This is a genomic window from Pseudomonas oryzihabitans NBRC 102199 (assembly GCF_000730625.1).
Classification (GTDB): Bacteria; Pseudomonadota; Gammaproteobacteria; order Pseudomonadales; family Pseudomonadaceae; genus Chryseomonas; species Chryseomonas oryzihabitans.
This window is the reverse complement of sequence record NZ_BBIT01000005.1, coordinates 391394-770338: the sequence shown is the minus strand read 5'-3', so window position 1 is coordinate 770338 and position 378945 is coordinate 391394. Positions and strand designations below refer to the sequence as shown.

Genomic DNA, 378945 nt, shown 5'->3' with positions numbered 1-378945 from the left:
ATCGGCACAGACTTTGGTCAGCGCTGCGGTCAGAGTGGTCTTGCCATGGTCAACGTGACCGATGGTGCCCACGTTCAGGTGCGGCTTGTTACGTTCAAACTTTTCTTTAGCCATCGACACTCTCTCCCTTCACGAATTGAGCAAAGCAATGCCGCCATTAAAACAAAGGCAGATATTTTCATATCTGCCTTTTTAAGATGGAGCTCATGAGCGGATTTGAACCGCTGACCTCACCCTTACCAAGGGTGTGCTCTACCAACTGAGCTACATGAGCGAAACATTTGCCAGTCAAACTGGAGCGGGTAGCGGGAATCGAACCCGCATCATCAGCTTGGAAGGCTGAGGTTCTACCACTGAACTATACCCGCAGAGCCTAAACGCTCTAGCAATCTGGTGGAGGGGGAAGGATTCGAACCTTCGAAGTCTGCGACGTCAGATTTACAGTCTGATCCCTTTGGCCACTCGGGAACCCCTCCAAAGTGAGGCGGCATTTTCTTCATCTGCCCTCCTCTTGTCAAGGATCTTTTTAAAATCTCCTTAACAATCAGTGCTTTCGCCTCGCTCGCTAGCGTTATCAGCGAAAGCGGGCGCAGTTTATGCAACCACGACGGAGTGCGCAACCCCAAAACGCAAAAAAAGCTTAAAAAACAAAGGCCGCCCTAGCGGCGGCCTTTGTTTGCAGACGGCGACCCCCTGTTACAGCTGGGGACCGGCCGCCACGATGCCTTCGGAGACGCCGGAGAACTTCTTGAAATTCTCGACAAACTTGCCGGCCAGCTCCCGAGCGGCGGTGTCATAGGCGGCGCCATCCTGCCAGGTGTCGCGCGGATTGAGCAGGACGCTGTCCACGCCCGGCACGGCGACCGGGACGTCGAGATTGATGACCGGCACATGGCGAGTCTCGGCACCGATGAGGGCGCCGCTCTGGATGGCCGCGATCACCGCGCGAGTGGTGGGGATGTTGAAGCGCTTGCCCACGCCGTAGCCACCACCGGTCCAGCCGGTGTTGTCCAGGTACACCTTGGAGCCGAAGCCCTGGATGCGCTTGATCAGCAGATCGGCGTACTCGGCCGCCGGGCGCGGGAAGAAGGGCGCACCGAAGCAGGTGGAGAAGGTCGACTTGATGCCGGGACCGGAACCCATCTCCGTCGAGCCGACCAGGGCGGTGTAGCCGGACAGGAAGTGATAGGCCGCCTGCTCATTATTAAGGATGGAAACCGGGGGCAGCACACCGGTGAGGTCGCAGGTCAGGAAGATGACCGCATTGGGCTCGCCGCCCAGGTTGTGCTCGGCGCGCTTGTCGATCAGCTCGCGCGGATAGGCCGCCCGGCTGTTCTGGGTCAGGCTGTCGTCAGCATAGTTGGGCTGACGGGTCTGGGGATCCAGGACCACGTTCTCCAGCACGGCGCCGAACTGGATGGCCTTCCAGATCACCGGCTCGTTCTTCTCGGACAGGTCGATGCACTTGGCGTAGCAGCCACCTTCCATGTTGAAGACGGTGCCCACGCCCCAGCCGTGCTCGTCGTCACCGATGAGGTAGCGGCTCTGGTCGGCGGACAGGGTGGTCTTGCCGGTGCCGGAGAGGCCGAAGAACAGGGTGACATCCCCCTCCTCGCCCACGTTGGCGGCGCAGTGCATCGGCAGCACATCCTTTTCCGGCAGCAGGAAGTTCTGCACCGAGAACATGGCCTTCTTCATTTCGCCGGCGTAGCGCATGCCGGCGATCAGCACCTTGCGGGCCGCGAAGTTGATGATGACGGTGCCGTCGGAATTGGTCCCGTCACGCTCGGGCTCGCAGACGAACTCGGGCGCATTGAGGATCTCCCAGGCCGGCTTGGACTGGGGATTGTATTCGGCCGGATTGATGAACAGGCAGCGACCGAACAGGTTGTGCCAGGCGGTCTGGGTGCGCATGACGACGGGCAGGTAGTGCTCGACATCGGCGCCTACATGGACGTGGGAGACGAATTGATCACGCTCGTCCAGGTAGGCGCTGACGCGCTCCCACAGCGGGGCGAACTTCTCCTCCGGGAAAGGCCGGTTGATCGGCCCCCAGTGGATGGCGTCGCGCGTGGAGGCTTCCTCGACGATAAAGCGATCTACCGGCGAACGCCCCGTGCGATGCCCCGTCTTGACGACCAGCGAGCCATTGGCGGCCAGCTCTCCTTCGCCACGTCGCAGGGACTCTTCCACTAACTGCGCGACGCTGATATCGGTATACACGTTGGCTTTCGTCATTTCGTTCCCCATGGCCCTGGGCCGTTCCTCATGCTTGTAGCTCTTACACGGCAGAACTACACGTTGCGGGATTATGCCAGAAAGCCTTCGGGCTTTTGCAACGGCTAGTGCCGGGTATTTCCTGGGGTTTGCGTGCCGCCGCCCGCAAAAATCTGCGCGATATCGGCGGCGTCGAAGACCTGCTGCTCATTGCAAAACTGACAATCGACCCGAATTTGTCCGTCCTGTTCATCGAGCAGACTCTCGACGTCCGGCTGCCCCATGCTGATCAGGGCATTGGCCGCCCGATCGCGGGAGCAGCTGCAGCTGAAGGCTACCGGTTGCTCGTCGAACAGACGCACCGTTTCCTCGTGGAACAGGCGATGCAGGATCACCTCGTTATCGAGGCCCAGCAGTTCTTCGGCGGTGAGGGTATCGGCCAGGGTGACGACGTGCTCCCAGCTGTCCTGGCGGGCCTGGGCATCCTTGATACGTGACGGCGGCAGCTGCTGGAGCAGCAGGCCACGGGCGCGGCGACCATCGGCATTCAGCCAGAAACGGGTGGGCAACTGCTCGGAGGTGGCGAAGTAGCCGGACAGGCATTCGGCCAGGTTCGCGCCCTCCAGCGGGACGATGCCCTGGTAACGCTGACCGTGGCGGGGATCGATGGTCAGGGCCAGGACGCCATCGGGCATGAGTTCGCCCAAAGAGGCGGACGCGGTGATCTCGCTTTCTTCGTAGCGGGCGATGCCGCGCACCTCGCGCTCGCTGGAGCACTCGACCATGAGCAGCGGGATCGGCCCGCTGGAACGCGCCTGCAGCACGAGCAACCCTTCGAACTTGAGGGTTCCGCACAGCAACGCGGCCGCTGCCAGCATCTCGCCCAGCAATTGGGCGACGGGCTCCGGATAAGCGTGCTTGGCGAGGACCTCGACATAGCTGCGATCCAAGGTGGCCAGTTCGCCGCGGACATCGGTTTCGTCGAACAGGAAGCGCTGGGTGAAATCGTGGGAAGTCATGAACTACCTATATAAGGAAGGAGGCCGCGAAGCCTGACGCTGCGGCACACGCCAGGGCCGCCGAGCGGTCCTGGCCATTGAGAGGATCCGGCGAGTCGCGACGGGATCAGTCGTCGAACGGATGGACGTACTCGCGGAACTGGTGGATCTGGCGCCGCTGCTTCTTGGTGGGACGGCCGTCGGTCTGCAGGCCGAGGTTGCCCGCCTTGCGCGCCGCAGCGGCCTGTTCGCGCGCCTTGAGGCTTTCCGGCGTCTCGGTATAGAGCTGCTGGGCCTCGGGCGCACCACGGCGGTTCTGCGACAGGGCGACGATCACCACGGTCTTTTCGTCATAGCCCTGACGGATGGTAAGGACATCGCCGACACGCGGCTCCTTGCTGGGCTTGCAGCGTTCGCCACGGCACTGGACCTTGCCGCCTTCGAGGGCCGCCTTGGCCAGCGCGCGGGTCTTGAAAAAACGTGCCGCCCAGAGCCATTTATCAAGGCGCATCCGTTCTTCAGTGTGATCTACTGCATACATCGAATAAAAGGTCCCCTATTGGGTCTTAGACTCTTCTCAAGAACTCTAAACCATCGGACCGACGCTGCAAGCGCGCCTCTGGAGAGCCATGACCACATTCTTTCCTTCCGACCTGACCGGTCAGACCCGCTGCGCGGGGTGCCAGCAGTCGGAACCCCTGGGCTTCGACTTCGATTTTGCCTATCAGCCCATCGTGGATCTGGGCAAGGGCGCGGTCTTCGCCCGGGAAGCGCTGGTGCGCGGACCAGGCGGCGAAGGCGCACTGTCGGTGCTCAATCAGGTGACCGACAGCAACCGCTATAGATTCGACCAGCTCTGCCGCACCAAGGCCATCGCCACCGCGGCGGCCCTGGGCATGCAGGAGAGTCTCTCGATCAACTTCCTGCCCAACGCCGTCTATCGTCCGGAATTGTGCATCCGCAGCACCCTGGCCGCCGCGCGCGAGCATGGCTTTCCCCTGGAGCGCCTGATCTTCGAGACGGTGGAAACCGAACACGTGGCCAGCAACCACCTGACGCACATCCTGCGCGAATATCAGCAATTCGGCTTCAAGACCGCCATCGACGACTTTGGCGCCGGTCATTCCGGCCTGACCCTGCTGGCCGAATTCCAGCCGGACCTGGTCAAGCTCGACATGGCGCTCATCCGCGGCATCGACCAGGATCAGGTGCGACGGACCATCGTGCGCAACCTGATCGTCATGTGCCGCGAACTGGGCACCCAGGTGATCGCCGAAGGCGTGGAGACCGTTGCTGAACGCGATTGCCTGCGGGACCTCGGGATTGAGCTGATGCAGGGCTATCTGTTCGCCAAACCAGCCTTCAAGCAGCTCGTTGATCCGCAACATTTAGGCGGAGGCCACTGATTTCAAGGAGCAGCGATGAGCAATTCCGCCGAACCGGTCATTATCGGCCTGAGTGAGTGGGTGGCCCTGCCCGATCTGGGCGTGGTCGGGCTGAGAGCCAAGATCGACACCGGCGCCAGTACCTCGGCGCTGCATGCGACGGAAGTCCAGCCGTTCATGCGCGGCAAGGAGCGCTGGGTGAGATTCACCGTGCACCTGGGCACCCTGGTCCAGTCCCGGCACCGCCATTGCGAAGCGCCGCTGGTGGCGAAAAAGACCATTCGCAGCTCCAATGGCATCGCCCAGACCCGTTACGTCATCCGTACCCTGCTGGCCCTGGGCGAGTGCCAGTGGCCGGTGGAATTCACCCTGGCCTGCCGCAAGAGCATGCGCTATCGCATGCTGCTCGGCTCAAAGGCGTTGATCGATGGTGGCCTGCTGGTGAATCCGGCCGTCTCCTATGCGCAAGACAAACCTCAGTTGTCCCTTACTCCGGCCTCCGGTGCCCCATGAAAATCGCCGTTCTCTCGCGTAACCCCAACCTGTATTCCACCCGGCGCCTGGTCGAGGCCGGCGTCAGCCGCGGCCATGAGGTGGTCGTGGTCGACACCCTGCGCGCGTACATGAACATCGCCAGCCACAAGCCGCAGATCCATTACCGTGGCAAGCCGCTGGAAGGCTTCGATGCGGTCATCCCGCGCATCGGCGCCTCGGTGACCTTCTATGGCTGCGCGGTGCTGCGCCAATTCGAGATGCAGGGCGTCTTTCCGCTCAACGAGAGCGTGGCCATCAGCCGTTCGCGCGACAAGCTGCGCTCCCTGCAACTGCTCTCGCGCAAGGGCATCGGCCTGCCGGTGACCGGCTTCGCCCACTCGCCGGACGACGTACCGGACCTGATCCAGATGGTCAACGGCGCCCCCCTGGTGATCAAGGTGCTGGAAGGCACCCAGGGCATCGGCGTGGTGCTGTGCGAAACCGAGAAGGCGGCCGAGTCGGTGATCGAGGCCTTCATGGGGCTCAAGCAGAACATCATGGTGCAGGAATACATCCGCGAGGCGGGCGGTGCGGACATCCGCTGCTTCGTGGTCGGCGACAAGGTGATCGCGGCGATGAAGCGCCAGGCGGCACCCGGGGAATTCCGCTCGAATCTGCATCGTGGCGGCACCGCCAGCCTGATCAAGATCACCCCTGAGGAGCGCATGACCGCCCTGCGCGCGGCCCGGGCCATGGGCCTGAGCGTGGCCGGGGTGGACATCCTCAGATCCAACCACGGCCCGCTGGTGATGGAGGTCAACTCCTCGCCCGGCCTGGAAGGCATCGAGCAGACCACCGGCAAGGACGTGGCCGGGATCATCATCGAATACCTGGAAAAGAACGCCGAGCCGGGGCTGACACGGACCAAGGGCAAGGGCTGAGGCCGTGGTTTGGGAGGTTGGGCTACGCTGGCGTCTGGCCCAACCTCCCTATCTCCTGATAGATCGCGCGCGAGCCCGATGTCGAGGCCATTTCGCTATGTCACAGCATCGCGGCCATGGCGGTCCGCCGATGCGGCCGCTCCTACAAAGTGCAGAAGCAGCGTTCGGCGTCAGCTGGCGCTGCGGGGCAGCAGCAGGCCCAGGGGCAGCAGCACCCGGGCTTCCACCCCGCCACCTTCGCGATTGCGCAGCTCGGCACTGCCGCCGTGCTGCGCGGCAATGCGCTTGACGATGGCCAGGCCCAGCCCGGAACCGCTGACGGTGCGGGCGCGATTGCCGCGGGTGAAGGGATTGAAGATGTCCTGCAGATCCTTGGGATCGATGCCGGGACCGCGATCCATCACGCTCAGGGCGACATAGGGCGCCGTGGCGGAGCCCGCGACCTGCCCGACCACCTCGATACCGCCACCGCCGCCATGGCGCAGGGCGTTTTCCACCAGATTGGTCAGCAGCCGCTTGAAGGAGATGCGCCGCACCGGCAGTGGCGGCAGCACGTCCAGCATCAGCCGTACCCGCTCCGTCTCCTGGTTGTAGGGCGCCACCACCTGGCGGGCCAGTTCGTTGAGGTTGGTGAGCTCCTGGGGTTCGTCCCGCCCATCGCGGACGAAGGCGAGGAACTGGTCGAGGATGGCGTTCATGTCCTCGATGTCGCGGATCATGTCCTCGGCCTCTTCGCGCTCGGCCGGCGGCATCAGTTCCACCGCCAGACGCAGGCGGGTCAGGGGCGTGCGCAGGTCGTGGGAGACCCCGGCCAGCATCAGTTCGCGTTCGCGGCCGGCCTGCTCGACGTCTTCGGCCATCTGGTTGAAGGCGTGGTAGACATCCTGGATCTCGCTCGGGGCATCGGTCTCCGGCAGCCGCACGCTGCGGCCCTTGCCCAGCTCGCGCGCGGCGTTCACCAGGCGCCGCAAGGGCTGGTTGAGCTGCCGCACGAAGACCCAGGCGGCGCCCACGGACAGCAGGCCGATGGCGAAAAACCAGCCGAGCACGCTCCAGATGTGCTGGCCACGCAGCGGGTGGGCCATCAGCGGAATCTTGATCCAGTCCGGTCCCAGGCTCGGCGCCAGCACCCAGAGCGCCGGACCGTGCTGGACCCGCACCCGCACCTCGGTCTCCTCGCCCAGTTCCTGTTTCATCTGGCGCTCGAAGATCTCGCTGTAGGGCCAGTGGTATTCCCCGGCCGGCACGGTTTCCGGTGATTCGTAGCGCAGACCGGCGGCCTGGGCAATGCGCGGTCGCTCGGACTCCGGGGTGGCCCAGTAGGCCTTGAGCGTCAGGGCCGCGCCATGGCTGTACTGGCGATCGACCAGGACGTCCTCATTGAGTAGCAGATAGACCAGGGTCAGCGCCTTGGAAAACAGCACCGCGAGCAGGACCATCCACAGCGAGCGGGCGAAAAAACTCTGGGGAAACCAGCTGGGCGCCTTCATCGGTCCGGATTTCCGCGCAAAACGGCGCGAAAGCCATCACAACCTCTGGGATTGCAGGGTCCAGATAGGCCACCGGACGCGGACACATTCGGATACATTTGTTCGTCCATTTCTTCCCTTCAACCTGGAGTTCTCTCGTGTCCGACATCTGCCAGACCGGCCTGGACATCGGCTTCGCCTCGCTCAGCTATGCGCAGATCGCCTTTCTCGGCGTGGTGCAGGGTATCACCGAGCTGCTTCCCATTTCGTCCACGGCGCACATGCGGGTGGTACCGGCCCTGCTCGGCTGGCGCGACCCCGGCTCGGCCTTTTCCGCCGCCATGCAGATGGCGGCGCTGGCCGCGGTGATCAGCTATTTCTGGCGCGATGTGAGTGGCGTGACCCGCGGCAGCCTGGCCGCGGTGCGCCAGCGCGACTTCGACAGCCCGGACTTCCTGCTGGCGGTGATGATCGTGCTGGCGACCATTCCCATCTGCATCGCCGGTCTGCTGCTGGCGCCCCTGCTCAACGCCTGCGACTCGCCGCTGCGGGGCCTCAGCGTCATCGGCTACGCCTGCCTGGCCATGGCCGCGCTGCTGGCGCTGGCGGAGCGGATCTGCCGGCACAACAGGGACATCTCGCAGATGCGGCTGCGCGATGCACTGATCGTGGGGATCGCCCAGGTCGGGGCGCTGATTCCGGGCGTGTCCCGCTCGGGCTCGACCCTGACCGCCGCCATGTTCCTCAATCTGCGTCGCGAAGAAGCCGCGCGCTTCTCCTTCCTGCTGGGTCTGCCGGCCATCGCCCTGGCCGGACTCAAAGAGCTGGTGGTGCTCTGGCACGCGCACATCCCGGCCGAAGCCTGGTCGCTGCTGCTGGTGGGATTGCTGGTGGCGAGCCTGTCGGCCTTTGCCGCGATCTGGGGCCTGATGCGCTTTCTGGAGCGCTTCTCGACCTGGCCCTTCATCATCTATCGCGCGCTGCTGGGGATTTTCCTGCTGATCGGCGTGCATCAGGGGCTGTTCGCCTGAGCCTATTCAAAGTCAGCTGCGCGTCGGCCAAACAGCGTTGAAAAGACCTTCGGAATGCTCATTTACGCCTTGTAAACTCAGCTTCCTCAGGTCTTTTCGCCTCGTTTGACTCTAGCTCGCAAGACTTTGAACACGCTCTGTATCGTCGACACCTAAGTGTGGCGGTGAGAGCTTATTTGCCGGCGCCGTCCGGTACGAAGACGTAGCCCACGCCCCAGACGGTCTGGATATAGCGCGGCTTGGACGGATCGGGTTCGATCATCCGGCGCAGGCGCGAGATCTGCACATCGATGGAGCGCTCCAGGGCGTCCCATTCGCGACCGCGGGCCAGGTTCATCAGCTTGTCGCGGGTCAGCGGCTCGCGGGCGTGGTCGACCAGTGCCTTGAGCACGGCGAATTCGCCGGTGGTAAGCATGTGGGTCTCTTCGCCGCGCTTGAGTTCGCGGGTGGCCAGGTGCAGGGCGTAGTCGCCAAAGGTCACCACCTCGTCGGTCCCGGCGGGGGCGCCGGGCACCACCGGCGCCTGACGGCGTAGCACGGCCTTGATGCGAGCCACCAGCTCCAGCGGATTGAAGGGCTTGGCCAGATAGTCGTCAGCGCCCTGGTCGAGGCCCTGGATGCGGCTGCCTTCGTCGCCCTTGGCGGTCAGCATGATGATGGGGATGCGGTTGCCGCTCTCGCGCAACCGGCCGCAGGCGGACAGGCCGTCTTCGCCGGGCATCATCAGGTCCAGCACGACCAGGTTGAAGACCTCGCGCGCCAGCAGGCGGTCCATCTGTTCGGCGCTCTCGACGGTGCGCACGCGATAACCCTGCTCGGCCAGAAAACGCTCCAAGAGGCGACGCAACCGGGCGTCGTCGTCGACGACCAGGATCTTTTCACCTTCCGGGGCAACGGGGGTGCTCATAATATCTCCTTGTGATCTAGCACTGGATTATGCCGTAGGCCATCCGACCGCGGCATTGGGCCATTGTTAGCAGATTTTGCCCACTCCGGGGTGGCGGTGCCGGCATGGGAGGCAGGGCTCCGGCGGGCTCGGGTATACTGCCGCCCGCTTTTTCTCGTGCAAGCCAGGTAGCCCGATGGATATCAATAGCCGCATCGCCGAAGAGCTCGGCGCCCGCCCGCAACAGGTCGCCGCCGCCGTGGCCCTGCTCGACGAAGGGTCGACCGTGCCCTTCATCGCCCGTTACCGCAAGGAAGTCACCGGCAGCCTGGACGACACCCAGCTGCGTCATCTCGAAGAGCGGCTGCGCTATCTGCGCGAGCTGGAAGAGCGCCGCGGCGCGGTGCTGGCCTCCATCGAGGAGCAGGGCAAGCTGACCCCCGAACTGGCCCGCGAGATCAACCTGGCCGACACCAAGACTCGCCTGGAAGACCTCTATCTGCCCTACAAGCAGAAGCGCCGCACCAAGGGCCAGATCGCCCTGGAAGCCGGTCTCGGCCCGCTGGCGGAGGCGCTGCTGCAGGATCCGACCCTGACCCCGGAGTCCGAAGCCGCCGGCTATGTCGACGCGGACAAGGGCGTGGCGGACGTCAAGGCCGCCCTGGAAGGCGCCAAGTACATCCTCATGGAGCGCTTCGCCGAAGACGCCGACCTGCTGGCGCGGCTGCGCGGCGTCCTGCAGCAGGACGCCATCCTCAGCGCACGACTGGTGCCTGGCAAGGAGACCGAAGGCGCCAAGTTCAGCGACTACTTCGAGCATGACGAGCCCTTCAAGGCGGTGCCCTCGCACCGCGCCCTGGCGATCTTCCGCGGCCGCAACGAGGGCATCCTCAGCGCCGCGCTCAAGCTCGGCGAAGAAGGCCCGGGCATCGCCCATCCCTGCGAAGGCCTGATCGCCGCGCATTTCGAGCTGAAGAACCAGGGCCGCGCCGCGGACAAGTGGCTTTCCGAGGTGGTGCGCTGGACCTGGAAGGTCAAGCTCTATACTTCCCTGGAAACCGACCTGCTCGGCGAGTTGCGCGAAAAGGCCGAGGAAGAGGCCATCGCGGTCTTTGCCCGCAACCTGCACGACCTGCTGCTGGCCGCACCGGCCGGCCCGCGCACCACCCTGGCGCTGGACCCGGGTCTGCGTACCGGCTGCAAGGTCGCCGTGGTGGACGCCACCGGCAAGCTGCTGGCCACCGACACCGTCTATCCCCATGCGCCGCGCAATCAGTGGGACCAGACCCTGGCCACCCTCGGCGTGCTCTGCACCAAGCATGGCGTGGACCTGATCGCCATCGGCAACGGTACCGCCAGCCGCGAGACCGACAAGCTGGCCGGCGAGCTGATCAGCAAGTACCCGGGACTCGGCCTGACCAAGGTGATGGTCAGCGAAGCCGGCGCCTCGGTGTATTCCGCCTCGGAACTGGCTGCCCGGGAATTCCCCGAGCTGGACGTCTCCCTGCGCGGCGCCGTGTCCATCGCCCGCCGCCTGCAGGATCCACTGGCCGAGCTGGTGAAGATCGAGCCCAAGTCCATCGGTGTCGGCCAGTACCAGCACGACGTCTCCCAGCTCAAGCTGGCGCGCAGCCTGGACGCCGTGGTGGAAGACTGCGTGAACGCCGTGGGCGTGGACGTGAATACCGCCTCCGCCGCCCTGCTGGCGCGGATCTCCGGGCTCAACGCCACCCTGGCGCAGAACATCGTGCAATTCCGCGATGCCAACGGCGCCTTCGCCACACGTGAGGCCCTGAAGAAGGTGCCGCGCCTGGGCGACAAGACCTTCGAGCAGGCCGCCGGCTTCCTGCGCGTGATGAGCGGCGCCAATCCGCTGGACGCCTCGGCCGTTCACCCGGAGACCTATCCCCTGGTGCAGCGCATCGCCGCCGACACCGGCCGCGACATCCGCTCGCTGATCGGCGATTCGGCCTTTCTCAAGCGCCTGGATCCGAAGAAGTTCACCGATGAGAGCTTTGGCCTGCCGACGGTGACCGACATCCTCCAGGAACTGGACAAGCCGGGGCGCGATCCGCGTCCGGAGTTCAAGACCGCGGTGTTCCAGGACGGCGTGGAAAAGCTTTCCGACCTCAAGCCCGGCATGGTGCTGGAGGGCGTCATCACCAACGTCACCAATTTCGGGGCCTTCGTCGACATCGGCGTGCACCAGGACGGCCTGGTGCACATCAGTGCGCTGTCGGAGAAGTTCGTCAAGGATCCCTACGAGGTGGTCAAGGCGGGCGACATCGTCAAGGTCAAGGTGATGGAGGTGGACGTGCCGCGCAATCGCGTGGGACTGTCCATGCGCATGGGTGACACCCCCGGCGAGAAGGTCGACGGCAAGCCCGGCGGCCAGGCCCGCGGCAACGGTGGCAAGCCGCGCACCGACAAGGGCGCCCCGCGCCAGACCCAGGCCGCGCCGGCCAACAATGCCATGGCGTCCCTGTTCGCCAACGCCAAGCAACTGAGGAAATAGGCATGAGCGGTTCTCTTGCAGGCAAAGACAGCGCCTTCAGCACCCTGCTGGGCATGACCATCCACAAGGCCGAGGGTGGCGAGTCCGAGGTGCGCATGAGCGTGCAGGACACGCTCATCAACCTGCACGGCAAGCTGCACGGCGGTGCCATCTTCTCGCTGATCGACACCGCCCTGGGCCAGGCCAGCCACAGCCTGTTCGATGGCCAGGCCGGCAGCGTGACCCTGGAATGCAAGGTCAACTACGTGCGTGGCGTCAGCGACGGCGAACTGGTCTGCCGCGCCCGGGTAATCCACCCGGGCCGCAAGACCCATGTGCTGGAAGCCCAGGTGCATCAGGGCGACAAGCTGATCGCCCTGGCCCAGGCGACCTTCGCCTGTCTGTGACCGGCCAGAGCGGGCGGCAGCGAAGCGGCGCATATCGCCCTTTGCCGTCGCCTGAGCTACGCTGGGAGACAACTGAGCGGGTTGCGGTCTGAGGCTTGAACCCGGACCGCAGCAGTGACTGCTGCCCCCGCGTCGGCCCTGGCCGGCAACCCTCATTTCAGTCGGTTTCTTCTACCCTGCCCGGGGCGAGTACCGCCATAGGAAGTCAACTTGAGCGATATCCTGTCCCGCCGCCTGGCCCTGCTCGGCGCTGATCCCACCCTTCTCGCCGAATGCCTGCACGGCATCGAGCGCGAGACCCTGCGGGTGGACGCCCGTGGCCAGCTGTCCCGCCGCCCCCATCCCCGGGCGCTGGGCTCGGCCCTGACCCATCCGCAGATCACCACGGACTACTCCGAGGCCCTGCTCGAATTCATCACCCCCACCGGTACCCGCACGCCCGAGGTGCTGGACGCGCTGGATCGGGTGCATCGCGCCGCGGTCGCCGAACTCGACGGCGAGCGCCTCTGGAGCGGTTCCATGCCCTGTGCGCTGCCGGCGGAGGACGAGATCCCCATCGCCGACTACGGCAGCTCCAACATCGGCCGGCTCAAGCACGTCTATCGCCGCGGCCTGGCTCTGCGCTACAGCCGCACCATGCAGTGCATCGCCGGCATCCACTACAACTTCTCGCTGCCGGAAGCGGCCTGGGAACTTCTGCGCCAGCAGGAAGGTGACGCCCGCGATGCCCGCGACTACCAGTCGGCGCGCTATATCGCCCTGATCCGCAACTTCCGCCGCTACAGCTGGCTGCTGATGTACCTGTTCGGCGCCTCGCCGGCGCTGGACGCAGGCTTCCTGCGGGGTCGGCCACATCGGTTGCAGACCCTCGACGAGCGGACCCTGTACCTGCCCCATGCCACCAGCCTGCGCATGAGCGACCTGGGCTATCAGAGCAACGCCCAGGCCAGCCTGACGCCGGACTACAACGACCTGACCACCTATACCGAGAGCCTGAGACGCGCGGTGGGTACGCCCTACCCGCCCTATGCGGAGATCGGCACGCACCAGAACGGCGAGTGGGTGCAGCTCAACACCAACATCCTGCAGATCGAGAACGAGTACTACGCCACCATCCGCCCGAAGCGCGTCACCCGCAGCGGCGAGCGGCCGGTGCAGGCGCTGATGGCGCGCGGCGTGCAGTACATCGAGGTGCGCTGCCTGGACATCGATCCCTTCCTGCCGCTGGGCATCGATACCACCGCCGCGCTGTTCCTCGACGCCTTCCTGCTCTATTGCGCCCTGGAAGGCAGCCCGCCGCTCAACGGCGAGTGCAGCGAATGCACCGACAACTTCGCCAGCGTGGTGCGCGAAGGCCGCAAGCCGGGCCTGCGCCTGCAGCGCCATGGCGCCTCGGTGACCATGATCGACTGGGCGGCGGAGATGCTCGACCAGATCGAGCGCTGCGCCGAGACCCTGGACGCCAGCCTGGGCGGCGACGCCCATCGCCGGGCGGTGGCGGTGCAGCGGCAGAAGGTCGCCGATGTCCGCCTCACCCCCTCGGCGCGGGTGCTGCAGGAGCTGCGCGAAAGAGGCGAGAGCTTCGCCGACTTCGGCCTGCGCCAGAGCGAGGCTCATGCGGCCTATTTCGCCAGCCACCCGCTGAGCGCCGGCGAGCAGGCCTGCTATGCCCAGATGGCACGCCAGTCGCTGGAAGAGCAGGCGGAGATCGAGGCGGCGCCCCAGGGGGATTTCGATACCTTCGTGGCGGCGTATCAGGCGAGCATTCTGGCGACGATCGGGGTGTAGATGCGTAGGTTGGGTTGAGCGAGAGCGAAGCCCAACATTGCGGTGCCAAGTGCCGAAGAGCTTGTTGGTGCCTTAGCTGATTGTCGTGCTTTGCTGATGGCTCTTGTTTCGCCTCCTCGGGCGACTCACTTTTTTCAGTCGCGGCTGCGCGCCCCGGAAAAAAGTAAGCAAAAACGTTTGCCCCGACCATCCGGCCCTCCGCTGCGCTCCGGGTGACTCGCGTTGCTCGCCCTTCGGGCCAGCCTACGGCTGTTACTTCGCTACGCTACGTTTCGCTCACGCCAGCGCCGTTCCGGGGTCGGTCCAGATGGGCCGTCCATGGCCCACTGGACCTCTCGCCGCATCCATGCGGCTCGACCCACTTCACGACACTGGCGCTCGCCCTGCTGAACGGGGCGATTCGCCAGCCTGGAGGTTCTGGATGAAGAACCCTGAACAGCCCGTAGCCCGTAGCGTGGACAACGGCGCAGCCTTGTCCACTGAGAGCGGCGGTGCCCATTAGTGGAAAACGCTGCGCGGTTTTCCACGCTACGTCTCCAAACGCCAGCGGGCGAATCGATGGTTGTGAAGGCGCCTTCCGGTATCGATGCAGGAAGAGCCAGCTCCGCCTTGCAGCGGTTTCCGTTGGGACTGGCGCTATCGCGGCCATGGGCCGCTCCTACAGGCGTGCCTTGAATCTGTAGGAGCGGCCCATGGCCGCGATGACGGTGGGGCTTGGCGCTATTGGCTTCGACGATGCAGCCGTCTCAGCCCAACCTACGGGCGCACGCCTACAAGCCCTTCTCGAAGATCTTCGAATTGCGCTGGAAGTTGTACAACGATGCCCGCGCCGCAGGGAGGCGCTCCACGCTGCTGGGTTCGAAGCCGCGTTCGCGGAACCAGTGGGCGGTCTTGGTGGTGAGCACGAACAGGGTGCTCAGGCCGCGCTCGCGGGCGCGTTGTTCGATGCGGGCCAGCAGGGCGTCGCCGCGACCGCCGTGGCGGTAGTCGGGATTGACCGCGAGGCACGCCAGCTCGCCCGCCGCCGAGTCGGCGATGGGATAGAGCGCCGCGCAGGCGATGATCAGGCCTTCGCGTTCGACGATGCTGAATTGCTCGATCTCGCGCTCCAGCACCTCGCGGGAACGGCGCACCAGGATGCCCTGTTCTTCCAGCGGGCGGATCAGCTCCGTCAGGCCGCCGACGTCGGCGATGGTCGCCTCGCGCAGGGTCTCGAAGGGTTCCTGGGCCACCAGGGTGCCGCTGCCGGCGCGGGTGAAGAGTTCGGTGAGCAGGGCGCCGTCCTCGGCGTAGCCGACGATGTGGCAGCGACGTACGCCGCCACGGGTGGCCTGGGCGGCGGCGTCGAGCAGTTCGGCCTGGTAGGAGCTGCCCAGGCGCGCCAGATGGGTGGGGATCTGCTGCGGGCCGATCTCGCGGATCAGGGCGCCGTGTTCGTCCAGCAGGCCCGGTTCGGCGCCGTAGAGCACCAGCTTGTCGGCGCCCAGGTCGATGGCGGCGCGCATGGCGACGTCTTCGCAGGCCAGGTTGAAGGTCTCGCCGGTGGGGGAATAGCCCAGTGGCGAGAGCAGCACGATGGTGCGCTCGTCGAGCAGGCGGCCGATGCCGCGGCGGTCGATGCGGCGGACTTCGCCGGTGTGGTGGAAGTCGACGCCATCCTGCACCCCGACCGGGCGTGCGGTGACCAGATTGCCGCTGGCGACGCGCAGCCGCGAGCCCTGCATGGGCGAGGCGGCCATGTCCATGGACAGGCGCGCCTCGATGGCGCTGCGCAGGCTGCCGACGGCATCGATCACCGCTTCCAGGGTCGGGCCGTCGGTGATGCGCAGGTCGTTGTAGAAGCGCGGCTCGATGCCACGCGCGGCCAGGCGCGATTCGATCTGCGGACGGGAGCCGTGCACCAGCACCAGGCGCACGCCCAGGCTGTGCAGCAGCACCAGGTCGTGGACGATGTTGCCGAAGTTGGGATGGGCGACGCCGTCACCGGGCAGCATGACGACGAAGGTGGCGTCGCGGTGGGCGTTGATATAGGGCGAGGCGTGGCGAAGCCAGTTGACGTATTCGTGCATCGAGACGAAGACCCTTGGAGGATAGGCGGGAGGGTGAACGAGGGCAGGCAGGGCGTTCAGCGTCGTCGCAGCACGGGGGTTCCTCGACAGGGAGCGGATGGGCAGACAGCCTCAGTAGACCGTCTGGAGTTTACAAAAAGTCACGCCGGACGCGCGGGTCTGTTCATCGGACCGCGGCGGCCGCGCCCAGGCAGTAGTGGCCGATCAGCTGCTGCAGCAGCTCGACGGTAGGCGCGATCCGCGCCAGCGCCAGGTGCTCCTCGGGCTGGTGCGCGCAGCTGATGTCGCCGGGGCCGAGCACCAGCACCTCCTGGGTGATCGCCTGCAGATAGGGCGCCTCGGTGGCGAAGGCCACGGCCTCGGCGCGGTGGCCGGTGAGACGCTCGGCCAGGCGCACCAGTTCGGCCTCGGCGGGCTGCTCGAAGGGCGGCACGGCGGGAAACAGCGGCTGGTAGTCGATCCGCACCCCGAAGCGTTCGGCGACCGGCAGCAGCCGCCCGCGGATGGCCTGGCGCAGGGCTTCGGGCTGCATGCCCGGCAGGGGGCGCAGGTCGAATTCCAGAGCGCACTGGCCGCAGATGCGGTTGGGATTGTCGCCGCCATGGATGCAGCCCAGATTCAGCGTCGGCTGGGGCACCAGGAACAGCGGATTGCGGTATTCGCGCTGCCACTGGGCGCGCAGGTCGAGCAGCTCGCCCATCACCGCCTGCATGGCGTCCAGGGCGCTGTGGCCCAGGCTCGGATCGGAGGAGTGGCCGCTCTGGCCGAGGATGTCGATGCGCTCCATGAGGATGCCCTTGTGCAGGCGGATCGGCCGCAATCCGGTCGGCTCGCCGATCACTGCGGCGCGGCCCAGGGGGCGGCCGGCTTCGGCCAGTCCCCGGGCGCCGTCCATGGAGGATTCCTCGTCGCAGGTGGCCAGCACGATCAGCGGCTGGCGCAGCTGGCGCGGATCCAGGTCGCGTACCGCCTCGAGGATCAACGCGAAAAAGCCCTTCATGTCGCAACTGCCCAGGCCGTACCAGCGATCGTCGGCGTCGCGCAGACGCAGGGGATCGGCCTGCCAGAGCGCGGCGTCATAGGGTACGGTATCGGTATGGCCGGCCAGCACCAGACCGCCCGGCCCGCTGCCCAGGGTGGCGATCAGGTTGAACTTGCCGGGTGCTACCTCCTGGGTCTCGCAGGCGAAGCCCAGGGCGCCGAACCAGTCGCTCAGGCGGGCGATGACGCCAGCGTTGGACTGGTCCAGGGCGGGCTGGGTGCAGCTCACCGAGCTTTCGGCGATCAGGGTTGAGAACAGAGCTTTCAGCGCGGGCAGGGTCATGCGGGGTCTCCTGGTCACGCCTCCATCATGGCGCCATCCGCCGCGCGATGAAACCTTCATGCGCCAGGGGGGCGGGACGGGCTAAACTAGCGCCCACGTTCTCGCCGTCCGTCGTCATGACGCGCTCGGCACGGAGCCGGACCGTTCTCTTCCGGCGCCAGGATCCTCCAATGGCCAAAGAAACCGAAATCAAGCTGCGCGCCAGTGCGGCCACCCTCGACGCCCTGCGCGCTCATCCGCTGCTGAAGAAGCGTTGCAAGGACGGCTGGCAGCGCCACGAGCTGTCCAACTGCTATTACGACACCGACACCCGCGACCTGGCCCACGCCAAGGTCGCCCTGCGTGTGCGGCGTGATGGCGAGCGCTTCATCCAGACGCTCAAGAGTCGCGGCCAGAGCCTGGCCGGGCTGTCCGAGCGCAACGAGTGGGAATGGCCGCTGGCCGATGCCACCCTGGACACCGCGCTGTTCGACGACAGCTGCTGGCCGGCGGAACTGGCCGACCTGGACCTGCGCCGCCTGCAGCCGGTGTTCGACACCGATTTCGTCCGCGACGCCGCGGAGATCGCCTGGGGCCGGGGCAAGGCCCGAACCATCATCGAAGTCGCCCTCGACCAGGGCGAGGTGCGTGCCGGCGACCAGCGCGAGGCCATCGCCGAGATCGAGCTGGAATTGCGCCAGGGCGAACCGGCCGCGCTGCTGGAACTGGCCGAGCAACTGGCCGCCGAATTCCCGCTGATGCCCTGCGACATCAGCAAGGCCGAGCGTGGCTATCGCCTGCACGATGCGGCGAGCTACACCCTCTACCTCTCTGCGCCGGAACTCGACGCCGAGACGCCGCTGGACGAGGCCGTCGCCCGCCTCGGCGGACACCTGCTGGCCGGCAGCCAGCGCCTGGCCGAACAGTATCGCTGGAATGGCCACTGGCGCCTGCTGGTGGACTGGGTGCACCAGCTGATCGACCTGCGCGCCCTGCTCGGCAGCCTTGGCCAGGCCGCGCCGCGGGCCACCAGCCGCGACCTGCGCCAGACCCTCGACGAGCTGCTCGCCGACTGGCGCCCGCTGGCGGCCATCGGCCAGGACGACGAGGAAGCCCGCCGCCAGGCACCGCAGCGCTTCGCCGCCGAACTGGAGCAGCCGCGCTGGGGCCTGTTCTCCCTGCGCGCCGCGCGCTGGCTGCACGAGCGCGCCTGGACCCAGGGCCGCACCGGCCGTGGCGAACGCCAGGGCGCGACGCCCCTGGGCCAGTGGCTGCCGCGCTTCCTCGCCCTGGAAGCGGCCGAGCTGCCGCTGCTGCGCGCCATCACCGAACCCGAGCTGATCGAGCAGCAGCTGCCGCGCCTGGAGCGCATGCAGGTCTGGCTGCACCTGGCGCGGGGCGCGCTGGACCTGCCCGAAGCCGATCGGCTGTATGGCGAACTGGGCAAGCTGGCGCCGCTGAGCGCCCATGGCGATCTCGCCGGGGTGGCCGAGCAGGCGCGCCTGGTCCATGGCCTGGCGCCCTGGAAAGCCCTGGCCTGAGCCGCCGAATGGCGGGAACGGCTGGCGCATCCGGCCGTCCATCCTGATGGCACAAGGCCGCGAGCGATTCCTTAATACAAAATCGCTATGCTGGAGGAGGCGACCAACCTGGCGGGTAGCGCAGGCGGGTCGTCCCCGGTCAGGCACCGGGCGCCACCCCGAGTGCGACCACCTTTTCAAGGAGTCCAGATGTCCGCCATAGCTTCCCCTTCCGCTGATCGTTGGCTCGACCTGGGCGACATCCTGCGCGAGCTGGTCAGCCAGCAGCGGATCGACCAGCAGACCGCCGAACAGTGCCTGCTCCTGCGCCGCGGTTCGGCCAATCCGCAGCAGCATCCGCTGGAGTTCCTGGCGGCGCAGAGCGTGGACGACCTCAGTCGCCCGGGGCGCAAGCTGGATCTGGACAGCCTCACCCGCTGGCTCGCCGAGTATTCGGGCCAGCCCTTCTACCGCATCGATCCGCTCAAGGTGGACGTGGCCTCGGTCACCCCGCTGATGTCCTACGCCTTCGCCCAGCGCAACAAGATCCTCGCCGTGGCGGTGAGCCCGGACGAGGTGACGGTGGCCAGCGCCCAGCCCTTCGTGCACAGCTGGGAAAGCAACCTCACCCATGTGCTGCAGCGGCCGATCAAGCGCGTGGTGGCCAGCCCGGCGGACATCACCCGCTACACCCAGGAATTCTTTCGCCTGGCGCGCTCGGTCACCGGCGCCTCGGCGGTGGAGCAGAAGACCAGCGGCGTCGGCAACTTCGAGCAGCTGGTCAATCTCGGCGCCGCCGATGGCGAGCCGGATGCCAACGACGCCCACATCGTCAACATCGTCGACTGGCTGTTCCAGTACGCCTTCCAGCAGCGCGCCAGCGATATCCACGTCGAGCCGCGTCGCGAGCAGGGCGCGGTGCGCTTTCGCATCGACGGGGTGCTGCACACCGTCTACCAGTTCCCGGCCCAGGTCACCCTGGCGGTGGTCAGCCGGATCAAGAACCTCGGCCGCATGAACGTCGCCGAGAAGCGCAAGCCCCAGGACGGCCGGATCAAGACGCGCATGGCCGGCGAGAAGGAAGTCGAACTGCGCCTGTCGACCATGCCCACCGCCTTCGGCGAAAAGCTGGTGATGCGGATCTTCGACCCGGACGTGCTGCTCAAGAGCTTCGACCAGCTCGGCTTTTCCGCCGACGACCTGCGCCGCTGGGCCGGCATGACCGGGCAACCCAACGGCATCATCCTGGTCACCGGTCCCACCGGTTCGGGCAAGACCACCACGCTGTACACCACCCTCAAGCAGCTGGCCACGCCCGAGGTCAACGTCTGCACCATCGAAGATCCCATCGAGATGGTGGAGGACGCCTTCAACCAGATGCAGGTGCAGCCCAACATCGAGGTGACCTTCGCCAGTGGCGTCAGGGCGCTGATGCGGCAGGACCCGGACATCATCATGATCGGCGAGATCCGCGACCTGGAAACCGCCGAGATGGCCATCCAGGCGGCCCTGACCGGGCACCTGGTGCTCTCCACCCTGCACACCAACGATGCTCCCAGCTCGGTGAGTCGCCTGATCGAACTGGGCGTGCCCTACTACCTTATCCGCGCCACGGTGCTCGGCGTCATGGCCCAGCGGCTGGTGCGGACCCTCTGTCCGGCCTGCAAGACGCCCACCGAACTGGACCCGGCCGCCTGGCAGGAACTGACCAAGCCGTGGAACGCCCCGCTGCCCACCGGCGCCATGCAGCCGGTGGGTTGCCCGGAATGTCGTGACACCGGCTATCGCGGTCGTGCCGGGGTATACGAAATCCTCACCCTCTCCGATAGTCTGCGCGAACTGGTGACGGCGGATACCGACATCACCGCGCTGCGGCGGCAGGCGTTCAAGGAAGGCATGCGCAGCCTGCGGCTGTCCGGTGCGCAAAAGATCGCCGCCGGCTTCACCACCGTGGAAGAAGTCCTGCGCGTCACGCCCCAGAGCGAACGTTAGGTCCAGCAGCCCGCGAGCGGAACAAGGATAGCCAGCCGTGCAGACAACCGTCGTGAACCCTGCCGTGGGTGCCGAGGACGCCGAGCAGCGCCGTCGCCGCCAGGCGCTCCTGGCCACCTGCGGCCTGCTCGACGGCCAGCCGGAGCCGGCCCTCGACGACCTGGTGGAACTGGCGGCCACCCTCTGCGAGACGCCCATCGCCGCGGTCAACCTGCTTGGCGAGGAGCAGCAGCTGTTCATCGCCGAACGCGGCCTGGGCGTGGCGGAAATTCCCCTGGCGCTGTCCTTCTGCCAGCACCTGCACGATGCCCGGGAGGCGCGGCAGATCGAGGACCTGAGCCAGGATCCGCGCTTTATCGACAATCCCCTGGTGACCGATCCGGCCGGGCTGAGATTCTATGCCGGCGCCCCGCTGCGGACGGCCGAAGGCGTCTTTCTCGGCACCCTCTGCGTGCTCGACTGGCAACCGCGCGAGCTGAACGCCGCACGCCTGAGCGGCCTCGAACGCCTGGCGCGCCAGGTGCTGCGCCTGTTCGAGACGCGGCTGCAGGCGGCCTCGCCGGCGCGGCACAGCACCCTCGACGAAACCCACTACCGCGCGCTGATGGACGTCAATCCGCAGATCATCTGGTTCGCGCGGCCCGATGGCAGCTTCGAATACGCCAATCGCTACTGGTACGAATACAGCGGCCTGAGTCCGGCCAGCGTGGTCGCCGACCCCGATCTCTGGGCCGGCGCCATCCATCCCGAGCAGCGTCCGCAGCTGTTGCGGCGCTGGCGCGAGGTGCGCGAGCAACGCGTCGCCGGCAGCCTGGAATTGCAGCTGCGCGATGCCGAGGGTCACTATCGCTGGTTCGAAACCCGCACCATGCCCTTCACAAATGCCAGCGGCGAGATCGAGCATTGGGTGGGCGTGGCCCAGGACATCGACAGCCGCAAGCGGGCGGAAACGGCGCTGCGGGAGAGCGAGGCCTTCGCCCACCTGCTGCTCGAATCGACCCACGAGGGCTTCTGCGCCCTGGATCGCCAGGGCCGTGCCACCCTCTGCAACCGCGCTTTCCGGCAGATGCTCGGCCTGCCCGAGGACCGCGACATCCTCGGCGAGCGCCTGGACACCCGGCTCAGCTCCGCCCGCAGCGAAGATGGCGCCCGGGCCCTGCAGCGCGCCGCCAGCGAAGGCGCCACCCTGCACCTGTCCGCCGACGCCCTGCTGCGCGAGGACGGCAGTCTGCTGCCGGTGGAATGGCGCGCCCAGCCGCTCTGGCGCGACGGCGAGGTCCAGGGCGCCATCTGCACCTTCGTCGACCTCAGCGAACGCATCCGCAGCCATGACCGCCAGCGCTTTTTGCTCGAACTGGGCGACCTGCTGCATGGCGTGACCCACACCGGCGAAGTCGCCTCGGTACTGGGCGACAGCCTCGGCCACCTGCTCGCCGTGCAGCGCATCGGCTATGCCCGGGTCGGCCGCGACGGCAGCCTGACCATCGACAGCGACTGGCTCGAACAGGGCCGAACCCACCGTCTCAACCTGCCCAGCCTGGCGCACTGGCACACCTCGGCGGTGGAGGAGCTGCGCCGCGGCATCATCGTCAGCGTGGAAGACAGCACCCAGGACAGTCGCCTGGGCGAGATGCGCACCCAGTTGGTGGAGCATGGCGTGCGCGCCGGCCTGGTGGTGCCCCTGCTCGCCGAAGAACAGCTGGTGGGTCTGCTGTTCCTCTATGCCGACACGCCCCGCCACTGGACCATCGGCGACGTCGCCCTGGTACGCGAGGTGGCCGAGCGCATCCGCATCGTCATCGAGCGCACCGCCGCAGCCGACGCCCTGCGTCTGGCCGAGCAGCGCATCGCCCTGGCCATGGACGTGGCCGACCTGGGCGTCTGGGACTATGACATCGACCGCGATCTGATCAGCTGGGATTCGCGCCTCGCCCATCTGGTCGGCGCCACGGAGCGCCGCTGCACCCTGCGCGGCGCGGCGCTGCTGCGCGCCCTGCACCCCGCCGACGCGCCCCGGGTGCGGGCCTATGTCAGCGCGGCCATCCAGGGCGGCGGCAATGCCTATGACCTGCGGCTGACCTTTCGCGTGCGCAGTCCGCGCCAGGGCGAGCCGGTGTGGCTGAGCATCCGCGGCCGCGAACGCCTGGAGCCCGGCGGTCAGCGGCGGCTGGTGGGCATCGCCCGCGACATCACCCGCGAACGCCATGACGCCGATCGCATCAGCGAGACCAATCGCCAGCTGCGCCGGCAGATCGAGGAGCGCCGCGCCGCCGAAGCCCGCCAGCACGCCCTCATCGAACTGGGCGACCGCCTGCGCGAAGGCGACCCGGAAAGCGCCGGGGTGGCCGCGGCCCTGGAACTGGTGGGTACCCGACTGGGCCTGCGCCGCGTCGGCTATGCCCGTCTGGACGAGAGTCGCGGCACCTTCGTCCCGCACCAGATGTGGACGTCCAACGGCCACTTCGACCAGGCCCTGGCCTATCCGCTGCTCGCCCCCGACAGCCTGGGCAGCCAGGAGGGCGAAGCGCCCCTGGTGATCGACGACGTCAGCCAGGACCCGCGCGCCCAGGCCAATGCGCAGCGCCTGCTCGATCTGGAGATCGCGGCGCTGGTGGACATCCCGCTCTATGAAGACGGTCGCCTGCGCGCGCTGTTCGTCGCCCATGATCAGCGCGCCCGGTTGTGGACGGAAGGCGAGGTGCAATTTCTGCGCGACGTCACCGACCGGCTCTGGTCGGCCATCTGCCGGCAGCGCTCCCAGGACGCCCAGCGCGAGAGCGAGGGCCGCTTCCGGCTCATGGCCGACAGCGCCCCGGTGCTGATCTGGGCCTGCGACGCCGACGGCCAGCTGCAATTCGTCAACCAGCGCTTCGCCAGCGAATTCGATCTGCACGACGCCGATCTGCACGACCAGGGCTGGAGCGCCCTGCTGCCGGACAGCGAATGCCCGGCCTTCGAGGGCGCCTTCAAGCAGGCCGTCGCCACCCACAGCGCGCTGCGTGCCGAGGTGCGGGTGCGCAATGCCCAGGGCGAATGGCGCTGGCTGCGCCTGGAGGGCACCCCGCGCCTGGAGCTCGACGGCGAATTCCATGGCCTGGTGGGCTGTGGCGTGGACGTCACCGAGGCACGGCAGACCACCGACCAGCTGGAGCAGCGCATCGCCGAACGCACCCAGGAACTGGGGCGCAGTCATGCGCGGCTGATCGCCGAGATCTACGAACGCGAGCGCACCGAGGAAGCCCTGCGCCAGTCGCAGAAGATGGAAGCCATCGGCCAGCTCACCGGCGGCATCGCCCACGACTTCAACAACATGCTCACCGGCATCGTCGGCGCCCTCGACCTGATCCGTCTGCGCATCGCCAACGGCCGCACCCAGGATCTGGATCGCTACATCAACGCGGCGGTCAATTCGGCCGACCGTGCCGCCGCCCTCACCCACCGGCTGCTGGCCTTCGCCCGCCGCCAGACCCTGGACCCGCAGCCGGTGGACGTCCACCAGCTGGTCGCCTCGCTGCAGGACCTGCTGGTGCGCACCGTGGGCGAAAACGTCGCCCTGCGCCTGGATCTGGCGCCGGTCGCCTGGCTGGCCCACAGCGATACCCACCAGCTGGAAAACGCCCTGCTCAACCTGGTCATCAATGGCCGCGACGCCATGCCCGCCGGCGGCGAGCTGTGCATCGCCACCGCCAACCTCAGCCTCGACGCCGAGGCGGCGGCCCGCGAATCCCTGACGCCGGGCGACTATGTGCGCCTGAGCGTGGCCGACACCGGCACCGGCATGCCACCGGAGGTCAAGGCCAAGGCCTTCGAACCCTTCTTCACCACCAAGCCGGCCGGCCAGGGCACGGGGCTCGGCCTGTCGATGATCTACGGCTTCGTCAAGCAGTCCGGCGGCACCGCGCGCATCGACACCGAACAGGGCCAGGGCACCACCATCAGTCTCTATCTGCCGCGCCATCCGGAGGTGGCGGCCGCCGCCACCGATCAACCGACGCTCAAGGTCGCGCCCCGCGCCGAAGCCGGCCAGACCGTGCTGGTGGTGGAGGACGAATACGCGGTGCGCATGATCGTGCTGGAGGTGCTCGCGGAGCTGGGCTACACCGCGCTGGAGGCGAGCGATGCCGATGGCGCCCTGCCGATCATCGAGAGCGATCAGCGGCTGGACCTGCTCATCAGCGACGTCGGCCTGCCCGGCATGAACGGCCGCCAGCTCGCCGAGATCGCCCGTGGTCGGCGTCCCGAGCTCAAGGTGCTGTTCATCACCGGCTATGCCAAGAACGCCAAGGTGCGCGGCGAATTCCTCGGCGAGAACATGGACATGCTGATCAAGCCCTTCGACATCGATGCCCTGGCGGAGCGCATCCACAGCATGATCCAGCACTAGGCGCCGGCGAAGAAGCCGGCACAGGGCGCTGGAACTCGAAGGACGTCTGAGCTCTCTATAGGAAACCTCAAGAAGGAGATCTCATCCATGCGCCTGAAGAAGCTTGCTCTGGTTTCCCTGATCGGCCTGCCGCTGCTGGCCGCGACCACCGCCGCCAACGCGGATGCCCGGTTCTGGCGGCATGCCGCGACCCTCGGGGCGACCTCGGGCTCGTTCTATACCACCAGCCGTGACGACCACAAGATCGTCGCCGCCACCCAGGACGACGCCAGCTCCTACCTGGCCAGCAATGGCCAGATCCGTGGCCCCTACCTGGAAGCCGCGCTGCGCGACATGCGCGCCGCCGAGCCTGGCCTCAAGGCCAGCGACAGCGATCTCGCCATGCGTATCCTGACCCAGTAAGGGCCAGGCAAAAAAAGAACCCCGCCGGCCACGCCGCGCGGGGTTCTTTTTTGCCCGGGATCCGGGCGGCGGATGGCGCCTCAGCTCTCGCTGGCGGCGCGATAGCCGTCGGCGTCGAGCAGCTTGTCCAGCTCGGCCGCATCCTGCGGCTTGAGCTTGAAGAACCAGGCGCCATAGGGCTCGCCATTGACCTGCTCGGGGGCGTCGGCCAGGGCCTCGTTGACGGCGATCACCTCGCCACCCACCGGGGCATAGATGTCCGAGGCCGCCTTCACCGATTCCACCACCCCGGCCTGGTCACCGGCGGCGAGGGTCTTGCCGACTTCCGGCAGTTCGATGAAGACCACATCGCCCAGGGCTTCCTGGGCATGGTCGGAAATGCCGACGGTCACGCTACCGTCGGCTTCCAGACGGGCCCATTCGTGGCTGGCGGCATAACGCAGGTCGGCGGGAATCTGGCTCATGAGAGGTCCTCGGGGCTGGCACGGTTAAAAGGCAAGGGTAGCCTGCCGACCCCGGGGACCGCCATCGCTGGCCGGGCTTATTTGGGGCCGATGCTCGCGCAGCTGCTGCTGTCGACGTACTTCTTCAGGGTCGCCCACTGGGGTCGATCCACGCCGTTGATGGGTTCCACCGCCAGGTTGTAGTTGCCCCAGCCGGGACCGGCGGCCCAGTAGCTGGCCGGAATGCAGTGCTGCTTGAGATAGGCCAGCATGTTGTCCATGGCCACCAGCCAGCGCGGATCGTCGTCCGGCACGCCGAATTCGCCGATGTAGCCCTGCTTGCCGTTCTTCTTCAGCCAGTCGACGAAGGGCTTGACGCGATTCACCCCGACCATGGGGTCGAAGCCGCTCATGTCCTTGCTGGCGTACTGGCCGCCACCGTCATTGTCGAAATAGACGTGGGCGGAAAAGATCAGCTTGTTGGCCGGGTCCTTGAGCGCCAGCAGCGGATCGTTCCACTGCGGCCAGCGCGCGGCGCTGGACCAGCCGTTGCCCTCGACGATGATGGGGTGGACGCTGTCCACGGTACGGATGCCGTTGATGCCGTGCTGGGCGGCGGTCGGCCAGAAGGCCACGGCGTCGTGGGGCTCGTTCATGATGTCGTAACCGAAGAGCGCCGGGTGCTTGCCGAAGCGGAAGGCCAGGCGATAGGTCACGTCCCAGTAGTTGAAGTAGGTGACCTTGCCCGCGCCGATCACCTCGCCGCGATAGCGCGCATAGTTGTGCAGGTCGAGGATCACCTTGACGCCATACTTCTGGGCGTAATTCAGCGTCTGGGTGACCAGGGCGCCATAGTCCGGATCCAGCATCGAATTCAGGTTGGGCTGGATGCGCTCCCAGATGATCGGAAAGCGCACCAGCTTGATGCCCTTGGCGCTCCAGTCCTTGAAGTGCTGTTCGCTGGGAAAGATGTAGTTGCGGTTGTTGAGGCCGGGTAGCACCTGGCTGGCGAAGCCGGCACCGGAGAAGTTGAGACCGACCAGGTCGACCGCCTGGGCCGAACCCAGGAGTGCGCTGCTCAGGGCCAGGGTACCGGCCAGCCGCAGGGAAAACTGGCGCAAGCGCCGGGTAAGGGATTGCATGACTGCACCTGTGAAAAGAAAGACTCCCCGCCCCCGCAAGCTAGCGGGTCCTGGCGTAGGCGAGTTCAGGCGACCGCGTCCGCTTGCGGCGCCACTGGGTGCGACTTCGTCGTCATTGTTGGGGCAGCTATCGGCGTCAGCTGCGCCAGCTTTAGTGAATTTTTTCGTTCAAAAACAGATGGTTACGCTTTGATTTACGTCAGATAGCCGGCGCTTTTCCGCAGACCTCGGTGCAGTCCCGCTAACACCTTGAATCGGCAGGACTTTCCGTATCCGTGAAAGAACGAGCGCAGCGCCCGAGCACTCAAAAAGACCGACTTGGTAAAAAGAGTCATTTTCAAAACCGGGCTGCACAGATGCCCAGGGTGGCCATGGGGCCGGCCCAGGAACGTTCGCCGGCAGCCGGGCTCTATCCTGCGAGCCCCTCGCGAGAGCCCTGCCATGCCCCTGAGCACGCCCCATCCCTTGCGTACCCTGGCCCTGACCCTGGCCGCCGTGACCCTGCTCGGCTGCGGCGAGACCGCGCGCCTGCAGCGCGAAGCCGGCTATGGGCCGACGCCGACCCTGCCGGAACCCCACAAGACACTGCTGCCGACCATCAACGTGGCCCCGGCGGTCGGCTGGCCCGAAGGCGGCAAGCCCACTGCCGCGCCCGGCACCCAGGTCCAGGCCTTCGCCCGTGGCCTGGACCATCCGCGCTGGCTCTATGTGCTGCCCAATGGCGATGTGCTGGTGGCGGAAAGCAATGCGCCCAAGCGCGAGGGCTTTCCCGGGATCAAGAACTGGATCGCGGGTCTGTTCATGAAGAAGGCCGGCGCCGGGGTGCCCAGCGCCGACCGCATCACCCTGTTGCGCGATGCCGACGGCGATGGCGTCGCCGAGACCCGCACCGTCTTCGCCGAACAGCTGCATTCGCCGTTCGGCATGGTGCTGGTGGGCGAGGACTTTTATGTCGCCAATGCCGATGCCCTGGTGCGCTTCTCCTATCGCCCCGGTGCGACTCGCCTGGAAGGCCAGCCGGTGACGGTCACCGAGCTACCGGCGGGCATCAATCACCACTGGACCAAGAACGTCATCGCCAGCCGCGACGGCAAGAAGCTCTATCTCACCGTGGGCTCCAACAGCAACGTCGGCGAAAACGGCCTGGATATCGAGGAAGGCCGCGCCGCCATCTGGGAGCTAGATCGCGCCAGCGGCCAGAAACGCCTGTTCGCCACCGGTCTGCGCAACCCCAATGGGCTGGACTGGGAGCCCACCACCGGCAAACTGTGGACGGTGGTCAACGAACGCGACGAGATCGGCAGCGACCTGGTGCCGGACTATGCCACCTCGGTGCAGGACGGCGGCTTCTATGGCTGGCCCTACAGCTACTGGGGCAAGACCGTGGACAGCCGGGTACAGCCGCCCCGCCCGGATCTGGTGGCCAAGGCGCTGACCCCGGACTACGCCCTGGGTACCCACACCGCCTCCCTGGGCCTGGCCTTCGCGAGCGCCGACAGCGAGTTGCCGACGGCGTTTCGCCAGGGCATGTTCGTCGGCCAGCACGGCTCCTGGAATCGCGATCCCAAGAGCGGCTACAAGGTCGTCTTCGTGCCCTTCCAGAACGGCAAGCCCAGCGGCCCGCCGCGCGACCTGCTGACCGGCTTCCTCAATGGCAAGGAAGAGGCCCAGGGACGTCCGGTCGGGGTGGTCAACGATGGTCACGGCGGCCTGCTGGTGGCCGACGATGTCGGCAATACGATCTGGCGGGTCAGCGCCCAGCGTCCCTGAGCCGTGTTAATCCGGCCTTAAGCGCCCTGGCCTAGGCTGGAGGCTGACCATCCTGGAGATGGTCACCGCTCTTGCCGAGGCCGGCCCGGAGCGGTAAAACCGCTCAACCGCCTGGGAAAATCCGATGAGAATACTGCTGGCCGAAGACGACATGCTGCTGGGCGACGGCATCCGCGCCGGCCTGGCCCTGGAAGGCGATACCGTCGACTGGGTGACCGATGGCCAGGCCGCCCAGGCGGCGCTGGAAACCGATCCCTTCGATCTGGTGGTGCTCGACATCGGCCTGCCCCGCCGCTCGGGACTCGAGGTCCTGGCCGCGCTGCGCAAGCGCGGCGACGCCACCCCAGTGCTGATCCTCACCGCCCGCGACAAGGTCACCGACCGGGTCACCGGCCTGGACACCGGCGCCGACGACTACCTGACCAAACCCTTCGACCTGGACGAACTGCTCGCCCGGGTCCGCGCCCTCACCCGCCGCAGCGCCGGCCGGGCCCTGCCGCAACTGGAGCACAACGAGCTGCGGGTCGATCCGGCCACCCACCGGGTGACCCTGGCCGGCCAGCCGGTGGAGCTGGCACCGCGGGAATACGCCCTGCTGCGCCTGCTGCTGGAAAACATGGGCAAGGTGCTCTCGCGCAATCGCCTGGAGCAGGCGCTCTATGGCTGGGACGGTGACGTCGAGAGCAACGCCATCGAGGTCCATATCCATCACCTCAGACGCAAGCTCGGCACCAGCCTGATCCGCACCGTGCGCGGCATCGGCTACGGCATCGACCAGCCCGAGCGGCCGGCTCCATGACCGACGGCCCAGCCGTCTCGCTGCGCCGGCGGCTGCTGACGCTGCTGCTGTGCGGCATCTTCGCCTGCTGGCTGATCGCCGCCCTAGTGACCTACCAGCTGGTCCTGCGCCAGGTGAATCGCCTGGCCGACGAGGACATGCTCGACTTCGGCTCGGCCGCCCTGCACCTGGCCACCCTGGGCGAGGGCGGTGACCGCAGTCTGCCGCCCGCGGCCCGGGCCCTGGAGCGAAGCCGCACAGCCATCGCCGACCTGCCGCTGTTCAAGCGGCGCAACGCCCTGGGCTATCTGCTGCAGGCCGGCGACCAGCGCCTCGGCACCCCGGCGCCGCCGGCCGGTCTGGCCGACCAGCCGCCCGGCTTCAGCAGCCTGCTGGCCGAGGGGCAGCACTGGCGCGTGTTGCGGCTGAGCAGCGGCGAGGGGCGCATCTGGATCTACGAAAACCTGGCCGATCGCCGCGGCGCCACCAACCTGCTGCTGCTCGGCTCGCTGTTTCCCCTGGCCCTGGCCCTGCCGGTGCTGGCCGCCCTCATCTGGTTCGGCGTCACCCGCGGTCTGGAGCCCCTGCGCCAGCTGGCCGCGCAGATCAAGCAGCGCTCCGCCCAGCGTCTGGAGCCGTTGCCGCTGAGCCGGGTGCCGCTGGAAGCCGCGGTCCTGGTGGAGGAGATCAACGCCCTGCTGGAACGCCTGGACGGGGCCCTGGAGGCGGAGCGCCGGCTGACCAGCGACGCCGCCCACGAGATCCGCACCCCCCTCGCCAGTCTGCTGACCCATACCCAGGTCGCCCTGAGATCCAGCGATCCCCAGGCCCATGCCCGCGGCCTGGTGCAGGTGCGTCGCAGCGCCGAACGCATCAGCCAGCTGATGGAGCAGATCCTGCTCCTGGCGCGGCTGGACAGCGGCGCCCTGCAGGAGCAGTTCGTCCCCGTCCATCTCGGCCGGCTGGCAGCGGATACCCTGTCGGAACTCGCGCCCCTGGCCATCGAGAAGAACATCGACCTAGTGCTGGAGGATCAGGAGGTCAAGCTGTCGGGTATTCCCACCTGGCTGGGCGTGCTGCTCACCAACCTGGTCGGCAACGCCATCCGCTATACCCCCAGCGGCGGCCAGGTGCTGGTCCGGGTCGTCGAGGAGGTGCCCGGCCAGGTACGTATCGACGTCTGCGACAGCGGCCCCGGGGTCAGTCCGGAAGAACGGGCGGTGATCTTCACTCGTTTCTACCGCAGCGAGAGCGCTGGCCAGAACGTCGGCAGCGGCCTGGGGCTGCCCATCGTCAAGCGCATCGTCGAAATCCATGGCGGCAGCCTGCACCTGGGCGAAGGCCTGCAGGGACGCGGGCTGGGGGTATACGTCGAGCTACCCGGCCTGGCCTGATCCGGCCACCTACGACCAAGGCCATCTTTTACCCGGGACGGCCTAGGGCTTACAGTGCAGGGATTCGCCACAAGCGAATGCAGTCCTGCCTTCTGGAGAGCCCGGCCCATGTCCATGATCCTGTACCACACTCCCGCCTCGCCCTTCGGTCGCAAAGTCGTGGTGATGCTCCACGAGACGGACCTGATCGAGCAGGTGGAGGTGGAAATCGTCCAGCAGACGCCGCTCAACCCCAATCGCGACGTCCTCGATACTAACCCCGCCGGCAAGATTCCCGCCCTGCGCCTGGCCGATGGCACCTGCCTGCACGACAGCCGCGTCATCCTCGACTACCTGGATACCCTGCACGCGCGCACCCCGCTGATCCCGCGCCAGGGCCCGGAGCGCTGGCGGCGCCTGACCCTGGCCTCGCTGTGCGACGCCATGATGGAAGCCGCGGTGCAGATCCGCTACGAGAGCTTCATGCGCCCACCGGGCATGCAGTGGAAGCTCTGGCTGGACAACCAGCAGGAAAAGATCGCCCGGGCGCTGGACTACTTCGAGCGCGAGGCCATCGCCGAACTGGAGGGCGAATTCGACGTGGCCAGCCTGGGCATGGCCTGCCTGCTCGGCTATCTGGACTTCCGCATCCCCACCTGGGCCTGGCGCAGCGACTGTCCGCGCATCGCCGCCTGGTACGCCCGTACCGGCGAGCGGCCCTCGCTGCAGGCCACCCGCCCCTGAGCCGGCGCTAGGCCTGCTGCCAGAGCCGCTCCAGATTGCGAAAGCCCCACTCCTGCGGATCTTCCCGCCGCACGATGCGTTCGTCGGCGGGCGGCCGGGCGAGATCCAGCAACCGCTGCGGCAGCGGCGTGCGCGAACGCGCGGAAAAGAATACCCGCACCCGCGGGGTCAGCAGGCTGTCCGGGTGCTGCTCGACCACCACCGCCAGCTGCTCGTTGCTCAGCCGCACCAGGGAGCCGATCGGATAGATGCCCAGCGTCTTGACGAAGGCCTGGAACACCCGGGGATCGAAGTGCCCCTTCCACTCCGCCATGCGCCGGATCGCCTCGGCCGGACTCCAGGCGGTCTTGTAGGGCCGGGTCGAGGAGACGGCGTCATAGACGTCGCAGACCGCGGCGATGCGCGACAGCAGACTGATCTGGTTGCCGGCCAACCCATGGGGATAGCCGCTGCCATCGAATTTCTCGTGATGGTGCAGGCAGACGTCGATGACCTCCGCGGATGCGCCCCACTGCCGCAGCAGGGCGACGCCTTCCTCGGGATGCCGCCGCATCACGGCGAATTCGGCCTCGGTCAGCCTGCCCGGCTTGTTGAGCACCTCGACGGGGGTGCGCATCTTGCCCACGTCGTGCAGCAGACCGGCCTGACCGGCCAGCAGCACCTGCTCAGCCGGCAGGTCCATCTGCCGCGCCACCGCCGTCATCAGGGCGCAGACCGACACCGAATGGATGTAGGTATACTCGTCGACCGTGCGCAGCCGCGTCAGGCTGATCAGTGCCGTGGGGTGCCGCAACACCGACGCCGAGATCTGCTCGACCACGGTCGCCACTTCGCTCAGCTCGATGGCCTGGCCCAGGCGCACGTCCTGGAACAGCCGCGCCACCTCCTGCTTGGCGTGGGCGCTGACCGCCGACGCCTGCGCCATTTCCTGCGGACAACTGATGGCGGCGACCGGTGCGGTGCCAGTCTCCGGGGTCGGAGCGGCAGCGGGGAGCGTCGCGGGGGCAGCGACCGACGCGGCAACGGGCTCAGGGACCGCCACCGGTTCCAGGGCGGGCGAGCATTCGCTCGGGGACCGGCAATCCAGGCCCTTGGCGATATCGATCCACACCGCGGTCACCGCGCTGTCCTGGATCTTCTGCAGGTCGCGTGGCTCCTGCAGCAGGAAGCGCGCCTTCCAGAACGGATGGTCGATCCAGCTGCCTTCGAATTTGTGGATGTACATGCCGAGGCAGACCTCGGCACTGGTAACCTTTTTGAGCATGGCGTTCACTTCGCAGCGGATCGGCAGCAGCCATCCAGAGGCGGATGATCGCAAAATGCTATGTCACGCCAAAGACTATCGCCCCAAGTTCTAGACGAGAGAATCCATGCACCTCCTGACCGGTATCACCGTCTCTGCGCTGCTCCTGTTGAACACCCTGGTCATGATCGGTCCGCTACTGGTATTCGCCCTGATCAAGCTGCTGCCCCTTGTCGCGCTGCGCGACCTCTGCTCCCGGGTGGTCACCGCCATCGCCGAGACCTGGGCCGAGATCAACAAGGCCATCTTCGCCCGCCTCACCCCCACCGTCTGGGACATCCGCGGCACCGAGGCGCTCAGCCGTGACCGCTCCTACCTGGTCATCTGCAATCACCAGTCCTGGGTCGATATCCCCGCGCTCATCGAGACCTTCAACGGCAAGGTGCCCTATTTCAAGTTCTTCCTGAAGAAGGAGCTCATCTGGGTACCCTTCCTGGGGCTCGCCTGGTGGGCGCTGGACTACCCCTTCATGAAGAGATACACCCGCGCCCAGCTGGCCCGCCGCCCGGAACTCAAGGGCGCGGACCTGGCCATCACCCGCCGCGCCTGCGAGAAATTCCGCCGCCAGCCGGTGACCATCGTCAACTACCTGGAAGGCACCCGCTTCACCGCCGCCAAGCATGCGGAGCAGCAGTCGCCCTATCGCCACCTGCTCAAGCCCAAGGCCGGCGGCATGGCCTTCGTCCTCGCCGCCATGGGCGAGCAGCTGGACACCCTGCTGGACGTCACCCTGGTCTATCCCGACGGTCGCGTGCCCGGCTTCTGGGACCTGCTCTGCGGACGAGTCAAACGCGTTATCATCGATATTCGCGCGCGACCTCTGGATCCGGCGCGCTGGGCGGGTGACTACAGCGAAGATGCGGAATTTCGCGCAGGCTTCCAGCAGTGGGTCAGCACGCTCTGGGCAGAGAAGGACCAGCGGATCGAGGCGCTGCTAGATTCCCGCTCGCGCTGAAGGAGCGGGGCACCCTGCCGCCGCCAGACAGTCAGAGAGCGGGTAGTCGGCTGTCTCGACAAGGACCTCCCATGCCCTCCCCGACCCTGGATACCACCACGGCCCGCTGGCTTCCCTGGCTGATCGCCGTGGCCTTCTTCATGCAGTCGCTGGACGCGACCATCGTCAACACCGCCCTGCCGCGCATGGCCGCCGACCTCGGCGAGAATCCGCTGCGCATGCAGGGGGTGGTGATCGCCTACCTGCTCACTGTCGCGCTGCTGATTCCCGCCTCCGGCTGGATTTCCGATCGCTTCGGCAGTCGCCGCGTCTTCTTCACCGCCATCGCCCTCTTCACCTTTGGCTCGCTGCTCTGCGCCCTGGCGCCCAGCCTCAACCTGCTGATCGCCGCCCGGGTAATCCAGGGCCTCGGCGGTTCGCTGATGCTGCCGGTGGGGCGCCTGGTGATCCTGCGCGTCTATCCGCGCAGCGAGCTGGTCCGCATCCTCAGCTTCATCACCATTCCCGGCCTGATCGGCCCTCTGGCCGGCCCGGCCCTGGGTGGCTGGTTGGTGGAAGCCGTGTCCTGGCACTGGATCTTCCTGATCAACCTGCCAGTGGGCATCCTCGGCTGCCTGGCCACCCGCCGCCTGCTGCCGGATCTGCGCAGCCCCCTGCCGCAACGCTTCGACGGCCTGGGCTTCCTGCTCTTCGGCACTTCCATGATCCTCATCAGCATCGCCCTGGAAGGCCTCGGCGAATTGCACCTGCCCCATGTGCGGGTGGTGCTGTTGCTGATGGCCGGCATGGCATGCATGGTGGCCTACTGGCTGCGCGCCCTGCACCACGACCAGCCACTGTTCTCCGCCGAGCTGTTTCGCATCCGCAGCTTCGCGGTGGGCATCTTCGGCAATCTCTTCGCCCGCCTCGGCAGCGGCGCCCTGCCCTTTCTCATCCCGCTGCTGTTCCAGGTGGGCCTCGGCTACTCGCCGACCCAGGCCGGCCTGCTGATGATGCCCCTGGCGCTGTCGGCGATGCTGGCCAAGCCCATCGCCGGTCCGCTGATCGGGCGCCTCGGCTATCGCCGCCTGCTGGTGGGCAACACCCTGCTACTGGGTTGCCTGATCGCCAGCCTCGCCCTGATCGGTCCCTCGACGCCCTTCGTCTGGCTGCTCATCCACCTCGGCATCCTCGGCGCGGTGAATTCCATGCAGTTCACCGCCATGAACACCATTACCCTCATCGACCTGCACGACCAGCAGGCGGCCAGCGGCAACAGCCTGCTGTCGGTGGTGATGCAACTGGCCATGAGCTTTGGCGTGGCCTGTGCGGCCGCCCTGCTGGGCGGTTTCCAGGACGACTATGGCGACACCGAGGTGCTGTCCGCCTTTCGCGCGACCTTTCTCTGCGTCGGCGCGCTCTCGATGCTGGCGGCGGCGATCTTCTTGCAGGCCTCGCGGGAGACCGGGCGCCGGGTCAAGCCGCTGGCGGCCGAACCGGAAAAGAGCGCGCAGAACGTCGAGTGAAGCGGGCTATAGCACCGCTCGACACGCCATAAACGAAAAACCCCGGCCTGGCCGGGGTTTTTCGTGAGCTTCGGGCGACGTCAGGTGTCAGATGACCTGTACGTGCTCTGCCTGCATGCCCTTCTGGCCTTGCACGACTTCGAAGCTGACCTTCTGGCCTTCAGCCAGGGTCTTGAAACCTTTGCCTTCGATTGCGCGGAAGTGAACGAACACGTCCGGACCGCTCTCGGGAGTAATGAAGCCGTAGCCTTTGGTTTCGTTGAACCATTTGACGGTGCCGTTCTGACGATTCGACATGACGGGTGTTGCTCCTTGGAATAACGGGTTTGTTATGACAGGTGCTGGCGCGGCAGCGCGTTGCATAGACCAGGCACCCGGTACTGAGTTGCAAGGAGTAACAAGAATCGAGCAGCAAGGGGTGGACGGAAAGCCTACCGCCTCAGGTCACGATCGACGGCGACCCAAGCAAACACAGTTCTCGAACTCTACGCCATATTTTTCTGGAAAGCGATTACCCTCCGGAGACCGAAATCGTTTTTGACAAGAGGTAATTTGTCGCGCCATGCAAGGTACTGTGGAGCCGGTTTTCGACCACTCGGACAGCGGCGCAAACCCTCGCCAGTCCTGCTTCCGCGCTTCTTTCCCGCCGTTTCGAATGGCCCGGGCCCACGGCCCGACCATGAAATCCCCCTGCAAGGAATACCGATGAACGTCACCCCTGTGGAACTGCTGATCAGCGATTGCGATGGCGTGCTGGTCGACAGCGAAATCCTCGCCGAACGCGTCGTCCTCGACGGCCTGGCCGCCCATGCACCGCGCGCCGAACTCGAAGCCCTGCTGCACGGGACCTTTGGCCTGACCACCCGGGACATCTTCGCCCTGGTCGAGCAGCGCTTCGGCATCACCCTGCCGCCCGCGCTGTTCAGCGACCTGCGCACCCAGGCGGAAACGCTGATCTCCACCAGCGTGGAAGCCATTCCCGGGGTGAAGCGTGCCCTGGAGAGCATCGACCTGCCGCTGGCGGTCGCCTCCAACAGCCTCAGGCACAGCGTCGAATCCTCGGTCCGCCGGGCCGATCTGGTCGAGCGGGTGGCGGGCCATATCTTCAGTGCCGACATGGTGGCCCAGCCCAAGCCGGCACCCGATGTCTATCTCCTGGCCGCCAGGACGATAGGTGTCGCGCCGGAGCGCTGCCTGGTGATCGAGGACAGCGCCACCGGCGTGCGCGCGGCGCTGGCGGCCGGCATGCGCGTCATCGGCTTTACCGGCGCCAGCCACATTCCGCCCAGCCATGGCGAGACCCTGAGCGCGCTGGGCGTGACCGCCCTGATCGCGCACATGGACGAACTCCCCGCCACCGTCGCCCGCCTCCGCGCCGCCGCCAGCGGCGGGTAATGAAAAAGGGGCCCTCAGGGCCCCTTCGCGTTCCGCCTCGGCGAAATCAGGACAGGACCGCACCCACCGCCTTGGGCAGCGCGACCGGTGCCAGGTCGGCGCTGGCGTTCCAGGCCGACTCGCTCAGCTGGGTTTCCAGCAGCTGGCGATGGATCGCCTCGCGATGCTGTTGCAGGACGATGTCCAGGGCGCGGCTGGGGGTCAGTTCGACGTCGTCGAAGGTGACGATCTGACCCGGCTCCAGGGCGCGCTTGAGCACGCTGTGCTTGAGCAGGCCGATCGGCAGGTGATCCGGGCACTCGGCGATCTTGACCGCTTCGCCGCGCACGCTGTAGCCACCGATGCCGCGCTCGATGACGTCGCCGGCCGCCATGGGCTTCTTCATGATGGCGGCCACGCTCAGGGTCGGCGTGGTGGAGTTGTTGAGCAGGATCTTGCCGCCGGCGATGACGCGTCTCAGGGTCTTGCCGACCTCCAGGGAGCACAGGTGGAAGGGGCGTACCAGCACGTAGTACGGGCCCTTGCCCAGCTTGAAGTACTCGATGGCACCGGCCTGGTCTTCGTCATGGCGACCGACCACGAAGACGCCACCGGCGGAGTAGCCGCTGGGGATCACGTAGTCGACGATGGGCTGGCCCAGTTGCTCGGCCATCTGCGCGAGGATGTTGGCGCTGTCCTGCAGGTTGGTCGAATTCAGGCCTTCCAGCCCCTGGCGGGTGATGGTGGCGCCATAGTTGTTACCGACCACCACCTGCTCGATCTGCACCTTGGTGCCGTCGGTGAAGGAGGTGGTCTGGTCGATGCTGGTGCCCTGGCGCGCGGACCAGTAGGCCATGTCTTCCGGCGTCGGGTTGTGGTTCAGATAGCCCTTCATGTTGCCGTAGACCAGCGGCTTGAAGCCCATCTGCACGGCCTCTTCGTGCAGCGCCGCCAGCGAACCCGGCTGATCGCCCTCGGCCTCGGTCAGGAAACCCTTGCCGGCCAGGTAGGAACCGGTCGTCACCTGCAGTTCGGCATTGATGGTGACCACCTTGATGCCGGCTTCGAAGGCGCGCTCGATGATCTCGGTGCCGTGGTAGGGGTCGCCGCTGCACTCCACCAGCAGGTCGCAATGATCGATGAGATCCGCCACCGACTGGGTGAGCGCTTCGGTCAGCGGATAGTCGGTGACCGTGGCGATGGGCCGGCGGGTCAGGACGCGGGTCACGGTCATGTCGTCATAGTGACGGCTGATGAGCCGGGCCAGGCAGCGCGAGATCATGCCGGTACCGACGATGCCGATACGGGTGACAGGGGATTGGGAGGACATAGGATCGATTCCTTTCAAAGAGAATGTCGGTAGCGAGCAAAGCCACCATGCGAAGTGCCGACCCCAACTACATGTCCGATCTCTTGCAAATGGAAAAAAGCTTCCATCAGAAATTCTTTGACTGGGATCAATCTTTCCGTGCGACTCGAAGCCAAATCAAAAATTCATGACTTCGTAACAGATAGCGACCAATGGCTGCAGATCGCCACCTTTTTCCTTGCCGTCCAGCGACGGCCGTTCAACTCGTCGGTTCAGCGCGCCCCGTGCCCGAGTCACCGCGCGCCCAATAGCCGCGGCGGAACAGGTCACGTTCGCCCAGGACCAGCAACAGCACCAGGAAGCCCAGCATGGCCACGCTGACGCTGACGATCAGCTCCAGCAGGCCGACCGGCTTGGGCAACAGGAAACTCAGCAGGGCCACCGCGCTGCCCGCGCTGAACCAGCGCAGCAGCAGCGACAGGTGCAGGCCGGCCAGGGAGTGGCGATAGAGCGCCAGCGCCATGAACACCGCCTGCAGGAAGGCTCCGGTGGTAAAGGAGTAGGCCAGTCCCTGGGCACCGAATGGCCGATAGACAACAGCGTCCAGGGCCACGGTGATGAAGGAGCTGGCCAGGGTGGCGTAAAGGAAGGTGCGGGCGCGCTGCTGCGACAGCAGGGCACGCCCCCACAGCAGGGCCAGCCCCATCCAGGGCAGACCCAGGGCATAGGCCACCACCAGGGTGGCGGTCGCCGCGCTCCAGCAGCACCTTGACCACCGGCTCGGAGTAGCTGAACAGCACCACGGCGGCCGGCACCAGGAACAGCAGGGTGCCGAGCAGCGCCTTGCGCATCAGCGCGCTGTACTTGTCGGCATTGCCCTCGTTCCAGCTGCGGGTCAGCTCGGGAAAGATCATCGCCAGGATCGACAGCGCATAGAGCGTCAGCGGAATGGTCACGATGCGGTAGGAGAAGGACAGCATGGTGATGTTGCCCTCCGCCAGCAGCGAGGCGAAGAAGCGCTCCGCCAGCATGCAACCCTGCTGGGCGCCGGCGGCGAGCAGCACGGGAGCGAAGGTCACGGCGAAGGGACTGCCCTCGGGCTTCTCGAAGGCCACCGAACGCTGGCCGAGATAGCCCAGGCGGCGGTGCTGGATGACGATCAGCAGCACCTGGGGCAGCAGCATGCCGGTGAACAGCGCGATACCGCTCGGCTGCAGGATGACGATGGCCAGGATGGCGCCCAGATTGAGCATCAGGGTGCGGGTCATCGGCAGGATGAAGATGCGATCGAGGTTGAGCAGCGCGCCCTGGCAATAGAGGACGGCCTGCACGCAGATCAGCAGGGTACCGACGGCGAAGACCAGCTTGCCGGTCTCGACCTGCTCGTCGCTCCAGCCCGGCGCCAGGGCATGCATCAGCCAGGGACTGGCGAGGACGCCGATCACCGACAACAGCAGGCCGAACAGGCCGATGCGCCAGTACAGCCAGCGACCGACCTGCTCGTACTGGGCGTTGCAGCGGTCGCGGATGCGTTGCAGATAGGGAATCATGGCATCGCGCAGGGCGAGGCCGAAGAAGCTCTCGAAGAACACCGGCAGGATGAGCGCGACAAAGATCAGGTCGGCTTCCCAGCTCACGCCGAATTGGCGGGCGATCAGCAGGTCGCGCAGGAACCCCAGCAGAAAGCTGGCGACCGTGATGGCCAGGATGATGAGGGTCGAACTCACGCCCGCACCTCGATCGACCCAGACGGGCCAAGCGCGGCAATAAGCGGACGGATAAAGATGGCAGGCATTGGCGGTCTCGTTCCGTGAGCCGGAGGTGATCCGGATAGAGGCGGGCAGTGATGCCCGTTTGGTCCAGACTCAGAGACCAGCTTCCGCGCTTAAGTTTCCCGAGGCAAATCTGGAGACACGCGGAAATGTCGAACGATTGGCAAATTGCCATGAGTGACCGAAGGCTGACCGCCGAGCGGTAGTCCTTGCAATCCCGTGACAAGCCAACTACTGTATATATAACCAGATACAGAATACGAGGTGACGCATGGCCGTCGAAGTGTTGTATCGCAGCAGCCGAGATCCGGAGCGCCTGTTCATGGATAAAGCCGAAGCCGATCGTCACGACAAGATGTTGGAGCTGGCCGAGTCGCTCGCCAGCGTATTGGACAAGGCCGTACCCGGTCTTGCCGAGAAGCAGTGCGAAGACCTGGGGCTGTTCATGGCCCGCAATCGCGAGGTCTTCGCCCGGGCGTTTCGCAACCAGCCGGATGCCCTGGGCGAGTTGGACCTGCCCAGCTAGCAAGGGGCGCTGCCCCTCGGGTAGCCTGGGAAGAGATCTGAGCCGGAGAAAGCCTCTTGTCCCTTCCCATTATCTTCGATACCGATCCTGGCGTGGACGACGCCCAGGCCATCGCCCTGCTGTTTGCCGATCCCGCCTTCGAGGTGATTGGGCTGACCACCACCTTCGGCAATGTGCCGGTCACCACGGCGACCCGCAACGCCCTGCTGCTCACCGAGCTGGCCGGCCGGGACACGCCCGTCGCGGCTGGGGTGGCCGAGCCCCTGGTCAAGCCGGCCGGCAACCACGCCCTGCACGTGCATGGCCAGGATGGCCTGGGCAACCAGCAGCTGCCCGCGCCGAGCCAGACACCCCACGCCCTGGATGCGGCGCGCTTCATCGTCGAGCAGACCCGCCTGCGACCGGGCGAGATCACCCTGGTGGCGGTCGGGCCGCTGGGCAACCTGGCCCTCGCCCTGGCGCTGGATCCCACGGTCGCCCAGCGCGTTCGCGAAGTGGTGGTGATGGGCGGCGCCATCGTCGAGCCGGGCAACGTCACGCCGGTGGCCGAAGCCAACATCTTTTCCGACCCCCATGCCGCGGCGCGGGTCTTCGCCGCTCCCTGGCCGCTGACCCTGGTCGGCCTCGATGCCACCCACCGCGCCGTGCTCGATCCGCCCCGCCTGCAGCGCATCGCGGCGCGCCAGGGCGCCCTCGGCGAGGTGCTCGCCCGCAGCTATGACTTCTATGCGGACTTCTACCGCAGCGTGAAGGACATCGACGGCTGCCATCCCCACGACAGCTGCGCCCTCGCCTATCTGCGCCGCCCCGAGCTGTTCCACACCGCTCGCGGTCACCTCAGCGTCGGCACCGAAGGCCTGGCGGAAGGCCAGACCTTTTTCGCCCCCGAGGGTCGCGCCTATCTGGACGGGCGCTGGTCCGGCAATCCGCCGGTCACGGTCTGCCTGGGCATGGATGGCGCCGCCATGGTGGCCTGGATGGAAGAGGTCCTGACCGCAGCGGAGCGGTAATCGGTCACGAATCCGCCAGAAGGGCGTGCCAGAGCGGCCCGCGGCCGCGCAACTGAGAGCCATGCACGCAACGCGATTGCAGCAGTGAGGTAGAAAGCCGCTCTGGATTTCTACCTGCCGCCCCGGCGGACGACTGCGCAAAGGATTGCCCATGGCTCGCTACGATCTCCTGCTCAGCGGCAGCTGCCGCGACGATGTCTCCCCCGACACCCTGAGGATCAGCCTGCTCTATCAGCTCAGGCTGGCACCGGAGCAGGTGGAGCGCCTGCTGCCCCCGGCCAGGGGTGTCCTCAAGCGGGATCTGGCCAGCGCGCAAGCCCACGAATGGGTCGAGCGGCTGCGAGATACGGGACTGGATGTCCATCTGGTCGAACGCCAGGAATCCACCCCCGTCGCCCAGGACCTCGATCTGCAGGCGCGTCTGGCCGCGTTGCAGGCAGCGGGCCTGCCGCGCCCGGCCTTCTCCCTGGGTGAGCGCCTGCAACTGCTGGCGGCCGTGCTCCTCGGCCTGACGCTCAGCCTGCTCTATCTGCTGCCGGGCCTGGCCGGATTGCTGCTGGCGATCTGTGCCCTGGCGGCCTTCATCACTCTGCTGCACCAGGATATCGTCGTCGCCTGTGGCCTGGCCCTGCCGCTGGCCGGCCTGGGCGCCTGGCTGGCCCTGGGCTTTCTGGCGCCGCGCCCGGGCCGAGGAACAGAAGCCGCCGCCGAACGGCCGCTGACGCCAGCCCAGGAGCCGGCGCTGCATTCGCTGATCGCAGCGCTCTGCCAGGCCATGGGGGTCTGCCCGCCTCGGCGCCTGCTGCTGACGGCGGAGGTCGACATCCGCTTCGCGGTCAGGACCCGGACGCTGCGCCTGGGTCTGCCGCTGATGACGGCCCTCACCCGCGATCAGTACCTGGCCAGCCTCGCCCATGTGCTGGGGCACCAGGTGAGCGGTCTGGATCGTCTGGGGGGCGCCCTGCTCAATGCCTGCCTCGCGCAACTGGAACGCCTCGGCCAGGCGGCGTCCCGAGGGCTCCTCGCCCGCGTCGCCCGTGGCTGGGCCCGCCTGCTCTTTGCCAGCGGCCAGCGCCTCACCCGCACCGCCAGCCAGCGCCGGGAAGCCCGCGCCGATCATTACCAGGTCCTGCTGGGCGGCAGCGCGGCCTTTCGCGCGACGGCGCGCCAGACGCGCCTGGCCCAGCAGGCCTGGCGTGAAGCCAGACGGCGCAGCCTGACGGCACCCGCGGCCCAGGGCCTGGTCGGCAATCTGCTGGAGTTGCACGCGGCCCTGCTGGCTCGCCAGACGCTCTCCCCCACGCCGACCTCCGCCAGCAGCCGCTACTGGGGTCGTCATCCGGCGGATCGGCAGCGGATCGCCTGGGCCGAGCGGCATCCGCTCCCCGGACTGCTGGACGACCGGCGCCCTGCCAGTGCCCTGCTGGAGCAGCCCGATGCGCATGGCCGCGCCCTGACCCTGCTGGTCCATCGCCTGGCCGGCCGCCAGCCCGAGGCGGAGCCAGCGGCCACGGTGGCCACGCTGGTTCCGGAACCGGTCCAGGACAGTGACACGGTCCTGCAGCGCTGGAGTGGCCATGCCTGGCCCGATTGCCCCTGGCTACCCCTGCACCTGCCGCTGGAGCGGACCACCCGCGCCCTTGAGGCAGACACTGTCCGCGAACGCATCCTGCTGCTGGCCGCCGGCACTGCGGACGCCTGGCAGGAAGCGGAAAAGCAAAGCCAGCGGCGCTGCCTGCTGGCCTTCTACGAAGAGCTGCACAGTCATGGACTGGCCCACGTCGTTCACGGCGAAGGGGCGTTCAACCAGGAGCACTTGCAGGAGTATCGGGCCATCGATACCTGGCAGACCGCCGCGCGCCAGCAGTTGCTGGCCGTGGCGCCGCTCTATCGGCAGCGCATCGAACGGGCCCTGGCCCAGCGTCTGCCCGGCCAGGAGCAGGCTGCCGAGCTCTATCGGCTGCTGCTCACCCTGGCCGAGCGCTATCCGGACGTGGAGCGCCTGCGCGAGGCGCGCCTGCTGGTGAAGGAATACCGCACCCTGCAGCGGCGACCGCAGGGCCCCAGTCAGATCAATGCCCTGTGCGAATTCGCCAAGCAGGATTATCGACGCCGGGTCGCGGACTGGCTGGCCTGCGACCTGCCCCTGCCTCCCGCCATCGCCACGGTCAGCCTGGGCGACTACCTGCAGCGTCACTGCCCCCGGCTCGATCTCGCCGAGGATTCCCTCTCCGCGGTCTATCGCCACAGCGCCGAGCTGCTGCCTGCGCTCAACACCCTGCACCAGCGTCTCTGGCTGCTCCTCGCCCGCGCCTGCCTGGCCGCCGAAGCCGATCAGGCGTCGCTGCAACAAAGCGCCTGAGCCTGACTGCGGGTCATAAAAAAAGGCCCCATACGGGGCCTTTTCCTGCAGCGCGGGATCAGTTGACCTTGGGATCCAGCTCGCCGCGGGCATAGCGCTCGAACATGGCGTCCAGGGAGATCGGCTTGATCTTGGAGGCCTGGCCAGCGGTGCCGAAGGCTTCGTAACGGGCGATGCAGACGTCGCGCATGGCGGTGACGGTCTTGGCCAGGTACTTGCGCGGGTCGAACTCGCTACGGTTCTTGGCCATGAACTCGCGGATGGCACCGGTGGAGGCCAGACGCAGGTCGGTGTCGATGTTGACCTTGCGGACCCCGTACTTGATGCCTTCGACGATCTCTTCGACCGGCACGCCGTAGGTTTCCTTGATGTCGCCACCGTACTCGTTGATGATCTTCAGCCACTCCTGGGGCACCGAGCTGGAGCCGTGCATGACCAGATGAGTGTCCGGGATGCGCGCATGGATTTCCTTGATGCGCTGGATCGACAGGGTGTCCCCGGTCGGCGGCTTGGTGAACTTGTAGGCGCCGTGGCTGGTGCCAATGGCGATGGCCAGGGCGTCGACCTTGGTGGCCTTGACGAACTGGGCGGCTTCTTCCGGATCGGTCAGCAGCTGGCTGTGATCCAGGGTGCCTTCGGCGCCCACGCCGTCTTCTTCACCGGCCATGCCGGTTTCCAGGCTGCCCAGGCAGCCCAGCTCGCCTTCCACGGACACGCCGCAGGCATGGGCGAAGGCCACGGTCTGCTGGGTGACGCGCACGTTGTAGTCGTAGTCGGACGGCGTCTTGCCGTCGGCCATCAGCGAGCCGTCCATCATCACCGAGGAGAAGCCCAGCTGGATGGAGCGCTGGCAGACGTCGGGGCTGGTGCCGTGGTCCTGGTGCATGACCACCGGGATGTGCGGGAATTCTTCCACCGCAGCCAGGATCAGGTGACGCAGGAAGGGAGCGCCGGCGTACTTGCGGGCACCGGCGGAGGCCTGAACGATGACCGGCGAATCGGTCTTGTCGGCGGCTTCCATGATGGCGCGCATCTGCTCGAGGTTGTTGACGTTGAAGGCCGGGACGCCATAGCCGAATTCGGCGGCGTGATCCAGCAGCTGACGCATGCTGACGAGTGCCATTGGTGATTATCTCCCTACAAAGGCGGTGGTGGCGCCAGCCTGCATGAGCGGCTGGCAGGGTTCAAGCGGCCGACCCCTGGCCGCCCTGGATTAATCGGTTCAGCTGACATTCGCCGCTTCAAGGCGTCCGGCAGCCGCGGCCGATGAGGTCGTTGTTGGCGATCCAGTAGACGAGTCCCTGGTCGCCGCGGATATGCAAAGCCACCAGCCCGTCGGTATAGGACTGGCCATCGGTGGCCGGTTCGCGGTTGAGATGACGGATCAGGCCATCGCCTTCCAGCTTGAGGTCGACGATGGACTGGCTGCGATCCACATAGCGCCAGTCGAAGGCCGCCTTGGAATCACAGACCCAGTGGGTCCAGCCGCCCGTCTGCTGCGCGCCGCGACCGGCACAGCCGGTCAGCACGGCGAGACCCAGCAGACCGAGGGCGAGCGTGCGCCCCTTCACTGGGCGCAACCGCTGGCAGGACGGCTGGCGTTGCCATTGAGCGTATCGACCCGCTCGCCATTCTGCGCCGTGGGCGTGGCGGCTGCCGCCGGTGGCGGCGCGAACACCGCGCAGGCCTTGTCGGCATTGCCACCGGCGCAACCGGCCAGCATCAGGACAGCGGAACAGACGAGCAGCGGCGTACGCATGGCGATTACTCCTGGGCGCGTTGCTGGAGGACTTCGACGGCCGGCAGGACCTTGCCCTCGACGAATTCGAGGAAGGCGCCGCCACCGGTGGAGATATAGGAAACCTTCTCGCCGATGCCGTACTTGTCGATGGCGGCCAGGGTGTCGCCACCCCCGGCGATGGAGAAGGCGTCGCTGTCGGCGATGGCCTGGGCCAGGGTGCGGGTGCCTTCGCCGAACTGGTCGAATTCGAAGACGCCCACCGGACCGTTCCAGAGGATGGTCTTGGCCGACTTGAGCAGGTCGGCGAATTGCTGGGCGCTGACCGGGCCGATGTCGAGGATCATGTCGTCGTCGGCCACGTCGTTGATCGACTTGGTAGTGGCCTGGGCGGTCTCGGCGAATTCCTTGGCGACCACCACGTCCACCGGCAGCGGCACGCTGACCTTGGCGGCGATGGCCTTGGCGGTGTCCACCAGATCGGCTTCGTACAGCGACTTGCCAACCTTGTAGCCGGCCGCGGCGAGGAAGGTGTTGGCGATGCCGCCGCCGACGATCAGCTGGTCGCAGATCTGCGCCAGGGAGTTGAGCACGTCCAGCTTGGTGGAGACCTTGGAGCCGGCGACGATGGCGGCCATCGGGCGGGCGGGATTGCCCAGCGCCTTGCCCAGGGCATCCAGCTCGGCGGCCAGCAGCGGACCGGCCGCCGCGACCTTGGCGAACTTGGCCACGCCATGGGTCGAACCCTCGGCGCGGTGGGCGGTGCCGAAGGCGTCCATGACGAAGATGTCGCACAGGGCGGCGTATTTCTTCGCCAGCTCATCGGCGTTCTTTTTCTCGCCCGCGTTGAAGCGCACGTTCTCCAGCAGCACCAGCTGACCCGGCTCGACCTGGACGCCGTCCAGGTAGTCCTTCACCAGGGGCACCTCGCGGCCCAGGGCCTTGCTCAGGTAGGCCGCGACCGGGGCCAGGCTGTTTTCCTCGCTGAACTCGCCCTCGGTGGGACGACCCAGGTGCGAGCAGACGATCACCGCAGCACCCTTTTCCAGGGCCAGCTTGAGGGTCGGCAGGGCGGCGACCAGGCGGGCATCGCTCTTGATCTGGCCTTCCTTCACCGGAACGTTGAGGTCTTCGCGAATCAGGACGCGCTTACCCTTCAGATCGAGGTCGCTCATTTTCAACACGGACATACAGGCAATCCCTTAGTTGTGCTTGTTTCAGGTGGGCTTGGCGATGCGCAGCCAATGGCCGGCGACGTCGAGCATGCGGTTGGCGAAGCCCCATTCGTTGTCGAACCACACCAGCAGATTGACCAGCCGGGGGCCGGAAACGCGGGTCTGGCTGCCATCGACGATGGCGGAATGGGGATCGTGGTTGAAATCGCAGGAGGCGTGGGGCAACTCGGTGTAGTCGATCAGCCCGGCCAGGGGACCGCTCTGGGCGGCGTCACGCAACAGGGTGTTGAGCGCCGGCGCGGTGGTGTCGCGGCCGACGATGCAGGTGATGTCCAGGCAGGAGACGTTGACCGTGGGTACGCGCACGGCGCGGGCCTGGATGCGCCCGCCGAGCTCGGGCAGCAGGCGTTCGATGCCGCGCGCCAGGCCGGTCGCCACCGGGATGATCGACTGGAACGCCGACCGCGTCCGCCGCAGATCTTCGGCATGGTAGGCGTCGATCACGGGCTGGTCGTTCATGGCCGAGTGGATCGTGGTGATGGAGACGTACTCCAGACCCAGGGTCTCGTGCAAAAGTTTCAGCACCGGGACGCTGCAATTGGTGGTGCAGGACGCATTCGAGACCAGCGTCTCGTCACCGCGCAGGGCCTGCTGGTTGACGCCATAGACCACGGTGGCGTCGACGTCGGTCTCGCTGACCATGGGCTGGGAGAACAGCACCCGCGGCGCGCCGGCGGCGAGAAAGCGTCCGGCCTCGGCACGGGTACTGAAGGCGCCGGAGCATTCCAGCACCAGATCGACGTCCAGTGCGCGCCAGTCCACCCGCTCGGGCTCCGCCTCGCGGCGGATCTCCAGGGCCTGGTCGCCGATGCGCAGGCGTTCGCCGTCCAGCGCCACCCGCCCGGGAAAGCGGCCATGGGTGGAGTCGAAGCGGGTCAGGTATTCGAGACTGGGCCGGTCGGCCAGATCGTTGAGGGCGACGATGGCGAGCTCGCTCGCCGCACCGCGCTCGTGCAGGGCACGCAACACGCAACGACCGATGCGACCGTAGCCGTTGAGAGCGAGGCGATAGCGAGCGGAACTCATGCGTGAACGGACTCGGGCGCAAGCGAAAGGCCGATTATGCGGCGGTTCGACGACGAATGGGAGTCGCGAGCGTAGTCAGGGCGACTTTCGCACTACAAAAAGGCGCTCTCCTTGGCAGACAGGAAAGAAATCCACCCTCTGGCCAGACGCCCCTGCCGCAGCCACAGCGTCTTGCGGTCTGCAGGGGGAAGTCCGCAGGTAGCCCCAGGGGCGGAGGGACTACCTGGTTCAGCGGCCATGGCCTGACTGAAATCGTCATCCAGGCGTGATAGAGCAGAGCCATGACCCAGATCAAAATCCCCACTTGTTGTGGTGTAGAAATTCAAAAACACCATATGTAGTATCTGGACCGAACTTGAGACCCAAGTCGAACTCAAAGGAAAGGACCCGCGCCGCCCCGGCAGAGCCCGGCTGGCGACAGGCTTTTTCCTTTGAGTTCGCCCCACTACGGACAGGAGTCAGCCATGACCATCACCATCTACAGCAAGCCCGCCTGCGTGCAGTGCAACGCCACCTATCGCGCCCTGGATCGCCAGGGCATCGCCTACCAGGTGGTGGACATCGAGCAGGACGCCAAGGCGCGCCAGACCGTGGAATCCCTGGGCTATCGCCAGGTACCGGTGGTGGTGGCCGGTGACGACCACTGGGCCGGCTTCCGCCCGGACAAGCTCGGCCAGCTGGTGGCCTGAGGCCAGGACCATGGGCGAGCTGCTGTATTTCTCCAGCACCTCGGAGAACACCCACAGATTCGTCGAGAAACTCGGACTGCCGGCGCGGCGCATCCCCCAGGATCCCGCCGCCGAACCGCTCAAGGCTCGCGAGCCCTACATCCTGGTCTTGCCGACCTATGGCGGCGGCGGCAGCAAGGGCGCGGTGCCCAAGCCGGTGATCCACTTTCTCAACGATCCGCACAATCGCGCTCTGATCCGCGGCGTCATCGCCGCCGGCAACACCAACTTCGGCGAGGGCTACTGCCTGGGCGGACGCATCGTCGCCCAGAAATGCGCGGTACCCCTGCTCTACCAATTCGAATTGCTCGGCACGACGGAAGACGTCGACCGGGTGCGCACGGGAGTGAACGACTTTTGGCAACGTCAGGCCTGACCCCGACCGGCAGCGAAGCGGACTACCACGCGCTCAACGCCATGCTCAATCTCTACGGCCCCAACGGCGAGTTGCAGCTGGACAAGGACCGCCAAGCGGCGCGCCAGTACTTCCTGCAGCACGTCAACCAGAACACCGTGTTCTTCCATAACCTGGATGAGAAACTCGACTACCTGGTGGACAAGGGCTACTACGAGGCGGCGGTGCTGGAGCAATACGCGCCGGTCTTCGTCAAGGCGCTGTTCGAGCGCGCCTACGCCTACAAATTCCGCTTCCAGAGCTTCCTGGGCGCCTTCAAGTACTACACCAGCTACACCCTCAAGACCTTCGACGGCCAGCGCTACCTGGAACGCTACGAAGACCGGGTGTGCATGGTCGCCCTGAGTCTGGCCCGTGGTGACGAGGGCCTGGCCGAGTCGCTGGTGGACGAGATGATCAGCGGGCGCTTCCAGCCGGCCACGCCGACCTTTCTCAACGCCGGCAAGCTCCAGCGCGGCGAGTTGGTGTCCTGCTTCCTGTTGCGCATCGAAGACAACATGGAGTCCATCGGCCGCGCGGTGAATTCGGCGCTGCAGCTGTCCAAGCGTGGCGGCGGCGTGGCCTTCCTGCTGAGCAACGTGCGCGAGGTCGGGGCGCCGATCAAGCGCATCGAGAACCAGTCCTCCGGCATCATCCCGATCATGAAACTGCTGGAAGACGCCTTCTCCTACGCCAACCAGCTGGGTTCGCGCCAGGGCGCCGGGGCCGTCTATCTCAATGCCCACCACCCGGACATCCTGAGATTCCTCGATACCAAGCGCGAGAACGCCGACGAGAAGATCCGCATCAAGACCCTGTCCCTTGGCGTGGTCATCCCGGACATCACCTTCGAGCTGGCCAAGCGCAACGCCGACATGTACCTGTTCTCGCCCTACGACGTGGAACGGGTCTATGGCGTGCCCTTCGCCGACATCAGCGTGAGTGACAAGTACGCGGAGATGGTGGCCGATGCGCGCATCCGCAAGCGCAAGATCAACGCCCGGGAATTCTTCCAGACCCTGGCGGAGATCCAGTTCGAATCCGGCTATCCGTACCTGATGTTCGAAGACACGGTGAATCGCGCCAATCCCATCGCCGGGCGCATCAACATGAGCAACCTCTGCTCGGAGATCCTCCAGGTCAACACCCCCAGCCGCTTCGACGAAGACCTGGGCTACGAGCATGTCGGCCAGGACATTTCCTGCAACCTGGGCTCGCTGAACATCGCCCGCACCATGGATTCGCCGGATCTGGGCCGCACCGTGGAAACCGCCATCCGCGGCCTCACCGCGGTCTCGGAAATGAGCGACATTCGCTGCGTACCCTCGGTGGCCGCCGGCAACGCCGCCTCCCACGCCATCGGCCTGGGGCAGATGAACCTGCACGGTTACCTGGCCCGCGAGCACATCCACTACGGCTCGGCCGAAGGCCTGGATTTCACCAATCTGTACTTCTACACCGTCACCTACCATGCGGTGCGCGCCTCCAATCGCCTGGCCATCGAACGCGGCCAGAGCTTCCAGGGCTTCGCCGATTCCAAGTACGCCAGCGGCGAGTATTTCGACCAGTACACCGAGGGCGACTTCACCCCGCGCACCCCGCGGGTGGCCGAGTTGTTCGAGGTGGCCGGCATCCGCCTGCCGACCCGCGCGGACTGGCAGGAACTCAAGGCCTCGGTGATGGCGCACGGGTTGTTCAACCGCAACCTCCAGGCCATCCCGCCAACCGGCTCGATTTCCTACATCAACCACTCCACCTCGAGCATCCACCCCATCGTCGCCAAGGTGGAGATCCGCAAGGAAGGCAAGCTGGGCCGCGTCTACTACCCGGCGCCCTACCTGGCCGATGACAACCAGGAGTTCTACCAGGACGCCTACGAGATCGGCCCGGAAAAGATCATCGACACCTATGCCGAGGCCACCCGCCATGTCGACCAGGGACTGTCGCTGACGCTGTTCTTCCGCGACACCGCTACCACCCGCGACATCAATCGGGCGCAGATCTACGCCTGGAAGAAGGGCATCAAGACGCTCTATTACATCCGCCTGCGCCAGGCCGCCCTGGAAGGCACCGAGGTGCAGGGCTGCGTGTCCTGCAGCCTGTGAGGAAAAGGTCATGAATGCAGCTATGAACGCCCCGCGCCTGAATCGCATCAACGCCATCAACTGGAACCGCATCCAGGACGAGAAGGACCTGGAGGTGTGGAATCGCCTGACCGGCAACTTCTGGCTGCCGGAAAAGATCCCGCTGTCCAACGACATTCCCTCCTGGGCGACCCTGACGCCCGAGGAGCAGCAGCTGACCATCCGCGTCTTCACCGGCTTGACCCTGCTGGACACCATCCAGAACGCCGTGGGCGCCCCGACCCTGCTGGCCGATGCCGTCACCCCCCACGAGGAAGCGGTCATCGCCAACATCGGCTTCATGGAAGCCGTGCATGCCCGCTCCTACAGCTCGATCTTCTCCACCCTCTGCTCGACGCCGGACGTGGACGAGGCCTATCGCTGGAGCGAGGAGAATCCCTATCTGCAGACCAAGGCCGACCTGATCCTCGCGCGCTACCACGCCGAGGACCCGCTGCTGCGCAAGGTGGCCAGCGTCTTCCTGGAGTCCTTCCTGTTCTATTCGGGCTTCTACCTGCCGATGTACTGGTCCAGCCGCGCCAAGCTGACCAACACCGCCGACCTGATCCGCCTGATCATTCGCGACGAAGCGGTGCACGGCTACTACATCGGCTACAAATTCCAGCAGGCCCTGGCCAAGGAAAGCCCGGAGCGCCGCCAGCAGGTCAAGGACTTCGCCTACGAGCTGCTGCAGGATCTCTACGACAACGAGGTGGCCTACACCGAGGACCTCTACGACAGCGTCGGCTGGAGCGAGGACGTGAAGAAATTCCTTCACTACAACGCCAACAAGGCGCTGATGAATCTGGGCTTCGAAGCCCTGTTCCCCAGCAGCATGACCGACGTCAGCCCGGCGATCCTTGCCGCCCTGTCGCCCAGCGCCGACGAGAACCACGACTTCTTTTCCGGCTCGGGTTCGTCCTATGTCATCGGCAAGGCGGTGAGTACCGAAGACGAGGATTGGGATTTCTGAGCCAACCTCCTGCTCCGATCAGCCCCCTCTCCCCGTGGGAGAGGGTTGGGGTGAGGGCCCACCTCGCCGCGAAGTCCCCAGCAGAAAAGGCTGCGCCGTTTTCCACGCCACGACGCTGAACCGGCCTGCTCCGGCAAGCCCCCTCTCCCCCTGGGAGAGGGTTGGGGTGAGGGTGCCCCTCGCGACGAAGCTCTAGTGGAAAAGACTGCGCCGTTTTCCACGCTACGATGCTGAACCGGCCTGCTCCGGCAAGCCCCCTCTCCCCCTGGGAGAGGGTTGGGGTGAGGGCGCCCCTCGCCGCGAAGTCCCCAGCAGAAAAGGCTGCGCCGTTTTCCACGCTACGATGCTAAGTAATACGGCTTATCGCGGCCATGGGCCGCTCCTACAGGGCAGTGCTACTTTTGTAGGAGCGGCCCATGGCCGCGATAGCTCTCTACCTCAGCGGTCCCGTCCGAAAACGGCCAGTCACCTCTCCCCGGCGGTGCTAACCTGCCGCCATGAACGCCTTCCCCGATATTCCCGCCTTCGAACGCGCCCGCCTGGCGCGGGATCCGCGTTTCGACGGCCTGTTCTACACCGCGGTGCTCACCACCGGCATCTACTGCCGGCCGGTGTGCCCGGCGCAACCGCCACGCCCGGAAAACGTCAGCTACTACCCCAGCGCCGCAGCCGCCGAGGCCGCGGGCTATCGTCCCTGCCTAAGATGCCGCCCGGAGCTCTCCCCCGCCGGCGGCCACTGGCAACGCGGCGACGCCACCCTGGCCCGCGCCCTGCGACTGATGGACGAAGGCCTGGACGACGGCGGCCTGCCCGCCCTCGCCGCCCGCCTCGACCTCAGCGAACGCCAGTTGCGCCGGCTGTTCGTCGAGCGCCTCGGCGCCGCGCCCCTGGCGGTGCTCACCACCCGCCGACTGCTGTTCGCCAAGCAATTGCTCAGCGAGACCCGGCTGCCCATCACCGAGGTGGCCCTGGCCGCCGGCTTCGGCAGTCTCAGGCGCTTCAACACCGCCTTTCGCGACGCCTACGGCCTGGCCCCCAGTCAGGTGCGCAAAGGTCAGGCCGCGGCTTCGCCGGTGCTGGTCTTGCGCCTGGCCTATCGTCCGCCCTACGACTTCGCCGCCCAGCTGGATTTTCTCCGCGGCCACGCCCTGCCCGGCGTCGAGGTCCTAGATGACCACAGCTACGCCCGGGTGATCGGCACCCCCGAACAGCCCGGCTGGCTGCGCGTCTCGGCCTGGGACGCCGACACGCCGGCGCTGCGCCTGGAATTGCACGGCGCTGCACCTGGGGAGCTGCAAGCGGCGGTGGCGCGTATCCGCCGCATGTTCGATCTGGACGCCGATCCCGAAGCCATCGCCCAGGGTCTGGCGGTCGATCCGACCCTGGCCGAACTGGTGGCGCGCCGGCCGGGCCTGCGCCTGCCCAGTGGCTGGGACGGCTTCGAGATCGCCGTGCGCGCCGTCATCGGCCAGCAGGTCAGCGTGGTGGCGGCCACCACCATGACCGCCCGGGTGGTGCAGCGCTTTGGCCGCCCCTGGGGCGAGCCTGGTCACGAGGCCAGTCGACCGCCAGCCGGTCTGCATCACTTCTTTCCCACGGTGGATGCCCTGGCCGATGCCGCCCTGGAAGACCTCACCGGCCTCGGCCTGATCCGCGCCCGCGCCGGCACCCTCGGCACCGTGGCCCGGGCCTTGCGCGCCGGCGAGGTGGACTTCGACACCGGGCGCACCCTGGACGATTTCGCCCGGCGCTGGATCGCGCTCAAGGGCATAGGGCCCTGGACCGCCCAGTACATCGCCCTGCGTGCCCTGGCCCATCCCGATGCCTGCCCGGTGGAAGACCTGGTGCTGCAGAAGCGGCTGGCGCCGCCCGGCGAGCGCCTGACCGCCAAGGCCCTGTACGCCCGCGCCGAAGCCTGGCGGCCCTGGCGTGCCTACGGGGTGATGCAGGTCTGGCGGGAAGCCACCTGGAAGGCGCCCGCCGACGCCCCCGCCGAGCCCGTTCCCACCCGTCTCGCCAAGGAGTCGCCCCGATGATCGCCTACTGCCTGCTGGACAGCCCCATAGGTACGCTCACCCTGGCCGCCGACGACAGTGGCCTGCGCGTGGTGGAGTTTCCCGAGAATCGCTACCTGGCCAAGCGCGACGCCAGCTGGAGCGCCGCCGACCACCCCATCCTCGACCTGGCCCGCGAGCAGCTGGGCGAGTACTTCGCCGGGCAGCGCCGGACCTTCGAGCTGCCCCTGGCACCGCGCGGCACCCCCTTCCAGCTGGCGGTCTGGCAGGCCCTGGCGGAGATCCCCCACGGCCGGACCTGGAGCTATGGTCAACTCGCCAGCCATCTCGGCCGACCCCAGGCGATGCGCGCGGTGGGCGCCGCCAACGGGCGCAATCCGCTGCCCATCGTGCTGCCCTGCCACCGGGTGATAGGGGCGTCCGGCGCCCTGACCGGCTTTGGCGGCGGCCTGCCGACCAAGCAATTCCTGCTGGAACTGGAAGGCGCACTGCCGCAGCCGCGGGATCTCTTCGCCGCCTCCCAGCCTGGCACTGCGCCAGAATCTGCCTGTTAAAAGGCTCTAGAATGCACCTTTCGGCGCTTGAGTCGGTGCAACCCTGTAGCGCACACTGGAGCTTTCGATTCGCAAGGACGCGATGCGATGTTCAGCTCAGCCAATACCCCGACCTTCACCCTGACGCTGGACGGCGTCGCCCAGGATTTCCAGGTGCTCGCCTTCGACGGCCACGAGGCCATCGGCCAGCCCTATCGCTTCCAGCTCGAGCTGGTCAGCGAGCGCCCGGACTGGCCGCTGGAAGCGCTGTTGCAGCGGCCCGCCTTTCTCGCCCTGGGTCCGGGTGACCAGGGCATCCACGGCCAGCTCGCCGCCGTGGCCCAGGGCGATACGGGCCGGCGCCTGACCCGCTATCGCGCCGAACTGGTGCCGCGCCTGGCTGCCCTGGCCCACCGCGCCAATTCCCGCATCTTCCAGGGACGCAGCGTGCCCGAGATCCTGGCGCAGCTGCTCGAGGAGCACGGCATCCTCGACGGCGACTATCGCTTCGCCCTGGGGCCAACGCGCTATCCGCCGCGCGACTACTGCGTGCAGTACGGCGAAAGCGATCTGTCCTTTCTCACCCGCCTCTGCGAAGAAGAGGGCCTGCACTTCCACCACCAGCATCGCCGCGACGGTCATGTGCTGGTGTTTGGCGATGACGCCACCGGCTTTGCGCGGCTGGGCGCCACCCGTTATCGACCCGGCAGTGGTCTGGTGACGGACGAACCCGTGATCAGTCGCCTGGCGGTCGGCCTGCAGATCCGCAGCAGCGCCGCGACCCTGCGCGATCACGACCCATTGCAACCTCGGCTGCGCCTGCACAGCCGTGCGGACGCCGCGGCCCAGCCCGCGCTGGAAGACTATGGCTTTCCCGGCGGCTTCACCGATCGCGCTACCGGCCAGCGCCTGAGCAGCCGGCGCCTGGAGCGCCTGCGAGGGGACGCCGTTCAGGCCGAGGGCGCGAGCGACCAGCCCAGCCTGGTGAGCGGGCACTTCCTGCCGCTGGAACAGCACCCGCGCGCCGACTGGAATCAGCTCTGGCTGTTGATTGAGATCCAGCACCAGGGTCGCCAGCCCCAGGTCCTGGAGGAAGACGCCGCCGACGCCATCCCGGCCGACGGCTGGCGCCAGGGCTATCGCAACAGCTTCGTCGCCCGGCCCTGGACGCAGCCCTTCCGCCTGCCCCTGCGCCATCCCAAGCCCAGGCTGCTGGGCGCCCAGAGCGCCGTGGTCACCGGACCGGCCGGCGAGGACATCCATTGCGATGCCCTGGGCCGGATCAAGGTGCAATTCCACTGGGACCGCCAGGGCCGGGCCGATGAGCGCACCAGCTGCTGGCTGCGGGTCGCCAGCGGCTGGGCGGGTGACGGCCACGGCGCCCTGGCGGTGCCGCGGATCGGCATGGAGGTGCTGGTGGGCTTTCTCGAGGGGGATCCCGACCAACCCCTGGTGATCGGCTGCCTGTACCACGCCGAGCATCGCCCACCGCTGGAGCTGCCCCGGGACAAGACCCGCACCACCTTCAAGAGCCTGAGCAGCCCCGGCGGCGGTGGATACAACGAACTGCGCAGCGAGGATCAAGAGGGTCAGGAAGAGATCCATGTCCATGCCCAGCGCGACTGGGACGAACGCATCGGCCATGATCACCGCAGCGAGATCGGCCACGAGCGCCATGAGCGCATCCGCGGCAACAGCTACAGCGAATTCCACGCCGAGGAACACCGCATCACCCGGGGCGAGCGCCGCAGCGAGGTGCGCGCCGACGACCACCTGGACATCGGCGAGAGTCAGCACCTGCGGCTGGACGGCAGTCTGCTGGTCGAGGCCGGCAGCGAGATCCGGCTCCAGTCCGGCCAGAAGATTGTCCTGGAAGCCGGCGCCCGCCTGACCCTCAAGGCCGGCGGCAGCTTCGTGCAGCTGGAGGCCGGCGGGGTCACCCTGGCAGGGCCGAGCATCCGGGTGAATCCCTGAGCAGGCGCTGAATCCCGGGCATAAAAAAGCCACGCCTCAGCGTGGCTTTTTCTATTAGCGCGGCAGGACTCAGTCTTCCAGCAACTCGCCAGCCACCGCCAGGACGTTGTCCAGGGTGAAGCCGAAGTGCTCGAACAGCGCGGCAGCCGGGGCGGATTCGCCGTAGGTGTGCATGCCGATGATGCGACCGTCGAGACCAACGTACTTGTACCAGAAGTCGGCGATGCCGGCTTCGATGGCGATGCGGGCACCGACTTCTACCGGCAGGACCTGCTGGCGGTACTCGGGGCTCTGGCGGTCGAAGACGCTGGTGCTGGGCATGGAGACCACGCGCACCTGGCGCCCTTCGGCGCTCAGGCGCTCGTAGGCCTGCACCGCCAGGCCGACTTCGGAGCCGGTGGCGATGAGGATCAGCTCGGGTTCGCCGACGCAGTCCTTGAGCACGTAGCCGCCGCGCGCGGCGTTGCCCAGGGTGGCTTCGTCACGCACGCTGTGGGCCAGGTTCTGGCGCGAGAAGATCAGCGCGCTGGGACCGTCGCGACGCTCCAGGGCCGCGTTCCAGGCGATGGCGGATTCCACCGCATCGGCCGGACGCCAGGTGTCCAGGTTGGGGGTGTAGCGCAGGGAGGCCAGTTGCTCCACCGGCTGGTGGGTCGGACCGTCTTCGCCGAGACCGATGGAGTCGTGGGTGAAGACATAGAGCACCCGCTGCTTCATCAGCGCCGACATGCGCACCGCGTTGCGCGCGTATTCCATGAACATCAGGAAGGTGGCGCCGTAGGGCACCAGGCCGCCGTGCAGGGCGACGCCGTTCATGATGGCGCTCATGCCGAATTCACGTACGCCATAGTGGACATAGTTGCCGCTGGCGTCTTCGGCGGTGACGCCCTTGGCGCCCTTCCACAGGGTCAGGTTGGAGCCGGCCAGGTCGGCGGAACCGCCGAGCAGCTCGGGCAGCAGCGGACCGAAGAACTGCAGGGCGTTCTGGCTGGCCTTGCGGCTGGCGATGGTCTCGCCCTTGGTGGCGACGTCCTGGATGAAGGCGGCGGCGCGCTCGGCGAAATCGGCGGGCAGGTCACCGGCCATGCGGCGCTTGAATTCGGCGGCCAGCTGCGGATGGGCCTGGGCGTAGGCGGCGAAGCGCTCGTTCCATTCGGCTTCGGCGACGGCGCCGCGCTCCTTGGCACTCCAGTCGGCATAGAGCTCGGCGGGAATCTCGAAGGGCGCATGGGACCAGCCGAGCAGTTCGCGGGCGGCCTGGATCTCGTCGTTGCCCAGGGGAGCGCCGTGGCACTCTTCCTTGCCCTGCTTGTGCGGCGCGCCATAGCCGATCACGGTCTTGCAGCAGATCAGGGTGGGCTTGTCGCTCTTGCGCGCGGTGTCCAGGGCGGTCCTGATCTCGTCGGCGTCGTGGCCGTCGACGTTGCGGATCACCTGCCAGCCGTAGCTCTCGAAGCGCTTGGGGGTGTCGTCGGTGAACCAGCCTTCGACCTCGCCATCGATGGAGATGCCGTTGTCGTCATAGAAGGCGATCAGCTTGGACAGGCCCAGGGTGCCGGCCAGGGAGCAGACCTCGTGGGAGATGCCTTCCATCATGCAGCCATCGCCCAGGAAGGCGTAGGTGTGGTGATCGACGATCTGGTGGCCATCGCGGTTGAACTGGGCGGCCATGACCTTTTCCGCCAGAGCGAAGCCCACGGCGTTGGCGATGCCTTGGCCCAGAGGACCGGTGGTGGTCTCGATGCCCGGGGCGTAGCCGTATTCGGGGTGACCCGGGGTCTTGCTGTGCAGCTGACGGAAATTCTTCAGGTCGTCGATGGACAGGTCGTAGCCGGACAGGTGCAGCAGCGAATAGATGAGCATGGAGCCGTGGCCGTTGGACAGCACGAAGCGGTCACGGTCGGCCCACTGGGGGTTGCCAGGGTTGTGCTTGAGCTGATCGTGCCAGAGCACCTCGGCGATGTCGGCCATGCCCATGGGGGCGCCGGGGTGGCCGCTGTTGGCTTTTTGCACGGCATCCATGCTGAGGGCACGGATGGCGTTGGCTCGATCACGACGGCTGGGCATTGCGGTGTCTCCTGGCAGAGGCAGAGCGAAAGGGCCATCATTCTGGCCCAGCCAGGGCACTTCCAGCAATCGGCGCGGTCGCTTCAGCCCGCCGGGCAGACTGTCGCGCCGTCGGCCACGAAGGCGCGCGCCACTGGTTCTATACGCCGGGCCAGGGCTGCCAGGGCCTGGCGGTGCGCTGCGACGACCTCGGCATAGGAGGCGCCGGCGGGCTGGCTGATCCGGCTGCCGCAGGTGAGCACCCGCTCCCCGCCCGGCTCGGCCAGGCGCAGGATCCAGAGCGCGTCCTGCTGGACGCCGCGCCCGGGCTGCGAATCGAAGCGCTGCAGATCCACCTTGATGCGCAGCACCGGGGCGCCGCTGCCGCGCGGGGCATCGCCCAGGTCCAGGGTGCCGAGGTCCCGCGACAGGTCGGCGGACAGGGCGCTGCGCACCTCGTCGGCCAGGGGCGCGATCCAGCGTTCGTTTTCCAGCAGGGCGATGCCCTCGCCCTGGCGCACCACCAGCTGCGGCTGATCCACCTGGGGCGGCACCGAGACGCCCTGCAGGGCGAAGCGGAAGTCCGCCGCGCGCGCCTGGCTGGCGGGCTCCGCGGCGCTGGTCAGGGTGTGGTAGTTGAGCGGCGCCTTGGACGAACAGGCGGCCAGCAGCAGGGGCAGAGCCAGGCAGGTCAGGCGCTTCATTGCAGTTTTCCTTTGGCGGGATCGCGGGAGCCCGGTTCGAACTTGGGCGGCGGATCGGTCACCAGACCGCGGATCAGGGATTCCGGATGGCGACCGAGGTAGTCGCCGAACACGCGCAGGGAACGCGCCATGCGCTGCATCTCTTCCAGGGTCTGGGTCAGATTCTGCTGCACCGGGGAATCCGCGCCCAGGCTCTGGCTGGCGCTGCCGGTGAGTTGCTGCACGCCCATCAGGGTGGTGGTCAGCTGCGGCAGGACCCCGGCGTTGAGCTGCTTGAGGGTGCCGCTGAGCTGCGCCAGGCTGGTGTCGAGATTCTTGCCGATGGAATCGAAGGGGATCTTGTCGATCTTGTTGACGATGCCGGCCATCTGCTCCTGCAGGCGATCGAAGCTGCCGGTGACGGTGGGGATCGACAGCGGCTTGGCCTGGGGATCGAAGGCCACCTTGGGTGCATTGGGCACGAAGTCGACGGAAATGTAGAGCTGGCCGGTCAGCAGGTTGCCGGTGCGGGCCTGGGCGCGCAGACCGCGGGCCACCCAGCCGGCGAACAGCTTGCCGTCGCGGTCCTTGGTTTCGATGCGCTTGCCGACGTCGCCCAGCCGCTGGGGATAGATGACCGCGCCGACGATCAGCGAGAAGCGATCCTGGGCATCCTCGTAGTCGGGGGTCAGGGAGACCACCCGGCCGACGTTCATGCCGAGAAATTCCACCGGCGCCCCGGTGGCGAGGCCACGCAGCGACTGCTGGAATCTCATCCGCACATAGAAGGGCTCGCCATCCGGCGGCGCCAGGGCGCTGGCCTGGTCGTCGAACAGGGTGAAACTCTGGTCTTCGTCGGCCTCCTGCGGATCCTTGGGCCATTCGGGGGTGACGAAGGCGATACCGCCTGCCACCACCGTGGCCAGCGACTGGGTATTGAGCTTGAGGCCGGAGGCGCTGAGCGAGACATCGACCCCGCTGGCGTTCCAGAAGCGGCTGTTGGCGGTGACGAAGCGGTCATAGGGCGAATCCACGAAGATCTGCGCGCTGACGCCCTTGCCGTCCTGGTTGAGGTGGAAGGACACCACCCGGCCGACCTGGATGCGCCGGTAATAGACCGGCGAGCCGACGTCCAGCGAGCCGATGTCGTCGGCGGTGACGATGAATCTCTTGCCCGAGGCGCCGTGAATCAGCGCCGGCGGCTGCTCCAGACCGCGGAAGTCGCGATGGGACTCGGTGGAATCGCCGATGTCGGCGCCGATGAAGGCGCCCGACACCAGGGTGTCGACCCCCGAGACGCCATTGACGCCGAAGCGCGGCCGCACCACCCAGAAGCGCGCGTCCTTGGTGGCGAAGCCCTCGGCGGACTTTTCCAGCTCGATGGTGGTGATCACCCGGTTGCGATCCGGTGCCAGCTGGATGTCGCTGACGGTGCCGATCACCACGTTCTTGTACTTGACCTGGGTCTTGCCGGCTTCCAGGCCCTCGGCGGTGAGAAAGGTCACCGTGATGGTCGGCCCGCGCGAGGCCCAGCTGTGGATCACCATGGACAGCCCGATCAGGGCCGCCACGATGGGCACCAGCCAGATCAGCGATACGCTCCAGCGACTGCGGCGTACCTCGGGGGTAGGCGCCAGGGCGTCGGGTTCATGCCTGTCCGTCATCGTTCACCTCTGCATCCCAGATCAAGCGGGGATCGAAACTCATCGCGGCGAGCATCGTCAGCACCACCACGAAACCAAAGAACACGATACCCAGGCGCGGCGCCGCCGAACTCAGGGCACCGAAGTGCACCAGCGCCGAGACCAGGGCCACCACGATCACGTCGAGCATCGACCAGTAGCCGATCAGCTCGACGAAGCGATAGAGCCGGGCGCGCTGGGCGGTGGCCCAGTCGCTGCGGCGCTGGCAACTCACCAGCAGGGTCCCGAGCACCAGAAACTTGATGGAGGGCACCGCCACGCTGGCGATGAAGATCACCAGGGCGACGCCCCAGGAGCCGTTCTCCCAGAATTCGATCACCCCCTCGAGGATGGTGCTTTCCGTGCCGCGGCCCAGGGTACCGGTGAACATCACCGGCAGGGTATTGGCGGGGATATAGAGGATCAGCGCGGCGAGCAGATAGGCCCAGGTCTTGGCATAGACGTTGGGCTTGCGCCGGTGCAGCGCCGAGCCGCAGCGCGGGCAGCCGGCCTTGTGCCGGCGCGGCGCGGTACAGACCTTGCCGCAGACGTGGCACAGGCACAGGCCGAGTTCGTCGGCGCGCGGCGGCAACTGCGGCGCGCTCAAGACTCACGCTCCCCGACGGCGTCCCACAGCGGGTGCAGGTCGCGCTTGGCGATGATCAAGAGGACCACCATCAGCCCGACCATGCCGAACAGCCCCAGGCCCACCACCACGTGCAGCAGGCCGGCCAGCTTGATCACCGCCACCAGGGCGCCGAGCACGAAGACCTCGATCATGCTCCAGGGCCGCAGGTAATGCAGGGTGACCATGGCCGTGGCGAAGCCGGGGGCACGGCGGCCGAGCTGGGCGAAGCCGAGCACCCAGAGCAGCAGCAGGATCTGCAGCAGCGGCACCACGAAAAGGGTCATGGCCACCACCAGCGCCATGGGGCCGGCGAAGCCGCGACTCATGGCGACCACCGATTCCAGCAGGGTCGCCTCGCTGTGCAGGCCGCGAAAGCTGAGTTGCAGGATGGGCCCGACATTGGCGATCACGAACAGCACCGCCGCGGCGATCGCCAGCGCCAGCAGACCCTGGATGTCCAGGCGGCTGGCACGATAGAGCAAGGCGCCACAGCGCAGACAGTGCGCCCGCTCGCCGGCGGCGAGCGGCTCCAGGCGATGCACCGAATCGCAGTGCTCGCAGATCACCAGGCGCGTGCCGGCGGCAGGCGCGGAAGGGGACGGTGGCTGGACGGACATGGGTTACCCGGTGACGCTCCTGGAAGAGGGCTGCAGGTTGGACGCGCGAGTCTCGCGGTCGTTACCGCAACGTTGCGAAGACCGCTGAGCAAAAGGCCCCGGCATCTTACCTTCCTCGACGAAGGTATGCGCGGCCCACCGCCATGGACAAGTATCAAAACTTTTTGATGCTTTTCTTGCGAGGCCCGGGATGGGTCTCTAGACTAGCGCCCCATGAATCCGCTCCGCGTGCCGGCGCTCGGCCAAGAACCAGGAGATACCCTCGCCGCCCTGTGCAAGGCCGGCGGCGATCCCCTGCGCCTGAACGTTCTGCGCGCCCTGCACAGCGCCTCCTTCGGCGTGCTGGAACTGGCGCAGATCTTCGCCACCGGCCAGTCCGGCATCAGCCACCACCTCAAGGTGCTGGCCCAGGCGCAACTGGTGGCCACCCGCCGCGAGGGCAACGCCATCTTCTATCGCCGCGCCCTGCCCCGCCCCGGCAGCCTGGGGGGCGCCCTGCACGCCGCCCTGCTCGAAGAGGTGGACGCCCTGGACCTGCCCAGCGCCGTGCAGACGCGGATCACTGAGGTGCATGCCCAGCGCGCGGCGGTGAGTCGCGACTTCTTCGCCCGGGTGGCGGAAAAATTCCAGGCCCAGCAGGACCTGATCGCCAGCCTGCCGCAGTATCGCGACGGCCTGCTCAGCCTGCTGGACGCCCTGGCCCTGGATCCGCGCGGCTGTGCCCTGGAGGTGGGCCCGGGCGACGGCGCCTTCCTGCCGGACCTGGCGCGGCGTTTCGCCCGGGTGGTGGCGGTGGACAACAGCCCGGCCATGCTCGAACTGGCGCGCCAGCGCTGCCAGCGCGATGGCCTCGCCCATGTCGAACTGCAACTGGCCGACGCCCTCGCCGAGCCGCTGCCAGCGGCCGACTGCGTGGTCCTCAACATGGTCCTGCACCACCTCGCCGCGCCGGCGGAGGCGCTGCAGCAGCTGGCGCGGCGCGTGGCGCCGGGCGGCAGTCTGGTGATCACCGACCTCTGCCCCCACGACCAGACCTGGGCGCGCGCGGCCTGTGGCGATCTCTGGCTCGGCTTCGACCAGGACGAACTGGCGCGCTGGGCCCAGGCCGCCGGCCTGCAGGCGGGCGAAAGCCTCTACCTCGGCCTGCGCAACGGCTTTCAGATCCAGGTGCGCCAGTTCGCGCGCCCGGATCAGGGAAACACCCCGTCATGAGGCCAACCGGCCAGTGGCGGGCGGACCCGACGCTCAAGGGCGTCATGTCCAGCAAGGAAACTGCTGTCTCGACCGGCCTGCGGGCCCCTACCCCTTGGTAATTTAGGAACCATTCGATGAGCGAATATTCCCTGTTCACCTCCGAGTCCGTGTCCGAAGGCCATCCGGACAAGATCGCCGACCAGATCTCCGATGCCGTGCTCGACGCCATCATCACCCAGGACAAGCACGCCCGCGTGGCCTGCGAGACCCTGGTCAAGACCGGTGTGGCCATCGTCGCCGGCGAGGTGACCACCTCCGCCTGGGTCGACCTGGAGCAACTGGTGCGCGACGTCATCGTCGACATCGGCTACGACAGCTCGGACGTGGGCTTCGACGGCGCCACCTGCGGCATCGTCAACATCATCGGCAAGCAGTCGGTGGACATCGCCCAGGGCGTCGATCGCAGCAAGCCGGAAGACCAGGGCGCCGGTGACCAGGGCCTGATGTTCGGCTACGCCTGCAACGAGACCGATGTGCTGATGCCCGCGCCCATCACCTTCTCCCACCGCCTGGTGGAACGTCAGGCCGAGGCGCGCAAGTCGGGCCTGCTGCCCTGGCTGCGTCCGGACGCCAAGTCCCAGGTGACCTGCCGCTACGACGGCGGCAAGGTGGTCGGCATCGACGCCATCGTGCTGTCCACCCAGCACAATCCCGAGGTCAAGTACGCCGACCTGCGCGAAGCCGTGATGGAGCTGATCGTCAAGCACGTCATCCCCGCCGAGCTGCTGCACAAGGACACCCAGTTCCACATCAACCCGACCGGCCAGTTCATCATTGGCGGCCCGGTGGGTGACTGTGGTCTGACCGGCCGCAAGATCATCGTCGACAGCTACGGCGGCATGGCCCGTCACGGCGGTGGCGCCTTCTCCGGCAAGGACCCGTCCAAGGTCGACCGCAGCGCCGCCTACGCCGGTCGCTACGTGGCCAAGAACATCGTCGCCGCCGGCCTGGCCGATCGTTGCGAGATCCAGGTGTCCTACGCCATCGGCGTGGCCCAGCCCACCTCCATCTCGATCAACACCTTCGGCACCGCCAAGATCAGCGACGAGAAGATCGTGCAGCTGGTGCGCGAGCATTTCGACCTGCGCCCCTACGCCATCACCACCATGCTCGACCTGCTGCACCCGATGTACCGGGCCACCGCGGCCTACGGTCACTTCGGTCGCCATCCCCAGGAAATCACCGTGGGCGATGACACCTTCACCACCTTCACCTGGGAACGCACCGATCGCGCCGCCGCCCTGCGCGCCGCTGCCGGTCTGTAAGACGCCTCCCGGCAGACAGCCCCGCCACCTCCGGTGCCGGGGCTTTTTTCTGGGTCTGCAACCGGGGTCCCAGCGCTTTCTTGCACCAGTCCACAGGCTGGCACGGGCGATGCAACCTCTGGGCGTGCGGTGGTCAGAATGCCTCGTCTTCTCCAGGAGTGTGCTTATCCATGTGGCTGTTCATCACCAACTTCGGCGATTCCTCGGTGATGCTTCCCTGCGCCGTGCTGATCGCGCTCTGGCTGCTGGCCGGTCTGTCGGCGCGGGCGGCACTGCTCTGGCTGCTGCTGTTTGGTGCGGCCAGTCTCAGCGTGGCCCTGTCGAAGATCGCCTTCTTTGGCTGGGGCCTGGGCATTCCGCGCCTGGACTTCACCGGCTTCAGCGGTCACTCCATGCTGGTGGGCAGCGTGCTGCCGGTCCTCGGCTGGCTGCTGGCCAGCCGGGCGCGGCCGTCGCTGCGGCTGACCGCGGCCGCCCTGGGCGCGCTGTGCGCCCTGCTCATCGCCGTCTCGCGGGTGGTGCTGGGCTATCACTCGATCTCGGAAGTGGTTACCGGCCTGCCCATCGGCTACGCCGCCAGCGGCAGCCTGCTGTGGCTGCTGCGGGGCCAGGAGGTCAATCTCAAGCCGCGTCAGGCCGCGCTGGGCGCCAGCCTGCTGCTGTTGCCCCTGCTGTTGCTGCATGGCACCAATGCGCCCACGCAACGGGTGCTGGAGCGTCTGGCGGTGAAATTCGCCGACGAGCAGAATCCCTGGACCCGCGCCCATCAGCGCGCCGGGGTGGCGCCGCTGCAGAACTGAAGGTCAGAACTCAGCGCGTGCAATAGACGGCGCCCGCGGCTGGCGAATACGCGGATGACTCCTAGACTGGCAAGAGCCCCGACGTTCGCGGGGTGAACGTCAGGGCCTTGCGGCCCCTCCTAGTTAAGTCAGTCCTTGCCGCCGAGTCGTCCGCATGCGCTACTGCCTCCCCCTTGTCTGCAGCCTGGTGCTCACCGGGCTGCCCGCGTCACCCGTGGCGGCTGCCGAGCCCTTGCGGCTCTATACCTGGGAAGGCTATTTCAGCGACACCCTATTGCAGCGCTGGGCCAAGGCTCATTCGCCCGTGCAGGAAATCCATTTCGACAGTAGCGACGTGCGCGATGCCACCCTGGCACGCGGCGATGCCGATCTCGACCTGGTGGTGATCAACGAGGTTAGCGCCACCCGCCTCGGCCAGGACGGCCTGCTGATGCGCATCGATCCCCAGCGCCTGCCTCATTTGAGCGAGCTCGATCCGCGCTGGCGCCAGAGTTGCGGCGACTATGCCGTGCCCTACGTCTGGGGCACCCTGGGCCTGCTCTACCGCAGCGATCGCCTGGCCCAGGCGCCCTCGTCCTGGCAGCCGCTGCTGCAGCCGGAGCCGGCCGTGCACGGTCATATCGCCATGCTCGAAGACCACGACGACCTCCTGGTGGCGCCTCTGATCACCCTCGGCGCCGCCATCAACAGCGACGACCCCGAGTTGCTCAGACGCAGCTTCGCGCTGCTCAAGGCCCAGGCCCCGGCGGTGCTGACCTATCAGTATGTGGTCAGCGCCCTGCACAATCCGGCCTACAGCGATCGCATCGAGCTGGCGCTGGGCTATAGCGGCGACCAGCACCTGCTCAATGCCGCGACGCCCGGGCAGCCCTGGCGCTTCGTCACGCCGCGCGAGGGCAGCCTGCTGTGGGTGGACTGCGTGGCCCTGCTCAGCAGCTCCCGGCACCAGGCCTCCGCCTGGCGCTTCATCGATTTCCTCAACGAACCGCGCAATGCCGTGCTGGCGACCGAGGACCTGCACCTGGCAACCCCCAATGCCGGCGCCCTGCGGCTGCTGTCGGCAGACCTGCGTCAGGATCCCAGCCTGTTTCCCCCCGATGAGGTACTCGCCCGCAGCCAGGTCTTTCGCGAAGGTCCGCCCGACACCTTCCAGACCCGGCAACGCATCGGCAGTGCTCTAGTAGGTCGCCATGACGCTCAATAGACGCGCCCTGCTGCTGATCCTGCCGGTCGCCCTGCTCTGCAGCCTGACCCTGGTGGGCCTGGGCTACACGGTCCAGCGCGAAGCGGTGATCGGCCTCGAACGCTCGCGGGTCAACCATGACCTGGCGGCGCTGGAAACCACCTATCGCGAGTACGACCACTTCAGCCGCAACCTGCTCTATGCCCTGTCCAACAGCGCCGCCCTGGGCAACTTCCTGCGGCAGACCGAGGTGCCCTATCGCAACGAAGCCCTGGGTACCCAGCTGCAACTGGCGGTGCGCCAGCTGGCCGGCGACGATGCGCCCAGCCATATCTCCCTGGCCATCGCCCGCCCCGACCTCAGCCTGGCCTACTACTACGAACGCAGTGGCGATCCCTTCGCCCAACTAAGCGCTGCCCAGCGACAACTGCTCGAACGCCTGGCCCAGGAGCCGAGCGGTCCGCTGGAGCGGCGCGACTATCTACTCGACGAACAGGGGCGATCACTGCTGGTGGCGACCACTTCACTGCTGCCGAGCACCGCCGGACCGCCCCTGCCGGGTCAGCGCGGGCTGGCGATGACGCTGCAACTGGCGGTCAGCCCGGACCGGATGGAGGCCATGCGCCGTACCCTCGAGCAGAGCTATGGTGCGCCCCTGGAATTCAGCCGGACGCTGCCCGTCCGCACCAGCGATTTCACCGCCGTCGAGCGCCTGTCGCCCGATCTCTATGTACGCCTGACCCCGAATCCGGGGCACCTGGACCGGGAATTGCGCCGTCTGGCGATCGCCTACTTCAGCGGCGGCCTGCTGGTGACCCTGGCCTGCATCCTGGTCCTGATCCTGCTGATCCGCCGCTATATCACCCGGCCCATCGCGCGGCTGGACAGTCAGCTCACCGAGGTGCTGGAAGGCCAGCGCCAGGCCCTCGAAACCGGCGACGAACCCGGCGAGATCGGCCATCTGGGCGCCAACATGAAGCGCCTGCACGACAACAACCTGGCCATCCTGGCGCAGTTGCGCACGGCCCTGCGCACCGACGTCCTCACCCAGATCGGCAATCGTCGCTACTTCCAGCTCATGGGTGAATCCTGGCTGGCGGGCAAGCCGGACGGCCGCCATATCGCCCTGCTCTATTTCGGCCTCGATCACTTCAAGTCGGTGAACGACAGATTCGGCCACGAAGTGGGCGATGAGCTGCTGCAGGCCGTGGCCCGGCAGACCCAGCAGCAGCTGGAAGCCTATCAGGCGGGCAACGAGCTGGTGTTCACGCGCCTGGCGGGCGATGAATTCGCCATCCTGCTGCGCGGCCCGGCGGCGGCGACCGACGCCCTCGCCCTGGGCCAGCAGCTGCAGCAGAACCACGACAACGGCACCCTGGTTGGCGAGCGGCGCTATGCGGTGACCCTGAGTATCGGCCTGGCGACCCCCGAGGCCCCGCTGGACCTGGCCGACCTGCTGGCCCAGGCCGACTTGGCCCTGAACCGGGCCAAGAACGAAGGCGGCAACCGCCTGGTGCACTTCACCCCGGAACTGGCCGCGCGCCAGCGCCGCCAGGATCTGCTGGACGAGCACCTGCGGCGCATGAACCCGGACGAGGAATTCCATCTCGTCTACATGCCGGCGGTCGACAGCAACGGCCAGGTGCGCTCCGCCGAAACCCTGCTGCGCTGGAATTCGCCGCGCCTCGGCCCGGTATCACCGGCGGAATTCATCCCCATCGCCGAACGCCAGGGGCATTTTCGCTGGATCGATCGCTGGGTCGTGGATCAGGCCTGCCGCGAATACCCGGCGCTGCAGGAGGTGCTGGGCAGCGACCTGGTGCTGTCCATCAACCTGTCGTCGGCGCAACTGGATCAGGCCGACATCGTGCCCTATCTGCGCGAGCGGGTCCGCCACCACCGTGTCGATCCGGCCCGTCTGGAACTGGAATTCACCGAGACCTTCGCCGCCGAGCTGAACGAGCGGACCCTGGGGCTGCTGCATGAATTGCGCGCCGAGGGCTTTCGCGTGGCCATCGACGATTTCGGCGTCGGCTACACCTCGATCCAGCAGGTCACCGACTATCCCGCCGATACCATCAAGTTCGACCGGCTCATCGTCGAGCGCCTCAGCCAGCCCGGCAACCAGGCCAGCCTGGATGCGCTCATCGCCTTCTGCCATGCCCGCGACGCCCAGGTGATCGCCGAGGGCGTGGACACCGAACTCAAGCAGCTCTGCCTGCAACAGGCCGGTTGCGATCTTCTGCAGGGCTTTCTGGTCTGCCCGCCGCGCCGTCTGGACGAGTTGCGCGACTGGCAGCGCCAGCGCCTGGGCGATCCCAGCCGGGTCTAGCCACGACGCCCGCTGACAGCCTGTCAGCGGGCCTTGCCCGCAGCGCGGCGGTTAGAAGTCCAGTGACAGGCCCAGGCCCACGCCCTGCTGATGGCTATCGCCCGCGCCGGCATAGCTGTAGCCACCGCGCAGGGTCAGTTCCGGGGTCAGCCGCTGGACCACGCCCAGGCTCAGTCGGGTGCGGTCGCTGTCGGGCTGGTAGCCGTCCAGGGTGTAGTCCAGACCTGGCACGCTGTTCAGGCGCATGGTCACGTCGCGGGTGCCATCGGCGAATTCCCGCTCGCGACCCAGGTCGGCGAACAGCGCCGTGGACGGGGCGAGCTGCCAGCGCCCCTGCAGACCCAGCCCCAGCCGCCGCGAGGTGCTCGACTGGTCGTCGAACTCCAGCGCCGTGGCGTCGTTGCCGCGCTCGCGATAGCCATCCACCTGGACGCGGGCATAGTCGGCGCTGAGATAGGGACTCAGGTGCCAGGGACTGCCGGCCGCCGCCAGGTCGTAGCCCAGCCGCGCCGAGAGGGCGCGCAGATCGCCGTCGGTGTCGCCCTGCTCGCTGCGGGTGGTCGGGCCGAGGGCGAAACGGCGGCTCAGGTCGTCATAGTCCAGCCGGCCACCGGTGGCGGTGAGATCGCCCCAGAGGCGCTCGCCCTGGTACTGGGCGAAGGCGCTAAGCAGATAGCTGTTGAGGCGATAGCTGGAATCGGCCGCGCCGGGCTCCAGGCGCTGGCGCGCGACACCGGCGGCCACGCCGAGGCGCCATTCCTCGCTGAGCCGATAGTTGCCACCCAGGTCCAGGCTGTAGCCGTTGCCATCGCCGCCGGCGGTGCTGCGCTGGTCGTCGACGTCCAGGCGCCGCGCGCTGGTATCCACATAGCCCTGCCAGCGCCCCACCGGCTGCCAGGCATGCCAGTCGCCCAGCCAGCGCTGATGCAGGCCGTCCTGGTGCGCCCTGAGCGTGGACTGGGCCATCTCCGGCAGCAGCGTGACCTCCCAGGGCGCCGCCAGCAGCGAATAGGCGTAGTCGGCGATCAGCCGCTGGCCGGTGATGGTCGGGTGGACGCGATCGTTGAACAGCAGCTGGCTGGGATCGGCCGCCGCCGCGCCCAGGCCATAGGTGGGGTTGCGGGTGCAGCTGTCGCCACTGAAGCAGGTGCCGGTCAGATTCTGCCCGCTGGCCAGGCCATAGCGGCCCGGTTCGGCCACCACCTCGGCCAGCAGCTGGGGCACGTTGAGGCCGATAATCTCGGCGTCGATGCCGGCCAGGCGCGCCACCAGCGCCTGGTTGTAGACCCGACTCAGGGCCGAGCTGGCCGCCTGTTGCGGCGAACCGGCCAGGGCCGGGGTCTGACCGATGTCGGGCAGCAGCCAGACCACCATATAGCGGGCGCCGGCCTGCTGCAGCGCAGCCACGCCGTCACCCAGGCGATTGGCCGCGGCCGCTGCGGTGGCCGGCGAGGTGACCAGTCCCTGGAGGAAGTCGTTACCCCCGCCGCTGATATAGAACAGGGTGTTGGGATCCAGGCTCAGTCCCTGGCTGGCGAGGCCGGGCAGGTAGCCGTCACGGCTGCGCAGGGTCAGGCCACCCACCGCCACCACCGAGCCGTTGCGCGCGGTGATGGAATCGCGGATCTGCGCCGTGGTGTAGCCACCCGTGGCCCAGTTGTCGCCATCGCTCAGGCCGATCCGCTGATTGATCAGCGAGGTCGAGGCGTCCAGGGTACGGACATCGAAGCCCAGTTGCTGGCCGAGCAGGATCGAGGACACCGGTCCGGTCACCGCGCCGCTGGCCTGGCTGTAGCCGGGACCGACGCGGTTGGTGAATCTGAGGCTGGCGCCCGTGACCTCGGTATCGGGAAATTGCCCGGCATCGAGCAGACTGTCGCCGAACACGGTGAAGCCACTGTAGGGATTGGGAGCCGCCTGGGCGGTTGCCGCGAGCGCCGTGGCCAGGGCGATGGCCAGCGGCAGGCGTTGCCTGAGGAAAGATGTCATGCCTGCATCCTTGATTGTTGTTATCGGGGCACGCGTCAGGGCGTGTGGCCCCACGCTAGACGGTTTTTGTGACGTTGTATCTGGGTGTAAACAAAAACCTGGAAGACATTTGTTTGGCTTGAACGGCAGGTCAGAGGGCTGTCGGCAATTCGACCGGAGCGGCCTGCCATGACTGTCGAGTCTGCTGGTCAATCCGTGGCGACGCTCATCGGGACGATGAGGCTGATCGCCCGCTCGGATAGCCCCCTCTCCCCCGGGGAGAGGGTTGGGGTGAGGGCCCTGGCAGCGAGCCCAGTGGAAAAGGCTGCGCCGTTTTCCAGGCTACGATTTTCTCCGGAGCGATGACGCCAAGCGCCCGTTCGAATAGCCCCCTCTCCCCAGGGGAGAGTGTTGGGGTGAGGGTCCTGGTAGCGAGCCCAGCGGAAAAGGCTGCGCCGTTTTCCACGCTACGGTTTTCTCCGGAGCGATGACGCCGAGCGCCCGTTCGAATAGCCCCCTCTCCCCAGGGGAGAGTGTTGGGGTGAGGGCCCTGGCAGCGAGCCCAGTGGAAAAGGCTGCGCCGTTTTCCAGGCTACGGTTTCATCCGGAGCGATGACACCGAGCGCCCACTCGGATGGCCCCCTCTCCCCTGGGGAGAGGGTTGGGGTGAGGGCCCTGGCAGCGAGCCCAGTGGAAAAGGCTGCGCCGGTTTCCAGGCTACGATTTTCTCCGGAGCGATGACGCCAAGCGCCCGTTCCGGATAGCCCCCTCTCCCCCCGGGAGAGGGTTGGGGTGAGGGAACGGCGCGCCCCTATCCCGCCAGCTACCTCACTGCCCCAGCTTGCCCGCCTCGCAACCGGTGCTGGCGCATTCGCGCAGGCGCTCCTTGAGCACCTCCAGACGGCTGTCGGTCAGGCTGACGGCGCAATCCAGGTTGACGAAGTAGCCATCGGCTTCCTCGCGGGCGCACTGGCTGTCGCGCTGCTTGATCCAGGCCAACTGGCTCTGTTTGAGCACGGCCTGCTGATCGGCCGGCAGCTGCTTACGCAACTCGCCATAGGTCTGGTTCAGCGACTTGTCGCTCTGGGCGAACAGGTTGCTGGCGCAGTAGACGGTATCGAAGGCATTGCGCGGCGTGCCGCAACCGGCGGCCTGGGCCGTGGCGAAAACGCTGAGACCGCTCAGGGTCAGGGCGGCGGCGAGGGTAGTCTTGAGCATGGCAGCATCCTGCAGAAGGGGCCGTCCCGAATGGCGCGGCCGTGGGATAAACGCTAGCAGAGCCGCCAGTCGTGCGCGTAGCAGGCTCTGAAAAACCGGCAACAAAAAAGCGCCCGAAGGCGCTTTCCTGCATCACCCGGACGGGATCAGACCTTGGAACGCTCGAAGCGCTTGCGGTCGTTTTCGTTCAGGAACTTCTTGCGCAGACGGATGGACTTGGGCGTCACTTCCACCAGCTCGTCGTCGGCGATGAATTCCAGCGCCTGTTCGAGGGTGAACTTGATCGGCGGCACCAGGGCGATGACTTCGTCCTTGCCCGAGGCGCGCATGTTGTCCAGCTTCTTGCCCTTGGTGGGGTTGAGCACCAGGTCGTTGTCACGGCTGTTGATGCCGCACAGCTGGCCTTCGTAGATCTCGTCGCCCGGAGCCAGGAACAGCTTGCCGCGGCTCTGCAGGGTTTCCAGCGAGTAGGTCAGGGCGGTACCGGTGGCCATGGACACCAGCACGCCGTTCTGACGGTTGCTCACTTCGCCGGCCTTGATCGGGCCGTAGTGGCTGAAGGTCGAGGTCAGGATGCCGCTGCCCGAGGTCAGGGTCAGGAAGTTGTTGCGGAAGCCGATCAGGCCACGCGCCGGGATGGTGTATTCCAGGCGGATACGGCCCTTGCCGTCGGGGATCATGTTGGTCAGATCGCCCTTGCGCAGACCCATCTGCTCCATCACCGAGCCCTGGTGCTGCTCTTCGATGTCGATGGTGACGTTCTCGTAGGGCTCCTGCTTCTCGCCGTCCTTCTCGATGATCACCACTTCCGGACGGCCCACGGCCATCTCGAAGCCTTCGCGGCGCATGTTCTCGATCAGTACCGACAGGTGCAGCTCGCCACGCCCGGAGACCTTGAACTTCTCGGCGGACTCGCCCGGCTCGACGCGCAGGGCCACGTTGTGCAGCAGTTCCTTGTCCAGACGGTCTTTGATGTTGCGGCTGGTGACGAACTTGCCTTCACGACCGGCGAACGGCGAGTCGTTGACCTGGAAGGTCATGCTCACGGTGGGCTGGTCGACGGTCAGCGGCGGGCGGGCTTCGACGTTCTGCGGATCGCACAGGGTGTCGGAGATGAACAGCTCGTCCATGCCCGAGACGCAGACGATGTCGCCGGCTTCGGCTTCGGCCACTTCCACGCGCTGCAGGCCGGAGTGGCCCATGATCTTGAGGATACGACCGTTGCGCTTGCTGCCGTCGTCGCTGATGGCCACCACCGGGGTGTTGGCCTTGATGCGGCCACGGGCGATACGGCCGATGCCGATCACGCCGAGGAAGCTGTTGTAGTCCAGCTGGGAAATCTGCATCTGGAAGGGACCGTCCAGATCGACCTGGGGAGCCGGTACGTGGTCGACGATGGCCTGGAACAGGGCATCCATGTTGTCGTCCATCTTCTCGTGGTCCAGACCGGCGATGCCGTTCAGGGCGCTGGCGTAGACGATCGGGAAGTCCAGCTGCTCATCGGTGGCGCCGAGGTTGTCGAACAGGTCGAAGATCTGGTCGATGACCCAGTCCGGACGCGCGCCGGGACGGTCGATCTTGTTGACCACCACGATCGGACGCAGACCGGCCTTGAACGCCTTCTGGGTCACGAAGCGGGTCTGCGGCATGGGGCCGTCCTGGGCGTCGACCACCAGCAGCACGGAGTCGACCATGGACATCACGCGCTCCACCTCGCCACCGAAGTCGGCGTGGCCGGGGGTGTCGACGATGTTGATGTTGTAGTCCTTCCACTTCAGCGCGGTGTTCTTGGCCAGGATGGTGATGCCGCGTTCCTTTTCCTGGTCGTTGCTGTCCATCACCCGCTCGTTTTCCGCTTCTTTGCGGTCCAGGGTGCCGGACAGGCGCAGCAGCTTGTCGACGAGGGTGGTCTTGCCATGGTCGACGTGCGCGATGATGGCGATGTTGCGTAGATTCTCGATCACAGTGGTGTTCTCGGTATAGAAATGAAGGAGCTTCAGCCAGCAGGCTGACAGCCGGAGATTGCAAAGGCGCGAAACGCGGCCGACCGGTACGTGGCCGGAGGGCTAGAAGAGGTCGGGAGGGCGGTGGCGGATACTGCCACCCAGCAGGCCCGGCTGCTTAGGCCGGACGATAAACGCGCACATTGGCGTGCCCTTCGGTGAGCAGGTGATGGGCGTGCAGCCGGCTCATCACCCCGCGGTCGCAATAGAGTAGGTACTGGCGATTCTCGTCCAGTTCCTTGAAACGGCTGTTCAGCGCGAAGAACGGCATGGCCTGCACCTCGATGCCGGGCAGCTCCAGCGGCTGGTCTTCCTGGGCATCGGGATGGCGGATGTCCACCACGATCTGACCTGGCAAGGGCTGTGCCAGCTCTTCGACCTGCACGTCCTTGCCCAGCTCTTCGATCACCTTGTCGACGGTGATGAAGCGCGCACGTTCCAGGGCGGCGTCGAGCACCGCCAGGTCGAACTTGCCTTCCTCGTGGTCCACCCGCAGGGCCTTGGCCTTGGTGGTGGGATTCACCGAGATGATGCCGCAGTATTCGGGCATGTGCTTGGCGAAGTCGGCGGTGCCGATGCGCTGGGCGGTATCGATGATGTCCTGCTTGTGGCTGGCCAGCAGCGGGCGTAGCACCAGGGTATCGGTGGCCTTGTCGATCACCGCCAGGTTGGTCAGGGTCTGGCTGGAGACCTGGGAGACGGCTTCGCCGGTCACCAGCGCCTCGATCTGCAGCTGTTCGGCGATGCGACTGGCCGCGCGCAGCATCATGCGCTTGAGGATGACCCCCATGTGGCTGTCGTCGCACTGGGTGAGGATCTGCCCCACCACTTCCTCGAAGGGCACGCTGATGAACAGCACGCGCTGGGAACGCCCGTACTTCTCCCAGAGATAGTGGGCCACTTCCATCACGCCCAGCTCGTGGGCGCGCCCGCCGAGATTGAAGAAGCAGAAATGGCTGACCATGCCGCGTCTCATCATCTGGTAGGCGGCCACGGTGGAGTCGAATCCCCCGGACATCAGCACCAGCACCTGTTCCAGCGCGCCGAGCGGATAGCCGCCCAGCCCTTCGTGGTGCTCGTCGATGATGAACAGCTGCTGGTCGCGGATCTCCAGGCGAACGTTCACCTCGGGATTCTTCAGGGCGATGCCGGCGCCGCCGCAGCGTTCGCGCAGGCCACCACCGACATGGCGCTCCACATCCATCGAGGAGAAGTCATGGCGGCCGGCGCGCTTGCAGCGCACCGAGAACACCTTGCCGCGCACGCGCTCGCCGAAGTGGCGTACGCACAACTCGAGAATCGAATCGAAATCGCCCAGCGGATACTCGTGCACCTCGAGGAACTGGCCGATGCCCGGGGTGCAGGCCAGGCGCTGCTTCATTTCCGCCAGCAGCCGCGGCTCGTCGAGCGCGGTCTCCAGGGTGATGTTGTCCCACACCCCTTCCACGCGGACATCCGGATCCAGATCGCGCAGCACGACACGAATGTTCTTCACCAGCTGGCGAATGAAATTCTTGCGCACCGGGCGACTCTTGATGGTGATTTCCGGAAAGACCTTGATGATGAGCTTCATGAGCGGGAAACGGGAGGCGGGCAACGCGAAAGAAAAGGGCGAATATGATACCTGAAAACCACCCGGCACTCGAATTCGCCCGACAAAATCACCCAATGCGCCATTAAGGTGCATCCGCCGAATTAAGCGCACCAAATTCGTGCCTGAATACGGCCTCCATTGACCTGAAAACGGCACGACAGGCGCCAGGACGGCCCTCCAGCCCATTTAGGGGCACTGGCATACAACTTGCTCTCTTGTGAGGCAGCCGCCCCTGGGCCAGCATAGGGCGCTTTTCGTGGAACGCCGGTCGCTGACCAGGCAGTACGGGAGCGCCCCTCAAGGGCACAGCTGATACCGGGAGTACCGCCAACCGCTCCCGGCCGAAATTCCTCTGGAGGAAACCATGTCGAAGGCTGTTCAACTGATCAAAGAAAACGACGTGAAGTGGGTAGACCTGCGCTTCACCGACACCAAAGGCAAGCAGCAACACGTCACCATGCCGGCGCGTGACGCGCTGGACGAAGACTTCTTCGCCCACGGCAAGATGTTCGACGGCTCCTCCATCGCCGGCTGGAAAGGCATCGAAGCCTCCGACATGATCCTGCTGCCCGACGACAGCACCGCCGTTCTGGATCCCTTCACCGAAGAGCCGACCCTGATCCTGGTCTGCGACATCATCGAACCCTCCACCATGCAGCCCTACGAGCGCGACCCCCGCGGTATCGCCCGTGCTGCCGAGGAATACCTGAAGTCCACCGGCATCGGCGACACCGTGTTCGTCGGCCCGGAGCCCGAGTTCTTCATCTTCGACGAAGTGAAGTTCAAGTCGGACATCTCCGGCTCCATGTTCAAGATCTTCTCCGAGCAGGCTTCCTGGAACACCGATGCCGACTTCGAGTCCGGCAACAAGGGCCACCGTCCGGACGTCAAGGGCGGCTACTTCCCGGTACCGCCGGTCGATCACGACCACGAAATCCGTACAGCCATGTGCAACGCCCTGGAAGAAATGGGCCTGGTCGTGGAAGTCCACCACCACGAAGTGGCGACCGCTGGCCAGAACGAGATCGGTGTGCAGTTCAACACCCTGGTCAAGAAGGCCGACGAGACCCAGACCCTGAAGTACGTCGTGCACAACGTGGCCGATGCCTACGGCAAGACCGCCACCTTCATGCCCAAGCCTCTGTACGGCGACAACGGCTCCGGCATGCACGTGCACATGTCCATCTCCAAGGATGGCAAGAACACCTTCGCCGGCGAAGGCTATGCCGGCCTGTCCGATACCGCCCTGTACTTCATCGGCGGCATCATCAAGCACGGCAAGGCGCTGAACGGCTTCACCAACCCGTCCACCAACAGCTACAAGCGTCTGGTGCCCGGCTTCGAAGCCCCGGTCATGCTGGCCTACTCGGCCCGTAACCGCTCCGCCTCCATCCGTATCCCCTATGTGTCGAGCCCGAAAGCCCGCCGCATCGAGGCCCGCTTCCCGGATCCGGCTGCCAACCCCTACCTGTGCTTCGCTGCCCTGCTGATGGCCGGCCTGGACGGTATCCAGAACAAGATCCACCCCGGCGATGCCGCCGACAAGAACCTGTACGATCTGCCGCCGGAAGAAGGCAAGAAGATCCCGCAGGTCTGCGGCAGCCTGAAGGAAGCCCTGGAAGCCCTGGACGCCGGTCGCGCGTTCCTGACCAAGGGCGGCGTCTTCACCGACGAGTTCATCGATGCCTACATCGAGCTGAAGTCCGAGGAAGAGATCAAGGTGCGTACCTTCGTGCACCCGCTGGAATACGACCTGTACTACAGCGTCTGATCCCGCTGCAGTAAGGTAAAGAGGCCTCCTTCGGGAGGCCTTTTCTTTTGCCCTGGGAAAACCGCCGCGACCGACGCCCGGGCACAGCGGCCAGGTTGCCTACCTGTGCACCGGGCGCGCCTGCTACCCTTGATCTCCACTGCCCGGCCGAGATTCCGCCATGCCTCGCCTGCTTGCCTGCTGTCTGCTCTGCCTCGCCTGCTCCGCCCAGGCCGCGATCTACAAGTCGGTGGATGCCGAAGGCAACACGGTGTTCAGCGACCAGCCCTCGGCCAATGCCAAGCCGGTGCAGGTGGCACCCACCAATACCGTGGACAATCCACGGCCGGCGCTGCCCATCCCCAGTGCGCCTGCGGCGGCGACGCCCGCCGGCCCGGCCTTCAGCCGCCTGGAGGTCAACGTGCCCGACGATGAGGCCATCCGCGCCAACAACGGCACCTTCTCGGTGGGCGTATCCCTGGAACCGGCCCTGGGTGCGGGGCAGTCGCTGCAATTGCTGGTGGACGGCGCCCCCTACGGCAGCCCCGGCCAGAGCACCCGCTTCGGCGTGGCCAACCTGGATCGCGGCGAGCACCGTTTCGCGGCCCAGGTGCTGTCCGGCAACGGCGAGGTGGTCCAGACCAGTGCCGAGAAGACCGTGACCGTGCAGCGCATCAGCGTCAACAGCCCGGCCCGCTGATGCGCGCGCTCCTGACCCTGCTGCTGCTCTGCCTGCTGCTCCCCGCCCAGGCAGCGGTCTACAGCTATGTCGACAAGGAAGGCAATCGGGTCTACACCGACCAGCCGCCCAAGGGCGTCAAGGCGACCCAGGTGCCGATCACGGTGCCCAACAACCTCAATCAGCAGGGCCAGCCGACCCGCAAGCTGAGTCCGACTCCCGCCGCGCCGGTGGCCAGGACGCCCAAGGCGGCGCCCTTCCGCTACCAGATGCTGCGCATCCTGGTGCCTGAGCCCGATGCCACGGTGATCGACCAGGAAGGGCAGCTCATCGTCAGCCTGGTCAGCGAGCCGGAATTGCAGCCGGGTCACAGCTACCGCCTGCTGCTGGACGACCGGGAAGCCGGCGCCGGACGCAGTCCGGTGTTTCCCCTGGGCGGCCTGGACCGCGGCACCCACAGCCTGGTGGCGGAGATCCTCGCCGCCGATGGCAACGTACTGGAGCGGACGCCGGCGCAGCCCTTCCATCTGCGGCGCCCCTCCCTGGAGCAGAAGCGCCGCGCCCATCCCTGCAGCGACAAGGACTGGGGCAAGCGGCCGGAATGCCCGCTGGACATGAAACCGCCCGAAGCCAAGAAATCCTGGCTACCCTTCCTATAGCGCACCTTTTTGGTGCGCTTTTTGACTGTGCACCATCTTGATACAAATCCTGTGCAGCTCCGTCCGGCGTGCGGCGGCTGTTAGTGCACGTTTCAGCCATCTGCCCTAACTCGGGGCGTCTTGGTTTGCTTCTTGCATTTTCCTATCGTCCCTATAGCGCTGTGGCCCCTCATGCCTACCGACGTCATCCACCGACTCCTGCTCGACAACCTCACCACCGCAGTCATCCTGCTGGATGCGGAGTTGCGTCTGGAGTACATGAATCCGGCGGCCGAGATGCTGCTGGCCATCAGCGGCCAGCGCAGCCATGGCCAGTTCATCAGCGAGCTGTTCACCGAATCGCCCGAGGCCCTGCAGGCGCTGCGCCAGGCGGTGGACCATGCCCACCCCTTCACGAAGCGCGAGGCGCTGCTGATCTCCACCTCGGGCAACAGCCTCACGGTGGACTATGCGGTGACCCCGATCCTGGATCGCCACAACACCCTGCTGCTGCTGGAAGTCCATCCCCGTGACCGGCTGCTGCGCATCACCAAGGAAGAGGCCCAGCTCTCCAAGCAGGAGACCACCAAGCTGCTGGTGCGCGGCCTGGCCCACGAGATCAAGAATCCCCTCGGCGGCATCCGTGGCGCGGCCCAGCTGCTGGCCCGCGAGCTGCCGGAAGAGGCGCTCAAGGACTACACCAACGTCATCATCGAGGAAGCCGACCGACTGCGGAATCTGGTCGATCGCATGCTCGGCTCCAACAAGCTGCCTAAGCTGGCCATCACCAACGTGCACGAGGTGCTCGAACGCGTCTGCAGCCTGGTGGAAGCGGAAAGCCAGGGGCTGATCAACCTGGTGCGCGACTACGACCCGAGCATTCCCGACCTGATGATCGACCGCGAGCAGATGATCCAGGCGGTGCTCAACATCGTGCGCAACGCCATGCAGGCCATCTCCCAGCAGAACGAATTGCGCCTGGGCCGGGTCACCCTGAGAACCCGCACCCTGCGCCAGTTCACCATCGGCCACCACCGCCATCGCCTGGTGTGCAAGGTGGAGATCACCGACAACGGTCCGGGCATCCCCCAGGACCTGCAGGAAACCATCTTCTATCCCATGGTCAGCGGTCGCCCCGACGGCACCGGCCTCGGGCTCGCCATCACCCAGAACATCATCACCCAGCACCAGGGGCTGATCGAGTGTGAAAGCCATCCTGGCCACACCGCCTTCAGCATCTTCCTGCCGCTGGAATAACGAGGAGTACGCATGAGCCGTCAGGAGACCGTCTGGATCGTCGACGACGACCGTTCCATCCGCTGGGTCCTGGAAAAAGCCCTGCAACAGGAGGGCATGACCACCGTCGCCTTCGACAGCGCCGACAGCGTCATGACCCGCCTCGGCCGTCAGCAGCCGGACGTGGTGATCTCGGACATCCGCATGCCGGGGACCAGTGGCCTGGACCTGCTGTCGCGCATCCGCGAGATGCACCCGCGCCTGCCGGTCATCATCATGACCGCCCACTCCGACCTGGACAGCGCCGTGGCCTCCTACCAGGGCGGCGCCTTCGAATACCTGCCCAAGCCGTTCGACGTCGACGAGGCCGTGGCCCTGGTCAAGCGCGCCGGGCAGCATGCCCAGGAGCAGCAGGGCTTCGCCGAACCGGCGCACCTGACCCGCACCCCCGAGATCATCGGCGAGGCGCCGGCGATGCAGGAGGTGTTCCGCGCCATCGGCCGCCTCTCGCACTCCAACATCACCGTGCTGATCAACGGCGAATCCGGTACCGGCAAGGAACTGGTCGCCCACGCCCTGCACCGCCACAGTCCGCGCGCCGCGGCCCCTTTCATCGCCCTGAACATGGCCGCCATCCCCAAGGACCTGATGGAGTCCGAGCTGTTCGGCCACGAGAAAGGCGCCTTCACCGGCGCCGCCGCCCAGCGCCGCGGCCGCTTCGAGCAGGCCGATGGTGGCACCCTGTTCCTCGACGAGATCGGCGACATGCCGGCTGATACCCAGACCCGCCTGCTGCGGGTACTGGCCGATGGCGAGTTCTATCGCGTCGGCGGCCACACCCCGGTCAAGGTGGACGTGCGCATCATCGCCGCCACCCACCAGAACCTGGAGGGCCTGGTGCGCGAGGGCAAGTTCCGCGAGGACCTCTTCCATCGCCTCAACGTCATCCGCATCCACATCCCGCGCCTGGCCGACCGCCGCGAGGACATCCCCGCCCTCGCCCGCCACTTCCTCGCCCGCGCCGCCCAGGAGCTGGCCGTGGAGCCCAAGACCCTGCGCGGCGAGACCGAGGAATACATGAAGGGCCTGCCCTGGCAGGGCAACGTGCGCCAGCTGGAGAACACCTGCCGCTGGATCACGGTGATGGCCTCCAGCCGCGAGGTGCTGATCGACGACCTGCCGCCGGAGCTGCTCAACCAGCCCCAGGACGCCGCCCCCGCCGCCAACTGGGAACAGGCCCTGCGCCAGTGGGCCGACCAGGCCCTCACCCGCGGCCAGTCCAGCCTGCTGGACAACGCCGTGCCGGCCTTCGAACGCATCATGATCGAGACCGCCCTCAAGCACACCGCCGGTCGCCGCCGCGACGCCGCCGTCCTGCTCGGCTGGGGCCGCAATACCCTGACCCGCAAGATCAAGGAGCTGGGCATGAAGGTGGACGGACCGGATGAGGATGGGGAGGACTAGTTGTTGTAGGTTGGGCTGAGCGATAGCGAAGCCCAACGTTTCGAGTTTGGACTTATAGCTGCCCAAGCTGATTATCGCGGTTTGCTGATAGGTTTTGTTTCGCCCACCCGGGCGAGTCACTTTTTTCAAACGCGAAAAAAGTAACCAAAAACGCTGTCCCCATGTTTCGGCCCTCCGCTGCGCTCCGGGTGCCCTCGCTCCGGCGCCGTGGCAGGGGCACGGCACGAAGGGGCTTCCTGCCCCTCGCGCCTTGCTCGGCGTCCTGCCTCGCAACCCCCGCCACGACACCGGAACTCGGCCTCACTGACGGGGACGGGGCGCTAGCCTGAGACTTCGGTGTTCATAGGATTTGTAGCGTGGAAAACCGCGCAGCGTTTTCCACTGATGAGCTTGATCGAGAAAGTGGACAAGGCTTCGCCGTTGTCCACGCTACGGGCTCTTCAACCAACACTTTCAGGCTGGCGAATCGCTCCGTTCAGGAGGGCGAACGCCAGTGTCGTGGAGTGGGTCGAGCCGCATGGATGCGGCGAGAGGTCCAGATGGGCCATGGACGGCCCATCTGGACCGACCCCGGAACGGCGCTGGCGTGAGCGCACCCGCAGCGCAGCGGAGGGCCGGATGACCGGGGCAAGCGTTTTTGGTTACTTTTGTCCGGGGCGCGCAGCCGCGACTGGCAAAAGTGACTCGCCCGAGGGGGCGAAACAAGAAACATCAGCAGAATTCGATGAGCGACTATGGCACCAAGAAAGCCGAGTCTGCTGCACCGAAACGTTGGGCTTCGCTAGCGCTCAACCCAACCTGCAAAATCCCCAACACCACCTAACTCAAAACTTGGCACACCTTCTGCAACGTTCTAGGTAACTACCCTTTTGGGGACCTCGGTACAGGCAGGCTGGGGAATCCCCTCTTTTCTTCCCGAGGCCATCACCCAGTGTGATGGCCTCTTTTTTTCGTCTGCGAAAAGTGGAAAGCCGCAGGCTAGAGCGCTTTTTCTCCTCGACAAGGACGCAGGGGTCGGCAAAGGAGGACTAAGCTTCAAAACAATCCGGCTCCGCACCCCGTTCCGCTCTGGTGCAAACCAGCGGCCTTTTGCCTGATAACGGGGCATTTCAGGGTGTCAGCGGGACCTCGACGTGGAGCACCCAGTCCTCGCCGGCTTCGACGATGCGGTCGCTGGCCTGCAAGGCACCGCCCACACCGACCAGCAGCACCTTCAGGTCCTGGCCATCCTGGCGCACCGTCCAGGAAAAGCTGCCGCCCGGCCGCGCCACCCGCCCCTGGCGTTCGCCGCCGTCCCAGCGGGCGCGGGGCAGGCGCAGGCTGAGGGCGCCATCGGGGCGATAGCGTTCGTAGAACAGCGAGCGGTCGGCGGTGATCAGCAATTCGAAGCGCCCCGCCTCCTGATGAGCCTCCACCCCCAGGATGACCGGGCGGCGGGCCTCGGCCGACCAGGGATCGGGATGGGTGCGCTGGTACACCAGCTGGCCGAGGATCATGCCGAATAGCCCGGCGCCCAGGGCTGCCGAGGCCAGCCAGAGGGTCAGGCGCTGGCGCTGGCCGCGCCATTCGGCCCTGAGCAGATCGGGATCTTCCACCCGCGCCAGTTCGTCCCGGCGGGCGCGCTGTTCGCGCAGCAGCCAGTCGACCAGCCGGCGCCAGAGGTTCATCGCCCCACCCCGCTCGCGACGGCGCGACGGCGGCGCAGTACCATAGGCGCTTTGCCAGGCGCCCTGCCCTTCATGTTCGACATCATCCTCTACCAACCGGAAATTCCGCCCAATACCGGCAACGTCATTCGCCTGTGCGCCATTACCGGCTGCCGCCTGCACCTGATCGAGCCACTGGGCTTTGCGCTGGACGACAAGAAACTGCGTCGCGCCGGCTTGGACTACCACGAGTGGTCCAGCGTGCGGACCCATGCCAGCCTCGCGGCCTGTATAGCAGATTTGCAGCCGCCCCGACTGCTGGCCTTTACCACCAAGGCCAGCCATCCCTTCACCGAGATCGCCTATGCGCCGGGCGATGCCCTGCTGTTCGGTCCAGAAAGTCGCGGGCTGCCGGCCGAGGTGCTGGAGTCGCTGCCGCCCGAACAGCGGCTGCGCCTGCCGATGCTGCCCAATCGCCGCAGCCTCAATCTGTCCAATACCGTTGCCGTGGCGGTCTACGAAGGCTGGCGCCAGCTGGGCTTCGCCGCACCGCCTGGCTGACCGCCAGAACCTTCCCGCCAGACGCGTCGTCCCATGACCTACAGGCACATCGCCAGACAGTCACGTGAGGCGCACCATGAGCAAGATCGGCAAACCCAAGGTTGAACGCTATGACGCGCCCTCCGGTGGCTGGGGCTCGGCGCGTTCGGTGACCGAGATCGTCCTGCGTGAACGGGTGCCGCTCAAATCCGGTGCGCTGCTGGCCCGGCAGAACAAGCACGGTGGCTTCGCCTGCGTGAGTTGCGCCTGGGCCAAGCCGGGCAAGCCCCATCCGCTGGAATTCTGCGAGAACGGCGCCAAGGCCACTGCCTGGGAGGTCACCAGCAAGAGATGCGGACCGGAATTCTTCGCCCAGCATTCGCTCAGCGAACTGCGTGGCTGGCGCGACTATGACCTGGAAGAGGTTGGCCGGCTTACCCATCCGCTGCGCTACGACGCCGCCACCGACCGCTATCGTCCGGTGAGCTGGGCCGAGGCCTTCGCCGACATCGGCGCCGAACTCAAGGCGCTGGCGCCGGACTCGGTGATCTTCTACGCCTCGGGTCGTGCGGCGCTGGAGACCTCCTACCTTTATCAGCTCTATGCCCGCCTGTACGGCACCAACAACCTGCCGGACAGTTCCAATATGTGCCACGAGAGCACCTCGGTCGCTCTGCCCAAAAGTATTGGCGTGACCGTGGGTACCGTGACCCTGAACGACTTCGATCAGGCCGACTGCCTGCTGTTCTTTGGCCAGAATCCGGGCAGCAACAGTCCGCGGATGCTGCATGACCTGCAGGAGGCGCGCAAACGCGGCGCGCCCATCATCACCTTCAATCCCCTGCGCGAGCGCGGCCTGGAAACCTTCGTCAATCCGCAGTCGCCGGTGGAGATGCTGACTGACCAGCCCACCCAGATCAGCACCCAGTACCATCAGCTCAAGCCCGGTGGCGACACCGCGGCCCTCGCCGGTCTGTGCAAGGCCTTGCTGGCGGCCGATGATCTCGCGCGCGAACAGGGCCAACCGGCCGTGCTCGACCATGCCTTCATCGCCGAGCATTGCCACGGCTTCGCCGACTTCTGCGAGTGGTTGCAGCGCCAGGAATGGCCGCAGCTGGAGCGCCAGTCGGGGCTGACCCGCAGCGCTCTGGAAGCCGCCGCTGCCGTCTATGGTCGCTGTCAGAAGGTCATCGGCATCTATGGCATGGGGCTGACCCAGCATCGCCATGGCGTGGAAACCATCCAGATGCTGACCAACCTGCTGCTCATGCGCGGCAACATCGGCAAGCCCGGCGCCGGCATCTGCCCGGTGCGCGGGCATTCCAACGTCCAGGGCCAGCGCACCGTGGGCATCACCGAGAAGCCGGAGCTGGCGCCGCTCGAACAGCTGGGCGAGCGCTTCGGTTTCGCCCCGCCACAGGACAAGGGTCGCAATACCGTGGAAGCCTGCGAGGGCATCCTCGACGGCTCGGTGAAGGCCTTCATCAGCCTGGGCGGCAACTTTCTGCGCGCCATTCCCGAGACCAGCCTGATGGAGCCGGCCTGGCGCACCCTGCGCCTGTCGGTGCAGATCGCCACCAAGCTCAATCGCAATCATCTGGTGCCGGCGGACAAGACCTATCTGCTGCCCTGCCTGGGGCGTACCGAAATCGATCGCCAGAATGGGGTGGAACAGGCCCACAGCACCGAGGACAGTACCGGCTGCATCCACGGCTGGCGTGGCGTGGCCGAACCGCCCGAAGGCGACCTGTTGTCCGAGCCGGCCATCGTCGCCGGCCTGGCCAAAGCTACCCTGCCCGACAACCCGCAGGTCACCTGGGACGCCTGGGTCGCCGACTATGCGCTGATCCGCGACGAGATCGCGCGCTCCTTCCCGGAGATCTTCCACGACTTCAATGCGCGGATGTGGGAGGTGGGCGGTTTCCATCGCCCACTGCCGGCGGCCAAGCGTGAATGGAAGACCGACACCGGCAAGGCCAATCTCATCGTGCCGCGCAGCCTGGAAGAGGATCCGGACATGCCCGCCCGCGGGCGTGACGTCCTGACCCTGATGACGCTGCGCAGCAATGACCAGTTCAACACCACCATCTATGGCTATCACGATCGCTTTCGCGGCGTGAAGGGCACCCGTGCGGTGCTGCTGATGAATCGCAACGACATCGAACGCCTGGGCCTGGCGGAAGGCGACAAGGTGCAGGTGTCGACGGTGGCCGACGATGGCGTGCGCCGTGAGGTGGGTCCGCTGCGAGTCACGCCCTACAACATTCCGGAAGGGGCCTGTGGCGGCTACTACCCCGAATGCAACGCCCTGATCCCGCTCTGGCACCACGCCGAAGGCAGCAAGGTGCCAGCTGCCAAGGCCATCCCGGTACGCCTGAACAAACTGATCGCCGCCAACGATGGCAGCTTTCCGGTGGAACCGGAGGGGTATGGGGCGCTGTATTAGATTCTGCTATCGGAGCCAGACAGCAAGTCTGCCTGCTGGGCTTCGCTGCGCTCAACCCAACCTACGGACGTGCATTCGTAGGTTGGGTCAAGACGGCTCCACCATCCCAGCCCAACAGCCCTGGGCCTATCCCTCGCACCTCGCCCTCACCCCAACCCTCTCCCGGAGGGAGAGGGGGCATCGCGGCGCGCGTCCGTAGATTGGGTTGAAACGGCTCCACCGTCGAAGCCCAACGGATACACGAGTGTCGGGCTTCGTTGCATGCAGCTCAGCCAGCGCCTCCTCAGCCGATGGTCATCAGACTCGCATTACCACCCGCCGCTGCGGTATTCACGCTCAGGGCGCGCTCGATGAGCAGGCGCTCCAGCGGAATGGCGGTCTCGCCGCGGGCCAGGCCCTGGACGCCGACGATGGGACCATTGCGCTTGGCCACCTGCTGGCAGACCTGGCGCAGCTGATCGGAATCGCCGTGGTGCAGGACCGCCTCGAAGGCGACCTCGTCCTTGCGCCAGTCGGCCGCCACCTGAACCCGCGCGCGCACGGCTTGCGGCAGGCGCGTCAGCGTCGTCTTGTGGGCGTCCTCGACTAGGGCCGTGCTGCCCACCGCCATGACCGCCGCCAGTTGCAGCAGCAGATCGCTTTCGTCGGCCGCCAGGCACAGCACCCGGCTGCGCGGCAGCAGGCTGTAGCTGTTGCGCTCGCCGGTCGGACCCGGCAGCAGGCGGGTCAGACCGCTCAGGGATTCCTCGGCAAATCTCAGGCAGGCCTGCTCCAGCTCGCCCAGGCCCTGCTGCCTGGCCCAGTCGTGCAGGGCGCCCAGCGGATTGCCGGCCTGCTGGCGCAGGGCATCGCGCACCTGCCATTCGGTCTCGCCGGTGCTGCCCTTGGCCAGGGCCACCGCGGGATCACCATCGGGACGGGTGCTGAGCAGGCGATAGAGGTACAGCGGGCCACCGGCCTTGGGACCGGTGCCCGAGAGGCCTTCGCCGCCGAAGGGCTGCACCCCGACCACCGCGCCGACCATGTTGCGGTTGACGTAGAGGTTGCCGGCATGGGCGCGCTCCACCACCTTGGCGATGGTCTCGTCGATGCGGGTGTGCACGCCGAAGGTCAGGCCGTAGCCGGTGGCATTGATCTGGTCGATGACCTTGTCCAGGTCCTTGCGGCCATAGCGCACCACGTGGAGCACCGGGCCGAAGACCTCGCGCCCCAGTTCCGCCAGGCTCTCCAGCTCGATCAGGGTGGGCATGACGAAGGTGCCGCGGTGGATGGCATCGCCTTCGACGCGCCCGCCCTGGTGCACCCGGCGACCCTTACCGCGCAGGGTCTGGATGTGCTTGTCGATGGTGGCCTTGGCCTCGCCGTCGATCACCGGGCCGATGTCGATGGCCAGATTCTCCGGGTTACCCAGTCGGCATTCGGCCATGGCGCCCTTGAGCATTTCCAGCACGCGATCGGCCACGTCGTCCTGCACGCAGAGCACGCGCAGGGCCGAGCAGCGCTGACCGGCGCTGTCGAAGGCGGAGGCCACCACGTCGGCGACCACCTGCTCGGCCAGGGCCGAGGAGTCGACGATCATGGCGTTCTGGCCACCGGTCTCGGCGATCAGCGGAATCGGCCGGCCCTGGGCGTCCAGGCGTCCGGCGATGTTGCGCGCCAGAATCTGCGCCACCTCGGTGGAGCCGGTGAACATCACGCCCTTGACCCGCACGTCGTTGACCAGGGCGGCGCCGATGGTCGAGCCCTCGCCCGGCAGCAGTTGCAGCACGCCTTCGGGGATGCCGGCCTCCAGCAGGATACGCACGGCCTGGGCGGCGATCAGCGGGGTCTGCTCGGCCGGCTTGGCCAGCACGGTGTTGCCGGCGGCCAGGGCCGCGGCGATCTGGCCGCTGAAGATGGCCAGGGGGAAGTTCCAGGGGCTGATGCAGACCACCGGACCCAGCGGGCGGTGGCTGTCGTTGGCGAAGTCACGGCGCACCAGGGCGGCGTAGTAGCGCAGGAAGTCCACCGCCTCGCGCACCTCGGCGATGGCGTTGGCGTAGGTCTTGCCGGCCTCGCGCACCAGCAGGCCCATCAGCGGCTGGATCTGCGCCTCCATCAATTCGGCGGCGCGATCCAGGGCGGCGGCGCGCTGCTCGGGCGGCGTGGATTGCCAGATGGGTGCGGCGGCCAGGGCTTCTTCCAGGGCGATGTCGACATCGGCACGGGTGGCGTTGCTGACCTGACCGACGCGATCGCGGCGATCGGCCGGATTGAGCACCGGTTGCGCAATCGACGGCTCGCTGGCACGACCCAGCAGCGGGCGGGCTTCCCAGGCGGTGTTGCCACTGGCCAGCAGGGCCGCGGACAGCGAACCCAGGCGGTGTTCGCTGGACAGGTCCAGACCGCTGGAATTGCAGCGCTCGGCGCCGTACAGGGCGCTGGGATGGGGAATGCGCGGATGCGGCAGGCCGATGGCGCCTTCGTTGGTGGACTGCTGCTCGATCTGCACCACCGGATCGGCCACCAGCTCGTCGAGGGAGATGGAATGGTCGGCGATGCGGTTGACGAAGGAGGTGTTGGCGCCGTTTTCCAGCAGGCGGCGGACCAGGTAGGCCAGCAGCGTCTCGTGGGTGCCCACCGGGGCATAGATGCGGCACGGCCGTGCCAGCTTGCCGTCCTTGACGCTGCCCACCACCTGCTCGTACAGCGGCTCGCCCATGCCGTGCAGGCACTGGAATTCGTACTGGCCGGGGTAGTAGTTCTGCCCGCCGAGCTGGTAGATGGCCGCCAGGGTGTGGGCGTTGTGGGTGGCGAATTGCGGATAGATGGATTCCGGCGCCGCCAGGAGCTTGCGGGCGCAGGCCAGATAGGCCACGTCGGTGTAGACCTTGCGGGTATAGACCGGATAACCCTCCAGGCCTTCCACCTGGGCGCGCTTGATCTCGCTGTCCCAGTAGGCGCCCTTGACCAGCCGGATCATCAGACGCCGACGGCTGCGCTTGGCCAGGTCGATCAGGTAGTCAATCACCAGCGGGCAGCGCTTCTGGTAGGCCTGGATGACGAAGCCGATGCCGTTCCAGCCGGCCAGTTGCGGTTCGAAGGACAGGCGCTCCAGGAGATCCAGGGAGATCTCCAGGCGATCGGCTTCCTCGGCGTCGATGTTCAGGCCGATGTCGTAGCGCTTGGCCAGCAGGGTCAGTTCCAGCAGGCGCGGATAGAGCTCGCTCATCACCCGGTCGTACTGGGCGCGGCTGTAGCGCGGATGCAGTGCCGAGAGCTTGATGGAGATGCCCGGGCCCTCGTAGATGCCACGGCCATGGGAGGCCTTGCCGATGGAGTGGATGGCCTGCTCGTAGGAGGCCAGGTAGCGGCGGGCATCGGCCTCGGTCAGGGCGGCTTCGCCGAGCATGTCGTAGCTGTAGCGGAAGCCCTTCGCCTCGAACTTGCTGGCGTTGGCCAGGGCCTCGGCGATGGTCTCGCCGGTGACGAACTGCTCGCCCATGAGGCGCATGGCCATGTCCACGCCCTTGCGGATCACCGGCTCGCCGCTCTTGCCGATGAGGCGATTGAGCGAACTGGTGAGGCCGGCCTCGTTGTGGGTCGAGACCAGGCGGCCGGTCAGCAGCAGGCCCCAGGTGGCGGCGTTGACGAACAGCGAGGGGCTGTTACCCAGGTGCGGCTGCCAGTTGCCGGTGCTGATCTTGTCGCGGATCAGCGCATCGCGGGTGCCCTTGTCGGGGATGCGCAGCAGGGCTTCGGCCAGGCACATCAGGGCCACGCCTTCCTGGGACGACAGCGAGAATTCACGAAGCAGACTCTGCACCATTCCGGAGCGCCCGGTTGCACCCTTGGCATTACGCAGCTTCTCGGCGATGCGGTGAGCCAGTTCATGGGTGGCCTTGGCCTGGGCTGCCGGCAGGCGCGCCTGCTCCAGCAGCAGCGGCAGCAGCTCTTCTTCCGGCCGACGATAGGCCGCGGTGATGGCCGAGCGCAGCACCGACTGCGGCAGGATGCTCTCGGCGAATTCCAGGAACGGCTGGTAGACCGGATCGGCCAACGCCTCGACGGCTTCGTTGTCACCCTCGGCCAGGCGCTGGGCGATGCCCTGCAGATCGGCCAGGGTCGCGCCGCTTTCCAGGGTTTCCAGGTAGGTGAAGATGGCCTGCTTGATCAGCCAGTGGGGCGTCCGGTCGATACGGCGCGCCGCTTCCTTGAGGCGATCGCGGGTGGCTTCGTCGAGCTTTACGCCCAGGGTGGTGGTAGTGGCCATGCGCAGGTCCTCAAGCAAGAAGGCGTCGAAATTCGGCGCAGCTTAGCGCCGCTCGAAAGAAAAGTGCAACCAAGTGCAACCCGCAAGGTTCTACCGTCGATCCGGTTGCACCAAAAGCTGGGTAACAGAACGGAAGGTTATGCAGAGATCAGGCCAAGGGGTGCGACCCGGTTGAACCCCTACCACAGGGGAATCGCCTGCCCAGGTGACGACGACCGGGAATCGTTAGCCAGACAAGTGTTACCTGGCGCCACACCGCGACGATCGCTACGGCTGCAGGGAAGGAAACTGCGGGAGCACGAATTCGCCCAGTTCCTGGACCACTTCGCTGGCCGGACGCCGTGAGGGGCGCAGGTTGAGGGCCAGGTGATTGACGCCGGCTTCCTGCAACTGACCAAGGTAGTCCACCAACGCCCGCCGCCCGCAGGACAAGCCGGCATGGATGGGCCGAGGCGGCTGGGCCGGATCGCTGGCCAGCTCGAAGAACAGCCCCTGGGCGAAGGGCTTGAACAGCTCGCGCCCGCCGATCTCGTCCAGCGCCTCGCGCCAGACCCGCGTCAGCGCCGGAACATGTTCGGCCGGTACGAAGTAATAGAACCAGCCATCGGCCTTGGCGGCGATCCAGTCCACTGTTTGCCGACTGCGCCCGGTGACCAGCGCCGGAATGCGCCCATGCACGGGTTTGGGCACCAGATCGGCCAGCCCCTGCAGATCGCCGAAGCGGCGAAAGGCCCCCAGCGGGAAATTAGTCTCGCCGGCCAGGCGAAACATCTCGAAGGCATCGCGAAAGCGCTCGCCCCGCCGCTCGAATTCACTCTCCAGGCCGAAGGCCGGGTATTCCACCGGACGGTCGCCGGAGGCCACGCCCAGCACCAGCCGGCCATCGCTCAACTGGTCGACCGAAGCCGCCATCTTGGCCAGGTGCAGCGGATGGCGCAGGGTGATGACGGCGCTGCCGGTGGCCAGGGTCAGGTGCTGGGTGATGCCCGCCAGATAGCCGAGATAGGTGAAGGGCTCGAACACCTGGCCGGCATCGTTGAAGCCGGGATCGTAGAAGGGCACGTCGCGCGCCCAGAGCGCCGCGAAGCCCAGCTGGTCGGCCAGCCGCGCCAGGCGGGCGTGGTCGCGCAGGGTCGGCATGGGATCGTCGGGATAGCCCTCCAGTGGCAGCAGAAAGCCTAGGGTCAGGCGCCCGGGTGCGAACAGCCGCGAAAAGCCCGGATGCTGAAGAAAGGCGCGGCGACGCTCCGTGGTGGACATGGGGATTCCTTGCCGGAGAGGGAAAGCGAATGACCTTCTATGGAGTCTAGCGGCATTCCAGGGTTCGCCGGACAGTCGATGAGAGCGGCGAAGGTGTTCATCGCCGTCTGCGCGAGCGGGAGCCGCTGGCCGCCAGCGAAGAACCGTCCCGCCAAATCCCCTTCTCTCCGGATACAGGCCAGGGCCTCTGCTCCTGCCTTTTGGTCATATCTCTAAAGCCAGACTAATAAAAAGCAATCCCTCAACTAACACGGATTGTCCAAGGCCAAATTTCGACTAAAAATTCTATATATATCAATAGCGATAACAGCGAATGCCTGGAAACGAAATCACTCTTGATATTGATATATAAGAATTAGACTTACCATTATTTAAAGGTTGTAAACACCTAACTTTTTTACATTACCCTCGGCTAGAATCCGACGCCCTCCGCCCCTCTCAAACTCCGGAACTTTCCGCCGAACATTGGAAATAGCCCCATGAAGATGAGCAACATGAGTGTTCGTACGAAGCTGTTTTCCGGCTTTACCATCCTGATCATTCTGTCCCTGGCTATCGCCTATGCCGGCTGGGACGGCATCCAGGCCCTGGGCCGACGCGGCAACCTGATCGAACAGTTCACCCAAATCGGTCTACTCGCCCGCGACATGCGCAATGCCCGCAAGGATTTCGCCCTCATGCCGGAAGCCGACCAGGCCGCTCGCTGGAAAGGCGGCATCGATGCCCTCGAACAGCAACTAGAGAATGTCCGTCCACTGTTCAAACGTCCGGAAAGCACAGCACTACTGGCCCGTACCGAACAGACCCTCAGGGAATACCGCGATATCTATCAGCAGGCGCTCAAGGTGACCCAGGATCGCACCACCGCGATCCAGGACATTCGCGATACGGGCGACATGATGGACCAGCGATTGCAGGAGGCATCCAGCGCCCTGGATCGTGAGCGCGATCAAGCCAGCGCCCAGCTGCCCTCCCTGCTGGCGGCGCTGCAGCAACTGCGGATCCACTTGCACCTCTATGTGCTCAAGTCCGCCGGGCCACAACAGGAAGCCTTGCTGGCGTCCCTGACCAAGACCGGTGACGTGCTCAAGACCTTGCCTCCGACCCCGGAATTGCAGCAGCTGCCAGGACTTCTCGACGAGTACCAGCGTCAGGTCCAGCAGCTGTTCAGCGTCCAGAAGGCGTACCAGGACGTCAATCAGGGGCTCTACCAGCATATCCAGATGTTGCTCAAGACCTCCGACGAGATGAAGCAGCTACAGAGCCAGTTCCGCCTCGACGATATCCGCGAAGCCAAGCTGATGCTCTTTGGCGGGCTGCTGCTGGCGGTACTGCTCAGCCTGGTCGCGGCCTGGGTCATCACCCGCTCCATCGTGACGCCGCTGCGCCAGACCCTGGTGACCGTGGAACAGCTCGCTGCCGGCGACCTGACCGTGCAGATCGAGGCAGCGCGCAAGGACGAGATCGGCCAGTTGCAGGCGGCCATGCAGCGCATGATCGTCAATCTGAGCGACCTGATCCGCGAGCAGAAGGACGGCGTCATCCAGGTCGCCAGTGCCGCCGAAGAACTCTCCGCCGTCACCGAGCAGACGCGCGCTGGCGCCTCGGCGCAGAAGATAGAGACCGAGCAGATCGCCACCGCCATGCAGCAGATGAGCGCCACCATCAACGAGGTGGCGCGCAATGCCGAACAGGCGTCGACCACCGCCCGCGAGGCCACGCTCAAGACCCGGGAGGGTGACGAGATGGTCAACTAGGTCGCCACTCAGATTCAGAGCCTGGCCCAGGAAGTGGACAGCACCCAGGCCACCATGGAGTTGCTCAGGCAGGATGCCGACCGCATCGGCGGCGTGCTGGACGTGATCAAGGCGGTCGCCGAGCAGACCAATCTGCTGGCGCTCAACGCCGCCATCGAGGCCGCTCGCGCCGGTGAAGCCGGACGTGGCTTCGCCGTGGTCGCCGACGAGGTGCGCGGCCTGGCGCAGCGTACGCGCACCTCCACCGACGAGATCGCCAGCCTCATCACCCGACTGCACGGCAGCACCGACAAGATGAGCGCCGCCCTCGACCGCAATATCGAGCTGACCGGCGAAAGCGTCGACCTGACCCGCCAGGCAGGCGTGGTGCTGGGCAGCGTCAGCAGTGCGGTGAGCGAGATCGAGGCCATGAACGAGCAGATCGCCACCGCGGTCGAGCAACAGAGTGCGGCCAGTGAAAACATCAGCCGCAGCGTGGTCAAGGTCCACGAAGTGGCCGACCAGACCGCCGCCGCCACCGAGAAAACCGCCGGCTCCAGCACCGAACTGGCCAACCTGAGCCTGCAGCTGCAAGAGCTGACGTCGCGCTTCAGGGTCTGAGACCCGGGCCAGGCGATGCTCGGGAATCGCCTGGCCGCACCCCGGCCGCAAGGCTTCGAACTCGATCGGGCCGCGTTGCCGGAAGGCCACGGGCGACGCGCCTGACCCACACCCGCGGGAGCCCCCCTCCTCAAGCGGTTTGAATACGCAACCGCGGCCAACGCTCCAGCCAGCCCTTGGTCGCGAGCCGCTGGCGAAAGGCTTCAGGTCGTGGACGCCAGGGATTGGGCGTGAGATGAAGGGCGAAAAGCCCTTCCTGGGCGAAGGGGCTGACCACTTCGAGCTCGCCGTCGGCGGTCAGGCGCGCGGCCAGGGCCGTTTCCACCTCGGGCCAGTGGGCCATGGCATCCCGACAGTCGCGATAAGGGCGATCACCGTTACGCAAATGCATCCGCGCCTGATTCTTCACTGACCAGGGCCAGCCCGGCGCTTGCGCCGCCAACAGCGCTTCGATTTCCCTGTCCCGCCCGGGCCGGCAGTCAGTCGCGTCGAAATAGATGACATCCAGATCCGCCAGCGGCGTCGACTCGGCGTGGCCATGCAGTCGATCCCACACCAGGTTGCGTACGAAGCCCGCGGCCAGCCAGGCGTCGGGCAGGTGCAGGTCGGCGAGGACGCGCAGCAGGCGCAGACGCTCGGCGTCAGTCTTCAACCAGGACGCTATCTGGGAGAACTCCGGGGTCATGGCACGGCTACAGAGTCGGAAAATCCCGAAGATGACCGTCTACACCCGCTTTCGCAACGTCCATCGCCAATAATCGCAATAACCTTTGGCCCTCTTAAGTTTTACAAACAGATGTCGAAAATGTGACGGCTTCGCTTGATCACGTTTGCGAGGCCAACAGGACGTGGTGACCGGTCAGGACATGACCACTGGCAGCCCTCGCTGAAAAGAGGGCGCCGCACCTCGCTGCTCGCTACTGCCCAAGCTTTCCGAGGTGTAGATGTTCCGTAACCTGTCGCTGACGCTCAAGCTGTCGCTGCTGCCCGCTGCCGCTCTGCTGGGCCTGCTGCTCTACGTGGCCTACACCTCGGCCCAGCTGGCTGGCAACGATCAACGCCTCGACCAGCTGGAAAATCACAGCTATCCGCTGCTGGAAAAGGCTGACGCCGTACTCTTCCAGTTTTCCCGTTTGCCCGGCCTGTTCAACAGCGCGGTGACCGCCAGTGAGCTGGAAACCCTGGGCGAGGCGCGCAAGGTAGTCGATGACATCGACCACCGCCTGCAGGAAATGGCCGACCTCACCCGTCAGACCTCGGCGCGCAACGACGAGATATCCGGCTGGCGCCAGGGCATCCATCGCTATGCGGACAATGCCCTGGGCGCCTCCGAGCAGCTGATCAAGGGCAGCGGCTCCTTCGACTCCCTGCGACCCAACCTGGACCGCATGGCCACGGATCTCGCCGCCGCCCAGCAGCTGGGCACCACCCTGCGCAGCCATGCCTATACCGACTTCCAGCAGACCCTGGCCCAGGCTCGCGACCAGAACGCCGACACCACCCGGGTGGGTATCTGGCTGAGCCTACTACTGGTGGTGATCCTGGCCGGCGCCGCGGTGCTAACCATCCGCAGCGTACTCGGCAGCGTGCGCGAGGTGATCGCCTCGCTGCGCGCCATCGCCGAGGGCGACGGTGACCTCACCCGCCGCCTGCAGGTCGGCTCGCGGGACGAGATCGGCCAGATGACCGCGCTGTTCAACGTCTTTCTCGATCAGCTGCAGGGCACCATCAAGGCCATCGTCGATGCCGCCCATCCGCTGGGCCAGGTGTCCGGCGAGCTCTATAGACTCACCCAGACGGTGGAGAACAACGCCCGTTCCCAGCAGGGTCACACCGAGTCCATCGGCCGTGACATCCAGACCATGAACACCAACCTGCACGAGGTAGCCGACCGCTCGCGCGAGGCCGCCGACCAGGCCTCCGCCGCGGCCGAGCAGTCCGCCGCTGCCCGTACCAGCATCGGCCAGCTGTCGCGCAACATGGGCGAACTGGACGACAGCGTGCGCCAGTCGGCCGAGTCCATGCAGCAGCTGGAACAGGAAACCCGCCAGGTCGGGCTGGTGCTGGACGTGATCAAATCCATCGCCGAGCAGACCAATCTGCTGGCGCTCAACGCCGCCATCGAGGCCGCGCGCGCCGGTGAACAGGGCCGCGGCTTTGCCGTGGTGGCCGACGAGGTGCGCAATCTGGCGCAGAAGACCGCGCGCTCCACCGCCGAGATCCAGCAGATCATCGAACGCCTGCAGGGCAACGCCCAGCGCGTGCTGCAGGCCATGCAGGGCAGCCATACCCAGGCGCAGGTCAGCGCCAGCAGCTCCCAGGCCGCCACTGCCATGCTCGAAGGCATCGCCCAGGCCGTGGCGCGCATCAATGACTACAACGCTCAGATCGCCCTGCTCACCGGCGAGCAGCTGAGCCTTTCCGATTCGATCAGCAGCGACACCCGCCGCCTGCAGAGCGATACCCAGTCCAGCGCGGACAGCACCACCGCCACCGCCCGCATGGGCGAGCAGCTGGTGGTGGTCGACACCGATCTCCGGCAGGCGACCTCGCGCTTCCGCATCTAGCTATCCCTCTACCGCCTTTCCCTATACCGAGAAACCTCTAGGAGCACTTCCATGGCTTTTGCACGTCTGCTCGCCTTCGGCGCGGCCCTCACCTGCGCGGGATCCGCGCTCGCCCTCGATCAGGGTGACTATCGCTTCAACGGCTTCGGCACCGCCGGCATCACCTACCTGGGCGGCGAAGACGACGGCCGCAGCTTCGGCATCAATGGCCAGACCAACGACCACTGGCGCGGCGATCAGCTGAGCAAGCTGGGCGGCCAGTTCCAGTACGGCCTGACCGACAAGCTGGACGCGACCGTGCAGGTCACCGCCAAGGCCGAGCAGGACCAGTGGAAGGCCAACCTGGAATGGGCCTACCTGGCCTTCCACGCCACCGACAACCTGACCTTCCGCGCCGGCCGCCTGCGTACGCCGGTGTTCATGTATTCCGAGACCCTGGACGTGGGTATCACCTACCCCTGGCTGCGCCTGCCCGACGAGGTCTACAGCCAGGTGCAGGTCTCCAACTACGAAGGCACCGATGCCCTTTGGAGTCTGCCGGTCGCCTTCGGCACCCTGAACCTCCAGGTGAGCGGGGGCCAGGCGGTCAATCGCAACTACTTCGTCAACGACGACCTCTACGACATCGACTACAAGCGCATCGCCGCCGCCAACGTCAGCCTGGCGACCAACGATTACGGCACCGTGCGCCTGGCCTACACCGAGTCCAGCATCGACCTGCACTATCCGTTGCTGACCCTGGACGACCAGAAGGGCAAGTTCACCTCGCTCGGCTACCAGTACGACAACGGCACCTGGCTGACCAGCAACGAATGGACCCGCCGCGTCATCGAGGGTGACAACCAGGGCAGCAGCAACGCCTTCTACCTGATGGCCGGTCGCCGCTTCGGTGACTTCCTGGCGCATGTGACCTACGCCCAGCTGGATGAAGAACGCGCCGGCCGCCAGAGCTCCTGGACCTACGGCCTGAACTACAACATCACCCCCAGCCTGGTGCTCAAGAGCGAATACAAGCGCGTCGACACCACCGGCGGCTACAACGGCACCTTCGTCAAGACCGACAACGAGAGCATCGCCAATGCCGTCTACGACCGCAGTGGCGGCCGCTTCGGCGCGCCGGCCCGCAACTTCGACGGCGACATCATCAGCATCGGCCTCGACTTCATCTTCTAAGGAATCCGCCCATGAGTTCTCTCCGCCTGCTCACCGGCGCCGCCCTGCTGTTCAGCGCCAGCCTGGTCCACGCCGAAGTCGCCGTGATCGTCAATCCGGCCGCCACCAAGACGCCTGGCCAGGAGGAAGTGGCCAACATCTTCCTCGGCAAGGACAAGTCCCTGAAGGGCGTCGACCAGAAGGACTGGTCGGCCACCAAGGAAACCTTCTATGCCAAGGTCGCCAACAAGAACGAAGCCCAGCTGAAGTCCTACTGGTCGGGCCTGGTGTTCACCGGCAAGGGCCAGCCGCTGCCCAGCGTGGCCGGCGACGCCGCCGTGGTCGCCCAGGTGGCCGGCGAAGCCGATGCCATCGGCTACGTGGACAAGGCCGCGGTCACCGATAAGGTAAAGGTGCTCTTCACCCTGCAGTGATCAGCGCAGCGCCATGAAAAAAGCCGTCTTAACGACGGCTTTTTTCGTTTCCGGGAGAGCGTCAGGCCACCGAAACAATGCGGTTGCCGGCGCTGGCTTTTTCGACCTTGATGGCGACGAACTTGGAGGTGGGCGTGAAGCTGCCCTCGCCGTAGCTTTCCAGGGGCACCAGCGGATTGGTCTCCGGGTAGTAGCCGGCTGCCTGGCCAACCGGGATGTCGAACGGCAGCGCAGTGAAGCCGCGGACCCGGCGTTCGAGGCCGTCGTCCCACAGGGCGACCAGATCCACCTTCTCGCCGGCGGCCACGCCCAGGCGATCCAGATCGGCCTGGTTGACGAAGACCACGTCGCGCTGGCCCTTCACGCCGCGATAGCGGTCGTCGAGGCTGTAGATGGTGGTGTTGTACTGGTCGTGGGATCTCATGGTCTGCAGGATCAGGTCGGGCTTGATGCCCTGGCGGCGGACCGCGTCCGGCAAGAGGTCATGCAACAGCGCATTGGCCGCGAAGTTGGCCTTGCCGGTGGGGGTGTTCCACTCCCGGCGTCCGGCCTTGTTGCCCAGGTAGAAGCCGCCGGGTGCGGCGAGACGCGCGTTGAAGTCCTGAAAGCCGGGAATGACGTCGGCGATCAGGTCGCGGATGCGGTCGTAATCCTCGATCAGCCAGTCCCAGTCCACCGGATGGTTGCCCAGGGTGGCCTTGGCCAGGCCGGCGACGATGGCCGGCTCGGACTTCATCTGCGACGACAGCGGCCGCAGGATACCGGCCGAGGCGTGCACCATGCTGAAGCTGTCTTCCACGGTGATCGCCTGCTTGCCACCCCTCTGCACGTCCATCTCGGTGCGGCCCAGGCAGGGCAGGATCAGCGCCTGGCGACCGGTCACCAGGTGGCTGCGGTTGAGCTTGGTGGCGATATGCACGGTCAGGTCGCACTTGCGCAGCGCCCTGTGGGTGCGCGGGGTGTCCGGGGTGGCCTGGGCGAAGTTGCCGCCGAGGCCGATGAACACCTTGGCCTTGCCCTGCTCCATGGCGGCGATGGCTTCCACGGTGTTGTGACCACGATTGCGTGGCGGCTCGAAGGCGAAGCGCTTGGCCAGGGCGTCGCTGAGCCAGGCCGGAGCCTTCTCGTCGATGCCCATGGTGCGGTCGCCCTGGACGTTGCTGTGGCCGCGCACCGGGCAGAGGCCGGCGCCGGGCCGGCCGATGTGGCCGCAGAGCAGTTGCAGGTTGGCGATCTCCTGCACCGTGGCCACCGAGTGGCGGTGCTGGGTGATGCCCATGGCCCAGCAGATGATGACCTTCTCGGCGCGGGCATACATGCGCGCGGCCTGTTCGATCTCGTGCAGCGACAAGCCCGACTGGCGCTCGATCAGCTCCCAGGAGGTGGCGTCGACCTGGGCCAGGTAGTCGTCCATGCCCAGGGTGTGGGCGGCGATGAAATCGTGGTCGAAGACGCGCTTGGCGCCCTTGGCAGCGGCCTCGCGCTCCCACTGCAGGAGGTACTTGGCGATGCCGCGCAGCGCCGCCATGTCGCCGCCCAGAGCCGGACGGAAGTAGGCGGTGTTGGTCGGCCGCGAGTCGTTGGTGAGCATCTCCAGCGGACTTTGCGGGTGCTGGAAGCGCTCCAGGCCCCGCTCCTTGAGCGGGTTGAAGCAGACCACCTGGGCACCGCGCTTCACCGCGTTGCGCAGGGTCTCGATCATGCGCGGGTGGTTGGTGCCGGGGTTCTGGCCGATGACGAAGATGGCATCCGCCTCGTCCAGGTCGTGATAGGTCACGGTGCCCTTGCCGACGCCGATGCTGCGGCCCAGGCCGACGCCGCTGGCCTCGTGGCACATGTTCGAGCAGTCGGGGAAGTTGTTGGTGCCATAGGCGCGCACGAACAGCTGATAGAGGAAGGCCGCCTCGTTGCTGGCGCGCCCCGAGGTGTAGAACTCGGCTTCGTCGGGACTGGCCAGGGCCTTGAGCTCCTTGGCGATCAGCGCGAAGGCGGCGTCCCAGGCGATGGGCACATAGCGATCGGTGGCCGCGTCATAGCGCAGCGGCTCGGTCAGCCGGCCCTGGTATTCGAGCCAGTAGTCGCTCTGCTCCAGCAGCGAGGTCACGCTGTGGCGAGCGAAGAAGGCGGCATCGACGCGGCGCTTGGTGGCTTCCCAGTTGACCGCCTTGGCGCCGTTCTCGCAGAACTTCACCAGGCCGTTTTCCGGGGCCTCGCCCCAGGCGCAGCCGGGGCAATCGAAGCCATGGTCCTGGTTGGTCTTGAGCAGGGTCCGCAGATTCTTGAAGGCGTTGCCGCTGTCGAGCCAGAAGTGCACCACGCTCTTCAGGGCGCCCCAGCCGGCGGCGGGGCCTTGATAGGGTTTGAAGGACTGCTGAGGTTTGTTCATGGCGATTCCCGTGGGATCAAGGGGCCACCGGCGCCGGGGCATAGACCCGCGGCGGCGACCGGTGTGGCAGATGGATCAGATTGAGACGATGACGGCGCGCCCACTCCACGGCCAGCCCGGTAGGCGCCGACAGGGTGATGAGGGTGGCGAGTCCGGCCCGCACCGCCTTGTGGATGAGTTCGAGGCTGCAACGGCTGGTGACCACCACGCAGCCCTCGCGCACCGGCTGGCGCTGGCGCAACAGGGCGCCGATCAGCTTGTCCAGGGCGTTGTGGCGACCGATGTCCTCGCGGCACAGGGTCAGTTCGCCCTGGCCGTCGATGAACAGCGCGGCGTGCACCGCGCCGCTGCGCTGGCCCAGGTCCTGGGCGGCATCGATGCGCTGGCGTAGGTCGTGCAGGTGGGCGGCCGGTGGCAGCGGCACCTTGCGCAGGCGATCCAGCTGCGGCAGCGCCTGTTCCAGGGCCTCGACCCCGCACAGGCCGCAGCCACTGGTGCCGGCCAGCTGGCGGCGCTGCTGCTTGAGCGCCCAGAAGGTGCGGCTGCTGATCTCGACGTCGACATTGAGGGCTTCGCCGACGCGCCGCACCTGGATGCCATAGATGTCGTCGATGGCATCGACGATACCGGCGCTGAGACTGAAACCGACCACGTAGTCTTCGACGTCGGCCGGCGTCGCCATCATCACCGCATGGCTGATGCCGTTGTAGGCGATGGCCAGCGCCACCTCCTCGGCCAGCGGCTGTTCGCCGCGCACGGCAGGCTGCTCCAGCTCGGCGAAGGCATAGCCGGCGGGGGGCGCGGCAACGAGGTCTGGCGAATCCTGGGACATGGGCGAAAACGACCTGCGGCGGTTTGACACAGATCAAAGATTAACCAGCACATCCCGGGGCGTCTAATCGCTATGACCGATGCCTTGATAAACGCTATCTATCACTCTCGGCATAGAGCGCCTTGACTGCCTGGAAACAGGCATCGGCGACCGCCAGTCGGGGTTCGGTCCGACGAATGAGCAGCCCCAGGGGCGCCAGGGTACGGGCCGTGGCGATGGGGATCAGCCGCGCATGGGGGGTGAGCCGATCGAAACCGCCGGCCAGGGGCACCACGGCGCAGCAGAGACCGGCATTGACCGCCTGCAAGAGCAGATAGACGGCGTCGGTCTCCAGCACCGGCTGTGGCGTCAACCCCAGGCTGCGAAAGCCGTGGTCCACCGACTGGCGAAAATGCATGGCGCCGGTGAGCAGGCCGAGCGGCAAGCCGGCCACCGCCTGCCAGTCCAGCGCGGCCTGGTCGAAGCTGAAATGGCGCTCGTCATAGAGCAGGCCCATGCGCGTCTCGGTCAGGGTCAGGCTGTCGAAGCGCGCCGGATCGAGGTGTTCCAGGTAGGAGATGCCCAGCTCCAGGCGATTGCTGGCCACGGCTTCGAGGATGCGCTCGGTGCTGAGCACCTGCAGCTGGAAATGCAGCTTGGGGTGCAGCAGGCGCAGGTGCTGCAGCAGCGGCATGGGATCGAAGCTGGCCAGCGGCACCAGGCCGACCCTCAGGGTGCCCACCAGTTGCCCCTGGAAGGCCTGGGCCTCGGCATAGAGACCGTCATGGGCGGCCATCAGGGTGCGCGCCCAGGCGAGGATGCGCTGCCCCGCCTCGGTGAATCCCTCGAAGCGCTGCCCGCGACGCACCAGCTCCACCCCCAGCTCGTCTTCCAGGCCACGCAGGCGCATGGACAGGGTCGGCTGGGTGACGTGGCAGCGCGCCGCCGCCTGGCCGAAGTGACGCGTCTCGTCCAGGGCGATGAGAAAGCGGAGTTGCTTGATATCCACTTATTACCTCCGGGCGCTCTGCCCCCTCTCCCCCTGGGAGAGGGCCGGGATGAGGGTCGCCAGGACTGCGGCAGTCCTCACTGCGGCAGCAGCTCGCGATAATCCCGCACCGCCTCGAACTCCTCGCTGTCCTTGGGACCGCGCCGGCTGTCCGGCTCGTGGATCGCCAGCAGGTGGGCGACGCCATAGTCGCGGGCGCTGCGCAGGATCGGCAGGTTGTCGTCGATGAACAGGGTACGCGCCGGATCGAAGGCGAAGTCGGCCTGCAGGGCGTGCCAGAACTGCTGTTCTTCCTTGGGGAAGCCGTAGTCGTGGGAGCTGATCAGCCGGTCGAAATAGGGCGCCAGCTCGATGCGCTCCAGCTTCAGCGACAGGGAATCGCGGTGGGCGTTGGTGATCAGCGCCACCCGCTTGCCGGCGCGTTGCAGGGCGGCGAGAAAGGTGTCGGCGTCCGGCCGCAGGGCGATCAGGTGGGCGATCTCCTCCTTGAGTTCGCGCATGGAAAAGCCCAGCTCGGCGCTCCAGAAGTCCAGGCAGTACCAGGTCAGCTTGCCCTGGTGGCTACGAAACAGCGGCTCCAGCTCGGCCTTGGCCAGCGCCAGGGACTGGCCGTGGCGCTCGGCATAGCGCTGCGGCAGGTACTCCAGCCAGAAATGGTTGTCGAAATGCAGATCGAGCAGGGTGCCGTCCATGTCCAGCAACACGGTATCGATACGGCTCCAGTCGAGAGGGGTCATGGTGACTCCGGATCATGTAACAGGCGGGTTATCATACCCGTCCGCCCAGCCCAGGAGCCGTCCATGCGCCAGAAACCCACTGTTCTCGCCCGACAGATCGTGGCCAAGAGCCGTCTGTTCACCGTCGAGGAGATGCAGTTGCGCTTCGCCAACGGCGAGGAACGTACCTATGAGCGCCTGGCCAACAAGGGCACCGGTCATGGCGCGGTGATGGTGGTGGCGCTGCAGGACGCCACCCACGCCCTGCTCATCGAGGAATACTGCGGCGGCGTGGAAGACTACGAACTGTCGCTGCCCAAGGGCCTGGTGGAGCCGGGCGAAGAGATCCTCGACGCCGCCAATCGCGAACTCAAGGAAGAAGCCGGCTTTGGCGCGCGCCAGCTGGAATACCTCACCGCCCTGTCGCTGAGCCCAGGCTACATGAGTCAGCGCATCCACGTGGTGCTGGCCCGCGACCTCTATCCCGAGCGCCTGCCGGGCGACGAACCCGAGCCCCTCGAAGTCAGCAGCGTCGACCTGCGCGAGCTGTCGCAGCTGGTGCAGAATCCGCGCTTTTCCGAAGGCCGCGCCCTGGCCGCCCTCTACCTGGTGCGCGACCTGCTCACCCAACGCGGAGAACTGCCGGCATGATGGCGCCCGTTTCCATTACCGCTCCGCTGGTGCTCAACGTCGTCGACCTGGTGCGCCAGGCCGGCGCGGCCATCCTGCCCCATTGGCGCCAGGGCGTGGCGGTGCGGCAGAAGAGCGACGACTCGCCGGTGACCGCCGCCGACCTCGCCGCCCACCGGGTGCTGGCCGAAGGCCTGGCGCGCCTGACCCCGGACGTGCCGGTGCTGTCGGAAGAAGCCTGTGACATCCCCTTCGCGGCGCGTAGCGCCTGGGACGTCTGGTGGGTGGTCGACCCCCTGGACGGCACCAAGGAATTCATCGATGGCAGCGAGGAATTCACCGTCAACGTGGCCCTGGTCGAACGCGGCCAGGTGATCTTCGGCGTGGTCGGCATCCCCACCCGGGACGTCTGCTTTAGCGGCGGCCGCGAACTGGGCGCCTTCCGTATCCAGGGCGAGGACGGCGTCGAGATCGGCGTGCGCACCCAACCGGAAGAAGCCTTCACCGTGGTCGCCAGCCGCCGCCACGGCAGTCCGGCGCAGCAGCGCCTGCTGGAAGAACTGGGCACCACCCTGGGCGAACCCAAGCTGGTCAGCGTCGGCAGCTCGCTCAAGTTCTGCCTCCTGGCCGAAGGCCTGGCCGACTTCTATCCCCGGCTCGCCCCCACCTCCCAGTGGGACACCGCCGCCGCCCAGGGCGTGCTGGAAGGCGCCGGCGGCGAGGTCCTGACCCGGGACGGCCAGCCCCTCACCTACGAGATGCGCGAGTCCTTTCTCAATCCGCACTTCCTCGCCCTGCCCCGCGAGGCCACCTGGCGGCAGCAGGTGCTGGAGCTGGCCGGAGCCCTGGGCGACGCCTGAGGCCGCTAGGCCACCACCTTGGCCAACTCCGGCACATCGCCGGACAGGCCCAGGGCGCGGCGCACGAACAGGGCCTTGGCTTCGAAATGGCGATCGACCTGCTTGAGCGCGGCGTTGCGCAGCCAGCGCAGCGGCAGGCGGTCGTCCTGGAACAGCCGCTGGAAGCCTTCCATCGCCGCCATCATCGCCAGGTTGTGCGGCATGCGGCGGCGCTCGTAGCGCTCCAGCACCCGCTGCTCGGCGATGGATTCGCCGCGGGCCTGGGCATGGCGCAGTTCCTCGGCCAGCACCGCGGCGTCGAGAAAGCCCAGGTTGACGCCCTGCCCGGCCAGCGGGTGGATGACGTGGGCGGCATCGCCGATCAGGGCCAGACCGGGTTCCACATAGCGCTTGGCATGGCGCTGGCGCAGCGGGATGCACAGCCGTGTGTCGCTACACTCCACCTTGCCCAGGCGCTGCTCGAAGGCTTCGCCCAGGGCCTGGCAGAAGGCCGCGTCGTCCAGGGCCATCAGCCGCTCGCCCTGCTTGGGCGTGCAGGACCAGACGATGGAGCACCAGCGGGTGTCGCCACCGCGGTCCAGCGGCAGGAAGGCCAGCGGGCCGTCGTCGGTGAATCTTTGCCAGGCGGTGCGCTGGTGCGATTCGGCGCAGCGCACGCTGGTGACGATGGCATGGTGCAGATAGTCCCACTCGCGGGTTTCCAGCCCGGCCAGACGGCGCACGGCGGAGGTGGCGCCATCGGCAGCCACCACCAGCGGCGCGCGGATCTGGCGGTCGCCGGCGAGTTGCACCAGCCACTGATCGCCGGAGCGACGCAGCAATTCCAGGCGCGCCTCGGGCAGGAGCAGGACGTTGGCCTCGGCCAGGCGTTCGAGCAGGGCATCCTGCACCACGCGGTTCTCGACGATGTGGCCGAGCACCTCGGCGTGCACGCTGGCGGCATCGAAATGCACGGCGCCGGTGCCGGAGCCATCCCAGACGTGCATCGCCTGGTAGGGACTGACACGGCGCGCCAGGATGCCGTCCCAGGCGCCCAGGCGCTGCAGGATGCGCTGGCTGGCCAGCGACAGGGCGCTGACCCGGGGCTCGAAGGGCAGGTCGCTCTCGACCGCGCCGGGGGTGAGCGGGCCGCGGTCGAGCAGCACCACTGACAGGCCGCTGTCGGCCAGGGCCAGGGCCAGGGCGCTGCCGACCATGCCGGCACCGACGATCACCAGATCCGCATGGGTCAGCATGCTCGTTTCTCCTCGCAGGTCAGGGACGGGTACCCAGGCCCATGGCCTGGCGGGCGAAGGCACTCTTGGCCGGCGGGCACAGCTCCAGGCCGACCAGGCCCAGGTTGCGCCCGGCACTGAGCCAGGGCCGGCTGTTGGAAAACAGCCGGGTGATGCGATCGGAAAAGCCGATGGTCAGCTGCTGGTCCAAACGCTGGCGCTGCAGATAGTCCTGCAGGGTGGCGAAGTCGCCGGGCGCCGCGGCGCTCTCCAGCAGGCACTCGGCCAGACTGTCGACATCGCGCAGGGACAGGTTGAAGCCCTGGCCGGCGATGGGGTGCAGGCTGTGGGCGGCATTGCCCAGGACCACCAGGTGCGGGCGGACCTGTTCGTTGGCCTCCAGCAGGGTCAGCGGATAGGCATGGCGGGTGCCGACCTGGGTGAAGCTGCCGAGGCGATAGCCCACCGCCTGCTGCAATTCGGCGAGAAAGACGGCAGCGGGCGCCTGTTGCAGTCGCAGGGCCTCGCCGTCCGACTGGGTCCAGACCAGGGCGCTGCGCTGGCCCGGCAGGGGCAGCAGCGCCAGGGGGCCGTGGGGCGTGAAGCGCTCGAAGGCGCGCCCGCCATGGCCGAGATTGGTCGAGACGTTGGCGATCAGCGCGGTCTGCTCATAGACCGTCCGCCGCACCTCGATGCCGAGGGACTCGCGCAGCGCCGAGCGGCCGCCGTCGGCCAGTACCGCCAGGCCGCATTCGAGGATGTCGCCATCCTCCAGCTCCAGGCGATAGCCGTCGGCAACGGCGGTGAGCGTGCGTACCTCGGCCGGGCAGCGCCATTCCACCACCTCGCGATCCAGCGCCTGCCAGAGCACCTGGCCGATCCAGGCGTTCTCCACCACATAGCCCAGCGCTGGCAGGTTCTCGTCGCGGGCGAGCAGCTGGGTCACGCCGAAGCGGCCCTGGTCGGAGACCTGGATCTCGCGGATCGCCTCGGCATGCTCGGCCAGGGCGTCCCAGACGCCGAGGCGCTGGTAGATCAGCCGCGAGCCGTAGGAGAGCGCCGAGGAGCGGGCATCGTAGCTGGGCTGATAGGTGTCGCCGGGGGCGAAGGGCTCCACCAGCAGGATGCGCCAGCCGCGCGCCTTGGCGCCGGCCTGCAGGGCCAGGGCCAGACTGGCGCCCACCAGGCCGCCACCGATGATGGCGATATCAGGACGTTGCATGAGCGTTCTCCCGGCGGTCGCGCGCGGCCGCCATCAAGCCTTCGATCTCCGCGGCCGCCTTGGGCAGGCCGGCGGTCAGCACCTCGCAACCACTGCGCGTCACCAGCACCTCGTCTTCGATGCGGATGCCCAGGCCGCGCCATTTGCGCGGCACCTCGGCCTCCACGGGAATGTAGAGTCCGGGTTCCACGGTCAGCACCATGCCCGGCTCCAGCATCCGCCACTGATCGCCGATGCGGTATTCGCCGACGTCGTGGACGTCCAGCCCCAGCCAGTGTCCGGCGCGGTGCATGTAGAACTGGCGACAGGCGCCGGCCTCGATCAGCGCATCCAGTTCGCCCTGCAGCAGACCCAGGGCGAGCAGCCCCTCGGTGATCACCCTGACCGTGGCTTCGTGGGGTTCGTTCCAGTGCCGGCCGGGCGCCACGCAGGCGATGGCGGCCTGGTTGGCGGCCAGCACGATGTCGTACAGCTGCCGCTGCTCCGGCGAGAAGCGGCCATTCACCGGAAAGGTGCGGGTCACGTCGCTGGCATAGCATTCCAGCTCGCAGCCGGCATCGATCAGCACCAGGTCGCCGTCGCGCAGAGGGGCATCGTTCGCCTGGTAGTGCATGACGCAGGCATTGGCCCCGGCGGCGACGATGGAGCCATAGGCCGCCAGCCGGGCACCGCCCTGGCGAAAGCAGTAGTCCAGCTCCGCCTCCAGGTGATACTCGCGCAGCCCCGGTCGGCAGGCCTGGATGGCGCGCAGGTGGGCGGCGCAGGTCAGCTCGGCGGCGGCCTTGAGCAGACGCACCTCGGCGGCCGACTTGTACAGCCGGCTGTCGTGCAACAGGGTATCCAGCGCCAGCAGCTCCCGCGGCGGCGAGGCGCCCTGGTCGGCCTTGGCGCGGATCAGTTCGATCCAGTTGAGCAGCTGCCGCTCGAATTCCGGATGGGCGCCCATGGCGTAGTAGACCCGCTCGCGCCCCTCCAGCAGCCCGGGCAGGATGTCGTCCAGATCGCCGATGGGAAAGGCATCGTCGGCGCCATAGTCGGCCAGTGCCCCTTCCTGACCGGCGCGCCGGCCCTCCCAGCGCTCCAGTTCCGCGTCCCGCTCGCGACAGAACAGCAGGTATTCACCGTGGGCCCGGCCGGGAATCAGCACGGCCAAGGCCTCGGGTTCGGGAAAGCCGGTGAGGTAATGGAAGTCGCTGTCCTGGCGATAGGGTTGTTCGATATCGCGATTGCGCAGGCACACCGGAGCGGCGGGCAGCAGGGCGATGCCGCCGTGGCCGATCTCGGCCATCAGGGCGCGGCGGCGACGGGCGAATTCGGCCTTGTGGATCCGCGGCATGGCCGCTCAGTGCACCACGGGTGCGGGTTCGGGAATGGGACCGCGGCCGTATTCGCCATAGAGCAGCAGCGGGGCGACGCGCAGGTACTCGGTGACTTCCATGAAGTCGTTCTCGCCCTCTTCGCCTTCCTCGGCCGGCTCCTGGATCTGGGCGATGGCCGCCAGGTCCTCGAGCACCTCGCGCGCCTCGCCGGAGACCTCGCCGGTGCGGCCGGACAGGCCGAAGCCGGCGAGGAAGCCCTGACACCACTGGCCCAGGGCCGCGGTGCGCTCGGCGAGCGGCACCTCGTCCGGCGGCAGCATCAGCACCAGGGCCACCTGCTGGCCGGCGAATTCCTGCTGCACCATGCCCAGCAGACCCGAGAGCGCCGCCTGCAGACGCTCGCCCGGCGCGCCACCGAGCAGCTCGCTGGCCGCGGCCAGCCAGTCGTTCTCGTCGAAGCCCGCGCCCCCGCAGACCCGCCCGAGCAGGTGACCGTGGAGTTCGGCGGGCGAGACCGGCAGAGCGGCCTCGGCGAGCAGGGTGGTGAAGGCGGCGTAGGCGGATGCTGAGCTGGACATGGCGTCGAGGTGAGGCGCTGGCTAGAATGAAGCCTTATCCTACGCGCTGACCCCGCCGGCGGCCAATCTCGTTGCACCCTTCTGGAGCTGTAGCCCTCATGCGCGAGTCTCGCGACACGCCCCTCGACGCCGATCTGGAAGCCCTCGGTGACCGTGTGGAGCGCCTGCTCCTGCGTCTCGAGGAGTTGCAGCGGCAGAATCGACAACTGCGCCAGGGCGAGCGCAACTGGCGCCAGGAGCGCGCCGAGTTGATCGAGAAGAACGAATTGGCCAGATCGAAGGTCGAAGCGATGATTTTACGCCTGAAAGCCTTGGAGCAGGACTCATGAGCATCGAGACCGTGACCGTCCAGATACTGGAAAAGGAATATCGCATCAGCTGCCCGGCTGACGAGCGCGCCAACCTGGAGAGCACCGCTCGCTACCTGGACGGCAAGATGCGCGAGATCCGCGGCAGCGGCAAGGTCATCGGCGCCGACCGCGTGGCCGTGATGGCCGCTCTCAACATCACCCACGAGCTGCTGCACCGCCAGGACGACGTCAGCCTGGAAGTCAGCAGCACCCGCGAGCGGGTTCGCGATCTGCTGGATCGCGTCGACCGGGCGCTGATCACCGAACACGACACCACCGCCTGATCGCCGACCAGGGACAGGTGGGGGTTTGCATCCCGGCTCAGGGGCGTATACTGGATATTACTCTCTGGTGTGTGCGCCAGTCGGTCATGTCCCCGAGCCGATAAGCAACACCCCGGGGGTTGCTCGTCAGACTGGTGTGCATGTCCGCTACGGCGGAAAGCCTAAAGGTCTACGACTTCTCCCACCTTGAACCAAGGGTTCAAGGGCTACACCGGCAGCGGCATTCCGGAGAGCTCATTTCCTTCATGACCACCCCGCCTTCTCCCGATCTCAGCAGGCCCGCGCTGCGCAAGCTCCTCCGCCAGCGACGTCGCGCCCTCACCCCTGTTCAGCAACGCCAGGCCGCCCGCCAACTCTATCGGCAGCTCGCGCAGCATCCGCTGTTTCGTCGTGCCCGGCATATCGCCTTCTACCTGCCCAGCGATGGCGAGATTGATCCGCGTCCGCTGCTCGAGGAAGCCCAGCGTCGCGGCAAGGCCACCTACCTGCCGGTGCTGTCCCGCTGGCCGCGGACGGCGATGATCTTTCAGCGCGTGGGTCGTGGCGAATCCTGGGTGCGCAATAGGTTCGGCATCGCCGAGCCGCGCCCGGATCGGCGCCTGGGTCGCCCGACCTGGGCCCTGGACCTGATTCTGATGCCACTGGTGGGTTTCGATCCCCAGGGCGGACGCCTGGGCATGGGCAAGGGCTTCTACGACCGCAACCTGGCCTATCTGGCGCGCCGGCGGCAATGGCACAGCCCGCAGCTGATCGGCTGTGCCCATGAATGTCAGAAGGTGGAGCGGCTGGCACTGGCGGCCTGGGACGTGCCCATGGCGGCCGTGGTGAGCGATGACGGCTGGTACGCTCAGCGTACGGGCGAGACTTCCCGCGCCGGCTGAGTGTCGCTGGCATAGCGGGCGTATTGCTGGCTCTGGCGCTGCTCCCAGAAGCTCTGGGTGTACCCGGTGGTGACGACACCCAGGGTAAAGATCAGGACCAGCACCCACAACAGATCAGGTTTGCGTTTCATCGAGCTGGGCCACCCCCTTGCTGGCACCTTTGGGCAGGACAGGACGTCGCCCTGTTATGCTCAGCGCGTACGATCAGACTACATCCGGAATGCGCGGCATTCTGCGACAAGCGGTCGCCCCTTGCAATCGACCAGACCCTTTCCTGGAAGCTCCCGAGCCTCCATTCGTCAGGAGACGAACCGTGGCCTGCTGGCTGTTGAAATCCGAGCCCGATGAATTCTCGCTGACCGACCTGGAACGCCTGGGCCAGGCGCGCTGGGACGGGGTACGCAACTACCAGGCGCGCAACTTCCTGCGCGCCATGGCTCCCGACGAGCTGTTCTTCTTTCACCATTCGAGTTGCGCCGAACCCGGCATTGCCGGCATCGGCCGCATCGTCGGCGAAGCCTTCGCGGATCCCACCGCCCTGGATCCCGAAAGTCCCTATCATGCGCCCAAGGCCAGTGTCTCAGACAACCCCTGGACGGCGCGCCAGGTTGCCTTCGTCGAGGCCTTTCCGCGGGTGCTGACCCTGCCGCGCCTGCGCCAGTTGCCGGCACTCGCCGACTTCGCCCTGCTGCGCAAGGGCAACCGCCTCTCGGTGATGCCGGTCAGCGCGGCGGAATGGGCGGCGATCGTCGCCGCGGCCCGCGGCTGAGCGCTGACCTCAGGGCTGGATGATCAGGTTGTTGAACAGCAGGTCTTCCACCAGGGGCTTGCCCTCCTCCTGGGTCAGGACGCTCTGCACCTGCTTGAGGGCCTCCTGGCGCAGCTTCTCGCGGGCTTCCACGCCCGCCAGGGTCTCGTCGGTCTGCTGGGCGAAGAGCATCACCAGCTGATTGCGCAGCAGCGGCTCATGGAACTCGACCTTATCCTTGGCTTCCTTGCCGGTCATCATCAGCGCGATGTCGGCCTTGTAGTACTTGAGCTTGGGACCGCTGCCATAGTTGCCGACCAGCGCCGGGGTCAGGTTGTAGAACTCGGTCTTGGGCGCCTCGCCTTCCTTCCCTTCCTTCTTTTCTTCGCCCCAGACATTCATGGCCAGGCATAAAGACAACACAATGGCAACGACAGCTTTCACGTTGGATCCTCGCGGGTGGATGGCTGCAGCATAGCCAGCACGACTCAAGGGGTCACCTCGAACCTGAGGGTTCCGATCACCTGGCCGACGTCCGTCACCACTTGCACCTGCCAACGGCCGGTCACGTCACCAGGGAAGTTCTGCTTGTGGGTCCAGGCACGATAACCGGCCTCGCGACCGCCGCTGATATCCAGCGGAATCCGATCCACCTCCTGACCGGCATGGCGCCAGACGTGGTAGATGCGCTCGTTCAGACCGCGCGGCGCATTGATGGCGGTGAAGGCATAGAGCCCCTGGGCGCGCAGTTGGGCGATGCTCAGGCTTTTCACCGCATCGCCGGGCTGGCGCTTGAGGCTGTCGAAGTTGGTGCTCATGCCCATGTCGGTCAGCCACAGGGTGGCCGGCGGCACCCAGGCGCGCCCCAGCCAGCCGAAGGCGCCGATGGCCAGGCACAGCCCCAGCAGCCCCAGCCAGCGCCAGCCGAGGCGTACCCGGAAGGCCACCGCCAGACTGGGAAAGGACAGCAGCACGGCGACCCCCAGGGCCAGTTCGTAGCTCTGGGTGGTGGTCAGGTGCAGGATGATCGGCAGCGCCGTGAGCAGCACCGCGAACAGGGTCAGGGTGTGGTAGCTGAGGAACACCCAGCGCCGCGGTGCCAGGGCCTTGTAGTAGAGCGGATCGATGATGGACACCAGGGCGGCCGCGCCGAGCAGCCCGGTGAACAGCGCCTGGCCGCTGTTCCAGGCCGTGGTGATGGCAAAGAACGGCAGGCAGAAGAACAGGCTTTCCTGGTGGATCAGCTGGGTGGCGTAGCGCAACAGCGGCGGCGGCAATTCCCAGCCGAAGCGGCGGCTGACCCAGCCCCGCAGCACGTTTTCCAGCATCAGCCAGACCCAGCTCGCCAGCATGACCACGGCCATCACCGGGGCGAAGCCCTTCTGTCGGTCCACCAGCAGGAAGCTGCAGATCCCCGAGATGAAGCCGGCCAGGGCGATCAGCCGTGGATAGCGTTCGAACAGGGCGGTGGCCAGGTTCAGGGCGCGGGAGGAGAGGACTTTCCAGGCAGGCATGACGACTCGCGAAAACAACGGCAAAGACGCGCCACCCTAGGCGCGCAACCCCCGCAGATCAAGAGGGAATCCGGGCTGCCGCTGCCACAGGGCGGAAAAGCCTGGACCCGCTGTAATATCATTGTAATATTCGAAAACGAACCTGGAATGTTCGCTTTCGATTAATACCTATAACAATACCGAGGCTCCCATGCTTGGAATCTTCGCCCCCGCGGCCCACCGCGCGCCGCTGCCCGCCGATCGCATCGACCCCGTCTACCGCCGTCTCCGCTGGCAGATCTTTGCCGGGATCTTTATCGGCTATGCCGGCTACTACCTGCTCCGCAAGAACTTCTCGCTGGCCATGCCCTACCTGGTGGAGCAAGGCTACAGCCGGGGCGAACTGGGCGTGGCGCTGTCCGCGGTGGCCATCGCCTACGGCCTGTCCAAATTCCTCATGGGGCTGGTCTCGGACCGCTCCAATCCGCGCTACTTCCTGCCCTTCGGGCTGGTGATGTCGGCGCTGGTGATGCTGCTGTTCGGATTCGCGCCCTGGGCCACCTCCAGCGTCAGCATCATGTTCGTCCTGCTGTTCCTCAACGGCTGGTTCCAGGGCATGGGCTGGCCGCCCAGCGGTCGCACCATGGTGCACTGGTGGTCGCAGAAGGAGCGTGGCGGGGTGGTTTCGGTGTGGAACGTCGCCCACAACGTCGGCGGCGGCCTGATCGGTCCGCTGTTCCTGCTCGGCCTGGCCTGGTTCAACGACTGGCACGCCGCCTTCTATGTCCCGGCCGTGGTGGCCCTGGCGGTCGCGGCCTTCGCCTTCATCGCCATGAGAGACACCCCGCAATCCTGCGGCCTGCCGTCGGTGGAACACTGGAAACAGGACTTTCCCGAGGGCTACAGCGAAGGTCACGAACGTGAATTCTCCACCAAGGAGATCTTCGTCGAGTACGTGCTGAAGAACCGCCTGCTCTGGTACATCGCCTTTGCCAACGTCTTCGTCTATCTGCTGCGCTATGGCGTGCTGGACTGGGCCCCCACCTACCTCAAGGAAGCCAAGCACTTCTCGGTGGACAAGACCTCCTGGGCCTACTTCTTCTACGAGTGGGCCGGCATCCCCGGCACCCTGCTCTGCGGCTGGCTCTCGGACAAGCTGTTTCGCGGCAATCGCGGCGCCACCGGCGTGGTGTTCATGCTCGGCGTGATGATCGCCACCCTGGTCTACTGGCTCAACCCGGAAGGCAACCCCGGCGTCGACCTGGCGGCCCTGGTCTGCATCGGTTTCCTAATCTACGGTCCGGTGATGCTGATCGGTCTGCAGGCGCTGGAACTGGTGCCCAAGAAGGCCGCCGGCACCGCTGCGGGCTTTACCGGACTGTTCGGCTACCTGGGTGGCTCGGTGGCGGCCAATGCCCTGGTCGGCTACACCGTGGACCACTTCGGCTGGGATGGCGGCTTCATGCTGCTGATCGGCTCCTGCGTCCTGGCCATCGTCTTCCTGGCGATGACTCTGAGACACACCGGCATGGTGGCCAAGTCGCAGCGGTAGCGCTGAACGCCACTGACAATCGCGGCCATGGGCCGCTCCTACAGCTCACCCTAGCTGCAGGAGCGGTCGCTACGACGCACCGGCATGGCCGCGAGCCGCATCAACCCCGCGGCGCGTAGGCGAAGACGTCGGCGCGCATCTGGTGCGCGTCCATGCCGGCGTCCACCAGGGCGTCCAGGGTGGCATAGACCATGGCCGGTGAGCCGCTGGCATAGACGTGCAGGCCGCTCAGGTCGGCGAAATCCGCCCGCACCACCTCGTGCAGCAGACCACAGCGCCCTTCCCAGCCACAGGCATCGCTTACCACCCGGTTGAGGACGAGATTGGGCAGCTCCGCCCATTGCTCCCAGGCCTCGATGGCATAGAAGTCGTCCGGCGTGCGCACGCCCCAGTAGAGGTGCACCGGATGGGCGAAGCCGCGGGTGCGGGCGTCTTCGATCAGGCTGTGCATCTGCGCCATGCCGGTCCCGGCGGCGATCAGCACCAGGGGGCCATCAGGCAGCTCGGCCAGATGGGCATCCCCATAGGGCAGCTCGACCTGGGCCATGCCCTTGCCTTCCAGTTGCGCCAGCAGCGCCTGGCTGCTGGCCTCGCGCGCCAGCACGTGCAATTCCAGCTCACGCCCCTGGTGGGGCGCCGAGGCCAGGGAAAAGGCCGACTGCTTGCCGTCGTCACGACCGATCAGCAGGTACTGGCCGGCGTGATAGCGCGGCGGTCGCCCGGCCGGCGCGCGCAGCCGTACCCGGCGAACATCGCCCCCCACGTCGTCCAGCGCCACCACCTGGCAGGCCAGCGTGCGCACCGGCAACTCGCCGGGCGCCAGGACGCCGTCCCACTGCAGCAGACAATCGCTCAGGGGCACCGCCACGCAGACATAGACCTCGCCGTGATCGACCGTCTGGCCGTGCTGGCTGACCTGCCCCTCCACCAGCAGCGCGGCGCAGAGCTGGCAGTTGCCATTGCGGCAGCTGTGCGGTCCGCTGTAGCCGAGGCGCTGCGCGGCGGCCAGGATGGCTTCGCCGGGCTGGGTTTCCAGTACCGCACCCGAGGGCTGCAGGGTGACCTTCATCGTCGTCTCCGTTAATCGATCCCGAGACTGGACCACATCTCGTCCACCCGTTTGACCACCGCTTCGTCCTTGACGATCGCCCGCCCCCACTCGCGGGTGGTTTCGCCCGGCCACTTGTGGGTGGCATCCAGGCCCATCTTCGAGCCCAGGCCGGAGATCGGCGAGGCGAAGTCCAGGTAGTCGATGGGGGTGTTGTCGATCATCACGGTGTCGCGCTTGGGATCCATGCGCGTGGTGACCGCCCAGATGACGTCGTTCCAGTCGCGGGCATTGATGTCGTCGTCGGTGACGATCACGAACTTGGTGTACATGAACTGCCGCAGGAACGACCAGACGCCCAGCATCACCCGCTTGGCGTGGCCGGGGTACTGCTTCTTGATGGTCACCACCGCCATGCGGTACGAGCAGCCTTCCGGCGGCAGGTAGAAGTCGACGATTTCCGGAAACTGCTTTTGCAGGATGGGCACGAAGACTTCGTTGAGCGCCACGCCCAGGATGGCCGGCTCGTCCGGCGGCCGCCCGGTGTAGGTGCTGTGATAGATGGGATCGCGACGCCGGGTGATGCGCTCCACGGTAAAGACCGGGAAGGTATCGACCTCGTTGTAGTAGCCGGTGTGATCGCCATAGGGCCCTTCCGGCGCGGTCTCGCCCGGATGGATGACGCCTTCCAGCACGATCTCGGCGCTGGCCGGCACCTGCAGGTCGTTGCCCACGCACTTGACCAGTTCGCTGCGACTGCCGCGCAAGAGGCCGGCGAAGGCGTATTCGGACAGGGTATCGGGCACCGGCGTGACCGCGCCGAGGATGGTGGCCGGATCGGCGCCCAGGGCCACGGCCACCGGATAGGGCTGACTGGGATGCTTCTGGCACCACTCGCGGAAGTCCAGGGCGCCGCCCCGATGGCTCAGCCAGCGCATGATCAGCTTGTTGCGGCCGATGACCTGCTGGCGATAGATGCCGAGGTTCTGACGCTCCTTGTTGGGGCCGCGGGTGACCGTCAGGCCCCAGGTGATCAGCGGCGCCACGTCGCCCGGCCAGCAGTGCTGGATCGGCAATTTGCCCAGATCGACCGCCTCGCCCTCCTCGATCACCTCCTGGCAGGGGGCGTCCTTGAGCACCTTGGGCGCCATGCTGATGACCTTCTTGTAGATCGGCAGCTTCGACCAGGCGTCCTTGAGGCCCTTGGGCGGCTCGGGCTCCTTGAGGAAGGCCAGCAGCTTGCCGATCTCGCGCAGGGCGCCGACGTCCTCGGCACCCATGCCCAGGGCTACGCGCTGGGGCGTGCCGAACAGGTTGCCCAGCACGGGCATGGAGAAGCCCACGGGATTCTCGAACAGCAGCGCCGGGCCTTGCTTGCGCAGGGTCCGGTCGCAGATTTCGGTCATCTCGAGGATCGGCGAGACCGGGGCGGTCACGCGCTTCAGTTCACCACGCTGCTCCAGGCTGCGGATGAAGTCACGCAGATCTCGGTATTGCATGCGGCCTCTTGGCGCTGGGGAAAGTCTGGCAGTCTACCGCCTGAGTCGCGCATCGAGAAAGCACTGGCCCAGAAACGCCAAAGGCCGGGATTTCCCGGCCTTTGCATGCGACTGCGCCTTACTTGCTGCGCTTCATCGAATCGAAGAACTCGTTGTTGGTCTTGGTCTGACGCAACTTGTCGAGGAGGAATTCGATGCCGGCGATCTCGTCCATCGGATGCAGGATCTTGCGCAGGATCCACATGCGGGACAGCTCTTCCTCGTCGGTGAGCAGCTCTTCGCGGCGGGTGCCGGACTTGTTGATGTTGATGGCCGGGAAGACGCGCTTCTCGGCGATGCGCCGCTCCAGGGGCAGCTCCATGTTGCCGGTGCCCTTGAATTCCTCGTAGATCACCTCGTCCATCTTCGAGCCGGTTTCCACCAGCGCGGTGGCGATGATGGTCAGGCTGCCGCCTTCCTCGATGTTACGGGCGGCACCGAAGAAGCGCTTGGGCTTCTCCAGGGCGTGGGCATCGACACCACCGGTGAGCACCTTGCCGGAACTGGGGATCACGGTGTTGTAGGCACGCGCCAGACGGGTGATGGAGTCCAGCAGGATGACGACGTCCTTCTTGTGCTCGACCAGGCGCTTGGCCTTCTCGATCACCATGTCGGCGACCTGCACGTGGCGGGTCGGCGGCTCGTCGAAGGTGGAGGCCACCACTTCGCCGCGCACGGTGCGCTGCATCTCGGTCACTTCCTCGGGACGCTCGTCGATGAGCAGCACGATGAGGTAGCACTCGGGATTGTTGCGGGTGATGTTGGCCGCGATGTTCTGCAGCATGATGGTCTTGCCGGCCTTGGGCGGCGCGACGATCAGACCGCGCTGACCCTTGCCGATGGGGGCGCAGAGGTCGATGACCCGACCGGTGAGGTCTTCGGTGGAGCCGTTGCCGGCTTCCATGGTCAGGCGCTTGTTGGGGAACAGGGGCGTGAGGTTCTCGAACAGCACCTTGTTCTTGGCGTTTTCCGGACGGTCGAAGTTGATGGTGTCGACCTTGAGCAGCGCGAAGTAGCGCTCGCCCTCTTTCGGCGGACGAATCTTGCCGATGATGGTGTCGCCGGTGCGCAGGTTGAAGCGGCGGATCTGGCTGGGAGAGACATAGATGTCGTCGGGACCGGCCAGGTAGGAGGAGTCGGCGCTACGCAGGAAGCCGAAGCCGTCCTGCAGGATCTCCAGCACGCCATCCCCGGAAATCTCGTCGCCACCCTTGGCGTGCTTCTTGAGCAGCGCAAAGATGATGTCCTGCTTGCGGGACCGGGCCATGTTTTCCAAGCCCGCGGCATCCGCCATTTCCAACAGTTCCGTGATGGGCTTTTGCTTGAGTTCGGTCAGATTCATAGACGTATGTTGACGTGAGAAGAGGCGAAGGAGGGATTCGAGCTGAGCGGCCGGATGCGAGATTAGCTTCGCGGGATGCGTTCTGAAGAGGAGAACTGACGGCTACAGCAGATGAGAAGACGGCCCGCTGATGGGGTCGTGGCTGGAATCTAGCACCTGCACCTGTGCTCGTCCAGCCGTCCAGGCATAAAAAAGCCCCGCATGGCGGGGCTTTCGACTGGCTGACTCAGACGTTGGCGTCGAGGAAGGCGGCCAGTTGCGACTTGGACAGGGCGCCGACCTTGGTGGCCTCGACCGCGCCGTTCTTGAACAGCATCAGGGTCGGGATGCCACGCACGCCGTACTTCGGCGGGGTATCCTGGTTTTCGTCGATGTTCAGTTTGCAGACCTTGAGCTTGCCTTGGTAGTCCTTGGCGATCTCGTCCAGAACCGGGGCAATCATCTTGCAGGGACCGCACCATTCGGCCCAGTAGTCGACCAGCACGGGGCTGTCGGACTTCAGCACGTCCTGCTCGAAGCTGGCGTCGCTGACGTTGGTGATGTATTCGCTCATTGACTCTCTCCGAATTCGGGTGCGACTTGAAGTACGCCCATGATAGCCCTGCTGCCGTCACTTCGAAAGCATTCGAACATTGATGGTGGCTATGACCGGCATTGATGTTAGACCGCAGGTACCGGGAAAGGGGTTCCACTGCGCAGCGCCGCATTGCGGATATGTTCGCGCATGGCCTTTTGCGCGGCCGCGGGCGAGCGGCGGCTCAGCGCCCTGAGGATCCGCCGGTGTTCCTGCCAGGTTTCCAGGGCCCGCTCGGGGCGCACGAAGGGTAGCTTCTGGCTTTCGTGGAAACGCTCGGGGCTGCTGGTGATCACCGCCAGCATGGCCGGATTGTCCGCGGCCAGCAGCAGTTGGCGATGGAAATCGAAGTCCAGCACGGCCGCCTCTTCCAGCTCGTTGGCCCGCAGCGCCCGGTGCAGGGCGGCCAGATTGACCTCCAGGCGATCCAGGTCGGCGGCGCCCAGGGTGACGGCGGCGAGGCCAGCCGCGAAGCCCTCCAGGGCGAATCTCAGCTGGAACACATGGGCGGCGGCGACCTCGCCGGCGAAGGGCCAGTGTCCGTCCGGCGCGCCCGTCGCTTCCTGCACATAGACCCCGCGCCCGGGCTGGACGCTGACCAGGCCCAGGGCACTGAGGGTGGACAGCGCCTCGCGCAGGGAGGCGCGACTCACCCCCAGCCGCTCGGCCAGCTCGCGCTGCGCGGGCAGGGCCGCGCCGGGGGCATAGCCTTCGGTCTCGATCAGCCGGCGAATGGCGTCGACGGCATATTGGGGTACGGCACGGGTGGCAGCGAGGGGCATGGCGTGGTCAGGCCAGTCAGTCCGGAAGCTTGCCTTTTATGCCCAATTTACAGCGACTTCAAGTGCAGCCCCAAGGCAGAGCACGCCGCCATAGCCGCGCACCAAAGCGGCTCACGGCAAGCGAAAGTTCAGGGCACTGAGCGGGACAACTGTTCAGACCAGTAAGACCAATCCTCAGGACAGACGGCCCTTGCGCCCGTCTGGCAGGCGACTGGCACATGAAATGCACTGGGCAGAGCCATCCCTTCCTGCTTTCGGAGTCTCGTCATGCTCAAGCGCTGGACCGCCCTCTCCCTGCTCGCCCTGGGCCTGACCGCCCTGCACACCTCCGCCCAAGCCGATCAGCTGGCCGACATCCAGCAGCGCGGCGTGCTCAAGGTCGCCGTGCCGCAGGACTTCCCGCCCTTCGGCTCGATCGGCCCGGATCTCAAGCCGCGCGGCCTGGACATCGACACCGCGCAACTGATGGCGGACAAGCTGAACGTGAAACTGGAAGTCACCCCGGTCAACAGCACCAACCGCATTCCCTTCCTGACCACCGGCAAGGTCGACCTGGTCATCTCCAGCCTGGGCAAGAATCCCGACCGCGAAAAGGTCATCGACTTCAGCAAGCCCTATGCGCCCTTCTACCTCGGCGTCTTCGGTCCCAAGGATGCCGCCATCAGCACGCCCGAGCAGCTGGCCGGCAAGGTGATCTCGGTCACCCGCGGCTCCATCGAAGACCTGGCGCTCACCGACGTGGCGCCGAAGGACAGCGTGATCAAGCGCTTCGAAGACAACAACTCCACCATCGCCGCCTACCTGGCCGGGCAGTCCGAGCTGATCGCCAGCGGCAGCGTGGTGATGAAGGTGATCGGTGCGCGCAATCCGGCCAAGGAGCCAGTGCTCAAGGTCAAGCTCAAGGATTCGCCGGTGTACGTGGGCATCAACAAGAACGAGCCGGCGCTCAAGGCCAAGGTCGACGCCATTCTCGACGCGGCCCGCGCCGACGGCACCCTGAGCAAGAACTCCGAAAAATGGCTGGGCGATCCCCTGCCGGCCACTCTCTGAGGATCGACGCGCCATGGCGTATCAGTTCGACTTCCAGCCCGTGCTCGCGCAGAGCGACCTGCTGCTCCAGGGGGCGCTCTACACCCTTGAGCTGACGGTGATCGGTGGCTTCTTCGGCATCCTCATCGGCATCGTCGGCGCCACCTGCCGCGCCTGGCGCCTGAAACCCTTCGCCCAGGCCTTCGGGGTCTATGTCGAACTGATCCGCAACACGCCCTTCCTGATCCAGCTGTTCTTCATCTTCTTCGGCCTACCCTCCATCGGGGTGCGGATCGAAGCCGGCCAGGCGGCGGTGCTGGCCATGGTCATCAACCTCGGCGCCTACTCCACCGAGATCATCCGCGCCGGCATCCAGGCGATCCCGCGCGGCCAGCTGGAAGCGGCGGCGGCCCTGGCCATGACCCGCTTCGAAACCCTGCGCTACGTGATCCTGCGCCCGGCGCTGGCCAAGGTCTGGCCGGCGCTGTCGAGCCAGGTGGTGATCGTGATGCTGGGCTCGGCGGTCTGCTCGCAGATCTCCACCGAAGAGCTGACCTTTGCCGCCAACTTCATCCAGTCGCGCAATTTCCGCGCCTTCGAAACCTATCTGCTGACCACCCTCATCTATCTGCTCATGGCCATCGGCGTGCGCCAGGCGCTGCACTGGCTGGGCGTCTTTTTCATCGTCAGGAGGCGCTGATGGACTTCACTCTCGCCGACATCCTGCGCAGCCTGGCCAGCGGTCTCGGCCTGACGCTGCTGCTGTCGCTGGCGGCCTTCCTCTTCGGCGGCCTGGCCAGCGTGCTGGTGCTGCTGGCGCGCAACTCGACGCTCCGGCCGCTCAGCCTGCTGGCGCGCGGCTACATCGAGCTGTTCCAGGGCACCCCGCTGCTGATGCAGCTGTTCCTGACCTTCTTCGGCCTGTCGCTGCTGGGCCTGGAAGTCCCCGCCTGGCTGGCCGCCGGCCTGGCCCTGACGCTGTTCACCAGCGCCTATCTCGCCGAGATCTGGCGGGGCTGCGTCGACGCCATTCCCCACGGCCAGTGGGAAGCCTCGGAAAGCCTGGCGCTGACCCGCTTCGAGCAGTTGCGCCACGTGATCCTGCCCCAGGCCCTGCGCATCGCCGTGGCGCCCACCGTGGGCTTCTCGGTGCAGGTGGTCAAGGGCACCGCGGTGACCTCCATCATCGGCTTCACCGAACTGACCAAGATCGGCGGCATGCTCGCCAATGCGACCTTCCAGCCCTTCACCGTCTACGGCCTCGCGGCCCTGGGCTATTTCATCCTCTGTTATCCGCTGTCGCTGGCCGCCCGCTGGCTGGAAAGGAGACTGCATGCCGCTGCTTAGAGTGACCGCCCTGCACAAACACTATGGCAACCACCATGTGCTCAAGGGTATCGACCTGACCGTCGAGGAAGGCCAGGTGGTGGCCATCATCGGCAAGAGCGGCTCGGGCAAGAGCACCCTGCTGCGCACCCTGAATGGCCTGGAATCCATCAACGACGGCGTCATCGAGGTGGATGGCGAATACCTGGACGCCGCCCGGGTCAATCTGAGGTCGCTGCGGCAGAAGGTCGGCATGGTTTTCCAGCAATTCAACCTCTTCCCGCACCTGACCGTGGGCGAGAACGTGATGCTGGCGCCCCAGGTGGTCAAGAAGACCAGCAAGGACGAAGCCCGCGCCCTGGCGCGGCAGATGCTCGAACGGGTCGGCCTGGCGGAGAAATTCGACAGCTATCCAGATCGCCTCTCCGGCGGCCAGCAGCAGCGGGTGGCGATCGCCCGCGCCCTGGCCATGTCGCCCAAGGTGCTGCTCTGCGACGAGATCACCTCGGCGCTGGACCCGGAACTGGTCAACGAGGTGCTGATGGTGGTCAAGCAACTGGCCCGCGAGGGCATGACGCTGATCATGGTCACCCACGAGATGAGATTCGCCCGCGAGGTCGGCGACAAGCTGGTGTTCATGCACCAGGGCAAGGTGCACGAAAGCGGTCATCCCCAGGAGCTGTTCGCCCATCCGCAGACGCCGGAACTGGCCCAGTTCATCGGTCAGGTGGCCTCCTGAGGCGGAAAAACCCTATTTTTTCTGCCACTTTGCGCAACCGTAACCGCTGTGCGCTTGAAGCCGCCACCGGCTAGCTGGCACGATGGCGCGGTTTATCGCCGAGAGCCTCCAGATGCAGCCTTCGCCAGCCGAACCCCACGAACTGATTGCCGCGATCGACCTGGGCTCGAACAGCTTTCACATCGTCCGGGCGCGCCATTCCCACGGGGAAATCCGCATCCTTGAGCGGTTGGGCGAAAAGATCCAGCTGGCCGCCGGTCTGGACGAGTCGCGCCTGCTCAGCGAAGAGGCCATCCAGCGGGGCCTGGACTGCCTGCGCCGCTTCGCCCAGCTGATCGCCGGCATGCCGCGCGGCGCCGTGCGGGTGGTGGGCACCAACGCCCTGCGCGAGGCGCGCAACCGCGCCGAATTCATCCAGCGCGCCGAAGCCGTGCTCGGCCATGCGGTCGAGGTCATCTCCGGTCGCGAAGAGGCCCGTCTCATCTACCTGGGCGTGTCCCACTCCATGCCCGATGTGCCCGGACGCCGCCTGGTGACCGACATCGGCGGCGGCAGTACCGAATTCATCATCGGTCAGCGCTTCGAGACCCTGCAGCGCGAGAGTCTGCAGATGGGCTGCGTCAGCTTCACCAAGAGATTCTTCGCCGACGGCAAGATCACCGCCGCCCAGTACGCCCGCGCCTATACCGCCGCCCGCCTGGAACTGATGAACATCGACCAGGGGCTGCGGGAGATGGGCTGGCACCAGGCCCTCGGCGCCTCCGGCACCATCCGTGCGGTGGCCCTAGCGATCCAGGCCGCCGGCCGCGGCAATGGCGAGATCACCCCGGACGGCATCGAATGGCTCAAGCGCAAGCTGCTCAAGCAGGGTGACATCAACCTGCTCAACATCGACGGCGTGAAGCCGGATCGACGCGCCATCCTGCCAGGCGGCCTGGCCATCCTCGAAGCCCTGTTCAAGGCACTGGAACTGCAGGAGATGCATCTCTCCGAAGGCGCCCTGCGCGAAGGGGTGCTCTACGACATGATCGGCCGGCACAGCCACGAAGACGTCCGCGAGCGCACCCTCAACGCCCTGGCCGAGCGCTACCACGTCGACCAGCGCCATGCCGAGCGGGTGGAAAAGCGCGCCCTGAAGTCCCTGGCACAGGTCGCCGAGGCCTGGGCCCTGACCGACGAGAACCATGCCGAACTGCTGCGCTGGGCCGCGCGCCTGCACGGCGTGGGCCTGGACATCGCCCACTACCAGTACCACAAGCACGGTGCTTACCTGATCGAGCACTCGGACCTGCCCGGCTTCTCCCGCCGCGATCAGCAGGCCCTGGCACTATTGGTGCGTGGTCATCGCCGCAACATTCCGCTGGAGCGCCTGCAGGAGCTGGGCCCGGAAGGCGAGCCGCTGCTGCGCCTGACCTTGCTGCTGCGCTTCGCCATCCTTTTCCACCACATCCGCCACAAGAGTATTCCGGATGTGCAGCTCAGCGCTGGCGAGCGTAGCCTCGATGTGCAATTCCCCGATGGCTGGCTGGCGGAAAACCCCCTGACCCAGGCCGACTTCGAACTGGAAGCCCAGTGGTTGGAGCGGGTGGGATACAAGTTGAGCGTACGCTGAGGGGATTTTTCGTAGGTTGGGTTGAGCGCTAGCGAAGCCCAACTGTTGCGTGTGCAACTCTGCACCTTAGGTTTTGTGAGTGCCCTAGCTGCTCATCGAGCTTTGCTGATGTTTCTTGTTTCGCCCACCCGGCGACTCACTTTTTTCAAACGCGACTACGCGTCCCGGAAAAAAGTAAGCAAAAACGCTTGCCCCGGACATCCGGCCTTCCGCCTCGCTCCAGGTACGCTCACGCCAGCGCCGTTCCGGGGTCGGCCTACAAGACACCGGCGTTCGCCCTCCTGAACGGGGCGATTCGCCAGCCTGAAAGTGTTAGTTGAATAACCCGTAGCGTGGACAACGGCAAAGCCTTGTCCACAGGGATCGGTGTTACGCGTCAGTGGAAAACGCTGCGCGGTTTTCCACGCTACAAACCTGTGAACACCCAGGCATCAGGCTTGCGCCCCGTCCCCGTCAGTGAGGCCGAGTTCCGGTGTCGTGGCTGGGGTTGCGAGGCAGGACGCCGAGCAAGGCGCGAGGGGCAGGAAGCCCCTTCGTGCCGTGCCCCTGCCACGGCGCCGGAGCGAGGGAAACGTAGCGAAGCGGAGTAACAGCCGTAGGCTGGCCCGAAGGGTGAGCGAAGCGAATCACCCGGAGCGCAGCGGAGGGCCGAAACGTGGGGTGTGCTTTCTTTTGCTTACTTTCTTTGCGCCGGGCGGCGATCCGCAAGCAAAGAAAAGTGAGTCGCCGGCCAGGCGAAACAAGGGCCATCAGCAAAACACGATAATCAGCTAGGGCACCCATACGCACAACGTGCACAGTTGAAGCCCCGCAACGTTGGGCTTCGCTGGCGCTCAGCCCAACCTAGGATCCTTCCCTACGGAGGCCAGACCTACGCCGCGAAAGGCGCAGGCCCGCCGCCCCTCAGCGGGTATTCACCACCGGACTGGCCAACCGCTCCAAGAGCGTCGCCTGCACGCTGCGGGCATTCTGGTTGCCGGTGGGCGATTGGCGGATGTAGCTGCCGTCTTCCTGCAGCACCCAGGCCTGGGTGTTGTCGGTGAGGTAGCCTTCCAGCTCCTTCTTGACCCGGCTGATGAGCTTCTTGCCTTCCACCGGGAAGCAGGTCTCGACGCGCATGTCGAGGTTGCGCTCCATCCAGTCGGCGCTGGAGAGATAGAGCTTCTCGTCACCACCGTTGAGGAAGTAGTAAATGCGGCTGTGCTCCAGGAAGCGACCGATGATGGAGCGCACCTGGATGTTGTGGGACACGCCTGGTACGCCTGGCCGCAGGCAGCACATGCCGCGCACCACCAGGTCGATCTTCACCCCGGCCTGGCTGGCCTTGTAGAGGGCGCGGATGACCTTGGGATCGGTGAGGCCGTTGACCTTGGCCATGATCTGCGCCGGCCGCCCTTCGCTGGCCGCCACCGCTTCGCGGTTGATCATCTCCAGCAGGTTCTTCTTCAGGGTGAAGGGCGCGTGCAGCAGCTTCTTCATGCGCAGGGTCTTGCCCATGCCGATCAGCTGGTTGAACAGCTTGTGCACGTCCTCGGTCAGGGCCACGTCGGCGGTCAGCAGGCTGTAGTCGGTGTACAGCTTGGCGTTGCCGGCGTGGTAGTTGCCGGTGCCCAGGTGGGCATAGCGGCGCAGCTCGCCATTCTCGCGACGCAGGATCAGCATCATCTTGGCGTGGGTCTTGAAGCCCACCACGCCATAGATGACCACGGCGCCGGCCTGCTGCAGGCGGCTGGCCAGCTGCAGGTTGGATTCCTCGTCGAAGCGCGCGCGCAATTCGATGACCGCGGTCACCTCCTTGCCGCTGCGCGCCGCATCCACCAGGGCGTCGACGATCTCCGAGTTCGCGCCGCTGCGGTAGAGCGTCTGCTTAATCGCCAGGACGTTGGGGTCCTTGGCGGCCTGGCGCATCAGGTCGATCACCGGGGTAAAGGACTCGAAGGGGTGCAGCAGCAGCACATCGAGCTTGCCCAGCACGTTGAAGAGGTTGTCCTTCTTCTGCAGCAGCTTGGGAATGGTCGGGGTGAAGGGCGCGTTCTGCAGCTCCGGGTGGCTATCCAGCCCGGTGATGGAGAACAGCCGGGTCAGGTTGACCGGACCATTGACCTTGTACAGCTCGCTGTCGCCCAGACCGAATTGCTTGAGCAGGTAGTCGGTGAGGTGTTTCGGGCAGATGTCCACCACCTCGAGCCGCACCGCATCGCCGTAGCGCCGCGAGAACAGCTCGCCGCGCAGGGCGCGGGCCAGGTCTTCGACGTCCTCGGTGTCCACCGAGAGATCGGCGTTACGGGTCAGGCGGAACTGGAAGCAGCCCTTGACCTTCATGCCGGGGAAGAGGTCATCGGCATGGGCGTGGATCATCGAGGACAGGAAGACATAGTTGTCGCCGGGTCCGGCGACCTCCTCCGGCACCCGGATGATCCGCGGCAGCAGGCGCGGCGCCGGGATGATGGCCAGACCCGAGTCGCGGCCGAAGGCGTCCATGCCCTCCAGCTCGACGATGAAGTTGAGGCTCTTGTTCACCAGCAGCGGAAAGGGGTGGGTCGGATCCAGGCCGATGGGGGTGATGATGGGCGCGATCTCGTCGCGGAAGAACTTGCGCACCCAGGCCTTGATCTTGACGTCCCAGTAACGCCGGCGGATGAAGCGGATCTGCTGCTCGGCCAGGGCCGGCAGGAGCACGTCGTTGAGGATGGCGTACTGCCGCTCCACCTGGCCGTGGACGATGTCGCTAATGCGCGCCAGCGCCTGGTGCGGCAGCAGGCCGTCGGCGCCGGCCTGCTCGCGGGCGAAGGTGATCTGCTTCTTCAGACCCGCCACGCGGATCTCGAAGAATTCGTCCAGGTTGCTGGAAAAGATCAGCAGGTACTTGAGCCGCTCGAGCAGCGGATAGGATTCGTCGAGGGCCTGTTCCAGCACCCGGATGTTGAACTGCAGCTGCGACAGCTCGCGATGGATGTAGAGGCTGCTGTCGTCCACGTTGGCCGCCGGCACGCTGGGCGCGGCCGGCGCCTCGGCGGCGGGTGCCGGTACTTCGGCGTCCAGCGCCAATGTCTCTTCCGCGGTCTCCAGGGACTCGGCGGTGACGGGCTGTTGCAGATCGGTTTCGACGAAACCCTGGCTACTCATTGAAGCTCCTTAGGAACGCGAAGGCCCCTGGCGAAGTTGTTGGGCGGCGCGTTTGGCGAAATAGGTGAGGATGCCGTTGGCCCCGGCGCGCTTGAAGGCCAAGAGCGATTCGAGGATGACGGCGTCGGACAGCCAGCCGTTCTGGATCGCGGCCATGTGCATGGCGTACTCGCCGCTCACCTGGTACACGAAGGTCGGCACGCGGAATTCCTCGCGGACCCGGCGGACGATGTCCAGGTAGGGCATGCCCGGCTTGACCATCACCGAGTCGGCGCCCTCGGCCAGGTCGCCGGCGATCTCGTGCAGCGCCTCGTCGCTGTTGCCCGGATCCATCTGGTAGGTGGCCTTGTTGCCCTTGCCCAGATTGGCGGCCGAGCCGACGGCGTCGCGGAACGGCCCATAGTAGGCGCTGGCGTACTTGGCCGAGTAGGCCATGATCTGCACGTTGTGATAACCGGCGTCTTCCAGGGCCGCGCGGATGGCGCCGATGCGACCGTCCATCATGTCCGAGGGGGCGATCACCTGGGCCCCGGCAGCGGCATGGGACAGCGCCTGCTTGACCAGCACCTCGACCGAGACGTCGTTGAGCACGTAGCCGCGCTCGTCGAGGATGCCGTCCTGGCCGTGGGTGGTGAAGGGATCCAGGGCCACGTCGGTGATCACCCCCAGCTCGGGGAAATGCTCGCGCAGGGCGCGGGTGGCGCGCTGGGCGATCCCGTCCGGGTTGTAGGCCTCGGCGCCGTCCAGCGACTTGCGCTCGGTGGGGGTGACCGGGAACAGGGCGACCGCGGGAATTCCCAGCGCCACCAGCTCGGCGGCCTCTTCCAGCAGCAGGTCGATGGACAGCCGCTCGACGCCGGGCATCGAGGGGATCGCCTCGCGGCGGCCTTCGCCATCGAGCACGAATACCGGCAGGATCAGGTCATCCACCGTCAGCACATGCTCGCGCATCAGGCGACGGGAAAACTCGTCGCGGCGCTGACGGCGCATGCGAGTGGCAGGGTAGCTACGGTTGATGGGGGTAAAACTCACGATCGACTCCCAGACCCGGATCACGGGTCAGTGTGATGGGTTATAGGCCACAATCATGACCGATTGGTAACAGCAGATGACAATATGGAGTGCCTATAGGTCCTATCCAAGGCAGACGCCGGCTGGACCCGGCGTGACACAGGGTCGCAGCGAAATCCCTGCCTGACCGTCTGGCGCCCGGCGGACGGAAGTCCGTCACACTTTCTTTCCAGACGCCAACCGGGGTAGGCTGCGCCATCTTTATTCATCTCGTGTAGCGCCGAATGCTCCAACAATTCCTCCATGATTTCGGCTATTTCGCCCTTTTTCTCGGCACCTTTTTCGAGGGCGAAACCATTCTGGTATTGGCCGGCTTCCTGGCCTTCCGCGACTACATGAACATCCAGACCGTCATCCTGGTCGCCTTCTGCGGCAGCTACGCCGGCGATCAGCTCTGGTACTTCCTCGGCCGGCGCCACGGGCGCAAGCTGCTGGCGCGCAAACCCAAGTGGGAAGCCGCCGGCGAAAAGGCGCTGGCGCACATCCGGCGCCATCCGGACCTCTGGGTACTGAGCTTTCGCTTCGTCTACGGCCTGCGCACGGTGATGCCGGTGGCGATCGGCCTGTCGGGCTATCCGCCGGCGCGCTATCTGATCCTCAACGGCATCGGTGCCATCGTCTGGGCCACGGTGCTGGGTTATGCCGCCTATCACTTCGGCGCCGTCCTCGAAGGGGTGCTGGGCAATCTCAAGCGGTATGAATTGATGGTGCTGGGCGGCCTCGTGGTGATCGGTCTGTTGCTCTGGCTGTGGCGTCGCAGCCGCACGCCCAAAGCCTGACGGCCGGGCAGCTCCTCACCCGCTACGTCCATCGAATGGATTAAAGGCCCGGCTGCTGCTGCCGATGCCCTGAGCAGCAACCCCTCCAAAAACCTCGTGTGCACGCTGGCGATTGAGCATGCTGAACTTCTCCACCCTGCTGCCTCCCGGCCATCAGATCCTGGCTGCCAACGAGTACGAAAGTCTGCTCGTGGTCCTGTCGTACCTGATCGCCAGCGCCGCCGGCTACACCGCCCTGGCCATGGCCGACTGGGTGACCAACAGTCGCTCCCGCCGCGGCAGCGAGCTGGCCAAGCTGATCGGTGCCGTCGCCCTGGGCGGGGGCATCTGGTCGATGCACTTCCTCGCCATGCTGTCGTTCAAGATCGGCATCCATGTGCACTATGCGCCCCTGCAGACCCTGGCCTCGCTGCTGATCGCCATCGCCGTGTCCTATACGGTCATGCACCTGATCGGGCGCGAGTCCCTGACCGCACCGCAATACGGGCTCGCCGCCCTCGCCGCCGGCCTGGGCATCGCGACCATGCACTACACCGGCATGCTGGCCATGCAGTCGGTGGCCGTGCAGCTCTATGATCCCCTGCTGGTGGTGGTTTCGGTGGTGGTCGCCAGCCTCGCCTCCCTGGGCGCGCTGCTGCTGGCCTTCCGCCTGCGCGGCAGGACCGGCCTCAGGACCTTCTGGCTGCGCCTGCTGGGCAGTCTGGTCCTGGGTTTCGCCATCGTCTCCATGCACTTCACCGGCATGGCCGCCCTCACCCTCGCCGTGCCTATCGGTTTCGAACCCGGCGGCCTGGCGGAAGCCAATCAGCACCTGGAACTGGGCATGGGCATCGCCCTCGGCACCCTGTTCATCATCATGGTCGGCCTGCTCGCCGCCTGGGCCGGCGAACGCTTCAATGCCCAGCGCCTGCGGCTGGAGCGGGTCTCGACCACCCTCGACCAGATCACCCTGCACGATCCCCTCACCCACCTGCTCAATGGCGGCAGCTTCATCCAGACCGTCGATCGGGCCATCGGCCAGGCGCGCACCGGTGAGCAGTTCGCCCTGCTGATGCTGGACATCGATCACTTCAAGCGCATCAACGACAGCCTCGGCCATGCCCTTGGCGATGAACTGCTGATCCAGATGGCGCAGCGGATCCGCGCGGTGCTCGATGACGACCTGCCGCTGGCCCGCTATGCCGGCGACGAGTTCAGCCTGCTGCTGCCGCTCGGCCAGCGCGGCGACAGCCAGCCCCTGGCCATGCGCCTGCTGGAGCAGTTGCGACCGCCCTTCGAGCTGGCCGGGCAGCGCATTGCCATGACCTTCAGCCTGGGCATCGCCCACTATCCCCAGGACGGCGCCAACGCCGGCCAGCTGCTGCGCAGCGCTGGCCTCGCGGTCGGCCATTGCAAGCGCAGCGGGCGCAATCGCAGCCAGAGATTCACCACCGAACTCCAGCGCGACGCCGACGACCTGCTGAGCCTGGAGATGGACCTGCGCCAGGCTCTAGCCCAGGGCGGCCTGCACGTGGCCTACCAACCCATCGTCGACCCCGCCGGTGCGCCGGTGGCCCTGGAAGCCCTGGTCCGCTGGCAGCATCCGGTCCTGGGTCCGCTGAGTCCCGAGCGCTTCGTCCGCGTCGCCGAGGAAACCGGGTTGATCGCCGACCTGGATGGCTGGGTCATGCGCCAGGCCTGCGCGGACCTCGCCCAGCTGCACCGCGAAGGTCACGCGGCTCTGCGCGTCTCGGTGAATTGCTCGGCGCTCAATCTGAGCGATCGCCTCCTGCCCCAGTCCATCGCCCGGGCGCTGCAGGCCGAAGATCTGCCGGCCTCGGCGCTGATTCTCGAGGTGACCGAGAACGCCTTGATGCACAGCCTCAACGTGGCGGTCGAGGTGCTCGGCGAGATCCGGACCCTGGGCGTGCGGGTATCCATCGACGATTTCGGCAGTGGCTACTCGTCGCTGGCCTACCTGAGCCGGCTGCCGGTGGATTCGCTCAAGGTCGATCGCGCCTTCGTCCGCACCATCCCCAAGCAGAGCAACGACATGGCCATCGCCGCGGCGATCATCGCCATGGCGCACAAGCTGGGCCTCAATGTGGTCGCCGAGGGGGTGGAAACCAGCGAGCAACGCCAGTTCCTGCAGGCCAACGGCTGCAACTTCATGCAGGGCTATCTGTTCGGCCGGCCCATGCCGTTGCCGCAGCTGCGTACCTGGCTGCAGCAACCCGCCCTCGCCGCCGTGCCCGCCTAGCAGGCCGCCCTAGCCGGCGGCGCTGCGCTGGAGGCGGGTGATCAGCCGGTCCAGGGCGTTGGCGAAGGCCTGGCGATCACGCTCGCCGTAGCCGGCCTGGCCCCCGCCCATCTGTCCCTGGTCGCGCAGATCGGTCATCAGATTGCGCATGGCCAGCCGCTGCCCCATGTTGCGCTCGTCGAATTCCTGACCACGCGGATCCAGCGCGGCCACGCCCTTCTTAACCAGCCGATCGGCCAGGGGAATGTCGCTGCAGATCACCAGGTCACCCGGCTGAGCCTGCTCGACCAGGTGGTCGTCGGCGGCGTCGGGGCCACTGGGGACCACCACCAAGCGGACACAGGCGAAGGGCGGCTTGATCTGCGGCTGCCCCGCCACCAGCACCACCTCCAGCTTGCGCTTGAGAGCGAACTTGCAGACCAGCTCCTTGGCGGCGCGTGGACAGGCATCGGCATCGATCCACAGGATCACGGGAATTTCTCCGGCAAAAGCCCAGGATACCGCGCTACGCCGGCGCACCCCAGCGCAGCGGCGCGGTCGGACAGGGATAGCGACCTGACTGGAGTCCCCCATGACTTTCTGGCAACGCCTGGCGCAGCCCGCCCAGGCCCTGGTGTATGGCGCCACCGGCGGCCTCGGCCTGGCCCTGTGCGAACAGCTGCTGGCACGCGATGACGTCGCGCGGGTCTGGGCCTGCGCGCGCCACGCCGACACGCATGACGGCCTGGCCGCGCTGGAGCGGCAGCATGGCCCACGCCTGCGCCGCCTCGACGTCGATCCGCTGACCACTACCGATCTGGCAGCCCGGCTGGCGGACGAGACGCCCCGCCTGGATCTGCTGCTGTGCGCCTCGGGGCTGCTGCAGGGCGAACGGGCGCGCGCCGAGAAGAGTCTGGCGCAGGTGGATCAGGCCGGGCTGCTGGAAAGCTATCTGGCCAATGCCGTGCTGCCGCTGCTGCTGATCCGCCAGCTGACGCCACTGCTCAAGGGCCAGCATCCCTGTCAGATCGCGGCGCTGTCAGCGCGGGTCGGCTCCATCGGCGACAACCAGCTGGGTGGCTGGTATGGCTATCGGATGGCCAAGGCGGCGCTGAATCAGGGGCTGCGCTGCGCCAGCATCGAGCTGACCCGGCTCAATCCCCAGAGCTGCGTGCTGGCCCTGCATCCCGGCACCACGGACACGGCGTTGTCCCGGCCCTTCCAGGCGCGGGTGCCGGCGGACAAGCTGTTCACGCCCGCCTACGCGGCAGAGCGCCTGCTGGCGGTGCTGGCCGCCCGTACGCCGGCCGAGACCGGCAGTTTCTGGGATTGGCAGGGGCAGTCGGTGGTCTGGTAGCCCCGGCTTCAGACCGCGGCGCGGCGCACCGTGGACAGCAACGCGGCCGCCGCGAGGAACAGGCTGGCGAATACCCGGTTGGTGATGCGCTGCTGGCGCGGGGTGCGCAGCAGGGTCAGCACCCGGGCAGCCAGCCCGGTGTAGCCCGCCATCACGATCAGGTCGACACTGACCATGGTCGCCCCGATGATCAGGTACTGCGCGGTCAGGGGCGCATGGGGATCGACGAATTGCGGCAGCACCGCGAGCATGAAGATCAGCGCCTTGGGATTGCTGACGTTGACCAGGAAACCGCGCATGACCAGGGCGCCGATCCGCGGTGGCAGACGCTCGCCGACCACCTGTTCACCCAGATCCATGGGCGCCGCGCGCCACTGGCGGAGCGCCAGGTAGGCGAGATAGGCCACACCGAACCACTTGATCAGGGTGAAGGCCAGCTGCGAGGTCGCCAGTAGGGCGCCGACGCCCACGGCAACGATGGCGATCTGCAGCGCCAGTCCCAGCTGCAGACCGATGGCCGTCCAGTAGCCGCGGCGGAAGCCCAGGGTCACGCCGGCGCTCATGGAGGCGATCGCCCCGGCTCCGGGCGAGAGACTGATCATCCAGCAGGCAATGAAGAAACCGGTCCAGACCTGCAGACTCATGGGTTCACCTGTCGAGATGGAAATCGAAGGAGCCGTCGGCATCGCGCCAGCGACGGACCGACTTCTGGAAGAACTGGGTGTTGGGAATCTGCACCAGGGCGCCTTCCTGGTTGTCGTCCAGTTCCTGCAGGGTCACGAAGAGCATGTTGATCGCCACCACCCGGCCCTTGATGCCGGGTTTGTCCGAGGCGTCCAGCACCTCGATGCGATCGCCCAGGCGGAAGGGGCCGACGGTAAAGATCAGCACCGCGCAGAACAGGTTGGAGAGCACGCTCCAGATGGCGAAGAAGGCCACCGCGGCCACGGCGACGAAACCGGAAATGGCCGTCCAGAGCACCGCTGCGGACACCCCGAAGCGCTCCAGGGCCATGAGGATGGCACTGCCCATGATCAGCCAGCGCAGGGTGCCGCGCAGGCCGAGTACGATCTGCGGCGGCAGCGGATAGCGTTCGCCCAGGCCGGTGACGGCGCGGGCCACGATGCGCTGCAGCACATAGCCGATCAGCAGTACCAGGGCGACCTGGCCGGCCACCAGCAGGTAGTCGCCCCACCCCGGCAGCCAGGTGTGCAGCCACTCGGTCATCAGGCCCCCTCGAGTTCGGCTTGCAGGCTTTCCAGCCGTTCCAGGGCCTCCAGCCACTGCTCTTCCAGCTCGGCTTCGCGGGTCTTGGCCGCGGCCTGGTCGGCCAGCGCCTGGCGCAGTTCTTCCTTGCGCGCGGCGTCATAGAGGCCGCTGTCACCCAGACGGGCTTCCAGGGCGGCGAGCCTTTCCTGCAGCTTGCCCAGCTCGGCTTCCAGCTTGTCGGCGGCCTTCTTCAGCGGTGCCAGCTGCTGGCGCAGGGCGGCAGCGGCCTGGCGCTGGGCCTTGCGATCGGTCTTGTCGACCGCGGCGCCCTCACCGGCGGCGAGGCCCGGCTCCTGGCGGGCGCGGAAGTCCACCAGCCAGCGGCTGTAGTCGTCCAGATCGCCGTCGAAGGCCTGCACCTTGCCATCGGCCACCAGCAGGAATTCGTCGGTGGTGCTCTTGAGCAGATGACGATCGTGGGAGACCACCAGCACCGCCCCGGCGAATTCCTGCAGGGCCAGGGTCAGGGCCAGGCGCATGTCCAGGTCCAGGTGGTTGGTGGGTTCGTCCAGCAGCAGCAGATTGGGCTTCTGCCAGGCGATCAGCGCCAGGGCCAGGCGCGCCTTCTCGCCACCAGAGAAATTCAGCACCGCCTCGTCGCAGCGCGGACCGCGGAAATCGAAGCCGCCGAGGAAGTCGCGCAGGCTCTGTTCGCGCTCGCCGGGGGCGATGCGTTGCAGGTGCAGCAGGGGACTGGCCTTGGCGTCCAGCGAATCGAGCTGGTGCTGGGCGAAGTAGCCAATGGCCAGGTTCTCGCCGCGCTGCAGCCGGCCGCCGAGGGGTTCGAGTTCGGCGGCCAGGGTCTTGATCAGGGTCGACTTGCCGGCGCCGTTGGGGCCGAGCAGGCCGATGCGGGCGCCTGGCGTCAGCTGCAGCTTGACCGGGTGCAGGATGGTGGTCTCGCCGTAGCCGAGTCGGCCTTCGGCCAGGTCGAGCAACGGACTGGACAGCTTGTCCGCCTCGCGGAAGACGAATTCGAAGGGCGAATCGACATGGGCCGGCGCCAGCTCTTCCAAGCGTTCCAGGGCCTTGATCCGGCTCTGTGCCTGACGGGCCTTGGTGGCCTGGGCCTTGAAGCGGGCGATGTACTTCTCCATGTGGGCGCGCTGGGCCTGCTGCTTGTCGTAGGCCTGCTGCTGCTGCGCCAGGCGCTCGGCGCGAGTACGCTCGAAGCTGGAGTAGCCGCCGCGATAGAGCACGAGTTTCTGCTGATCCAGGTGCACCACATGATCGACCACGGCATCGAGGAAGTCGCGGTCGTGGGAGATCAGGATCAGGGTGCCGGGATAGCCTTTGAGCCAGTCTTCCAGCCAGAGGATGGCGTCCAGATCCAGGTGGTTGGTGGGTTCGTCGAGCAGCAGCAGGTCCGAGGGGCACATCAGCGCCTGGGCCAGGTTGAGGCGCATCCGCCAGCCACCGGAGAAGTCGCCGACCTGGCGCTCCATCTGCGCGGCGGTAAAGCCCAGACCGGCGAGCAGCTTGCGGGCCCGGGCATCGGCGGTATAGCCGTCGGCGGCCTCGAAGTCGGCATGCAGCCGGCCAAGGGCGTTGCCGTCCTGGGCCGCTTCGGCTGCCGCCAGTTCGCGCTGGATGCGGCGCAGGTCGATGTCGCCGTCCAGCACATAGTCCACCGCCAGCCGCTCCAGGGTATCCACCTCCTGGCGCATGTGGGCGATGCGCCAGGCCGCCGGGATGTGGCAATCGCCGGCATCGGCCCCGAGCTGCCCGCGCAGCAGGGCGAAGAGACTGGATTTACCGGCGCCATTGGCACCGATCAGACCGGCTTTCTGGCCGGGATGCAGGGTCAGTTCAGCGCTTTCGAGCAGACGCTGGGGACCACGCTGTAGAGTAAGGTTCTGTAGTCGGATCATGGCGGCGGAGTGTAGCAGCTCCACCACCCACGAACGGGGAGGCGGACATGCAAGAGGACCTATGGGAATTCGCGTTGGCAGTATACGCCCGGCCCGGCGTGGAAGGCGCCTGTTTGCGTCTGCAAGAGGCCGGCGCCGACGTCTGTCTGGTGCTGACGGCGCTCTGGCTGGATCGCCGCAACTGCGCCCTGGATGCCGAGGGCCTGGCCCGGCTGCAGCGCGCCTCGCAGCACTGGCAGGATACGGTGGTACGCCCCCTGCGCCAGTTGCGCCAGGCCTGGAAGGCCGCGTCCAGCGCGGACGAGAGCCTGGCGGCCCTGCGGGAGCAGCTCAAGGGACTGGAATTGGCCGCGGAACGTGAACAGCTCGCGCGTCTGGCACGACTCGCGGGCCATTGGCCGTGTCGCGGGGCACAGGGCCCGGGGGATTGGCTGCACGCGCTGGCACCGCGCGAGGCAGCCGCAGCGGACCTCGACCTGCTGGCCGAGGCCGCGCGGGGGAACCGGGGCTAGACCGACGCCAGCCGCGGTTGCTGGTGCGAGGTGTGCAGCACCTCGATCAGGCAGTCTTCGAGTTCGAAGCGCTCGCGCAGGGTTTCGCCCAGCAGCTTGAGTTCGATGGTCAGCAGACCCGGGTCCCGATAGGCCCCGCGCTCGAATCTGTCGTTGAAGTTCAGAGCGGCGTCGGTCAGGGCCTGCAGGCGCGGATAGACGCTGTCGGCGAACTCGATGGCGCGCTCGTCCTGGAATTCCCGGGCTTCGGCCACCAGTTGCTCGTAGATCTCGAAATGCGCGGTGGACATGTAGTCGACCAGCATGTCGCAGAGCCGCTCCAGTTCGCTGACCTCGCGCACCGGTCCCAGCAGGGGCTCCATGTCCAGGGTTTCGTAAGCGGTCACCAGCTCGCGGCGGGCAATCAGCCAGCGGTCGATCAGCTGGTGGACCCCACCCCAGCGTTCCTGGGCATTGCGGCAGGTTTCTAGCATGACGGCAGCTCTCTATACGGGCGAGACGGTCCGGGCGCAGGCGCCCGGCTGTTATCAGGAACTATACCGACATCGCCTCGCCAGGCGAGTGCCGTTGCTCGGAGAAAGCTCAGCGACGGCGGAAGATCTTGACCAGGCTCAGGGCCATGAGCAGCACGAAGGCCAGCAGGCTCCATTCCGGGATGCTCAGACCGAACAGCGTCCAGTTGACCTCGGCGCAGTCGGCGGTGCCGTGCAGGACCAGGCGGATGATTTCCTGGAAGGGCAGCGCCTGCATCATGTAGTCGAGGCTCGGCAGGCAGGCCGCCAGCTCTTCCGCCGGGACCGTCTGCAGATAGACCTGGCGGCCCGCGGTGGCGGCGCCGGCGGCGGCCAGCAGCAGCAGGACCACGCCATAGATGCGTCGTCCGCGCTTGCCCGGCGCCTGGATGCCGGCGATCAGCGCCACCACCCCGACCAGGATGAAGAAGATCCGTTGCATGACGCACAGCGGGCAGGGCTCGAGGCCGACCACGTGTTCGAGATAGAGACCGACGCCCATGAGCACCGCACAGGTGGCGGCCATGAACAGAAAGATGAAGCGGGGACTAGTCACGGACGCGCCGTCTCCAACAGGGAATTGGGACGTTACGGTAGAGAAAGCCCGGGCACCTTTCAAGGACCCGGGCAGACGAGCCGCGCCGTCAGACCCGCGGCGTCGGCAGCGAAGTGGTGTCGGACTCGCGCCACTGGCTCTGCAGGAGCTGCTGGCTGCGGTCCACATCGCCCAGCTGGATGGCCACCCTGGCCAGTTCGCCGGCGGTGACCGCGGACGGCCGCTGCGCCAGACTGCGCTCCAGATATTCGCGCGCCTTGCCCCACAGCTGGTTGTTCATGCACAACCGGCCCAGGGCCAGCAGCAGCACCGCATCCTGGGGGCGATCCTTGAGCCAGCCTTCGGCGTGGTGCAGCGGACGACTGGCATCGCGCGGACGCAGCTGGCCATAGAGCTCGACCAGGCGCTCGTCCCACTGGCGATTCAGGGTGATGTGCAGCACCTCTTCGGCCAGGTCGTCGCGGCCGATGGCGCGCAGCTGACGGGCATAGGCCAGCACCACCGAGGCATCGCCCTTGAGCGCCGTGGGCACCTGCTGCCACTGGGCATCCACCGCCGATTCCGCGCCCTGGGCGGGCACCTCGTCGAGGGTCGCGATCCAGACCTTGCGCTCCAGGTCGTCCTGCTCCTGGGGGCGCAGCACCTGCTGCTTGCGCAGTTGCGGCAGCAGGGCGATCAGTGCCGGCCAGTCGCGCAGGGTCACCTGCAGGCGCTGCAGTTGCAGCAGCACCTCGCCATTCTTCGGATACTTGGCCTGCAACGGCGCCAGGCTGTCACGGGCTTCCAGATACTGGCCGCGGTCGATCTGCAACCGGGCCTGCTGCAGACCGATGGCCAGGTCGGCCTGGGGCTCGCGCTCGCGGGCCTGGCGCAGCAGGCGGTCGCGTTCTTCGAGGTCGCCCAGTTCGTTGGCGGCGCGGGCGGCGCCCAGCAGGACGAACAGCGGCTGGTCGGCGTGCTCGGCGGCGCCTTTCAGGTGCTTGAGGGCACCGCTCCAGTTGCCTTCGGCCAGTTCCAGCTGACCCTTGTGGCGCGCCTGCTCCAGGCGGCGCTGGCGATTGTGCCGCGACCAGGGGTTGAGCACCTTGCCGGTCAGGCCGAGGGCGCCCAGCACCAGCTTGAGAATGTAGAGAGCCAGCCAGACCGCCACCAGCAGGGCCAGGAAGGCCCAGAGACTCGATTCGTAGCGGAAGTTGCTGTAGGACAGCAGCACGTAGCCCGGCTCCTTGGCCAGCACCACGGCAACGCCCAGGCCGACGAGCAGGGCGAACAGGAACAGCAGGTACAGGCGCTTCATGGGCGATTCTCCTGAGCCGCGCCGGCGGCGGCATTGTTCGGCTGGATTTGCTGACGCTGGGCGATGTAGGCCTGCAGCGCGGTCAGGGCAGGCGTCAGGTCAGGGGCCTCGAAGGTGACCGGCCGCTCGGCCAGCTCCTGCAGGCGCAGCTTGACCGCACGGCTGTCGGGATTCTGGTTGTTGAAGTGGGCGGCGAGGACGTCTTCGGCCTGCTCGATGGAGAGCCGGTAGACCTCCTGGTTGCCGTTGAGCACGGCCCACTGCGCCTGTTCCAGGGCCAGGCTCATGGCCAGGCGGACCTGGGCCAGGGATTCCTCGGCCAGCAGCGGACGAATCGGCTGGTCGGCGGAAAAGTCGATGCGGAAGTAGCTGGAGATGCGCTGGCGGAAATCCTGCCACCACTGCTGCAGGGCATTGCTCGGCGGGACCGCGGCCTTTTCGACGCCGGGCTGGTCGGCCACGGTGGTGGAAAAGCGTGGCGGCAGGGGTTCCAGGCTCTGCACCTGATTGCGCAGCGATGCCAGCTGGACGAATTGCCCGGTGCGATCCAGGTCGGGCAGCTGGCGCAGGGTCTGCTGGGCATTGGCCAGTTGCTGGCGGGCGGCGAAGGCGGCCGGATCGTTCTGGGCCTTGAGGATGTCATCGACACCCTGCAGCAGATTCTGGGCGCTGGGCACGTCCTGCAGCGCGGTCATGCGCAGGGTGGCCATGCGCAGCAGGTGCTCGGCCTCGGTCAGGCGCCAAGCCTGGCGACTCTGGCCGACCACCTCCTTGAATTGTTCGGCGAGGTGCTGCTGGTCGCCCTGCAGCTCACCAAGCTGACGGCGGCGCTCTTCCAGCTCGTTGGCCGAGGGCAGGCGGCCCAGATCGGCACTCAACGCCTGGTTGCGCATTTCCAGCTGGCGCAGCTGGCTGCGCAGATCCTCGGCCTGGGCGGCCTGACTCTGCTCGGCCTGACGCACCTGCTGCAGTTGCCAGACGCTCCAGCCGCCGACACCCAGGCCACCGGCGGCCACCAGCAGGGCCAGCAGCGCCAGACCGGACGCCTTGCCCGAGCCCTTGCGGCGCACGCTTGCCGGTGGGGGTGCCGGCGGCGGCGAGGCGGGAGTCACGACAGGATCGGGAGAGACGTCGTCGGCGCGGGGGGCTTGAGTTTCGCTCACGGGAATTCCTTGTAGGGTCAATCCGGATGGTGATGGGCAAGCGCGGCGATCAGGGCGCCGGCGCTGGCGCCCTGGCACTCGATGATGAGCTCGCAGCCGCTGGCACGAGCCAGTTCGGCCACACGGGCGCTGGGTACCAGCAGGGGATAACGGCGCACCGCGGGCCAATCCGCACCCGCACAGGCCTGCAGATGCGCGAAACCCTGCCCACTGCTGACCATGATGGCATTCAGGCGTTCCGCTGCCAGGGTCTCTAGGACCTGCCCTGCGGGGTAGTCCGGGCACTGGCGGCGATAGAGTTCGAGCACCTCGACGCGGGCGCCGCGGGCGGTGAGGGTGTCGACCAGCAGGTCGCGGCCGCCCTCTCCGCGCAGCAGCAGCACCTCGGGCGCCGGGCGCTCTAGGGCTTCCTGCAAGGCCGGCAGGGCCAGCAGGCCTTCGCTGTCCTCACGCTGGGGATGGTGCACCTGCAGTCCATAGTCTTCGAGCACGGCGGCGGTGGCCGCGCCCACGGCGAACCAGGCCTGCAGCGGCGGTTGCGGCCAGTACTGATCGAGGGCGGCGAGGCCCATGCGGGCCGCCGGCTTGCTCACCACCAGCACGGCGGCATAGCGATCGAGATCGAGCCAGAGTGAGCGCTGTTCGGGGGTTTCCGCCAGGGGCTGCAATTCCAGCAGCGGCAGGCTGGCCGTGGCGATGCCCGCCGTGTCCAGGGCGGCGGCCAGGGGTGGATTCTCCTCCGCCGGCCGGGTCAGCAGCAGTCGCCAGGCGCTCATGATGCGCCGGAGACCCCATAGACGGCATCGAGAATGCCCTGGGCGCCCTGGGCCAGCAGGTCTTCGGCCACGGTCACGCCCAGCCCGGCCGGGTCGTTCAGCGGGCCGCGGGCCTCGGCACGCAGCAGCAGCCCGCCATCGGGCTGGCCGACCAGGCCGCGCAGCCAGAGCAGTTCGCCTTCCTGTACCGCATAGCAGGCGATGGGCACCTGGCAGCCGCCATTGAGACGCCGATTCAGGGCGCGCTCGGCGGCGACGCGGCGTTCGGTGTCGAAATGGTGCAGGGGTTCGAGCAGCGCATGGACCTCGGCATCGTCGGTCCGGCATTCGATGCCCACGGCGCCCTGGCCGCCCGCCGGCAGGCTGTCTTCGACGGTCAGGTATTCGCGGATGCGCTCGGCGAAGCCCAGGCGGATCAGCCCGGCCGCGGCCAGGATGATGGCGTCATAGTCATCGGCATCGAGCTTGGCCAGGCGGGTATTGACGTTGCCGCGCAGAAAGCGGATCTCGAGATCCGGGCGCAGGGCCAGCAACTGGGCCTGACGCCTCAGGCTGGAGGTGCCCACCACACTGCCCTGGGGCAATTCGGCAAGACCGGAATGGCGATTGGAAACGAAGGCATCGCGCGGGTCTTCCCGCTCGCAGATGGCATACAGCCCGAGACCTGCGGGGAATTCCATGGGCACGTCCTTCATGGAGTGCACGGCGATGTCGGCGCTGCCGTCGAGCAGGGCGTTTTCCAGTTCCTTGACGAACAGACCCTTGCCGCCGATCTTGGCCAGGGGCGCGTCGAGCAGCTTGTCGCCGCGACTGGTCATGGGCAGCAGACTCACCCGCAAGCCCGGGTGGGCCGCTTCGAGGCGGGCTTTCACATAGTCGGCTTGCCAGAGTGCCAGGGCACTCTGGCGCGTGGCGATACGGATTTCGCGGAGCATGGACATTACCGGCACGTCAGATTGCCGGCCATGATAGCAGGTCGACCGGCGCCCCTCCCCCGCTGCGCGCCGGTCGCCAACCCGCGAGCGACGTCAGATGCTGTGCATCAGGCGGCGCACACCGGCCACATGACGGCGGCTGACGGTCAGGGCGTCGCCGTTCATGCCCTTGAGGAACAACTGGAAGTGGCCCAGGGGCGTGCGCTGCAGGCGCTCGATGCGCTCGCGGGAGACCAGCGCATTGCGGTGGATGCGCACGAAGCGCTCACCGAATTCGTCTTCCAGCGCCTTGAGCGGTTCATCCAGCAGTACTTCGCCGCCAGAGTGTCTCAGGGTCACGTACTTGTGGTCGGCGATGAAATAGACCACGTCATCCAGGGGGATCAGCTCGATGCCCTTGCGGGTCCGGGCGCTGATATGGCTGCGCGGGCCAGGGCCACCGCTGGCCGGCGGCTTGGTCAGGGCGGCCAGCTGCATCCGGTTGGGTCGCTGGGCCTTGCTCAGGGCAGCGGCCAGGTCCTCCTGCCGCACCGGCTTGACCAGATAGCCCACGGCGCTGACCTGGAAGGCGTCGAGCGCGTATTCGTCGTGGGCGGTCACGAAGATCACCGCGGGCGGCGACTCGCGCTCGCAGAGACGCGCGGCCACCTGCAGACCGTCCAGACCCGGCATGCGGATGTCGAGCAGGACGATATCGGGCTTGAGGTTTTCAACCAAAGCGAGGGCTTCCTCACCGTTGGTGGCTGTTGGCTCCAGGGCGGTATAACCGTCCAGTTGCCCCACCAGACGGGCCAGACGCTCGCGCGCCAAGGGTTCGTCATCGACGATCAGGACATTCATAAGCTCAGGCTTCCCGCATGAGTCGCTCGCATGGATAGCGAAGAGACGTTGTATGCCGCTGGTCGCGGCGTTCGATTTTGAGACTCGCAGCTGGTCCGAAAAGTGCCGTCAATCGCGCCTCGATATTGCTTAAAGCTTGACGGGTGCCCTTGGGTGGGCGTGGCTGCTGCTCCACCTCGGGGTCATAGGGGTTGCTGATGACCAGCTCGAACACCCCCTCCCGGTAGGTGGCGAAGATGGTGACCAGGCCCCCTTCGATGCGCGGCGCCACACCATAGATCAGGGCGTTTTCCAGCAGCGGCTGCAGCGTCAGCTGGGGAATCGGCAGATCCGCCGGCACCCCGTCCACGTCCCACTGCAACTGCAGGCGATCGCCCAGGCGCAGGCGTTCGATCTCCAGATAGCGCCGCGAGAGCTCCAGCTCCTCGACCCAGCGCACCTTGGTGCCGGGCTGGGCGAGGCTGGCGCGGAACAGCGCCGACAGGTCCAGCACCGCGCGCTCGGCCTTGTCGGCGTCCAGGGCGACCAGGCTGGCGATACTGTTCAGGCTGTTGAACAGGAAATGCGGGCGGATGCGCGCCTGCAGCGACTCGATGCGCGCCTGCAATTCGGCCTGCTGCTGGCGGCGCCACTGGCTTTGCAGCCAGAAGTAGCGCAGCAGCAGCATGGACATGATCAGGGCGATCAGCGCGTGCCTCATGTACAGCCGCACCTCGCCGACCCGCTGCAGCGGTCCGGCCAGCTGCAGCCAGTCGGCCACCAGGGTGCAGAGCAGGGTCAGGGCCACCACGATGGCGCAGCAGAAACCGCCCGCCACCACCGGTCTATGGCGTGCCAGCCAGGGCCGCAGGCGACAGAGCAGCGCCGCCGACAGCAGCACGATCCACTGCACGAACAGCGACACCAGCGCCAGGCGGATCCAGTTGAACTGCAGGGTGAAGGGTTCTGCCAGCACCAGGACCAGCACCAGCAGCTCGGCCAGCACCACCAGCACGAGCAGGGCCTCCGGTTCGCAGAGCGCCGGGACGAAGAAGTCGTCGACCTTGACCGGTCGGGGGGTTTTGCGGCGTTCGAGTATCATGGAGGCAGTGTGGGTCAGATACCACTCGTCGGCAAGTCGGCTCCGTTGAATCGGGCCGGCACCCGCTCAGGACTGCTATCATCGGCCCCCTCCTTTCCTTACCGACAAGCCCAGCAGCAGGCCGATCCATGAGCAGCGAAAAAACCAACCAGTCCTGGGGCGGACGCTTCAGCGAACCCGTCGACGCCTTCGTCGCCCGCTTCACCGCCTCGGTGGACTTCGACAAGCGTCTCTACCGCCACGACATCCTCGGCAGCCAGGCCCATGCCCGCATGCTGACCCAGGCCGGAGTGCTCAGCGAAGCCGAGCGCGATGCCATCGTCGCCGGACTGGACGAGATCCGTGGCGAGATCGAGGCCGGCACCTTCGAGTGGCGCGTCGACCTGGAAGACGTGCACATGAACATCGAGGCGCGCCTGACCGAGCGCCTGGGCGTGGTCGGCAAGAAGCTGCACACCGGTCGCAGCCGCAATGACCAGGTGGCCACCGACATCCGCCTTTGGCTGCGCGACGAGATCGACGCCATCCTCGCAGAGCTCGACCGCCTGCAGGCAGGCCTGCTGCAACTGGCCGAGACCGAAGCCGACACCATCATGCCCGGCTTCACCCACCTGCAGACCGCGCAACCCGTGACCTTCGGCCACCACCTGCTGGCCTGGTTCGAGATGCTCTCCCGCGACCACGAGCGCCTGGTCGACTGCCGCAAGCGCGTCAATCGCATGCCCCTGGGCAGCGCGGCGCTGGCCGGCACCACCTACCCCATCCAGCGCCAGGTCACCTGCGAGCTGCTGGGCTTCGAGGCCATCGGCGGCAACTCCCTGGACGGCGTCTCGGATCGCGACTTCGCCATCGAATTCTGCGCCGCGGCCTCCCTGGCGATGATGCACCTGTCGCGCTTCTCCGAAGAGCTGGTGCTCTGGACCAGCGCCCAGTTCCAGTTCATCGACCTGCCCGATCGCTTCTGCACCGGCTCCTCGATCATGCCGCAGAAGAAGAACCCCGACGTGCCCGAGCTGGTGCGCGGCAAGACCGGCCGGGTGTTCGGCGCCCTCACCGGCCTGCTGACCCTGATGAAGGGCCAGCCGCTGGCCTACAACAAGGACAACCAGGAAGACAAGGAACCGCTGTTCGACGCCGCCGATACCCTGCGCGACTCCCTGCGCGCCTTCGCCGACATGGTCCCGGCCATCAAGCCCAAGCGCGAGATCATGCGCGAGGCGGCCCGCCGCGGCTTCTCCACCGCCACCGACCTCGCCGACTACCTGGTGCGCAAGGGCCTGCCCTTCCGCGACTGCCACGAGATCGTCGGCCATGCGGTCAAGTACGGCGTGGACAGCGGCAAGGACCTGGCCGAGATGAGCCTGGACGAACTGCGGCGCTTCAGCGACCAGATCGAGCAGGACGTCTTCGCCGTCCTGACTCTGGAAGGCTCGGTCAACGCCCGCGACCACATTGGCGGTACCGCCCCGGCCCAGGTCCGCGCCGCCGTGCAGCGCGGCCGCGCGCTGCTGGCCCAGCGCTAGCGCCCGCCGCTGCGCTTCTCGCCTACCCCTCCGCGGGCGGGCGAGAACGCCGCCGGCCGAAGACCCCACCCCTGCCGCTCATCGGCCACGCCAAAGGGCGCAAGGGTTCCTTCCACCGCCCCGCAGGCGCCTGGTCCGACGGCAAGGGCTCTAGGCCAGGGGTCTCCGCGCAGGAGGCCTGAAAGCCGGTCGAACGAGCGCCGACCAGCCGTTGATAGGTACGACGACTGGTGCTCAGGAAGGAGACCCGGCAGCCGATACTGGAGGCTTGACCAGCCGTTCGAGTCAAGTCTCATGCGCCTTTCAGCCTGTTCCCTCCTGCTTTGCGGAATGTTCGCCGCGGCTTCCAGCCAGGCCGCCCTGCCGCCGCCGCTGCCACAGACGCTCACCTGGCATGTCCAGCTGAACGGCGTGCTGCAAAAGCCCAATCGCACCCTCTACGACATCGATCTCTATGACACCAGCAAGGCGGTGATCGCCAATCTGAAGGGCAATGGGAAGACGGTGATCTGCTATTTCAGCGCCGGCACCTGGGAAGACTGGCGGCCCGACGCCGCCCTCTATCCCAAGGCCGCCCTGGGCAAGGCGCTGGACGCCTGGCCGGGCGAGCGCTGGCTGGACATCCGTCGCGCCGACGTCCGCGTGCTGCTGGCCAAGCGGCTGGACCTGGCCGTGCAGAAGGGCTGCCAGGGGGTGGACCCGGACAACGTCGATGGCTTCAGCAACCCCAACGGCCTCAAGCTGACCCGGGCCCAGCAGCTGGATTTCCTCAACTGGCTGGCCGACGAGGCGCACAAGCGCAGTCTGCTGGTGGGCCTGAAGAACGCCGTCGACCTGGTGCCGAGCCTCTACACCAAGTTCGACTTCGCCCTCAACGAGAGCTGCTACGACTACGCCGAGTGCAACGCCTACAGCTACTTCCGCACCCAGAAGAAGCCGGTGATGATCATCGACTACGGCCTCTACAGCACCAAGCGCTGCAGCCAGGCCAAGACCTCGGGCTACAACCTGCAATTCTACCCGCTGTCGCTGGCGGCGCTGGGCACCGCCTGCAAGTAGGGCGGCGCTCAGTCGAGGCCGGCCTTCTTGTGCGACCGCTGCCCCAGCGCGATCCAGTCCAGATCGCCTTCGCCCTGGGCGACGGCCTCCAGCAGGTTGTCCCTCAGGACGCTGGCGAAGGGTAGCGGCACCGCCTTCTCCTGGCCGGCCGCCAGCCAGGGCCAGGCCGACGTCCTTGAGTCCCAGGCTGAGCTTGAAGGCCGCCGGCGAGAACTTTCGCTCGGTCAGCAGGCGCCCGTAATTCTGGTACACCGGCGCGGCGAACAGGGTGCTGGTGAGGATCTCCAGCAGCGCCGCCGGCTCCACGCCATAGCTGCGCGCCAGGGCGGTGCTCTCGCCCATGGTCTCGATGGCGCTGGCGATCATGAAGTTGCCGGCGATCTTGACCACATTGGCCTGCCGCGGCTCCGCGCCCACCGGCCAGGTCTTGCGCCCCAGCACATCGAGCAGTGGCTGGACCCGCGCGATCGCCTCGGGATCCCCTGCCACCACGATGTTGAGCTGGCCACTGGCGGCCACGTCGGTGCGCCCGAACACCGGCGCCGCCACGTAGCCCACGCCGGCCTCGGCATGGCGCGCGGCCAGTTCGTCGACCAGGGCCACCGACAGGGTGGCCATGCTGACGTGGACCAGCCCGGCCTGCGCCCGCTGCAGGGCGCCGCTGTCAAGGATCACTTCGCGGGTAGCGGCGTCATTGGCCAGGATGCTGAGGACCACCTCGGTCTCGAAGGCCTCCGCGGGCGACGCCGCCGCGCGGGCGCCTTGGGCGACCAGGCCCTGCACCGGCTCCGGGGAGCGATTCCAGACCACCACCTCATGACCGGCCTTGAGCAGATTGGCGGCCATGCCCTGGCCCATGCCGCCCAGGCCGATGAATCCGATACGCATAGCTTTGCCTCCTCGAGGTGCGATGGATGCCGCTGGCTACAGCCAGCGGCGAAATTTGAACCAGGCATAGGGAATGAGCGCCGAGACCACCATGGCGCCCAGCGCCAGCGGATAGCCGAAATGCCAGTCCAGCTCCGGCATGACCTTGAAGTTCATGCCGTAGATGGTGCCCACCAGGGTCGGCGGCAGGAACAGCACCGAGGCGATGGTGAACACCTTGACGATGTTGTTCTGCTCCACGCTGATCAGGCCCAGGGTGGCATCGAGCAGGAAGCCGATCTCGCCGTTCATCTTGGCCTGGTAGTCGCTCAGCGAGCGGACGTCGCGCTCCAGCGTCTTGAACCAGGTCTTGGCCGTGCCGGAGATCCAGGTCGCCCCCGCCCGGCGCAGGTAGGAGACGATGCGATTGATGCCCAGCAGGCTCTCGCTGAGCTGCGCCAGCAACTGGTTGCTGCGGCCGAGCTGCTTGACGATGGATTGCAGGTCGGTCTTGGGCTGCTGCTTTTCCTGTTGCGGATCCAGGGGCTCGCGAAACACCGCCTTGGCCAGGCGATTGAGGTGCGCCTGCACCGATTCGAGGATGTCGGCCACGCGGTCCACCAGGCTGTCCAGCAGCGAGGCGAAGATGACGTCGCTGCGACAGTGCTGCCGTGCCTGCTGCTGGGCCTTGCCGAGAAAGGCCTTGAAGGCGGCCAGCTCGGCGTAGCGCACCGTCACCAGCCAGTCGGGGGTCAGTACGAAATTGACCACCGAGGCCTGCGGCTGATGCTCACTGAAGCCGCTGACCACCGTGGTGGTCAGGTGCAGGGCCTGGTCGGTCTGATAGAGTCGCGAGGATTCCTCGATCTCGGCGATTTCTTCCCGGGTGGGGATGTCCATCGCCAACGCCTGTTCGAGATAGCGTTCCTCTGCCTCGCTGGGGTCGAGCAGATCGACCCAGAGCAGATCCGCGGGCAGCGGGTCTCCCGGCGACAGGGGCTGGGCGACCAGCTCGTCGGCGGACAGGCGATAGCAGGTGATCATCGAGAAGACTCCAGGCCGGCATCAGGGGTCGCACTGTAACAAAAGGTATCCAGACATGATTGACCACGCCGATGACGAAGAATCCTTTGTCTCCTCGCATCTAATCGAAGCGGTGGAGAATCAGCTTGCCGCCGGCGAGCCGAGCTATGTGCAGGCGGTACTCAACCAGCTGACCCTGGTCGGCTATGACCGCGAGGAAGCGGTGCTGCTGATGGCCCAGGCGCTGTCCTGCGAGATCGCCGCCATGCTCGACGCCGACCGCCCCTTCGACGGCGCCCACTACGAGCGCCTGTTGCGAGCCCTGCCGGACCTGCCCGAGGTCGCGGACGACTAGGCCTCGGCCGGCTCCAGCGCCAGCAGCTCCACCTGCTGCTCCTTGCCACCCGGCACCGGCCAGCTCAGGTGCTCGCCGGGCGTGGCTCCGAGCAGCGCGCTGCCGGCCGGCGCCAGCACCGAGACCCGTCCCTCGCCACCGGCGTCCTCCGGATAGACCAGCACCACCTGGTACTCCTTGCCGGTATCGGTCTCGCGGCAGCGTACGCGCGAATTCATGGTCACCACCGCGCCGATCTCGTCGGGCGCCACCACCCGGGCCTGGGCCAGTTCCTCGTCCAGGGCCTCGGCCACGGGGCCGAATTCGGGCAGGGCATCGAGCAGGCGTTCGAGACGGGGCAGGTCGACGGCGGAAACGGTAATGGGCGATGCGTGGCGCATGGCGGACTCCTGGAGGACGAGACGGTGCGATCCCCGCCGCGGGAGGCGGCCGGACCACCGGGGATGACGGGCGGCGGGCGCCCAGCGGGAAGCCGCCTGAGGCGGCAAAAGAAAACGGCGCTCGAAAGGCGCCGTCAGGTCACGCTAGCACAGGGGTCTCGGCAGCGGTCAAGCCGCACCGACCGCAGGTCGTTACAGCCCCGGCAGGGCCACGCTCTCGCCGGTCTGCTCCAGGGTCACCCGCACCAGCAGCGCGCCGAGGGTTTCGGACGAGGTGTCGCAGATCCAGTTCTGGCCATCCCAGTCGAAGTGATAGCCACCCGAGCGCGCCGCCACCCAGAGCTGCACCAGCGGGGGCTGGCGGCTGAGAATGACCTGGCTGCCGTTGTCGAACTTGATCGTCAGCACGCCACCGGCATTTTCCAGATCGAGGTCCAGACCGCTGTCGTCATAGGCGTCCTCGACCTGACGCTGGGTCTGGTCGACGAGGTGATGGAATTGCGCTTCGCTGAGCCGGCTCATGACGATCCTCGAAAGAAGGGAAAGAATCGCCGCACGGTAGCGGGCCGCCCAGATGACGTCCAGTCGCGACGGCGGCCGGCAGCTGCGCTTCAGCCATCCGGGCGTGTCAAAGAGTCGTTCAACCCCGTTATACTCCGGGCAATATTCGCCTGAATAAAGGTTTAGCGTCATGAAGCGCCTGTCTCTTCTCTTCATCGCCTGCGCCTGCCTGCTGGCCGGCTGCGGTCAGAAAGGCCCGCTGTACCTGCCCGACGACCAGAAAGCCGCCAAAGAACACCGCCACGACGTGTTCTAAGGAGCCACCATGGAAGTCTTCGCTGTCCGTGCAGGTGAACTGCATGCGGAAGGGGTAGCCCTGAGCGCCGTGGCGCAGGAATTCGGTACCCCCGCCTACGTCTACTCGCGAGCGCACATCGAGGGCCAGTACCGCGCCTATACCGATGCGCTGGCCGGTCTGCCGCACCTGGTCTGCTTTGCCGTCAAGGCCAACTCCAACCTCGGCGTGCTCAACGTCCTGGCCCGCCTCGGCGCCGGCTTCGACATCGTTTCCCGCGGCGAGCTGGAGCGTGTCCTGGCCGCCGGTGGCGATCCGCACCGGGTGGTGTTCTCCGGGGTCGGCAAGACCCGCGACGACATGCGCCGCGCCCTGGAAGTGGGCGTGCACTGCTTCAACGTCGAATCCACCGACGAGCTGGAACGGCTGCAGCAGGTGGCCGCGGAGCTGGGTGTGGTCGCGCCGATCTCGCTGCGGGTCAATCCCGACGTCGACGCCGGGACCCACCCCTACATCTCCACCGGCCTCAAGGAAAACAAGTTCGGCATCGACATCGCCGACGCCGAGGCGGTCTACGCCCGCGCCGCGGAACTGCCCAACCTGGACATCCTCGGGGTGGATTGCCACATCGGCTCCCAGCTCACCACCCTGCCGCCCTTCCTCGACGCCCTCGACCGCCTGCTGGCGCTGATCGACCGCCTCGCCGAGCGCGGTATCGTCCTGCGCCACCTGGACCTCGGTGGCGGCCTGGGCGTGCGCTATCGCGACGAGCAGCCGCCGCTGGCCGGCGACTACATCCAGGCCATCCGCGAGCGCATCGCCGGGCGCAACCTGACCCTGGTGTTCGAACCCGGCCGCTTCATCGTGGCCAACGCCGGTGTCCTGCTGACCCGCGTGGAATACCTCAAGCACACCGCCCACAAGGACTTCGCCATCGTCGATGCGGCGATGAACGACCTGATCCGTCCGGCGCTGTACCAGGCCTGGATGGCGGTGGAGCCGGTGACCGCGCGCCAGGGCGATGCCCGCCGCTACGACCTGGTCGGCCCCATCTGCGAGACCGGCGACTTCCTCGCCAAGGACCGCGAGCTGGTGCTGGCCGAAGGCGATCTGCTGGCCATCCGCTCCGCCGGGGCCTATGGCTTCACCATGAGTTCCAACTACAACACCCGTGGCCGTGCGGCCGAGGTGATGGTGGATGGCGACCAGGCGCACCTGGTCCGTCGGCGCGAGACGCTGGAAGAACTCTTCGCGGGCGAGAGCCGGCTGCCGGCCTGAGGGGAGTTCCATGCAACTGCGCTTCACCAAGATGCACGGTCTGGGCAACGATTTCATGGTCCTCGACCTGATCAGCCAGCACGCGCACATCCAGCCCAAGCACGTCCGTCTGTGGGGTGACCGCAAGACCGGCATCGGCTTCGATCAGCTGCTGATCGTCGAGACCCCCAGCACCCCGGACGTGGACTTTCGCTATCGTATCTTCAACGCCGATGGCTCCGAGGTCGAACAGTGCGGCAACGGTGCCCGCTGCTTCGCCCGCTTCGTCTTCGACAAGCGCCTGACGGTCAAGAAGCAGATCCGCGTCGAGACCAAGGGCGGCATCATCGAGCTGCTGCTCAAGGGCGACGGTCAGGTCCGCGTCGACATGGGCGCACCACGCCTGCAGGCGGCCGAGATCCCCTTCATCGCCGAGACGGAGACCCTGAGTCATGCCGTCCAGGTCGAGGGCGAGACGGTCGAGCTGGCGGTGGTCTCCATGGGCAATCCCCATGGCGTGCTGCGCGTCGCCGACGTCGACCAGGCGCCGGTACTGACCCTCGGGCCCAAGCTGGAATGCCATCCGCGCTTTCCGCAAAAGGCCAATATCGGCTTCCTGCAGGTCATCGACGCCCAGCGCGCCCGCCTGCGGGTCTGGGAACGCGGTGTCGGCGAAACCCGCGCCTGCGGCACCGGTGCCTGCGCCGCCGCGGTAGCCGGTATCCGCCAGGGCTGGCTGAAATCGCCGGTGAGCATCGAATTGCCGGGCGGCCTGCTCAACATCGAGTGGGACGGCGTCGGTCAATCGGTGCTCATGACCGGTCCGGCCACCCGTGTCTACGAAGGCCAGGTAAGAGTATGAGCGACACCCCCGAACTGACCGCGGACCAGGTCGCCGACTGGCTACTGGACCATCCGCACTTCTTCGCCGATCGCGAAGAGCTGCTGGCGGAGATGCGCGTGCCCCATCAGCGGGGTACCGCCATCTCCCTGGTCGAGCGGCAACTCGGTCTCTTGCGCGATCGCAACGGCGAGATGCGCCATCGCCTGACCCACCTGATGGACGTGGCGCGGGACAACGACCGGCTGTTCGACAAGACCCGCCGGCTGATCATCGGCCTGCTCGACGCCAACAGCCTCGAAGAGGTGATAGGCACCGTCGAAGACAGCCTCCGCCATGAATTCAAGGTGCCCTACGTCGGCCTCATCCTGTTCCACGAGCATCCCCTGCCGGTCGGCCGCAGTGTCACCCCCGCCGAGGCGCAAAAGGTGATCGGTGGCCTGCTGGGCGGCGAGAAGACCACCAGCGGCGTCCTGCGCGCCCACGAACTGGCCTTCCTGTTCGGTGACTCGGCCAAGGAAGAGGTCGGCTCCGCCGCCGTCGCCGCCCTCTCCCACCAGGGCCTGCATGGCGTCCTGGCGATCGGCAGCCCCGATCCCCAGCACTATCGCAGCAGCCTGGGCACCCTGTTCCTCAGCCATGTGGCGGAAGTCCTGGCGCGGGTCCTGCCGCGCTTTCCCGTCCCCTTGCGTACGGTGCGCTGAGCCCGGGAGCGGAGCATGCAGGTCCAGCTCGATGCCTATCTCGATCATCTGCGCCTGGAACGCCAGGTTTCGCCCCACACCCTCGACGGCTACCGGCGCGACCTGCGCAAGCTGCTGAGCTTCGCCGAAGCCGAAGGCCTGAGCGACTGGGGCGGCCTGGACAGTCGGCGCCTGCGCGCCCTGATCGCCCAGCTGCACCGGGCCGGCGCCTCCAGTCGCAGCCTGGCGAGGCTGCTGTCGGCCTGCCGCGGCTTCTATCTCTATCTGATCCGCGAAGGCCACTGCAGCCAGGACCCGGCCCACGGCCTCTCGCCGCCCAAGGCGCAGAAGGCCCTGCCCAAGGTGCTCGATGTCGACCGCTCCATGCAGCTGCTCGACGGCGCCGTGGAGGACGACTTCTTCGCCCTGCGCGACCAGGCCCTGCTGGAGCTGTTCTACAGCTCCGGGCTGCGGCTGTCCGAGCTGGTGGGGCTGGACCTGGCGGATGTGGACCTGGCCCAGGGCCTGGTCCAGGTACGCGGCAAGGGCAACAAGGAGCGGGTGCTGCCCATCGGCAGCAAGGCCCGCGACGCCCTGGAGACCTGGCTCAAGGTCCGGCTCCAGGCCGCACCGCGTGACGACGCCCTGTTCATCGGCCAGCGCGGTCTGCGCCTGACGCCCCGCGCGGTGCAGCTGCGGGTGCGCGAGGCCGGCGTGCGCGAGCTGGGCCAGCACCTGCATCCGCACATGCTCAGGCACAGCTTCGCCAGCCACATGCTCAGTGCCTCCGGCGATCTGCGCGCGGTCCAGGAGCTGCTCGGCCACGCCGACATCGCCACCACCCAGATCTACACCCACCTGGACTTCGGCCAGCTCGCCGAGGTCTATGACAAGGCGCACCCCCGCGCCAAGCGCAAGGCCAGCCGATGACGATTCGCCTCGTGACCTTCGACCTCGACGACACCCTCTGGGAAATCGCCCCGGTCATCCACTCCGCCGAAGCCCTGCTGCGTGACTGGTTCGCCGCCTCCGCGCCGCGGCTGGGCAGCGTGCCGGTCGAGCACCTCTGGGCGATTCGCGATCGCCTGCTGCAAGAGGACGCCGGTCTCAAGCACCGCGTCAGCGAGCTGCGCCGCCGGGTGATCCATCAGGCGCTGCTCGATGCCGGCTACGGCGAACCCGAGGCGGCGCAGCTGGCCGAAGCCGGCTTCGCGGTCTATCTGGCCGCCCGCCAGCAGGTCACCCTGTTCGACGACGTCCATCCCACCCTGGAGCAACTGGCCGATCGCTACACCCTGGGGGTGCTGACCAATGGCAATGCGGACGTCCAGACCATCGGCCTGGCCGACTATTTCCGCTTCGCCCTGAATGCCGAGCAGCTGGGCGTCGGCAAACCCGATCCCACGCCCTTTCGCGAAGCGCTGCGCCTCACCGGCATTCCCGCCGAAGCCACCGTGCACGTGGGCGATAACCCCGTGGATGACGTCCAGGGCGCCCAGCGCGCGGGCATTCGCGCCGTCTGGTTCAATCCCCTGCAGCATCCCTGGCAGGGGCCTGGCCAACCGGATGCGGAGGTCCGCAGCTTGAGCGAGCTTCCCGCCGTCCTGGCAGGCTGGTAAGCCAGCGGAAAACATTAGCAATACTAAATAGCGAAAAGCTGATTTATTTCCGCTCGCCAGCCGTCTACTAGACCCCTGGGTTCTGTTAACTAATCGCCAAAATATTCGTCACATTTATTGCCTTGCCTAGCAGAGGCTTTGCGACTCCCTTCACCAAAAGCTTCGGCCTCGGCCGTTTTTTTGCCAAGCACACCTCATTTGGCCGCCGATTCACCCGGATCAACGGCATTGATAGCCGTCTCGCTGGCCGGATTTGCCGTTCGGACCTCGCGTTGACAGTCCAAACCCTTTTGACAATCATTGCCCCAGGTTCGAAGTAGCGCTGGGATTGCGCGCTGAACCTGCTGCCGTACAGGTCAGGGAAGACAGCATTACCTCCCCCTCCTCTGCGTCTCGCCGATGGCTTTTCAAGTTCCTGTTTTCTGCGTTGTCAGGTCTTGATATCGGTAAATAACCCTCTGCTCATCCCGTCCAGGTGCAAACCCGTGCGGTAGCCATGTCCCGACCGGACCGGTTACCACCCAAGACACGGCAAACCTGTGCGGTAGCCATGCCCAGGCACTGGACAGCAGGGGACGATCACCGTGCCAGCGAGCACCTGCAGGACTACATGGATGTCACCTGAACTGGACTTAACTCTTTTCGCTCATGCCACTTCAGTCTTGCCTGCAACAGGCGGGCGAGTGGCTGCCCAGCCAAACGAACTTCAGCACCCTTAAGGCGGCACGCGGTGTGGCCGGAATCAGCGGGTAAAGATCGCAAAGTCTTCGGCAGATGGCCGTGAGCAAGTTGCTGTACACCCGGCGCCGATACTTTCGAATTAATTACCGGCAATGGCTGGCACCGGTACTGACCGACGTTCATCAGACGGTCACTCAATCAATAAAGATTAAAACGATCTCTTGAATTTCTTGCTGACTGCCGGGCACTGCGAAAGCCAGTTTCTACCACGTTAATTGCGCCCTGATTGCGCACAGAGAGGATGCCCCGATGGCAAGGAATGATCTATCGGAATCGACATTAGGATGTCTAATTGGCGGCGCCGGTCCGGCGGGCCTGGGATTCCTGTTCAATGCCATCAAGCGTGGCGCCCTGGAGCAACTGGCCCAGGCCGGCACCATCATCGTCGATGCCGGGACCGAACTCGGCGCCGGCAAGCTGGGTGACTATCAGATCATCGCCAACTCGGTCAGCGACGTCTTTCTGGACTGCCTGCGCGATCCCCTGCTGGCGCCCATCCTGGCCCCGCTGCAGGCCTCGCCGACCTTTCGCCACCTCAAGCTGAATTCCCAGGAAGCGCCGGCGCTGCCCATCGTCGGCCAGCTCTTCCAGCAGGCCGCCGGCCTGGTCCTGCCCTGGCTCGAACGCCAATACGGCATCCCCACCTGGCGCCAGACCCGCATCACCGAAGTGACCTGCGAAGGCTCGAGCTATGTCGTCTGGCTGGAGCAGGCCGGTGCCATCCGCCGCGTGCGCACCTCCAGCCTGGTCCTCAACCTGGGTGGCCAGCAGACCCGCCACAGCTTCGAGGAAAGCATCCAGGCCATGGGCCTGCAGCTGCCCCAGAGCGCCTCGATCGACAGCTCCGACAATCTGCTGCGCCTGCAACCCGAGGCCCTGCGCCAGCGCTATCGGGCGCGCCTCAAGGATGGCGGTCCGATCTGCGTGGTCGGCGGCTCCCACAGTGCCTTTTCCGCCCTGGACAACCTGGCCAGCGCCCTGCACCACGATGGTCTGCGCGAGCTGACCCTGGTCCATCGCTCGCCGATCCGGCTGTTCTACGAGACCGCCGCCGAAGCCCTGGCCGCCGGCTACGACTTCGACCCGATCCAGGACATCTGCCCCATTTCCAAGCGGGTCAACCGTTCCGGCGGACTGCGCTACCGCGCCCACGAGATCGGTCGCCAGGTCCTTGCCGGTCAGGGCATCGGCGGCACCCCGGTCAAGGTCAGGACGCTGCAGCTGGATGGCAGCGCCGACCAGCTCGCCAGCGCCCAGACGCTGTTCGACAGCGCCGCCCTGCTGGTCCAGGGCATGGGTTACCAACCCATAGTGCCCGAGCTGCGCTGCCAGGACGGCCGGCCGCTGACCCTGCGCACCCTGCGCGGCGGCCTGGACTCCGACGCCGCCGGCAGTCCGCTGGACCAGCACGGCCAGCGCCTCAAGGGCCTGCACCTGTTCGGCCTGGGCTCGGGATTGGCGGTGGATCCCCGCCTGGGAAGCGAAGCGTCCTTTTCCGGACGCATCTACGGGGTCTGGCAGTTCCACAACGATGCCAGTCGCGAGGCCCTGGAGTCGGTTCTGGAACGCCTGGACAAGCCCGGCGCCTCCTTCCGGCAACCGGCCAGCCCGGTCGCCGAGCACGCTTGACCGAACCGACACGTATCAAGGACTCGATAAGCAGGTACCGGATCATGATCAATGTGACCAAGCCCTACCTTGGCGATAAGGAACGCTTCAAGGCGTATATCGACAAGATCTACGCCAACAACTGGATCACCAACCAAGGCCCTCTGCACGCTCAGCTCGAAGAGCGCCTGCGCGACTACCTGGGCGTCAGAAACATCATCCTGGTCAACAACGGTACCCTGGCCCTGCAGGTTGCCTATCGCGCCCTGGGCCTGACCGGCAGTGCCATCACCACGCCGTTCAGCTTTGTCGCCACCACCAGCACCCTGCACTGGGAAGGGATCCGGCCGGTGTTCGCCGACATCCACCCGGAAACCTGGAACCTGGATCCGGCCAACGTCGAAGCCGCCATCGAGCCTGACACCTCGGCCATCGTCGCCACCCACGTGTTCGGCAATCCCTGCGACGTCCGCGGCCTGCAGCAGGTCGCCCAGCGCCACGGCCTGAAGGTCGTCTACGACGGCGCCCATGCCTTCGGCACCCTGTTCGAAGGCCGGTCGGTACTGCAGTGGGGCGACATCACCACCGTCAGCTTCCACGCCACCAAGCTGTTCCACACCATCGAAGGCGGCGCGATCATCACCGAGGACGACGAACTCGCCGAGCGCGTTCGCCGCATGATCAACTTCGGCATCGTCGATGCCGAGCGCATCGAGGGCGTCGGCATCAACGCCAAGCTCAACGAGGTCTCCGCGGCCATGGGGCTGTGCATCCTCGACGAGCTGGAAGACATCCTGGCCCGCCGCGCCGTCATCGGTCAGCACTATGAAAGAAGCCTGCAGGGCGCCTTCGACCTGCAGCGCCCCACCTACGGGACCCAGCTGAACTACAGCTACTTCCCGGTGGCCCTGCGCGACGAGCCGAGTCTGCTGGATACCAAGAAGGCGCTGAACGCCGTCGGCATCAATCCGCGCCGCTACTTCTATCCGTCGCTGGAAACCCTGGATTACCTGCAGCCCCAGGCGATCAAGCCGGTCTCGCGCAAGCTGAGTCACCGCATCCTCTGCGTGCCGCTCTATCCGGACCTGCCGCAGGCGACCCAGGACCTGCTGATCGACACCCTGCTCCTGGCGCAGCAGAAAAAGACCAGCATGGAATCCCTGCGGGCACTCATCACCCCGGCACAGCTGCTGCCGAGCTGGGATTTTCCCGGCGACTCCTCTCCTGTTCTAACCTGACCCTGGCCCGCTATCTCCCATGACCAGTCCCGCGAAAGTGTCGGTGTTGCGCAACACCCTGATCAACTATGCCGGCCAAGCCTATGCGCTGCTGATCGGCATCTTGATCCAGCCGATGTATCTCGGTCATCTGGGTGCCGAAACCTATGGTCTGATCGGCTTCTTCGCCGTGCTGCAGACCTGGCTGCAACTCCTCGACGTCGGCATTTCCGCCTCGCTGGTCCGCGACGTCGCCCACGGCCGCGGTCAGACCGGCGCGGGGCGTACCCGCGGCCAGCTGCTGCGCTCGCTGGAATTCATCTTCATCCCCCTGGCGACCCTGGCCTTCGTCGCCATCGAGCTGAATTCGGAGTGGATGGCGGGGCATTGGCTCAACGTCCAGGGCCTGCCCACCGAGACCGTGGCCCACTGCATCGGCCTGATGGGGCTGATGATCGCCTTCCGCCTGCTGTCGACGCTGTACAAGAGCGGCGTCCAGGGGGTCGAGCTGCACGGCTGGCTGAACATGGTCAACGTGCTGATCGCCACGGTGCGCTACTTCGGCGGCCTGGTCCTGGTGATGTGGATTTCCCAGGAGCCGCTGGACTTCTTCGTGTTCCAGGCCTTCGTCGCCGTGTTCGAGATGCTGGTCTATGCGCTCAAGGCCTATCGCCTGCTGCCCAACCCCACCTGGTGGAGCGGCTTCGACTGGCAGCGGGTCAAGCCCATCGTGCCCTTCGCCCTGAGCATGTCCTTTACCTCGATCCTGTGGATCGCCCTGACCCAGCTCGACAAGCTGGTGCTGTCCAAGGCGCTGCCCCTGGCCGAGTACGGCTACTTCAGCCTGGTGGCGCTGATCTCCACCGGCATCGTGACCCTGACCAATCCGCTGGTGCAGGCGCTGTTGCCACGCATGACGGTGCTGGTGTCCCAAGACAAGCCGCTCGAACTGGAGCGGCTCTATCGCAACGCGGCACGCTTCGCCTTCGCCATCCTGCTGCCGCTGGCGGCCATGGTGGCCTTCCATGGCGAGGCGCTGGTCTTCGCCTGGACCGGCGACAAGGTCTCCGCCCACTGGAGCGAGCCGATCCTGTTCTGGTACGCCCTGGGCTCGGCGCTGCTCGCCCTCAGCCAGTTCCAGTTCTACCTGCAGTACGCCTACGGCAAGTTGCGCCTGCACGTCTGGTACAGCCTGGTATCGGCGGCCATCTCGGTGCCCATCGTGATCCTGGTAGTCCTGCACTACGGCGCCTATGGCGCGGCGCTGGCCTGGTTCTTCATGCGCCTGATCCCCTTCGTGATCTGGCCGATGATCGTCCACGGCCGCTTCGCGCCGAATCTGCAGCGCTACTGGAACCAGGATCTGCTGGTGGCCGTGGTGGTGACCGCCATCGGCGTGGGCCTGAGCAAGCTGCTGTACCAAGAGATTCAACCGCAGGAGCGGTTCTCCATCCTGGCCACCCTCGCCCTGGGCGGTGGCCTGACCCTGGTGCTGATGGCGCTGAGCTACGTGCTCTGTTCTCCGAAACAGACCCGCTCGCGCCTGTTTTCCCAACTCTACAAAGCAGGTATCTGACATGGACGCTCGGACCGAAGCAGAGATCATGAAGCACTGGCCGACGAATTGCAGTCGGCCGGTCGCCAGCATCGTCTGCCTGACCTTCAACCATCGTGACTACATCGGCCAGGCCATCGACGGCTTCCTGCGCCAGCAGACCGATTTCCCCTTCGAGATCATCGTCAACGACGACGCCTCGACCGATGGCACCCGGGAAATCCTCCAGGACTACGAGCGCCGCTACCCCCGGCTGATCCGCCTGATCCTGCAAAAGGAAAACCAGTACAGCCAGGGCAAGCCCTATGGCATGCCGGTGTTCCAGCACGCCCGCGGCGACTACATCGCCTATTGCGAAGGCGACGACTACTGGAACGATCCGCGCAAGCTGCAGCTGCAGGTGGACTTCCTGGAGAACAACCGGGACTACGCCCTGACCTTCCACGCCTCCTATGCCTTCAACAGCACGGGGATCGTCAATCCGCAGCGGTTCAATGGCCAGGATCACTACGATCGCAGCGAAACCGACCTGAAGAAGGCCCTGCCGCTGTCGACCCTGACCGCCTGCTTCCGCAACGTCCTGCGCGAACTGCCGCCGGAGCTGGAAACCGCCGCGCTCATGGACATCGTCTGGTGGTCGCTGCTGGGTGCCCACGGCAAGGGCAAGTTCATGGACGAGATCCGCCCCGCCGCCTACCGCGTGCACGAGGGCGGGATCTTTTCCATGCGCGCCAGCCAGAAGCGCCTGCAGATGGATCTCCACACCCAGTACTGCCTGGCCAACTACTACTACCGGCTGGGCGAGCGCGACCTGCACGTGTTCTTCCTGCGCCAGGTCCTGAGTCTTTCGCTGTCCTCGATTCCGCCGACGCAGAAGGTCAAGGCGCTCCTGCGGGCGGTAAGCAACATCACCCTCAACATCGGCCGACGCTTCGCCCCCAAGCGCGTCACCTACTGAACTTACGCAGAGCAGTTTTCCGGCTGCGCTGTATCCAGCTAAAAGGAAGGGACCCCAATGACCGTCATGCAGCGCTCTTCGTTCGAACAACACGAAGAACAACATCTGGACCTCAAGACGATGGCCCTCACGCTTCTTGATCACAAGAAGCTGATCGCGGGCATCACCGCCGGTTTTCTGGCCGTGGGCATCACCTATGCCGTGCTGTCGACTCCGCAATACGTCGCCGGGGCGATGATCCAGATCGAACCCAAGAAGAATGCGCTCACGGCGGTCGCCGAGACCGTGGTGCGACCCAATTCCGCCTCGCCGGCGGTAGCCGAGATCGAGCTGCTGAAGTCGCGCGCGGTGCTGACCAAGACCGTGGAGAATCTGCGCCTGGACATCGAGGCCAAGCCGCGCTTCTTCCCGCTGATCGGCCACTACCTGTGGCGCCACTACGAAGCCGAAAAGCCGGGTCAGCTGGCGGACAGCTGGCCGCAACTGCGCGGCTTCGCCTGGGGCGGCGAACAGATCGACGTCTTCCAGTTCGACGTGCCGGACGACATGTACGGTGAAACCCTGACCGTGGTGGCCGGCAGCAATGGTCGCTACCGCCTGCTGGACAAGGACAAGCAGCCCCTGCTCGACGGCCAGGTCGGCCAGATGGCCAGCGGTAACGGCTACCGCATGCAGATCAAGACCCTGACCGCGCGTCCCGGTACCGAATTCAAGGTGACCCGCAACCGCGTCATCACCACCGCGCAGCTCTATCAGAACCGCATCAAGACCAGCGAAGCGGGCAAGGAGTCGGGGATCATCTACCTGTCCCTGGCCGACGAGAATCCCGATCTGGCCAAGAGCGTCCTGTCCGAGATCAGCCGCCTGTACGTGCTGCAGAACGTCGAGCGCAGCTCGGCCGAAGCCGCCCAGCGCCTGGACTTCCTCCGTGGCCAGCTGCCGGCGGTGCGCAAGGACCTGGAAAGCGCCGAAGCGGCCCTGAACAACTACCAGACCAACAGCCGCTCCGTGGACATCAGCCTGGAAACCAAGGCGGTCCTGGACAAGATCGTCACCCTCGATACCTCCATTTCCCAGCTCAAGCTCAAGCAGGCCGAATACGATCGCCTCTATACCCGCGATCACCCCAGCTACAAGACCCTGCTGAACCAGCTCGCCCAGCTGGAAGTGGAAAAACGCAGCCTGCAGCGCAAGGTGGAGGCCCTGCCGAGCACCCAGCAGGAGCTGCTGCGCCTGAACCGCGACATGAAGGTCACCAACCAGACCTATCAGCTGCTGCTCAACCAGGCCCAGGAACAGGACATCATCCGTGCCGGCACCATCGGCAACGTGCGCCTGGTCGACAACGCCGACGTCAACCTCGACGAGCCGGCCACCAACCGCAAGATCGCGCTGATCCTGTCGCTGCTGCTGGGTCTGGTGACCTCGGTGGTGGTGGTCTTCGTCCGCCAGGCCTTCCAGAAGGGCATCGAGAATCCGGACACCGTCGAGCAGATCGGCCTGCCGGTCTATTCCACCCTGCCCTTCACCAAGGACCAGGAGCGCCTGAATCGTCGCCTGAAAAAGAAGACCCGTACCGGCGAACCCAATCTGCTGAGCGTGGTGCAGCCGGCCAACCTGGCGGTGGAATCCCTGCGCAGCCTGAGATCCAGCCTGCACTTCGCCATGCTGGAAGCCAAGAACCGGGTGATCATGATTTCCAGCCCGACCCCGGGCGTCGGCAAATCCTTCGTCTCCAGCAACCTCGCCGCGGTGGTCGCCCAGTCGGGTCAGCGCGTGCTGCTGATCGACGCCGACATGCGCAAGGGCTATCTGCACCGCGTGTTCGGCCTGCAGCCGCAAGCCGGCCTGTCCGAGCTGCTGACCGGTCGCAGCAAGCTGCGTGAAGCCATCGTGCCGAGCGGTATCGCCCAGCTGGACATCATCAGCTGTGGTCAGGCCGCGCCGAATCCCTCGGAGCTGCTGATGCACGCCAACTTCTCCCGTCTGCTGGACGAAGTGGGCAGCCTCTACGACCTGGTGATCATCGATACCCCGCCGATCCTGGCGGTGACCGATGCCGCCCTGGTGGGTCGCCTCGCCGGCACCACCCTGCTGGTCACCCGTTTCGGCCAGAGCACCCTCAAGGCGGTGGAGAACTCCCGTCGCCGCTTCGCCCAGAACGGCATCACCATCAAGGGCGCCATCCTCAACGGCGTGCAGCGCAAGGCCTCGACGTCCATGGAAGACGATGGCGTCTACGGCTACTACGAATACGGCCCCCGTACCTGATACGCCGCTCCGTCGCGACCGATAGCCCCAAGAGAAGGAACTCGCCCATGACGCTCGCCCATCCCGCCGGTCACTGGTACCTGGTGCAGACCAAGCCCAATCAGGAGGCCCGCGCCGAAGAAAACCTGAGCAGACAGGGCTATGTCTGCTTCCGGCCCCAGCGCGAGCGCAAGGCGTCCGGCAGAAGTCGCGCGGCCGGCAGCGAATCGCTGTTCCCGGGGTACCTGTTCATCCAGCTCAATGACGTGAACGACAACTGGTACCCCATCCGCTCGACGCGCGGCGTCAATCGCATCGTCAGCTTCGGCACCCAGCCGACGGCGGTGAGCGAAGCCATCATCGACGATATCCGCCAGCGGCTCGCCGCCCTGGCGGAGCCTGCACCCGCCCACCAGCCCGGCGCGGCCGTGCGGGTGCAATACAGCCAGGAGCTGGAAATGGACGCCGTGTTCCTGAGTGCCGATGGCAACGAGCGGGCCATCATCCTGCTGCGCATCCTGCAACGCGAACAGCGGGTCAGCGTCGCTCTCGATCAATTGTCGGCAGCGGCCCCCGTCAGCCAACGGCTGCGCGCCTGACCCAGTACCCAAGGCCCTTTGGAGAGTCTCTTCATGCAATGCAAAACCACGGTCGTTACCGTCACCTACGGCAATCGCCTCTGCTACCTGGAGCAGCTCGTCACCCGCGCCCTGGCCGAGCGCACCATTCACCAGGTCATCGTGGTGAGCAATGCGGCGACGGTGTCGCTGGATAGCCTCGAAGCCCGCTGGCCCGGTCAGGTCAAGGTGATCGCCCTGAGCGAGAACACCGGTTCCGCCAACGGTTACGCCGTGGCCCTGGAAGCGGCCCTGGCCACCGACACCACCCATATCTGGATGATGGACGACGATAACGCCCCCCTGGGCGATGCCCTCGACGTCCTGCACCGGCGCCTCGGCGAACTCGGCGCCGCCCATGGCCACGACAAGGTCGCCGTGCTCGGCTACCGGCCGACCCAGCAGGCCGACATCGCCCAGTGCATCCCGACCAAGATGATCACCCAGCCACGTTCGAGCTACTTCGGCTTCCACGTGGCCCGCATCCCCTACAAGATCTGGCGCCGCCTGCCCTGGGGCCGTCCGCGCGGTGGCCAGCCGGAAGCCCTGGTCGAGCTGCCCTTCGCCCCCTATGGCGGCATGCTTGCCCACCGCAGCCTCTATGAGCGCATCGGCCTGCCCCTGCGCGAGCTGGTGCTCTATTCCGACGACACCGAGTACACCTACCGCATCACCCAGGCCGGCGGAAAGCTGTTCATGGTCACCGAGGCGGAACTCGAAGAACTGGAGCATTCCTGGAACATCAAGGAAGGCACCAGCAACGTCTACCAGAACTATCTGCAGGCCGGCTCGGACTTCCGCGCCTACTACGCCGCGCGCAACCAGGCCTGGTTCGACAAGAACGTCTGGGCCAGCTCCCGGCCGATGTACAGCCTCAACCGCTATGTCTTCCACACCCTGCTCAAGCTGTTCGCCCGTGACGACAAGAGCCGTCAGCGCCTGGCGCTGATCCGGCAGGCGGTCCAAGACGGCGAAACCGGCGCGCTGGGGATAAACCGCAGCTATCCGCTATGAAACTGCTCTTTCTCAACAGCTTCTATCCGCCCCATGTGGGCGGTGGTGCGGAGCTCATCCTGCAACGCAGCGTGGAAGGCTTCCAGCAGCGCGGTCACGACGTGGCCGTGCTGGTGACCGGTCCCGAGCAGGGTGTGCGGCAGGAGACGGTGAACGACGTTCGCGTCTATCGCGCCGGGCTGAAGAATTTCTACTGGCCCCTGACCCAGCAGCGCCCCGGTCCGCTGGCGCGCTTCGGCTGGCACTTTCGCGACCAGTACAACAGCGCGATGCGGGCGCCCCTGCGCCAGGTGCTGCAACAGGAAAAGCCGGACCTGGTGGTATGCCACAACCTGTCCGGCTGGTCGGTCGCGGCCTGGGACGAGATCCGCGCCAGCGGCGTGCCCATCGTGCAGGTGCTGCACGACATGTACCTGCTGTGCCCGAAGAACACCCTGTTCAAGAAGGGCCAGAGCTGCCAGAAACTCTGTGGCAGCTGCGCGGCCCTGCGCCGGCCCCATGCCGAGCAGTCCGCCAAGGTGGATGCCGTCGTCGGCGTCAGCCGGTACCTGCTGGATACCATCGTGAACAAGGGCTACTTCAGCGGCGTTCCGCGTCAGGTCATCTACAACGCCAGCCTGATCGCCGGCAGCAATGCCGAGACCGCGACCCCCAGTCCGGACGGCGTCGTCCGCTTCGGCTACATGGGCACCCTGTCGGAAAACAAGGGTGTGGGCTGGCTGATCGAGCAGTTCCAGCGGCTGTCGCTCAACGCGACCCTGACCATCGCCGGCAAGGGCCAGCTGGACTACGAAGCCCAGCTCAAGGCCATGGCCGATCCGCAAAAGGTCAGCTTCGTCGGTTATCAGAAGCCCGAAGCCTTCTACCGAAACATCGATGTCTTCGTCGCGCCGTCGCTGTGGGCCGAGCCCTTCGGCATGGTCGCCGTCGAGGCCTGTGCCTTCCAGAAGCCGGTCATCGCCAGCCGCATGGGCGGCCTGCCGGAGATCGTCCGCGACGGCGTCAACGGGCTGCTCTGCAACCCCGACGACCGCGACTCCCTGGGCCGCGCCCTGCAGTGCCTGCATGACGATACCGAGCTGCGCCAGCGCCTGAGTCTGCTGAGCCGCACCGCGGTGGCCGATCTGCTGAGCATGGACACCATGCTCGACCAGTACCAGGCGCTCTTCGAGGACGTCCTGGGCAAGGCGCAACACGGCTCCACCAAGCCGCTTCTCGTACCTCACACACAGCTTTCCAACTGATCCACCCCAGGTCACGGCAACGGGCAGAATCATGATCATCGTCAATTCCCGCTTCATCACCCAGGATCTTCGCGGCGTTCAGCGCTTCGCGGAATGCATCTCGCTGGAGCTGGCGAAGCTGAGATCCGACCTGCGCTTCGTCGCGCCGCCCGGCGCCGTCAGGCCCGAGGTGGCCAAACGGCTGGGCATCGAAGTCATCGGCACCCGCCAGGGGCAGCGCTGGGAGCAATGGGATCTGCCGAACTGGCTGAAGAGCCAGGGCAGCCCCCTGCTGCTGTCGCTGTGCAGCACGGCGCCGCTGCTTTACACCAACCAGATCGCCACCCATCACGACATCAACTACGTGCGCTTTCCCGAGAGCTATTCGTGGAAATTCCGCACCTCGTACCGCTGCCTGATCCCCATGCTGCTCAAGCGCTCGAACGCCCTGATCACCGTGAGTGAATTCTCCCGGGACGAGATCTCGCGCTTCTATCGCTATCCGAGCGACTCGATCACGGTGGTGCCCAACGCCGTCGCCGATGCCTTCACCCTGGAGCCGCGGATCGATCGCGCCGAGACCCCCTATCTGCTGGCGGTGTCCTCGCCCAGCTACCACAAGAATTTCTCGCGGATGCTGGAGGCCTTCGCCGCCCTGCCGCGGGATCTGAAGGTCGAGTTGCGCATCGTCGGCGACAGCCACGCCGTGTTCGGTCAGAACGACCTGGCGACCCTGGCCGCCCGGGATTCGCGGGTCAAGCTGCTCGGCCGCATCGACGATGCCGAACTGGCACGCCAGTATCGCCAGGCCACCGCCTTCGTCTTTCCGTCGCTCTACGAGGGGTTCGGCATCCCGCCCCTCGAAGCCCAGGCCTGCGGCTGCCCGGTGATCTCGGCCAACACCGCCTCCATGCCGGAAGTGCTGCAGGACAGCGTCCTCTACTTCGATCCCTACGAGACGGCCAGCATCACCCAGGCGATGCGCACCATCCTCCAGGACGCACCGCTCAGGGAGGCGCTCCGCGCCAAGGGCCTGGCCAACATCCAGCGCTTCAACTGGCAGACCTCGGCGAGAAAGGTCTCCGACCTGCTGGACAGCGCCCTGGCGACCACCACGAAGGTCACGGCCAGAGCCGCCTGAAACGACCCCACAACAACAATTCAGCGATCAAGAACTCATGGAAGAGACAAGCAACGCCATGGCAGGCCAGAGCCGTTCCTCTGTACCCCTGACGCTCGACGACTCGAGTGTGTCCGGGCGCGTCCTTCAGGTCGCTGATTGCCACCGGCTGCCCAGCAGCTCGGACGCCACCGCGGCAGAGACCGCGGAGCGTCCGGAAAACGCCGAATGTTTCGAAACGCCTGCAACAGACGCCGTCTTTGCACCAAGCCCAACCATCAAGTTGCATGAACTCGACAGCGCTTCGGACGAGATCGAGATTACCCGGCTGCCCTGGGGATATGCAGTGACCAGAAAGACCCGCACTCCATGATTCAGCACCAGCACTTGATTTCATTTCACGCTTAAGGAAGACGACATGAAAATCGCCATCGTTCACGATTGGTTGGTAACCTTTGCTGGCGCCGAACGCGTGCTCGCCGAACTGCTCGACATCTGGCCGGAGGCAGACCTGTTCAGCGTGATCGACTTCCTCTCGGACGAGGATCGGGCGCAGCTGCAAGGCAAGCAGGCGACCACCACCTTCATCCAGCGCCTGCCCCAGGCCAAGAAGCGCTATCAGACCTATCTGCCACTGATGCCGCACGCCATCGAGCAACTCGACCTGTCCGGCTACGACCTGATCATCTCCAGCAGCCATGCGGTGGCCAAGGGCGTCCTGACCGGTCCGGACCAGCTGCACATCAGCTATGTCCACTCGCCCATCCGCTATGCCTGGGACCTGCAGCACCAGTACCTCAAGGAAGCCGGTCTCGACCGCGGCCTCAAGGGCAAGCTGGCGCGCGTCATCCTGCACTACGTGCGCATCTGGGATCAGCGCACCGCCGCCGGCGTGGACGCCTTCGTCGCCAACTCCCACTTCATCGCCCGGCGCATCAGCAAGGCCTATCGCCGCGAAGCCAAGGTCATCTATCCGCCGGTCGACATCAGTCGCTTCACCCCCAGCGGCGGCAAGGAGGACTTCTATCTCACGGCGTCGCGCATGGTGCCCTACAAGCGCATGCCCATGATCGTCGAGGCCTTCAGCTCGATGCCCGACAAGAAGCTGGTGGTGATCGGCGCCGGCCCCGAATTCGAGAAGGCCAAGGAAGTCGCGGGCCCCAACGTCACCCTGCTCGGTTACCAGGACTTCGACTGCATGCTCGACCACATGCGCAGAGCGCGGGCCTTCGTCTTTGCCGCCGAGGAAGATTTCGGCATCACCCCCATCGAAGCCCAGGCCTGCGGTACCCCCGTCATCGCCTATGGCCGGGGTGGCGTCCTGGAAACCGTGCGCGGCCTCGATGCGCAACACCCCACCGGCGTCTTCTATCCGGAGCAGACCGCTGCCTCGCTATGCGCCGCCGTGCGCCAGTTCGAGGCCCTGGAAACGCCGATCAGCCAGCAGGCGTGCCGGCAGAATGCCGAGCGCTTCGCCACCAAGCGCTTCCGTCAGGAAATGCGCGCCTTTGTCGAGGCCCGGGTCGCTGCGCTGCATCTGCCCGCCGATCTGGATCTGGAGATCGTGACACCCTTTCCCAGCAAGGCTCTGCAACCGAGTTCGCTGAGCACCGCCTGATGGTTACTCCTTCACGTCCATGAATTCCCGCGCCCAGACTCGATACTCCTGCAGGGTCGAGTACTTGGTGGAGAGTTCGGACGCGGACAGGTCGGACGCGGTGATGTCGCGCTGCTCTCTGAGGCAGTCGTAGGTCGCCTTGATCGCCGCGAAGTAGGCCGCATGCCCGTTCACCACCACCCGGACCCCGGCCTTGGCCAGGCGGGCGTTGTCGCGCAACTGGGGATTGCCGTAGGTCACCAGCATTACCGGCACGCTCAGGTGCTGGGTGATCTCTTCCAGATGAGCGAAATCGCGAATGCCGACCATGCAGATACCGTCCGCACCCGCGGCCTCGTAGGCCTTGGTGCGGGAGATGACTTCCTCGGTGCTCAATTCGGTGGCGTTGGTGCGGGCGAAGATGCTCAGGGCCTCGTCGATACGGGCTTCCAGCGCACCCTTGATCTTGCCGATGCCTTCTTCGACGCTCACTAGATCCGTGGACTTGCGACCATAGCCGGCCGGCAGCACGGTGTCCTCGATGGTCAGGGCAGCCACCCCGGCGCGTTCGAGTTCGGTGATGGTGCGCATCACGTTCAGCGCATTGCCGTAGCCGTGATCGGCGTCGGCGATGATGGGCAGCCGAGCGACCCGCCCGATGCGCGTGGCCTGCTCGACGAACTCGCTGAGGGTGATCAGGGCGAAGTCCGGCGCGGCCAACACCTGCAGGGAAGCCACCGACCCGCCGAGGATGCCCATTTCGAAACCCAGGTCGTTGGCGATACGCGCCGACATGGGATCGAAGACGGACGCCGTGTGATAGCAGCTGTCCGATTTGAGCAGGGCTCTGAACGCTAGACGCAGCTTGTGCGGGGAGGTTGGCTTCATAGGATTTTCCTTCTGGGATATACCGAACAGACAATGTTAGCGCGACAAGTACTGGTCACACGACCGGATGTCCGGCTTTGAGATAAATCGATTCATCCAACTGACCCACGGTCGTCGCCTGGCCTCGCTCTTCGAGAGCCGCAGGCCCCGCGTCGAACGTCAAATGAATGCGGATCGGCAGCGCAGCCAGCCACCTGGCCAGGCGCGGGAAATTTCGATACCCAAGCATGCCCGGGCGAAGTGACAATAGTGGCCAGGCCTTGCCTTCCTGCCAATCCCGTCACTGCATAATGCCATCATGCTCGCCGCTGCTTTCCTCGAACGCTTCACCGCCCTGGATCTCTTTCTGACCCGCCATCAGCACCTGTGGCGACCCAGACCCTTCGTCGAACGGGAGCTGGCCTGGGAATCGAGCCATGCGGAGCTGGCTCGCTGGCTGCGGGCCCGCAGTCTGGAGGAAGCCGAGGCCGCCCATAATACCCCTCAGCTGCTGGCCGCACCTGAGCCCTTCCGCTCCCTGGCAGAGACCTCGCTGGCGCTCAGTCAGGTCCACGCCTACCCAGACGCTCCTGGCCGCACCTTGTCCGGCAGGCAAGACGTCGACGTGCCGGGGCGCAAGTGGCTGCAGATCGAAGCCTTCAGTCGCAAACTGGACTTCCGGCAACCGGTGCAGCGCTGGGTCGACTGGTGCGCGGGCAAGGGCCACCTGGCTAGGCACCTGACCCATCAGGGTGCGCCAGCCGTCTGCCTGGAGTTCGACGCGGCCCTGGTCGAGGAGGGCGAAAGGCTCAGCCACCGGGGCCGGGCCCCGGTGCACCATTATCAGGCCGATGTGCTCCAACCGCTGGCAGGCGACCAGCTCGGCAGTCGCGACACGCCCGTCGCCCTGCACGCCTGCGGCGACCTGCACACCCGGCTGCTCAGGGTGACGGCAGCGCGCGGCTGTCAGCAACTGGCCCTGGCGCCCTGCTGCTATGACCGCATCTCCACCGAGGTGTATGACCCGTTGTCCACCGCGGCGCAGGCCTCGGCGCTGCGCCTGGACCGCGAAGCCCTGCGCCTGGCGCTCTGCGAAACCGTCACCGGCGGGCAGCGGGTGCGGCGGGACAGGGACCTGTCCATGGCGCGACGCCTGGGATTCGATCTCCTGCAACGCGAACTCAGTGGGCGCGACGTCTATCTCAATACGCCGCCGCTACCCAGCCACTGGCTGCGCCAGCCCTTCTCGGCGTTCGGTGCGGAGCTGGCGCGGCGCAAGGCGCTGAAGCTTCCCGCGGCGATCGACTGGCCGCTGTGGGAACGTCGAGGCTTCCAGCGGCTGGCAGAAGTTCGTAATCTCGAACTGCTGCGCGGCCTGTTCCGCCGCCCGCTGGAACTCTGGCTGGTGCTGGACCAGGCGCTGTTCCTACAGGAACAAGGTTACAGTGTGACGTTGGGGACCTTCTGTCCGGCCAGCCTGACACCCCGGAATCTGCTGCTGAGCGCGGAAAAACCCTGCCCGGCATAGGCCTACAGCCGCTCTATCCTGCACGTTTGTCGGAATCTGAGCTGAGGAGTGTAAAAAATACCTTTTGGTGATGGACTTCTCACAAAGTCTGCACAATAGTTAGGTTGCAATCTCGCAAAAAAAGCAGGAATAACAAAAATGCGCTACTACCTGCCCGTTTGGACCGGCGTTGCCGGTTGCCTCGTCTTCGCCCAAGCCCAGCTGCCCTGGCTTGCGGTGGCCTCGCTCCTCGTCAGCTGGTCGTTCCTGTTGTTCTCCCACGACAACTCGAGAAATTCAGCCTGGCACTCCAAGATTTCCAACCTTCCCGTCAATTCCCCCCTGAGTTTTCAGTCCCATCATCGCCATTGAGGCGTGTTTCAGGCCAGGGACTGGCCTACACCCGACCTGACCGGTCTGGCTGTCTCATTGTTTGGTGAATCAGCTCACAATTCCCACATCCCGCGTTAAAGTCCGACGGAACGTTTTCCTGCCTTCCGCTGCCCGGGCAAGCCACTCATCGCACCCTGATGCGAGAGAAGTGTGCCAGCCGTCCGCCCGCGCTGTGACGCACTCCCCCCTTCTTCACTTCCCCTCCTCCGCCGTAGCCCGACTGGCGTGCTATTTGCCCTGATCTGGGCCAACTCGACAGCGCCTTCCCGCCTTTTTACCGTGTGAACCTCTTTATCAGTGCCGAGTCCTAACGTCGCTACAGCCATCATGGCATTTAGCGATCGGTGGTCAGTCATCGGTCCTAGAGCGCCATAGTGAACATTTCATACGCTGGTAGCTGCCTCGCCCAGTTGAAAGTTCGTGCACGGTATACGCACAAGGATGGAACCATGAATTTGAAAGAACGCGGCATTTTGCATACGAATTCCTCGGCAATCTCGCTCGCACACCGCCTGCTCGACCTCGCCGTGATCACGCTGAGCGCCTATGTGGCAGGCACCTGGGCGTCGGAAACCGGCATGCGTCCCGAGCATTGGGTCGTCATCTTCCTGTCCTTGCTGATCTTCCATTTCCTCACCGAGCTGAACCACGTCTATGGTTCCTGGCGGGGTGAGCGCATCACCGACGAACTGCTCAAGATCGCCACCTACTGGGTGCTGACCTTCGCGACCGTGTTCATGGTCGACTACTTCTTCTTCGATCAGTCCTATCTCTCGCCTGGCGTGATGCAGGGCTGGTTGGGTCTGACGCTGGGCACGCTGTGCGGCTATCGCGTGCTGCTGCGCTCGATCATGCATTCCCTGCGCAAGGCCGGCATCAACACCCGCAACGTCGCCATCGCCGGCAACGGTATGGTCGCCCAGCGCCTGGCGCACACCATCAGCACCGCCCCCTGGATGGGCCTGCGCATCGCCGGTTTCTACAGCGACAACCAGGACACCGGTGAAGAAGGCGTGCCCAGCCCGGCGCTGAATGGCGGTCTGGATCGCCTCATGCAGGACGTTCGCTCCGGCCAGGTCGACAAGGTCTACATCACCCTGGGCATGGCCGATCAGAGCAAGATCAACTGGCTGGTCCAGGAGCTGAGCGATACCACCGCGTCGGTCTACATCATCCCGGACATCTTCATGTTCCACCTGCTGCATGCCCGTAGCGAGAGCCTGGACGGCCTGCCCAGCATCAGCATCTTCGATACCCCGATGGATGGCGCCAGCCATATCGTCAAGCGTATCGAGGACATCGTGCTGTCTTCGATCATCCTGGCCATGATCTCCCTGCCCATGCTGGCCATCGCCATCGGCATCAAGATCACCTCGCCCGGTCCGATCTTCTTCAAGCAGAAGCGCTACGGCATGGACGGCAAGCCGATCGAAGTGTGGAAATTCCGCAGCATGAAGGTCATGGAAAATGGCGCCAAGGTCACCCAGGCGACCAAGAATGACTCCCGCATCACCCCGTTTGGTGCATTTTTACGACGTACGTCTCTCGATGAATTGCCTCAATTCATTAATGTACTCCGCGGCGAAATGTCCATCGTGGGTCCCCGTCCCCATGCCGTCGCTCACAACGAGCAATACCGCAAGCTGGTGCAGGGCTACATGCTCCGCCACAAGATGAAGCCCGGCATTACCGGTTGGGCTCAGGTCAATGGCTGGCGCGGCGAGACCGACACTCTGGACAAGATGCAGAAGCGCGTCGAGTTCGATCTGGACTATATCCACCACTGGTCCTTCTGGTGGGACGTCAAGATCATCTTCCTCACGCTGTTCAAAGGCTTCATCAATAAGAACGCATACTGAGTCTGGCCGGGGCCGTTGGCCCCACTACTCAGCACGACGATCTGGAGCCTGGACTCCCGACTCTAATTACATCGGCAGCGAGCAACTCCTGTACGGGCTTTGCTGGGCTATCTGCCGTCGATACCTGTTGTCCGGACAACAGGAAGGTTTTTGAAGAATGATCAAGTCGATATTGGTTGTATGCGAAGGGAACATCTGTCGCAGCCCGGTCGCAGAAGCACTACTGGCCAAGGCGCTGGAAGGCCGTGACGTCCAGGTCGGTTCGGCCGGCATAAGGGCGCTAGTGGGCCACGGCATGGAAAAGACCGCTCAGGAGGTATTGCTACGGGAGAACGGCATCGATTTCACCACCCACAAAGCTCGCCAGGCGGATGCAGAGATGCTGCGCAAGGCGGATTTGATTTTGACCATGGAAGAGTTCCACTCACGCTCCGTCGAAAGTATTGCTCCTGAAGTCAGGGGTAAGGTTTTTCTGATCGGGAAATGGTTGAGCAATCAAGAAGTACCAGACCCTTATCGCCTTTCTAAAGAGATGTTTCAAAATGTCCAAATACTTTTGACGCGCTGTGTAGACAGTTGGCTTCCATACATCAAATAGGGAAGAAGGAATTTCATGACCACGATGCCTCGCTTTACTCCCGAAGTTAAAAATGAGTCGGATATCAACTTCTCCGCACTCTTCGGAATGTTGATCGATTACAAATGGCAACTGCTGTCGGTAATCGGCATTTTCGCTGCGCTCGGTATTGGCTACGCCATCCTGGCCACGCCGATGTATTCGTCCAACGCCATGATCCAGATCGAAATGGAGAAGAAGGGCGTTACCCGACTGACCGACCAGACCAGCGGCATGCCGCCGCCCATGCCTGAGGCGGTGACCGAGATCGAGCTGCTCAAGTCGCGCTCGGTGATCGGCAAGGCGATCGAGAACCTCAAGCTGGATATCGAGGTCAAGCCGCGCTATTTCCCGCTGATCGGCAACTTCGTCGCGCGCCGTTTCGAGCCGCAGAATGAAACCGACGTCGCCTCTCCCCTGCTCGGCCTGAACAGCTTCGCCTGGGGCGGCGAGAAACTGGTCATCGACCAGCTGGAAGTGCCGGACAGCAACCTCGACAAGCCGATGAAGCTGAAGGTCGAGGACAACCAGAACTTCACCGTCTTCAACGCCGACGACGAAGTGGTACTGCACGGTGGCCTCGGCCAGCCGGTGAGCAATGCCGGTTACCAGATCAAGGTGACTACGCTGCAGGCTCGCCCCGGCACCGAATTCACCATCATGAAGAAGCGTTTCTCCAAGACCATCCAGGAATACCAGGGCCGCATCGTCGCCGGTGAACGCGGCAAGATGTCGGGCATCATCGGTGTCGGTCTGCAAGACGCGGATCCGCTGAAGGCCCAGGCCATCGTCCAGGAAGTCGCGGACATCTACGTTCAGCAGAACATCGATCGCAACGCCGCCGAGTCCACCCAGAGCCTGGAATTCCTGCGCGCCCAGATCCCGGTCGTGAAATCCGATCTGGAAAAGGCCCAGTCCGCGCTGAACTACTACCAGACCAACAAGAAGTCGGTCGACATCGACAGCGAGACCAAGGGTGTCCTGGAACAGACCGTTGCCCTGGATAACCAGATCTCCGAGCTGAACCTCAAGCGCACCGAGATGGACCGCAAGTTCACTCGCCAGCACCCGGCCTACCAGGCGCTGATGAGCCAGCTGGGCCAACTCCAGGCCGAGCGCGCCAAGCTGCAGAAGCGCGTCGAAGTGCTGCCGGAAACCCAGCAGGAACTGCTGCGCCTGAACCGCGACATCGAAGTGACCGGTCAGACCTATGCGCTGATGCTGAACAAGGCCCAGGAGCTGGAAGTCATTCGCGCCGGTACCGTGGGTAGCGTCCGCATCATCGATAACGCCAACGCCAACGTTGACGATCCGTCCGCCCCCAACAAGCCGCTGATCATCGCCGTCGCCATCATCCTGGGCGGCATCGTCGGCCTGGCCATCGTCTACACCCGTCACACCCTGCGTCGCGGTGTCGAGACCCCGGAAGCCATCGAGCAGATCGGCCTGCCGGTCTACGCCTCGATCCCCTACAGCAAGAACCAGGCGGACACCACCAAGGTACTGGGCACCAAGCAGCCGGGCGAGTCCTCGCTGACCGCCCTCACCCATCCGACCGATCTGAGCACCGAGGCGCTGCGCAGCCTGCGTACCAGCCTGCACTTCGCCATGATCGAGGCCAAGAACAACATCCTGATGATCTCCGGTCCCAGCCCGGGCGTCGGCAAGTCCTTCGTGTCCTCGAACCTGGCCGCGGTGATCGCCGAGTCCGGTCAGCGCGTCCTGCTGATCGACGGCGACATGCGCAAGGGCTATCTGCACAAGCTGATGAACACCAAGCAGCAGGACGGTCTGTCCGATCTGCTGAGTGGCCGCATCGCCCTGAACGACGCCATCAAGAAGACCGAAGTCGGCAGCCTGGATTTCGTCTCCTGCGGCCAGTTCCCGCCGAATCCGTCGGAACTGCTGATGAGCCTGAGATTCACCACCGTGCTGAAGAAATTCAGCGAGCTGTACGACATCGTGATCATCGACACCCCGCCGATCCTGGCGGTGACCGAGGCCGGCATCATCGGCAGCCACGCCGGTACCAGCCTGATCGTCGCACGTTTCGGCGTGAACAGTGTCAAGGAGCTTGAGGCGACCAAGCGCCGCTTCGACCTCAACGGCATTCCGCTCAAGGGCGTGATCTTCAACGCCGTGGAGCGCAAGGCCAGTAACTACGGCTCTTACGGCAACTATCACTACTCTTACGAGCAGAACGCCAAGAGCTGATGCACGACCCGGCTGGACGGCCCGAGCGCCGTCCAGCCAATCCCTTCAGGGATCGCGGCAGTATTCGTACAGGCGCATCGAACAAGAAACTACCTCACACAGCGATTTCGAAGGGTTCGCTCCTGAACCCGGCCACGCTTGGCAGCCTTGGATCTCGACGCTGTACCGGATTGATGATTCTGAAGAATAGGAACACGCCAATGAACGTAGTCATGGTGCTCAACTACAAGGCCCCCAACGAAACCATCAGTTGTGTGGAGAGCATCCTCAAGCACTGCCCGTCCATCGATCACGCGGTGGTGGTGGACAATGATTCCCAGGACGGCTCCATCGACGTCCTGCAACGCTGGCAGGCCGACAACGGCCTGAGCCAGGTCACCGTGCTCGCCAGTCCGCGCAACGACGGCTATGCCGGTGGCAACAACTACGGCATGCGCTGGGCGCTGGACAACCTGGCGGTCAAGCATTTCTGGGTCGTCAACAACGACGCCTACGTCAAGGACGATGCCTTCGCCCCGTTGCTGGCCGAGCTGCAGCGCGCGCCCAAGACCATAGTCGGCTCGGTGATCCTGAGCTCCCAGACCGGTCGCCTGGAATGCTATGGCGGCGGCATCCTCTACCCGCTGCTGGGCAAGTCCAAGCTGCTGGGCAAGGACATCGCGGTCAGCGACATCGCCAAGCTCGATCGTGAACCCGACTACATCATGGGTTGCAGCATGGCCTTCTGCGCCAGCCTGCTGACCGAGATCGGGTTCATGGACGAAGCCTACTTCATGTACTCCGAAGAAGTGGACTGGCAGTACCAGGCCAAGCGCAAGGGCGTCGCCCTCAAGGTGCTGCGGGAGAGCCAGCTCTATCATTACGGCTCGATGAGCTCGGGCGGACGCAGTGCCTTCTATCACTACTTCCGTAATCGCGCCGCGACCCGCTTCAATCGCAAATTCCATGGCACGCCCTACGCACTGGTCTCCGCCGTGCTGCTGTCCGGCATCACCGTGCTCAAGGAATTCAAGAATCCGAAACTGGCCTGGTCCGGCGTGAAGGGCGCCTTCAAGGGAGCGACGATGCATGTCTAACCTACGCACCCAAGCCTTTGGTATCGACTTCTTCACCGGTACCAAGGACGAGCTGATGAGCTCGATCAGCCAGGACATCCACCGGCCCTACAGCTACATCGTCACGCCAAACATCGACCATGTCGTGCAGCTGCAGAGCAACCCCGACATGCGCGAGTCCTACCAGCGCGCCGGCAAGCGCATCTGCGACAGCCGGATCCTGATGCCCATCCTCAAGTCGCTGGGGGTGGCCGTACCCGAGGTCATCACCGGCAGCGATCTGACGCTGAGCATCCTGCGCAAGGCCAACGACGAACGCCTGTCGGTGGTGTTGATTGGTTCGAGCGAGAATGACGTGGGCAAGCTGCGGCGGATGTATCCGCACATGCAGCTGGCGCACTACAACCCGCCGATGGGCTTCATCAACGATCCGCTGGAAACGCAGAAATGCGTCGACTTCGTGATGCAGAATCCGTCGGAGTTCATCCTCTATGCCGTCGGGGCGCCGCGTCAGGAAAAGCTCGCGCGGCAGATCGACAGCAGCAAGCGCACCGGCGTCGGCCTGTGCATCGGCGCGTCCATCCTGTTTGCCGTCGGCACCGTCAAGCGGGCGCCGCGCTGGATGCAGAAGGCCAAGCTGGAGTGGCTGCACCGGATGTGTTCGGAGCCCAAGCGGCTGGCCAAGCGTTACGTGCACGATGCGGTGAGCATCCTGCCCATCTATCTCAAGGAACGCAGCAGTCGACGCACCTGAGGGGCTGCCCCGCAGCGTTCTCAGCCGCAAGGAAGATGACCACCGGACAAGCAGTCCGGTGGTCCCGTCTGGATGGGTAGGTCTATGAGCATTCTCCGTAAAAGTACCGTTTCCTTCGTTCTCCTGGTTCCGTTGCTGATCCTGCACCTGGACGTGTTCGGCGAAAGCCCGCACAACCCGGTCGGCATCCTCTATCTGAACGAGTTGTACCTGGCCATCTGCATGGCCTTCACCTTTTTCTACCTGCTGACCAGCATTGGTACCCAGCAGCGCGAATTCAAGATCCTAATGACCTACGCCGTCTATTCGTCGGTGGTCTTCATCGGTCTGCCAGCGATCTTTTCCTTCCTGTTCTACGGCCAGCCGCTGGTCTACGGCCTGATCGAGGAGCGGCGGATCCTGTTCAGCTTCGGCTTCGCCACCCTGATGTTCCTGGGGCGCAACATGAGCGCCTCGCAATTCGAGAAGGCCCTGCTGATCACCGCGCTGCTGGCCGCCGTCATGGCCTGGATGTTCAAGTTCGGCGTGCTGCCGGACCTGCGGGACAAGCAGTCCTCCTTCGACCGCCCGGACCGTTCCTCCATCGGTGCGCCGGCGCTGTGCCTGGCCTACTTCTACTGCATCCAGACCTGGAACAAGGGCATCTCGCCGATCGATGGCTCGGCGCGCAGCAAGACCGTGCACATCGTGCTGGCCATGGTGTTCCTGCTGACCCTGGTGTTCGGCACCCAGACCCGGCAGCTGATCGTGCTGGCGCTGGTGTTCACCGTGTTCTGCCTGAAGAGCAAGTCGATCGTCTGGATCTGCGTCTCCGCGCTGCTGCTATCGCCCTTCTTCATCTTCCCGGACCTGATGAAGGTGCTGGGGTTGAACCTGGACTTCTATGCCCAGTCGGTGCAGGACGGCCCCACCGACGGGGTGCGCGAGCAGACCATCGGCTACATCTTCTCCCACCTCAGTCAGAACCACTGGTTGCCGAGCGGCTCGCTGTCGCTGATGTGGAACAACGGCTTCATCCCCTACTTCGGTGAGTACTTCTTCCTTTCCGACGTCGGCGTGTTCGGCACCCTGTTCCGCTTCGGCTTCCTGGCCTTCATCATCATCCCGGTGTCGCTGTTCCTCTACTATCGCTGGGCGAAGATGCTGCACCCCGATACCGGTTTCGTGGTGACCGCCACCCTGGCGCAGCTGGTGATCTGGCCGCTGGCCGGTTTCTTCGAGTACCTCCAGGCCACCATCTGCTACCTGCTGGTGATCCAGGCGCTGCGTGCGCTGCACCATTACAGCTCCGCATCCGTCCAGGAGACCTACGTCAGCAGTCCCTACCCGCGTCCGAGCAGCCAGCTGGCTCGCCCGGTCTGATCCCGCGTGCCGCCCGACGTCGGTCGGGCGGCCTCAAGGAGTTTTCACCCCCACGATGTCGATGATCAAAAACAGCACCTGGAACATCCTGGGTGTCGTCATTCCCAGTGCCATCGCGCTGCCCACCATGGGCGTGCTGTCGCGCCTGCTCGGGGTCGAGCAGTTCGGCCTGTTCACCCTGGCCTTCGCCATCGTCGGCTATGCCACCCTGTTCGATGCCGGCCTGTCGCGGGCGGTCATCCGCGCCGTGGCCATGCACCATGGCGACAAGGGACTCAACCGGCTGGTCATGGGCACGGCCACCGGCGCCGTCATCGGCCTGAGTCTGCTGGCGACGCTGCTGCTGTGGTTCGGCGCGGGCAAGGTGGTGAGTCTGCTGCACGTCTCGCCCGAACATTTCGACAATGCCGTGGCCGGCTTTCGCTGGCTGAGCCTGTGCGTGCCGCCCTTCCTGCTGGCGACGGTCTGGTTCGCCTACCTGGAAGGCAACGAGCGCTTCGGTGAATTCAACATCCTGCGGACCTTCTCCAACAGCCTGCTGGCGATCGCGCCGCTGATCGCGGTGCTGATCGAACCGAGCTTTTCCGCCACGGTGATCGGTCTGGTGCTGGCGCGGGTGGTGTCCATGGCGCTGGCCTACTGGCCGCTGCACAAGGACTTCCCGGAAGGCATCCGCACCTTCAAGGTCGAGGTGTTCAAGGAACTGCTGAAATTCGGCAGCTGGATGACGGTGAGCAACATCATCAGTCCGCTGATGGTCTACTTCGACCGCTTCGTGCTGTCGCACATGGTCGGCGCCAGCCGCGTGTCCTTCTATACCGCTCCGGCCGAAGCGGTCTCGCGGATGCTGATCATCCCCAATGCCGTGGCCCGGGTGGTGTTCCCGCTGCTGAGCAAGAGCGGCGACGACGCCGCGCGCCAAGCCAACAAGGCCTTTTGGGGCTTGCTGCTGATCAGCCTGGCGATGGTGCTGCCGATCCTCATCCTGGCGCCCTGGATCATGACCGTGTGGATGGGTCCGGAGTACGGCGGCGATGCCGCGCAGATCCTGCGCATCCTGGCGGTGGGTTTCATCTTCAACGCCCTGGCGCAGATTCCCTTCGCCAAGATCCAGGCCCGCGGCCATTCGCGGACCACGGCGATGATCCATCTCGCCGAGCTGCTGCCCTACCTGGGTCTGCTGGTGGTGTGCATCCAACACTTCTCCATCATGGGCGCCGCCATCGCCTGGACCATCCGGGTGACCGTGGACTACCTGGCGCTGGAATACTTCGCCCGGCGCACGCCGCCGCTGCAACCCACGCCGGTCTACCAGCAGAGCTCCTGAGGGAGCCCTGTCCAGACGAACTTACGCAACACACGAGAGGTGCTGTCCGTGTCACGAGTGAAACGTCGTATCGGTGGTGGCCTGCTGGCCACCGTATTACTGTCCGCGGCGCTTTATGGCCAGGCTCAGCCACAGCCGGCGACAGCCAAGGTGGATCTCATCGGCATCAACCTGTCGGCCGCCGGCTTCGCCGGCCAAGTGCTGCCCGGCGTGGAAGGCACCAACTACTTCTATCCCACCGAGGATTACTTCCGCCGCTACGCGGCCAAGGGCATCCGCTTCATCCGCTTCCCCTTCCTCTGGGAGCGGGTGCAGCCGCAGCTGGGCGGTGAACTGGACCAGGCCCAGGTCGCCCTGCTGCAGCGCACCCTGGACTTCGCCGACAAGTACGGCATCCGGGTGATCCTCGACCTGCACAACTACGCGCGCTATCGCGGCCAGCTGATCGGCTCGCCCCAGGTGTCCTACGCCAGCTACGCCGATGTCTGGAAGCGCCTGGCGCTGACCTTCCAGAAGCATCCGGCGCTGTACGGCTACGATGTCATGAACGAACCCCATGACACCCAGGGCCTCTGGCCGCGGGCGGCGCAGACGGCCGTGGACAGCATCCGCACGGTGGACATGAAGACGCCGATCTTCATCGCCGGCGACAGCTGGTCCAGTGCCCAGCGCTGGCCGCAGGTGAATGGCGATCTGCTGATCAAGGATCCGGCGGACAACCTGATCTACGAGGCGCACATCTACTTCGACGAAGATTCCAGCGGCAACTACGCCTCGGGCATGAAGGGCGTCCATCCCATGATCGGCGTGGAAAGAACCCGCCCCTTCATCGAGTGGCTGAAAAAGCACAATTTGCGCGGCTTCATTGGCGAATATGGGATACCTGCACACCCGCAATGGCTGGAAGCCATGGACAATCTGCTCAGCTATCTGGGCGAGCAGTGCGTACCCAGCGCCTATTGGGCGGCGGGTCCGGGCTGGGGCGACTATCCTCTGGCCATCGAACCGAAGAATGGCGCGGAGAAGCCCCAGACGGCCCTGCTGGAAAAACACCTGAACAAACATGACTGCGAAGTCATAGGACCTCGTTAGCAGAGATATGACAGATTTCGAACGGCGTCACCTTTTTCCGCTCCGGTGGCGCTGAACTCGATGGCCAAGGGCCAGTCCTAGACCAGCAGACTCAGGTGCTCTTACAACTAAAAGCTGAGACCCGAGTTCTCTCGCCGCTGGATAGGCTGGCCGCATGGAATCCAGTCCCCTGTCGAGGACCGTTATGTCTCGCGAAGGAACACCATGAATAACCGGCTCGTTGCTTCTACCTTCCGATTTATTCCTCTTGCTCACACTCAATCAGCAATCAAGGACGAATGACATGAAAACCAAATTTACCGCTCTGGCCTTGCTGTCTGGCATCGTCCTGCAGGGTTGTGCCTACTCCCCGGGTCAGTACCTGGATCAGGACGACCTGAAAAGCGATCCGAGCATCCAGGGCACCAAGGTCCAGCTGATCCCGATCACCAGCTCGCTGCTGATGAGCCAGGATTCCGCGGCCCTGTCCAAGGCTCCCGACCTCAAGCCCCTGCTGGACTACAAGCCGCAGGCTTACCGCGTCGGTGCGAGCGACCTGCTCTACATCACCGTCTGGGATCACCCCGAACTGACCGCTCCGTCCGGCGCCCAGCAGCAGCTGGAAGCCAACGGTCGCCTGGTGCGTCCGGATGGCACCCTGTTCTACCCCTACGTCGGCACCGTGCGCGCCGCCGGCAAGACCCTGGAAGAGATCCGTACCGATATCTCCCGTCGTCTGGCCACCTTCATCGACAATCCCCAGGTCGACGTCAGCGTGCTGAAGTTCGGCAGCCAGAAGGTCACCATCTCCGGCGCCGTGAACAAGGGCGATGCCATTCCCCTGACCACCAAGCCCATCACCCTGGTGGAAGCCCTGGGTCAGGCCGGCGTGGCCAACAGCGGTGGCGCTGATCTGACCGGCGTGACCCTGGTGCGTGACGGCAAGGAATACCGCCTGGACACCGACAGCCTGAACCGCAAGGATTCCAAGCTGTACGGCATCTACCTGAAGGACGGCGACAGCCTGCACCTGCCCTACAACGATGCCCGCAAGGTCTATGTGGTCGGTGAAGTCCGCGCTCCGGCAGCGGTCAGCTACAAGATCACCAACCTGAACCTGATGGAAGCCCTGAGCCAGGCCGGCGGCATCCAGCAGGAAACCGCCAACGCCGATGCCGTCTACGTCATCCGTGGCCCGGAAGACCTGAAGGCCCCGGGTGCCACCGCCCAGGTCTTCCACCTGGCGGCCAAGAATCCCACCGCCTATGTGCTGGCGCAGAACTTCCATCTGCAGCCGCAGGACGTGGTCTTCGTCGGCCCGGCCGGTATCACCCGCTGGAACCGCTTCGTCAGCCAGCTGCTGGGCTCGACCAACATCCTCTCCACCAGCGCCAACCTGAACAGCAGCTTCAAGTAACAGCGCTCGCTTGCCGTCATGCCGGTTACCGCCGCGCATGACGGCAATTCCTCTGATGTTCCGCGACACCCCTCCTGCCTTCCCGCGCTACACCTCCTCGCCCACACGTCTGAAACCCGCTGCCTAGACAGGCTTTCCAGCAGACGATTAATTATTTCGATACCTATTAACCCGGTAATTGCTGCCGCTCGGCTTGGCGCAGGCAGTTTTTCGTCACGCTTTTGCGTAATGTAGCTAACCTGATACCGAAGTTGGGCACGTTTAAGGACTGGGTGTGGCGTCAGGCAAGGCAATTAGAGCAGGGTCCCGCTTCGGTTGGTGGCGCCGGCTGACGGTATGGCTGCTGGGCTCCCTGTCACTCATGGGGACGGCCCTGGCCGCGCCCGCCAGCGTGGCCTTCTGGTATGCGGAAAAGCCGCCGGTGGCCGAACTCGCCCAGTTCGACTGGGTGGTGCTCGAACCCGGCCATGCCAATGCCGCCGATGTCCGCGCGCTGCACGACGGCGGTGCCCAGCCCTTCGCCTACCTGTCCATCGGCGAATTCGCCGGCGATGCGGCGGCGCTGGAGAAGGCCGGTCTCAGCGCGGGTGCAAGCCCGGTGGCCAACAAGGCCTGGGGCAGCCAGGTGATGAACCTGGCAGCGCCGGTATGGCGAACCCACCTGCTCGAACGCGCCGCCCAGCTGGCCAAAGCCGGTTACACGGGGCTGTTCCTCGACACCCTCGACAGTTTCCAGCTGGTGGCCGAAGACCAGCGGGAAACCCAGCGCCTGGCGCTGAAGAGCCTGCTGGCCGAGCTGCACCGCCGCCAGCCAGCGCTCAAGCTGTTCTTCAACCGTGGCTTCGAGGTGCAACCGGAATTGCCCGGGGTGGCTGCCGCCATGGCGGTGGAATCCCTCTACGCCGGCTGGGATGCCGGCAAGAAGACCTATCGTCCCGTCAGCGAGCAAGACCGCGAGTGGCTGAAGCCGCGGATCGAGGCGGCGCGCAGTGCCGGTATCCCGGTCATCGCCATCGAGTACCTGCCGCCGGAGCAGCGTGAGGAAGCCCGGCGCCTGGCCAGGCGGCTGCGCGACGAAGGCTATGTGCCCTATATCACCACGCCCGATCTCAATACCCTGGGCATCAGCTCGGTGGCCCTGCAGCCACGGCGGCTGGCGCTGCTCTACGACGGCCGCGAAGGCGCCCTGCGCCAGTCGGCGGTGCACCGTTTCCTGGGCAGTGCCCTGGAGTATCAGGGCTATCGCCTGGACTATTTCGATGCCTCCAAGCCGCTGCCCGCGGCCTGGCCCAGTGCTCTCTACGCCGGGGTCGTGGTGTGGATGACCAGCGGTCCGCCCCCTCATTCCCGGGAATTCAGCGACTGGATCGGCCAGCGCCTGGACGAAAAGACGCCGCTGCTGATTCTCGGTGGCCTGCCGCTGGACAACGAGGCCCTGCTCAAGCGCCTGGGTCTGGGCGTCAGTCGCAAGCCGCTGCCCGACGGCCTGACCCTCAAGGTGCTGGACCCTGCCCTGGCCGGCAACTTCGAAGCACCGGTCAAGTTGCGCACGCGTGACCTGCCCGCCGTGCAGACGCTGCCCGGTGGGCCGACCCCGGTGGTCAGCCTGAGCGGTCCGGGCGGCACCTTCGTGCCCATGGGCGTGGCCTCCTGGGGCGGCTTCGCCTTCGGCCCCTATGTCATGGAAGACGGTCCCGAAGCCAGTCGCTGGATCATCGATCCCTTCGCCTTCACCGCGAAGACCCTGCAACTGCCACCCCTGCCGGTACCCGATCCGACCACGGAGAACGGTCGACGCATCGCCACCGTGCACATCGACGGCGACGCCTTCGCCTCCAAGGCGGAGATTCCCGGTGCGCCCTTTTCCGGCCAGGTGGTGCTGGAGCAGTTCATCCAGCCGCATCCCTTTCTGACCTCGGCGTCGATCATCGAAGGCGAGGTCGGCCCCAAGGGCCGCTATCCGGAGCTGACCGCGCAACTGGAGCCCATCGCCCGTCGCCTGTTCGCCGATCCCAAGGTGGAGGTGGCCACCCACACCTTCAGCCACCCGTTCTTCTGGCAACCGGCGGTGGCCGAGCAGAGCGAGAACTTCGAAGCCCAGTACGGCTACATGATGCAGATTCCCGGCTACGACAAGGTGGATTTCACCCGGGAGATCGTGGGTTCGACCCGCTATATCAACGAGCGCCTGACCACCCCGCAGAAGCCGGTGAAGATGGTGTTCTGGTCCGGGGACGCCCAGCCGGATGCCGCCACCCTCAAGCTCGCCTACGACAATGGCCTGCTCAACGTGAACGGCGGCAACTCGCACATCACCCGGTCGCAGCCTTCGGTGAGCGGACTCTATCCCTTCATCCGCCCCACCCCGGGCGGCCTGCAGTTCTATGCGCCCATCATCAACGAGAACGTTTACACCAATCTCTGGCGCGGTCCCTACTACGGCTTTCGCGATCTGCTCTATACCTTCGAACGGACCGAGCACCCCCGGCGTCTGCGCGGCCTGCATCTCTATTACCACTTCTACTCGGCCACCAAGCAGGCGTCGCTCAAGGTCATGGAAGAGATCTACCAGGGCATGGCCGCCGAACATCCCATTTCGCTGTGGATGAGCGACTACCTGAGTCGCCTGCGCGGCTTCTATACCGCCAGTCTCGCCCGGGAAGACGACGGCAGCTGGTCGATCAAGGCCCTCGACGGTCTGCGTACCCTGCGCCTGGATCCGCGCCTGGGTTGGCCGGATCTGCAGCGCTCCAGGGGCATCGCTGGGGTCCGCGACCTGCCGCAGGGGCGTTATGTCCACCTGGCCGGCGCTCAGGCGCGGCTGGTCCTGCGTGACAGCCGCGACCCCACCCCCGCCCTCGAAGAGGCCAACATTCCGCTGCAGCAGTGGGACTACCTGTCGCCGACGCGCATCCGCTTCGCCTTCGCCGGACAATTCCCGCTGGAGCTGACCCTGCGCGCGTCCTCGGCCTGCGAGGTGCGGGTCGGTCGCGAGCGCTACAAGAGCCAGCCGGCTGCGGCCGGACTCCAGACGTTCAAACTTCCGCTAACACGAGTGAGTGACGGTGAGATCGTCTGCGGCTAAGAAAACCCGGCTCCTGAGTGGTTGGACGCTGCTGGGGGTCGCGCTCCTCACCGCACTGGTGCTGGTGCTGACCTTTCATGGCAAGCAGGTCTTCCTGCCCGGCGAGGAGCCGGCCGACCAGGTGTCCATCAGCTACGCCCAGGTGCTGCTCAAGGCGACCCCGGACGACACCGGGCTGCGCATGAAGCTGATCGACCAGCTGATCGCCCTCGGGCGCATCGACGAGGCGCGGCGGCAATTGCAGCTGCTGCCGAAACCGCTGGCGTCGACGCCCTTCTATGCCCTGGAGCTGGACATCCTGCAGGCTGAAGCCCAGCCGCAAGGCCTGGCCGATGCCGAGCGCGAGCGCCTGGCCCAACAGCTGAGCGCCCTGGACGTGGCGACCCTGAGCACGCCCCAGCTGCAACGGGTCGCCGAGCGCGCCCTGCAACTGGGCGATCCGGCCACGGCGGCGCAGCGTTATGTCGAACTGGCGCGCCGCGATCCGCCCCGGCGCCAGCAATGGCTGGAACAGGCAGCGCGCTGGAGTCTGGCCGGCGGGCGGCAGCAGGAGGCCGCCCGCCTCTATCTGCGCCTGGCCGATCTCGCCGATTCGGTCGAGCAACGCCAGGGCTACCGGCACCAGGCCTTCGATGCCTGGCTTGCCGCCGGCCAGGGCGCCGAGGCCGCCGCCCTGCTGGAACAGGAACTGCCGCGGCTGCAGGCCGATGCCAGTGGTCTGGCCTGGCTGCAGGCCGGGGTGGCCGCCGCCCAGGGCAGCGGGCGCCTGGACCTGGCCCAGCGCCTGATCGATCGCTGGCGCGAGTGGCAGCCGGACGACCCGGCCGCCCTGGAGGCCGCGTACCGGCTGGCCCTGGGCCGAGGCGACACCGAACGTGCCTGGGAAGAGGGTCATCAGCTGCTGGCGCTGCGTCCGGACGATGAAAAACTGCTCGCGGAACTGGCCCAGCTGGGCGAGTGGACCGGGCATATGGACGAAGCCCTCGACCTCTGGTTGCGCCTGCTGGCGCGCCAGGACGATCCGGAACGGCGCGATCATGCCTGGAAGCTGGCCGCGCGGGCGTTTCGCTTCGATGCCGTGGTCGAGTTGCTGGCCGAGGCGTCGCGGCAACGGCAGCTGGACAAGACCGAACTGGATGCGCTGATCTTCGCCTACGAATCCCTGGGCGATCCCGCCGCCGAGGAGCGCTGGCTGCGGGACTACATCCGGCGTCAGCCGAAGCAGCGCCTGGCCTGGGAGCGGCTGCAGCAGCTGCTGGCCCGTACCGAGCAGGGCGACGCCGAAGCCGCAGGCTGGGCCGCGTTCGGCAAGAGATTCCCGCTGACCAACGCGGAGTATCTGACTTGGGCCGGCACCCTGTGGGAGCTGTTCAAGCCCGAAGAAGCCTGGAAGGTGCTCGAGGGCATGCCGGCCAAGCAGCGGCAGGGCGTCGACTACTGGCGGCTGCGGGCGGAGCTGGCCTGGGAGCTGGAGCGCGACGGCGAAGCCCAGCTGGCCTTCGAACGCCTGGCCACGATCGACAAGGGCCTGACCGCCAACGACGAGGATCGACTGCTGGCGATCTATCTGCGCACGGCGCCGCGCAAGGCCCTGGCCTTGCTGGAAAAGAGCTGGGAAAAGAGCAAGAACCAGAAGCGCCTGACCGACGCCCTGCAATGGGCCGAGCAACTCAAGGACACCGCGGCGCTGGAGCGGCTGCTGGCCAGTGCCGCGCGCGAGCCGGCTTCGGCCGACAATCCCGCGGTCTGGCTGGCGCGCTCGGGGCTGGACTTCCAGCGCGGGCGCATCGCCCAGGCCGAAGAGGGCTATCGCCAGGCCCTGCAGCGCTTTCCGGATGACGACCGCTTCCGCGAACGGCTGCTGTGGCTGCTCATCGATCAGAATCGCCAGACCGAACTGGCCACCCTGCTGCGCGACTGGAAGGGCCGGGCCCGGGACAGCGACGTGCTCTGGCTACCCTTCGGCAGCGGCCTGGTGCTGCTGGGCCAGGCGGAAGAGGCGCTTGGCTGGTATCGCCGCTACCTGGACGCCCATCCCCAGGACTGGCTGGTGCAGGCCGCCTACGCCGACGCCCTGGACGCCGCCGGTCACCAGGACGCGGCGCTGCGGCTGCGCAAGGCCGTCACGCCGCACCTGGCCAACGACGAGGTGCCGGCCACCCCCGAGCGCTATGCCACCTACCTGCGTCTGCTCTCCAGCCTGCGCGGTCCCCAGGCGGCGCTGGCCCAGGCGCGTGCCTGGCAGGATGGCTCGCCGAGCATGCTGCAACTCTGGTTCGATCAGTGGCTCGACGCACTCAGCCAGAACAACGACGACGGCCTCAAGGGCGAATGGCTGGCCTGGGCCAAGAGCCGTGGTCTGAAGGTGCGCCAGTACGAGCAGTTGCAGGAAGTCCTGCGCCGGCAGAATCGCGGCGAGCTGGAAAAGCTGCTGGCGGCCGGCGATCTGGATCCGGCGCAGCGCGTCGAGATGCTGCAGCGCCTCGGCCATGCCGGCGACGCCCAGGCCGCGGCCCTGACGGCCGCCGGCGACGAGCCGCCGGAGGTCATCCAGCGACAGTTGCTGCGCCAGGCCACCGAGCAGGCCGAGCGCACCCCCAACGGCGTCCAGGCCGGCTGGGAACGCCGCGACTATGGCGGTCTGATCGAACAGGGCACCGAGGTGCGCGCCGCCCGGCGACTCAGCGATGACATCTATGCCGATGTCCAGCTCAAGCAGAATCGCGTGGAGAGCAGCGGCCTCAAGTCCGATGCCCTGGGCAACGAACACCAGATGCTGCTCAAGGTGCTGAAGAACCTGGCCGATGGCGGTCTGGAAACCACCGTCGATGCCAGCCAGCGTTCGGACAGCAATCGCCTGGGCCTGGGCGTCGCCCGCACCTGGCGTATCGATGGCAACACCGAGATCGAGGCGGCCCTGGACTGGCACCGGCAACCCGACGAGAGCGGCTATCTGCGCGCCCTCGGCCGGCGGGACAGCGTCAGCCTGGCCGGGCGCCACAACCTCACGCCACGCGACCAGCTGAGCTGGCGAGCGGCGCACAATCGCTATTCCAGTCGGGACGGCGATGCCCTGGGCAGCGGCTTCGCCTTCAACCTGGAGCTGAGCCACATGATCTTCTTCGAAGGTCCCACCTGGCAGGTGCGCAGTGGCATCACCTATCAGCAGAACAGTGCGCGCAGCACCCTGCCCGCCAGCGTCACCCGCTACCTGCAGCCGCTGGCCGGCAGTGGCGAGAACGGCGAGGTCACCGTGGCCGACCTGGAAGCCCTGGGCGGCACCCAGCTGTTGCAGGATCGCTATGGCCAGCTCTATGTCGGCAGCAGCTGGCGACGCGGCATTCCCGGTTCGCTCAACCGCACCCATCCCCAATACAGCTGGCTGGTGGACACCCTGGTCGGCTGGCAGTGGACCGAGCGCGAATTCAACTACGGTTTGAATGTCGGCCTGGGCATGGTAGTGCTCGGCGACGACGAACTGGCGTTCACCGCCGGCTACCAGTCCGCGCCCCAGGGCAGCGGCGGTCAGGCCGGCAGCACCCTGGGCATTCAATACAGCAATCGAATCGGTCGCTAGGCCGCTTCAAGGGAGAGACCTCATGAACATCACGCGTCTGCTCGTCGCCAGTGTCGCCACCGTGCTCCTGGCCGGCTGCTCGAGCTTTACCCGACCCAGTGGCGAAGCCCTGCCCAAGGATGCCCGCTGGGGCCTGGTGCCCCTGGCCAACTATGCCCAGGCGCCCATGGCCGGCGATCGCGCGGCGCAGATCCTGGTCAGCGTGCTCGGCGAGCGCGGCATCCGTCCGCAGGTCTATGACGACAGCCAGGGCGGCAATCCCACCGACGACGAGAAGGCCCGCCAGCGCGCGGCCCTGGACTGGGCGCGGCAACAGAATCTGCAATACGTGCTCACCGGCAGCGTCGACGAGTGGCAATACAAGAACGGCCTGGACGGCGAACCGGCGGTGGGCGTGACCCTGCAGGTGGTCGAGCCGGCCAGCGGCCGGGTGGTCTGGAGCAACAGCGGCGCCCGCTCCGGCTGGTCGCGCGAGAGCCTGGCCGCCACCGCGCAAAAGGTCCTGCGCGGCACCGCGCAAGAGCTGCAGCTGCGCTGATGGCCCTGCAATCCGTCCACAAGGACTACACCCTGGCGCCCCGCGCCAGTGGCCGCCTGTCCTGGCTGGAAACCCTGCTGGTCACGGCGGCCGCCCTGGGGCTGGGCTTCTGGCTGGTGCCGGAAGATCCCCTGATGGTCGGCCTGGCCTTTCCCTGGGTGGTGTTCGCGCCCATCCTCATGGGCGTGCGCTATGGCTTCATGCGCGGCCTGGTGAGTGCCAGCCTCTTGGTTGTGGCCCTGCTCTACCTGCACCGCCAGGGCTATCCGGCCTACGAGGAGATCCCGGCGTCCTTTATCGTCGGCGTGTTGCTCTGCGCCATGCTGGTGGGCGAATTCCGCGATCTCTGGGATCGGCGCCTGGAACGGCTGGACCTGGCCAACGACTATCGCCAGCTGCGCCTGGATGAATTCACCCGCGCCCACCACCTGCTGCGCATCTCCCACGATCGCCTGGAGCAGCGCGTCGCCGGCAACGATCTCAGCCTGCGCAGCTCCCTGCTGGACCTGCGTCGCCAGCTGCGCGAGGTGCCGCGCGAGCAGGATGCCCTGCAGGCCCTGGCCGAACCCATCGTCGGCCTGCTGACCCAGTACGGTTCGCTGCGGGTAGCGGGGCTGTACCGGGTCGACGGCAACGGCCGGGTGGATCGTCGCGCCCTCGCCAGCCAGGGCGAGATGCCCGGCATCGATCCCGACGACCTGCTGGTGCGCCTGACCCTGGAGCGCGGCGAGACCCTGAGCATCCGCCAGGCGCTGCTGGAACGCGGCGAGACCCAGCATTCGGCGCTACAGGCCTGCGTGCCTCTGCTGGACACCGAGGAGCGGCTGCTGGCGGTACTGGCCATCGAGCAGATGCCGTTCTTTTCCTTCAACGAACGCACCCTCAACCTGCTGACCATCCTCGCCGGCCACATCGCCGACCTGCTGGGCAGCGATCCCCAGGCGCTGGCCCTGGCCGACGATGACGCCCAGCAATTCTCCCAGCACCTCAAGCGCTCGCTGCGCGACGCCCAGCAGCACGCCCTGCCCGCCTGCCTGTTCTGCTTCGAGATGACCGAGGCCGACGGTGGCGAGCGGGCCCTGGCGCTGCTGGAAGGCAGTCGCCGCGGCCTCGACCTGCAACTGCGCCTGACCAATCAGGCCGGTCACCCCTGCCTGCTGGTCCTGCTGCCGCTGACCTCCTCCGACGGCCTGGAAGGCTATCGCCGCCGGCTGCGCCAGCTGCTGGCCGAGCGCCATGGCCAGGACAGCACCCTGGAAAGCCTGGGCGTGCGCAGCCATGAGCACGAGCTGCTGCCCAAGACCCGCGCCCAGGAGCTGCGCGTCTTCCTGTTCAACGAGTGTGGCCTGCATGAACAGCAAGTGGCTGTTTAGCGGCGCCTTCGCCTTCGAGGCCAGCAGCTGGGCGCTGCTGTTTGCCAACCTGCCGGTGGCGGCGGCGGCCCTGGCCTTCGCCGCCGCTCATGCCGCCGGCAGCGCCCTGCTGGCAGGGGGCGCCTGGCTGCTGCTGCCCCGGCGCTACCAGCGCCCGCTGCCCTGGAGTCCGCTGTTTCTCTTTGCCCTGGCCTTCTTCATTCCGCTGCTGGGCGCGGCCGGGGTGATCGCCGCGGTGTTTCCGGCACTCTATCTGCCGCGCAAACACCGCGAGATCGCCTGGGAGGCGCGCAGCGTGCCCAATCTGCCGTTCCGCCCGCTGGAACGGCGCGAGGAGATGCTGTTCAGCGACGGCGGCCTGCAGGACGTCCTGCGCCACGCGCCCAGCACCGACAAGCGCCTGACCGCGCTCTTCGCCACTCGCCGCATGCCCGGGCGCGACGCCATCCCCATCCTCAAGCTGGCCCTGCGCGATCCGGCCGACGACGTGCGGCTGCTCGCCTATTCGATGCTCGACCAGCAGGAAAGCCAGATCAACCAGCGCATCGAGACCCAGCTCGGCGAACTGGCCAGCACCCCCGCCGAGCGCCAGCCGGCGCTGCACGGCACCCTGGCCCGCGGCTACTGGGAACTGGCCTATCTGGGTCTGGCCCAGGGCAGCGTCCTGCGTCACGTGCTCGGCCAGGCCCGCGAACACATCGAATTGGCCCTGGCCGGGGAAGAAAATGAAGAATTGCGCATCCTCGCCGGCCGCATCGCCCTGGAGCAGGGCGAGCCCGAGCGCGCCCTGGAATTCTTCCAGGACGCTGAAGCGGCGGGCGTACCCCTGGCGCAACTGGCGCCCTTTCGCGCCGAAATCGCCTTTCTGCGCCGCGATTACGCGGTCATCCCGGCGCTGCTCGACAGCCTGCCGGCGGATCTGAAGAAGCGGCCGCCGTTCGCCGCCCTGGTGAAGTACTGGTTATGAAAGACGCCCCCGCCGCGACCGTCACCCCCGATGTCTGCCTGCTCTTGGAGGGCACCTGGCCCTATGTGCGCGGCGGGGTGTCGAGCTGGGTCAACCAGTTGATCCTCGGCCTGCCGGAGCTGACCTTCTCGGTGTTCTTCATCGGCGGCCAGCGCGAGAACTACGAGAAGCGCCACTACGCCATCCCGCCCAACGTGGTGCACATCGAGGAACACTTTCTCGCCGGGTCCTGGGTGCCCAAGGCGGCGCCCATCAGTCCAAGACGCCAGGCGCCGGTGCAGCTGCTGCGCGACCTGCACGCCTTCCTGCACCACCCCGACGAACCCAGCGCCGCCCAGGGCGATGCCCTGGTGGACGCCTTCGCCCAGGGCAGCGTGACCCTGGACGACTTCATGTACAGCCGCGCCAGCTGGGAGGCCATCACCGAGGGCTACGAGCGCTATTGCACCGATCCCTCCTTCGTCGACTACCTCTGGACCCTGCGCGCCATGCAGGCGCCCTTGCTGATGCTGGCCGAGGCCGCGCGCCGCCTGCCGCGTCCGCGGATGATCCACTCCATCTCCACCGGTTACGCCGGCATGCTCGGCGCTATCCTGCAGCGGCGCTGGGGCTGCAACTTCCTGCTCAGCGAGCACGGCATCTACACCAAGGAACGCAAGATCGACCTGGCCCAGGCCAAGTGGATCGCCGAAGGGCCCGATGAAGCCCTGCGTACTGGCCTGGACGTGGACGTCAGCTACATCCGCCGGCTGTGGATCCGCTTCTTCGAGCGTATCGGCCTGCTCACCTACAAGGCCGCCGATCCGATCATCTCGCTCTATGACGGCAACCGCCGCCGGCAGATCCAGGACGGCGCCGATCCCGCGCGCTGCCGGGTGATCCCCAACGGCATCAGCCTCACCCAGTGGCAGGACGCCCTGGAGCGCCGCCCGGAAGGGGTGCCGCCGGTGGTCGGGCTGCTCGGCCGGGTGGTGCCGATCAAGGACGTCAAGACCTTCATCCGCGCCATGCGCGGGGTGATCAGCGCCATGCCCGAGGCCGAGGCCTGGGTGGTCGGCCCGGAAGACGAAGACGAGGAATACGCCGCCGAATGCCACAGCCTGGTCACCAGCCTGGGCCTGGAGGGCAAGGTGAAATTCCTCGGCTTCCAGAAGATCGGCGACATCCTGCCCAAGCTCGGCCTCATGGTGCTGACCTCCATCAGCGAGGCCCAACCGCTGGTGATCCTCGAAGGCTGGGCCGCCGGGGTGCCGGTGGTGAGCAGCGACGTGGGCTCCTGCCGCGAGCTGATCGAGGGTTCCATCCCCGAGGACCGCGCCCTGGGCACCGGCGGCAGCGTGGTCGCCATCGCCGATCCCCAGGCCACCGCCCGCGCCATCCTCGCCCTGCTGCGCAATCCCGGCCGCTGGCAGGCCGCGCAGCGCACCGGCCTCGCCCGGGTCAATCGCTACTACACCGAGCCGCTGATGCTGGAACGCTATCGCGAGCTCTACCAGGACGCCATCGGGAGGGTCGTCTGACATGGCCGGCATCGGCTTCGAACTGCGCAAGATCCTCGCGCGCGACTCCTACACCGCCACCCTGCGCGCCTATGTCTATGCCGGCCTGATCAGCTCGGGGCCCTGGGTGCTGTCGATCATCAGCGTCATGCTGATCGGCGTGCTGGCCACCGGCATCGTCACCCCCAGCGTGCTGATCCGCCAGTTCCTGGTCACGGTGACCTACCTCATGGCCAGCTCGCTGATCCTCACCGGCGGCCTGCAGCTGTATTTCACCCGCTTCGTCTCGGACCGGCTGTTCGAGGAGAAACAGACCAGCATCCTGCCCAATCTGGTGGGCATCCTGCTCCTGGTCACGCTGGTCGCCGGCGGCCTGGGTTTCCTGCTGCTGGCCACCCTGTTCGACCAGCCCTTCGCCTACCGGCTGCTGGTGCTGGCCAACTTCGTCACCCTCTGCGATCTCTGGCTGGTGATCATCTTCCTGTCGGGGATGAAGGCCTACAACCGCATCCTGGTGGTGATGACACTGGGCTACGCCATCATGATCGCCGCCGCCTTCGTGCTGCGCTTCCTCGGCATGGACGGCCTGCTTATGGCGCTGCTGCTGGGCCACGCCGCCCTGCTGTTCATGTTTCTCTACGACATCATCCGCGAATACCCGGCCGAGCGTCTGGTGGCCTTCGACTTCCTCGACCGCAAGCAGATCTTCATCAGCCTGCTGGTCACCGGGCTGTTCTACAACCTGGGCATCTGGGTCGACAAATTCGTCTTCTGGTTCAATCCGCTGACCTCCGATGCCGTCATCGGTCCGCTGCGCGCCTCCATCCTCTACGACCTGCCGATCTTTCTCGCCTACCTGGCCATCATCCCCGGCATGGCGGTGTTCCTGGTGCGCATCGAGACCGACTTCGCCGAGTGGTACGAGCGGGTGTTCAACGCCGTGCGCGGCGGCGAGACCCTGCAGCACATCAGCCAGCTCAAGGAGCAGATGATCCTGGCCATCCGCCAGGGCCTGCTGGAGATCTGCAAGGTCCAGGGCCTGACCCTGGTGCTGGTGTTCCTGCTGGCGCCCCAGCTGCTGGCCTGGCTCGGCATGTCGCACTACTACCTGCCGCTGTTCTACATCGACGTGGTGGGGGTGAGCATCCAGGTGGTGTTCATGGCGCTGCTCAACGTCTTCTTCTACCTGGACCGGCGCGACACCGTGCTGATGCTCTGCACCCTGTTTCTCGGCCTCAACCTGGCGCTGACCCTGCTCAGCATCGAGCTGGGTCCGAGCTTCTTCGGCTACGGCTTCACCGTCTCCCTGGCCTGTTGCGTGCTGCTGGGTCTGCACCGCCTGGACCGGGTGCTGGACGACCTGGAATACGACACCTTCATGCTCCGGCACTGAAGGCCGCCGGCACCGGACGAACGGTGTGACCCGCTCCCTCTGGAGGCGTCCAACACAGCTCATCCCTGCAGGACCCTGCCATGAATACCGCCGCCTTGCGCCTCGTGATCCAGACCACCCAGGGGCGCGCTCGGGACAGTGGCGAGGCCAGCCGCACCTTTGCCGACCAGGCGGCGCGTACCGCCAGCGCCGACGCCACCCGCGGCCCGGCCCTGGAGCGCTTCGCCAGCGCCTATGTCGACAAGGTGCCCGATGCCCTCGAAGCCCTGCTGCTGCAGGCGCGAGCGGTGGCCTTCGAGGCGCCCCTGACCGGGGTGCTGGAACGCGCCCTGGCCGGCTTCGCCCCGGCGGCGCTGGCCCAGGCACCCTCGGCCAGCCTGGCCCTGCTGGCCGCGGCCTATCGCCTCCATCGCCTGCTCGAAGGCCTACAGGAGCGCCTGGCCGCCTGGTGGGGCGCCACCCGCGCGCCAGCGGCGCCCAGCCTGGGCAATCTCATCGCCCACCAGGTCCTGGGGCAGCTCACTGTCGCCGCCCTGGAAGACGCCGTGGAGGGCTGGCTGGATGACCTGGACGCCAGCGTCGAGGCGCCGCTCACCCAGCAGTGCTTCCAGCCGCGGCAACGGCGTGGCGCCCTGACCACGACCCGCCCGGCCCTGACCCTGAGTCGTCAACGCCAGCGCAGCGTTCGATAAAACGCACGTTTCGGCGCCTTTGGCGGCCGAGTGTCAAATATATTGATAACCCTTCCGGGCCGGTTTAGGGTGGCTGCTCACCGCCATTAGCGAGGAGTCACCCATGAGCTTGCCCAGCCGCGCCGAGTGGGAGCAGCGCTTCCAAGGTCTCACCCTGGAAGGTCGCGCCTTCATCGACGGCGCCTATGTCGACGCCACCGCCGGCGCCACCTTCGACTGCCTGAGTCCGGTGGACGGACGTTTCCTCGCCAAGGTCGCCAGCTGTGACGCCGCCGATGCCGACCTGGCCGTGGCTGCCGCCCGCGCCGCCTTCCAGAAGGGTACCTGGGCGCACCTGGCGCCGGCCCAGCGCAAGCGCGTGCTGATCCGCTTCGCCGACCTGCTGCTGGCCAACGCCGAAGAGCTGGCGCTGCTGGAAACCCTGGACATGGGCAAGCCCATCGCCGACTCCCTCACCATCGACGTGCCGGCCTCGGCCAACGCCATCCGCTGGAGCGCCGAGGCCATCGACAAGCTCTACGACGAGGTCGCGCCCACGCCCCATGACCAGCTCGGCCTGGTCACCCGCGAGCCGGTCGGCGTGGTCGCCGCCGTGGTGCCCTGGAATTTCCCGTTGATGATGGCCTGCTGGAAACTCGGCCCGGCGCTCGCCACCGGCAACTCGGTGGTGCTCAAGCCCTCGGAGAAGTCGCCGCTGACCGCCATCCGCGTCGCCCAGCTGGCCCAGCAGGCGGGTATCCCCGCCGGGGTGTTCAACGTGCTGCCGGGTTACGGCCATACCGTCGGCAAGGCCCTGGGCCTGCATGCGGACGTCGACACCATCGTCTTCACAGGTTCCACCCGGGTCGCCAAGCAGCTGTTGGCCTATTCCGGCGAATCCAACATGAAGCGCGTCTGGCTGGAAGCCGGCGGCAAGAGCCCCAACATCGTCTTCGCCGATGCCCCCGACCTCAAGGACGCCGCCGCGGCCGCCGCCAGCGGTATCGCCTTCAACCAGGGCGAGGTCTGCACCGCCGGTTCGCGCCTGCTGGTGGAGCGCTCCATCAAGGAAGAATTCCTGCCGCTGGTGGTCGAGGCCCTCAAGGGCTGGAAGCCCGGCCATGCGCTGGACCCCGAGACCAACGTCGGCGCCCTGGTGGACACCACCCAGCTGGACACCGTGCTGCGCTACATCGAAGCCGGCCATGCCGAAGGCGCCACCCTGGTGGCCGGTGGCAAGCGCACCCTGGAAGAGACCGGCGGCGTCTATGTCGAGCCGACCATCTTCGACGGCGTGAGCAACGCCATGAAGATCGCCCGCGAAGAGATCTTTGGCCCGGTGCTCTCGGTGATCACCTTCGACACCGCCGAAGAAGCCGTGCAGATCGCCAACGACACCCAATACGGCCTGGCCGCCGCGGTCTGGACCCGCGACATCTCCAAGGCCCACAAGACCGCCCGCGCCCTGCGCGCCGGCAGCGTCTGGGTCAACCAGTACGACGGCGGCGACATGACTGCGCCCTTCGGCGGCTTCAAGCAGTCCGGCAACGGTCGCGACAAGTCCCTGCACGCCTTCGACAAGTACACCGAGCTCAAGGCGACCTGGATCAAGCTGTAAGCCCTCGGCAGGCTGATCCCGGTCGGGGTCAGCCCGTCTCCCTTCAGCGCTGGTAGATCGTCGCCTGGTTACCGAAGCCGCTCTGCGTGATGCGCGCCGTGGAACCGACCTGGTCGATCATCGCCGAGTTGGAGTCGCCGGTCTGGCCGATGAAGGCACTGGCGCCGCTGAAGCTGTCCGGCACCGTGTCCTGGGTAATGGACGCCAGGTTGCCATTGCCTTGCTGCTGGATCTCCGCCTCCACCCGCACGCCGCTCTGAACGAAGGTCGCCTGGTTGGCATCGCCTGCGCTGATGCCGGCGATTCGGGCTTCCAAGCCGGTCTGGGTGGCGCTCAGTTCGTTGGCGTTGCCCTGCTGGGTGAAGGTGATGTCGCTGAAGCCAGCGCGTTGTGACAACTGGGCCTGGTTACCGTCGCCGCCCTGGCTCAGCGCCAGGGCGCTGCTGTAGCGACTGGTTTCCTGCTCGGCCTGCACCTGATTGCCGTTGCCCTGCTGACGCAGCGTGGCCCGCCCACCGGCGAAAGACACGCTTTGCGTCAGCTGCGCCGCGTTGTCGTTGCCGATCTGCACCACCTCCCCCAGGCCGCCGCCGCGTTGCTCCACGGTCAGCCGGTTGCCATCGCCGGTGCTGGTCGCCCGCAGGTCGTTGCCGCCGAAGCCCGCCTGGCGCACGCTGTACACATTGAGATCGCCCGCCTGGCTCAGGTAGGCCGATGCCGCATTGCCGCGCTGCTCCAGCTCCAGGCCGTTGCCCGCGCCACCGCCGGTTTGGGTGATCTCGGCGTAGTGGTTGCCGTTTTCCAGTTGGGTCACGACGATCTGCTGATTACTCCCTTCCTGGAAAATCTGCAGCCCATTGCCGCTGGACGTCTGCGCGATCCGCGCCTGGGCACCGAAGGCCTGGCGCTGTTCGAGGATCGTACGATTGCCGTCGCCGCTTTGCAGTTGCGCAACGCTATTGGCGCGACCGCCGCTCTGGTTCAGGGTGGCCTGGTTGTCATTACCGGTCTGAGTCAGGGTGATGCTCTGCTCGACGGCGAATGCCGGCGCTGCAAGGCCAGCGAGCAGTGCCGCCAGCAAGGTAGGGGTCTTCATGACGGTCTTCCGCTCCAGTGGAATCTACCGAGGACAGGACGACTAGCCGCGACCCCGGCGAGATGGCGGAATCGACCGTACTGCAAGGAGGGCGTCGCGCACGGACGGCCCAAGCTGAGTGTGATCAGCCAGGCCCCCATCGCCATCCATCCAAAGAGCGGTTTTGACGAGCGTTGGCGGCGGACTGCCTGGGTACTCGACCAGCAGCCACCGCGACGGCCAAGGCCGGGTCGCCATGACCCGGCCTTGGCGCGGGCGCAGGCCTAGCGATAGACGTGGTAGGTGGCGTATCTGCTCACCTCCACGCTACCGCTCCAGCTGCTGATCACCCGCTTGGAATCCCAGTCGTACCAGTGCATCCCGGGGGGGTTGCCGATGCCGCGCGAACAACTGCCGGTGCGGACCCAGGCGCCGCGGAACTTGCCGCTTTTCCAGCGTCGCTCCACCACCTGAATGGGTTGCGCCTTGTAGCCCGGCTCTATCCTCACGCCCCAGGTGAAGGCGGTACTCATCGTGCGATCCTGCTTGTAGCTGCCATCGACGCCGAGGATGCTCAGGTATTTGCCGATGAAGGGCAGCTTCTCCGGATTGATCTTGACCCCTACCGACCAGCCGTAGCTGGAGGTCTTGGTCTCGCCCCAGGTGTAGGTGCAGTCGATGGTTCCTCTGGTCGAGCAGCGGAAGATCGGCCCGCGCCAGATCCAGTCCTCCCAGGTCTTGCCTGCCTGCTGGGTGGCGAAGGCCCGGGAACCGTCACCCAGGATGGCGGGCTCGGTGTGGTCGGTGAAGCACTCGCCGGCCTGCACCAGACCGGTCGACAGCAGGAAGCCGAGCGCACCAACCAGGGTGGATTTCGCAAAGGTATTCATAACTTTGGTCCCTCAAAGTCCGAAGACGTTTTCGATGGTGTTGCTCGCCTGATCCTGCTTGTTGCTCTGGGCCTTGCTCGCGGACAGGGCATCGGCGCGCGTGGGCCGATCGACGGGGGTTATCAGCAGGCCAGTGTCCTTCTCTGGCTTCTTCACCATCAGGGCATCCGCCTCGACGGTCATGCCCAGCGCCAGGGCCGCGTTCTCACTGGCGAGGTGCTGACCGGGTTGATTGTCGAAGATCACGCGTTTGCCTTGATCAAGGGCGTCGTTGATCTCCTTCTTGACGTTGCCGTCGACCTGCACATTGGGCCCGACCACCAGATAGTCGTATTCACCACCCGTGACGATCTTGGTGTCTTCCGCCTTCAATCTATTGAGGACGAATCCGGTATTGCCCAGCACCTTGAGCCGCAAGTAAGGACCCGTACTCAAAGACTCTGCTGCCTGGGCGGTAGTACCCAACAGCGTTGCCAACATCAGCGTGGCCACAGGTTTTAATTTCATATCGAACGCTCCTGTTACGACAGTCATGTCAAAAATGAAAGTCCCACTGAAATACCGAAATCTCCCGCGAAATGCTCAACTACGCGGATCTGGCAGTTCTAGCGGACAGCAGGAAACCCTTTACCGAAGTCAGTTCCGATAATTGTTTCCCTGACAGTGCTCAGGTAATCAGACAACCGCTAACAGCAACGACCTTGATAGCTAAATGCCCGCCTTTAGCCCACGGGCAACTTCGCTAGTCGTCCGGAAAAAGCCTAGCCAAAGTTTCTTTAAACAAATAGTAACGAATGGCGAGCAGGCGAAAGCAGGTAGAAAGTCGCTGTTTTAATGCTTTTAAATAAGCATATAAAAAGCGGCCTTACATTAAAGCAGAGCCAATAACCGTCAGCCGATGATCAATATTTTTTGTGTAAAACCAGATAAATAGCGCGACTGCCAAAACATCGACAGGCGCCAGCCGCCCAAGCCAAGGCCCAGAAAAATGTAACGAGATATTTCATGGCTTTGGAAGGGCGCCGGACGTCCTGCGGCGGCGACGCGGGGAGCGGACAGCCCGCGCGCTGAAGGCGCGGGCCGCGAGGCAGGTATCAGCCCAGCAGATCCACCAGCAGATCGTCGTGGCGGCGCTGCTGACGATCCAGGCGCAGCTGGCGGGTGCGGAAGATCGACTTGAGGTCTTCCAGGGCGCTGGCGAAGTCGTCGTTGATGATCAGGTAGTCGTATTCGACATAGTGACTCATCTCGCTGACCGCCTCGCGCATGCGTCTTTCGATGATCTCGGCGCTGTCCTGGCCGCGATTGTCCAGGCGCTGGCGCAGGGCGGCCTGGCTCGGCGGCAGGATGAAGATCGACTGGGCGTGGGGCAGCTTGCGACGGACCTGCTGGGCGCCCTGCCAGTCGATTTCCAGGATCAGGTCGTGGCCTTCGGCGAGGGTGCGCTCCAGGGCGGCCTGGGAGGTGCCATAGTAGTTGCCGAACACCTCGGCGTGCTCGAGGAAGTCGCCGTGTTCGAGCAGGTTGGTAAAGGTCGCGCAATCGACGAAGTGATAGTTCACCCCGTCGGCTTCACCCGGGCGCATGGCGCGGGTGGTGTGGGAGACCGACACGCGGATGTCGGGCAGGGCATCCAGCAGGGCCTTGACCAGGCTGGTCTTACCGGCGCCGGAAGGCGCGGAAACGATGTAAAGGGTGCCGGGAAGGGCTGTCATGAAGGTCCGCCTATTCGATGTTCTGCACTTGCTCACGCATCTGTTCGATGAGCACCTTGAGATTGATGGCCGCCTGGGAGGCCCGGGCGTCGATGGCCTTGGAACCCAGGGTATTGGCCTCGCGATTGAGTTCCTGCATGAGGAAATCCAGCCGCCGGCCGGCCGCGCCGCTGCCCGCCAGGACCCGCCGCACCTCGGCCACATGGGTCTCCAGACGATCCAGTTCCTCGGCCACGTCGCTTTTCTGCGCCAGCAGCACCAGTTCCTGCTCCAGCCGCGCCGGTTCGAACTCGACCCCCGCCTCGGCGCAGCGCTCGAGGATACGGCGCCGTTGCAGGGCCAGCAGCTCGGGCAGCAGCGCGCGCAGGGTCGCCACCTCCGCCAGCACCTGGTCCAGGCGTTCCTCGATCAGGCGCGCCAGTTCGCGGCCCTCGCGCTGCCGGCCGTCGAGCAATTCATCCAGCGCCGCCTCGAACAGCGCCAGGGTCTGGGCCTTGAGTTCGGCGCCATCCACCTCGGCGCCCGCCAGCACCCCGGGCCAGGCCAGCACGGCCAGGGGATCGAGCTTGGCCGGACGCGCGATCAGCGCGGCGACGTCTTCGGCGGCGGCCACCAGCTGCGCGGCGCGGCGGGCATCGACGCGCAGAGCCACGCTCTCGTCACGCTCTTCGCGCAGCACGCACTCCAGCTTGCCCCGCGACAGGCGCCGGCGCAGCGCCTCGCGCACGCCGGACTCCAGATCGCGAAAGGTCTCCGGCAGCCGCAGGTGGGGCTCCAGATAGCGGTGATTGACCGAGCGCAACTCCCAGCTCAGGGTGCCCTGGGGCCCCGGCCGCTCGACCCGGGCGAACGCCGTCATGCTGTGCACCATGGCAGGATCCTCGTCTGACGATGCGTGGATCTGGGGCGATCCCGAGCGACCACGCATGTAAAACGCACGATTCTAGCGCACCTGATCGGAGCGACCCAATGCATCCGTGTCGCATGAGCCGGACGCTCCCTATACTATGGACCTGATATCTACGCCTTACAGGAAGCCCGCAATGAAGCGTCCCAGTGGCCGCGCCGCCGATCAGCTGCGCCCCATCCGCATCACCCGTCAGTACACCAAGCACGCCGAGGGTTCGGTCCTGGTGGAATTCGGCGATACCAAGGTGATCTGTACCGCCAGCGTCGAGGCCGGGGTGCCGCGCTTTCTCAAGGGCAAGGGCCAGGGCTGGCTCACCGCCGAGTACGGCATGCTGCCGCGCGCGACCGGCGAGCGGAACCAGCGGGAAGCAGCCAAGGGCAAGCAGGGCGGTCGGACCCTGGAGATCCAGCGGCTGATCGGTCGTTCGCTGCGCGCCGCCGTCGACCTGTCCAAGCTGGGCGAGAACACCATCTATATCGACTGCGACGTGATCCAGGCCGACGGCGGTACCCGCACCGCCTCGGTGACCGGTGCCTGCGTGGCCCTGGTCGATGCCCTGGGCGCGCTCAAGCGCCGCGGCAACCTCAAGGGCAATCCGCTCAAGCAGATGGTGGCCGCCATCTCCGTGGGCATCTACCAGGGCACCCCGGTGCTCGACCTGGACTACCTGGAAGACTCCGCCGCCGAGACCGATCTCAACGTGATCATGACCGACGCCGGTGGCTTCATCGAGGTGCAGGGCACCGCCGAAGGCGCGCCCTTCCAGCCGGCCGAACTCAACGCCATGCTCGAACTGGCCCAGGGTGGCCTGCGCGACCTGTTCGAGCTCCAGCAAGCCGCCCTGCGCGGCGAGTAAGGAAGCCCGCTCATGCACGATCTCGTCCCCGTCCCCAGCGCCGAAGCCCGGCGCTGGGCCATGCTCTGCCACTACGCCGCCTTCCTGGGCTTCGTGGTGCCCTTCATCGGTAACGTCATAGGTCCGCTGGTGGTCTGGCAGTTCAAGCGCGAGGACGACCCCTTCATCGACAGCCAGGGCAAGGAGGCGCTGAACTTCCAGCTCACCGTCACCCTGCTGCACATGATCTGCTGGCTGCTGGTGTGGGTGCTGATCGGCTTTCCGCTGATGCTGCTGGTGGCCTGCGTGGCCTTCGTGCTGACGGTGATCGCCGGCATCAAGGCCAACCAGGGCCGCGATTACCGCTATCCCCTGACCTGGCGGATGGTGAAATAGCGGGCTTTTTGTGGCCTGCTTCTGATATCCGCGTTGAGGATTTCCGGTCGGCCCGGCGCCGTTTGACAGGCGCCGGAAGCCCTCCGCTATCATCCCCGCGTCGTACCTTTTTCCACCTGTCGCCCGTGGCCGTTCCTGACCGCCATGGGCGGTAGCGTGCCTGCCTTTCGCTTGCAGACCTCATCCAGCCCAGGGACAACGCCAAGGTGGCGAGCCCTCGCGCTGGTTATCGCTTTGGCGCCTTTCACGTCAGCGCAGCGGCCGTCCACGGCCCGCTGCCTCGGCATCAACCCAGGGATGATGATCATGTCGGCCGTAGTCGCCCCCCCGCAATCGGCGTTCCAGCAGGCTTTGTCCTGGCGCTATTCGACCCTCGCGGTCTGGACCGCCATCTCGCTGCTGTTCGTCGAGACCTTTTCCGGCGCCCTGCGCTACTACCTCGACATGGCCGGTGCCTCGGCGTTGATCTACCTGCCCAAGATCGCCTGCCTGGCGCTCTTCGCCCTGCAACTGGCCACCGCCAAGCTACCGCGCATCCTCTGGGTGGCCCTGCTCAGCATCCCGGCCTATGCGGCCCTGGCGTTGCTGCATGGCGCCAGCATCAACAACGTCTTCTTCTCGCTGTTCGTCTACAGCCCACTGCTATTCGGCCTGCTCTGCGGCCGCGAGCTGCTGGAGCAGCGACGCCTGCTTGGCCGGGTGGTGCTGGGTCTGCTGATCGCCTCGCTCATCGGCATCCTGCTGGACAAGTACACCTCCGTCCCCTGGAAGGGCTACAGCTACACCCTGGGTGGCAACGACATCGCCGGCAACACCAACTGGATGGCCGGCGAGGCCGACCGCATCGCCGGTTTCGCCCGCGTGTCCAACGTCCTGGCCGCCCTGATCGCCGTCTACTGCCTCTATCTCTCCTATTTCGCGCGCTCCTACACGCTTTGGCTGCTGATGGCCCTGACCGGCCTGTTCGGCATCCTGCTGACCACCAGCAAGGCCCCGGCTGCGGCCTTCGCCTTCACCCTGATGCTGATGCTGGGTCGGCGCTTCCCGTGGTCCACCTACCTGCTGTTGCTGCTCGGCGTGGTGGGCGGCCTGCTGCTGCCGATCCTGAGCCTGATCCGCGACTTCGATCCCCATGTGGTCACCAGCGACAGCGGCCTGGCCTCCTTCTACGACCGCCTGGTCAACACCTGGCCCAACGTGGTCGAGGTCATGAGCGAACCCGGCTGGACCCTGACCGGCGCCGGCTTCGGCATGTTCGGCAGCACCATGGCCGCCTTCCCGGTGCCGGGCCTGGACCTGATGGTCAACTGCGACAGCAGCGTGGTCTATCTGTGGTGCGTGTTCGGCGTGGTCGGCATCGCTCTATACTGCCTGCAGCTGCCGCTGTTCATCCGTCTGTACCTCAATCGCGACCGTGAAAGCCACACTCTGCTGGCCATCGCCTTCTGTCTCTGCCTGATCGGCTGGACCACCGACCTCTTCGAGATCGGCGTGGCCAACCTGTTCATCGGCATCACCCTGGGCTATCTGCTGCTCAAGCCCAAGACCGACCCCGGCCTGCACCTGGTCCGCCCGGCACCGGAAACCCTGGCCCCCCACGCCTAGCCCGACGCCTCCTTCTCTCGCCTTCCCCTTGCTGCCCGGATGCCGCTCATGGACTTCAGGAAAGATATCAATGGGCTGCGCGCGATCGCCGTGATCGCCGTCGTCCTCTTCCACTTCAATGCCGACTGGCTACCGGGCGGTTTCGCCGGGGTCGACGTCTTCTTCGTCATCTCCGGCTTCCTGATCACCGGGATCATCTTTCGCGCCCTCGAACAGCAGCGCTTCCGCCTGTCCGCCTTCTACCTATCCCGCGTCCGCCGCATCGTGCCGGCGCTGGCGGTACTCTGCGCCGTGCTGTTGATTGCCGGCTGGTTCTTCCTGCTGCCCAACGCCTATGGCGAACTGGGCAAGCACGTGGCGAGCAGCCTGGGTTTCGTTTCCAACCTGGTCTACTGGAAGGAAGCCGGCTACTTCACCGCCGCGGCCCATGAGAAATGGCTGCTGCACACCTGGTCGCTGTCGGTGGAATGGCAGTTCTACCTGGTCTATCCGCTGATCCTGGTGCTGCTGTCCAAGCTGGTGTCGCTCAAGACCCTGCGGGTGCTGATCCTGCTCGCCACCGCGGCCGGCTTCGCCTTCGCCGTCACCGCCTCCCTGCTCTGGCCGGAAGCGGCCTTCTATCTGCTGCCGACCCGTGCCTGGGAGCTGATGGTGGGCGGCGTCGCCTATCTCTTCCCGCTGCAACTCGCCGCCCGCTCGCGCCGGCTGCTGGAAGGCGCCGGGCTGCTCGCCCTGGCGTTGGGTTTCCTGACGCTCGCCGAAGGCGATGTCTGGCCGGGCTATCTGGCGCTGATCCCGGTGCTTGGCACTGCCGCCATCATCCTGGCCGCCCGCCAGGATTCGCTGGTCACCGGCAACGGTTTCTCCCAGTGGACCGGTACCCTCTCCTACTCGCTCTACCTCTGGCACTGGCCGGTGGTGGTGTTCATGAGCTATGCCGGCCTGCTCGACAAGACGCCGCACCTGCTGCTGGGCATCGCCGCCTCCTTCGCCCTGGGTTGGGCTTCCTACACCCTGGTGGAGACCCGTGCCTCGCGCCGCAAGGGCCAGAGCGGTGCAGCGCTGGCCACCGGCACCGGCCTGCTCGCCACCCTGTTCATCAGTGCGGGCGCGGTGAACGCCACCGACGGTGCCATCACGCCGCTGCGCAGCATCAGCCAGTCGGACCGCGCGCAATTCGTGCAGGAATACCTGGATCGCCAGAAGAATCTCCACGACCTCTACTGGCTCAAGTGCGACGCCTATTCGGCCTTTACCCAACGCCACCAGGACGCCATCGACCCCAGCTGCACCCACGGCCAGGGCAAGGGTGGTCTCTTCGTCTGGGGCGATTCCCATGCCCAAGCCCTGTCCTTCGGCTTGCGCAGCCTGCTGCCGGCCGGCCTGCCCTACTACCAGGTGGCCTCGGCGAGCTGCAAGCCGCGCCTCACCGACGACATGGGTCGGCAAACCGAGACGCGGGTAACTTGCAACTACTCCAATCGCACCGCCCTGGAAGCCATTCAGCGCCTGCGTCCGGAGGTGGTGGTCATGGCGCAGAAGGCTGACCACGAAAAGACCGACTGGAACGCCATCACCGAGCGTCTGCACAGCTATGGCGTCAAGCGCATCGTGCTGCTCGGCCCCGTTCCCCAGTGGAGTCCGTCGCTGCCCAGCGTCATCGCCATCCGCCACTGGGGCAGCACCGATGACCACATCGCCGACTCCGCCCTGGATCGCCACGTCCTCGCCACCGACCAGGCCATGCGCCAGGCCAGGCTCCCGGCAGGACTGGAGTACATCTCCCTGGTGCAACGACTCTGCGTCGAGGATGCCTGCCGGGTACGGGCTGCGGATGGCCGGACCCTGCTGCAGATCGACGATGGTCACCTGAGCGACAAGGGCTCGCTGTTCATCGTCGGCCATTACCTGCTGCCCAGTCTGCAACTGACGGCGGCCACTGCCCAGCGCTAGGGCGCCGACCGCACGCCAGCTTCCTGGCTCCATGAAAAAAGGCCGACCCCATCGGGGCCGGCCTTTTTTATTGCCGTGGCAGGATCAGGTCACCGGCGCCGGATTGAACAGCGCCAGGTCGTTGTGCAGGCGATGGCGCTCGGCCCAGGTCTGGCGGCGGCCGCTGGCCACGTCCAGGTAGCACTGGAAGATCTCCCAGCCCATCTCCTCCAGCGACAGCCGCCCGCTCACCACCCGACCGGCATCGATGTCGATCAGGTCCGGCCAGCGCTCGGCCAACTGGGTGCGGGTCGAGACCTTGATCACCGGCACCATGGACAGTCCGTAGGGGGTGCCGCGACCGGTGGTGAAGATATGCAGGTTCATGCCCGCGGCCAGTTGCAGGGTGCCGCAGATGAAGTCGCTGGCCGGGGTGGCGGCGAAGTACAGGCCCTTGCCGCGGATCCGTTCGCCGGGCGCTATGACCCCGGCGATGGGGCTGGTACCCGACTTGGCGATGGAACCCATGGCCTTTTCGACGATGTTGTTCAGCCCGCCCTTCTTGTTGCCAGGGGTGGTATTAGCGCTGCGATCGGCCATGCCCCGCTCCAGGTAGCGGTCGTACCAGTCCATCTCGCGGATCAGGGCGTCGGCCACCTCCGGGGTGGCGGCGCGCGGGGTCAGCAGGTGGATGCCGTCGCGCACCTCGGTGTTCTCGGAAAACATCACGGTGGCGCCGGCCCGCACCAGCAGGTCGGCGGCCACGCCCAAGGCCGGATTGGCGGTGATGCCGGAGAAGGCGTCGCTGCCGCCGCACTGCATGCCCACCACCAGTTCGGACGCTGGTACCGTTTCCCGGCGGCGCTGATCGAGCACCTCCAGACGCGCTTCGATCAGCCCCATGATCTGCTCGACCATGCCGGCGAAGCCACTGGCCGAGTCCTGCAGGCGGAACAGCCAGTCTTCTTCGTTCTGCCCGGCGGTGAGGTCATCGCCCGGCATCAGCTGGCTGGCCTGCAGCTTCTCGCAACCCAGGCCGATGACCAGCGCCTGGCCGCCGAAGTTGGGGTTGCGGCTGATGTTGTGCAAGGTACGGATGGGGATCACCGCATCCGGGGCGTTAATGGCCACCCCGCAGCCGTAGCTGTGGGACAGCGGCACCACGTCGTCGACATTGGGGTAGCGCGGCAGGATCTCCTTGCGTACCCGCTCCACGCAATGGTCCAGCACCCCCACCACGCACTGCACGGTGGTGGTCACCGCCAGGATGTTGCGGGTGCCGACGCTGCCGTCCGGATTGCGAAAGCCCTCGAAGGTGTAGCCTTCCAGAGGTTCGCCGACCTGACCGGGCGCGGTGGCCTTGGGCAGGTTGTCCAGCGCCGGCGGCTCCGGCATGCGCAGCAGGGCTTCGGTGATCCAGCTGCCGGCGGGAACGTCCTGCAGGGCGTAGCCGATGACCTCGCCATAGCGCACCACCGCGGCGCCCGCCGCGAGAGCCACCAGGGAGACCTTGTGGCTCTGGGGAATGGCCTCGACCGTGGTCAGGCCATCGGCGAAGGCGGTGCCGGCGGCCACGCCGGGTTCGTTGACCACCACCCCGACGTTGTCCTGGGGGTGGAGCTTGATGTAGCGCGGCGAATCACGGTGATCGATCAGGTTCATGTTCTTATCCTCTGCCGGGGCTCAGGCCCGGGCCGGGTCAGGCTGGGTCGCGCCCAGGATCTCGCCATCGGCGGTACGCAGCTCGACGCGCTGGATGCGACCGACGATGAACAGGTAGCTGAACACCGCCACCAGGGCATTGGCCCCGACATAGACCAACGCCCACTTGAAGGAGCCGGTGGCGGCGATGAGATAGCCGATGACGATGGGGGTGGTGATGGAGGCCAGGTTGCCGAAGGTGTTGAACAGGCCGCCGGAGAGCCCGGCGATCTGCTTGGGCGAGGTGTCCGCCACCACCGCCCAGCCGAGGGCGCCGATGCCCTTGCCGAAGAAGGCCAGGGTCATGAAGCCCACCACCATCCAGTCGGCATCGACGTAGTTGCAGAAGATCATGCTGGTGGAGAGCAGCAGGCCGCAGACGATGGGCAGCTTGCGGGCGAAGGTCAGGGAATGGCCGCGCCGCAGCAGGTAGTCGGAGATCACCCCGCCGAGCACCCCGCCGATGAAGCCGCAGATTGCCGGCAGCGAGGCGATGAAACCGGCCTTGAGGATGGTCATGCCGCGCTCCTGCACCAGGTACACCGGGAACCAGGTCAGGAAGAAATAGGTGATGGCGTTGATGCAGTACTGGCCCAGGTAGACGCCGAGCATCATGCGATTGGTCAGCAGCTGGGTGATGTAGTGCCACTTGGGGCCGCCACCCTGCTGGCGGGCGCCGTTGTCCATGTCCACCAGACCGCCGTTGTCACGGATGTGCGCCAGCTCCGCGGCGTTGATGCGCGGATGCTCCTTGGGGTTGTGGATGTACTTCAGCCAGACCCCGGAGAAGAGGATGCCCAGGGCGCCCATGATGACGAAGACGTGCTCCCAGCCGAAGTGGAAGACGATGCCGCCCATGATCGGCGCGAACAGCGCGGTGGCGAAATACTGCGCCGAGTTGAAGATGGCCGAGGCGGTGCCGCGTTCGGCGGTGGGGAACCAGGCGGCGACGATGCGCGCGTTGCCCGGGAAGGACGGTGCCTCGGCCAGGCCGACAAGGAATCTCAGCATGAACAGGGTGGTCACCGCCCAGGCCACCGGCAGGCCGCCGACCAGCCCCTGCAGCAGGGTGAACAGCGACCAGAAGAAGATGCTGCCGGCATAGACCTTCTTCGAACCGAAGCGATCCAGCAGCCAGCCACCGGGAATCTGCCCGGCCACATAGGCCCAACCGAAGGCGGAGAAGATATAGCCGAGGGTGACGGCGCTGATGCCGAGGTCCTTCTGCAGGCTGGAGCCGGCGATGGCGATGGTGGCGCGGTCGGCGTAGTTGATGGTGGTCACCACGAACAGCATCAACAGGATCAGGTAGCGCACCCGGGTGGGTCTTGTGGCATCCATGGGGATCCCTCTTGCGTGATTGTTTTTATCGAAGGTGCGAGTCGTTGGATGATTGCGCAATCATATCCTGGTGCGACAACCTGACTCAGCCCTGGCGTTTGTCCAAGACTAAGGCATGATTGCGCAACCATACAAGTATGACGTCTAACAACTTGAGCGCCGATGGTCAGGTCGTGGCGCGGTCGATGATATGGAAACCGGTGTCGATGCGCACCGCCTCCCGGACACCATCGCCCAGGTCGAACCGCCGCAGCAACGCCTCTGCCGCCAGGGTGCCCATGCGATCGCCCTCGACACTGACCGAGGACAGCGCCGGGTGCATCTGGGCGGCGCTGGAGAGATTGCCGAAGCCCAGCACCGCCAGGTCCTCGGGCAGGCGCAGACCGCGGCTGGCGGCTTCCGCCATGACGCCCTGGGCGACGGTGTCCGAGCTGCACACCACCACATCGAAGGCCTCGTCACGGGCCAGCAGCTGGCGCAGGCCCGCCCGTCCGGACTCCACCAGCGCCGGCGCCGGCAGGATCTCCAGCAGTGGTTCCGCCACGCCCAGTTCGGCCAGCCGCGCGACCAGGCTGCGACAGCGCCGCAGGGCGCGGGGGTCGTCCACCGAGACCACGGCGAAGCGCCGATAGCCACGGGCGTGCAGATGCTCGGCCTGGGCGCGCCCCACGGCTTCGTGGGAAAAGCCCACCTGCATGTCCAGCGGGTCTTCACCGAGGTCCCAGGACTCCACCACCGGGATGCCAGCCTGGGCCAGGCGCTGCCGACTGGCGGCGGTGTGCAGGGTACCGGTCAGCACGATGCCATCGGGCTTGCGTCCCAGCACCGCGGCCAGCAGCTGCTCTTCCTGTTCGGCGCTGTAGCCGGTGAGGCCGAGCAGGGTCTGGTAGCCGGCCTGGGACAGGCGCGCCATCAATGCCTGGACGGTCTCGGCGAAGATGGAGTGGACGATGGTCGGCACGAACAGCGCCACCAGGCGACTGCGATTGGAGGCCAGGCCGCCGGCCAGCAGATTGGGCACGTAGCCGGTGGCCTGCACCGCCGCCAGCACCTTCTCCCGCGCCGCCTCGCTGACGATCTCCGGTCGATTCAGCGCCCGCGAGACGGTGATCGGCGACACCCCGGCGACCCGGGCCACGTCGATGAGCGTGGGGGCAGCGGAATTGACCGCGGTAGAGAGGGCTTTGCTGGACTTCTTGGCCATGAATCGCTGGAGACGAGGAAGAGATCGGCCATGGTAACGGTTGGTGCGGGCGGCGTCCCCGGAGAACACCGGAGCGTGGAAAACCGCGCAGCGTTTTCCACCTGGGAATGGACAGCGATGGATGAGAGAGCATCGAATCCCGTAGGAGCGGCCCATGGCCGCGATAAAGCCAGCGCCAGGTCTGATCGCGGCCATGGCGGTCCGCCGATGCGGCCGCTCCTACAGTTTAAGCAGCCATCGCACGGCCACGGCCGCGCTGCGCCCTACCCGCCCATCGCCGTCCGAATGTCCGCCGCCAGCTCCAGTACCCGCGCCTCTTCGGTATCCCAGGAGCACATGAAACGCGCCCCGCCGCTGCCGATGAAGGTGTAGAAGCGCCAGCCGCGGGCGCGCAGGAATTCCAGCGCCGGTTCGGAGAGCTGCAGGAACACCGAGTTGGCTTCCACCGGGAACATGAAGTCCACGCCGGGCACCCCGCGTACCCGCTCGGCGAGCAGCTGGGCCATGGCATTGGCGTGGCGGGCGTGGCGTAGCCAGGTGTCGTTTTCCAGCACGCCAAGCCAGGGCGCGGAGAGGAATCTCATCTTGGACGCCAGCTGGCCGGCCTGCTTGCAGCGGTATTCGAAGTCCTCGGCCAGCTCGCGGTTGAAGAAAAGGATCGCCTCCCCCACCGCCATGCCGCTCTTGGTGCCACCAAAGCAGAGCACGTCGACGCCGGCCTTCCAGGTCACCTCGGCCGGGGTGCAGCCCAGGCCGGCCACGGCATTGGAAAAGCGCGAGCCGTCCATGTGCAGGTGCAGGCCGAGGTCGCGGCAGGTGGCGCTGATAGCCTGCAATTCGTTGAGGCTATAGAGGGTACCCACCTCGGTGGCCTGGGTGACGGTCACTGCCCGCGGCTTGGGAAAGTGGATGTCGGCGCGCTTGGTGGCGATCTGCTGGATGGCGCCCGGGGTCAGCTTGCCCTGGTGGGCCGGTGCCAGCAGCAGCTTGGAGCCGTTGGAAAAGAATTCCGGCGCGCCGCATTCGTCGGTCTCGACGTGGGCGGTGTCGGAGCAGATCACGCTGTGGTAGCTCTGGCACAGCGCCGCCAGGGCCAGGGAGTTGGCCGCGGTGCCGTTGAAGGCGAAGAACACCTCGCAGTCGGTCTCGAACAGCTGGCGAAAGCGATCGGCGGCGCGCGCCGTCCAGGTGTCGTTGCCATAGGCGGTCTCGTGGCCGACGTTGGCCGCGGCCATGGCGGCCCAGGCTTCCGGGCAGATGCCGGAATAGTTGTCACTGGCGAATTGCTGGGCGTTGCTGCTCATCGGGCAGTCCTCGCGACGGGTTCGGTGCGGGCCAGCAGCCAGTCGCGCGCGGCGCCCTCGACCAGCGGCAGCACGCGGCGGCGGACCTCGGCGTGATAGCCATCCAGCCAGTCCAGCTCGTCGCTGCGCAGCAGCGCCAGATCCAGGCAGCGGGTGTCCAGCGGACAGAGGGTCAGGGTCTCGAAGGCCAGGAAATCGCCGAATTCGGTGGTTTCCGCGCGAGTGCACAGGAGCAGGTTCTCCAGCCGCACGCCCCACTGGCCGGGGCGATAGATACCCGGTTCGTTGGAGGTGATCATGCCCTCGCGCAGGACATGGTGCGGGGTGACCGTGGCATAGAAGGAAATCGACTGCGGTCCCTCGTGCACATTGAGGAAGTAACCCACGCCATGGCCGGTGCCGTGGCCGTAGTCGATGCCGGCGGCCCAGATCGGCTCGCGCGCCAGGGCGTCGAGCATGGGCGCGGCGACGCCGGCCGGAAAGCGCGCCCGCGACAGCGCCAGCATGCCCTTGAGCACCAGGGTGAAATCGCGCTTCTGGGCGGCGCTGGGAGTGCCGATGGGCACCACCCGGGTGATGTCGGTGGTGCCCCCCAGGTACTGGCCGCCACTGTCGATCAGCAGCAGGCCGTCGCCCTGGAGTTCGGCATGGGCCTCTTCGGTCGCCCGGTAGTGCGGCAGGGCGCCACCGGCGTTGAAGCCGGCGATGGTGGCGAAGCTCAGGGAGACGAAGTTGGGGCGCGCCGCGCGGGCCTCGCTCAGCCAGTCGTCCACGGTCAGCTCGGTGAGGCGCTCGCCACGGGCCAGGGCCGCCTCGAAACGGGCGAAGAAGACGCACAGCGCGGCGCCGTCCTCTTCCATGGCCATGCGCACCTGGGCCACCTCCTCGGCGGTCTTGCAGGCCTTGAGCAGGGTCGAGGGATTGATCTGCTCGTGCCGCTCGACCCCTTGGGGCGCGGCCTCGGCCAGCCCGAGGGTGACCCGCGCCGGGTCCACCAGCAGGCGACTGCCGGCCGGCAGCCGGGCCAGCTCGGCGGCCGCCTGGTGGTAGTCGGCCAGGGTCACGCCGTCCTCCACCAGGGCCGTGCGGATCTCGGCCGGCACCTTGGCCGGGTCGATGAACAGCTGGCAGCTGTCGCTACCCAGCAGCACATGGGCGAGGAACACCGGGTTGTAGGGCACGTCGGCGCCGCGCAGGTTGAGCAGCCAGGCGATGTCGTCCAGCGAGGAGATGAAATGCCAGTCGGCCTTGGCGTCCTTCAGCTTCTCGCGCACCTGGGCGAGCTTGGCGCTGCGCGGATGGGGGGCCTGGGGGGCGGCATGGGCATAGACCGGTGCCGCCGGCAGCGCGGGGCGCTCGCGCCAGATCGCCGCCAGCGGGTCGAGATCGGTCCGCAGCCGGATACCCTTGGGCTCCAGCGCGCGGCGCAGGGCCGCCGCTGCGCCGAGCGACAGCACCTGGCCGTCCACCAGTACCGTGCCGCCCGCGGGCACCTGGTCGGCCAGCCACTGCAGGTGGGCCTGGGGCTGGCTGGCGACCTGCTTCATCAGGTCGATGCCGCTGCCCGCCAGCTCCTGGGTGGCCTGCTCCCAGTAGCGGCTGTCGGTCCAGACGCCGGCGGCCTCGCGGGTCACCAGCAGCAACCCGGCGGAGCCGGTGAAACCGGACAGCCAGGCACGGCCCTGCCAGTGTTCCGGCAGGTATTCGGACAGATGGGGATCGGCGCTGGGGATCAGGCAGGCATCGGCGCCCTGCTCGGCCAGGAAGGCGCGCAGGGCGGCAAGTCGTTGAGCGGAAGTGGCGGTCATGAGCACCTCGACAAGGTCAGGGGCTCAGTGTGCCGCAGATATAAAAAAGCCGCACCCAAAGGGTGCGGCGGAGAAAGACCAAAGGAGCAAGGAGGGGTGGTCTTTCGAAAGCGGAGCGGCTCAGCGACGCACGTCGGCGGCGGGAGCGGCCTGATCGCCGTAGTGCTGCATGGCGGCATGATTCTGATCGACCAGTTTGTATCTCAGGCTGGGATTGTCGTCGGCAGCGGCGAACTGGGTGGCGGTCAGGGTGGCAAGGGTCAGCAACAGGGCGGACAGAGAACGTTTCATGGCGAACTCCTCAAAGGTCGTGTTCATCGGGGTACAGGACCATTCTAGGAAAAGAACGCCGCCTAATAAATAGCATGCTAATTAAATGACTGTTGCAAGGATTGCAACAAGCCCTGGCCTAGTCCTTGGCCCAGTAGCGCTGGTCCTCGAGCACCCGATTCTCCAGCTGCAGACGTTCGGGCAATTCTTCCTTGAGGAAGTCGATCCAAGTCTTGATCTTGGCGTCGAGAAAGCGCCGCGAGGGATAGAGCGCATGGATGTTGCGTTCGCGCAGGCGGAAGTTGGGCAGCAGGCGCACCAGGCTGCCATCACGCAGGTAGTTGACCGCGATGTAGCTGGGCAGCAGGCAGATGCCCATGCCCTGGCGGGCCACGCTGGCCAGGGCCTCGGCGACATTGACCTGGAAGACGTAGCGCGGCGCCACCTGCTGCTCGCCGTCTTCACCGGCGAAGACCCAGCGTTCGGAGAAATTCGGATCCAGCAGGCGCAGGCAGTCGTGCGCGGCGAGATCGGCCGGCACCTTGGGCGCCGGGCGCTGCGCCAGATAGCTGGGCGCCGCGCAGACCACGCTGTAGACGCCACCGAGACGCTGGGCGACGAAATCCGAGTCGGCTAGTTCGGTGTCCAGGGTGATGGCGATGTCGTGCCCATCCTCCAGCAGCGCCGGGTGGTTCTGCGAGAGATTCATGACGATCTCGACATGGGGATAGCGCGCGCAGAAGCGCGACACCAGCGGCGCCAGCAACTGGGTGCCCAGACCGGTCATGGAATGCAGGCGCAGATGGCCATGGGGCTTGAGATGGGCGCCGCTGGCCTCGGCTTCGGCCTCGCCGACGTCCTGCAGGATGCGCCGGCAGCGTTCGAGATAGCGCTCGCCCGCCTCGGTCAGCGCCAGCCGCCGGGTGGTGCGGTGCAGCAGGCGGGTCTGCAGATGGCTTTCCAGTTCCGCCAGCAGGCGCGACACCTGGGCGGTGGACAGGTCGAGGGTGTGGGCAGCAGCCGTGAGACTGCCCAGATCCACCACCCGGACGAAGATGCGCATGCCTTGGAAAATATCCATTATTGCCTTTTTCGCAATGGAGTTTCGTCAAGTCGTCACTTTATTGAAAAAGTCGGACGCCCGATAGTGGTGCAGTGAGCTGCTGTGGATTCGACTTGCTGACCGCGCGAATCCTTCCCTCCGGCAGTGGCTCCTTGGATAGCTCCTTGCGGCCTTCCGGCAGACGTCTCCCCTGGAGACCTCAGCCGGAGGGCCGTTTTTTTTGCCTGGCGTTCCGACCAGGCCCCGGCCATCAGTCCCGCCGCTCCGGCTCGCGAATGCGATAGCTGGCGATGTACAGCGCCGGCAGGAACAGCAGCGTCAGCAGCGTCGCCGCGACGATGCCGCCGATCATGGCGTAGGCCATGGGGCCCCAGAACACCTCGCGGGCGATGGGAATCATGCCCAGGCTGGCCGCGGCGGCGGTCAGCAGGATCGGCCGGCGGCGGTGTTGGGTGGCTTCCACCACGGCGTCCCAGGGCGAGCGACCGGCCTGCTCGAAGGCATCGATCTGGGTCACCAGGATCACCGAGTTGCGGATGATGATGCCGATCAGCGCCAGCACCCCGAGGATGGCGACGAAGCCCAGCGGCTGGCCGAAGGGGATCAGCCCCAGCACCACCCCGATCAGGCCCAGGGGCGCCACGCTCGCCACCAGGAACAGCTTGCGGATGCTGTGCAGCTGGATCATCAGGAAGGTGGCCATGAGAAACAGCATCAGCGGCACCACCTCGGCGATCGGGCCCTGGGCCTTGCTGCTCTCCTCCACCGTGCCGCCCACCGCCACCTGGTAGCGCGGCGGCAGCTTGGCGATGAAGGCATCCACGTCCGGCTGCAGCTGCTTGACCAGATCCGGCGCCTGGATCTCGCTGAGAATCGAGGCCTTGAGGGTAATGGTGGGCAGCCGATCGCGGCGCCACACCAGCGGCTGCTCCAGGGCGTAGTCGATACGGGCGAAGGCCTTGAGCGGCACCGCGACGCCCTGGGGCGTCATGATCTGCAGATTCTCCAGGGTCTCCACCGAGCGCCGCTCGGCCTCGCTGGCGCGGGCCACCACGTTGACCAGGTAGATGTCGTCGCGCACCTGGGTCACCGGGGTACCGGTCACCACGCCATTGAGGATCTGCGCCACGTCCTGGGACGAGAAGCCCAGCTGCCGCGCCTTGTCCTGGTTGACCTCGACCTTGAGCATCCGCGCCGGCTCGTTCCAGTCGTAGAGGAAGTCACCCAGTTGCGGACTCTTGCCCAGCACGCTGGCCAGCGCCAGCGCCTGGCGGCGTACCTCGGCGACGTCCGGACCGCTGATGCGGTACTGGATCGGCCGGCCCACCGGCGGCCCCATCTCGAGAGGCTGGACGTAGCCGGACAGCCCGACGAAGTCCTGGCGCAGCCGCTGCTTGAGCTTGGGCAGGAGGCGATTGCGCGCCTCCAGGTCCTTGGCCACCAGGATTACCTGGCCATAGAAGGGATTCTCCAGCTGCTGGTCCAGCGGCAGGTAGAAGCGCACCGCGCCCTGGCCGACATAGGAACTCCAGTGGGCCACGTCAGGATCGTCGGCCAGGGTCTTCTCGAATCTGTCCATCTGCGCCCGGGTGGCGTCGAGGGAGGCGTTCTGCGGCAGGTTGAAGTCGATCAGCAGTTCGGGTCGATCCGAGGACGGGAAGAACTGGTTCTGCACGAACTTCATCGAGAACAGCGCCGCGGCGAACAGCAGCACCGTGAGGAGGATGGTCAGCCAGCGGTGGCGCATGGCGCCCAGCAGGAGGCCGTCGGACCAGCGCGCCAGGCGGCCGGGCTGGTCATGATCCTTGGGCTTCACCTTCTTCGGCAGGATGTGCACGCCGATCACCGGCGAAAAGAACACCGCGACGATCCAGGACAGCAGCAGGGCCACGGCGATCACCGCGAACAGGGTGAAGGTGTACTGGCCGGCGCTGCTGGAGTTGAGGCCGATGGGCACGAAGCCGGCCACCGTCACCAGGGTGCCGGTGAGCATGGGAAAGGCGGTCGACTCGTAGGCATAGGTCGCCGAGCGGTGCAGCGACTCGCCCTCCTCGCGCTTGGTCACCATCATCTCCACGGTGATCATGGCGTCGTCCACCAGCAGGCCGAGGGCGATGATCAGGGCGCCCAGGGAGATCCGCTGCATGGTGATGCCGCTGTATTCCATGAAGACGAACACCAGCGCCAGGGTCAGGGGAATCGACAGCGCCACCACCAGGCCGGCGCGCACGCCGAGGCTGATGAAGCTCACCACCAGCACGATGATGACCGCCTCGAACAGCGCCCGGGTGAAGCCGCCGACAGCCTTTTCCACCACCTGCGCCTGGTTGGAGACCACGTGCACGCCGATGCCCACCGGCAGGGCGCCGGTCAGCTCCTGCATCTTCTCGGTGAGGGCCGCGCCAAAGGTCTGGATGTTGCCGCCGCTGCTCATGGCGATGGCCAGGCCGATCGCCGGCTGGCCGTTGTAGCGGAACAGCGAACTGGGTGGATCGGCGTAGCCGCTGCGGATGTCGGCCAGGTCGGTGAGGCGGTAGAAGCGATCGTCGATGCGCAGATTGACCGCGGCCAGATCGGCGGTGGAGCGGAATTCGCCACTGGTGCGCACGCTGATGCGCTCGGCGCCGGATTCGATGGTGCCCGAGGGGGTCACCGCATTCTGCTGTTGCAGGCTCTGCATCACCTGGCGCTGGTCCAGCCCCAGGGCGGCCAGCTTGCGGGTGGAGAAGTCCAGGTAGATGACCTCGTTCTCCGCGCCGATCAGCTGCACCTTGCCGATGCCCGGCACGCTGCGGATCTCGCGGCGCACCTGCTCCACCTGGTCGCGCAGCTGGCGCATGCTGAAGCCGTCGCCGGTGAAGGCATAGATGCTGCCGAAGACGTCGCCGAATTCGTCGTTGAAGGCCGGGCCCTGGATGCCCTGGGGGAATTCGCCCTGGATGTCCGAGACCTTCTTGCGCACCTGGTACCAGATGTCGGGAATCGCCTTGGCCGGCGTGGTGTCGCGCAGGTAGACGAATACCGTGGACTGCCCCGGCCGGGTGAAACTCTTGGTGTAGTCGAGGGAATCCAGCTCTTCGAGCTTCTTTTCCACCCGCTCGGTGACCTGGCGCAGGGTCTCCTCGGTGGTCGCCCCCGGCCAGCGGGTCTGGATGACCATGGTCTTGATGGCAAAGGACGGATCTTCCTCGCGTCCCAGCTTCATGTAGGAGAAGACGCCCATCAGCAGGGCGACGAACATCAGGTACCAGACGAAGGATTGGTGGCGCAGCGCCCAGTCCGACAGGTTGAAGCCTTTCATGGCCGAGCGCCCTCCTGATCCTTCACCCGCTGTCCCTCCTCGAGACTGTTGACCCCGGCTATCACCACCCGCTCTCCCGCCTTCAGGCCGTTGCCGATCCAGGCCAGGCCATCGGCCTCGCGCAGCACCTCGACCGGCCGCTGGCGCACCTGCGCCTGCTCGCCCTGGCCTTCCACCACCCAGACCGAGGTCCGGCCGTCCTGACGCCGCAGCGCCTGGGTCGGCAGCGGCAGGCCCGCCGCCGGTGGCGACTCCAGCTCGCCCTGCACCAGGCTGCCGATGCGCAGCGCGGCCGGTGGCTCGTCCAGGGTCAGGCGCACCCGCCGGGTGCGCGTGGTGGCATCGGCCTGGGGCTCGATCTCGCGCACCCGACCGGCGACCGCCACCTCGGGATCCAGGGCCATGCGCACGGTCAGGACGCGTCCCGGGGTCAGCTGGCCGATGGCCTGGGCCGGCAGGTCCAGCACCGCCTCGCGGACGTCCGGACGGGCGACCCGCACCACCGGCTGACCGGCGGACACCACCTGGCCGACCTCGGCCTGCCAGGCGGTGATCACCCCGTCGAAATCGCTGTAGAGCTCGGCATAGTCGCGCTGATCGCGGGCCTGGCGCTCGGCGCTCTGGGCCTGTTCGCGGGCGGCTTCCAGGGTGTGCAGGCGGGTCAGCGCCTGATCCAGCTGGGAGCGCGAGCCAACGCCCTGGTCGAACAGCTGCTGCTGGCGCCGGGCATCGTTGCGCGCATCGCGCCACTGGGCTTCGGCATCGGCGGTCTGGCCCTGCCGACTGCGCAGGGCATTGTCCTGATCGGTGGGGTCCAGCGCCGCCAGCAACTGGCCACGGCGCACCGGCTGACCCACGTCCAGCAGCCGCCGGGTCATGCGACCGCCGACGCGAAAGCCCAACACGCTCTCGTAGCGCGCCTGGATGCTGCCGGCAAAGACTTCGCGCCCGGGCGGCGGGGCACTCAAGGTCAGGGTCGCCACCGGCCGGATCGGCGGCGGCGGCGCCTCGTCATCCGAGCAGCCCGCCAGGACCAGCAGCAGACATAGCGGCAGCAGCGGCAGCAGCGGCTTCATGGGCGCACCTCGTTGAAGGCCGAGCGCTCGGCGACTTCGACCCTCTGCCCGGGACTCAGCGCCTGGCCGCCGGCGACCACGATGCGGTCGCCAGCCGCGAGGCCCTCGTTGACGATGATGCTGTCGCGGGTGAAGCGCTCGATGCGCAGCGGCTGCAGGCTGACCCGCCCGTCTTCGCCGAGGCGCCAGGCGGCGGGCTGCTCGGTGGTGCCGTTCAGCGCCGTCCAGGGCAAGGCGAAGCCCTGCTCCGTCGCGCCCTCGAGCTGGGCATTGACCACCGCCCCCAGGGTCATGGCCGCCGGGGGTCTATCGAGTTGTACCTTGATGCGCACCGTGCCACTGCTCGCCACGGTCGGGGCGATCTCGCGCAGGGTACCCCGGGTCGTGACGGCCGGTTGCGCCTGCAGGGCGACGGGCAGGGTCTGGCCGACCTTGAGTTCGCGGGCCAGGGATTCATAGAGATCGAAGACGGCGTCGAGGTCGCCGCTCACCGCCAGGTCGAAGATCGCCGTGCCGGCCTGCACCACCTGCCCCGCTTCGGCGTGGCGGGCGGTCAGCACCCCGGCGGCGCTGGCGCGCAATTCGGTATAGCCCAGTTGCTTGCGCGCATCGTCGCGCTGGGCGACGGCGGTCTGCAGGGCGCTGCGGGCACCGTCCAGGGTGGCCTGGGCCTGGTCGTACTGGCTGCGACTGGTGTAGCCCTTGGGGAGCAGGGCGGCCTGGCGCTCGAAATCGACCCGCGCCAGCCGGGTGCGGGCTTCCTGGGCCTCCACCTGGGCCTGGGCGGCGGCCAGGTTATTGCGCAGATCCTGGGGATCCAGCCGGGCCAGGACCTGACCCTCGCGCACGCGATCGCCGACATCCGCCAGCCGCTCGCTGATCTTGCCACTCACGCGAAAACCGAGCGGCGCCTGCACCCGCGCCTGGATATCTCCGGTGAAGGGGATGCGCTGACTGTCCTTTATCGGACTCAGCTGCACCACCACCACCCGCGCCAGTTCCTCGGTGGGCGGTTGCTCCTGGGAGCAGCCCGGTAACAGCGTTACCAGGGTCAGAGCAGCCGTTACCTGGCAGAGGCGAGCAAGGCGGAGAGCCCTCATGATTGTCCTTATCGGTGGAAGAGGCGCGATCTGCGAACTGACCACAGGCGGCGCAGGGGGTTCGTCTGACGAATTGTCAGGCGCCTGGCGATGCTTGGGAAGCGCTACGACGAGGGCGTTGGGCAAATGCCCGGCAACGGAGCGGCCATTCGCCCACAAATGTTCACAAATGCCCTGGAACCCGGCATTCCAGGCCGCAGTCAACTGAGACGTGCGCTGTGGACCTGCCCGTCCGCAGCTGATGCCCGCCACCGTTCCGGCGCGGGCCCCATCAGATTCACAGGTTTATTTCGACGAGGCCGAACTCATGAAAAAGCTGCTGATCACCTCTACCGCTGCTGTGATGCTGTCGATGGCCACGGGTGTCTTCGCGGCCGAAACCTCCAAGAGCGCCACGGCCGTCAACGGATCCGCCACTTCCGAGGTGCCGGGCAAGACTACCGTGAAGGGCGGTGCCGATGGCGCTGCCGAAGTGCCCTTCAAGAGCGACAAGCCCAACAAGGTCGACGCTCGCAACCAGAACAACATGCAGTAATCACCGTCCCTGGCGGTAACAGAAAGCCCCGGCATGCCGGGGCTTTTTGCTGCCTGCCGTTCAGGCTGCAGACAAGACAAACCCCGCCGAAGCGGGGTCTGTGGAAAGGATGCAGCAGCCGGGCTTAGCGCCAGAACGGCTTGTGCATTTCCTGGTAGCGCTGGGCCTCGGTGATACCGGCGTCAGCCAGCATACGGGCGTCCAGACGAGCCAGTTCGTTGCGGCTGGCGATGCGACGCTGCCAGGTAGACAGGGTGGAGATAACGCGCAGGGCAGCGGGCACGCGGTTGCTGGGCTTGGCGTTGTACAGCGAGGAACTGAAGGTGCGTTCCATGGTGGCTTTCCTTCCCGCTTGTGACGGGTACTGGTCATCGAATGGCGCCATTGTCTCGCCAGGCGAGTGCTACCACCAGTAACAGTCCAGGGAAAGGTTCGCGGATCACTCGGCACACAATTGCAACTGTACTGCCGCAATTTGGGTCATTCTGTAACGTCTTGCACCATTGCAGTGCAAAATTTGGTTACCAGAGGGAACATCGCGAGAATTTGAGCTGTACAGTTGCCCGGAAGGCCAGGAAACAGGAGTGCTGTTCTACCTGTTACCGCGGCCGCTGTCCAGCCTGGAAGGAACTCCGTGCTCCAGAAAGGAGCGCTTCCGACGCCCGGTGGCGCCGGAAGCCTCTGGTCATCAGCGCGCGGCAGCGGCCAGGCTCGGGGTGGCGGGCTGACGCCGGCCTACCCAGGCGCCGATGGCCACGACCAGCAGCGCCAGCAGACCGGTCGCCAGGATCTCGAAGCGATGGGCTTCGCTGAACAGCATCACGGTCAGGGCGCCGACGATGAAGACGATCACCGCCCAGGTCAGCCAGGGGAACAGCCACATGCGGAACTCCAGGGTTTCGCCGCGGGCGATCAGCTTGCGTCTCAGGCGCAGCTGGGTCACGGCGATCACCAGATAGACCAGCAGAGCCACGGCGCCGGAGGTGGACAGCAGGAAGCTGAACACCGCCTCGGGCATGGTGTAGTTGGCGATGGTGGTGAGGAAGCCCACGGCGGTACTGGCCAGCACGGCCGCGCGCGGCACGCCGCTGCTGGAGGCACGACCCATCTTGGCCGGGGCATCGCCACGGCGGGCCAGCGAATAGAGCATGCGCGAAGCGGTGTAGAGCGCCGAGTTCAGGCAGCTGGCCACGGCGACCAGCACCACGCAGTCGACGATCAGCTTGGCATTGGGGATCGACAGCACCTCGAGGGCGCGCTGGTAGGAACCCACGATCGGCAGCTGGGCATCGTTCCAGGGCACCATGGACACCACCAGGAAGATGGAGACCAGGTAGAACAGCGCGATCCGCCAGATCACCGAGTTGGTGGCCTTGCTGATCTGCCGCGACGGGTCCTTGGACTCGGCGGCGGCGATGGTGACGATCTCGGTTCCCATGAAGCTGAACATGGTGGTCAGCAGGGCGCCCAGCACCGCGCCGAAGCCATTGGGCATGAAGCCGCCGGTATGGGCCATCAGATTGCTCAGGCCGCTGACCTCGCGACCCGGCAGGGCGCCGACCAGGGCGGCCGCGCCCAGGGCGATGAAGGCGACGATGGCGATGACCTTGAGCAGGGCGAACCAGAATTCGAACTCGCCGTATTTGGCGACGCTGAACAGGTTGGTCACGGTCAGGATGCCGGTAATGATCAGGGCGAATTGCCAGGTGGCGATCGCCGGGAACCAGGCATTGAGGATGGCGGCGGCGGCCACGGCCTCCAGCGGAATCACCAGCACCCAGAACCACCAGTACAGCCAGCCGATGGTGAAGCCGGCCCAGCGGCCGATGCCCTGCTGCGCATAGGACGAGAAGGAACCGGTATCGGGCGAGGCGACGGCCATTTCACCCAGCATGCGCATGACCAGCACCACCAGGGTACCGGCCAGGGCGTAGGCCAGCAGCACGGCCGGGCCGGCCGCGGCGATGGCATGACCGGAGCCGACGAACAGACCGGCACCGATCACCCCGGCGATGGACAACATGGTCACATGGCGCGGTTTGAGCGCCGGAGAGAGGTTGCATTCTACGTTGGACATAAGGTGTTACCTGACAACGGAAAGCCTCCCAAGTGCAACTTGCGCGCCACCCGGGCTGAAATCGGCACAAAATGAACGCAAAGGGTGCAACGCCTCGCGGAAAGCGGCGAAAAAGCGGCGTTCTGTCGAGCTATCGCGCTAACCATCTGATGTGAAAAGCGATTTCTTTCAGGTATGCGCGCCCCATCGGCTTGCTTCGTTAGGTATCACCTTGTGCAACTTGCATTCTTATGGTGCTTGTACAGGTGGAACCTTAGGTAACCCTGGGCCTGGAGCTGGCCGCCACGCCCTTCGCTACCTGACCGCAGAACCAGGACACGACGGAAGAGACCGCCTTGCCTGGCATCCGCTGTTGGCTCGCTGCGTGGCAGGTACCGCTCAGGGCCGTGGCTTGGGCGCTTTTCCATGCCGATGCAGCAGCAGTGGGAACTTGCCGAGCCGCCAGGGCTCTGCACACCTGCGACAAAATGTAACCGCGACCGGCAGATGTTGGTAATATTCCAACATATTAGCTAGCTAACCATAAGCCCTGCGGTTCCACGTCGGGCACCTGATGAGACCCTGACCATGTCCGCAGACGATTCCGTCCCGGCCCGCCGCGACTTCCTGCGCAAGTCCCTGAGCCTGATTCCCGTGGTCGCCCTGGCGAGCGGTGCCCCCTCGGGCCTGGCCCTCGCCGCGCCCACCCCGGAAAGCAAGCCGGGCAGCAGTCCGCGCGCCGACCACTATCAACCGGTGTTCTTTACCGCCGAGGAATGGGCCTTCGTGCAGGCCGCGGTGGCCCGGCTGATTCCGGCGGACGACCTGGGCCCGGGCGCGCTGGAAGCCGGTGCGCCGGAATTCATCGACCGGCAGATGCAGACCCCCTACGCCCGTGGCGGCCTCTGGTACATGCAGGGCCCCTTCGCCGCCGATGCCGCGCCGGAGATGGGCTACCAGAGTCGCCTAGTACCCCAGGACCTCTATCGCCTGGGCATCGCCGCGGTGGATCGCTGGGCCCGCCAGCAGCACGGCAAGGTCTTCGCCGAGCTGGCACCCGCCGCGCAGGACGCGGCCCTCAAGGCGCTGGAAAGCGGTGAGGCCAGCCTGGACGGCGTACCGGCCAAGCTGTTCTTCGCCCAGCTGCTGCAAAACACCCGGGAAGGCTTCTATTGCGACCCGCTGCATGGCGGCAACAAGGAACTGGTCGGCTGGAAGCTGGTGAATTTCCCCGGTGCCCGCGCTGACTTCATGGACTGGGTGGAGCGCGACGAGCGCTATCCGCTGCCCCCGGTCTCCATTCGCGGGGAGCGCGGTTGATGGCCAAGGTATTGCCCAGCAAGCAGGTAGTGATCGTCGGCTTCGGCTGGACGGGGGCCATCATGGCCAAGGAACTGACCGAGGCCGGCCTGGACGTGGTGGCCCTGGAACGTGGCAGCTACCGCGACACCTATCCCGACGGCTCCTACCCGCAGGTGATCGACGAACTCACCTACAGCATCCGCAAGAAGCTGTTCGTCGATGTCTCCAAGGAAACCGTCACCATCCGCCACAGCGTCAACGACGTCGCCCTGCCCAACCGCCAGCTCGGCGTCTTCCTGCCTGGCGATGGCGTGGGCGGCGCCGGCCTGCACTGGTCGGGGGTGCACTTCCGCGTCGACCCGGTGGAGTTGCGCCTGCGCAGTCATTATGAAGAGCGTTACGGCAAGAAATTCATTCCCGACGGCATGACCATCCAGGATTTCGGCGTCAGCTACGCCGAGCTGGAGCCCTACTTCGATTTCGCGGAAAAGGTCTTTGGCACCTCGGGTACCGCCTGGAGCATCAAGGGCCAGGTGGTGGGCGACGGCAAGGGTGGCAATCCCTATGCGCCGGATCGCTCCAGCGATTTCCCGCTGCCGGCGCAAAAGAACACCGTCTCGGCGCAGCTGTTCGAGAAGGCCGCGCGGGAGGTGGGCTATCACCCCTACAACCTGCCCTCGGCCAACACCTCGGGGCCCTACACCAACCCCTACGGTTGCCAGATGGGCCCCTGCAACTTCTGCGGCTATTGCAGCGGCTACGTCTGCTACATGTATTCCAAGGCCTCGCCGAATCTCAACATCCTGCCGGCGCTCAAGCAGGAGCCGCGCTTCGAGTTGCGCAGCCAGGCCCATGTGCTCAAGGTGAACTTGGACAGCACCGGCAAGAAGGCCACCGGGGTGACCTACCTGGACGCCCAGGGCCAGGAGCTGGAGCAGCCGGCCGACATCGTCATCCTCGCCGCCTTCCAGTTCAACAACGTGCGCCTCATGCTGCTGTCGGGCATCGGCCAGCCCTATGACCCCAAGACCGCCGAAGGCGTGGTCGGGCGCAATTTCGCCTACCAGAACATGGCCACCATCAAGGCCTTCTTCCGCCAGGACCAGCACCACACCAACCCCTTCATCGGCGCAGGCGGCAATGGCGTGGCGGTGGACGACTTCAACGCCGACAACTTCGACCACGGCCCCCACGGCTTCGTCGGCGGCTCGCCCATGTGGGTCAACCAGGCCGGCACCCGGCCCATCGCCGGCGCGGCCAATCCGCCCGGCACGCCCCAGTGGGGCAGTGCCTGGAAAAAGGCCCAGGCCGGCTACTACAACCACCAGCTGTCGATGGACGCCCACGGCGCGCACCAGTCCTATCGCGACAATTACCTGGATCTGGATCCCACCTACCGCGACGCCTATGGGCAGCCGCTGCTGCGCATGACCTTCGACTGGAAGGACAACGACATCCGCATGACCCGCTTCATGGCCGCCAAGATGAAGAAGATCGCCGAGGCCATGGATCCCGAGCACATCAGCGTGTCGGTCAAGGATTTCGGCGGTCACTTCAACACCGCCAGCTACCAGACCACCCACCTGAACGGTGGCGCCATCATGGGCACCGACCCCAAGACCAGCGCGGTCAATCGCTACCTGCAGAGCTGGGACGTGCACAACGTCTTCGTACCGGGTGCCTCGGCCTTTCCCCAGGGCCTGGGCTACAACCCCACCGGCCTGGTGGCGGCCCTGACCTACTGGTCGGCGCGGGCCATCCGCGAGCAGTACCTGAAAAATCCCGGCCCGCTGGTGCAGGCATGAGAGGCGCGCCCATGATCCTTCGTACCCTCGCGACCCTGCTGCTGGGCAGCGGCCTGGCGCTGGCGGCCCAGGCCGCCCAAGACACCGACCCGGCGCTGGTCAAGCAAGGCGAATACCTGGCCCGCGCCGGCGACTGCGTGGCCTGCCACACGGCGCCGGGTGGCCAGCCCTTCGCCGGCGGCCTGCCCATGCAGACGCCCATCGGCACCCTCTATTCCACCAACATCACCCCGGATCGGCAGACCGGCATCGGCGACTACAGCTATGCCGACTTCGACGCCGCCATCCGCCAGGGTATCGCCAAGGAGGGCCATACCCTCTATCCGGCCATGCCCTACCCCTCCTATGCCCGGGTCAGCGAGGGCGACATGCGCGCCCTCTATGCCTACTTCATGCACGGCGTGACGCCAGTCGAGCAGGTCAATCGCGACAGCGACATCCCCTGGCCGCTGTCCATGCGCTGGCCGCTGGCGATCTGGCGCCAGCTGTTCGCGCCCGAGGTGGTGCAATTCCAGCCCGCGCCGGACCAGGATCCGGTGGTGGCCCGCGGCGCCTATCTGGTGGAAGGCCTCGGCCACTGCGGCGCCTGCCACACCCCGCGTGCCTTCACCATGCAGGAGAAGGCGCTCTCCCCCGCCGACGGCAAGGATTTCCTGGCCGGCAGCGCGCCCCTGGAAGGCTGGATCGCCAAGAATCTGCGCGGTGATCACCGCGACGGCCTAGGCAGCTGGAGCGAAGCGCAGCTGGTGCAATTCCTCAAGACCGGGCGCTCCGCCGACAGCGCGGTGTTCGGCGGCATGACCGAGGTGGTGCAGCACAGCCTGCAGTACCTGAGCGACGCCGATCTACAGGCCATCGCCCGCTACCTCAAGACCCTGCCGGCCAAGGATCCGCACGACGCGCCCTTCCAGGCCGACGGACGGGCCGCCGCGGCGCTCTGGCGCGGCGACGACAGCGCCCGTGGCGCCCAGGTCTATGTGGACAACTGCGCCGCCTGCCACCGCACCGATGGCCAGGGCTACGACCGGGTCTTCCCGGCGCTGGCCGGCAATCCGGTGCTGCGCACGGCCGACGCCAGTTCGCTGATCAACATCGTGCTCAAGGGCGGCACCCTGCCCGGCCTGCACACGGCGCCCTCGATGATCGTCATGCCGCCCTTCGGCTGGCGGCTGAACGATGCCCAGGTGGCCGACGTGGTCAGCTTCATCCGCGCCAGCTGGGGCAACGCCGCCGCGCCGGTCAGCGCCGCCGAGGTCGCCAAGTGGCGCACCGATGACAACCGCACCACCTCCGGCGATGACCTGGGCCAAGCGTTCGGTCACCAGCAACCCGCTCCGTCGCCCGCTGGCGGCGACACCCCGGCAGGGGCGCACTGAGTCCCTGCCAGATTGACGCTCGGTCAGTCTGGCAGCAGCTCGTCGAGTGCCAACGACCATCAAGCCCATCGCCGACCGACGGGCTTGCGCGGTTGGCATCGATCCTGCTAGCTTGATCGGGTTAGTACCAAGCTGACCCCAATCGCTGGACGCCTTTCCGCTCGTTGTAGCAGCGCGAAATCAGCGTCATCCGGATCGACTGATCCCTCGATTGCTCAGGATCTGCCGCCGCGGCCTCTGAATCTCGTGCCCGGCCGGTTGCCTGCCTTCCCAAGTACTTACCTGCATGCCTGGGCGTTTCGCCCACACGCTGCCTTCCTCCAGCCAGAGATTCAGCCGTCGGCCGTCATGGGTACGAGGTTGCTGGAGTTATTTCACCGCGCCGACTGAGCGTGGATCCCAAGGATAGTCATATGAACATTCAAAACCAGGCCATCGCGGCCATGCAACATCTCCAGGCGGCCTTTGCGCCGTTCCACTGCATCACCACCCCGGCTTCGCGCAAGGGCGGCTTCAGCTTCACCGTGGTCGACGAGCGCGGCGTGGCCTGTCGCAGCGAGCGTCTCTACCCCGAGCAGTACAGCGCTGCCGACGGACTGGAGCGTGTCATCGCCCGTACCCGCCGCGCCCTGGCCGCCTGAGACGCGCTACGAGTGCCGGACGCATCACGGATTCCGTGATGCCCATGCCGGCCGCCTCCATCTGCGGTATGTTTGGCACAGCTTCGCGTAGGCGTGAGCCAAACAATGAATCCCAAGATGGAGGTCGCATGTCGCAAGTCGTATTCATCCGCCATGGCCAGTCGGCGTGGAACCTGGAAAACCGCTTCAGTGGCTGGGCGGATGTGGATCTGACCGAACAGGGGATCCGCGAGGCCCACGAGGGCGGTCAGGCGCTCAAGGACGCCGGCTTCCTCTTCGACGTGGCTCACGTCTCGGTGCTCAAGCGCGCCGTGCGCACCCTCTGGCACGTGCAGGAAGGCATGGACCAGATGTGGCTGCCGGTGGTGAGCGACTGGCGCCTCAACGAGCGTCACTATGGCGGCCTGACCGGACTGAACAAATCCGAGACCGCCGCCAAGTACGGCGAGGAACAGGTGCTGGTCTGGCGCCGCAGCTACGACGTGCCGCCGCCCGAGCAGAGCGTCGAGGAGCAGCAGGCGCTGGCCGCCGATCCGCGCTATGCCGGTCTGTCGCTGGATCAGGTACCGCGCACCGAATGCCTCAAGGATTGCGTCGAACGCGTCCTGCCCTACTGGAACGAAGTCCTGGCGCCGGCCATTCGCAGCGGCCAGCGCGTGCTGGTGGTCGCCCATGGCAACTCCATGCGCGCCCTGATCAAGTACCTGGACAACATCTCCGACAGCGACATCGTCAGCCTCAACATCCCCAACGGCGTGCCGCTGGTATACGAGTTCGACGAAGACCTGAAGCCTACCAAGCACTACTACCTGGCCGACCCGGACGAGGTCGCCGCCAAGATGGCCGCGGTGGCCAATCAGGGCAAGGCGAAGTAAGGCGTTTCATCGCGGCCATGGCGGTCCGCCGATGCGGCCGCTCCTACGGTTACCTAGGAGTCTGTAGGAGCGGCCCATGGCCGCGATTTTCTTAGCGAGAAAACCGGATCGTTTTCAAGACGAGACCTGTAGCGTTTTCCACAACCAAGGGTCGCCGGTGAGCGGTGGATAAGGCTGGCGCCGTTATCCACCCTACGGCCTCAGGTGCGACGCTCCGGGCGCTTCACCACCCGCGCCTCGCCCAGCACGCCCTCTTCTTCTGCCTGGGCCGCTTGGATTTCCTCGTCACCTTCCACCCCGCCATCGCCCGGGGTCTTCTCGCCTTTTTCCTTGCCGTCGTCGCTGTGGTGCTCGATCACCGCATTGATCTCCGCGCCGAACAGCAGCACCGCGGACGACAGATAGAAGTACAGCAACAGCACGATGATGGCGCCGATGCTGCCGTAGGTAGCGTTGTAGTTGGCGAAGTTCTGCACGTAGTAGCCAAAGCCCAGGGACGCCAGGATCCAGACCACCACCGCCAGCACCGAGCCGGGGGTGATGAAGCGGAAGTCCTGCTTCACGTCCGGGGTGACGTAGTAGAGCGCCGCCACGGCGATCATCAGCAGGGCCACCGCCAGCGGCCAGCGGATCAGTGCCCAGAGGGTCACCATGTAGTCTTCCAGCCCCACGTAGGCAGCCAGCCAGTTCATCACCTGAGGCCCCAGCACCATGAGGGCGGCGGCGCTGAGCAGGATTCCGGCGAGGCCGATGGTATGCAGCACCGACAGCGGAATGCGCTTCCAGGCCGGACGGCTTTCCACCACGTCATAGGCGCTGTTCATGGCGGTCATCAGCGAGCGGAAGCCACCGGAGGCGGACCAGAGCGCGACGATGATACTGAAGGACAGCAGCCCGCCCTTCTGTGTCTGCAACTGGTCGATGATGGGATTGACGGTGTCCAGCGCCGTGACCGGCAGCAGGTAGGCGGCCTGTTCGCGCAGGAAGGTAAAGAAGTCCGGCAAGTGCAGGAAGCCGATCAGGGCGATCAGGAACAGCAGGAAGGGAAACAGCGAGAACAGCATCTGGTAGGCCAGCGCTGCGGCATAGGTGGGCATGTCGTCGGCCACGAATTCCTGGACGGCACGCTTGATGAGGGTGAACGGCGAAACGCCGCGCAGGCTGAAGGCAAACAAGGACATAACGGCTCCTGACGAACGTTCCTCACGAAGGATTCCTGGGGCCGGCCTGCACGGCCTGCGCCCGGCGGCTTTGCAGGTCCGCCCTACCTTCAGAGTGGCAGCGGCCGGGTTGGTTGCGCCCTGACGTCAGAAGCCGGACCCCGAGGCATCCCAGCAGGCAGCGACTTCGGCGGCGGTAGGCGGGCGGATTTCCTCTATCCCGCGGCTTTCGTCGAATTCGATGTAGCCGGCGGCGGCGAATTCGCGCAGCCAGCCATCCATGGGCCAGAGTCCCCAGCGCGCCTGGAAGCGCCGGGCGTTCTCCAGGATGCTGGCGAAATGGTTGAGCGGTGGGTGATAGGTCGGATGGTACTGGTGGAAGGCCCGCGCCTCGGCCTGGTAGACCGGCACCCCCGCCGCGCGGGCGCGAAAGGCGAAGTCGGTGTCCTCGCCGCCATAGCCGCGATAACCCTCATCGAAGCCGCCGATGCGGCCGAAGGTGGCGCGGGTACAGGCGAAGTTGAGCGACCAGAACAGCGGGTGGGGAATCGCCTCGCCAGGCGGACGATCCCGGTGCAGGGGATGGACGACGCCGCTGGCGCGCAGCTCTTCCGGCGTCCAGTCACCTTCCGCGACGCCCGCCGGCAGGTAGTGGACGAAGCCCTGGTGCAGGGCTTCGGGGTGGGCCGTTAGCGCCTCTTGGTAGGCGTCGAGCAATTCCGGCGCTGGGATGCAGTCCACGTCGAGAAACACCAGCTCCTCGCCTGGCGCGGCGGCTACGGCAGCATTGCGCGCAGCGGCCAGGGGCAGGATGCCGTCGCCCTCGACTCCGTGCACCTGGATCGGAAAGCGTGGGCTGTGCCAGGCGCGCGGTGCCTCGTTCATCTGCACCACCACCAGGGCCGCAGGCGGGGTCGGCGCCCGCTCCAGGCCACGGATGAGATTGGCCAGTTGCCGCTCGCGGCCATGGACCAGGGTCAGGACGATCATGCCAGCACCTCGTGGGCGACCTGTCGAATACAGGCAGCGGCGCGCCGGGCGCCCTCGCCATCGCTTACCGCCGCCCAGCGCTCGGGATCGAGTTCGCGCGCCCTGGCCAGCAGCCCCGGCCAGTCCTCGTCGGCGGGCCAGCTTTCACAGGTGATCGCCAGGTCCTGGGCGGCCAGCAGGCGCCCGGTGGACAGTTGCTCGTCGAAGGGCCGGGCATCCGGCAGGCAGAGGAAGCGGCAGCGCAGGTCGGCCAGTTCCGCCACCAGGCTGTCACCCGCCGAGCCGACCACCAGCTCGGCGCGGGTCAGCCAGGGTGCGGGATCGGCCACGCTGCCCAGAAAAGTCAGATTGGCCGGTGCCTCGATGGCGTCGTCCAGCACCGGACCCAGCACCGTCCAGTGCCAGGCGGGACAGGCACGGGCGGCCGCCACCAGGCGCGCGCGGCTGAAGGCGGTGCCGCCATGGCCGGCGATGACGGTGACCGTGCCGGGCTCGCGCCCGCGGTCGGGCCCGTGCCCGTGCCCGGCATAGCGCGACAGGCTGCCGGCATAGCAGGTCTTGGCCCGCCAGGCGGCCGGGGTATCAGGCTCTTCCAGGCAGTCCGGATAGGGCGCCAGCAGGCGACTGGCACTGGCGTAGGCCAGTTCGTGGGCGGCATCGAAGCGACTGCCGCGCTGGCGCAGATAGATCGTCGGCACGCCGCACAACCGGGCCAGCAGCGCCACCTCCACCGAGACGTCGACCACCAGCAGGCAGGGCCAGGCGCGGCGAAACCAGTCCACCAGCAGGCCCATGCGCTCGCGCAGCCCTGCCACTCCCAGCGGGGCATAGTGCAGGCAGGCGAAGGCTTCGCCTTCGACGCCCGCGGCCACGTCGGGCGGCAGCGGGCAGAGCTGCACGTTGGGCAGCGCCACCCGTTCGGGCAGGCGACTGCCGAACAGGGTCAGGGGACCGTCGAAGGCCGCGGCGATGGCCAGGGCGCGGGTCACGTGGCCGGCGCCGTGATGGTGGGCGTAGTAGCCGACGTTCAGCTCAGTCACGGGCAGTCTAGCCACGGGCGACTCGGCCGGCGGCGACATCGGCGAGCAGGCGCTCGTAGCGGTCGATCATCAGCTGGTGGCTCCACTGGGCCTCGGCCCGCGCCCGGCAGGCCTCGCGGGACAGCGACAGGGCTTCGCGCAGGGCCGCCGCCAGGGCCGGGACATCGCCCGGCGGGGCCAGGGCGCCGGTCTCGGCGGTGAGCAGTTCCGGCAGGGCGCCGCGAGCAAAGGCGGCGACCGGTGTGCCACAGGCCAGGGCCTCGGCGACGATCAGGCCGAAGGGTTCGTCCCAGCAGGGCGTGACCAGACAGGCACGGGCCTGGGCGACCTCGGCCGCCAGGGCGGTACGGTCCAGGTGACCGAGGTAGACGGCTCCGTCCCCCAGGCGGGGTTCGATCTCCTGACGGAAATAGCGCTCGTCGGTGGCCTGGCCGGCCAGGCGCAGGGCCACACCGGCCTCGCGTGCGGCATCCAGCGCCAGATGCGGCCCCTTGTCCGGCACCAGGCGGCCGAACCAGAGGGCATGGTCGCCGATCGGCGTCTCGCGCGGGCGCCAGGCGTCGAGGTCGATGCCGTTGGGGATCACGTGGCAGGCCGGCGCGAGGTGCGCCCAGTTGTCGGCATTGGCCTGGGACACCGTGCAGTAGTGGCCGCCGCCGCGCTTGTGCAATTCGCCGAGGGCGTTGATCAATTCGAAGAATGGCGGGGTGTGCAACACCGTGAGCATGGGGGTGCGGATCAGCCCGGACATGGTCACCGGCACATAGTGCAGGGCGTTGTTGAAGATGACGTCGAAGCCGTAGCCATCGATGCGCTGCATGCAGTCCAGATAGCCGTGGTGCTCGTCGAGGTATTCGGAGCTGAGCACGTTGCGCTTGCGCCGGCAGCCGTCCGCGCCGTAGTTGCCGTCGTCGAGGATGGGCACCACCTCCAGCTCCGGCGCCGAGGCCGAACTGGCGAACAGCGTCACCGCATGGCCACGCTCGCGCAGCTGCAGGGTGATGTCGTAGGTGAAGGCTTCGAGACCGCCGGCGAACGGCTGGCGTACCGGGTGTTTCACGTGGGTAAGAATGCCTATGCGCATGGAACCGTCCGCCTGCTGTTGCCTGTCATCCCACCGTCCTTATCGCGAGCCGCTGGTTGATAGGAGTCTCAGCGACGGGAATTGGTTGTGCGCTTCGTCGTGAAAGCCGCACGGCGGGCAAACCTCGGAACCCTGCCGGGGGTCAGCCTTCCTGGACCCGTATTCCCAGCAGACGACGGAGGTTTCCATGCGTTATGAACTGCACTACTGGCCCAGCATCCAGGGCCGCGGCGAATTCGTCCGCCTGGCGCTCGAAGAAGCCGGCGCACCCTATCTGGACGTCGGCAACGCCCCGGAAGGCGAAGGCCTGGGCGTACCCGCTCTGGAAGACTATCTGCAAGGCAGGAAGACCCGCCGCCCGCCCTTCGCCCCGCCCTTTCTCAAGGCCGGCGACGAGGTCGTCTCCCATGTCGCCAACATCCTCCAGTTCCTCGGGCCGCGCCTGGACCTGGTACCGGCCGACGAGGAAGCCCGCTTCTGGGTGCACGGTCTGCAGCTGACCATCACCGACCTCACCGCCGAGGCCCATGACGTCCATCATCCGGTGGCCATCTCCCTGACCTACGAAGAGCAGCAGGACGAAGCCCGGCGCCGCGCCAAGGCCTTTGCCGGCGAACGGATCCGTACCTACCTGAGCTATTTCGAGCGGGTGCTGGGCTACAACCCGGCGGGTGACCATTGGCTGGTGGGCGACCAGCGCTCCTATGTCGACCTGTCGCTGTTCCAGGTGGTAGCCGGCCTGACCTATGCCTTCCCCAACGCCATGCGCCGTCTGGCACCGGAGATCCCGCGGGTGCTGGCCCTGGCCGAGCGAGTGGCCGCGCGACCCAACATCGCCGCCTACCTGGCCTCGCCCCGCCGCCTGCCCTTCAGCGAGAACGGCATCTTCCGTCACTATCCGGAGCTGGATCCGGCCTGACGGGCAAAAGAAAAGGCCGCCCGGGGGCGGCCTTTTCGTCACGACTGGACTCAGGCGCGGTCGATGGTGTTCTTGACCGCTTCCTTGCCCTTGCCGACGTTCTTCTGCAGCTTGCCTTCGGCTTCCTGGGCACGACCCTCGCCTTTCATGCGCGAGTTGTCGGTTGCTTCGCCGATACCTTGCTTGACCTTGCCGGCCACTTCTTTGGCGGTACCCTTGATCTTGTCGCTGGTGCTGCTCATATCAGTCTCCTTGGGATCGCACAGGCAGTGCGCTTGTAAAATCCGACTGCGGCTCTAGCCGGGTGGTTTCGACCATTCGTCGCACAGCGCAGCGGCAAGCCGCGCCAGGAAGCTTTGGGCAGCGGCGCTGGAAGCCTTTAGACTTCCCGCCCTTTTTCGTGAGCGACCGCCCAGGCGCCACCTCTCGCGGGAACGTTGCGCAGGGGCCGTCTCTCCAATTGCCACACCCTACACAGGAGAATCCTGATGTCGCTGAGCCAATTCGACAACCTGCCGGGCGTGACCGCCCAGCCCGACGCCGCCACCCGCGAGTTCGTCTTCAACCACACCATGCTGCGGGTCAAGAACCTCGAGACCTCGCTGGACTTCTATACCCGCGTGCTGGGTTTCACCGTCGTCGATCACAAGGACTTCCCGGACGCCAAGTTCAGCCTGACCTTTCTCGCCCTGGTCGACCGCAACCAGGTGCCGGAAGAGCCGGAGGCCCGCCAGCGCTGGCGCAAGTCGACCCCGGGTATCCTCGAGCTGACCCATAACCACGGTACCGAGAACGACGCCGAATTCAGCTACCACAACGGCAACAGCGATCCGCGCGGCTTCGGCCACACCTGCGTGGCGGTCCCGGACATCCGCGCCGCCTGTGAGCGATTCGAGCAACTGGGCGTCGCCTTCCAGAAGCGCCTGACCGACGGCAGCATGAAGGAAATCGCCTTCATCAAGGATCCCGACGGCTACTGGGTCGAAGTCATCCAGTTCACCCCCCTGTCCTGATCCCCGCGGGCCCGGCGTCCGCCGGGCCCCGTCCTGCTGAAGACATCCGACGACTTTTCAGCGCTTAACTGATACCGACCGGCTCCAGGCCATCGACGCCTGCCCGGGCCTTTGGCGTACTGCTGGCGAAAAGCCTTACCAAAGTCGTATTGCGCACCCCAGCCAGCGACGTCGCCAGAGAGCCCACCATGAAAAAAACAACAAGAATCCGTACCGGGATGTACAGCGTCCTCAGCCTGTTCGTCGCCTGCCTGCTGCTCGCCTGCCTGTACGGCTGGATCAGCGCCCGGACCAGTGCCCAACAGATCCGCGACCTGGATAGCCTGACGATGGAGCAGCTGGACCGGGTCAACAACGCCGCCACCTGGATCAGTCGCGCAAGCGCCAACTCCCATACCGCCATGCTCGACCGCGTCAACGGCGATGCGGCCAAGGCCGAGAAAGGCGTGAAGCTGGCCCTAGAGCGGCTGGACATCGCCCGCAAGCTGATCACCGACATGCAGGCCAACGTCAGGGATCCCAAACTGGTCAGCCAGATCGAAGCCATGCTCAAGGCCTTCGACGCCTACAAGGCCATCGTCGAAGGGCAGATCGCCGCCTGCCGCGCCGGCGACCTGCCTGGCTACATCCGGATCAGCGACGGTGCCAAAGGGGCCAGTACGGCCTTCGCCGACACCCGCCAGGCCTTTACCGACGAGATCACCAGCCGTATCGACGCCACGCTCGCCGCCTCCGACAGCCGCGTGTCCCAGGCCCAGGTCGGCAGTCTGCTGCTGGTCGGCCTGACCCTGCTGCTGGCCGTCCTCTCCGGCTGGTTCATCGCCCGCCGCGTGCTGGCCCCGCTCAACGAAGCCGGCGAGCACTTCGCCGCCATGAGCGAAGGCGATCTGACCCGCCGCATCGAGGTGCGCAGCCATGACGAGATCGGCCAGCTGTTCGCCGGTCTGGCTACCCTGCAAAGTCGCCAGCGCGACACCCTGGCCCAGCTCAATCGCACCGCCGAACGACTCGACGGCGCCGCCCAGGAACTGGGTCAGGTCACCGCCCAGAGCAATCGCACCCTCAATCAGCAGCAACAGGAGCTGGAGCAGGCCGTGACCGCGGTGACCGAGATGACCGCCGCCGTGGAAGAGGTGGCGCGCAATGCCGCCTCCACCTCGGATACCGCTCGCGAATCCGATCGCCTGGCCGCCGGCAGTCGCGGCCAGGTGGCCCAGGTGCTCAGCGAATTGCAGAGCATGCAGAGCACGGTCAAGGAAAGCGAAACCGTCATCGCCAGCCTGGCGCAGCAGGCCAACCAGATCGGCAAGGTGCTGGACGTGATCCGCGCCGTCTCCGAGCAGACCAACCTGCTGGCGCTCAACGCGGCCATCGAAGCCGCCCGCGCCGGCGATGCCGGTCGTGGCTTCGCCGTGGTGGCCGACGAGGTGCGCAGCCTGGCGCAGCGTACCCGCCAGTCGACCCTGGAGATCGAGCAGATGATCGGCAACATCCAGACCGGCACCGGCCAGGCGGTGACCGCCATCCAGCGCAGCAATACCCTGGCCGGCACCACCCTGGAAACCACCGAGCGCACCGGCCAGAGCCTGGAGCACATCTTCGTCGCCATCGGCGACATCAACGAGCGCAACCTGGTCATCGCCAGCGCCGCCGAGGAACAGGCCCAGGTGGCGCGCGAGGTGGATCGCAACCTGATCAACATCCGCGAGCTGGCAGCCGTGTCCAAGCGCGGCGCCGACCAGATCGAGACCTCCAGTCGCCAACTCGCCGAGCTGACCCACGAGATCCACGGCCTGGCCGCGCGCTTCCGCGTCTGACCCGGCGCGCCCCTCCCCCCGGATACAGGCGCCCCGGGGGGAGGGGCGGCTTTACCCATCTTTACGTTTTCTTGGCATGACGTTGCTGCCGGGACAGGCGAAAATTGGCTCCGGGCGCCAGGCGTGGCGCCGCTTTTCGCTACGGAGCTGCCTGACGTCATGACGACCTGCCCTACCCCGCGCGGCCCGCGCCTGCGCTGCCTGCTGCTGTCCTTTCTCGCCTCACCCCTGGGCCTGCTGGTGCTGCTGACCGGCGTGCTGCAACTGCTCGGCCCCGGCTAGGGCCGCAGCGTCCGCTCACCGAAGCGAACGGACGCCACGGGATCACAGGCGGAAGCGCGCTACCAGGCCATTGAGGTCCACGGCCAGGCGCGACAGCTCGGCGCTGGCGGCGCTGGACTGCTCGGCGCCCGCGGCGGTCTGGACCGACAACTCGCGGATGTTGACCAGGTTGCGATCCACTTCGCGAGCCACCTGAGCCTGCTCTTCCGCCGCGCTGGCGATGACCAGATTGCGTTCGTTGATGCCGCCGATGGCGCCATGGATGCGCTCCAGGGCATGACCGGCGCCGCGGGCCACTTCCAGGGTGGACTGGGCACGCTCGGTGCTGCTGCGCATGGCCGCCACCGCCTGATCGGTGCCCTGCTGGATGGTGCCGATGGAGGTCTCGATCTCGCGGGTCGATTCCTGGGTGCGATGGGCCAGGGCGCGCACCTCGTCGGCCACCACGGCGAAGCCGCGACCGGCCTCACCGGCGCGCGCCGCCTCGATGGCGGCATTGAGCGCCAGCAGATTGGTCTGCTCGGCCACGCTGCGGATCACGTCCAGCACCTTGCCGATGTCATTGACCTGGACCGCCAGATCGCCCACCAGGGTGGCACCGTGCTGGACGTCTTCGCTCATGGTGGCGATGGCACCCACGGTTTCCTGCACCAGATCGCGGCCATCACGGGCCACGCCGGCGGATTCCTGGGACGCCTGGGAGGTGTTGACGGCGTTGCGCGCCACCTCGTCCACCGCCGACGACATCTGGTTCACCGCGGTGGCGGCCTGTTCGATCTCGGCGTTCTGGCGTTGCAGGCCGCGACTGGATTCATCGGTCACGGCATTGAGTTCTTCCGCCGCCGAGGCGAGCTGGGTGGCCGAACCGAGGATGCCTTGCAGGGTATGGCGCAGCTGGCCCTGCATGGTCTTCATGGCCTGCAGCAGGCGCGCGGCCTCGTCGCGGCCTTCGCTGTGGATTTCCTGACTGAGGTCACCGGTGGCGATCACCTCGGCGGCCTGCACGGCGCGGGCGATGGGCTGGGTGATGCTGCGGATCAGCAGCCAGGCGAAGACCACGGTCAGCAGCGCGGTGGCCGCCAGCAGCAGCACCAGCCACTGGATGGCGTGGCTGTAGTCGGCAGCGGACTGCTCGTTGGCCGCAGCGGTCTGCTGGTCGACCAGATCGGTGAGTTGCTTGAGCACGCCGTTGACCGCATCGGAGTTGGCCAGCAGGTCTTCGTTGAGCAGGCGGCGCAGGGGCTCCAGCTGATCGGCGGCGGAAAACGCCAGCATGCGCTGCTGCAGACCGTCGTACTGGGTGATCAGCTGGCCGTAGCGGCTGTAGGCGGTGCGTTCTTCATCGGACTGGATCAGCGCCTCGTAGCGCTGCTGGGCGGCGCGCATCTGGCCGTTGCGCTGCTGGAACAGCGCCTGGGTCTTGGCGATGATCTCCGGCTCGCGATTGAGCAGCAGCCGATAGGAGAGCACCCGCAGGCGCAGGGTCAGGGCGGTCAGCTCGTCGAGCGCGGCCACCCGCGGCATGGCACGGTCTTCGATGGCCAGGCCCGAGGCGCGGATGTCGTTCATCTTGACCAGGGCGGTGCCGCCGAGCAGCAGCAGGAGCAGACCGATAAAGGCGAAGCCGAGCGTGGCACGCCGCGCGATGGAGAGATTGCGAAAGGACATGGGGAGTTTCCGTTGAGCCTGGAAAGCCCCCGCTATCGACCGCGCGTTGCAAATCCTGAGGTCCGTTGTCGGACCGGATTTTTGGGCGGCTATCAAGCAAAGCCAGCAAACCCTTGTCCTATAGGGCATTGGACCTATTGAAAGCCTGGCGAAAGCTCTAGGCTGCGGCACTGTGCCGCAGATCACAGGCCGGACGCAAAGTGGGCGAAAGACGCTCGATGTCTGCCAGCGGCATTGCGTTCACATTTTTGCACATCTCTCGCAAGCCACTGATCGCCAAGGAAAACTCTTCGGCTATCGCGATTCACGTTTTCTTCACGGGGAAAAGCGCGATTCGGCGCCTATATTCCGGCTTCGTGCCGATAAAAGGGTTAAAAGCGCTGATCGTGCAGCGATAATGGCGGGATGATCTCAGTATAAGTTTGAAATATCTTCTGCGTTGTCTGTCACGAGCTATTGTTTCAGCGTGGATTAAGGTTGTGGTCACCAGACTGAGTGACCGGGTGCCAGGACGCTGCCCGACGACGCGATGGACCGCCAGACAATGAAGCCACCGGAGCTCGAGAGAGTCGGGGCGTATCGAGGCGATGCCAGGGGGCGTCTAGCCACTAACCAGCGCTTGCCGCTGCCATTGCGTACTTGAGAAGAGGTCAGAAACAGATGAGCGACAACACGGATACCTTCGGCGCACCCGACGAGGCCCTCCTGCAACTGGTCGATGGTTTCAAGCGTTTCCGCCAGGATGTCTTTCCCGAACAGGAAGCGCTGTTCAAGAAGCTCGCCAGTGCGCAGTCGCCCAAAGCCATGTTCATCACCTGCGCCGACTCGCGCATCGTCCCGGAACTCATCACCCAGAGTTCGCCGGGCGATCTGTTCGTGACCCGTAACGTCGGCAACGTGGTGCCCCCCTACGGCCAGATGAACGGTGGCGTCTCCACCGCCATCGAATACGCGGTCGTGGCCCTCGGCGTGAAGCACATCATCATCTGCGGCCACTCCGACTGCGGCGCCATGAAGGCGGTGCTCAATCCCGATCCGCTGGAAAAGATGCCGACGGTAAAGGTCTGGCTGCGCCACGCCGAGGTCGCCCGTACCGTGGTCGAGGACCATGGCCATTGCGACTGCGGCCACGGCGGCACCCTGGGCTTTTTGACCGAGGAAAACGTGGTGGCCCAGCTGGTCCACCTGCGCACCCACCCCTCAGTGGCCTCGCGCCTGGCCAGCGGTCAGCTGCAGATCCATGGTTGGGTCTATTCCATCGAGACCAGCGAGATCAAGGCGTACGACGCCCAGCAGGAGCGCTTCCTGCCCCTGGATGGCGAGAACATGCCGGTTGCCACCCCGCGTCCGCGCCTGCAGCAGGCCTGATCCACGGTGGCCATCCGGTTCGCCGGATGGCCATTGCAAGACGGGTCAGCCGATCCGTCGCCATAACAGCGCACCGCGCCGGGCGATCCCCACTTGGGGCTCCATCGGGACCGTCCACCCTTTCCGCTAGCCGCCTGAATCCCGAACCGTGTCATACGACGTGATATGACGCGCGGGCACCCCTTTACCTAGTCGCTGGAGGACCAGGACCATGCTTGGCAATCAACAGACCCCGGGGCGCAGCCTGTCGCGCGATGCCCTGGCCTCACTCGTGGTGTTTCTGGTCGCCCTGCCGCTGTGCATGGGGATCGCCATCGCCTCCGGCATGCCGCCGGCCAAGGGCATCATCACCGGCATCATCGGTGGCCTGGTGGTCGGCTTTCTCGCCGGCTCGCCGCTGCAGGTCAGCGGTCCGGCCGCCGGCCTGGTGGTGCTGGTGTTCGACCTGATCAACCGCCACGGCATCGAGGCCCTGGGCCCGGTGCTGCTGCTGGCCGGCCTGCTGCAGCTCATCGCCGGCTTCACCCGCCTGGGCGCCTGGTTCCGCGTCACCTCGCCCGCCGTCGTCTACGGCATGCTCGCCGGCATCGGCATCCTCATCGTGCTCTCGCAGCTGCACGTGATGCTGGATGCCAAGCCGGCGGCCTCGGGCCTGTCCAACCTGCTGGCCTTCCCCGGCGCCGCCCTCACCGCGGCAAGCCAGTGGAACGGCAGTGGCAGCGGCGCCCAGGCGGCGCTGATCGGTCTGCTGACCATCGCCAGCATGTGGCTGTGGGAGAAATTCCGCCCGCAGACCCTGCGCTTCCTGCCCGGCGCCCTGATCGGCGTGACCCTGGCGACCCTGGCCAGTCTCTGGCTGGCGCTGGACATCCGCCGCGTGGAAGTGCCCAACAACCTGGCCGACGCCATCGACTGGGTGACCTTTGCCGACCTGGGCATGCTGGCCAATGCCGAACTGGTGGTGGCCGCCCTCGCCCTGGCCTTCATCGCCAGCGCCGAGACCCTGCTCTCGGCCGCCGCGGTGGACCGCATGCACACCGGGCCGCGCTCGCACTTCGACCGCGAGCTGGGCGCCCAGGGTGTCGGCAACCTGCTCTGCGGTGCCGTTGGCGCCCTGCCCATGACCGGGGTCATCGTGCGCAGCTCGGCCAATGTCCAGGCCGGCGCCACCAGTCGCGCCTCCACCATCTTCCACGGCCTCTGGCTGCTGGCTTTCGTCGCCGCCCTGCCCTTCGTGCTCAAGCTGGTGCCGGTGGCGAGCCTGGCCGGCGTGCTGGTGTTCACCGGCGTCAAGCTGGCCGATCCCAAGTCGCTGACCGGGCTCAAGCGCTATGGCCGGACACCCATGATCATCTATGCCCTGACCGCCCTGATGATCGTCGCCACCGATCTGCTGACCGGGGTGCTGGTGGGCTTCGGCCTGTCCATCGCCTTCCTGGCGGTCAAGGCGGCGCAACTCAAGGTCAGCCTGACCTATCGCGAAGACCAGCCGGACCAGGCCGACCTGCGCCTGGTGGGCGCCGCGACCTTCCTGCGCGTGCCCCAGCTGACCAAGGTGCTGGAACAGGTCAAGCCCGGCACCACCCTGCACGTGCCCCTGGAGCGCGTCTCCTATATCGATCACGCCTGCATGGAGCTGCTCGAGGACTGGGGGCGCACCCAGGCCAGCAATGGCATGCGCCTGGTGATCGAGCCCAAGGCCCTGGAGCGCCGCCTGGAAGGCCAGGCGCCGGCGGGTCAACCGGTCATGCCGGCCCAGGCACCGGCCTGATCCGGAGGGTGGAGCGGCCAGCGGCCGCTTCACCCCCTTCCCTCACCTCAGCGGCGCTGCCGGATCAGAAGTCCGCAGCGCCGTCGCTGATCGCGATACCGGCTTGCCAGAGCCCCTCATCGTCGCTCCGCCCCCTTTCTCCCCGGCCATAAAGTGGACAGAATGTCCACATAGATGGCCAAAATTGGTCGATAAATGTCCAAGTCGGCATCAGTCATCCTACCAACGGCTAATAGTCTGCTAATTAACTTTCGCTCTTCTCGGCTTTGCCTTATAACGCTATCTGGTTCGACTTTTGTCGCACCAACGATCTTTGTGTCGGGCCACCCTCTATCTCGGGGGTAATCGCTTTGCCAGGAAAGCCATGCGACGCCCACACGGCTAAAAATGACTCCAAGAGAGGTAGGTATGCGCAAGCCTGAATTGGCGACTGTGATCGCTGAAAAAGTCGGACTTCCAAAGGAACAAGCCAACGTCGTGCTCAACACGCTGCTGGACGAGATCGCGAATGCGCTGCACCGCAAGGACAGCGTTACCCTGGTCGGCTTCGGTACCTTCCTGCCGCGTCACCGCGGTGCCCGCATGGGGAAGAATCCCCAGACCGGCGAGCCGGTCAAGATTCGTGCGAGCAACACGGTGGCGTTCAAGCCGGGCAAGGCGCTGAAGGACAGCATCGAAGGCTGAGCATGAAGCGGCACGGATCGCCGCTGCAGCCAAAAGGCATCGCCCGTGCGATGCCTTTTTTGTGTCCGCGCAGAAGACGCGGAGCGGGGTGATCAGCCGATGGCGATCATCTCGAAGTCGCCCTTGCCCACGCCGCAGTCCGGGCACAGCCAATCCTCGGGCACATCCTCCCAGCGCGTTCCCGGCGCGATGCCGTCGTCCGGCCAGCCCAGGGCTTCGTCATAGATATAGCCGCACACGATGCATTGCCATTTCCGCATGTTCTGTTATCTCCCAACCGGCTTCAGGTAGCGCGCACGCTACGCGAAAGCCCGGCAAAGGCCAACCGTGCCGGAACCCCGGCGGACGCCCAGGGCTCCATAGGCTGCGCGTGGCAGCTACCCGTCTTCCACCCCGATCAGCTAGGCTGAGTCCATGAATTCCTCGCCATCGCCCATGCCCTGGGCCATCTATTTCGCCGTGCTGGGCAGTGTCATCAGCGTGGGCCTGGCCAGCGGCCTGTCGATGCCGCTGGTCTCGCTGCGCCTGGAAGGCTGGGGCTATGGCAGCTTCGCCATCGGCGTCATGGCCGCCTCGCCAGCCCTCGGCATCCTCACCGGCGCCAGTCTGGCCGGACGCCTGGCCGCGCGCATCGGCACGCCGCGGCTGATGCGACTGTGCCTGATCAGTGGCGCCGCCTCGCTGATCGTGCTCTCGCTGCTGCCCAGCTACCCCTTGTGGCTGCTCCTGCGCCTGGCCCTGGGCGCCATCCTCACCCTGGTCTTCGTGCTTGGCGAAAGCTGGATGAACCAGGTCATCACCGATCGTTGGCGCGGCCGCCTGGTGGCCCTCTATGGCAGCAGCTACGCCCTGAGCCAGCTGGCCGGTCCGCTGCTGCTGGGGGTGCTGGGCACCGAGGGCGACCAGGGCTTCTGGCTCGGCGCCCTGCTCATGCTCGGCGGCGCTGCCCTGCTGCTCGGCCGCCAGGGCGCGCCGGCCGCCGGCGGCCATACCGCGGCCTGGCGAGCGCTGCTGGACTTCTGTCGCGGTGCTCCAGCCATCGCCTGGGCGGTGGCGCTGTTCGCCTGCTTCGAGGCAATGATCCTCACCCTGCTGCCGGTCTATGCGCTCAACCAGGGCTTCGGCCAGCAACTGGCGCTGTACATGGTCAGCGCCGTGGTGGTGGGCGATGCCCTGCTGCAACTTCCCCTGGGCCTGCTCGCCGATCGCCTCTCGCGCCAGGGCCTGTTCCTTGGCTGCGCCCTGGGGCTGCTGGCGGTCAGTCTGGCCCTGCCGCTGCTGCTGCACACCGCGGGCGTCTGGCCACTGCTGGTGCTGTTCGGCGCCACCGCCGGCGGCCTCTTCACCCTGGCGCTGATCCTGGTGGGCGAGCGCTATCGCGACGCCGAACTGGTCAGCGCCAACGCCTGCATCGCCCAGCTCTGGGGCGTCGGCTGCCTGGTCGGCCCGCTGGTCACCGGCGCTGCCAGCCAGTGGCTCACCGGCCACGCCCTGCCGCTGCTGATGGCGGCCGGTGCTGCGGTATTGCTGGTGATCGTCGGCCGTAGGGGCAGCGCGCCGACCATGCAAACGGCAATTTAATACCCAATATCGCGCTATATAAGCTTGTTTCAGGCACTATATTGCCGATAATGCGTATAGCACCCATAATTATCGGCAGTATATTGCCGGAGGTCTGCCGTGAGTACGCTCGTGGTTCAAGCCTATCTGAGCGGGCATTGGCACGATGCCCTGCGCCTGGTTTTCGATGACCCTGGGCAAGGCCCCCAACAAGGCGCCTGCACCCTCAGCTATCTGGCCGCCTACCTGAGCGATCATCTCGACGATTTCGGCAAGCCGACGGCTGCAGCCGTGAGCGCCAACCTGCCTTTGAGTTGGGAGGTCGAGCGCCTGCCCCATTGGCCAGCGTTTCTCCAGGACATTCTCCCGGCTGGCGCCGCTCGCCGCTTTCTGCTGCCTCGCCTCGGGCTGACCGCAGCGGAAGCTGCGCAGACCGACTTTCAATTGTTATCGCGCTGCACGCCAGCGCCCATTGGCCATCTGCGAATTCGTGAGTCGCTGGACGGGCTGGCGCAGACACCCTCCGTGGGCTTTACCCGTGAACAGGTCATCGCTCGCGATCAGGACTTTTTGGAGTATGCCTATGAGCAAGGTGCCGCCATCGGCGGTGCAACCGGGGCAGGTGGCGATGCACCCAAGCTACTGCTGGCCGAAGATGCTCAGGGCTTGCTCCATCCAGATGCCACCCTAGCCGATGACCTGGCCTGTCGACACTGGCTGGTGAAGTTTCCGCGCAACAAAGGCAACGCCACGGACCAGGACATCCTGCGTAGCGAGCACGGCTACTATCGGGCCTTGAATACCCTTGGGCTGGAGACCGTCGCTGAAAACGGACTCGCCCTGGAAGAAGGTCGCCGCCCCAGTCTCTGGCTGCCACGCTTCGACCGCTGCACCGGCCCGCAACACGTAGAGCGTCTGGCCGTTGAATCCCTCTATTCGCTGACTCACACCCTGGTGCCCGGCAGCTATCTAAATCATCTCGACGCCATCGGCGCCCTGATCAGGGTCTGGCGCGCAGCGGGTCAGGACCGCGAGATTCCGGCGCTGCTGGACGACTACCTGCGCCGTGATCTGCTCAATCAGCTGCTGGGCAACAGTGACAACCACGGCCGCAATACCGCCATTCTGCGAGATGAGCATCGCGTGCGCCTGGCGCCTCTCTACGACCTTGCCCCCATGGTCATGGATGAGCAGGGCATCACCCGAACCAGCAAATGGCCAACGCCCGTCGAGCAGGCGGGCGCTGTCGATTGGTACGCGACCTGTCGGCTGCTGGCCGAGTGGGACGATCCCGAACGGCTGTGGGAAGCACTCAAGCAGAACGCCGAGCAGCTCCGCTCCCTGCCGGACCTGTTGCAGCCGATGCTGCCCCGGGCCACCTGGGAACATCCGCGGATTCCGTTACGGCGTCTGGATAGCCATTTGCGCGAGGCAGGGCTGCTATGAACCTCGATGATCCGGAACTGCGGCAACACAAGCTGGATGATATCCGTGAAGGATTACAGACCGGGCGCCTGAGTCTGGGCACCGGTGTCCGCCGCCTCCGTCGCGACATAACCGGCCTGACCCAGGCTGACTTCGCACGCATGGCCCGTATCTCGCTGCGTACCTTGCGACAATTGGAGCAGGATGAAGGCAATCCCACCCTGGCGACGCTGCAAGCGGTCTTTCGACCCTTCGGCCTGGGAATGGGCGTCGTCCCCCTGAAACGCCATTGAGCCCTACGAAAAACGCCGGCACGGGGCCGGCGTCTCTTGTCTCGGGCAGCACTTAGAACGCCGGCACCACGGCGCCCTTGTATTTCTCTTCGATGAATTGCTTCACCGCCGGGGTGTTCAGCGCCTTGGCCAGCTTCTGCACGGCATCGCTGTCCTTGTTGTCCGGACGGGCGACCAGGATGTTGGCGTAGGGCGATTCCTTGCCTTCCAGCAGCAGGGCGTCCTGGGTCGGGTTGAGCTTGGCTTCCAGGGCGTAGTTGGTGTTGATCAGCGCCAGGTCGACCTGATTCAGCACGCGTGGCAGGGTCGCGGCTTCCAGCTCCTTGAACTTGAGCTTCTTGGGATTCTCGGCGATGTCCTTGGGCGTGGCGAGGATGTTGGCGCTGTCCTTGAGCTTGATCAGCCCGGCCTTTTCCAGCAGCAGCAGGGCACGGCCGCCATTGGTGGCGTCGCTGGGGATGGCCACGACGGCGCCTTCGCGGACTTCGTCGAGCTTCTTGATCTTTTGCGAGTAGATGCCGAAGGGCTCGACATGCACCTGGGCGACGGTCACCAGGTCGGTACCGCGGCTCTTGTTGAATTCATCCAGGTAGGGCTGGTGCTGGAAGAAATTGGCGTCCAGACGCTTCTGGGCCACCTGCAGGTTGGGCTGCACGTAGTCGGTGAAGACCTTGATCTGCAGGTCCACCCCTTCCTTGGCCAGCTGGGGTTTGACGAATTCGAGGATCTCGGCGTGGGGCACCGGGGTGGCGGCGACGCTGAGGGTCTCGGCGGCGTGGGCGGCCAGGCTGGCGGCCAGCAGGGCGGCGGTGGCGAGCAATTTCTTCATGGCAGTTTCCTAGAACGGGGTGGAACCGTCGACGCCTCTACGGGCGTCGACGGCGATGGAGCCGAGGCTCAGAACGCGGGAACGACGGCGCCCTGGTACTTCTTCTCGATGAATTGCTTCACCTCGGGGGTGGTCAGGGCCTTGGCCAGCTTCTGGATGGCCGGGTCGTTGGCCTTGTCGGCACGGGTGTAGAGCAGGTTGGCGTAGGGCGACTCGCCGCTCTCGATGAAGATGGCGTCCTTGGTCGGCACCAGCTTGGCTTCCAGGGCGTAGTTGGCGTTGATCAGCGCCAGGTCGACCTGGTTCAGCACGCGCGGCAGGGTCGCGGCTTCCAGCTCCTTGAACTTCAGGTGCTTGGGATTCTCGACGATGTCACGCGGGGTGGCGGTGACGTTGCTCGGATCCTTGAGGGTGATCAGGCCCTGCTTGGCGATCAGCAGCAGCGCGCGACCGGAGTTGCTCGGGTCGTTGGGGATGGCCACGGTGGCGCCGTCCTTGAGTTCCTTGATGTCCTTGATCTTCTGCGAATAGGCACCGAAGGGCTCGACGTGCACCGCCACCACCGGCACCTGGTCGCTGCTCGGGTTGCTCTTCTTGTAGCTGGCGTAATAGGGCTTGGTCTGGAAGTAGTTGGCATCCACCTGCTTCTGATCGGTCTGACGATCAGGCTGGATGTAGTCGGTGAAGACCTTGATCTTGAGGTCCACGCCTTCCTTGGCCAGCTGCGGCTTGATGAATTCCAGGATCTCCGCGTGGGGAACCGGATTGACCGCGACGGTCAGGGTCTCGGCGGCCTGGGCGGCGGTGGCGACACCCAGGCCGAAGGCCAGGGACAGCAGGGTACGTTTCAGCGACATCTGGATTTTCCTTGTGCAAAACCTTCGAGTGGATGAAGCCTGGATCAACGACGACTGAAATGGGCGACGAGGCGATCGCCGACCATCTGCAGTACCTGGACCAGCACCAGCAGCAAGAGCACCGTGACCACCATGACGTCGGTCTGGAAGCGCTGGTAGCCGAAACGGATGGCCAGATCGCCGAGGCCGCCGCCGCCGATCACCCCGGCCATGGCGGTGTAGGACACCAGGGCGATGGCGGTGACGGTGGTGGCCGCGATCAGCCCGGGCAGGGCCTCGGGCAACAGGGTGCGGGTGACGATCTGCCAGAGGCTGGCGCCCATGGCCTGGGTCGCCTCGATGATGCCGCGGTCGACCTCGCGCAGGGCGGTCTCCACCAGCCGGGCGAAGAAGGGCGCGGCGCCCACCACCAGCGGCGGAATGGCGCCCTCGACGCCCAGGGAGGTGCCGATCAGCCAGACCGTGATGGGGATCATCAGGATCAGGAGGATGATGAAGGGCACCGAGCGCAGCACGTTGACCACGAAGGAGAGGATGCCGTAGACCAGCGGCTGCTCCAGCAGCTGGCGGCGGCTGGTGAGAAACAGCAGCACGCCCAGCGGCAGCCCGAGGATCAGGGTAAAGAGCATGGACCAGCCAAGCATGGCCAGGGTGTCCTGGGTCGCCTGCCAGATCTCGGCCCAGTCGATGTTGGTGAAGAGTTCGTCCATCAGCGCAGGACCTCCACGGTGACGTCGGCGGCCTGGAAGCGAGCCAGGGCGGCGTCCAGGTCACCGCCCACCAGGGCGATGGTGAGCTGGCCATAGGGCTCGTCCCGGATGCGGTCGATGCGACCGCCGAGAATGCTGTAGTCGACACCGGTCTCCCGGGCGACGTGGCCCAGCAGCGGTGCATAGGTGGCTTCGCCACGGAAGGTCAGACGCAGGATGCGGCCTTCGACATGGGCATAGGCGTCGGCCAGGTCGGCCTCGTCCTGGTGCTCGGCCTCGAACACGAAGCGGCGGGTGGTGGGGTGCTGCGGGTGCAGGAAGACATCGGCGACGGTGCCCTGCTCCACCACGGCACCGCCGTCGAGGACGGCGACGCGGTCGCAGACGCGACGGATCACGTCCATCTCGTGGGTGATCAGCACGATGGTCAGGCCCAGCTCGCGATTGAGTTCGGCGAGCAGTTGCAGCACCTGGGCGGTGGTCTGGGGATCGAGGGCGCTGGTGGCCTCGTCGCAGAGCAGGATCTTCGGCTCGGTGGCCAGGGCGCGGGCGATGCCGACGCGCTGCTTCTGACCGCCGGAGAGCTGCGCCGGATACTTGCGCGCCTGGTCGGACAGGCCGACCCGCGCCAGCAGTTCCTCGACGCGCTGGGCGATCTGCGCCCGCGAACGGCCGCCGGCCAGTTCCAATGGCAGGGCCACGTTGGCCGCCACGGTCTTCGAGGAGAGCAGATTGAAGTGCTGGAAGATCATGCCGATGCGGCGGCGGAAATCGCGCAGCTCGGTCGAGCCCAGGGTGGTGACCTCGGCGCCATCGACCTGCAGGCGACCGCCGCTGGGGGCTTCGAGGCGATTGATCAGGCGCAGCAGGGTGCTCTTGCCGGCACCGGAATGGCCGATCAGGCCGAAGATCTCGCCGGCTTCGATCCTCAGGTCGACCGGCTGGAGCGCCGCGACCTCGCGACCGCGCGTGCGGTACGTCTTGTGGACAGCGTGGAATTCGATCAATGGAAAAACCTTGTGGGTATCGTCAGACAACTGGAGGGTGATCCGGCCGCGCAGTTTAACGTGCGCGCTTATATCTGCTTAGCACTTGTTGTCGGGTATTAAGCCAATAAAGGCATATGGCCAGTTCGTGCGTCGGGACTTCACCCGCGGGAACAGCCCGTCGCTTCGCATCAGCCAAGCGGAACACCAGCTCCAGCCCATGAGTCACTACAGGACTGCCTGTATTCGCCCCACATTCCGTAGGGGACGCAAAGAGCGCCTGACAGGCGCCTGATGAGGACTTTCCATGGCTACGCCCCCCAAGAGTGAACTCGCCGGTACCGATACCCTGGATCGCCAGAACACCTCGAAGAAAATCGAGCAACTGGAGCAATTCCGCTCCGATGCCACCGGCCAGGCACTGCGCACCAATCATGGCGTGAAGATCGCCGACAACCAGAATTCGCTGCGCGCCGGCACCCGCGGTCCTTCCTTGCTCGAAGACTTCATCATGCGGGAGAAGATCACCCACTTCGACCACGAGCGCATCCCGGAGCGCATCGTCCATGCCCGCGGCACCGGCGCCTACGGCTATTTCCAGCCCTACCAGGACTGGTCTGACCTGACCAAGGCCGCCCTCTTCCGCGACCCCAACCACCAGACCCCGGTGTTCGTGCGCTTCTCCACCGTGCAGGGCCCGCGCGGCTCCGGCGACAGCGTGCGCGACGTGCGTGGCTTCGCCATCAAGTTCTACACCGAGGAAGGCAACTGGGACATGGTCGGCAACAACATGCCGGTCTTCTTCATCCAGGACGCCATCAAGTTCCCCGACTTCGTCCATGCGGTGAAGCCCGAGCCGCACAACGAGATCCCCACCGGCGGCAGCGCCCACGACACCTTCTGGGACTTCGTCTCCCTGGTGCCCGAGTCGGCGCACATGGTGCTCTGGACCATGACCGACCGCGCCATCCCGGTGAATCTGCGCAGCATGCAAGGCTTCGGCATCCACACCTTCCGCATGATCAACACCGCCGGCAAGGGCGTCTTCGTCAAGATCCACCTGAAGCCCGCCGGCGGCGTGCGCTCCTTGGTGTGGGACGAGGCTCAGAAGCTGGCCGGCAAGGACACCGATGCCCACCGTCGCGACCTCTGGGAAGCCATCGAAGCCGGTGACTACCCCGAGTGGGAATTCGGCGTGCAGATCATTCCCGAGGAAGACGAGCACAAGTTCGACTGGGACATCCTCGACGCCACCAAGATCATCCCCGAGGAGCTGGTGCCCATCACCCCGCTGGGCAAGCTGGTGCTCAACCGCAACCCGGACAACTACTTCGCCGAGACCGAGCAGGTGGCCTTCTGCCCCGGCCATGTCGTGCCCGGTATCGACTTCAGCAACGATCCCCTGCTGCAGGGTCGGCTGTTCTCCTACACCGACACCCAGATCAGCCGTCTCGGTGGGCCGAACTTCCACGAGCTGCCGGTCAACCGCCCAGTGGTGCCGAATCACAACGGCCAGCGTGACGCCAAGTACCGCATGACCATCGACAAGGGCCGGGCCTCCTACGAGCCCAACTCCATCGACGGCGGCTGGCCCAAGGAAACCCCGCCGGCACCCCAGGACGGCGGCTTCGAGAGCTACTACGAGCGCATCGACGGCCACAAGGTGCGTGAGCGCAGCGAGACCTTTGGCGACCACTTCTCCCAGGCCACGCTCTTCTACAACAGCCTGTCGGAAGCCGAGCAGGCGCACGTCGCCGATGCCTACAGCTTCGAGCTGGGCAAGGTCGAGCGCATGTGGATTCGCGAGCGCCAGGTCAACGAGATCCTCGCCAACATCGATCTGGAGCTGGCGCAGAAGGTGGCCAAGAAGGTCGGCGTGACCCCGCCCACCGCCCCCACCGTGCAGCCGCGCAAGATCTCCATCGACAAGTCGCCGGCGCTGAGCCAGCTCAACCTGCTGTCCGGCAACATCAAGGGCTTCAAGGTGGCGGTGCTGGTGGGTGACGGCGTCATCGCCAGCGAAGTGGAGGCCATCAAGCAGGCGCTCAAGGCCGAAGGTGCTCATGTGAAGGTGCTCGGCCCCACCGCCGGCCCGGTCAAGGCCGCCGACGGCAGCGAAGTGGCCGTGGACGGTTCGGCCGAAGGCATGCCTTCGGTGGCGCTGGACGCGGTCTATGTGCCGGGCGGTGCCGAGAGCGTCAAGGCCATGCTCGATGACGGCGTGATCAAACACTACCTGCTGGAAGCCTACAAGCACCTCAAGGCCATCGCCCTCACCGGCGAAGCCGAGCAGTTGCTCAAGGCGGTCTACCTGGACACCGACGAGGCGCTGCTCACCGGCAGCGACTTCAAGGCGGTGCAGCAGGACTTCTTCGCCGCCATCGCCAAGCACCGTTGCTGGGCGCGGATGCCGAAGATCAAGTCCATCCCGGCCTAAGCAGGCAGACATGAAAAAGCCGACCGTCGCGAGACGGTCGGCTTTTTTTTGGGGGGTCATCGCGGCCATGGGCCGCTCCTACAGGTGCATCAACTACTGTAGGAGCGGCCCATGGCCGCGATCAAAGGCTTTAACTCAGTACCAAGACCCCATCCATTTCCACCTGGGAGCCCTTCGGCAGCGCGGCGACGCCGATGGCGGCGCGTGCCGGATAGGGCTGCTGGAAATAGCGCCCCATGATCTCGTTGACGGTGGCGAAGTGGGCGAGGTCGATCAGGAAGATGTTCAGCTTGACGATATCGGCCAGCGAACCACCGGCGGCTTCGGCGACGGACTTGAGGTTCTCGAAGACCTGGACCACCTGGGCTTCGAAGCCGTCCACCAGCTCCATGCTGGTCGGGTTGAGCGGGATCTGCCCGGAGAGATAGACGGTGTCACCGACCTTGATCGCCTGGGAATAGGTACCAATGGCGGCCGGCGCCTTGTCGGTGTGGATCACTTGCTTGCTCATGGGTCGCTCCTGTGCGGGAAAGGCCCGATTCTGCAAGCCGGTGGTGACACCCTGCAACCTCAGCTGCGAACCCGAGTGATACCGGCCACGCCCTTGAGCGTCCGCAGCTTCTTGATCACCCGCGCCAGGTGCACGCGATCACGCACGCTGACCACCAGCTGGACCACGCTGACCCGGCCGTCGCGCTCGTTCATGCCGATCTTCTCGACGTTGGCGTCCGCGGCGGTGACGTTGTTGGCCAGCATGGCGATCAGGCCGCGCTGGTGCTCCAGCTGGACGCGCAACTCGACGCTGAATTCGCCAGTGACGTCCTTGGCCCAGTTGAGCACGATGCACTTTTCGCTGTTATGCCGGAATTCGGCGATGTTCCGGCAATTTTCCAGGTGGATCACCATGCCCTTGCCGGCCGACAGGTGACCGACGATGGGATCGCCCGGAATCGGCGTGCAGCACTTGGCGTAGCTGATCACCAGGCCTTCGGTGCCGCGGATCGCCAGCGGGCCCTGGGGCGTGGTGCTGGCCTGGGGTTCCAGTGGCTCTTCCTGCTCGCTGCCGGACACCAGGCGCCGCGCCACCACATAGGCCATGCGGTTGCCCAGGCCGATCTCTTCGAGCAGGTCTTCCAGCACCACGCCCTTGTATTCGCCGAGCACCGAGAGGATGCGCATCGGCGAGATCTTCGACAGCTGGGTGCCGAAGCCGGACAGCGCCTTGTTCAGCAGCCGCTCGCCGAGGCTGATGGACTCGGAGCGACGCTGCTGCTTGAGCGCATGGCGGATGTTGGTGCGCGCCTTGCCGGTGACCACGAAGTTGAGCCAGGCCGGATTGGGCCGGGCGCCGGGGGCGGTGACGATCTCCACCGTCTCGCCGCTGCCCAGCGGCTGCGACAGCGGCGCCAGGCGGCGGTTGATGCGGCAGGCGATGCAGCTGTTGCCGACGTCGGTGTGCACCGCGTAGGCGAAGTCCACGGCCGTGGAGCCCTTGGGCAGCTCCATGATGCGGCCCTTGGGGGTGAAGACGTAGACCTCGTCGGGAAAGAGGTCGATCTTCACGTTCTCGATGAATTCCAGGGAGTTGCCCGCGCGCTGCTGCAACTCGAGGATGCCCTTCACCCACTGGCGGGCGCGCAGGTGACTGGCGCGCGGTTCGTCGCCGCCGGCCTTGTACAGGCCATGGGCGGCGATGCCGTTGTTGGCCATCTCTTCCATCTCGCGGGTGCGGATCTGGATCTCGATGGGCACGCCGTGCATGCCGAACAGGGTGGTGTGCAAGGACTGGTAGCCGTTGGCCTTGGGGATGGCGATGTAGTCCTTGAAGCGCCCCGGGAACGGCTTGTAGAGATTGTGCACCGCGCCGAGCACGCGGTAGCAGGTGTCGACCTTGTCGACGATGATGCGGAAGCCGTAGACGTCCATGATCTCGTTGAACGACTTACGCTTGCCGCGCATCTTCTGGTAGATGCTGTGCAGGTGCTTTTCGCGGCCGACCACCTCGCCGTCCAGGCCGTCGCGGGCCAGGCAGTTGGCCAGGGATTCCTGGATCTTGCCGAGGATCTCGCGGCGATTGCCCCGCGCGGTCTTGACCGCCCGCTGGATGCGTTCGGCGCGCATCGGGTGCATGGCGCGAAAACCCAGGTCCTCGAATTCCACGTAGAAATCGTGCATGCCCAGCCGGTTGGCGATGGGCGCGTAGATTTCCAGGGTTTCCTTGGCGATGCGCCGGCTCTTGTCCGGCGGCATGGCGTCCAGGGTGCGCATGTTGTGCAGCCGGTCGGCCAGCTTGACGAGGATGACGCGGATGTCCTTGGACATCGCCATGGTCATCTTCTGGAAGTTCTCCGCCTGGGCCTCGGCCTTGGTCTCGAACTTCATCTGGGTCAGCTTGCTGACCCCGTCCACCAGCTCCGCCACCGTCTCGCCGAACTGGCCGGCCAGGGCTTCCTTGGCGATGCCGGTGTCCTCGATCACGTCGTGCAGCATGGCGGCCATCAGGCTCTGATGGTCCATGTGCATGTCGGCGAGAATGTTGGCGACGGCCAGCGGATGGGTGACATAGGGCTCGCCGCTGCGGCGGCGCTGCCCGTCGTGAGCCTGCTCGGCGTAGTAGTAGGCCCGCCGTACCAGATTGACCTGGTCGGGGGTCAGGTAGTCCGCCAGACGCTCGGCCAGCAGGTCGATGCCGGTCGGGTGGACGTCACCATACGCAGGCTCGGCGGCCATGGCTTAGAGGGCCTCGCCGTCCACTTCTTCGTTGACTTCGAAGGCGGCGAACAGCGGCTCTTCTTCGACGATGTCGTCAAGACGGATGACTTCTTCGTCGACCAGACCTTCGGCGATCTCGCGCAGGGCGACGACGGTGGGCTTGTCGTTGTCCCACGGTACCTTGGGCTCCTTGCCGCCGGTGGCCAGCTGGCGCGAGCGCTTGGTGGCGAGCATGACCAGCTCGAATCGGTTGTCTACGTTGTCCAGGCAGTCTTCGACAGTAACGCGGGCCATGGTCTTCCTCGTGGCGATGATGATCCCGGGAACGGGGGACCCGATAGTATAAAAATTCGCCAGTGGCAAGGGAAGGGGCGGTGGTCGGAGGACCACCGGCACCGCACCTGGGTAAGTGGCTCCCGCCCGCGCCGGACGGGAGCCCTGGCCGGATCAGGCGCCGGCTTTCTTCTTCAGGCGCCAGGCGTGCAGCAGCGGCTCGGTGTAGCCGCTGGGCTGCTCGCGGCCCTTGAAGATGAGGTCGCGGGCGGCGCGATAGGCGTAGGACGTGTCGAAGTGACCGGCCATGGGCTCGTAGAGGGCATCGCCGGCGTTCTGGCCGTCGACCACCTTGGCCATGCGCTGCAGCGTCTCGTCCACCTGTTCGGCGCTGACCACGCCGTGGTGCAGCCAGTTGGCGATGTGCTGGCTGGAGATGCGCAGGGTGGCGCGGTCTTCCATCAGGCCGACGTCATGGATGTCGGGCACCTTGGAGCAGCCCACGCCCTGGTCGACCCAACGCACCACGTAGCCGAGGATGCCCTGGCAGTTGTTGTCCAGCTCCTGCTGGATGGCCTCGGCGGACCAGTCCGGCGACTCGGCCACCGGTACGCTGAGCAGCCCGGCGAGCAATTCGCCGCGGGCGGCGTCGACGTCGCTGCGTTCCAGCTCCTGCTGCACCTGCTGGACGTTGACCTGGTGGTAATGCAGGGCGTGCAGCACGGCGGCGGTGGGCGACGGTACCCAGGCGGTGTTGGCGCCGGCCTTGGGATGGCCGATCTTCTGCTCCAGCATGGCGGCCATCAGATCGGGCATGGCCCACATGCCCTTGCCGATCTGCGCCTTGCCGCGCAGCCCACAGGCCAGGCCGACCAGCACGTTGTTGCGCTCGTAGGCGGTGATCCACTTGGAGGTCTTCATGTCGCCCTTGCGCAGCATGGGGCCGGCCAGCATGGCGGTGTGCATCTCGTCGCCGGTGCGGTCGAGGAAGCCGGTGTTGATGAAGGCCACCCGCGCCGCGGCGGCGGCGATGCAGGCCTTGAGGTTGACGCTGGTGCGCCGCTCCTCGTCCATGATGCCCAGCTTGACGGTGTTGGCCGGCAGCCCCAGCAGGGCCTCGACACGGTCGAACAGCTGGACGGCGAAGGCCACCTCGGCCGGGCCGTGCATCTTGGGTTTGACGATGTACACCGAGCCGCTGCGGGAATTGCCCTGGCGCTTGAGGTCGTGCATGGCGATGGTCACGGTGACCACGGCATCGAGGATGCCCTCGGGGATCTCGCGGCCGTCTTCCAGCAGCACCGCCGGATTGGTCATCAGGTGACCGACATTGCGGATGAACAGTAGCGAGCGACCGTGCAGGCTCAGCGGCTGGTCGTCGGCGCCCTGGTACTCGCGATCGGGGTTGAGGCGGCGGGTGAAGGTCTCGCCACCCTTGCTGACCTCTTCGGCCAGGTCGCCCTTCATCAGGCCCAGCCAGTTGCGATAGGCCAGCACCTTGTCGGCGGCGTCCACCGCGGCGATGGAGTCTTCCAGGTCCATGATGGTGCTGACCGCGGCTTCCATCAGCAGGTCCTTGACCCCGGCGGCGTCGGTCTTGCCGATGGCGCTGTCGCGGTCGATCTGGATTTCCAGGTGCAGGCCGTTATGGCGCAGCAGGACCGCGGACGGTGCCGCGGCATCGCCCTGGTAACCGACGAAGGCGGCCGGATCGGCCAGTTCGCTGGTACCGCTCCTGAGGTCCACCACCAGGCGGCCATCCTGGATGCGGTAGGCGGTGGCGTCCCGGTGCGAGCCGCTGGCCAGGGGGGCCACGCCATCCAGCACCTGGCGGGCGAAGGCCACCACCTTGGCGCCACGGGCGGGGTTGTAGCCCTTGCCGCGCTCGGCGCCATCGGTTTCGGGCAGGGCGTCGGTGCCATAGAGGGCATCGTACAGCGACCCCCAGCGGGCGTTGGCGGCGTTCAGGGCGTAGCGGGCGTTGAGCACCGGCACCACCAGCTGCGGACCGGCCTGTTCGGCGATCTCGCGGTCGACCCCGGACGTCGAGGCCTGCACCTGGCCGGGGACCGGTTGCAGATAGCCGATGCCTTCCAGAAAGCGCTGGTAGGCGGGCAGATCGGTGACCGGACCGGGATGAGCGCTGTGCCAGTTGTCCAGCTCCACCTGCAGGCGATCCCGCTCGGCCAGCAGTTCGCGATTGCGCGGCGCCAGCTCGTGCACCAGCTGGTCCACGCCCGACCAGAAGGCGGCGGTGTCGAGCCCGGTGCCGGGCAGCACTTCCTCGTCGATGAAGCGCTGCAGCTCGGTGGCCACCTGCAGGCGGCCCAGGGTAGTACGGTCGGTCATGATGGCTTTCCTTGATATGAAGCTGTGAATTCAGTTGAGAGCCGCGATGGCGGCTTTCGCGACCTGCGCATCTTCCGGCGCCTTGACACCCGAGACGCCGACGGCGCCCACCACCTGGCCGTCCACCAGGATGGGTACCCCGCCTTCGAGCATGCCCTGCATCAGCGGGGCGCTGAGAAAGGCGGTGCGGCCGTTGTTGATCATCTCTTCCAGCACCTTGGACTCCTTGCGCGCCAGGGCGGCGCTGCGGGCCTTTTCCGGGGCGATGTAGGCGCTGTTGGGCGCGGCGCCGTCGAGGCGCAGCAGAGCCAGCGGATGGCCGCCGTCATCGGCCACGGCGATGCACACGGCCCAGCCCTGGCGCTCGGCTTCGGCGCGACCGGCGGCCAGCAGGGTGTCGATCTCGGCAAGGGTGAGCACGGCTTTGGTCTTCATGGGGCCTCCAGGGTTCAGGGTTGGGTCGGAGCGGCCAGGGCCGCGTCGAGGATTTCGATCCAGTGGCGCACCGGGGTCCGCCCGGCGCCGTCGAGATGGCTCTGGCAGCCGACGTTGGCGGTGGCGATCACCTCGGGGTGACCGCTCTCCAGGGCATCGAGCTTGGCGTCGCGCAGCCGCCGCGACAAGTCCGGCTGGGTCAGCGAATAGGTGCCGGCCGAGCCACAGCAGAGGTGGCCGTCGGGCACCGGCGCCAGCGGGAAGCCAAGGCGCTGCAGGACGCCCTCCACGGCGCCGCCCAGGCGCTGGGCGTGCTGCAGGGTGCAAGGGCAATGGAAGGCCAGCCGCGGGGTGTTGGCCAAGCGCAGCTCTTCCAGCGGCAGCTCGCGCAGCACCTCCACCAGGTCGCGGGTGCGCGCCGAGACTTCCCGCGCCTTGGCCGCATAGGCCGGATCGTCCTTGAGCAGGCTGGCGTATTCCTTGACGAAGGCGCCGCAGCCGCTGGCGGTCTGGATGATGGCTTCGGCGCCGCCCTGCAGCGCCTGCCACCAGGCGTCGATGTTGCGCCGGGCGCGATCGAGTCCGGCCTCCTGGGCATTGAGGTGGTAGTCCACCGCGCCGCAGCAGCCGGCGCGGGGCGCGGCCTCCAGGCTGATGCCGAGGCGATCCAGCACCCGCGCGGTGGCGGCATTGGTGTTGGGCGAAAGCCCCGGCTGCACGCAGCCTTCGAGGATCAGCATGCGCCGGGCATGGCGTGGCGCGGGTCGCAAGCCCGGAGCGGCAATGCGCGCCGGCAGCTTGGCCTGGACGCCTGCCGGCAGCAGCGGCTTCAGCGCCTGGCCGCTTTTCAGCAGCGCGCCGAACAGGCGCGGCTGCGGCAGCACCTGGCGCAGGCCGGCGCGCAGCAGGCGCTGGCCCAGCGGGCGCGGTACCCGGCGCTCCACCTCGGCGCGGCCGATGTCGAGCAGTTCGTGATAGGAGACGCCCGAGGGACAGGTGGTCTCGCAATTGCGGCAGGTCAGGCAGCGGTCGAGATGCTCGCGGGTCTTTTCGCTGACCTCGCCGCCTTCGAGCATGCCCTTGATCAGGTAGATGCGCCCGCGTGGACCGTCCAGCTCGTCGCCGAGCAGCTGGTAGGTCGGGCAGGTGGCATTGCAGAAGCCGCAGTGCACGCAGCTGCGCAGCACCCGCTCGGCATCGGCGGCGCGGGGCAGTTCGCGGGCGGCGGGACTCAGATTGGTTTGCATGACGTCTTTCCCCTACAGCCCGGCGTACAGCCGACCCGGATTGAAGATCCCCTGGGGGTCCAGGCGCGCCTTGAGGCGGCGGTGATAGTCCAGCAGCGCGGCGGGCAGCGGATGCTGGGCCTCGCGCTCGGTGTCCGGCGTGTAGCAGAGCGCATGGCCGCCAGCGCGCGCGGCGATCTCGCGCAGCACGGTGGCCGGGGCATCGCTCTTGAGCCAGTACTGGGCACCGCCCCAATCCAATAAGCGGCTGCCGGGCAGGTCCAGCAGCGGGGTGTTGACCGGCACCGACAGCCGCCACAGGGGTGCGGGCCCTTCGAAGAAGGCCAGCCGCTGTTCGTTGAGCTCGTCCCAGAAGCCTTCGCCCAGGGCTTCACCGCCCAGGCGATCGGCCGCCGAGCGCACCGAACCCTCGCCGCCTTCCAGGCGCAGGTGCAGCCGCTGGCCGTCATGGCAGGCCGCCGAGATCGGCAGGGCTTCGCGGCCCCAGACGGCCAGGCGTTGCAGGGCGCGTTCGGCATCCAGATCCAGACTCAGACTCTGGGTGCAGCGCGGCCTGGGCAGCACCTTGAAGGACACCTCGGTGATCACCCCCAGGCAACCCTGGCTGCCGGCCAGCAGGCGGGAGACGTCATAGCCGGCGACATTCTTCATCACCTCGCCGCCGAATCTCAGGTGTTCGCCGGTGCCGGTGATCAGCCGGGTACCCAGGACGAAATCCCTCAGGCTGCCGGCCCAGGGGCGGCGCGGACCGGAAAGACCGCAGGCCAGGGTGCCGCCGACGGTAGCGCCCTCCCCCAGCCGCGGCGGTTCGCAGGGCAGCATCTGCCCCTGTTCGGCCAGGGCGGCGTTGAGTTCGGCCAGCGGCGTACCGGTGCGCACCGTGGCCACCAGTTCGGTGGGATCGTAGTGCACCAGACCGCGATGGCCGCTGACGTCCAGCGGCTCGCCCTCCACCGCACGGCCCAGCCGGGCCTTGGTGTCGCCGCCATGGATGCGCAGCGGCTGGCGACGGGCCAGGGCCTCGCGGACCTGGTCGAGGAGCAGGTTCAGACTGTCCATCAGAAACGCTCCAGTTCGGGGTGGGGCAACTGGCCGCGATGCACTTGCAGGCCGCCGAATTCGGCGCAGCGGTGCAGGGTCGGCACGTTCTTGCCGGGATTGAGCAGCCCGGGGGCGTCGAAGGCGGCCTTCACCGCATGGAAGAAGGTCAGCTCGCCCGACTGGAACTGGGTGCACATGGCGTTGATCTTTTCGCGACCGACGCCGTGCTCGCCGGTGATGGTGCCCCCCACCGCCACGCAGAGATCGAGGATGCGGCCGCCCAGGGCCTCGGCCTGTTCCAGCTCGCCGGACCGATTGGCATCGAAGAGGATCAGCGGGTGCAGGTTGCCGTCGCCGGCATGGAAGACATTGCCCACCGCCAGTCCGTATTCTGCCGACAGCGCCTCGATGCCGCGCAGCACCTCGGGCAGGGCGCGGCGCGGGATGGTGCCGTCCATGCAGTAGTAGTCGGGCGACAGCCGCCCCACGGCGGGAAAGGCGTTCTTGCGTCCGGCCCAGAATTTCTGCCGCTCGGCCTCGTCGCGGGCCAGGCGGATCTCGGTGGCGCCGGCCGCAGCCAGCAGGGCGCTGACCCGCTCGATGTCGGCGGCCACGTCGGCTTCCACCCCGTCCAGCTCGCAGAGCAGGATGGCGGCGGCGTCCACCGGGTAGCCGGCGTGGATGAAGTCCTCGGCGGCTCTCAGGGTCAGGTTGTCCATCATCTCCAGGCCGCCGGGGATGATGCCGGCGGCGATGATGTCGGCCACCGCCGCCCCGGCGCGCTCGATGTCGGCGAAGCTGGCCATGACCACCCGGGCGCAGGGCGGTTTGGGCAGCAGCTTGACGGTCACCTCCACCACCACCCCGAGCAGCCCTTCGGAGCCGGTGAACAGCGCCAGCAGGTCGAAGCCGGGGCTGTCCAGGGCGGCGCCGCCCAGGGTCAGGCGCTCGCCTTCCAGGGTCACGATCTCCACCGCCAGCACGTTGTGCACGGTCAGACCGTATTTCAGGCAGTGCACGCCGCCGGCGTTCTCGGCCACGTTGCCGCCGATGGAGCAGGCGATCTGCGAGGAGGGATCGGGCGCGTAGTAGAGGTCATGGGGCGCCGCGGCCTGGGAGATGGCCAGGTTGCGCACCCCGGGCTGGACCCGCGCCCGGCGACCGTCGGGGTCCACCTCGAGGATGCGATTGAAGCGCGCCATCACCAGCAGCACGCCCTGCTCCAGCGGCAGGGCGCCGCCGGACAGGCCGGTGCCGGCGCCGCGGGCCACCAGGGGTACCTGCAGCTCATGGCAGAGGCGCAGGGTCGCCTGCACCTGCTCCACGGTTTCTGGCAGCACCACCAGCAGCGGCGTGGTGCGATAGGCCGCGAGACCATCGCACTCGTAGGGTTTGAGGTCTTCCCTGTCGTGCAGCAGGCAGTGCTCGGGCAGTTCGGCACGCAACCGCTGCAGCAGTTGCGCCTTGTCCGGGCGGGGCAAGGCGCCGTCGAGACGTTCGTCGTAGACCAGGCTCATCGGGTAACCGCCATTGTTGTTGTTCTGGCTGGAAAGGCTTCGTTGTACCCCGACTGCAAGCGGGGCGTCCATGGTCCAGCGCACTGGTCATACCAGTTTTTGCGCCCTCTTCGACCAAAGGATGAGCCGCTTTCAGCCCGCTTGACGGCAGATTCCGCCAGTGGCTCACTAGCGCCAAACCTCGTGGTCATACCAGCAGGAACTCGCCATGTCCGCGCCCGTCGCCCGTCTTCCCGTCGCCGAGAACGTCAGTCAGCAGATCGAACGCCTGGTGGTGGACGGGGTGCTCAAGGTCGGTCAGCCGCTGCCGTCCGAGCGGCGCCTGTGCGACAAGCTCGGTGTCTCGCGTACCGCCTTGCGCGAGGGCCTGGGCCTGCTGCGCGCCCGCGGCATCATCGAGACCCGCCACGGCCAGGGCAGCTTCGTCGCCCGGCTGGCGGCCCCGGCAGCGGAGAATCCGCTGCTGCACCTGTTCAGCAGCCAGCCGCGCACCCTCTACGACCTGCTGGAGGTCCGCGCCCTGCTGGAGGGCGAAGCCGCGCGCCTGGCGGCGCTGCGCGCCACCACCGCCGACCTGGTGCTGATCGGTCGCCGCTACGACGAACTCTGCGCCGCCTGCCAGGACCCGGCCACCCTGCCGGCGGAAACCCACGCGCGCCTCGATCATGCCTTCCACCTGGCGATCAGCGAGGCCTCGCACAACCCGGTGCTGGTGCACACCCTGCAATCGCTCAACGAGCTCTTGCTGGGTTCGGTGTTCGCCTGCATCGCCAATCTCTACCATCGCCCGCCGCAGCGCCGCGAGATCGACGCCCAGCATGCCCGCCTCTATGCCGCCGTGAGCCAGCGCCTGCCCGACGAGGCCCACGCCGCCGCCCGCGAGCACATCCACAGCGTCAGGGACAGCCTGCGCGAGATCGAGCAGGAAGAGCAGCGCCTGGTGCGGGCCACCATGCGTCTGGAAGGCTGGACCTAGGGAAAAACTTCTGCCGGCAAAGGTGGGCGCCAGAGCCGCTGTCCGTCAGCCCGGGGTGCGCCCCGTCCCTCCGGCAGGCGCAACATCTTGCAACTGCCCTGCCCCGCCCCCATGCTTAGCCGACCTTTTTCCAGCTCTCGGCCCTAATGGACCCTTCCACCAGTCTCGCCTCGACGTTGTTCGCCGATCTCGGCCTCGTGTTCTTCGCCTTCTTCCTCGTGCTGCTCAACGGCTTCTTCGTCGCCGCCGAGTTCGCCATGGTCAAGCTGCGCGCCACCCGCGTGGAGGCCATCGCCAAGAAGCACGGCTGGCGCGGGCGCATCCTCAAGAAGGTGCACAACCAGCTCGACGCCTACCTCTCCGCCTGCCAGCTCGGCATCACCCTGGCCTCCCTGGGTCTGGGCTGGGTCGGCGAGCCGGCCTTCGCCGAATTGCTCGAACCCCTGCTCGGCGCCGTCGGCGTCAGCAGCCCCGAGGTGATCCACGGCATCGCCTTCTTCTCGGCCTTCTTCATCATCTCCTACCTGCACATCGTGGTCGGCGAGCTGGCGCCCAAGTCCTGGGCGATCCGCAAGCCCGACCTGCTCTCGCTGTGGACGGCGGTGCCGCTGTACCTCTTCTACTGGCTGATGTATCCGGCCATCTGGCTGCTCAACGCCAGCGCCAACGGCATCCTGCGCATCGCCGGCCAGGGCGAGCCGGGCGCGCACCACGAGCACCACTACAGTCGCGACGAACTCAAGCTGATCCTGCACTCCAACCGCGCCACCGACCCGGACAGCCGGGTGCTGGCCTCGGCCGTGGAGCTGGGCGAGCTGGAGGTGGTGGACTGGGCCAATTCCCGCGAAGACCTCATCTACCTGGACAGCAAGGCCAGCCTGGACGAGATCCTCACCCAAATCCGCCGCTCCAAGTACAGCCGCTACCCGGTCTACGACGAAGACAGCCAGACCTTTACCGGGGTCCTGCACATCAAGGACCTGCTGCTGGCCATCGCCGGCCTGGACAGCGAAGCCGCCTCCTTCGACCTCGACGACCTGGTGCATCCGCTGGAGCGGGTGACCAAGCACATGCCGCTGTCCGACCTGCTGGAGCAATTCCGCCGTGGCGGCGCGCACTTCGTGCTGGTGGAGGAAGCCGACCACAAGGTCATCGGCTTCCTGACCATGGAAGACGTGCTCGAGGTGCTGGTGGGCGACATCCAGGACGAACACCGCAAGACCGAGCGCGGCGTGGTCGCCTACCAGCCGGGCAAGCTGCTGGTGCGGGGCGACACCCCGCTGTTCAAGGTCGAGCGACTGCTGGGTATCGATCTGGATCACGTCGAGGCCGAGACCCTGGCCGGCCTGATCTACGACAGCCTGAAGCGCGTCCCCGAAGAGGAGACGGTGCTGGAAGCCGAGGGCCTGCGCATCATCGTCAAGAAGATGAAGGGCCCCAAGATCGTCCTGGCCAAGGTCATCAAGCTGGATCCCAAGGACGTCCGCCGGCGCCAGCCGGAAGAGCGCTGAGTCGACGCGGCCTCAGCCGCGTCCGCTGCCCAGTTCCGGCAGGCCATCGCTCAGGCAGACGCGATTGCGCCCGCCGCGCTTGGCCGCATAGAGCGCCCGATCGGCGTCTTCCAGAAGCCCCAGGCCGTGTTCGAGATTGCTCGGCACGGTCACCGCGACGCCGACGCTGATCGACGGCCGCAGGCACCCCTGCTCGGTCTGCAACTCCAGCCCTGCCACCTCCTGGCGGATGCGCTCCGCCAGCGTCCGGGCCGCCTGCTGGTCGCTCCCGGGCAGGGCGATGACGAATTCCTCGCCGCCATAGCGTGCCGCCACCTCCCCCGCCCGCTGGACGTGCCTGCGCAGCACCTCGGCCACGCACCTCAGGCATTCGTCGCCCAGGGTGTGGCCGTGGGTGTCGTTGACCGCCTTGAAATGATCGATGTCCACCAGGAGCACCGCCAGCGGCCGTTCGGCGCGGATGGCGCGGCGGATCTCCTGCTGGAAGACCCGTTCGAAATGCCGGCGATTACCGAGCCCGGTCAGGGAGTCGGTCTGGCTCTGGTGCAGCAGTTCGCGATTGAGCCGCTCGAGACTGGCCTTGGCCTGCTGCAACTCCACGGTGCGCAGCGCCACCCGCAATTCCAGTTCGACAAAGGAGGCTTCGCGCTCCCGGGCCAGGGCGCTGGAGGCTTCCAGCGCCTGCCGCTGCGCCTCGATCCGCGCCCGGCGTTGCAGACTCAGGCCTTCGGTGAGCCCCAGCGACAGCATCACGAAGCCCAGGGCGAAGCCGGCCATCTGCCCGTGGAAGGCCGGACTGTCGGCGGGCAGCCAGCCGGCGATCGCCAGCAGCTGGATCGAGCTGCCCAGCAGCAGCAGGGCCCAGGCGGCGCTGAACCACAGCGCCATGCGGCTGCCGCGCAGCGCCAGGTAGGTGGTGGTGCCCAGCAGCCCCAGGCAACTCAACGCCATCATGCCGAGCATTTCCTGGAAGCTCAGCAGATGCGGCCAGATCAGCGTGATGACCAGCGCCACGTTCCAGTAGCCGATCAGCAGGCGATTGCCGAAGTCGATCCAGCGGCCGCCGTGATAGAGGCTGAGCAGATAGCGCACGAACAACCCGCCACTCAGAAAGCACAGGGCGGTAAAGACCAGGTGGGCACGCAGGGCGAAGGCCGGACTCTCCGGCCAGAGCTGCCAGGCGCCGTAGCCGGTGGTGACCGCCTGATAGCCGATGACGCTGAGCAGATAGAGGGCATACCAGCCAAAGCCCGAGCGGCGGCCAAAGCCCCACAGGGTGAGGGTCAGCAAGAGGATGGTGACCAGGCAACCGAAGAAGCCGCCGATCAGCCAGGCATCCTGCTGCGCCTCGCGCAGATAGGCGGCCGGGGTCACCAGCCGCAGCGGCAGGACAAAGGTCTCTCGCGAATCCAGCCGCAGGTAGACCTCCTCCACCGCACCGGCGGTCGGCGCCAGGGCGAACATCAGCTGACGACCGGGCAGTGTCCGTTGCGAGGCCGGCAGGGCCAGGCCGCTCTGCTGCAGCGGACTCCAGTGGCCATCGGCATCGCGGGTGCGCAGGTCCAGGCGATCCAGCACCGGCCAGCTCGGAATCAGCCACCAGGCCTGGTCGTCGCGGCCCTGGATGGCGAAACGCAGCCAGAGGCCCTGGCGACCGTCGTGGAGCAGCATTTCCAGTTCATCGGGTGCATGCCAGCCGTCCTCGCCCCCGCGTGGGCGGGCGGCGGCCTCGGCAAAGGTCAGACTGGCTGGCGCCTTGAGGATCTCCAGCGCCGGTCGCGGATCGTAGCTGCGCCCCAGATCCTCGAGCCGCAAGACCTGCGCCTGGCCGTCGAGGGCGATCAGCAGCCATACCAGCAGGTGCAAAGCCCGATTGCGCCCACCGGCGCACAGGGCGGCCAGGAATCCATTCATGGGGCGGCATCCACAGCCTGAAGGAAGGAAAGGCTACGGTGGAACCCGCGGCCTAGAAGAATAGCGTGGTGATAGCATAACGCCACCAACCCCCTTCCTGCCAAGGGATTTCTGACCGCGCAAAGGGACCTGGTCACCTTGCAGACCCCGTGGCATTACCCTGCCTGGAAAGCCCTCATGCGAGGTGCTAGCGGTCGCCGAGCGCCATGTTGGGCAGGGCTGCCAGCGGCCGCACGAAGCGGAAGGGAATGGAGACCATTTCACCACCTTCGTGGGCCTGAACCACGAAGTGCAGGTGGGGACCGGTGCTGCGCCCGGTATTGCCCGACTCCGCGAGGGGCGTGCCGACCTCCACCCGCTCGCCAGGTCGCACCTTGACCGACCCGCGGCGCAGGTGCAGATAGGCGCTCTGGCTACCGTCCTCGTGGGCGATGCGCACGAAGTTGCCGGAGGGATTGGGACCATGGCCGAACTGGCCGTTTTCCACGTCGATCACCGTGCCGGCACGGGCGGCGCTGATCGGGGTGCCCTCGGGCATGGCGATGTCCACCGCATAGCGCCCCTTGGGCGTGTTGTGGCTGAAATCGCCACCCGCGCCCTGGGTCACGTAGTAGACGCCCTGGCGCCAGGGCCAGGCGTAGCCATAGCCGATGCCGTTATCAACCCCGCCCGGCGCACCGGTCGCCAGCGCCGGCAGGGAGCCGACCGGCAGCTGCGGACTGTAGCTGAAGGCCTGGTCGAAGTGCATGGGAAAGCCCTGCTGCCGCTTGCGGATCACCGCCAGCTGCACCGTGGAGCGCGGCTCGATGACCTGGCGGATGGGGCGCTCGGCACCGGCCACGTTGACGGTGCGCTGCAGGCGCAGTTCGACCCGCACGGGCACGTCGAAATCGTTGCGGACCTCGAAGATGCGGCCTTCACTGGCATAGCGCACCTTGAGCTTGACCTGCCCCTTGCGGGCCGGACTCTTGGCGGAGGTCTTGGTCAGGGTCGCCTTTTCGGCGGCCGGCGCGAGGGCGGGCACGGCCAGGGCGAGGCTCAGGCAGGTGATCAGGGCGGTCAGGCGTCGGTCCATGGCATAGGGCCACCATGATGGGCAAGGACAGAACCTAACAAAGCCGTGCAGACTGGGCGATGGCCAAACCACGGCTTTGTGAAGCCGCTGGCAAAGCATCGTCGCGAATAAAAAAGCGTGGCACTCAGATCCCTGTGCCACGCTGCCACCGATCGGACGGTAGTTCAAATACAGGCCTGATGGTTCAGGCAGGTAAGCCAAGCGGCGGGTGTTCTGTGCGACACTCCCGCAAGAGGCAGGTTTTCGGCGTGCAGAGGGATCACCCCGGGCGCGCCCGATGCTCCGGCCATAGTGCTGCAGGTTAGGCCCTGGCACCTGGAGCCGGCCCAACCGAAACGGACAGCTGTTATGCAGGAACAGACAATCGACCCGACGCGGAGCGTGGTGGCGGATGCCCCCGTCCCGCCCGCCGGGCCGCTGGTATCCCAGCTCGGCACCTTCGCCCATGGCCAGGTGTGGCCGCCGCACGTGCACGATCAGGCGCACCTGATGTACACGGTCAACGGCGTGCTGGAGGTCACCACCCACGAAGGGGTCTGGTACGTGCCGCCCAAGCAGGCGATCTGGATCCCGCCGCGCATCAAGCACCAGGCGCGGGCCAATGGCGAAGCCACCCTGCAGGTGGTGATCATCGCCCTGCCGAGCGGCCTGCCCTGCCCCCAGGCAGCCACCCGCATGGTGCTCATCTCGCCGCTGCTGCGCGAATTGCTGCGCTGCCTGAGACGCGGCGGCGCCGCCTACGGCGAAGCCGAGCTGGGCAGTCACGTACGGGCGCTGATGCTGGCGGAACTGGTGTTTCTCGAAGAGACCGCGCTGCACCTGCCGGCGCTGGCCGACCGGCGGCTGCGGACCATCCAGACCAGCCTGCACGCCGATCCCGCCGATGACACGGCACTGGCGACCTGGGCGCAGCAGCTGCACCTCTGCTCGCGCAGCCTGGCCCGACTATTTCTCAAGGAGACCGGCACCAGCTTTTCCACCTGGCGCCAGCACACCCGGCTGATGCTGGCCCTGCCGCGGCTGGCCGCCGGCGAACCGGTGACCCGGGTGGCCCTGGATCTGGGCTATGCCTCGCCGTCGGCCTTTACCCGGATGTTTCGCCGGGTGCTGGGGGTCTCGCCGAGCGAGTACCTCGACGCCCAGGGCTGACGTCAGCCGCTCAGGGCCCGCCGACGGCGAAGTTCGGCAGGCTGTCCACCGCCTGGGCGAAGCGGAAGGGAATGGATTCGACCGCCTCGCCGGTGTTGCGCTGGACCACGAAGTGCAGGTGGGGCCCGGTGCTGCGCCCGGTGTTGCCCGAAGACGCCAGCGGCTGGCCAGGGCGCACCCACTGGCCTTCGGCGACCTTGATCGAACCGCGCTGCAGGTGCAGGTAGACGCTCATGGTGCCGTCGTCGTGGAGGATGCGCACGAAGTTGCCGGAGGGGTGGTTGCCGCGCCCGTCCTGGTCGTTCTCCACCTCCACCACCTGGCCGGCGCGCGAGACCACGATGGGCGTGCCCTCGGGCATGGCGATGTCCACCGCATAGCGACTCTTGGGCGTGTTGTGGCTGAAGCCGCCACCGGCGCCCTGGCTGACGTTGAAGGGACCGCCCAGCCAGGGCAGCGGATAGGCGAAACCGGAGGCGAAGACCGGGGTGGCGCTGCCCATCAGGGTGGTGAGCTGCGGGGTATAGCGCTGCGGACGGCCCGGATCGGGTGCGATCAGGGTCGCCAGGCGGGTCAGGCTGCGCGCCGGCAGCACCTTGCGGATGGGCGCCTCGCCCACCCCGCTGACGTTCTGCAACGCCGAGAGGCGCAGGGTGACGGTCACCGGCAGGAAGCTGTCGTTGCGCACCTCCAGCACCGTGCCGCCGGCATAGTGCCGCGGCTGCAGCTTGACCCGCTGGTCGAGCCGCTCGATGGGATCGTCGCTGAAGGTCATCACCTTGGCGCCCTTCTGCGCCTTGTCGGTGTAGGTGACCACGCCGTTGGCATCGACGTACTTGTAGATGGGCGCCGCCAGCGCGGGACCTGAGAAGGCGAGCGACAGCAGCAGCAGGCGACAGGCGAGGGGCATGGGCAGGGCGTCAAAAATCCGCAGTGTCTCAGCGCGAAGCAGTCTCCGTGCCAGGCCCTTCATCGCGCCGCCCCGCCCTAAGCGCCCGGCACGTAGTGCCGCTGGGCGGTGCCCTTGGCGATCAGTCGCGACAGGTAGTCGAGCTTGGCCGGGTCCCGGTCGATGAAGCGGAAGTTGACCTGCACCCACTCGCTGGCCGGCGTCGCTTCCACCGCGCTGAGGGAATGCAGATAGCCATTGAGGCGCGCCACGTCATTGCCGTCTTCGCCCTGCTCCAGGTCGAGCACGGCGGTTTCCAGGATCTGCGGCAGCGGATCGCCACGGCGCACCACCAGCAGGGCTTCCTTGATGCTGATGGCCTTGATCAGACAGGCCATGCTGGCGTTGGGCAGGCGCAGCTGGCCCTGACCGAAGTTGGCGGCGGGCTTGCCACGGGCGAGTGGCGGCGGCGCGCTGCCGGTGAGCAGGGCGGCACTGGAGGCGGCAGCCGGCGCCGCGACCGGTGCGGCGGTGGGCTGGACCACGTCGCTGCGGCCGGCGGTCAGGGCACCGAGGGAATCATTGGCGAAGCCGGTGGCCGGGCGCGGCTGGGCGCCGGCCTGCAACTCGGCGAGCTTGCCGGTGCGCTGCAGGGCCTTCTTGACCTTGGCCGCCAGCTGTTCGTTGGAGAACGGCTTGCCCATGTAGTCGGACACGCCGGCCTGGATGGCCTGGACGACGTTTTCCTTGTCGCCGCGGCTGGTGACCATGATGAAGGGCACGCCCTTGTGGTCCGGCTGGGCGCGAAACCAGCTCAGCAGTTCCAGACCGGTCATGCCGGGCATTTCCCAGTCGCAGAGGATGAGGTCGAAGCGCTGCTTGCCGAGCAGCGTCTGGGCGCGGCGACCATCGGCCGCCTCGTCCACCGTCAGCCCGGGAAACAGGTTGCGCAGGCCCTTCTTGATCAGATCGCGAATGAAGGGCGCGTCATCCACCACCAGTACGTTCAACTTGCTCATCGGTCACTCCATGCCAAGTCTTCCAGCATAGCAGGCGGGTTCGGCACGCCACCCGGGGAGTGACCGGGCGGATCATTCGCGCGACCGATTGACCTCTTCGGCCATGCGCTTGAGGCCCATGTGCCTTACGTCGGTACCCTGCACCAGGTAGATCACCAGTTCGGCGATGTTGCGCGCATGGTCGCCGACCCGCTCCAGGGAGCGCAGCACCCAGATGATGCTCAGCACCCGCGAGATGGAGCGCGGGTCTTCCATCATGTAGGTAGCCAGTTCGCGCAGGGCGGACTTGTATTCGCGGTCGATCAGCTTGTCGTACTGGGCCACCGAGAGGGCCAGCTCGGCGTCGAAACGGGCGAAGGCGTCCAGCGCCTGGTGGACCATCTTACGCACCTGCTCGCCGATGTGGCGGACCTCGACGTAGCCGCGCGGGGCCTCGCCGTCCTCGGTCAGCTCGATGGCGCGACGGGCGATCTTGGAAGCCTCGTCGCCGATGCGCTCCAGGTCGATCACCGACTTGGAGATGCTGATGATCAGGCGCAGGTCGGAGGCCGCGGGCTGACGGCGAGCGAGGATGCGCAGGCATTCCTCGTCGATGCCGCGCTCCATGATGTCGATCTGGTCGTCGATGGTGCGCACCTGGCGCGCCAGCCCGGCATCGGCGTCGATCACCGCGCGCACGGCGTCGCTGACCTGCTTTTCCACCAGACCGCCCATGGCCAGCAGGTGGCTGCGGACCTCTTCCAGTTCGACGTTGTATTGCTGGGAGATGTGCTGCGTGTGGCCTTCTTTGTTGATCATGCTGTCAGTCCTGCCTGAGAGGAGCGAGTCGCCGGGTGGGGCACCGGCCTGCCTGGAACTAGCCGTAGCGGCCGGTGATGTAGTCTTCGGTCTGCCGCTTCGCCGGGTTGGTGAAGAGGGTGTCGGTGTCGCCGTGTTCGACCAGCTGGCCCATGTACATGAAGGCGGTGTAGTCGGAGACCCGCGCCGCCTGCTGCATGTTGTGGGTGACGATGACGATGGTGTAGCGCTGTTTCAGTTCGTGGATCAGCTCCTCCACCTTGAGGGTGGAAATGGGGTCCAGCGCCGAACAGGGTTCGTCGAGCAGGAGCACATCGGGCTGCACGGCGATGGTGCGGGCGATCACCAGCCGCTGCTGCTGACCGCCGGAAAGGCCCAGGGCCGACTCGTGCAGGCGGTCCTTGACCTCGTCCCACAGCGCCGCACCGTGCAGCGCCCATTCCACCGCCTCGTCGAGCACCCGCTTCTGCTTGATGCCCTGGATGCGCAGGCCGTAGACCACGTTCTCGTAGATGCTCTTGGGAAAGGGATTGGGCTTCTGGAACACCATGCCCACGCGCCGCCGCAACTCGGCGATCTCGGTGCCGCGGGCATAGATGTTCTGGCCGTCGAGCAGGATCTCGCCGTCGATGCGGCAGTCTTCCACCAGGTCGTTCATGCGATTGAAGCAGCGCAGCAGGGTGGACTTGCCACAGCCGCTGGGGCCGATGAAGGCAGTGACCCGCTGCCGCGGGATCTCCAGGGCGATGTCGTGCAGGGCCTGCTTCTTGCCGTAGAACAGATTGAGCCGCGGCACCGACAGGGCCACGCCACCTTCGTTCGCCGCAGGCTGGGCGCTGGCCGCGTAGGCGGCGGCGGTTCTGAAGATGGAGGAATCGGAAGGCATGGGGTCTCCTCGGCCGCGGGCGCTAGTCTTCCAGCAACCGGTACTTTTCGCGCAGCCGGTTGCGCAGGAACACGGCGGACAGGTTCAGCCCGGCGATCACCAGCACCAGCAGCAGCGCGGTGGCATAGACCAGCGGGCGGGCGGCTTCCACGTTGGGGCTCTGGAAGCCGACGTCATAGATGTGGAAGCCCAGGTGCATGATCTTCTGATCCAGGTGCAGATAGGGGTAGTTGCCGTCCAGCGGCAGCGAGGGCGCCAGCTTGACCACCCCCACCAGCATCAGCGGCGCCACCTCGCCGGCGGCGCGGGCCACGGCCAGGATCAGCCCGGTCATCATCGCCGGACTGGCCAGCGGCAGCACCACCTTCCACAGCGTCTCGGCCTGGGTCGCGCCCAGCGCCAGGGAGCCCTCGCGGATGCTGCGGGGAATGCGCGCCAGGCCCTCTTCGGTGGCGACGATCACCACCGGCATGGCGAGGATCGCCAGGGTCAGCGAAGCCCACAGCAGCCCCGGGGTGCCAAAGGTCGGCGTGGGCAGGCTGGCCTGGAAGAACAGCTGATCCAGGGAGCCCCCCAGCACATAGACGAAGAAGCCCAGGCCAAAGACGCCATAGACGATGGCCGGCACCCCGGCGAGGTTGTTGACCGCGATGCGGATGGTGCGGGTCAGCGGCCCCTGGCGGGCGTATTCGCGCAGGTAGATGGCGGCGATGACGCCGAAGGGGGTGACGATCACCGCCATCAGCAGGGTCATCATCACGGTGCCGAAGATGGCCGGGAAGACGCCGCCCTCGGTGTTGGCCTCGCGCGGATCGGCGCTGAGGAATTCCCACAGCTTGCTGCCATAGAAGCCGAGCTTGGCGCCCAGGCCCATGGCGTTGGGCTGGTAGGCGCGCACGATGCGCGACAGATTGAGTTCCAGGGTGCGGCCCTCGACGTCGCGCAGCACCACGCTGTCGCGGCGGCGCTCCTGGCGCAGGCTGGCCAGTTGGTCTTCCAGGTCGCCGTAACGGGCTTCGAGCTCGGCGCGGCGGGCGGCGAGATCGGCCTGGGCAGTAGCGTCGAGACGACCGTCCAGTTCCAGGCCGCGGCCCTCCAGGCGCAGGCGCTCCAGGGCATGGTTGACGCTGCCGATGTCCTGCTTTTCCAGGCGCTCCAGCTGGTCGCTCAGGTCGCGGGTGCGCAGCAGGCGGCGCTGCAGCTCGGGCACGGCCGCGGCGCCCTTGGCCACTTGGCGTCCCGCTTCGCGCACCTCCAGCGCATAGCCGTAGAAGTTGCCCCATTCGCGGCGCTCCAGCACCAGGGCATCGGCCGGGGTCTGGCGATCTTTTAGCCAGTCGCCGACCAGCCAGACGAAGTCGCTGCCATAGAGGTCGCGATTGCCCAGCTTGAAGAGTTCGCGGGTCAGGGTTTCGCCGCTGTCCGCCGGCAGGGTCACTCCGGCGCTGTGCAGCCGCTCGGCCGGTATCGTCTCCTGGTCCACCACCTGGCCGAGCACCAGGCGCGCTTCCAGGCCCGGCGGCGTGTAGCGCGCCTGCACCACCTCGGCCGGCCAGAAGTGCGCCAGGCCGCGCACGGCGAGGATGCCGATCAGCCCCAGGGTCATGAGCACGGCGATGGCCACGGCGCCGGCGCTGAGCCAGACCCCGGGCGCGCCGCCGCGCAGCCAGACGCCCAGGGAGCGCCGCGGCCGGGCGCCCTGCCCCGGCGGCGCGCCAGCGCTAGAGGGCCGCATATTTTTTCCTCAGCCGCTGGCGGATCAGTTCGGCCAGGGTGTTCATCAGGAAGGTGAAGCTGAGCAGAACCAGCGCGGCCAGGAACAGCAGGCGGTAATGGGTGCCGCCCACCTCGGATTCGGGCATCTCCACGGCGATGTTTGCCGCCAGGGTGCGCATGCCCTCGAACAGGTTGGCATCCATGATCGGGGTGTTGCCGGTGGCCATGAGCACGATCATGGTCTCGCCGACGGCGCGGCCCAGGCCGATCATCAGCGCCGAGAAGATGCCCGGGCTGGCGGTGAGCAGCACCACCCGCACTAGGGTCTGCCAGGGGGTGGCGCCCAGCGCCAGGGAGCCCAGGGTCAGGCTGCGCGGCACGCTGTAGATGGCGTCTTCGGCGATGGAGAAGATGTTGGGGATGACCGCGAAACCCATGGCCAGGCCGATGATCAGGGCGTTGCGCTGGTCGTAGGCGATGCCCAGGGTCTGGCTCAGCCAGAGGCGCAGGTCGCCGGCGAACAGCAGCCCCTCCAGCCAGGGACTGAGCCACAGCGCCAGGGCGGTGGTCAGCAGCACCACCGGCAACAGCAACAGGCTTTCCCAGCCTTCCGGGAGGCGCTCGCGCAGCGTCAGCGGCAGCCGCGACCAGCCAAAGCCCGCGGCGAGGATGGCCAGCGGCAGGAGCAGCAGCAGGCTGAACAGCCCCGGCAGGTGATTTTCCACGAAGGGCGCGAGGAACAGCCCGGCGAAGAAGCCGAGGATCACCGTGGGCAGGGCCTCCATCAGCTCGATGACCGGCTTGACCGTGCGCCTCATGCGCGGCGCCATGAAGTAGGCGGTATAGACCGCCGCGGCGATGGCCAGGGGCGCGGCGAACAGCATGGCGTAGAAGGCCGCCTTGAGGGTGCCGAAGGTCAGCGGCGCCAGGCTCAGCTTGGGTTCGAAGTCTGCGGTGGCGGCGCTGGACTGCCAGACCCGGGCCGGCGCCTCGTAATTCTCGTACCAGACCTTGCCCCAGAGCGCCGACCAGGAGACTTCCGGGTGCGGATTGTCCAGGCGGAAGCCGAGCAGCCGGCCATTTTCCTCCAGCAGCAGCTGATCGGCACGCGGCGACAACGCCAGTACCCCGCCAGCGGGGGCGATCTGCTCGCGCAACAGGGTACGCCCGGCGGTGCTGTGGAAGACCCCCAGTTCGCCCGTGGTATCCAGCGCCACGAAGCCCTTGCGGCGCTGCTCCGGCACCAGCTGGACGATGGGCGCGGTGCCCAGCTGGAAGCTGCGGATATGTCTTAGCACCGGCTCGCCGTCCTGGCCGCGGACCATGAACCACTGGCCAATGCCGCCCTTGGCGGTACCCACCAGCAGGGACACGCCGCCCAGCAGCTGGGCACTGGCGGTGACCTCATCGTCGGCCGCGTCGAGCAGCTTGTAGTGGCCGTTGAGACTGCCGTCGCGGAGATCGAAGACATCCGCCTGGGCGCGGCCGTTGAGGGCATAGAGCCAGTGCCCGCGAGGGTCGAGGTAGAGCGCCTTGGCCGCGGTGTTGAGCGGTCCGAGGGAGAGCGAGGTACGCATGGGAGCGGCCGCGCCACCGGTCACCGGCGCCGCCAGCCCGGTCAGGCGCAGGGCGGTCACGCGGTTGCCCTGGGCACCGGCCAGCACCAGCAGGTCCTCGTCACCGGCGATGGCGACCCGTTCCAGGGCGCTACGGGAGGCGCCCAGGTCCAGTGGCTCGCGCCCGTAGGGAAAGTCCAGTTCCGGGGTGATGACCCGGTTGCCCTGGGGATAGCGCGAGACATAGCGCTTGTGCGCCACCAGCACGCGACCATCGGACAGGCCCAGGGCGATCAGCCCGCGCGGGGCGTCCTGGGCCTGGCTGCTGATGGTGACGCCGGGCGGCAGCGGCAGGCGCTCGCGCATGACCGGCTGGCCGTCGGCCAGGGTGAAGAAAGTGGCCTCGCCAGCCTGGGACAGATGCAGGCCGAGGCGATCCTGCTCGTCGATGCCCAGCAGCAACGGTGCCCCGGCGGCCGCCAGCCAGTCGGGCTGGGGCAGCGGCTGGGCCTCGAGGCTGGCGCCGCGAAGCAGCGGCAGCACCACATAGGCCAGATAGAAGAAGATCAGGGTGATGGTGGCCAGCACGGCCAGGCCACCGGCCAGCACCGCACCCCGTATCAGGCGATCCTGCAGGGCCCGCCAGCGCCGCCGCCGGCGCAGTGCAGGCGTGTTGAAGTCCAGCCGAGCGGGGCCGCGAGGATCGGGCGGGGACGGGGGTACCGGGGATATCATGGCGCAGAGCCTAATCACGTCGTGTGACAGAAAGGTTACAGCGAATGGACGGCCCGAGGCGCTACGCCCGGGACGGGCGCAGGGCGCCAGGCGCTCAGTAGCCCAGGGTCTTCAGGGCCTGCTGCACCACCGCCGCCGGCAGGGGGATGTAGCCGTCCTTGACCACGGCTTCCTGGCCGCTGCGCGAGAGGATCAGCCGCAGGAATTCCCCCTCCAGGGGATTGAGCGGACGATTGGGCGCCTTGTTCACATAGACGTAGAGATAGCGCGCCAGGGGATAGCGCCCGGACAGGGTGTTCGCCTGGTTGTCCTCGACGAAATCGGTGGTGCCCTGGCGTGCCAGCGCCAGGGTGTGGACGCTGGCGTGCCAGCGCCAGGGTGTGGACGCTGGCGGTCTGGTAGCCGATGCCCGAGTAGCCGATGCCCCCCAGGGACTGGCTGATGGCCTGGACCACCGAGGCCGAGCCAGGCTGTTCGTTGACGTTGGCGCGGAAGTCGCCACGGCACAGCGCCGCTTCCTTGAAGTAGCCGTAGGTGCCCGACACCGAATTGCGGCCGAATCTCTGGATCGGCCGCCTGGCCCAGTCGCCGGTCAGGCCCAGGTCGCCCCAGGTCTTGAGTTCGTGCGGACCGCCACAGAGCCGGGTGCTGGAAAAGATCGCGTCGACCTGCTCCAGGGTCAGCTGGCGCAACGGATTGTCCTTGTTGACGAAGATCGCCAGGGCATCGATGGCCACCGGCACCGCGGTGGGCGGGTAGCCGAAGCGCTGCTCGAAGGCCTGTAGCTCGGCGTCCTTCATCTTGCGACTCATGGGGCCGATGCCGGCGGTGCCTTCGGTGAGCGCCGGCGGCGCCGTGGACGAGCCGGCCGCCTGGATCTGGATATTGAGGTTGGGATACTCGCGCTTGTAGCTCTCGGCCCAAAGGGTCATCAGGTTGGCCAGGGTGTCGGAGCCCACGCTCGACAGATTGCCGGAGATCCCGCTCACCTTCTGGTAAGCAGGGATGGCCGGGTCGACGCCCTCGGCTCGAGCGGTCGTGCCACCGAGCGCCAGGGCGAGCGCCACAGCGGTCAGCGGACCTTTGATGTCCATGCCGGATTCCTCGCGGGGATGGGAGACGGGCCTGGGCCGGCGACGCTCAGGCGCAAGCCGGCACTCGAGGCTCTGTACGAAAGATTGCCGAGCGAAGGTCAGGCAAGGCGAAAATCAGTGAGGAAGCGGACCGAGCTCGCGAACGAGTTTACGAGGGGTAAATGAGCATTCCGAGCTGATTTTCAACGCAGCATCACCGAGCGCAGGCATTTTTCGTACAGAGCCTAGGCGCGCATTGTGACGGATTTATGAGCGAGTGCCAGCCGAGGCGGCAGGTTCGACTAGGCTGCAAGAGGGCCGGCGCTGCACCACCCTGGCGCACGCCCGGTCTCCGGCCCCGCCACGACCGCCCAGGCACGCGGCCCGCGCGGACCGGACCGTCATTTGCATAGCTAAGCATTCATCTCAGTGCAGAGGAACGCACCATGGCCCAGGCTCTTCCGACGTCCTCCTCCCGCGCCGACGTGGCCCCCGCCAGCACGGTCGCCACGCCCTCGCGGGCCAAGCTGATCGCCGCGGCCAGTCTCGGCAACGGCCTGGAGATGTTCGACTTCACCGTCTTCAGCTTTTTCGCCGCCATCATCGGCCAGCTGTATTTCCCTTCGGATACGCCCTACGGCTCCCTGCTGATGGCGGTTGGCGTCTTTGGCGTCGGCTTCGTCATGCGCCCCCTGGGCAGCATGGTGCTGGGTGCCTATGCCGACCGCCACGGGCGCAAGCAGGCCATGCTGCTGACCATTTCGCTGATGGGCCTGGGCAGCGCCCTGATCGCCTTCACCCCGACCCACGCCCAGATCGGCATCGCCGCGCCGCTGATCCTGCTGCTGGGGCGCCTGCTGCAGGGCTTTTCCGCCGGCGGCGAGATCGGCGCCGCCACCACCCTGCTGCTGGAATCGGCCAGCCCCGGCCGGCGCGGCTTCCATGTCAGCTGGCAGGTGATCAGCCAGGGCGGCAGCGCCCTGCTCGGCGCCGGTCTGGGCGCCCTGCTCACCCGCAGCCTGTCCGAGGCCGAGCTGCATGCCTGGGGCTGGCGCATCCCCTTCCTGGTCGGCTTGCTCATCATCCCGGTCGGCCTCTATATCCGCCGCCAGGTGGACGAGACCTGGAGCGGCGCCGGCACGGTCGAGGGCGGCCCGGTGCGCGCCTTTCTGCGCGAGCATCCGCGGCGCTTCGGCCTGGGCCTGCTGATCGTGATGTCGGCGACCCTGCTGACCTATCTGATGCAGTTCTACATGCCCACCTACATGACCCGCATCGTCGGCCTGCCGGCCACCAGCGCCTACCTGGCCGGGGTGGCCTCCAGCGCCGTGCAGATGGCCGCCGCCCTGGCCGCCGGGCTGCTGCTGGATCGCTTCGGTCGCTACAAGCCGGTGGCCCTAGTCAGCCTGGCGGTGGCCCTGCTGGGCATCTACCCGGCCTTCGTCTGGCTGAACGATCCCACCACCCAGGGCCTGGCCTTTGCCGCCCGCTTCGTGGTGATCACCGCCATGAGCGTCAACATGACCGCCGGACTGCTGCTGATCCTCGCCGGCCTGCCGCGGCCGGTGCGCGCCACCGGCCTCGCCATGACCTACGCCCTGGCGGTGACCCTGTTCGGCGGCACCGCCCAGTTCATCGCCACCTGGCTGATCGGCGCCACCGGCAGCCCGCTCGCCCCGGCCTGGTACCTGATCGGCATGCTGCTGATAGGATGGCTGGCACTGCTGAGCTATCCCGAACGCCACCTGGATTGAGAGAGATCGCCATGAGCCTTGCCACCGCTGCGGATCAAGACGCCACCGCCCGTCATATTGCCGGCTACCTGCCGGACATGGTCGCCCTGCGCCGCGACATCCACCGCCATCCCGAACTGGGTTACCAGGAACAGCGCACCAGCGACCTGGTGGCCGCCGCCCTCGCCGGCTGGGGCTACGAGGTCCATCGCGGCCTGGGCGGCACCGGGGTGGTCGGCACCCTGCGCGCCGGCAGCGGCAGCAAGGTGCTGGGTATCCGCGCCGACATGGACGCCCTGCCGATCCTGGAGACCACCGGCCTCGACTACGCCAGCCAGCACCCGGGCCGCATGCACGCCTGCGGTCACGACGGCCATACCACCACCCTGCTCACCGCCGCCCGCTGCCTGGCCGAGACCCGCGCCTTCGACGGCACCCTGCACCTGATCTTCCAGCCGGCCGAGGAAGGCCTGGGCGGCGCCCTGAAGATGATGCAGGACGGCCTCTTCGAGCTGTTTCCCTGCGACCAGGTGTTCGGCCTGCACAACATGCCCGGCGTGCCCACCGGCAAGTTCTGCTTCGTCGACGGCGCCGCCATGGCCTCGTCCGACACCGCCCTCCTGCGCATCCGCGGCCAGGGCGGCCACGGCGCGGTACCGGACAAGGCGGTCGATCCCATCGTCGCCAGCGCGGCCACGGTGATGGCGCTGCAGACCGTGGTCTCGCGCAACGTGGCGCCGCTGGACACCGCGGTGATCACCGTGGGCAGCATCCACGGCGGCGAGGCCTCCAACGTCATTCCCGATGCGGTGGAGATGAAGCTCACCATCCGCGCCTTCCAGGACAGCACCCGCGACCTGCTGGAGCAGCGCATCGGCGCCCTGGTGCGCGCCCAGGCGGAAAGCTTCGGCGCCACCGCCGAGCTGGACTATCAGCGGGGTTATCCGGTGCTGGTCAACCACGACGGCCCCACCGCCTTCGCCCGCCAGGTGGCGATCGAGCACTTTGGCGCCGAGGCCCTGCACCCCTTCGCGCCCATCCCGGCCAGCGAGGACTTCGCCTACATGCTGCAGCAGGTGCCCGGTTGCTACCTGTTCGTCGGCAACGGGCCCAGCGCCAACCTGCACAACCCGGCCTACGACTTCAACGACGCCCTGCTGCCGGTGGGCGCGCGCTACTGGGTCAAGCTGACCGAGGCCTTCCTCACCGCCTGAGGCCCCGCCCCGCCGGCCCCCTCACCTGGGGTGCCGGCGACGGATTCTTCACGCGCGGGCCGCTAGACTGCCCGGTCATCGTTCTGCCACAGAGAGATCGCCATGCGTCGTGTTCCGCGCCTGGGCTGGCGCCAGGGTCTGGCGCTGGGCGTCGCCGTGCTGGCCGCCGGCTTCGCCTATCCGGCCTGGCGGCATTTCCATCCGGTCAGTGCGGCCGAGGGCTGGCGCTACCGGGAAGTCGCCGCCGACATCCCCATGGTCAGCGCCCTGGCCCTGGACGCCGATGGCAGCCTGTTCGTGACCCAGGAATTTTCCAGTCGCCGCGGCAGCCTGCTGCGGCTGCTGCCCAATGGCGAGCGCCAGCCGGTATTGGGCGAGCTGTCCAAGCCGGATGGCCTGGTGATGTTCCAGGGCGGCCTGGTGGTCAGCCAGGAAGGCGGACCGCTGCCGGTGTTTCTCCTGCGCGACGGCCAGCACCAGGCCCTGTTCGACGGCAACGACGTCGAGGGCGTCGCCACCGATGGCCAGACCCTCTATGCCATCGAGGACCTGCCCCGCGGTCGCCTGCTCAGCTACGACCCGCTGCAGCGTCGCTTGGCGGTGCTGCGCGACGGCCTGGAAGAAGGCGAAGGGGTGGCCCGCTGCCCGGATGGCCGGCTGTTCTATACCGAAAAGGCCAAGGGCTGGGTCAAGCAGTGGCAGCCGGGAGGGACCGATACCCTGGTCGCCGCGGGTCTCGACGCGCCGGGCTTCGTGCAGTGTTCGGCCGACGGCCTGTGGATCACCGAAGACGCCACCCACGGCGCCCGGGTGCTGCTGGTGCAGCCCGATGGCCGTCTGGTCACGGTGCTCTCGCACCTGCGCTCGGCGCAGACCCTGATCCCGCGCGGCGACGGTCATTACCTGGTCGCCGAGCAGGGGCGCAACCGCATCCTGGAATTCTCGCGAGACGCCGGAGCCGCTCGCTAGGGCGAGCGGCTCCGGGGACTTCAGGGCAGGCGATACACCAGGCAGGGATTGCCGTTGAGGCGGCGCCCCAGCACCGGGGTGAGGTCGGCCAGCGGGGTGCCCGCCAGCAATTCGCGGTCGTCGCGGGCGAGGATGATCCAGGCGCCGGACGGCAGGTGGGCCAGGTCCGCGACCTGCGGCCGGGCGATGAAGATCGGCTGCTCGTCGTGGTCCAGGTTCATCATGTAGCGGATCGCCCAGCTGTCCTGGCCGAGGCCGAAGAACACCAGGGGACCCGGCTGCTGCTGGCGCAGACCTTCCACCTGCTGGACGAAGCCGCGGGTGTCGTACTGCAGGTCCTGGGCCGGCTCCACCACCGTGACCAGCATCAGCCACTGGGCGGCCAGCGCCAGGGCGCTCAGCGTCAGCAGGCGGCGACTGCCGTCCAGCCGGCGCCAGCTGACCAGGGCGGCGATCTGCAGCAGGACGAAGGCCGGCACCAGCAGCGCCAGGGAGACATCCGGCCAGTAGCCGTGGCGCTGCCAGAGGTGACGACAGACCAGCATGGCCACCAGCGCCAGCCCGGGCAGCGCCAGCACCAGCGCGGTGTAGACTGGCGCGATGCGGCGGAACCAGCCCTCGGCGCGCAGGAGGCCATGGGCGGCGATGGCGGCCAGGAAGGGCACCATGGGCACCACATAGTAGGCGCGCTTGAAGTGCGGGATGGACAACCCGACCAGGATCAGCAGACCGCTGCCGGCCAGCCCCAGCAGCAGCCGGCGCTGGGCGGTGTGCGGCCAGGCCAGCAGGCGGCGGCGCTCGGCCGCCAGCACCAGCAGCGCCAGCGGCAGCACCGGCAGATAGCGATAGAGCCCCAGCTGCAGATAGAACCAGAACGGCTTGCCGCTCTCGTCCAGCCGGCCGGTGACCTGCATGTGCCAGACCTCGGCGGCGAAATCCGCCCCACCCTCGTGGTGGGCGAGCTGGATCAGCGTCCACCAGCCGAGGGCGAGCAGCGCCAGACCGGCCAGGCCGTAGCCGAACAGGCGTTGCAGGGCGAGGGTGCGCCGGGCCGGTTCGCCCCAGGCCACCACCAGCCAGTAGAGGCAGACCACGCCGCAGGGCTCGATGAGGCCCAGCGGACCACGGATGGCGAAGCCCAGGGCGAACAGCGGCAGCACCAGCAGGCGGCGCAGCGGGCGACCGTCACGGTCGGCGCTGTAGAGCAGGTAGAAGCAGAGCAGCACCACCAGGGCGACCAGCTGATCCAGGCAGACCGCGCGGGCCTTTTCCAGCCACTGCGGGGTCAGGGCCACCAGCAGCACCGTGAGCAGCGCCCAGGCGCGGCGGGTATCGGCCAGCAGGCGATAGGTCAGCGCCAGCACCGCGGCCGAGGCCAGGGCGGTGGGCAGCACGTTGGCCAGGTGATTGGGCGCGCCGATCACCCGCGCGGCCAGCCAGCTCAGCCAGGTGGCGGTGCCGGGATAGTCCGGATAGGGCTGGCCGTAGGTGGTGGCGAAAAAGGACGGGCCATGGCGAAACATCTCGCCGAGAAAGACCGCCCAGCGACCGTCGAAGCCCTGGGGCGCCTGGTTCCAGATGCCGAGGGTGAACATCAGGGTGGCGATCACCCCGAGCAGCAGGCTTTCGCGGCGCAGGCGACTGGCCGCCGGCAGCGCGGCCAGGGGCGCGCTGCGTGGGGTCAGGGGCATGGGCGAGACCATCAGGCGGCGTCCACACGGCGGGTGACCTGGGGACCGCCCAGGGCGGCGCCACGGCCGATGGCGAAGTACTCGATGCCGCGACGCTCCATGCGCTCGGGATCGAACAGGTTGCGCCCGTCGAAGATCAGCGGCTGATTGAGCTGGCGGGCGATCAGATCGAAGTCCGGCGCCTTGAACTGCTGCCACTCGGTGCAGATGACCAGGGCATCGGCGCCGGCCAGGGCGGCCTCGGGGGTGCCCATCAGCGCCAGGCGCTCGTCGTGGCCATAGAGGCGCTGGGCCTCGGCCATGGCCACCGGGTCGAAGGCGCGCACCTTGGCGCCGGCCGCCCAGAGGGCCTCCATCAGCACCCGGCTGGGCGCATCGCGCATGTCGTCGGTGTTGGGTTTGAAGGCCAGCCCCCAGAGGGCGAAGGTACGGCCGCGCAGGTCACCGTCGAAGTAGGTGTTGATGCGCTCGAACAGCTTGGTCTTCTGGCGCACGTTGATGGCTTCCACGGCGCGCAGCAGATCCAGCTCCACGGCGTTTTCCTCGCCGGTGCGGATCAGCGCCTGCAGGTCCTTGGGGAAGCAGGAGCCGCCGTAGCCGCAACCCGGGTAGATGAAGTGGTGACCGATGCGCGGATCGGCGCCGATGGCCTGGCGCACCGCCTCGATGTCGGCGCCGACGTGCTCGGCCAGTTCGGCGATCTGGTTGATGAAGCTGATCTTGACCGCCAGCAGGCTGTTGGCGGCGTACTTGGCCAGCTCGGCGCTGCGCAGGTCCATGCACTGGATGCGGTCATGGTTGCGGTTGAAGGGTGCATAGAGTTCGCGCATCACGTCGCGGGCCACCGGCGAGTCGGTGCCCACCACGATGCGATCGGGCTTCTTGCAGTCGGCGATGGCGGCGCCTTCCTTGAGGAATTCCGGGTTGGAGACCACCTCCACGTGCAGGGTGCGGCCCTCTTCGGCGAGCACCTCGTGGATCAGGGCGCGGACGCGGTCGCCGGTGCCCACCGGCACGGTGGACTTGTTCACCACCAGCAGCGGATCGCGGGAGACCGGCTGGCCGATCAGCGGCTCGCGGCGCAGGCGGGCGATGGTCTCGGCCACGGCGAAGACGGCGGACAGATCGGCCGAGCCATCGGCGGCCGGCGGGGTGCCGACGGCGATGAACTGCACGGCGCCATGGGCCACGGCTTCGGCGGCCTCATGGGTGAACACCAGGCGGCCGGCGGCCAGGTTGCTGCGCACTAGCTCTTCCAGACCCGGCTCATAGAGGGTCACCTCGCCGCGCTTGAGCTTGTCGATCTTGGCGCGGTCGATGTCCATGCACACCACCTGGTGGCCGACTTCCGCCAGCACGGCGGCCTGCACCAGACCCACGTAGCCGATGCCGAAAACGCTGATGTTCATAGGGTATTCCTCAGGGTGGGAGCGGCGCTGGCGCGGGGCCCGCCGACAAGGGCGACACCGGCCACGACCAGCGCGACGCCCAGGGTTTTCCAGGGGGTGAAGGATTCGGCGGCGCCTGGCAGCCAGGCCGCGCCGAGGTGGACGAAGACGTAGGAGAGGCCGAGCGCCGCATAGGCGCGACCCAGCGGCAGGCGCGCCAGGGCGGCCAGCCAGGCCAGCAGCGACAGGCCGTAGCAGAAGATGCCCAGGGCCAGCAGCAGCCCGGCCGTACTCAGCAGCGACTCGGGCGCGCCGACCCAGCTGGCCATGGCCGGCAGCCGCACCAGCGCCGCGCGCAGGGCGAGTTGCGCCAGGGTGGTGAGCAGGATGCTCAGGCCGAGGGGCAGCAGGCCGTTCATAGCTGGCCACCCAGCAGCGCGGCGCCGGCGACGATGCACAGGCAGCCACACCAGGCGCGGGCGTCCACCACCTCGCCGAACACCAGGCGCGCCAGCAGGGTCACCGCCAGGGTGTTGAGCGAGAGCAAGGGATAGGCGACGCCCACCGGCACCCGCTGCAGCACCGCGCACCAGACCAGCAGGGCCAGGCCCAGGCAGACCAGGGCGCCCCACAACCAGGGCGACCGCAGGCGTGCGGCCAGCGCATTACCGGCGGCTACCGCGCGCTTCTGGCCCAGTTGGCCGGCGCTGGTGAGGCCGATCACCACGGCGATCAGCAGGCCGTCGAGGGCGGTCATGGCGTCGGCCTCGGATAGACCAGCAGCACCAGGCGCTCGCTGGCGATGCTCTCGCCCGGCTCGGGCAGACTGTCGAGCAGCTGGCGATCGCTGGGGCCGTCGACCCGCAAGAGGATGGCCACCGGACCCTGGTCGCGATGGGCGGCGAGCCAGGCGGCCAGGTCGCGCTCTTCGATCAGCCGGCCGCTGGCCGGCTCGCGGGCGAAGCCGTACTTGAGTTCGCCCGGACCGCCCACCAGCACCACGTCATCGCGGTGGGTGGCCCAGGCCAGGCTGGCGGCCACGCCGAGGTCGTTGCTGACCAGCAGGCCGGCATTCTTGAAGTGGCCGAGCTGGGCCTGGATGAAGGTGCTCGGCAGCTTGTTGTCGACCAGGCCGTTGGGCAGGGCGATGGACAGCAGCGGCAGCAGCACCCAGAGCGCCAGGGCCGGCGCCAGCAGGGTGCGCCGCGGCCAGACCAGCGCGGCCAGGCCGGCCAGCAGCAGCGCCAGGGGCGCCAGCAGGGCCAGGGCGCGGGTCAGGCCTTCGCCGCTTTCATAGAGGCGACCGCCATAGATCAGCAGGGCGGCAAGGCCGGCCAGGCCCAGCAGCAGATTGCACAGGCCGTTCAGCCGCAGGGCACCGGTGGCGCCGCGCCGGCCCGCCTCCTGCAGGGTGCGCGCCAGCAGCGGCACCAGGGCGGCCAGGGTCGGCAGCAGGTAGGTCGGCAGCTTGCCGCGGCTGAGGCTGAAGAACAGCAGCTGGCCGACCACGGCGATGCCGAGGAAGGCGGTGCCGCGGTGACGCCGGTCCTGCCAGAGCTGGCCCAGGGTACGCGGCAGGAGGCCGGCCCAGGGCAGGATGGCCAGCAGCAGCACCGGGCCATAGAACCAGAACGGCCGCTCGTGCTGGGCATCCTGGCCGGCGAAACGCTGGATGTGCTCGTGCCAGAAGAAAAAATTCCAGAAATCCGCATCGCGCCGGGCCACCAGCAGCGCCCAGGGGGCCACCACCAGGATCGCCACCAGCACAGCCAGGGGACCGCGGCAGAGCAACTCGCCCAGGCGCCGCTGCAGGAGGAAGAAGGGCACGGCCACCAGCACCGGCAGCACCAGGGCGAGAAAGCCCTTGGTCAGCAGGCCGCAGCCACAGGCCAGCCCCAGCAGCGCCCATTGCACCAGGGCCGCGCCGCGGGTCTCGGCGGCCTGGGCCTGCCAGAGGGCGAGCAGCGCCAGGGCCATCCAGAAGGCGAACTGGGCGTCGAGGGTCACGTAGGTGGCCAGCCCCGCCACGGCCACGCAGGAGAGATAGACCACCCCGGCGAGCAGCGCCAGCGGGCGGTCCTGCCAGATCAGCCGGGTCAGGCGCACCACCAGGGCGGCGGTGGCCAGGCTGGCCAGCAGTGGCACCAGGCGCACGCTGAACAGCGAGTCACCGAGCCAGGCCTGGGCGATGGCCTGGGTCCAGTAGCCGCCGATGGGTTTCTCGAAATAGGGCAGGCCGAGGAAGTGCGGCACCACCCAGTCGCCACGCCGCCAGAGTTCCTGGGCGATCTGCGCATAGCGCGACTCGTCCGGAATCCACAGGCCGCGCCAGGCCAGCGGCAGGGCATAGGCCAGCAGCGCCAGCGGCAGCAGCATCCACAGGCGACGCCGACTCATGCCTGCACGCCCAGCCAGCCCTGGCGGCCGGCCAGGCTGCCACGCACCAGATTGCCCGCGGGCAACTGGCGCGGATCGGCCGGCAGGCGATCGCCCAGGGTCAGGAACAGGATGCCCTGCTCCCGCGCGGCCTTGAGCAGGGCGCGGAAGTCATTGGCGAAGGCAATGCCTTCCACCTCGGCGTGCAGGGTGTAGACGTTGAGCGCCCCCGGACGGAAGCGCTTGAGCAGATAGCCGTTCCAGTCACCGGCGGCCAGCTCCGGGCCGACCACCTCGTCGAAGGTCGGCATGTCCACCGGCACCTGGGGGGTGCCGTGGCTGCCATTGCCCAGCCGCGGACGAAACAGCGCACTGCCGCGGCAATCGCTGTTGTAGCGGAGGCCGAAGGCCTCCTTGGCCAGCACCACGCGCGGATCGGCGCGCCAGCCGGCGGCGGCGGAGCAGTCGACCCTGGCGCCGAGGATGTCTTCCAGGGCCTGCAGGCCACGGCCGAATTCCTGACCTAGACGCTCCAGGCTCCAGCTGCCGGTATGGGCCTGCCAGGCGTGGTGATCCCAGGCGTGCAAGCCGACCTCGTGGCCGCGGGCGCGGGTCTCGCGCATCAGGTGACCGAGGTCGCGACCGATGGGCCGACCCGGCCAGGCGGTGCCGGCCAGCAGGATGTCCCAGCCATAGAGGCTGGCGGCCTTGGACCTCAGCATCTTCCACAGGAAGGTGGGCTTCACCAGGCGCCAGAGGTGGCGCCCCATGTTGTCCGGTCCGACGCTGAAGAAGAAGGTGGCCTTGACCCCGGCCTCGTCCAGCAGGTCGAGCAGCCGCGGTACCCCTTCGCGGGTGCCGCGATAGGTGTCCACGTCGATGCGCAGGCTGGCCGGGATCAGGGTGTTCATCAGGCCTCCCGCTGCGCCAGGGCTTCGCGCAGGAAGAAGTCCAGCGTCTTGCCGACGGTGGCGGCCATGGCGGTGGTCGGCTGCCAGTCGATCAGGCGACGGGCGTTTTCCACGCTGGGCTTGCGGTGGGCCACGTCCTGGTAGCCGTCGCCGTAGAAGCTCTTGCTCTCCACCTCGCGGAAGCCGGCGAAGGGCGGGAATTCGTGGCGCAGCGGATGGGCCTCGAACTGAGCCAGCAGCTCTTCGGCCAGTTCGCGGATGCTCGCTTCGTTGTCCGGGTTGCCGATGTTGACGATCTGGCCGTCGCAGCGACCGCCCCTGTTCTCGATGATGCGGAACAGCGCCTCGATGCCGTCGTCGACGTCGGTGAAGCAGCGCTTCTGGGCGCCCCCGTCGACCAGCTTGATCGGGGTGCCTTCCACCAGGTTGAGGATCAGCTGGGTGATGGCGCGGGAGCTGCCGATGCGCGCCGAGTCCAGACGATCCAGGCGCGGGCCCATCCAGTTGAACGGACGGAACAGGGTGAATTTCAGGCCCTTGGCGCCATAGGCCCAGATGACCCGGTCGAGCAGCTGCTTGGAGACCGAGTAGATCCAGCGCTGCTTGTTGATCGGGCCGACCACCAGGTTGGAGCGGTCTTCGTCGAAGCGCTCGTCCTGGCACATGCCGTACACCTCGGAGGTGGACGGGAAGATCACGCGCTTGCCGTATTTCACGCAGTGGCGAACGATCTTGAGGTTTTCCTCGAAGTCCAGTTCGAACACGCGCAGCGGATTGCGGGTGTATTCGATGGGGGTGGCGATGGCCACCAGCGGCAGCACCACGTCGCACTTCTTGATGTGGTATTCCAGCCACTCGGTGTGGATGGAGATGTCGCCTTCCACATAGTGGAAATTCGGATTGGCCTTGAGCCGCTCGATGGCATCGGAGCCGATATCGAGGCCATAGACCTCGTACTCGCCGTCGGCCAGCAGGCGCTCGGAGAGGTGGTTGCCGATGAAGCCGTTGACGCCCAGGATCAGCACCCGGGTGCGGCGCTTGGCGCGGCGATCCTGGCGATGCAGGCGGGCACCGGCCACGAGGCCGGCTTCGCGGGCCAGTTGCGGACCGGACAGATAGAGGCCGTTGTCGCCCAGCTGGCCGGCCTGGATTTCCAGGACGCCCTCGCCACAGGCGATGCGCAGCGGCTCCAGGCTCAGCACGCTGCCGGGGGTCTGGCCATGGCTTTCCTGGCGGGCCTGGGCGCTCCAGACGATCAGCTTGCGGTCACCGATCCAGCCGAAGGCGCCCGGATAGGGTTGGGTCACGGCGCGCACCAGGTTGCCCAGTTCCACGGCCGGACGACTCCACTCCAGCTCGCCATCGGCGGCGCTGCGCCGGCCAAAGGTGGTGGCCTGGCTTTCGTCCTGCTCGCGCTCGCTCAGCCGGCCTTCGGCCAGGGCCGGCAGGCTGTCGCGCAGGAGCGTCTGGCTGGCTTCGCGCAGCTTGGCGTGCAGGGTCAGGGCGGTGTCGTCGGCGGCGATGGCGACGCGCTGCTGGGCGACGATGGCGCCGGCGTCGGCGCGCTTGACCATGCGGTGCAGGGTCACGCCGGTCTCGGTCTCGCCGTTGACCAGCACCCAGTTGGCCGGGGCGCGACCGCGATAGCGCGGCAGCAGCGAACCGTGGAGGTTGTAGGCGCCGCGCTTGGCGCAGGCCAGGACGTCGCCCGACAGCAGGTTGCGGTAATAGAAGGAGAAGATGAAATCCGGTTCCAGGGCGCGGATGCGCTCGACCCAGATCGGGTGGTTGACGTCTTCCGGCGCGTGCACCGGGATGCCGTGGCGGGCGCAAAGCTGGGCCACCGAACCGAAGAAGCGGTTTTCGCTCGGGTCATCCGGGTGGGTGAAGACGGCGGCGATGGGATAGCCGGCCTGGATCAGCGCGGCGAGGCCGGCGCAGCCGATGTCGTGGTAGGCGAAGACGATGGCGGTTTTCATCAGGGGCTTTCCTGTTACTGGACCTGGCGCAGCGGCGCCGGCGAAGGAGAAAGGGTGGCGGCGCGGATCACTTGTTCCACGTGGAACCGGGGCCGGGCACGGACGTCGTGGTACACCCGGCCGAGGTACTCGCCGAGCAGACCGAGGCCGACGAACTGGGCGCCGGTAAAGATGAACAGCACGGCGAACAGCGAGAACACGCCATCGGCCGCCCACTCGGCGCCGTGGGTGACGCGCAGTACCAGCAGCAGCGCGGCGAAGAGGAAGCCGAAGACCGCCAGGCCACCGCCGAACAGGCTGAGCATGCGCAGCGGGGTGGTGGTCATGCAGGTCAGCAGGTCGAACATCAGGTTGATCAGCTTGAGGAAGCCGTACTTGGAATCCCCGTGTTCGCGCTCGGCGTGGGCCACCTCGATCTCGGTGGTGTGGCGGGCGAAGCTGTTGGCCAGGATCGGGATGAAGGTGCTGCGCTCGTGGCAGGCCAGCATCGACTGCACCACCTGGCGGCGATAGGCGCGCAGCATGCAGCCGTAGTCGCGCATGGCGACGCCGGTGGAGCGCTGCACGGCGCGATTGATCAGCCGCGACGGCAGGGTGCGCAGGTAGGAATCCTGGCGCTGCTGGCGCACGGTGCCGACCACGTCGTAGCCCTGGGCGGCGGTGTGCACCAGGCGCGGGATCTCTTCCGGCGGATTCTGCAGGTCGGCGTCCAGGGTGATGATCAGATCGCCCCGCGCCTGCTCGAAGCCGGCGAGGATCGCCGAGTGCTGGCCGTAGTTGCGATTGAGCAGCACCGCCACGACCGGGCTGTCCGGCTCGCTGGCGGCCCGCTGCAGGATCTCGGCGCTGCGGTCGCGACTGCCGTCGTCGACCAGGATGATCTCCACCTGGCAATCCAGCAGGCGGCAGGCGGCGCGGGTGCGGCGCAAGAGTTCCGGCAGGCTGGCTTCTTCGTTGTAGACGGGGATCACCACGGATACCCGGTCGATGGCATAGGGCTTCATGCGCCTTTCTCCAGCAGGTCTTCGATGGCGCCGACCACGCGGTCCACGTCGGCGAGGGTCATGTCGGGAAACAGCGGGATGGAGCACAGCCGTGCCGAATTCCATTCGCTGTTGGGCAGCGCCAGCTCGGGCCAGCGCTCGCGGTACCAGGGATGCAGGTGGGTGGCGGTGAAATGGATGCCGGTGCCGATGCCGCGCGCCTTGAGGCCGGCCATGAAGGCTTCGCGCTCCATCCCGCAACGCTCGGGGCAGATGCGCAGGATGTAGAGGTGCCAGGCGTGGGTCTGGGCGTAGTCGGGCAGCGCCAGGGGCGCGACCGGCAGCTGGGCCAGGCGCTGGGTGTAGGCCTGGGCCAGCAGGCGGCGGCGGCTGTTGATGTCGCCCAGGCGATCCAGCTGCACCAGCGCCAGGGCCGCGTGGATGTCCGAGAGGTTGTACTTGAAGCCGGGCTCCTGCACCTGGGCCTGGGGCTTGCGGCCCAGGGTCTGGCGGTCGAAGGCATCCACCGCCAGGCCGTGGAATTTCAGCCGGCGTACCCGCTCGGCCAGGGTGGCGTCGTCGGTCACCAGCATGCCGCCTTCGGCGCAGGTCAGGTTCTTGATGGCGTGAAAGCTGAAGATGGCGGTGCCGCGCTGGCCGATGGGCTCGCCCTGGTAGCGGGTACCGGCGGCGTGGGCGGCGTCTTCGATCAGCGCTACGCCGTGCTCGCGGGCGAGGGCGCGCAGCGGCGCCAGGTCGCAACTGGCGCCGGCGTAGTGCACCGGCACGATGGCCTTGGTGCGCGGGGTGATGGCGGCGGCCACCTGCTCGGCGGAGACCATCAGGGTGTCGCGGTCGACGTCGACGAACACCGGGGTGGCGCCGATCAGGGTGATCATGTTGGCGGTGGAGACCCAGGTCAGCGAGGGGGTGATCACCTCGTCGCCCGGGCCGATGTCCAGCGCCAGCAGGGTCACGTGCATGGCGGCGGTGGCCGAGCACAGGGCCACGGCATGGGCGGCGCCCACCGAATCGGCGAAGCGCTCTTCCAGCAGGTTGGCCTGGGGCCCGGTGGTGATCCAGCCCGAGGTCAGCACCTGGCTCACCGCGGCCACTTCCTCGGCGCCGATGCTGGGCCGGGAAAACGGCAGGAAGGGCTCGTCCAGCTGGCGCGGGGCGGTGCTCTGGGACAGATCGGTCATGGCGGCTCATCCGAAGCGAGGGGCGCCGGGACAGGACAGCCGACGCGATGAGCCCAGGCTAAGGCGTCTTGCCTTACGGCCCCCTTAGCGCAACCTGACAACTGCCTGACAGCCGGTCAGCTCGCCGGTCACCCCCGTGAACCTCTTGGCAAACAAGGGCTTAGCCCACGACGAATGGGGTGCCGGTGGTCGGTGAGAGGCCTAGAATGCTGACCCCTGCCGCCTTGGCAGCCCCGAACCTGACACGAGAGACGACCGCGCCCATGCTGGACAACACCCTGAGCGAACTGGAAACCGCCATCCGCGACCTGCTGCAGCGCAACCATCGACTGACCGCCCGCACCCAGGAACTGGAGCAGGCGCTGCTGGCCGCGCGCGACGAAAACGACACCCTGCAACTGAGTCTGCTGGAGCAGGAAGAACACGGCGCCAGCACCCGCCAGCGCGTGGAAGGCCTGCTGGCCCTACTGTCCGCGCAGTCCGTCGAGCAGGCCGTGGCCGCCGACGCCGAGCAGCGCCACGCGGCCAGCGTCGAGTGAAGACCGCCAAGACGGGCGCCGACGACGAGGTGGAGGTGCTCGGTCGCCGCTACCGCTTCAAGGTGGCCGAAGGCGACCGCGCCGCCCTGCAACAGGCCGCCGCCCGCCTGCGCGACGAACTGGTCGCCATCCAGGGCGACCGCCGTCGCGGTGACGCCACCGAGCTGCTGGTGCTGGCCGCCCTGCGCCTGAGCCTGGACACCGCCGCCGACGCCGGCGCCCTCAATGCCCTCGACACCCGTCTCCAGGCCCTGACCGCCGAGGTCCGGGCGGCGCAGGAGGCGTAGGAAGCGGGTTGGAATAAGGAAGGCGCGCCGCGCGAAGCTACCGACCTGCGCTGGACTCCGTAGGGTGGATGACGGCGCAGCCTCATCCACGGAAGCACGGTACCCGCGTGGAAAACGCTTTGCGGTTTTCCACCCTACGTCAGCCCAACCCCCGCGACGCTCCGCCCCCTCTCCCTTCGGGAGAGGGCTGGGGTAAGGCTTCGGCTCCGCACGGAGCTACCGACCTGCGCAGGACTCCGTAGGGTGGATGACGGCGCAGCCTCATCCACGATGGCACGGCACGCGTATGGAAAACGTTCCGCGGTTTTCCACCCTACGCCAACCGAACCCCCGCGCCGCTCCGCCCCCTCTCCCTTCGGGAGAGGGCTGGGGTAAGGCTTCGGCTCCGCACGGAGCTACCGACCTGCGCTGGACTCCGTAGGGTGGATGACGGCGCAGCCTCATCCACGGAAGCACGGTACCCGCGTGGAAAACGCATTGCGGTTTTCCACCCTACGCCAGCCCAAGCCCCACGCCGCTCCGCCCCCTCTCCCTCCGGGAGAGGGCTGGGGTGAGGGTGCGGCTCCGCACGGAGCTACCGACCTGCGCAGGACTCCGTAGGGTGAATGACGGCGCAGCCTCATCCACGACGGCACGGTACCCGCGTGGAAAACGCATTGCGGTTTTTCACCCTACGCCAGCCCACCCCCCCGCGCCGCTCCGCCCCCTCTCCCTCCGGGAGAGGGCTGGGGTGAGGGCCGCCCCCACCACCGCGTTCCCACGCAACCGCCCTGCCCCGGCCATCTTGACCGCCCCGCGGCCCCGTGCGAGCTTCGGTGCCCCTTCCCCTGCCCCGGAGGTCCCTCATGTCGGGTGTTCGCTGGCTTGCCCTTCCGCTCTTGAGCATCGCCCTCGGCGCCCAGGCCACGCCGGCGCCGCTGCCGGCCCTGCTGGATGCCATGGCCCAGCGCCTGACGCTGGCCGATGGGGTCGCCCGCAGCAAGCACGACAGCGGCAAGCCGGTACTGGACGAAGCCCGCGAGCGCCAGGTGCTGCAGGAGGTCGCCCAGGCCGCGCCCGCAGCCGCCGTCTCCCCGGCCACCGCCCAGACCTTTTTTGCCGCCCAGATGGAAGCCAACAAGCTGGTGCAATACGGCCTGCTGCAGGCCTGGCGGCGCCACGAACGGCCGCTGCCCGCCAAGACGACGGACCTGACGACGCTCAGGACCCAGCTGAACGAACTCCAGGCCAGGCTGCTCGGCGGTCTCGCCGCCACCGGCGAACTGCGCGCCGCCGCGGACTGCCCGGCACAACTGGACCGCGCCCTCGCCGCCCACCTCGCCGCCGCGCGCCCCGATGATCTCCACCGCCTGGCCCTGGTGCGGGCGCTGGGCGATTTCTGCGCCCTGCCCCGCTGAGCGCCTGTGCATAATCGGCGGTACGGCGACCGAATCGCGTTGAATCCGAGGATCACCCATGCACATCCTGCTGGTCGAAGATGACGCCACCCTGGCCGACGGCATCCGCCGCGTCCTGGAAGGCCATGGCATGCAGGTCGACCTCCTGCGCAACGGCGCCGAGGCCGATGCCTGGCTGCGCACCACTCGCTTCGCCGTGGTGGTGCTGGACATCGGCCTGCCCGGTGGCCTGGACGGCTTCGAGGTGGTCCGCCGCCTGCGCCAGCGCGGCAACGACCAGCCGGTGCTGCTGCTCACCGCCCGCGACGCCATCGACGACCGGGTGCATGGCTTCGAAGTGGGCGCCGACGACTACCTGGTCAAGCCCTTCGCCGTGCCCGAGCTGGTGGCGCGGATCAAGGCGCTGGTCCGCCGTGCCGGTGGCCAGAACAGCGCCGACCTGACCCTCGGCGCCCTGCGCCTGGACACCGCCGCCCACCAGGCGCGCCTCGGCGACACCGCGCTGGATCTCTCGGCCCGGGAGTGGGCGGTGCTCGAACACCTCTTGCGTCAGGCCGGCAAGGTGGTCTCCAAGCAGCAGATCATCGACGCCCTGGCGCCCTGGGGCAGCGAAGACCTGACCCACAACGCCGTGGAGGTCTATGTCTCGCGGCTACGGCTGAAACTGGCCGACTCCGGGGTCGGTATCCGCACCGTGCGCGGCTTCGGCTATCGCCTGGAAGAAGCGGCGCCATGACCGCCACCGCGCCCAGCCTGCGCCGGCGGCTGCTGAAATGGCTGGTGCTGCCGGTGCTGCTGGTCAATCTCGGCGGCGCCGTGGTCAGCTACCAGTTCGCCCGCAAACCGGCCTTCAGCGCCCTGGACGGCGATCTCACCGACGCGGCGATCCTGCTGCTCGAACAGCTGGAGGTGGACGGCAACGGCCGCCTGTGGCTGCCGACGGAAGCCGACTACCTACTGCGCCACAACAGCCACGACCACGTCTGGCTGGCGGTGCGCGCCCTCGACGGCCAGCTGCTGTTCGGCGATGCCGCCATGCCGGTCCAGGAGATCACCGAGGAGATGCGCGACGGTCATACCACCGCGCTGCGCACCCGTATCAACGACCGCTCGGTGTTCATGGTCGGCCGCCTCGGCGAGGTGGCCGGGCAACCGGTGGTGGCCAGCGTGGCGCAGACCCTGAGTCGCCACACCGCCGCCCTGCAGCGCATGGTGCTGACCCTGGTGGCGGTGCAGATCTTGGTCGCCCTGCTGATCGCCGCCCAGCTGCTCTGGGCGGTGCGCCGCGGCCTCAAGCCGCTGGAACGGCTGGAGCGTCAGCTCGACAGTCGCCACTACGATGACCTGGCGCCGCTGCGCGAAGAGGGTGCGCCCCGCGAACTGGGCACCTTTGTCACCGCCCTCAACGGCCTGCTGCTGCGCATCCGCGAGGGCGCCCGCAACCAGCGCGCCTTTCTTGACGACATGGCCCACCAGCTGCGCACCCCGCTGGCGGGCATCAGCACCCTGACCCAGTGGCTGCGCCAGCGCCATGCCGGCGATGCCGAAAGTGCCGCGGCGCTGACGCAACTCCAGGCCGCCACCGAGCGCATGACCCGCCAGACCAACCAGTTGCTGACCCTGGCCCGCGCCGCCACCGCGCGGCTGGAGAGTCCGCCGCGCGAGCCGCTGCGGCTGGACGAACTGATCGGCGAAGCCATGCCCAGCCAGCTGGCCCAGGCCGATGGCCACGGCATCGACCTGGGCTACGAACTGGAGCCGCAGACCGTGCAGGGCAACGCCTTTCAGCTGCGCGACCTGCTCGACAACCTGGTCGACAATGCCCTCAGATACACCCCGCGCGGCGGTCAGGTCACGGTCCGCCTGCGCGGCCAGGCCGGGGCCACGGTGCTGGAGGTGGAAGACGACGGCCCGGGCATTCCCGAGGCGGAGCGCGAACGCATCTTCGAGCGCTTCTATCGCCTCGACCGCGGCATCCACGGTACCGGCCTGGGCCTGGCCATCGTCCGCGACATCGCCACCGCCCACGACGCCGGCATCGAACTGGCCACCGCCACCGGCGGTCAGGGCCTGCGCGTGGCCATCCACTTCCCGCCCCTGGTCGTGCCTGCCGCGGAGGTCCCCGCGTAGGTTGAGCGCGCAGCCCAACAAAGTGTCGCCCTCCTGCCGCCTAAAAAATCATCGCGGCCATGGGCCGCTCCTACAGGCACGGACGCCACTGTAGGAGCGGTCGCTACGGCGCACCGGCATGGCCGCGATACGCGATCAAGACAGTTGCTCCTACAGGCTGTGGGACAACCGTAGGAGCGGCCGTATCGGCGGACCGCCATGGCTACGATCAGGTTGAGCTGGGCCCCGCGAAGCCCGATACACCCCGGCCCAACCCCTTACCGCCCCCGCCACCCCGGATTCTCCAGCAGCACCGCCATCCCCTGCCCACCGCCGATGCACACCGCCGCCACCCCGTACCTGAGCCCCTCGGCGCGCAGCTGGCGGGCCAGGGTGATGGCCAAGCGCAGGCCGGTGGCGGCCAGTGGATGACCCAGGGCGATGGCGCCGCCATGCACATTGAGTCGCGCCGGATCCAGTTCCAGAGCCTGCTGCACCGCCAGCAGCTGGGCGCCCTGGGCTTCGTTGATCTCCAGGCGGTCGATGGCCTCCAGCCTGAGGCCGGCGCGGTCGAGCAGGCCCTGGATGGCCGGCACCGGGCCGCTGCCCATGACGTCCGGCGGCACCCCCACCACACAACTGCCGCGCACCCAGGCCAGCGCCCGCTCCGGCGCGGCGTCCGCGCCCCGTGCCAGCAGCAAGGCGGCGGCGCCGTCGGCCACCGCGCAGCTGTTGCCGGCGGTCTGCACCCCGCCCGGATGCACTGGCGTCAGCCGTGCCAGGGCCTCCCGCGAGGTCTCCCGCGGATGGCTGTCCTGCTCGACCCCCGCGCAGCCCCGCGGCAGACGCAACTCCCGCGGCGCCAGGCCTTCAGCCTCGAAGCGCGCCGCCGTCACCGGCACGACCTCCTCGCGAAACCAGCCCTGGCGCTGGGCCGCCAGGGCCCGCTCGAAACTCCGCAGCGCCCAGGCATCCACCGCCTCGCGGGCGATGCCATGGCGCTGGGCCAGGCGCTCGGCGGTGGCGATCATGTCCAGTCCGGCCGCCGGGTCCTTGAGCGCCTCCCAGAGAAAGTCGTGGAATTCCACCGGCGCGCCGAGGCGAAAGCCGCTGCGGTGGGTGTAGGCGGCGATGGGATTGCGGGTCATGGACTCGGCCGCCACACACAGCACCCGGATGGCCTGGCCGCTCTGCAACTGATCGCCAGCCTGGCGCAGCAGCTCAAGCCCCGTGCCGCAGACCCGTTGCACCTGCAGCGCCGGCACCGCCTCGGGCACCCCGGCATAGAGGCCGATATGGCGTGGCAGCAGATAGGCATCGAAGCTGGCCTGGGCCACCGAGCCGGCCAGCACGGAATCCACCGCCCCGGCCTCATGCCCGCGCGCCAGCAGCGCCCGCGCCACGGCGATGCCCAGGTCGGTGGGCGACACCTGCCCCAGGGCGCCATTCAGATCGGTCCAGGGCGTGCGCACGCCATCCAGCAGCAGGACATCGTCGTAGAGCGCACTCATTCCAATGGGCATCGGCTCCTCCTCTATTGCAGCAGATAGGCGTCGTAGACCACCGCCTTGCCCAGGCGCATGGCGCTGCCCACGCCCAGGGCGCGGTTGAGCCAGGCATAGGCCGGCGCGGCGGTCTCGAAGGTCAGGGTGACGCGGAAGAAATAGCGCCGGGGATCCACCGGCTTGCCGGCGGCCAGCTCGCGCATCACCTCCGGCGGGCCGTAGCGATAGCCCTTGGTCTGCAGATAGATCAGGGCGCCATCGTCGGTCTGCAGCAGATAGCGGGTGTCGATGATGGCCAGGCCATCGGCGGTCACCACCTGCCAGTCGGCGCCGTTGTCGAGGATCCGTCCATGCAGGCGCTGGCCGTCGAAGCGGCCGCCGGTGATGGGGATGATGCGCCGCTTGCCCAGGTCACTGGTCTGGCCCAGCTCCCAGACCGGGGCGTCGAGGGCCACCTCGAAGCGCGCCAGGGGTTCGAGCTGCAGCGGCGGTGGCGTGGCGGTGGCCGGATCGCCGTCCGTGGTGGCCGCCCGGGCCAGGCCAGTCAGCGTCAGCAGGGTGACGAGCAGCAGACTACGCATGCCCAGGCGCCTCCGCGTGGGTGGTAGCCGCCGGCACCGGCGCCCGCCGCTGCAGCAGGGCCAGCACCGCGCCCGCGGCCACCAGCACTGCCGGGGTGGTGGCCACCACCAGGGTCGCCGCGCCACCGCCCAGGGCCAGGACCTGCCCCGCCAGCAGTGGGCCGGCCATGGCGCCCAGGCGTCCGACCGCCACCGCCGCGCCGGTTCCGGTGGCCCGCACCGCCGCCGGATAGAGCTGCGGCGCCAGGGCATAGAGCACCAGTTGGCCGCCGACCACGAACAGCCCGGCGGCGAAACCGGCCAGGGCCACCAGCGGATAGGCCTTGGCCAGCCCTAGCCCGGCCAGACCCAGCAGGATGCCCAGGTAGATGGCCAGCACCGTCAGCCGCGGCCGCCAGCGATCCATGAGCAGGCCGAACAGCACCGAACCGATGCCGCCGCCCAGGTTGAAGAGGATCTGCACCCCCACCGCCTGGCCGCGGCTGAAGCCCTGCCCCACCAGCAGCGACGGCAGCCAGTTGAGCAGCATGTACATCACCGTGAGGGTGAAGAAGTAGCCCAGCCACAGCAGCAGGGTGGTCGACAGCGGGATGGCGCCCAGCCAGGCCCCGCGCGGACTACCCGCCTGAGTCCCGCCTCGCTTGCGCAGAAAGCCGGCGGTCTCCGCCAGGTAACGCCCGAGCAGCGGCGCCACCAGCAGCGGCGCCAGGCCGCCGACATAGAACACCGTCTGCCAGCGGCCGACGTCCAGCAGCCCCACCACCGCCGCCAGGGCGCCGCCCAGGGGCACGCCGCAATACATCAGGCTGACCGCCGTGGCCCGGGCGCGCTCGTCCACCGACTCGGCGGACAGGGCGATCAGATTGGGCAGCGCGCCGCCCAGACCGATGCCGGTGAGCAGTCGCGCCAGCAGCAGGCTCTCCAGACTCCAGACATGGGCGGTGGCCACCGAGAAGACGCCAAAGATCAGCACGCAGGCGATCAGCACCTTCTTGCGGCCGATGCGATCGGCGCACCAGCCGCCGATGAAGGCGCCGGGCAAGAGGCCGAGGATGCTGGCGCTGAACACCAGGCCCATCTGCCCCGGCTGGAAGCCGAAGGCCTTGGCCATGGCCGGCGCGGCGATGCCCATGGCCTGGAGGTCCATGCCTTCCAGGAGGGCGACGATGAAGCACAGCACGAGGGTCAGGCGGGCCCCGGGCGGGGCGGTCGAGAGCAGGCGCATGGTGGATTCCTCAGAAGCGGAAGGTGGTAGCAGCCATCAGGAAGCTGGTGTCGTCGCCATCGGCCTGGCGCACGGCGGCGCCGGCCTGGAAGTAGCTGTATTCCAGGTCCAGGGTCAGGTTGGCGGTGGGCATCCAGCGCAGGTTGTTGCGCCAGAGGGTGCCGGCCTTGCGCGCCGAGCTGGCCGCGGTGCCCGGCACCGTGGTCATGCCCGGCAGGTAGACGCCGTCTTCGGTGCTCTGCCGCCAGACGCCGAACAGTCCGCTCTCCAGCTGCAGCGTCGGCCGGGGCGCCAGGGTCAGCAGCGGCCCGACCAGATAGAGGTTGGCCAGGGTGGTGAGCCCGGAGTCGCCATAGAAACCGTTCTTGGGAAAGAGCGGATCGAAGGTGCCGACGCGGTCGTCGCCCGCGCCGTGATCGCCGCTGGCGGCGTCCACCCGCAAGGCCAGCCGCGGTTTCCAGGCGCCGCCCAGGCGATAGCCGGTTTCGCTGCTCAGGCCCCAGGCGCGGATCCGGGCGCCGGCCAGATGCCCGCCCTGCCCGGCCAGGTCCCAGCTCCAGTCCCAGGGACCGGCGTTGCCGAACAGACGGATGCCGGCGGTGTAGCGCTTTTCCGCGCCGGTCAGGCCATCCAGGATGCGCTGGTCGGTCTCCAGGCCGAAGCCGTAGACATCCAGCTTGAGCGGTCCGGCCAGCGGCAGGGTGCCGTAGAGGCCATAGAACTTGACCGCGTTGTTGGAGCCGTCGTCGAAGCTGTCTTCGCCGGTCACCACGGGTCTCAGGCCGAACGCGTCCAGCCGGTAGCCGTCCGGACGGGTCCAGGCCAGGCGCAGGCCGTCGAAGTTGAGGCGGATGTTGCGGGCGTCACGGTAGGTGACGAAGGCCTGGTTGCCGTAGCCCAGTTCCTGGCGACCGATGCGGGTCATCAGCTTGCCACCGGCCAGCGGCGTGTTGAGGTCGATGAAGGCCTGGTGCAGCTCGGTGCGGCTCTGGTCGTAGGGGCCGTAGAGCGCCTTGTTCCAGGCGCGGGTGTTTTCCAGCTGGACGAAGGCGCGCACGGCATCGTCGAACAGGTGCAGGTCCGCGTGCAGCTGCAGGCGCTGCTGGATGTAGTGATCGGTATCCACCCCCCGCCGGCCAAAGACCGGATTGCGGATGGTGTCGAAGCGGTAGCGCGCCTCGCCACCGGTCTGCAGCCAGGCCGAGTCGCTAAGGCGCTGGTAGCGCAACCCGTCGAAGGGATCGGTGCGTTTTTGCGGATCGTCGAGGAAGCGATAGTCTTCGGCCCAGCGCGGCGGTCCGGGCGGCAGGGGACGCGCCGTCTCCAGGTTGTTGAGCGGCTTGGGGCGGGCGCTTTCCAGGGTGGTGGAAGGCGCGGCGACAAGGCCCTGGCTGGCGAGCAGGGCGGCGAGAGCGGTAAAGGCGAGGCACGAGCGGGCCCGTGCGCAGGCCGGAAGCGAGCGCGAACAAGACATGAGATGACCGTCCTGACTGAGGATGCGGAAGGCGCCGCAGGGGCGCGCGGATCAGGGCCTAGCGGGCGCGGATCGGGTAGCGGTCAGGCGGGAGGGTGGTTGGATAGCGAGCTGACATGGCAGGTGTCCCTTTGTTGTTGTTGTCGTCACCGTGGGGGCCGGGTGGCCCTGGTTCGATGATGGTCGATGGCAGAAATGGATCAAGCCATCCGACCCGAATCTGGCCGATTACCGAACGTTATATTTATTAACTTTATGCCTGCAGGACGATCGCTCACCCAGGTCTCGCAACGTCTTCTGTATCGCGCTTTGTAACAATGCCCGCCCTTGAGGGGTCCATCAGGAGGCCCGTACGGGTTAAGGTTCCTTCTCTCACGATCGAAAAGGCGAACTCATGAGCTTCAAGACTCCCCTCCTGCTGGCTGGCGCCGCGCTCTTCACCCTGCTGGCCGGTTGCGGCTCGCACGAAACCCAGAGCAGCCCGGCGGCGGCCTCTTCGGCCCCGAGCGGCGCCGTCAGCAGCAGTGGCCGGTGCAACTCCGATGCGGTCCAGGATCTGGTCGGCAAGGCCCTCTCCCCGGCCCTGGCCGAAGAAGGCCGGCAACGCGCCGGTGCCCAGGTCGTTCGCGTGGTCCGTCCGCAGGACCCCATGACCATGGACTTCAACTCCCAGCGCCTGACCATCACCACCAGCGCCAGTCTGGTGGTGCAGACCGCCACCTGCGGCTGATCCCCGTCGCGCCCCACGACCTGCCGACCCCGGTCGCGCAGGTCGGCGCCTGCCGCTAGAGGCCGAAGCCCTGGCGCAGGGCTGCCACGCTGTGGAAGTGAAAGGCCGGGCGGTGGCGCTCCAGCTCTTCCCGGCTACCGAAGCCATAGCCCAGGGCCACCGCCGCCACGCCGTTGGCCCGGGCGGCGATCAGGTCGTGCTCGCGGTCGCCCAGCATCAGGCAGGTCTCCGGCGCCAGGCCTTCGGTGTCCAGCACGAAGCGCAGCAGCTCGGTCTTGTCGGTGCGGGTGCCATCCAGCTCGCTGCCATGCAGGGCGATGAAGAACTCCGTCAGCGCGAAGTGCCGGAGGATCTCCACGGCGAACACCCGCGGCTTGGCCGTCACCAGATAGAGCCGTCGCCCGGCCGCCTGCAGCGCGGCCAGCAACTCGCGGATGCCTGCATAGACCTCGTTCTCATAGAGACCGGTGGCGCGGAAATACCCGCGATAGGCCGCCACCGCGCGCCAGGCGCGCGCCTCGTCGAAGCCGTAGTGGGTCATGAAACTCTGCAGCAGCGGCGGGCCGATAAAGACCTCCAGCCTGCGCAGATCGGGCTCCTCGATCCCCTCGGCGCGCAGCGCCACCTGGATCGCCCGGGTGATGCCCAGGCGCGAATCGGTGAGGGTGCCATCGAGATCGAACAGCAGATGGGGGTGATGCATGGGGCGTCCTGGGCAGCGGAGATCCCCGTCAGTATGGCGACCGGTGGCAGAGATCGGTAGGCTCGACCGCTTCACTGGAAATGAGTCTTGTTCGCTGATGCCTCCGTCGCCGCTCTCCTCTCGCCGCCCTCCACGCTGCACCTGGCTGGCCCTGCCGCTGCTGCTGGCCCTGCCGCTGCTGCTGGCCCTGGCCCTGCCGGGCCAGGCGCGCCCCATCGATCAGCCCATGGACGCCCAGGTGCTCCAGCAGCCGGGCCACGGCTATGCCTTCAGCGAACTCCAGCTGGATTCCACCGACGGCGCCCGCCACTACCAGGTGTGGATCGCCCGACCCACCACCCCGGCGCCGGCCACCGGCTATCCGGTGCTCTATCTGCTCGACGGCAACGCCGCCCTGGGCGGGCTGAATGCCGAATTGCTCGACACCCTGGCCAAGCGGCCCCATCCGCCCGTGCTGGTGGCGGTGGGTTACACGGGCGGCAAGCGTATCGATGGCCCGGGTCGGGCCTATGACTACACGCCCTCGGCCCCCACCAGCGAGCGCTTTCGCGAGATGGCCACCGGCGGCGCCGACATCTTTCTCGCTTGGCTGCTGGAGCGCCTGGAGCCGGCGGTGGCCCGTCAGGTCCCCCTGGATCCTGGCCAGCGCGCGGTCTGGGGTCATTCCCTGGGCGGGCTGTTCGTCCTCCACGCCCTGCTCACCCGTCCGGACGCCTTCGCCGAGGGCTACGCCGTGAGTCCTTCGCTGTGGTGGAGTCCCACCGTGCTGCCGCAAGACGACGAGCAATTGAAGGCGCGCTTCCAGGCCCATCCGGTCCGCCTGGTGCTGCTGCAGGGCGGCGCCGAGCGCGAACTGCCCGCGCACTTCCAGAGCGAGGTCCCCGCCGATGCCACCCGGCGCCTGGCCGACCGCCTCGGCCAGCTCCCCGGCATCCGGGTGCGCTACGAGGTGCTCGAAGGGCTGGGCCACGGCCCCATGCTGCCGGCCTCGCTGCAGACGGTGTTGAGCGAGTGGCGCTAGTCCGCCAACCAGCGATACATCACATGGCAATCCACCAGCCCCAGGCTGGAGTGGCGATAGGCCCTGGGCAGGGTGCCGACGATCTCGAAGCCGTGCTTCTGCCAGAGCCGCACCGCCACCTGGTTGCTGGCCACCACCGAGTTGAACTGCATCGCCTGGAAGCCCAGTTCGCGGGCCACCTGCAGGGAGTGCTCGCAGAGGGCGCCGGCGACGCCCTGGCCGCGGGCGGCAGGGACGACCATGTAGCCGCAATTGCAGACGTGATCGCCTGGGCCCATGGCATTGGCCTTGAGGTAGTAGCTGCCGAGCAGCTGGCCGTCGCGCTCGGCGACGAAGGTCGCCCGCGGTAGCTCCACCCAGAGGCGCCAGGCCTCGTCGCGGGTCATGTCCGGGTCGTAGGCGTAGGTCTCCCGGGCCTGGGCGACCTGCTGGATCAGCGGCCAGACCTGGTCGAAATCGGCGGCTTCGAGGGGGCGAATCTGCATGGGTGACTCCGGCGGACGAAGGGGCCGCCAGTGTCGCCTAGCCGAGTGCCGCTGCCAAATCACCGCCCTCTTCCAGCAGCCCCTGGGCGCCCTGGCGACAGGCCGCCAGCAATTCCTCGGCGAGGCTCTCGTCATCCAGTGCCCGCGCCAGGGCCACGCCCCCGATCAGGGTGGTGGCCAGCTGCAGCGCCCGGGCGCGCCGCTGCGCCGGCGGCCCCGACAGATCCTGCTCCAGTCGGGTGACGAAGCGCGCGAAGAAGCGGGTATAGCTGCCCCGGATGGCGGCCTCCCGGTGGGTGACGTCGGCCGCCAGAAAGGCCAGCGGACAGCGCAGCGCTTCGCCCTCGGCATGTTCGCGACTCAGGTAATGCTCGACCAGTTGCCCGAGGCCTTGGCTACCGAGATCGTCGAGCCGGGCACTGCCGACCCGGGCGGCATGGGCGATGGCCTGGTCATAGACCTCGGTCTTGGTGCGGAAGTGGTGGTAGAAGGCGCCGCGGGTGAGACCGGCATCGGCCATCAGGTCGTCGAGACCGACCGCATCGAAGCCGCGCAGGGCGAACAGGTGGGCGGCGCTGTCGAGGATGCGCTGGCGGGTCTGCTCGCGCTGATCAAGGGGCCAGGCCATGGCTACTCCAGATTATGTTCTTGAACATAAGGTCCCCTTTGCCAGCATGGAGCCTTCTTTGCAAGGAGCCTGCAGCATGACGCCCTATCTCTTCGGTCCCGCTTTCAGCACCCTGGTGCGTAGCGTGCGCCTCCATGCCCTGGAACAGGGCCTTGAGCTGCCCTGTGGCCTCGCACCCGCCGGCCAGGCCATCGCCTGGCGCAGCGAAGCCCACCTGGCGCTGCACCCCTTCGGCCAGGTGCCGGTGCTGTTCGATGGCGAGCTGCGGATCTTCGAGACCCTCGCCATCTGCCGCCATCTCGATCGTCGGCTCTCGCCGGAGCGCGATGGCAACCCGGAGCAGGACGCCTGGAGCAGCGCCCTGCTCACCACTGTGGATAGCCGTCTGGTCCGCCACTATCTGCTGCGCGTCGCCGGGCCACGACCCGCCCCCTTCCGCACACCGGAGGACGAGCAGCGCGCCCTGGCCGACGTCGACGCGACCCTGGCCGTGCTCGATCGCCAGCTGGGCAACCAGGGCTTTCTCTGCGGCGCCGAATTCAGTCTGCCCGACGCCCTGCTGGCGCCCATGCTCGACTATCTGGAGCCCCTGCCGGCCCTCAACTGGCGGACGACCTGGCCCCGCCTCGCCGCCTATCTCGACCGCCTGCGCGCGCGACCCTCCGGCCAGGCGATCCTGGTGGCGACCGACTTAAAGCTGCGCTGAGCCGACCGGAGCTACCAGGAACCACCTACCTCCCCAACACACCACAACCATCCCCTCTCCCCCTGGGAGAGGGCTAGGGTGAGGGCCGCCCACCACCCCTCCCTACCTGCTAGCCTTGGAAGCTCCTCCCCTGTCCAAGGACCGCCCATGACCACCGCCCGCCCCATCGCCCTCGTCACCGGTGCCTCCCAGGGCATCGGCCGCGCCGTCGCCCTCGGCCTGCTGCAGGACGGCTTCCGCGTGGTCCTCGCTGCCCGTCGCGCCGAACCCTTGGAGGCCCTCGCCGAAGAGGCGCGGCAACAGGGCGGCGAAGCCCTGGCTGTACCCTGCGACGTCACCGATGCCGCCAGCGTCGAGGCGCTGTTCGCTCGCATCCGCGAGACCTACGGCCGCCTGGACCTGCTGTTCAACAACGCCGGCGTCGGCGCCCCGGCGGTGCCCATCGACGAGCTGGAACTGGACGCCTGGCACCGGGCGGTTAACACCAACCTCACCGGCGTCTTTCTCTGCAGCCGCGCGGCCTTCGCCCTGATGCGCGCACAATCGCCCTGTGGCGGGCGCATCATCAACAACGGCTCCATCTCGGCGCACACGCCCCGGCCCTTCAGTGCGCCCTATACCGCGACCAAGCACGCCGTGGCCGGGCTGACCAAGGCCCTGGCCCTGGACGGCCGCGCCTTCGACATCGCCTGCGGCCAGATCGACATCGGCAACGCTGCCACCGAGATGACCGAGCGCATGGCCAACGGCGTGCTCCAGGCCGACGGCAGCACCGCCGTGGAGCCACGCATGGACGTCAGGCACGTCGCCGACGCCGTCCGCTACATGGCCAGCCTGCCGCTGGATGCCAACGTCCAGACCCTGACCGTGATGGCGACCAAGATGCCCTATGTGGGGCGGGGCTGAGGGGTTCCAAGTGGAACCCGAGCAGACAAGGAGCACGCAATGAGTCCAGCCGAAATCCTCTCCTTCTGGCGCGCCGCCGGCCGTCGTCAGTGGTTCAACGGCGGCCCTGCCTTCGACGCCGAGTGCCGCGTGCGCTTCGCGGACACGCACCTGGCCGCCAGTCGCGGTGAATGGGACGGCTGGGCCGCCAGTGCCGAAGGCGCCCTGGCCCTGTGCCTGCTGCTGGACCAGATCCCGCGCAATATCTATCGCCACAGCGGCCACGCCTTCGCCACCGACGGCCTGGCCCTGCAGCACGCGCGACAGGCGATAGCCGCCGGCCTGGATCAGCAGGTCGAAGCCGAGTTGCGCGCCTTCTTCTATCTGCCCTTCGAGCACTCCGAGGCGCTGGACGATCAGCGGCACTCGCTCATACTTTTCGAGGCACTGGGGATCGAGCACTACCGGCGCTATGCCGAGGCTCATCTGGAGGTGATCGCTCGCTTCGGTCGTTTTCCGCACCGAAATTATGTCCTAGGCCGGCTCAACACTCCGGACGAACAGGCATGGTTAAACGCAGGTGGCGGCTTTTAAACAAGCACTAAAGGTACTTCCGGTAAGCTTCAAGAAGGCCGGCTATCAAGCACCCAAACGCCGATCGATCTTTCGGTTCAGGATGATCGACGTCTGGGTCTGCTTAACCCCCTCAAGGTTACCGATGCGGTCGAGCAGTTCGTCGAGCTTTTCGTGGGTGGTGCAGCGCAGGAAGGCCAGATAGTCGAACTGGCCGCTGACCGAGGAGACTTCCTCGACCTCGACCATCTTTTCCAGGGCGCGGATGACGCCGGCAGTGCTGCGCGGCAGGACGCTGATGGCGCAGTAGGCGCGCACGGCGGCCTGTTCCAGTTCGGAGCCTAGGCGCAGGCCGTAGCCCTGGATGATGCCGTCACGCTCCAGGCGCGCCAGGCGGGTGACCACCGTGGTGCGCGCCAGGCCCAGCTGGCGGGCCAGGGTGGCGTTGGAGGCGCGGGCGTTCTGTTGCAGCAGGTGGATGAGCTGCCAGTCGGTCGGATCGAGTTTGGTGAACATCGTGGCTGCCTGCCGGGGGCGGGCGTCGGGGGCAGAGGCCACCGACGCGGGAGCCGACATTCTAGGCGGGGCGGCCGAGGGCAGCCAGGGCGGCGTCCAGGGATTGCTGCTGCTGGCGCTCGTACAGCGCCATCTCGTCGAGCACCGGCGCACCCAGGGCGGCTTCGAAGGCGGCGCGATTGCCGCCGCTCTGGTACTCCTGCTGGCTACCGGCACCCAGGTTGGACTGGAAGATGCCCGCGGCGCTGACCGGCAGGAAGTCTTCGTAGGTGATGGGATCCACAAGGAGCTGGCCAGCGGCGATCAGGGCCTCGGGATCGTGGCTATCGCTAGCCGCCTGGCTGGCGGGCGCAGCGCGATAGCGGAACCAGGCCAGCCCCTGACGGCGCAGCTCGTCCCAGTTGTCGGGCAGCACCTGGAACACCTCGGCCAATACCGTTGCGTAGTCACTGCCGGCCGCCTTGCTGCGCTGGCGGACCTCCTGCAGCAGTTCGTCGTAGCGCTGGCGACCGGCCGGCGTGAGGGCGATGCCGCGCTGTTCGATTTCGCCGAAGCGCGCCGTGTGCGAGCCCTGGACCTCGCCCTGAAACAGGATGGGTTCTTCCAGGGCCTTGAAACTGGTCTGGCGCAGCAGGATGGGGCACTGGCGGCGGGGCGGGCCTTCGATGGTTTCCTTGGGCGCGATGCCGCGGGCGGGCATCTGCGCCTGGACGGCGTCGATGTCGAGGGTGCGCGGGGTCAGGTGGTTGATGTGCGGCCCCTTGAAGCAGACCACGTCGGCGATCAGTCGGTGGGCAGCGTGCAGGCGCTGGTAGAGACTGGCGTCGACATTGGCCTCGCGGTGCCAGCGAAAGGTCTCTAGGGCTTCCTGGACGAAGGCAGCGGCCTCGGCATCCGTCAGGCCGCCCTGGGCTTCGGCGCGCTCGATCAACTCCAGTGCACCCGGGGTGAAGATGCGGCGCGCGTTCAGTACCCCTTCGGCCAGTTGGCGCAGCTCGGTGTCCTCGATCAGCTCCAGGCGCAGCAGCGAGGTGAAGACGCGAAACGGATTGACCTGCAGGGCGGCCGGCTCCACCGGACGGAAGGCGGTGGAATGCACCGGCACCCCGGCCACGCTCAGGTCGTAGTAGCCGACCGGCTGCATGCCCATCACGGCGAACAGGCGGCGCAGGGTGGCCAGCTCGGTGGCGGTGCCGACGCGAATGGCGCCATGGCGCTCCAGATCCAGGCGCTCCGCGGAATCTCCGGCAAAGCCCGGCTGTCCGGCGTTCACCTCGGCGACCAGTTCCAACAGGGTGCCGTACTGGGGCACCTCCTGGCGGTACATCGCCGACATGGCCTGGGAAAAGCGGGTGCGGATCAGATCCGGGGAAAGCAGCGACGCGACGGTCATGGGAGCGGCTCCTGGCTCAGGCTAGAAGCCGATTTCGACATGCCCGCACGGGCTGCTCAAGCGATCTTTGCTCATTGGATCATTCCCCGAGGGAATGGGCGGATGCCTCAGTGATCCTTGTGCTGAGTCTTGGGCTTCTTCACGTGATCGGTGCCGGTATCGCTGCCCGAACCGCTGCTGGAACCGTTGTCGGCCGCGCCGACGCCGGTGCTGGGCGCCTTTTCCATACCATGGGTGCTAGTGGGATCGGGTCGCGCGGGGGTGGCCGGGGGATTGGTCGGGCTGGTCTGGGCCAGGGCGGCGCCGGACAGGCTGAGGCCCAAGAGCAGGGCAGAGAGCAGGGAAGAGGTACGCATGGGAGGACTCCTCGGAACGGATGCACTCCCTTTAGGCACCTCCCCCGCGGGGAGGTGCCGCGCCGCGGATCAGCTGCCGCTGGTGCTGGCCTTGTGGACCTTCTTGTGCGCCACCTTCTTGTGGTGGGTGGTGGTCTGCTTGCCGGTCTTGGCCGGGCTGCTGCTCGTCGCGGCAGGCGTTGCCGCAGGATCGGCGGGCGCCGTCTGGGCGAAGGCGGCGGAGGTGGCCAGCAGGCCGGCGAGGGTCAGGCAGAGGGTGGTGCTTTTCATGGAAGTCACTCCTTCGGTGGCTGATTGCAGCCCCAGTTAGCCGCCTTTCGCCCGGCAAAACCGTGTCCCCTTCCACAGCCAGGGCCATTGGTAACAAGATATTTCAATCGACTGCCAAGGCGTTAACAGTCTGGCAACCCCTTCGTCAGGGGCCCGGCTTGGGCATAATGCCGAGACGCCCCCTTACCGTAGCCGCGTATGCCCAAGAGTCCTCATCTCCCCAAGCGCCCCCGCTGGAGCAGCCTGCTGCTGCTGGCCCTGGGCCTGACGCTGCTGCTGATTCCGCTGCGCTATGCGGCCCAGCACTATTACGAGGCGCAACTGGCCGAGCAGAACGGTCAGACGCTGGACCTCTATGTCGCCAACCTGCTGGGCACCCTGAGACGCTACGAGGTGCTGCCGGATCTGCTGGGCGATCTGCCGGTGCTGCGCCATGCCCTGGAAGGCCAGCGTGACGGCAGCGCCCAGGACGCCGCCAGCCAGATGCTGGAAGACATCCGCCAGCGCACCGGGGCGGATGTCATCTACCTGATGCAGGACGACGGCACCTGCCTGGCCAGCTCCAACTATCGCCAGGCGGACAGCTTCGTCGGTCGCGACTTCTCCTTCCGGCCCTATTACAAGGCGGCCATGCAGGGCCAGCCGGGGCGCTTCTTCGGCCTGGGCACCACCTCCAGCAAACGCGGCTACTATTTCGCCGCCGCCGTGCGTGACGGGGCGCGCGCCATCGGCGTGGTGGTGGTCAAGGTCGATCTGGACAGTGCGGAAAAGCTCTGGGGCAACGCGCCCGAGCAGTTGCTGGTGACCGATGACCTGGGCGTGGTCATCCTCACCTCCCATGACGCCTGGCGCTTTCGCGCCACCCATCCGCTGGACGAGCGCCAGCGCGAGCAGGTCAACGCCAACCGGCCCTACCCCACCACCAATCCGGCGCCCCTGACCCTGGTGCCCGGCGACTGGCTGACCCAGACCCGCAATCTCGACGAGGTGGGCTGGAACGCGCAGATCCTGGCGCCGCGGGAGATGGTCGAGCGCCAGGTGCGCAGCGCCCTCTATGTCGGCGCGGCCACCCTGCTGGCGCTGCTCCTGCTGCTGGTGGTCATGACCCTGAGACGGCGCCACTTCATCGAGCGCCTGGCGCTGGATGCCCGGGCCAAGCGTGACCTGGAGCTGAACGTGGAGGAGCGCACCCGCGACCTGCAGACGCTCAACGCGCGGCTGCAGCAGGAGGTGCACGATCGCGAGCAGGCCCAGCGCGAACTCATGCGCGCCCAGGACGAAGCCGTGCAGGCCGGCAAGCTGTCGGCGCTGGGGACCATGTCGGCCAGCATCAGTCACGAACTCAACCAGCCGCTGGCGGCCATCCGCAGCTACACGGAAAACGCCGTGGTGCTGCTCGACCACGATCGGCTGGACGATGCCCGCGGCAATCTCAAGCTGATCGGCGAACTGACCACGCGCATGGCCAACATCATCGCCCACCTCAAGGCCTATGCCCGCGGTGCCCGCCGCGCGCCGGAGAGCGTGGTGCTGCAGGGTGCCCTGGAAGACGCCCTGGCGCTGGTCGCCGCGCGGCGCCGGGCCATGCAGGTGGAGCTGATCCGCGACCTGCCCGATGCGCCGCTGTGGGTGCAGGCCGGCGAGACCCGCCTGCGGCAGATCATCAGCAACCTGCTGAGCAATGCCCTCGACGCCCTGGCGGAAAAGACCAGCACCCGCCGGCTGTGGCTGACCACCAGCATCGACGAGCGCGGTGTGACCCTGATCCTGAGGGACAACGGACCGGGTTTCTCCAGCGAAGCCCTGGCCCGCGCCCATGAACCCTTCTTCACCACCAAGGCCACCGCCCAGGGTCTCGGCCTGGGTCTGGCGATCTGCGATAACCTGTTGCGGACCCTCGGCGGCCACCTGCACCTGTCCAACCATCTCGACGGTGGCGCCGAGGTGCGCCTCTATCTGCTGCACGGCAAACCCGGGGTCGCGTCGGTACCCCAGGAAGAAGTCCGCGGTTGACCGTGCAGCCCCTTACCTTAGGTTCCTTGCCATGAGCGCTCTGCCCCCCTTCGACCCTGCCAGCCAGATCCTGTTGATCGACGATGACGCCCACCTGCGCCTGGCCCTGAGCCAGACCCTGGACCTGGCCGGCTTCAAGGTGACCACCCTGGCCGATGCCCGCGACCTGGAAATGGCCACCGTGCGCGATTGGCCCGGCGTGGTGGTGAGCGACATCCGCATGCCCGGCATCGATGGCCTGGAGTTGCTCGCCCAGTTGCACCAGCGCGACGCCGAATTGCCGGTGGTGTTGATCACTGGCCACGGCGACGTGCCCCTGGCGGTCCAGGCCATGCGCGCCGGCGCCTATGACTTCCTGGAAAAGCCCTTCGCCAACGACGCCCTGATCGACAGCGTGCGCCGCGCCCTGGGCGCCCGCCACCTGGTGCTGGAGAACCGCAGCCTGCGCCTGGCCCTGGCCGAACGCCATGAGCTGCAGACCCGGCTGATCGGCCAGACCCCAGGCATGGCCCGGCTGCGCGACCAGATCGGCGCCCTCGCCGCGACCCAGGCGGACGTGCTGATCCATGGCGAAACCGGTGCCGGCAAGGAGGTGGTGGCCCGTGCCCTGCACGACCTGTCGAATCGCCGCGACGGCCCCTTCGTCGCCATCAACGCCGGCGCCCTCGCCGAATCCGTGGTGGAGAGCGAACTCTTCGGCCACGAACAGGGCGCCTTCACCGGAGCCCAGAAGCGCCGTATCGGCAAATTCGAATACGCCAGCGGCGGCACCCTCTTTCTCGACGAGATCGAGAGCATGAGCCTGGATGTCCAGGTCAAGCTGCTGCGCCTGCTGCAGGAGCGCAAGGTCGAGCGCCTCGGCTCCAACCAGCAGATCCCGCTGGACATCCGGGTGGTCGCCGCCACCAAGGAAGACCTGCGCCAGGCCGCCGACCAGGGCCGGTTCCGCGCCGACCTCTACTACCGGCTCAATGTCGCCACCCTGCGCATCCCCGCCCTGCGCGAGCGCAGCGAAGACATCCTGCCCCTGTTCCGCCACTTCGCCCTGGCCGCCGCCCAGCGCCACGGCACCCCGCTGCGCGAACCCGACGCCGAGCAGCGCGCCGCCCTGATCGCCCACAGCTGGCCAGGCAACGTGCGCGAATTGCAGAACGCCGCCGAGCGCTTCGCCCTGGGGCTGGAGCTGGCGCTGGACAACAGCGCCTATGCGCCCCTGGCGCCCATGACGGCGACGCCCGTGGCCGCCTCCACGGCGGCGGCACCCGCGGCGGCCGCCCTCGCCGCCGGGCTGGGCGAGCAGGTCGAGGCCTTCGAGCGCGAACTCATCCAGCGCGAACTGGCCCGCCCCCACGCCTCCCTGCGCAGCCTGGCCGAAGCCCTGGGGCTGCCGCGCAAGACGCTGTCCGACAAACTGCGCAAGCACGACCTGCAGTTCACCGGTGGCGCGGCGGACGACGGGGACTGACCAAGGTCGGCTGGTCGCGCCTGGCCAGCAATGGCAGAGTGAGGGACTCGGCATTCGCCCAAGGAGTCCTTCTTGACCTCGCTCATGCTCGCAGAAGCCGCCGCCAGCGGCGCGGCGGTCGCTCGCCAACTGGCGACCATCGACCAGGCCCTGGCGGCGCTGGCCGACGACCTCAGGGCCCACCCGCCGCAGTTGGCGCTGACCGTGGCGCGCGGCAGTTCGGACCATGCGGCCAGCTATTTCGCCTACCTGGCCATGGCCCACCTGGGGCTACCGGTGCTGTCGCTGCCGCCTTCGCTGGTGACCCTGCGCCAGGCGCCGCTGCGCGTCGAAGGCCAGCTCGCCCTGGGCTTTTCCCAGTCCGGGCGCAGTCCCGACCTGATCGAGACGCTGTCGGCCCTGGATCGCTACGGCGCCCGCACCGCCGCCCTGGTCAACGAGATCGATTCGCCCTTGGCCCTGGCCTGCCGCCACGCCATCGGCGTGCAGGCCGGCCCCGAACAGAGCGTCGCCGCTACCAAGAGCTTTATCGCCACCCTGGCCGCCGCAGCCCGGCTGATCGCCCACTGGCAGCAGGACGAGACCCTGCTGGCGGCGGGCGCGGCCTTGCCCGAAGCGCTGGATCGCGCGGCCGAACTGAGCTGGGCGCCGGCGCTGCCAGTATTGCGCGATGCCGAGCGCTGCATGGTGGTCGGCCGCGGGCCGGGATTCGCCATCGCCCAGGAGGCCGCGCTCAAGCTCAAGGAGACCTCGGCGCTGCAGGGCGAGGCCTTCAGCGGCGCGGAATTGCAGCACGGCCCCCTGGCGCTGGTGGAGCGCGGCTATCCGCTGCTGATCTTTGCCCTGCGCGGGCCCGAGCAGGCCGGTCTGCTGCACCTGGCGCGGGACCTGCGCGGACGTGGCGCGCGGGTCTTGCTGGCCGCACCGGACGAGGTGGCCGAGCGTGACCTGCCCCTTTCCGTCGCCGGCCATCCGGACCTGGACGGCCTGTTGGCGATCCAGAGCTTCTATCGCATGGCCGCCTTGCTGGCCGAGGCCCGGGGCCAGGACCCGGACCAGCCGCGCCACCTGCGCAAGGTTACCCTCACCCGCTGAGGCGACGATCCTCGGCCCAGGCGCTCCGGCAGCCGGCGCGCCTGTTTTCGCGCCTCAATCCGGAGAGCTAAGTCTTTGGAGCTAGCTGCCGCCGGCTGGTCGACGGGTAATCTGCCAAGCGGTCCACAGAGCCGTTAAGTCGCTGGAAATCGGTCAATTTTTTCTTGTCGCTCCCGGCGATTTGTCTCAGCGTTCGCGCAACGGATGATGAGACAGCCCATATGGACATGCGCGCGATACCTGCGAGCAAGGTCTGCCTGACGACAGGAAACGTCCTCCTGGCAGAACTGCTCAAACCCTTTCTGGAAGAACGCCACGGCATCGAGCTGAGTTGCGCCCGCGAGCTGGACGCAGCCGGCGACGCCGGCCTGGTACTGGTCGATCTCGGCAGCGTGCCCGAGCCGGCGCTGGAGCGCTGGCTGGAAGGCCTGACACCGGCGGTCACGGTGGCCTTTCTCAATGCCAGCGTCGAACAGGCGCTGCCCTGGGTCGAACGCTTTCCCGCCATCCAGGGCGTGTTCGCCCCCCAGGCCAGTCGCGACCAGCTGCTGCAGGGGCTGGGCGCCCTGCTGGCCGGCGAGGACTGGCTGCCCCGCGCCATCCTGGCCCACCTGCTGCGCCGTTCCCGCGAACGCCCGAGCATCGCCGCCGACGGCCTCACCCGCCGCGAGCGGGAGATCCTCCGGCTGGTCGGTCGCGGGCTCTCCAACGCCGCCATCGGCGAGACGCTGTGCCTGAGCACCCACACGGTCAAGAGCCACATGCACAACCTGCTGCGCAAGACCGGCGCAGCCAATCGCGCCGAGGCGGCGCTGCGCTTTCATGCCGGGCAGGACCTGCCGGGATGAAGGCGGTCTGGCTGCTGTTCGGCCTGCTGCTGGCCGGACCGCTGCGGGCCGAGGGCGAGCTGATCCAGGGACTGCTGGTGGACAACACCATCTCCCGCTTCGGCCACGACTTCTATCGCCATTTCGCCGACCGCCTCACCGACACCACCGATCTGGATTTCAACCTGGTGGTGCGCGAACGGCCCTCGGCGCGCTGGGGCAGCCTGGTCTGGGTCGAGTACGAACAGCGGCTGCTCTATCGCCAGTTCATTCCGCCCAACAACAGCGAACTCAAGGATGCCGCCTACGCCGCGGCGGACCAGGTCCACGAGGGCATCACCCGACGCCGCCTGGAAAATCTGCTGCAGGACACTTTCGACATGGAAAAGGACGAGTTATGAACGCGCACGCCTGGAAGGCCCTGCCCCTGCTCTGCACCCTGTGCGTCGCCCCGGCCATGGCGACCGAACTGGTCTATACGCCGGTGAATCCGTCCTTTGGCGGCAATCCGCTCAACGGCACCTACCTGCTGAACAACGCCACCGCCCAGGATCGCCACAAGGATCCCGACCTGCGCAGCAGCGCCAGCAGCCAGTCGCCCCTCGAGCGTTTCACCAGCCAGCTGGAATCGCGGCTGCTGTCCCAGGTGCTGACCGACATCAAGGACGGCAACTCGGGCACCCTCTCCACCGACCAGTTCATCGTCAACATCGTCGACGACTCCGGCAACCTGACCGTGCAGATCACCGATCGCGGTACCGGGGAGATTTCGGAAATCTCCGTCAACGGCTTCAACCAACCCTGAGCACGGATGCCTGCCATGAACGCCTTTTCCCTGGCGGCGGCCCTGACCGCCGCCCTCGTCCTGACCGGCTGCGTGCGCGATCCCATGCCCGCCGAACAGAACGCCGCGCCGACCCTGACGCCGCGTGCCTCCACCTACTACGACCTGCTGGCGCTGCCGCCGCCCAAAGGTCCGCTGGTGGCCGCCGTCTACGGCTTCCGCGACCAGACCGGGCAATACAAGCCCAATCCGGCCAGCTCCTTTTCCACCGCCGTCACCCAGGGCGCCGGCAGCATGCTGGTGGACGCCCTGCAGGCCAGCGGCTGGTTCGTGGTGCTCGAACGCGAGGGCCTGCAGAACCTGCTGACCGAGCGCAAGATCATCCGTGCCACCCAGAACAAGCCGGACCTGCCGGAGAATCTGCAGCAGGCGCTGCCCTCGCTGCAGGCGGCCAACCTGCTGCTGGAAGGTGGCGTGGTGGCCTACGACACCAACGTGCGCAGCGGCGGCGAAGGGGCGCGCTACCTGGGCATCGGCCTGTCCGAGGAATACCGGGTGGATCAGGTGACGGTCAATCTGCGCGCCATCGACACCCGCAGCGGTCGGGTGCTGGCCAATGTCATGACCTCCAAGACCATCTATTCCATCGGCCGCCAGGCCGGGGTCTTCAAGTTCATCGAATTCAAGAAGCTGCTCGAAGCCGAGTCCGGCTACACCACCAACGAGCCGGCGCAGCTGTGCGTGCTCTCGGCCATCGAGGCGGCGGTCGCCCATCTGGTCGCCCAGGGCGTGGAGCGGCGGCTGTGGCTGGTGGCCGACGGTCGCGATCCGCGGGATCCGGCGCTGACCAAGTACCTGGAGCCGACCCGGCGCTAGGGATTAAGCCGCCAGCCCCGCGGGATTCGCTCCCTGGAGCGATAGCGATGGGCCAGGCGGCTCCGGACAATGCCAGGCGGAGAATCCAAGGCAGTGATGGTGACAGAGATGCGCAGCCCAACCCGCGGCCTGATCGTGGTCCTTGCCCTGGTACTCGGCCTGGACGCCCTGGCGTCGGCCGCCGATCTCATGGAGACCGACGACCTGGGGCAGGCGCCCGCAGCCGGGCGCGAAGCCGCCATCCGCCAGGTCGGCGTAGGCAACCAGGCGCTCATCGACCAGCGTGGCACCGCGCTGCGCGCCCAGATCGCCCAGAGCGGCGCCGCCCAGGAAGCCCGCATCCTGCAGGATGGCACGGAACTGAGCGCGGTCATCCTCCAGGGCGGCTACGGCAACGTGGCGCGCATCGAGCAGGTCGGCAGCGGCAACCAGGCCGACATCCTGCAACTCGGCGTCCAGGGCAACGCCCGCATCGAACAGCACGGCTCGGGCCTGTCCAGCCGCATCGTCCAGTACGGAAGCAACCAGAACACGGTGGTACGTCAGTACCGCTGATGGCACTCATGGAGATCAGACAGATGTTTCTACTCAGGCCCCTGGCCGCCCTGACGCTGGCCCTCGTGGCGGCCAACGCCTTCGCCCAGAACAGCACCGCCACCGTCCAGCAGGATGGCAACAGCGGCACCATCACCCTGGACCAGAGCGGCCCCGGCAACAGCGCGTCGCTCTATCAGCTGCAGGGCGAAGGCAACACGATCAGCGTGGTCCAGACCGGCGCCAGCAGCGCCACCATCACCCAGGGCGGCGATGTCTACGGCTACGCCCAGGGCAACGTGGCGAACCTGCGCCAGGAAGGCGGCAGCAACGTCCATACCCTGGCCCAGGACGGCTTCGGCAACCAGGCCAGCATCACCTCCGTAGGCAGCAACAGCGGCGCCCTGGTCCAGTCGGCCTCCAGCGCCCAGCTAACCCTGGAGCAGAATGGCGACAACAACCAGGTCCGCGTCGACCAGAGCGGCGATGCCGTGACGGCCACCCTCAGTCAGACCGGTACCGACAACCGCATCGACCTGACCCAACAGGGCTACTCGGTCGACACCGTGGAGCTGACCCAGCGCGGCCAGGCCAACGTCGCCACGGTGCTCTCCTCCGGCAAGTTCAACGAACTGAGCTTTACCCAGGACGGCAATCGCAACACCCTGAACGTCAACCAGGCCGGTCGCGGCAATCGCTTCAGCGGCAGCTCCACCGGCGACGACAACCTGGCCAGCGTCACCGTCCAGGGCGACAGCAACCAGACCAGCATCGTCCAGACCGGCAACGGCAACGAAGCGCGTCTCGACGTTACCAGTGCCATCAGCACGGCCAGCGTCAGCCAGGTCGGCGACAGCAACCGCGCGAGCATCCTGCAGACCTCGGCCAACTTCAACGGCTTCAACGACAGCGCGCAGATCTCGCAGAGCGGCTTCGGCAACAGCGCCACCATCAACCAGCGGTGAAACCCGTCGCCTGGCTAATCGCGGCCCTCCTGCCCCTGGCGGGCGGCGCCGCGGCCAGCGCCCGCCTGGAGCTGCAGCCGCAACCGGCGGGCGCTCAGGTGGAGCTGTGCTTCGCCGACGAAGACACGCCCCTGCGCTACGAACTCATCGTCGAATTGCACGGCCCGGGGGGCGTCGCCCGCACGCGCCAGGCCGGCGAGGCCAGGGGTGACGGCTGCCCGGTGATCACGCGCCTGGGCGCGGCGCCAGGCAGCCTGATCAAGGCCAGGCTGAGTTGGCAGCGGCAGGGCCAGGCGCAGCCCGCCATCGAGCGACGCCTGCAGCTGTAGCTCGGCACAGAGGTTTCACGTGGAACCCTGGGCTACAGGGTCAGCGGCAATTCCAGCGGGGTCTGCTGCCGCGCCGCCAGGCGCTGCTGGAATTCGGCCGGATCATGGATCAGCACGTCCTGACCGGCAAAGGCCTGAGCGGCGATCAGGCGTGACAGCCAGAAGCGTACGCAGGCGACCCGCAGCAGCACCGGCCACAACTCGGCTTCGCGCGGCGTGAAGTGGCGGTCGGCGGCATAGGCTGCCAGCAGCGCCCGGGCGCGTGGCAGGTCCAGCGCGCCGCTCTCGGTGGAGCACCAGTCGTTCACCGTGATGGCGAGGTCATAGAGCATCCAGCCGGAACTGGCGTTGTAGAAGTCGATGACGCCCGACAGCCGGGGGCCGTCGAACATCACGTTGTCGCGGAACAGGTCGCCGTGCAGATTGGCCTCGGGCAGCGGCGGCTGCTCGCTCAGCAACTCGCGGATCTCCGCCAGGGTGCGCTCCAGCAATGGCCGGGCGGTCGCGTCCAGGGTCGGCGCCAGGCGCTCGCCTTCGGCCAGCATCCAGGCCAGGCCGCGATCACTGGCGCGTTCGATGCGTTTTTCACCCGCAGTAGCCCGGTGCAGATGGCCCAGCAGGTGGCCGACTTCGCTGCAGTGATGGGGATTGGGTGCACGCTCGTGGCGACCGGCCAGGCGCGGTTGCAGCAGCGCCGGCTTGCCGGCCAGTTCGCGCAGGGCCTGGCCATCCTGGGTGCGCACCGCATAGGGCACCGGCAGGTCGGCGTCGTGGAGGACGTCGAGCAGTTCGATGAAGAACGGCATCTCCGCCACCGGGCCGCGCTCCACCAGGGTCAGGACGAATTCGCCGCCTTCCAGGCTGATGAAGTAGTTGGTGTTTTCCGAGCCCTCGGCGATGCCCCGGAAATCCCGCAGCCGGCCCAGGCCATAGGGCGCGAGAAAGGCTTCGAGGGTGGGACGATCGAGGGGCGTGAAAACGGACATGACGGGGCCTGGCGGAGGAATGTGCGAGCGGCGCGCAGTTTACCGGTCCAGGCGCCTTGCGCCTACCAGCTGAACAGGCGCCAGCTGGGGACGTGCAGGGTCGGCTTGTCGTTGGCGGCGGTGCTGCTGCCATCGGCGGGCACCAGTTCGTAGGGCGCGCCATGCTTGGGGATGACCCGGGTGGACTGCAGCACGCCGCGGATGCGCGTCTCCTCGATGGTCTGGTCGCCGGCCTGATAGCGGATCACCTTGATCTCGTCAGGCAGGGGCTTTTCGCCCGGTGGCAGCGGTTCCGCGGCCTGGACCAGCGGCGCCAGCAGCAACGCGGCGAAGAGGAAGCGACGAGCACCCATGGTAACCTTTGACCTTTTGAACGGAGCGAGTGGTCGATTCTAGAACCCGGCCTTGCAGTCGTCGAGACTGGCCGGACAGACGCCGCACACGCCACGACAAAGGTCTAGACCATGAGCCACGCCCCTCTCGTCCTGGTGGACGGTTCCTCCTATCTCTATCGCGCCTTCCACGCCCTGCCGCCGCTGATGACCTCCACCGGCAAGCCGACCGGCGCGGTGAAGGGCGTGCTCAACATGCTGCTCTCGCTGCGCCGCCAGTATCCGGACAGCCTCTTCGCGGTGGTCTTCGACGCCAAGGGCCCGACCTTCCGCGACGAACTCTTCGCCGACTACAAGGCCCAGCGACCGGCCATGCCCGACGACCTGCGCGGCCAGGTCGAGCCGCTGCACGCCTGCATCCGCGCCCTGGGCCTGCCGCTGCTGGCCGTCGAAGGGGTGGAAGCCGACGACGTCATCGGCACCCTCGCCCGCCACTGCGCCAGCGCCGAGCGCCCGGTGGTGATCTCCACCGGCGACAAGGACATGGCCCAGCTGGTCTGCCCCTATGTCACCCTGGTCAACACCATGAGCGGCAGCGTGCTGGACGTGGAAGGGGTCAGGACCAAGTTCGGCGTGGGTCCGGAGCTGATCATCGACTACCTGGCGCTGATGGGCGACAAGATCGACAACATCCCCGGGGTGCCCGGGGTGGGCGAGAAGACCGCCGCCGGCCTGCTCAATGGCATCGGCGGTGGCCTGGATACCCTCTACGCCAACCTCGACGCGGTGGCCGCCCTGCCCCTGCGCGGCGCCAAGTCGCTGGCCGCCAAGCTGGACCAGCATCGCGAGCAGGCCTATCTGTCCTATCAGCTGGCGACCATCAAGCTGGACGTGCCGCTGGACCTCACCTTCGAGGAACTCAAGGTCGGCGAGCCCCATGTGGAAGCCCTGATGGCGCTCTACCAGGAGCTGGAATTCAAGTCCTGGCTGGATGAGCTGATCCGCGACACCAAGCGCCAGGGCGCGCCCCTGCCGCTGGCCGAGGATGCCGCCACCACCCAGGTGGAAACCCATTACGACACCGTGCTGGAGCAGGCCGACTTCGACGCCTGGCTAGCGCGCCTGCAAGCCGCCGACTGCTTCGCCTTCGACACCGAGACCACCAGCATCGATGCCCAGCGCGCCGAGCTGGTGGGCCTGTCCTTTGCCGTGGCGACGGGCCAGGCTGCCTATGTGCCCCTGGCCCACAGTTACATGGGCGCGCCGACCCAGCTCGGTCTGGAGCCGGTATTGGCGGCGCTCAAGCCGCTGCTGGAAGACCCGGCCAAGCTCAAGGTCATGCAGCACGGCAAGTACGACCTCAATGTGCTGACCCGCTACGGCATCACGATCCAGGGCATCGCCTTCGACACCATGCTCGAATCCTATGTGCTGGACGCCACCGGCACCCGTCACGACATGGACAGCCTGGCGCTCAAGTACCTGGGCCACAGCACCATCCGTTTCGAGGACATCGCCGGCAAGGGCGCCAAGCAGCTGACCTTCGACCAGATCGCCATCGAGCAGGCCGGGCCCTATGCCGCCGAGGATGCCGACGTCACCCTGCGCCTGCATGAGACCCTCTGGCCCAGGCTGGAGGCCGTGCCGGGCCTGGCCGCGGTGCTGCGCGACATCGAGATGCCGCTGGTGCCGGCGCTGGCGCGCATCGAGCGCAACGGCGCCCTGGTGGATTCGGCGCTGCTCGGGGTGCAGAGCCGCGAGCTGGGCGAGAAGATGATCGCCCTGGAAAAGGAGGCCTATGAGCTGGCCGGCCAGGAATTCAACCTGGGTTCGCCCAAGCAGCTGGGCGAGATCCTCTTCGTCAAGCTGGGTCTGCCGGTGGTCAGCAAGACCGCTTCCGGCCAGCCCTCCACCGCCGAGGCGGTGCTGCAGGAACTGGCCGACCAGGACTTCCCGCTGCCCAAGGTGCTGATGCAGTACCGGCAGATGAGCAAGCTCAAGAGCACCTACACCGACAAGCTGCCGCAGCAGATCAATCCGCGCACTGGGCGCATCCACACCAGCTACCACCAGGCGGTGACGGCTACCGGGCGGCTGTCGTCCAGCGACCCGAATCTGCAGAACATTCCGATCCGCACTGCCGAGGGCCGGCGCATCCGCCAGGCCTTCGTCGCACCCAAAGGCTATCGCCTACTGGCGGCGGACTATTCGCAGATCGAATTGCGCATCATGGCCCACCTGGCCCAGGACGAAGGCCTGCTGCACGCCTTCCAGAACGATCTGGACGTGCACCGCGCCACCGCCGCCGAGGTGATGGGCGTGCCCCTGGAAGAGGTCAGCAACGAGGACCGTCGCCGCGCCAAGGCCATCAACTTCGGCCTGATCTACGGCATGAGCGCCTTTGGCCTTGCCAAGCAGATCGGCGTCGGCCGCGCCGAGGCCCAGGCCTATATCGATCGCTATTTCCAGCGCTATCCGGGCGTGCTGGCCTACATGGAGCGCACCCGCGCCCAGGTGGTAGACCAGGGCTACGTGGAGACCCTCTATGGCCGCCGGCTGTACCTGCCGGACATCCACTCCAAGAACCAGGGCCTGCGTCGCGCGGCCGAGCGGGCGGCGATCAACGCGCCCATGCAGGGCACCGCGGCGGACATCATCAAGCGCGCCATGATCGCCGTGGACAGCTGGCTGCAATCGACCCCCGAGCTGGATGCCCGGGTGATCCTGCAGGTACACGACGAACTGGTGCTGGAGGTCCGCGAAGACCAGGTGGAGCTGCTGCGCGAAGGCCTGCTGCCGCTGATGAGCGGCGCCGGCGAGCTGGACGTACCGCTGCTGGTGGAGTCGGGGGTGGGTGGCAATTGGGATGAGGCGCACTGATCAGTACGCCTGACTGGGTTTGATCGCGGCCATGGCGGTCCGCCAATGCGGCCGCTCCTACAGGTTTAGATCTCACTGTAGGAGCGGCCCATGGCCGCGATTCAGACACCGTAGTTTGGAAACGGAACAGCCATGTCCATCTGAGGCCTGGGTGCCGCCTCCCCTCACCCCAGCCCTCTCCCAGGGGGAGAGGGAGCGGTTTGGAGTATGGCTTCGACACCGTGGCACCGTAGCGTGGAAAACGGCGCAGCCTTTTCCACCTGAGACTCAGGTGCCAAGGGCGCCCTCACCCCAGCCCTCTCCCAAGAGGAGAGGGGGCGGTTTGGAGCGTGGCTTCGACACCGTGGCACCGTAGCGTGGAAAACGGCGTAGCCTTTTCCACTTGAGGCTTGGGTGCCGGGGCTTCCCTCACCCCAGCCCTCTCCCGGAGGGAGAGGGGGTGGTTTGGAGCGTGGCTTCGGCTCCGTGGCACCGTAGCGTGGAAAACGGCGCAGCCTTTTCCACTTGAAACTCGGGTGCCAAGGGGGCCCTCACCCCGGCCCTCTCCCAGGGGGAGAGGGGGTAAAGCCTCAGCGCACCACGCCTTCCTCGCGCAATACCTTGAAGATGGCGGCCGCGGCCGCTTCCGGGGTCAGGTCCTTGAGGACCTGGCCGCCGTCGCCGGAAGCCTTGGCCGTGGCGGCCTTGAAGCGGTCGGCGGCGGTCTTGGCCTTGATCACCTTGAGGCGCTTGGGGCGGGCCTTGGCGGGCTGCAATTCGCCGCTGTCGAACAGACTGTCCTGCACGATCTCGGTGGTCTCCACCTGCAACTCGCCCCGCCGGGCCGGGCCAAAGGCGCTTTGCCGCGGCGCCGGGGCGGCGCTGTCGACGCTGGCGACGAAGGGCAGCCGTACCCGCAGCCGACGGCGCTGACCACGCGGCAGGGCCTGGAGTACGGTCGCCTGGCCACCTTCCACGACTTCCACCGCGGCGAGGCCGACCACCAGCGGCCAGCCAAGGGTCTCGGCCAGCAGATAGGGCAGCAGGCCCGAGCCCTCGCCGGTTTCCGCCTGGCTGCCGGTCAGCACCAAGCCGGCGCCAACGTCGCGCAGGGTATCGCCGAGGGCTGGCAGGGCATCGGCGCCTGGCGGTTGTTCCAGTACGTGCAGGGCCGGCACGCCCATGCCCAGATAGCCGCGCAAGGCCTCTTCGGCGGGATCACCGGCGTGCAGCACGCGCAGCTTGTCACCCACTAGGCGCAGGCCCAGTTCGACGGCGCGGGCATCCTGCTCCGCCCGCCGGGCCCGCCCGGAGGTGGGGTGGGCGCCGACGGAGACCAGGGCCACGACCTTGACGCCGTCCAGCGACGGCAGCTTCTGCTCAGGCGACATCCTGCAACTCCCCTGCCCGCTGTTGTTCGACCAGCCGCGCCAGGGCGGCCAGGATGGCGTCACCATTGCCGATCACCGAAAGATCGGCGCGCTTGACCATGTCGCAACCCGGATTGGTATTGATGGCGATGACCTTGTCGCAACTGGCGATGCCCTGCAGATGCTGCACGGCGCCGGAGATACCCACGGCCAGATAGACCCGCGCGGTGACCCAGGTCCCGGTCGCACCTACCTGACGATTGCGCGGCATGTGGCCGTCGTCCACCGCCACCCGCGAGGCGCCTTCGGTGGCACCGAGGATGGCGGCGGTGCTGTGGAACAGATCCCAGTCGCGGATGCCGTTGCCGCCGGAGAGGATGAATTCGGCCTCGCCCAGGGGAATCTGCATAGGGTCCACGGCGACCGGGCCGAGGTCCTCGATGCGCGGCAGGTGGCGGGCGATGTTGCCGTCGAGGGTGACCGGCAGGACCTCGTGACGGGTCTCGCCGACCGGCTCCGCGCACTCCGGCAGGGCCAGCACCAGGCGCGGCAGCGGCTGCTGCAGATCCTGGCGACCGGCACCGGCGCGGCCGGTGGCCAGACCGTCCTTGACCTGCCAGACGCGGGTCGCAGGGCGCTCGTGCAGGGCCGCGCCCAGGCGCCGACCCAGTTCGCCGCCACCGCTGCGGCTGTCGGGCAGCAGCCAGTGACGCGGCTGCAGTTCATTGTCTACCGCGCGCAGCGCCAGCACCCGCTGCTCGGGGGCATAGCCCTGGAATTGCTCGCCGTCCAGATGCAGCAGGCGATCCACGCCGGCGGTATCGAAGGCGGTTTCCTTGACCTCGCCGAAGACCACCGCCAGCACGGCGCCCTCGGCGCCGGCCAGTTGCCGAGCCAGGCCCAGCAGGTCGCGGTCATGGGCGGTCAGGCGACCGCTGACCAGGTCCGGAACCACGGCGATGTGGAAGGCCGGCTCGGCGATGCGGTGCAGCGGCAGCTGTTCTTCCACCGCCTGGGCGGCGCCACGGCGGCCGCCGCCCTGCTGGGCGCCGCTGCGATCGATCCGCTTGACGCCCTGGGGGCCGACGAAACCGGCCGCCGCGGCATGGGGATTCTTGCGGACCAGGCCATTGGGGCCCATCCAGCGGACTTCGGCCTCGGCGCTGCTGGCGATACTGGCGTGCAGCGGATGCAGACGGTTGCGCGCGATCCACTCGCGGCGCGGATCGCGACGGATGATGCTCATGCTGGGCGCTCCGTTTGGAAATGGCCGGTGAGGTGCGCGGTGGGCCCCTCACCCCAGCCCTCTCCCCTGAGGGGAGAGGGGGTAAAAGCGGTGAACACCGGGACGTGTCTGGCACACCTGGCCATCCCCTCTCCCCTCGGGGAGAGGGCCAGGGTGAGGGGGCTACCAAACCCACTCACGACAGCGCCTCCGCCACCGGCCGCCGCGCAGCCGCAGGCTTGCTGTCCACCGGCGCCTCGACGATGGCCTCGGCCACCAGTTCGGCGATGTCCTTGATCTCCGGACGCGGGGCGACCACGCCTTCCAGCATCAGGGTGCACTGGGGGCAACCCACGGCCACCAGCTCGGCGCCGGTTTCCTTGATGTCGGCCATGCGCATGTCGGGGATCCGCTGCTTGCCGGGGATGTCTGTGATGGGGGCGCCACCGCCACCGCCGCAGCAGCGCGAACGGAAGCCGGAACGCTCCATCTCCTTGACCGCGATGCCCAGCGCCTTGAGCACCGCGCGCGGCGCCTCGTACTCGCCGTTGTAGCGGCCCAGATAGCAGGGATCGTGATAGGTGATGGTGGCGCCCTGCTCGGCCAGGGCGTGCTGTCCGAGGTGCAGGGTGCCGCGGCTGAGCAGGGTCTCGATGAAGGTGCTGTGGTGCTGCACCTGGTAGTTGCCGCCCAGGGCGCCGTATTCGTTCTTGAGCAGATGGAAGCTGTGCGGATCGCAGGAGACGATGGTCTGGAAGCGATACTTGCCCAGGGTCTCGATGTTGCGTCTGGCCAGTTGCTGGAAGGTCGCCTCGTCACCCAGGCGACGGGCCACGTCACCACTGTCGCGCTCTTCCAGGCCGAGCACGGCGAAGTCCACCTTGGCCGCCTTGAGCACCTTGACGAAGGCGCGCAAGGTGCGCTGGTTGCGCATGTCGAAGGCACCGTCGCCGACCCAGAACAGCACCTCGGCCTGGCCCTTGTCCTTCATCAGCGGCAGGTCCAGGTCGGCGGCCCAGTTCAGGCGGCCACCGGGGGCGAAGCCGCCGGGGTTGTCGGTGGCGATGAGGTTTTCCAGCACCTCGGCGCCCTTGTTCGGCGTCTCGCCGCGTTCCAGGGTCAGGTGCCGGCGCATGTCGACGATGGCATCGACGTGCTCGATCATCATCGGGCATTCCTCGACGCAGGCGCGGCAGGTGGTGCAGGACCAGAGGGTCTCGGCATCCACCAGGGCCTTGCCCTGGCGCGCCACGATCGGCAGGTGCGGACCGCCGGCGTGCTCGCCGACCGGCTTGCCGGGATAGGGCGAGCCGAAGTAGCGGGCATCGCTGCCGCCCTTGAGGCCGACGACCATGTCCTGGATCAGCTTCTTGGGATTGAGCGGCTGGCCGGCGGCGAAGGCCGGGCACATGGCTTCGCAGCGACCGCACTGGACGCAGGCGTCGAAGCCGAGCAGCTGGTTCCAGGTGAAGTCGGCGGGTTTTTCCACCCCCAGCGGCGCCTTGGGATCGTGCAGGTCCAGCGCCTTGAGACCGCTGGAGCGGGCGGCGCTGGCGTTGTGCGGGGTGCTGAAGCGCTCGGCGCGACGGTGCCAGGCCAGGTGCAGGGCACCGGCGAAGGCGTGCTTGATGGGACCGCCCCAGGTCATGCCGAGGAACAGTTCGGACACGCCCCAGGCCACGCCCACCGCCAGCACCGCGGCCAACAGCCAGCCGCCGAAGTCCGGCGGCAGGATGCCGGCGACCGGCAGGGTGGCGATGAAGAAGCTCGCGGCAAAGGCCAGCAGACTCTTGGGCAGGCGCATCCAGGGGCCCTTGGACAGCCGCGCCGGCGGATTGCGGCGGCGCCTGGCGACGAACAGGGCGCCGGTGAACATGCAGGCGGTGGCCGCCAGCAGCGCCCAGCCGAGGATGCGGCTGTGCAGGCCGAAGCCATGCACCAGGATGGCCAAGAGCGCCGCCAGGACGAAGCCGCCGGCGGTGGCCACGTGGGTCTTGGAGATGTACTTGTCGCGGTCGACCACGTGGTGCAGATCCACCAGGTAGCGCCGCGGCATCTTCAGCAGCCCGCCCAGCCAGTCGACCTCGGCCGGACGCCCCTGTCGCCAGAGGCTGAAGCGGCGCACGGCACCGATCACGGTGAGGGCCAGGGCGGCGAAGAGCAGGATGGGGAGGATGGTACTGAGCATTGCGGGTCTCCCTACGGGACCTCGGGTGGCGGCGGATCACCTCCTCTCCCTGGGGAGAAAGCCGAGATGGAGAGCCCGCTTTGACGCCAAGGCGTCAGCTGGGCCCCTCACCCCCGCCCTCTCCCTCAGGGAGAGGAGGCTGTCCGTGCCGACCGGACGTTGCGAACCCTCACGGGGCGTGTCTTAGAAGTCCTTGCACAGGCGCAGGGCGTCGTAGATGGCGGCGTGGGTGTTGCGCTGGGCCACGCAGTCGCCGATCCGGTAGAGCAGGTAACCGTTGCCGGTCTCGCCCAGCGCCGGCTGCGGCTCGATGGCGAACAGCGCCTCGATGTCCATCTGGCCCTTGTTGCGCGAGTCTTCCTTGAGGGCGTAGTAGAGCCCCTCGTCCGGGCGCACGCCGTTCTCGATGACGATCTGGTCGACCACGCGCTCTTCGCGGGCGCCGGTGTATTCGTTCTCCAGCACCGCGACCTTCTTGTCGCCCTCGGCGTAGACCTTTTCCAGCATCAGGTCGCCGGTCATGATCACTTCCTTGGGATAGAGGCTGCGGTAGTAGGTCGGGAAGGTGGTCCCGCCGATGGCCACGCCCGGCTTGATGTCGTCGGTGACGATCTCGACCTGGGCGCCCTTGTCGGCCAGGTAGTCGGCCACCGACATGCCGGTGAATTCGCAGATGGTGTCGTACACCAGCACGTTCTTGCCCGGTTCGACCTTGCCCGAGAGGATGTCCCAGCTGCTGACGACCAGGCCGTCGGCGGCGTGCCAGTGATCGACCTGTTCCAGGAAGGGATGGCCGCCGTTGGCCAGGATGACGATGTCCGGGCGCAGGTCGAGGATGGTCGCCGGATCGGCGGCGGTGCCCAGGCGCAGGTCGATGCCCAGGCGCGCCAGTTCCAGCTGGTACCAGCGGGTGATGCCGGCGATCTGGTCGCGCTGCGGAGCGCGAGAGGCCAGGGTGATCTGGCCGCCGAGTTGCTCCTGCTTCTCGAACAGGGTGACGTCGTGGCCGCGCTCGGCCGAGACGCGCGCGGCCTCCATGCCGGCCGGGCCGCCGCCGACGATGACCACCTTGCGCTTGGGCCCGGTGGACTTCTCGATGATGTGCGGCAGGCCCATGTATTCGCGGCTGGTGGCGGCGTTCTGGATGCACAGCACGTCCAGGCCGTTGTACTGGCGGTCGATGCAGTAGTTGGCGCCGACGCACTGACGGATCTGGTCGATCTGCCCCATCTTGATCTTGGTGATCAGGTGCGGATCGGCGATGTGGGCGCGGGTCATGCCGACCATGTCGACGTAGCCGCCCTCCAGGATACGGGTGGCCTGGTTCGGATCCTTGATGTTCTGGGCGTGCAGCACCGGTACGTTGACCACTTCCTTGATGCCCGCGGCCAGGTGCAGGAAGGGCTCCGGCGGATAGGTCATGTTGGGGATGACGTTGGCCAGGGTGTTGTGGGTGTCGCACCCCGAGCCGACCACGCCGATGAAGTCGAGCATGCCGGTGTCGCTGTAGTACTTGGCGATCTGCTTCATGTCGTCGTGGGACAGACCGTCCGGGTGGAATTCGTCGCCGGTGATGCGCATGCCGACGCAGAAGTCGTCACCGACCTCGGCACGCACGGCCTTGAGCACCTCCATGCCGAATCTCATGCGGTTCTCGAAGCTGCCGCCCCATTCGTCGGTACGCTTGTTGACCCGCGGCGACCAGAACTGGTCGATCATGTGCTGGTGCACGGCGGACAGCTCGACGCCGTCCAGGCCGCCGGCCTTGGCCCGGCGGGCGGCCTGGGCGAAGTTGCCGATCACCCGCCAGATCTCTTCCGGCTCGATGGTCTTGCAGGTGGCGCGGTGTACGGGCTCGCGGATGCCCGACGGCGACATCAGTGTCGGCCAGTGGCCGCCGTCCCAGCGCGAACGGCGCCCCATGTGGGTGATCTGGATCATGATCTTGGCGCCGTGCTTGTGCATGGCGTCGGCCAGATTCTGGAAGTGCGGAATGATGCGGTCGGTGGACAGGTTGACCGAACTCCACCAGTGCTGCGGGCTGTCGATGGCGACCACCGAGGAACCCCCGCAGATGGCCAGGCCGATGCCGCCCTTGGCCTTCTCTTCGTAATACTTGACGTAGCGCTCGGTGGTCATGCCGCCATCGGTGGCATAGACCTCGGCGTGGGCCGTGGAGAGTACGCGGTTGCGGATGGTGAGCTTGCCGATCTGGATCGGCTGGAACATTGCTTCGAAGGCCATGACCTTCTCCTCGATCGGCTGGTGCGCGGTCTTGAGCCGCGCTCTTGCTCTGGGGTGTCGCTGGGGTGGCGGCGAGCGGGTCGGCGGCCACCCGGGGGCGGGACGTTACTTCGGCCGGGTGACGAACAGGCCGTCGTCATGGCCTTCTTCGGAACCGCTGTATTCCTGGACGGTGACGGTGCGGATGGCACTGCCCTTGGCGGCCAGGATCTGGTCGATGGCGCCGGAGAACCAGCCGGTGAACATGTAGTCGACCTTGCGATTGACCTTGCCGTAGACGTAGACGAAGGCGGAGTGCTTGAGCTTGACCTCGGCATGGCCGGTGTCCAGGTCCAGCTTCTGGGTCTCGAACAGGCCCCAGCCGCGCTGCGACAGGCGCTTCATGTAGTGCTCGAACACCGCGGCGCCGTGGATGCCATGGCACTCGGCTTCCTTCTCGCACCAGTGCCAGGCGGACTTGTAGCCGGCCTTGTAGAGGATCTCGGCGTATTTGTCGGCGCCCAGGACTTCTTCGATACCCATGTGGTTGTTGACGAAGAAGTGCCGGGGTACGTACAGCATCGGCAAGGCGTCGGTGGTCCAGACGCCGGTTTCGTCGTCGACCTGGATGGGCATTTCGGGGGCGTGGCTGGCCATGTGTGGAGCTCCGATTCGCTAATACGTATCTAAAAAAAGGTGTGGGTGAATGCCTGTGGAGCCGTAGCGAGCGCGCCGCTGGCAAGGAGTCCCGCAGCGCCAGGTGAGAGCAGTACCGAGGTACGGCGAACCTGGCGCGAGGACGCGACGCCGCTAGCGGTGTGCGCAGTAGGCTCCAGAGGTATTCACTACTCGCCCCAGACTTCGCCGAGGATGCGCATCCAGTTCTCGCCCATGACCTTGCGCACGGTGCGCTCGGGCATGCCGCGCTTGAGCAGGGTCTCGGTCAGGTTGGGGAATTCGCCCACGGTGCGGATGCCCAGCGGGTTGACGATCTTGCCGAAGTTGGTCAGGCGACGGGCGTAGCCCTTGTCATGGGTCAGCCACTCGAAGAAGTCATGGCCGTGGCCCTGGGTGAAGTCGGTACCGATGCCGATGGAGTCTTCACCCACCAGGTTCATCACGTACTCGATGGCCTCGGCGTAGTCGTCGATGGTCGAGTCGATGCCCTTGGCCAGGAAGGGGGCGAACATGGTCACGCCGACGAAGCCGCCGTGGTCGGCGATGAACTTGAGTTCCGCGTCCGACTTGTTGCGCGGATGCTCCTTCAGGCCGGACGGCAGGCAGTGGGAGTAGCAGACCGGCCTCTTGGATTCGAGGATGACTTCCTCGCTGGTCTTGGAGCCGACGTGGGAGAGGTCGCACATGATGCCGACGCGGTTCATCTCGGCGACGATCTCGCGACCGAAGCCGGACAGGCCGCCGTCACGCTCGTAGCAGCCGGTGCCCACCAGGTTCTGGGTGTTGTAGCACATCTGCACGATGCCCACGCCGAGCTGCTTGAAGATCTCGACGTAGCCGATCTGGTCTTCGAAGGCATGGGCGTTCTGGAAGCCGAACAGGATGCCGGTCTTGCCCTGGGCCTTGGCCTGGCGGATCTCGGCGGTGGTGCGCACCTGGACCACCAGGTCGCTGCACTCGCGGATCAGCTTCTGGCTCGCGGCGATGTTGTTGACCGTGGCCTGGAAGCCCTCCCATACCGAGACGGTGCAGTTGGCGGCGGTCAGGCCACCCTTGCGCATGTCTTCGAAGAGTTCGCGGTTCCACTTGGCGATGATCAGCCCGTCGATGACGATGCTGTCGGCGTGGAGTTCGGTGGCATTCATGACGGGCTCCGGCGTTGGTCTCGCGCCGGAACGGGTGCCGGCGATTCGAGGCCAGCATAGCCCCGGGGTCCTGGCCGACCGGATGCAAAAACGACAGGGGTATCACCAGAAGCGTCAGTGAGCGGGTCGGCCTACCCCGGCGGCAGGCCGGCAGCCGCCGCCGCAAGCTCCGGCGCCGACGACCGGTGCGGTCGGTCTTCCCGCGGACTCAGGCCGAAGCGCTGGCGGTAGCAGCGGGAGAAATAGGACGCGGACTCGAAGCCGCAGGCCAGGGCGACGTCCAGCACGCTGGCCTCCCCCTGCTGCAGCAGCTGGCGGGCCCGGTCCAGGCGCAACTGCAGATAGAAGGTGGAGGGGGTCGTCTGCAGGTGGAGGCGGAACAGCCGCTCCAGCTGGCGGCGGGTCACCTGGATGCCGGCGGCCAGTTCCAGGGTGCCCAGGGGCGTCTCGGTGTGGCGCTCCATGCGCTCCACCACGCGGATCAGCTTGCGATTGGCGATACCGTAGCGCTGCGCCACCTGCAGCCGCTGGTGCTCGCGCGGCGGGCGAATGCGCCCGAGCACGAATTGCTCGGAGACCTGCACCGCCAGTTCGCTGCCGTGGCTGCGGCCGATCAGTTCCAGCAGCAGGTCGAGGCTGGCCGTGCCGCCGGCGCAGGTGATGCGGCCGCGGTCGATCTCGAACAGCTCGCCGGTCACCTCGAGCTGCGGCCAGGCTTCGCGAAAGGCCGCCACCGCCTCCCAGTGCAGGGTGATCCTATGGCCGTCCAGCAGCCCGGCACGCGCCAGCACCAGGGCACCCGTGTCGATCCCGCCCAGGGGATGGCCGTGGCGGGCGACCTGGCGCAGCCAGCTGGCGAGGCCGTCGTCGTAATGGGCCAGGGGCTCGAAACCGGCCACCACGAACAGGGTGGTGCCCGCTTCCAGGGCATCGAGGCCACTGTCGACATTGACCGACATGCCGTTGCTGGCGGTCACCGCCGCGCCCTCGCGACCGAGGATGCGCCAGCGGTAGCTGCCCGGGCGAAAGCGGTTGGCCACCCGCAGGGGTTCCAGGGTGGCGATGAAGCCCAGGGCGGAAAAGCCGGGCAGCAGGAGAAAGGCAAAGGACTGCGGCATGGGTGGGGCGTCCTCGGTAACGGTTGGCTTGGGCAAGCAAGAAGGTCGCCAGGGTGCAAATTCCGGTCGTCGGGCTGCACATGGCGGCGGGGCGAGGCGCCTAGGGTAGAAGGCAACCGGCAGTCATCCCCGCCCGCCGCCCCAGGGAGTTCGTCATGCCCAACAAGACCCTCAGTGCCACCCTCCTCGCCTGCGGCCTGCTGGCCGCCACCCTTGGCAGCGCCCGCGCCGCCGATCCCGACAGCTGCCAGACGGTACGGATGGGCATCGTCGGCTGGACCGACGTGGTCGCCACCAGCGCCCTGGCCGAGGTCATGCTCGAAGGCCTCGGCTACGGCGTGAAGCCGACCACCGCCTCCCAGCAGATCATCATGGCGGCCATGGGCGACAAGAATCTCGATGTGTTCCTCGGCTACTGGCAACCGACCATGCAGCCGGTGGTGCAGCCCTTCGTCGACAAGGGGCAGGTCAAGGTAATCACTCCGCCGCTGCTGGCCGATGCCCAGTCCACCTATGCGGTGCCCGAGTACGTCTACGAGGGGGGCCTGAAGACCTTTGCCGACATCGCCCGCTTCAAGGACAAGCTCGGCGGCAAGATCTACGGCATCGAGCCGGGCAGCGGCGCCAACCGCGGCACCGCCGAGATGATCAAGACCGACCGTTTCGGCCTCAAGGACTTCCAGCTGGTGGAGTCCAGCGAGGCGGGCATGCTCACCGCCGTGCGCCGCGCCGAGAAGCGCAAGGAGTGGATCGTCTTCTTTGGCTGGAAGCCGCATCCGATGAACCTGCAGATCAAGATGCGCTACCTGACCGGCAGCGAAGACGTCTTCGGCCCCAACGAAGGCCAGGCCACGGTCTCGGTGGTGACCACCGCCGACTATCCGCAGCGCTGCGCCAACGTCCAGCGCCTGCTCAGCAATCTGCACATGGACAGTGCCGAGGTCAGTGCCGTGATGGCGCCCATCCTGGAGCGCACCGCGCCCAAGGACGCCGCCCGCGCCTGGCTCAAGGACAACCCGCAACGTCTCGACGCCTTTCTCCAGGGCGTGACCACCCGTACCGGCCAGCCCGCCGCTCTCAAGCTCTGATCGCCCAAGGACAGACCCCATGAACACCGATGTCATCGTCACCTGCGCCCTGACCGGCGCCGGTGATACCGTAGGCCGCAATCCCCATGTCCCCGTTACCCCGGCGCAGATCGCCGCCGCCGCCCTGGAGGCGGCCCGCGCCGGCGCCACCGTGGTGCACGCCCATGTGCGCGATCCCGCCACCGGCAAGCCGAGTCGCGACGTGGCGCTCTATCGCGAGGTGGTTGAGCGCATCCGCGAGGCGGACACCGAGATCGTCATCAACCTCACCGCCGGCATGGGCGGCGACCTGGAGATCGGCCCGGGCGAGACGCCCACCGACTTCGGCCCCGGCTCGGACCTGGTCGGCCCCCTCACCCGCCTGCTGCACGTCGAGGAATTGCGTCCGGACATCTGCACCCTGGATTGCGGCACCCTCAACTTCGGCGACGGCGACTTCATCTATGTCTCCACCCCCGCGCAACTGCGCGCCGGGGCCAGGCGCATAACCGAACTGGGGGTGAAGGCCGAGCTGGAGATCTTCGACACCGGCCACCTCTGGTTCGCCAAGCAGTTGCTCAAGGAGGGCCTGCTGAAGGATCCGCTGTTCCAGCTGTGCCTGGGCATTCCCTGGGGCGCCCCGGCCGACACCACCACCATGAAGGCCATGGTCGACAACCTGCCGGCGGGCGCCTGCTGGGCCGGCTTCGGCATCGGCCGGATGCAGATGCCCATGGCCGCCCAGGCCATGCTGCTGGGCGGCAACGTCCGCGTCGGCCTGGAGGACAATCTCTGGCTGGACCGGGGCGTCCACGCCACCAACGGCAGCCTGGTGGAGCGGGTCATCCAGATCATCGAACGGCTGGGCGGACGCGCTCTGAGCCCGGCCGAAGGGCGGGACCGCATGCAGCTGGGAGGTGCCCGATGAGCGCCGTCTTCGCCGCCCTCGGCACCGGCGTGATCGGTGCCGGCTGGATCGCCCGGGCCCTGGCTCGGGGCCTGGACGTCCGTGCCTGGGACCCGGCACCCGGCGCCGAGGCCGCCCTGCGCACGCGCCTGGCCAATGCCTGGCCGGCGCTGGAGGCCCAGGGCCTGGCGCCCGGCGCCAGCCTGGAGCGCCTGAGTTTCCATACCGATCTGAAGGCCGCGGTGGCCAGCGCCGACGTCATCCAGGAAAGCGCCCCCGAGCGCCTGGAGCTCAAGCGCGACCTCCATGCCCGGGTCAGCCGGGCGGCGCGGCCCGACGCCCTGATCTGCTCCAGCACCTCGGGGCTGCTGCCCAGTGACTTCTATGCCGACGCCCAGCACCCCGAGCGCTGCCTGGTGGGCCATCCCTTCAACCCCGTCTACCTGCTGCCGCTGGTGGAGGTGGTGGGTGGCAGCCAGACCTCGACGGCCAACCTGGAGCGCGCCGAGGCCTTCTATCGCGAGCTGGGCATGCGGCCGCTGCGGGTGCGCAAGGAGGTGCCCGGCTTCATTGCCGACCGCCTGCTCGAAGCCCTGTGGCGCGAGGCGCTGCACCTGGTCAACGACGGCGTCGCCACCACCGGCGAGATCGACGACGCCATCCGCTATGGCGCCGGCCTGCGCTGGTCGTTCATGGGCACCTTCCTCACCTACACCCTGGCCGGCGGCCCGGCGGGCATGCGCCACTTCATGCAGCAATTCGGCCCGGCCCTGAAGCTGCCCTGGACCTACCTGGAAGCCCCGGAGCTGACCGACGGCCTGATCGACGCCGTGGTCGAGGGCACCCAGGCCCAGCAGGGCGACCTGGAACTGGCGGCGCTGGAGCGCTATCGCGACGACTGCCTGCTGGCGGTGCAGGCGGCCATCGCCGACTGCAAGACACGCCACGGGATTCGGGACTAGGAGAAGGGTCATGCTGATCCACAGCACCACCGTCGCCCCCGAGTGGGTCGACTACAACGGTCATCTGCGCGACGCCTACTACCTGCTGATCTTCAGCCACGCCACCGACGCCCTGATGGACGCCATGGGCCTGGACGCCGCCGGCCGCGCCGCCAGCGGGCACTCGCTGTTCACCCTGGAGTGCCATCTCAACTTCCTGCACGAGGTGAAGGCGGACGCCCAGCTGGAGGTGCGGGTGAGATTCCTGGCTCTGGACGCCAAGCGTCTGCACCTGCACTTCGGGCTGTATCGCGAGGGCGAGACAGAGCTGCTGGCCGCCTCCGAGCAGTTGCTGCTGCACGTGGACCTAGCCGGTCCTAAATCGGCGCCCTTCGCCCCCGCGGTGCACGACTGGCTGGCGACCCGGCTGGCGGCGCAGCGGGACGAACCCTGGCCGGAGCACGTCGGGCGGGTCATCGGCCTGCCGCCCGCGAGAAAATGACCAACGACCCCAAGGATCCAGCGGAGTCACCCTGACATGAGCGCCATCGCCGACTTCAGTACCTACAAGGTCATCAGCCCGATACGCAGCGCCCTGGAGGATGACACTCAGGTCACGGTGCTTTGGCTGGACGGCCGAACCAGTCCCTACCACCTGCTCTGGCTCAGGGACAACTGCCCCTGCTCGCGCTGTGTCTATTCCGTTACCCGCGAGCAGGTCGTCGAGATCCTGGATATTCCCGAAGACATTCAGGCCGCCCGGGTGACCCTCACGGATGACGGCAATCTGGACATCCTCTGGCAAGACGGGCATGCCAGTACCTACGACGCGGGTTGGTTGCGCGCCCACGCCTATGACGAGGAATCCCTCGCTGAACGGGAACGGCTGAAGCCGAAGAAAAGGCTCTGGGACAGCAGCCTGGCTGTTCCAGCCTTCCATTACACCGACGTAATGGCCGACGACACCGCGCTGCTGGCCTGGCTGCTAATGGTGAGAGATACCGGCCTGTCCCTGATCCACGACGTGCCTACCGAAAGCGGCGCGCTCGTCCCCGTGGCGAAACGCATTTCCTTCATCCGGGAAAGCAATTTCGGCACGCTCTTCGATGTCCAGTCCAAGGTCGATGCGGACAGCAACGCCTATACCGCCTTCAACCTCCCGCTGCATACCGATCTGCCGACCCGCGAGTTGCAACCCGGTCTGCAATTCCTGCACTGCCTGGTCAACGACGCACGCGGCGGCAGCAGCACCTTCGTCGATGGTTTCAAACTGGCGGAAGTGCTCAGGGAAGAAGACCCGCAGTCCTTCGAGATCCTCACCACCCTGCCCATCGAATTCCGCAATCGGGGCAGGTCTTCTGACTATCGCTACCAGGCGCCCATCATTGCCCTGGGCGAAAACCAGGAGGTGACGGAAATCCGCATGGCGAATTTCCTGCGTGGCCCCTTCAGCACCCTGCCCGCCACCATGCCGCTGCTCTACCGCGCCTACCGTCGCTTCATCGCCCTGACGCGCGACGATCGCTTCCGCTATCGACAGCGACTCGAAGCGGGTCAGCTGTGGTGTTTCGACAACAGACGCGCCCTGCATGCCAGGGATGAATTCGACCCTGCCAGCGGCGCGCGTCACTTCCAGGGCTGCTATGTCGACAGAGACGAACTGCATTCCCGGATTCGCGTGCTGCAACGATGAGCCAGCCACCGCTGTCGGCGGACATGGCCGCCTTCGTCGCGGCCAGCCAGGCCTTCGCCACGGCCGACCCGGATATCCAGGCTCAGCGCCAGGCCTACGCCCGACTCTGCGCCGCCCTGGCACCGGCGGACTATCAGGGCCTGGCGGTCAGCGATCATTGCGCCGGCGACGTGCCGTTGCGGCTGGTGGCGCCGCAGGAGGCCGCCGCTGACCGCCCCGCCCTGCTCTATCTGCATGGCGGCGGCTGGATGCTCGGTGACCTGGATTCCCACGGCTTTCTCGCCGCGCGCCTGGCGCGGCGCCTGGGGCTGGCGGTGCTGCTGGTGGACTATCGCCTGGCGCCGGAGCATCCCTATCCCGCCGCTCTGAACGATGCCCGCCAGGCCTGGGACTGGCTGCAGCAGCACGCCCCGACACTGGGGCTGGACCCGACCCGGCTGGCGGTGGCCGGCGACAGTGCCGGCGGCAATCTCGCCGCCGCCCTATGCCTGGCGTTGCGGCAGCAAGGGCGTGCCCAGCCCCGGGCCCAGGCGCTAATCTATCCGGCGCTGACCGCGCGGGTGCTGCCCAGCGAACGCCGGCAGGCCGCGGCGCCGTTGCTGAGCGCGGCCGACTGGCGGGCGTGTCTGGAGGTCTATCTGCCTCGCCAGGCGCAGCGCCGGGAGTCTCTCGCCCTGCCCCTGGAGGCTAGCGATTGCAGTGGACTGGCGCCGGCCTTTGTCGCCGTGGCCCGGCGCGATCCCCTGGCCGACCATGGCCGCGCCTATATCGCCGCCCTGCGTGCCGGCGGAACGCCCGGTCGCCTGTGGCAAGGCGCCGGTCTGCTGCACGGCGCCCTGCGCGCCCAGGGTCGGCGGGCCGAGGCGCTGCGCGAGGCCCTGGAGCGCTTTCTCGCGGGCGAACTGGGCGCCCTGCCCCCTGCTGACCTGGCAAAAGACAAAAAAAAACCTCAACCGCTGGAGACGGAAGAGGTTCAAACGCCCTGATGGGCCTCAGTGTGTAACCGGGGGTTGCTCGGCTCTGGTGGCGAACAACCGGAAAATGTCGTTGATAGGCGCCATTCTAACCGCGAACGTCGCTCTTGACCCTGCGGCAGATTGTCCGGGCATGACGTCGTAATAAACCTACATTGCCTGGCTGGCGGGCGCGGTGCTTTCCAAAAACGACATCCGGCTATGCGGCGACGCCAGCCCGGCTTGCCGTCTGCGACGCCGATGGGAGAATCCAGGCATTCCACCGGAGAGGGCAGCACCATGATGATCGCCGACTTGATCGACCAGGACGACTTCCGCGACCGCCTGCGTGCGCTGGGTTTCAACGTAACGCCCGCGGCCACCGCGGACGAGGCCTGCCGCCAGGCGGTGACGGGACTCAACCAGGAGCGCGCCCAGGCCTTGCGGCAGTTGATCCAGGAATTGCTGTCCGGCAGCGCGGCGCTGCTGCCGGCGGTGCGCCAGGCCATCGACCAGCAATTGCTGCCAGCCCTGGCCCAGCCACGCGGCTAGCAGGCGCTAGGGCCGCAGCAGACTCAGCCGACCCAGCAGCGGCAACCGGCCCAGACTCCGCAACGGCGGCGTCAGCAGGCGCTCACCCTGGCGGGCGAAGACGGCCGCCAGCGGCGTATGCAGGCCCAGGCTGATGACGGCCAGGGCTAGCGCCAGACCGCCGATATAGTCATCCGAGCCCCAGTGGGCGCCGGCCACCAGGCGCGGCAGCATGAACAGCACGGCCAGCGCGGCCACCATCAACCGGCGTCCGCCGCGGGTGAAATGCGCCATGAACAGCGCCCAGAGCAGCAGCACCGAGGCATGGTCGCCGGGAAAGCTGGCGCCGGATCTGTCCTTCAATTCCCAGCCGTGCTCCAGTCCGGGAAAGCGATCGCTGAGCAGATAGGCGCCCGAGAGCACATCGGACGGACTGGAATGCTGCAAACCCCAGGCTTCGATGCCCTTGGTCAACAGCGTTCGCACGATCAGCAGGATCACCAGCAGGCCGATGAAGGCCGCCAGCGCCGGGCGCACCTGCCGGGCCGGATAGGCCCAGCCGCCACGGACCAGGAGCGCCAGCAGCACCAGGCCAACGAGGGCATCCACCGGTCTCAGGCTGAAGAAGGTCCAGAGGTAGAGCCAGGCGGTGGACTGGGCCAGGGGCGCGTTGAGGGCATGGAACAACCCGGCGTCGAAGGCCAGCAGCTGGCTGCGCACACCCGGAATCAGCCAGAGCAGCAACAGGCCCAGAGCCAGTCCCTGGCACAGCGCCAGGCGGCGCCACTGCCAGGTGGAAGCGAAGAGTGGAGCGTTCATCGAGGTCTCTTTTCACGAAAATTTCACGAATAGACCCGCTCGACCTCGATAACGTCACACTTTGTTACAGCCAGATGATGCAACACTCCTTTGCAGTCACCGCGTCAACCAAAGAAGGCCAGGGCCTCCTCTACCACCAGATCCGGTAGCTCTTCCGCCAGGTAATGCCCGCCCGGCAAGGCGCGGCCGCTGACCTGGGTGGCCACCTGGCGCCATTCGGCGAGGGGATCGAAGCAGCGCCCCACGGTGCCTTCCGCACCCCAGAGTATGCGTAACGGCAATTCCAGCCGGCGCCCGGCATCCAGATCGGCCTGGTCATGCGCCAGGTCGATCCCGGCGCTGGCGCGATAGTCCTCGCAGATACCACGGGCAGTGCCGGGCAGGCTCAGGCAGCGCAGGTATTCGGCCAGCACCTCCGGCGGAAAGGGCGCCAGGCCAGCGCTGCGGGTACCCATCACGCCCTTGAGATAGCCTTCCGGATCGGCTTCGATCAACCGCTCCGGCAGCGGCGCCGGGCGGATCAGAAAGAACCAGTGCCAGTAGGCGCGGGCGAAGGCCTCATCGGTCTGCCGATACATGGCCAGGGTCGGCGCGATATCCAGCAGCAGCAGCCGCTCCACCGCCGCGGGATGATCCAGCGCCAGGCGATGGGCGACCCGGGCGCCGCGGTCGTGGGCCAGCACGGCGAAGCGCTCATGGCCCAGCCGGCGCATCAGCTCGACGTTGTCCCGCGCCAGGGTACGCTTGCTGTACGCCTCGGCACCCGCCTCCGGCTTGGCGCTGTCGCCATAGCCGCGCAGATCGGCGGCCACCAGGGTGAAGCGCTCGGCCAGACGCGGCGCTACCTTGTGCCACATGACAAGTGTCTGCGGATGACCGTGGAGCAGCAGCAGCGCCGGGCCCTGACCGCCGACGCGGCAATTGAGCTCGACGCCGTTGACGCTCAGCTGCCGCTGTTCGAATCCCGCGAAGAGGCCGTCCATTTCAGGCCAGGGCCGCGGCGATGGCCTGCCCCAGGCTTTCGGTGGTGCCCTGACCGCCGAGGTCGCGGGTCAGGGGTGCCTGCTCGGGCCCCTGGCGCAGCACCGCCTCGATGGCCGCCACCACGGCAGCGCCGGCGTCGGCATGGCCGAGGTGCTCCAGCATCATGGCGCCGCACCAGATCTGGCCGATGGGATTGGCGATGCCCCGCCCGGCGATGTCCGGCGCCGAGCCGTGTACCGGCTCGAACAGGCTGGGGAAGGTGCGTTCCGGATTGATGTTGGCCGAGGGCGCGATGCCGATGGTGCCGGTACAGGCCGGGCCCAGGTCGGAGAGGATGTCGCCGAACAGGTTGCTGGCCACCACCACGTCGAACCAGTCCGGGTGCAGGACGAAGTTGGCGGTGAGGATGTCGATGTGGAACTTGTCCACCGCCACGTCCGGATAGGCCTTGCCCATCTCTTCCACGCGCTTGTCCCACCAGGGCATGGTGATGGCGATGCCGTTGGATTTGGTGGCAGAGGTCAGCTTCTGGCGCGGCCGCTGCTGGGCCAGGTCGAAGGCGAACTTGAGGATGCGGTCGGTGCCGTGACGGGTCATCACCGTTTCCTGGATCACCACCTCGCGTTCGGTGCCCTCGAACATGATGCCGCCGACGCTGGAATACTCCCCTTCGGTGTTCTCGCGCACCACATAGAAGTCGATGTCGCCCGGCTGACGATTGGCCAGGGGCGCCTTGACCCCGGGCATCAGCCGGCAGGGCCGCAGGTTGACGTACTGGTCGAAGCGGCGGCGAAATTGCAGCAGCGAGCCCCAGAGGGAAATGTGGTCGGGTACCACGTCCGGCCAACCGACGGCGCCGAAATAGAGGGCGTCGTAGTCCTTGAGGGTCTCGAACCAGTCGTCCGGCAGCATCTTGCCATGGGCCTGGTAGTACTCGGCGCTGGCGAAGTCGAAGTGGTCCCACTGCAGCGAGAGTCCGAAGCGGCGGGCGGCGGCGTCCAGCACGCGGATGCCTTCGGGCATGACTTCCTTGCCGATGCCGTCTCCGGCGATGACCGCGATCTTGTGGGGCTTGGACGCTTGCATGGACGTTCTCCGGCAGTCTGGGTGAGATGGACCCAGTGTAGTCCTGCGCCAGGGGCGTACAATCCCGCCACAGGGAAAGCCATTCTTAACCTGGGATCAAGAATCTTGTCCGCCGATGACCTCGCCTTCTTTGTCCGCCTGGCTGGCCACCCCAGCCTGACCGCCGCCGCCCGGGAACTGGGCCTGTCGCTGGCGGCCGTCAGCAAGAGACTCACCGCCCTGGAGCGCCGGCTGGGCGTGCAGCTGATCCGCCGCACCACGCGACGCCTGGACCTGACCCCGGAAGGCCTGCGCTATCTGGAAGGCGCCCGTCCGCTGCTGACTCAGCTGGAGGATCTCGAGGCCGCGGTTGGCCGACCCGATGCGCCCCTGAGTGGCACGCTCAATCTCAACGCCACCTTTGGCTTCGGCCGCCGCCACTTGGCGCCGTTGCTGTCGGACTTCGCCCGCCGTCATCCCGAGCTGGAGCTCAACCTGCACCTTTCCAGTCATCCGGTGAATCTGCTGGACGGCCCCTTCGACCTGGACATCCGCGTCGGCGAGCCGCCGGACGCCCGGGTCATCGCCCATCGCCTGCTGGACAACCGCCGCCTGCTCTGCGCCGCCCCCAGCTACCTGGCCCGGGCCGGCGTGCCGGAAAGCGTGGCCGACCTGGCGCACCACAACTGCCTGGTGCTGCGCCAGGACGCCGGCGACTACGCCGTCTGGCGCTTCACCAAGGGCGGCCAGCATTTCGCCCAGAAGGTCCGCGGCAGCCTGAGCAGCAACGATGGCGAGGTGGTGGTGCGTCTGGCGCTGGAGGGCCACGGGCTGATCCTGAGATCGGAATGGGACGTGGCCGAGCTGATCGCCAGCGGCGCCCTGGTGCCGCTGCTGACCGATCACGAGGCATCGGCGGCGGCCATCTATGCGGTGCACCGCCAGCAGCGCCACGTGCCGCGCCGATTGTCGGAACTGATCCGCCACCTGGCACGGGAGCTGCCCGCGCGGTTGGGACGCTAGGGCTGCACGAATCTTCCAGACCGACATCAGGTCAGTAACTAGACTGAAAGGCCCGAAAGCCCCCTTCTCTCGCCATGGCCGACGATCACTGGATCCAGCTGCAGCAGGACGCCGAGACCGGCATCGAGACCCTGCGCGCCCATTTCGAGGGCCATGCCTATGACCCGCACTGGCACGACGCCTATCTGGTGGGCTACACCGAGCAGGGCCTGCAGCAATTCCACTGTCGCGGCCAGCGCCACCTGAGCACCCCCGGCCAGGTCTTTCTGCTCGAGCCCGGCGAACTGCACGATGGCCAGGCGCCGGAGGCCGAGGGCTTCACCTATTCCATGCTCTATCTCGATCCCCAGTGGCTGGCGCGCGAGCTGCAGGGCTTGCATGGCGACGGCCGGCCCCTGGGCGAACCCGGCTTCGCCCGAACCCTGGTGGAACAGGCCGAGCTGCATCGCGCCGTGGCTTGGGCCCATGAGGTCCTGAGTCGTCCGGAATTGCGCATCGTCCGCCAGAGCGCGCTGGATGCCCTGCTGCTGCGCCTCCTGCCGCAACTGCAATGGCGCGCGCCCCAGGCCGGCGATCCGCGGCTGCCCCAGGTGGCCCTGCGCGCGCGGGACTTCCTGCATGCCCATCACCACGAAGATATCGGCCTGGAAGAACTGGCCCGGGCCGCCGGGGTGGACAGATTCCGCCTGACTCGCGCCTTCAAGGCCGCCTTCGGCCTGGCGCCCCATGCCTATCTGGTGCAGCTGCGGCTGGCGCGGGCACGCCGCCTGCTGGCCGATGGTCTGTCGCCGGCGGAGACCGCGGCCGCCCTGGGCTTCGCCGATCAGAGTCACCTGGGGCGCTGGTTCCGCCGCGCCTATGGCCTGACCCCGGCGGCCTATCGCGCGCGCTGCTCGAATCTTCCAGACCGCTAGCGGCAAGGCTTGCGACCCTGGTGGCTCAGTCCTCTCGGGAGTCTTCCATGTCCCTGCTGCCCTTTCTGCTGTTCGCCCTGGTCGCCTCCATCACCCCGGGGCCGACCAATGTGCTCATCCTCGGCCACAGCGCGCGCCATGGCGCCCGGGCCAGCCTGCCGCTGGTGCTGGGCGGCAGCCTGGGCGCGGTGGCCCTGGTGCTGGTGGTGGGTTTCGGACTCGGCCAGACCCTGGCGCAACACCCCGACTGGCAGCGCGCCCTGGCCTGGGCCGGGGTGCTCTGGCTGAGCTGGCTGGCCTGGCAACTGGCCCGCGCCGGGGCGCCCGCGGTGGCGGACGACAGTGCCCGCCTGGGTTTCGGCGGCACCGCCGGATTGCAGGTGCTCAACCCCAAGAGCTGGAGCATGGCGCTGGCGGTGGTGACCGTCTATGCCGAACCCGGTGCCGATCTCTGGCACCAGGTGCTGGTGCTGGCCCTGGTGTTCCTGCTGGTGTCCGTACCCTGCCTGGGCCTCTGGGCCCTGCTCGGCCGGGTCGCGGCGCATGGTTTGAAATCGACCCGCGCCTGGCGCGGCTTCAACCTGGGGATGGCGGCGCTGCTGCTCGCCTCGGCCTGGGCGACGGTGGTCTAGCGCAACAGGCAGTAGCGGATCAGCGCCTTTTCCACGCTCTGCTTCTGCCTGAGTACCAGCAGCACGACCACCGCCTGTTCCGTAGCCTTGATCTCGTAGAAGACCCGGAAACCGTCATGATTGAATTCACGGTAATGCAGTACGCCCAATTCACTGGCCTGGCGGCTGACGGGAAAAGCCAGGGGCGCTGCTGGCAGCTGGCTCTCGACGGCTTCGATCAACCCGATAACCCTGGCGAGCGCATTCTGCTGGCTGGTGTGATCGGCCAGATGATGGATCTGATCTTCCAAACTCAGGGTGGCGCACTCGGTAAACCGTAGCGTCACGTTCATTCACGCTCCTGAGAAACGCCCAGCCAGGCGATCCTTGATCTGCGCAGCGGTTTGATGCTGTCCCTCGTCATCCTCACGCGAGCTCATGGCCAGCAACTTGACCAGGGCAATGGCCTCGTCGCGGCGCTGGCGCTCCGCATAGGACTCGACGACATAGGCCGGTACCCCGTTCTGAGTAACGATCATGGGCTCGTCGAGATCCAGATTGGCCGCATGGCGCTTCAAGTAGCTGATGGTTTCGGTTTTCATCGGATGTCCTCCTGGGCCGAATGCCCGGGTTTCCCGACGGAGATGACCCAGGCAGTAATAGATTGCCCATCAGACTACCAGTGGCACATCAGAGAACCAAATACAGACCGAATAAGGACTGGACAGTCCTATGCTAGACCGGCGCCCCGTCGTGCGTCTGGAGACTGGCCTCCAGATGCTCCAGCCAGGCTCGCACGGCCGGCAGTTGGCCGCGACGGTGGGCGTAGGCGGCCTGCAGATGGCCGCCGGGGATGGACCAGTCCGGCAACAGGCGCTGCAGGCGGCCTGCGGCCAGCTCGGCCTGGCAGTAGATCAGCGGCAGCACCGTGTAGCCGAGACCGGCCAGGGCGGCGGTCTTGCGGACACCGAAGTCGTCGATGCCCAACCGGGCCTCCAGGACCAGTTCGCGCCGTTCGCCCTGGGGGCCCACCAGACGCAGATGCACCTTGCGATCCACTTCGAGCGCGCCGAGCAGCGGCAGGCCCAGCAGGGCTTCCGGTGTATCCAGGGACCGGCCGGCGAGCAATTCGGGAGTCGCCACCAGCACCACCGCGGCCTGACGCAACCGCCGCACCACCAGCCCCGGCTCCTCGTCGGCGAGGTCCCGCACGCGCAGGGCGACGTCCACCCCTTCGTTGATGATGTCCACCCGCCGATTGACCAGCAGCATGTCCAGCTGCACCTGGGGATAACGCGCGAGGAACTGCGTCACCACCTCCGGCAGGTACTGCTGCGCCAGGGCCACCGGGCAGGACACGCGCAGCGGGCCGCGCGGTTCGCTGGACAGGCTGGCCGCCGTCTCGGCGGCGCTCTCCGCCTCGCGCAGCAGCGCCTGGCAGTGCACCAGGTAGCGCTCGCCGAGGGTGGTCAGGGTCAGGGTACGGGTGGTGCGTTGCAGCAGCCGCGCGCCCAGGCGCGTCTCCAGCTCGGCGATCCGTCGGGACAGCCGCGACTTGGGAATGCCCAGCAGCCGCCCGGCGGCGGCGAAGCCCCCGGCTTCCACCACCTTGGCGAAGTAGGCGAGATCATTGAGGTCTTGCATGGACGATTGTCCTATCCATGGGACGAAGCATCGCATTCTAGGCGACTAATCAGCCGATCGTCTTATCGGTAGTCTGGGCTCATCGCGTCGAACCCTACAGGACTACCGCACATGAAACTCTTGCACATCGATTCCAGCATCCTCGGTGATCATTCCGCCTCCCGTGCCCTGACCGCCAAGGTAGTCGCCGCCCTCGAGGCCGCTACGCCCGGACTGGAGGTCAGCTACCATGACCTCGCCCACGATGCCCTGGGCGACTTCTCCGCCGCCAGCCTGACCGCCGGCGCTACCCCGGCCGAGCAGCGCAGCGCCGAACAGCGCGACGAAGCCGAGCGCAACGCCCGCGCCCTGCAGGAATTCCTCGCCGCCGATGTCCTGGTACTGGGCGCGCCCATGTACAACTTCACCATCCCGACCCAGCTCAAGGCCTGGATCGACCGCATCACTGTGGCCGGCACCACCTTCCGCTACAGCGAAGCCGGTCCGGTGGGTCTCTGTGAAGGCAAGAAGGCGATCATCGTCGCTACCGCGGGCGGCATCCATGCCGGCAAGCCGACTGGACTGGCCCATGCGGACTATCTGAAGCTGGTTTTGAGCTTTCTCGGCATCACCGATGTTCAGACCGTGTATGCCGAAGGCCTGGCCTATGGCGACGAAGCCAAGAGCGCGGCCCTGGCCAGCGCCGAACGCCAGATCGCCGAGCAGTTCGCCTGAATCCGGTCGCCCTCACCCCAGGCCCCTGTCCGTCAGGGAGAGGGGAGCTAGCGACTTCTCGCGCGTGGGCAGTGGCAGTCTGAAAAGTCGAGGTCGGGGTGAAGGGGCCCTCACCCCCGGCCCCTCTCCCCGAGGGAGAGGGGAGCTAGAGCCCAGAGATCAAGCTTCGTGACAGCTTGAGCGCCGGAACTCATTCTCCGCGCCATCCCGGTCTTCCCCCTCTCCCTCTGGGAGAGGGCCGGGGTGAGGGCAAGCCCCCGCCTCAGCTGAACCCCACCACCGGATGCGGCACATAGGGCGCTTCCAGGGCACCGATCTCTTCTTCGCTCAGGCGCAGCTCCAGCGCCGCCACCGCATCCTCCAGATGCTGCGGCTTGGACGCCCCGACGATGGGTGCGTCGATCCCTGGCTTCTGCAGCAGCCAGGCCAGGGCCACCTGGGCACGAGGGACGCCACGGGCTTCGGCGATGCGCGCCACGGCGGCGACGATCTGCCGATCGGATTCCTCACTGGCGGTATAGAGCGTCTTGCCGAAGGCATCGCTTTCGGTGCGCGCGGTGCTGGCGTCCCAGTCGCGGGTCAGGCGGCCGCGGGCCAGCGGACTCCAGGGGATCACGCCGATGCCGGCGTCGCGGCACAGCGGCAGCATCTCCCGCTCCTCTTCGCGATTGAGCAGATTGAGGTGGTTCTGCATGGTGGCGAATTTTGTCCAGCCATGGCGTTCCGCCGTGTGCAGCGCCTTGGCGAATTGCCAGGCATACATGCTGCTCGCACCGATGTGCAGCGCCTTGCCCGCCTTGACCACGTCATGCAGGGCTTCGAGGGTCTCCTCGATGGGGGTGTGATAGTCCCAGCGGTGGATCTGGTAGAGGTCGACATAGTCGGTGCCTAGCCGCTGCAGGCTGGCGTCGATGGCGGCGAAGATGGCCTTGCGCGACAGGCCGCCGACATTGGGCTTGTCGCGCAGCGGGAAGTACACCTTGGTCGCCAGCACGATCTCCTCGCGCACGGCGTTGGCCTTGAGAAAGCGGCCGACGATCTCTTCGCTGGTGCCGTCGGAGTAGCTGTTGGCGGTGTCGAAGAAGTTGATCCCGAGATCCAGCGCCTTCTTCAGCAGCGGCTGGCTCTGGTCTTCCGGCAGGGTCCAGGGGTGATTGCCGCGCTCCGGGACGCCATAGGTCATGCAGCCGAGGCAGAGGGGCGAGATCTTCAGACCGGTGCGGCCTAGATTGCGATAGTTCATGGGGGCCTCCAGGGATGGTCGAAAAAGGTTGACCACGCGGGTCCCGGATCGACTGCAACGAACTTACCGGCTGCCGTGTGGTTCTAGATGAATTCTCATCCACAACCGGAGACGCTCCATGAAGAAATATGCTTCCGCGGTCTGGCAAGGCGGTCTGAAGGATGGCAAGGGCCATATCTCCACCGAGAGCGGCGCGCTCAAGGACAATGCCTACGGCTTCAACACCCGTTTCGAAGACACCCCGGGTACCAATCCCGAGGAACTGATCGGCGCGGCCCATGCCGGTTGCTTCTCCATGGCCTTTTCCATGCTGCTGGGCCAGAACGGTCTGACCCCCGAGCGCATCGAGACCAAGGCCGACGTGACCCTGGACAAGGTCGGCGACGGCTTCGAGATCACCACCATCGATCTGACCATGAAGGCCAAGATCCCCGGTGCCACCCAGGAGCAGTTCACCACCATCGCCAACCAGGCGAAGGAAGGCTGCCCGGTGTCCAAGGTGCTCAAGGGCGCCAAGATCAACCTGAACGCCACGCTCGAAGGCTAAGGTTCTGAGGTGCCTGCCGGTGCCGCCTGGCATCGGCAACACCGCGTCATAAAGGCCGTTCGCAGCGACAGGCCGAATCGCTAGACTGCTCCGACCTCGCTTTCGGAGAGCACGATGAACGACTCCCTCTTCATGACCCTTTTTTCCATCCTCGCCGTGTTGCTGCTGGGCGGCGGCATCTATGGCTGCATGATCCTCAATCGCCAGCGCAAGGACATCGAGAAGAACGACAGCGAAGGCTAGGCCGGGCGCCGACCTGCCAGATAGCGCACGCCCTCGGCACCGAAGCGCTCCGAATGCGGCTCGTGGGCGGCCAGGTGGAAGACCTCGCCAACGCCATAGTGGCGCTCGCCCGTGACCGTGCGGATGTGCAAGTCGCCCTGGACGACCAGCGCCTTGGCTTCGAAGGGATGAGCATGGGAGTCCAGGCGGCCGAGGGCCTCGCGCTCGACCAGTACCGGCGGCTGGAAGCCCTCGCGGGCGAGTTGCTCGATGAAGGTGATCTGGTCCAAGAGGGCTCCTGACGCTGAAGGGAGATGATCCTCGTCCAGGCTAAAGCGCCCACCTGCTTTTGACCCGTTCAAAATCGCTATGACGGGCCCTGGTACGAACTATGACCGGCCAGGGCCGCTGGCGCGTGGCAGCCCCGGCTGGCCCGAGGTTCCACGTGGAGCATCAGCGTTCCAGCTTGCGCTCGACCTCGGCGGTCTTGCGCCTGATCTCCTCGGCTTCCTGCTCCTTGGTCTTGATATCGGTGGGCGTGATGACCTTGTCGATGCCATCGGTCGGCGTCGATGCCGGCTGTTCCATGTCCTTTTTCACCACGTCCACCGGCCGTCCGGCTTCGTCGAGCGCGGGTTCGTTGGGTGGGGTCTTGCCCAGATGGGCATCGGAACGCTGGTCGCTCATGAAGGGCTCTCCTCGGTAGGGTCCTTCTTTCGAGCGCGACGACCGCTGCGGAGTTCGCCCGCCGCTCAATTGCGGATCCGCACCCGCTCCAGATAGGCCAGCAACTGCGCCTGCTCGGTGGCGTCCAGCGGCGCGAAGACCGCTTCCAGGGCCTGGGTGCGCGGCACCTGGGCCTGGTCCAGCGCCTGGCGGCCCTGACCCGTGAGATGGACCAGCAGCGCCCGGCGATCCTGGGGATGGGGCTCGCGCCGGACCAGGCCGTCGCGTTCCAGGGCATCGAAGGCATCGGTCAAGGTGCGCGGCGCATGGCGCAGCTGTTCGGCGACCTCGCCCGGACGGCAGGGGCCCAGGCGTTCCAGCACCTTGAGCACCTTGTAGCGGGCAAAGGAAAGTCCGGAGGCCTTGAGGGTCTCATCCAGTTGTTGGCGCATCTGCCGTTTCAGATCCATCAGGGCTTCGGCAATGGCGGCGGCGGTTGACATGAAAGCTGCTTACCTCGAATATAGTGAGGAACCTCAATGAATGGTACCTCCGCAATGGCGACATCTTTTCACAACCGCGAGGGCGATGCCAGTGCCCCTCACCTTTTCCAGCGCGTGCGCTTCGACCTCAAGCGTCGCTGGGCAACCGTCGTCCGCCGCGAAGAACTCGGTGGCGACCTGCTGCGCCTGACCTTTGGCGGCAGCGATCTGGCCGATTTCCAGAGCGCGGCCTTCGACGAGCACGTGAAGCTCTTCGTCCCCGCCGACACCACGCCGATTCGCGCCGCCAGCCCCGAACAGCTGGCGGGCCGTCACTACACGCCGCGCCTCTACGATGCCGCCCGTGGCGAACTGGCCATCGACTTCTACCTGCATGAAGCCGGGGTGCTGACCACCTGGGCGCGCCAGGCGCAGCCGGGTGCCGAGCTGATCATCGGTGGACCCAAGGGCGCTCTGGTGCCGCCCGAGGATTTCGACTGGTACCTGCTGGCCGGCGACGAGACCGCCCTGCCCGCCATCGCTCGCCGCCTGGAGCAGCTGGCAGCCGGCGTCCGGGTAGTAGTCGTTGCCGAAGTGGCCCGTCCGGGCCTGGAGATCGCCCTGCCGACGGCTGCGGCCGCCGAGATCCGCTGGGTCTATCGCGAGACCGCGGCCGAGGCCCTGGTGCAGGCCCTGGAACAGCTGGAGCTGCCGGCAGGCGAAGGCTACGCCTGGATCGCCGGCGAGGCCACGCAAGCCCGCGCCGCGCGCCAGGCGCTGTTGGCCAAGGGACTGCCACGAGACTGGGTCAAGGCGGCCGGCTACTGGAAGCTCGGCGAGAGCGACCAGCACGTGAAGGTCGAGGATTGAGCACCGCCACCGCCGTCACCGACGGCCTGCCCCTGCCCCGCCGCTATCGCGCCGTGGCCGCCCTGCTGCTGGCCATCAGCATGACGGTGCTGGACAGCGGCATCGCCAACCTGGCGCTGCCCAGCATCGCCGAGGCCCTGGACGTCTCGGCGGCGGCGGCGGTCTGGATCGTCAGCGCCTATCAGCTGAGTCTGGTGGCCCTGCTGTTTCCCCTGGCCGCGGTGGCCGAGCGTCACGGTCTGCGGCCGGTCTTCGCCGCCGGGGTCGGGATCTTCGGCCTGGCCTCCCTGGGCTGCGCCCTGGCGCCGGATCTCGCCAGCCTGGTGGCTGCGCGGGCGCTGCAGGGGGTGGGCGCCGCCGCCATCATGTGCGTCAGCGCCGGTATCGTCCGCCTCTCCTATCCGCGCGATCGCCTCGGGCGTGGCATCGCCATCAATGCCCTCTGCGTGGCTCTGGGGTCGGCCGCTGCACCCAGCCTGGGCGCCGCCATCCTGGCCCTGGGTGGCTGGCCCTGGCTGTTCGCCGTCAATGTGCCGGTGGCGGTGCTGATCGCGCTGCTGGTGCACAACCTGCCCGACAGCCCCCGTGCGCAGCGCCGCCTCGATCCCCTCAGCGTGCTGCTCAACGCCCTGCTGTTCTGCGCCGGCATCGGCGGTCTGGAGCGCCTCGGCGCCGCGCCGGCGCAGGGCGTGGGCCTGCTGCTGCTGGCCGCCGCCAGCCTAGTGCTGCTGGTGCGCCGCGAGCGCGGTCTGCCGGCGCCGCTGTTGCCGGTCGATCTGCTGGGGCTGCCGGCCATGCGCCACTCGGTGCTGGCCTCGGTCTGCTCCTTTGCCGCGCAGATGCTCTGCTTTCTCGCCCTGCCCTTCTATCTGCAGCACCAGCTTGGACTGGTGCCGTTGCAGGTGGCCCTGCTGATGCTGGCCTGGCCGCTCACCGTGGCCGTCTCGACGCAGGTGGCCGGGCACCTGGCCGACCGCCACCCGCCGCAGCGCCTGTGCATGCTCGGCGGCCTGGGCATCGCCCTGGGGCTGGCCGCGGCGGCGATCATGCCGCTGGAGCGCTCGACCGCCCTGCTGATTCCCTGCCTGATCGTGGGCGGCATCGGCTTCGGCTTCTTCCAGGTGCCCAACAACAGGATCATGCTGACCGCCGCCCCGGCCGGTCGCAATGGCGCCACCGGCGGTGTCCAGGCCACGGCGCGGCAGACCGGCATGGCCCTGGGCGCCGCGGCCCTGGCGCTGCTGCTGCATCTGGATGGCAGCCTGGCCCCGCGGCTGGGACTGGCTCTGGCGGCTGCTCTGGGTCTGGTCGCCGCCTGGTCCAACTGGCGGGCACCGCGCTAGGACTGGGGGCCTGTCTCCGGCCCGAGCAGCGCCCTGAGCGCCTGCTCGCGCTCGGCCGCCGGGCGCTCGCCCAGCAGCCGGACCCGATTAAAGAAGGCCGGCCAGTTGCCCGGGTGCTGCCGATAGAGGGCGGCAAAGGCCGGCACCCACTGTTCGTACAGGCCATAGGGCACCAGCCGCGCATTGTTCAGCGGCTGCTGCATCCAGCCATCGAAGCGGCGGTCGTCCCGCCAGGCCGGGGTGGCGCGCAGCCGCTGGTAATCGCTGCGCAACTGCGCGAAGCGGCGGGCCTTGGCCGCGCGCTTGGCCTCGGCCGCCAATGGCTGGGCATAGAGCCGGGCCAGGTCGGCGCGGGTGGTCAGCAGCAGGGCGCGGAATTGCTGGTAGCGGGCTTCGCGCCCCGCGTCCGGTGGCGGCAGCCCGCGACTGGCGCGCCATTGCCGCAGGCCTTCGCCCTCGACGAAGGTGGCATAGGACTCGTTGAAGGCGGTATCACCGGGCAGATAGAAGCGCTGGTGCGCCAGCTCGTGGAAGATCGTCGCCGCCACCTGATCGTCGTCCCAGCGCAGCATGCTGCTGAGCAGGGGATCGCTGAACCAGCCCAGCGTCGAATAGGCCGGCACGCCACCGACATAGGTGTCCTGGCCCTCGGCCTGCAGCCGCTGCGCCTCGGCCCGCGCCCGGGCTTCCTGGTAGTAGCCGCGATAGGCCACGCAACCGGCGATGGGAAAGCAGTGGGTGGTGGGCCGGGTGGAGAATTCGGCGGTGGCGAAGACGTTCCACAGCACGAAGGGCCGCCTGAGTTCGACGAAACTGCGATAGCTGGCGTTGTCGGGCAGGGCCAGCTCGGCACTGGCGAAGCGGCGGGCCGCCGCCGCGGCAGCCAGGCGTTTGCGCAGGACGGCGGGTCGCGCGGGATCTGCGACGACCGTCGCAATGGGCTCGCGATCACGGATCAGCGCCCATTGGCCCTGTACCATCTGACCGTAGTACCCGACCGAGGTACAACCGCTCAGTCCGATCACGAGGGACAGCAGCGCCAGCCAGCGGCTCGTGCGTTGCGCAGGCAGGGTGCCTGGCTGGGTGGCGCGCCCTTCCCTGCCCGGAGTTGTAGCCGTCATGCGTAGACTGTGCCTGCTGTTGCCTGTACTGTTCCTAGGTGGCTGTTCCCTGTGGCCGTTGCCCAAGCCGGATCCGGCGCAGGCCTGGATCGATCTGGACAGCGACGGCAAGGCCAAGCTGGAAGCCCTGCGCGCCGACCGCAAGGATCTCGAAGACAGGCGCTACTTCCAGGTCTGGCCGGGGAGCCACGATCTGCAGGTACGCTACCAGTTCGAGGTGCAGCCCACCAACATCGGCGCCCAGGTGGCCGATCCGCTGGCGCGCACCTGCCTGGTGACCCTCAACTACAAGGCCTTCGCCGCGGGCGAGCGCTATCGCCTGGAAGCCGGCCAGACCGGCTGGCGGCCCTGGGCGCGCCTCTATGACGAGCGCAACCAGGAAGTGGCGCGTAGCACTGCCAGTCGTTGCGGCGACGTGTAGACTCGGCTGATCTCCCTGTCGCGAGTCGCCGTCCATGCGTCTGCGCCTGCTGGTCCCCCTGCTGCTCGTGCTCGGCGGCTGCACCACGCCGCTGCCCCCCAAGGATCCCCACCAGGCGTGGGTCGATCTGGTGCTGCGCGAACCCGCGGTGGGCGCCTCGCTGCTGGCCGAGGCCCAGGACGGCAAGCGTCTCGACGATGGCCGCTACTTCCAGCTCACCCCCGGCAGCCACAGCCTCAAGGTGAGCTATCGCTACGAACTCTATGGCGGCGGTGGCTTCGGTTCGCGCTTCGGCTGGCGCGAACCGCTGCAGATCCAGTGCTATCTGGAACTGGACTATCCGGACTTCCAGGCCGGCAGGCGCTATCGCCTGGAGGCCGAGAACACCTTTGGCCAGGGCCAGATCACCCTCTACGACGGCCCGCGCGAACTGGTGAGCTCCGAGCGCGGCATCTGCTCGCCCTTCTGACCACGACTGGCAGAGCGGCCGGCACGGTCAGGCGAAGGGCTATTAGGCAGGCACGCTGAGCCAGTCGTCCTGGCTGCGATCCTTGGTGCGGACCGTCAGCGGGCGACCCTTCTGCTCGCGCAGCTGGCGACTCATGCGCAGGAAATCCTCGCGTTCCATCCAGCGCGGCGCGGGCTGGGCAAGGGACAGAGTTTGGCGAATCCGGGCGAACGGCGACATGGCATTACCCTCTTGGCTAAATACTGTATGCGCAAACAGTACTAAGCCAAGCGGAACTGTACAAGCATCCAGCGGATGAACGGTCTGTCTCCCGGTCCGGGGGTTCAGTCGTTGCGCTGGTAGAGGATCTTGTAGGTCCCGTTGGCGCAGCTGCCCACCACCATGTTGGGATCGCGCACCTCGGCGTTGGGGACGGCTTCGAGGGTATAGGCGGTCACCCCGGCCGACTGGATCTTGACCTCGATGTCGGCCTTGAGCTGATCGCAGGACAGGGGTTCGGCCAGCACGGCGGTGCTCAGCAGGGTGGTGCAGCAGAGAAGCGAGAGACGCAGCATGGCGATTTTCCTTGGCGTGATGACCTCTCAGGCTTGGACGCTCGAGCTGTGGCGATGTTCTCAGCGCCGCCCTTTGGTCAGCGAAGCGGTGGAACCTGGAACCCGAACGGTATTTCCGATGGTCATTCCGTTCAGCGAAGTGCTCCCATGTTCCAGTGGTTGAAAGACAATTCCCAGGTTCTCACGCTCTTTGCCCAGTGCTGCACCCTGGGCGTCTGGGTGCTCTATGCGCAGCTCCTGCTCAACAACTACAAGCGCCAGCGCCAGCCGCGGCTGATCATCAACCGCGGCGCCGGCAAGGGCGTGGGCGCCCTCTGCCTGCTGTCCAACATGAGCGCCGAGCCGGTGTTCATCAACCAGCTCACGGTGATCCTCAAGACCAATCGCGAGACGCTCTACACGGATGTCACCGACATCCGCGAGAGCGGCCAGGATGACGTCGATCCCGATCTGGTGCTGGGCCAGGCCACCCACCAGGGACCGCTCAACACCGGCGACTTCACCCACATCGGCACCTTCCAGGGCCTGATTCGCCGCGCCGCCGAGTACAACGGCCTGACCCTGGAAGACCACCGGCCGCCCGAGGGCTGGGTGTTCGAGGGCCTGGAGATCCGCGCGGTGGCCTTCTATGGCTCGGACCACGACCCCATCGGCGTGCGCCGGCGCTTTCGCCTGGGCCAGCACGACGGCCACTACTGCGCGCTGATCGCCGAGGACTGGCAGACCCAGCAGCTGACCACGCGCCGTCAGCGGCGCATGGTGCAGGACGAGTGGATGGTCGAGCTGGAGCCCAAGCCTCAGCCAAAGAACCAGTAGCAGATCAGGATCGAGGCCGTGACCCCGGTGAATTCCGCCAGCAGGGCGCAGCCCACCGCATGGCGGGCGCGCTGGATGCCCACCGCGCCGAAGTACACCGCCAGCACATAGAAGGTGGTTTCGGTACTGCCCTGGATGGTCGCCGCCACCAGCGCCGGAAAGCTGTCCACGCCATGGGTCTGCATGGTCTCGATCAGCAGGGCGCGGGCGGCGCTGCCGGAGAAGGGCTTGACCAGGGCGGTGGGCAGCGCCTCGACGAAGCGGGTGTCCCAGCCGAGGAAGGTCACCGCATGGCGGATGCCTTCGAGAACGGCCTCCAAGGCGCCGGAAGCGCGCAGCACCCCCACCGCGCACAGCATGGCCACCAGATAGGGCAACAGCGACTTGGCGACGTCGAAGCCTTCCTTGGCGCCTTCGACGAAGGCTTCGTAGACCGGCACCTTGCGCAGGGCGCCAAGGATCATGAACGCCAGGATGATGCCGAACAGGGTCAGGTTGCCGAGCAGCGAGGACAACCCGGCCAGCGCCGTGGCGGTCAGGGTGAAGAGAAAGGCGACGAAGGCGCCGAAGGCCAGGGCGCCGCCGCCGATCCAGGCCAGCACCACCGGATCCCACAACTTCAGCCGCTGCATGAAGGCCACCGAGAACAGCCCCACCAGGTTGGCGCAGGTGTGGGCCAGCAGGATCGGCAGGAACACCAGGGTCGGATCGGTGGCGCCCTGCTGGGCGCGGTACATGAACACCGTCACCGGCAACAGCGTCAGCGAAGAGGCATTGAGCACCAGGAAGAGGATCTGCGCATTGCTCGCCGTGGTGCTGCTGGGATTGAGCTCCTGCAGGGCGCGCATGGCCTTGAGGCCGATGGGCGTGGCGGCGTTGTCCAGACCCAAGCCGTTGGCGGCGAAGTTGAGGGTGATCAGCCCCAGCGCCGGATGACCGCGCGGCACCTCGGGCATCAGCCGAGCGAACAGCGGCCCGAGCAGCCGCGCCAGGGCGTCCACCAGCCCGGCCTTTTCGGCGATGCGCAGGATGCCGAGCCAGAGGGTCAGGGTGCCGAACAGGAGCACCATGACCTCCACCGACAGCTTGGCCATGGCGAACAGACTCTCCACCATGGCGGCGAAGACTCCGGCGTTGCCGGCGACCAGCCATTGGCCGAAGGCGCTGATCCCGGCAACGATGAAGAAGCCCAGCCACAACCCGTTGAGCATCGCGGTTCTCCCGGCAAAACGGCGATGATAACCGCAGCGTCCGCTCCCTGCAGGGACGCCGTTCAGTCTGTGGTCATCGCCGCCGGGTTATCCTCTGACCTTTCACGCAATCCGCTGGAGTCCGCCCATGCGTCTGTCCGTTCTCGCCCTGCCGCTGGTGCTCGCCGCCAGCCCGGTGTTCGCCTTCAACCTCAACGACGCCGTCAACGCCTACAACAGCGCCAACGGCAACAACAACGCCAAGGCCACCGCCGCCGCGGCGGCCACGCCCCAGGCCCAGGGCCTGCTGCAGGCGCTGACCAGCCAGCTCAACGTCACCCCGCAACAGGCGGTGGGCGGCACCGGCGCCCTGCTCGGCCTGGCCAAGAATCAGCTGGTGGGCAACGACTACCGCCAGCTGGCCAAGGCCGTGCCGGGACTGGACCAGCTGGCCGGCGCCAATGCCACCGGCGGCCTGGCACAACTGGGCGGCCTGGGCAGTCTGCTCGGCGGTGGTGGTCAGGACGCCAAGCAGAGTCCGCTGGGCAGCCTGCTGGGCAATGTCGACAGCCGCCAGGACGTCGACAAGACCTTCAACGCCCTGGGCATGAACAGCGGCATGACCAGCCAGTTCGCCCAGGTGATCCTGGGCTATCTCGGCAAGCAAGGTACCCAGCCCTCCCTGCTGAGCACCCTGGGCAATGTCTGGGGCCTGTGACGGCGCCCCGTGCTGGCGGACCCAGGCGGCGGCCGGCGCGGAGCCGGATCATGCCGAGGCGCCGTGCGGCTGGCTCTATGCCGACCGCGGCTCCCTCACCGAACGCCTGACCGCCCTCAGTGGCGGGCGCTTCGCCGTCGAGGTGATCGCCGAAGGCTGGCAAGCGCTGCGGCCGGACGAGTGCCAGGCGCTGGAGGTGCCGCCGGCCAGCCCTGGCTGGGTGCGCGAGGTCTGGCTGCGCGGTGCTGGCGAGGCCTGGGTCTTCGCCCGCAGCGTGGCGGCGCGCGAGGCCCTGGAAGCGGCGGATTTCGACCTGGCGGCGCTGGGCGAGCGCCCCCTCGGCCACTGGTTGTTCCAGGCGCCGGCCTTTGTCCGCGGACCACTGGAAGCCTGTCGCTATCCGCTGGCCTGGTTGCCCGCAGGAGCGGCCACCACGCCCTGCTGGGCCCGGCGCTCGGTGTTCCGGCGCGGTCCCCTGGCGATCCTGGTGGGCGAGGTCTTCCTGCCGGCCTTCTGGCCGCACGCGCGGCGCGAGGGCGGGTCGACTCATCACGACGGCAGCGGCGAAATCCCAGGGCCCCTATAATCGCCGGGCCCTTCGCCATGCAGCCGTCCGATGAAAAAGAACGCCTCCCGTCCCCGTGATCGCCGTCCCGCCGCGCCCCGCGGCCCCGAGCCCAGCGCCCGGGTGATCGCCTCGCGCCCCCGCCGCGAGCGCATCCGCGACTTCGTCCAGCTGACCCGGCTGGACCGCCCCATCGGCATCTATCTGCTGCTCTGGCCCACCCTCTGGGCGCTGTGGATCGCCGCCGAGGGCGTGCCGAGTCTGAAGAATCTGCTGATCTTCGTGCTCGGCGTGGTGCTGATGAGATCGGCCGGCTGCGTGATCAACGACTTCGCCGACCGCAATTTCGACGGCCACGTCGCCCGCACCAAGAACCGCCCCCTGGCCACCGGGCGCATCTCGCCCAAGGAAGCCCTGCTGTTCTTTGCCGTGCTGGTGCTGCTCAGCTTCGGCCTGGTGCTCTGCACCAATGCCACCACCGTCTGGCTGTCCTTTGGCGCCCTGGGCGTGGCGGCGCTCTATCCCTTCATGAAGAGATACACCTACTACCCCCAGGCGGTGCTCGGCGCGGCCTTTTCCTGGGGCATGCCCATGGCCTTCACCGCCGAGACCGGCGAGTTGCCGGCGGCGGCCTGGCTGCTGTTCGTCGCCAACGTGATCTGGACGGTGGGCTACGACACCTACTACGCCATGGCCGACCGCGAAGACGATCTCAAGATCGGGGTGAAATCCACCGCCATCCTGTTCGGCGACGCCGACCGGGTGATCATCGCCACCCTGCAGGGCCTGACCCTGTTCTGCCTGGCGCTAGCCGGCGGCCGTTTCGGCCTGGGCCTGCCCTTCTACCTGGGCCTGCTGGTGGCGGCCGGCTGCTTCGCCTGGGAATTCCACGTTACCCGCAACCGTGACCCGCTGGTGTGCTTCAAGGCCTTCTTGCACAACCACTGGGCGGGGCTGGCGATCCTCGTCGGCATCATCGCCGATTACGGACTGCGCTGAGCCGGAGCGCCCGCGGCGGCATCGGCCACCACCTCCGGCAGCGCCTCGGGTTGCGTCGCCGGCACCGCCCGGGCCTTCTTGGCCTTGGACGCCTTGCGGCTCTGCTGCCAGGCCACCGCCAGGCCGCTGGCGCAGATGATGAGGATGCCGATCAGCGCGCCGCTGTCCGGCACATGACCGAAGACGAAATAGCCGATGATGCCGGCGGTGACGATCTGGCCGTAGCTGAAGGGCGCCAGCAGCGCCGGTGGCGCATAGCGGAAGGCCTGGGTCAGCAGCAGGTGGCCGGACATGCCGAAGAGGCCGAGCAGGGCCAGCATGAAGCCGTGGGTCAGGGTCGGGATTTCCCAGAAGAAGGGCACCACGCTGCTCAGCACCAGGGTGTTGATGATGCCGGTGAGGAAGTTGCTGGTGGTGGGGCTGTCGATGCCGCTGAGCAGGCGGGTCAGCAGCTGGTAGAGACCGAAGCACACCGCCGAGCAGACCGGTAGCAGCACCGCCGGGGTGAACAGCTGGCCGCCCGGCCGCACGATGATCAGCACCCCGATGAAGCCGGCCAGCACCGCCGCCCACTGGCTGCGGGTCACGGTTTCCTTGAGCAGCGGCACCGACAGCGCCGTCACCATCAGCGGGGCGAGAAAGTTGACCGCCGTGGCCTCGGCCATCGGCAGATAGCGCAGCCCGGTGGTGAAGAACAGGCTGCAACCGATCAGGCACAGCGCCCTGAGCACCTGCAGGCCGGGTCGCTTGGTGCGGATCACCGCCAGTCCCGAGCGCGGGATGAAGATGCCCATCATCAGCAGGGTGTGGGAGAGGTAGCGGGCCCAGACCACCATGACCACCGGATAGAAGCCGGACAGGTACTTGGAGAGGGCATCGTGGGAGGCGAACAGCCAGACCGCGAGGCAGATCAGGGCGATGCCCTTGAGCGGCTGGTCGGCGAATCTCAGAGTGGGTCCTGCTTGGGCGCTCATTGGACTCCCGTGGCGCTAACGGCGGTCCCTGACCGCCTGCGTGATCCGGCCGTCCTGCACGGCGGTCCGTCGGCGTGGGCACCGACTCGGGACATGGACCTCGACGATGGCGGAGTGTGCCGTCGAGCACCCATCCTGTCGCCCTCAGGACCGCAATACCGGGCGATATTTCAATAGCTTACTAACTATGGCCCGGCGCGCGGCCCGGTCTCTTCCGAGCTTAGTCCAAGGGGCCCGTCGATCTCAATGCGCTTGGCCGACGACTTCGCTGACGGCCCGCACGAACGCCTCGTCCGCTTCCAGCGCCCCGGGAATCTGTTCGCGCAGATAGGCCACCCAGGTGCGGATCTTGGCATCCAGGTACTGCCGCGAGGCATAGAGCGCATAGGCATTGAGCCGTTGCAGGCGATAGGCCGGCAGCACCCGCACCAGGCTGCCGTCGCGCAGGCCGTCCACCGCCGAATAGAGCGGCAGCACGCCGATGCCCAGGCCCTGGCGCAGGGCCTCGGTCATGGCGTCGCCGACGTTGACCTGGAAGGGGGTCTCGCCGATGCGATAGGTCTCAGGGCCGTTGGGGCCCTCGAAGTGCCAGCGGTCGAAGGACACCACCGGACTGATGAATCTCAGGCAGGCGTGGTCGGCCAGCTCCGCCGGCGTCTGTGGCTGACCATGCTCCGCCAGGTAGGCGGGCGAGGCGCAGAGGATGCTGTAGGTGTGGCCGATCTGCTGGGAGACGAAGCCGGAATCGGGTAGCTCGGCCGCCACCACGATGGCCAGGTCGAAACCCTCTTCGAGCAGATCGGGAATGCGGTTGGCCATGGTCAGGTCGAAGCGCACCTCGGGGTGCAGGGCGCGATAGCCGGCGATGGCGCGGATCACATAGTGCTGACCGATGCCGGTCATGCTGTGCACCCGCAGCCGTCCTTCGGGGCGCGCCTGGGCGTGCCCGGCCTCGGCTTCGGCCTCCTCGACATAGGCGAGGATCTGCTCGCAGCGCGCCAGGTAGCGCTGGCCGGCCTCGGTCAGGGCGATGCGTCTCGTGGTCCGGTGCAGCAGGCGGGTGCGCAGATGGGTTTCCAGATGGGCCACCGCACGGGAGACGTGGGCCGTGGTGGTCTGCAGCGTCTGGGCCGCCCCAGTGAAGCTGCCGCTCTCCACCACGGCGACGAAAACGCGCATGTTGTGCAGGGTGTCCATGCCGCCTCGACAGTCGGGAAAAGCGTCATTCTCCATATTATTTCAGTATGTGAAACAAAGATTCGCCGGTTCGCGCGCTAATCGGCCACCCTGGAATTTTATAGAATCGTTAGCAGCCTAATGGTAACGTCTGCTGACCGCTCGGTTCGCGGGCATCTCCTACCGGCGTCCTCTTCAGTTCCAGCTCATCTCGCCTACCGCGCTGCGCCGTCTAACGCCAGACGCCGGTATGGCCTTGTTGCCAACGGACCCCCACGTGTCGCCTTTCTCTAGCAGAGCCTGGCCTGCGCTCACGGTGGTCGCCCTCGCGACCCTGCTGGCCGGCTGTATCGGTACCGGTCACAACGCGCCCCAGGCGCGGCGTCTCGACGATCAGGCGCTGGCCACCGACGCCGCCATCCAGGCCGCCGCCGGCCAGGCCGCCTGGCCCGCGCGCCAGTGGTGGCGCGCCTATGGCGATCCCCAGCTGGATGCCTGGATCGGCAGTGCCCTGGCCGACAACCCGCGTCTGGCCACGGCCGCCGCCCGGGTGCGCCGCGCCGAGTCCCTGGCCGGCCTGGCCGAATCCCGCGAATCCCTGCAGGTCGAGGCCAAGGGCGCCTTCAAGCGCTACAGCTGGCCCACCGACGGCTTCTATGGCCCGGGCGAGCTGGCCGATCGCACCACCTGGAACAACAATGCCGAACTGGGCCTGAGCTATGCCCTGGACTTCTGGGGCCGCGAGCGCGACGCCAGTGCCCAGGCCCTGGACCAGGCCCATCAGGCTGCCGCCGAGGTCCGCGCCGCCGAACTGGAGCTGACCGGCAACATCGTCCGCAGCTACATCGGCTTCGCCCTGCACCATGACCAGCGCGACATCCTCGCCGCCACCCTGGAGCAGCAGCGGCAACTGGCCGACCTGGCCCAGCGCCAGCTGGACGGTGGCCTCGGCACCCAGTTCGAGGTCAGCCAGGCGCGCGCCCTGCTGCCCGAGACCGAACGCCAGCTGGAAGCCCTGGACGAGACCCTGGCGCTGGATCGCAACCAGCTCGCCGCCCTGGCCGGCAAGGGCCCGGGTGCCGGCGCCCGCCTGCAGCGGCCGCGCCTGACCCTGGGCGCGGCGCCACGCCTGCCCAGCAGTCTGCCCCTGGAACTGGTCGGCAAGCGCCCCGACGTGGTGGCGCGGCGCTGGCAGATCGCCGCCGCGGCCAAGGGCGTGGACGTTGCCCGCGCCAGCTTCTATCCCAACATCGACCTGGTGGCCAACGTCGGCCAGTTCCTAACCCTGGGCCGCCTCAGCGAGATGCTGACCCACGCCAAGACCGGCTCCTTCATCGGCCCCGCGTTCTCCCTGCCGATCTATGACGGCGGCGCCCTGCGCAGTCGTCTCGGCGCGGAATCGGCGGCCTACGACATGGCCGTCAGCGCCTACAACCAGACCCTGGTGGACGCCCTCAAGGACATCTCCGATGCGCTGATCAAGGCCGACTCGGCGGCCAGGCAGGCCACCCTGGCCGACCAGGCCAGCCAGGAAGCCCAGCGCACCTACGACATCGCCCGCGAGGCCTTTCGCCGTGGCCTGACCGACTACCTGCACGTGCTCGATGCCCAGACCCGGTTGTTCGCCCAGCAGCGGGTCACCGCCCAGGTGCATGCCCTGCGCCTGGCCGCCCAGGCCGCTGCCCTGGTCGCCCTCGGCGGCGGCGCGGACCTCGAACGCGGCCCGGGCGACCACGACCTGGTGCCGGCGCGCGTGGCCGTCGAGCGAGCCCCCCGGTGAGTGCCAGCACCACCGCCGGCGCGCCGCTGCGCCAGGCCCTCGGCGCCTGGGCGCGCAGCGACGGCAGTCTCTGGCTCTACCAGGCCAAGATGCTGCTCGCCGCCAGCCTGACCCTCTGGCTGGCCATGCGCCTGCAATTGCCGCACCCCAGTTCGGCGGTGATCACCGTGTTCATCGTCATGCAGCCGCAGAGCGGCCAGGTCCTGGCCAAGAGCTTCTACCGGGTCATGGGGACCCTGCTGGGACTGGCGGTGATGCTGGTGCTGATCGCCCTGTTCGCCCAGGAACGGGTGCCCTTCTTGATCTTCCTGGCGCTGTGGATCGGCCTCTGCGTGGCCGGCTCGGCGCGCTACCGGGACTTTCGCAGCTATGCCTGCATGCTGGCCGGCTATACCGCCGCGCTGATCGGCATCCCTGCCGCGCTCAATGCCGACACCGCCTTCATGTCGGCGGTGATGCGGGTGCTGGCCATCACCCTGGGCGTGCTCTGCAGCGGCGCGGTGAGCGCGGCGGTCTTTCCGCAGACCAGCGCCGCGGCCATGCGCGCGACCCTCTATCGGCGCATGGGCGGCTTCGCCGGACTGGCCGCCGACGTCCTGCGCGGTCGGCTCGACCGGCCCACCCTGGAAGCCGCGGGCGTGCGCCTGGCCGCCGAAGCCGTGGGGCTGGAAAGCCTGCGCAGCGCCTCGGCCTTCGAAGACCCGCACATGCGCATGCGCAGCGGCCGCCTGGCCCGGCTGAACGCCGAATTCATGGGCCTGACCACCCGCCTGCATGCCCTCAGCCGCCTGCTGATGCGCCTGCGCGAACGCGACGCCCAACTGCCCCTGACGGCCCTCGAACGCCTCTGGGCGCCGCTGCTGGAACTGTTCGAGGAATGGCGCGGCCAGGCGCTCACCGACCGCGCGGCCCTGGCGGCGGCGGCGCGTCTGGAACAGCTGCACCAGGGGCTGCGGCCGCGCATTCGTGCCCTGCGCGCCGAGTTGCCGCCCTTGAGCGAAACCGACCGGCGCGACTTCGAGACCGCCGTGGAGCTGCTCTTTCGCTTCACCGGCGAATGGCACGGCTATCTGCAGACCCACGCTTCCCTGGCCGCGCCGCGGCACAGTCGCGAGCAGTGGAAGCCGCGCTTCGTGGCCAAGGCCAATGCCCTGGGCGCGGCGGTCACGGGTATCCGCAGCGCCTTTCTGGTGCTGGTGCTGGGCGCCTTCTGGATCGCCAGTGCCTATCCCAGCGGCGGCATGCTGGCGCTCAACGCCGCGGCCGTCTCGGCGCTGGCCTCGGCCTCGCCGGATCCCAAGCGCACCGCGCTGCAGATGGCCGTCGGCGCCAGTGGCGGCGTGGTGCTGGGCTTCTTCCTGACCTTCTTCGTCTTTCCCTGGATCACCGGCCTGCCGCTGCTGCTGCTGACCCTGGCGCCAGTGTTCATGCTCGGCACCTGGATCTCCCTGCGCCCGGGCTGGATGGGCTATGGCCTGGGTTGCCTGGTGTTCTTCTGCTTCACCTCGATTCCCGACAATCCGCCGGTCTACGACGCCTACGCCTTCATCAACAACGGTATCGCCGTGGTCCTGTCGATGGTGATCACCGCGGCGGTCTCGGCGGTGCTGCTGCCGCCCAACAGCCCCTGGCTGTGGCGCCGGCTGGAACGGGACCTACGCCAGCAGCTGGTGCGGGCAGTGAGCGCGCCGCTGCCACACCTGGCGCCGGCCTTCGAGGGCCAGACCCGCGACCTGCTCAACCAGGCCTATGGCGTCAGCGCCGGGCGCGGCGAGGCGCAGCGGCGCCTGATCGGCTGGGCTTTCGCGGTGCTGGAGATCGGCCATGCGGTGATCGAGTTGCGGCAGCTGCAGGCGCGCCTGCCGAACGCGCCACGCTATGCCGAGGGCAGCGCCTGGCGCCAGGCCATCCGGGTGCTCGGACGCGCCCTGGTGCGTCTCTTCCTCAAGCCCGGCGCGGAAAATCTGCGCCGGGCGCTGGCGGCGGTGGATGCGGCCCTGGCCGCCGTGACGGTCGTGACTGAACCGCCGGAACTGCCCTATGACGAGTCGCCGCTGCGCCAGGTGCAAAGCGATCTGCACTTCATCCGCAGCGCCCTGCTCGATCCCCAGGGGCCGCTGGCCCGCTATCTCGAGATCCCCCATGCCACGTGAAATCGCCTTCCACGGCCTCTACCTGCCCACCGTGACGGTGCTGTTCCTGGTCGCCGCCCTGCTCGCCTGGGCGCTGGACCGGGTGCTCGCCGCGGTCGGTCTCTATCACGTCGTCTGGCATCCGGCGCTGCTGCGCCTGGCCCTGTTCATCTGCCTCTACTGCGCCCTGGCGCTGTGCGTCTATCGCTAGGACTCCTGCCATGATCCTCAAGAAACTCTTCGGCGTGCTCTTTACCCTGCTGGTGGTCTGCCTGGCGCTGATCCTCGGTCGGCTGCTCTGGGTGCACTACATGAACGATCCCTGGACCCGCGACGGCCGAGTGCGCGCCGAGGTCATCACCATCGCGCCCGACGTAGCGGGCCTGGTCACCGAGATCGCCGTGCGCGACAACCAGTGGGTCAAAAAGGGCGACCTGCTGCTGCAGATCGATCCGGAACACTACGAGATCGCCGTGCATCAGGCCGAGGCCTCGGTCGCCGCGCGCAAGGCCACCCTGGCCATGCGTCAGCAGAACGCCCGCCGCCGCGCCGACATCGACAGCCTGGTGGTCTCTCGCGAGAACCGCGAGGACGCCAGCAGCGCGGCCCTGGCCGCCGAGGCCGATCTGCGTCAGGCCCAGGCCCAGCTGGAATCGGCGCGCCTCAACCTCAAGCGCACCCGGGTGCTGGCCCCCGTGGACGGCTACGTCACCAACCTCTCGGTGTTCAAGGGCGACTATGCCGCCGCGGGCGCGCCCAAGCTGGCCGTCATCGACGCCCATTCGTTCTGGGTCTATGGCTATTTCGAAGAGACCAAGCTGCCCCATGTGCGGGTCGGTGCAGCGGTGGAGATGCGCCTGATGAGCGGCCAGACGCTGCAGGGCCACGTGGAAAGCATCGCCCGCGGCATCTATGACCGGGACAACCCCCAGAGTCGTGAACTCACCGCCGATGTGAATCCCACCTTCAACTGGGTACGCCTGGCCCAGCGGGTGCCGGTGCGCATCGCCCTGGACCCGCTGCCCGAGGGCCTGCTGCTGGCGGCCGGCACCACCTGTACCGTGGTTCTGGAAGACGCTCGCGGCGAGCGTTCCTGGTGGGACGCCTTCTGGCAGGGTTGAGTCCTGCCGAACGTCCGACTTTTCCGCTCCCAAAACGACGACACCCCTGACGTCGGCGGGTTTCGCTAGAGACGAAACCGGTCGAATTCAGGGGTGTGGTCGTAACCAGCCCAGTCCGCCGCGAGTGCGAAAGTACTCCCTGTACTCTTGGAACCCTCCCCTACTGCAGAGCGTCCCGACCATGTGGCCATTGCGTCTCGGATCAGGAGACGACTTAGAGGTTGTCCATTGAATCGGCTTAAAGCTGCAATCCGATGACAGAGCCTCAGCAGCCGGTCATCACGACCGGCTGCTTGTGTTGCTCACAGACCAGCCGTCAGGGACGACGGCGACCCATGAAGAACGACACCACGAACAGCACCAGGAACAGCACGAACAGGATCTTGGCGATACTGGTGGCGGTACCGGCGATGCCACCGAAACCCAGGACGCCTGCGATGATCGCGATGATCAGGAAAGTGATAGCCCAGCTCAGCATGGTGTTTCTCCTATGTATTGCAAGTGCACTCAGCGGACGACAGCACCTGTCCAGCGAGCAGTGGTTTTATTAGCGAAATCCTGGGTATCCAGACTCGCCATCCGTGGTTCCACATCGGTCAGATCGAGATCCAGACCGTTGAGGTTGTGCGTCTGATTGAGCGCACGACCCATCATCAAAGCACTGAGCAACATCCCGAGTACGACCGCCGCTGCAACGAACAACACGATCATCAGCAGCATCCACATCATGGTCATGACCTCAGAATACCCAGCGGGTCTGCTTCACCAAACGGTCACCGTTGGACTGTGCCGGGATGGCTTTGAGTTCCCCACGGCCTTGACTTGCCAGCGGCTTGGCTGCGGGCACCATGGCCTGGGCAGCAATGCGGGTGGATGCGATGAGTGCCTGTTCGCGGCTGACCTCCTGGCCCTGGGGGGCGGCGACGGCGGCGCTGGCGAAGCAAGCGAAGAGCGCAGTACCTACCAAGTGCTTGCGAAGGGTCTGGCTGATCATCGGGTATCTCCTGCAATCCGTTGGCCCTGAGGCCGGCTTGCCAAGGAGATTGCAGACTGCGTGCCAGCTTTTCGAAAACTATTTTTGCCTTTTAAAACAACAACTTATGCTTTTAGGCAGAGACGCCTGCACTTACACCTTGCAAGGTGCAACGCCTGAACCATTGCGTTTTGCATGATGGCCAGGGGCTGATCTGGAGGCACCGGGCCAGTCCGCTCGACCGCGCGAAGGGGAAAGGGAGCCCGAAACCCTCCACTGCCCACCAAAAAATCCGCTTTTTGCCACTTTCTCGCCGGCGGGTTGCGATCTGCACGATGCCCGCGACGCCCTGCCCGGATTGCCCGATGGTCCAGCGGATTGCAACTTGCACGATGTATGATGGACTAACTGCCAGCCCTGTCCTTTAGCGCGTTTCGGCCCCTGCGGCCTGGAGTTCTCCCGTCATGGAACAAACCAGCGGTCGTATCCTGCTCGTGGATGACGAAGCCGCCATCCTGCGGACCTTTCGTTTCTGCCTGGAAGACGCCGGCTACAGCGTGGCCACGGCCAACAGCGCGGCCCAGGCCGAGGCCCTGCTGCTGCGCCAGGTCTACGACCTCTGCTTTCTTGACCTGCGCCTGGGCGCGGACAACGGTCTGGACGTGCTGCAGCAGATGCGCATCCAGGCGCCCTGGATGCGGGTGGTGATCGTCACCGCCCACTCGGCCATCGACACCGCGGTGGACGCCATGCAGGCCGGCGCCGCCGACTACCTGGTGAAGCCCTGCAGTCCCGATCAGCTGCGCATGGCGGCGGCCAAGCAGCTGGAGTTCCGCCAGCTCTCGGCGCGCCTGGAGGCCCTCGAGGGCGAGGTACGCAAGTCCAGCGCCGGTCTCGATTCGCGCAGCCCGGCGATGATGAGCATCCTGGAGACCGCCCGCCAGGTCGCCACCACCGATGCCAACGTGCTGATCCTCGGCGAGTCCGGTTCCGGCAAGGGCGAACTGGCCCGCGCCATCCACGCCTGGAGTCGGCGCGCCAAGAAGACCTTCGTCACCATCAACTGCCCGTCGCTGTCGGCCGATCTGATGGAAAGCGAGATGTTCGGCCATACCCGCGGCGCCTTCACCGGGGCCAGCGAGAGCACCCTCGGCCGGGTCAGCCAGGCCGACGGCGGCACCCTCTTCCTCGACGAGATCGGCGACTTCCCCCTGGCCCTGCAGCCCAAGCTCTTGCGCTTCATCCAGGACAAGGAATACGAGCGCGTCGGCGATCCGGTGACCCGTCGCGCCGACGTGCGCATCCTCGCCGCCACCAACCGCAACCTGGAACAGATGGTGGCGGAAAACGAATTCCGTGAAGACCTGCTCTATCGCCTCAACGTCATCGTGCTCAACCTGCCGCCGCTGCGCGAGCGCAAGGAAGACATCGTCGATCTGGCCGAGCGCTTTCTCGCCCGCTTCGTCAAGGACTACAACAGACCCGCCCATGGCTTCAGTGAGGCGGCCCTGGACGCCCTGCGCAATTATGGCTGGCCGGGCAACGTCCGCGAGCTGCGCAACGTCATCGAGCGGGCGAGCATCATCTGCGGCCAGGACCTGGTGGACGTCAACCACCTGGGCATGGGTGACAGCCCGGCCTCCAGCGGCGCCGCCAGCGCACCGCGGGTCGGCGAGGCGCTGAGTCTGGAAGCCCTGGAGCGCGCCCACATCGCCGCGGTGATGGCCACCAGCGAGACCCTCGACCAGGCCGCCAAGACCCTGGGCATCGACGCCTCCACGCTCTATCGAAAACGCAAGCAGTACGGGCTATGAAGCTGCCGATCAAGTTGCACACCCGCCTCTTTCTCAGCATCTCCGCCCTGATCGCCGTGGCCCTCATCGGGCTGCTAGTGGGCCTGGTCAGCGTCCTGCACCTGGCCCGCGAGCAGAGCGTCCAGACCCGCAGCAACCTGGACTTCATCAACCTGACGCTGAACATGCGCCAGGAGCTGAGCAACAGCCTGTTCCAGATGCTCGACGGGGCACCCAACCCCCAGTCGCTGGCCGCGGCCCAGAAGCGTTTCCAGGAGTACCTGCAACAGGTCGAAGGCCAGATGCGCAAGCCCGAGCAGCTGGCCATCCTGGAAGACGTCAAGCAGCGCTACCAGCGCTTTTCCGACTACCTGCGCGCGCCCCCGGCGGGCTATGGCGAGCTGCGCGCCGATCGCGGCTTCCAGCAAACCCTCAACGCGCTGCGCACGCGCATCTACGATCTGCAGCGCAGCTATGTGGTGACCCTGGAGCGCATGCAGGACGAGGCCCATGACCGGGCGGTGATCATCGCCCTGCTGCTGGCGCTGATCGGCGTGGCCATCCTGGTCACCGGGGTGGTCACCGCCAACGGCATCGCCCGGCGCTTCACCGGGCCCATCGACGGCCTGGCCAAGGCCGCCGAGCGCATCAGCCAGGGCAACTTCGACGTCCAGCTGCCCACCTCGCAGATCGCCGAGTTCACCCTGCTCAGCCGCCGCTTCGGCAACATGGCCCAGGCCCTGCACCGCCTCAGCCAGACCAATGTCGAGGCCCTGGTGGCCGGCCAGCGGCGCCTGCAGGCCGTGCTCGACAGTATCGACTACGGCCTGGTGATCCTCGATCCCCAGGGCAACATCGAGCACGCCAATCCGGTGGCCTGCCGCCAGCTGGGCTGGAACGAGAATCACCTGGGCGAATCCCTGATCGCCGCCCTGGAACGGCCGGAAATCGAGACCAGCGTACAACGGGTACTGGCCGGCGGCGCCCTGGACGCGGCGCCCGAAGACCTGGAGATCCGCGTCGATGATGAGGTGCGGCTGCTGGCCTGGAGTCTGACCCCGGTCAACCACGCCGACGGCCGCAGCGTGGGTGCGCTGATGGTGCTGCGCGATGTCACCGAGCAGCGCGCCTTCGATCGGGTGCGCAACGAATTCGTCCTGCGCGCCTCCCACGAATTGCGCACCCCGGTCACCGGCATGCACATGGCCTTCGGTCTGCTGCGCGAACGCCTCAAGGTGGCGCCGGAATCCCGCGAGGCCTTTCTGCTGCAGACGGTGGACGAGGAGACCCATCGCCTGGTGCAGTTGATCAACGACCTGCTGGACTATTCGCGCCACCAGAGCGGTCTGCAGCGTCCGGAAAAGCTGCCGAGCGAGATCGGCGACCTGCTGGAGGAAGCCCGCGCCCGCCACGCCGACGAGGCCCGCGAGCGCGATGTCGAGCTGGCCGTCGAGTTGCTGCACACGCCGCTGCCACGGGTCAGCCTGGATCCCAAGCAACTGGCCCGGGTGTTCGACAACCTGCTGAGCAATGCCCTGCGCCATACCCCGGCCGGCGGCCGTATCGTCATTCAGGCCATGCGCCAGAACGAACAGCTGCTGATGGCGGTGCAGGACAACGGCGAAGGCATCGCCTACGCCCAGCAGGGTCGGGTATTCGAGCCCTTCGTGCAGATCGGCAGCCAGAAGGGCGGCGCCGGCCTGGGCCTGGCCCTGTGCAAGGAAATCATCCGCCAGCACGGCGGCCGCATCGGCGTGGTCTCCCGTCCCGGTCAGGGGACGCAGATCTTCATGACTCTGCCGACCTGAGCCATCCCGGGCTGCTCTTACGGGCAGCACCGCGCTAGTCGACGCCGCTCCCGCCGGGACGAATGCAGCCAACCGCCTGCTCGGACAGCCCCCTCTCCCTCGGGGAGAGGGTTGGGGTGAGGGCAGCACTTCGTCACGATGCCCTAGTGGAAAAGGCTGCGCCGTTTTCCACGCTACGGGGGCCCCATAGGTTGGGTTGAGCGCAGCGAAGCCCAACGGTGCCCGGATCGGATCCCTGTTGTTGGGCTTCGACGATGGAGCCGTCTCAACCCAACCTACGGGCTAGCCCCCTCTTCCTTGGAGAGAGGGTTGGGGTGAGGGCGCCCCTCGCCACGGTGTCCCATTGGAAAAGGCTACGGGGCTGATCCCGCCAAATCGCGGCCATGCCGGTGCGCCGTAGCGACCGCTCCTACAGGAGCCGGACATCCTGTAGGAGCGGCCCATGGCCGCGATCAGCAAAATACCGGAATCCTACCGCAGCGTCCGCGCCAGCGCCTGGCGCCAGCCGGCATAGAGTTCCGGCACGGCGTTGGCGCGGGGTTCGTAGCGGCGACGGGGCCGTTCGAGATCGGCCAGGGCCGCGGCGTCCTGCCACCAGCCCAGGGCGTGGCCGGCCAGGTGGGCGGCGCCCAGGGCCGAGACCTCCGGCGACAGGCTGCAGATCACCGGGCGCTGCAGCAGGTCGGCCTGGAATTGCAGCAGCCATTCGTTGCGCGTGGCGCCGCCGTCCACCCAGAGTTCGTCCAAGGCCGTCGGGCTGTCCTGCTGCATGGCGTCGAAGACATCGCGGATCTGGTAGGCGATGGCCTCCAGCGCCGCACGCATCAGGTGCGCCCGGCCGCAATTCTCGCTGAGACCACAGAACAGCCCCCGCGCCTCGGCGCGCCAATGCGGCGCACCGAGCCCCCCGAGCGCCGGGACGAAGTAGACGCCGCCGTTGTCCGGCAGCGCCGCGGCTTCGGCGGCCAGGGCCTCCAGCTCTCCGGCGCCGCCCAGCAGGCGCGCCGTCCAGCCCACGGCGGCGCCGGTGTGGACGATGTTGCCTTCCAGGGCAAAGGTCGGCGTATCCCCCAGGCGCCAGGCCAGGGTGGTGGCCAGGCCATGGGCGGAAACCACCGGTTCGGCGATGGGCGTCATCAATGAGGAGCCGGTGCCCAGGGTGGCCTTGACCTTGCCCGGGACGAAACCGCCCTGGCCGAACAGCGCCGCATGGGAATCGCCGATCATCGCCAGGATCGGCAGACCGGCCGGCAGCGGACCCTGGGCGCGGGTCTCGCCGAAGCAGCCGGTACTAGGACGGATCTCTGGCAGGGCCGCCCGGGGAATGCCGAACAGACTCAGCAGCTGCGGATCCCAGTCACCGCCGCGCAGATCGAGCAACTGGGTACGGGCGGCGTTGGCCGCGTCGATGAGAAAGCTCGTGCCACCGCTGAGTTGCCAGAGCAGCCAGCTGTCCACGGTGCCCAGGCAGATCTCGCCAGCGGCGGCGCGGGCCGTGCCGTCGGGGATCTGGTCGAGCAGCCAGCGCCATTTGCCGGCGGAAAACATCGGGTCCAGCGCCAGGCCGCTGCGCTCGCGGATCAGCTCGCCGTGGCCGGCGGCGTGCAAGGCTTCGCACTGCGGCTGGGATCTCTTGCACTGCCAGCTCACCAGGGGGCCGAGCAACTGGCCGCTGCCGCGCTCCCAGGCCAGGGCGGATTCGCGCTGGTTGCTGATGGCGATGGCCGCCAGGGGGGCGTCCGTCTGGGCCAGGCAGTCGCCGATGGCGCCCTGCAGGGCCTGCCAGATGGCCAGGGGATCCTGCTCGGCATAGCCAGCTTGCGGATGCTGGACAGTGAGCGGCCGGGAACCGCGGGCCACGACCCGACCGGCGCGATCCATCAGGATCGCCTTGGCATTGGTGGTGCCCTCGTCGAGGGCGAGGATCAGCGGTTCGGCGGCCATGGCGGCTCCTTGTTCTTATCGGTTCACTACGCCAGAGCTCAGCGCAGGCGCTGCACCGCGGCGACGATGCCGGCGGCATCGATGCCGTGCTTGGCGCGGGTCGGCCCCCGGCCACCGGCGGCAGCATACTCGCCATCGGCGATGCCCAGGCGGATCAGCGGCACGCCCAGCGCGGCCTCGGCCATGACCTCGGCGACCAGGCTGCCCACCCCGCCGTTGGCGTTGTGCTCTTCCACCGTGACCACCCCACCGCGAGCGGCGCAGAGGGCTTCCAGCAAGGCCTCGCGCTGCAGCGGCCGGATCGAGGACAGGTTGATCACCTGGGCGCTGATGCCCTGCTCGGCCAGCAACCGCGCGGCGTCCACCGCCTCGTGGACCACCGAACCCAGGGCCACCAGGCTGACGTCGTGACCCTGGCGCAGCACATCGACCTGACCGGGGACGAAGCGATAGTCGGGCCCGTGCAGATCGGGCAGCGCCTTGCCGTCCAGGCGGATATAGACCGGACCGTCATGGGCCAGGGCATGCTCGACGATCTGCCGACATTCGCTGCCATCGGCCGGGGCATAGATTTCCACGTTGCCGAAGCCGCGCATCACGGCGATGTCGTCGAGGCTGTGGTGGGTGCTGGCCAGGGGACCGTAGCTGGCCCCGGCGTTGAGGCCGAACATCTTGACGTTGGACCTGTTGTAGCAGACGTCCACCTTGACCTGTTCGTTGGCGCGGGAGATCAGGAAGGGCGCGGCGTTGCAGGTCACCGCCACCTTGCCGGCCAGGCCCAGGCCGGCGGCCACCCCGACCAGCGTCTGTTCGGCGATGCCGACATTGACCAGGCGCTCCGGGAAGCGTTTGACGAAGGGGCCGATCTTGGCCGTGGAGGTGGAATCGCTCACCACCGGCACCAGGTCGACGCCGGCGTCCACCGCGGCGATGAAGGCCTCGACCATGACGCTGGCGAGATGGGCTTCGCCCGGGGTCTGGGTATCAGTGGCCATGGTCGAGCTCCTCCAGAGCAGCGGCGATCTCGTCGCCCTTGGGCACCCGGTGGTGCCATTCGGGTTTGCCTTCGATGAAGGAAACCCCCTTGCCTTTGACGGTATTGGCGATCAGCACCTGGGGCTGGCCGCGGTGTTCGCGCAGGGCTTCCAGGGTCTCCACCAGCTGGGCCACGTCGTTGCCGTCGCACTCGACCACATGGAAGCCGAAGGCGCGCCACTTCTCGGCCAGGGGCTCCAGCGGCAGGATCTCGGCGGTGGGGCCGGCCAGTTGCAGGCGGTTGTGGTCGACGATCACCGTGAGGTTGTCCAGCCGGTACTTGGCGGCGGTCAGCGCCGACTCCCAGTTGGAGCCCTCGCCCAGTTCGCCGTCACCGGTCAGCACATAGACGCGGCGCGGACTGCCATCGCGTTGCGCGGCCAGGGCGATCCCGGTGGCCACGGGCAGGCCGTGGCCAAGGGCGCCGGTGTTGAGTTCGATGCCGGGGGTCTTCTGCCGCACCGGATGGCCCGGCAGGTGGGAGTCGAAGTGCTGGTAGGTGTCGAGCCATTCCGGCGGAAAGTAGCCGGCTTCGGCCAGGCAGCAGTAGAGGCCGCCGACGCCGTGGCCCTTGCTTTGGATGTAGATGTCGCGCTGGGGATCGGCGAGGCGTTCCGGGGCGACGTCGAGCAGGCGGAAGTAGAGGGTGGCGAGGATGTCGGTCTCCGACAGATCCGCCCCGGTGTGGCCGCCGGCAGGCGAAGCGGCGTTGAGCTGGATGACGCGCCGGCGGATCAGCCGGGCCTTTTCGCGAATCTGCGCGACGTCGTACTGGAACGGATTCATCAGGCGACCCCCTCGGGTATCCGAAGCTGCAGTGGAGCAGACGCCTGCCGAGGTTTCAGTGGGCGTCTTATGAATATTTATTCGTCACTGAAAATATATTTATCATTTAGACCTCAATCCGGAAGGCCGTCAATAGCCATGAAGGGCCGTCGGCGACCGGGTGAGCGGATAGAATGCGCGGCAGGATGCGGGATTGCCGAGGCCATCGCGTTCGGCATGCGGCGATGAAAAGGCGCTTGACTTCCATCCGGAACAGGCGGAGTCTGAATTAAAAATCAGGCACGCATAAATATTCAGGCGAGCCGAACACAAGAACAATAACCTCAGGAGAAGTGCGTGGACGCCAAAGCCCCGACCGCCTCGCCACCCGCCAAGCCCCTCGCCCGCCTGGCCCTGCGCCTGCCGCGCAACGTCGGCGGTCCGCTGATCGGCCTGGCGCTGCTGATCGCCGTGTTCTCCTTTGCCTCGGAGTATTTCTTCTCCGTGCGCAACGCCCTCAACATCCTCGACCAGGTGACCGTGCTCGGCATCCTGGCCATCGGCATGACCCTGGTCATCGTCATCGGCGGCATCGACCTGTCGGTGGGCTCGGTACTGGCCTTTTCCATGATGCTGCTGGGCTGGCTCTATCAGGACATCGGCTGGCCGCTGGGTCTGGCGATTCCCGCCGCCATCCTCGGCGGCCTGGTCTGCGGCCTGGTCTCGGGCCTGCTCATCGCCCGCGCCCGGCTGCCCGCCTTCATCGCCACCCTGACCATGATGTCGGTGGCCCGCGGCCTGGCCAACATCCTTACTGACGGTCGCCAGATCGTCGGCTTTCCGGACTGGTTCACCAGCCTGGCCACGGTGCGACACTTCGGCTTCCTCTCGGTCACCGTCGGGCTGTTCCTGCTGATGCTGCTGGTGGCCTGGGTGTTCCTGCGCTTTCGCGCCGGTGGCCGCAACCTCTATGCCATGGGCGGTAGCGCCGAGGTGGCGCGGTTGTCGGGCATCAAGGTGCGCACCATCACCATCTGGATCTATGCCCTGAGCGGCGCCCTGGCGGGTCTGGCCGCGGTGGCCATGGCGGCGCGGCTGGATTCGTCCCAGCCCAGCGCCGGCCTGTCCATGGAGCTGGATGCCATCGCCGCGGTGGTGATCGGCGGCGCCAGCCTCAGCGGCGGCGTCGGCAGCGTCGGTGGCACCCTGGTGGGAGTGCTGATCATCGGCGTGCTGCGCAACGGCCTGAATCTGCTGGGGGTCTCGCCCTTCGTGCAGCAGGTGATCATCGGCATCGTCATCGCCCTGGCCGTCACCCTGGACACCCTGCGCCGCCGTAACGGGCAGCGCTAGTTTAGAACTGCTTCGTCTCGTCACCGCAGTACAACAATAACAACGGAGTGCCATCCATGCTGACCCCCAAGAAGCTGTTGCTCAGTACCCTGTTCGCCGCCATCACCTGCACCGGCGCCCTCAATGCCCAGGCCAAGGAACTCACCGTGGGCCTGGCCGTGGCCAACCTGCAGGCCGACTTCTTCAACCAGATCAAGCAGGCCGTCGAGGCCGAGGGCAAGGCCAAGGGCATCAAGGTGATCACCGTGGACGCCCAGGGCAATTCGGCGACCCAGGTCAACCAGATCCAGGACCTGATCACCCGCCAGGTCGACGCCCTGATCTACATCCCGGCCGGCGCCACCGCCGCCGGTGTCCCGGTCAAGGCGGCCAAGGCCGCCGGCATCCCGGTGGTGGCGGTGGACCGCAACGCCCCCGACGCCCCGGGTGACACCTTCATCGCCAGCGACAGCGTTGCCGCCGCCCGCACCCTGGCCGAATACGTCGGCAAGGTCACCAACGGCAAGGGCCGCGTCGCCATCCTCCAGGGTCAGATCGGCACCACCCCGGAAAACGATCGCGCCAAGGGCTTTTCCGAAGGCCTGGCCAAGTTTCCCGAGCTGAAGGTGGTCGCCCAGCAGCCCGCCGAGTGGGCCCAGGACAAGGGCTTCGCCGTGGCCCAGGACATGCTCCAGCGCGATCCCAACATCAGCGTCTTCTTCGGCCGTGCCGACGCCATGGCCCTGGGCGCGGCCCAGGCGGTCAAGGTGGCCAACCTCGACCATCCGGTGACCATCGTCGGCTTCGACGGCGACGTGGCCGGCCTCAAGGCCGTGGCCGCCGGCACCCTGTCCGCCACCATGACCCAGCAGACCCGCAAGATGGGGCGCATGGCCCTGGAATCGGCGGTGGCGCTCAAGGAAGGCAAGCAGGTGCCCAAGGAGCAGCTGCAGGAGGCGATCCTGACCACCAAGGATAACGTCGCCCCCTTCATCGAGAACCACCCGTAACCACGATCTGCTGCGCGTCGGCCAACCTGCGTTGAATACAACTTCGGACTGCTCATTTACCACTCGTAAACTCCGCATCCTCAGCTGTATTCGCCTTGGTTGGCTCTAGCTCGCGAGATCGTGTTGGCTCCTGCCCAAGGTGCCTCCCTAGGGAGGCACCGTTTCAGCTCCCCCCTTCGGAGGCTCCATGTCCGCCGTCATGCCCCTGGAACAGCCCGCGGCCCTCAGCCTGAGAAACATCGGCAAGAAATACGCCGGCATCGAGGTCCTGAGCGGCGTGGACGTCGACATCCAGCCCGGCGAGGTCCTGGCCCTGCTCGGCGAGAACGGCGCCGGCAAGTCCACGCTGTCGTCGATCATCGCCGGCCTGGTGCCGCCCGAAGCGGGCGGGCGCATGACCTGGCTGGGTCGCGACTATGCCCCGGACTCCCCCGGCGCCGCCCTGGCCGCCGGCATCGGCCTGATCCACCAGGAGATCCGCCTGCTGCCGGAACTGACCATCGCCGAGAACATGTTCGTCGGTCGCCTGCCCATGCGCGGTGGCCGCATCGATCGCGCCTTCATGGAAACCGAGGCCCAGCGCCAGCTGGATCGCCTGGGGCTGAAGGTACCCGCCACGCGCACCGTGGCCGGTCTCAGCGTGGCCGCCCAGCAACTGGTGGAGATCGCCAAGGCGCTGACCCTCAAGGCGCGCCTGCTGATCCTCGACGAACCTACCGCGGCCCTGGGCGGCGAAGAGACCGAGTTGCTGTTCGCCCAGGTCGAGCGACTCAAGGCCGAGGGCGTCTCCTTCATCTACATCAGCCATCGCCTGGAAGAGATCGCGCGCATCGCCGACCGGGTGCTAGTGCTGCGCGACGGCCGCCAGATCGCCCTGCACGCCACCGCCCAGGTGCCGGTGCGGCAACTGGTGGAAGAGATGGTCGGCCGCAGCGTGGAGCGCATCTTCCCGGCCATGGCCGCGCCCGCTGCTCGCGAGGTGCTGCGGGTGAAGGGCCTGAGCTGCCGCGAGATGCCACTCAAACACATCGATTTCAGCGTGCGCGCGGGCGAGGTCTTTGGCGTGGCCGGGGTGGTCGGCGCGGGGCGTACCGAGCTGGTCCGCGCCATCGCCGGCGCGGCCGAGCAGGTCACCGGCGAGCTGGTGCTGGAAGGCCAGGCCTGTCGCTTCGCCAGTCCCTACGACGCCATCCATGCCGGCATCGTGCTGGTGCCCGAGGATCGCAAGCAGCAGGGCGTGGTGGTCGATCACGCCATCGAGGAAAACCTCATCTATGGCAACACCGACCTGCTCGCCGGTGGCGGCTGGGTCTCGCCCGGCGGCCTGCGCGCCTTCGCCCGCAAGGCGGTGGCGCGGCTCGGCGTCAAGGGCCAGCCGGAGCAGGCCATCGCCGCCCTGTCCGGCGGCAACCAGCAGAAGGTGATCATCGCCAAGTGGCTGGCGCGCAATCCCAAGGTCTTCATCCTCGACGAGCCCACCCGCGGCATCGACGTCGGCGCCCGCGCCGCCATCTACCAGGTGATCGCCGAACTGGCGGCCACCGGCATGGCGGTGATCGTGGTCAGCTCGGACCTCGACGAGGTCCTCGGCCTGTCGCATCGGGTCATGGTGATGAGCCGTGGCCAGCAGATGGGCATTCTCGAACGTGAACAGGCCACTCCGGTGGCCGTGATGGAACTGGCGACCGCCTGACTAGGAGTTTTCCCATGCGTCTCTTCGATCTCGGCGGCCAGACCGCCTTCGTTACCGGTGCCGGCAGTGGCATCGGCCAGGCCATCGCCGTCGGACTGGCCGAGGCCGGCGCCCAGGTGGCCTGCTTCGACTTGCCCGGCAGCCGCGACCTCGCCGGTACCGTCGCGCGGATCCAGGCCCACGGCCGCCGCGCCCTGGCCCTGGAAGGCTCGGTGACCAGCGCCGCCGACCTGGAAGCCGCCGTGGCCCGTACCGAGGCCGAACTCGGCCCCCTGAGTCTCGCGGTCAACAGCGCCGGCATCGCCAACGCCCAGCCGGCCGAGGAGCTGGAACTGGAGCGCTGGCAGCGCATGCTCGACATCAACCTCACCGGGGTGATGCTCAGTTGCCAGGCCCAGGCGCGGGTCATGCTGCCGCGCGGCAAGGGCGCCATCGTCAACATCGCCTCCATGTCCGGCAGCATCGTCAACCGCGGCCTCCTGCAGGCCCACTACAACACCTCCAAGGCCGGGGTCATCCACCTGACCAAGAGCCTGGCGATGGAGTGGGCCGAGCGCGGCATCCGCGTCAACTGCATCAGCCCCGGCTATACCGCCACGCCGATGAACACCCGTCCCGAGGTGGCCGACCAGGTCAAGATCTTCGAGCAGACCACCCCGCTGGGCCGCATGGCCGAGGTGGAGGAAATGGTCGGTCCGGCGATCTTCCTCTGCAGCCCGGCCGCATCCTTTTGTACCGGGGTGGATCTCATCGTCGATGGCGGCTTCGTCTGCTGGTAACGCCTTTCACGATCTGCTGCGCGTCGGCCAAACGGCGTTGAAAAGACCTTCGGAATGCTCATTTACCGCTCGTAAACTCCGCTTCCTCAGGTCTTTTCGCCTAGTTTGGCTCTAGCTCGCGAGATCGTCGCCTATAGCCCTAGGAGGTTTCACGTGGAACGTCGCTTCGCAGGTCAAACCGTGGTCATCACCGGCGGTTGTCGGGGCATCGGTGAGGGTATCGCCGAGCGCTTCGGGCGTGAGGGCGCCAACCTGGTGCTGGTCTCCAACGCCGAGCGGGTGCATGACACCGCCGCACGGCTGGCCGCCGAGACCGGGGCCGAGGTGCTGCCGCTGGTGGTGGACATCACCGACGAGGCGGCGGTGGCCGACCTCTATGCCCAGGC

340 protein-coding genes, 3 tRNA genes, 1 other RNA gene and 5 pseudogenes (1 of these 349 running past the window's edge) are annotated in these 378945 nt (G+C 66.9%); 182 read left to right on the top strand and 167 right to left on the bottom strand.

Annotated elements, in window-relative coordinates; all coding sequences use genetic code 11:
- The 7 genes from POR01S_RS23380 to POR01S_RS09745 form a co-directional block, all read right to left on the bottom strand.
- A partial coding sequence (locus POR01S_RS23380; protein WP_255211820.1) for a GTP-binding protein occupies positions 1-114 on the bottom strand: 114 nt, incomplete at its 3' end.
- Between the two features lie 84 nt (positions 115-198).
- Positions 199-274 (bottom strand) — tRNA-Thr (locus tag POR01S_RS09770).
- A 20-nt stretch (positions 275-294) separates the two neighbouring features.
- Positions 295-368 (bottom strand) — tRNA-Gly (locus POR01S_RS09765).
- A gap of 23 nt (positions 369-391) precedes the next feature.
- Positions 392-476, bottom strand: a tRNA-Tyr gene (locus tag POR01S_RS09760).
- A 220-nt stretch (positions 477-696) separates the two neighbouring features.
- Positions 697-2238 carry a phosphoenolpyruvate carboxykinase gene (locus POR01S_RS09755; RefSeq protein ID WP_042135398.1) on the bottom strand — a complete coding sequence of 514 codons (1542 nt, stop codon included), beginning with the start codon at positions 2236-2238 and terminating at the stop codon, positions 697-699.
- A 104-nt stretch (positions 2239-2342) separates the two neighbouring features.
- Positions 2343-3236 (bottom strand): Hsp33 family molecular chaperone HslO, encoded by an 894-nt coding sequence (gene hslO, locus POR01S_RS09750; RefSeq protein ID WP_007161253.1) that lies wholly within the window; start codon positions 3234-3236, stop codon positions 2343-2345.
- 106 nt (positions 3237-3342) lie between these two features.
- Complete coding sequence (locus tag POR01S_RS09745; RefSeq protein WP_439000737.1) at positions 3343-3756, bottom strand: RNA-binding S4 domain-containing protein; 414 nt, start codon at positions 3754-3756, stop codon at positions 3343-3345.
- Between the two features lie 88 nt (positions 3757-3844).
- On the opposite strand from POR01S_RS09745, the gene rimA reads away from it, so the two are divergent.
- The 3 genes from rimA to rimK are packed head-to-tail and all read left to right on the top strand — an operon-like array spanning position 3845 to position 6015.
- Positions 3845-4621 carry a S6 modification regulatory phosphodiesterase RimA gene (gene rimA / locus POR01S_RS09740; protein ID WP_042135396.1) on the top strand — a complete coding sequence of 259 codons (777 nt, stop codon included), beginning with the start codon at positions 3845-3847 and terminating at the stop codon, positions 4619-4621.
- Positions 4622-4636: 15 nt separating this feature from the next.
- Complete coding sequence (gene rimB, locus POR01S_RS09735; protein WP_027598255.1) at positions 4637-5113, top strand: retropepsin-like aspartic endopeptidase RimB; 477 nt, start codon at positions 4637-4639, stop codon at positions 5111-5113.
- Positions 5110-6015: a 30S ribosomal protein S6--L-glutamate ligase gene (gene rimK, locus POR01S_RS09730; protein ID WP_027598254.1), complete on the top strand. Its 906-nt coding sequence runs from the start codon at positions 5110-5112 to the stop codon at positions 6013-6015. The genes rimB and rimK overlap by 4 nt, the downstream gene beginning before the upstream one ends.
- 170 nt (positions 6016-6185) lie before the next feature.
- Here rimK and POR01S_RS09725 read toward each other — a convergent pair whose 3' ends face one another.
- A complete protein-coding gene (locus tag POR01S_RS09725; RefSeq protein WP_027603085.1) occupies positions 6186-7505 on the bottom strand; it encodes an ATP-binding protein in 1320 nt (439 codons plus the stop codon).
- 137 nt (positions 7506-7642) lie between these two features.
- On the opposite strand from POR01S_RS09725, the gene POR01S_RS09720 reads away from it, so the two are divergent.
- Positions 7643-8515: an undecaprenyl-diphosphate phosphatase gene (locus POR01S_RS09720; protein ID WP_027603084.1), complete on the top strand. Its 873-nt coding sequence runs from the start codon at positions 7643-7645 to the stop codon at positions 8513-8515.
- 172 nt (positions 8516-8687) lie between these two features.
- On the opposite strand, the gene ompR is transcribed toward POR01S_RS09720, so the two are convergent.
- Positions 8688-9422: an osmolarity response regulator transcription factor OmpR gene (gene ompR, locus POR01S_RS09715; protein WP_027598251.1), complete on the bottom strand. Its 735-nt coding sequence runs from the start codon at positions 9420-9422 to the stop codon at positions 8688-8690.
- Between the two features lie 175 nt (positions 9423-9597).
- Here ompR and POR01S_RS09710 point away from each other — a divergent pair, with 175 nt between their 5' ends.
- The 3 genes from POR01S_RS09710 (at position 9598) to gshA (ending at position 14090) form a co-directional block, all read left to right on the top strand.
- On the top strand, positions 9598-11916 hold the full coding sequence (locus tag POR01S_RS09710; RefSeq protein WP_042135393.1) for a Tex family protein: 2319 nt from the start codon (positions 9598-9600) through the stop codon (positions 11914-11916).
- 2 nt (positions 11917-11918) lie between these two features.
- Complete coding sequence (locus POR01S_RS09705; protein WP_051398714.1) at positions 11919-12302, top strand: PaaI family thioesterase; 384 nt, start codon at positions 11919-11921, stop codon at positions 12300-12302.
- A gap of 210 nt (positions 12303-12512) precedes the next feature.
- On the top strand, positions 12513-14090 hold the full coding sequence (gshA, locus tag POR01S_RS09700; RefSeq protein WP_042135392.1) for a glutamate--cysteine ligase: 1578 nt from the start codon (positions 12513-12515) through the stop codon (positions 14088-14090).
- 770 nt (positions 14091-14860) lie between these two features.
- Here the strand turns inward: gshA and argA are convergent.
- Together argA and argE are read right to left on the bottom strand one after the other, a co-directional pair.
- Entirely contained in the window at positions 14861-16159 is a 1299-nt protein-coding gene (gene argA, locus POR01S_RS09695; protein ID WP_042135390.1) for an amino-acid N-acetyltransferase, read from the bottom strand.
- Positions 16160-16322: 163 nt separating this feature from the next.
- Positions 16323-17483, bottom strand: a complete 1161-nt coding sequence (gene argE / locus POR01S_RS09690) for an acetylornithine deacetylase (protein WP_042135387.1) — start codon at positions 17481-17483, stop codon at positions 16323-16325.
- A gap of 170 nt (positions 17484-17653) precedes the next feature.
- Here argE and POR01S_RS09685 point away from each other — a divergent pair, with 170 nt between their 5' ends.
- The 4 genes from POR01S_RS09685 to POR01S_RS09670 all read left to right on the top strand — a co-directional run bounded on the left by POR01S_RS09685 (position 17654) and on the right by POR01S_RS09670 (position 25760).
- Positions 17654-19003, top strand: a complete 1350-nt coding sequence (locus POR01S_RS09685; RefSeq protein WP_042135385.1) for a CYTH domain-containing protein — start codon at positions 17654-17656, stop codon at positions 19001-19003.
- A gap of 189 nt (positions 19004-19192) precedes the next feature.
- A complete protein-coding gene (tfpB, locus tag POR01S_RS09680; RefSeq protein ID WP_027598246.1) occupies positions 19193-20974 on the top strand; it encodes a type IV pilus assembly ATPase TfpB in 1782 nt (593 codons plus the stop codon).
- Between the two features lie 37 nt (positions 20975-21011).
- Positions 21012-25358 (top strand): PAS domain S-box protein, encoded by a 4347-nt coding sequence (locus POR01S_RS09675; protein ID WP_042135383.1) that lies wholly within the window; start codon positions 21012-21014, stop codon positions 25356-25358.
- An 87-nt stretch (positions 25359-25445) separates the two neighbouring features.
- A complete protein-coding gene (locus tag POR01S_RS09670) occupies positions 25446-25760 on the top strand; it encodes a DUF2388 domain-containing protein (RefSeq protein ID WP_007161269.1) in 315 nt (104 codons plus the stop codon).
- 80 nt (positions 25761-25840) lie between these two features.
- On the opposite strand, the gene gcvH is transcribed toward POR01S_RS09670, so the two are convergent.
- Both gcvH and POR01S_RS09660 read right to left on the bottom strand, forming a co-directional pair.
- Positions 25841-26224 carry a glycine cleavage system protein GcvH gene (gene gcvH, locus POR01S_RS09665; protein WP_007161270.1) on the bottom strand — a complete coding sequence of 128 codons (384 nt, stop codon included), beginning with the start codon at positions 26222-26224 and terminating at the stop codon, positions 25841-25843.
- 77 nt (positions 26225-26301) lie between these two features.
- On the bottom strand, positions 26302-27345 hold the full coding sequence (locus POR01S_RS09660; protein ID WP_027598243.1) for a glycoside hydrolase family 5 protein: 1044 nt from the start codon (positions 27343-27345) through the stop codon (positions 26302-26304).
- 441 nt (positions 27346-27786) lie between these two features.
- Between POR01S_RS09660 and POR01S_RS09655 the strand changes: the two genes are divergently transcribed.
- From POR01S_RS09655 to POR01S_RS09640, 4 genes are all read left to right on the top strand, one after another.
- Positions 27787-29115: a PQQ-dependent sugar dehydrogenase gene (locus POR01S_RS09655; RefSeq protein ID WP_115945151.1), complete on the top strand. Its 1329-nt coding sequence runs from the start codon at positions 27787-27789 to the stop codon at positions 29113-29115.
- A 124-nt stretch (positions 29116-29239) separates the two neighbouring features.
- Positions 29240-29914: a response regulator gene (locus POR01S_RS09650; protein ID WP_027598241.1), complete on the top strand. Its 675-nt coding sequence runs from the start codon at positions 29240-29242 to the stop codon at positions 29912-29914.
- Positions 29911-31287 carry a sensor histidine kinase gene (locus POR01S_RS09645; protein ID WP_042135380.1) on the top strand — a complete coding sequence of 459 codons (1377 nt, stop codon included), beginning with the start codon at positions 29911-29913 and terminating at the stop codon, positions 31285-31287. The genes POR01S_RS09650 and POR01S_RS09645 overlap by 4 nt, the downstream gene beginning before the upstream one ends.
- Positions 31288-31395: 108 nt before the next feature.
- Positions 31396-32010, top strand: a complete 615-nt coding sequence (locus POR01S_RS09640; protein ID WP_037007333.1) for a glutathione S-transferase family protein — start codon at positions 31396-31398, stop codon at positions 32008-32010.
- Positions 32011-32017: 7 nt separating this feature from the next.
- On the opposite strand, the gene POR01S_RS09635 is transcribed toward POR01S_RS09640, so the two are convergent.
- Entirely contained in the window at positions 32018-33274 is a 1257-nt protein-coding gene (locus tag POR01S_RS09635) for a cyclic di-GMP phosphodiesterase (protein WP_037007636.1), read from the bottom strand.
- A 106-nt stretch (positions 33275-33380) separates the two neighbouring features.
- Here POR01S_RS09635 and yihG point away from each other — a divergent pair, with 106 nt between their 5' ends.
- The gene (gene yihG, locus POR01S_RS09630; RefSeq protein WP_027598239.1) at positions 33381-34268 is read left to right on the top strand and encodes a 1-acylglycerol-3-phosphate O-acyltransferase, YihG family; all 888 of its coding nucleotides are present in this window, start codon (positions 33381-33383) and stop codon (positions 34266-34268) included.
- 71 nt (positions 34269-34339) lie between these two features.
- Positions 34340-35773 carry a multidrug transporter subunit MdtD gene (mdtD, locus tag POR01S_RS09625; protein ID WP_007161278.1) on the top strand — a complete coding sequence of 478 codons (1434 nt, stop codon included), beginning with the start codon at positions 34340-34342 and terminating at the stop codon, positions 35771-35773.
- 87 nt (positions 35774-35860) lie between these two features.
- Here the strand turns inward: mdtD and POR01S_RS09620 are convergent, their stop codons facing one another.
- Complete coding sequence (locus tag POR01S_RS09620) at positions 35861-36070, bottom strand: cold-shock protein (RefSeq protein ID WP_007161279.1); 210 nt, start codon at positions 36068-36070, stop codon at positions 35861-35863.
- A 408-nt stretch (positions 36071-36478) separates the two neighbouring features.
- On the opposite strand from POR01S_RS09620, the gene POR01S_RS09615 reads away from it, so the two are divergent.
- Positions 36479-37168: an HAD family hydrolase gene (locus POR01S_RS09615; RefSeq protein WP_042135375.1), complete on the top strand. Its 690-nt coding sequence runs from the start codon at positions 36479-36481 to the stop codon at positions 37166-37168.
- Positions 37169-37214: 46 nt separating this feature from the next.
- Here POR01S_RS09615 and POR01S_RS09610 read toward each other — a convergent pair whose 3' ends face one another.
- Both POR01S_RS09610 and POR01S_RS09605 read right to left on the bottom strand, forming a co-directional pair.
- Positions 37215-38429, bottom strand: coding sequence for an NAD(P)-dependent oxidoreductase (locus POR01S_RS09610; RefSeq protein ID WP_169853346.1), 1215 nt, complete (start codon positions 38427-38429; stop codon positions 37215-37217).
- Positions 38430-38715: 286 nt separating this feature from the next.
- Positions 38716-40183: pseudogene (locus POR01S_RS09605) on the bottom strand (lipid II flippase MurJ).
- Positions 40184-40499: 316 nt separating this feature from the next.
- Here POR01S_RS09605 and POR01S_RS09600 point away from each other — a divergent pair.
- The 3 genes from POR01S_RS09600 to POR01S_RS09590 all read left to right on the top strand — a co-directional run bounded on the left by POR01S_RS09600 (position 40500) and on the right by POR01S_RS09590 (position 44126).
- Positions 40500-40754, top strand: coding sequence for a YebG family protein (locus POR01S_RS09600; RefSeq protein WP_007161283.1), 255 nt, complete (start codon positions 40500-40502; stop codon positions 40752-40754).
- Positions 40755-40810: 56 nt separating this feature from the next.
- On the top strand, positions 40811-41764 hold the full coding sequence (locus tag POR01S_RS09595; protein ID WP_042135371.1) for a nucleoside hydrolase: 954 nt from the start codon (positions 40811-40813) through the stop codon (positions 41762-41764).
- Positions 41765-41915: 151 nt separating this feature from the next.
- On the top strand, positions 41916-44126 hold the full coding sequence (locus POR01S_RS09590) for a M48 family metallopeptidase (RefSeq protein ID WP_042135370.1): 2211 nt from the start codon (positions 41916-41918) through the stop codon (positions 44124-44126).
- Between the two features lie 58 nt (positions 44127-44184).
- Here POR01S_RS09590 and fba read toward each other — a convergent pair whose 3' ends face one another.
- The 5 genes from fba to epd all read right to left on the bottom strand — a co-directional run bounded on the left by fba (position 44185) and on the right by epd (position 48125).
- Positions 44185-45249, bottom strand: a complete 1065-nt coding sequence (fba, locus tag POR01S_RS09585; protein WP_007161286.1) for a class II fructose-bisphosphate aldolase — start codon at positions 45247-45249, stop codon at positions 44185-44187.
- 118 nt (positions 45250-45367) lie between these two features.
- Positions 45368-45697 (bottom strand): MliC family protein, encoded by a 330-nt coding sequence (locus tag POR01S_RS09580; protein ID WP_027598234.1) that lies wholly within the window; start codon positions 45695-45697, stop codon positions 45368-45370.
- A complete protein-coding gene (locus POR01S_RS09575; RefSeq protein WP_007161288.1) occupies positions 45694-45885 on the bottom strand; it encodes a hypothetical protein in 192 nt (63 codons plus the stop codon). The genes POR01S_RS09580 and POR01S_RS09575 overlap by 4 nt, the downstream gene beginning before the upstream one ends.
- Before the next feature lie 5 nt (positions 45886-45890).
- Positions 45891-47054, bottom strand: a complete 1164-nt coding sequence (locus tag POR01S_RS09570; protein ID WP_027598233.1) for a phosphoglycerate kinase — start codon at positions 47052-47054, stop codon at positions 45891-45893.
- Positions 47055-47081: 27 nt separating this feature from the next.
- On the bottom strand, positions 47082-48125 hold the full coding sequence (gene epd, locus POR01S_RS09565) for an erythrose-4-phosphate dehydrogenase (protein WP_042135368.1): 1044 nt from the start codon (positions 48123-48125) through the stop codon (positions 47082-47084).
- A gap of 464 nt (positions 48126-48589) precedes the next feature.
- On the opposite strand from epd, the gene nrdH reads away from it, so the two are divergent.
- From nrdH to POR01S_RS09530, 7 genes are all read left to right on the top strand, one after another.
- Positions 48590-48814, top strand: a complete 225-nt coding sequence (gene nrdH, locus POR01S_RS09560; protein ID WP_007161291.1) for a glutaredoxin-like protein NrdH — start codon at positions 48590-48592, stop codon at positions 48812-48814.
- A gap of 10 nt (positions 48815-48824) precedes the next feature.
- A complete protein-coding gene (nrdI, locus tag POR01S_RS09555; RefSeq protein ID WP_027598230.1) occupies positions 48825-49229 on the top strand; it encodes a class Ib ribonucleoside-diphosphate reductase assembly flavoprotein NrdI in 405 nt (134 codons plus the stop codon).
- Complete coding sequence (nrdE, locus tag POR01S_RS09550; protein ID WP_081875193.1) at positions 49211-51352, top strand: class 1b ribonucleoside-diphosphate reductase subunit alpha; 2142 nt, start codon at positions 49211-49213, stop codon at positions 51350-51352. The genes nrdI and nrdE overlap by 19 nt, the downstream gene beginning before the upstream one ends.
- 10 nt (positions 51353-51362) lie before the next feature.
- Positions 51363-52343: a class 1b ribonucleoside-diphosphate reductase subunit beta gene (nrdF, locus tag POR01S_RS09545; protein ID WP_288493776.1), complete on the top strand. Its 981-nt coding sequence runs from the start codon at positions 51363-51365 to the stop codon at positions 52341-52343.
- Between the two features lie 497 nt (positions 52344-52840).
- Positions 52841-54379 carry a DNA-3-methyladenine glycosylase 2 gene (locus POR01S_RS09540; RefSeq protein WP_042135361.1) on the top strand — a complete coding sequence of 513 codons (1539 nt, stop codon included), beginning with the start codon at positions 52841-52843 and terminating at the stop codon, positions 54377-54379.
- Positions 54376-54912, top strand: coding sequence for a methylated-DNA--[protein]-cysteine S-methyltransferase (locus tag POR01S_RS09535; protein ID WP_027598226.1), 537 nt, complete (start codon positions 54376-54378; stop codon positions 54910-54912). Before POR01S_RS09540 ends, POR01S_RS09535 begins: the two co-directional genes overlap by 4 nt.
- An 87-nt stretch (positions 54913-54999) precedes the next feature.
- Positions 55000-56865, top strand: a complete 1866-nt coding sequence (locus POR01S_RS09530) for a type VI secretion system Vgr family protein (protein WP_042135358.1) — start codon at positions 55000-55002, stop codon at positions 56863-56865.
- Between the two features lie 69 nt (positions 56866-56934).
- Here POR01S_RS09530 and tkt read toward each other — a convergent pair whose 3' ends face one another.
- The 5 genes from tkt to POR01S_RS09505 form a co-directional block, all read right to left on the bottom strand.
- Positions 56935-58932 carry a transketolase gene (tkt, locus tag POR01S_RS09525; protein WP_042135357.1) on the bottom strand — a complete coding sequence of 666 codons (1998 nt, stop codon included), beginning with the start codon at positions 58930-58932 and terminating at the stop codon, positions 56935-56937.
- A gap of 83 nt (positions 58933-59015) precedes the next feature.
- Positions 59016-59615, bottom strand: coding sequence for a PqiC family protein (locus POR01S_RS09520; protein ID WP_042135355.1), 600 nt, complete (start codon positions 59613-59615; stop codon positions 59016-59018).
- Positions 59612-61258: a PqiB family protein gene (locus tag POR01S_RS09515; protein WP_042135353.1), complete on the bottom strand. Its 1647-nt coding sequence runs from the start codon at positions 61256-61258 to the stop codon at positions 59612-59614. Before POR01S_RS09515 ends, POR01S_RS09520 begins: the two co-directional genes overlap by 4 nt.
- On the bottom strand, positions 61242-61883 hold the full coding sequence (locus POR01S_RS09510) for a paraquat-inducible protein A (RefSeq protein ID WP_115945141.1): 642 nt from the start codon (positions 61881-61883) through the stop codon (positions 61242-61244). The genes POR01S_RS09515 and POR01S_RS09510 overlap by 17 nt, the downstream gene beginning before the upstream one ends.
- A complete protein-coding gene (locus POR01S_RS09505) occupies positions 61880-62521 on the bottom strand; it encodes a paraquat-inducible protein A (RefSeq protein ID WP_027603063.1) in 642 nt (213 codons plus the stop codon). Before POR01S_RS09505 ends, POR01S_RS09510 begins: the two co-directional genes overlap by 4 nt.
- Positions 62522-62734: 213 nt before the next feature.
- Between POR01S_RS09505 and POR01S_RS09500 the strand changes: the two genes are divergently transcribed.
- From POR01S_RS09500 to POR01S_RS09480, 5 genes are all read left to right on the top strand, one after another.
- Positions 62735-63733, top strand: a complete 999-nt coding sequence (locus POR01S_RS09500) for an ArsR/SmtB family transcription factor (protein ID WP_042135348.1) — start codon at positions 62735-62737, stop codon at positions 63731-63733.
- Between the two features lie 116 nt (positions 63734-63849).
- Complete coding sequence (metK, locus tag POR01S_RS09495) at positions 63850-65040, top strand: methionine adenosyltransferase (RefSeq protein WP_027598218.1); 1191 nt, start codon at positions 63850-63852, stop codon at positions 65038-65040.
- A gap of 170 nt (positions 65041-65210) precedes the next feature.
- Entirely contained in the window at positions 65211-65840 is a 630-nt protein-coding gene (locus tag POR01S_RS09490) for a phosphatase PAP2 family protein (protein ID WP_027598217.1), read from the top strand.
- Between the two features lie 154 nt (positions 65841-65994).
- A complete protein-coding gene (locus POR01S_RS09485) occupies positions 65995-67044 on the top strand; it encodes a polyamine ABC transporter substrate-binding protein (protein WP_042135346.1) in 1050 nt (349 codons plus the stop codon).
- Positions 67031-69355 (top strand): putative bifunctional diguanylate cyclase/phosphodiesterase, encoded by a 2325-nt coding sequence (locus tag POR01S_RS09480; protein WP_042135345.1) that lies wholly within the window; start codon positions 67031-67033, stop codon positions 69353-69355. The genes POR01S_RS09485 and POR01S_RS09480 overlap by 14 nt, the downstream gene beginning before the upstream one ends.
- A 51-nt stretch (positions 69356-69406) precedes the next feature.
- On the opposite strand, the gene POR01S_RS09475 is transcribed toward POR01S_RS09480, so the two are convergent.
- The 4 genes from POR01S_RS09475 to thiI all read right to left on the bottom strand — a co-directional run bounded on the left by POR01S_RS09475 (position 69407) and on the right by thiI (position 76117).
- Positions 69407-71344 carry an autotransporter domain-containing SGNH/GDSL hydrolase family protein gene (locus POR01S_RS09475; protein WP_042135343.1) on the bottom strand — a complete coding sequence of 646 codons (1938 nt, stop codon included), beginning with the start codon at positions 71342-71344 and terminating at the stop codon, positions 69407-69409.
- 807 nt (positions 71345-72151) lie between these two features.
- Positions 72152-72541 carry a lysozyme inhibitor LprI family protein gene (locus POR01S_RS09470; protein WP_027598213.1) on the bottom strand — a complete coding sequence of 130 codons (390 nt, stop codon included), beginning with the start codon at positions 72539-72541 and terminating at the stop codon, positions 72152-72154.
- Positions 72542-72687: 146 nt separating this feature from the next.
- Positions 72688-74505, bottom strand: a complete 1818-nt coding sequence (gene typA / locus POR01S_RS09465) for a translational GTPase TypA (protein ID WP_027598212.1) — start codon at positions 74503-74505, stop codon at positions 72688-72690.
- A 157-nt stretch (positions 74506-74662) separates the two neighbouring features.
- On the bottom strand, positions 74663-76117 hold the full coding sequence (gene thiI / locus POR01S_RS09460) for a tRNA uracil 4-sulfurtransferase ThiI (protein WP_042135341.1): 1455 nt from the start codon (positions 76115-76117) through the stop codon (positions 74663-74665).
- Positions 76118-76502: 385 nt separating this feature from the next.
- On the opposite strand from thiI, the gene glnA reads away from it, so the two are divergent.
- From glnA to ntrC, 5 genes are all read left to right on the top strand, one after another.
- On the top strand, positions 76503-77909 hold the full coding sequence (gene glnA / locus POR01S_RS09455) for a glutamate--ammonia ligase (protein WP_042135339.1): 1407 nt from the start codon (positions 76503-76505) through the stop codon (positions 77907-77909).
- A gap of 160 nt (positions 77910-78069) precedes the next feature.
- Positions 78070-78588, top strand: coding sequence for a DUF4124 domain-containing protein (locus tag POR01S_RS09450; RefSeq protein WP_042135337.1), 519 nt, complete (start codon positions 78070-78072; stop codon positions 78586-78588).
- Positions 78588-79226, top strand: a complete 639-nt coding sequence (locus POR01S_RS09445; RefSeq protein ID WP_027600333.1) for a DUF4124 domain-containing protein — start codon at positions 78588-78590, stop codon at positions 79224-79226. The genes POR01S_RS09450 and POR01S_RS09445 overlap by 1 nt, the downstream gene beginning before the upstream one ends.
- Before the next feature lie 171 nt (positions 79227-79397).
- The gene (gene glnL, locus POR01S_RS09440; RefSeq protein WP_007161315.1) at positions 79398-80462 is read left to right on the top strand and encodes a nitrogen regulation protein NR(II); all 1065 of its coding nucleotides are present in this window, start codon (positions 79398-79400) and stop codon (positions 80460-80462) included.
- Between the two features lie 12 nt (positions 80463-80474).
- The gene (gene ntrC / locus POR01S_RS09435; RefSeq protein ID WP_042135334.1) at positions 80475-81905 is read left to right on the top strand and encodes a nitrogen regulation protein NR(I); all 1431 of its coding nucleotides are present in this window, start codon (positions 80475-80477) and stop codon (positions 81903-81905) included.
- A gap of 1109 nt (positions 81906-83014) precedes the next feature.
- On the opposite strand, the gene POR01S_RS09430 is transcribed toward ntrC, so the two are convergent.
- A complete protein-coding gene (locus tag POR01S_RS09430) occupies positions 83015-83572 on the bottom strand; it encodes a hypothetical protein (protein ID WP_042135332.1) in 558 nt (185 codons plus the stop codon).
- A gap of 72 nt (positions 83573-83644) precedes the next feature.
- Here POR01S_RS09430 and POR01S_RS09425 point away from each other — a divergent pair, with 72 nt between their 5' ends.
- Complete coding sequence (locus POR01S_RS09425; protein ID WP_007161318.1) at positions 83645-84112, top strand: tRNA (cytidine(34)-2'-O)-methyltransferase; 468 nt, start codon at positions 83645-83647, stop codon at positions 84110-84112.
- 76 nt (positions 84113-84188) lie between these two features.
- Positions 84189-86537: an FdhF/YdeP family oxidoreductase gene (locus POR01S_RS09420; protein ID WP_222932059.1), complete on the top strand. Its 2349-nt coding sequence runs from the start codon at positions 84189-84191 to the stop codon at positions 86535-86537.
- 283 nt (positions 86538-86820) lie between these two features.
- On the opposite strand, the gene putA is transcribed toward POR01S_RS09420, so the two are convergent.
- Together putA and POR01S_RS09410 are read right to left on the bottom strand one after the other, a co-directional pair.
- The gene (gene putA, locus POR01S_RS09415) at positions 86821-90789 is read right to left on the bottom strand and encodes a trifunctional transcriptional regulator/proline dehydrogenase/L-glutamate gamma-semialdehyde dehydrogenase (RefSeq protein ID WP_042135330.1); all 3969 of its coding nucleotides are present in this window, start codon (positions 90787-90789) and stop codon (positions 86821-86823) included.
- A gap of 267 nt (positions 90790-91056) precedes the next feature.
- Positions 91057-92049, bottom strand: coding sequence for an LLM class oxidoreductase (locus tag POR01S_RS09410; RefSeq protein ID WP_042135328.1), 993 nt, complete (start codon positions 92047-92049; stop codon positions 91057-91059).
- A 494-nt stretch (positions 92050-92543) separates the two neighbouring features.
- Here POR01S_RS09410 and POR01S_RS09405 point away from each other — a divergent pair, with 494 nt between their 5' ends.
- Positions 92544-93806 carry a HAMP domain-containing methyl-accepting chemotaxis protein gene (locus POR01S_RS09405; protein ID WP_255211817.1) on the top strand — a complete coding sequence of 421 codons (1263 nt, stop codon included), beginning with the start codon at positions 92544-92546 and terminating at the stop codon, positions 93804-93806.
- 33 nt (positions 93807-93839) lie between these two features.
- Positions 93840-94406, top strand: coding sequence for a methyl-accepting chemotaxis protein (locus POR01S_RS24000; RefSeq protein ID WP_255211816.1), 567 nt, complete (start codon positions 93840-93842; stop codon positions 94404-94406).
- A gap of 130 nt (positions 94407-94536) precedes the next feature.
- Here the strand turns inward: POR01S_RS24000 and POR01S_RS09400 are convergent, their stop codons facing one another.
- Positions 94537-95058: a nucleotidyltransferase family protein gene (locus POR01S_RS09400; protein ID WP_420893612.1), complete on the bottom strand. Its 522-nt coding sequence runs from the start codon at positions 95056-95058 to the stop codon at positions 94537-94539.
- Between the two features lie 292 nt (positions 95059-95350).
- On the opposite strand from POR01S_RS09400, the gene POR01S_RS09395 reads away from it, so the two are divergent.
- Genes POR01S_RS09395 through POR01S_RS09385 form a run of 3 tightly spaced genes read left to right on the top strand, consistent with a single transcriptional unit; the run spans position 95351 to position 98559 of the window.
- Positions 95351-96973, top strand: coding sequence for a methyl-accepting chemotaxis protein (locus POR01S_RS09395; RefSeq protein WP_042135324.1), 1623 nt, complete (start codon positions 95351-95353; stop codon positions 96971-96973).
- Positions 96974-97024: 51 nt separating this feature from the next.
- A complete protein-coding gene (locus tag POR01S_RS09390) occupies positions 97025-98146 on the top strand; it encodes a hypothetical protein (RefSeq protein ID WP_042135322.1) in 1122 nt (373 codons plus the stop codon).
- A gap of 11 nt (positions 98147-98157) precedes the next feature.
- Complete coding sequence (locus POR01S_RS09385) at positions 98158-98559, top strand: type 2 periplasmic-binding domain-containing protein (protein WP_042135320.1); 402 nt, start codon at positions 98158-98160, stop codon at positions 98557-98559.
- Between the two features lie 61 nt (positions 98560-98620).
- Here POR01S_RS09385 and POR01S_RS09380 read toward each other — a convergent pair whose 3' ends face one another.
- The 4 genes from POR01S_RS09380 to yrfG all read right to left on the bottom strand — a co-directional run bounded on the left by POR01S_RS09380 (position 98621) and on the right by yrfG (position 103502).
- Positions 98621-100945 (bottom strand): FdhF/YdeP family oxidoreductase, encoded by a 2325-nt coding sequence (locus POR01S_RS09380; RefSeq protein WP_042135318.1) that lies wholly within the window; start codon positions 100943-100945, stop codon positions 98621-98623.
- 16 nt (positions 100946-100961) lie between these two features.
- Complete coding sequence (gene fdhD, locus POR01S_RS09375; RefSeq protein WP_027598201.1) at positions 100962-101777, bottom strand: formate dehydrogenase accessory sulfurtransferase FdhD; 816 nt, start codon at positions 101775-101777, stop codon at positions 100962-100964.
- A gap of 94 nt (positions 101778-101871) precedes the next feature.
- Positions 101872-102765, bottom strand: coding sequence for a LysR family transcriptional regulator (locus POR01S_RS09370; protein WP_007161326.1), 894 nt, complete (start codon positions 102763-102765; stop codon positions 101872-101874).
- 77 nt (positions 102766-102842) lie between these two features.
- The gene (yrfG, locus tag POR01S_RS09365) at positions 102843-103502 is read right to left on the bottom strand and encodes a GMP/IMP nucleotidase (RefSeq protein WP_027600319.1); all 660 of its coding nucleotides are present in this window, start codon (positions 103500-103502) and stop codon (positions 102843-102845) included.
- A gap of 63 nt (positions 103503-103565) precedes the next feature.
- On the opposite strand from yrfG, the gene nudE reads away from it, so the two are divergent.
- Positions 103566-104132 carry an ADP compounds hydrolase NudE gene (nudE, locus tag POR01S_RS09360; RefSeq protein WP_027598200.1) on the top strand — a complete coding sequence of 189 codons (567 nt, stop codon included), beginning with the start codon at positions 103566-103568 and terminating at the stop codon, positions 104130-104132.
- Positions 104129-104971: a 3'(2'),5'-bisphosphate nucleotidase CysQ gene (gene cysQ, locus POR01S_RS09355; RefSeq protein WP_042135316.1), complete on the top strand. Its 843-nt coding sequence runs from the start codon at positions 104129-104131 to the stop codon at positions 104969-104971. Before nudE ends, cysQ begins: the two co-directional genes overlap by 4 nt.
- Before the next feature lie 5 nt (positions 104972-104976).
- Here the strand turns inward: cysQ and POR01S_RS09350 are convergent, their stop codons facing one another.
- Genes POR01S_RS09350 through POR01S_RS09335 form a run of 4 tightly spaced genes read right to left on the bottom strand, consistent with a single transcriptional unit; the run spans position 104977 to position 109304 of the window.
- Positions 104977-106206: a 2-octaprenyl-3-methyl-6-methoxy-1,4-benzoquinol hydroxylase gene (locus POR01S_RS09350; RefSeq protein ID WP_027598198.1), complete on the bottom strand. Its 1230-nt coding sequence runs from the start codon at positions 106204-106206 to the stop codon at positions 104977-104979.
- A gap of 19 nt (positions 106207-106225) precedes the next feature.
- Positions 106226-107407, bottom strand: a complete 1182-nt coding sequence (gene ubiH, locus POR01S_RS09345; RefSeq protein ID WP_042135314.1) for a 2-octaprenyl-6-methoxyphenyl hydroxylase — start codon at positions 107405-107407, stop codon at positions 106226-106228.
- Positions 107394-108743 carry a Xaa-Pro aminopeptidase gene (gene pepP / locus POR01S_RS09340; RefSeq protein ID WP_042135312.1) on the bottom strand — a complete coding sequence of 450 codons (1350 nt, stop codon included), beginning with the start codon at positions 108741-108743 and terminating at the stop codon, positions 107394-107396. The genes ubiH and pepP overlap by 14 nt, the downstream gene beginning before the upstream one ends.
- 6 nt (positions 108744-108749) lie before the next feature.
- Entirely contained in the window at positions 108750-109304 is a 555-nt protein-coding gene (locus POR01S_RS09335; RefSeq protein WP_042135310.1) for a UPF0149 family protein, read from the bottom strand.
- Positions 109305-109402: 98 nt separating this feature from the next.
- On the opposite strand from POR01S_RS09335, the gene POR01S_RS09330 reads away from it, so the two are divergent.
- The 4 genes from POR01S_RS09330 (at position 109403) to POR01S_RS09320 (ending at position 110819) form a co-directional block, all read left to right on the top strand.
- Entirely contained in the window at positions 109403-109633 is a 231-nt protein-coding gene (locus POR01S_RS09330; RefSeq protein WP_007161334.1) for a TIGR02449 family protein, read from the top strand.
- Complete coding sequence (locus POR01S_RS09325; protein ID WP_007161335.1) at positions 109630-109938, top strand: cell division protein ZapA; 309 nt, start codon at positions 109630-109632, stop codon at positions 109936-109938. The genes POR01S_RS09330 and POR01S_RS09325 overlap by 4 nt, the downstream gene beginning before the upstream one ends.
- 58 nt (positions 109939-109996) lie before the next feature.
- Positions 109997-110174, top strand: a non-coding RNA gene (gene ssrS, locus POR01S_RS23375) — 6S RNA.
- Positions 110175-110183: 9 nt separating this feature from the next.
- The gene (locus POR01S_RS09320; RefSeq protein ID WP_042135309.1) at positions 110184-110819 is read left to right on the top strand and encodes a 5-formyltetrahydrofolate cyclo-ligase; all 636 of its coding nucleotides are present in this window, start codon (positions 110184-110186) and stop codon (positions 110817-110819) included.
- Here the strand turns inward: POR01S_RS09320 and POR01S_RS23820 are convergent.
- On the bottom strand, positions 110786-110950 hold the full coding sequence (locus POR01S_RS23820; protein WP_169742417.1) for a hypothetical protein: 165 nt from the start codon (positions 110948-110950) through the stop codon (positions 110786-110788). The two genes, POR01S_RS09320 and POR01S_RS23820, sit on opposite strands and share 34 nt — an antisense overlap.
- 182 nt (positions 110951-111132) lie before the next feature.
- Here POR01S_RS23820 and POR01S_RS09315 point away from each other — a divergent pair, with 182 nt between their 5' ends.
- Positions 111133-111588 carry an EVE domain-containing protein gene (locus POR01S_RS09315; RefSeq protein WP_042135307.1) on the top strand — a complete coding sequence of 152 codons (456 nt, stop codon included), beginning with the start codon at positions 111133-111135 and terminating at the stop codon, positions 111586-111588.
- Positions 111589-111597: 9 nt separating this feature from the next.
- Here POR01S_RS09315 and POR01S_RS09310 read toward each other — a convergent pair whose 3' ends face one another.
- Positions 111598-112011: a flagellar basal body-associated protein FliL gene (locus POR01S_RS09310; protein ID WP_042135305.1), complete on the bottom strand. Its 414-nt coding sequence runs from the start codon at positions 112009-112011 to the stop codon at positions 111598-111600.
- 44 nt (positions 112012-112055) lie between these two features.
- Positions 112056-113081: a DUF5924 family protein gene (locus POR01S_RS09305; protein ID WP_027598191.1), complete on the bottom strand. Its 1026-nt coding sequence runs from the start codon at positions 113079-113081 to the stop codon at positions 112056-112058.
- Positions 113082-113271: 190 nt separating this feature from the next.
- Here POR01S_RS09305 and glpT point away from each other — a divergent pair, with 190 nt between their 5' ends.
- Positions 113272-114612, top strand: coding sequence for a glycerol-3-phosphate transporter (gene glpT, locus POR01S_RS09300; RefSeq protein WP_042135302.1), 1341 nt, complete (start codon positions 113272-113274; stop codon positions 114610-114612).
- 100 nt (positions 114613-114712) lie between these two features.
- On the opposite strand, the gene POR01S_RS09295 is transcribed toward glpT, so the two are convergent.
- The 5 genes from POR01S_RS09295 to POR01S_RS09275 form a co-directional block, all read right to left on the bottom strand.
- Positions 114713-115681: a CDP-6-deoxy-delta-3,4-glucoseen reductase gene (locus POR01S_RS09295; RefSeq protein WP_027598189.1), complete on the bottom strand. Its 969-nt coding sequence runs from the start codon at positions 115679-115681 to the stop codon at positions 114713-114715.
- An 11-nt stretch (positions 115682-115692) separates the two neighbouring features.
- Positions 115693-117159 carry a 4-hydroxy-3-polyprenylbenzoate decarboxylase gene (gene ubiD / locus POR01S_RS09290; RefSeq protein ID WP_042135300.1) on the bottom strand — a complete coding sequence of 489 codons (1467 nt, stop codon included), beginning with the start codon at positions 117157-117159 and terminating at the stop codon, positions 115693-115695.
- Between the two features lie 118 nt (positions 117160-117277).
- Positions 117278-118540 carry a transcription termination factor Rho gene (gene rho / locus POR01S_RS09285; RefSeq protein WP_007161344.1) on the bottom strand — a complete coding sequence of 421 codons (1263 nt, stop codon included), beginning with the start codon at positions 118538-118540 and terminating at the stop codon, positions 117278-117280.
- A gap of 226 nt (positions 118541-118766) precedes the next feature.
- The gene (trxA, locus tag POR01S_RS09280) at positions 118767-119093 is read right to left on the bottom strand and encodes a thioredoxin TrxA (protein ID WP_017639417.1); all 327 of its coding nucleotides are present in this window, start codon (positions 119091-119093) and stop codon (positions 118767-118769) included.
- A gap of 107 nt (positions 119094-119200) precedes the next feature.
- On the bottom strand, positions 119201-119896 hold the full coding sequence (locus tag POR01S_RS09275) for a FadR/GntR family transcriptional regulator (protein WP_042135298.1): 696 nt from the start codon (positions 119894-119896) through the stop codon (positions 119201-119203).
- Between the two features lie 267 nt (positions 119897-120163).
- On the opposite strand from POR01S_RS09275, the gene POR01S_RS09270 reads away from it, so the two are divergent.
- The 5 genes from POR01S_RS09270 to ppx all read left to right on the top strand — a co-directional run bounded on the left by POR01S_RS09270 (position 120164) and on the right by ppx (position 124602).
- Positions 120164-120946 (top strand): transporter substrate-binding domain-containing protein, encoded by a 783-nt coding sequence (locus tag POR01S_RS09270; RefSeq protein ID WP_027600330.1) that lies wholly within the window; start codon positions 120164-120166, stop codon positions 120944-120946.
- Positions 120947-120959: 13 nt separating this feature from the next.
- A complete protein-coding gene (locus POR01S_RS09265; protein WP_042135296.1) occupies positions 120960-121625 on the top strand; it encodes an amino acid ABC transporter permease in 666 nt (221 codons plus the stop codon).
- The gene (locus tag POR01S_RS09260) at positions 121622-122272 is read left to right on the top strand and encodes an amino acid ABC transporter permease (RefSeq protein ID WP_169853347.1); all 651 of its coding nucleotides are present in this window, start codon (positions 121622-121624) and stop codon (positions 122270-122272) included. The genes POR01S_RS09265 and POR01S_RS09260 overlap by 4 nt, the downstream gene beginning before the upstream one ends.
- On the top strand, positions 122259-122990 hold the full coding sequence (locus tag POR01S_RS09255) for an amino acid ABC transporter ATP-binding protein (RefSeq protein WP_027598184.1): 732 nt from the start codon (positions 122259-122261) through the stop codon (positions 122988-122990). Before POR01S_RS09260 ends, POR01S_RS09255 begins: the two co-directional genes overlap by 14 nt.
- Before the next feature lie 112 nt (positions 122991-123102).
- The gene (ppx, locus tag POR01S_RS09250) at positions 123103-124602 is read left to right on the top strand and encodes an exopolyphosphatase (RefSeq protein WP_042135464.1); all 1500 of its coding nucleotides are present in this window, start codon (positions 123103-123105) and stop codon (positions 124600-124602) included.
- A 903-nt stretch (positions 124603-125505) separates the two neighbouring features.
- On the opposite strand, the gene ppk1 is transcribed toward ppx, so the two are convergent.
- Both ppk1 and hemB read right to left on the bottom strand, forming a co-directional pair.
- Positions 125506-127728 carry a polyphosphate kinase 1 gene (gene ppk1, locus POR01S_RS09245; RefSeq protein ID WP_007161352.1) on the bottom strand — a complete coding sequence of 741 codons (2223 nt, stop codon included), beginning with the start codon at positions 127726-127728 and terminating at the stop codon, positions 125506-125508.
- Positions 127729-127737: 9 nt separating this feature from the next.
- Positions 127738-128760: a porphobilinogen synthase gene (gene hemB, locus POR01S_RS09240; RefSeq protein ID WP_007161353.1), complete on the bottom strand. Its 1023-nt coding sequence runs from the start codon at positions 128758-128760 to the stop codon at positions 127738-127740.
- Positions 128761-129023: 263 nt separating this feature from the next.
- Between hemB and POR01S_RS09235 the strand changes: the two genes are divergently transcribed.
- Together POR01S_RS09235 and POR01S_RS09230 are read left to right on the top strand one after the other, a co-directional pair.
- On the top strand, positions 129024-129578 hold the full coding sequence (locus POR01S_RS09235; protein ID WP_027598182.1) for a DedA family protein: 555 nt from the start codon (positions 129024-129026) through the stop codon (positions 129576-129578).
- Positions 129579-129696: 118 nt separating this feature from the next.
- On the top strand, positions 129697-131817 hold the full coding sequence (locus tag POR01S_RS09230; RefSeq protein ID WP_081875192.1) for a putative bifunctional diguanylate cyclase/phosphodiesterase: 2121 nt from the start codon (positions 129697-129699) through the stop codon (positions 131815-131817).
- 9 nt (positions 131818-131826) lie between these two features.
- Here the strand turns inward: POR01S_RS09230 and POR01S_RS09225 are convergent, their stop codons facing one another.
- Positions 131827-132288 (bottom strand): YaiI/YqxD family protein, encoded by a 462-nt coding sequence (locus POR01S_RS09225; RefSeq protein ID WP_017639406.1) that lies wholly within the window; start codon positions 132286-132288, stop codon positions 131827-131829.
- Positions 132289-132388: 100 nt separating this feature from the next.
- Here POR01S_RS09225 and POR01S_RS09220 point away from each other — a divergent pair, with 100 nt between their 5' ends.
- On the top strand, positions 132389-133153 hold the full coding sequence (locus POR01S_RS09220) for an SDR family NAD(P)-dependent oxidoreductase (RefSeq protein WP_042135289.1): 765 nt from the start codon (positions 132389-132391) through the stop codon (positions 133151-133153).
- Between the two features lie 8 nt (positions 133154-133161).
- On the opposite strand, the gene POR01S_RS09215 is transcribed toward POR01S_RS09220, so the two are convergent.
- The 3 genes from POR01S_RS09215 to POR01S_RS09205 are packed head-to-tail and all read right to left on the bottom strand — an operon-like array spanning position 133162 to position 136293.
- Positions 133162-133797 (bottom strand): LysE family transporter, encoded by a 636-nt coding sequence (locus tag POR01S_RS09215; RefSeq protein WP_027600338.1) that lies wholly within the window; start codon positions 133795-133797, stop codon positions 133162-133164.
- 4 nt (positions 133798-133801) lie between these two features.
- The gene (locus tag POR01S_RS09210; RefSeq protein ID WP_027598178.1) at positions 133802-134380 is read right to left on the bottom strand and encodes a mechanosensitive ion channel family protein; all 579 of its coding nucleotides are present in this window, start codon (positions 134378-134380) and stop codon (positions 133802-133804) included.
- Entirely contained in the window at positions 134380-136293 is a 1914-nt protein-coding gene (locus tag POR01S_RS09205) for an ATP-binding cassette domain-containing protein (RefSeq protein ID WP_007161361.1), read from the bottom strand. Before POR01S_RS09205 ends, POR01S_RS09210 begins: the two co-directional genes overlap by 1 nt.
- Positions 136294-136340: 47 nt before the next feature.
- Here POR01S_RS09205 and POR01S_RS09200 point away from each other — a divergent pair, with 47 nt between their 5' ends.
- Positions 136341-136805, top strand: coding sequence for a TIGR02444 family protein (locus POR01S_RS09200; protein WP_027598176.1), 465 nt, complete (start codon positions 136341-136343; stop codon positions 136803-136805).
- Here the strand turns inward: POR01S_RS09200 and POR01S_RS09195 are convergent.
- The 8 genes from POR01S_RS09195 to POR01S_RS09160 form a co-directional block, all read right to left on the bottom strand.
- Positions 136802-137278 carry an Rsd/AlgQ family anti-sigma factor gene (locus POR01S_RS09195; RefSeq protein WP_007161363.1) on the bottom strand — a complete coding sequence of 159 codons (477 nt, stop codon included), beginning with the start codon at positions 137276-137278 and terminating at the stop codon, positions 136802-136804. The genes POR01S_RS09200 and POR01S_RS09195 overlap by 4 nt on opposite strands.
- A gap of 109 nt (positions 137279-137387) precedes the next feature.
- Positions 137388-137873, bottom strand: a complete 486-nt coding sequence (locus POR01S_RS09190) for a disulfide bond formation protein B (RefSeq protein ID WP_027598175.1) — start codon at positions 137871-137873, stop codon at positions 137388-137390.
- Positions 137874-137961: 88 nt separating this feature from the next.
- Positions 137962-139170 carry a heme biosynthesis HemY N-terminal domain-containing protein gene (locus tag POR01S_RS09185; RefSeq protein ID WP_027598174.1) on the bottom strand — a complete coding sequence of 403 codons (1209 nt, stop codon included), beginning with the start codon at positions 139168-139170 and terminating at the stop codon, positions 137962-137964.
- A complete protein-coding gene (locus POR01S_RS09180) occupies positions 139167-140333 on the bottom strand; it encodes a uroporphyrinogen-III C-methyltransferase (protein WP_042135286.1) in 1167 nt (388 codons plus the stop codon). The genes POR01S_RS09185 and POR01S_RS09180 overlap by 4 nt, the downstream gene beginning before the upstream one ends.
- A 17-nt stretch (positions 140334-140350) precedes the next feature.
- Positions 140351-141109, bottom strand: coding sequence for a uroporphyrinogen-III synthase (locus POR01S_RS09175; protein ID WP_042135284.1), 759 nt, complete (start codon positions 141107-141109; stop codon positions 140351-140353).
- On the bottom strand, positions 141106-142044 hold the full coding sequence (gene hemC, locus POR01S_RS09170) for a hydroxymethylbilane synthase (RefSeq protein ID WP_037007646.1): 939 nt from the start codon (positions 142042-142044) through the stop codon (positions 141106-141108). Before hemC ends, POR01S_RS09175 begins: the two co-directional genes overlap by 4 nt.
- Before the next feature lie 93 nt (positions 142045-142137).
- Positions 142138-142884, bottom strand: a complete 747-nt coding sequence (locus POR01S_RS09165; RefSeq protein WP_007161369.1) for a LytR/AlgR family response regulator transcription factor — start codon at positions 142882-142884, stop codon at positions 142138-142140.
- Between the two features lie 4 nt (positions 142885-142888).
- Positions 142889-143965: a sensor histidine kinase gene (locus tag POR01S_RS09160; RefSeq protein ID WP_007161370.1), complete on the bottom strand. Its 1077-nt coding sequence runs from the start codon at positions 143963-143965 to the stop codon at positions 142889-142891.
- A 128-nt stretch (positions 143966-144093) separates the two neighbouring features.
- Between POR01S_RS09160 and argH the strand changes: the two genes are divergently transcribed.
- Both argH and POR01S_RS09150 read left to right on the top strand, forming a co-directional pair.
- The gene (argH, locus tag POR01S_RS09155; RefSeq protein WP_027598170.1) at positions 144094-145488 is read left to right on the top strand and encodes an argininosuccinate lyase; all 1395 of its coding nucleotides are present in this window, start codon (positions 144094-144096) and stop codon (positions 145486-145488) included.
- Positions 145489-145818: 330 nt separating this feature from the next.
- Positions 145819-146547, top strand: coding sequence for an endo alpha-1,4 polygalactosaminidase (locus POR01S_RS09150; RefSeq protein WP_027598169.1), 729 nt, complete (start codon positions 145819-145821; stop codon positions 146545-146547).
- Positions 146548-146555: 8 nt separating this feature from the next.
- Here POR01S_RS09150 and POR01S_RS09145 read toward each other — a convergent pair.
- A pseudogene (locus POR01S_RS09145) lies at positions 146556-147435 on the bottom strand (NAD(P)-dependent oxidoreductase).
- 36 nt (positions 147436-147471) lie between these two features.
- Positions 147472-148458, bottom strand: coding sequence for a magnesium transporter CorA family protein (locus POR01S_RS09140; protein ID WP_007161374.1), 987 nt, complete (start codon positions 148456-148458; stop codon positions 147472-147474).
- A gap of 55 nt (positions 148459-148513) precedes the next feature.
- Between POR01S_RS09140 and POR01S_RS09135 the strand changes: the two genes are divergently transcribed.
- On the top strand, positions 148514-148792 hold the full coding sequence (locus POR01S_RS09135) for a hypothetical protein (RefSeq protein WP_042135282.1): 279 nt from the start codon (positions 148514-148516) through the stop codon (positions 148790-148792).
- Here the strand turns inward: POR01S_RS09135 and rnk are convergent.
- Positions 148789-149172, bottom strand: coding sequence for a nucleoside diphosphate kinase regulator (gene rnk, locus POR01S_RS09130; RefSeq protein ID WP_027598166.1), 384 nt, complete (start codon positions 149170-149172; stop codon positions 148789-148791). The two genes, POR01S_RS09135 and rnk, sit on opposite strands and share 4 nt — an antisense overlap.
- A 192-nt stretch (positions 149173-149364) precedes the next feature.
- Positions 149365-149694, bottom strand: a complete 330-nt coding sequence (cyaY, locus tag POR01S_RS09125; protein WP_027598165.1) for an iron donor protein CyaY — start codon at positions 149692-149694, stop codon at positions 149365-149367.
- Positions 149695-149863: 169 nt separating this feature from the next.
- On the opposite strand from cyaY, the gene lptM reads away from it, so the two are divergent.
- The 17 genes from lptM to POR01S_RS09040 all read left to right on the top strand — a co-directional run bounded on the left by lptM (position 149864) and on the right by POR01S_RS09040 (position 168289).
- A complete protein-coding gene (gene lptM / locus POR01S_RS09120) occupies positions 149864-149989 on the top strand; it encodes an LPS translocon maturation chaperone LptM (protein ID WP_007161378.1) in 126 nt (41 codons plus the stop codon).
- 9 nt (positions 149990-149998) lie between these two features.
- Positions 149999-151246, top strand: coding sequence for a diaminopimelate decarboxylase (lysA, locus tag POR01S_RS09115; protein WP_027600344.1), 1248 nt, complete (start codon positions 149999-150001; stop codon positions 151244-151246).
- A 10-nt stretch (positions 151247-151256) separates the two neighbouring features.
- Entirely contained in the window at positions 151257-152087 is an 831-nt protein-coding gene (dapF, locus tag POR01S_RS09110; protein ID WP_007161380.1) for a diaminopimelate epimerase, read from the top strand.
- Positions 152084-152770, top strand: coding sequence for a DUF484 family protein (locus tag POR01S_RS09105; RefSeq protein ID WP_007161381.1), 687 nt, complete (start codon positions 152084-152086; stop codon positions 152768-152770). Before dapF ends, POR01S_RS09105 begins: the two co-directional genes overlap by 4 nt.
- Before the next feature lie 15 nt (positions 152771-152785).
- Positions 152786-153679 carry a tyrosine recombinase XerC gene (gene xerC, locus POR01S_RS09100; protein WP_042135280.1) on the top strand — a complete coding sequence of 298 codons (894 nt, stop codon included), beginning with the start codon at positions 152786-152788 and terminating at the stop codon, positions 153677-153679.
- Positions 153676-154368 carry an HAD family hydrolase gene (locus POR01S_RS09095; RefSeq protein ID WP_042135278.1) on the top strand — a complete coding sequence of 231 codons (693 nt, stop codon included), beginning with the start codon at positions 153676-153678 and terminating at the stop codon, positions 154366-154368. Before xerC ends, POR01S_RS09095 begins: the two co-directional genes overlap by 4 nt.
- 990 nt (positions 154369-155358) lie before the next feature.
- Positions 155359-156738, top strand: a complete 1380-nt coding sequence (locus POR01S_RS09090; protein ID WP_027598161.1) for a hypothetical protein — start codon at positions 155359-155361, stop codon at positions 156736-156738.
- 44 nt (positions 156739-156782) lie between these two features.
- A complete protein-coding gene (locus POR01S_RS09085) occupies positions 156783-157955 on the top strand; it encodes a DegT/DnrJ/EryC1/StrS family aminotransferase (protein ID WP_042135276.1) in 1173 nt (390 codons plus the stop codon).
- A 19-nt stretch (positions 157956-157974) separates the two neighbouring features.
- Positions 157975-159510, top strand: coding sequence for a lipopolysaccharide biosynthesis protein (locus tag POR01S_RS09080; RefSeq protein WP_027600347.1), 1536 nt, complete (start codon positions 157975-157977; stop codon positions 159508-159510).
- Between the two features lies 1 nt (position 159511).
- Positions 159512-160447 (top strand): glycosyltransferase family 2 protein, encoded by a 936-nt coding sequence (locus POR01S_RS09075; RefSeq protein ID WP_007161387.1) that lies wholly within the window; start codon positions 159512-159514, stop codon positions 160445-160447.
- 57 nt (positions 160448-160504) lie between these two features.
- Complete coding sequence (locus tag POR01S_RS09070) at positions 160505-162718, top strand: polysaccharide biosynthesis tyrosine autokinase (protein WP_027598160.1); 2214 nt, start codon at positions 160505-160507, stop codon at positions 162716-162718.
- 47 nt (positions 162719-162765) lie between these two features.
- A complete protein-coding gene (rfaH, locus tag POR01S_RS09065; protein ID WP_042135274.1) occupies positions 162766-163296 on the top strand; it encodes a transcription/translation regulatory transformer protein RfaH in 531 nt (176 codons plus the stop codon).
- 33 nt (positions 163297-163329) lie between these two features.
- Complete coding sequence (locus POR01S_RS09060) at positions 163330-164328, top strand: glycosyltransferase (protein WP_027598158.1); 999 nt, start codon at positions 163330-163332, stop codon at positions 164326-164328.
- Positions 164325-165572, top strand: a complete 1248-nt coding sequence (locus tag POR01S_RS09055; RefSeq protein WP_042135272.1) for a glycosyltransferase family 4 protein — start codon at positions 164325-164327, stop codon at positions 165570-165572. Before POR01S_RS09060 ends, POR01S_RS09055 begins: the two co-directional genes overlap by 4 nt.
- Before the next feature lie 31 nt (positions 165573-165603).
- Positions 165604-166692: a glycosyltransferase family 4 protein gene (locus POR01S_RS09050; protein ID WP_042135271.1), complete on the top strand. Its 1089-nt coding sequence runs from the start codon at positions 165604-165606 to the stop codon at positions 166690-166692.
- Between the two features lie 37 nt (positions 166693-166729).
- Entirely contained in the window at positions 166730-167044 is a 315-nt protein-coding gene (locus POR01S_RS09045; protein ID WP_042135269.1) for a hypothetical protein, read from the top strand.
- Between the two features lie 45 nt (positions 167045-167089).
- Complete coding sequence (locus tag POR01S_RS09040; protein ID WP_042135267.1) at positions 167090-168289, top strand: glycosyltransferase family 4 protein; 1200 nt, start codon at positions 167090-167092, stop codon at positions 168287-168289.
- A gap of 3 nt (positions 168290-168292) precedes the next feature.
- Here the strand turns inward: POR01S_RS09040 and POR01S_RS09035 are convergent, their stop codons facing one another.
- Complete coding sequence (locus POR01S_RS09035; protein ID WP_027598153.1) at positions 168293-169156, bottom strand: isocitrate lyase/PEP mutase family protein; 864 nt, start codon at positions 169154-169156, stop codon at positions 168293-168295.
- Between the two features lie 298 nt (positions 169157-169454).
- On the opposite strand from POR01S_RS09035, the gene POR01S_RS09030 reads away from it, so the two are divergent.
- The 20 genes from POR01S_RS09030 to POR01S_RS08935 all read left to right on the top strand — a co-directional run bounded on the left by POR01S_RS09030 (position 169455) and on the right by POR01S_RS08935 (position 197431).
- Complete coding sequence (locus POR01S_RS09030; RefSeq protein ID WP_081875191.1) at positions 169455-170663, top strand: methyltransferase; 1209 nt, start codon at positions 169455-169457, stop codon at positions 170661-170663.
- A 138-nt stretch (positions 170664-170801) separates the two neighbouring features.
- Positions 170802-171014, top strand: coding sequence for a hypothetical protein (locus tag POR01S_RS09025; RefSeq protein ID WP_027598151.1), 213 nt, complete (start codon positions 170802-170804; stop codon positions 171012-171014).
- 470 nt (positions 171015-171484) lie between these two features.
- Positions 171485-172894 (top strand): undecaprenyl-phosphate glucose phosphotransferase, encoded by a 1410-nt coding sequence (locus POR01S_RS09020; RefSeq protein WP_007161398.1) that lies wholly within the window; start codon positions 171485-171487, stop codon positions 172892-172894.
- A 157-nt stretch (positions 172895-173051) separates the two neighbouring features.
- Positions 173052-173492 carry a low molecular weight protein-tyrosine-phosphatase gene (locus POR01S_RS09015; RefSeq protein ID WP_027598150.1) on the top strand — a complete coding sequence of 147 codons (441 nt, stop codon included), beginning with the start codon at positions 173052-173054 and terminating at the stop codon, positions 173490-173492.
- Positions 173493-173507: 15 nt separating this feature from the next.
- The gene (locus POR01S_RS09010; RefSeq protein ID WP_027598149.1) at positions 173508-175724 is read left to right on the top strand and encodes a polysaccharide biosynthesis tyrosine autokinase; all 2217 of its coding nucleotides are present in this window, start codon (positions 173508-173510) and stop codon (positions 175722-175724) included.
- 200 nt (positions 175725-175924) lie between these two features.
- The gene (locus tag POR01S_RS09005; RefSeq protein WP_027598148.1) at positions 175925-176800 is read left to right on the top strand and encodes a glycosyltransferase family 2 protein; all 876 of its coding nucleotides are present in this window, start codon (positions 175925-175927) and stop codon (positions 176798-176800) included.
- Complete coding sequence (locus POR01S_RS09000) at positions 176793-177533, top strand: WecB/TagA/CpsF family glycosyltransferase (RefSeq protein WP_027598147.1); 741 nt, start codon at positions 176793-176795, stop codon at positions 177531-177533. Before POR01S_RS09005 ends, POR01S_RS09000 begins: the two co-directional genes overlap by 8 nt.
- A gap of 84 nt (positions 177534-177617) precedes the next feature.
- Entirely contained in the window at positions 177618-178895 is a 1278-nt protein-coding gene (locus POR01S_RS08995) for a hypothetical protein (RefSeq protein ID WP_027598146.1), read from the top strand.
- Between the two features lie 55 nt (positions 178896-178950).
- Complete coding sequence (locus tag POR01S_RS08990; protein WP_042135263.1) at positions 178951-180222, top strand: flippase; 1272 nt, start codon at positions 178951-178953, stop codon at positions 180220-180222.
- Positions 180223-180279: 57 nt separating this feature from the next.
- Positions 180280-181314 carry a glycoside hydrolase family 5 protein gene (locus POR01S_RS08985; protein WP_027598145.1) on the top strand — a complete coding sequence of 345 codons (1035 nt, stop codon included), beginning with the start codon at positions 180280-180282 and terminating at the stop codon, positions 181312-181314.
- Positions 181315-181597: 283 nt separating this feature from the next.
- On the top strand, positions 181598-182710 hold the full coding sequence (locus POR01S_RS08980) for a polysaccharide biosynthesis/export family protein (RefSeq protein WP_027598144.1): 1113 nt from the start codon (positions 181598-181600) through the stop codon (positions 182708-182710).
- Between the two features lie 361 nt (positions 182711-183071).
- The gene (locus tag POR01S_RS08975; protein WP_222932068.1) at positions 183072-185795 is read left to right on the top strand and encodes a bifunctional glycoside hydrolase/polysaccharide deacetylase family protein; all 2724 of its coding nucleotides are present in this window, start codon (positions 183072-183074) and stop codon (positions 185793-185795) included.
- On the top strand, positions 185776-189372 hold the full coding sequence (locus POR01S_RS08970; RefSeq protein WP_042135261.1) for a tetratricopeptide repeat protein: 3597 nt from the start codon (positions 185776-185778) through the stop codon (positions 189370-189372). Before POR01S_RS08975 ends, POR01S_RS08970 begins: the two co-directional genes overlap by 20 nt.
- 22 nt (positions 189373-189394) lie before the next feature.
- Positions 189395-189910 (top strand): hypothetical protein, encoded by a 516-nt coding sequence (locus POR01S_RS08965; RefSeq protein WP_017639355.1) that lies wholly within the window; start codon positions 189395-189397, stop codon positions 189908-189910.
- Positions 189910-191283, top strand: coding sequence for a PelD GGDEF domain-containing protein (locus POR01S_RS08960; protein WP_042135259.1), 1374 nt, complete (start codon positions 189910-189912; stop codon positions 191281-191283). The genes POR01S_RS08965 and POR01S_RS08960 overlap by 1 nt, the downstream gene beginning before the upstream one ends.
- Positions 191261-192250, top strand: a complete 990-nt coding sequence (locus tag POR01S_RS08955) for a tetratricopeptide repeat protein (RefSeq protein WP_042135258.1) — start codon at positions 191261-191263, stop codon at positions 192248-192250. The genes POR01S_RS08960 and POR01S_RS08955 overlap by 23 nt, the downstream gene beginning before the upstream one ends.
- On the top strand, positions 192247-193770 hold the full coding sequence (gene pelF / locus POR01S_RS08950; RefSeq protein ID WP_007161412.1) for a GT4 family glycosyltransferase PelF: 1524 nt from the start codon (positions 192247-192249) through the stop codon (positions 193768-193770). Before POR01S_RS08955 ends, pelF begins: the two co-directional genes overlap by 4 nt.
- A gap of 1 nt (position 193771) precedes the next feature.
- Entirely contained in the window at positions 193772-195142 is a 1371-nt protein-coding gene (gene pelG / locus POR01S_RS08945) for an exopolysaccharide Pel transporter PelG (protein ID WP_007161413.1), read from the top strand.
- Between the two features lie 80 nt (positions 195143-195222).
- Positions 195223-195834 carry a hypothetical protein gene (locus POR01S_RS08940; RefSeq protein ID WP_027598137.1) on the top strand — a complete coding sequence of 204 codons (612 nt, stop codon included), beginning with the start codon at positions 195223-195225 and terminating at the stop codon, positions 195832-195834.
- A 103-nt stretch (positions 195835-195937) separates the two neighbouring features.
- A complete protein-coding gene (locus POR01S_RS08935) occupies positions 195938-197431 on the top strand; it encodes an aldehyde dehydrogenase (RefSeq protein ID WP_027598136.1) in 1494 nt (497 codons plus the stop codon).
- Between the two features lie 43 nt (positions 197432-197474).
- Here the strand turns inward: POR01S_RS08935 and POR01S_RS08930 are convergent, their stop codons facing one another.
- From POR01S_RS08930 to POR01S_RS08910, 5 genes are all read right to left on the bottom strand, one after another.
- Positions 197475-198527 carry a hypothetical protein gene (locus POR01S_RS08930; protein WP_042135256.1) on the bottom strand — a complete coding sequence of 351 codons (1053 nt, stop codon included), beginning with the start codon at positions 198525-198527 and terminating at the stop codon, positions 197475-197477.
- Between the two features lie 263 nt (positions 198528-198790).
- Positions 198791-199396, bottom strand: a complete 606-nt coding sequence (locus POR01S_RS08925) for a hypothetical protein (RefSeq protein WP_042135254.1) — start codon at positions 199394-199396, stop codon at positions 198791-198793.
- A 12-nt stretch (positions 199397-199408) separates the two neighbouring features.
- Positions 199409-199903, bottom strand: coding sequence for a hypothetical protein (locus tag POR01S_RS08920; protein ID WP_139346894.1), 495 nt, complete (start codon positions 199901-199903; stop codon positions 199409-199411).
- 587 nt (positions 199904-200490) lie between these two features.
- Entirely contained in the window at positions 200491-201111 is a 621-nt protein-coding gene (gene gmk / locus POR01S_RS08915; protein ID WP_007161416.1) for a guanylate kinase, read from the bottom strand.
- A gap of 10 nt (positions 201112-201121) precedes the next feature.
- Complete coding sequence (locus POR01S_RS08910) at positions 201122-201982, bottom strand: YicC/YloC family endoribonuclease (protein ID WP_007161417.1); 861 nt, start codon at positions 201980-201982, stop codon at positions 201122-201124.
- Positions 201983-202154: 172 nt separating this feature from the next.
- Here POR01S_RS08910 and rph point away from each other — a divergent pair, with 172 nt between their 5' ends.
- From rph to POR01S_RS08885, 4 genes are all read left to right on the top strand, one after another.
- Positions 202155-202877 carry a ribonuclease PH gene (gene rph / locus POR01S_RS08905; RefSeq protein WP_017639344.1) on the top strand — a complete coding sequence of 241 codons (723 nt, stop codon included), beginning with the start codon at positions 202155-202157 and terminating at the stop codon, positions 202875-202877.
- 12 nt (positions 202878-202889) lie between these two features.
- Positions 202890-203252 (top strand): DUF4870 domain-containing protein, encoded by a 363-nt coding sequence (locus tag POR01S_RS08900; protein ID WP_042135251.1) that lies wholly within the window; start codon positions 202890-202892, stop codon positions 203250-203252.
- A gap of 306 nt (positions 203253-203558) precedes the next feature.
- Positions 203559-204857, top strand: a complete 1299-nt coding sequence (locus tag POR01S_RS08890; protein ID WP_042135246.1) for an O-antigen ligase family protein — start codon at positions 203559-203561, stop codon at positions 204855-204857.
- A 48-nt stretch (positions 204858-204905) separates the two neighbouring features.
- Positions 204906-206810: an acyltransferase family protein gene (locus POR01S_RS08885; RefSeq protein WP_042135244.1), complete on the top strand. Its 1905-nt coding sequence runs from the start codon at positions 204906-204908 to the stop codon at positions 206808-206810.
- Positions 206811-206894: 84 nt separating this feature from the next.
- Here the strand turns inward: POR01S_RS08885 and garD are convergent, their stop codons facing one another.
- From garD to POR01S_RS08840, 10 genes are all read right to left on the bottom strand, one after another.
- The gene (gene garD / locus POR01S_RS08880; RefSeq protein WP_042135242.1) at positions 206895-208451 is read right to left on the bottom strand and encodes a galactarate dehydratase; all 1557 of its coding nucleotides are present in this window, start codon (positions 208449-208451) and stop codon (positions 206895-206897) included.
- Between the two features lie 21 nt (positions 208452-208472).
- A complete protein-coding gene (locus POR01S_RS08875; RefSeq protein ID WP_007161423.1) occupies positions 208473-209831 on the bottom strand; it encodes an MFS transporter in 1359 nt (452 codons plus the stop codon).
- Positions 209832-209997: 166 nt separating this feature from the next.
- Positions 209998-211035: a LacI family DNA-binding transcriptional regulator gene (locus POR01S_RS08870; RefSeq protein ID WP_042135241.1), complete on the bottom strand. Its 1038-nt coding sequence runs from the start codon at positions 211033-211035 to the stop codon at positions 209998-210000.
- Between the two features lie 263 nt (positions 211036-211298).
- Entirely contained in the window at positions 211299-212339 is a 1041-nt protein-coding gene (locus tag POR01S_RS08865) for a threonine aldolase family protein (RefSeq protein WP_042135239.1), read from the bottom strand.
- The gene (locus POR01S_RS08860) at positions 212336-214147 is read right to left on the bottom strand and encodes an aminopeptidase P family protein (protein ID WP_042135237.1); all 1812 of its coding nucleotides are present in this window, start codon (positions 214145-214147) and stop codon (positions 212336-212338) included. Before POR01S_RS08860 ends, POR01S_RS08865 begins: the two co-directional genes overlap by 4 nt.
- A 120-nt stretch (positions 214148-214267) precedes the next feature.
- Entirely contained in the window at positions 214268-214438 is a 171-nt protein-coding gene (locus tag POR01S_RS23815) for a hypothetical protein (protein ID WP_169742416.1), read from the bottom strand.
- Positions 214439-214556: 118 nt separating this feature from the next.
- Positions 214557-215498, bottom strand: coding sequence for a LysR family transcriptional regulator (locus POR01S_RS08855; protein WP_027598127.1), 942 nt, complete (start codon positions 215496-215498; stop codon positions 214557-214559).
- Positions 215499-215730: 232 nt separating this feature from the next.
- The gene (locus tag POR01S_RS08850) at positions 215731-218781 is read right to left on the bottom strand and encodes an efflux RND transporter permease subunit (RefSeq protein ID WP_027600365.1); all 3051 of its coding nucleotides are present in this window, start codon (positions 218779-218781) and stop codon (positions 215731-215733) included.
- Complete coding sequence (locus POR01S_RS08845; RefSeq protein WP_169853344.1) at positions 218778-219857, bottom strand: efflux RND transporter periplasmic adaptor subunit; 1080 nt, start codon at positions 219855-219857, stop codon at positions 218778-218780. Before POR01S_RS08845 ends, POR01S_RS08850 begins: the two co-directional genes overlap by 4 nt.
- Positions 219854-220957 (bottom strand): efflux RND transporter periplasmic adaptor subunit, encoded by a 1104-nt coding sequence (locus tag POR01S_RS08840; RefSeq protein WP_147302569.1) that lies wholly within the window; start codon positions 220955-220957, stop codon positions 219854-219856. Before POR01S_RS08840 ends, POR01S_RS08845 begins: the two co-directional genes overlap by 4 nt.
- Positions 220958-221264: 307 nt before the next feature.
- Here POR01S_RS08840 and POR01S_RS08835 point away from each other — a divergent pair, with 307 nt between their 5' ends.
- Positions 221265-221492, top strand: coding sequence for a hypothetical protein (locus tag POR01S_RS08835; protein ID WP_042135232.1), 228 nt, complete (start codon positions 221265-221267; stop codon positions 221490-221492).
- A 124-nt stretch (positions 221493-221616) separates the two neighbouring features.
- Here the strand turns inward: POR01S_RS08835 and POR01S_RS08830 are convergent, their stop codons facing one another.
- Positions 221617-221826, bottom strand: coding sequence for a DUF1127 domain-containing protein (locus POR01S_RS08830; RefSeq protein ID WP_007161433.1), 210 nt, complete (start codon positions 221824-221826; stop codon positions 221617-221619).
- A gap of 354 nt (positions 221827-222180) precedes the next feature.
- On the bottom strand, positions 222181-223569 hold the full coding sequence (gene gabP / locus POR01S_RS08825) for a GABA permease (protein ID WP_042135229.1): 1389 nt from the start codon (positions 223567-223569) through the stop codon (positions 222181-222183).
- A 567-nt stretch (positions 223570-224136) separates the two neighbouring features.
- Between gabP and POR01S_RS08820 the strand changes: the two genes are divergently transcribed.
- The 5 genes from POR01S_RS08820 to gpmA all read left to right on the top strand — a co-directional run bounded on the left by POR01S_RS08820 (position 224137) and on the right by gpmA (position 229547).
- The gene (locus POR01S_RS08820; protein WP_042135227.1) at positions 224137-224868 is read left to right on the top strand and encodes a gluconate 2-dehydrogenase subunit 3 family protein; all 732 of its coding nucleotides are present in this window, start codon (positions 224137-224139) and stop codon (positions 224866-224868) included.
- Entirely contained in the window at positions 224868-226655 is a 1788-nt protein-coding gene (locus POR01S_RS08815) for a GMC family oxidoreductase (protein WP_042135225.1), read from the top strand. The genes POR01S_RS08820 and POR01S_RS08815 overlap by 1 nt, the downstream gene beginning before the upstream one ends.
- A gap of 11 nt (positions 226656-226666) precedes the next feature.
- The gene (locus tag POR01S_RS08810) at positions 226667-228031 is read left to right on the top strand and encodes a cytochrome c (RefSeq protein ID WP_042135224.1); all 1365 of its coding nucleotides are present in this window, start codon (positions 226667-226669) and stop codon (positions 228029-228031) included.
- 413 nt (positions 228032-228444) lie between these two features.
- Complete coding sequence (locus tag POR01S_RS08805) at positions 228445-228672, top strand: hypothetical protein (RefSeq protein WP_027598119.1); 228 nt, start codon at positions 228445-228447, stop codon at positions 228670-228672.
- 128 nt (positions 228673-228800) lie between these two features.
- A complete protein-coding gene (gene gpmA / locus POR01S_RS08800) occupies positions 228801-229547 on the top strand; it encodes a 2,3-diphosphoglycerate-dependent phosphoglycerate mutase (RefSeq protein WP_027598118.1) in 747 nt (248 codons plus the stop codon).
- A gap of 200 nt (positions 229548-229747) precedes the next feature.
- On the opposite strand, the gene POR01S_RS08795 is transcribed toward gpmA, so the two are convergent.
- The 4 genes from POR01S_RS08795 to POR01S_RS08780 form a co-directional block, all read right to left on the bottom strand.
- Positions 229748-230728, bottom strand: coding sequence for a YihY/virulence factor BrkB family protein (locus tag POR01S_RS08795; RefSeq protein ID WP_042135221.1), 981 nt, complete (start codon positions 230726-230728; stop codon positions 229748-229750).
- 126 nt (positions 230729-230854) lie between these two features.
- Positions 230855-231697, bottom strand: a complete 843-nt coding sequence (locus POR01S_RS08790; RefSeq protein ID WP_042135220.1) for a glycosyltransferase family 2 protein — start codon at positions 231695-231697, stop codon at positions 230855-230857.
- The gene (locus tag POR01S_RS08785) at positions 231694-232752 is read right to left on the bottom strand and encodes a hypothetical protein (protein WP_255211815.1); all 1059 of its coding nucleotides are present in this window, start codon (positions 232750-232752) and stop codon (positions 231694-231696) included. The genes POR01S_RS08790 and POR01S_RS08785 overlap by 4 nt, the downstream gene beginning before the upstream one ends.
- The gene (locus tag POR01S_RS08780) at positions 232745-233821 is read right to left on the bottom strand and encodes a glycosyltransferase (RefSeq protein WP_027600372.1); all 1077 of its coding nucleotides are present in this window, start codon (positions 233819-233821) and stop codon (positions 232745-232747) included. Before POR01S_RS08780 ends, POR01S_RS08785 begins: the two co-directional genes overlap by 8 nt.
- Positions 233822-234008: 187 nt before the next feature.
- On the opposite strand from POR01S_RS08780, the gene POR01S_RS08775 reads away from it, so the two are divergent.
- Entirely contained in the window at positions 234009-234740 is a 732-nt protein-coding gene (locus POR01S_RS08775) for a glutathione S-transferase (protein ID WP_027600373.1), read from the top strand.
- A 50-nt stretch (positions 234741-234790) separates the two neighbouring features.
- Here the strand turns inward: POR01S_RS08775 and POR01S_RS08770 are convergent, their stop codons facing one another.
- Positions 234791-234982 (bottom strand): CsbD family protein, encoded by a 192-nt coding sequence (locus tag POR01S_RS08770; protein ID WP_027598113.1) that lies wholly within the window; start codon positions 234980-234982, stop codon positions 234791-234793.
- Positions 234983-235228: 246 nt separating this feature from the next.
- Here POR01S_RS08770 and gloA point away from each other — a divergent pair, with 246 nt between their 5' ends.
- The 3 genes from gloA to POR01S_RS23995 all read left to right on the top strand — a co-directional run bounded on the left by gloA (position 235229) and on the right by POR01S_RS23995 (position 237852).
- Positions 235229-235753, top strand: coding sequence for a lactoylglutathione lyase (gene gloA / locus POR01S_RS08765; RefSeq protein ID WP_027598112.1), 525 nt, complete (start codon positions 235229-235231; stop codon positions 235751-235753).
- A gap of 188 nt (positions 235754-235941) precedes the next feature.
- Positions 235942-237570, top strand: coding sequence for a methyl-accepting chemotaxis protein (locus POR01S_RS08760; protein ID WP_081875190.1), 1629 nt, complete (start codon positions 235942-235944; stop codon positions 237568-237570).
- A gap of 159 nt (positions 237571-237729) precedes the next feature.
- Positions 237730-237852 (top strand): hypothetical protein, encoded by a 123-nt coding sequence (locus POR01S_RS23995; protein ID WP_255211814.1) that lies wholly within the window; start codon positions 237730-237732, stop codon positions 237850-237852.
- 42 nt (positions 237853-237894) lie between these two features.
- On the opposite strand, the pseudogene POR01S_RS24285 reads toward POR01S_RS23995, so the two are convergent.
- Both POR01S_RS24285 and POR01S_RS24280 read right to left on the bottom strand, forming a co-directional pair.
- Positions 237895-238491, bottom strand: a pseudogene (locus POR01S_RS24285) (methyl-accepting chemotaxis protein); the annotation flags it as partial.
- A 309-nt stretch (positions 238492-238800) separates the two neighbouring features.
- Positions 238801-239520, bottom strand: a pseudogene (locus POR01S_RS24280) (MCP four helix bundle domain-containing protein); the annotation flags it as partial.
- 660 nt (positions 239521-240180) lie between these two features.
- On the opposite strand from POR01S_RS24280, the gene POR01S_RS08745 reads away from it, so the two are divergent.
- From POR01S_RS08745 to POR01S_RS08735, 3 genes are all read left to right on the top strand, one after another.
- Positions 240181-240888 carry a carbonic anhydrase gene (locus tag POR01S_RS08745; protein WP_007161453.1) on the top strand — a complete coding sequence of 236 codons (708 nt, stop codon included), beginning with the start codon at positions 240181-240183 and terminating at the stop codon, positions 240886-240888.
- Positions 240889-241099: 211 nt separating this feature from the next.
- Positions 241100-242659, top strand: a complete 1560-nt coding sequence (locus POR01S_RS08740; RefSeq protein WP_042135214.1) for a SulP family inorganic anion transporter — start codon at positions 241100-241102, stop codon at positions 242657-242659.
- A 408-nt stretch (positions 242660-243067) separates the two neighbouring features.
- Positions 243068-243343 (top strand): HU family DNA-binding protein, encoded by a 276-nt coding sequence (locus POR01S_RS08735; RefSeq protein ID WP_017639309.1) that lies wholly within the window; start codon positions 243068-243070, stop codon positions 243341-243343.
- 92 nt (positions 243344-243435) lie between these two features.
- Here the strand turns inward: POR01S_RS08735 and POR01S_RS08730 are convergent, their stop codons facing one another.
- Positions 243436-243603: a rubredoxin gene (locus tag POR01S_RS08730; protein WP_007161456.1), complete on the bottom strand. Its 168-nt coding sequence runs from the start codon at positions 243601-243603 to the stop codon at positions 243436-243438.
- Positions 243604-243778: 175 nt separating this feature from the next.
- On the opposite strand from POR01S_RS08730, the gene POR01S_RS08725 reads away from it, so the two are divergent.
- From POR01S_RS08725 to POR01S_RS08715, 3 genes are all read left to right on the top strand, one after another.
- On the top strand, positions 243779-244924 hold the full coding sequence (locus tag POR01S_RS08725; protein ID WP_042135212.1) for an MFS transporter: 1146 nt from the start codon (positions 243779-243781) through the stop codon (positions 244922-244924).
- 99 nt (positions 244925-245023) lie between these two features.
- Entirely contained in the window at positions 245024-246349 is a 1326-nt protein-coding gene (locus POR01S_RS08720; protein WP_042135211.1) for a type II toxin-antitoxin system HipA family toxin, read from the top strand.
- Positions 246346-246621, top strand: coding sequence for a helix-turn-helix domain-containing protein (locus tag POR01S_RS08715; RefSeq protein ID WP_042135209.1), 276 nt, complete (start codon positions 246346-246348; stop codon positions 246619-246621). The genes POR01S_RS08720 and POR01S_RS08715 overlap by 4 nt, the downstream gene beginning before the upstream one ends.
- A gap of 52 nt (positions 246622-246673) precedes the next feature.
- Here POR01S_RS08715 and POR01S_RS08710 read toward each other — a convergent pair whose 3' ends face one another.
- The 4 genes from POR01S_RS08710 to POR01S_RS08695 all read right to left on the bottom strand — a co-directional run bounded on the left by POR01S_RS08710 (position 246674) and on the right by POR01S_RS08695 (position 250024).
- A complete protein-coding gene (locus POR01S_RS08710) occupies positions 246674-247450 on the bottom strand; it encodes a MetQ/NlpA family ABC transporter substrate-binding protein (RefSeq protein WP_027598104.1) in 777 nt (258 codons plus the stop codon).
- Positions 247451-247518: 68 nt separating this feature from the next.
- Positions 247519-248301 (bottom strand): MetQ/NlpA family ABC transporter substrate-binding protein, encoded by a 783-nt coding sequence (locus tag POR01S_RS08705; RefSeq protein ID WP_027598103.1) that lies wholly within the window; start codon positions 248299-248301, stop codon positions 247519-247521.
- A gap of 50 nt (positions 248302-248351) precedes the next feature.
- Positions 248352-249017: a methionine ABC transporter permease gene (locus tag POR01S_RS08700; RefSeq protein WP_007161460.1), complete on the bottom strand. Its 666-nt coding sequence runs from the start codon at positions 249015-249017 to the stop codon at positions 248352-248354.
- Entirely contained in the window at positions 249017-250024 is a 1008-nt protein-coding gene (locus tag POR01S_RS08695; RefSeq protein ID WP_042135207.1) for a methionine ABC transporter ATP-binding protein, read from the bottom strand. The genes POR01S_RS08700 and POR01S_RS08695 overlap by 1 nt, the downstream gene beginning before the upstream one ends.
- A gap of 286 nt (positions 250025-250310) precedes the next feature.
- Between POR01S_RS08695 and katE the strand changes: the two genes are divergently transcribed.
- On the top strand, positions 250311-252440 hold the full coding sequence (gene katE, locus POR01S_RS08690; protein ID WP_042135205.1) for a catalase HPII: 2130 nt from the start codon (positions 250311-250313) through the stop codon (positions 252438-252440).
- A 130-nt stretch (positions 252441-252570) separates the two neighbouring features.
- Here the strand turns inward: katE and POR01S_RS08685 are convergent, their stop codons facing one another.
- The 8 genes from POR01S_RS08685 to glcD all read right to left on the bottom strand — a co-directional run bounded on the left by POR01S_RS08685 (position 252571) and on the right by glcD (position 262014).
- A complete protein-coding gene (locus POR01S_RS08685) occupies positions 252571-252951 on the bottom strand; it encodes a RidA family protein (RefSeq protein WP_027600381.1) in 381 nt (126 codons plus the stop codon).
- A 59-nt stretch (positions 252952-253010) separates the two neighbouring features.
- A complete protein-coding gene (spoT, locus tag POR01S_RS08680; protein ID WP_042135202.1) occupies positions 253011-255170 on the bottom strand; it encodes a bifunctional GTP diphosphokinase/guanosine-3',5'-bis pyrophosphate 3'-pyrophosphohydrolase in 2160 nt (719 codons plus the stop codon).
- 3 nt (positions 255171-255173) lie between these two features.
- On the bottom strand, positions 255174-255446 hold the full coding sequence (rpoZ, locus tag POR01S_RS08675) for a DNA-directed RNA polymerase subunit omega (RefSeq protein WP_042135200.1): 273 nt from the start codon (positions 255444-255446) through the stop codon (positions 255174-255176).
- A gap of 153 nt (positions 255447-255599) precedes the next feature.
- Entirely contained in the window at positions 255600-257774 is a 2175-nt protein-coding gene (locus POR01S_RS08670; RefSeq protein WP_042135198.1) for a malate synthase G, read from the bottom strand.
- Positions 257775-257804: 30 nt separating this feature from the next.
- The gene (locus POR01S_RS08665; protein ID WP_027598097.1) at positions 257805-258209 is read right to left on the bottom strand and encodes a heme-binding protein; all 405 of its coding nucleotides are present in this window, start codon (positions 258207-258209) and stop codon (positions 257805-257807) included.
- Between the two features lie 14 nt (positions 258210-258223).
- Complete coding sequence (gene glcF, locus POR01S_RS08660) at positions 258224-259456, bottom strand: glycolate oxidase subunit GlcF (protein WP_042135196.1); 1233 nt, start codon at positions 259454-259456, stop codon at positions 258224-258226.
- 12 nt (positions 259457-259468) lie between these two features.
- A complete protein-coding gene (gene glcE, locus POR01S_RS08655) occupies positions 259469-260515 on the bottom strand; it encodes a glycolate oxidase subunit GlcE (protein ID WP_042135194.1) in 1047 nt (348 codons plus the stop codon).
- Positions 260515-262014, bottom strand: a complete 1500-nt coding sequence (gene glcD, locus POR01S_RS08650) for a glycolate oxidase subunit GlcD (protein WP_042135192.1) — start codon at positions 262012-262014, stop codon at positions 260515-260517. Before glcD ends, glcE begins: the two co-directional genes overlap by 1 nt.
- 208 nt (positions 262015-262222) lie before the next feature.
- Between glcD and glcC the strand changes: the two genes are divergently transcribed.
- Both glcC and POR01S_RS08640 read left to right on the top strand, forming a co-directional pair.
- The gene (gene glcC / locus POR01S_RS08645) at positions 262223-262990 is read left to right on the top strand and encodes a transcriptional regulator GlcC (RefSeq protein WP_007161471.1); all 768 of its coding nucleotides are present in this window, start codon (positions 262223-262225) and stop codon (positions 262988-262990) included.
- Positions 262991-263136: 146 nt separating this feature from the next.
- Positions 263137-264501, top strand: coding sequence for a hemolysin family protein (locus POR01S_RS08640; protein ID WP_042135189.1), 1365 nt, complete (start codon positions 263137-263139; stop codon positions 264499-264501).
- A 12-nt stretch (positions 264502-264513) separates the two neighbouring features.
- Here the strand turns inward: POR01S_RS08640 and POR01S_RS08635 are convergent, their stop codons facing one another.
- Together POR01S_RS08635 and POR01S_RS08630 are read right to left on the bottom strand one after the other, a co-directional pair.
- Positions 264514-266415: a sensor domain-containing diguanylate cyclase gene (locus POR01S_RS08635; RefSeq protein WP_042135188.1), complete on the bottom strand. Its 1902-nt coding sequence runs from the start codon at positions 266413-266415 to the stop codon at positions 264514-264516.
- A 187-nt stretch (positions 266416-266602) separates the two neighbouring features.
- Entirely contained in the window at positions 266603-267490 is an 888-nt protein-coding gene (locus POR01S_RS08630) for a M23 family metallopeptidase (RefSeq protein ID WP_042135186.1), read from the bottom strand.
- A 348-nt stretch (positions 267491-267838) separates the two neighbouring features.
- On the opposite strand from POR01S_RS08630, the gene POR01S_RS08625 reads away from it, so the two are divergent.
- Positions 267839-268639 carry a helix-turn-helix transcriptional regulator gene (locus POR01S_RS08625; RefSeq protein ID WP_052382643.1) on the top strand — a complete coding sequence of 267 codons (801 nt, stop codon included), beginning with the start codon at positions 267839-267841 and terminating at the stop codon, positions 268637-268639.
- A 10-nt stretch (positions 268640-268649) separates the two neighbouring features.
- Here POR01S_RS08625 and POR01S_RS08620 read toward each other — a convergent pair whose 3' ends face one another.
- From POR01S_RS08620 to POR01S_RS08590, 7 genes and pseudogenes are all read right to left on the bottom strand, one after another.
- Positions 268650-269549 carry a peptidoglycan DD-metalloendopeptidase family protein gene (locus POR01S_RS08620; RefSeq protein WP_042135184.1) on the bottom strand — a complete coding sequence of 300 codons (900 nt, stop codon included), beginning with the start codon at positions 269547-269549 and terminating at the stop codon, positions 268650-268652.
- A 77-nt stretch (positions 269550-269626) separates the two neighbouring features.
- Positions 269627-270547, bottom strand: a complete 921-nt coding sequence (locus POR01S_RS08615; protein ID WP_042135183.1) for a response regulator — start codon at positions 270545-270547, stop codon at positions 269627-269629.
- 72 nt (positions 270548-270619) lie between these two features.
- Positions 270620-271345, bottom strand: a complete 726-nt coding sequence (gene phoU, locus POR01S_RS08610) for a phosphate signaling complex protein PhoU (protein WP_007161478.1) — start codon at positions 271343-271345, stop codon at positions 270620-270622.
- A gap of 58 nt (positions 271346-271403) precedes the next feature.
- Positions 271404-272231 carry a phosphate ABC transporter ATP-binding protein PstB gene (pstB, locus tag POR01S_RS08605; protein WP_027598089.1) on the bottom strand — a complete coding sequence of 276 codons (828 nt, stop codon included), beginning with the start codon at positions 272229-272231 and terminating at the stop codon, positions 271404-271406.
- A gap of 22 nt (positions 272232-272253) precedes the next feature.
- A complete protein-coding gene (gene pstA, locus POR01S_RS08600; RefSeq protein ID WP_042135180.1) occupies positions 272254-273966 on the bottom strand; it encodes a phosphate ABC transporter permease PstA in 1713 nt (570 codons plus the stop codon).
- Positions 273953-276238 (bottom strand): ABC transporter permease subunit, encoded by a 2286-nt coding sequence (locus POR01S_RS08595; protein ID WP_042135179.1) that lies wholly within the window; start codon positions 276236-276238, stop codon positions 273953-273955. Before POR01S_RS08595 ends, pstA begins: the two co-directional genes overlap by 14 nt.
- Before the next feature lie 94 nt (positions 276239-276332).
- Positions 276333-277332 (bottom strand): annotated as a pseudogene (locus POR01S_RS08590) (PstS family phosphate ABC transporter substrate-binding protein).
- A 425-nt stretch (positions 277333-277757) separates the two neighbouring features.
- Here POR01S_RS08590 and POR01S_RS08585 point away from each other — a divergent pair.
- The 3 genes from POR01S_RS08585 to POR01S_RS08575 all read left to right on the top strand — a co-directional run bounded on the left by POR01S_RS08585 (position 277758) and on the right by POR01S_RS08575 (position 281227).
- On the top strand, positions 277758-279065 hold the full coding sequence (locus POR01S_RS08585) for an MFS transporter (protein WP_042135177.1): 1308 nt from the start codon (positions 277758-277760) through the stop codon (positions 279063-279065).
- Between the two features lie 11 nt (positions 279066-279076).
- Positions 279077-280258: a M20 aminoacylase family protein gene (locus POR01S_RS08580; RefSeq protein ID WP_074583461.1), complete on the top strand. Its 1182-nt coding sequence runs from the start codon at positions 279077-279079 to the stop codon at positions 280256-280258.
- A 102-nt stretch (positions 280259-280360) separates the two neighbouring features.
- Entirely contained in the window at positions 280361-281227 is an 867-nt protein-coding gene (locus tag POR01S_RS08575) for an SMP-30/gluconolactonase/LRE family protein (protein WP_042135175.1), read from the top strand.
- Positions 281228-281247: 20 nt separating this feature from the next.
- Here the strand turns inward: POR01S_RS08575 and POR01S_RS08570 are convergent, their stop codons facing one another.
- From POR01S_RS08570 to arnB, 9 genes are read right to left on the bottom strand one after another with little or no spacing between them, the layout of a single operon-like run.
- Positions 281248-282930: a glycosyltransferase family 39 protein gene (locus tag POR01S_RS08570; RefSeq protein WP_042135174.1), complete on the bottom strand. Its 1683-nt coding sequence runs from the start codon at positions 282928-282930 to the stop codon at positions 281248-281250.
- Positions 282930-284327 (bottom strand): UDP-glucose dehydrogenase family protein, encoded by a 1398-nt coding sequence (locus POR01S_RS08565; protein WP_027598081.1) that lies wholly within the window; start codon positions 284325-284327, stop codon positions 282930-282932. Before POR01S_RS08565 ends, POR01S_RS08570 begins: the two co-directional genes overlap by 1 nt.
- Positions 284324-284725 (bottom strand): 4-amino-4-deoxy-L-arabinose-phosphoundecaprenol flippase subunit ArnF, encoded by a 402-nt coding sequence (gene arnF / locus POR01S_RS08560; RefSeq protein WP_042135171.1) that lies wholly within the window; start codon positions 284723-284725, stop codon positions 284324-284326. Before arnF ends, POR01S_RS08565 begins: the two co-directional genes overlap by 4 nt.
- Complete coding sequence (locus tag POR01S_RS08555; RefSeq protein WP_007161489.1) at positions 284722-285063, bottom strand: EamA family transporter; 342 nt, start codon at positions 285061-285063, stop codon at positions 284722-284724. The genes arnF and POR01S_RS08555 overlap by 4 nt, the downstream gene beginning before the upstream one ends.
- Complete coding sequence (arnT, locus tag POR01S_RS08550) at positions 285060-286703, bottom strand: lipid IV(A) 4-amino-4-deoxy-L-arabinosyltransferase (protein WP_255211813.1); 1644 nt, start codon at positions 286701-286703, stop codon at positions 285060-285062. The genes POR01S_RS08555 and arnT overlap by 4 nt, the downstream gene beginning before the upstream one ends.
- A complete protein-coding gene (arnD, locus tag POR01S_RS08545; RefSeq protein ID WP_042135449.1) occupies positions 286700-287581 on the bottom strand; it encodes a 4-deoxy-4-formamido-L-arabinose-phosphoundecaprenol deformylase in 882 nt (293 codons plus the stop codon). Before arnD ends, arnT begins: the two co-directional genes overlap by 4 nt.
- Positions 287582-287592: 11 nt before the next feature.
- Positions 287593-289572 (bottom strand): bifunctional UDP-4-amino-4-deoxy-L-arabinose formyltransferase/UDP-glucuronic acid oxidase ArnA, encoded by a 1980-nt coding sequence (gene arnA, locus POR01S_RS08540; RefSeq protein ID WP_042135167.1) that lies wholly within the window; start codon positions 289570-289572, stop codon positions 287593-287595.
- A 14-nt stretch (positions 289573-289586) separates the two neighbouring features.
- Positions 289587-290576 (bottom strand): undecaprenyl-phosphate 4-deoxy-4-formamido-L-arabinose transferase, encoded by a 990-nt coding sequence (gene arnC, locus POR01S_RS08535; RefSeq protein WP_027598075.1) that lies wholly within the window; start codon positions 290574-290576, stop codon positions 289587-289589.
- Positions 290573-291721, bottom strand: coding sequence for a UDP-4-amino-4-deoxy-L-arabinose aminotransferase (arnB, locus tag POR01S_RS08530; protein ID WP_027598074.1), 1149 nt, complete (start codon positions 291719-291721; stop codon positions 290573-290575). Before arnB ends, arnC begins: the two co-directional genes overlap by 4 nt.
- Positions 291722-292020: 299 nt before the next feature.
- Here arnB and POR01S_RS08525 point away from each other — a divergent pair, with 299 nt between their 5' ends.
- The 5 genes from POR01S_RS08525 (at position 292021) to POR01S_RS08505 (ending at position 296110) form a co-directional block, all read left to right on the top strand.
- Positions 292021-292296, top strand: coding sequence for a hypothetical protein (locus POR01S_RS08525; protein ID WP_042135164.1), 276 nt, complete (start codon positions 292021-292023; stop codon positions 292294-292296).
- Positions 292293-292583, top strand: coding sequence for a cell division protein ZapA (zapA, locus tag POR01S_RS08520; RefSeq protein WP_027598073.1), 291 nt, complete (start codon positions 292293-292295; stop codon positions 292581-292583). The genes POR01S_RS08525 and zapA overlap by 4 nt, the downstream gene beginning before the upstream one ends.
- A gap of 845 nt (positions 292584-293428) precedes the next feature.
- Positions 293429-293980, top strand: a complete 552-nt coding sequence (locus POR01S_RS08515; protein WP_042135162.1) for a chorismate mutase — start codon at positions 293429-293431, stop codon at positions 293978-293980.
- 58 nt (positions 293981-294038) lie between these two features.
- Positions 294039-294716, top strand: a complete 678-nt coding sequence (locus POR01S_RS08510) for a response regulator transcription factor (RefSeq protein ID WP_042135160.1) — start codon at positions 294039-294041, stop codon at positions 294714-294716.
- Positions 294713-296110, top strand: a complete 1398-nt coding sequence (locus POR01S_RS08505; protein WP_042135158.1) for a sensor histidine kinase — start codon at positions 294713-294715, stop codon at positions 296108-296110. Before POR01S_RS08510 ends, POR01S_RS08505 begins: the two co-directional genes overlap by 4 nt.
- A 257-nt stretch (positions 296111-296367) precedes the next feature.
- Here the strand turns inward: POR01S_RS08505 and POR01S_RS08500 are convergent, their stop codons facing one another.
- From POR01S_RS08500 to POR01S_RS08485, 4 genes are read right to left on the bottom strand one after another with little or no spacing between them, the layout of a single operon-like run.
- The gene (locus tag POR01S_RS08500; RefSeq protein ID WP_081875188.1) at positions 296368-297600 is read right to left on the bottom strand and encodes a thiolase family protein; all 1233 of its coding nucleotides are present in this window, start codon (positions 297598-297600) and stop codon (positions 296368-296370) included.
- A 23-nt stretch (positions 297601-297623) separates the two neighbouring features.
- Positions 297624-298175, bottom strand: coding sequence for a DUF3237 domain-containing protein (locus tag POR01S_RS08495; protein ID WP_042135155.1), 552 nt, complete (start codon positions 298173-298175; stop codon positions 297624-297626).
- Positions 298168-299400, bottom strand: coding sequence for a 3-(3-hydroxy-phenyl)propionate transporter MhpT (mhpT, locus tag POR01S_RS08490; RefSeq protein ID WP_027600407.1), 1233 nt, complete (start codon positions 299398-299400; stop codon positions 298168-298170). Before mhpT ends, POR01S_RS08495 begins: the two co-directional genes overlap by 8 nt.
- 10 nt (positions 299401-299410) lie before the next feature.
- Positions 299411-300874, bottom strand: a complete 1464-nt coding sequence (locus tag POR01S_RS08485; RefSeq protein ID WP_052382642.1) for an alginate export family protein — start codon at positions 300872-300874, stop codon at positions 299411-299413.
- 394 nt (positions 300875-301268) lie between these two features.
- Here POR01S_RS08485 and POR01S_RS08480 point away from each other — a divergent pair, with 394 nt between their 5' ends.
- A complete protein-coding gene (locus POR01S_RS08480) occupies positions 301269-301604 on the top strand; it encodes an I78 family peptidase inhibitor (protein ID WP_007160277.1) in 336 nt (111 codons plus the stop codon).
- Positions 301605-301659: 55 nt separating this feature from the next.
- On the opposite strand, the gene POR01S_RS08475 is transcribed toward POR01S_RS08480, so the two are convergent.
- Complete coding sequence (locus tag POR01S_RS08475; protein ID WP_042135153.1) at positions 301660-302307, bottom strand: HAD hydrolase-like protein; 648 nt, start codon at positions 302305-302307, stop codon at positions 301660-301662.
- A 97-nt stretch (positions 302308-302404) separates the two neighbouring features.
- Between POR01S_RS08475 and POR01S_RS08470 the strand changes: the two genes are divergently transcribed.
- On the top strand, positions 302405-303328 hold the full coding sequence (locus POR01S_RS08470; RefSeq protein WP_042135151.1) for an alpha/beta hydrolase: 924 nt from the start codon (positions 302405-302407) through the stop codon (positions 303326-303328).
- Here the strand turns inward: POR01S_RS08470 and POR01S_RS08465 are convergent.
- Both POR01S_RS08465 and POR01S_RS08460 read right to left on the bottom strand, forming a co-directional pair.
- A complete protein-coding gene (locus POR01S_RS08465; protein ID WP_042135150.1) occupies positions 303325-303813 on the bottom strand; it encodes a GNAT family N-acetyltransferase in 489 nt (162 codons plus the stop codon). The genes POR01S_RS08470 and POR01S_RS08465 overlap by 4 nt on opposite strands.
- Positions 303814-303850: 37 nt before the next feature.
- Positions 303851-304441: a TetR/AcrR family transcriptional regulator gene (locus tag POR01S_RS08460; protein WP_042135149.1), complete on the bottom strand. Its 591-nt coding sequence runs from the start codon at positions 304439-304441 to the stop codon at positions 303851-303853.
- 76 nt (positions 304442-304517) lie between these two features.
- On the opposite strand from POR01S_RS08460, the gene POR01S_RS08455 reads away from it, so the two are divergent.
- The 3 genes from POR01S_RS08455 to POR01S_RS08445 all read left to right on the top strand — a co-directional run bounded on the left by POR01S_RS08455 (position 304518) and on the right by POR01S_RS08445 (position 306626).
- On the top strand, positions 304518-305147 hold the full coding sequence (locus tag POR01S_RS08455; RefSeq protein WP_042135147.1) for a glutathione S-transferase family protein: 630 nt from the start codon (positions 304518-304520) through the stop codon (positions 305145-305147).
- A gap of 147 nt (positions 305148-305294) precedes the next feature.
- A complete protein-coding gene (locus POR01S_RS08450; RefSeq protein ID WP_042135144.1) occupies positions 305295-306053 on the top strand; it encodes an SDR family oxidoreductase in 759 nt (252 codons plus the stop codon).
- Positions 306054-306092: 39 nt separating this feature from the next.
- Positions 306093-306626, top strand: a complete 534-nt coding sequence (locus POR01S_RS08445; RefSeq protein ID WP_042135143.1) for a DUF924 family protein — start codon at positions 306093-306095, stop codon at positions 306624-306626.
- Positions 306627-306671: 45 nt separating this feature from the next.
- Here the strand turns inward: POR01S_RS08445 and POR01S_RS08440 are convergent, their stop codons facing one another.
- The 4 genes from POR01S_RS08440 to POR01S_RS08425 all read right to left on the bottom strand — a co-directional run bounded on the left by POR01S_RS08440 (position 306672) and on the right by POR01S_RS08425 (position 309140).
- Positions 306672-307121, bottom strand: a complete 450-nt coding sequence (locus POR01S_RS08440) for an Lrp/AsnC family transcriptional regulator (RefSeq protein ID WP_042135142.1) — start codon at positions 307119-307121, stop codon at positions 306672-306674.
- Positions 307122-307182: 61 nt separating this feature from the next.
- A complete protein-coding gene (gene hglS, locus POR01S_RS08435) occupies positions 307183-308514 on the bottom strand; it encodes a 2-oxoadipate dioxygenase/decarboxylase HglS (RefSeq protein WP_042135141.1) in 1332 nt (443 codons plus the stop codon).
- 107 nt (positions 308515-308621) lie between these two features.
- A complete protein-coding gene (locus tag POR01S_RS08430) occupies positions 308622-308870 on the bottom strand; it encodes a hypothetical protein (RefSeq protein ID WP_042135139.1) in 249 nt (82 codons plus the stop codon).
- A gap of 69 nt (positions 308871-308939) precedes the next feature.
- Positions 308940-309140 carry a hypothetical protein gene (locus POR01S_RS08425; RefSeq protein ID WP_042135137.1) on the bottom strand — a complete coding sequence of 67 codons (201 nt, stop codon included), beginning with the start codon at positions 309138-309140 and terminating at the stop codon, positions 308940-308942.
- A gap of 198 nt (positions 309141-309338) precedes the next feature.
- Here POR01S_RS08425 and POR01S_RS08420 point away from each other — a divergent pair, with 198 nt between their 5' ends.
- From POR01S_RS08420 to POR01S_RS08375, 10 genes are all read left to right on the top strand, one after another.
- Positions 309339-311153, top strand: coding sequence for a sensor histidine kinase (locus POR01S_RS08420; RefSeq protein WP_042135135.1), 1815 nt, complete (start codon positions 309339-309341; stop codon positions 311151-311153).
- Positions 311154-311184: 31 nt separating this feature from the next.
- Complete coding sequence (locus POR01S_RS08415) at positions 311185-312618, top strand: sigma-54-dependent transcriptional regulator (RefSeq protein ID WP_042135133.1); 1434 nt, start codon at positions 311185-311187, stop codon at positions 312616-312618.
- Between the two features lie 84 nt (positions 312619-312702).
- Positions 312703-313713: an SIS domain-containing protein gene (locus tag POR01S_RS08410; protein WP_042135443.1), complete on the top strand. Its 1011-nt coding sequence runs from the start codon at positions 312703-312705 to the stop codon at positions 313711-313713.
- A 227-nt stretch (positions 313714-313940) separates the two neighbouring features.
- Positions 313941-314561, top strand: coding sequence for a helix-turn-helix transcriptional regulator (locus tag POR01S_RS08405; protein ID WP_223855396.1), 621 nt, complete (start codon positions 313941-313943; stop codon positions 314559-314561).
- Positions 314558-314941 (top strand): curli production assembly/transport protein CsgE, encoded by a 384-nt coding sequence (csgE, locus tag POR01S_RS08400; RefSeq protein WP_027597323.1) that lies wholly within the window; start codon positions 314558-314560, stop codon positions 314939-314941. The genes POR01S_RS08405 and csgE overlap by 4 nt, the downstream gene beginning before the upstream one ends.
- Positions 314938-315345, top strand: a complete 408-nt coding sequence (locus POR01S_RS08395) for a curli assembly protein CsgF (protein ID WP_042135131.1) — start codon at positions 314938-314940, stop codon at positions 315343-315345. Before csgE ends, POR01S_RS08395 begins: the two co-directional genes overlap by 4 nt.
- A 15-nt stretch (positions 315346-315360) precedes the next feature.
- On the top strand, positions 315361-316200 hold the full coding sequence (locus POR01S_RS08390; protein ID WP_017641598.1) for a CsgG/HfaB family protein: 840 nt from the start codon (positions 315361-315363) through the stop codon (positions 316198-316200).
- Between the two features lie 108 nt (positions 316201-316308).
- Positions 316309-316755 carry a curli fiber surface-exposed nucleator CsgB gene (locus POR01S_RS08385; protein ID WP_042135128.1) on the top strand — a complete coding sequence of 149 codons (447 nt, stop codon included), beginning with the start codon at positions 316309-316311 and terminating at the stop codon, positions 316753-316755.
- A 23-nt stretch (positions 316756-316778) separates the two neighbouring features.
- Positions 316779-317699 (top strand): hypothetical protein, encoded by a 921-nt coding sequence (locus tag POR01S_RS08380; protein WP_255211812.1) that lies wholly within the window; start codon positions 316779-316781, stop codon positions 317697-317699.
- Entirely contained in the window at positions 317696-318028 is a 333-nt protein-coding gene (locus tag POR01S_RS08375; protein ID WP_042135124.1) for a hypothetical protein, read from the top strand. The genes POR01S_RS08380 and POR01S_RS08375 overlap by 4 nt, the downstream gene beginning before the upstream one ends.
- Positions 318029-318060: 32 nt before the next feature.
- On the opposite strand, the gene POR01S_RS08370 is transcribed toward POR01S_RS08375, so the two are convergent.
- The gene (locus POR01S_RS08370) at positions 318061-319014 is read right to left on the bottom strand and encodes a homoserine kinase (RefSeq protein ID WP_027597318.1); all 954 of its coding nucleotides are present in this window, start codon (positions 319012-319014) and stop codon (positions 318061-318063) included.
- Positions 319015-319076: 62 nt separating this feature from the next.
- Positions 319077-319367: a DUF2782 domain-containing protein gene (locus POR01S_RS08365; protein ID WP_027597317.1), complete on the bottom strand. Its 291-nt coding sequence runs from the start codon at positions 319365-319367 to the stop codon at positions 319077-319079.
- 111 nt (positions 319368-319478) lie between these two features.
- Between POR01S_RS08365 and polA the strand changes: the two genes are divergently transcribed.
- Positions 319479-322226 carry a DNA polymerase I gene (gene polA, locus POR01S_RS08360; protein WP_042135122.1) on the top strand — a complete coding sequence of 916 codons (2748 nt, stop codon included), beginning with the start codon at positions 319479-319481 and terminating at the stop codon, positions 322224-322226.
- A 569-nt stretch (positions 322227-322795) separates the two neighbouring features.
- Here the strand turns inward: polA and etfB are convergent.
- The 7 genes from etfB to POR01S_RS08325 form a co-directional block, all read right to left on the bottom strand.
- Positions 322796-323596, bottom strand: coding sequence for an electron transfer flavoprotein subunit beta (gene etfB, locus POR01S_RS08355; RefSeq protein ID WP_042135119.1), 801 nt, complete (start codon positions 323594-323596; stop codon positions 322796-322798).
- The gene (etfA, locus tag POR01S_RS08350) at positions 323586-324821 is read right to left on the bottom strand and encodes an electron transfer flavoprotein subunit alpha (RefSeq protein ID WP_042135117.1); all 1236 of its coding nucleotides are present in this window, start codon (positions 324819-324821) and stop codon (positions 323586-323588) included. Before etfA ends, etfB begins: the two co-directional genes overlap by 11 nt.
- Positions 324822-324996: 175 nt before the next feature.
- Positions 324997-326988 (bottom strand): dimethylglycine demethylation protein DgcB, encoded by a 1992-nt coding sequence (gene dgcB, locus POR01S_RS08345; RefSeq protein ID WP_042135115.1) that lies wholly within the window; start codon positions 326986-326988, stop codon positions 324997-324999.
- 183 nt (positions 326989-327171) lie between these two features.
- Entirely contained in the window at positions 327172-329232 is a 2061-nt protein-coding gene (dgcA, locus tag POR01S_RS08340) for a dimethylglycine demethylation protein DgcA (protein ID WP_027597312.1), read from the bottom strand.
- 105 nt (positions 329233-329337) lie between these two features.
- Complete coding sequence (locus POR01S_RS08335; protein WP_027597311.1) at positions 329338-329868, bottom strand: DUF5943 domain-containing protein; 531 nt, start codon at positions 329866-329868, stop codon at positions 329338-329340.
- Positions 329869-330056: 188 nt separating this feature from the next.
- On the bottom strand, positions 330057-331034 hold the full coding sequence (locus POR01S_RS08330; RefSeq protein WP_042135113.1) for a dipeptidase: 978 nt from the start codon (positions 331032-331034) through the stop codon (positions 330057-330059).
- Between the two features lie 131 nt (positions 331035-331165).
- A complete protein-coding gene (locus POR01S_RS08325; RefSeq protein WP_042135111.1) occupies positions 331166-332152 on the bottom strand; it encodes a GlxA family transcriptional regulator in 987 nt (328 codons plus the stop codon).
- Positions 332153-332307: 155 nt separating this feature from the next.
- On the opposite strand from POR01S_RS08325, the gene choX reads away from it, so the two are divergent.
- The 7 genes from choX (at position 332308) to POR01S_RS08290 (ending at position 338265) form a co-directional block, all read left to right on the top strand.
- Entirely contained in the window at positions 332308-333240 is a 933-nt protein-coding gene (gene choX / locus POR01S_RS08320) for a choline ABC transporter substrate-binding protein (protein WP_027597309.1), read from the top strand.
- Positions 333241-333259: 19 nt separating this feature from the next.
- Positions 333260-334147, top strand: a complete 888-nt coding sequence (gene cdhC / locus POR01S_RS08315) for a 3-dehydrocarnitine:acetyl-CoA trimethylamine transferase CdhC (protein WP_042135109.1) — start codon at positions 333260-333262, stop codon at positions 334145-334147.
- Positions 334144-335088 carry an L-carnitine dehydrogenase gene (locus POR01S_RS08310; RefSeq protein WP_042135107.1) on the top strand — a complete coding sequence of 315 codons (945 nt, stop codon included), beginning with the start codon at positions 334144-334146 and terminating at the stop codon, positions 335086-335088. Before cdhC ends, POR01S_RS08310 begins: the two co-directional genes overlap by 4 nt.
- A 10-nt stretch (positions 335089-335098) precedes the next feature.
- Positions 335099-335569, top strand: a complete 471-nt coding sequence (locus POR01S_RS08305) for a thioesterase family protein (protein ID WP_042135105.1) — start codon at positions 335099-335101, stop codon at positions 335567-335569.
- Between the two features lie 36 nt (positions 335570-335605).
- A complete protein-coding gene (locus POR01S_RS08300) occupies positions 335606-336760 on the top strand; it encodes a gamma-butyrobetaine dioxygenase (RefSeq protein ID WP_042135103.1) in 1155 nt (384 codons plus the stop codon).
- Positions 336757-337746 (top strand): alpha/beta hydrolase, encoded by a 990-nt coding sequence (locus POR01S_RS08295; RefSeq protein ID WP_255211811.1) that lies wholly within the window; start codon positions 336757-336759, stop codon positions 337744-337746. The genes POR01S_RS08300 and POR01S_RS08295 overlap by 4 nt, the downstream gene beginning before the upstream one ends.
- A gap of 267 nt (positions 337747-338013) precedes the next feature.
- Positions 338014-338265, top strand: a complete 252-nt coding sequence (locus tag POR01S_RS08290; protein ID WP_007160239.1) for a hypothetical protein — start codon at positions 338014-338016, stop codon at positions 338263-338265.
- A 6-nt stretch (positions 338266-338271) separates the two neighbouring features.
- Here the strand turns inward: POR01S_RS08290 and POR01S_RS08285 are convergent, their stop codons facing one another.
- The 3 genes from POR01S_RS08285 to POR01S_RS08275 form a co-directional block, all read right to left on the bottom strand.
- Positions 338272-339063, bottom strand: coding sequence for a phosphatase PAP2 family protein (locus POR01S_RS08285; protein ID WP_042135101.1), 792 nt, complete (start codon positions 339061-339063; stop codon positions 338272-338274).
- A 104-nt stretch (positions 339064-339167) separates the two neighbouring features.
- Positions 339168-340046, bottom strand: a complete 879-nt coding sequence (locus POR01S_RS08280) for an alpha/beta fold hydrolase (RefSeq protein ID WP_042135099.1) — start codon at positions 340044-340046, stop codon at positions 339168-339170.
- Position 340047: 1 nt separating this feature from the next.
- On the bottom strand, positions 340048-341133 hold the full coding sequence (locus POR01S_RS08275; protein WP_042135097.1) for a tartrate dehydrogenase: 1086 nt from the start codon (positions 341131-341133) through the stop codon (positions 340048-340050).
- A 105-nt stretch (positions 341134-341238) separates the two neighbouring features.
- Here POR01S_RS08275 and POR01S_RS08270 point away from each other — a divergent pair, with 105 nt between their 5' ends.
- The 3 genes from POR01S_RS08270 to POR01S_RS08260 all read left to right on the top strand — a co-directional run bounded on the left by POR01S_RS08270 (position 341239) and on the right by POR01S_RS08260 (position 343681).
- Complete coding sequence (locus POR01S_RS08270) at positions 341239-342135, top strand: LysR family transcriptional regulator (RefSeq protein ID WP_027600568.1); 897 nt, start codon at positions 341239-341241, stop codon at positions 342133-342135.
- 74 nt (positions 342136-342209) lie between these two features.
- Positions 342210-343049: an AraC family transcriptional regulator gene (locus tag POR01S_RS08265; protein WP_042135095.1), complete on the top strand. Its 840-nt coding sequence runs from the start codon at positions 342210-342212 to the stop codon at positions 343047-343049.
- 47 nt (positions 343050-343096) lie between these two features.
- On the top strand, positions 343097-343681 hold the full coding sequence (locus tag POR01S_RS08260; RefSeq protein WP_027597298.1) for a LysE family translocator: 585 nt from the start codon (positions 343097-343099) through the stop codon (positions 343679-343681).
- Here the strand turns inward: POR01S_RS08260 and POR01S_RS08255 are convergent.
- The 3 genes from POR01S_RS08255 to POR01S_RS08245 form a co-directional block, all read right to left on the bottom strand.
- The gene (locus POR01S_RS08255) at positions 343678-344013 is read right to left on the bottom strand and encodes a type II toxin-antitoxin system RelE/ParE family toxin (RefSeq protein ID WP_042135093.1); all 336 of its coding nucleotides are present in this window, start codon (positions 344011-344013) and stop codon (positions 343678-343680) included. The two genes, POR01S_RS08260 and POR01S_RS08255, sit on opposite strands and share 4 nt — an antisense overlap.
- On the bottom strand, positions 344014-344262 hold the full coding sequence (locus POR01S_RS08250) for a type II toxin-antitoxin system Phd/YefM family antitoxin (protein WP_027597296.1): 249 nt from the start codon (positions 344260-344262) through the stop codon (positions 344014-344016).
- Positions 344263-344395: 133 nt separating this feature from the next.
- Positions 344396-345304 (bottom strand): LysR substrate-binding domain-containing protein, encoded by a 909-nt coding sequence (locus POR01S_RS08245; protein ID WP_042135090.1) that lies wholly within the window; start codon positions 345302-345304, stop codon positions 344396-344398.
- A gap of 111 nt (positions 345305-345415) precedes the next feature.
- On the opposite strand from POR01S_RS08245, the gene POR01S_RS08240 reads away from it, so the two are divergent.
- Positions 345416-346018, top strand: coding sequence for an FMN-dependent NADH-azoreductase (locus POR01S_RS08240; protein ID WP_042135088.1), 603 nt, complete (start codon positions 345416-345418; stop codon positions 346016-346018).
- Between the two features lie 262 nt (positions 346019-346280).
- On the opposite strand, the gene POR01S_RS08235 is transcribed toward POR01S_RS08240, so the two are convergent.
- Positions 346281-347261 (bottom strand): aldo/keto reductase, encoded by a 981-nt coding sequence (locus POR01S_RS08235; protein WP_007160230.1) that lies wholly within the window; start codon positions 347259-347261, stop codon positions 346281-346283.
- A 118-nt stretch (positions 347262-347379) separates the two neighbouring features.
- On the opposite strand from POR01S_RS08235, the gene POR01S_RS08230 reads away from it, so the two are divergent.
- Entirely contained in the window at positions 347380-347808 is a 429-nt protein-coding gene (locus tag POR01S_RS08230; protein ID WP_007160229.1) for an OsmC family protein, read from the top strand.
- A 114-nt stretch (positions 347809-347922) separates the two neighbouring features.
- The gene (locus POR01S_RS23990) at positions 347923-348051 is read left to right on the top strand and encodes a hypothetical protein (protein ID WP_255211810.1); all 129 of its coding nucleotides are present in this window, start codon (positions 347923-347925) and stop codon (positions 348049-348051) included.
- Here the strand turns inward: POR01S_RS23990 and POR01S_RS08225 are convergent.
- The 3 genes from POR01S_RS08225 to POR01S_RS08215 all read right to left on the bottom strand — a co-directional run bounded on the left by POR01S_RS08225 (position 348048) and on the right by POR01S_RS08215 (position 349199).
- Positions 348048-348320, bottom strand: a complete 273-nt coding sequence (locus POR01S_RS08225) for a cupin domain-containing protein (RefSeq protein WP_042135085.1) — start codon at positions 348318-348320, stop codon at positions 348048-348050. The two genes, POR01S_RS23990 and POR01S_RS08225, sit on opposite strands and share 4 nt — an antisense overlap.
- Positions 348321-348483: 163 nt before the next feature.
- Complete coding sequence (locus tag POR01S_RS08220) at positions 348484-348717, bottom strand: hypothetical protein (protein ID WP_042135083.1); 234 nt, start codon at positions 348715-348717, stop codon at positions 348484-348486.
- Between the two features lie 65 nt (positions 348718-348782).
- The gene (locus POR01S_RS08215; RefSeq protein ID WP_042135082.1) at positions 348783-349199 is read right to left on the bottom strand and encodes a MarR family winged helix-turn-helix transcriptional regulator; all 417 of its coding nucleotides are present in this window, start codon (positions 349197-349199) and stop codon (positions 348783-348785) included.
- A 54-nt stretch (positions 349200-349253) separates the two neighbouring features.
- On the opposite strand from POR01S_RS08215, the gene POR01S_RS08210 reads away from it, so the two are divergent.
- Together POR01S_RS08210 and POR01S_RS08205 are read left to right on the top strand one after the other, a co-directional pair.
- Entirely contained in the window at positions 349254-350048 is a 795-nt protein-coding gene (locus POR01S_RS08210; protein ID WP_042135440.1) for a siderophore-interacting protein, read from the top strand.
- Positions 350045-351391, top strand: coding sequence for an MFS transporter (locus tag POR01S_RS08205; protein WP_042135080.1), 1347 nt, complete (start codon positions 350045-350047; stop codon positions 351389-351391). The genes POR01S_RS08210 and POR01S_RS08205 overlap by 4 nt, the downstream gene beginning before the upstream one ends.
- Here POR01S_RS08205 and POR01S_RS08200 read toward each other — a convergent pair.
- A complete protein-coding gene (locus POR01S_RS08200; protein ID WP_081875186.1) occupies positions 351388-352512 on the bottom strand; it encodes an aminopeptidase in 1125 nt (374 codons plus the stop codon). The genes POR01S_RS08205 and POR01S_RS08200 overlap by 4 nt on opposite strands.
- Here POR01S_RS08200 and POR01S_RS08195 point away from each other — a divergent pair.
- Entirely contained in the window at positions 352511-352933 is a 423-nt protein-coding gene (locus POR01S_RS08195) for a PA0061/PA0062 family lipoprotein (RefSeq protein WP_007160221.1), read from the top strand. The genes POR01S_RS08200 and POR01S_RS08195 overlap by 2 nt on opposite strands.
- Positions 352934-352967: 34 nt before the next feature.
- Complete coding sequence (locus POR01S_RS08190) at positions 352968-353402, top strand: PA0061/PA0062 family lipoprotein (RefSeq protein WP_042135076.1); 435 nt, start codon at positions 352968-352970, stop codon at positions 353400-353402.
- A gap of 42 nt (positions 353403-353444) precedes the next feature.
- Here POR01S_RS08190 and POR01S_RS23810 read toward each other — a convergent pair whose 3' ends face one another.
- Together POR01S_RS23810 and POR01S_RS08185 are read right to left on the bottom strand one after the other, a co-directional pair.
- The gene (locus tag POR01S_RS23810) at positions 353445-353621 is read right to left on the bottom strand and encodes a hypothetical protein (RefSeq protein ID WP_169742415.1); all 177 of its coding nucleotides are present in this window, start codon (positions 353619-353621) and stop codon (positions 353445-353447) included.
- A gap of 104 nt (positions 353622-353725) precedes the next feature.
- Positions 353726-353956: a DUF1161 domain-containing protein gene (locus POR01S_RS08185; protein WP_027597286.1), complete on the bottom strand. Its 231-nt coding sequence runs from the start codon at positions 353954-353956 to the stop codon at positions 353726-353728.
- A 147-nt stretch (positions 353957-354103) separates the two neighbouring features.
- Between POR01S_RS08185 and POR01S_RS08180 the strand changes: the two genes are divergently transcribed.
- Positions 354104-354772, top strand: coding sequence for a hypothetical protein (locus tag POR01S_RS08180; protein ID WP_042135074.1), 669 nt, complete (start codon positions 354104-354106; stop codon positions 354770-354772).
- Here the strand turns inward: POR01S_RS08180 and POR01S_RS08175 are convergent.
- On the bottom strand, positions 354754-355983 hold the full coding sequence (locus POR01S_RS08175) for a nucleoside recognition domain-containing protein (RefSeq protein ID WP_007160216.1): 1230 nt from the start codon (positions 355981-355983) through the stop codon (positions 354754-354756). The genes POR01S_RS08180 and POR01S_RS08175 overlap by 19 nt on opposite strands.
- A gap of 127 nt (positions 355984-356110) precedes the next feature.
- On the opposite strand from POR01S_RS08175, the gene POR01S_RS08170 reads away from it, so the two are divergent.
- The 3 genes from POR01S_RS08170 to ubiA are packed head-to-tail and all read left to right on the top strand — an operon-like array spanning position 356111 to position 358244.
- Positions 356111-356680, top strand: a complete 570-nt coding sequence (locus POR01S_RS08170; RefSeq protein ID WP_027597285.1) for a DUF2780 domain-containing protein — start codon at positions 356111-356113, stop codon at positions 356678-356680.
- Entirely contained in the window at positions 356664-357266 is a 603-nt protein-coding gene (locus POR01S_RS08165; RefSeq protein ID WP_042135071.1) for a chorismate--pyruvate lyase family protein, read from the top strand. The genes POR01S_RS08170 and POR01S_RS08165 overlap by 17 nt, the downstream gene beginning before the upstream one ends.
- Before the next feature lie 30 nt (positions 357267-357296).
- The gene (gene ubiA / locus POR01S_RS08160; protein ID WP_042135069.1) at positions 357297-358244 is read left to right on the top strand and encodes a 4-hydroxybenzoate octaprenyltransferase; all 948 of its coding nucleotides are present in this window, start codon (positions 357297-357299) and stop codon (positions 358242-358244) included.
- On the opposite strand, the gene POR01S_RS08155 is transcribed toward ubiA, so the two are convergent.
- Both POR01S_RS08155 and POR01S_RS08150 read right to left on the bottom strand, forming a co-directional pair.
- On the bottom strand, positions 358229-359218 hold the full coding sequence (locus POR01S_RS08155; protein WP_027600554.1) for a DMT family transporter: 990 nt from the start codon (positions 359216-359218) through the stop codon (positions 358229-358231). The genes ubiA and POR01S_RS08155 overlap by 16 nt on opposite strands.
- A gap of 243 nt (positions 359219-359461) precedes the next feature.
- Entirely contained in the window at positions 359462-360415 is a 954-nt protein-coding gene (locus tag POR01S_RS08150) for a LysR family transcriptional regulator (RefSeq protein WP_027597281.1), read from the bottom strand.
- 256 nt (positions 360416-360671) lie between these two features.
- Between POR01S_RS08150 and POR01S_RS08145 the strand changes: the two genes are divergently transcribed.
- From POR01S_RS08145 to POR01S_RS08130, 4 genes are read left to right on the top strand one after another with little or no spacing between them, the layout of a single operon-like run.
- Positions 360672-362174 (top strand): efflux transporter outer membrane subunit, encoded by a 1503-nt coding sequence (locus POR01S_RS08145; RefSeq protein ID WP_255211809.1) that lies wholly within the window; start codon positions 360672-360674, stop codon positions 362172-362174.
- Positions 362171-364327, top strand: coding sequence for an FUSC family protein (locus POR01S_RS08140; protein ID WP_042135064.1), 2157 nt, complete (start codon positions 362171-362173; stop codon positions 364325-364327). Before POR01S_RS08145 ends, POR01S_RS08140 begins: the two co-directional genes overlap by 4 nt.
- Entirely contained in the window at positions 364317-364517 is a 201-nt protein-coding gene (locus tag POR01S_RS08135; RefSeq protein WP_007160208.1) for a DUF1656 domain-containing protein, read from the top strand. The genes POR01S_RS08140 and POR01S_RS08135 overlap by 11 nt, the downstream gene beginning before the upstream one ends.
- Before the next feature lie 10 nt (positions 364518-364527).
- Positions 364528-365427, top strand: coding sequence for an efflux RND transporter periplasmic adaptor subunit (locus POR01S_RS08130; protein WP_042135062.1), 900 nt, complete (start codon positions 364528-364530; stop codon positions 365425-365427).
- Between the two features lie 316 nt (positions 365428-365743).
- On the opposite strand, the gene POR01S_RS23370 is transcribed toward POR01S_RS08130, so the two are convergent.
- The 3 genes from POR01S_RS23370 to POR01S_RS08115 are packed head-to-tail and all read right to left on the bottom strand — an operon-like array spanning position 365744 to position 366421.
- Entirely contained in the window at positions 365744-365905 is a 162-nt protein-coding gene (locus tag POR01S_RS23370) for a DUF1328 domain-containing protein (protein ID WP_007160206.1), read from the bottom strand.
- Positions 365906-365934: 29 nt separating this feature from the next.
- Positions 365935-366156 (bottom strand): hypothetical protein, encoded by a 222-nt coding sequence (locus POR01S_RS08120; protein WP_169742414.1) that lies wholly within the window; start codon positions 366154-366156, stop codon positions 365935-365937.
- Between the two features lie 10 nt (positions 366157-366166).
- Positions 366167-366421, bottom strand: coding sequence for a hypothetical protein (locus POR01S_RS08115; protein ID WP_042135060.1), 255 nt, complete (start codon positions 366419-366421; stop codon positions 366167-366169).
- 443 nt (positions 366422-366864) lie between these two features.
- Between POR01S_RS08115 and algB the strand changes: the two genes are divergently transcribed.
- Together algB and POR01S_RS08105 are read left to right on the top strand one after the other, a co-directional pair.
- A complete protein-coding gene (algB, locus tag POR01S_RS08110) occupies positions 366865-368214 on the top strand; it encodes a sigma-54-dependent response regulator transcription factor AlgB (RefSeq protein WP_042135059.1) in 1350 nt (449 codons plus the stop codon).
- Positions 368211-370001, top strand: a complete 1791-nt coding sequence (locus POR01S_RS08105; RefSeq protein ID WP_042135058.1) for an ATP-binding protein — start codon at positions 368211-368213, stop codon at positions 369999-370001. The genes algB and POR01S_RS08105 overlap by 4 nt, the downstream gene beginning before the upstream one ends.
- A 471-nt stretch (positions 370002-370472) precedes the next feature.
- Here the strand turns inward: POR01S_RS08105 and POR01S_RS08100 are convergent, their stop codons facing one another.
- From POR01S_RS08100 to POR01S_RS08090, 3 genes are read right to left on the bottom strand one after another with little or no spacing between them, the layout of a single operon-like run.
- Entirely contained in the window at positions 370473-371945 is a 1473-nt protein-coding gene (locus tag POR01S_RS08100) for an FGGY family carbohydrate kinase (protein ID WP_042135056.1), read from the bottom strand.
- Positions 371946-371983: 38 nt separating this feature from the next.
- Positions 371984-372940, bottom strand: a complete 957-nt coding sequence (locus tag POR01S_RS08095; RefSeq protein WP_042135055.1) for a transketolase family protein — start codon at positions 372938-372940, stop codon at positions 371984-371986.
- The gene (locus tag POR01S_RS08090; RefSeq protein ID WP_042135053.1) at positions 372930-373766 is read right to left on the bottom strand and encodes a transketolase; all 837 of its coding nucleotides are present in this window, start codon (positions 373764-373766) and stop codon (positions 372930-372932) included. The genes POR01S_RS08095 and POR01S_RS08090 overlap by 11 nt, the downstream gene beginning before the upstream one ends.
- A gap of 336 nt (positions 373767-374102) precedes the next feature.
- Between POR01S_RS08090 and POR01S_RS08085 the strand changes: the two genes are divergently transcribed.
- The 5 genes from POR01S_RS08085 to POR01S_RS08065 all read left to right on the top strand — a co-directional run.
- The gene (locus tag POR01S_RS08085) at positions 374103-375098 is read left to right on the top strand and encodes an ABC transporter permease (RefSeq protein WP_027600545.1); all 996 of its coding nucleotides are present in this window, start codon (positions 374103-374105) and stop codon (positions 375096-375098) included.
- A 56-nt stretch (positions 375099-375154) separates the two neighbouring features.
- On the top strand, positions 375155-376087 hold the full coding sequence (locus POR01S_RS08080) for a sugar ABC transporter substrate-binding protein (RefSeq protein ID WP_042135051.1): 933 nt from the start codon (positions 375155-375157) through the stop codon (positions 376085-376087).
- A gap of 187 nt (positions 376088-376274) precedes the next feature.
- A complete protein-coding gene (locus tag POR01S_RS08075) occupies positions 376275-377780 on the top strand; it encodes a sugar ABC transporter ATP-binding protein (protein WP_027597269.1) in 1506 nt (501 codons plus the stop codon).
- A gap of 14 nt (positions 377781-377794) precedes the next feature.
- Positions 377795-378559 carry an SDR family oxidoreductase gene (locus POR01S_RS08070; RefSeq protein WP_027600543.1) on the top strand — a complete coding sequence of 255 codons (765 nt, stop codon included), beginning with the start codon at positions 377795-377797 and terminating at the stop codon, positions 378557-378559.
- Between the two features lie 153 nt (positions 378560-378712).
- On the top strand, positions 378713-378945 hold the 5' portion of the coding sequence (locus POR01S_RS08065) for an SDR family oxidoreductase (RefSeq protein WP_042135049.1). 568 nt of this gene lie beyond the right edge of the window; 233 of the gene's 801 nt are visible here — the first part of the coding sequence; it begins with the start codon at positions 378713-378715; the stop codon falls past the right edge of the window.

What these genes read in the sequence shown, in the direction of transcription:
- POR01S_RS09755 (WP_042135398.1), bottom strand. Translation starts at nt 2,238, where the DNA reads ATGACGAAAGCCAACGTGTATACCGATATCAGCGTCGCGCAGTTAGTG.
- hslO (WP_007161253.1), bottom strand. Translation starts at nt 3,236, where the DNA reads ATGACTTCCCACGATTTCACCCAGCGCTTCCTGTTCGACGAAACCGAT.
- POR01S_RS09745 (WP_439000737.1), bottom strand. Translation starts at nt 3,756, where the DNA reads ATGTATGCAGTAGATCACACTGAAGAACGGATGCGCCTTGATAAATGG.
- rimA (WP_042135396.1), top strand. Translation starts at nt 3,845, where the DNA reads ATGACCACATTCTTTCCTTCCGACCTGACCGGTCAGACCCGCTGCGCG.
- rimB (WP_027598255.1), top strand. Translation starts at nt 4,637, where the DNA reads ATGAGCAATTCCGCCGAACCGGTCATTATCGGCCTGAGTGAGTGGGTG.
- rimK (WP_027598254.1), top strand. Translation starts at nt 5,110, where the DNA reads ATGAAAATCGCCGTTCTCTCGCGTAACCCCAACCTGTATTCCACCCGG.
- POR01S_RS09725 (WP_027603085.1), bottom strand. Translation starts at nt 7,505, where the DNA reads ATGAAGGCGCCCAGCTGGTTTCCCCAGAGTTTTTTCGCCCGCTCGCTG.
- ompR (WP_027598251.1), bottom strand. Translation starts at nt 9,422, where the DNA reads ATGAGCACCCCCGTTGCCCCGGAAGGTGAAAAGATCCTGGTCGTCGAC.
- POR01S_RS09710 (WP_042135393.1), top strand. Translation starts at nt 9,598, where the DNA reads ATGGATATCAATAGCCGCATCGCCGAAGAGCTCGGCGCCCGCCCGCAA.
- POR01S_RS09705 (WP_051398714.1), top strand. Translation starts at nt 11,919, where the DNA reads ATGAGCGGTTCTCTTGCAGGCAAAGACAGCGCCTTCAGCACCCTGCTG.
- argA (WP_042135390.1), bottom strand. Translation starts at nt 16,159, where the DNA reads ATGCACGAATACGTCAACTGGCTTCGCCACGCCTCGCCCTATATCAAC.
- argE (WP_042135387.1), bottom strand. Translation starts at nt 17,483, where the DNA reads ATGACCCTGCCCGCGCTGAAAGCTCTGTTCTCAACCCTGATCGCCGAA.
- POR01S_RS09685 (WP_042135385.1), top strand. Translation starts at nt 17,654, where the DNA reads ATGGCCAAAGAAACCGAAATCAAGCTGCGCGCCAGTGCGGCCACCCTC.
- tfpB (WP_027598246.1), top strand. Translation starts at nt 19,193, where the DNA reads ATGTCCGCCATAGCTTCCCCTTCCGCTGATCGTTGGCTCGACCTGGGC.
- POR01S_RS09670 (WP_007161269.1), top strand. Translation starts at nt 25,446, where the DNA reads ATGCGCCTGAAGAAGCTTGCTCTGGTTTCCCTGATCGGCCTGCCGCTG.
- gcvH (WP_007161270.1), bottom strand. Translation starts at nt 26,224, where the DNA reads ATGAGCCAGATTCCCGCCGACCTGCGTTATGCCGCCAGCCACGAATGG.
- POR01S_RS09660 (WP_027598243.1), bottom strand. Translation starts at nt 27,345, where the DNA reads ATGCAATCCCTTACCCGGCGCTTGCGCCAGTTTTCCCTGCGGCTGGCC.
- POR01S_RS09655 (WP_115945151.1), top strand. Translation starts at nt 27,787, where the DNA reads ATGCCCCTGAGCACGCCCCATCCCTTGCGTACCCTGGCCCTGACCCTG.
- POR01S_RS09650 (WP_027598241.1), top strand. Translation starts at nt 29,240, where the DNA reads ATGAGAATACTGCTGGCCGAAGACGACATGCTGCTGGGCGACGGCATC.
- POR01S_RS09645 (WP_042135380.1), top strand. Translation starts at nt 29,911, where the DNA reads ATGACCGACGGCCCAGCCGTCTCGCTGCGCCGGCGGCTGCTGACGCTG.
- POR01S_RS09640 (WP_037007333.1), top strand. Translation starts at nt 31,396, where the DNA reads ATGTCCATGATCCTGTACCACACTCCCGCCTCGCCCTTCGGTCGCAAA.
- POR01S_RS09635 (WP_037007636.1), bottom strand. Translation starts at nt 33,274, where the DNA reads ATGCTCAAAAAGGTTACCAGTGCCGAGGTCTGCCTCGGCATGTACATC.
- yihG (WP_027598239.1), top strand. Translation starts at nt 33,381, where the DNA reads ATGCACCTCCTGACCGGTATCACCGTCTCTGCGCTGCTCCTGTTGAAC.
- mdtD (WP_007161278.1), top strand. Translation starts at nt 34,340, where the DNA reads ATGCCCTCCCCGACCCTGGATACCACCACGGCCCGCTGGCTTCCCTGG.
- POR01S_RS09620 (WP_007161279.1), bottom strand. Translation starts at nt 36,070, where the DNA reads ATGTCGAATCGTCAGAACGGCACCGTCAAATGGTTCAACGAAACCAAA.
- POR01S_RS09615 (WP_042135375.1), top strand. Translation starts at nt 36,479, where the DNA reads ATGAACGTCACCCCTGTGGAACTGCTGATCAGCGATTGCGATGGCGTG.
- POR01S_RS09610 (WP_169853346.1), bottom strand. Translation starts at nt 38,429, where the DNA reads ATGATCTCGCGCTGCCTGGCCCGGCTCATCAGCCGTCACTATGACGAC.
- POR01S_RS09600 (WP_007161283.1), top strand. Translation starts at nt 40,500, where the DNA reads ATGGCCGTCGAAGTGTTGTATCGCAGCAGCCGAGATCCGGAGCGCCTG.
- POR01S_RS09590 (WP_042135370.1), top strand. Translation starts at nt 41,916, where the DNA reads ATGGCTCGCTACGATCTCCTGCTCAGCGGCAGCTGCCGCGACGATGTC.
- fba (WP_007161286.1), bottom strand. Translation starts at nt 45,249, where the DNA reads ATGGCACTCGTCAGCATGCGTCAGCTGCTGGATCACGCCGCCGAATTC.
- POR01S_RS09575 (WP_007161288.1), bottom strand. Translation starts at nt 45,885, where the DNA reads ATGCGTACGCCGCTGCTCGTCTGTTCCGCTGTCCTGATGCTGGCCGGT.
- POR01S_RS09570 (WP_027598233.1), bottom strand. Translation starts at nt 47,054, where the DNA reads ATGTCCGTGTTGAAAATGAGCGACCTCGATCTGAAGGGTAAGCGCGTC.
- epd (WP_042135368.1), bottom strand. Translation starts at nt 48,125, where the DNA reads ATGAGTTCCGCTCGCTATCGCCTCGCTCTCAACGGCTACGGTCGCATC.
- nrdH (WP_007161291.1), top strand. Translation starts at nt 48,590, where the DNA reads ATGACCATCACCATCTACAGCAAGCCCGCCTGCGTGCAGTGCAACGCC.
- nrdI (WP_027598230.1), top strand. Translation starts at nt 48,825, where the DNA reads ATGGGCGAGCTGCTGTATTTCTCCAGCACCTCGGAGAACACCCACAGA.
- nrdF (WP_288493776.1), top strand. Translation starts at nt 51,363, where the DNA reads ATGAATGCAGCTATGAACGCCCCGCGCCTGAATCGCATCAACGCCATC.
- POR01S_RS09540 (WP_042135361.1), top strand. Translation starts at nt 52,841, where the DNA reads ATGAACGCCTTCCCCGATATTCCCGCCTTCGAACGCGCCCGCCTGGCG.
- POR01S_RS09535 (WP_027598226.1), top strand. Translation starts at nt 54,376, where the DNA reads ATGATCGCCTACTGCCTGCTGGACAGCCCCATAGGTACGCTCACCCTG.
- POR01S_RS09530 (WP_042135358.1), top strand. Translation starts at nt 55,000, where the DNA reads ATGTTCAGCTCAGCCAATACCCCGACCTTCACCCTGACGCTGGACGGC.
- tkt (WP_042135357.1), bottom strand. Translation starts at nt 58,932, where the DNA reads ATGCCCAGCCGTCGTGATCGAGCCAACGCCATCCGTGCCCTCAGCATG.
- POR01S_RS09520 (WP_042135355.1), bottom strand. Translation starts at nt 59,615, where the DNA reads ATGAAGCGCCTGACCTGCCTGGCTCTGCCCCTGCTGCTGGCCGCCTGT.
- POR01S_RS09515 (WP_042135353.1), bottom strand. Translation starts at nt 61,258, where the DNA reads ATGACGGACAGGCATGAACCCGACGCCCTGGCGCCTACCCCCGAGGTA.
- POR01S_RS09505 (WP_027603063.1), bottom strand. Translation starts at nt 62,521, where the DNA reads ATGTCCGTCCAGCCACCGTCCCCTTCCGCGCCTGCCGCCGGCACGCGC.
- POR01S_RS09500 (WP_042135348.1), top strand. Translation starts at nt 62,735, where the DNA reads ATGAATCCGCTCCGCGTGCCGGCGCTCGGCCAAGAACCAGGAGATACC.
- metK (WP_027598218.1), top strand. Translation starts at nt 63,850, where the DNA reads ATGAGCGAATATTCCCTGTTCACCTCCGAGTCCGTGTCCGAAGGCCAT.
- POR01S_RS09490 (WP_027598217.1), top strand. Translation starts at nt 65,211, where the DNA reads ATGTGGCTGTTCATCACCAACTTCGGCGATTCCTCGGTGATGCTTCCC.
- POR01S_RS09485 (WP_042135346.1), top strand. Translation starts at nt 65,995, where the DNA reads ATGCGCTACTGCCTCCCCCTTGTCTGCAGCCTGGTGCTCACCGGGCTG.
- POR01S_RS09480 (WP_042135345.1), top strand. Translation starts at nt 67,031, where the DNA reads ATGACGCTCAATAGACGCGCCCTGCTGCTGATCCTGCCGGTCGCCCTG.
- POR01S_RS09475 (WP_042135343.1), bottom strand. Translation starts at nt 71,344, where the DNA reads ATGACATCTTTCCTCAGGCAACGCCTGCCGCTGGCCATCGCCCTGGCC.
- POR01S_RS09470 (WP_027598213.1), bottom strand. Translation starts at nt 72,541, where the DNA reads ATGCTCAAGACTACCCTCGCCGCCGCCCTGACCCTGAGCGGTCTCAGC.
- thiI (WP_042135341.1), bottom strand. Translation starts at nt 76,117, where the DNA reads ATGAAGCTCATCATCAAGGTCTTTCCGGAAATCACCATCAAGAGTCGC.
- glnA (WP_042135339.1), top strand. Translation starts at nt 76,503, where the DNA reads ATGTCGAAGGCTGTTCAACTGATCAAAGAAAACGACGTGAAGTGGGTA.
- POR01S_RS09450 (WP_042135337.1), top strand. Translation starts at nt 78,070, where the DNA reads ATGCCTCGCCTGCTTGCCTGCTGTCTGCTCTGCCTCGCCTGCTCCGCC.
- POR01S_RS09445 (WP_027600333.1), top strand. Translation starts at nt 78,588, where the DNA reads ATGCGCGCGCTCCTGACCCTGCTGCTGCTCTGCCTGCTGCTCCCCGCC.
- glnL (WP_007161315.1), top strand. Translation starts at nt 79,398, where the DNA reads ATGCCTACCGACGTCATCCACCGACTCCTGCTCGACAACCTCACCACC.
- ntrC (WP_042135334.1), top strand. Translation starts at nt 80,475, where the DNA reads ATGAGCCGTCAGGAGACCGTCTGGATCGTCGACGACGACCGTTCCATC.
- POR01S_RS09430 (WP_042135332.1), bottom strand. Translation starts at nt 83,572, where the DNA reads ATGAACCTCTGGCGCCGGCTGGTCGACTGGCTGCTGCGCGAACAGCGC.
- POR01S_RS09425 (WP_007161318.1), top strand. Translation starts at nt 83,645, where the DNA reads ATGTTCGACATCATCCTCTACCAACCGGAAATTCCGCCCAATACCGGC.
- POR01S_RS09420 (WP_222932059.1), top strand. Translation starts at nt 84,189, where the DNA reads ATGAGCAAGATCGGCAAACCCAAGGTTGAACGCTATGACGCGCCCTCC.
- putA (WP_042135330.1), bottom strand. Translation starts at nt 90,789, where the DNA reads ATGGCCACTACCACCACCCTGGGCGTAAAGCTCGACGAAGCCACCCGC.
- POR01S_RS09410 (WP_042135328.1), bottom strand. Translation starts at nt 92,049, where the DNA reads ATGTCCACCACGGAGCGTCGCCGCGCCTTTCTTCAGCATCCGGGCTTT.
- POR01S_RS09405 (WP_255211817.1), top strand. Translation starts at nt 92,544, where the DNA reads ATGAGTGTTCGTACGAAGCTGTTTTCCGGCTTTACCATCCTGATCATT.
- POR01S_RS09395 (WP_042135324.1), top strand. Translation starts at nt 95,351, where the DNA reads ATGTTCCGTAACCTGTCGCTGACGCTCAAGCTGTCGCTGCTGCCCGCT.
- POR01S_RS09390 (WP_042135322.1), top strand. Translation starts at nt 97,025, where the DNA reads ATGGCTTTTGCACGTCTGCTCGCCTTCGGCGCGGCCCTCACCTGCGCG.
- POR01S_RS09385 (WP_042135320.1), top strand. Translation starts at nt 98,158, where the DNA reads ATGAGTTCTCTCCGCCTGCTCACCGGCGCCGCCCTGCTGTTCAGCGCC.
- POR01S_RS09380 (WP_042135318.1), bottom strand. Translation starts at nt 100,945, where the DNA reads ATGAACAAACCTCAGCAGTCCTTCAAACCCTATCAAGGCCCCGCCGCC.
- fdhD (WP_027598201.1), bottom strand. Translation starts at nt 101,777, where the DNA reads ATGTCCCAGGATTCGCCAGACCTCGTTGCCGCGCCCCCCGCCGGCTAT.
- yrfG (WP_027600319.1), bottom strand. Translation starts at nt 103,502, where the DNA reads ATGACCCCTCTCGACTGGAGCCGTATCGATACCGTGTTGCTGGACATG.
- nudE (WP_027598200.1), top strand. Translation starts at nt 103,566, where the DNA reads ATGCGCCAGAAACCCACTGTTCTCGCCCGACAGATCGTGGCCAAGAGC.
- cysQ (WP_042135316.1), top strand. Translation starts at nt 104,129, where the DNA reads ATGATGGCGCCCGTTTCCATTACCGCTCCGCTGGTGCTCAACGTCGTC.
- POR01S_RS09350 (WP_027598198.1), bottom strand. Translation starts at nt 106,206, where the DNA reads ATGCTGACCCATGCGGATCTGGTGATCGTCGGTGCCGGCATGGTCGGC.
- ubiH (WP_042135314.1), bottom strand. Translation starts at nt 107,407, where the DNA reads ATGCAACGTCCTGATATCGCCATCATCGGTGGCGGCCTGGTGGGCGCC.
- pepP (WP_042135312.1), bottom strand. Translation starts at nt 108,743, where the DNA reads ATGCCGCGGATCCACAAGGCCGAATTCGCCCGTCGCCGCCGCGCCCTG.
- POR01S_RS09335 (WP_042135310.1), bottom strand. Translation starts at nt 109,304, where the DNA reads ATGTCCAGCTCAGCATCCGCCTACGCCGCCTTCACCACCCTGCTCGCC.
- POR01S_RS09330 (WP_007161334.1), top strand. Translation starts at nt 109,403, where the DNA reads ATGCGCGAGTCTCGCGACACGCCCCTCGACGCCGATCTGGAAGCCCTC.
- POR01S_RS09325 (WP_007161335.1), top strand. Translation starts at nt 109,630, where the DNA reads ATGAGCATCGAGACCGTGACCGTCCAGATACTGGAAAAGGAATATCGC.
- POR01S_RS09320 (WP_042135309.1), top strand. Translation starts at nt 110,184, where the DNA reads ATGACCACCCCGCCTTCTCCCGATCTCAGCAGGCCCGCGCTGCGCAAG.
- POR01S_RS23820 (WP_169742417.1), bottom strand. Translation starts at nt 110,950, where the DNA reads ATGAAACGCAAACCTGATCTGTTGTGGGTGCTGGTCCTGATCTTTACC.
- POR01S_RS09305 (WP_027598191.1), bottom strand. Translation starts at nt 113,081, where the DNA reads ATGCCTGCCTGGAAAGTCCTCTCCTCCCGCGCCCTGAACCTGGCCACC.
- glpT (WP_042135302.1), top strand. Translation starts at nt 113,272, where the DNA reads ATGCTTGGAATCTTCGCCCCCGCGGCCCACCGCGCGCCGCTGCCCGCC.
- POR01S_RS09295 (WP_027598189.1), bottom strand. Translation starts at nt 115,681, where the DNA reads ATGAAGGTCACCCTGCAGCCCTCGGGTGCGGTACTGGAAACCCAGCCC.
- ubiD (WP_042135300.1), bottom strand. Translation starts at nt 117,159, where the DNA reads ATGCAATACCGAGATCTGCGTGACTTCATCCGCAGCCTGGAGCAGCGT.
- rho (WP_007161344.1), bottom strand. Translation starts at nt 118,540, where the DNA reads ATGAATCTGACCGAACTCAAGCAAAAGCCCATCACGGAACTGTTGGAA.
- trxA (WP_017639417.1), bottom strand. Translation starts at nt 119,093, where the DNA reads ATGAGCGAATACATCACCAACGTCAGCGACGCCAGCTTCGAGCAGGAC.
- POR01S_RS09275 (WP_042135298.1), bottom strand. Translation starts at nt 119,896, where the DNA reads ATGCCCCTCGCTGCCACCCGTGCCGTACCCCAATATGCCGTCGACGCC.
- POR01S_RS09270 (WP_027600330.1), top strand. Translation starts at nt 120,164, where the DNA reads ATGCTCAAGCGCTGGACCGCCCTCTCCCTGCTCGCCCTGGGCCTGACC.
- POR01S_RS09265 (WP_042135296.1), top strand. Translation starts at nt 120,960, where the DNA reads ATGGCGTATCAGTTCGACTTCCAGCCCGTGCTCGCGCAGAGCGACCTG.
- POR01S_RS09255 (WP_027598184.1), top strand. Translation starts at nt 122,259, where the DNA reads ATGCCGCTGCTTAGAGTGACCGCCCTGCACAAACACTATGGCAACCAC.
- ppx (WP_042135464.1), top strand. Translation starts at nt 123,103, where the DNA reads ATGCAGCCTTCGCCAGCCGAACCCCACGAACTGATTGCCGCGATCGAC.
- ppk1 (WP_007161352.1), bottom strand. Translation starts at nt 127,728, where the DNA reads ATGAGTAGCCAGGGTTTCGTCGAAACCGATCTGCAACAGCCCGTCACC.
- POR01S_RS09235 (WP_027598182.1), top strand. Translation starts at nt 129,024, where the DNA reads ATGCTCCAACAATTCCTCCATGATTTCGGCTATTTCGCCCTTTTTCTC.
- POR01S_RS09230 (WP_081875192.1), top strand. Translation starts at nt 129,697, where the DNA reads ATGCTGAACTTCTCCACCCTGCTGCCTCCCGGCCATCAGATCCTGGCT.
- POR01S_RS09220 (WP_042135289.1), top strand. Translation starts at nt 132,389, where the DNA reads ATGACTTTCTGGCAACGCCTGGCGCAGCCCGCCCAGGCCCTGGTGTAT.
- POR01S_RS09215 (WP_027600338.1), bottom strand. Translation starts at nt 133,797, where the DNA reads ATGAGTCTGCAGGTCTGGACCGGTTTCTTCATTGCCTGCTGGATGATC.
- POR01S_RS09210 (WP_027598178.1), bottom strand. Translation starts at nt 134,380, where the DNA reads ATGACCGAGTGGCTGCACACCTGGCTGCCGGGGTGGGGCGACTACCTG.
- POR01S_RS09205 (WP_007161361.1), bottom strand. Translation starts at nt 136,293, where the DNA reads ATGATCCGACTACAGAACCTTACTCTACAGCGTGGTCCCCAGCGTCTG.
- POR01S_RS09200 (WP_027598176.1), top strand. Translation starts at nt 136,341, where the DNA reads ATGCAAGAGGACCTATGGGAATTCGCGTTGGCAGTATACGCCCGGCCC.
- POR01S_RS09195 (WP_007161363.1), bottom strand. Translation starts at nt 137,278, where the DNA reads ATGCTAGAAACCTGCCGCAATGCCCAGGAACGCTGGGGTGGGGTCCAC.
- POR01S_RS09185 (WP_027598174.1), bottom strand. Translation starts at nt 139,170, where the DNA reads ATGAAGCGCCTGTACCTGCTGTTCCTGTTCGCCCTGCTCGTCGGCCTG.
- POR01S_RS09175 (WP_042135284.1), bottom strand. Translation starts at nt 141,109, where the DNA reads ATGAGCGCCTGGCGACTGCTGCTGACCCGGCCGGCGGAGGAGAATCCA.
- hemC (WP_037007646.1), bottom strand. Translation starts at nt 142,044, where the DNA reads ATGCTCCGCGAAATCCGTATCGCCACGCGCCAGAGTGCCCTGGCACTC.
- POR01S_RS09165 (WP_007161369.1), bottom strand. Translation starts at nt 142,884, where the DNA reads ATGAATGTCCTGATCGTCGATGACGAACCCTTGGCGCGCGAGCGTCTG.
- POR01S_RS09160 (WP_007161370.1), bottom strand. Translation starts at nt 143,965, where the DNA reads ATGATACTCGAACGCCGCAAAACCCCCCGACCGGTCAAGGTCGACGAC.
- argH (WP_027598170.1), top strand. Translation starts at nt 144,094, where the DNA reads ATGAGCAGCGAAAAAACCAACCAGTCCTGGGGCGGACGCTTCAGCGAA.
- POR01S_RS09150 (WP_027598169.1), top strand. Translation starts at nt 145,819, where the DNA reads ATGTTCGCCGCGGCTTCCAGCCAGGCCGCCCTGCCGCCGCCGCTGCCA.
- POR01S_RS09140 (WP_007161374.1), bottom strand. Translation starts at nt 148,458, where the DNA reads ATGATCACCTGCTATCGCCTGTCCGCCGACGAGCTGGTCGCCCAGCCC.
- POR01S_RS09135 (WP_042135282.1), top strand. Translation starts at nt 148,514, where the DNA reads ATGATTGACCACGCCGATGACGAAGAATCCTTTGTCTCCTCGCATCTA.
- rnk (WP_027598166.1), bottom strand. Translation starts at nt 149,172, where the DNA reads ATGCGCCACGCATCGCCCATTACCGTTTCCGCCGTCGACCTGCCCCGT.
- cyaY (WP_027598165.1), bottom strand. Translation starts at nt 149,694, where the DNA reads ATGAGCCGGCTCAGCGAAGCGCAATTCCATCACCTCGTCGACCAGACC.
- lptM (WP_007161378.1), top strand. Translation starts at nt 149,864, where the DNA reads ATGAAGCGCCTGTCTCTTCTCTTCATCGCCTGCGCCTGCCTGCTGGCC.
- lysA (WP_027600344.1), top strand. Translation starts at nt 149,999, where the DNA reads ATGGAAGTCTTCGCTGTCCGTGCAGGTGAACTGCATGCGGAAGGGGTA.
- dapF (WP_007161380.1), top strand. Translation starts at nt 151,257, where the DNA reads ATGCAACTGCGCTTCACCAAGATGCACGGTCTGGGCAACGATTTCATG.
- POR01S_RS09105 (WP_007161381.1), top strand. Translation starts at nt 152,084, where the DNA reads ATGAGCGACACCCCCGAACTGACCGCGGACCAGGTCGCCGACTGGCTA.
- xerC (WP_042135280.1), top strand. Translation starts at nt 152,786, where the DNA reads ATGCAGGTCCAGCTCGATGCCTATCTCGATCATCTGCGCCTGGAACGC.
- POR01S_RS09095 (WP_042135278.1), top strand. Translation starts at nt 153,676, where the DNA reads ATGACGATTCGCCTCGTGACCTTCGACCTCGACGACACCCTCTGGGAA.
- POR01S_RS09090 (WP_027598161.1), top strand. Translation starts at nt 155,359, where the DNA reads ATGGCAAGGAATGATCTATCGGAATCGACATTAGGATGTCTAATTGGC.
- POR01S_RS09085 (WP_042135276.1), top strand. Translation starts at nt 156,783, where the DNA reads ATGATCAATGTGACCAAGCCCTACCTTGGCGATAAGGAACGCTTCAAG.
- POR01S_RS09080 (WP_027600347.1), top strand. Translation starts at nt 157,975, where the DNA reads ATGACCAGTCCCGCGAAAGTGTCGGTGTTGCGCAACACCCTGATCAAC.
- POR01S_RS09075 (WP_007161387.1), top strand. Translation starts at nt 159,512, where the DNA reads ATGGACGCTCGGACCGAAGCAGAGATCATGAAGCACTGGCCGACGAAT.
- POR01S_RS09070 (WP_027598160.1), top strand. Translation starts at nt 160,505, where the DNA reads ATGACCGTCATGCAGCGCTCTTCGTTCGAACAACACGAAGAACAACAT.
- rfaH (WP_042135274.1), top strand. Translation starts at nt 162,766, where the DNA reads ATGACGCTCGCCCATCCCGCCGGTCACTGGTACCTGGTGCAGACCAAG.
- POR01S_RS09060 (WP_027598158.1), top strand. Translation starts at nt 163,330, where the DNA reads ATGCAATGCAAAACCACGGTCGTTACCGTCACCTACGGCAATCGCCTC.
- POR01S_RS09055 (WP_042135272.1), top strand. Translation starts at nt 164,325, where the DNA reads ATGAAACTGCTCTTTCTCAACAGCTTCTATCCGCCCCATGTGGGCGGT.
- POR01S_RS09050 (WP_042135271.1), top strand. Translation starts at nt 165,604, where the DNA reads ATGATCATCGTCAATTCCCGCTTCATCACCCAGGATCTTCGCGGCGTT.
- POR01S_RS09045 (WP_042135269.1), top strand. Translation starts at nt 166,730, where the DNA reads ATGGAAGAGACAAGCAACGCCATGGCAGGCCAGAGCCGTTCCTCTGTA.
- POR01S_RS09040 (WP_042135267.1), top strand. Translation starts at nt 167,090, where the DNA reads ATGAAAATCGCCATCGTTCACGATTGGTTGGTAACCTTTGCTGGCGCC.
- POR01S_RS09035 (WP_027598153.1), bottom strand. Translation starts at nt 169,156, where the DNA reads ATGAAGCCAACCTCCCCGCACAAGCTGCGTCTAGCGTTCAGAGCCCTG.
- POR01S_RS09030 (WP_081875191.1), top strand. Translation starts at nt 169,455, where the DNA reads ATGCTCGCCGCTGCTTTCCTCGAACGCTTCACCGCCCTGGATCTCTTT.
- POR01S_RS09025 (WP_027598151.1), top strand. Translation starts at nt 170,802, where the DNA reads ATGCGCTACTACCTGCCCGTTTGGACCGGCGTTGCCGGTTGCCTCGTC.
- POR01S_RS09020 (WP_007161398.1), top strand. Translation starts at nt 171,485, where the DNA reads ATGAATTTGAAAGAACGCGGCATTTTGCATACGAATTCCTCGGCAATC.
- POR01S_RS09015 (WP_027598150.1), top strand. Translation starts at nt 173,052, where the DNA reads ATGATCAAGTCGATATTGGTTGTATGCGAAGGGAACATCTGTCGCAGC.
- POR01S_RS09010 (WP_027598149.1), top strand. Translation starts at nt 173,508, where the DNA reads ATGACCACGATGCCTCGCTTTACTCCCGAAGTTAAAAATGAGTCGGAT.
- POR01S_RS09005 (WP_027598148.1), top strand. Translation starts at nt 175,925, where the DNA reads ATGAACGTAGTCATGGTGCTCAACTACAAGGCCCCCAACGAAACCATC.
- POR01S_RS09000 (WP_027598147.1), top strand. Translation starts at nt 176,793, where the DNA reads ATGTCTAACCTACGCACCCAAGCCTTTGGTATCGACTTCTTCACCGGT.
- POR01S_RS08995 (WP_027598146.1), top strand. Translation starts at nt 177,618, where the DNA reads ATGAGCATTCTCCGTAAAAGTACCGTTTCCTTCGTTCTCCTGGTTCCG.
- POR01S_RS08990 (WP_042135263.1), top strand. Translation starts at nt 178,951, where the DNA reads ATGTCGATGATCAAAAACAGCACCTGGAACATCCTGGGTGTCGTCATT.
- POR01S_RS08980 (WP_027598144.1), top strand. Translation starts at nt 181,598, where the DNA reads ATGAAAACCAAATTTACCGCTCTGGCCTTGCTGTCTGGCATCGTCCTG.
- POR01S_RS08975 (WP_222932068.1), top strand. Translation starts at nt 183,072, where the DNA reads ATGGGGACGGCCCTGGCCGCGCCCGCCAGCGTGGCCTTCTGGTATGCG.
- POR01S_RS08965 (WP_017639355.1), top strand. Translation starts at nt 189,395, where the DNA reads ATGAACATCACGCGTCTGCTCGTCGCCAGTGTCGCCACCGTGCTCCTG.
- POR01S_RS08960 (WP_042135259.1), top strand. Translation starts at nt 189,910, where the DNA reads ATGGCCCTGCAATCCGTCCACAAGGACTACACCCTGGCGCCCCGCGCC.
- POR01S_RS08955 (WP_042135258.1), top strand. Translation starts at nt 191,261, where the DNA reads ATGAACAGCAAGTGGCTGTTTAGCGGCGCCTTCGCCTTCGAGGCCAGC.
- pelF (WP_007161412.1), top strand. Translation starts at nt 192,247, where the DNA reads ATGAAAGACGCCCCCGCCGCGACCGTCACCCCCGATGTCTGCCTGCTC.
- pelG (WP_007161413.1), top strand. Translation starts at nt 193,772, where the DNA reads ATGGCCGGCATCGGCTTCGAACTGCGCAAGATCCTCGCGCGCGACTCC.
- POR01S_RS08940 (WP_027598137.1), top strand. Translation starts at nt 195,223, where the DNA reads ATGAATACCGCCGCCTTGCGCCTCGTGATCCAGACCACCCAGGGGCGC.
- POR01S_RS08935 (WP_027598136.1), top strand. Translation starts at nt 195,938, where the DNA reads ATGAGCTTGCCCAGCCGCGCCGAGTGGGAGCAGCGCTTCCAAGGTCTC.
- POR01S_RS08930 (WP_042135256.1), bottom strand. Translation starts at nt 198,527, where the DNA reads ATGAAGACCCCTACCTTGCTGGCGGCACTGCTCGCTGGCCTTGCAGCG.
- POR01S_RS08925 (WP_042135254.1), bottom strand. Translation starts at nt 199,396, where the DNA reads ATGAATACCTTTGCGAAATCCACCCTGGTTGGTGCGCTCGGCTTCCTG.
- POR01S_RS08920 (WP_139346894.1), bottom strand. Translation starts at nt 199,903, where the DNA reads ATGAAATTAAAACCTGTGGCCACGCTGATGTTGGCAACGCTGTTGGGT.
- gmk (WP_007161416.1), bottom strand. Translation starts at nt 201,111, where the DNA reads ATGACAGCCCTTCCCGGCACCCTTTACATCGTTTCCGCGCCTTCCGGC.
- POR01S_RS08910 (WP_007161417.1), bottom strand. Translation starts at nt 201,982, where the DNA reads ATGGTGCACAGCATGACGGCGTTCGCCCGGGTCGAGCGGCCGGGGCCC.
- rph (WP_017639344.1), top strand. Translation starts at nt 202,155, where the DNA reads ATGAAGCGTCCCAGTGGCCGCGCCGCCGATCAGCTGCGCCCCATCCGC.
- POR01S_RS08900 (WP_042135251.1), top strand. Translation starts at nt 202,890, where the DNA reads ATGCACGATCTCGTCCCCGTCCCCAGCGCCGAAGCCCGGCGCTGGGCC.
- POR01S_RS08890 (WP_042135246.1), top strand. Translation starts at nt 203,559, where the DNA reads ATGTCGGCCGTAGTCGCCCCCCCGCAATCGGCGTTCCAGCAGGCTTTG.
- POR01S_RS08885 (WP_042135244.1), top strand. Translation starts at nt 204,906, where the DNA reads ATGGACTTCAGGAAAGATATCAATGGGCTGCGCGCGATCGCCGTGATC.
- garD (WP_042135242.1), bottom strand. Translation starts at nt 208,451, where the DNA reads ATGAACCTGATCGATCACCGTGATTCGCCGCGCTACATCAAGCTCCAC.
- POR01S_RS08875 (WP_007161423.1), bottom strand. Translation starts at nt 209,831, where the DNA reads ATGGATGCCACAAGACCCACCCGGGTGCGCTACCTGATCCTGTTGATG.
- POR01S_RS08870 (WP_042135241.1), bottom strand. Translation starts at nt 211,035, where the DNA reads ATGGCCAAGAAGTCCAGCAAAGCCCTCTCTACCGCGGTCAATTCCGCT.
- POR01S_RS08865 (WP_042135239.1), bottom strand. Translation starts at nt 212,339, where the DNA reads ATGAGCAGCAACGCCCAGCAATTCGCCAGTGACAACTATTCCGGCATC.
- POR01S_RS08860 (WP_042135237.1), bottom strand. Translation starts at nt 214,147, where the DNA reads ATGACCGCCACTTCCGCTCAACGACTTGCCGCCCTGCGCGCCTTCCTG.
- POR01S_RS23815 (WP_169742416.1), bottom strand. Translation starts at nt 214,438, where the DNA reads ATGAAACGTTCTCTGTCCGCCCTGTTGCTGACCCTTGCCACCCTGACC.
- POR01S_RS08855 (WP_027598127.1), bottom strand. Translation starts at nt 215,498, where the DNA reads ATGGATATTTTCCAAGGCATGCGCATCTTCGTCCGGGTGGTGGATCTG.
- POR01S_RS08850 (WP_027600365.1), bottom strand. Translation starts at nt 218,781, where the DNA reads ATGAAAGGCTTCAACCTGTCGGACTGGGCGCTGCGCCACCAATCCTTC.
- POR01S_RS08845 (WP_169853344.1), bottom strand. Translation starts at nt 219,857, where the DNA reads ATGAAGCCGCTGCTGCCGCTGCTGCCGCTATGTCTGCTGCTGGTCCTG.
- POR01S_RS08840 (WP_147302569.1), bottom strand. Translation starts at nt 220,957, where the DNA reads ATGAGGGCTCTCCGCCTTGCTCGCCTCTGCCAGGTAACGGCTGCTCTG.
- POR01S_RS08835 (WP_042135232.1), top strand. Translation starts at nt 221,265, where the DNA reads ATGAAAAAGCTGCTGATCACCTCTACCGCTGCTGTGATGCTGTCGATG.
- POR01S_RS08830 (WP_007161433.1), bottom strand. Translation starts at nt 221,826, where the DNA reads ATGGAACGCACCTTCAGTTCCTCGCTGTACAACGCCAAGCCCAGCAAC.
- gabP (WP_042135229.1), bottom strand. Translation starts at nt 223,569, where the DNA reads ATGTCCAACGTAGAATGCAACCTCTCTCCGGCGCTCAAACCGCGCCAT.
- POR01S_RS08820 (WP_042135227.1), top strand. Translation starts at nt 224,137, where the DNA reads ATGTCCGCAGACGATTCCGTCCCGGCCCGCCGCGACTTCCTGCGCAAG.
- POR01S_RS08815 (WP_042135225.1), top strand. Translation starts at nt 224,868, where the DNA reads ATGGCCAAGGTATTGCCCAGCAAGCAGGTAGTGATCGTCGGCTTCGGC.
- POR01S_RS08810 (WP_042135224.1), top strand. Translation starts at nt 226,667, where the DNA reads ATGATCCTTCGTACCCTCGCGACCCTGCTGCTGGGCAGCGGCCTGGCG.
- POR01S_RS08805 (WP_027598119.1), top strand. Translation starts at nt 228,445, where the DNA reads ATGAACATTCAAAACCAGGCCATCGCGGCCATGCAACATCTCCAGGCG.
- gpmA (WP_027598118.1), top strand. Translation starts at nt 228,801, where the DNA reads ATGTCGCAAGTCGTATTCATCCGCCATGGCCAGTCGGCGTGGAACCTG.
- POR01S_RS08795 (WP_042135221.1), bottom strand. Translation starts at nt 230,728, where the DNA reads ATGTCCTTGTTTGCCTTCAGCCTGCGCGGCGTTTCGCCGTTCACCCTC.
- POR01S_RS08790 (WP_042135220.1), bottom strand. Translation starts at nt 231,697, where the DNA reads ATGATCGTCCTGACCCTGGTCCATGGCCGCGAGCGGCAACTGGCCAAT.
- POR01S_RS08780 (WP_027600372.1), bottom strand. Translation starts at nt 233,821, where the DNA reads ATGCGCATAGGCATTCTTACCCACGTGAAACACCCGGTACGCCAGCCG.
- POR01S_RS08775 (WP_027600373.1), top strand. Translation starts at nt 234,009, where the DNA reads ATGCGTTATGAACTGCACTACTGGCCCAGCATCCAGGGCCGCGGCGAA.
- POR01S_RS08770 (WP_027598113.1), bottom strand. Translation starts at nt 234,982, where the DNA reads ATGAGCAGCACCAGCGACAAGATCAAGGGTACCGCCAAAGAAGTGGCC.
- gloA (WP_027598112.1), top strand. Translation starts at nt 235,229, where the DNA reads ATGTCGCTGAGCCAATTCGACAACCTGCCGGGCGTGACCGCCCAGCCC.
- POR01S_RS08760 (WP_081875190.1), top strand. Translation starts at nt 235,942, where the DNA reads ATGAAAAAAACAACAAGAATCCGTACCGGGATGTACAGCGTCCTCAGC.
- POR01S_RS23995 (WP_255211814.1), top strand. Translation starts at nt 237,730, where the DNA reads ATGACGACCTGCCCTACCCCGCGCGGCCCGCGCCTGCGCTGCCTGCTG.
- POR01S_RS08745 (WP_007161453.1), top strand. Translation starts at nt 240,181, where the DNA reads ATGAGCGACAACACGGATACCTTCGGCGCACCCGACGAGGCCCTCCTG.
- POR01S_RS08740 (WP_042135214.1), top strand. Translation starts at nt 241,100, where the DNA reads ATGCTTGGCAATCAACAGACCCCGGGGCGCAGCCTGTCGCGCGATGCC.
- POR01S_RS08735 (WP_017639309.1), top strand. Translation starts at nt 243,068, where the DNA reads ATGCGCAAGCCTGAATTGGCGACTGTGATCGCTGAAAAAGTCGGACTT.
- POR01S_RS08730 (WP_007161456.1), bottom strand. Translation starts at nt 243,603, where the DNA reads ATGCGGAAATGGCAATGCATCGTGTGCGGCTATATCTATGACGAAGCC.
- POR01S_RS08725 (WP_042135212.1), top strand. Translation starts at nt 243,779, where the DNA reads ATGCCCTGGGCCATCTATTTCGCCGTGCTGGGCAGTGTCATCAGCGTG.
- POR01S_RS08715 (WP_042135209.1), top strand. Translation starts at nt 246,346, where the DNA reads ATGAACCTCGATGATCCGGAACTGCGGCAACACAAGCTGGATGATATC.
- POR01S_RS08710 (WP_027598104.1), bottom strand. Translation starts at nt 247,450, where the DNA reads ATGAAGAAATTGCTCGCCACCGCCGCCCTGCTGGCCGCCAGCCTGGCC.
- POR01S_RS08700 (WP_007161460.1), bottom strand. Translation starts at nt 249,017, where the DNA reads ATGGACGAACTCTTCACCAACATCGACTGGGCCGAGATCTGGCAGGCG.
- katE (WP_042135205.1), top strand. Translation starts at nt 250,311, where the DNA reads ATGGCTACGCCCCCCAAGAGTGAACTCGCCGGTACCGATACCCTGGAT.
- POR01S_RS08685 (WP_027600381.1), bottom strand. Translation starts at nt 252,951, where the DNA reads ATGAGCAAGCAAGTGATCCACACCGACAAGGCGCCGGCCGCCATTGGT.
- spoT (WP_042135202.1), bottom strand. Translation starts at nt 255,170, where the DNA reads ATGGCCGCCGAGCCTGCGTATGGTGACGTCCACCCGACCGGCATCGAC.
- rpoZ (WP_042135200.1), bottom strand. Translation starts at nt 255,446, where the DNA reads ATGGCCCGCGTTACTGTCGAAGACTGCCTGGACAACGTAGACAACCGA.
- POR01S_RS08670 (WP_042135198.1), bottom strand. Translation starts at nt 257,774, where the DNA reads ATGACCGACCGTACTACCCTGGGCCGCCTGCAGGTGGCCACCGAGCTG.
- POR01S_RS08665 (WP_027598097.1), bottom strand. Translation starts at nt 258,209, where the DNA reads ATGAAGACCAAAGCCGTGCTCACCCTTGCCGAGATCGACACCCTGCTG.
- glcF (WP_042135196.1), bottom strand. Translation starts at nt 259,456, where the DNA reads ATGCAAACCAATCTGAGTCCCGCCGCCCGCGAACTGCCCCGCGCCGCC.
- glcE (WP_042135194.1), bottom strand. Translation starts at nt 260,515, where the DNA reads ATGGACAGTCTGAACCTGCTCCTCGACCAGGTCCGCGAGGCCCTGGCC.
- glcD (WP_042135192.1), bottom strand. Translation starts at nt 262,014, where the DNA reads ATGAGCCTGGTCTACGACGAACGTCTCGACGGCGCCTTGCCCCGCCCG.
- glcC (WP_007161471.1), top strand. Translation starts at nt 262,223, where the DNA reads ATGTCCGCGCCCGTCGCCCGTCTTCCCGTCGCCGAGAACGTCAGTCAG.
- POR01S_RS08640 (WP_042135189.1), top strand. Translation starts at nt 263,137, where the DNA reads ATGGACCCTTCCACCAGTCTCGCCTCGACGTTGTTCGCCGATCTCGGC.
- POR01S_RS08635 (WP_042135188.1), bottom strand. Translation starts at nt 266,415, where the DNA reads ATGAATGGATTCCTGGCCGCCCTGTGCGCCGGTGGGCGCAATCGGGCT.
- POR01S_RS08630 (WP_042135186.1), bottom strand. Translation starts at nt 267,490, where the DNA reads ATGGACCGACGCCTGACCGCCCTGATCACCTGCCTGAGCCTCGCCCTG.
- POR01S_RS08625 (WP_052382643.1), top strand. Translation starts at nt 267,839, where the DNA reads ATGCAGGAACAGACAATCGACCCGACGCGGAGCGTGGTGGCGGATGCC.
- POR01S_RS08620 (WP_042135184.1), bottom strand. Translation starts at nt 269,549, where the DNA reads ATGCCCCTCGCCTGTCGCCTGCTGCTGCTGTCGCTCGCCTTCTCAGGT.
- POR01S_RS08615 (WP_042135183.1), bottom strand. Translation starts at nt 270,547, where the DNA reads ATGAGCAAGTTGAACGTACTGGTGGTGGATGACGCGCCCTTCATTCGC.
- phoU (WP_007161478.1), bottom strand. Translation starts at nt 271,345, where the DNA reads ATGATCAACAAAGAAGGCCACACGCAGCACATCTCCCAGCAATACAAC.
- pstB (WP_027598089.1), bottom strand. Translation starts at nt 272,231, where the DNA reads ATGCCTTCCGATTCCTCCATCTTCAGAACCGCCGCCGCCTACGCGGCC.
- pstA (WP_042135180.1), bottom strand. Translation starts at nt 273,966, where the DNA reads ATGCGGCCCTCTAGCGCTGGCGCGCCGCCGGGGCAGGGCGCCCGGCCG.
- POR01S_RS08595 (WP_042135179.1), bottom strand. Translation starts at nt 276,238, where the DNA reads ATGATATCCCCGGTACCCCCGTCCCCGCCCGATCCTCGCGGCCCCGCT.
- POR01S_RS08585 (WP_042135177.1), top strand. Translation starts at nt 277,758, where the DNA reads ATGGCCCAGGCTCTTCCGACGTCCTCCTCCCGCGCCGACGTGGCCCCC.
- POR01S_RS08580 (WP_074583461.1), top strand. Translation starts at nt 279,077, where the DNA reads ATGAGCCTTGCCACCGCTGCGGATCAAGACGCCACCGCCCGTCATATT.
- POR01S_RS08575 (WP_042135175.1), top strand. Translation starts at nt 280,361, where the DNA reads ATGCGTCGTGTTCCGCGCCTGGGCTGGCGCCAGGGTCTGGCGCTGGGC.
- POR01S_RS08570 (WP_042135174.1), bottom strand. Translation starts at nt 282,930, where the DNA reads ATGGTCTCGCCCATGCCCCTGACCCCACGCAGCGCGCCCCTGGCCGCG.
- POR01S_RS08565 (WP_027598081.1), bottom strand. Translation starts at nt 284,327, where the DNA reads ATGAACATCAGCGTTTTCGGCATCGGCTACGTGGGTCTGGTGCAGGCC.
- arnF (WP_042135171.1), bottom strand. Translation starts at nt 284,725, where the DNA reads ATGAACGGCCTGCTGCCCCTCGGCCTGAGCATCCTGCTCACCACCCTG.
- POR01S_RS08555 (WP_007161489.1), bottom strand. Translation starts at nt 285,063, where the DNA reads ATGACCGCCCTCGACGGCCTGCTGATCGCCGTGGTGATCGGCCTCACC.
- arnT (WP_255211813.1), bottom strand. Translation starts at nt 286,703, where the DNA reads ATGAGTCGGCGTCGCCTGTGGATGCTGCTGCCGCTGGCGCTGCTGGCC.
- arnA (WP_042135167.1), bottom strand. Translation starts at nt 289,572, where the DNA reads ATGAAAACCGCCATCGTCTTCGCCTACCACGACATCGGCTGCGCCGGC.
- arnC (WP_027598075.1), bottom strand. Translation starts at nt 290,576, where the DNA reads ATGAAGCCCTATGCCATCGACCGGGTATCCGTGGTGATCCCCGTCTAC.
- POR01S_RS08525 (WP_042135164.1), top strand. Translation starts at nt 292,021, where the DNA reads ATGCTGGACAACACCCTGAGCGAACTGGAAACCGCCATCCGCGACCTG.
- POR01S_RS08515 (WP_042135162.1), top strand. Translation starts at nt 293,429, where the DNA reads ATGTCGGGTGTTCGCTGGCTTGCCCTTCCGCTCTTGAGCATCGCCCTC.
- POR01S_RS08510 (WP_042135160.1), top strand. Translation starts at nt 294,039, where the DNA reads ATGCACATCCTGCTGGTCGAAGATGACGCCACCCTGGCCGACGGCATC.
- POR01S_RS08505 (WP_042135158.1), top strand. Translation starts at nt 294,713, where the DNA reads ATGACCGCCACCGCGCCCAGCCTGCGCCGGCGGCTGCTGAAATGGCTG.
- POR01S_RS08500 (WP_081875188.1), bottom strand. Translation starts at nt 297,600, where the DNA reads ATGAGTGCGCTCTACGACGATGTCCTGCTGCTGGATGGCGTGCGCACG.
- POR01S_RS08495 (WP_042135155.1), bottom strand. Translation starts at nt 298,175, where the DNA reads ATGCGTAGTCTGCTGCTCGTCACCCTGCTGACGCTGACTGGCCTGGCC.
- mhpT (WP_027600407.1), bottom strand. Translation starts at nt 299,400, where the DNA reads ATGCGCCTGCTCTCGACCGCCCCGCCCGGGGCCCGCCTGACCCTCGTG.
- POR01S_RS08485 (WP_052382642.1), bottom strand. Translation starts at nt 300,874, where the DNA reads ATGTCTTGTTCGCGCTCGCTTCCGGCCTGCGCACGGGCCCGCTCGTGC.
- POR01S_RS08480 (WP_007160277.1), top strand. Translation starts at nt 301,269, where the DNA reads ATGAGCTTCAAGACTCCCCTCCTGCTGGCTGGCGCCGCGCTCTTCACC.
- POR01S_RS08475 (WP_042135153.1), bottom strand. Translation starts at nt 302,307, where the DNA reads ATGCATCACCCCCATCTGCTGTTCGATCTCGATGGCACCCTCACCGAT.
- POR01S_RS08470 (WP_042135151.1), top strand. Translation starts at nt 302,405, where the DNA reads ATGCCTCCGTCGCCGCTCTCCTCTCGCCGCCCTCCACGCTGCACCTGG.
- POR01S_RS08465 (WP_042135150.1), bottom strand. Translation starts at nt 303,813, where the DNA reads ATGCAGATTCGCCCCCTCGAAGCCGCCGATTTCGACCAGGTCTGGCCG.
- POR01S_RS08460 (WP_042135149.1), bottom strand. Translation starts at nt 304,441, where the DNA reads ATGGCCTGGCCCCTTGATCAGCGCGAGCAGACCCGCCAGCGCATCCTC.
- POR01S_RS08455 (WP_042135147.1), top strand. Translation starts at nt 304,518, where the DNA reads ATGACGCCCTATCTCTTCGGTCCCGCTTTCAGCACCCTGGTGCGTAGC.
- POR01S_RS08450 (WP_042135144.1), top strand. Translation starts at nt 305,295, where the DNA reads ATGACCACCGCCCGCCCCATCGCCCTCGTCACCGGTGCCTCCCAGGGC.
- POR01S_RS08445 (WP_042135143.1), top strand. Translation starts at nt 306,093, where the DNA reads ATGAGTCCAGCCGAAATCCTCTCCTTCTGGCGCGCCGCCGGCCGTCGT.
- POR01S_RS08440 (WP_042135142.1), bottom strand. Translation starts at nt 307,121, where the DNA reads ATGTTCACCAAACTCGATCCGACCGACTGGCAGCTCATCCACCTGCTG.
- hglS (WP_042135141.1), bottom strand. Translation starts at nt 308,514, where the DNA reads ATGACCGTCGCGTCGCTGCTTTCCCCGGATCTGATCCGCACCCGCTTT.
- POR01S_RS08430 (WP_042135139.1), bottom strand. Translation starts at nt 308,870, where the DNA reads ATGCGTACCTCTTCCCTGCTCTCTGCCCTGCTCTTGGGCCTCAGCCTG.
- POR01S_RS08425 (WP_042135137.1), bottom strand. Translation starts at nt 309,140, where the DNA reads ATGAAAAGCACCACCCTCTGCCTGACCCTCGCCGGCCTGCTGGCCACC.
- POR01S_RS08420 (WP_042135135.1), top strand. Translation starts at nt 309,339, where the DNA reads ATGCCCAAGAGTCCTCATCTCCCCAAGCGCCCCCGCTGGAGCAGCCTG.
- POR01S_RS08415 (WP_042135133.1), top strand. Translation starts at nt 311,185, where the DNA reads ATGAGCGCTCTGCCCCCCTTCGACCCTGCCAGCCAGATCCTGTTGATC.
- POR01S_RS08410 (WP_042135443.1), top strand. Translation starts at nt 312,703, where the DNA reads ATGCTCGCAGAAGCCGCCGCCAGCGGCGCGGCGGTCGCTCGCCAACTG.
- POR01S_RS08405 (WP_223855396.1), top strand. Translation starts at nt 313,941, where the DNA reads ATGCGCGCGATACCTGCGAGCAAGGTCTGCCTGACGACAGGAAACGTC.
- csgE (WP_027597323.1), top strand. Translation starts at nt 314,558, where the DNA reads ATGAAGGCGGTCTGGCTGCTGTTCGGCCTGCTGCTGGCCGGACCGCTG.
- POR01S_RS08395 (WP_042135131.1), top strand. Translation starts at nt 314,938, where the DNA reads ATGAACGCGCACGCCTGGAAGGCCCTGCCCCTGCTCTGCACCCTGTGC.
- POR01S_RS08390 (WP_017641598.1), top strand. Translation starts at nt 315,361, where the DNA reads ATGAACGCCTTTTCCCTGGCGGCGGCCCTGACCGCCGCCCTCGTCCTG.
- POR01S_RS08385 (WP_042135128.1), top strand. Translation starts at nt 316,309, where the DNA reads ATGCGCAGCCCAACCCGCGGCCTGATCGTGGTCCTTGCCCTGGTACTC.
- POR01S_RS08380 (WP_255211812.1), top strand. Translation starts at nt 316,779, where the DNA reads ATGTTTCTACTCAGGCCCCTGGCCGCCCTGACGCTGGCCCTCGTGGCG.
- POR01S_RS08370 (WP_027597318.1), bottom strand. Translation starts at nt 319,014, where the DNA reads ATGTCCGTTTTCACGCCCCTCGATCGTCCCACCCTCGAAGCCTTTCTC.
- POR01S_RS08365 (WP_027597317.1), bottom strand. Translation starts at nt 319,367, where the DNA reads ATGGGTGCTCGTCGCTTCCTCTTCGCCGCGTTGCTGCTGGCGCCGCTG.
- polA (WP_042135122.1), top strand. Translation starts at nt 319,479, where the DNA reads ATGAGCCACGCCCCTCTCGTCCTGGTGGACGGTTCCTCCTATCTCTAT.
- etfB (WP_042135119.1), bottom strand. Translation starts at nt 323,596, where the DNA reads ATGTCGCCTGAGCAGAAGCTGCCGTCGCTGGACGGCGTCAAGGTCGTG.
- etfA (WP_042135117.1), bottom strand. Translation starts at nt 324,821, where the DNA reads ATGAGCATCATCCGTCGCGATCCGCGCCGCGAGTGGATCGCGCGCAAC.
- dgcB (WP_042135115.1), bottom strand. Translation starts at nt 326,988, where the DNA reads ATGCTCAGTACCATCCTCCCCATCCTGCTCTTCGCCGCCCTGGCCCTC.
- dgcA (WP_027597312.1), bottom strand. Translation starts at nt 329,232, where the DNA reads ATGGCCTTCGAAGCAATGTTCCAGCCGATCCAGATCGGCAAGCTCACC.
- POR01S_RS08335 (WP_027597311.1), bottom strand. Translation starts at nt 329,868, where the DNA reads ATGGCCAGCCACGCCCCCGAAATGCCCATCCAGGTCGACGACGAAACC.
- POR01S_RS08330 (WP_042135113.1), bottom strand. Translation starts at nt 331,034, where the DNA reads ATGAATGCCACCGAACTCCACGCCGACAGCATCGTCATCGACGGGCTG.
- POR01S_RS08325 (WP_042135111.1), bottom strand. Translation starts at nt 332,152, where the DNA reads ATGCCGCAGTCCTTTGCCTTTCTCCTGCTGCCCGGCTTTTCCGCCCTG.
- choX (WP_027597309.1), top strand. Translation starts at nt 332,308, where the DNA reads ATGCCCAACAAGACCCTCAGTGCCACCCTCCTCGCCTGCGGCCTGCTG.
- cdhC (WP_042135109.1), top strand. Translation starts at nt 333,260, where the DNA reads ATGAACACCGATGTCATCGTCACCTGCGCCCTGACCGGCGCCGGTGAT.
- POR01S_RS08310 (WP_042135107.1), top strand. Translation starts at nt 334,144, where the DNA reads ATGAGCGCCGTCTTCGCCGCCCTCGGCACCGGCGTGATCGGTGCCGGC.
- POR01S_RS08305 (WP_042135105.1), top strand. Translation starts at nt 335,099, where the DNA reads ATGCTGATCCACAGCACCACCGTCGCCCCCGAGTGGGTCGACTACAAC.
- POR01S_RS08300 (WP_042135103.1), top strand. Translation starts at nt 335,606, where the DNA reads ATGAGCGCCATCGCCGACTTCAGTACCTACAAGGTCATCAGCCCGATA.
- POR01S_RS08295 (WP_255211811.1), top strand. Translation starts at nt 336,757, where the DNA reads ATGAGCCAGCCACCGCTGTCGGCGGACATGGCCGCCTTCGTCGCGGCC.
- POR01S_RS08290 (WP_007160239.1), top strand. Translation starts at nt 338,014, where the DNA reads ATGATGATCGCCGACTTGATCGACCAGGACGACTTCCGCGACCGCCTG.
- POR01S_RS08285 (WP_042135101.1), bottom strand. Translation starts at nt 339,063, where the DNA reads ATGAACGCTCCACTCTTCGCTTCCACCTGGCAGTGGCGCCGCCTGGCG.
- POR01S_RS08280 (WP_042135099.1), bottom strand. Translation starts at nt 340,046, where the DNA reads ATGGACGGCCTCTTCGCGGGATTCGAACAGCGGCAGCTGAGCGTCAAC.
- POR01S_RS08275 (WP_042135097.1), bottom strand. Translation starts at nt 341,133, where the DNA reads ATGCAAGCGTCCAAGCCCCACAAGATCGCGGTCATCGCCGGAGACGGC.
- POR01S_RS08265 (WP_042135095.1), top strand. Translation starts at nt 342,210, where the DNA reads ATGGCCGACGATCACTGGATCCAGCTGCAGCAGGACGCCGAGACCGGC.
- POR01S_RS08260 (WP_027597298.1), top strand. Translation starts at nt 343,097, where the DNA reads ATGTCCCTGCTGCCCTTTCTGCTGTTCGCCCTGGTCGCCTCCATCACC.
- POR01S_RS08255 (WP_042135093.1), bottom strand. Translation starts at nt 344,013, where the DNA reads ATGAACGTGACGCTACGGTTTACCGAGTGCGCCACCCTGAGTTTGGAA.
- POR01S_RS08250 (WP_027597296.1), bottom strand. Translation starts at nt 344,262, where the DNA reads ATGAAAACCGAAACCATCAGCTACTTGAAGCGCCATGCGGCCAATCTG.
- POR01S_RS08245 (WP_042135090.1), bottom strand. Translation starts at nt 345,304, where the DNA reads ATGCAAGACCTCAATGATCTCGCCTACTTCGCCAAGGTGGTGGAAGCC.
- POR01S_RS08240 (WP_042135088.1), top strand. Translation starts at nt 345,416, where the DNA reads ATGAAACTCTTGCACATCGATTCCAGCATCCTCGGTGATCATTCCGCC.
- POR01S_RS08235 (WP_007160230.1), bottom strand. Translation starts at nt 347,261, where the DNA reads ATGAACTATCGCAATCTAGGCCGCACCGGTCTGAAGATCTCGCCCCTC.
- POR01S_RS08230 (WP_007160229.1), top strand. Translation starts at nt 347,380, where the DNA reads ATGAAGAAATATGCTTCCGCGGTCTGGCAAGGCGGTCTGAAGGATGGC.
- POR01S_RS23990 (WP_255211810.1), top strand. Translation starts at nt 347,923, where the DNA reads ATGAACGACTCCCTCTTCATGACCCTTTTTTCCATCCTCGCCGTGTTG.
- POR01S_RS08220 (WP_042135083.1), bottom strand. Translation starts at nt 348,717, where the DNA reads ATGAGCGACCAGCGTTCCGATGCCCATCTGGGCAAGACCCCACCCAAC.
- POR01S_RS08215 (WP_042135082.1), bottom strand. Translation starts at nt 349,199, where the DNA reads ATGTCAACCGCCGCCGCCATTGCCGAAGCCCTGATGGATCTGAAACGG.
- POR01S_RS08210 (WP_042135440.1), top strand. Translation starts at nt 349,254, where the DNA reads ATGGCGACATCTTTTCACAACCGCGAGGGCGATGCCAGTGCCCCTCAC.
- POR01S_RS08195 (WP_007160221.1), top strand. Translation starts at nt 352,511, where the DNA reads ATGCGTAGACTGTGCCTGCTGTTGCCTGTACTGTTCCTAGGTGGCTGT.
- POR01S_RS08200 (WP_081875186.1), bottom strand. Translation starts at nt 352,512, where the DNA reads ATGACGGCTACAACTCCGGGCAGGGAAGGGCGCGCCACCCAGCCAGGC.
- POR01S_RS08190 (WP_042135076.1), top strand. Translation starts at nt 352,968, where the DNA reads ATGCGTCTGCGCCTGCTGGTCCCCCTGCTGCTCGTGCTCGGCGGCTGC.
- POR01S_RS23810 (WP_169742415.1), bottom strand. Translation starts at nt 353,621, where the DNA reads ATGTCGCCGTTCGCCCGGATTCGCCAAACTCTGTCCCTTGCCCAGCCC.
- POR01S_RS08185 (WP_027597286.1), bottom strand. Translation starts at nt 353,956, where the DNA reads ATGCTGCGTCTCTCGCTTCTCTGCTGCACCACCCTGCTGAGCACCGCC.
- POR01S_RS08180 (WP_042135074.1), top strand. Translation starts at nt 354,104, where the DNA reads ATGTTCCAGTGGTTGAAAGACAATTCCCAGGTTCTCACGCTCTTTGCC.
- POR01S_RS08175 (WP_007160216.1), bottom strand. Translation starts at nt 355,983, where the DNA reads ATGCTCAACGGGTTGTGGCTGGGCTTCTTCATCGTTGCCGGGATCAGC.
- POR01S_RS08170 (WP_027597285.1), top strand. Translation starts at nt 356,111, where the DNA reads ATGCGTCTGTCCGTTCTCGCCCTGCCGCTGGTGCTCGCCGCCAGCCCG.
- POR01S_RS08165 (WP_042135071.1), top strand. Translation starts at nt 356,664, where the DNA reads ATGTCTGGGGCCTGTGACGGCGCCCCGTGCTGGCGGACCCAGGCGGCG.
- ubiA (WP_042135069.1), top strand. Translation starts at nt 357,297, where the DNA reads ATGAAAAAGAACGCCTCCCGTCCCCGTGATCGCCGTCCCGCCGCGCCC.
- POR01S_RS08155 (WP_027600554.1), bottom strand. Translation starts at nt 359,218, where the DNA reads ATGAGCGCCCAAGCAGGACCCACTCTGAGATTCGCCGACCAGCCGCTC.
- POR01S_RS08150 (WP_027597281.1), bottom strand. Translation starts at nt 360,415, where the DNA reads ATGGACACCCTGCACAACATGCGCGTTTTCGTCGCCGTGGTGGAGAGC.
- POR01S_RS08135 (WP_007160208.1), top strand. Translation starts at nt 364,317, where the DNA reads ATGCCACGTGAAATCGCCTTCCACGGCCTCTACCTGCCCACCGTGACG.
- POR01S_RS08130 (WP_042135062.1), top strand. Translation starts at nt 364,528, where the DNA reads ATGATCCTCAAGAAACTCTTCGGCGTGCTCTTTACCCTGCTGGTGGTC.
- POR01S_RS23370 (WP_007160206.1), bottom strand. Translation starts at nt 365,905, where the DNA reads ATGCTGAGCTGGGCTATCACTTTCCTGATCATCGCGATCATCGCAGGC.
- POR01S_RS08120 (WP_169742414.1), bottom strand. Translation starts at nt 366,156, where the DNA reads ATGATGTGGATGCTGCTGATGATCGTGTTGTTCGTTGCAGCGGCGGTC.
- POR01S_RS08115 (WP_042135060.1), bottom strand. Translation starts at nt 366,421, where the DNA reads ATGATCAGCCAGACCCTTCGCAAGCACTTGGTAGGTACTGCGCTCTTC.
- algB (WP_042135059.1), top strand. Translation starts at nt 366,865, where the DNA reads ATGGAACAAACCAGCGGTCGTATCCTGCTCGTGGATGACGAAGCCGCC.
- POR01S_RS08105 (WP_042135058.1), top strand. Translation starts at nt 368,211, where the DNA reads ATGAAGCTGCCGATCAAGTTGCACACCCGCCTCTTTCTCAGCATCTCC.
- POR01S_RS08100 (WP_042135056.1), bottom strand. Translation starts at nt 371,945, where the DNA reads ATGGCCGCCGAACCGCTGATCCTCGCCCTCGACGAGGGCACCACCAAT.
- POR01S_RS08095 (WP_042135055.1), bottom strand. Translation starts at nt 372,940, where the DNA reads ATGGCCACTGATACCCAGACCCCGGGCGAAGCCCATCTCGCCAGCGTC.
- POR01S_RS08090 (WP_042135053.1), bottom strand. Translation starts at nt 373,766, where the DNA reads ATGAATCCGTTCCAGTACGACGTCGCGCAGATTCGCGAAAAGGCCCGG.
- POR01S_RS08080 (WP_042135051.1), top strand. Translation starts at nt 375,155, where the DNA reads ATGCTGACCCCCAAGAAGCTGTTGCTCAGTACCCTGTTCGCCGCCATC.
- POR01S_RS08075 (WP_027597269.1), top strand. Translation starts at nt 376,275, where the DNA reads ATGTCCGCCGTCATGCCCCTGGAACAGCCCGCGGCCCTCAGCCTGAGA.
- POR01S_RS08070 (WP_027600543.1), top strand. Translation starts at nt 377,795, where the DNA reads ATGCGTCTCTTCGATCTCGGCGGCCAGACCGCCTTCGTTACCGGTGCC.